Raw genomic sequence first — 461,373 nt, forward strand, 5'->3', positions numbered from 1 at the left:
CGCCGCCGCTACGCGGCGGAAGGGAGCAGCGCTCCGCGCTGCTCGGTCAGCCCCTCCGGGCTGACGGCCGGTCAACTCCGTTGCCCGGCAGCCGAATCGCTCCGCGATTCGGCACGGAATTCGCTCCGCGAATTCCTGGAGCTGGCTACGAGGGCGGGTGGGGCTGCCGGTTTTTCGGCTCTCCTCCGCTTATGGGATCGCTGATGCTCTTTCAGGTTTGGAATTCGACATCCCGGGACTGAGATATCGAATTTAGTGTCATGCTGCGAACCCGATATTGGTGACGTTCTCGTACTGTCCCCATTGTGAGCCCAGGTCGACCACCGCGTCATTCACCCACGCGTCGTCCAGGGCCGCGTCGTTACCGGTGCTCCAGGCATCGACGATGCGGTCCCAGTGGCGGACGTTGAGGGTGCGGAAGTCCACGACCCGCTGGCGGGGGCGGCTGACACGGGACTGGTTGAGGGGGTGGAACTCCACCCGGGTGCCGCGGCCTTCGCGGTTGAGACGACTGGTCAGGTACCGGGCCACGTTACGACGGCGGACCGTGCGGTAGGCCGTCTCGATGTGCTGCAGGTTCTGCTTGAGGGGCTGCGCTTGCCGCCAGCCATGCCTTCAGGGTCCGGTCGGTGACGGTCAGGCCGGCCGCGCGGGCTGCTTCGCGGGCGTGGGGGGTGCGGGTGAGGTAGTGCAGACGGGCCATCAGGCCACGGCGCGCGGTAATGGGGGTGGCGATGAATCCAGCGAGTCGGTCGAGCTGCCGGGCGACAGCCTCGTGGCCCTTGATGCCGTGGGCGCCGTATTTGCCGAACTCGTTCGTCCTTTCCGGCACTTTCCCCTCCTCTCGTCACCATAATCGCTTGGTTACACACTACCGTAATTCCCGTTGCTGTGCAGTGAGTTGACGGCTTTCTCGCGGGCTTCTTTTTCGTCGGAATTCTTGGGGTGGCGATTGGGGTGTGCGTTCGGTTGCTCGCTAGGCCGGGAAGGGGTGTCCCGCATCCGGGAGACGGCGCCCGGCGTGGCGGTCTAAAGCCTGTTGCAGAAGGCTGCGAACTGGGCATTTTCTCAGTATGGCCGGGGTGTTGAGGGCTGAGGCGTTGTGGGTGGAGACGTTCACTGGGCTGCGGATGGGTGCTTTCCAGCGGCTGCTGAAGGTGGTTCGTGAACGGGGCGGCAACGGTACCGGGATGGGGCGCCCGTGGTGTCTGCCGTTGGATGAGCGGGTGCTGCTGGTGGCGGTGTACTACCGCACGAATCTGACAATGCGGCAGATGGCGCCGCTCTTCGGCGTTTCGCCCGCGACGGTCTGCCGGGTGATCCAGAAGCTCGGTCCGCTGCTGACGGTGGAGCCCGTCACCCGTCCCTCGGATGCGGTGGACCGGCTGTGGATCGTGGACGGCACGCTCATTCCGGTCCGCGACCGCACTGTTGCCGCTTCCTCGCGCAACTACAGGTTCTCGGCGAACGTGCAGGTCATCATTGATGCCGACACCCGCCTGGTGGTGGCCACCGCCCGGCCGGCCCCGGGCAACAAGGCCGATGCGCAGGTCTGGCGGAGTTCTGGGCTGGCCCGGCACTGCGACGGCGTCACCGTGCTGGGCGACGGCGCCTATGTGAACACCGGCCTGATCGTCCCGCACCGCAAACGCCAGCGACGGCCGCTCCTTTCGGGCGAGGAGGCCGACAACGCCGAACACCGCAGAGTCCGCGCCCGCATCGAGCACACCTTCGCCGCGATGAAGAACTACAAGATCCTCCGCGACTGCCGGCAACGGGGCCATGGCCTCCACCACGCTGTCCGAGCCGTCGCCCACATGCACAACCTCGCCCTGGCAACGTGATCAGAACCACCACAGAACCGGCCCTGACCTGTCCGAACACAGCCTTCTGCAACAGGCTTTAGAGCCTGTCTCTTTGACCGATTGGTCAGTTGATCGGATGTGTCCGTCCGGTTAGTGATCACTGATGCGATGTGGGACCGGATCGAGCCGTTGATGCCGGCCGATCCGGCCCGCGGTCGGCGGTGGGCCGATCACCGCCGAACCCTGGAGGCCATCGCGTGGAAGTACCGCACCTGCTCGCCCTGGCGGGACCTGCCCGACGAGCTCGGCTCGTTCCAGACCGCCCACAAACGGCTGCTCAGGTGGGCCGCGGACGGCACCTGGGAACGCATCCTTGCCGCGGTCCTGGCAGCAGCCGACGACGCTGACGACATCGGCTGGACCGTGTCGGTGGACTCCACCGTCTGCCGGGCTCACCAGCATTCCGCCGGCCCCAGGAAAAAGGGGTGCCAGGCCGGGCCGAACCCGACGACCACGCGCTCGGACGCTCCCGCGGCGGCCTGAGCACGAAGGTCCATCTCGCCAGTGACGCCCGTGCACGGCCCCTTGCCCTCCGCGTCACCGCAGGCCAGGCGGGCGACGCCCCGGCCTTCGAGACCGTCATGGCCGCCGTCCGCGTTCCGCGAAGCGGCCCTGGACGACCGAGGACCCGCCCCGATGCCGTCCTCGCGGACCGCGCGTACTCATCCCGCGCGATCCGAAGTCACTTCCGCCAACGCGGAATCCGCGCTGTCATCCCCCAGCCCTCCGACCAGATCGGCCACCGGCTGCGGCGAGGCAGTACCGGAGGCCGACCGCCCGCCTTCGACGCCGAGGCATACAAGCAGCGCAACTCAGTCGAACGCTGCATCAACCGGCTCAAGCAATGGCGCGGCCTGGCCATGCGGACCGACAAGCTCGCCATCGCCTACCAGGCCGCACTCCACCTCGCCGCGATCCTCATCTGGGCACGGCGATAGCCCGCTCAGCGATCGACCACCCAACGTGCGTCCGCAGGCCAAGAGCCCATGCCAACGATGTGCTCCACGAGCCTGAATGCCTCACGGATGGGGACGGTGTCCTCATCCGGATACTCGTCGCCCTGCCCGTTGGAGAGGACGAACCCGTCGCTCGACCCCGCAGTTCCGGGGTCCACGGCATGCTCGCCGGGATCTCCCTCGCCTTCAAGCAGCACCACCATCGCTCGCTGGGCATTCGTCACGAAGGCCAGCAACCGTCCTGACGAACTGGTCAGCCACGTCTCAAGCCGGCCGCTGTCGATCTTCGACCGAAGAGCCTCCACCACCTCCGCCGACGACACAGGGACAGGGCTGTCGTCATTGATCACCCAAGACTCGATCACGAGCACGACGATCTCACGGACCGATCCAAGAGACAGGCCCTAGGTTGTCACAGGAGGAAGTTGGTTGGGTGTTCGGCTGATCCACTGGCACCCCTGCAGAGCACCCCCAGGAGCTGATCGTGAAGGTGGATGCGGACGTCCGGTCGGAGGCCGAGCTCTCCGCGTTCTACGCCCACCAGGACGACGCGGTCACTGCCATCATGCGGATCTACACCCCCTCCCCCAGGGCTCGCCGTCCGCGGTTCCGGGCCCAGCTGCACATGGCGCCCGGGCTGGGCAAGACGCGGGTGGCCGCGCGCGTCGCGGACCTGGTCGCCGGGCAGGGGTCGCTGCTGACGGTCGTACCCACACGGACGCTCCTCGAGCAGACCCACCACGTCCTGCGCGCGGCCGGGCGTAGCGGGCCGGTGATCGCGGTGTACTCCCCACGGGGTGCCGCCTTGGCGGGCGAGCCGGGGGGCGGGTGTCGACGGATCCACGGGTGGTGGTGTGGCACGCGAACGCCTGTGCCGCCCAGGGCGGCCGGTTCACGGTGTTGGCGACGTACGCGAGCGTGGAGAACTCGCTGATCGCCGGGCACCGGCTGAGTATGGAGCGGGACGGGGCGCGGCCGCTGCCGGAGTGGGACCTGCTGGTGTACGACGAGTCCCACCACACCGAAACCTCCCAGGTCTGGGGTCGCGTCAACGAGCAGCACCTCGTGCCCGCCCGCCACCGGCTGACGAAGCGCGGCTGCGCGAGCTCGTCGCGGCGCGGGGGCGGGCGGACGCGGGAGTGCGGGCGGAGCTACTCACGGCGTCGCTGGGAGCGGTGCTGCGGGCCGCGGGACGCGTGGGGTGCCAGGCGGCTGCTGGCCTACCACTCCACCGTGGCCGGAGCCCGAGCGGCCGCGGCATCACTGCCCCAGCTCGCACGGGTCCTGCACGGTCAGGGGACGTCGGCGCCGCGGCGGGTGTGGGCGGTGGCCTTGCACGAAGGCACCCCGGCCCGGGAGCGGCAGCGGGTCCTGAAGGCGCTGGCGGCGGGCACGGATCTTCGGGGGCGGCCGGTGGACTTGGCCGTGGTCTGTTCCGTGCGGCTGCTGAGTAGGTGTTTTTCAACCCGGTGCAGTGGGCCCCTCTGCGCCTCTGTGTCGACATACTCTCTATGTGGACCCAGGAGTAGCGGCAGTCCTTGGAGCTGGAATCGGTGTGGGAGGCGCCGCCCTCACGGCCCTGGCGACCGCGTGGGCCGTGCGATGGCAGACCCGTTTCCATGCAAGCGCCACTCATAAGCAGTGGCGGCGTGAAGCGCGCCGAGATGCTTACATCGGTGTCATATCGGCTGGGCGCACCATGTCCTGGAACACCGGGAGATTGAGGGATGAACTCACCAGCGACGAACGCGCCGAGGTCCTTTCTGCGGCGTCTCGGGCACGATCAGATCTGCTTCAGGCCGCGCAACTGGTTGGACTCGAAGGTCCCGAACGTCTCGTTGAGGCTCTTCACCCAACTATCAGGCTCTCCTGGGAGATAATCCGCGCTGCTCAGGACGTTACCGAGCCCAGGCGTGAGAGGACCCTGGACGAGATTCATCCTGACTTCGCAAAGGCACTCGCTGAGTTCCGCGTTGCAGCGCGCCACGCTCTCGACGCTGATGAGTGACGAGAACGCATGTCTTGGGGAACACCACAGGTCAGCGGGTCGCCGAAGGATTCCTGGTCCACTGGCTGGTGCGGGTGTTTTTGCGGGTGAGGCGCCTGGTCATCATGGTGATGAGTGCCCAGTTCAGGTGGGCTTCGGAGTGCTGTGGCAGCCGTGTCGGGTAGCGGGGACACATTGCTGCGTCCCCGCCCCCTCAGAACCGTGCGAGCGTCTCTCGACGCACACGGCTCAAGCAGGCCGCGAGGGCTGGCACAGCTCTCTCCGGTGATCACCAGCGTGATGCTGCTGGTGGCAGGCTGTGTGTCGGAGTTCCAAGTTCTTCATCTCGTCGGAGCCACCCGCACGCCGGTAGACGACGTGGTGCACGTTGAGCGCACGCGAGGATGCCGAGAACCAGTTCACCCAGTCGTGAACGTCATCTGGTTGATACTCGGCTCCCTCGATCAGGTCCAGACCGCATCCGGCACAGAGGCCACGTTGTCGTGCGGCCAGCGTCAGGACAAGCCTGCGTTCGGTCGACGGCAACTTCCTTTTCCTGATCCTCTGTTGCCAGTAGTCCTGCATCGCAGGGTCGTCCTTTGAAGCATTGGATCGAACCGCCACGTGCCGGATGATGCGCGTCCATTTGAACTTGTGGAGATAGTACTGGCCGGAGCCAAATACCCACGTGTCCTTACTCCTAGGCCGGTACTGACCCCAATAGTGCCTGCGGATCCATACACGGCCTTGATTCTGGTGTTCCCGGACTGCCCACCTCCACAGGATGATGAACATGTACCGGTCCAGACTGCTGAAGGTTTCGGATGCGCAGGACCCGCGGTAGTAGGTGGACCATCCCTTGACGAGAGGGCCCAGCTCGGCAATTAGCGCCTTGGCCGGTGCACCTCTCCTGGATCGGACGGTTTCCCTGATCTTCCCTCGGACCCTCCGCACGGCATCCTGGCTCGGCCGAGCGAAGACCTTCCCATCGCGATACCGGCGGAAGTGGAAACCTAAGAAGTCAAAACCTTCGTCGAGGTGAACCACCCGGGTCTTTTCCTCGTTGAAGGTGAGCCCTCTGGGGAGCATCCAATCCGCCAGTTCGTCCCGGATCCTCACCGCTTCTTCCTTCGTGTGGCAGAGCACAACGAAGTCATCGGCATACCTGACCAGTACCGGAGTTCCCATGACGGACCTCTGGACTCCATCCCTGAAGGATTCAGTCCGGACTCCGGCTGCCTTCTCCATCCCGTGGAGAGCGATGTTCAGCAGCAGGGGGCTAACTACTCCACCCTGCGGGGTTCCTTCCTCGGTCCGAGAAAATCGCCCGTCCTCCATCACTCCGGCCTTGAGCCAGGCATGGACAAGTTTCCTAGCGGGGAACTGTCCGATGACTGACATCAGGTGATCGTGGTTGATGCGGTCGAAGGCGGATGCCAGATCCGCGTCGAGAACCCACAGGCGCCGCGCCTTTCGCTTCGCGGTGACACTGTGGATCGTCTCCATCGCGTCCTGGCATCCACGTCCGGGGCGGAAGCCGTAACTCCTGCCGTCGAACCTGGCTTCCCACTCGGGTTCCAGAGCGTTCTTGACCCGCGCCTGGTGGACGCGGTCCTTGATCACCGGGATGCCGAGCGGCCGCTTCTTCCCGTTCGCCTTGGGGATGTACACACGTTTCACCGGCTTGGCCCTGAGACCTGACTCGGCATCAATATGACGAGTCAGACGTCCTCTCTCCAATGGAGTGAGAGCCCTCTCTCGGTCCACGCCGGAGCTCCTCCTGCCAGAACTCTGCTGCGTCACCCTTCGCACGCTTTGCAGCGTGTTGGAGTGCGAGCGCAACATGAGCTTCTGGAGGTTGCGGACCTTCTTTAGGTCCCCTTGCTGTGCCGCCTTGAAGATTCGTTGACGCAGTCTCCTTACTTCGCCATCCACCTTGGCCCAGTCGACCTCATGCCAAGCGGCGGCATCGTCCACGGCTCCGTTCCGGGCGGGGTCGTTCCTGAGATTCGCTCCCACGTTCTTCCCCCCTTGTCTAACTTGTACCGTGGTTCGGGTTGTGCTCGCGGTCTCTTCAAAGGCCCACCTGACCCGCGTGGGCTCCCTTTCGGGTCCGGGCAATGCCCGGTATCCGCCTGGTTATGGCCAGCGGCGGAGAGTTCCGGTCTCTGGCGTTTCCCATGAGCTTTCGCTCCAGCGGCATTCGCTTCTCGGGTCATCCTGTTCCCGCAGCGGAGTTGGGCCTTCGTTACCGTCGGCTTACCGTTTCCGGACCGCTACGGGGTTTCCATGTTCCACTTCCTCAAGTCGCGTCCAGGGAGGGTGCCCTCTATAGCCCGAGGCCGTGGTGACCGCCTCCGGACTTACGAATATCCGAAGCACGTGACGCCTCTCAGCGTCCAGCCTTGTCGTCGCCGATTGCTTGCCACTGCGACGTACGCGTTACGGGCCGTGCATACGAGGGTTCGCGGTATCTCACCCTTCTGGACTTTCCCTGGTCTGTGTACTGCGGTGGCCCGCAGTTTCCTTGGACCTTGTACTCCGGCTCAGCACCACGGCGTTACCGCCATCGCACCCGGAGTCGGGAACCGAATCTGGTCACTATCGGGGCGGGTTCCCTCTCTCCTTTCCTCCCGCCACTTGACAGAAGTGGCTTTCATGTCGCACTCGTAGTCGCGTGCGTTGCGGCGGGCGTTCATGCACCAGCCGATCGTGCGCTCTACTTTCCAACGGCGGGGCAGCACAACGAAGCCCTTGGTGCCTTTGGGTCGGGAGACGATGCGCAGGGAGAGCCAGAGGCGTTCGCGGGCCCAGTCCACGAGGTCGCCGGCGTAGCCGCGGTCGGCCCAGACCTGGGTGATCTGCGGCTGGGTGAGGCGCAGCCGCCAGAACACGTCGCGGGCGGCGTCGCGGTCCTGGATGTCGGCGGGCGTCACCGTGATCATCACCGGTAGGCCGAGTGTGTCCACGGTGATATGTCGTTTGCGGCCGTTGATCTTCTTCGCGGCGTCGTATCCCCGGCTGTTGCGGCCGACGGTGGAGGCTCCCTTGACCGACTGGGAGTCCACGATCAAGGTCACGGGATGGGGGCAACGTCCCTTGCCGGTACGGATTCTCCGGCGGAGCTGGTCACGGATGTAGGTGACGACCCCGGCCCGGTTCCACCTCCAGAGTGAAGTAGGCCGCCGACGAGGTGCCCGTGGTTCGGGTCCTTTTTCGACGGCCCCTTCCCGAACGGTGCGGGCTAGTTTCCCAGCACACCGCTCTCCAGTGAGCGTTTCCGGTAGGAGAAGTTCGCCCGTCCCGCATGGATAGCGACATGACAGGCCCGGCAGACCACCAGGGTCTTTCGCCGTCGCATGGCCATGATGCGAACCCACGTCGGGCGGGCAGGTCGGTCGTCTCGGTTGAGGTCAGCGAGTTTCCGGATGTGGTGGACTTCCACATCCTTGGTGGAATCGCAGATCTCGCACGTGTCTGCCAAGAGCCGTTTCACCAGTTCGTTGCTGCTGAACTGGTTCGGGGTCCAGGGCCTGACGTCGACCAGTTCCGCCGTGCGTTTCCGTTTGAGCGGGATGCCGCCGAAGCGGGCAACCAGTGGCTTCCTCTCGCCACCGCGCTCGACCATGACCTCGAAGCACTTTCGTGGGCCGTCCGGTGAGTCGATGGTCGCCTTGTACTTGCGGGCCATCTTCGTCACGGTCGACTTGTGCTTCGCCGCAAGGGTCTTGAGCATGGACGTTTCCATGACCCACCGAAGGCGGTTCATGCGCCATACGTCCTGGGCGAGGAGATAGTACTGAACGAGTCCCCGGTACTCGGCTTGGTATGTCGCCACGATCGAGAAGTCGCTGTCGTGGAGAAGTACACCTCGCTGATCCGGTTTCCCACCGCTCATGTAGGTAGCACTGCGCTGTCGGATCACCTCGCGTGGCACGAACAGCCCGATGATGCCGCTGGCGGATCGTCGCGGCCCGGTTAGCTTCGTGTCGCATCGCTGGGCTTTCACCTCGTAGCCGAGGAAGTGTGCCGCCTGGCTGGTGGCATGCGTGATCAAGGTCTTGGATTCAGAGAGTTCCAGCCGGAGTTGATTCCTCAAGAACGCTCTGATCCGTTCCTTGATCTCTTCGGCCTCGTGTTTGGGCCCGGCGAACCCGAGGAGCCAGTCATCGGCATATCTGACATACCGAAGGCGTCGATAGCCGGGGTCGTAAGGGTCAGCGCTCGGCAAATTCCGCTTCTGCAACCGTAGTTGCCGCACTGCACTGCGGTCTCCGCGTCGCCTGGCCCAGTACTCCCGGCTCTCAATCCGGTGGTACTCAGGGTGATGCCGTCGTAGCTTGCCCCGGTTGTATTCCGGCAGCAGCTGCTGTTCAACGAATCGATCGAGCCGATCGAGGTAGATGTTCGACAGGATTGGCGAGGCCACTCCGCCCTGCGGTGCCCCGCTGAGCGTGGCGTTCCATCGCCAGTCCTCCAGGTATCCGGCCTTGAGCATGGTCCCGATCAGCCTCAGGAAACGGCCATCGTGGATGGAATCTCCGAGGATCGCGAGCATCACCTCGTGGTCCAGGCTGCCGAAGCAGTCGGAGATGTCGCCCTCGATGAACCATCGTGTTCCGGTCCAGTACCTCACCACGTCCTGTAACGCGGTGTGACAGCCCTTCGTGGGGCGGAATCCGTGGGATCGGTTGGAGAACTGAACGTCGTAGTAAGCCTCCAGAAGGAGACGCACTACCTCGGCGACGAGTTTGTCCGACCATGTTGGCAGGCCGAGCGGGCGCTCCTTCTTTGAGCTTCCTTTCTTGTCGATGTAGACCCGCTTGACAGGCGTCCACCGATACGACTCGGAGCGCAGGGCGCCGATGATCGTGTCGATTTTCACCAGAGACATGCCGTCCGCGGTTTCCCCGGTGGTCCCGGGTGTCATCGCACCGGAGTTCCGGTAGATGCGCCCGTAGGCCATGAGGAACAACTGAGGGTTGAACAGTTGCCGGTAGATCCTCTCCAGCGGCAACCCTTGCTTGCCGCGTTCCCGGATGACGCCCAGCACTGTTTCGGCGCTCTGCATTACGCATACCTCCCGTCGCCGGACGTCGAGTTCACCTGTGCCCCTTCGCCCTGTGACCGGCTTTCCCGGTCTCCCTGGCAGGTCGTCACTCCTGCGACTAATACGGGCACTCCGTCGCCGTAGGGCTCGCGCCCCGTAGGCGATCCCGTGGTACGTCTTCGCTGTACGTATCGAGCACGACGTAGGCCGCCCACTCATCCCCTTGACCGCCCTCACTGGGCGACGCCTCTCACCTTGGAGGTTGCCCGGCCCGCTAATTCAGAGCCCGGTAAGGCGAGAGCATCGGTTTCAGGTGTCGTTCCGATGAGTTTTTACTTGTGCCGCTGGAGATTGGGCTTCAAGCAATCCAGCCTTGGCCATATCGTGCGGGTCTTGCGGGTCTCCGTCCCGGACACCTCCAGACGGCCGCCGCGTTCCTGACATGCTGTGGTCCCTTTCGGCTTTCGCCTCCAGGTAAGTCAGGCGACCCAGGAATATCCCTCCAAATTCCTCCCGATTGAGTCGGGGATACAACAAAGCGCCTCACGGCGCACAGAACCCGTAAACCGTCTCCCACGGCGGGAAATCCGCAGGCAGGGCCCGCCATTTCGCGCCGTTGTCGACGATGTAGCGGATGCCGTCGACGACCTCCCGCCGCGGCCACTTCTCCGGGTGCCCGCCGGTCTTGGTCCGGCAGGCCGGGACCGGCAGCAGCGGTTCGAGAAGGGCCCATTCGGCGACCGAGGTGTCGGACGGGTAGCGGCCGCGACGGGCGGCAGCGGGCATGGCGGGCTCGACAGGGTGATCGGCGACGGGGGCTATTTGGAGAGCTGGGCGAGGGTGGCGCGCACCCCGGTGAGCTGTGCGGTGGCGAGCTGGGCCCATTCGTCGTCGGGGTAGCGGGCCAGGTGCGGATCGAGCGTGCCCGTGATCACCCGGGTGAGGCGGCCGAGGATCTGCCGGAACTGCCGCTTGTCGTACTCGATCCAGTCCGCGGGATCGTCGGAGAACATGAACCCGTCCCGGCGGGTCCAGGTGATCGGCGTCAGGTTCTCCGCGGCGACGACGTCACGGACGTGCCGGATGCCGCGGCCGACCTGCGAGCGGGTCAGACGGGTGGCGGCCATGAGCTGGTAGGTGTGCAGACCGGCGGGGCGTGCTTCCATCAGGGCGACGCGGACCAGGTCGCCGTAGTGCTCGGCCAGGGGCCGGGCCTCCCGGCGTCGCGGCATGACCTACTCGCCTTTGAGCAGTTGGACCAGCTGCTCGTCCAGAGTGAACTCGCCGTTGTTGAGGGCTCCTTCGAGCCAGTCCGCCGCGGCGCGGACCCGCCCGATCTGTCGGCACACGGTCTCGCGCTCGTCCTCGGTGAACTCCTGCCCGCGCAGCTGTGGGACCAGGCGGCCGAGGGTGGCCACGAAGCCGTGGCAGGAGCCGACCAGGTCGAGGTACTCGATGGTGTGCTCGATCGCGCGGACGGCCGGAGTGCGCTCCCGGATCCGGTCCCGGGTCTCGTTGGAGTTGTCGAACTGGGCGCGGTTGACAAGCATCCGGGTGGTGTCGTCCCGCATCGTCTTGCGGGCGACGGCCGGACGGCGCAGCAGACTGGTGGTGACCTCCTGCGCGACGCTGTCGTCCCTGGTCAGCTCCGTGACGACCCGGACCTTTTCGGCCGGGGTGACGTGCTCGGTGACCGCCGGCCGCTTCAGTAGGTCGGTGGCGACCTGGGCTGCGACCTCGTCGTCCCGGGTCAGATCGGCCACGGCTCTGGACCTTCTCATCCACCGTCACCGGCCGGTCGACCCGCTGGCCGACGACCCGCTTCGCGCCGTCCGGCGTCCACTGCCTGGCTCCCGTGCGCGGGTTGAACGGCGCGTCCTCGATCGCCGCCCACCGCTCGTCCTCGTCCGCCACCGACGCCAGGATGCGGTGAACGGTGAACGAAACGCCCTCCTTGCGGCGCTTCTCCGGCCAGCGGTTAGCGGTGTAGCGCCAGTCCTCCACCGTCCGGCGTTCGACGCCGATGTCGTCCGCGAACATCTGCAACGACTCCGTCACGGTGAACAGGTCGTCCGTGCCGTTCGGCATCGACCCGCCCACCGACCTCATCGGCTCGATCTCCAACGCCATGTCTCCCAGCGCGAACTGCGAGCGGGCGATCTGCGCGATCAGTTCCTTGGCCTGGGTGACGAGCTGTTCGTAACGCTGCCGGGTGACGTTCCCGATCCGGTCGGCCACGTCGGTCATGTTGACCACCGCCCTCGCCCGGGTCCGGCCCGGTCACCAGGACGTGACCGGTCAAAGGGGCGCCGGCCCCGTTCACCGTCCACCGTGGCGCGCGCGACACGCCGGGGCAGAGCGTGAACCAGGGGCGCTCGAAGCGCACGCCTTTCGCTCCCAACTACCGTGTAAATCCAGGGGTGTTCAAGGTGTGTGCGAGGCGTTCGGCTACGGCGTTTCCGTAACGCCGTTCCGTGACGCCCGCCGCTGACGGCAGGCCCGTACCCGGCAACGGTCCGAGCAGTACACCGCCGCCCTCGACCGCTCCACACCCACCGTCCACGACCGCCCGCACACCGGGCACTCAGCCTGCTCTCCCCGCTGCATCGCGGCCACCCGCTGACGGGTCCGATCAAGCCTCCGCCACCGCCGTGACCTGCAACGACCCGAGCAAAACACCGCCTCCGCCGCCATCGCCTGCGGCAGCGGATCACCACACTCCCGGCAGTACCGCCGAGCCGTCCCACCAGCCCCCACACCCCAGATCATCCAGGTATACGCAGCTCACGGCCAGGGATCAAAAACACCTACTGAGTGAAGGCGTGGACGTCCCGGCCGTCGACACCGTCGCCCTGGTCGACCCCCGCACGGCGCAGGGCGACCTCTTGCAGATCGCGGGGCGTGCCGTGCGCTACGACTGGGAGAACCCGGACAAGATCGCGTCGATCATCGTGCTCGTGCTCCACCTGGCACGGCCTGCGGACGGCACGCTGGTCGGGCCGGACTGGGGGCCAGTGATCAACATGCTGCGCGCGCTGGAGTCCTACGAACCCGACCACGCCACCGGCGAAGGCGAAGATGAGCCGGAGGAGGCCGTGCAGCGGCTGGAGCGCGCGGGGCGCAGCACCAGCCTCGGCCCCCACCGCGTCCAGCCGTCCAGCCGTCCAGCCGTCCAAGGAGGCGTGCTGGCGGGCCGAGGAACGCGCCCGTGAGCTCCAGCAGATGCGGACCCTCACCCGCCAGCGGTCCGCAGCCGTGGTCGCGGACTGGCTGAAGATCACCGTGTTGTCCGACCCCGCCACCGCTGATACCGAACGCCTCATGCGTGCCATCACCACCTACCACCAGCGCCACGGGCACCTGCGGGTGCCCGTGGACTGGCACGAAACCCTCCCCCTCGACTGCACCCGCATCCCCCTGCTCAAGAAGAAGGATGAGGAGCAGGAGCACGCGGTCGTGGAAGGGCAGGAGCCGGAGCACGCGGGAAGACGGAAGCGGGCGAAGGAACGGCAACTCGAGCCCGGCCATGGCCGGGGTGAAGGACAGGGGCAGGCGGACGGACAGGTAGAGGAGCAGGGGCGAAAGCCGGCAGAGCAGGAGCGGGCTGTGGGGCCAGAGGTTGTGGTGGTCCGGCTGGGGTGGGAGCTGGAGCGGGCACGGCGGCAGTGGCGCCGCGACCGCGACGACCTCCGCGCCCTGATCGCCGAACACGGCCCCGACGAGGGACTGGAGGTCTGGCAGGGGCGACCGCGGCGGGTGCCTGGGGACCTGGCCGCCCTGCTCGGCGAATACGGATTCGTGTGGGAACCGCGGGCCTCCGCCCGGCAGCTCCTGGTCGAGGCAGCGCGGGAGTACGCGCACCGGTACGGGCACTTCCTGCCCGCCGTGGAGGAGACCATCAACGTCGACGGGCAGGAGGTGCGGATCGGGAGACTGCTCAGCGAATGCCGCAGGCCCTCCTGGGGCGCCCGGGACGAGGAACGTGAAGTCGCCCGCGTGCTGGACGGGCTCGGGGTCAGGCGGGTGAGGGACGGCGCGCCCTGAAACGCTGGGTGGGAACGCAAGCTCGTCCTGCTGGAGGCCTTCTACGAGGAGTGCGGGCGCCGCGGCGAACTCCTCACCGGACAGCGCGTGTTCCGCGGGGACGACCTCGGCAAGTGGCTGTGTGACCAGCACCGCAGGTGGCCCCAGCTCAAGGACGAGCAGCGCGCAGTGCTCCTGGAGCTGCGGATGGGACCGGCCACCGGTGACCGGCGGGTCACGGCCGCAGGCGCGGTCCGTGTACCGCGCTCCCGCGCCGAGCGGCTGATGGAGATCGTCACTGCCGCCCGCCAGCACTTGGCCGAGGTCGGCCCGCTGGTCGGCGAGGACGGTCGGCGCTGTGTCCACGACACCTACCGGTCGCGGGTTGGCGGCATCGAGGTGCAGCTGAGACGGCGGCTGAACGCGGTGCGCTCCCGGTATCCCACCTACCCCCACAGCGGCAGGCGCTGTTCCAAGGCCTCGGCCTGCCCTGGGCCCAGACGGTAGACGGCAGCGCGCGGAGGCAGCGGCTCGGGTCCCGCGGTGGGCAGTGAGCGGGTTCTGGCCTGGGGGCCGGGCCAGCCCGGGTCGCCCACGCTGACGCTGGCTGTTCTGGTTTCCGGGCTATCGGAGCGGTCCCTGTTCGTCGACGAGGAAAGTCGGTGTTCCCAGGAACACGTCGTCTTCCAACGGGCCGTAGGCGATGTTGAAGGTGTCCAGCCAGTACGACCAGTCCCGCATGCCTGCTGCGCTGCTGAAGCGGTAGTTCAGCTGCCACCGCACCCACTGGCCGGGGATCAGGCGTACCGCTGGGGGCCGTCGCGGCCGGGGAGGCAGGGCGAACAGAGGCTGTACCCGGGGGGAAGGCCCTCAGGCGTCCCCTCGCTTCACGGAGCTGGACGTCGACACGCTTCAGGTCTTCTTGGCCGTGGTGCGGCGTGAAGCCGTCTTGTTCGTGCATCCGTACCGTGTGCGCGGTCGGTGTCAGCTCGTGCGACAGGGCGAACCCGGTCGGCGCGGCGCTCCTGCGGGCGGCAGCTGCTCCTCCGCGGGACTGCTTGGTCCAGGACGTCCGGCCCCACTGCACGGTCACGTCCACAGCGCTCCCCTTTCTCATCCGCCGCAGCTACGTCCAAGGGCGAGGCGGCCCGCGCAAGTATGCGACCTCAAATTCTCAAGAAGCGGCACTATGGACGGAGCAGACGCCGCCGCCGGGGAGGCCGCGTGCGAATGCGCTGGAGCAGGGCATGGCTTCCTTGAGCCCAGACGGCGGACGGCAGGCAGTGCGCGAGAGCGGCGAGGCGGCCCGCAGCAGGGGCAGGCTCGGGACGAAGCAGGCGGCACGATAGGGACGTGAACAGGGATACCGGCGTCGAAGCCGCGTTGAAGCAGGCTGGCAGGCAGTGCATGACGACGGACGGGTGCGAGCTGAGCTGCTGGAGGCGGCTTATGAGAACTCCGTCTGTGGCACCTGTTCTCCTGGACCGGGACGGGAGAGCTGCACTTCAGCCGCTGTACCGGACAACGGTGGACTTGGGACATCCCCTGCACTCAGCCTGCCGCTGGCGACACCTACCAGGTCTCCGGTCCGCTAGGCGGCCTGACGGTAGGCCCGGCAGCCACAGCGCAGGGGGCCATCACCATGGTGGTCCAGCGCCTCCCGTCAGGTTGCGGCCCCGTTTTCCTTGGCACCATCGAGGAACTCGCAGCTCGCGAAGCCGCAGCACAGAAGCAGCAGACTCATGAAGGCTGAGGTTATCTATGGTGCGAGTTGAGGATCAGGCATGTCAGGCAAGTCCTCTCTTGGGGCCGCCTGTCTGACAATTATCGGCAGGTTGTCAGGCACGTACGGCGCCCGTGCGAGTCCTGCCCTGCTTCCTTTCGCGCAAAAGGGTACAGGGCCATTGTGAGGCGGAGGCCTTTACCCTTTTCGGATCCGAAAGGAGTCCTGCGGCCTTGTTCGGTACTGGATGTCGGATGAGGACCTGCGGGAGGTCCTCTGCCTACGGCGAAGGTCGCTGAGGCGCCCTACGCCCTTGCTCCGCAAGGCCCTGGGGCCGGAACGAAGGCGGCTATCGCGAAGTTCGTCTGGCACGGCCGTGAGTGCCTGGCCTGTTGAAGAAAGGACAACGTGATCGCCCTGTCGGCCGCGGCGCCGCCTGGGTCCAGCGCATCGGCGGCCTCCGCCACATCGCTCATGCGGCCGTCGCCGACGGCCTCGCCGGCCTTGTGCAGAGGTGGGTCGACGGTCAGTGAAAAGCGGCAGGCGCAGCCACGTGCTGTGGTCTTCCCAGTACCACGGCTCGGCCGTGGTGTCCTTGTTCCGCGTGTGGTGCTCCCTGCGCGATGCCGGTCCCGGGCGCCGGCCAGAGGCCGTGGAACTGGCCGACGCCGTGCAGGAGATGCAGGAGATGTTCGCAGGCCTCGGCTTGGCTCCGGGTGGCTCCCCTGCGCAGGTCGAGCCGCGCTGCGCGGGAGGGGTTTTCACGGTCTTCGGTCTGCGGTACGCGCCGTGCGGACGGCGAAGGCGCCCATCACCAGGGCGGCGTCCGGACCGGCCGCGGCAGCGCCCCGCGCCCAGCGGGCGTGAGCCGGGGCGGCTCTGCGTTCTTCGCGCCTGCGAGGGGCGGCACAGGCCGGCGGCTGCCAGAACTCCGCCCGCCACGAGTTGTACGGCGATACGAAGGCGTTTTTCCGTGCCGACAAGATCGCCACGAACTTCGTCCCGGTGGACACGCCCGAAGCTCATCCGCGATCCGCTCTTCATCACCGCCCTGACGGCGTGGTCCGCCTGCATGGGCGGCGCGACCGGCCATGCTTACGCCGACCCTGAGGCCGTCCGCGCAGGCCTGCGCCGGCCTGCGGCGACCTGCGGCGACCTGCGGCGACCTGCGGCGACGGAGCGTGCGCCTCGGCCCGGCCGAGGCGCACGCCTTCGAAGTGAAGCTCGCGGTCGCGGAGGCCGCCTGCGCCCGCACGGCCTCGCTCCGCTCCGCGCCGCGCTGCGCCGCACCGCGCCGCTTCGGCCGCCCGTATGGCGACCCGGTGCGCACGCGGTACGCCGGGGAGATCGCCACAAGCAACCGGATGAAGCGGGCGGCCCTGCGCCGGGCGGAGCAGCATGTGCCGGATCCGTGTCCCTTGGTCGCCGCAGCCATGGCCTTGACAGCGGGCGTTCTGCTCACCGGTCCGGTCCAGGCCGCCCCGGGCGACGTCCGGGGCCCCACTGCGGCGCCCTCTGGCGCGCGCGCCGAAACGACGGGAACGTCTGGGTCTTCCGCGACCTGGACTGTCACGTAGAGTTCGGCCGCACCCCGGGCAGCGGCTTCGACCGGGCCGACGGCTCGGGCGTGTTGACCGGCTCGGGCAACGACGCGGCCGCCTCGCTCCTGAACACCGGCCAGCCCGGTGTCAGCAGCGTCCAGTTCTAGGAGCACGCGGGCTCCGCGGGCGGTACGGGCTGTGTTGGTTCCGGGGCGAGCTCTACGCCGGTAGCCTGGCGGACAGCGCCTTCGACGACGGCGTGGGCGCGACCGGCATGATCAGCGCGTGCCGCTGCTTGGCCGGGTGTGTCGTTCCCTGGGCCTGAGGGGCTGCTGTCCGGCCGCTGTCACTTCTGGCACAGGGCCTTGTCGACGAGCGTGTCGACGTGCGCGCCGCCCTTCTCGGTGGGCGACATGTTGGCGGTGACGGCGGCCGAGGCGGCGCGGCCGTCGTCGGTGACTCCGGGGGATGTGTAGTAGCCCGGCGTGGAACCGCCGTGGGTCCACTTCAGGCCGCCGCAGGGCAGCGGAACGCTGTTGAGGCCGAGGCCGTACCGGGTGCCGGGCTGATCGCCCGAGGGCCGGGGGCCCTTGATGGTGGTACGCATCTGGGCGAGCTGCGCGGGCTTCAGGAGGTCGCCGCCGATCAGGGCGGAGAAGAAGCGGTTCAGATCGCTGGGGGTGGAGATGAGCTGCCCCGCGGACCAGCCCCAGGAGGGGTCCAGCTTCGTGATGTCCTTCAGCGGCGCTCCGGGCTTCGCCGCGTGGTAGCCGCGGGGGTGGGCCTCGCGGATGCTCTCGTCCCCGACGCCGGGGAAGTAGGTGTGGCGCAGGCCGATGCGGTCGATGACCCGCTTCTTGATCTGCTCCGCCAGCGGACGCCCCGTGACCTTCTCGATGAGCAGCCCGGCGACGATGTAGTTGGTGTTGCTGTAGGCCACGCTGGTCCCGGGGGCGAACTGTGCCTTCTGGGCGAGCGCTATGTCGAGCAGGTCGCGGGGCTGGTGGTAGGTGTGGCGGCCCTTACCGAAGATGGCGTCCAGCATGGGGGTGGTGTAGCTGGGCAGCCCGCTGGTGTGCTGGAGCAGCTGGCGTACGGTGATCTTGTGGCCGTCGATGCCCTTGCCGCGTATCAGGCCGGGCAGGTACGTCTCGATGGGCTTGTCGAGCCTGACCTTGCCCTCGCCGACCAGTTGCAGGACGACGGTGGCGGTGAACGTCTTGGTGTTGCTGCCCACCCGCACCTGTCCGTCGACCGGCACCTTCGCCTTGGTCTTCAAGTCCGCGACCCCGGCGGTGTAGTTGTGGGCGCGTCCGTCCCGGTCGACGGTGGCCAGCAGGGCGGCGGGGAACTTGTCGTGCGTCACCAGGCTCTTCATGCCCTTGCGTATGGCATCGCCGGAGCCGTCCGACGGCGCGGCCGACGACGGGAGCGTCCCGCCCGTGGTGAGCGCGGCCGCCAGCACGGCCACGACCGCGGCGGCCCGCCGCCGCCCGGGCGACGGACGATCAGCACGAACACGCTGCTGAGAACGATCGGACATGGAAGGCACTCCTTGTGTGTCTCGGGTAGCCGTGTGATCGGCTGCCCCGACACTAGGAAGCGGACCGGGCCCGGAGCATCGCCCGGCAGCACTAGGACCGCGGTACTGCCCCGCGTTGGGGACCAGTACCCAAGTCCCCTTACGGCCGGGGCGGGACCGGCGATGACGGGGCGGGCGGGTTTGACGCCCTCCTTCGTCAGCGCGTCCGCGATGCGGCGGGCCCGCCGAGGGGTCCGCCGGGAGGGCGTGGCGGGCCAACCAACGGGCCGCCGTCGGGTCGGGCGACGGATCGGCGAACGCGAGTGGCCGCGTAGTCCTCGAGCGGCGGGTCGTGGATGTAGCCGGCGACCACGCCGTGGCGCACGAGGCGGTCCACGGGGGTGTCACGGTCGTCGGCCAGGAGCGGGACGCGGAAGAGGGCGACGGGGCCGTCATGGGTGGCGCGGTCACGGACGGCCGGTGAGGCCCGGGGTGTGCGCGAGGACGGACACGCCCGCCCTGCAGCGGGTCAGGTCCTCGTCCGGGAGGGCCAGGCGGACACCCAACCGGCCGCGCACCAGCGGCCCGTGGCGGTCCCGGTAGCGGTGCAGGTCGACGCGGGCCCACGGGTCGTACGCGGGCAGGCTCGGCGTCTCCCGCGCGGACACGGCGAGCTGGAGGGCGCGCAGCGGCACGCGGAGTCGTCGCGTTCGAGCAGGCCGAGGCGCTGCATCGTCCGCCAGAGAGGGTGCGCCAGGTTGAGGCCGCGCACGGCGGAGCGGGCCAGCGGGCGCAGCGTCGTGGCCAGGGCGGGGCGCAACAGGCCGACGCCGACGCGGAAGCAGGCGGGGCACAACAGGTCACCCGGAGCAGTTCGAGCTCGCGGCGCGTGCGCGCGTCCTCGACGGCGGGGAAGCCGCCCGCCCTGCCCGCCACGTGCTCGGACAGGATGAAAGCCGCCGCCTTCCCGAACGTGCCGACCGGCCGCCCGGCCACGTGCGTGCCGGGGGCGTGCGCCGCGTCCTCGATGAGCGGGAAGCCCACCTCCTCGCAGCGGGCGCGCACTTCGACGACGCGGTCCGGGATCCCGTACAGGTGGTGAGCGGTAGGGGGTGGTGCCCGGCGCGGGCACCACCTCTGCACTCCCACACTGGACGTCAGGAGAGGGCCGAGGCGGTCATGCACGTTCCCGTACCGCATCACCAGTACGTACTGTTCGATACCGATGCCGAAGCGCCCTTCGAACACATCGATGACCTGAAGGCCGGCAACGGACTGGTGAGCATCAACCTGAAAAGGCACCCACACCAGCGTGCTGACCGGCATCCCCCAAGGAGCCCTCGAGGTCTCCTTCGACGTCCGCCCCGGCGAGCCGGAGCTGGACTGCACCGACTGGGATGAAGTGGCCGAGGTCAGCCTGTGCCTGCCCGGACACGGCCCGCTCGTGGGTGACCCGGTCAGCGACGACACCGTCCTCGCCCCCCCTGCTGCCCGGGCACGGGGCCTCCCACCCGCCGAGGACGTCGAACGCGACGAAGACCTCGAACGCGACGAGGACCTCGACGACGACAGCGCACAGGATGACGAGGAGGAAGACAGCGACGGCGCCCAGTGACGGCGATTCCGTTTCCACACACCCGGCCGTGACACCGCCGTCGACCCGGACAGCCCGCACGAGCAGCACACCATCCCGATCTGGCCGGCACCGCGTGCACCGGAGAGCCGGCACCAGCTCAGTGACCAGACCGGGCACCGTAGCCGCAACCCCGACCCGGAGTACTACGCCCAGCCCAAAGCCGCTCAAGCAGCTGCGGATGCCGCAAGCCTGCTGATGGTGCCGACCGCGCCAGTATTGCCGGTGATACCGCGCTCCGCCCGCCTCAAGCAGAGAGGCGGTGTGTGACCGGGGAGTTCACCGGACGCCGCGAACACGCCTTCGCGCACCACGGGCAACGGAGGAACTTCCACAAGGCGCGCTGCAGGCCGAATCCTGAGCAGGGCGTCGCGAGCGCACCCTGGGGAGTCCGCCCGCTTTCTTGGGCGTGCCGCGCAGCTCCGGGATGTCGTCAGGACGCCGGCTTGAACTCCTCGACCCCTGCCCCAGCCGTCAGCCTGTTCTCAGCAAGGTCGCGCACGCCCGTTCACAGGCCGAGTTCGGCCAAGGCCGCTTGACGCGGCGGGATGAGGCTGGGACGGCGTCGTCGCAGGTTGCTGAGCGACCGTCCCAGGCGCACCTGTTGTCCTTCCACCTCCTCGATGTGCCGCTGGGGGACCATGACCCTGGGCCCGGTACCGCGTGGTCCGCCGCACCGCCCGGATCACCAGGGCGGGCGTACCAGGTCCGGGGTCAGGGCGGCCAGGTCGGGGGCGCCGAGGAGGGCGAGGGCCAGTTCGATCTCCCGGTGCAGGGCGCTCAGGGCGGCGGTGACTCCTTCGGCTCCAGCCGCGGCCAGGCTCCAGACGTAGGGACGCCCGATCGCCACGGCGTCCGCGCCGAGCGCCAGCGCCTTCACCACGTCGGTGCCCCGCCGGATACCTCCGTCGATGAGGACCGGAACCCGGCCTGCCACCGCCTCGGCGACAGCGGGCAGGGTGACGAGCGGGGCAATCGCGGTGTCCAGGTTGCGGCCCCCGTGGTTGGACATCCAGACGCCGATTCCGATCTCTGCGGCCCGGCGAGCGTCGTCGGGGCGCACGACGCCCTTGGCCAGAACCGGCAACCCTGAGATCGAGCGCAGCCATTCGAGGTCGGACCAGCCGACGGCGGGGTCGATCCGCGGGTCGTGGATGCCGCGGTGCCCGGGGTCGGCCGCGTTCCGGCCCGGTTCCGCGCCATGGCCGGCCAGGTTGGCGGGCATGCGGTGGGAGGGGAGAGCGAATCCGTTGCGCAGGTCCCGCTCCCGAAGACCGGTCACCGGGGTGTCGACGGTGACGACGCAGGCGGTGGCACCGGCCGCACAGGCCCGGCGTACCAGGTCCTCGGTGAGGGCCCGGTCCCTCTGCACGTAGAGCTGGAACCACCACGGCCCGGTGGCGGCGGCGCCGATCTCCTCCAGCGTCAGCGTGGAGAAGGTACTCACCGTGGTGAGGGCTCCCCCGGCGGCGGCGCCCCGCACGGTCGCCGCTTCCGCGTCGGGGTGGAACAGGCCGTGCGAAGCGGTCGGCGCAAGGAGGACAGGGGCGGGGAGTTCTGTGCCGTAGAGGGTGCAGCGGGTGTCCACGCCCGCGGTGCCGGTGAGGACCGGGGGCAGCAGGGCCAGACGCTCGTACGCCTCCGCGTTCCAGCGCACGGTCCGTTCGTCCGCCGCGCCGCCCTGCAAGTAGTCGTAGGCGGGGGCGGGCAGTACGTCGCGGGCCGCGTCGTGGAAGTCGGCCAGGGTGATGCGCTGGGGATGGGGCGGGGTGGCGGGGCGCGGCAGCGAGGTCGTCACACTGCTCCCTGGTCGGCGGCGTGCACGCGCAGGTGGAAGGTGAGGCGGTTGATCGCCTCTCGGGCGGCGGCCAGCGCCTCGTCGGCGCTCGGCGCGATCGCGCGGGCGTGGGCGACCCGCGACGCGGAGGATTCCAGGGTGCCGACGGCGGCGTCCGGCGGGAGAAGCAACTGCACTTCCGTCACCCCGGGTACCGCGCGGGCCTCGTCCAGGCCCGTGGTCTCGGCGAGCACTCCGGGGGCGGGCAGCGCGGCGAACCAGATCGCCGAACTGCGGGGCGTGCGCGGTGCGGCGAGGGCGGCGCGGATGCCGGGCAGGACCTTCTCGCCGAGGGTGTGGCGGATGAGGCAGTCGGCGATGTCGACGCCGGTCACGTCGTGGGCGAGGGCCGGGATCTCGTCGCCGCCCATGCGGACGTGCGTCTCGATCAGCTGCGGTCCGCTTTCGGTGAGGACGACTTCGGTGTGGGTGGCGCCCGCCCCGATGCCGAGGGCGTCCAGGATTCGTTCCACGTAGTGGTGGATTCGTTTTTCCTGGGCGGGGGTGAGGGGTGCGGGGCTGACGTGGCCCAGTTCGACGAAATTCAGCGGGTCGGAGTACTTGCGGGTGATCGCGACGATCTGGTGGTCGCCGTCCTCGGAGAACGCCTCGACGCTGAACTGCGGGCCCTCGTGGAACTGTTCCACCAGGACCGGGGTGCCGTCGGCGTCCTCGAGTCCGCCGCCGGCCCGTGCGAAGGCGGCGTCGGCCTCCTCGGCGTCACGTGCCAGGGTGATGCCCTTGCTGAAGGAGCCGCTGCCTGGTTTCACGATGCAGGGGGTGTCGTGCGCGGCGAGGAACGCCCGCAGTTCCTCCACGTCGGAGACCTGGGCGCAGGCCGTGGTATCGATGCCGGCTTCGCGCAGCCGGACCCGCATGGCGTGTTTGTCGTAGACCAGGGCAGTGGTCCGCGCAGAGTGCGCGGCGAGGCCCAGCGCCTGGCCGACGAGTGCGCACTTGTCCTGGTCCCGCTCGCCGAAGGCCACGATCCGGGTGAACGGATGCCGGGCGTGCACGGCCTCGGCGAACGCGACCCATTCGTCGTCCGGCGCATCGGGGCTCACCCCGATGATCCGGGTGTGCTCCGTCGTCTCACGGAGTTTGGAGAGGTAGTCCAGTCGGCAGATGACGGTGGTGCGGGTGCCGGCCCGGGCGCGGCGCAGCCGGGTGGGCAGGTCTCGGCCGCTGCCGATGACCAGGACGTGCTCGGACATGAAGGTCAACCTCGCTGGGAGTAGGCGTACGGCGGTGGTCAGAGATGGGTGAGCCAGCCGTGGGGATCGGCATCCCGGCCGTGGACCACGTCCTGGAACGCCTGGCGCAGCCGCTGCGTCACCGGTCCGCTGCCCGCTCCGGTGACGGGGCGGTCGTCGACCGAGGCGATGGGGACGATCTCGGCGGCCGTACCGGTGAGGAACGCCTCGTCGGCGACGTAGAGCTCGCTGCGGGTCAGGCTCTGCTCACGCACTTCGTGGCCGAGGTCGTGGGCGAGGGTGATGACGGTGTCCCTGGTGATGCCGGGCAGGATGTTGTCGCTGACCGGCGGGGTGGTGATCACTCCGTCGCGTACGGCGAAGACGTTGGCAGCGGACGCCTCGGCGACGTGGCCGCCGGGGGTGAGCATGAGGGCGTCGTCGTAGCCCGCACGGATCGCGGCGACCTTGGCGAGCGCGGAGTTGACGTACGCGCCGGTGGCCTTGGCCAGTGGCGGCACCGTGTGTACGCCGTTGCGCTGCCAACTGCTGACCATGAGCCGGCAGCCCTCCTGCTCGGCCTTCTCCCCCAGGTACGAGCCCCAGGGCCAGGCCGCGATGGCGACCCTGGCGCTGTCCAGGCGCGGAGCGACGCCCATGGTGCCGTATTCGAGGTAGACGAGGGGGCGCAGGTAGCCGCTCTCCAGGCCGGTGCGGCGCAGCAGTTCGAGGCACGCCTCGGTGAGTTCGTCGACGCTGTGGCCGGGGTCCATCAGGTAGACGCGCGCCGAGTCGTGCAGCCGCTGGAGGTGTTCGCGCAGCCGGAAGACGGCCGGGCTCCGCTCCGTCGGGTAGGCGCGGATGCCTTCGTAGACGCCCCAGCCGTAGTGGAGGCTGGGGGTGAGGACGTGTACCTGTGCCTGGTCCCAGGGGATGAACTTGCCGTCCATCCAGATGTCGCTGGTGGGCGTGAGCTTCATCGTGCGGCTCCATGAACGGTGGATGAGGGCGGGAGGGTGCGGGACGGGACCGGGGTGGCCGGGCTGCCGACGTGCTCAAGGCGGCGCTCGACGCTGCGGGACTGGAGGCCCAGCACCTCGTGGAGGACTTCGGCGTCCGGCCCGTGGAAGGCGAACCAGCCCCAGCGGGGTCGCAGCGCGCAGCCGCGCTGGAATTTGGCCTCGTAGGTGGCGAGTCCGTAGTGGATGCGGCGGATGCCGTTCTCCAGCGCCCAGCGGGTGGTCTCGTGGTAGGTGAGGGCGAGGTAGCAGCCGGAGGCCTCGGGGGCGAAGCCCACGGTGCGCAGGAAGAGGGCGTCGCCCGCCCTGAGGTACAGCGCGAAACCGAGCACGCGGTCCTCGTGGACGGCGCCGAGGACGACGCACGACTCGCCGATCTCCTCGCGCAGGGCGTCGAAGTCCCGGCGGACGCGCTCGTGTCCGCCGGGCAGTCCGTACTTCGCCCGATGGGCCACCTGGAGGGCGGTCACCGTGTCGTCGAGTGCTTCCGGGCCGGTGATGGTCACGGTGTGGAAACCGCTGTTCTCGTAGGCGGTGACCTCTTTGCGCAGTCCTCTGCGGCGGCGGCTGCTGAGCCCGGCCACGTACTGCTCCCAGTCGTCGGCGCTCAACTCGTGCACGGCGTCGGCGCCGAGGAGCGTCGCGTGGTAGCCGACACGGGTGGCGGCGGCGTCCACCTCCGCTGCCTCGGGTTCACCCACGTAGAGCAACGCCGTGCTGCGGCATCCGAGTTGGTCCGAGATCTGCTGGAGGAGGGCGGGCAGGGCCGTCATGACCGACCGGCGCTGCTCCGGGGAGCGCCCATGGGTGTGGGCCACGCCGTGATGGTTGCCGAAGGTGGCGAGGGTCAGGGAGGGGTAGTGGCCGGTGCGGTCCTCGGGCAGGGCTGCCGTGAGGCGGTCCCACTGTTCACGCTCGTCCTCGTCGAGGAGTTCGGGCTCGGCCATGGGTGAGGCGGTGCCCGCGAGCCTCGGGGCGTCGTAGAAGAGCAGCCCGCCGGGCGTGTGGGTGACGAGCAGCGTGGCCAGAGCCACCGGCCGGTCTTCTTCGAGCACTTGGAGGCAGTGCGTCTCGTGGAGGTCGGTCCGTGCGGTGAAGCGCAGCCAGCGGGCGTCGTCCCAGATCAGGTCGGAGCCGCCCTGCCCGGTGGCGTCGTGGTGTGCCGGGTGAGGGCCGGGCGGGAGCAGCCGGGCCGTGAACGCACCGTGGTGCGCGGTTGCCTCCGTCGTGGTCATCGCGGCCCTCCTTCGGTGCGGCCTGATACGGCGGAGACGGGCGCGGGCGGGTCGGTGTCGTCCCAGCCGAAGCCCGCGCCGACGAGCTGTGCGGTGGCATCGAGCCTGCTGTCCAGGACGGTGGGGTCGGGGTCGGTGATCACCCAGGTGGCGAGGAAATCGCCGGACTTGCGCAGCCGGTAGCGCTCCCCGCTCCAGTCGTCGCCGATCCGGGTGTTGAGGACGAAGTCCGTCGCGCCGGGCGGCGGTTCGGGCAGCCGCAGAACCCGGCCGTGCTTCGGCGGGATGCCGCAGAAGGCGGCGCGGGGGGCGGTGCGCGCGTGGTTCCGTACGGCGTCGAGCGCGACGGGCAGCCCGCACTCGACGCGGGCCCACAGCTCTCGCGGGTCGGTGCCCAGAATGTGGCGGAGCATGGCGGGGATCGGTCCGCCGCCGATCCGGGCGGCCACTTCGCACAGCACGATCCGGCCGCTGTCGGTGACGAAGAACTCCGCGTGCGCGCAGAGGGTGTCCGGCGAGGGCAGCGCGTCGATCAGTCGCCACGTCTCCCGGACCAGGCGCTCGTGGAGCGGATCGGCGGGGTCGAGGTTGCGCGAGCCGAGCGGGGCGTCCTCCCAGTGGGTCAGGCACCCGGCGCCGGTGTACCGGGAGGCGACGGCCGCGACGGGCTCGCCTTCGGCCCGGAAGACGTCCACGTGGTGGAGGGTTCCGTCGATGAACTCCTCGACCTCGTACGAGCCGCCCGCCACCTGCTCGGCGAGTGCGTCCGCCTGGCCGGGTGCGTCGAGCACGTGCACACCCGTCGATCCGGAGCCGCTCCTCGGCTTGACCACGACCCGGCCGGGGCGGTCGGCCATGAAGTCCGTGATGTCGTCCACGCTCGCGACGGGTGCGAAGGCGGGGACGGGCAGGCCTGCGGCGCTCGCGTACTGCTTCATCAGGACCTTGTCGCGGTACGCGGCGGCCGCGACGCTGTCGAGGCCGGGCAGGGCCAGCTCGCGGCGCAGCAGGGCGGCGCGCTCGACGTCGGCCTCGGCCAACGCCAGTACGGCACGGGGACGGTGTCTGCGGGCGGCCTCACGGGCGGCGGTGAGCACGGCGTCGTCGTCGGTGTAGTCCGGGACGGTGACGACCTCCGTGAAGCCCTCGCCCACGGGTGCGCCGTCGGCGGTGACCGCGACGAGCCTGCCCGCCTCCTCCGGCAGCCACTGGGCGAACGGGAGCGCTGCCTGGCGGGGGCTGATCAGGACGAGGATCACGCGGACGCCTCCCCGGTTCCGGGGAGGCCGAGCCGCGCGGCGAGCTCGTCCAGGGCGGCGGCGGTGCCCGCGTCCAGGGGGATGCCGTGGGTCTCCCGGTGCCGTTCGTGGGCGCGTTGCGGGTCACCGGGAGCGAGCACGGGCCGGTTTGTCGCGGCGGTCGCGGTGCGCACCGTGGTCAGCAGATCCGTCAGTCCGGTGGCGAAGCTGTCCGCGCCGGTGAACGCCTCCGGGTCGAGGGCGAGTACGAGATGTCCGATGCCGCGGCTCCCTCCGGCGCCGCCCTCACCGACCTGGGAGAGCCGCCAGTCGGGTGCGGTGCCGGTGAGTACGGCGCCGAGCAGGGTGACGGCCATGGCCAGGCCCTGCCCCTTGTATCCGCCGAGCGGCGAGAGCGCGTACGCCTCCTCGGGGTGCGTGGTGGGCCGCCCCGCGCTGTCGGTGGCCCAGCCGTCGTCCAGGCCGCGGCCTTCGGCCCTGCGCTGCTTCACCTCGCCGAAGCAGACCTGGCTGGTGGCCATGTCCAGGGCGAATTCCTCGTCGCTGCCGCCCGCGGCGACGCTGATGGGGTTGGTGCCGAACAGCGGCTCGACGCCCCCGTACGGTGCCACGCGGGAGGCGGCCGAGGTGACGGCGATGCCCACCAGGCCCGTTCGGGCCAGGGCGCGCGTGTAGACCGACGCGGCCCCGAAGTGGTTGGAGTTGCGCACGCCGACGGCGGCCACCCCGTACCGGGCGGCCCGCTCCGCCGCGAGCCGCGCGGCCGTCAGCCCGGCAAGGACACCGAGCGAGCCGTCGGCGTCCAGGAGCAGTCCGGCGCCCCTGTCCCGCACGACGGTCGGCTCCGCCGCCGCGCGGGCCACTCCGGTGGACAGCTCGGTGAGGTACTGCGGGAGCAGGCGCAGGCCGTGCGTGTCGATGCCGCGCAGCGAGGTGGTGACCAGCGCGTCGGCCACCGGGTCGGCCTGCTCCGGGGGCAGTTCCGCCGCGATGAGTGCCTCGCGGGCGAGTTCTCGTGCCTGTCGTGGGTGGATGGTGCGGCCCGTGGCGGGCGGCGCGGGCTCGGCTCGGGGTGTCCCGGCCGGGGCTTCGGTGGTCAACGGGTGCTCCTGTGCACGAAGTGATGCGGACCGGCCCCCGGCAGCTCCAGGGGCCCGCCGAGGATGTCGAAACGGTGCTTGCGGTAGAAGCCGAGGGCCGTGTCGGGAACGTGGCCCCAGACCGTTTCGGCGCCGTCCAGGGCCGCGACGGTCAGGGCGGTGCGCAGGAGCGCACTGCCCGCACCCGTGCCGCGGACCTCGTCGAGGATGGCCATGCCGTACAGGCGCCGGGCGCGGCCGGGGCGCGGGTCCGGCAGGTCGTGCCCGGCCGGTGGGTCCTCTGCGGACAGGGAGGCGGCGCCCACCTCGCGGCCCTGGAGCAGTGCCGCGAGGTGCCGGGTGGCGGGGTGTTCGTCCTGCGGGTGGCCGACGCCCGGCGTGGCCGGTGCGGAGCCCGGTGCCTGACGGCGTACGAGGTGCGCACGCTCGGCCGGGACGTGGTGCACGTACCAGCCGTGGGCCGTGGCGTCGGGGAGGTATCCGGAGCCCGGGCGGTCGGGCAGCGCGACGTGGCCGGTGGCGTCGAGGCTGAGCCCGTGTCCGGTGTCCACCGCGAGCAGGTCGACCACGTCGACATCGAGGTGGTCGACCAGACCGCCGAGGTGGGCGGTGGCGGAGACGCCCGCGGCGGACTCGGGCATGCAGCCGAGCATGGTGATCAGGCCGCGTTCCCGTGCGGCCCGCAGTATGGCCAGGGCCGGGGTGAGGCCGCCCGCCTTCATCGGTTTGACGTTGATGCCGTGGAAGGCGTCCGCGCAGGCGTCCAGGTCGGCCGGGGAGGTGATGCTCTCGTCGGCGATGACGGGGATCGGGCTGATCTCCTTGAGGCTGCGGGCATCGTCCCAGGCCGAGCGGGGGTAGGGCTGTTCGATCAGCCGCACTCCCAGGTCGTGCAGATGGGGCAGGGCGGGGACGAGCCGGTCCGGGTCCCAGCCGCAGTTGCCGTCGATGAGGAAGGGTGCGTCGGTCTGGCGGCGCAGTTCACGCAGGATGCTCAGGTCACCGGGGTCCGCGAGCTTGACCTTGTACGCGCACCATCCCGGGCGCTCGCGCAGTTTCCCGGCCATCGCCTCGGGGGTGTCGAGGCCGATGCTGTAACTGGAGCGCAGGTTCCGCGGCCGGTCCAGGCCCAGGGACTTCCACAGCGGGGCATCGAGGAGGCGGGCCCGCAGATCGTGGAGGGCCGAGTCGAGTGCCGCGAGCACGAACGGGGAGTCGGGCAGTTCGGTGGCCAGCCGCTGCCAGACGGTGTCGGCGTCGCCGTCCGGCCCGCACACGTCGAGCGTGGTCAGCAGGGGCGCCGTTCGCCGTAGGTCGGCGTGCATCCGCTCCAGGCCGGAGTTGTAGTGGTCCGTCATGAAACAGGATGCTTCGCCGTAGCCGGACACCCCGTCCTGCTCCGCCTCGACGATGACCGTGCGCGTGATCGGGATGGCCTCCCGCGCGGAGCGCCAGAGGTGACGTTGGGTCAGACTGGCCTCGTGCGCGGTGACCCTCACCGGTCACCCGCCCGTGGCGGCTGGGACGCTTCGGGGTCCGGCTGCCCGGGGAACCAGGAGCCCAGAGCGGGGCGGAGGTCGTCGAACCACTCCGCCTTCGGGTCGTACCGCGCGAAGAACTGCCGCCCCACGAGCCGGGCATCACGGGCCTGGAGCAGCCGCAGCGAGAAGACCCGCTCCCCCGCGACGGTGGTCACCGAGTCCAGCAGGACCTTCCCCGGCGAGGCCGACATCACCGGGCCCCGAGCGGAGCGGGCAAGGCCGGAGACGCCGCGGATGGCGTTGTTGTAGATGTCCAGCGCCTCGGCGAGCGCCACACCGAAGTAGCTGCGGGCGCCGGTGTCCCGCTCGACGAACATGTAGTACGGCACCACGCCGAGCTCCACGAGCTGCTGCCACATCCGCGACCAGGCGTCCGCGCGGTCGTTGACGTGAGCGATCAGCGGTGCCTGGGCGCGGATCACCGCACCCGTCGACCGCACACGGGCGATGGCATCGCGCACCACCGGGGTCTCCAGCTCCCTCGGGTGGGAGAAGTGCGCCATGACCGCGACGTGCCGGCCGGCCGCGACACAGCGTTCGAGCAGCCGCAGCAGATCGTCCGCGTCGGCGTCGCTGGTGAAGCGGGCCGGCCAGTAGGAGAGCGCCTTGGTCCCGAAGCGCAGCGTGCGCACGCTCTCCATGGCCGGGTCGAGCAGCGGCTCGATCCAGCGCTTCAGCACCGCGGTCTTCATGATCATCGGGTCGCCGCCGGTGAAGAGGACGTCGGTGACCTCGCGGTGGTTCGCCAGGTAGCCGGTGAGGTCCTCGGGTGAGCGCAGCGCCTGCCGGAGTTCGGCCACCCCGACGAACTGGGCCCAGCGAAAGCAGTAACCGCAGTACGCGTGACAGGTCTGACCCTGCGAAGGGAAGACCAGCAGGGTCTCGTCGTACTTGTGCTGGAGCCCGTCGAGTCTGCGTCCGTCCAGTGTCGGCACATTGGCCTCGAGCTGGTCACCGGGGTGGGGGTTGAGCAGTTCCTGGGCGTCGGCGGCGGCTTTGCGCAGGACGTCGCGCGGCGCCCCGCTGTCATGGAGGGCCGCGATGTTCTCGAAGACGTCCGGCGGGAGCATGTCGCGGTGCGGGAAGGTGAGCCGGAAGATCGGGTCGTCGGGCGCCGCCGACCAGTCGATGAGCTGGTCGGCGACGTACTCGTTCACCTTGAAGGGCAGGACGGAGGAGACGACCCGCAGGTCGCGCAGGTACTCCTCGGACATCCCGCGGTCGCGAGCGAGCGCCGCCAGGCGTTCGTGGGAGTAGGTCTTCACACGGAATCCTCATGGGTCCTCGGTGGCGGGGCACCCGCCACCGGTCGCGTGCCAGGGCAGCGTCAGTGGGCGATGTGGGAGCGGGACCAGTCGAAGTCCACCTGGTCGGCCACGCCCATCTGCTCCACCAGCTTGTGCAGTCCGGTGTAGTCACGGACCAGCCGCGTACGGCCCGCGTCGGCCTGGCAGTCCGCGAGCATCTCGTGCCCGCCATCGATGCCGACGAGGTCGACGATCCGGTGCCAGGTCGTGTAGTCGTTGGCCACGAAGGCGTCGAGACCTTCCATCAGCATGTCCAGGAAGTACCTGCGCTGCCGCGTGTCGAGGTGGTGGTAGACCATCTCGGCGAGCACGTGCGAGATGGACGCGTGGCAGTACTCGTCGCGGTTGTGCAGCTTCGCGGTCGTGCTGTTGATGGGCTGGATCGTCGTGTCCTCGGCGAGCAGGTCGAGGTACGCGTTGATGGAGATCTCCGAAACCGTCGCGAAGGCGAGCGTCGTCAGGGACTTCTCCCAGCGCTCTCCCGCTCGGTCCCGCAGTTCCTGGTGGGCGCGCGCGGTGTGGGAGAGCGGCAGCGCGTTGTCCGGCATGGCGTGCCCCCGCTTCCTGCGGGTCACCGCGCTCGCGTTGAGGTGCATGAGCGTGTGGTACTGCTCATCGACCATCGCCTGGGCCAGCGACAGGTTGAGCGCCTCCCCGGTGAGGCCCGGGTACTCCCCCTCCATGACCAGCGCGAACGCGGGGTTGGCCACCTTCTGCTCGGCCATGACGGTGTGCCGGTTGTACGCGATCCACGCCCAGCTCAGCAGTTCCGCCCGCTTCTGCGGGTCCAGGCCGCGGAAGGTCGGGTGGTCACGGAAGGGCAGGATCCGCTCGGGGTAGTCCGCGCGTGACAGGTCGAACAGTTCGTCGAGGTCGGGCTCCTCCCGCTTGACGGTGGCACGGCGATGCCAGTTGCCGACGAGTCGGCGGATCACCGCGTTCTCCACCGGGTCGTTCGGGTCGAAGGTCGGGATGCCCTCGGGGAGCGGGGGGCCCGGGGTCTCCTGCCCGACCACGTCGTCGAGGCCGCCTTCAAGGATCGGGGTGTCGCTGTTCATCACATTCCTCACGGGGAGCGGTGCCGACCGGCACCGCGGGTGGTCGGGGCTCCGCCTTCCGGCGGCGCCGGTGGCCCACGGCCGGGCTCAGGACTCCTGGAGCCAGTAGCGCGTCAGGTGGCGTCGCGCGTCGCTGTAGGAGGAGCGGGCGTGCAGCATCCGCTGGTTGTCCCAGACGAGGATCGATTCCTCCGGAATGAGGACGGACACCTTGTTGTCCCGGAAGAACGACTCGGCCCGCACGGCGAGTTCGCGTCCCAGGGAGCCCAACGGGAGTTCGTCGGCGGGTACGTCGGCGTCGATCGGAGGGTCGTAGTGGCCGGCTGTCAGCAGGTTGTAGCTGAACCGGACGATGTCACGGCCCTCGGGAGTGCTCTCCACCACGGGACGTCGCACTCCGGCGGTGCCGGTGCCTCCGGTGTTGTGGCCCACCCAGTCGATGGCTTTGCCCTGCACCGTCTGGCGCTCCTCCTCGCTGAGGGAGGCGATGAAGGCGTACGCGTCGGCGAGTTCGGTCTGTCCGCTGCCGCATCGGGCCTGGACCCGGCAGTGGAGAGCGAGGTAACGGGGCGGCGGGTTCCAGCCGGGTGCCTCGGTGTGCACGAGGATGGTGTTGGTGCTCTTGGAGTAGCGCCGGTCCTCGAAGCCGGGGGCGGCCTTCACCTGATAGCGCAGCTGCCCGTCGTACTGCGGGATGAGGGCGCCGAGATCCTGTAGGGCCGCGGCAGCCTGTTCGTCGGTGGTGATGCCGTCGAGCAGGGTGTAGCCCTGGTCGAGGAGTTCCTGGGTGCGCGGGGTGACGGCAGTCGTCATGGTCTGCGTTGCTCCATGTCAGTTCCTGGGATGGGGAAGCATGGGCCGGGCGCGGCGGCTTCGCGCGCCGCCGCGCCGGGGGCGGACTCCGCTGAAGAAGGGAGGTGCGGCGCACGGCCGAGGGGGCGTGCTCAGCGAACACGTCCTGGGCACTGCGGATGCCGGGCGACTCGGCGCCGGCCGGGGGAAGACCACTGCGGCCGGGAACGCGGCGGCACGTCACCGTGATCGGCGTGGGCCGACGTCCGTGCGCGCCTCCCGCTCATGCGGGGTCTCACGGCAGCGGGGCGGAGCGTGGTCGCGTACGACGAGGGGCGCCGTGCTCACCCGGCCCGCGGGTCGGGGGTGGAGGGAGCGCCCGGGCTCAACTGCCCCAGGTCACATCGGCGCTGTGCATCATGTCCGGGGTGGGCTGGGACAGGCCGCCCGTCGGCACGGTGGCGGCGGACATGCCTTTGGAACATACCTGGGCGATGGCCTGAGCACTGTCCGGGGAGACCGCCTGAGCCATGAGGAGGGCGCCGAGCGCGATGCAGCCGGCTGCGACGGTCCTGAAAGTCGGGGTGAGTCTCACGGAACGGCCTTTCGGTGAATTGCGCTCTGCTTTTTCGGTGAACTCCCGGAACCCGCTCGGAGTGCTTCTGGCTCTCCCGCCGCGCCGGTGCCCCTACTCTGGCAACTCGCCGTCCTGCGCGGAAGGGGAGTCCGGTGGACGGAACATGTCGTGTCCTATCCCGTCCACGGGTGACGGGGACGCCATGCGATCCCAGAACTCCGGAATCAGCACCACTCCGCAGGACGCCATCCGGAAAGGTGCCAACGGGAAATACGCGGCGAGTGATCGGGAGCACAGGGCCGCGGCCCTCAGTTCTGCGTCAGCCAGACTTGGCGCGGTCAGGAAGAGGCCGACCACGGGCCCGCCGGGCCCGTCCGGGTCCACGCTGACGTGCTCCAGGCCGTCTCCCGGCTCGGCGCAGGAGATCAAGGCAGCCCCCGTGCCCACCGGCAGCGGCACATCGGCGGGCCCGTCCAGACGGACATGCACGAGATACATGGCTCCCCCTTCCCCCTCACCCTTGTTCCTGTGCTCAGCCGATGTTCCAATGCTCGGCCGACGGCCGTCCCGGCCGCGAACGGTCCCGCGCACCCGCCGGTCGCCCGCACCCCCAGGCGACTCCCTTCGCGTTCACTCGACGGCAGGCGACCGCGGCCGAGTACGCACGCCGGCCATTCCCGCCTCCGGGGCCGGGCGGGCCGGCCATGACGACACCCAGGCCGTCCGTCCGTCATCCGACGCACTATTGATACACCACCGCAAAGCTGTGGTGCCCCTGTCCCAGGCCGCCGCCGGATTGGTTTTGCCCGAGTCCCTCCGCCCTCGACCGGCTCTGTGCCACAGCGGGTCGAGGGTTCATTCCTTCAATTCCCTCCCACCTGCCCAACTGCGCCCGCATCCCATTCCATGGCTGGCCGATGAATGCAGTGGCCGATACCGTCCAGGCCGAAGGGGTTGATGGGGGCCGCCCCCGGATCGCATCGTGTTCTGAGCGTGCGACGCCACGCATTCCACGGAGAACCGGGAATTCAAGGCGGGTCGATGCCGTCGTCCTCTACCGATTCCCTTGACGCGACTCGAGACTTCGCAGCCCAAAGAGAGCTGAACAACCGCTGGAGACGCAGCCTTTATGACGAATGCCTTGACCCCAGCGGCGCCCGTCCGTCCTTCGCCCCTGGCGTTCCGCGTCTTCCTCGGCGGCCAGAGCGTCTCGCTCATCGGTGACGGCCTCGCGATCCTCGCGATTCCCCTGCTCGTCCTCGAGGTGAGCGGATCCCCGTACGCGGCCGTGCTCGCCGCCATCCCGCGGACCGTCGGCTACCTGCTGGTCGGCCTGCCCGCCGGCGCACTGGTGGACCGGCTGAACCCCCGCAACGTCATGCTGACCATGGACGTCGTACGGTTCGCGGTCTTCCTGTCCCTCGCCGTGCTCGCGGCCACCTCGCAGCTCGCCGTCCCGGTGATCCTCGCCCTCGCGTTCGTCGCGGCGGGGGCCGGCGTGTTCTTCGAGACCGCGCTGACCGTGGCGGTGCGGGACCTGGTCGAGGAGGAACGCCTGGTCCGTACGAACTCGCTCCTGGAGGCCGCGAACCAGAGCGCGCAGATCGTCGGCCCGGGGCTGGTCGGCGTGTTGTCGGCACTCTGGGGCCTCCAGGTCGCCCTCCTGGTCAACGCCTGCACCTTCGCGGTGTCCTTCGTTTCCGTCCTGCACGTACTGCGCGGCAAGGGCCGGGTGGGCCGGGCCCCCTCCCCGCCGCTGCGCGAGGCCCTGCGCGGGGTGCGGGGCGACCTGGTCGAGGGCTTCCGCTGTCTGCGGTCTCTGCGTGTCGTGCTCGTGGTGACCTGCTTGCAGGCAAGCGCCAATCTCTTCCTCGCCGTCGGCTACCTCCTGGTCTTCTACCTGCGCGACACGCTCCACCTCGGCGCCTCCGAGGCGAGTGCCGTCGTCGCGGCAGGCGGCATAGGCGGCGTGCTCGGCACCGCGGTGGCCCTCCGGCTCGGCCGCAGGATGCGGCACGAGACCCTCATCGCGCTCAGCGCGGCCTGTCTGGGGACCACACTCGCGTCCCTGGGGGTGGCGACCTCCCTGGTGCCGCTGCTGGTGCTGAATCTGCTGCTCGGGGGTTCCACGGTGACAGCGGTGGTACTCATCCGCACACTGCGCCAACGCCTGGTGCCAAGAGCCCTGTTGGGCCGGGTCACCGCCACGGCCAAGGTGGCCGCGCTGGCGGCGAGTCCGGTCGGAGCCCTCGCGGGCGGTGCGCTCACCACTCTCAATCACGGCAATCCCCGCCCGGTGTTCCTGGCAGCCGGTCTCCTCAGCGTCCTGACGACCGCTGCCGCCTGGACACTGGGCCTGCGGACCGGGTCACACTCTCCGTCCGGCACGGAACAGGGGCCCACCGCGCCCGGGGCGTCCGCCTCACCTGCAACGGGGACCGACGGGGCCGTCGAGGCGCCCTGACCGACGGCGCCACGTCACCCTCCGCACCCGCGACAGGCGCCCCCACCTCGCGAACGGGCGGCCCCCGAGACCGTCCCCCGACACGTCTCCCCCGCCGCCGCCCGTGACGCCCCGTTCGCCCGCCTCCCCTACCGGCCGAGGGCTCGGCACCACATCACCCGTCCGCGCGGCGCCTGCCGAAGGCCAAGCCGTCGTAAAGAATGCGCGTTCACGGACCGGCTGGATGACAGCGCCTTGCACCTGGCACGACAGCACGGGCACGAACGGGCCGGACGCCTCTCGCCCGCGGCCCGCGAAGTCGTCGCGGCTTGCCGACGGTTCGGCATCCGTCATGGTCAGCCCGGCCCGCCATCGCATCGGACAGAGCCAGTAGACCCCGGTCGACTTGTCGGAAGCTGCCTTCACGAGGCCGGTCCTGCACTGTGGCGGCCGGGTTCGGCAGCCCGGTACGGACGAGTTCGTGGGCCGAAAGGCGACCTTGACAAGATCACTCACGCATCGGAAGTTCATTCCATGCGTCATGCACACACCCGTAGTCGTCGCACCGTGTCTGCAGGGCCACCCAAAGGCTGATCGCCCGGTTGCCCCGACCGTCGCGCAGACCACCGCGCCCCCAATCCCCACGCCTTTCCGGACCCGTTCACCCCTCGGGAGACACACCTCATGCTGGCCGCACTCGGACTCGACACGGACACCGAACGCGTCTACCGCGCCATGCTGGACCATTGCGACGACGGGATATACGCACTGTCACAGCGACTCGCACTGCCGGAGGACCGGCTACGCAACTGCCTCGACCGGCTCCATTCCCTCGCACTCGTCCGACCGCCCGCCAAGGCCGACAGCGCCTTCCGGGTACTCGGCCCGGAACAGGCCATGAAGCTGCTGCTCGCCCGCCAGCAGGCCGAACTCGCCGCCCACCAGGAGCGTCTGGAGACCGCGAGGGTCGCAGCCGCGCAACTCGTCGCGGAGTGCGCCTCCGCGTACAGACCCTTAGCCGGCTTACACACCGAGGAACTGACCGGCGCGGAGGAGATACGCGACCGACTCGCCCGACTCGCCTCCGACGTCCGCCACGACATCATGACCCTCGCTCCGGGCGGCGCCCATTCGGAGAGCGACCTCGAAGCCAGCCGCAAGCCGAACGCGACCCTGCTGGACCGCGGTGTCACCGTACGGACCGTCTATCTCGACAGCATCCGCAATCACCAGCCCACGCTCCGGCACGTCCAGTGGCTCCACGAGCGCGGCGGCCACGTCCGCACCGCTCCCAGCCTGCCAATCCGCATGATCATCGCGGACCGGACCGAGGCCGTCCTCCCTCTGGACCCCGCGGACGCGAGCCTCGGTGCCGTGGTCCTCACGGGGCAGGGCGTCATCACGGCCCTGTGCGAGCTGTTCGACAGCACCTGGCAGGCCGCGAAACCCTTGGTGCCCACGGTGGTACGGGACACCGACGGCCTCACCCCACAGCACCGCGAGGCCCTCCGGCTGCTCGCCCAGGGGATGAAGGACGATGCGATCGCCAAGCGCCTCGGCGTCTCCACTCGCACCGCCCGCCGCTTCGCAGCCGAACTCATGGACGCACTCCAGGCACGCAGCCGCTTCGAGGCAGGCGTCCACGCGGTCCAGAACGGCTGGCTCCCCGCGTACCGCACCTGACACCCCGGCGGCGGGCGCGCCCCCTCGGTTGCCGGACATCAACCGAGGGGCGACCGACGACTCGCGTCACTGCCCCTCCTCACACCCCCTCCACCTCTCGCCCTCGTCAACAACCTTTACCGCAACATCAGTTCAGCCAAGCGGGCAAGGATGGCGTCGATCTCATCCGGCGTGAGGGGTACGAGTTCGAACAGCAGCCCCTCCGCATCCCGTCGGCCAGGCATGGCCCAGATCGACGGTGACCCCGCTCGCAGCGCTTCGTCCAGAGCGGCCGAGTCCATGGCCGACACGGCGGGATCCACCACCAGCCGGGCGCGGGCGAAGGGCAGGCCGGTCGGGTCGGGGACGGACGACGCGGTGACGCCCTGGACGGCACCCGCCCGCTCGACGAAGTCCGCCACCTTGTCCGCCTGCTGCTGCCGCCACACCGCCATATCCAGCTCCTGACGCGCCTCGAGCGCGGCGAGGACGCCGATCACCGCCTCCTTGCTCGCCTTCATCGCACGGCCGATACCCCGTTCCTGCGCCCGCACCGCCGCCACCGGACCGGCCCGGCCCACCACCAGACCCGCGGTCGGGGAACCCAGGTACTTCTGGCCGCTGATGGCCACCAGGTCCGCTCCGGTGGCCAGCAGTTCACCGACCCTGAAGTCTTGCGCGGCGCCATCGACGACGACGGGCACCCCGCGACGATGAGCGACCGCCACGGCGTCGGCCAACTCGGCACTGGCCCCGCGCACGAGACGGGACGACACCAGCAGCAGGCACGCGACGTCCTGTCGCGCGAGACCCGTCTCCAGATCCTCCAGCGTGAACCCGGCCTCCGTCCCCACGGGAACCGGGACCGCACCCGCCAGCCGGACAGCCTGCACGATGGAGTGTCCGTAATTGACCGCGTGTCCCGTCGGAAGAACGACTGCGCCGGGCATACCGGTCGTGTCCGGCAGCGCCTCGACGCGATCCAGGGACTCCCCGGTCATCGCGGCGGCGACCGCGAGAGTGATCGCCGACGCGGTGCAGTGCACGACGGTCCCCGCCTCCGCCCCGGTGAACCGAGCGAGGGCCCGGTCGGCCGCCTCCTGCAATTCGTCCATCACGAAGAACTCCGACAGCGACTCGGCGACCGCGGCGCTGACGTCGTCCCCACTGCGTGAGACGCCGAGGGGGGTGTAGGGCCCCCGTGCGTTGATGATGCGGCTGAGTCCGTATGCGGTGTGCAGTCCCATGAGTGCCATCCTGCCCTTGCCGGGGCGGTGTTCGCGGTGACCGCGTCGTGCCCGCCTCCCGCCGGCTCCCTGCGGGCGTTGCCGGAGTCCGCGCAGAGAGTCTTCACGTCAGCGGGGCGGACGAGCCCCGGATTGAACCGCTCCGGGATCCGTGGAGGCTCTATGCGTTGACTCCAGCCGCCGGTCGGGGCTGGTGTTGAGCGTAGTGGTTGGTCTCGTGCTCGTGGGGCGGGATGTCGCCGATGGCGGTGTGGAGGCGCTGGTTGTTGAACCAGTCGACCCATTCCGCGGTGGCTAGTTCGACGTCGGAAAGGCTATGCCAGGGCCTGCGGGGCTTGATCAGCTCGGTCTTGTAGAGGCCGAGCTGGGATTCCATGAGCGCGTTGTCCAGGGCGTCGCCGACTGTGCCGATCGAGGCGTCGATACCGGCCTCGAGGAGGTGCGCGGTGAACGCAAAAGACGTGTATTGGCTGCCGGCATCCGAATGATGAACCAGGCCCGGGCCAGCGGGAGTTCCGGCGCGGTCGCGGCGCCACAGAGCCATGTCGAGGGCGTCGAGGACGAGCTTGGCCCGCTTGCCGGTGGCGGCGGACCAGCCCACGATTGCCCGGGAGAACACGTCCACGACAAACGCGACGTAGACGATCCCGGACCACGTGGCGACGTAGGTGAAGTCGGCGACCCATCTTTCGTTCGGCCGGGATGCCGTGAAGTCGCGTTGCAGCAGGTCAGCTGCCCGATCATGACCGTCGTCCCGAACGGTGGTGCGGATCTTCTTCCCTCGCCTGGCACCCTCCAGGCCCAGGTCGCGCATCAGCCGGGCGACGGTGCAGCGGGCCACCGGTATGCCCTCGCGATGCAGCTGCCGCCAGACTTTCCGGACGCCGTAGACGCTGAAGTTGTCCGTGTGGACGCGGCTGATCTGCGTCTTCAGCTCGGCGTCGCGGACTGTCCGGGTGCTGGGGGCGCGGTTCTTCGCCGCGTAGTAGGTGCTCGTCGCGATCTTGAGTCCGTGGCTGGTCAGGACTCGGCAGATCGGCTCGACTCCGCACACCTGGCGGTGTGCGTCGATGAACGCTACGAGCGCTTCGACGGCCGGTCGAGCCCGGCCGCGAAGAAAGCCGAGGCCGCCTTGAGGATCTCGTTCACCCGCCGCAGTTCGGCGCTCTCCGCCTTCAGGCGCTTGATCTCTGCAGCCTCGTCGGACGTCACGCCCCGACGCCGGCCGGCATCGACTTCGGCTTTGCGGACCCAGGTCCGCACCGGCTCAGCGGCACCGATCCCGAGCTTCGCGGCAACCGCCTTCACCGCTGCCCACTCGGTCGGGTAGTTCGGGCGGACCTCCGCGACCATACGCACCGCGCGCTCACGAAGCTCAGCAGGATAGGCGGACGGACGTTCCATGACTCGACCCTCTCAGGGAATCGAGCCTCCACCAGACCCGGAGCGGTTCACCTATTCGTCCGGACCGTCCTCGTCTGTCCAGACAAGTGTTCCTGGGAAGTCGAGGTCCACGTCTGTGGCCTCCCATACCTCGTCGTCGGACACCCTTGCGATCCACGGGGGCGGTGAGGCTAGAGCGTTACCCACGAGATCCAGCACGCTGGCAAGGCATCTCCACAGCGGCCCTTCGAACCATCGGTAGCCAGCGTCCTCGATGTCCCATTCGCCGATGCGGCCCGTCCGTGTGTTCACGACGAGCTTGGTCACACCCAGCTCTCCGACGGGAACGATCCGGCGGCTGTCGTACGGACCGTACAGGTCGTCCTCAAGCCGGTACTCAAGGGAGTCGGCGTGCTCCTCAGCGATCTTCTCAACCCCGTACAACACGAACCCGGGCGGAATGATGTCGGTCAGCCCCGAGCCGTCATGGCGTAGGAGCGACCGCTCGATGTCGTCCGGCAGCCGTACCCCGATACGCTCATACAGGCCTTCCAAGCCGGCGCGCGTACACGGTTCCGGCAACGGATCCTCTTGGGGAGCGTGCTGGGCCAGCCAGCGTTCGATCTTCTCCCAGGACTCCTCAACAGGTGTCTCGTCGCCTCTGGGTCCCCACTCATCAAGGCCTTCGGGGACGTTGTCGGTCCAGATCAGCCGTCCAGGGATGTGCGGCCACACGCATGTGGCCTGCCATTTTCCGTCATCGCGCGCGATCCAGGGCGGTGACGAGGCGAGAGCGTTCCCGGCGTATTCCAGCAGACTGGAGAAGGAGGATCGCCACAGCGGCGGCGGGTCCTCGAACAGGCCGTAGTACGGCATTCTGCTACCCCAGTGCCCCATGCCCCCTGTCCTGGTGTTGACCACGAGCTGCGTGTCACCCAGCCCACCGACCGGCACAATCAGATTCCCGTCGAACGCCCCGTGTCGATCCCTTCCGAACCTGCGCTCGAGTGAGTTGATGTGCTCCCGCGCGATCTGCTCAACGTCATACAGGACAAAACCCGGCGGGGTAACGGTGGTGCGCCCGGAGCCGTTGTGCCGTAGTAATGAGCGTTCGACGTCCTCAGGCAGCCGCACACCGAGCCGTTCATACAGGCGCTCCAGGTCTTCGTGGGCGCAGGGCTCCGGGAGGAGGTCCTCGTCTGGGGCGTGCTGGGCTATCCAGTGTTCGATCTTCTCCCAGGATTCCTCGACGGGCACGTTCAAGCCTCCTCCAGTCAGTCAAGGGGCCTTGCCCCCGGAGTTTGGACACGTCTATGCGGCTTGGGTCAGGGTAGTTGCTGTTGGTTGGCAGTCGTTCTCGTAGGCGATCGGAGACCGCTGACCGAGGCGGGAGTGCCGACGCCGGGTGTTGTACCGGGCCAGCCAGCGGAAGGCGTTGAGTCGCGCTTCATGCTCGTTCGACCAGCCTTTGCGGCCCTGAAGCGTCTCCCTTTTGAAGGCGGCGTTGAAGCTCTCCGCTGCGGCATTGTCCGCGCTGGAGCCGACCGTGCCCATACTCTGCCGGCCCCCTGCCGATCTGCAGATTTCAGCGGAGGCTCTGCTCGTGTATTGCGAGCCGTGGTCGGTGTGCATCAACGCTCCGGCCAGGCTCCCGCGGGTCCGCTCGGCTGCCGCCAGGGCGTCGATGACGAGCTCGGTTCGCATGTGGTCGGCGATCGCCCATCCGGCCAGCCGGCGTGAGGCAAGGTCGATGACGGTCGCGAGATAGAGCGGCTTCGAGCCGCTGTCCGGCAGATACGTGATGTCGCCGACGTACTTCGTGTTCACCTCGGTCGCGGTGAAGTCACGGCCGATCAGATCCGGTGCCTTCGCCGTTGCCGGATCCGCGACGGTGGTCCGGTGCCGGCGGCGCAGACGAACACCCTCGAGCCCGATGGCTCGCATGATCCTTGCGACGCGCTTGTGGTTGATCTGTTCGCCCTGATCGCGGAGTTCGGCGGTGATCCTGGGGGCTCCGTAAGTGCGGTCGGAGTCCTGGTGGACCTTGCATATCCGGGCCGCGCGCCCGGCCTCGACGGCCTGCCGGGCCGTCCGTGCGGCCGCGGTGCGGCGCCAGTAGTAGAAGCTCGAGCGGGCGATGCCCAGGATGTCGCAGAGCCGCTTCACGCCGTGACGACGCTGGTGGTCAGCGACGGACTGGAAGCGGTTCACCAGCGCGTCTCCGTCGCGACATACCGGGCCGCCTTGCGGAGAATGTCGCGCTCTTCCTCCAGCTCACGGATCCTCTTGCGTGCCGCGGCCAGCTCCGCCTGAACGCCATCATCGCTGGCCCGCGCAGCAGGTGGCGGCCCGGAGTGGGCGCCGGGCCGGCGCCCGTCGGCGGCCCGGATCCAGTTCCGCAGCGTCTCGGTGTTCACCCCGAGATCACCAGCGACCGACTTGATCGTCGCTCCCGGCCTAGACCGGTACAACGCGACCGCGTCCGCCTTGAACTCAGCGGGGTAATGCTTCAGCCCCACAGGGACTCCGTTCTCCTGGACCATCAAGATCCAAGTCTCTCCGGTGTCCAAACTTCGGGGTCAAGGCCCCTCTGCCGCGCGCGCCGTGTCGGGACAGCTCCGCGGCGCTGAAGGAGCTCCGAGTCGTGAAGACCACCGCCATCGAACGTCGCGCCTACTTGCTGCGCCTGTACACCGGGCTGCCCTGGCAGTCCGCCCGGCGCCGGGTCGAGGCCGCCGCGCCCGGCTCCCAGGTGATCCCGCAGCCGGATGCAGACCAGTTGCTCCTGGAGGCCCGGGTGATGGCCGCACTGGCCTGGCGCCGGATCACCACGGTGCACCCGTGGGGCATCGAGTACGTCGACCCGCGTGCCGACCGCCTCCTGATCCGATTCGAGGCCGATCCGGCCGAGCGGCGCGACCAGGACGACACTCAGGCCCTGGACCTGGCCGAGGTACTGCTCCCCCGTGCCGACGAGTACGGCGGCATCAAGGGCGTGCCCGGAGCCCGGATCCACATCGAGGACGGGCAGGTGGTGCTGCGCGTGGTGGACACATCTGCCTCCGTTACCTTGCTGGGGCTGGATCCTGACGCGTGGCTGCGCGCGGCCGAGGTCCAGGACCAAGTGCTGGGCAGCTACGGCATGACGCCGTGCCACCAGGACCTGCCCGACCCGGTGGCACCCGGCCGAGCGCCCCTATCGGCGCCCGGGCCGTCGTGGCACTGCGGCGTCGGCCTGGATGACCAGCGGACTGCTGCGCCGTCTCGGCCTGATCCGCACGCTGGGGGTGCCGCTGGCCGTAACCGGGTGGCTCGGCCGCCATGGGCGCGACGGTGGCGAGCGCTGGGTCATCGACCCGATGTTCGCGCCAGGGGCCATCGGCGGCTGATGGCTCTGCTCGCGGCACCCGGCTGGGGCCTGCCCCTGTCCGCCTGGGACGAGCACTGCAACTGCCATCTGCCGCCCGGATACAGCGACCAGTGCACCACCCTCGCCGCCGGTCTGGCCGAGCGGCCCGGCGTGCTGGAGATTCGTGCCATCCAGCGGTGCGGCGACACCCTGAAGCAGATCCAGGAGCACGACCCAGCGATCCACGCGGCCCAGCAGCAACTTGTCCTCTCTGTACCCGCCTGGGTCGACCGCTGGCTCGAACGCGGTGACCGGCTCGCTCCGGACGTACCGGTCGGCCTCTTCATCTGAGTGCTTCTCTCACCATCGGAAGCGTCGATGACGTGCACATCCGAGCCGGAGAACAGGAGCACGGTGTTGTCGGCGAGGGTGTGATCGTGTCGGTGGGAAGCAGCAACGTGTGATGGTGAGTTCCAGGAACGCTTGAGGGGCTCGGCCGCAGAAATGTCGGCGAGTTTCAGGGACACCGCATGGGCAGACGGCCGTCGGGCCATGCGCTGTGCGGGCTCCCGCCGCCCGCGGACCGCCAGAGGCCTCGCGGGCGTTCTCGCCCCGGGGGGGGCCGGAGCGAACGGCTCATGAGGACCACGCCTTGAAAATACGTTTGCTGGCCACCAGGCACGCTGGCACGATTTCAAGCGTGATCACTGCTGAGACGCCGGACTGCCTGATCGTGACGGGGATGCCCGGGGCCGGGAAGTCGACGGTGACCAGGCTCGTCGCCGAGCGCCTGCCGCGCTCCGCCCGGCTCGACGGCGACTTCATCAACAGGCTGATCGTCAGCGGCCGTGTCTGGGCCCTTGGTGAACCGGCCGACGAGGCAGCGCGGCAGGTGGAGCTGTGCAACCGCAATCTATGCATGCTGGCGAACAACTTTGCCGACGCCGGCTTCACGCCCGTGATCGACTGGGTGATCCCCGAACGCAAGCAGTTGGACTTCTTCGTCTCGCTCCTTCCGGCCAGGAATGTTCTGTTCGTCGTCCTCGCACCGGGTATCCAAGCATGCCGACACCGCAACACTCTCCGTGATCCACGAGAACGGTTCGACTTCGACGGCTATGAAGATCTCGATGCCGACATGAAACGCGAACTCGGCGATGCCGGCTGGTGGTTCGACACCGCCGCCCTCTCTCCCGAGGAGAGCGCCGACCGCATCCTCCGCGAAGCTCGCTATCGCGCGATGGTGAACTGACTGCAAGCTCCCCGGCTCTGTTCAGGTCGCGGCGGCTTGTTCTGCCTCGGCCCGGGACTGGGCGAGGCGGTAGGAGTCGGTGCCGGTCTCGATGATCGTGCCGTTGAAGGTCAGCCGGTCGACGATGGCCGTGCAGAGCCGGGGATCCGTGAGCTTCTTCTGCGTTGCCGCTCCAGCGTGAGGATGGCCTTGGCGATTGACGTCATGCGATGGGGGCTGCATCGGGACCTGCGGAAGTTCCGCCAGGACTTCAGCCTCGCGACGCCGCGTTCGACGGGTGCTCGCGCTGCGGCCAGTGCCTGATTCAGAGTCCTCTCGGTAGGGGTGAGATCCTGCAGGGGCTTGCGCTTGATGCCGGTGGTGAGCCATGTGCCGCCGCCCTGGTAGGCAAGATCGGCCAGGATGGGAACGCCTTGGCGCTCGCAGATCCGGATGATCAGGTGGGTGCGGGCGGCGGTCAGGTCGTGGGTGCGGCCCGGCAGGGCGGGCGAGAGCCACAGCAGCCGGCCGTTGGGGTCGGTGACGACCTGCACGTTCACGCCGTGGCGCCGGTGTCTGTGGGAGTAGCCGGCCCGGCTGTCGCCGACCCGGTCGCACTCGGCGAGGGTGCCGTCGAGCAGGACGAAGTCGGGGTCGTGCTCGCGCAGCGTCTTCAGCAGATCAGGGGCACGAGCGGTGAGCAGGTCTACGACCGTGCGGGTGTTGGCGTGAGCGGTGGACTCGCTGATCCCGAACCCGGCGGTGATCTTCGCGAGGGTGGTGTGTCCGCGCAGGTACACCAGTGCCACCATCGCGCGCTGGAACGGGCGGAGCGTGCAGCGCCGGTCACCCTCGCGGGTGCTGAGCAGCATGGTGACCCGCTCCACGAGTCCATGCGGCAGGATGGATGACCAACGAGGCCCCCGAGCAGCATGGTTGAGGCGTCAGACATCTCGATCAACAGCCCGGGGGCCTCGCTCGTTGCGCTTCACGGCCCGTCACCCGATCAGTGGCCAACTCGAAGAAGCTCAGTGATGACGCTGTCTCAGCCGCCTGCCATAGCGCGCCTCCTCATCCAGGGACAGATACGAAGCGGTACGGCGCAGCGCCGCCCTGCACAGCGCCAGGTGCCCTGGCCCTGGCCCTGGCGCACAACACCCCCAACCCGCGCAAGACCGACGGCCCCTCCGCACTGCGCACACTCGGACAGGTCCGGCAGAACGTGGCCCTCCTCCGCAGCGGCCTCGCAGAACTCGACGGCGAGTCCGCGGACGGCCTCACCGATCACTTCCCGGTGTTCGACAAGCCGCTGGTGCGGGCGCACGCCCGGGTCCTACGGCCGCTCGCCGACCACGGAGAGCCGTCCTACCTCCCGGAGCCCGCACAATGACCCCAACGCCTGCCCCGCACCGACGGGTTCACCCGCCGCTCACCCCGCTCTCCGAGGGTGCCGTCCGCGGAGTCGCGGACGGCGTCGATCCGAGCGTCATCGATGCCGGCGCCGTGTGCACCCCGGACCCCGCCTCCTCCCCCGTCGCGTCCAAAGGAGCCCGCGGTCTCGATCCGTTTTGCGGGCTGGTGTCGGCGTGCCTTGCTGCGGGCCTTCGGGTTGGGTGAGTAGAGGGTGGTTCGTCAGCCAAGGAGTGAGATGACCGTTCAGCAGCACCCGGCTTTGGACATCGTCGTCGGGGCCGGACTCGCCGGGCCCGCCTGCGCACCGGATCTGTGCCGTTCCAAACGGCGGGTAGCGCTGTTGGAGACGTCCGACGATGTGGGCCGCCGGATGCGAGCGCTGTCTCCTCGCGACCTGGCGGCGCTCACGGCGCTCACCGCGAGAGACACCTGCCCTCAGCGAGGTCGCCCCCACCTACGCACCACGAAGCATCTCGCTGATCTCCAGCTCCGTCCTCGGCGACGACAGACCAGACGCGCCGGGCATGGTGCTCCGGCGACCGGGCGAGCTGTACGGCACCGACACCAGCGGCTGGCGGCAGCTCGCCTCCCACACCGTCGCGCAAGCCCTGCCCGCGACGGGGCCGCCGCTGCCGCTGAGCCGTTCGAGCCGCTTCGCTGCGGGCCGGTACGTGTGCGGGGACCATCGCGCGACCGGGTCGGTGCAGGGTGCGCTGGCGCCGGGCAGCCGGGCCGCCCGCGAGGTGCTCGAAGACGCCGCACGCCCCTGACGGCCTGCGGTCACGGCCCGGTGCATCCGTTGGCGGGTGAACGGCTGAAGTGAGAATGCGGCAGGGCGAGTGGGTGATCCGGGGTGAGGCATGGAACGGCATGGCACACGTGTGCTGGTGGCCGGTGCGACCGGCGTTCTCGGTGGTGCGATCACCGCTGAGCTGGTCGGCCGGGGAGCGCGCCCTGCGCCGGCCGGACGCGACCCGCATCGTCTGGCCGCCGCCGCGAGGGCCCATGGCACGGCGCCGACCACGGTGTTCAACGCGTACGATCCGGCGTCCTGTGCGCGGGCCGTGCACACGGCGGCGGCCGAACCGGGTGGTCTCGACGCCGTCGTGACCGTGTTCGGATCGGTGGCCTTCGGCAGCGTCGAGGCGGTCGGTGACGAGGTGGCCGAGCGTCTGATGGCGGTCGACTTCCCCGCGCCCGCGGCGTTCTTCCGGGCCGCGCTGGGCGTCATGGGTCCCGGCGCCGCGCTGGGCGTCATGGGTCCCGGCTCGCTGATCGCGGCCGTCACCGGTGTCGTCGCGCAGCGCCCGCAACCGGGGATGGCCGACTACAGCGCTTCCAAGGCGGCCTTGAGCGCTTGGCTCGCCGCGGTGCGCCGAGAGACACGAACCGCGGGTGTCCGGGTGCTCGGACTCCGGCCCGGCCACCTGGACACCGGCTTCACCGACCGGCCCGTCACCGGCAGTGCCCCGCCGCTGCCCGCGGGCACCGACGTGAACACGGTCGTCGCAGCCATGGTGGACGCCATGGCCCGGAACGCGGAACTCCTGCGCACCACCGCGGACGGATCCCCCACCATCGAGCGGCGAGCCCGGTGACGCGCCCGACGCCCCGGCGCCCCTCCGACGTCAGGTCCGACGTGGTCGTCGTGGGCGCAGGCGCGGCCGGACTCAGCCTGGCGCACCGGCTGGCCGCCGTCGGCTCGGCCACGGTGACCGTCGTCGAGGCCCCCGACGGGCCGCTGCGACCGCCGGAGCGGACCTGGTGCTTCTGGGAGACGGGCACCGGCGACTTCGAGGAGGCGGTGAGCGCCTCCTGGTCCCGCCTGCGCGTGCACTCCGCCGACGGCAGCCCGGTGACCGTCACCCCCGACCCGTTCCGCTACCGCATGCTGCGGTCCGGGGCGTTCGAGCGGCTGGTGCACGCCCGCCTCGCCCAGTCCCCCGGCGCACAAGTGGTGCGGGCGACCGCGGGCGCGGTGCGTGACGCGGGCGACGGCGCCGAGGTCGACTGCGCCCTTCCCGGCGGCGGGACCCTGACGCTGCGGGCCGGCCTGGTCTTCGACTCCCGCCCCGTGCCCGAGCTCCCCCCTGCCCGGACACGCCTGCTGCAGCACTTCCGCGGCTGGTTCGTGCAGACCGCCACGGAGCGCTTCGACCCGGCAGTCGCGGACCTGATGGACTTCCGGGTCCCGCAGCCCCGGCACGGGCTCGCCTTCGGGTACGTGCTGCCGCTGGCCCCGGACCGGGCGCTCGTGGAGTACACCCAGTTCTCCCGCGCCCCCCTCAGCACGGACGCCTACGACGCGGCACTGGCCCACTACAGCCGTGAAGTCCTCGGGCTCGGCGCCTGGACCGTGGAAGCGGCGGAGCAGGGTGTCATCCCGATGACGGACGGGCGCTTCCCGCGCCGGGTGAGTCCTTGCGTCTACCGGATCGGGGCAGCGGGCGGCGCCACCCGGCCGGCGACGGGATACACGTTCGCGGCCGTGCAGCGGCAGAGCCGGGCCATCGCCGAGAGTGTGCGCCGCGGGCGCGTGGCCGTGCCTCCCGCTCACGGTCGGCGGGCCCTTGCGCTCGACGCGGTGCTGCTGCGGGCGCTGGACACCGGGCGGATCGACGGCCCCGCGTTCTTCGCCGAACTCTTCCGGCGCACCCCGGCCGAGCGTCTGCTGCGCTTCCTCGACGGTGCCACGAGCCCCTGGGAGGAGTGGAGCATCGGACTGTGCAGCCCCGTGTGGCCCATGCTGCGCACCGCGGCCGAACTCCCCTTCCTGCGCGGGCGACAGCGAACCGCCCCCGCTCCCCCTCCCCCTCCCCCCGGCGAAGAGAGCCCCTGATGGCCTTGTTGCACGACCACGACCTCACCCACGCCTTCGACGACGCCGCGCGCACCTACGACCTCCTCACCGCCTTGAACCCCGGCTACCGGACTGACTTGCTCCGCTCGGCGCGCCGGCTCGGACTGCCCGGTGAGGGCGCGGGACTGCACGTGCTCGATCTCGGCTGTGGCACCGGTGCCTCCACGCGCGCGCTGCTGCGGGCCGCGCCCCAGGCCCGGATCACCGCCGTCGACGCCTCCGCCGGGATGCTGCGGCGCGCGCGGGCCAAGGCTTGGCCCGCGCGGGTGCACTTCGTGCATCAGGCCGCCGAGTCGCTGCCGGGGATGCAGGAAGGGCCTTTCGACGCGGTCTTCGCCGCCTACCTGTTCCGCAACGTCACGCACCCCGACAGCGTCCTCGCGGCCGTGCGCAGCCGACTGCGACCGGGCGGCCGGCTCGTCGTCCACGAGTACAGCCTCAGCGGTTCGATCGTCCACCGCGCGCTGTGGACCGCCGTGTGCCAGGGCGTGATCATCCCCGTGGGGACGCTCAGCGGTGACCGTGCCCTCTACCGCCACCTGTGGCGCAGTGTGCTCGCGTTCGACACCGCGCCGGCCTTCGCGGACCGGTTGTCCCGTGCCGGGTTCACCGGAGTGCGCACCGCTCCCGTCGCAGGCTGGCAGACGGGGATCGTGCACACGTTCCTGGCCCGCAACGGCGCATCCGCCGCGGCGAAGGAGCAGGCCGTATGAGCGCTCCACCGCGCGCGGCCCGGCGGGGGCGGGACCGCAGGGCCGAAGTCCTGATGCCCCGGCCGGGCCGGGACCGCTTCGCGTCGGCGGACGCACCGCGCGTCGCCGTGATCGGGGGCGGCATCGCCGGTCTCGCCGCCGCCGTCCTGTTGGCCGAACGCGGCGCTCACGTGACGGTGTACGAGCGGGAGGGGGCGCTCGGCGGCCGCCTGGCCGGATGGCGCACGCGCCTGACCGACGGCTCCGCGGTGACCATGAGCCGTGGCTTCCACGCCTTCTTCCGTCAGTACTACAACCTGCGGGGGCTGCTGCGGCGCACGGACCCGGGTCTCACCCGGCTCACGCCGGTCCCCGACTATCCCCTGCGCCACAGCGGCGGGCTCACCGACAGCTTTGCCCGTGTCCCGCGCACACCGCCGCTGAGCGCCCTGGGGTTCGTCGCTCTGAGCCCCACGTTCGGCTGGCGGGACCTCGCCGCCATGAACCCCCGGGCGGCCCTGCCGCTCCTCGACGTGCGGGTGCCGCAGGTCTACGAGCGCTTCGACTCCGTCAGCGCGACCGCGTTCCTCGAACAGGTCCGCTTCCCCGAAGCGGCCCACCACTTGGCGTTCGAGGTGTTCTCGCGGAGCTTCTTCGCCGACCCGCGTGAACTGTCGGCCGCCGAACTGCTCCTGATGTTCCACATCTACTTCCTCGGTTCCGCCGAGGGGCTTCTCTTCGACGTCCCGGACGCTCCTTTCCCGCAGGCCCTCTGGGATCCCCTGGGCGATTATCTTCAGCGCCTCGGTGCGGATGTCCGCACCGGCACGGCCGTGCGCCAGGTGCGACCGCGTGACGACGAGCGGGCCGAGGTGCGCACCGAGGCATCGGCCGAGGTCCACGACGCGGTCGTCCTCGCCCTCGACGCGGGCGGGCTGCGCCAGGTGGTCGCCGCGTCGCCCGAACTGGGCACTCCGTCCTGGCGGGAGGACATCGCGGCTCTGCGCTCGGCGCCGCCGTTCCTCGTGACCAGGCTCTGGCTCGACCGGCCGGTTCGCGCCCACCGGGCCGCGTTCCTCGGCACCAGCGGATACGGGGGCCTCGACAACATCAGCGTCCTCGACCGCTACGAGAGCGAGGCCGCCCTGTGGGCCGCGCGGACCGGCGGCTGTGTGGTCGAGCTGCATGCCTACGCCGTCGATCCGGCCGCCGACCGCAGCACCGTGGAGGCCGGACTGGTCGAGCGACTGCGGGAGGTGTATCCGGAGACACGGGAGGCCGGGATCGTGGACGCCCGTCATGTGTGGCGTTGCGACTGCCCGCTCTTCCCGCTCGGGTCGTACCACCGCCGTCCCACCGTGCGCGGCCCGCACGCCTGGCTGACGCTGGCCGGGGACTCGGTGCGCTGCGACCTTCCGGTGGCGCTGATGGAGCGGGCCGCCACCACCGGTTTCCTGGCCGCCAACGAGCTGCTCGCCCGCTGGGGCGTGCGCGGGCAGGTGCTGTGGACGGTGCCGCGCGCCGGGCGCTCGGCCGCGTTGCGGGCGCTGGGAGCACTCGCCGAGCGCTGATCCCCTCGCCACGCTGTCGGGCGCCTCCTCGCAGCCTGCGCGAGGAGGCGCCCGGCCCGACGAGACGGGTTCACCCAGGGAAGCGCCCGGTGCTGCGCAGGGTCCAGCGCCGCTCGGCGTAGGCGATGTCGTCGCGCCACAGGCGACCCGCCGTGCGGCGCATCAGGGGCCGCAGGGCGGGGGCGGCGACCCGTGCCAGAGCGAACCCCCTGCGGTCAGAGGCGGCGACGACCGCCTCGACCACCGCGGTCCTCGGCCGCCCGGCTCCCTCGGCGGTGAGCGGGGTGGCGTGGGTCTCCACGACCGAGGAGGCGCCCTCTCCCTCGGTGATGCGCATCAGGACGGTACGCGGACCGGGCGCGGTGAACTCCGCCCTCACCGGCACCACGAGACGTCCCGTGACCCGGAAGGAGACGTCGACGACGAAGGCGTCGTCACCGTCGCCGGTCGGCGTGCGCGCGACGGTCAGGTCCACGAAGGAGTACGGGTGGAACCACGAGCCGTGCCACGGGTCGAGGCGGTTGGCGACGACGTCCTGTGGCTCGCACGCTCCCACCGCGGTGAACACGGCGTCCAGAGCGGAGCTCGGTGCCGGACGGGCCGGTACGGACGGGCACTCCGTCGGCTCCTCGCCGCCGACCTCGTCGAGCCGTACCCACAACAGCACCCCGTCGTCGTGGACGGGGAAGGGCTCCCAGCCCGCGAACGGGGCGCCGTTCAGGGCCAGTCCGTGCCAGTGGCAGACCAGCGTGCCGCAGACCACCCGGCTGTCGCGCAGTGGCGCGCCCAGGTGAGGGCAGGCGCCCGGGCCCGCGTGCGGTTCACCGTCGTCCGAGCGCCACAGCACGATCTCGACGCCGCCCACCGTCCGGCCGCGGGGCCCCGCGCCCGCTCGGACGTCCCGCGAGGCGCCGACCACGAACCAGTTCCCGCAGGGGCGTGCCGAGGCCCGCTTGAGCGCTTCGGCGATGAGGGCGGGGCGCGCGGCCTGCCAGGTGGGCTTCTGTGCGGCCCACCCCGGCCCGTGGCGGCGGCGCAACGGAGGTGTCCAGCGGGACCTGCTCCGACCGTCCGTCACTGCTCTGTCCTTTCCGCTGACGTGCCGTGCCGCTGAAGTGCCCTGCTGCCCGGTGCGGTCGTCAGGGGGGTGTCCGGGAGGCGGGCGCGGCAGCGCGCCGCGACGACGCGCAGGGCTCCTGCGGCGGCTGTCGCCGTCCTGCGCCTGCGGGACACCACCGCTCGGCGGTGCAGCACGGCGTAGTCCTGGTCGGCGATCGCGTCGAGGACGCCGCCGTACAGGGTGAAGGCGGTCCGGATGCAGGGGCGCACTCGCGGGTCGAGCATCGCGATTCCCGGCTCGGCGTCCTTGTACACGTTCCTGGTGAGCGCTTCGGCCGCGATCAGCGCGGCACGGATGCGCCGGTCGTGGCGTCCGGTGCGTCGGCTCCACTGGAGCAGGGACCGGTCGACGCCATGGGCGGCGAGCAGGTCCGCCGGCAGGTAGACGCGGCCCCGGTCCAGGTCCTCGCCCACGTCCCGCAGGAAGTTGGTCAGCTGGAACGCCACTCCGAGGGCCTCCGCGTGCGGCGCCGCTTCCTCGCGCGGCACGGTCGTGCCCAGGACCGGCAGCATCTGCAGGCCGATCACCGCGGCCGAACCGTGCATGTACGCGCGCAGGTCGGCGTAGGCGGGGTAGTCCGTGACGGTCAGATCGCTGCGCATGGAGGCGAGGAAGTCGGCGAACAGCGTGTGGTCGATGGCGTACCGGGCGGCCGTGTCGGCGACGGCGCGGACCACGGGCTGGTCGCCGCCTCCCGTGCGCAGACCGTGCGCGAGGTCGTCCTCCAGGTGGTCGAGCAGCCGCTCGCGCTCGGCGGGGGTGAGGCGGCGGTCGCTGTCGTCGACGATGTCGTCGGCCCAGCGGGCGAAGCCGTACAGCGCGTGCACCGCCGAGCGGCGCTCCACCGGCAGCAGCCGGGTGGCGAGGAAGTAGGTCCGGCCGTGGCGTGCGTTCAGGTTCCGGCAGTGGGTGTACGCGGCGCGCAACGCGGGATCGGCGATCCCGGCGGCGTCCAGTTCACGACGGGTCATCGGTGCCTCTCGCGGGAGTGTGGGACGCGGCGGTGCCCGTCGCCGACGGCCTGCCCGGCCGTCTCCGGGGAACGGCGCCGGTGACGCGCGCCGCGGCGAGCTTGCCGCTGATGAGCACGGTCGGCACGCCGACCCCGGGAGTGGTCCCGCAGCCGGCGAGCACGACGTTGTCGAGGCCGCTGACCAGATTGCGGGGCCGGAAGGGGCCGGTCTGGGCGAACGTGTGGGAGACCGAGAAGGGGCTGCCCGCCGCGTGCCCCTGCGCCGCCCAGTCGAGCGGGGTGACGAGGAGTTCCTTCTGGACGGCGGCCCCGAACCCGTCCAGGCCCCGGCGCTCCAGGACGGCGGACAGGCTGTCGCGATAGCGGGGCCCGAGGTCGCGCCAGGCCGCCGCCGAGGGCCCGGTGTCGGTGTTCGGGCACGGGGCGAGCACGTAGTGCAGGTGCCGTCCCGGCGGCGCGAGGGCGGGGTCGTGTGTCGTGGGCCGGGTGATGAGCAGGGACGGGTCGCTCATCAGGCTTCCGGTGCGGGTCAGCTCGTCGAAGGTCTGCTCCCAGGCCGCGCCGAAGGAGAGCGTGTGGTGGGCGAGAGCGGGCCAGGTGCGGTCGGTCCCGGCGTGGAGGATCACCGCGGACGGCGAGTGGCGCAGCCCCACCGGGCGTCGCGGGGTCCGGCCCAGGAGGCGGTACGCGGAGGGGAGTTCGCAGGACAGGACCACCGCGTCGCAGCCGATCCGCTGCCCGTCGGCGAGGTGTACGGCACGCACCCGGCCCGCGGATCGCTCCAGCGCGCTCACCTCGGTGGACCACCGGAAGTCGGCGCCCGCCCCGGCGGCGGCGTCGGCCATCGCACGGGGCAGCGCGTGCATGCCGCCCTTGGGGAACCAGACTCCGGCCACGGTGTCCATGTAGGCGATCACGGCGTACGCCGCGAGTGCCCGCGCGGGCGCGACTCCGGCGTAGAGGGCCTGGAAGGTGAAGACGCGGCGCAGCCGGGGGTCGGAGAGGAACCGCCCTACACGCCGGTCGAGGCGCCCGAAACCACCGAGGGCCGCGAGCCGCGCCAGATCCGGATGCAGCAGTTGGAACGGCGAGTCGAAGTTGGTGTCGATGAAGCGCCGCATCTGCGCGCGGTAGAGCCGCTCCAACCACTGCCTCAGCCTGCGGTAGCCGGCGGCCTGGCCGGGGCCGGCGAAGCGTCTGACCTCTTCTTCCATCGCCTCGCCGTCGGTGTGCACGTCCAGGGAACTGCCGTCGGCGAAGCTCGCGCGATAGGCCGGGTGCAGCGCCACGAGGTCCACCCGGGAGTGCAGGCTCTCGCCGACGGCGGCGAATGCCTCGTCGGCCAGGTGCGGCATGGTCAGGACCGTCGGGCCGGTGTCCACGCGGTAGCCGTCGAGGTCCACTCGTCCGGCCCGGCCGCCGGGCACGACGTCCCGTTCGACGACCGTCACCCGGCGCCCTGCGCCGAGCAGGTGGAGCGCGCAGGCGAGCCCGGAGAGCCCGGCACCGACCACGACGACGTGGTCGGTGGGGCCCGGTAGGGCCTTCACCGTGCCGCCCCTCGTCGCTGTGGGGCAGGGCCCGAGGCGCGCTCCACGAGCGCGGCGAACTCGCCCTGTGCCTCAGGGCTCGCGCCGCTCTCGCCGAAGTACCGCAGACTCTTGGCCGCGAGTTCGTCGATCTTCGCCTCGACCATGGCGCGCGCGCCCGTGCGTTCGAGCGCGAGGCGCATGCGTTCCACCGTGGCGTCGGAGCGAGGCTCCGCAGCCGGTGCGAGCACGGCCGTGGCGTCGACGTCTCCGGAGGCGTCGGCGAGGGTCAGCGCGACGGCGAGCAGGTAGGTGAGCTTGCGTGTGCGCAGGTCGTCGTCGGCCGGTTTCCCGGTCAGCAGCGGGTCCCCGAAGGCCCCGAGAAGGTCGTCCCTGAGCTGGAACGCCAACCCCGCGCACCGGCCCGCGGAGCGCAACGCGTCCAGGGTGCGCGCGTCGGCGCCCGCGAGGGACGCGCCGAGCGCCAGCGGGCGCTCGACCGTGTAGAGGGCGCTCTTGAGCGTGGCGATGGTCACGGCCTCGTCGAGGCCGCGGGCGCCGGTCGCCTGGGCGTGCAGGTCGCGGTACTGCCCGGCGACCATCTCCCCGCGCATCGCCCGCCACTCGCTGTGGAGCCGCACCCCGTGCGGCGAGCCCAGTGCCGCCTCGGTGAGCAGGTCGTCGGCCCAGGCGAGCGCGAGGTCCCCGGCGAGCACCGCCGCGGAGTCGGCGAAGGACTCCGGTGCGCCGTCCATGCCGTCCGCCCGGTGCTGGTGTGCGAAGTCGACGTGCATCGCCGGACCGCCCCGGCGCAGGGACGATCCGTCCATCACGTCGTCGTGGACGAGGGCGCACGCCTGGAGGAGCTCCAGAGCGGCCCCGACCGCGAGCACGGCCGTGGCGTCGGCCGAACCGCCCGCCGCGCGCCAGCCGGACCAGACGAACGCCGTGCGCAGCCGCTTCCCGCCTCGCCGCACGAACGCGGTCACGCGCGCCACGACGTCGCGGGCGTACACCGGGTCGATCTCGTGGGCGCGGCGCAGTCCGGTGTCGAGAACGTCGCCGAGAACCCTCTCCACGGCTTCGGTGACCTGCTGGACCGTGCGCGGGGCGTCCATGAGCCCGGCGTGGGGAGCCGCGTCCTGCCGCAGTCCTAGCATTCCAAGACCTTCCTCACGCTCGGTCACCTGTACACCAGTACTTCTGCGGCAGCCCCGCGGGCGGATGCGCTGATTCCTTCCCGGTGCGCGGTCACCTTCGTCGGCGCTCACACCAACGGTGGATCGGTCCAGGTCTCATGGCGGCGCGTCACCTCGTTCGTGCTCTTGTCGGCGGACCTCGGCGAGATCGCCGAGCCGGTCGAGCTGTCGCACCGGCTGCGCTGTGCGGTGATGGCGCGCGAGGCGTTCGCGGTGCCGGTCGACGAACGTCCAGTAGCCCGCGGTGTAGGGGCAGGCGTGGTCGCCGACACGCTCGCCCTGCCGGTACCGGCAGGGTCCGCACAGGTCGCTCATGCGGTTCAGGTAGGCGCCGCCCGAACGTACTCTCGCCAGCCCGCGATCTGCCGGACGAAGCCCTCCACGCTGTTCAGTGGCGCCGTGCCCGCCCGCCAGGCCGTCTCGGCCCGCTCGACACATTCGGCGGGATCGAGCAGCCCCAGGTTGAGCGGGGCGGACAACAGGCTGTGGCTCATGACCGGGTCGGCCGCGAGGACGGCGTCCTCGTACGGCCCGAAGGTGGCGAGCCTGTGGTCGATGAAACGGCGGAGTGCCGTGAGCGCCTCGGCGCGGGTCGCGGGGAAGAGGCGTGGCCCGTCGCGGCCGACGAAGGAGACGTCGCCGTCCCGCTCCCAGCGGTCGAGGTCGTGGCGGACCTCTTCGTCGATGTCGTCCTCGCGCGGCCGGTAGGGAGCGGCGACTCCCAGGCGGGCCGCTCGACGGGGCGGTGGCTCACGGTTGTCGTGGTCGTGGTTCCACCGGCCGCCCACCGGAGCAGCCGCCTCCATCAGCACCTCGTGTCGTCGGCGCATCCAGCGGTAGAAGTCCTCCTGCCGCAGCCTCTTGCCGTCGTGGCCGTCCGCCCAGGTCCTGAACTCGTCCATGGGGAGCAGGAATCCGCGCGCCGGGCCCACCGTGACGTGCGGCGCGGAGCGCACCAGGCGCAGGGCGGCATGGGACGTCGGGTGATGGACCGTCACCGCGGCGGCGCCCACCGCCTTCTGAAGTCCGTCGCGATAGGTGTCGGCCCGTACGTAGGTGAGCCGGTCGCCGAGTTCCGCGGCCCGGTGCCGCATCGCGGAGAGCACGAGGTGGGCCTTGGCGCGGTGGAAGGTCCGCCGCCGGAACACCGACTTCGCCTCGATCATGAGCAGGGGGGTGTCGCGTTCGGGGCCGTCGTCCGCGGGTGTGAGGAAGTGGGGCCCGAGCTGGTCGCCGAAGAGCCAGTGCACGCGGGTCTCCCTTCAGTCCCGGTCCCGGGCGCGCTTGAAACGGGCGAGACCGTCGGCGAGGTCCATCAGCGGGTCGGGGTAGTCGAGCGCGGCGCGCTCGGCCCGGGGCAGCCTCCAGGGCTCGTGCACCAGCCGCTCGTCCACGTTCTTCAGCTCCGGCACCCAGCGGCGTACGTAGGCGCCGGTCGGGTCGAAGCGCAGGCCCTGGCGGACGGGGTTGAGGACGCGGTGGGGGCGGGTGTCGGTGCCGGTTCCCGCGACCCACTGCCAGTTGAGCTGGTTGTTGGCGATGTCGCCGTCGACCAGCAGACGCAGGAAGTGCCGGGCGCCGATCCGCCAGTCCACGTAGAGCGTCTTGGTGAGGAAGCCGGCCGCGAGCAGGCGTCCTCGGTTGTGCATCCAGCCCTCGTGGGCCAGTTGCCGCATGGCGGCGTCGACGACCGGATAGCCGGTACGCCCTTCCCGCCAGGCGGCGATGTCGTCGGCGGCGTTCGCCTCGGTCCGCCAGCGGTCCCGGTGGCCGCGGTATTCCTGGACGGAGGCGTCAGGGCGGGCGGCGAGGACCTGGTGGTGGAAGTCGCGCCAGCACACCTGACGTACGAAAGCCTCCGCGCCCGCGCCGCCGTGGGCGCGGGCCCGCTGGACGACCTCGACCGGTGACAGGGCGCCGAAGTGCAGATAGGGAGAGAGCCGCGAGGTCGTGTCGCCCGCCAGGTCGTCGTGGCCGTCCTCGTATCCGGCGAGGGAGGATCGCGTCCAGCGCGAGAGGCGTGCGCGCCCTGCCGTCTCCCCGCCGTCGGGCAGGTCCGGCGAGAGGCCGGAAAGACCGTCGCGGGAGGGAAGCCGTTCACCGTGCACCTCGTCGGGGACGCGCACGGCGCGCGGTGCCGGGAGGACCTGCCGCAGCAGCTCCTGCGACCAGCGGCGCAGGTAGGGCGTGAACACGGCGTAGTGGTCCTTGCCCGCGGGGGTCAGGGCTCCGGGGGCGACGGCGGTGATCACGGCGTCGTGCAGGTGCAGGGCGGCGCCGCAGGTGGCGAGGGCGTCCCGCAGGCGCCGCTCGCGCCGGTGGGCGTGCGTGGTGACACCGGCGGCCATGTGCACCTCGCTCGCCCCGCACTCGGTGACGACCCGTGACACCACCTCGGCCACGGGTCCGCCGCGCACGACGAGACGTCCGCCGCGCTCACGCAGCGCGCGGTCGAGGTCGGTGAGGCAGTCGGCCAGAAAGGCGCTGCGATTGGGCGCGTCGAAGCCGGCCGCGTGCACGGCGGGGTCACGGACGAAGAGCGGCACCACTTCGTCGGCGGCCGCGAGCGCGGCCCGCAGCGGCGGGTGGTCGTGCAGGCGCAGGTCGGAGGTGAAAAGGACGACCGCGACGGTCATGGAGTGGCTCCCCTGGGGTGGTGTGGTGCGGGTCGTGTCACCGGCGGTCCGTGCGTCCGGAGCGCACGGGCAGGCCGGGGCCGGAGCGGGACGTGTCCCGGTGTGCGTCCAGGCCCTTGGCGGCGGCCTGGGTGATGTTGCGGGCCATGCCGCCGAACACGACGGCGTGGAAGGGGAACACGGCCCACCAGTAGGCGTGACCGAGCAGGCCACGCGGGTGGAACAGGGCGCGCTGCCGGTAGCGGGTGCGCCCTGCGTCGTCCGACTCCGCGTACATCTCGAGCCACGCGAGGCCGGGCAGCCGCATCTCCGCCCGGAGCCGCAGCAGACGGCCCGGTTCGATCTCCTCGACGCGCCAGAAGTCCAGGCAGTCCCCCACCCGCAGCCGCGCGGCGTCCCTGCGGCCGCGCCGCAGGCCGACGCCTCCGACGAACCGGTCGAGCCGGCCCCGGACCGCCCACGCGAGCGGCATCGAGTACCAGCCGTTGTCGCCGCCGACCCCCTCGATCACCTTCCACAGCACGTCCGGGGGCACGTCGACCGCCCGCTGCCGCTCGTCCTCGTAGAGGCTGCCGCCCGCCCAGTCCGGGTCGGTGGGCAGCGGGTCGCTGGGCGCGCCGGGTACGGAGGCGGAGGACCAGCGGGTCGCGACCTGCGCCTCCCGCACCCGGCGCAGCGCGAGGGCGAGCGCCTCGTCGAACGGCAGCGGCCGACCGGGAAGGTCGGGCACGTACCGCGCGATGTCGTGTTCGTGGCAGACGACCTCGTGACGCAGTGACTCCGTCAGTGGACGGGCGATGGCGGCGGGCACCGGGGTGACGAGCCCGACCCAGTGGCTGGACAGCCTCGGGGTGAGCATCGGCACCGGCACGACGATCCGCTTGCGCAGTCCGGCCACGGCCGCGTAGCCGCGCATCATCCGACGGTAGGTGAGGACGTCCGGACCTCCGATGTCGAAGGCCCGGTCCACGTCCTGCGGCATCGTGGCGGAACCGACGAGGTAGCGCAGGACATCGCGGATTCCGATGGGCTGGGTGCGGGTGTGCACCCAGCTGGGAGTGACCATCACCGGCAGCCGCTCGGTCAGGTAGCGCAGCATCTCGAACGAGGCCGACCCTGAGCCGATCACCACGGCGGCCCGCAGCACCGTGGCGGGCACCGGGCCGTCCAGGAAGATCCGTCCGACCTCGGCGCGGGAGCGCAGGTGCGGGGAGAGTTCGTCCTCGGGTACGCCCCGGGGGGTGAGCCCGCCCAGGTAGACGATCCGCCGCACACCGGCGGCGTGCGCCTGCTCGGCGAAGACACGAGCCGCGCGACGGTCGGTCTCCTCGAATCCGGCGCCGGAGCCGAGCGCGTGCACCAGGTAGTACGCGACGTCGATACCGCTCATCGCCGCCGCCACGGACTCCTCGTCGGTCACATCGCCCCGCACCGCATCGACGTCCCCGGCCCACGGGTGATCGCGGAGCTTGTCCGGTGCGCGGGCCAGGCACCGCACGTGGTGGCCGGCTTCGAGGAGTTCGGGCACCAGTCGCCCGCCGACGTACCCGGATGCCCCTGTGACCAGGCAGTTCAGGGGCCTTCGGCTGGGCTGCCGGACTGTTTCCATGATCGATTCCTTCCGTGCTCGACGACGTCCGCTCAGGGGCGCAGCAGGGCGACCGTGCCCGTGGCGCAGAGCTGCGGGCCGACGGTCACGGCGAACCGTGCCCCGCACGGCTCCGTCGTCACTTCGACACCGGCGCCGCGCCACGGCACCGCTGCCCGTATCTCCACGCTCAGCCCGACCACGGCTTCCGCGGTGCTGCCGGATGTGAGCATCACGGCCTGTCGTCCGGCCTCCAGGACCGTCGGCGCGGGCAGCAGGGCGGGACGGCCCGCGAGGAGGATCGGATGTCCGGGGTCGCGCGGCAGGATGACCAGCCCCGCCTGGGGCGCTCGCGCGAGCAGGACGTCGGTGTCGGCGGCGGCGCCCACGGCCCCGGCCGGCGGATGCAGCAGACCGGCTCGGGGACCGGCTTCGGCGGCGGGCGGAGGCTGCGGGGTGGCTCGGGCGAAGCGCATGGAGCACCATCCGAGAGGCCTCGCCGCATGGGCGAACTCCGCGGTGACGCGATAGGCGGCAAGGCCGCCGCTGTCTGCCGCGAGGTCACTGACGGTGAGCTGTACGGCCACGTCGGTGGCGCTTCCTTGCTCGGTCGGCAGTGCGGCGGCGTGCAGACCGAGGCGGACCGAGACGGCCCGCAGTGGTGGCGTGCCGCTCTCGGGGAGTCGCCGGTGCCGCAACGCCATCGCGAGCTGCCGCGTGGACTCGACCATGATCAGCGGGTGGTGGCGCACGGCGACCGCCCGCTCGTTCAGGGGATGCAGGCGGGGCCACTGGCACACGGCCGTGAAGGAGCGGCTTCCCCGGCGGCTCATGGACACCACGAGGAGCGCAGTGACCGTCTCCAGGCCCAGTGTCCGCCGCGCCAGCTCAGCTCCGAGCAGCTCGGCCACCGGGGCCTCGAGGTCGTCCGGGAGCCGCTCCCACCTGTCAGCGGCAGCACGAGAACGGACAGTGGCTGGTTCGTGCATGCGCGTCTCCTCCGGAAGGGCGAACCGGAACATTCAGCCCTCTGCCACTCTTCCGTCACGGGTGCGTGGATGGATGCAGGCACCTCCGACATCAGTGGGTGTCGGTCCGGATCGGATGGTGTCGGCCCGGGTCCCGCCGGATTCGCTGTCCTGGCGGGCCGGAGAATCGGGTCGCCAGGCCCGGGGCTGGTCCTTGGCCGACAGCGGGGAAGCGAAGCCTGCGGGTGGTGCGGCGAGCGCCAGCGCGGTCACCACCCACATCCGCCGGGGCGGTGGTCCACCGCCGCGCCGCCTCCGCGCCACTTCGCGTGCTCCTCCACGGACGCGTCGGATGCCTTCGGCCGTGGGGCCGGTACGGGGTCCGCCCGAGCGGGGCGAGCACGGTCCGCGAGCGCATGCGCTGCCGGTCGCGTCGTCACCGCCCCCGAGCCGACCGAGCGAGCACGTGAGGTCAGCGCTTCAGGAGTCCGCGTACCACGCTGTTGCCCGAATGTGTCGGGTCGCCGTTGTACTCCTGGTCGGAGACGTCGACGAGGGGGTAGTCGGCCAGGTCCACGCCCTTCGGCAGGGGGAGGGTGGCGGAGCCCCGGGGGCCGAGCACGCCGATGGCGATGAGCTTCTTGTGGGTCGGGTCCATCAGCCACACCTCGAAGTAGCCGTCCGTCCCGGGCAGGCCGCTCACGTCTATCCGCAGTTGCCGCCGGGCGCCGTCCGCGGTGTCCAGGCGGGCCACTCCTTGCGCGTCGCCATCGGCCATGGGCTTGAGCGGGGACCCGACACCCGTGGGCGCGGCTGCCGCGTCGTCGTCGCGCAGCTGCCACCACGTGGCACCGCTGCCCAGGGCCGCTCCGGCCGCCAGACAGGCCGCCGCGAGCAGTACCGCGAATCTCGTACGCCGAGCAGGCCGCGCACCGGTTGCCTCGCTTCCCCTCGCACCGGCGATGGCCGAGGCGGAGACCTCGGCGAGGCGTGATCGCCGCTCCCGCGCGTCGACCGCCGGGTCCGTACCGTCTGCGGACCTCGCGTCCGCTTCCTCGTCGTTCCGTCCGCCGGAACCCGGAGCGAGGCCCAGCTCGGCTGAGATGGCCTCCCACACCCTGTCGGGCGGGGGCGCGAGGACGTCGTCGGCCGACAGGGAACGCGCCGCGACGACGACCCTGCGCAGCTCTTCCAGCTCGGTCCGGCACGTCGCGCACCGGTCGAGGTGGAGCGAGCGAGGCGACTGGCCGTCGTCCATCTCGCCCAGGGCGATTTCAGCCAGCTCCGCGTGGTCAAGATGCCTCATGGCTTGCCACCTCCTCGCGGCTTCAGGGAGGCCAGCGCTTCGCCCAGCTCGAGCCTGACCATGTGCGTGGGGATCCCGAGCCGCTCCGCCATCTGCGGCGCCGTCAGCTCATGAAGAGTGAGCTCCAGGACCGCGGCACGCAGCGGGGGAAGTTCACTCATCAGTGCCCTGAGCACCGCCTGCTCGGTGGCGGCTTCGAAGGCTTCGTCGTGGTCGAGTTCGGGGCGCCGGTGGACGATTTCACGGCGCATTCCGTCGAGCAGCAGGAGGCCCAGTCTGTGCGCGGGGTCGGAGGAGGCGCGGTTGCGCCAGGCGTCGACGAACACGCGGGACGTCGACTCCTCGGCGGTCCGCTCCGGCAGGAAGCGCAGTGCGAGCGCGTGCACGGCGCCGCCCCAGCGTCGGTAGGCCTCGGCGAGGGCGTCCTGGTCGCCGTGCAGGAACCGCTTCGCCAGGTCGGTGTCCGCGCTGTGCGGGGTGCGCGGACTCGTGGCGAAGCGGTTCCCCGGCTGTTCGTCGGCCGAACCGGGTTCAGACACGGCAGCAGCGTAGCGGCGGCGATCACCCTCCAGGTCCCGCATCGTTCAATCTCTGCTTGTCGGTTCCGCGGTGACGACAAGGTTCTTCTGGTAGCCGCCGCGCGCCCTGTCGAACGGGGCCGCGCAGGTGATCAGCGTGAGCACGGGCCTGCCGTCACGGCGGAAGACCTCGTCCGGCAGTTCCTTCTTCGGGACGATCTGTCGGGCCGACACGCGGTAGCGGACGGGGGCGGCGGCACCGCGGTCCACGATCACGTCGTCCCCCGCCCGGACGTCGTACAGCGCCGCGAAGGCGCCCAGGTCGCCGGTGCGGGAGTCGACATGGCCCACCAGGACGGCGGAACCGCTCGGATCGCCCGGAGCTGGTCCGTAGCGGTACCAGCCCGCCGTCCCGGGGTCGGCGGGGACCTCCGCCCGGCCGTCGGAGTCGACGCCGACGGCCCGCAGCCGCGCGCTGACTTCGAGGCGGGGCATGCGTACGCGCGTGGGCGGGGCTTCCGTGTCCTTCGTGCCGTCCGCGGGCCCGATGCGGCCGCCGCCGCCCGAGGGCCGCACCGGCTCACCGGCCGCTGGTGGCGAGCCGGTGGTGGCCGGGGAGTCGGAGGAACGTACGTCCACCGGTCCCCACTCTCGGGGTGCGGGCGAACCCTCGGCGCCGGTGCGCTGCCCGAACTCGTCGGGCAGTTGGTCCCCGGACGGCATCAGAACGAAGAACAAGCCGGTGGCGAGCGCCGCCGACAAGGCGGCGCCCACCACGAACCAGTGGGAGCGCAGCATCCGGCCCCACCAGGCACCGGTGGGGTCAGCCACGTTCACGGGCGGCGCGGCGCACAGCGAACGCTCCGCCGAACGCGACAAGGCCGGCGCCCGCGATCCAGACGAGCGCCGCGTGCGAGGAGTTGGAGGTGGCTGCGCCCGACTCCCCGGCGTCGACTCCGCCGGGGGCCGAGTGCATCCCCTCGAACGACTGCACCTTCAACGCGAGGTTCTTGTCCTTCGCACTGCCCCAGGCGTACACGACGTTGCTGGTGCCCTCCTTGAGGTTGAGGTCGGCCGGGCCGATCGCCACCTTGTCCGTCCCGGCGAGGACGACGTCGGCGGACACCGTGCCCGCGGGAGCTTCGCCCTTGGCTTCCTTGGGGTTCTCCAGGTTCTTGAACAGGGGCTTCTCCCCGGCGCGTACGTCGACAGCGGGTGCCGCCGCGACATGGCGGACGGTGAGCCGGGCCTTCCCGGCGGGCACCTTCGACACGTCGTTGACGAAGGCGTCGAGCTGCGGCTTGCCGTCGGCGGACAGATGCGCGACCACCGTGGCGTTCGCGCCCGCGGGCACGTCCACCTTCTTCTGGATGGCGGGGGTGCCGTCGGGGCCCTCGCCGTCCTTGAAGACCTTGATCTCGTAGGAGCCCGCGGGCAGTTCCTGCGGGTCGGTGAGCGTTCCGGGCTTGAAGTCGGGGATCAGCTCGTCGCCGTTGGCGTAGACGTCGACGGTCAGGCCGGGCACTCCGTGGAAGACGGAGACCATGGCCTTGCCGTCGTCGGCCTGCGGAGCGGCCCCGACCGGGGCCGCTCCGGCCAGCGCGAGGGTGAGGGCGCCGGCGGTTCCGGCGACGAGGCCGTGGGTGCGCGAGATCATGAGGGGATTCCCTTCGCGATGGACCCCGGTCGGGCCGGGATCTCACCACTACTTCCGAGGACGTGGAGTTGCCGGATGCAGCGCGGCGGCGAGGGATACGGCGGCTTCACGGGCTCGCCTCATGGAGTGTGGCTCCCTGCGTGTCGGAGTCGATTTCCTTTGCGTCAGGAAGCGTTCCGGCGCGGAGGCGCCCAGGGACGCACGGCACGCGGGACGCTTCGTCGTGCCGGTGGGTCTCCTGCGGGTGTCGCCGGCGCCAGTACGGATTGTCGTGGGGCAGGCCTCCGCTCACCCGGCCGTACATGCCGAACGTCATGATCAACAGGCCCATGAGGAAGCTGAAGACCACGTTGGACATGCTGAAGTCGAGGATGTTGGCGGCCCGGTCGAGGACGAAGAGATGAACGAAGCCGCTCACCAGGAAGAGCACGCCCACGGCGATGTTCACCGTGGAGGCGACGTTCCCGCCGATCCCCGCGGCGGCGATGAGCACCACTCCCACGACGACGGAGATCAGACTCAGGGCTCCGTTGGTCGACATACCCGCGATCCGGTCCCCGCTGGTGTCGAAGAAGCTGAGCCGGTCCGCGAACCCCAGGCACCCGAACACGAGCAGAACCAGTCCGCACAGTCCGGCGCCGGCTCGGTACACGGTGGCAAGACGGTGGTCGACCGGCAGTTCGTCGTGCAGTTTCATGCGGTCTCCTCGGTCCTCGGAACGAGCTTCCCCCTCCGGCTGTGGTCTCACTGTGGCTCGGGAGGCGCCATTGAGCCTCCCGCATCGCTTGTGCGTCGATACTGGCTCCGCGAGTCCGCCGACCCGGCATGACCGGGACTACGCCTCCGCGCGGGCCGACTCCAGCGAGCGCCGCAGACAGTGCAGTCCGCGCCGGATATGGCTCTTCACGGTGCCGAGGGCGAGCCCGGTCCTCTCGGCGATCTGCACCTGGGTCAGGTCCCCGTAGAAGGCGAGACCGAGAACCTCCCGCTGGACAGGCGTCAGCCGAGCGAGTTCCTCGGCTACGAGCACTCGGTCGAGAGCGGCTTCTGTGTGCCCGTCGGTGTGCCCGCTCATCCCCCCTCCCGCCCCGCTGTCGGCGAGCCCGAGGGCGGAGCACAGTTCGGTGCGCCTCGTCCGCGCCGAGAGGGCGTCCGCGGTCTTGCGGCGCGTGACCCCGACCAGCCAGGCGGAAATCGTCCCGCGCTCCGGGCGGTAGCCGCCCCTGCCGCGCCACGCCGCGAGGAAGACCTGCTGCGTGACGTCCTCGGCTTCCCTGGCGTCCCCCAGGGAGCGCGCCGCGAGCGTGTACACGAAAGACCCGTAGCGGCGGTACAGGAGGGCGAAGCTCCGCTCGTCGCCCTGGACGAAGTCGGCGACGATCTCCTCGATCTCCCGAGCGTCTTCGACGGGAGCGTACGTCGGAGTCACGCCACCGGAGACTGCTCTGGTCACGCCCACGGCCTTCACCTTCCTGACGGTCCATGGCTTTCGCTCCGGACTTCTCCGCTGCGCCGAGAGGCAGCGGAGCACCGAGCCGAGGCGGGAGGAGACCCGGATCGCCCGGCCTCCCGCTGCGCACCACGATCGCCACGAGGGAACAGCCGAGCAACGTGCATCGATAGTGCGTCGTATGCTGAAGCGATGACGGAGAAACAGCCTCCGCACGTGGAGGGCGACCGCCAGGTGGGCCTCACCACCGGCGCTGTGGCACGCCGCTTCGGCGTCTCTCCCACGACGCTGCGCTCGTGGGACCGCCGCTATGGAATCGGCCCGGCCTCCCGGGAAGGCGGGCGGCACCGGAGATGGAGGCAGCAGGACATCGCCGTGCTGGATCGCATGTGCCGACTGACCGGTGAGGGAGTGCCGCCGTCCGAGGCGGCGAAGGCGGCACTGAGTGGTTCAGCGGGGCCCGGGAGCGCGCCCAAGCCCGTCCCCGCCTCGACTCGCAGCGACAGCACCGGCTCGCCCACCGACAGCACCGGCTCGCCCGACGGGCCCACCGGCGCGTCCTCACAGTCGCGTCAGCGGGGGCTCAGCCGCGCGGCGCTGCGCCTCGACTCACAGGCCGTCGACGAGGGACTGTCCAGGTCCATCGCCGACCTGGGTCTGGTGGCCGCCTGGGAGACGGTGATCATGCCCACGCTGCACGCGGTGGGCCGCAAGTGGCAGACCTCCGGGGAGCGGTTCGTCGAGGTGGAGCACCTGCTGTCCTGGCACGTGTCGACGGCGCTCCGTCGTGTGGTCGTGGAGCGGAATGGGCGACCGGTGGGAGCACCGGTTCTGCTGGCCTGCACGCCGGGCGAGGGGCACTCGCTCCCCATCGAAGCACTGGCTGCCGCTCTCTGTGAACGCGGCCTGCCGGTCCGCATGTTCGGTGCCGCGCTGCCGGCCGAGGCTCTCGACAATGCCGTCCGCCGCCTCGGCCCCGCCGCCGTAGTGCTGTGGGCTCAGTCCCTCAGCACAGCGAGTCGCCCACTCGCCGAGCACCTCAAGAGAACGGAATGGGGCGTGAGGGGCGCCCGAGCCCACCCGGCCGTCCTTCTCGCAGGGCCCGGCTGGGCAGCGTGCCCCCACATTCCGGAGACGATCCGCCCGCTGGGGCTCGGTGACGCGGTCACCATTCTGGTATCGCTCCTCAACGCGGACAGCGTCGGTCGGCATGGGCGACGCCCGGCGGGATCAGCGACGTGAGCGGTTCGGAAAAGGAACGTGCTCTGCACCCGGTACGACAAGCTCGCCGTCCGCTACGAGGCAACAGCACTCGTCGCGGTCATCAACGAGTGGCTTTGACCTGCATGTTTGTGAGTACCTAGGAGTTGGACCAGGCGCGAGTGGACAGCACCAGCAGATAGCCGTCGGGGTCTTGGAAAGTCACGCCCCAGGTGTCCCAGTACGGATTATGGGCGGGCATTCGCTTACCGCCATGCCGCTCAAGTTGCTCCACGAGGGAGTCGGGCACCGGTTCGCCGAGGTAGATGACCAGCAGGTCTTCAACGGTTGGCTGCGGTTCCAGAGGAGCGGCAGGATCGTGTACGAGTTCCAGATGCCAGCCGGCCTCGGGCCAGCCGACCATCAGGAGCGAACTCCGTCCCAGGGAGCGGTCCGCCGCATGCTGATACAGGACATCGAGGCCGAGACCTGAAACCCAGAAGCGTTCCGCCGCTCGGAGGTCGCGTGAGGGTCGGGCTATGCGGATATGAGCTGAGGATTCGGCCGTCATCGTTCTACCTCGTGACAGGGACAGGCCCAGCGACTGTGTCCGTGAGCTTGGACAGCAGCGAGCTTAGAGATCGAGTGGCTGTGCGCCATCGGGCGCTGGTCCTAGTCCTGGTTGCCTCAGCCCAAATGGTCCTGACCAGCCTTTTCGATACACGGCCTATGACCCGCAGCGTTGTTGACTCGGGTGATCGGTGGGTGCCGCTGGGCCCGCCGTGACGCACATCACCGGGACGGCCTGCGGCGGGTGGACAGGAGGGGGCGTGGACCTTTCCCTACGCGCTCGCATACGAGCCGGTGACGCCCAGGCGTTCGCCCTCCTCTTCCGGCAGCACGCGCAGGCCGTGCACGCTCACGCCGCACGGTGGCTCGGTGATCCGGGCCCCGCCGAGGACGTGGTCTCGCTGACCTTCCTGGAGGCCTGGCGACTGCGGGAGAAACTGCTGGACGACGACGACTTCGCCGCACGGACCCGGCACGGCACCAACGACAACGACGACGGCCTGAGGGCCTGGCTGTTCGGCATCGCCACCAACGTCCTGCGCAACACCCGCCGCGCGGCCCGGCGGCACAAGGCCGCTCTCGATCGACTCCCCGACCGACGGCCCGGCACCGGGACGGTGCCCGACTTCGCCGACATCCTGATCGGCCGTCTCGAGGACGCCGAACGGCTCGCCGCCGCGGCGGCTGCCCTGCGCCAACTGCGCCCCCGCGAACGCGAGGTTTTCGCGTTGTGCGTCTGGTCCGAGCTGAGCTACGCCGACGCCGCCACGGCCCTGCGGGTCCCGGTCAGCACGGTGCGCTCCCGGCTCGCTCGCGCCCGGCAGCGCCTGCGGCAGCTGGCCGAGAGCGAGTTGGCTGGTCGTACCGGAGCACCGGCCGGAAGGGACATGACCGTGAGCGGCGGAAGAACGAGACGCCTCCCCGCCCGCGGACAGGAACCGGATGACCGGGCCGCGACGGCCCGGTCGGCACAGGAGAGAGACCGATGAATCCCACAGAACGCCAGGAGTTGGCCGGGCTGCTGCCCAGCCCGGGTGCCCCTGTCCTGTCGAGCGACCGGATGACGCTGATGGAGGCCCACCTCATGCAGGAGATCACCAAGGAAGCCCCCACCCCCACCCCTGGCCCGGCCGACGCCAGCCGGGTCCCGCCCCGGCGGCTGCGGCGGGCGGCCCTGCTGGCCGTACCCGTCGCCGCCGCCGCGGTCCTCACCACCGTCCTCACCGTCGGTGGCGAGAGCCCGGCCGAGCCCGCCACCGACTCGGAAGCCGTCGCGCTCCTCGACCGCATCGCCAAGGTCACCGCCGCCAAGGACGCTCCCGCCGTACGGGACGACCAGTACGTCTACACCCTGATCCAGGGCACCGACGACCTGACGGACAAGGGCCTTGACACCTTCCGCCGCGCGGACTGGCATGCCGTCGACGGCCGCCGTGACGGGCTCGCCCGTACCACCGTCCTGTCCGGGCCCTCCGGCAAGGGCACGACGGACATGCGGCTTCAGGCCGACCCGAACGCCACGACCTACCGGGAGCTGCAGGCCCTGCCTACCGACCCCGGCGCGCTGTACGACAAGGTCTGGTCAGCGACCGAGGGCCAGGGGCCCACCCATGAGGAAGCCGCCCTGGAGATGATCGGCAGCATGCTCGAGGGGGCCACTCTGCTGCCGGACGTGGGAGCCACGCTCTACCGCGCCGCCGCCCGGATCCCCGGCATCACCGTGGTCGACGACGCCGAGGACGCGTCCGGCCGTTCCGGCGTGGGGCTCGCCTTCGGTGACGGCGAGGACCGGCAGGTCTGGGTCTTCGACAAGCGTCTCGCCTACCTCGGCTCGGACGACGTCGCGCTCCTCGACGTCGGCGTGGTCGACCGGGTGGGGCAGGCTCCGGCCGGCTGATCGCCCGTACGACGCCGTGGCTGCGCCACCGAGCCGGTTCTGGGCATGCTTCGGCGGTGCCCCTTGCTGGCCCACAAGGTGGACCTAAGGCTCTGGCTGAGGGTGCGCACGGCGCTCAGCTCACCCCGTACCGCCGGGGTCTCCCCGTCCTGCCGGGCACTTGTCCTCCCTGTACGGACCGCGATCCCGCGCACTCCGCACAGGGAGGGCCTCCCGCCTCAGGAGTCGCCCGCTGATCCTGACGCTCACAGTTGCCGCCGGAAGGTCTCCCGGCGGCAAGCGCAGGCCACAAGGCGGACCCATGGCGACTGTTGTGGCAATGCCCGGGTCCGAGTCGACAGTTCTCGGCAGCGTCCGCGCACGGGCGAGCCGGGACTGAGGGAGAAAGACCGGTCTGTCTCTTACCGCAAGTCCACGTTGGCAGCGGCGAGTGGCGTCGTACAGCCCTATTCTGGACAGACGATGCAGGCAGAACTCCCGCCCCGTGAGCGGATCTTGAACGCGGCTTATGAGCTCTTCTCGCAACGCGGCATCCGAGATGTCGGGGTGGAGGAGGTCATGGCCCGCTCCGGGGTGGCCAAGGCCACGCTCTACCGGCACTTTCCGTCGAAGGACGCCCTGGTGCTCGCCTTCCTCGCCTGCCGGGAGCAGCGATGGGCCCTCGGGACGGTCGTGGCCGGCGCCCGCGACCGCGGCCGCACCCCGGAGGAGCGGTTGCTCGCCGTCTTCGACGTGTTCGACGAGTGGTTCCGCCGTGAGGACTTCGACGCCTGCTCGTTCATCAACGTCCTGCTGGAGATGGGCCGGGACCACCCGCTGGGGCGGGCGAGCATCCAGCATCTGGAGAACATCCGGGGCATCGTGCGTTCCATGGCCCAGGAGGCGGGACTGCGCGACACGGACTCCTTCGCCCGCTCGTGGCACATCCTGATGAAAGGGTCGATCATCTCGGCGGCGGAGGGCGACGTCGAGGCGGCCCGCCGGGCCCAGGCGATGGCTCGCACCCTCATCGAGCAGCACCGTCACCCGTAGAAGCCACTCAGCGGGCTGTTCGTCTGTGCCGCGCAGGTTCGTACTCGACGCAGTCGGGGTTTCGACAAGGGCCCGGGCCCCAGCGCGGGACGAAGACCCCGAGGGTCTTGTGCCTCTTTATTTCCCTGGAAACGGGATGCTCGCAGGCCGGGCACTTGCTTTCGGTCGGCGTACGGGTCTCACGCATTTTGCTGGTCATGCTTCCACGCTAAGCGCGCGAGAGGTTTTGGGGAAGCCTTTACCTCTACTTTGTTTTTTCATTGTAGAAGCATACGAATTCGACATCCCCGTACGCCGCGGATCCCAGCAACCCGCGTCCGCTCCCAGTGAGCAATTCAGGGGCGAGCGGGCGGACCATGCTTGTTCGGCGGGGGTGGCTCGGGAGGCGGTTCGGGGGGCGGATCGGGGTCGGCAGATGCGGGCCGTCGCATGCTCAGGAGCACCGACACCGCCAGCACGACGACGATCACTGCCAGGCTCACGGGAGAGGGGATCTCCGGCACGGAGTCGCTGATCAGCTTGTGGCATGCCTGGAGGACCAATTTCACACCGATGAAGCCGAGGATGATCGCAAGCCCCTGGCTCAGGTAGTGGAAGCGGTCCAGCAGGCCCGAGAGCATGAAGTACAGCGCACGCAGGCCAAGGATGGCGAAGGCGTTGCTGGTGTAGACGATGAAGGCGTCATCGCTGACGGCGAGCACCGCGGGAACGCTGTCCACGGCGAAGATCAGGTCGGCGGCCTCGATCGCCGCGACGACAGCGAGCAGCGGTGTCGCGACGCGCTTCCCGGCCTCCTTGACGAAGAACTTCGTACCCGCGTACGTGTCGCGCACGGGGATGACTTTGCGCAGCAGCCGAACGGCGAAGCTCTTGCCCGGATCGAAGCTCTCCTCCTCACCTTTGAGGATCTTGTAGACGCTGTAGAAGAGGATGGCGGCGAAGACGAAAAGGACGGCGGTGAAGCGGCTCACCACAGCGACTCCGGCCGCGAGGAAGATACCGCGGAACACCAGGGCGCCGATCACGCCGAAGAAGAGCACGCGGTGCTGGTAGGCGCGGGGCACCTTGAAGTACGCGAAGATCAAGGCGAAGACGAAGAGGTTGTCGACGGAGAGGCTCTTCTCCAGCAGCCACGCGGTGGTGTACTCCGTGCCCGCCGTGCCGCCCAGGACGAGGAAGACGACCGCGCCGAAAGTCAGGGCGAGCCCCACCCACAGACCGCTCCACGCGGCTGCTTCCTTGAAGCCGATGACGTGAGCACTGCGGTGGGCCAGCAGATCTATCGCCAGCGACACGATGACGGTCGCGGCGAACGCTCCCCACAGCCAGATCGGCACAGCAAGCATGTGGGCCTCGCAATGAGCGCCTGGAACGGGCCCCTGTGTCGAGTCTGCCGCACGAGGGTGGCGGCAGCACACTCGAGCGGCTCCCGAGGCCGGGAAGGTACTCGAACGCCTGCTGGCCACGGCGACGCGGGCTCCGTCGAGCGGGAACCTCCAGCCGTGGCGGGGGCCCATCGCAGCCTCGCGCATTTCTGCGGCGTCTCTGTGGGATTCGGGAAATCGGGAAGGAAGACGCGCCGCAGCCGCGTACGTCCGGTACGCACCGCAGCCGCGTACCGGACGAGCCGACATCTCCGAGGCCGTGAGCTTCGTCGGCGCATGATCGTCCTTGGTGCTCCAGACGCAGACCGTGATCATGGATGCAGAGGTCGCGGATCGGTAGCCTGCCGATGTGTCTCAGCCCTGGAATGAGCAGCGACTGATCGCGGACGGTTTCGAGCGGACGTACACCGTCCTGGACTGGTACGACGGGCCCCGTAAAGGACTCGCGGTCATCCGGGGCGTCCCGCACTACTTCGAGGGCTGGGACTACGACCCGGCCAACGCGGCCGACGAGTACGACGTGTGGCCCGCGAGCGAGGCGGCCGTGGCGATGGAGCGCGAGCAGTGGGCGATTTACGTCGAGTATGAGGTCTCCGACGCCGGGAGGGATGAGCACCCGGCGAACGGAGGGGTCAATGCCCGCTACGACGAACTGGATTCGCTCCTCGTGCCGCACCGTCGGCCGCCCGACCGTGTTCGGCGGCTTGTGGGCGAGGTGCGATTGGACGACGGAGACCGCTACCGGCTTGACGGGGGCGACCTGTGGATGCGGTGGCGCCCGAGCAGCGAGGCCTCCGCAGGTCAGGGGACGGATGTCGGTCAGGTCAGCGAGACCCTGCGCGACTCGGAGCCGAACCGGCCGACGACGAGCTCGTAGGCGATGTCGTTCCCCATGCGGTGCGCGAGACGGGGCGCTGTCCAGCGCGGGTCCTCGCCGTGAGCGGCCCCGCATGTGACCCCCCGGCCCCTCCCCCGGTCTCGTGCGGGGCCCTGCGCGTCCCTGCCCTGCTGCCCCAGGCCCCGTGAAGGGTCCGTGAAAGCTTCCCCTCCGGCGCGTGTCAGGTCACCGGCCCGTGCCCGTCCCGCAATCCCTCCGCGAACGCCCGCGCCGCCTGCACATCCCCGGCGTTCGGCCGCTGCTTGTTGATCCCGCCGACGAGCTTGAACGGGGCCCAGGTGTCGAACGCCCTGCACGAGAAGCTTCCGTCCACCTTGTATCCCTTGTCTTCGAGGACCTTCACCAGAGGGCGGGTGAACGGCGCCACCGGCAGCTCCGGGAGCCCGCTGGTCGCGAACACGAACGCCCGGCCCCGACCGGCGGGAAGCGCCTTGACGAAGCCGGTCAGGTGCGGGTGGAGCCTGCTGTAGAAGACACCCGAGCCGAATCCCACGAGATCGGCACCGGCCAGCTCCGCCGGGTCGGCCTCCTCCGGAGGGACGACCTTCGCGCCCAGGACCTGGGCCATGCTGTCGGCGACCCGACGCGTATTGCCGTGCGACACGGACGCGCACACGATGACGGCCTTCATCCTCATGATCCCTTCTCTCGCCTTCCGCATGGAGACACGGCAGCGGCGTCCAACGTGACACCACCGGAGCGTGACTACCGCCACACCGCAGGGCGGGGTGTGCCCGCGTCCACGTACGACGTCTTCGCGCCACGTTCCCCCCGACCGACCGGTCTGCCCGACACCTTCCCGACGCTTCCCCGTTGTCCCCGGCGACCGACACCGCCCGAACTCCCCGCTGAGAACCGGCCGGTGGCACACGCTCGGAAGGGACACCACCCACCCATGACCGCACGGCACCCCCTCGGCCGGAGCGCCACCGTCCTGACGGCCGCCCTCGCCCTCTCCTCGGCGACGTCCGGACTCACCGCGTACGCCGCCGACAGCGCCGACAGGACCAGCAAGACCGGCACGCACACCGTCGCGACCGCCGCCCCGCGGGACGAGCCGGACGGCAGCTGGCAGGGCGACGGGCTGCTGCTGAGCCCGGCGGAGAACCGGAAGGTCAACGCCTACCTCGACCGCGCCCGCCGGGCCGAGCCCGCCATCAGCCGTGGCGTGCGGGCCGCCGCCCGGCTGAGCGACGCGGAGCTGGTCGGCTTCGACCACCGCCTGAAGTCCCCGGACTCACTGAAGCGGAAGGTCGCCACCAACCTGAAGGAACACCCCGAGAACACCGTCGACGACTCGCTCGCCCGCCTCGGCGACGCGGTGCGCTACACCCTCCAGTGGCCCGACGACCGGTACGTCACCGGCGTCACCATCGCCTCCGAAGTCCTGTCGGCCCGGGGCAACGACACCACGAAGTGGAGCAACACCTGGGGCCGCGCCAAGGGCTACAAGGGCCTCAATTCGGGTTGGCGCGCGCCCGGTTCGGGGCAACGGTTCGAGGTGCAGCTGCACACCCCGGCGAGCAAGTACGCGCAGGAGGCGACGCACAAGCTGTACGAGGAGCAGCGGCTGCCCACGACGAGCCCGGAGCGCAAGAAGGAACTCCAGGCGCAGCAGGACGCACTCTTCGCCGCCGTACCCGTGCCGGAAGGCGCCCCCGACCTCGCCGCGCCCGCACTCCTGGCGCCGACCCTGACGCCGGCGGCATAGGGCCCACCCCGGCCGGGCGAAGCCGTCCGGCCCGCCCCGCCGACGGGTGGCTGGGCGGGGCGGACGGAGCCGTCCGGTCACGGCTTGTGCGGCGCGGCCCGGAAACCGCAGGTTGGCCTTCAACTCGACGCAGCCTCCGGCGGGCCAACCTGATCGCCCGTGCCGAGCACTGACCGACGTCCACATCACCCGCGCCACCGCCGATCGGCGCCGCCGCTTCGAGAGACTTCCCGACTCGCCGGACGGGTTCGTCGCCCTGGGCGACGCGGTCGCCACCTTCGGAAGTCGACCAGGATCACCTCATGACGACCGGAAAGGGCCATGCCCTCTGACCTCGTGCTTCGCAGGTCACAGATCCAGGTCTGTGGCATCCGTCCGGTGTCGGGCCAAGCGTTCGTTGCATCAGCACGGCGTCGATCCAGCGGTCATGATCCCACTTCAGGCTCGGCGTCCGATGCGGCTGGACCTACGGCTGCAAGCGACCGGCGGCGGGGCCACATCGGTTCCAGTCACAGGTGTTCAGTTCTCTTCGGAGTTGTACCGGCCGAGGAGTCGCGCTGTGAGCTCCGTGCAGCGCATCCGGGCATCCACGCTGCATCACTGCACGGTGTCAGGCGCTTCGACCGTAAACGTCACGAAGTCGACTTCGGCATCGGAGGGCAGGCCGGGATAGTGGTCCTGGAGGCCCTTCTTGAGCTGGTCGACGCTCGTGAAGCCATCAAGCCGAGCCTGCTCGGCGGTGAGGCGATCGAGCCGGTGGCGTTCGATGCCTGTGACGGTGCCGTTCAACGTGCGCTGGGCTTCGTCGTCCTCGAAAAGGAAGATTGCGGGACCCAGCGCGATCGGATCGTCGTGGCGGACGGTGGAGGTCTTCCGCGCGGTGGCGATGTCCTCGTAGTAGCGCTTGTTGAACCGGACAATTCGACGCGCATCCGCATCGGGGGAGAAGTAGGCGTCCGGCAGAAGCTTCCGAATCGGGCGCAGTGCGGGCCCCTCGTCGGTCGGTACGGCGACGAAGACGTCAGGGTGGAGGTCGAGAAGCGCTTGGCGGCAGCGGCCGCACGGCGGGATGAGACCGCGGCCCTGGTCTCCCGCGGCGGCGATGGTGACGAGTGGGCCGGCTCCCGCTGCTGCTGCGACACCGAGTACGACGAGCTCGGCACACGGTCCGCCGGTGAAGTGGTAAACGTTGACCGCCTCGTGGATCGTGCCGGCCGTGTCCATCGCCGCTGCGGCTACGGTGTGGTTCGAGTCGCTCCCGAGGGCCGCGGCGAGCCGTTCCGCAGCCTCGATGACGCGGCGCTCGGAGTCGAAGAGCTTCATGGAGACCATGGCGCCAACCCTAGATCGGCCCGGCCGAGCTCCTCGACACATTTGTTCCCATGGCCCCACTCCCAGCGCGGTCGGTGGCTTGAGGGGTTCCAAGGGGCAAGATCCGCTACGACAGCCTGAAGGCCGCGGCCGGGAAGGTGATCGGATTCGCCTGGGAGCGGCAGGAGAACGCCCGCGAGGCTCGGCGGACTTGTGATCAATGACCAGTGGGGCCGTTCCGTTGGGTTCGTCGCCCAGCGGCGGCGACATCGCGCATGGCCAGCAGGAAGCGCTGCACCACGGCCAGGTCCTTCTCATCGAAGGAGCGCATCGCGGCGACCATCTCGTTGATCAGCGGCCCGAAGAACGACCAGCCCAAGGTCACGGCCTTGTCCTCGACGACCAGCAGTACCCGGCGCCGATCGCGGGTGTCACGCTGACGGCGTACGAGCCCCATCCGCTCGAGCCGGTCGACGAGGGCCGTGACGGCCGCCGAGTTGAGCCCCAGTTGCGCGCCGAGCCATCCCGGGGTGGCGGTGGTGTCCGACCGGGCGGCGTCAAGGAGGCTGATCAAGGCGCGTACGTCCGTGGGGTGCAGCCCGTTGCGGGCGGCGAACTCGGCACCGAACAAGTCAAGGTCGACCGTGATGGCCCGTAGGAGGTGCACCAACTGCAGACCGGGGTCTTGCTCGCCCGGCATCGAAGACCGATCTCCCACGTTCCTCGCACTCCTCGTCCGTCCTCGTCGTTCGCGTTATCATCTTGTTCATCGAGATAATTGCTGACCGAGGTATTTTACAGGCGACCACGACAGCAGCGGTACGGCATCAGGAGGCAGGACATGGGGCGGGGCAACACCGGCGACCAGGCGACGTTCTTCGCGGCGTACGACGCCATGCTGCGACGCTGGCCCGTGGACGTCACCGGTATCGACGTGCCGTCGCCGTACGGCAGCACGCGGGTCCATGTCTGCGGCCCGGAAAGCGGCACCCCGCTCGTGCTGCTGCCCGGAGGCGGAACCACCTCCATGGTGTGGTTCGCCAACGTCAAAGACCTCTCCCGCGACCATCGGGTGTACGCGGTCGATCTGATGGGCGACATCGGCCGCAGCGTCCACGACGGGGCACCGCTGCGTGGCACCGGGGACCTGATGGCGTGGCTGGACGCGGTTCTGGCGGGGCTCGGCCTGGCGCAGACGCGGTTGTGCGGGCACTCCTACGGGGCCGCGATCGCGCTGAACTACGCGCTGCACGCGTCCCACCGCGTCAGCCGACTGGCTCTCCTCGACCCCACCACCTGTTTCGCCGGGCTGAGCTGGCGCTATCTGCTGCGCGCCCTTCCCACGCTCCTGAGGCCCACCGTCGCGCGACAGCGGGCCTTCCTGGCGTGGGAGACCGGTCGAACCCCCGAAGACCTCGCGTGGCAGGACTTCCAGGACAGCACCACCACGGCGGTGCGATCCAAAGTCATCGCCATGCGCCGCCCCCGGCCAGAGGATTTGAGGGCCTGCACCATTCCGACCCTGGTGCTCTTGGCCGAGCACAGCCGGGCCCACGACGTGCAACGGGTGGCGGCCACGGCCCGCGACCTCCTTCCCGAGGCCGACATCGCCCTCCTGCCGGGCGCCTCCCACCACTCCCTTCCCACCGAGCGGCCCGCCGAGCTCAATGGTCTGTTGACGCAGTTCCTGGCCTGAGCCCCGCGTCCGTCATCGTGCCTCCGCTTCAACAAGCAACAGTCCGAGGCGGAACAGCGGCGGCGGGGACGGCGGGGAAAGTCAAGGAGGCCCACCACAGGCGGCCCTCAGCCGTCACGTCGTTGACGGAGCACCGCTTGACGCGCCTGCCACCCGACCGCGGGCCGCTGCCCTCACCAGCCGTCCACGACCAGCTGCTCCATCACCGCCGGTCCGGCCCGCAGGAGTCGGCGCCGTGAGCATCAACGGCACCAGCCGCCGCACCGCCGGATGCGTGAGCAAGCGGCCGAGGCCGCGGTGATGCGCTGCTGCTTCACGTCGAGAGGCACATGAGGGCCTCCCCTTGAAGCGGACAGGCTGTGACCGGGTCACTGTTCAGCGAGGTTGTCGGCACCGATGCTTAGGATCCACGTCATGCGTGAGTTCTTCATGGCGGGTGGACGGAAGCTGTCGTATCTGGACTTCGGCGGTCCGGGCAGGCCGCTCATTGCCCTGCACGGGCACTACAACGAAGCAGCGGCGTTCGCGTCGCTCGCGGGGGTCTTGGCGCCGAGGTGGCGGGTGCTCGCGCTGGACCAGCGCGGGCATGGAGAGTCCGACCGTGCCCCCAGGTACGAGCGCGACGACTACATAGGCGATGTCGACGCCTTCCACCAGCATCTCGGAGTTGGCCCCGTGGCGGTGCTGGGGCACTCGCTGGGCGGGGTGAACGCCTACCAGTTCGCGGCCCGGCACCCCGACAAGGTCAGCAAGCTGATCGTGGAGGACATCGGCGCGGTCGTCGACTGCGACTGGTCGTTCACCACGAGACTGCCCTCTCCCGCGCCGTCCCGAGAGGCACTGATCACGGCTCTGGGTGCGGCGGCGCCGTATCTGGAGTGCTCGTTCCGGCAGAGGAGCCAGGGCTGGGGTTTCTCGTTCGGCATCGACGACACCGTGGCGTCCCAGAAGGCGCTCAACGGGGACCACTGGGGCGACTGGACAGCGGTGTCCTGCCCCACCCTGCTGATCCGCGGGACCCGCAGTGACGAGTTGGCGGACGATCACGCCCGGGACATGGTCGCCCGCCGCGACGGACAGGCCCGCCTGGTCGAGTTGGCGGCCGGTCACGTCGTGCACCACGATGCGCCCGAGCAGTTCGCCGACGCGGTCACCACGTTTCTGTCCGACCCCTGCTGAGCGGGGAAGCTCAGGCTGCCGAGCGGTATCTCCTCTGGTCAGGGCCCGAAGACCATGCGCATGGTCACGCCGCGGCGCCTGGCCTCGGTCCAGGTAGGTCTGGGCGAGAGCCCTGCCCATGGCGCCCGTGCCGCCGGTGCTGGCGTAGGCCTTCAACGTCGTACCCCCTGCTCGTTCTCTCGCATCGCAGGAACCGGGCCGCGATCTTCTCCGGGATGACGCCGTACGGTGCCAGTTCCGAGAGGGCGACGCGCGACTCCCTGAGGTGCTCCCCGTAGGTCTCGCCGAGGTGTCTGATGGCCAGTTCGTCCATGCGCTCAGGGCTGTGACCTTCGAGTCCGCGCCGCGCACGGTGATGTTGAGACGGAGGCCAGGCACTTGCCGCGCCGTCGCCGTACGCCCGTCAGCCGGGTGGTGCGCGGTCGGCGAGCCGCAAGCTGCGCCCTCGCAGCAGGACAGCGTCGCGACCGGAACGCCTGGTCCGACTCGCCCCACCCTCCTGCGCGGCCCTTCGCCGCCCCTCCCGGCCGTGCCGGACATTCCGCCGTTGACAGAGCAGGCTAATGCCATTAGCTTTTAGCTAACTTCATTAGCCTGGGCGAGGGGATGTCATGAGCGAGTACCTGGCGGTCGACGGCGGCACGATCGCCTACGAGGTGGAGGGGTCCGGCCCACTCATCGTTCTCGCGCACGGCATCGGCGACAGTCGCGCCGCGTACCGTGCCGTGATCCCGCGGCTGGTAGCCGCGGGCTACCGAGTCGCCGCGGTCGACCTGCGTGGCTGTGGCGAGTCCAGCGTCGACTGGTCCGCCTGGGATCGCACCGCCATCGCCGGGGACCTGCTCGCCGTGATCCGCCACCTGGGCGGCACGGCCGTGCTCGTCGGCCACTCGATCTCCGGCGGCGCCGCCACCATCGCAGCGGCACAGGAGCCCTCGCTGATCACCAAGGTCGTCGAGTTGGCGCCGTTCACCCGCAAGCAGTCGATCCGCTTCGGCGACCTGCGGGGCAAGCGATTCCGGCGGGGCATGCTGCGGCTGCTCGGCACGGTCACGTTCGGCAGCCTGCCGCTGTGGCGCTCCTACCTCGACGTGGCCTACCCCGGCGTGAAGCCGGCCCACTGGGCCGAGCGGCTCGGCCGCATCAGCGCCCTGCTGCGGGAGCCGGGGCGGATGAAGGCGGTGCAGAGCATGGGCCGCAGCGCCCCGACCGACGCCGGAGCGCAACTCGACAGCGTCCGCTGCCCGGTCCTGGTCGTCATGGGCACGCTCGACCCCGACTGGGCCGACCCGCACGCCGAGGGATCGGCGATCGTTGACGCCCTGCCGGCCGGCCTCGGTTCCCTCGAGATGATCGAGGGCGCTGGGCACTACCCGCATGACCAGTTCCCCGACCAGGTGGTCTCGCTCATGCTCGGCTTCCTTCGCTCGGGCGCCGCTCGTGCCTAGGGCCGGCCTGAATCCGGCGGCCGTGGTCGCGGCCGGTGCCGCCCTCGCCGACGAGGTGGGCCTCGCCAACCTGACGATGGGTCTGCTGGCCGAGCGGGTGGGCGTGCGCACCCCGTCCCTGTACAAGCACGTGGGCGGCCAGGAAGACCTCAACCGGCGCATTGCCGCCCTGGCGTTGAACGAGGCCGCCGACGCGGTCGGCGGCGCAGTCCAGGGGTACGCGGGCCGGGACGCCCTGGCGGCCGCGGCGGGCGCCTTCCGTACCTTCATCCTCCAACATCCGGGCCGGTACGCCGCGACGATCGGCGTGGAGCCGCACGGACCGGACGATCCGCTGGCCGCCGCGGGTCAGCGGCTGCTCGGCGCGTTCACGGCAGTCCTGCGCGGCTACCGGATCCCCGAGCCCGACGAGGATCACGCCCTGCGCATGCTCCGCAGCCTCTGCCACGGCTTCGCCACCTTGCAGGTGGCGAACGCCTTCCAGTGGAGCGCTGACATCGACAAGAGCTTCGAGTGGCTCATCGCCTTCACCGACCGGGGCCTGCGCGCGCTTTCTCGCCCGAGTCCCTACGAGGCACCTTCGGGATCCTCGCTGTCGCCTTCCTTCCGGTCACCGGAATGAGGGTGTTCACGACCGCCGAGTGATCAGGCTCTTGGCGGGTCGCGTGGAGGTTCTGGTGGGAGGGACTCCCCCGCGTCCGGTACGCCACCGAGCAGCCCGCCCCCGGATGCCTGCGTTCGCTCCCGCACCTCTGAGCCCGTCAGTTCGACAGAGCAGCCGTGAACGGCGCGCGGTGAGCCGCCAGCCACTCCTGGAGCCGGTCCCCACGCTGCCAACCACCGCGCTCCGACAGCGCCTGGACGCAGACGGGATCACCGTCGGCCAACTGAACGTCGCTCTCGCCGGATCGGGCCCGGCCGTACTGCTGCTGCACGGTCCCCCGCACACCTGGGAGCTGTGGACGGACGTCATGTCCGACCTGTCCGACCGCCACCGCGTCATCGCGCCGGAGCTGCGCGGGTTCGGCGCGAGCAGCCGGGCCGCCTCCGGGTTCGACGCGGGCGCCCTGGCCGAGGACGCCGCGGCGCTGCTCAGCGCGCTCGGCGTGTCCTCGGCCGTCGTGGTGGCCATCGACGCGGGTACCGCGCCGGCCCTCCTCCTCGCCCTGCGTCGCCCCGGTCTCGTCCGGCGCCTGGTCGTCGTGGAATGCCTTCTGGGCACGCTGCCCGGCGCCGAGGACTTCCTCGCCGACGGGCCGCCGTGGTGGTTCGGCTTCCATTCCGCCGCGCCCGGCCTCGCCGAGACCGTGCTGGAGGGCCACGAGGCCGCCTGCGTCGACTGGTTCCTGCGGGCGCCGGCACGCTCGGCGACGGGGTGCGCCCCGCCCTCCGGGACGCCTTCGTCCGCGCATACCCAGGCCGCCAGGCATTGAGCCGCGCGTTCTCGTACTACCGGGCGCTGCCCGAGAGCACGGCCCAGATCGAGCAGGCGGCCGCCACCGACCGGCATCACCGGCTCGTACGCGAGCGCGTACGGAAAGGTCCACGCCGCCTCCCGCCCGCCTCCGAACCGGGGCTCGGCCCAGCCGGCCGACTGAGTTTCGGCCCCGCCCGAAAGGCCTCGTGACGGCCCCTGCGACCGCCATAGCGTCGGATCTGCCGGTCCAAGAGGGCCGGCCACCGAACAAGGGGGAAGAACATGACTGTGTCCACACAGCCCGTGCTCAAGCACGCCAGGACCGCGGCCACAGTGGTGGCGATCGGGACCGCCGCCACCCTGATGGGCCCGGCCCCCTCTGCGAGCGCGGCACCCCCGACGAGCGCGGGTGACAGGTGCCGTCCGCCCCTGTGCTCGCAGACCTGGAACGACAGCGGGAAGGGCTTCTACGCCCTGAAGAACTGGTGCCTGAACGGCGGGACCACGGGCACTGCCACCATCAAGAAGCCGACCTGCAACAACCAGAAGAGGAACTGGCTCAAGCCCGGGGAGCGGACCCGGGGCACTCAGGACTGGGACGTCTTCCAGGTGAAGAAGGGGCGGTGCTTCAAGGTCGACTTCGAGCTCACCCCGGGCCGCGACTTCTCGAAGAAGTACAACCGCAAGAACAAGAAGACCGTCTACGTCAAGGTCGCCAACAACGCCTTCGCCAAGGTCCGCAGCTCCACGTGCTGATCCGGCGCGGAGCACCGCACCAGGCACGCGGGCCATCGGCCCGCGATGCCTGCGCGGAGAGTCCTTCCGGGTCCTGAACGCCAGCGTCCCGTGCGAGCGGCCCGGCTATATTTTCTGCGTGGATGACGATCACGGGCAACTTCTCGCGGGCCGCTACCGGTTGCACCGGCTGCTCGGCCAGGGCGGCATGGGCGCTGTCTGGCAGGCCCACGATGAGCAGTTGGGGCGGGACGTCGCTGTCAAGGAGTTGCAGTTGCCCGGACATCTGGGCGAGGCCGAGCGGCGGAACTGGATCGCCCGTCTCGATCGCGAGGCCCGTGCCGCCGCACGGCTGAAGCATCCGGGGATCATCACCGTTCATGACCGGATATCCGGCCCTGATGGACGGCCCTGGATCGTCATGGAGTTGGTGGACGGCGGGTCCCTGGCCGTCCTCGTCGAGGCACAGGGCGGGCTCACGCCCCAGCGGGCCGCCGCCATCGGGATGCAAGTGGCGGCCGCGCTCGGTGCCGCACACCGGATGGGGATCACGCACCGGGACATCAAGCCCGCCAACATCCTCCTCGAGGACGACCGGGTCGTCCTGACCGACTTCGGGATCGCCGCCCTCGAGGGAGACGCCACCCTCACCGCCACCGGCATGATCATGGGTACGCCCGCGTTCATGGCGCCCGAACAGGTCCGGGGCCTGCCCGCGACGGCCGAGTCCGACCTCTGGTCCCTGGGCGCGACGCTGTACGCCGCCGTGGAAGGCCACCCTCCGTTCGCCGGGACGGCCCCGAGCGCGGTCCTGGTCGCCGTCGCGACGGAGCGGCCGATTCCGGCCGTACGGGCCGGGGTGCTCGGCCCCGTGCTCGACGGGTTGCTGCACAAGGATCCAGCGGCGCGCCTGACCATCGACCAGCTGGAGGCCCGGCTGAAGGGTATCGCCGCGCCAACTGACGTCCAGGCGGCCCCCGTTGCGTCCCCACCTCCCACCATGCCGGCGTGGAGCCCCGCCGTGGGAAAGGCCGCGGCGCGACCCACCGTCAGGCCCAAGCCCGCACCGCGTCGGCGTATCTCTCCGTGGGCCAAGCTGGGCGTGACGATGCTGGTGATCACGCTGATCACGTATGCCGGATACTTCCTCGACAAATAGCCGACGACAACAGCGTCTGCGAAGCCAGCCGGACTGTGACCGACGCCCTGGCCCTCCCCGCGGGACTCTCCCGGCCAAGTGTCGCTGGTAGGTGGTGAGAGTGAGTACCGGCAGGGCGACGGTGGCCGCAGTCGTCGCCGCAGGAGCAGCGGTCGCCGCGCCGATGAGTTTCCGGGACGGAGCCGGTCTGCATGGGTATGGACACTCACACACTTGAGACAGCCGGCGCGGACCTTGTCTATGACGTGCGCGGGCCGCTGCCGACCGCAGATGGGCGCCCGCCGCTGCTCATGATCGGGCAGCCCATGGACGCCTCCGGGTTCGCCGCGCTCGCCGCGCGTTTTCCCGAGCGGACCGTGGTCACCTACGACCCGCGCGGGCTCGGTCGCAGCACTCGCAAGGACGGGCGGGTCGAGTACACGCCGCAGACCCAGGCCGACGACGTGCACGCCGTCATCGAGGCGCTCGGGGCCGGGCCGGTCGAGATGTTCGCCAGCAGTGGCGGTGCGGTCACCGCGCTCGCGCTCGTGGCGAAGTATCCCGCGGACGTGACCACGCTGGTCGCGCACGAGCCGCCGCTCATCACCCTCACGCCGGACGGCCCGGCTGCCGTGCGGGCGCGGGCCGGAGTCCGGGAGGCGTACGAGAAGCGGGGATGGGGAGCCGGGATGGCGGCGTTCGTGGCCATGGCCTCGTGGGAGGGAGAGTTCACCGAGGCGTACTTCGCGCAGCCCGAGGCCGATCCCGCCGCGTTCGGGATGCCCACGGAGGACGACGGCTCACGTGACGATCCGCTGCTGTCCGACCGGTCATGGGCGGTCAGCAGCTACCGGCCGGAGGTCGAAGCGATCACCGCCGCGCCGACCCGCGTCGTGATCGCTGTGGGCGAGGAGTCCGAGAACGTGCAGACGGGACGCACCTCCGTCGCGACGGCCGAACTGCTCGGGCAGCGGGTCGCCGTGTTCCCGAGCCATCACGGCGGGTTCTGCGACGGGGAGTTCGGATATCCGGGGAAGCCGGACGAGTTCGCGCACCGGCTGCGCCAGGTCCTCGACGGCGCCTCGTGAGCCGAGCGCCGGTCGAGCAGTTCCCGACCCCGGGTGCGCCGGACCCGGGCACCAGATGACGCTCCCCCACCAGTGACGTCTCCGTGAGGGGGCTCCCGGTCCCCCGAGGGACGGGAGCCCTCGCTGCGGAAGGCTCCAGCACCTGCGAGTGAACGGGCCCGGCCGACCGTACGCTAGCGGTGCGCGGTGCGCGCCTCGATCCGGTGGTCGAAGGCGGCACCGCCCACACCGACCGTGGTCACCCCGCCGTCGACGGTCAGGACGGCCCCGTTGACGTAGGACGCGGCGGGCGACAACAGCCAGTCGATCGCCTCGGCCACCTCTTCAGGTTCCCCCGGCCGTCCCGCCGGATTCAGCCGGTTCGCTTCCTCGTACGCCGCCTCGACGCCGCCCGCCAGCCCCGCCTCCGACGCGAACCGCGCCATCCGCTGGTCGGCCATCTCCGTACGCACCCAGCCCGGGCACACCGTGTTGGCGCGCAGACCCCGGGGTCCGTAGTCGACGGCCAGGGAGTTGCAGAGGTGGAGCAGAGCCGCCTTGGACGTCGCGTAGGCGGCGTTGCCGACGCTGTTGCGGAGAGCTGCGACCGAGGCGACGGCGACCACCGCGCCGCGGGCCTCCAGGAGATGCGGCAGCGCGGCACGCAGCAGCAGGAACGGGCCGGTGAGGTTGGTCCGCATGAGTTCTTCCCAGTCCTCGACCTCGGTGTCACCGACCGCGCCGCCCCGCCCGATGCCGGCGTTGAGGACCACACCGTCGAGCCTCCCGTAGGCCGTCACCGTCGTCTCGACGAGTTCGCGCACGGCCTCGGGGTCAGCGGCGTCGGAAGGATGGGCCAGCGCTCCGCTCTCCTCGGCCACCCGGCGCAGTGGCTCGGGTCGCCGCCCGGAGATCACGACCTGGTGCCCCGCCGCGCGCAGCAGCCGGGCAGTGGCGGCCCCGATCCCCGATCCCCCGCCCGTCACCAGGACAACACGCTGTTCCGACATGCTCGTTCGCCTCCGCAGATGGTCAGCTTCCGGTTCTGGTCCGTCGTGATCATAAGAAGCGGCAGCATCACCTCGCCGCACCCGTGCCTGTCCGGCGCACGCGGTTGTCGATGATGCGGCTGGCCAGGCCGCGGCCTACGGCTGGGGCGTTTTCGGCTTCGGTACGAGGGCGCGGATCCCGTCCGCCGCCAGCTGCGCGGCCCGGTCCGCGTCGCCGCCGACCAGCCGGGTACGGGTGAGCGCGAAGGACAGGCCGCGCTCACGGTCGGCGAAAGCGATGCTGCCGCCGTTGCCGTGGTGTCCGAAGGCCGTCCGCTCGCCGCCCGTCTCGGGCAGGCCGAGGAAGTAGCCGAGGCCCTTGGCGAACCGGCCCAGGAGCATCTGGTCCTTGCCCTCGAACGCGGTGGCCTGCTCCGGGCGTTGCGGGGAGATCAGGCGTACGCCGTCGACCTCGCCCAGGAGCGCCGCGTACATCCGTGCGGCGGCGCGGGCGGTCGTGGTGCCGCCCGCCGGGATGTCGGCGAGCAGGTGGTCGCGGTCGTTGGCCAGGTCGGCGGTGGTCCACACGCTGCGGTTGGGTACGACGAGACGGCGGAAGGGCACGGACGGGGGCAGGTCTGCCAGCCATGCCGCCCAGTTGCCCTCCATCAGCCGTGCGACGCGGGGCAGGTCCGCTTCGGGGATGCCGAAGTGCGGTTCGTCCGCGACACCGAGCGGCTCCGTCACGTACGTGCGCAGTGCCTGGGCGGGAGTGAGGCCGGTGATGCGGTGTACCGGCTCGCCGAGGATCCGGCCGAAGGTCCAGCCGTGGTAGCCGGTGTCCGAACCCGGCTCCCACAACGGCTTCTCGTCCGCGACGAGGGCGCACATCGTGTCCCGGTCGCACAGCTCGGCCGGGGTGATGCCGGGTGGGAGCTGTGGGATGCCGATGCGGTGGGTCAGGGCGTCGCGGACGGTGGCCCGGTGTTTGCCGTGGGCGGCGAACTCGGGCCGGTAGTGGGCGATCGGGGTGTCGTAGTCGATCAGGCCGCGCTCGACGAGCACGTGCACGAGGGTGGCCATGAAGCCCTTGCCGGTGGAGGAGCTGTGGATCAGCGTGCCGGGCATGAGCGGGACCGGAACGGCCGGAGGAGTCGGAGGAGTCGCCGCGAGTGCGGGCCGCGCGATGCCGGTGAGGCGTTCGGCGGCGGCCCGGACAGGCGTCGGCCGCCAGCGAGAAAAGTGCAGCGATCAGGGCGATGAGTGACATGCCATCAGCACTCACGATGCCTACGTTGGGTCCATCGCACGCATGCCGCTCTGGCGCCGCGGACGCCTCAGCGACCCCTTTTCCTCCTCGGGAGCGTCCAGTGAGAAGTGCGGGAATTTCCCTTTGTGCTCTGCTCGTCGCCGGGGCCGCCGGCCTCGCGCCGACCACCGCTTCGGCGGCCTCGTCGGCGCCGTCGGTCCCCCGGAGCGGGTTCGCCCTGTCCAGTACCGCGTTCGCCGACGGGGGCGTCATCCCCAAGGTCCACGAGTGCACCAGCGGCGGAGGAAGCGATCCCGGCAAGAGGAACGAGTCCCCTCCCCTGGCCTGGGCGGGTGCTCCGGCCGCCGCCAAGAGCTACGCGATCGTGATGCGCGATCTCGACAACTCCGACCTCATCCACTGGGTCATCTACGACATCCCGGCGAGCGCGACCTCGCTCCCCCAGAACGTCGACCACGCCTACCGGCCCTCGGCCCCGGCGGGAGCCCGGCAGGTCTACTACCGCGGCAGTGCCGGCCTCTACGGCTACCAGGGCCCGTGCTCGCCGTCGACGGTGAACACCTACGAGTTCGTCGTCCACGCGCTGAACCAGGCATCGCTGAGCAGCCTCAACTCCAGCTCGTCGACCCGGACCGCCGCCAGGGCGATCGTCGCGGCGACGATCGGCTCGGCCAGGATCACCGGCGAGTCATAGCGTCGCCGCGCAGGCGTGCGCGCCGGCCGCCGACGATGACGGCTGCCTCGGCCATCGAGTGGTCCGCTGCGGGTTCTCCTCTCCAGAGGTCTTGACAACTCTATTGGTCTGGACCAACTTTGCGCGCAACAGCGGTGGCCATCGTCGTCGCTTACGTGCTTCACCTCTCTCCCAGGAGGCACCCTGTGGACCGTGTGCGAAAGGGCAGACCCGGCGTCCGCCGGAGGATCAGCGCGGCGATGGCCGTCGGTGCGGCCGCCGCGCTCGCCGTCACCGCGCTCGCCGCGCCCGCGCAGTCGGCGGAGACCGACGCGGCCGGCGCCAAGGCCGCGAGCGCCGAGGCGGCGGACGTCAACGTCGCCAAGAACGCCGGGTTCGAGGCGGACCTGAGCAACTGGACGTGCGCCGCGAACAGCGGCGCCGCCGTCACGTCCCCCGTGCACGGCGGCGCGAAGGCGCTCAAGGCCACCCCGTCCGGCCAGGGCACCGCCGAGTGCTCCCAGGTCGTCGCGGTGAAGCCGAACTCGACGTACAAGCTGAGCAGTTGGGTGCAGGGCAGCTACGCCTACCTCGGCGCCCGCGGCACCGGAACCACCGACGTGTCGACCTGGACTCCGGGCACCTCCTCCTGGCAGCAGCTCTCCACCAGCTTCACCACCGGCGCGAACACCACGTCCGTCACCGTGTACACGCACGGCTGGTACGGGCAGAGCGCGTACTACGTGGACGACGTCAGCGTCTTCGGACCCGACGGGGGCGGCGGCACCGACCCGGTCGAGATACCGCCCGTCCCGGCCGGCCTCGCGGCGGGCACGAAGACGCCCACGTCGGTGGACCTGTCCTGGACGCCGTCGTCCACGGCGACGGCGTACACCGTCTACCGCGACGGCACGAAGGTCGCCTCGTCCAGCGGCGCCTCCACGACCGTCACCGGCCTCACACCGGAGACCACGTACAGCTTCCAGGTGAGCGCTTCGAACGCGGCGGGTGAATCGGCGAAGTCGACGGCGGTGTCCGTGACAACGCCCAAGGGCGACGGTGGCGGCGACGGCACCGTGCCACGGCACGCCGTGACCGGCTACTGGCAGAACTTCAACAACGGCGCGACCGTGCAGAAGATTCGGGACGTGTCCTCGCAGTACGACATCATCGCCGTGTCGTTCGCCGACGCCACCCCGACTCCGGGGCAGATCACCTTCAACCTGGACCCGGCCGTCGGCTACGCCTCCACCGCCGACTTCAAGGCGGACATCGCCGCGAAGAAGGCCGCGGGCAAGTCCGTGATCCTCTCGGTCGGCGGCGAGAAGGGCACCATCTCCGTCAACAGCGACGCCTCCGCGACGGCATTCGCCAACAGCGCCTACGCCCTGATGCAGGAGTACGGGTTCAACGGTGTCGACATCGACCTGGAGAACGGCATCAACCCCACTTACATGACGAAGGCGCTGCGCCAGCTCTCGGCGAAGGCGGGCCCGAAGATGGTGCTCACGATGGCACCGCAGACCATCGACATGCAGTCCACGTCCGGTGGGTACTTCCAGACGGCGCTGAACGTGAAGGACATCCTCACGGTCGTCAACATGCAGTACTACAACAGCGGTTCCATGCTCGGCTGCGACGGCAAGGTCTACAGCCAGGGCAGCGTGGACTTCCTGACCGCGCTCGCCTGCATCCAGCTGGAGGGCGGCCTGGACCCGTCGCAGGTGGGGATCGGCGTCCCGGCGTCGACGCGCGGCGCGGGCAGCGGCTACGTCGCCCCGTCGGTCGTGAACAACGCCCTCGACTGCCTGACCCGCGGCACCGGCTGCGGCTCCTTCAAGCCGTCGAAGACGTACCCGTCGCTGCGCGGCGCCATGACGTGGTCGACGAACTGGGACGCGACGGCGGGCCACGCGTGGTCGAACGCCGTCGGCCCGAAGGTGCACAGCCTCCCCTAGCAAGCGAACGCCCCGGAGGGGCGGACGGACCCTGTTCGGTCCGTCCGCCCCTCCGGGCATGTGCGGCCCCGGCCGGGCTGCCTCTGCTCGGGTGGTCGGGGCGGCAACCGCTGTCCGCGTCCGCCCACGGCGTACCCGCTGCCTTCCGGAGCCGAGGGAGCGAGTGCGTAGCCCAGTGCGGCGGCCCGGAAGTGGGCCTGTCGGTCGGGATCGGCACAGTCCATCACCAGCTGGTAGCGAACGGGCGTCAAGTTCCCTTCCTGGTCGCACTGGTCAGCCGCACGTTCTGCCTGGCTGCGAGCGCCCCGCCCGCACCCCCTGCCGGCGGGGCGACGTCATCGCGCCACGTCAGGATCCTGAACCTCGGCGCCACTCCTGCCCGGCCCGTGCCGGGATCTTGCCGCAGAACTCGGCCTCGATCACGTTGGTGTAGAGCGAGCTGTTCGGCAGCCAGTCGCCGTTGATGTTGAACGTCAGCTGGTGCTTGCCGTCCGCCGTGCCGACCATCGCCGAGAGCGAGCCGTTCGTGCGCCCGGTCTTGCCCACCACCCGCACCCCGCAGGACAGCTTCGCGAACTCGACGCCGAGGCCGTATCCGAAGACCTCGCCGTCCGGTACCTCGTGGAGCATCTCCTTCATCTGGGCTCGCGGCAGCAACGCGCCGCGCATCAGGGCGCGTTGGAAGCGGTTGAGGTCGCCGGGGGTGGAGATGATGTCCCCTGCCGCGCCCAGCCAGGTCATGTTCTGCTCGGTGGCGTCGACCACTTCGGCGTCGGGGGCTTCCTGGTGGAGCCGGGAGTATGCGACGGGGTGCGGTTTCGGCATCCGGGGATCCGTCCCGGGGAACGACGTCCCGCGCAGCTTCAGCGGGTCGATGATGCGCCGGGTGACCTCCTGCGCGTAACTGCGGCCCGTCGCCTTCTCGATGACCATCCCGGCGATCACGTAGTTGGTGTTCGAGTACAGCGGCGACTTCTCCGGGTCGGGGTGCGGCGGCTGCTTGAGGGCGGCCGCCACGAGTTCTTCGGGGGTGTAGGTGTCGTACCGGTGGGCCGGGAAGCCGGGGCCGGTGGAGTTGTGGGCGATGGTGGGGTCGTCGGTGTAGTTGGCGATGCCGCTCGTGTGGTTGAGCAGTCTGCGCAGGGTGATCTTGGCGCCGTCGTACCCGTTGCCCTGGACCAGGCCCGGCAGCCATGCCTCGACGCTGTCGTCCAGGTTCAGCTTCCGCTCCGCCTCCAGTTGGAGCAGGACGGTCGCGATGAAGGTCTTGGTGGTGCTGGCTCCGCGGAAGTGTTCCGCGGTCGACCGCTCGCGCCCCGTGGCGGTGTTGGCGTATCCGACCGTGGCGGACCACTTCCTGTTGCCCTCTCGGACCTTGGCCACGACTCCGGGCAGCTTCCCCTGCTCGACCAGCGCACGCATCGCGGCCCGGGTCGCTTCGTGTCCGCGGTCCGTCCGCTCCGCAGCGTGCGCCGAAGGGACGACTGCCCCCGCCAGTGCGGCCACCGCCATCGCGAGTGAGGTGGTACGTGCTGCGGTCCGCTGCTTCATGGGTGGTGCCTTTCAGGTCGACGTCTCCGAAGGGGCGGGTGTGCCCCTGTGGTTCGTGTGACGTCGGCCTCGCGGTGCACGGTTGAGCAGGCGGGTCAGGACGGGACCGTGGTACTACGCGAACAGCACCAGGGACCCGCCGGGGTTCCGCCACGTACCACCGGGGCACGATGCCGTGCGTGCCCCGGGTGGGAGTTCGAAGGCGGCGGGCTCAGGGCCTCAGGTGTGCCAGGTGTTGCCGCGCTCGGACTGCGGCAGGACGTTGTCGGCGTCACCGAGGGGCGAGTCGCCGCGTCCGGCCGGCCCGGCATCGGCGCCGCGATCTGGCTCCACGCCACGGACGCGCAGGCCATTCACGACGCCCTGCTCGCCGACGGCCACACCATCGTCTCCGCGCCGATCGACGGCCCGTTCGGGCGGACCTTCACCTTCGCCGACCCCGACGGCTACCAGCTCACACTCCACGACCGCACATGACGGGCCACCTGCGCATGACGCGATATCCACACCCCTGACCAGTACTCCCTTTGCCGCCCCTTTCCGAACGAGAATCGAGCCATTCCGGGCGAGACAATTGCGCACTGGGGATCAGGGAGCGGGGACCGAGAAACGTCATCTCCCGGGTTCCGGAACCGAGTTGTCCAGCATGAGGGGCAACACGGCCCGGTCGGAGCCCGGCGAAGAGAAGGTAACTCTGCGGTCGGCCCGTCCGCAGAGCGCGCCGAAACCAACCGGAAGTCGCGAAGGTACTCGCGAGGTCCGAGCTTCCGCGGGAACACTTTTCGGGCGGATGAATGCCTGTCGCACCCGTGAGACCTGTGAGAATCGTCAGGCCAACAGCCCTGCCAGCTCGGCCATTTCGGTTTCCGGGTCCACGACGGGCTGGATCACGAGTTCGTCCACCCCCGCTTTCTCCAGCGCGGTGATCCGTTCGGCGATCTCGGACCTGGTGCCGACCAGGCCGAATTTGTCCACCAGGGAGGGCACGATGAGCTCGCGGTCCTCGGGGGAAATGCGACCCAGGTAGTTGCGGTAGAGCGCCTGGTGGAGCCTGGGGTCGGTGGGGGTGGTGCCGCGCAGGTGGAGAAGACGGTCGACGGCCGCGGCCTCCTCCGGAGGGAGGGTCGCGCGGAAGTCGGGGTTCTCCGCGCCGAGGATCAGTGCGCTCAGTGCGATGTGCCCCACCGAGTCCTTGACGGGATCGCCGTAGCGGTCCTCTCCGTCGGCGAGGACGTGCAGGGAGGACATGAGGTACGAGCGGGCCTTCTCGGCGCTGCCCGCGCCTTGCGCCGCCGACCGCCGGGCCTGGCCGAGGGCGGACCAGGCCGCGGCGTCGTGCAACCCGAAGGAAATCAATCCCGCGCCCAGTCGGCCGGCGACCGCGGCGGCCTTCAGTCCGAACGCGGCCACGACGAACTCCACGGGAGCTTCGGTATTGACGTACGGCCCGACGTGCAGGAATCGCACCCTGCTCGACCGGGTCCCTTCGCGGTGGTCCGACTCGCGGCCCGCGGTGAGGTCCTGCAGGGCCGCCGTGAACGACTCCAGCTCCGCCGTCTTCGTGGGCCGCATGCCGAGCGTACGGCGTGCCGTGTTGCCGGTGCCGACCCCGCAGACGATCCGGCCGGGGGCCAGGGCGTTGAGGCTGCTGACGGCCGCCGCCGCCGCGGGCGCGGCACGCAGCGCCGGTGAGGTGACGCCGATGCCGAGCCTGATCCGGTGGGTGGACGAGGCACAGAGCGCGAGACTCACGAACGGGTCGCCGTGGACCATCGGTGAGTCATACACCCAGAAACTGTCGAAGCCGAGTTCCTCCGCGCGGGCGGCCAGGCGTTCCGCGCCCGGCCCTGCCGTCGTGACGATTCCGGTCCGCAAGGCGACTCTCCTCGCCGTCGAGTGAGGTGACTTTCTCAACTGGCCAGCGGCGCGGAGGCATTGAATCCGCTGCTCTTCACCGGCAGGAACGGTCGATGGGGTGTCGGCCGAGTCCGGGGTGGACGACGAACGTGGCCTTCCCGCCCCGGCCCGTTTCCACACATCGGACACGCATCGCGAGAGTCATTCATGGACGCGTTGAAGCGCCCGTTCTCCTCGCAGACCCAGACCCGCCCGGGGCAGCGCGCAGACCGCCCGGGGCAGCGCACGGACCCGCCCGGCGCAGCGCACAATCGAGCAAGGCTCGACACTTTGTCCAATTTGCTCGGAGAATCTACTTTCCGCTTCATTCATGGCATACGTGAAGCGCTGCCCGCATTGAGTGACGCTCGTACGGAATAGCACGCTCCCTCGCGTCGCGCAGACGCATTCCAGCCCGGGCTCGTTCCAGTGAAATGGGTCACGCCGAAGACTGCGCGCCGCCCGGAAGCATGGAGCGCATTTCCGTTCCGCGCAAAGAAAGTTGGGCTATTGGATCAAAGGGCGTGAGGCATTGCGGCCGCCAGGGGAGGACCTCGTTCTTTTCCTGGTTGATTTCCGGCCTTGTTCCGTCCGTGCTTTCTCGCTTAACGTCACCGTCCATCCGGATGGAACGCCGAATCCTGCCGCTGTCCGGAATCCCTCCCCACCCACACACTCACTTCGCACGGCAGGAGCGGGGGACCCAGGTAAGACGCCGATCCGGATCCCGGAACGGCTCGGGGTGAAGTCGCACGCCCACGTGCGGCCGGACATCTCCCGTCCGAACCCGACAGCTCACCTCGCAGGCGACGGAGAGGAATGTGTCATGCCCGCAAAGGGAAAGCACCGTCGCCCCAAGTCCAGCCCGTTCAGCCGGGGCATCGCCGCCGCAGGCACCGGCGGCGCCGTGCTCGCGCTCCCCGTACTCGGCGCGACCGACGCGGCCGCCGCGCAGCCCGCCGCGGTCGCCCAGCCCGCCGCCGCACCCGCCACCTACGTGGTCGTCGCGGGTGACTCCCTCTCCAAGATCGCCCGGGAGCACTCCCTGAGCGGCGGCTGGAAGAAGCTCTACGAGGACAACCGCGCCACCCTGGGCGACGACCCCGCGATGATCCGCCCCGGCCTCAAGCTCACCCTCGGCGGGAAGAGCGCGGCCGGGCCCGCGCAGAAGGCGGGCGCCGACAGCGGGCGAGCCGACCGCTCCGAGCGCGACAACGCGTCCGCCGCCGAGCCCGCCGTGGCCCCGGCGAAGAAGTCGTACACCAACGACCTCGACGGCTGGATCAAGGAGTCCCTCGACATCCTGGCCCAGCACGGCATCCCCGCCTCCTACGAGGGCATCCACCGCAACATCATGCGCGAGTCCTCCGGCAACCCCCTGGCCACCAACAACTGGGACTCCAACGCAGCCGCGGGCACCCCGTCCAAGGGCCTCCTGCAGGTCATCGACCCCACCTTCGCCGCGTACCGCCTGCCCGGCACGTCGATGGACAGCTTCGACCCGGTCGCCAACATCACCGCGGCCTGCAACTACGCAGCCGACCGCTACGGCTCCATCGACAACGTCAACGGGCCCTACTAGGGCGCGTCCGGCCGGTCACTTCGGCGGCACGGGCATGGACCGCGGTCCGGATCCCCGTCCCACCGGGACCGACTGCCGGCCGTTCGACGTCCGGGTCACGCCGTGGCACCGGCTCAGTCGGCCAGGTCCAGCCACTCCCCCACGGCCAGGACGCGGGCGCGCCGCCCGGCGTGCGCGCGGAACTCCTCCTCCGGGTCGGTGACCTCGACATAGCCCGGGATCTTGTCCGGTTGCTCCGGCTCGTAGTGCACGGGCACCGCGTGTCGGGCGTCGAGGATCTTCGCGGCCGCGGCCGCCTGCCCGGGGTCCATCGCCGCGGGCAGCGGACTCGGCGGCTGCAGGTGCGGCGCGTCGACCACGGGGCCGTTGGCGGGCAGGAACACCGCGTCGAACGGGCTGAACCGGCGCGCGATGAGCCACCACGAGCCGTGGAACATCGTGTCGCCGCCGTGGAAGATCCGCTGTCCGTCGGCCTCCACGACCCAGTTGAGCTGTGGGTCGCCCAGTCCGTCGACGGCCGGGACCGAGGTGACACGGAACGGCCCGAGACCACGGGTGCACCAGGCGTCCACGGTCTCGGTGGCCAGCCGGTGCAGGGCCAGCTCACGCTCGGCCGACAGCGTGGTCACGTTGTCCACCTCGTCGCCGTACCCGGGCGCCGGTCGCAGCACCGGCGCCCCCGGCGTCAGCACGTCCGCGAGCGCGGAGGCGTCGGTGTGGTCGCGGTGCAGGTGGGTGACCAGCGCGGCGTCGGCCCTCCCGGTCGGCTCCACGAGCCCCGTGCCGGGCTTCCACCCGGTGAACAGCGGGGTGAGGTCCCGTACGTAGTCGATCAGCAGCCGTTGCCCGTCCGCCTCGATCTCCAGTCCTGCCCAGCCCAGTCGTCGCACCCGCATCCCGAACTCCTTCGTCCTGGTTCCGGCTCGTTCCGGCTCGTTCCGGCTCGTCCCGGCGCTTTCCGGTCGGCGCGACGGAATTTAGCGTACGCACGTTCACTAAATCAATAGCGTACGGTCGTACGCTATCCTTGCCGCATGTCACCACGACGCTCAGCGGCAGACGCGCAGGCCACCAGGGGACGGATCCTCGGCCGCGCCGCCGAGATCGCCTCCGAGGAAGGCCTCGACGGCATCACCATCGGCCGGCTCGCCGAGGAGCTGGAGATGAGCAAGTCCGGGGTGCACAAGCACTTCGGCACGAAGGAGACGCTGCAGATCTCCACGCTGGACAAGGCGTTCGTGGACTTCTGGCACCGGGTGGTCGAGCCCGCCCTGGCCGAGGAGCCGGGCCTGCGGCGGCTGCGCGCGGTGTGCGCCAACTCCGTGGACTACCTGGAAGCACCGCTGCTGCCCGGCGGCTGCCTGATGACCGCGGCGCTCTCCGAGTACGACGGCCGCCCGGGGCGGGTCCGGGACGCGGTGGCCGAGGTGTGGTCGCGCTGGCGGGAGCAGTTGCGGGCGGATCTCGCCGCGGCGGTGGACAACGGCGAGCTGCCCGCCGGGTTCGACGTCGACCAGGCCCTCTTCGAGATCGTCGCCGCCGGGCTCGCACTCAACGCGGCCCTGCAGCTCCAGCACGACCCGACGGCCGCGAGCCGGGCCCGGCGTGCGATCGAACGAGCCCTGGACCAGGTCTAGTCACGCAGAACGCCCTCGGTCGACGGACAGGACATCCGCCGAGCGAGGGCGTTCCCTTGTGCTGCCGGTGAGCCGAGAAGCCGAACCATGAGCGGCCGCGCCGACTCAGCTCATGTCCGCGGGTTCCCGCCCCGCACGCCGGACACGCGAACCCGCTTTCCGGCGGGGGGTCCTACGGCGTGTAGACGGCGTCGCTGCCGTACAACTCCCGGGTGAACGCGGAGACATCGGCGCTGCGGTCGGCGCCGTTGAGGTTGTACGTCAGATAGACGCCGTAGCCCTCGCTGACCGTGCGGCGGGCGAGGTTCGCGGCCGTGCTCTGCGAGGTCCTGCCGATCTCGACGGCGGCGGGCGACAGCTTGGACTTGGGCAGGGCGATGCCGGGGACCTGCCAGGTGCCGTAGTACGGGTTCCAGGCGTAGTCGAACTTCGACGAGATGTCGACGCCGCCGTAGGAGAGGCGCGAGGCGGCCGGGCCGATGTTGTAGAGGCTGATGATCTTGTTCGGCATGTTCGCGCGCAGCGCCGACACCAGGTGCACGAACGAGCTGGCGTTGGGCTGGCCGGTGCCGTTGTTGCCGTACTCGGCGTACTCGTCGTCGAAGTCGATCCCGTCGAGGCCGTACTTGGTCACGGTGTCCGACAGCTGCTTCGCGAAGGCCGACGCGGCCTGCTGGGACGGGAAGTTGGCGAAACCGGCGCCCTGGTGGTTGCCGAGCACCGACAGGACGACCTTGATGCCCTTCTGCTGCAGCGGCCGTATCTGCGTGACAGCGTTGTCAAGGACGCGCTGCACGTTCTCGTTGAAGTGCAGATACGCCGCCTTCTTGGTGGTGTCGTAGTTGATGTTCGCCGCGAAGATCACGGCGACGTCGAAGACGTTGCCGCCGCCCTTGGCGAGGGTGTACTTGCCGACGTTCAGCATGCTGTTGTCGTTCACCTCGACGTACGCCACCGAGGTCGGCCCCTGCTTCGCGGGAGCAGGAGCGGGGCCGGGGGCCGCCGCCGCGCCGGTCATGGCGGTCGTGCCGAGGGCGAGGGCCGTGACGGCCGAGAGCGCGAGCGCGGCCGTCCGCACTCTGCTCCGTACCAGACTGAACATCGTTGATCGATCTCCCATCGCGTGAAGCGGCGCCCGACCTGTTCGAAAGCGCCGAGTGAGCCCTCCGAGTTTTCCGCTCCTGTGACCGAATCCCAAGAATCTCGCGCGAACTCTTCACGACTCTCACGCACGTCGCGTCACACCCCGACGCCCGCACCAGGGCGCCGCGCACGACTCGAACCGGAGACCTGGCTCCCGAACAGGCCAGGGCTGTGGGGCTGTTGCGCCGCACGGCCGTGCTTGCCGCACGGCCCTGCTGGCGGCGTCCATACCGCGGAACTCCCTTCTTGGCCTGTGGTCTTCATGCCGTCTGTCGATCGCGTGACGTCCAGCGGTATAACGTCACAATGACCTTCCAGAACCCCTTGCGCCTCAACCGTCGCAGCCTTCTCGCCGGGGCCGGTGGTCTTTCTCTGGCCGCTGTCTCCAGGACCGCCGGTCCCGCGGCCGCCGCGCCCGAGCGGCCCGGGCAGGCCACCCTCCTGCGGGGCGCCGCGCTCGTCCTGACCATGGATCCCCGCATCGGCGAGGGGGATCTCGGCCTGCTCAAGGACGCCGATGTGCTGCTGCAGCACGGCAGGATCGCGAAGGTCGGCCGGAAGCTGGAGGCGCCGCGGGGCGCCCGGGTGCGGGACGTCTCGGGCCGCTTCGTGCTGCCGGGGTTCGTGGACATCCACAACCACCTGTGGCAGTCCAGCATCCGGGGCGGCTGCTCGGACCAGGACCTGGTCGGCTGGCTCAAGTCGTGCAACCTGTCGACGCTGCCGAAGATCGACCCCGCCGGGATGTACGCCTTCGTGCGCCTGGCGGCGCTCGACGCGCTCCAGGCGGGGGTGACCACCCTGGTCGACTGGGTGCACGCGATGCCGTACGCGTCGAGCGAGCGCTACGTGCAGGCGCTGGACGACGCGGGTCTGCGCTTCGTGTACGCCATGGCCTCCGCCAAGGGCGCGGAAGATCAGGTCCGCACGGTCAAGGAACGCCTCCTGGACCCGCTGCCGCTGGCGTCCGCCCAGGTCGCGGTGCACGCGCGCAGGGGAAGCATCGACTCGCTGCGCGCCTCCTGGAAGCAGGCCGAGGACCTGGGGCTGATGCTCAACTCGCACGTCCTGGAGCACCGCACCGATCGCGACGAGGAACAGATCGCGGCTCTGCGCGAGGTCGGCGCCTTCGGTCCCGCCCTGTTGATGAACCACGCGGTCCACCTGAGCCGCGAGGAGATCGCCCTCGTGGGTGACCACGACGTACGGGTGGCGCACTGCCCGCTGAGCAACATGCGCCTGGCCTCAGGGGTCATGCCTCTGCCGCAACTGCACAAGGCCGGAGTCAAGATGGGCCTGGGTCACGACGGCGGGACCAACGACACCTCCGACATGTTCGCCCTCATGAAGGCCGCTGTCGGACTCCAGCGGGCCGTGCACGAGGACCCGCAGATCCAGCCCACGCTGCCCGCCGTGCTGCGCATGGGCACCCTGGGCGGCGCCGAGGCCATCGGCATGGCCGACCAGGTGGGGTCACTGACCCCCGGCAAACGCGCCGACGTCCTCGTCCTCGACCCGGGCACCCTGAACTTCGCCCCCCGCTTCGACTGGACGAGCCAGATCGTCCTCAACGGCCAGCCGCCCAACGTCACCGACGTGTACGTCGACGGCCGACTGCGCAAGTCCGGCGGCGCCTTGGTGGGCGTGGACACCGAGAAGGTCGTCCTCGCGGCAGAACGGGCCGCGGCCCGCCTGACGTCCGCTCCCTGACCCACACCCGCGAAGGGCGTCTCCCGGCAGTGACCTGGTCGGCCTCCAGGTCAAGGCCAAGGGGCACAGGGTCGGGCAGGAGCGCGTGGTGGACGACACGGCCGCGCGCCACACGGCCAAGGCAGGTCCGACGGGAGCGGAACCCGCGTACGGGAAAGGACCTGACCCTCCGCCAGGTGGCGGCCACGGGCTCTCTCGCTCGTCGGCACGCCGTCCCCGCCTTGAGCGTGGCGGGGACGGCGTGCTGCGGCGAGCGTCGGCGTCTTCGTCTCCGAGCCCGGCGAGTTCGGGCACTGGAGGCACCTCGTCGGCACGGGCCGCGGTGCTCTCCTGTTCTGCGACTCCCCCAGCGGCACGTGGTCGACGGCGCCCCTCGCGCCTGAGGGCAGCTTCGCCACCGCGCACGTATCAGGGCCCCGGGAACTCGGCGCCTGGAGCCACACCGTGTGCCCGACCGGCTAGGGCCTCGGTCGCTTGCCCGCGTCCCTGGGCCGTGCGGGGTGTGGCCCGCGATCGGTTCGCGGGAGGGCGGCTTCGGGGCGAGCCGCGCGGCCGGACGGTGCCGCGGGAAAATCCCAGCGCCGCCGACGGTCATCAGGGATGCTGGCCGCCATGGATGAGGTCAAGGTCGTCGTCGCCCATCACGAGTGCGCGACGCTGCGCGTCGGCGATGTGTTCCTGAAGGTCGACGCTCATCAGGCACGCACCGACGTCGAGGTCGAGGCGATGGCAAGGGCGCCGATCCCGACCCCGCAGATCCTGTGGCGCAAGCCGCCCGTGCTCGCGCTGGCCGCCCTCCCGGGGACGGCTCTCGGCCGCCTCGGGGAGCCGTCGCCCGCGTCGCCGGGGGCGTGGGCCGCGGCCGGTGCCGCCATCCGCAAGCTCCACGACGCTCCACCGCCGCCGTGGCCCGGCCGCGCCGGCCGGGGACTCGACGTGTTGGAGGCGGAGCTCGACCGCGAGTGCGCGTGGCTCGTGACGAACGAGGTCCTGCCCGCCGACCTCGTCACCCGTAACCGGCAGGTCGCCGAGGCGGCTCTCCGGCCGTGGACTGCGGTGTTCACGCACGGCGACCTGCAGGTCGCCCATGTCTTCGTCGACGGCGACGAGATCACCGGCATCATCGACTGGACCGAGGCGGGCCAGGGTGATGCCCTGTACGACCTCGCCACCGTGACGCTCGGCCACGAGGAGCACCTCGGCGACATCGCCGCCGGGTACGGCGCCGACATCGACCTCGACGTCATCCGCGCGTGGTGGTCGCTGCGCAGCCTGCTCGGGGTCCGGTGGCTGGTCGAGCACGGCTTCGACCCGAACATGCCGGGCGGCGAGGTCGACGTGCTCAAAGCCTGCCTCTAGGAGGCTGTCTCACATGGCAAGTTGTGCCAGCGTCTCGTAGCGGGACGGGGCGGCGGCCATGACCGGGGCTCGGATCTGCCAGTCGTCGCGGACCACCTACTGGATCTTGAGACCACGGGCAGCCCATGGCAGGCTCCTGCCGCATGATCGATGAGTTCGCGAAAGCCAACCTGCACGGGAGACTGCGGCGGGACCGCGAGGCGCTGCTCTGGAAACTCGACGGCTTGTCCGAATACGACGCCCGCCGGCCTTTGACAGTGACCGGGACCAACCTCCTCGGCCTGGTCAAACACGTGGCCACTGTCGAGGCCAGGTACTTCGGCGAGGTCTTCGACCGCCCTTCCCCGGAACCGCTGCCCCGGTGGCAGGACTCCGACGGCAGCGATCTGTGGGCGGCCGAGGACGAGACCCGCGATCAGATCGTCGGGTTCTACCGGCGCACGTGGGAACACTCGGACGCGACGATCAGCGAGCTTCCCCTCGACGCCCCCGGCCACGTGCCGTGGTGGCCGGAGCCCAGCCCCAACACGAACCTGTTCGCCGTCGTCGTCCACGTCCTCGGCGAATCCATCCGGCATGCCGGGCACGCCGACATCCTGCGCGAGGGCCTCGACGGCCGGACCGGGGTGCGCGCCGAGAACGAGAGGCAGATCGACGAGGAGGCCCGCGCGGCCCACCGCGCGAAGATCGAGCAGGCCGCCAGGGCGGTCGCACCGGTCAAGGCTCAGAGGCTGTCTCACACGACGTGATGTCCGTGCGGCACGCTGCCGGTCGCGGGCGCCGGTCCATCGCGAACTCTGGTGGGCGCGGCTCCCTCTGCCGGCCACACAGTGCGGGCCCCGCCGAGGGAACGGCATCGCACCGCCCCACCGTGAACCCGGCGCCAACCTCCGGTGAACTCCGTACAACCAGCTCCGCCCTTCGACGGTCACACCTCACAACGCCGTGTCCGTCGACCGAGTGGGGGCCTTCGTGCCACACAGCCGCCGCATCCTGACGTGCGCCGTCGCAGCCGCCGCGGCCGCCGCCGGGGCCGTGCTCCCGACCGGCGGCGCGGCCACCGCCGCGCCCCGCACCGCCACGAGCGACTTCAACGGCGACGGCTACGCGGACCTCGCCGTCGGCGTCCCGGACGGGACCGTCGGCGGCGAGGCCGAGGCCGGGTACGTGAACGTCGTCTGGGGCGGCCCGAAGGGCGTCGGCGCCCACGGAAGCATCCGGGTCACCCAGGCCACTCCCGAGGTTCCCGGCACCCCGGAGGCGGGCGACCGGTTCGGGGCGTCCGTGGTCCTCACCGACCTCAACGGCGACGGCACCGCCGAGCTGCTCGCCGGTGCCCCCGGCGAGGACGTCACGGACCGCGGCACGGACGCGGGCACGGTCATCGTCGTCGGCGGTTCGAAGAGCGGGCCGGGTCCGGGGGCGACGGTCCTGACCGGGCCGTCGCCGTCGGCCGCGTACGGCAAGTCCGTCGCGGCCGCCGACCTGACCGGCGGCGGCAACAAGACGATCGTGGTCGGCGGCACGGGCAAGGTCGTCGCCCGGGTCATCGTGGGCGAGGACAGCATGGTCACCACCGTCGTCGCCGCCCCCATGGGCGGGCGCGCCCCCGCCCTCGCCACCGGCGACTTCGACAGCGACGGCGTCGTGGACCTGGCCGTGGCGTACTGGACCGCGGGCGCCCCCAGCACGCAGTCCCACGTACGCCTGTGGAAGTGGGACGCCGACCGGTCCGAGATGGCCAACTTCTGGAACACCGACAACGCCGGTGTGACCGCGCTGGCCGCGGGCGACTTCGACGGCGACGGCAACGACGACCTGGCGCTCGGCGAGTGCCGTGAGATCGCCGACGAGAACATCGACGACCCGTGCGGCCCCGAGAAGCTCGCGAAGGGCGGCGGCGTCCACGTCCACTACGGCAGCCCCGCCAGCGGCTCGTTCGGCACCCGCGCCCAGACCCTCAACCAGGACACCGCGGGCGTCCCCGGCGTGGCCGAGGACGGCGACCGCTTCGGCGCCGCCCTCGCCGTCGCCGACGTCGACCGCGACGGCCGCGACGATCTGATCGCGGGCGCTCCCGGCGAGGCCATCGGAAGCGAAGCGGGGGCGGGCGCCGCCTGGCTGCTGCGCGGCGGCGCCCGCGGACTGCTCGACGCCCAGGGCGCGGCCTCGTCCGTCGCCTGGAACCAGGACACACCGGGTGTGCCGGGCGTCGCCGAGGCCCGTGACGCCTTCGGCGCGGCGGTCTCCGCGGGCGACCACAACGCCGACGGCGTACCGGACGTCACGGTCGGGTCCCCTGGCGAGAACGCCTCCTTGGGTGCCGCGTGGCTCCTGCCCAAGGGCTCGGCCCGCGGCGCGGCGGCCTTCTCGCCCCGCACGCTCGACCTGCCGTACCCGTCCGCGGCGCAGAAGTACGGCAAGCCGCTCAGCAGCCGCTGAGGGAGGCCTCGTGGACGCGGGGCCTCGCGGACGGGTGGGTCAGCGAAGTCCGGCGAAGAGGTCGTTCTCGGGCAGGGCCGTGCCGGTGGGGTCCTGGACCCGTACGAAGGTCTCCATGCCCATCAGCTCGGCGAACCTCTCCTTGCCCATCTTGAGGAAGAAGATGTTCTCGCCCTGGCTGGCGTGCGCGGCCAGGGCGTCGAACTTCTGACCGGCGAAGGCCGTGGTGTCCACCCACGTGGAGATCTCATCGTCAGGCAGGCCTATCTCGGCCATCGCGGCGGCCTCCGCGGGATCCGGCTCCGGCATGTTCTCGTCGAGCTCGCGCATGACCTCGCCGAACCGCTGCATCCCCGAGCGCGGCATCGTCGTCCAGTACACCTTCGGTGTCAGTTCGGTCAGCTCCAGCGCCGCCATCGTGATGCGGTGGGCCTGGATGTGGTCGGGGTGGCCGTAGAAGCCGTTCTCGTCGTAGGTGACGACCACGTCGGGCCGGTAGTGCCGCATGAGTTCCGCGAGTCGGGCGGCGCCTTCCCCGACGGGCGTCTGCCAGAAGGACCCGGGGGCGTCGTTGCTGGGCCAGCCCATCATCCCGGAGTCGGCGTAGTCCAGCGTCTCCAAGTCGCTGATCTTCAGGACGCCACAGCTCGACTCGAGTTCCTGACGACGTATCGAGGCGACCTCCGCCGGATCGTGTCCGGGATCGCCCGGCTTGACTCCCTCCGGCCCGTCCCCGCAACCGCCGTCGGTACACGTCACGAGAACCGTGCGGATCCCCTCGGCCGCATACCGTGCGAGGACCCCTCCGGTTCCGGTGGCCTCGTCGTCGGGGTGGGCGTGCACTGCCATGAGGGTCAACGGCCGGTCAGTCATGAAACAGTCCTCCTGCAGAAATATGTCTCGGTCCACGCGTGCGGCGGGCATACCGCGCTCGGGGCCGGATCCCGCCGGGTGCGCGACCTCACGGTCTCCGCGTTCCCCGCGCGTGCGGCGCCGGTCCCCTGTCCGATGCAACAGTGCCGGTCGGACCGGGTGTTCCCGGTACGTCGGCTGACCACCGGGTGGGCCGGTTCAGGGCGCGGGCATCCCGTACGTCGGGCACTTCCCGGAGGTCGACGTACGTTTCTGCCTCGTCCGTCACTACGGGCACCGGGCGGGGGTAGCGTTTCTGCATGACGTCAGTGCCGCCCCGGTTTCCGCCGTATCCGATCCGCGGTGTGTGCGTGGCGCATCGGAAGCAGAACTGCGCGCCGCACTTCGCGGAGATCACGGTGGATTTCGAGCCCGCGGCGGACGGCTTCGCCTTCGAGGTGGCCCGAGGCCTGGCGGTGGAGTACGAACCATCCGAGGACCTGCCACGCTTCTTCGCGGCCGCCGCGGCGGGGATCGAGGAGCAGCTGAGCTTGCCCGAGCACGGGGTCCTGACCGCCACGCGAGTGGTGCTGCGGGGTGCGCGCGCCGACAGGTTCGGATCGCACGAGCTCGCGTTCAGGATCGCGGGCTATCTCGCTGCCCGCAAAGCGTTGGAGCGTACGCGGATGCCGCGACGCTGAGCGGTGCCCCTCGCGAGGGCGGGGCTTTGAGGATGCTCGTCCGGGCTGTGCCCGACTGCCCGCCCGGACGTGACGTACGTCCCTTGTCCCCGTGTACAACCTCTGGCTCCGTCCACCTGTCTCCTCTAGGTCCAGACCACTGTTCCCAGGAGAGACCCGAAGCATGACTCCCCGCACCACCCCTGCCCGCCTGGCCAGCGCCGCGGCCACGGCAGCCCTGGCCGTCGGCGGCCTCCTCGCCGTCCCCACCACGGCGGCAGCGGCCCCCGCTCCCTCCCGGCTGACCGGCGACTTCGACGGCGACGGGTACCGGGACGTCGCCGTCGCCGCTCCCGCGGCCACCGTCGGCGGCAAGAAGTGGGCCGGGCAGGTCGTCGTCACGTACGGCACGAAGCACGGTCTCGCCCCGGCGCGGCGGACCGTCATCAGCCAGGACTCCCCCGGGGTCCCGGGCGCGGCGGAGAAGAACGACGAGTTCGGACAGCAGCTCGCCGTCGCGGACCTCAATGGCGACGGCTACAGCGACCTCGCCGTGTCCACCCCCAAGGAGAAGGTGGGCCGCAAGGAGGGCTCCGGCGCGCTGGTCGTCGTGTGGGGCTCCCGCACCGGCCTGTCGGGGGCGACGACGGTCAAGAACCCGCAGCCGCTGCACGGGAGCTACTTCGGCGTCGGCCTTGCCGCCGCCGACTTCACCGGGGACGGCAAGCCGGACCTGGCCGTGGCCGCGCAGAGCGACACGGGCCGCAACGCGTACCGGATCCGCCTGATCCGGGGCCCGTTCACGAAGCAGGGCCGCACCGGGAAGGTCACCTCCTACCAGGCCCCGCTCGAATCCCCCGGCCTCACTGCGGGCCGCGTCGACGGCGACAAGAAGGCCGACCTGGTCGTGACCGGCCTCCAGACGGGCAAGGACGTCCTGGGCGCCGCCGTCTTCTACCGGGGCACCTCGTCCGGCCTGGCCAAGGGCACCAAGCTGCGCGCGGGCACGACGGCCGCGGTCGGCGATCTGAACGGCGACGGCTACGGCGACATCGTCCTCGGCAACCCCGACGAACCGGACGTCGAGCCGTCGGGTTCCAAGGGCGGGGAGATCAGCGTGATCTACGGTACGAAGTCGGGCCCGAGCACGTCGCGGCGCAAGACCCTCACGCAGAACAGCCCGGGGGTGCCCGGGGCCTCGAAGACCGGGGACGGCTTCGGGAGTGCCGTGGCGATCGGCGACTTCGACGGCGACCGCCGCGCGGACCTGGCGGTTGGCGTACCCGGCAAGACGTACGGCAGGGACCCCTACCTCTACGACGCGGGTGCCGTGGTCTACCTGCGCGGTTCGGCGTCCGGCCTGACGACGGCGGGCGCGGCGGCCGTACATCAGGACAGCGCGGGCGTGCCCGGCAAGCGCGCTGACGGCCACGCCTTCGGGTCGGCCCTGCTCGCCTCCGACGTGAACGCCGACGGACGGGCCGACCTCACGATCGCCTCACCCGAGGCGGACCACGGTTCGGGCATGCTGTGGCACCTCCCGGGCGCGGCGGGCTCCGCCCCGTACTCCCCCACGGGATCGGCTGCCTTCACGCAGGCCGGCCTGGGCCTCGTCAAGGGGTACGCGGCCTTCGGCAACCAGCTCGCGGGCTGAGGCGTCCAGGGCGGGCACGCGCTCTGCCCTCCCGTCGCCGGGCGGCTCGGTTCCCGTCCGGCGACGGAGGACCTCAGGCCGGGCGGGGTGAGCGCGAGGACTCAGTGTTCTTGAGGTGAGGTGCCGGGGCGGCAGCGAGAGCCTCGCGGGCCAGGCGACGGGCTTCGGCCATGACCTCGGCATCGATCCGGGACGCCGTCCGGTCTCCGTGGTCCAGGACGTCGTACTCATCGTCGAGTTCGGCGAGGCGCTGGGCCGGCGGCAGGCAGTGGCCGAACCGCTGGTGGGCGCGCAGGGCAAGTTCTCGGGGTGTCAGCCTGCCCGCGAGCATCTGGCGTGCGAGGGAGCGCACGGCTGCTTCCCGCCCGGCCTCGCTGCCGGGCGGGTGGAACGTGAGGCCGAGCTCTTCGAGGGCAGCCGGCAGGAGGTCGGGCACGTCGTACGCCGCCTCGCCACGGGTGCACGCGGCGAGGACGCGCAGAGCCGGGCTGTCGAGCCCGGCGACGAGTGCGTCGCAGGCGGCCTGGACGACCTCGTACGCGCGGATCTCACCGATGCTCCACAAGGCAGCGAGATCCTGCAGGTCACGGGCGCTGGACATCAGCCACACCTTCCGGGACCGTCCTCGGGAGCCGGGGCCCCTGACGGTCAGGTCAGATCAGGTCGAGGAAGCTCCACCGGGCGTCCGGCCCGGCGCCGCTCAGCCACTTGCCGCAGTTCTGGAGCACGACCGGGTTCGAGGTGATGTGCTGCGTGCCCGTCCCGAGGTCGCGAAGGAAGCGGTCGACGGGGCCGCGGCGGATCGCTGCCGAGCCGGACCAGCGGTGGACGGTGTGGCCCACCTCGTGCACGGTCGACGTCGTGTGGTTCAGGGCGAGACGGATCAGCGTGTCCTGCTCCGTGCTCGGCAACCCACCCTGGTCCAGAGTCTGTTCGACGTCCTGCCAGACGTCGTTCACCCAGGACCGGGCTGCCCGGAGCCGGGCCTCCGCCGTCGCGTACTCGGCGTGGAACTGGGAGGTGTCGACCGGGGCGCTCCGCGATCCCGTCCGCGCCGCGGCGACCCGCTTCAGCTCGTCCAGGAGCCGCCGTCCGACGCCGAGAGCCCAGCCCGTGTGCCCGATCGCCGACATGTTGACCAGGCCGAGGCGGTAGAGGGCGCCGCCGTTGACGGGGGTGTCCGTGGTCGCGACGTAGGTGTACTCGTGGGGCACGAACACATCGGCGCAGTGGTAGTCGATGCTGTGGGTCGCGCGCAGCCCGAGCACGTCCCAGTTGCCGTCCAGGGTCACCTGCGACTTCGGCATGGCGAGGACCCGCAGTTCGTCGGTGCCCTCGACCAGGATCGCGCTGTGGACGTGGGTGGCGTGCGCCATCCCGGAGGCGAACTGCCACTGGCCGCTGACCCGGAAGCCGCCCTCCACGGGAACGGCCCGGCCGGGGCGCGTGCCGTGCCCGGAGAGCAGCGCGTACTTCCCGTTCGCCACGTCCGGGAACAGTTCGGCCGCCGCGTCCTCGGCGAGGTACGCCGCGGTGGTCCCGGTCATCATCTGCAGCGCGAACATGGTCCACCCGGCGGAGGCGTCGTGGTAACTGGCCCGCTCCGCCGTCTCGATCAGCTGCCGGGGCGCGAACTCGTATCCGCCGAGGCTCAGCGGCAGCTCGGCCCGTACGATCCCCGTGTCCAGCAGGGCTCGCGCCGTGTCCTCCGGCAGCCTGCCCAACGCCTCGGCGGCATCGGCTCGTTCATCGACCATCACGCCGAGCGCGTCGATCCGCTCCAGCAGCCCCGCGAGTTCCGCACTGACGTGCAACCGGACGTCGTCCCCCATGGAAGTCCCCTCCTCGTGGCCTGATTCCCGATCGTCTCACGCACCCCGACCGGCAGCGCCCGGCCCGCAGGCGCCAACCAGTCGGCTCCGTCAGGCTGTTGAGGCTCGACCGCCTTCGCCCGAGGGAGTGGCGCCACGTCTGTCGGTCGCAGGCGATGGCACGTCAAAGGGCATTGTCAGTGCCTCCCCCTACAGTGAATACATCACTCGGGGAGCCTCGGAGGGGGAGGACAAACATGTCCGCACGCAGGATCCAGCACAAGGTGAATCACGTCGCGCTGGTCGTGGACTGTTCGGGTTCCATGCGGCCGCATGAGAGTCAGCTCATTCGCGTCGTGGACGAATTCGTGGCGGGGTTGAAGGCCGAGTCGGACAGCCTCGGACATGAGACCCGGATCAGTCTCTATTCCTTCGATCACAGGGTGGAGAATCTGGTGTGGGACATGGACGTGAAGCATTTGCCGTCCATGCGGGGCCTGTATCAGGTCAACAATGGAGCTACGGCCCTCATTGAGGCTTCGTTGAAGTCACTCGATGACTTGGGGCACATCTGGGAGGAGTACGGCGAGCACAGCTTTCTCCAGATCGTGGTCACGGACGGTGAGGAGAACGCCTCCGGCGGGGACCGGCGGCACGACGGGGACCCGGCCGTCCTCGGACCCTGGCTCGACAGGATCACGGCGACGATGGGTGGGCTTCCCGGGCACTGGACCTCCGCGATCCTCGTGCCGAACTCGCTGGCCAAGCGCACCGCGCAGAACTACGGATTCCCTGCCGGGAACATCGCCATCTGGGACGCCGACTCGCAGAAGGGCGTCGAGGAGGCGATCGGCACGGTGCGGGCCGCCGCGACCAGCTTCCTGCGGGGGCGTGAACAGGGCGTGAGGGGCACGAAGAACCTGTTCGCCGTCGGGCAGGACATATCGGTCGACGAGGTGCGGGCGAACCTGGAGCCGATACCGGCCGACAAATACCGGCTCCTGAAGGTCGACAAGGAAGTCGGCATCCGCTCCTTCGTCGACTCCCACCCCGGGGTTACCTATGAACGCGGGTCCTGCTACTACCAGTTGGGGGCTCGGGCTCAGGTCCAGCAGAACAAGGAGGTCATTGTCGTCGAGAAGGACACCGACCGCGCCTATACGGGGGATGCGGCTCGCAGTCTCCTGTTCGGTACGGGTATCCAAGGAACCGTCTCCGTGAAGGCGGGGAACAATCCCAAGCTGGAGGTGTACGTCCAGAGCCGTTCCGTGAACAGGAAACTCAAGCCGAAGACGCGTTTGCTCATCATGCTCTGAGCTCGGGGGGCGGTCGTTCCGGATATGCGCGCGGCGGCTTCGTACGCTTCGAACGCGAAGCCGCCGTACCGAGACGTGCGGGGCACCCCTCGCCGGAGGTACTGGCCCTGCTCGCCGGGTCGGGCCGCGCGCATCAGCCTTGGGCCAATCGAGGGAAGGCGGAGCGGTCTCCGGCGATGGGGACCCGTCGGCTGCGGAAGGATGCGTTCCATGCACATCACGAAACGCGTTCTCCTCGCGGCTGCGGCCGCGTCCCTGCTGGTGGCGGGCCACGGCGCAACTGCCGCGGCCTCCGAGTCCGCCCCCGCGTCCGTACAGTCCACGCCGGCGGCCGGGCCGGGCTGGCACCACGTGGCGGACTTCCCTCCGGCCGAGGAGCACCGCTGCCATGAGCGCGGCCGGTGGTACTTGGAGAACGGCGTCCGCGCCTACGAGTGCCGACCCGCCGGAGTCTGGGAGTTGTGGGTTCTCACCGAGCCCTCCTGACCGAGGTCGGGGCCGGATCGTTGCCCTCACGGCGGTGCCTGCCCGACAGCAATGCCGGGCAGGCACCGCCGCCTGCGGAAGGTCCTTGCGGTCGGCTGCACCATCGCGGCAAGGCCCGCCCGTCACCCTGCCGTCGACGCGCCCTCCGCCCTGGGGGCGGCATGAGCTTCCGTGTAGACGATGAGACATCTTCGGGAGACTGGTAGATATTCAGCGGCTCGTTCGATCTTCCTAGAGTGATGTGCGTCAGCCAGTCGGAGGGGCTGGGCACAGGTCGTGCTCATGCGCTCCGGGATTCATGAGGGAGATCGGTCAATGCGTGCTGTCAGGCAGGAGACGTTCGGTGGGCCCGAGGTGCTGCGGGTGGTCGAGGTCGACCGTCCTGTTCCGCTCGGCGGGGAGGTCTTGGTTCGGGTCCGGGCGGCCGGGGTGAACCCGGTCGATGTGGCGGTGCGTTCGGGTGCCTACCCGCTGTTGGGTGAGCCGCCCTTCGGAGTCGGCTGGGACGTCTCGGGGGTCGTGGAGGAAGTGGGAGCCGGAGCCCGGTTCGCTGTGGGGGACGAGGTGTTCGGGATGCCGTTCTTCCCCCGAGCCGCGAACGCGTACGCCGAGTACGTGGCCGTGCCCTCGCGCCAGGTGGCCCGGAAGCCCGCGGCCCTCGATCATGTGCAGGCCGCCGCCATGCCGCTGGCCGCGCTCACCGCCTGGCAGGGGCTGGTCGACGCCGCCGGGGTCAGCGAGGGGCAGCGGGTGTTGATCCACCGTGCGGCCGGAGGTGTCGGGCACTTCGCCGTCCAGATCGCCAAGGCCCGTGGCGCCCACGTCATCGCCATGGCCAGCGCGCCCAAGCACGACTTCGTACGCGGCCTGGGGGCCGATGAGGTCATCGACTACCGCACCACCGACTTCACCGTGGCGGCCGCAGACGTCGACGTGGTCTTCGACTCCAGTTCGGAAGGAGAGCGTTCGCTGTCGGTGCTCCGGCCCGGCGGCACGCTCGTGAGCATCATGGAGCACGGGGACCAGGAACTGGCCGCACGGGTGGAGGCTGCGGGGCGCCGCTTCGCCGGAGTGTCCGTCGAGCCCGACTACGCCTCGCTGGAAGCGATCGCGCGGCTCGTGGACACCGGCGCCATCCGCCCCCACGTCGCCGAGACCTTCCCGCTCGCCGAAGCCGCCAAGGCACACGAGCTCGTCGGATCGGGGCGGGTGCAGGGCAAGGTGGTGCTGAGCGTCGACTGACGGCGGGAACGGGGGCGGGGGCGGGAACGTAAGGTGGGGGCCGGTTCGTCGGGACCGGAGCCGGGCCTGCTCGGGGCCGGGTGAGTCGGGGGCTGGGGGAATTGGTGGATGTCCTGACGGAGGCGCTGTCCTCGATGCGTACCGGGCGGCCCGCGTCCGTGCGCACCCTCGGCCGTACCCCCTGGGGGCTGCGGCTTCCGCCGGTCGCGGGGGCCGGGTTCCACGTGGTGCTTTCCGGCGCGTGCTGGCTGGTCCCGCTGGAGGACGCGCCGCACCTGGCGCCGGTCGCCCTCAGCACGGGAGACGTGGTCTTCCTGCGCGACGGCCGCGGCCACATCCTCGCCGACGACCCCGCCACCCCGGCGGTCGAGGAACAGCCCGAGCAGTTCAGCGCCGGGCCCGTCCTCGGCACCCTCACCATCGGCGGTGACGGGCCCCAGACGAGTCTGCTCTGCGGCAACTACCACCTGGACCAAGAGCGTCCGCATCCCCTGGTGGGACAGCTTCCCGAGATCATCCATCTGCCCACCGGGCACGGAAGGCACGCGGAGCTGAGCGCGGCGGTGCAGCTGCTCAAGTCCGAGCTGGACTCACCTCGTATCGGATCCGCCGGGATCGTGCCCGCGCTGATCGACTCCCTGCTGCTCTACATCCTGCGGGCCTGGCTGGAGGACCAGGCTCCCGCCACCGCCCGGGGCTGGGCCGCGGCCCTCGGCGACCGGGCCGTCGCCCCGGCCCTGTCCGCCATACACCAGACCCCGGCGGCACCCTGGACCGTCCAGTCGCTCGCCCAGCGGGTCGGGCTGTCGCGCGCCGCGTTCGCCCGGCGCTTCACACACCTCGTCGGCGAACCTCCCATGGCGTACTTGACGCGGTGGCGGATGACGACTGCCGCGACACTGCTGCGGGAGACACAGGCGCCGCTGACCACCATCGCAGCCCGCACCGGATACAGCTCCGAGTACGCCTTCGCCAAAGCCTTCAAGCGCGAGCACGGACAAGCACCCGGGCACTATCGACGCCAGACCCACGCGGGGTCGAGACCCTGATCGGGCGCCGCGCAGACGCCGGGCAGGCGCTGGGCGCGCCCCGGACAGCGGCGCCCGGACAGCGGCGCCCGGACAGCGGCGCCCGGACAGCTCGCGCGTGGACGGCGTTGAGTCGGCATTCATGGGTCGTTTATTGCGATGCCGTGGGCTTGCTGTGTTGCCGCACGGAACGCTCCGGCCCCCAGGGCCGGTGCACGGCCGTCCTGAAGGGGCGGCTCGCGCGCGGCGTGACGCGGCCGGTGCACGGGAGAGCACCGGACATACGACCCGCCCCCGGGGCCCTCGCGCGGCTCGTCCGCGCCGCTCAGGCCCGTTCTGCCGGGCAGGTCACCCGAGTTCGCTCATGATGGGGAGGCCGCCCGTGCCCGCGGGGGCCTCCTGAAACGGTGCGGCGGAGCCCGGACAGGACGTCAGGTGTCAGCGGGCCGCGCCGCGCGTGGGGGAGAAAACCGATGCGAGACAACCAGGGCATGGGTGCGTTCGTCGCCAGGGACGAAGAGCTCCGCACCACACTCGCGGCCGTCGTGTCCAGGCGGGGTACGGCGATCGTCGGTCCACCGGGGGTCGGCAGGACGGCGTTGCTCTCCGCCGTCGCGCGGCGCCTTGCTACGTCACGGTTCGAGGTGGTGTGGACGGCCGCGACGCAGGCGAGCCGGCAGGTCCCCTTCGGGGCGTTCCGCTCCGTCCTCGGTGCCTGCGACCGCCTCGACGACCACCAGGCGTACGGCGCTCTCCACACCGAACTCTTCCGGCGGGCCGGGGCGCGGATACCGGTGCTCGTCATCGACGACGCGCACCGCCTGGACGACCGGGGCGCGGCGCTGGCGCTGGGGCTGGCCGCGGAGGGGGTGGTGCGGTTGCTGGTCGCCGCCCGGTCCCAGTCGCCCTGTGCGGCGGGCCCGCCGGTGTCGGACGCCGTGGTGGCGCTGTGGAAGGACAGCTATCTGGAGCGTCTGGACCTGGCGGCGTTCGGCCGCGTCGGCACCCAGCAGCTCATCCGCAGCCTGGCGGGCGGGCCCGTCGCACAGACCACCGTGGACCTGCTGCAGCGGTGGACCGGCGGGAACCCGCTGCTGCTCACCGAACTCGTCCGCCACGCCCGCGTCGCACGCCACCTCGTCGCCGAGGGCGGCCTGTGGCGGTGGCGCGGGCCGCTGACGGTGCCACCGCGCCTGGCCGAACTGTTCGACCACGAACTGAACCGCCTCTCCCCCGCCGACCACGACACGCTGGCGGCCGTCGCGCTCGGCGAGCCGCTGCCCCTGCACGCCCTGGAGAAGGTCGCCCCCGCCGGCCTCGCCGAGCGCCTGGAGGACCTGGAGTGCCAAGGGCTGCTCCGCACCGTCGACGGGCCGCAGCGCCAGCTCCTGGTCCGTCTGGGGCAGCCGATGCTGGGGGCCGCCGTACGGCGACGCCTGCCCCGGCTGCGGCGACGCCGACTGGCCGCCGCGCTGCTCGACGCGTACACAAGCCCGCCCGACCCGGTGACCCTGGCCCGCTGGCAGCTCGACGCCCACGGGCCCGTCGACGCCGGGCTCCTGGTCCGCGCGGCCGAGGCGGTCCGCGGGCACGACCCGCAGCTCGCCTGCCGCTTCGCCCGGCGCGCGCACGAGCAGTCCGGTACTGCCGCCGTCCCGCTGGCCCACGCCCTGGTCGAACTCGGCGACACCGCCGAGGCCCGTGCCGTACTGGAACGAGCGCACGCCCAGGCCCGCACGCCCGGGGGCAGGCTCGGTGCCGCCATCGCGCTCGGCGCTCACCGGTGCTGGGCCGAACGGGATCCGGCGGCGGCCGACCTCCACCTCGCGCGGCTCCGCCCGGCCTCACCGTCGGCCACGGCCGCGGTCGACGGCATGCGCGCCCTCGTCCTGCTCTGCGCGGGACGCATCGACGGCGCTCTCGCCCTCGCCGAGCGGGTACTGCGCCACGACGCCCGTGGGCCGGGTCCCGGCTACGCCCGCCTTGCCCTGACCGTGGCCCTCGCGCTGACCGGACGTACGCTCGACGCCGTCACCCTCGCCGGGTCCACGGCCGCCGACCCGGCCAGCAGTCCCTGGGAGCGTGAATGGGCGGCCGCCGTCTGCGCCTTCACCGAGATCTGGCGGGCCACCGACATCCAGGCCCTCGTCGACGACCCGGTACGCGGGGGGACACCGGACGACCCGCACGCTCAGGTGGGCGGTGCTGTCGCGACGCTGCTCGGTGGCTGCATGCAGTGGGTGCTCGGCCGTCGGGCCGACGCGGTCGACCGGCTGCGTGAGGCGGTGGTCCACCAGCTGACCGGCAGGCGGCTGTTGCGGACCGAGGCGGTCTGCTGGCTCGTCGTGTGCCTGGCCGAAGAGCAGCGGCCGGAGGACGCCGAACGCGCGCTCGCGGCCTGCCCGCCGGACGCGGTCTCGCTCATGCCCGGGCGGTGGCAGTGGGCCCATGCCGCCGTGGCCGTCGCGCGCGGCGACACGACGGCCGCGACCGGGCACATGCGCGCGGCCATCGAGGCCGCGCGGGCCGCCGGATGCTGGGCGGTGGAGGTGGAGTACCTCGTCTACACGGCCTGGTCGACGCCCGCCCGGCCGCCCGCCGACGTCGTCGACCGGCTCACCGTCGCCGTCCGGCACGTCGACGCGCCGCGGCTCGTCGCCGGGGCCGAGGCCGTCCTCGCGCTGTCCCGCGGCATCGGCACCGAGCTCCTCGACCACGCCACCCGCCTCGACTCCCTCGGCATGCACGCGCCCGCGTGGCGGCTGGCCGAGCACGCCGCGACCGCGCTGCCCGCCCAGGGCCGCCGGCACGGCGACGCGGTCGTCCTGGCCAGCCGGTTGCGCCACCGCCTCGGCCTCACCCCGGCGCGGCCGTCTGCCGAAGCGCTCACCCTGCGCGAGGTGGAGATCGCGTCGCTGGCCGCCGCGGGACTGCCCGACCGCATGATCTCCCAGCGCCTGGGCGTGTCCGTCCGCACCATCGAGAGCCACCTCACCCGCATCTACCGCAAACTCGGCGTCCACTCCCGCAAGGAGCTACCGCCTGCCCTCCACCGCACCTGAGGCGCGTGCCGCCGGCGCGGGGACGGGGGCGGGGGTGCACGTCGGGTTGGGGGTGCACGTCGGGTTGGGGGCGGGAGTGGTGGAGCCGACCTTGTCGGGTGTCGGGGCTGTGTCGGTCCGGCCCGGGTCGGGCGCCGGGGCCTCCTCGGTCTGAGCGGGGTCGGGCGCCGGGGCCTCCTCGATCAGGACCGCATCAGACGCCACGGCCTCCTCGGTCAGGACCGCATCAGACGTCGGGACCGCCGCGGCCAGGACCGTCGGGACCGGGTCAGGCGTCGGGGCTGTCTCAGCCAGGACCGTCGGTGCCGGGGCGGACCCGGCCGGGGCGGTCTCCGCGTACGCGGCCGCGTGCAGCGCGTACATGCTCGCGTACCGCCCCCGCCGCGCCAGCAGTTCCGTGTGCGTGCCCAGTTCCGTGACCCGGCCGCGGTCCAGGACGACGATGAGGTCGGCCTGGCGGACGGTGCTGAAGCGGTGTGACACGACGACGGTGATGGTGTCCGGGTGGGCGCGATCGGTGCCGTCGGCGTTGCCGGGGCCGTCCGGGCGGTCGGGGCGCAGGTAGTGGCGCAGGAGTTCGGCCTCGCTGTCGGGGTCCAGGCTGGCGGTCGGCTCGTCGAGGAGGACGAGGAGGGGGTGGGTGCGCATCCGGGCGCGGGCGAGGGCGAGTTTCTGCCACTGGCCCGCCGAGAGGTCGGTGCCGTCGGGGTAGGTGCGGCCGAGTTGGGTGTCGAGGTCGGCGTCGAGTCCGGCCACGACATCGCCCGCGCCCGCCTTGTCGAGGGCTGCCCGGACCGCGTCGCGGTCCTCCAGGGCGTTCAGGTCGCCGAGGCCCACCGATTCGCAGACGGGCAGCTCGAAACGGCAGAAGTCCTGGAAGCAGGCCGTCACCCCGGCCCGCCACACCTGCGGCGACACCTCGCTGAGGTCGCGGCCGCCGAAGGTGACGCGCCCGCCGCCCAGCGGTTGCAGCCCGGCGAGGAGCGCGACGAGGGTGGACTTGCCCGCGCCGTTGTCGCCCACCACGGCCACGGTGGCGCCCGCAGGAAGGCGCAGGTCGACGGGTCCGAGGGCCGGTTCCGTACGGCCCGGGTAGGTGAACGACACGCCGTCGAGGACGAGGTCGCCCCGGGGCGGCAGGGCACGGCCCTCGCCGGTGGGGACGTCGCCCTGCGGGTGGTCGACCAAGCGCAGGTACTGCTCGACGGTGTCCAGTGCGCGGCGCAGCCAGCCCAGGAGCCAGCCGAGGCCGGTGGTCGCGCCGACGAGCCGGGTGCTGAGCAGCAGGACCAGGACCGCCTGGCCCGCGGAGCCGCTGCCGTCGATCACGGACCGGGAGATGAGGTAGAGGCCGCCGATCAGCGCGCCGCTGAAGAACAGCCAGCCGCCCGCCACGGCCCACGCGCCCTTGGCCCGAGCCGCCTCGCGCGGGGTGCTCGCCTCGAGGAAGGCCGCCCGGTGGCGCGCCGACAACTCCCCGGACAGCCGGTACAGCCGCACCTCTCGGGCCGGGACCGGATCGGTGGCCAGGGAGAACAGGGCCATGCGATGGCGGTCGGCCGCCGCGCCCGCCCGTTCCGCCTCGGCGACCAGACGCGCCTGCCATCGGTTGGCGGACGCCAACGGCACGATGGCGAGCGGCAGGAGCGCGAGCAGCGGGTCGGCGAACGCGAGCAGGACGAGGGCGCCGACGCACCGGGCCACCAGGTTGGCGTTCTCCACCAGGGCCGCGAACCCGGTGCCGAATTCGCCGCGGCGCCGGCGTACGACCTCGGCGGTGTCCAGGAAGTCCGGGTCCTGGTAGTGCCCGATGTGCGCGGGCGACGAGCACAGGTTCATCAGGCGGCGGTCGAACTCGAGCCCGATGCGGTGCTGGAGCACGAGTCGTACGTCCGTGGCGATGGCCGCCGCCTGGTGCACGAACACCGTGACCACGAGCAGGAGCAGTCCACCGCGCACGATCTGCGCGCGGTCGTCGCCGCCGGTCCCGTCGACCATCCACTGCAGGCCGACGGCCTGGAGCGCCGCGACGACGTTGAGGAGCGGCGACAGGATCAGGACGAGGAGGGCGCGACGGGGGTCGACGTGGAGGGCTGTGCCGACGAGCAGCCGGATCCCGGCGAGCCACCTGCGGCCCCGGCTCCGGCGCCCCGGCCCGCCCTTCCCCGACTTTGCGGCCTTGCCCGCGTTCCCCGGACTCCCCGCGTTCCCCGAACTCTCCGGGCTCACCGGGCTCCCGGGCTTCCCCGGCTTCCTTGTCTGCGGGCCGCGTCGGCTGTCAGCCACGGTGACTCCCCTGGCGTACGTCGAAGGGTTCGGACTGCACACGGAACATCCGCGCGTACCGCCCCTGGGAGGCGATGAGTTCGTCGTGGGTGCCGTACTCGCTGATCCGGCCGCCGTCCACGACGGCGATCCGGTCGGCGAGCCGGACGGTGGCGAAGCGGTGGGAGACCAGGATCGTGGTGAGTCCGGCGGTGATCTCCAGGAAGCGGGCGTACAGCTCGTGCTCGGCCTCGATGTCGAGATGGGCGGTGGGCTCGTCCAGGACGAGCACGCGGGCGCCGTGCCGCACGGCGTACAGGGCACGGCTCAGCGCGAGCCGCTGCCACTGTCCGCCCGACAGCTCCGTGCCGTCGGTGTAGGCACCGCTCAGGAGGGTGTCCCAGCCGCTCGGCAGTTCCTCCGCGACGCCGTGGAAGCCGCCGAGGCGGGTGGCGGCCACGAGGTGCTCGTCGGCGGCGGCGTCCGCTTCGGCAGCCGCTTCGATGTGGCCGAACGCCACGTTGTCCCGTACGGAGAAGGGGTAGCGGACGAAGTCCTGGAACACGACGGCGACTTGGCGCCGCCAGGCCGCCGGGTCGAAGTCGCCGAGGTCCTGGCCGTCGACGGTGATGCGGCCCCGGTCGGGGACGTAGAGGCCGGCGAGGAGCTTGGTGAGGGTGCTCTTGCCCGCGCCGTTGTCGCCGAGGATCGCCAGCGAGGAGCCCGCGGGGATGGTGAGGTCCAGGCCGTCGAGCACGCGGGAGGTGGCAGCGGGGTAGGTGAAGCAGACCTGGTGGAAGCGGATCTCCCGGGCGGGCAGTGCCGCCGTCGCGGTACGGGTCCCGGGCGCGGCCCTGGAGTCCAGTTCACCGACCGCGAGTGCCGCGGGCACGGCGGCGCTCGCCGTGTGCAGGGTCCACTGCAGGTCGCCGCTGAAGCCGAGGGCGAACAGGCCGAGCAGCGCCTGCAGGGCGACCGTCAACTCCCTGACCGACAGCGCGCCGTCGGCCGCCGAGAACGCGAGGGTGAGGACGACGGCGAGGTGCGCCGCGAGGAGGAAGGCGATCGCCAGGGCGTGCCGTCGCGGGCTGACCCGCGCGCGGCGCATGTGGACCATGCCGTCCCACCAGGCCGTGCTGAAGCGTTCGACGAGCCAGGAGCGCATCCCGAAGAGCCGCACCTCCTTCGCCGCGGGCGCGGTCGTGGCGAGTTCACGCAGGTAGGCGGCGCGCCGCAGTTGCGCGGTGTTGCCCGCGTGGGCGGACACCGAGCGGCCGATCTCCTTCTCCTGCCAGCGGCCGGTGATCACCCAGGCCGTGCCGAGGACCAGCGGCATCCACCACTGCCCGAACCAGCCAAGGAGGACGGCGGACACCAGTCCGGTCAGGCGCAACGGGACGAGCCCGGCCAGGGCGGTGACGGCTTGGCCGGGCGGGTGCGCGCCGAGGCCGACGGCGCGGGCGCGCTCGATGCGGTCGGCGACGTCGGAGTCGTCCAAGTGGTCGATGTGCGCGGGGCGCAGGGCACCGTCGACGGTCTGCTGGGCGGTCGCGGCGTCGAGGGCGGTGCCGAGGCGGGAGGCGACCATGGTGCGGATCGGGTCGAGGACCACGTCGAGGACCAGGACGAGGCCGAGCAGCGCGAGCCCCACCGTCATGCTGTCCAGCGACTTCGGGGTGCTGGTGAGGGCGGCCACGAGGTGTCCGGTGGCGAGGGGCAGCAGGGCGCTGCCCGCTGCCTGCGCGAGGATCAGCAGGGCGAGGGCGAGGGTCAGGCCGCGGGCGACGCGCGGCAGTTGGCGTATCAGCGCCCACACGGCGCTTCGCGCCCGGTCCGCGCCGGTCGTTCCGTTCTTCCCGGGCGCCTTGCTCGCCCCGTCCGTCCTCACCGCGCCGACCGGGCCGGGCTTCTCGGCCTTCGCGTCCGCGCTGGCGCCGCTCGTGGCTGTCATGGGTCTGTTCCCCTCCGCCGGTTCGAACCCGTCGGCCGTCGTGGCCAAATGGGTGCGGTGGCCGCTCCGGCTCGGAAGCGGCCACCGCATGCATGCGTCACCGTCAGTCGCCGACGGTCGGGGGCGGATACATCATGGTGTTTCACCTCCTCTCCGTCTCGGGTGCACTGCGTTGCCGGAAAGGAACGCTAATCGGCCGGGCAGCCCCGCAGATCCGTACTCGGGTACGCAAAGGGGCAAGGCGACTACGCAAGGGTCCGGGCCGTTTCCCTTACGTACGGAACGCCTGCGTAGGGGCGGGCGGTGATTGCGTACCGCGGTACGGACGACGGGTTTCGGCCGGGGTTCCTAGGGTGCGAAGCCGGAATGCACGCCCGCCCTCTGCCTGGAGAAACGTCCATGGAAAAGTCGCTCAGGAACCCCAACGCCGTGATCTGGGACGTCACTTTCGCGTGCCCTCTGCGCTGCGTTCACTGCTATACGGAATCGGGGCGGCGGCCCGCGAAGAACCTCACGTACGAGGAAATGGTCCGCGTCGCGGACGCGATCATCTCGATGCGGCCGAAGATGATTACGCTGTGCGGCGGCGAACCGCTGACGATCAAACGGATCGTCGATCTGGCGCGGCATTTCGACGACGCGGGAGTGCGGGTCTTCCTGTACACCAGCGGGTGGGCCCTGCCCGCCTCGACGGTCGAGGCGCTCGCCGATGTGGTGACGAAGATCGTGGTGAGTCTGGACGGTGCGAGCGCGAAGTCCCATGACCGGATCCGTGGCCGCGCCGGATCGTTCACGCGGGCGACGGCCGGGCTCGCGCGGATCGACGCGGAGGTCGCCCGGCGCCGGGCGGAGGGGCTGCGGGCGCCGCGCTTCGGCATCGACTACGTCGTGATCCGGAGCAACTTCGACGAGTTGGAGGAGATGTGCGCGCGGGTGGCGCCCCGCTTCCCGAACCTGGAGACGCTGTACTTCGGCGCGGTGGTGCCCACAGGCCTGGCGAGCCGGCCGTCGTTCGTCGAGCACGAGCTGCTCAGCGACGACCAGGTCGCCGAGTTGATCGCGCCGCACACCCTGGAGCGGTTGCGCGCGGCCGCGCCCGCGTCCGTCACGGTGGAGACCACGGAGAACTTCGAGGTCCAGATGAACCCGGCGTTCCTGGCGCGCACCCCGAGCTTCCGCCCCATGGAGATCGAGCCGGACGGCGAGGTGCGCGCGATGCCCATCTACGAGGGCACCGTGGGCAGTCTGCTCACCGAGGACCCGCAGGTGCTGTGGCGGCGGTCGTACGAGCGCTGGGACGATCCGTTCGTCGTGGAGACCCTCAACAGCGTCCACAGCCGGGCGGACTGGGCGGAGGCGGTGCGGCGCATCGACGCGCGGTTCGCGTCGGACGAGGACCGGACGCGGATCGCGGCGCGGCCGGTCCATGTGCCGCTGGGCCTGGCGCGCTGACGTCCCCGGCGGCAACCGCTGTTGCCGCCGGGGGTCAGTGCGACGCGCGCCCCCTGTCGTGGGGGCGGTGCGTGCTCTCGTACGCGGGTCAGTACACGCTGACGCCGTACGCGGACAGGGCCTCTCGCACCGGCTGGTGGATGGCGGAGCCGTTGGTGCCGGAGCAACCGGAGCTGCCGGAGTGGATGCCGAGGGCGACCGTGCCCGCGAAGTGGGCGCCGCCGCTGTCGCCGCCCGCGGAGCAGGCGGTGGTGCGGACCATGCCGTACACGGGTCCGTCGCCGTAGTTCACGGTGACGTTGACGGCGGTCACGGAGCCGCTGGTCACCTTGGTGGTGGAGCCGCTCTTCTTGATGGCCTGGCCCACGACCGCGTCGGCGGCGGAGGAGATCTTCTGGTAGCTGCCGTTGTAGAGGTTGACGTTGCCGGCGGGCGAGGAGCCGTTGGTGTAGCGGACGATGCCGTAGTCGTTGGTCGGGAAGCTGGTCCCCTCGCGCACGCCGACGGCCGCGCCGCCGGACGTGGCGGACCAGTTGGCGCTGAGGTTGGTGCAGTGCCCGGCCGTGACGAAGTACTTGGTGGTGCCCTTGGAGACGTTGAAGGCCGCCGAGCAGCGTGAGCCGCCGCCGTAGATGGCGTCGCCGCCCGCGACCTCGCGCTCGAAGGTGCCCGGCACACGCTTGACGCGGACGGCTCCGTCGAGCGAGTCGGCGACGCGCCGCAGCCGGGCCAGGTCACGGGCGGAGACCGAGCGGTCGGCCTCGACGGCTATCTGGTTGGTGCGGGGGTCGACGCCCCAGGACGTCCCGGTGATCTTGGCGCGGGACTCCAACGTGTCCATGGCGGCGTCTAGTTGGGCCGCGCTGCGCTCGACGCGTTCGGGGATGGCGCCGGTCGCGCGGACGCGTTCGGCGGCGGCGTCGCTGGTGACGGTGACGACGAGGTTTCCGGTTTCCCGGTCCAGGTAGGTGCCGGCGCTGTCGGCGCCGAGCTGCCGTTCGACCTGGGCGTTCAGAGCGTTGAGACGGGTCGCGGAGGGCGCCGGTTCGCTCTGGGCGCCGGCGGGGGTGACGCCCAGGGCGAGCGATCCGGTGACGAGCAGGGCGGACAGGCCCAGACGCGCACAGGTGGTGCGTCTCATGTGGGGGGCTCCTTTGACGGTGACGTGCGTGGCGTGTGACGTACCGCGGTACGTGTGGGACGTACCGAGCAAGGAAAGTGGCATGTCTGCGTCAGTCGCGCAAGGTTCTGGACCGCCACGGTCCAGGATGTGCCGCGGGGCATGCCGCAGGAGCCCGGGGCGAGAGGCGACCGGGCGGGTGGGCCGGCGCCGACTAGGAGAGCCGCGCGGCCAGGTGATCGGGCGTCAGGCGGGCGTGCTCGCGGGCGACGGCGACCAGCTCGGCGATGAGGGGGTGCGGGCCGGGCCGGGTGAAGACCGACAGGGCGCGACGCCTGCGCGGGGTCAGGCGCAGCGCGGTGCCGGGGAATTCGGGAGTGAGGACGTTGGCGGGCACGAGGCCGACGCCGAGTCCGGCGGCGACGAGGCGGGGGACGGCGGCGGTCTGGGTGGAGCGGATCGCGGCGTGCGGGGTGAATCCGGCGTCGGCGCAGAGGTCTTCGACGGTGGCGGCCAGGGCGTGATTGCGGCCGTACTGGACCCAGGGGCGCTCGGCGAGCTGTTCCAGGCGCACGGTCCTGCGTCCGGCGAGGGGGTCGCCGGGCGGGACGATGACGACGAACTCCTCGGACCCCAGGGGGTGGTGGGGGCCGTCCCAGCCGTCGGGGAGCGGGCCGATGGCCACGTCGGCGGTGGCGTCGCTCATCGCGCGGGCGAAGGAGGCGAGGTCGGCGTACTCGTGCAGGACCACGTCGACGCGCGGGTGCCGCTGGTGCCAGACGGCGAGGACGCCGGGGACGACACCGAGGGCGACACTGAGGACGGCGGCGAGGTGCAGTTCGCCGTGGACCATGTCGGCGACGGCGCGGGCGGCGCCGGTGGCGCGCTCGGCGCCGGAGAGGGCGTGGCGGGCGCCGGGAAGGAAGGCGCGGCCCGCCGGAGTGAGGTGGGCGCCGCGCGGGGTGCGTTCGAGGAGGGGGGTGCCGACGGTGCGTTCCAGGCTCTTGAGCTGCTGGGAGAGGGTGGGCTGGGAGACGTGCAGGAGGGCCGCGGCGTCCGTGATGGAGCCGGTCTCCACGACGGCCAGGAGGTATTCGAGCTGCCGGAGGGTCGGTGGGGCTGCCATAGGCCCACCCTATGCCTCCCTGTGAAAACACGTCTTTGATCTATGTCTGAGGGCTTCCTAGCATCGACATGGCCGACGGCGGAGCGCCGAGCACTCCCCTCCGGCTCGGCGCCGTCCGCCTGTCGCCCTCTCCCCTGCCGTCCTCGATGACTCGGAGTCGTATGCCCATGGAAACGCTCGCCCTCGCCCCTGCCGAGGAGTCGGCCCGAGACACGTCCTGGGAGACCCGGGAGCGGACCTCCCAGGACGCCTCCCCGGCACCGGCGAAGGGCCCGCTCAACGGCCTCGCCACCCTCGCCCTCGCCTACGGCACCCTCTCCGTCATCGGCGCCCTGATCCCGCCGGTCCGCACGGTCACCGGCACCATCCCCGTGCCCGCCCTCGTCCTGGGCGTGACCGGGTGGGCCAACGCCCACCGCATGGACGGGGCGGGACGCAAGCAGGCGCTGGCGGGACTGGCGACCGGGCTGACGGGCCTGGTCCTGACGCTGTGCACGCTCTGACGCAGGTGCGCGCTCCGGTCCGGGCGCACGCTCTGATCCAGGTGCACGCTCCGACCCGGGCGTGCGCCCCGGCCCAGGTGCCCGCGCCGAACCCGGGCCGGGCGTGGGATCAGCTCGCGGTGGCGACCTTCCACAGGTGGCCGTCGGGGTCGCTGAAACAGCCGGAGTACCCGCCCCAGTCGGCGGCGGCCGCCTCCTTCAGGACGGTGCCGCCCGCGGCCGCGGCGGCGCTCATGACCTCGTCCACCTCTTCCCTGGAGTCGGTGAGGAAGTGGTACGAGGCGCCGCGGAACCCTGACCCGGCGGCGGGGACTCCGGCGTCGGCCGCCACCTCGTCCCAGGCGTAGAGCGCCAGTTGCGAGGAGCCGTCGCCGAGGTCGCACTTGACGAAACCGGGGAAGTCCTGGGCGATCGCGCACCCCAGGCCTTCGACATAGAACTTCTTGGCACGCTCCACGTCCTTGACGCCGAGCATGATGGCACTGACCTTCAACGTGGTGTTCATGCCGGCCACACTAAGTGCGGCGGTTCGCGGACCGCTTCTTTGTTCCTGACCGTTCGGCGCGCCTCCGCCTCAGGCGGCCGTGAGCGCGATCTTGCCCTGGATGTGCCCGCGGGCGGCTCGTTCGTGGGCGCCGCGCGCGTCCGCGAGCGGGTACGTGCTGTCGACGGCGGCGCGCAGCGTGCCCGCGTCGAGCAGCAGCCCGAGATCCGCGAGCGGCGGGCCGCTGGAACGCACCTGGGTGGCCGAGACGGTGGCGTCCCGCTTCGCGGCCTCTTCGGCGTCGTAGTCACCGGGGAACACCGGGTACACCGCGCCGCCGCGCTTCGGCGTGTCGAGGAGACGACCGGCGCCCGGGCCTCCGACGGTGTCGAGCACGAGATCGACGTCGCGGGCGACGTCCTACGGGATCACGGGCAGAGTCAGGAGCGGCCTCCAGCCCGCGCTCGCGCCCCGCGCCGATCATTCCTTCGATGTCGTCGCGAGCGCGGTGCTGGCCGACGGCACCGCAGCGGGCCGGCGGACCGGCAGCTGACCGAGGGGCCACCGGCCGTTCGGCGGACCACCGCCCCCTCAGCGCCCTGTCGACTGGTCAGCGGGCGGCCTGGGCCTCGGCGATCGCCTGGTCCAGGATCGTCAGGCCGAGCGCGAGCTCGTCCTCGGTTGCGGTCAGCGGCGGCGCCATCCGCAGGACCCCGCCCATGCCGGGGAGCTGCACGATGTTCATGTGCAGGCCGAGTTCGAGGCAGCGCCTTGTGACCCGCGCGCCCAGCTCGCTGGAACTGCGCTTCGTCTCGCGGTCGACGACGAGTTCGAGGCCGGTGAGCAGGCCACGGCCTCGGATGTCGCCGACGACCTCGTGGCGGGAGGCGATGTCCCACAGGCCGTCGCGGAGGAACGCGCCGAGGGAGCGGGCGCGTTCGTCGAGCTTGTCGGCCACCAGGACGTCGAGGACGGTGTTGCCGACAGCGGCCACCAGCGGGTCGGACACGTGCGTGGTGAAGAACAGGAACCCGCGCTCGTGCGCCCGCTGCTCGATCTCGGCACTCGTGATCACGGCCGCGAGGGGCAGTCCGGCACCGAGTGTCTTGGACAGCGTGAGGATGTCGGGGACGACCCCGTCGCGTTCGAAGGCGTACCAGGTCCCGGTGCGGCACAGGCCGGTCTGGGCCTCGTCGAGGATCAGCAGCATGCCGCGTTCCCGGCACTTGGCCTGCAGCGCCGCCATGTACCCGACCGGTGGCTCGATGATGCCGCCCGAGCTGAGGATCGGCTCCACCAGGCACGCGGCCAGGCTGCCCGTCGACTGGGCGTCGATCAGGTCGAAGGCGAAGTCGAGCTGGCGCCGCCAGTCCAGGCCACCGTCGGCCGCGGTGAAGTCCGGCCGGTACGCGTTCGGCACCGGGATGGCGAAGTTGCCGGGCGCGGACGGGCCGTAGCCCTTGCGGCCCGCGCTGTACGTGGCGGAGGCCGCGGCCTGCGTCATGCCGTGCCAGGACCGGGCGAACGACACGATCTCGTGCTTGCCGGTGACGAGCTTGGCCATCCGGATCGCGGCCTCGTTCGACTCGGCGCCGGTCGTCAGGAGCAGCGCCTTGTCCAGCGGCGCGGGCAGCGTGTCGCACAGGCGGCGGGCGAGGTCGACGACGGGGCGGCTGAGCATGCCGCTGAAGAGGTGGTCGAGGGTCCCGATCCCGCGCCGGACGGTCTCGACGATCGCCGGGTGCGAGTGGCCGAGGATCGCGCTCATCTGGCCGGAGGTGAAGTCGAGGATCTTCCGGCCCTCGGCGGTGTACACGAAGCTTCCCGCGGCGCGGTCGATGACCTCGCGGGTGAACTCCGGGCCGTAGCGGACGAGGTGCTTCTCGGCGTCGGACCAGAACGACTCGGTGGAGGGCGTGGTGGTCGACGCGGGCGACGGCACGGTGGTCGGGGTCGGGGACGGCTGAGCCGTGGGGGTCGAAGCAGGCATGTCCTCGACGGTAGGTCGCACGCGAGCGACACGTCCATCTCACAATTCCGGCTGTCCTGTTCGGAGGATCCGCACAACAATGTGAGGGTGATGAACCCCTGGAGACTGCGCCTGCTGAGCCAGCTGGACACCCTGGGCACCGTGCGGGCGGTCGCCCAGGCCGCGAACCTGAGCCCGTCGAGCGTGTCCCAGCAGCTCGCCGTCCTCGAGTCCGAGACCCGCACCCAGCTGCTCGAACGCACGGGACGCCGGGTGCGGCTCACCCCGGCCGGGCTGATCCTCGCGCGCCGGGCGCGGGCGATCCTCGACCACATGGACAGCGTCGAGGCGGAGCTGCGCGGATTCGGCGAGGAACCGGCGGGCCTGGTGCGGCTCGGGGCGTTCCAGAGCGCGATCCACACCATGGCCGTCCCGGCGGTGACCCGCCTGAAGCGGGCGCATCCGCACCTCGACGTGGAGCTGCTGCAGCTGGAGCCGCACGAGAGCATGCCCGCGCTGCGCGTCGGCGACGCGGACGTCATCATCACGACCACCGACTTCGACGAGCTGCCGCTCGGCCCGGACCTCGACCTGGTCCCGCTGGCCAGGGACCCGATCCTCCTCGTGGTCCCGTCCGGGCACCCCGCGGCCGGGCGCGGCGCCGTCGACCTCGCGGCGTACGCGGACCAGCCCTGGGCGTTCGACATGCCTCAGTCGTACATGGCGAACCTCGCGCTGCGGCTGTGCCGCCAGTCGCGGTTCGAGCCGCGCGTGGTGTGCCGCTTCAGCAACTACATGATGACGTTGCAGCACGTCGAGGCCGGGCTCTCGATCGCGCTGCTGCCCGGCCTGACGGTGGACCTCGACCGCTACCGGGTCGCCACCGCGGAGCTCGCCGCTCCCGTGACCCGCACGATCACGGCGGCGGTCCGGCGCGGCTCACCGCCTCGCGCGGCGGTGCGCGCGGTGCTGGAGGCGTTGCGGAATCCCTCGGAGGAGCTGCCGCTGCTGAGCCGGGAGTAGGAGCGGGTGCCCGGTCCGGCGGATCGGCGGGCTGCCGGTGCCCCTCCCGGCAGTCGCCCCCGGTGTCGCCCTGCGCGCGGGCCGGTCACGGGCGGGGGCGGGTCACAGGCGCGGGTCGCGGTGGGTCGGGTCGCCGTCGAGGACGGCCAGGAGTACCGGCAGGTCCGGGAGTTCGGTGGCCGCCGTGGTCAGGGGGCTCTCCGCGAAGACCGTCAGGTCGGCGCGGTGGCCGACGGCGAGGCGGCCGGCTTCGTGCTCCTCCCCCGCCGCGTAGGCGGCGTTGACGGTCATGCCCTGGAGGGCCTCCAGGGCCGTGAGTGCCTGGTGCGGGCCGTGCGGGGGCTGGGAGAGGTCGCGGCTGGGACGGCGGTGGCGGGCTCCGGCCATGACGGCCGACGGCGGGTAGGGGGCGATGGGCCAGTCGGAGCCGAGGACGACGACGGCGCCGGAGTCGTGCAGGTCGCGGCAGCGCCAGGCGCGCGCGGCACGCTCCTCGCCGAGGCGGCGCGACCAGTTGTCGGTGTGGTCGGCGCGGGTGAAGTCGCAGCAGTGGGTCGGCTGCATGGAGGCGATGACGCCGAGGTCGGCGAAGCGGCGCAGGGTGTCGTCGGGGACGGTCTCGATGTGCTCGATCCGGTGCCGTACCGGCCGGCTGTCCTCGGCCCGGGCCTTCTCGACGGCGTCGAGGACATGACGTACGGCGGCGTCGCCGATGGCGTGGGTGGCGACGGGCACGCCCGCGCGGTGGAGTTCGCCGACGACGCGGGTGTACTCCTCGGGGTCGGGCCAGAAGGCGTGCCGGGACTCGCCGTGGCAGTCGGGCTGCTCCAGCCACGCGGTGCCGTTGTCGATGGTGCCGTCCATGAAGATCTTGACGCCGTCGGTGCGCCACAGCCGACCGCCCGCGCCCTGCTGTGCGACGAGGGCGCGCAGTGCGTCGGCGTCGGTGCCGGGCTGGCACCAGGGTGCGACGCGCAGGCGCAGCGGGAGTTCACCGGCGGCGTCGAGCTCGGAGTAGAAGGCGAGGCTGTCGCCGTTGGCGTCCATGGCGTGGCCGCCGGTGAGGCCCGTGGCGGCCATGGCGCGCAGGGCGGCGGCGAGCCGGTCGCGACGCTCGTCGCGGGTGGGCTGCGGGGCGAGGCGTTCCACGAGGGCGCACGCGGCGTCTTCGAGGAGCAGGCCGGTGGGCCGTCCCTCGGCGTCGCAGACGACTTCGGCGGTGGCCTGGTCGAAGGTGCGGGGTCCGTCGACGCCCGCGAGTTCCAGGGCGCGGCGGCTGGCCAGCATCGAGTGCGCGTCGAAGAGCAGTAGCAGGGCGGGGACACCGTCGAGCACCGCGTCGAAGGGGGCGATCTCGACGGGGGCTCCGGCGAAGACGTTGGGGTCGAGGCCCCATCCGTGCAGCCATGCTCCGGGGGCGAGGTCGCGCACCTCGCGGGCGAGAGCCGCGCGTACCTGGTCCACGTCCTCGCAGGCCGACAGGTCGAGGCCGTGGGTCAGTTCGGCGCCCGTGACGGGGTGGATGTGTCCGTCGACGAGGCCGGGGGTGACGACGGCACCCTTGAGGTCGATCACCGTGGTCGACGCGTCGCCGAGCGGGCGGATGTCCGAGGCGTCCCCGAGGGCGGTGATGCGTCCGTCGGCGGCGGCGAGGGCGGTCTGCGGCAGGAGCTCGCCGGTGACGGGGTCGAGCAGACGGGCCGAGAGGAGGATGAGGGAGGTGCGCACGGGGGCTCCTTGGGACACGAAGGCTCTTGGACACGAGAGGTGCTGGTTCGCGGGACTGCTGGGACGCGGGGCTGCCGGGACGCGAGTACTGCTGGTTCGCGAGGGCCGCTGAGAAGGAGGGCTGCTGGTACGCGAGCGCCGCGGGGGCACACGGGCCGGCAGCCGGGGCGATGGGGGCCCACGGAGAGGGGTCAGTCCGAGCCGACGGACACGTCGACGGACAACGTCCCGGCAGGCAGGCCGAGTTCACGCTCCGCCGTGGTGACGGGCAGGCGCCGGACGGCGGGTGGGCCGTCGTCGGCGCTCGCGCTGTTGACGAGCATGCCGAGGCCGTCGAGGACGACCAGGATCTGAATGGCCGTCACCAGTGGGTCCTCGGTGTGGAATTCACCCTCCTCGACGCCGTCGCGGACGACTTCTTCCAGGCGGTCGCGCCAGGCGTCCTCCTGGACGGCGACGCGGTCGCGCAGTGCGGGCCGGTAGCGGCTGAGGTGCCGGGCGTTGAGCCACAGCCTGCTGATGTCGTCGTACGCCTTCCCCGTCGTACGGGCGAGGAACCGCGCCAGATGCGCCGTGGGCGTGGCTCCGGCCCGGTCGGCCGGGAGGAGCTCGTCGAGTTCGGAGCCCACGGCGGTCCCGTAGGCCTCGGCCACGAGGTCGTCCACCGCCGGGAAGTAGTGACTGATGAGTCCGGGGCGGACGTCCAGCTCCTCCGCGACGCGCCGGAGCGTGATGCACTCCAGGCCTTCCGCCAGTGCCACACTCGCGGCCGCCGCAACGATTTCCGCACGTCTTTCCGTTGGAGACTTGCGGATTCGCTTGTTCTGAACGCTTGACGCCATGAAATCGATGCTATTGAGTGTGCGACCAATAAGCAAGCAGGTGCGCAACCCAGCATCCGGAGGGGCCGCATGGCGTCCACGATTCCCGACCCGCCAGAGAGCACCTGCGCCCCACGGAAGGGAGCAGGACCCTCCCCCGGCGCGAAAGCGGCACGGCCCGCCTCCGACGGAGCGACCCGCGTCGAGGCGCATGGCATCGACTACATCTCCGAGCACGAACGCCACGGCCGTCCGCGGCAGTTGTTCTCCGTCTGGGCGGCCGCGAACGTCAACTACCTGAGCCTGGTGGTCGGCGGGACCCTGGTCCTCATGGGCCTGACGCTGGGTCAGGCCCTCGTGGTGATCCTGGTGGGCAACCTGTTCTGGCTCCTCACGGGACTGCTCGCCATATCCGGCCCGGCCGCGGGCACGCCGAGCGAAGTGATCACGCGGGCGATCTACGGAATCCGCGGCAACCGCGTGAACAACGCCGTCGTCGGCTGGATGATCTCCGTCTGCTACTTCGCCCTGAACCTAGCCGCCGCCGCGACCGCCGCGTTCTCCCTGGTCGAGAAGGCGGGCGTCACCGCGAGCACGGGCGTCAAGATCGCCGTCGTCCTGGCGATCGCCGCCGTCACCCTGACCATCGGCGTCTACGGCCACGGCCTGATCATGAAGCTGTACCTGCCGATCACCCTCGCCCTCACCGCCGTCTTCGCCGTCGTCGCGATCGGCGTGCTGCGGCACACCGACTTCTCGTACACGCCGCCGGAGCCGCTGCGGGGAGCCGATCTGTGGACGGTGCTCGTCGCCGGTGTCACCCTCATCGCCTCCGCGCCGCTGTCGTACACCACCAGCGCCGACTTCGCCCGCTACCTGCCGCCCACGACCTCCGCGAAGGCGGTGCTCGGCTGGACCGCGCTCGGCGGGTTCGTGCCCGGCGTCGTCGTCTGCTCGCTCGGGGCCTGCGCCGCGACCGCGGTCGACATGGGGGATCCGCAGTCCGGGCTCCAGACGATCCTGCCGGGCTGGTTCGACCCGCTCTTCCTGCTCGCCCTGATCCTCGGCACGGTCGCCCTCAACGCGCTCACCGCCTACAGCGCGGGGCTCGCCCTCCAGGCCGTCGGCATCCGCATCCGCCGCTCCCTCAGCGTGCTCGCCGACGGGACCGCGGCCGTCTCCCTCACCCTGTACGCCCTCCTCGTCTCCGACTTCCTCGACACCGTCAGCGACGTCCTCCAGCTGACCGTCGTCCTGCTCGGCCCCGCCATGACCATCTACGCCACGGACATCTGGCTGCGCCGCAACCGCTACGACGGCCGGACCTTGATGGACGAGACCCCCGAGAGCCCCTACTGGTACACGGCCGGCGTCAACCCTGCGGGAGCCGTGGCCCTCACGGGCGGCGTCGCCGCGTCGGCCCTGTGCGTCAACACCCTCTACACCGGGCCGATCGCGCACGCCCTCGACGGCCTGGACCTCGCCCTCCCGGCCGGGATCGCCGTCTCCGCGTCGCTCTACACGGCCCTCGGCCGCGGGCCTCTCCGTGCGGGCCGGCCACCGGGCCCCGGGGGCGACGGCACGCCCTGAGGCGAACCCTCACCCGTACGCCGCCTCCGTGCGCCTGCGGAGTCGGCTTCTCCCCGCGCCGATGCTGCCCACGTCCGGGCTCACCCGACCCGGCCACAAGGAACGGTCAAGCAATCGCGAACTCAAGCGATCACGCTTTCGAACGCCGGGCGCCACCGCCCCAGCGGGCGATCCCCATTCGTCCCGGTTCCGACTTTCCCTGCATCAACCATCGCAAAGAGCACGGAAATAACGTCCAGGTACATCCAACTGGCCGAGAATAGGTCTACACCACACACCGGAAGAGAGGATTCTGACCCCCGTTCGTCGAGACGCGCGCCGGTGACCCCCCGCAGGTCGGGGCAGCGGCCGCGACGGAGTCGAGCACCGGCCCGGTCCGGAAGTGCCGCGCCTCGCCCTGACCTCCTACCGCGGCCCCTACGCCGACGTCGTCGACGCGGTCTGCCGCACCCTGCCCGGTCCTTCCCCGGCGACGCGTGCGGCGGCCCTGTGCCCGGCCCGCTCCGGCCCGCCCGCGGGGACCGTCGGCCTGCTGCCGTTTCCCGCACGCGCTCCCGACGCCCCGCACGCGGAGGGGACTTGCCGGTGAACCACCTGCGCATCGCCCTGTGGGGCGTGCTGCCCCATCTCGTTCTCGCCGCCCTCGTCACCGGGACGGCCCGGCGCCACCGCTACGACCGCTTCGGCTTCACGGCCTGTTCCCGTCAGCTGCACGAGAGCAGGCTGCTGCTCGTCGGCGGCACGCCGGGCCTGGCGACGCTCGCCGGTCCGTCACCGCTCGGTCCGGTCCGCGGGGCAGGCCGCCCCGGCCGGAGCGGGACACGCTCGCCCGACGCTGATGCGGCGCGGGCCGCTCGACCGGAGGCGGGGGCTCGCGCCCGCGTGCTTCGCGCCGGTGATGGCCACGGGCATCGTCTCCCGGGCGCCGGCGCAGTCGGTGCCCGGGCGTTGTCCCTCGTCCTGTACGGGGTGGCGGCGGCCCTGGCCACGTGGCTCGCGGTCGGCACGCGGTGGCTCATGTCGCGGTGGGCCGCGGGGCGGGACTCGGCCGGAGCCTGAGCGGTGCGCCCAGGCCCTCGGGACGCCTCCCGCGTGCGGGACGGGAGAGCTACTTGCCCATCGGCGAGACGGCGATGCAGCCCGCCACGACGTTCTCGCCGGAGGCCTCCTTGATGACCTTGCCCTTGTAGATCACCTTGCAGGCGAGGTCGGAGCCGGTCGGGTCCGTGGAGATCGGGACGACGGTGGGCGGCATGATGCCGCGCAGCGTCACCGTCTTCTTCCACGGCAGCTGCGCCTTGCTGACCTTCTCCAGCTTCGGGTTGGACGCGGAACCCTCGCCTGCGGCGAACTCGATCTCGTCGACGCTCTTGCCGGAGACCTCGTAGGTCACCTCGTACTTCTCGTTGACGGCCTTGTCCACGGCGTCGACGGCCTTCTTCTCGGCCTCCGAGCAGGCCCCGAGCGTGAGCGCGAGGCCGGCGGCGGCGAGGGTGCACACAGCGGTGCGAATGCGTCTGTTCATGGCGGCAGACAACAGTAAAGACCACGCAAAGTCAATCTACGACCTTGCCATAACCCCAGTTCAGAGGGGGTGAATGCCTTCCGCCCCGGCACGGTCCACGCGACCCGAGCCCCGCCAGGACCCTTTTAGGACAGGAACTGACCTCCTTTGCTCCTACGGTGGCGCCCATGGACACGGACACGGACACGGACATCGACACCGCCGAGGGCCCGCGGCTGTCGTGGCGACAGGTGTGGGACCGACGCATGGCACGGCACGGACTCTCCGGTACGCCCGCCTCCGCCCCGACGCCGTCCCGGGTCGCCGACGTCGTGGCCGCGATGTGCGGCGCGCACGCCCAGGTGATGTCCGCCGCCGAACTGTCGGTCGGCGCGCGCCTCGGCGGCACCCGCGCGGACGTCCGGGCGGCGCTCGGCGGGGCGGACGGCCTGGTGAAGACGTTCGGGCCGCGGGGCACCGTGCATCTCCTCGCGGCGCGCGACCTGCCGATGTGGACCGGGGCGCTATCCGCCCTGCCGTCAGGACCGAACGGGCTGCCGCAGGCGTCGCGCCTGACGGACGACCAGACCGAGCAGGTCGTCGAGGCCATCGCCGTCGCGCTCACGGACGCCGACGAGGGGCTGACCGCCGATGAGCTGGGAGACGCGGTCGTCGCGGCCACCGGGCCGTGGGCGGGCGACCTGGTGATGCCCGCGTTCCAGGGGATGTGGCCCCGCTGGCGCCAGGCGCTGCACTTGGCGGCGCACCGGGGCGCGCTGTGCTTCGGCCCCGACCGGGGCCGCAAGGCCACCTACCTCTCCCCGCAGGAGCGGCTGCCCGGCTTCCGCCCCGCGCCCGCCGACGAGGCCCTGGGCGCACTGGTAGCGCGCTACCTGCACGCCTACGGCCCCGCGACACCACGGCAGTTCGCCCAGTGGCTGGGGGCACCGCCCGCGTGGACGGCCACCCTGTTCGACACCCTGGCCGCCGCGGGCAGCCTGCGCCCGGTCGACGTCGAGGGCGACGCCGGCTGGCTCAACGCCGACGACGACGCGGATCCGGACCAGGAGGCCCCCGCCGCGGGGACGCTGCGGCTCCTGCCCTACTTCGACGCGTACGTGGTGGGCTGTCACCCGCGCGACCGGCTCTTCCCCGGCCCGGCCGCCGCACGTGCGCTGTCCCGCACCGGCCAGGCGGGCAACTACCCGGTCCTGCTGATCGACGGGACGGTCGCCGGGGTCTGGCATCTGCGGCGCTCCGGGCGCAGGGCGGACCTGACCGTCGAGCCCCTGACCCGGCTGACCGCGGCTCGGCGGCACGCGCTGGAGGAGGAGGCGGCGCGGATCGGCTCGTTCCTGGACACCACGGCGCTGCGGCTGACCGTCGGCACGGTCACGGTGGGTCCGCACGCCTAGGTGTAGTGATCCGGAGGGTTGTTGTCGCGGGTGGTGGGTGGGTGGCCGCCATCGGTGTCCGACCAGATGACCGCGGTGCGGCGGTCGCGATCACGCGGACGGCGCCCGCCGTGACCGCGAGCGCCGCGTACCCGGCCCGCCCGGACCGCTGGTGCGGGCCGTCCGCGCAACCGCAGCGCCCGCCCGTCCGCATGCCCGCCGCGCGCCGGACGGACCTTGTCGTCCCGGCCGCGACCCCAGTGCAGGGCCGGGACGACGGCGGGGTCCGACGCGCCGGTTCGTGGCGGGCCGGGTGCCGCGGGCGGGGATCAGCGGATGGCGTGGAACTCCCGTGCCACCTGCGGCAGGGCCTGCACGACCGTCGTGCTGTGACTGTCGGCCTTGTCGACCTCGGTGAGCTCGTGTGCGGCACCGTTGGCGGCCAGTTGGCGCGCGCAGTGCTCGGAGTTCGTGAAGGGGACGTCCTTGTCGGCCTTGGAGTGGAAGAGGTGGACGGGGACCTGCGGGCGCCAGTCGCAGGTGCTGTCCAGGACCCGCAGCTTGCGCCGGAGTTCACCGGTGGGGTTGCGGATCTTGTCGAGGAAGTTGGCGGTGAACAGTTCCTTCGACGTCTTCGGCAGCGCGGCCGCGATCTCGGCCCCGGTGTGGTTGCCGTCGAAGAGCTTCTCCACCGTCTTGTCGTACGGGGCGCGGAAGGCGTCCTTCGGCGTGGCGTAGAGGCCGTACATGCGGTTCCACGCGGTCGCGAAGTAGGCGAGGTAGAGCGAGGAGCGCTCGATCCCGTCGTTCGCCGCCGCGGCCTCGAAGCCGGTCAGGTCGAAGGGCCCCGCGATCGGCGCGAGCGCGCCGAGGCGGAAGTACGGGTCGCTGCCCTGCTGCAGGGCCCGGCCCAGCATCATCGTGGCGGGCCCGCCCTGGGAGAAGCCGCTGATGAGGACACGCCGGTCCAGGTCGCGGCCGTCGCGTCGGACGAAGGCGCGCGCCGCCCGCAGCCCGTCGATCGGCGCGGTGACGGTCGCCCTGGGGTGCCCGTAGGGGTGGGATCCGGGCCCCTCCCCCAGGCCGAGGTAGTCCGGGGCCGACACCGCGAGGCCGGTCGAGGCGAACAGCAGCGCCGTGTCCCGGTCCGTCGACTCGTCGTTGACCGAGGCCACCTCCCCGCGGAACACCTCGGTGCCGTGCAGCCAGGACACGACGCGCAGCGCACGGTCGCCGTTCCTCGGCACCGCGACCAGCTCGCTGGCCGTGGTGGCACGGCCCCGGGTGTCGACCGTGCGGTACACGATCCGGTACGCCCGCACTCCGTGACGCACCTGCTTCGCGTCGATCCCGGCCTTCTCCATACGGGCCGCGACCTCCTCGGCGTTCAGGTCCACGACGGGCGTCACAGAGACCACCGAGCCGCGCGCGGCGGTCTGCTGCGGGTGGGCAGCACGGGGGGTGGGCGCGGAGGCGCGCTGATCGGTGGATGAGGAGGCCTGCCGACCGTCCGCGTAGCCGGTGCCTGCCAAAACGGTCGCGGCGCACACCAGGGCGAGCACGCCGGACGTAGAAACTCTTGCACTTGAGCGTGTGAAGGGCATGACGGGAACTCTGCCGCCCCGGCACCCCGGGCACATTGAGGTGATCCACCGCATCGGCGAGGGGGTTTGCCCGTGCGAGGCGAGGGGGTGCGCCGGTGCGGCGTACGGGGGTTGGCCCCAGGTGTGCCGCTGAGCTGCTGGGTCACCTTGAGGTTCCCCAGTCACCGAAAAGTGCGTTCTTCCAGCTCAGCGTCCAATCTCCTAGCGTTCCCGAGTAACCGAAGGAAACCGACAGTGCTCCGGTCCGGGCGGCGGCACGCGGCCTCCCGGGTGCACATGGCAAGGAGGCGGACAGCATGGCCATCACTCTGGTCAACCCCAGTGGACTGCCCGAGATCGACGCGTACCGACAGGTGTCCATCGCGACCGGGTCGAAGCTCGTGTTCATCGCCGGGCAGGTCTCCTGGGACGCCGACGGCGTCACCGTCGGCGCGGACGACCTCGCCGCCCAGGTCGAGCAGTGCTACCTCAACGTCGCCACGGCGCTGGCCGAGGTCGGCGCCTCCTTCGCCGATGTGGCGAAGCTGACCGTGTACGTCGTCGCGTGGAGCCCCGACAGGATGCCGCAGCTCCTGGAGGGGATGTCCCGGGCGGCCGCGAAGCTGGGGAGCACGCCCGTGCCGCCCGCCACGCTGCTCGGCGTCGCGGCACTGGACGTGCCCGAGCACCTGGTCGAGATCGAAGCCACCGCGGTCGTGGACTGAGGTCGGCTCAGGTGCGGGTACGTCAGTGAGTCCGCTTTAGGCGCGGGCGCGTTGGTAGTCCGCCTCAGGCGCTGGCGCGTCGCTGAGTCCGTCTCAGGGCGCGTCACTGAGTCCGCCTCTCAGGCGGGCCCGATGGGTCCCCCTCGGGTGAGTCCGTCTCAGGCTTCGAAGCGTTCCGTGTACGCCTCGGTCGGCGGGGCCGGGACGGGCCTGGTCATCCCCGCCGACCAGTAGCCCGAGGTGCCGGGGATGGGGACGACATCGTTCAGGTAGGGCGCCGAGGCCGGTCCGGCGGGGCCGCGCACGACGGTCCAGGTGTCGCCGTCCCTGCGCAGGTAGGTGGTGCGGCTCTGGTCCTGGTAGTTCCAGCCCGAGATCCACGTGGCGCGGCCCTGCGCGTCGGCGGCGATGCCGGACAACGCGCCGACGGTGAAGCCCGGTTGCACACGGGTCCAGGCCGTGCCGTCCCAGTGGCTCAGGGCCGGATTGCCGGGGCGCCCGGGCGGGCCGCCCACGCCCGCGTCGGTGCCCACCGCCCAGACGTCGTCCGGGGCCGCCGGGTGCAGATCGCTGACACCGAGCCGGGCACCCGTGATCGGGGGCAGCACCGTCCACGCCCCGTTCCAGCGGGCCACCAGCCCCGCCCAGCCGCCGCCGGACGTCTGGTCGCCGCTCACCCACACCTCTCCCGACGCGGCGATGACGACCCGGTACAGGTTCGCGCCCGTGACCGGCAGCGGGTCGAGCCACCGCCACTGCCGCCCGTCCCCGTGCAGCAGGCGGGCCGCGCCGCCCCGGGTGCCGCAGATCCACACCTGCCGGTCGGCACCGACGGCGACCCCGTCCAGGCGGACGCCCGACTCGCCCTGCCCGGGGAACGTGGCCGCGCGCCAGGTGGTCCCGTCCCACCGCAGCAGCGGGCTCGCCGTCCCCGTGGGCACGCCGACGCTCCACGCCGATGTGGCACACGTACCGGAGACGTCGCTCAACCGACTGTGCTCCAGGTGCGACAGGTCGGTCTTCGTCCAGGCACTGCCGTTCCACACCATGGCGAGGGCACGGCCGCGCGACGGTCCGGCCAGGTTCTCCTCGCCGACGGACCAGGCCAGTTGGGCACTGGCGGCGGCGATGCGGCGCAGTTGGGCGGCGGGGGTGCTGCCGGGTGCCGGTACCGGTTGCCAGCCCGGCGCGCGGGCGGCCGAGGCGGCGGCCCGCGCCGGGCCCGAGCCCAGTGCGACCCCCGAGAGCACCCCGGTCATCCCTGCCACAAATCGCCTACGTCTCACGGTTGAACCCCTCCCCGAGTCCGGCCACGCGCACAGGAGGGACCACCGTCGGCGAGCACGGCGCGAACCACTAGCTACGCGTGTGACAAATCCGGCGCGGGCGCGCCGCGCGTCGCGAGACACAGCAACACCGTCCCGGCGCCGGTCCCGACGAGCAGGCAGGGGCCGACCGTCCACCAGCCGTCGGCCGCGGTGACGGCGAGGCCGACCAGGGGCGGGGCGGCCAGCGCGCCGATGCTGCCGAGCTGGGCGACCAGGCCGTTCGCGGCGTCCATGTCGGAGGTGGCGCGCACGGCGAGGGGGATGGCCGCGAAGACCGACGCCACCACCAGTGCGTCGCTGAGCGCGACCACCAGGGCGCTGCTCACCGAACCCCAGGTGCCGCCCACCCCGCCGAAGGCGGCGAGCGCTCCGGCCGGCATGAGGAGCGCGACCAGGAACAGGTGCTTCACGTCCTTGCCCCGGCGCAGCAGGGCGCTCGCCAGGAAGCCACCGGCGACGCCGACGAACGACACGATGCCGGTGAGCGTCCCCGCGGTCTCGGTGGGGACGTCGAACTCCTCGTGCAGGTACGTGGGGTAGAGGGTGACACCCGCGTCGCCCGCGCCCGAGCGGTCATCGCCGAGGGCGGCGACGAGGAGCTCCTGTCCTGGACGTCCCTGCGGGCCCGACGGCACGGCGCGCTCATGTGCTGCATGCCGACCCGCCAGGCCGCCCTCGGCCCGCGCGCCCGTCTCCTTCCGCTGTACGACGTGCTGCTCCTGAACGCGTGCGAGGCCCGGAACCTCCTGTGCCGGGCCGGGACGCCCGCCGAGCAGGCCGCGCGGCTGCGTCAACTGGGCCCCCGCGTGGTCGTGGTCACCGCGGGCGCGGCCGGGGCCGCCATGGCCTGCGCGCCGTACGACGAAGTCCTGTTCCTGCCCGCCGAGCACGGCGCGTGCGCGGACGACACAGGCGCGGGCGACGCGCTCGCATCCGCCTTCGTGCTCGGCCTCAGCACCGGCGCGAGCCCCCGGGCCGCCCTCGCCCAGGGGCTGCGGGCGGCCCGGGTCACCATCGGGTGCCGCCGGAGCACCTGCCGCGCCCTGTCGACGGCCCGGGCGCTCAAGGCGCGCTGAACCGCTTGGTGGAGCCCACCCGGTGGGCGCGCATCGTGATGCCGTCCTCGGCGAGCCCCCGCGCGATGGTGTCGTCGTCGTACGCGGCGACACCGGCGTCGGTGAGGATCTGGTAGTCGGTGGAGTGCATGGCGATGTCGCCGAGGCGCGCCTGCCTGATCTCCCCGACGTTGTGGCCCTCGTAGCCCGCGGGCAGTTCGTACGCCCGGTCGGCGAGGCAGGCGAACATCAGCAGGTGGTAGTCGCCCTCCGCCCATTTGCCGGTGAACTCGTAGACGGCGAACAGGGAGCAGGACTCCACCGCGATGCCGGTCTCCTCACGGGCCTCCCGCAGCGCGGCGGACTCGGCGGCCTCCCCGCGCTCGATGCCGCCGCCGGGCAGCAGCCAGCTGCCGGCGTACGGGCCCTTCAGCTGGTGGATGAACGTCACGGTCCCCCCGGGACCGGGAACCACCAGCAGCGCTGCGGGCAGTGCCTCTGCGAATCGGCTCATCGTGCTCCGCGTCCTCGTTCCGTCGTCGTCGAGCGCTCGCATCAGTACGCGATGACCGGTCAGCACTCGGTGGTCGGTCAGTACTCGATGATCAGTCAGTACTCGGTGTTCGGTCAGTACTCGGTCGGTCGGCCCTCGGGCGGGATGACCAGGGCAGGCCCATACGTTCCCGCCCTGCCCTTGCGGTAGTAGGGCTCGGTGCGCGTGGTGAAACCATAGGTCGCGAGGGTCTGGCCGGGTTCGACAGGTCCGGGCCGCAGACGATCACCTTCGAGCGGACGTCGAAGGCCATCGCCTCCCGCACGAGGTCCGCGCTCGGTTCGTCGCACTCGATGTACGCGACGAACTCGCCCCGGGCCCGCAGGGAGCAGCGGACGGACCTGATCGGGTGGCCCGCTCCGCGCAGGTGCGCGTACATCAGGTACTCGTTCTGGAAGCTCATCAGGGTGAGCCCCGACTCGGCGCCCGCCACGATCGTCGGCATCGGCGCCCCCGGAGTGGCCGAGACGGCGGTCACCGTGAGGACGTTGCTGCGGCGGGCCTCGTGCTCGGTGAACTCGCGCCACCAGCGCGCGAACCGCCCGGGGGTGTCGCGCAGTCCGTCGCGCTGCGGGTCCTCCCCGATCTCCACGAGCAGCCGCCGGGCGATGTCCTCCCATGGATCCGCCCTCTCCAACACCTCCGCGCCCGCCAGCGCATCCGCGCCCTGCGCCACGCCCTTCGCCAGTACCTCGATACTGCTGGCTGAGGGGTTCACCGCCGGACACGACGATCAGCCCGACGCCGAATCCCAGCAGCCGCTCCGTCACGTCGCCGGTGGTGAGCGTGTGCAGCTCCTCGGCCGCCCGGTAGGCGACCCCCGTGGCCGACTCGCCCTTCCAGTCCCAGGTGTACGGCGTGTCGCACCACCGGCACGTCAGATTGCAGCCGCCGAGCCCGAGGAACGCGCACGACCGTCCCGTGGAAGGACCCTCGCCCTGGACAGCGCTAGGTGGGTCCGAAGATCTCGTTGACCACGAGGTTCGGAACCGGCATGGGCATCACCTCCCTCCCGCCCGCGCGGGGCGCGTCGCATCGGACACCAAACGCCCGGACCGCTCCGCCGTGCCCGGCGGAGCGTTGGACGGTCAGTCGCCCGCATGGCCCGTGCGCGCCGTCGGCACGGGAGGGCATTGCGCGCACGGACGGCGCGAGCCGAGGGGCGGTGAACGGCGCGAGCGGCGCACAGTGCTTCCCGCGGCCCCCTCCCGCGCACCCCGCTGTGTGGGGCGGCCGGGCTCAGCGGGGCCCGGGGGGCGCGTGCCGCAGGTAGGCGAGGACCGCGCTGACCCTGCGGTGCAGTTGCGGTATCTCGGCGAGGCCGAGCTTGGCGAAGGTGGAGTTCACGTGCTTCTCGATGGTCGACTCGGACAGGCGCAGGGAGTCGGCGATCGCGCGGTTGGTCTTGCCCTCCGCCATGTGCCGCAGGACGTCGAGTTCCCTCGGGGTGAGGCGGGACAGGGGCGCGTCGGCGCCGCGGGCGTGGCTGCCCATGAGCACCTCGACGATGCGCGGGTCGACGACGGAGCGTCCTGCGGCGACCTCGTGCAGGGCGCGCAGGAGTTCGTCGACCTCGCCGATGCGCTCCTTCAGGAGGTAGGCGAGGCCGTCGGTGCCGCGCCGGAACAGGTCGAAGGCGTAGTTCTCGTTGGCGTGCTGGGAGAGCACGACGACGCCGATGCCGGGGTGGGTCTCGCGGATGGCGTGCGCGGCCGTGATGCCCTCGGTGTGGTGGCCGGGCGGCATGCGGATGTCGGCGACGACGACGTCGGGGCGCAGGCGTGCGACGGCTTCGAGGAGATCGGCGGCCGTGCCGACGGCGGCGAGGACGTCGGCCTCGCCGGTGTCCTCGAGGAGGCGGCGGGTGCCCTCGCGGACCAGGTAGTGGTCCTCGGCGATGACGACGCGCAGCGGTGCGGTGCTCGGGGGTCCTGGCGCGGGCCTGGGGTCAGGCACGGGTGTCCTCCCTGACGTGTTCCGGGAGCCGGGCGCGGATGACGGTGCCGGAGCCGGCGCGGCTGGTGATGGTGAGTTCGCCGCCCACGGCCTCGGTCCGGTCGCGCATGCCGGTGAGGCCGGAGCCGTGGGTGGTGGCGGTGGGAAATCCGCTGCCGTCGTCGGACACCTCGACCTGGAGGCGGCCGTCGGCGCGGGTCATGCGGACGGTGACGTGTCCGGCGCGGGCGTGCTTGAGGACGTTGGTGAGCGCTTCGGAGACCAGGTAGAAGGCGGACTCCTCGATGTCGAGGGCGAAGCGCACTCCGGCCAGGGAGTGTCCGCTCTGGACGGTGACGGGGATCGGCATGCGGCGGGCGCAGGAGGTGACGGCGGCGACGAGGCCCTGGTCGGTGAGGATGGGCGGGTGGATGCCGTGGGCGAGTTCGCGGAGCTCGTCGATGACGCGGTAGGCGTCGTCCTGCATCTCGGTGAGGGCGCTGTCGATGCCGCCGCCGCGGTGCAGTCGGTTGCGGGCGAGGGCGAGTTTCGCGACGAGGGCGACGAGGTCCTGCTGAATGCCGTCGTGCAGGCGGCGTTCGATGCGGCGGCGCTCGGTGTCCTGGGCGTGCACGATGCGGGCGCGGGACGCGGCGAGTTCGGCGGCCTGGCGCTGCATCTCGTCGGCGTGGGCGCAGAGTTCGGCGGCGAGGCGGACGTTGTGCACGGCGAGGGCGGCGGAGCGGGCGAGGGTGCCGCCGATGGCGTGGTCCTCGGGGGTGGAGCGGCCCTCGGTCCTCGGGCCGTACTCGATGAGGCCGAGGGAGTCGTCTCCGTAGAAGAGCGGGAACTGCTTGACGGGCCGGGCGGCGGCCGGCCTCTCACCGGATTCGGCGGTGGACACGGGCAGGCCGTTCCCGCCGAGGCGGACGCGCACCCACCGCAGGCTGAGGCCCTCGCGCAGGCCGGTGGCGAGCTGGGGGGCGAGGCGGTCGAGGTCGTAGGCGTGTTCCAGGGTGGTGCTGAACTGGACGAGGAGCTCGAACCTGCTCAGGCGCTTGCCGAAGACGCGCCGCTCGACGAGCGTGTTGAGCCGGTCGCGCAGGGGCCGGAACAGGGCGGTCGCGACGACGGCGACCAGCAGGGACAGGCCGACGGGGAAGAACAGTCCGGCGGTGAGCCCGAGGGTGAGGGCCATGCCGAGGTACCAGCTGTTGATGATGAACCACAGGGAGCCGTAGACGGCGGAGGGCCGCAGGACGATGTCGACGCCGAGCAGCCGGTGCCGGAACGCGGCGTAGACGAGGGTGACGGAGATCGAGATGTAGGGCAGGGCGCCGAGGAGCGCGCCGATGAAGAAGAACATGCCCTGCTCGCCCTGCCAGGAGCGGAAGAGGCGGGTGGCGGCGCGGGCCAGGAACACGGCGGCGCCGAGCGCGGCCCAGGGCAGCAGGGCGGCGATGTCGGCGCGGCCCGCGGCCCGGGCGCGCAGGCAGCGCACGACGAGGAGGGCGGCGCCGATGCCGGGCAGCCAGGCCTCGGGGTAGTAGAAGACGATGTAGTAGACGATGTGCTGCGGGACCCCGGCCAGGGGCAGCACGATCGGCAGGGCGAGCAGACCCCACAGGGCGCGCAGGACGTGGCGTTCGTAGCGGAAGGCATAGCGGCCGTCGGGCAGCAGGGCGAGCAGGCGCAGGATGAGGATGCTCACCGCGAGGTTGCACATCTCGTGCGTGATCTGCAGGCCCAGGTCGAGCGGCAGCACCGGGCCGACGACCTTCGGGCGCAGGTGCCACCCGAGCTCACGGATCATCAGGTTCGTGGTGTGGCGCACGGCGATGGCGACGGACAGCCAGGCACCGAGCAGCAGGAGGCGGCGGGCCACGGGGCTCGACGGGGCGTGCCACCAGGTGAAAAGACCGGCGAAATAGCACGGGAGTACGGATCCGAGGACCCAGGGCAGAACATAGCGGTTCTCCAACTGCGTTGTCCCGATAAGCGTTGCCCAGAGCATGAACACTCCGCCACTTACCGCGACAAGGCACATCCCCCTGCTTCTGCCTGCCACGGGTGTCATTATCGGCCGTCGTCACGACGGCCGTCCACGGAAATAATCCACCGCGTATGGAGGAAAACCGCCATACGGTTTGGGGGGTGCCCGGGTGCCGCGTAATGGCGCCGGCGAGAACACTCGGAACTCAATCGCCGGTGCGGATTCCTTGAGAACGGGTGGCTGTCATGAGTCGTTGTTCCGGTCCGGAAGTGGTCGTGTGGGACACCACGTACGCGTGTCCGCTGCGGTGCTCGCACTGCTATTCGGAATCGGGGCGACGGCCGTCGCGGCAGCTCGCCCCCGAGGACATGCTGCGGGTCGCGGACGCCCTCGTCGCGCTCGGGCCGCGGGTCGTGGCCCTGTCCGGAGGCGAACCGCTGATCGTCCGCGGCCTGTTCGACGTCGCGGCCCGGCTGCGGGCGGGCGGCGTGAAGCTGTCGATCAACACCAGCGGCTGGGTGATGAGCCGGGCGCTCGCCGAACGGCTCGCGGACGGGTTCGACGAGGTGATCGTCAGCCTCGACGGGGCGACGCCCGAGGTGCACGACCGCATCCGGGGCCGCAAGGGTTCCTTCGACCGGGTCCTTGCGACGTTGGCACTCCTCGACGAGGTGGCGGGGGAACGGAGCGCGGCCGCACGGGGGCGGCTGCGCTTCGGCATCGACTGTGTGGTGATCCGCAGCAACTTCCCGCAGCTGGAGGCCTTCGCCGCCGACATCGCCCACCGGTTCCCGCACCTGGCCACCCTGGGGTTCAACTCCGCCGTGCCCGAAGGACTGGCGAGCCGGCTGGAGTTCTGCGAGCGCGAACTCCTCGACGACGACCAGGTCGCCCAGCTGACCAGTGCGACGCTCCGCTCCCGCCTGCGCGACCTGGCCCCGCCCTCGGTCTCCGTCCACACCACCGACAACATGAACCTGGTGATGAACCCCGAGCGCGTCGCCCGGCGCGTCGACACCCTCGTGATGCAGGTCGAACCGGACGGCCTGGTGCGGGGGATCCCCGTGTACGAGGGGACGGTCGGCAGCCTCCTCGAGGAGCCGGGGTCGGTTCTGTGGGAGCGCACGCTCGCCCGGCTCGAGGACCCGTTCGTGGTGGAGACCCTGTCGTCCGTGCACTCCATGGGGACCTGGGCGCAGGCCGTCCGGCGCATGGACCGCCGCTTCGGGACCGCCGATGACCTCGCCCGCTTCGACCGCCGTTCCGTCCGCACCAACCCGCCGGAATTCCTCACCCCGGCCGTGGTGACCGCCCAGGGCTCTCCGGGGCCGCACTCCGCCTGACGAAACAGCGGCCCGGCTGCCGCCTCGGGTATTCCACAGTCATATCGCCGCCGCATACCAGCATTCAGCCACGGACACCGACCCGCTTTCCCACCCGCTCCACCCTTCCGCCCACCTGTCCAGAACACGGCTGACCTCTGTCCGGAACTCGCCCGTATTCCGGCCGGATTCCCCTCCGGAATCCCCCGTGTCGCCCAGTCCCCCGAGCCGCCGCCCGACAGCGGGTTCGGCTCCTCATTCCGGCCGAAAGGACCGCGCCATGATGAAACTCCAGGACTACGACCGCTTCTACCGCGCGGACCCCGACTTCTTCGAATTCCCGGAACGGCTGGCCGACGCCGCCCCGGACCGGCTGTCCGCCGTCCTGCGCGAGCCGCCGCGCGGCTGGGAGCACACGGAAGCCGGATGGTGGGTGCGGCTGCGCCCGCCCGCCGCGCGGACGGCCGGTGAGGGCTGGCGGATCCACGTCTCGGTGACACTGCCCCACCTGGAGCGGACGGCGGAGACCGTCCGTGAGTACTGCGTGCACCGGGGCATCGGCTGCGACCTGGTCCGTGGCGTCACCGCCGCCCGCGCCCTCGCCGACGTCCGCGCCGACCGCCTCACCAGCGCCGACCTGATGGTCCTGCACCCGGCCGACGAGACCGCGCTCGCCGCCGCGCTCGGGGACCTCACCGCGCTCCTCGGACCGCTGCCGGGACCGTACGTCCCGGGCGCGCTGCGGCACGGCCCGGGCCCCCTCTTCGTCCGCTACGGCGCGGCGGAGGACCGGCGATGTCCCGCCGGTGGCCACCCGAGCGCCCCCGGCGACGAGCACGACCTGGTGCCCGCCCTGGAGCGGCCCGACGGCACGCTCGTGCCCGAGGACCGGCGCCCGGTCTTCCGCCGCCCGGACTGGGTCCCGCTGCCCGAGGTCCTGCACGCCGACCTGGAGGCGCTGCTCGCCCCGCCGCGGGCCCCGTTCCCCTACCGCGGTGTGCGCGTCGTGTCCCTGACCACCGGCGAGGGCGTCTACCGCGCCACCGAGACAGCCACGGACCGGCCCGTCCTCCTGCACGAGGCGCGCCCGCACGCCGGTCTCGACGTGCGCGGCGACGACGCCGTCACCCGCCTCACCCGCGACCACGCGCTCCTGGAACGCCTCGCAGACCTCGACTGCGTGCCCGGCGTCGTGGGCCGCCACGTCCGGGCGGGGCACCACTTCCTGGCCGTCGAGGCCCCCGAGGGGCGCAGCCTCGCCGAGGCCGCGGCCGCCGCCTTCCCGCTGACCACGCAGGACCGCGCCCGGCACGAGGCCGCGGACTACGCGAAGTGGGCCCTCGACGTCGCCGACCGTGTCGCCGACGCCCTCAAGAGCCTCCAGCGGCGCGGCGTCCGCCTGGCCGGGCTCGACCCGGAGCACATCGTCCTGCGCCCCGACGGCCGCGTCGTCCTCACCCGCCTGCGCACGGCCGCCGACCTGACCGGCGAGGAGGGCTTCACCGCCCCGGTCGGCCTGCGCGGCGCCGCCGCCCACGCCCATCTCGTCGACACACTGCGGCTCTGGCTGCTGCTGCCGGTGCCCCACCGCGACCCCGCCGCCCTGCGCGTCCTCACGCAGACCGTCGACGAGCTCTACCCGCTGCCCCCGGACTTCGGCACGACGCTGCTCTCACGGCTGCGCCGGGGTTCGGAATCAAAAGACCTGGCAGCGCCGGCGGACGCCGACGGCGCCGACGACGCCCGAGCGCTCGCCGCGGAGCACCACGACTGGCCCGTCCTGCGCGAGCGGCTGGTGGCCGGGCTGCACGCCATGGCCACGCCCGAGCGCGCCGACCGGCTGTTCCCCGGCACCCCGTTCGGCCCGGCGACGCTCGGCGGGACGTCGTTCGGCCACGGCGCGGCCGGGGTCCTGTACGCGCTGCACCGGGTGGGCGCGCCCGTCCCCGGGGCGTACGCCGACTGGCTCGCGGACGCCGCGATCCGCGAGCCCGACCCACGGCCCGGCCTCTACGACGGCCTGCACGGCGTGGCCCTCACCCTGGACCTGCTCGGCCACCGGGACCGGGCCCTCGCCGTCCTCGAACGCTCCCGTCCGCTCGACGCCCGTGTGGTGCGCCCCGACCTCGCGGGCGGCCGGGCCGGGATCGCCCTGAACCTGCTGCGGTTCGCCCGCGTCACCCACGACACGGCGCTGCACGACGCGGCCCTGCGCATCGCCGACGACCTCGCCACGCTCGTCGTGGACGGCCCGCCCGCCCCCCGGCCCGGCGCTCCCCCGCCCTACGGCCTCCTGCACGGCCCGGCCGGGATCGCCCTGCTCTTCCTGCACCTGTACGAGGACGGCGGCGGGGCCCGCTTCCTGGAACTCGCCGACCGCGCGCTCGGGTTCGACACCGCCCGGTGCGCGACCGGACCCGACGGCGCCCTCACGCTCTTCGACGGCACCCATCACCTGCCGTACCTGCACGGTGGCAGCGGCGGGCTCGCCTTCCCGCTGCGCGCGCTCTTGCGCCGCCGCCCCGACCCGGCCCGGTCGGCGACGCTCGCCGCCGTGCGGCACACCTGCCGCGCCCTGTACGTGCGCAACGCCGGGCTGCTGCGCGGCCGGGCGGGCGCCGTCGCCGTGCTCGCCGCCATCGACGGACCCGGCGACCGGGAGGCCGCGCGCGTCCAGGTGCGCCGCATGGCGTGGTACGCGCGCTCCTACCGCGGGCGGCTCGCGTTCCCGGGCTTTCGGATGCTGCGCCTGTCCGCGGACCTCGCGACCGGCGCGGCGGGTGTGCTGCTCGCTCTGGACTCCGCGTTCGAGGGGGGCGGGCCCGTCCTGCCCTACCTCGACCCGCGGTCGACGTTCCCACCAGCCGACGGGAGGAGGTGACTTCGGATGACGGAGATCTTGGACCTGCAGGAGCTCGAGGAGGAGACCCCCTCCCTGTGGCCGTGCGCCAACAGCTCGCACAGCAGCCTCGGCATGGGCTGACGCGCGCCGCACCACGCGTCCCGCCCACCACCACGACCGGCTTGAGGAGGTGACACACATGGCGGAGATCCTTGAACTGCAGGAGCTCGAGGAGGAGACAACCTCCCTGTGGCCCTGCGCCAACAGCTTCGAGAGCGCCCGCGGCGTCGCCTGACGCACAGCTTGCCACCCCGAACGCCGTCCGGCCGTGGCCCCTCACGGCCGGCAGGCGATCGGTGCCACCGGTGGCAGCCGGGGCTCCTGGTCCTCTCCCGGCCCAGGAGCCCCGTGTCGCGGTCGAACCGCACCGCCCCCGCACCCGAACGACTCCGAAAGGGAGCACGCGCCATGCTCGCTCAGGGCCACCTCGTCGCCGACGACTGCTTCGTGGACGCGCTCGACCGCATCGACGACACCGGGCAGCGCTTCGCGCGCGCCGACGGCCCGACGCCCTCGGGATGGGTGCGCACCGAGCGCGGCGGCTGGGTCGTCCTGCACCCCGACGGGGCCCCGCTGCCCCACCAGGGCTGGAAGATCCATGCCTCGGCCACCGCGGACCGCGCCGAGCACGTCGTCGACACCGTCTGGGACTACTGCACCGGACGCTCCGTCAGCTTCAAGTTCCTGCGCAGCTCCGTGCTCTTGCACCACATGAACAGCAAGCAGGCACCCCGCTCGGCCAGCGGCAAGCTCGTCACCCTCTACCCGGCCGACGAGCGGGAACTGGAACGCACGCTGACCGGGCTCACCGCACTGCTCGACGGCGTCGAGGGCGCCTACGTCCTGAGCGACCTGCGCTGGCAGGACGGCCCGCTGTACGTGCGCTACGGCGGGTTCCGACTGGCGTACTGCTTCGCGCCCGACGGCGAGTACGTCCCCGCGGTGGAGGGGCCCGACGGCGCCCTGCTGCCCGATGTGCGGGGCACGTCGTTCCGGGTGCCGCCGTGGGTGGAGCCGCCCGGCTTCCTCGCGGCGCGCATCGAGGCGTCCCGGGCGGCCGCGCCGGGCGACTTCCCGTACCGGGTGGAGAAGGCGCTGCACTTCTCCAACGGCGGCGGGGTCTACCGCGCCGTGGAGAAGAGCACCGGCCGCCGCGTGGTGCTCCGTGAGGCGCGACCGCACGCCGGTCTCGACGACCGGGGCGCGGACGCGGTGGCGCGGCTCGCGCACGAGGAGGAGATGCTGGAGCGCCTCGCCGGACTCGGCTGCGTCCCCGCGCTGTACGGTCACGTCCGGCACTGGGAGCACCACTTCCTGGTCGAGGAACTGATCGAGGGCGAAACGCTGCAGGAGGCGGTCGGCCGCCGGCACCCGCTGTTCCGGGACGGCGCCGAGGAGGCGGACCTCGCCGCGTACACCCTCTGGGCCCTGGGCGTCATCGACCGCGTCGAGGAGGCAGTGGCCGCGCTGCACGCGCGGGGCGTCGTCTTCGGGGACCTGCAGCCCGGCAACATCATGGTCCGCCCGGACGACAGCGTGTGCCTGGTCGACTTCGAGACGGCCTTCGAGGAGGCCGACGACCACCGGCCCGCTCTCGGCACGCCCGGTTTCACCGCCCGCTGGGCGCGATCGGGACGCTCGGTGGACACGTACGGACTCGCGGCGGTGAGCCTCGCCCTGTTCTGCCCGCTGACGCCGCTGCTGCGCTTCGACCGGGACAAGTACGCCCAGTTGACGGACTGGACGCGGGGGCGCTTCCCGGTGCGGCCCGAGTTCACGACGCGGCTGCGCGAGCGGCTGGCCCCGCCCGCGCACTGGCCGCGGGCCGACGACGACATCCCGCCCGACGCCTCGGCCTGGCCGCAGGAGCCCGGCGCCGACGGCCGCGCCGCCCTCGACTCGCTGGCCGACGCGATCCGGCTCAGCGCGACACCGGAGCGCGAGGACCGCCTCTTCCCGGGCGACGTACGGCAGTTCGACAACCAGGGCGCGTCCCTCGCGTTCGGCGCCGCGGGCGTCCTGCACGCGCTGCTCGTGTCCGGGTACGGCGACGACCCCGCCTTCGCGGGGTACGTCGACTGGCTGGCGCGGGCGGCCGAGCGCACCCGCTGGCCGCGCCCCGGGCTCTACGACGGGCTCGCGGGCGTCGCCTACGTCCTGGACGAGCTGGGCCGCGCCGAGCAGGCGCGCGCGGCCCTCGACCGCGTCGACGGCATCGGGCTCGACCGGTGCGGCGCGGGCCTGTTCGGCGGTCTCGCGGGCATCGGCCTCGCGCGGCTGCACTTCGGTGACGTGGACGGGGCTCGGGCACTGGGGGAGCGCCTCGCCCGGATCGTCACCGGCGGGGGGCGGCTGCCGGGCCCGGCGGACGCCGTGGGGCTCACCCACGGCTGGTCGGGCCCGGCCCTGCTCTTCGTCCACCTGCACGCGGCCACGGACGACGACCGGTGGCTGCGCCTCGCGGAGACGGCGCTGGCCCGCGACCTCGGCCGCTGCGGGGCGCCGCGCGAGGGCCGGGTCCACGTCAGGGACGGGCAGCGGTGGCTGTCGACCCTCGACCGCGGCAGCGCCGGGATCGGCCTCGTCCTCGACGCGTACGTCCGGCACACCGACGACCCCTACTTCGCACGCGTACGCGACCGCATCCGCGACGGCCTGGGCACGGAACTCCTGCTCTCCCCCGGCCTCCTGGACGGTCAGGCGGGGCTCCTGCACGCCACCGCCCACCTCGCCGGCCCAGGCCCCGCACTGGCTCCGCACCTGCGCGGCCTGGGCCTCCACTGCGTGCGCTTCCGGGGGCGGCGGGCCTTCGCGCTCGACGGTCTGCTCCGCCTCTCGATGGACCTGGCCACCGGTACGGCCGGAGTGCTGCTCGCCGTGCACACCGCGCTGCGGGGCGGCCCGGCGAACCCGCGGCACGCGGCGCTGCCGTTCCTGGAGGCGCGGACACCCGCCGGGGTGCCGCGGTGAGACACGGGGGCACCTCCGTGCGCCGCACGGCCCGCGCGCCCGACAGTCTCCGCCACAACCGGGACTTCCAACTCCTCTGCGTCGGCCAGGGCTTGTCCCTGCTCGGCTCCGGCGCGTCCGCCATCGCGCTGCCGCTGCTCGTGCTCAGCGCCACCGGATCGCCGTTGCAGGTCGGCCTGGTGGAGGCGGTGTGGACGGGCTCCCTCGCGCTCGCGTGCCTGCCGGCGGGGCCGATCGCCGACCGGTTCGACCGCCGCACGGTGCTGCTGATGTGCGAGGCGGGCCGGGCGGTGGCGAGCGCGGTCCTCGCGGCGACGGTCCTCGCCGGGTCGGCGTCGCTTCCGGTACTGCTCGCCGCGGGGGCGGTCCTCGGATTCCTCACCGCGCCGTTCAACGCGGCGGTGCTTCCGCTGGTCCGCGAGGTGGTGCCCGAGTCCAGGCTGCCCACGGCCCTCGCCGTCAACCAGGTGCGCGGACAGGCGGCCTACCTGCTGGGTCCGGTGGTCGGCGGCGCCCTGTTCGGCGTGGGGGCGAGCTGGCCGTTCTGGCTGGACTGCGCCTCGTACACGGTCTCGGTGTGCTGCGTCCTCGCACTCCGGGTGCGGCCGGGCGCCCCGCCGGGGGCACGCGAGGGCTGGTGGCCGTCGTTCACCACGGGGCTGCGCTTCCTGTGGCGCCAACGCCTGCTGCGGCGCCTGACGTTGGTGGCATCGGCGCAGAACTTCGTCTTCGACGGGGTGTATCTGGCGATCGTGGTGACCATCGCCCGGCAGGGCGTGTCGGGGCTGTCCGTCGGGACGGTCACGGCGACCTCCGCGGTCGGGGCGATGGCCGGCGTGCTGCTCGCGCCGCTCGCGGGCAGGCGGCTGCGACCGGCCGCGCTCCTTCTCGCCACCGGCGTCGTGTGCGCGGTCCTGGTCGGCGCGATGGCCCTGACGTCGACGGCGGCGGCGCTCGCCGCGCTGCTCGCGGGGTGCGCCCTCGCGGTGGCCGTCTCGGGTTCCGTCATGACCCTCGCCCGCCTGCGCCACACTCCGGACCACCTCCAGGGTCGTACGAACAGCACGATCGGGCTGCTGTTCATGGCGACGCCTCCGCTGGGCGCGACGCTCGCCGGAGCGATGCTGGAGGGCATCCCGACGCCCGCGGTGTTCCTGGTCTTCGGCGGGCTGCTCGCGGTGCTTGCCGCGGTGTCGCCGCGCGAGGGGACGTTCCGGACGCCGGGCGAAGGGACATCCCGACCGCCGGGCGAGGACACGCTCAAGTCACCGGGCGGCGAGGAGGGCGCGCCGGAGCACGCGGAGGGCCCTGCCCGACCGCGGGCGGCCGCCGGCGCCCCGCCGCGAGCGGAGCCACCACCGCCCCCAGCTGCGACTTCGCAGATCCCTCTGGTGAACGAGGCCGGCGACACGCGCACGGGATGATCTTCCATTTCCCGAAAGAGCGGGAGAAAGGCCTGGCGCCCGAGGTGACCCCGCTCCGTCCGCACACCCTGTTCTCCTTCGGCAGGCTCCTGGACGAGCGGGTCCCAGACCTCCCTGGCTGAGCTTCCTCGGGACGCCGACTCCCGGCCCGCGCCGCCCTGCGGCCGCTCCCCGGCCCCGTCCTCCTTCACAAGGTGCGGTCACGGCCCTAGGAAGTGCGAGGCCCTGTCGTTACCCTCCGCCGCATGATTTCCACGGTGGTCTGGGGAACGGGCAATGTGGGACGCGCGGCCATCCGCGCCGTGGACGCCCATCCGGCGCTGGAATTGGCGGCCGTGGTGGTGCACGACCCCGCCAAGGTCGGCCGCGACGCCGGGGAGCTCGCCGGGCTTCCTCGCGGCCTCGGGGTCGCGGCCAGCGACGACGTGGACGCCGTGCTCGACGGCCGGCCGCGGGCCGTGGTGTACGCGGCGTCCGGTGACATCCGCCCGGACGAGGCCATGGCCGACGTCATCAGGGCGATCGGCGTCGGGGCGGTGGTCGTGACGCCGTCGTTGTACGCGTTCTACGACAAGGCGGGCGCCCCGCCCGAGCTGCGGGCCCCCGTCCTCGCCGCGATCGCGGCCGGGGGCGGCTCGCTGTTCGTCTCCGGCGTCGACCCGGGCTGGGCCAACGACGTGCTGCCGCTTCTGATCAGCGGGCTCGGCACCACCATGGACGTGATCCGCTGTCAGGAGATCTTCGACTACTCGACGTACGACCAGGAGGCCTCGGTCCGTGACCTGATCGGGATGGGGCACCCGATGGCGTACGAGCCGCTGATGCTCGCGGATTCGGTGCCGACCATGGTGTGGGGCGGGCAGATACGCCTGATGTGCCGTGCCCTCGGCGTCGAACTCGACGAGATCCGCGAGACGGTGGAGCGCCGCCCGCTGGAGGCGACGGTGACGACCCGGACCATGGGGCGGTTCGAGGCCGGCACCCAGGGCGCCGTGCGGTTCGAGGTGCAGGGCATCGTCGCCGGTGAACCCCGCGTCGTCATCGAGCACGTCACGCGCATCCACCCCTCCTGCGCCCCGGACTGGCCCACTCCCCCGGACGGCGACGGCGCGCACCGGGTCCTGATCGAGGGCCGCCCGCGCATCACGGTCACCGTCGAGGCCACCGACGAGGACGAGAACCGCTCCGCGGGCGGCAACGCCACCGCGGTGGGCCGGCTGGTGGGCGCCATCGACTGGCTCGCGGCGGCGGAGCCCGGCCTCTACGACGCCCTCGACGTCCCGCTGCGGCCCGCGGTGGGCACCCTGGGAAGGAAGCTGCCATGATCATCGACATTCCCGAAGGGCAGGAGCCGATCGGGTACGTGTGGGGCGACCTGGTCCCCGGCATCGGCGCGGCCGCCGCGCACTTCTCCCTCGCGGTGTACGAGCACAGCACGCTCGGGCTGCGCGAGTTCGAGGCGGCGCGGCTGCGGACCGCGCAGATCAACGGGTGTGTCTTCTGCCTCGACTGGCGCACCGAACGCGACGGGAAGAAGGTCGAGGACGGCTTCGCGGACGCGGTCACGCAGTGGCGCACGACCGACGCCTTCGACGACCGCACCCGGCTCGCCGCCGAGTACGCCGAGCGGTACGCCCTGGACCACCACGGTCTCGACGAGGCGTTCTGGGCGCGGATGAAGGCGCACTACAGCCAGGTGGAGATCGTGGAGCTGAGCATGAGCATCGGTTCGTGGCTCGCCTTCGGCAGGCTCAACCACGTCCTTGGCATCGACAGCGTGTGCGTCCTGCCCACGCGCTGACGCCCCGCACGCACCCGCCTGCGCACTCCCCCGACTCCCTTGCCCCGTAAGGCTGTTGCCGTTCGGTGACATGAGGGACAGAGCCGTGACATGCGCGGGGGCAACGGGTACGGGGGGCCGCGGGTCGTATGGAACGTAGGTCGCCGTGGGGCGGTCCTGTCGGCCCGAAGTGCCGGGTCGACGCTCCGACGTGGGGAGATGTCGATGATGAGTGTGCGTGTGAACGTGAAGCTGCTGGCGATGGCCGCCGTGGTGGCGGCCTCGGGCGTGGCGGTGGGGACCGCTCCGGCCTCGGCCGCCGACGGTACGCCCCGGTTCCTGTCCCCGTCCGAGCTGCCGCCGCACGCGTCGTCGGCCTGGCACGCGGGTCCTGTCACCGCCGGCCAGCCGGACCCGCTGCCGATGTGCGGGGGCGAGGTGCTGCCGTCGACGTCCGTGCACCGCGCCTACCGCACGGACCTGGACACCGGCGCCCTGCAGGTGACGGTGGTCGAGCGGGACGTGCGGCGCGCCAAGGCCCTGGCCGAGTTGCTGCGCAAGGACCTCGCGGGCTGCGCGAAGAAGGTGATGGCGCAGTATCCCGACGTCACGGCGGCGCAGAAGTACTACGGCAAGGTGAACGTCGAGGAGGGCGCGCACGTCTACGGCGTCCACACCGAGGCGAGTTGGGGTGCGTCCGACATCAACATGTACGCGGTCGGCCGGGACGGCAGGACGGTGACCCTCGTGCACTGGGGGCAGATGGGCGACTTCTCCGACGCCCCGGTGTCCGCCTTCAAGACCACGACGGCCACGGCGGTGAAGAAGCTGTACTGACGGCGGCACCGCACAGTGCCCTGGCCCGGTCCTCCGCGGGGCCGGGCCAGGGCGTCATGTCCGGATGAGTGATCTCAGAGAGATGCCGGCCGGGCTGGACACCGGGGCGCTGCTGGCCCTGTCCGACGGGCACCACGCCCGTACCGTCCGTACCTCGGCGGTCCGTGAGGCCGGTGGTCACGTCGTCAAGGTGTACGCCCTGGAGGCGCCGGGCCGTACGGTCGGCGTCCAGGAAGAGGCCACCGCGCTGCGGCTCGCCGGTGCCCATCCGGAACTGGGGCGCGCCCGCGGCTCGTTGGGGCTCGCGGGAAGAGTTCGGGTCCTTCTCAACCACTTCGTCGCCTTGTTCGGTCTTGTTACGGAGACGACAGTGAGGAGAACGGGATGGCATTACGCAAGAGGTCCAGGATCGGCGGGGTGGGTCTCGTGGTGGCCGCGGTGGCCGCCACCGCCTTCACCGCCCCCGCCCACGCGGCGCCGGACCCCGCCGCCGGGGCGTCCGGTCACGGGGCGACGCAGCGTGCGATGGACGCGGCCGTGCGGGCGGGCGTCCCCGGTGTCACGGCCCAGGCGCGGGACGGTCGCGGCGTGTGGAAGGCGGCGTCGGGCGTCGGCAACCTCAAGACGGGTGAGCCGCGCGGCAAGGACGACAGGTTCCGCGTCGGCAGCATCACCAAGACGTTCATGGCGACCGTGCTCCTCCAGATGGAGGCGGAGGGCAGACTCAGCCTCGACGACACCGTGGACAAGCACCTGCCCGGGCTGGTGCGCGGCAACGGCAACGACGGCCGCAGGATCAGCGTGCGGCAGCTCCTCAACCACACCAGCGGCCTGTTCGACTACCTCTCCGACAAGAAGTACAGCGAGACGTACTTGGAGGGCGACGGCTACCTCAAGAACCGCTACGCCACCCTGCCGCCGAGGAAGCACATCAGGATCGCCCTCTCCCACCGGCCGCTGTTCGAGCCCGGCGCCAAGCACTCGTACTCCAACACCAATTACGTCCTGGCCGGGCTGATCGTCGAGAAGGTCGGCAAGAGGACGTACGAGGCCGAGGTGCGCCACCGCATCATCGAGCCGCTCGGCCTGAAGGAGACCTCCAACCCGGGCAACAGCATCCATCTCCCCCGGCCGAGCAGCCGCGGCTACTCCAAGCTCTTCAAGGACCGGCCCGACCGGATCGACGACATCACCGAGATGAACGGCTCCCAGGGCTGGGGCGACGGCGACATCATCTCCTCCGCGGGCGACCTGACCCGGTTCTACCGCGCGCTGCTGCGCGGGAAGCTCCTTCCGCCGCGCCAGCTCAAGGCGATGAAGACCACCGTCAAGACCCCCGAGGGCCCCGACACGGGCTACGGACTCGGCCTGCAGCGGTTCGAGACGAAGTGCGGAGGGACCGTCTGGGGCCACGGCGGAGGCATGGTGGGCTGGCTCTCCCTGGCCGTCACCACCGAGGACGGCCGCCATCAGCTCGCGTTCAACTACAACGGGGACTGGGAGTCGGACTCCATCCTCCCGATCATGAATGCCGAGTACTGTTGATCATCACATGACCTCACCAGACCTCCGGGGCCCGCACTCTCATGGCGTACGTCTTCATCCTCTGCTGCTTCCTCCTGATGACAGGGGTCTCGCTGCTCGCCGCCCGCGTCGGGCGCCGGGGCGAGGTCGGCGACCGCGGGGTGGGCTACGACGTGCCGGAGGAGGTCAAGCGCGACCCCGAGCTGCGCGCCCGGGCCAACCACCTGGTCGCGCACTGGTGCACCGGCGCGGCGATCCTCAGTGTCGCCCCGCTGGTGCCGCTCGGCAGTGTCCTGCTGTCCGACGGCGACCGCGCGATCAGCACGACGGGCCTGCTGATCGTCGCGGCTTACGGTCTGGTCGTCGTGGCCGTCGCCGGGTACCCCTTCGAGAGGATCAAGCACCTGGCGCGCTGAGCATCCCGACCGGCCCCCGGCGCCACTGGTGCGCTCTCGCGCCACATCTGTCCCTCCTGCATACAGCCGAGTAGCGTGCCGTCCCGCCGCTGTTGTCGCGCTGTGGAGGCTGAGGACCAGTGATCGTGCTCGGTTACAACGGATTCACCAAGGGTGCGGAACTGTTCGGGCGGCTCTACGGGGCGACGGGGATCGACCGCAACCTCTTGGTGGGCCATGACGCCGCGGCGGCACTGGTGATCGACGGCGAGGTGGTCGCCGCGGTCGAGGAGGAGCGGCTGAGCCGGGTCAAGAAGACGGCCGACTTCCCGGAGCGGGCGATCCGGTGGTGTCTGGACTCCGCCGGGGTCGGCCTCGACGAGGTCGACATGTTCGCCTTCCCCTGGCGCTTCTCGCCGACGGTGGCCGAGGAGATGATCGCCCGCATATGTGCCGCCGACCTGTCGGTGGCGGCGAAGTTCGACTCCCTGCGCCGCACGGGCGAGCTGTACACGGACATGCTCAGCCGCGAGGCCGTGCACGGCGACTTCGTGCAGCGCACCGGCTACGAGCTCGACCCGAACAAGCTCGCCCTCGTCCCCCACCACCTGGCCCATCTGATGTGCGGCGCCTATCTGGCGGGCGGGGGCGACGCCGCGTTCCTGGTGAGCGACGGCCGCGCGGAGATGCTGTCCGCCGTGATGGGCGAGCTGCGCGACGGCGTGGTCCGCGTCTTCGACGAGAGCTCCGTGGAGATGACCAGCTCGCTCGGCGTGGCCTACGGCAGGATCACGCGCTATCTGGGGTTCGTGCCCAACAACGACGAGTACAAGGTGATGGGCCTGGCCGCCTACGGCCCGCCGCCGCTGCGCAATCCCCTGCTCGACCGCGTGGTGCGGCTGCACGAGAACGGCTCGTACACGATCGACGTCCCCCGGGACCGGCAGGCGTACTACGCGCTGTTCGACGACGTTTTCGACGGCGACAGCGTGAAGCGCGAGGAGTTCGACTTCCGCGTGAAGGTCGCAGGCCTCGCCCAGCACATGGTGGAGGCCGTCACCGCCCATCAGCTGCGGACGCTGACCGCGGCGTCCAGCCTGGACACGCTGCTGTTCGAGGGCGGTCTGGCGCTGAACTGCGTCGCCAACTCGAAGATGCTGGAGCGGTCGTCGTTCACGGGCATGGAGGTCAGCTTCGGGGCCAGCGACCCGGGCGTCGCCATCGGCGCGGCCGTGTACACGGCAGGTCTCAGGAACCGGCCCGCCGAGGCCGTCACCACGCCGTACCTGGGCCCGTCGTTCGACGAGCGGCAGATCCTCGACACGCTGGCGGCGTACGCGGACCGCGTCGAGTGGCAGGAGGAGGCCGACGTCGCCGCGGTCACCGAAAGGGCGGTGGAGCTGCTCGCAGAGAAGAACGTCGTGGGCTGGTTCCAGGGGCGTACCGAGTTCGGGCCGCGTGCCCTGGGCAGCCGCAGCATCCTCGCCAACCCGGCCTTCCCCGACATCAAGGACATCATCAACGTCCGGGTGAAGCACCGGGAGCCGTTCCGGCCGTTCGCGCCCGTCGTCCTGGAGTCGGAGGCCCCCCGGGTCTTCGAGATGGGCAAGAAGACCGCGTCCCCGTACATGACGTTCGTGTTCCCGGTGCGCGCGGAGTACCAGGAGCGCATCCCCGGCGCCTGCCATGTGGACGGCACGGCCCGGGTCCAGACGGTCGACGACCGGCAGAACCCCGTCCTCGCGGGGCTGCTGCGTGCCTTCACGGCCCGCACGGACGTGCCCTGTCTGCTCAACACGTCCTTCAACGTGGCCGGGGAGCCCATCGTCTGCTCACCGCGGGACGCGCTGGAGTGCTTCCTCGCCACGGAGATCGACTGTCTGGTCATCGACCGGTTCGTCGTGACGAAGAAGCACTCCTCGGACGGGCCTGTGGACAGGTCCTAGTCCTCGCGGCTGGTGACCTCGATGAGGTGCTGGCCGAACTGCGTCCGCACCGGGCCCTGGACCTCGCCGACGGGGGCGCTGAAGACGACCTGGTCGAACTCGGCGACCATCTGGCCCGGTCCGAACGTGCCGAGGTCGCCGCCGTTGCGGGACGAGGGGCACGAGGAGTGCTTCTTGGCGAGCTCGGCGAAGTCCGCGCCGCCCTCGATCTGCTCCTTCAGCTGCGTCGCCTCGGACTCGGTCTTGACCAGGATGTGGCGGGCGGTCGCACGGGGCATTGTGTTGCCTTTCGAGTGGTGATTCATGAAAACGAGCTACTGGGCATGCTACTGATCACGCCTGGGCCCGGCGCGTCGCCCCGGGAACGCGCCGCCTGACCGGGCACACCCCGGCCTCGCGCCCTCCTCGGCGCGGTCAGTCCCCGCCACCCCCGCCACCTCCGTCCCCGCCACCGCCGCCGTCCCCACCGCCGCCTCCGCCGTCGCCCCCGTCGCCGCCGTCCGAGCCCCAGCCGTCACCGCCGCCGGAGTCGTTGTCGTCACTGCCCCAGCCGAGGTTGCTGAACCAGGCGGAGTCCCACTCGACGACCACCGGCTCGCCGCTGTGGGCGTGGCGCGGCTTCTGGGCGCGGAAGCGGTAGGCGCCGGTGGTGTCGCCGAGGCCGAAGGCGACGGCGAAGGTGTGCGCCATGACGGCGTCGAGCGGGTCGGGCGTGTCGTGGTGTATCTCCGTGAGCGGCAGCAGGACCGTGTCCGGCACGGGGCGGCGGCGCCGCTCGGGCCGCCGGAGCAGGGCCACCCGGCGGCCGTCGCGCAGCAGCTCCGAGGAGAGCGCGTCCACGCGCCGCAACTCCCACGAGCCGTGCGGGCTCTGCGCGCCGACGAAGCTCCGGGACTTGCGCCAGACCTTGGTGAGCGTCAGCGGGACGGCGACCCCGCCCACGGTCAGGACGAGTCCGCGGCTCGGGGACCTGTCGGTGGTGACCAGGCCGTGCGGCGCCCTGATGCGGACCACGGGGGCGTACGGGCCCCAGACGTCCACCCGGATCAGGCGGCGGTCGACGACCACGGTCACCGGTCCGGCTGGCCCCGGAGCGAACCGCCGGGCCAGCCACAGCGGCACCTCCTCCGCATCGGCCTGCGTGGCAAGGGCCGCCACCCGCGCGGCGCCACCGCTCTCCCGCAGCGCCAACTCTCCCAGTCGGTGTGCGAACTCCGCGGCCCTGCGGACTTTGATCGGCCTGGTGGTGCCGGTGACGCGGGTGACGGGCACGACGCCCGGCCCCTCCGGCAGTTCCTCGAGCCCGCGTTCCGAGCCTGCGCCGCCCAGCCAGCGCCCGCGCCGGTAGGCGTCGGCCATGGCGACCAGGTGCAGTTCGCTCAGCGGCGTCGTGCGGTAGTTGGCCTTCAGCCCCTGCTCGGTCAACTCCACCAGCTGGGCGAAGGGGTTGCGGGACCGCTCGGCGTAGACCACCTGATTCACGCGTCTCCCCCGTCATTTCTCGGACGTCATGAAGAACGCATTTTCGCACGCCCTGTGTGTATGCCTCGCGACCTGCGTTTCACAGGTTCGTCCCAGGTCGCGAGCTACTCCGCCGCGCCCGCCGCATCCGCCGTCGGGCCTTCAGGTGCCGACCGGCTCCAGTTGGAGGTGGTCGAGGTTCCAGTTCTGGAACGCGGCCTCGTCGAGGGAGAGCCGCAGGGTGTGCCGTCCTTGCGTCAACTGCCGGGTCTGGCCGCTGTCCTGGAGCGCGAAGGCCTGGTGGGACGTCGTGCCGGCGACGGTCACGGGCGGGCCGGGGGCGTTGCCGTCGACGGCGACGCGGTAGGTCCCTGCGGGCGAGTACGGGGACGACACGCGAGCCTTGAGCGTGTAGCGGCCGGACTGCGGCACGTCCACTTCGTAGGCGAGCCACTCCGAGCCGCGCATCCAGCACACGGCCACGGCGCCGTCGAGGTCGCACACGTCGACGTCCTCGCCCGGACGGCCGGGCCCGTCGCCCCGGTTCCCGGCGTCGACGTCGTGGTAGCCCGTGCCCTCGCCGCCCGGGGCGTAGTCCTCCGCCTGGACCCGGACCGCGCCGGGCGGCACCGCGCCCGCCACCCCCGTGGCGAGGTAGGTCTCCAACTCCTCTACGTTGTCCGTCTGCAGGATCGACGCCCCGTGGACACCGATGAGCGTCGCCCAGCCGCGCGCGGGCGCGATCAGCGAGGCCTCGTCGGTGTACCGGGCGGCGAGGGCGTCCCGCATGCTGTTGATCCACACGCGGCCCGTCGACCGCAGCCCGCGCAGGAAGGCGGCATCGGCCACCGCGTCGCCCACGTCGTCGAAGACGACCTCGAACGCGGGCGGCCGGTCCGTCCCGAACTCCGTGACGGAGGCGGCGTTGGTGTCGTCGACGAGGTGCATGTAGAGCGCGTCGGGGTGGCGGGCACGGAACGCCCGCACCTCGGGCACGGGCGCCGCGGACTTGAAGAGGCCGTTGCGTACGGTGCCGGTCTCCACCAGGACGCGCCAGACGGCCTCGCGGTCCTTCCAGGCCTGGTCGAGGTTGACGAGCCCGCTGGTCCGTGCGGCCCGCATGGCCTCGGCGAGCGTCGGGACGCGGTGGGCGGTGAGCATCGCCTGAGGGCCGCCGAGGCCCTCGCGCAGGCGCAGGGCACGCAGTCGGGCATAGCTGAGGTCGGCGACGCGGCCGGTGCCGTCGGTGGTGCGGTCGACGGTCGCGTCGTGCATCAGGACGGGCACGCCGTCCTTGGTCAGCCGGATGTCCGCCTCGACGATCTCGGCGCCGTCGGCGAAGGCCGCGCGGAGCGCGGCGAGGCTGTTCTCGGGTGCCTTGCGCCACTGGCCGCGGTGGGCGGCGGTCATGACGGAGATGCCGGGACCGTGGTCGAGGAAGTCGCGATGGGCGCGGTCGGCGGGGGTGTCGGCGGGGGCGTGACGGTAGGTGTCCCGCGTGTCGGCGCCGGTGCGGGCACGGTGCTCCGCCGCGCTCGCGCCCGGGGTGGCGCCCAGTGCCGTCGCGCAGGCGGTGACGAGGGCGGCGATGGCGCGGCACCGGGTGGGTGCGGTGGCGCTCGGTGCGAGCGCCGACCCGGCCGGGCCGGGTCGGGCGCGGCCCGGGGCCGGAGGGGCACTGCCCGGGCGGGACCTGCCGACGCGGCGCAAGATCATGAGCGGAGGCATGGGTCAGAGCATCGGGCCGCGCCCGCCGTCCGTCCACGACCGCGCCCCGGCCTGTCGCCGGGGTCAGCCGCACGCACCCCCGGCAGGACCCCGCCGGGCGAGGGGGTGGGGGCCTGCCGCCTCCGAGGCACGCGGCAGGCGGCGGACCGCACACCCCACCGAAAGCACGTCGTCGAGCATCACAGCGTGTGCGGGGGTTCCAGCCACTTGGCGGGGGTCCAGCCGACGATCGCCGGATGGCCGACGGAAGGCACGGGCTTCCAGGCTGGTGGCATGACAGAGCGTGCGCAGGAGCTGGGGCCCCACGCTTGCCCTCGGCCGCAGGCCGGAGCAGGGAACGGTGGGAACGTCGGGCGCTGGTCGACCGGCTCTCGTCCGGTGGCACGCTCGCGACCGTGCTGCTGGCGCTGACCGTGCTGGTGCTGCTGAGCACGGTGGCCGAGGCGTTCGGCGCCTATGTGTTGGAGCGGACGGCCGAGTCGGTCGTGCTGGCCGCTCGCCGGGGCCTGATCGGCCCGCTGCTGCGGCTGCGGCTCTCGGCGGTGGACCGGATGCAGCCGGGCGATCTGATGTCGCGGGTGACCTCCGACACCACGCTGCTGCGGGCCGTCAGCACCCAGGCGGTGGTCAACGCCGCGACCGGGGCGCTCACGCTGATCGCGGCGGTGGTGGTGATGGCCTTCCTCGATGTCGTCCTGCTCGGCGTCACGCTCGGTGTCGTCGTGGTCGTCGGCGCGGGCGCCGCCCTGGTGATGCCGAGGATCGGGCAGGCCGCCGAGCGCTCCCAGGCCGCGGTCGGGGAGATGTCCACCGGCCTTGAGCGGGTCTTCGGCGCGTTCCGCACGGTGAAGGCGTCCGGCGCCGAGGAGCGGGAGATCGCCCGCGTCGAGGCGTCGGCCCGGCGGGCGTGGCGCCACGGCGTGCGCGGCGCGAAGTGGGAAGCACTGCTGGGAACCGCGGACAACCTCGCCGTCGAGTTGGCGTTCCTCGCGGTGCTCGCGGTCGGCGGGGCGCGGGTGGCGTCCGGGGACATCCCCGTCTCCACGCTGATCGCCTTTCTGCTGTACCTGTTCTTCCTGATGGAGCCGGTGTACAAGCTGGTCGAGGCCGCCTCCGCGTACCAGGAGGGCGCGGCCGCGATCTCCCGGATCAAGGAGGTGGACCGTCTGGCGGCCGAGCCGCCGGCCCCGTACGAGCCAGTGCGGACCGAGGTGCGTCCGGCGTCGGTCCGCTTCGAGGGCGTGTCCTTCCGCTACGGGCCCGGGCTGCCCGACATCCACCGCCGGGTGGACTTCGAGGTGCCGGGCGCCGGGATGACGGCCTTCGTCGGGCCTTCGGGTGCGGGCAAGTCGACGGTCTTCTCGCTCATCGAGCGGTTCTACGAGACGACCGGCGGGCGCGTCCTGATCGACGACCAGGACTACGACAGTGGCCGCTGTCCGAGCTGCGGTCCGTCATCGGGTACGTCGAGCAGGACGCACCGGTTCTGGCCGGCACGCTGCGGGAGAACCTGGTCTTCAGCGCGCCCGGCGCGACGGACGACGACATCCGCGCCGTCCTCGCCCGCACCAGGCTCGACACCCTCGTCGACCGTCTCCCGCACGGCCTGGACACCCTGGTCGGGCACCGCGGTTCGAAGCTGTCCGGCGGCGAACGCCAGCGCGTCGCGATCGCCCGCGCCCTGCTGCGCAGGCCCAGGCTGCTGCTCCTGGACGAGGCGACCTCACAGCTCGACTCGGTCAACGAGGCGGCGCTGCGGGACGTCATCGCCGAGACGGCCCGCGAGACCACCGTCCTGGTGGTGGCGCACCGCCTGTCCACGGTCACGGACGCGGACCGCATCGTCGTCATGGACGCCGGCACGGTCCGGGCGATCGGCACTCACGAGGAGCTGGTGCCGGAGGACGACCTGTACGCCCAGCTCGTCGCGACCCAGCTCCTGCTCCCCACCGGGCGCCCCGGCGGGTGAGCCGAGTCGCCACGGGCTGCCCCCCGCCGCATGGCGGGGGGCAGCCCCGCTGAGTGGCGGAGTGGCGCCGGACAGCCGTCGGGTACCGGCGCGCCGGACGGCGCGTGAGGCTGGAAAGCGCCGCGCGTCACCAGCCGGTTCGCTCCTGAACGCGCTGCCCGCCACCTCACCTGGAGTCCCCCTGCCCGTCCTCCTGGTGACCAACAGCGGTCCTGTCATCCCGCACGAGCGCGTCGAGGCGCGCTTCCAGCCCTTCCAGCGCTTCAAGACGCGCGCCGGGGCCCCCGGCGGCGACGGCCTCGGCATGTCCGTCGTCGCCGCCGTCGCCGAGGCCCACAGCGCGCCGGTGATCGCCCGGCCCGGTTCCGAGGGCGGCCTCGACACCACGGTGACGTTCGGCCCGCCAGCAGGGGCCCGGGAGCGGGCAGGCGCCGGGTGAAGGCGGCCACTCAGCCCGTCGGACGCACGGGCAGCTCCCGCACGCTGTTGCCCACGAAGCCCTCGTTCCGGGCGAGTTCGGCCTCGGGGACGGCAAGGTCGAGGTCGGGGAAGCGTGTGAACAGGCGCTCCAGGGCGATCGTCGCCTCCATCCTGGCCAGGGGCGCGCCCAGGCAGTAGTGCGCGCCGTGCCCGAGGGAGAGGTGCCGCGTGGATCCGGTGGTCCGGGCGGGCCTGGTGACGTCGAAGAGGTGCGCGTCGGGGCCGTACGCCGCCGTGTCGCGTCCGGCGGCGGAGTATCCGGCGAGGACGGGGGTGCCCTGGGGGATGAGGGTGCCGTGCAGGGTGAGGTCGCGGGTCGGGTAGCGGAACGGGAAGTAGCTGACGGGGCTGTCCCAGCGCAGGGTCTCCTCGACGACGTCCGTCCAATCGGCCCTTCCCGAGCGGACGAGGTGGAGTTGGTCGCGGTGGGCGCAGAGCGCGCGGACAGCGTTGGTGATCAGGTTCAGCGTGGTCTCGTGACCAGCGATGATCATCAGCAGGAGGGTGCCGATCAGCTCCTGCGGGCTCAGCCGGTCGCCGTCCTCGTCGCGGGCCGCGATGAGCGCGCTGGTCAGGTCGTCGCCGGGGTGCTCGGTGCGGCTCGCGACGACGGCGGCGAGGGCTTCGGTCATCGCGCGGTTGGCGGCTGTCGCCTCCTGCGGTCCGATGGCCGTGCTCACCACCTGGTTCGACAGATGGTGCAGGAGGTCGCGGTGTTCGGGGTCCACGCCGAGCAGTTCGCAGATCACGCCCATCGGCAGCGGCAGGGCGAAGGAGGCGCGCAGGTCGGCGGTCCCGCCCCCGTCGACGGCGGCGTCGGCGAGGCGGTCCAGGAGCTCGGCGGTCAGCGTCTCGATCCGTGGCCGCAGCCTCTCCGCCCGGCGCGCGGAGAACGCCTTGCTCACCAGCGTGCGCAGCCGCCGGTGGTCGTCCCCGTCGGCGGTGGTCATGCCCGGGACGGTGGCGAAGGTCCGCAGCGGCCAGCCGTCGGGGATCGCGCCCCGGCTCAGCGCGGTGAAGTGCGCGGCGCCCTTGGCGACTTCGGGATGGGCGAGGAACTCCTTCAGTGCCTCGTATCCCAGGACGACCGCGCCCGGCACGTCGCCGGGGAGCACGACGTCGGCCACGGCGCCTTCCGCGAGCAGCCGGGCGTTGTCCGCGTGCGGGCAGCCTCCGGCCGGGTCCATCCGGTACGGCGTACGAGGTGACGTGTTCAAGTGATCCTCCCAGGGCCGGGGATGACGCGCCTGTCCGCACGGCGAGCCTCCCCCCGTCGCGCCCCCGGGGGCCACACCCCTGCACGTGATCGCTACCGCGGTGGCCGGGGAGAGCGGCCGCGTTCCGGGCGGCCACCGGGTGCGCGTTCCTCACCGGCGGCCGCCCCGCGGACGGGTCTCTCACCGCACGGCGTAGACCTGTCCCGTCTGCGCGCCCTCGACGGAGCGGACGTACGCCTCGGTGACGCGGGCGAGGTCGACGGGCGGCATGCCGGGGAAGAAGGAGCCGTAGTCCGCCAGGCTCTCGGTGAAGACGGTCGGGCTCACCGCGTTGACGCGCTGCGGGGAGATCTCGATGGCGGCCGCCCGGACGAAGGCCTCGACCGCGCCGTTCGCCATGGACGCGGCGCTCCCGGTGGGGATCGGCTCGTCGGCGAGGACACCGGAGATCAGCGTGAAGGACCCGCGGGCGGCGACGTGCGCGACGCCCTGGCGGACGAGTTCGATCTGGCTGAGGACCTTGCCGCGGTACGCCGCCTCGTAGTCCTCGGGCTCGATCTTTGCGACGGGCTTGAACGGGGTGTCGCCCGCGGCGCTCACGACGGCGTCGACGGGGCCGGCCGCCGCGTACAGGGCGGCGATCTGGGCCGGGTCGGCGATGTCGTGGCGCAGGTCACCGCTGCTGCGGCCGACAGTGACGAGTTGATGGCCGCGCGCGGACAGCGTCTGGTGGACGGCGGCGCCGAGCTTTCCGGCGGCGCCGATCAGGAGAATCTTCATGGCGGGGACCCTAGGGCGGCCCGCCGCCGACCGGGAAATGTCCGCCACGCAGTGCTTATGCTTCCTGGTTATGAATGCTGGAAGCGGGGGTGCGGGAGCCGTGGGGGCCGGACTCGGGGCCGCCCCGGAAGCCGTGCGGGCCGGGCGCGGGACCCCCGCGGAGGCCGGCCGCGGGGACGCCGCCGACGTCGAACTGCGGCATCTGCGGGCCCTCGTCGCGATCGACGCCGAAGGCACCGTCACGGACGCCGCGATCGCCCTCGGTGTCAGCCAGCCCGCGCTGTCGCGCACCCTGCGCCAGTTGGAGAGCCGGCTCAGCACCCGCCTCGTCGACCGCTCGACCCGGCACGTGGCGCTCACGGACGCCGGACGGCGCCTGGTCGAGCACGCGCACCGCATCCTGCGCCTGGTCGACGACGCGCTCGCCGAGACCGCCGCCGACGGACGCCCGTTGCGCATCGGCTTCGCGTGGTCCGCGCTCGGCCGGTACACGGTGCCCCTGCTGCGCGCCTGGCGCGAGAACCGGCCCGACACGGCGGCTCAGGTCCTGCGCCGCGACGACCCACAGGCGGCGCTGCGGCGCGGCGAGGTCGACCTGGCGCTCCTCCGCACGGAGCCCGTGCCGGACAGCGATCTGGTGTGCGTGCCGCTGCTGCGGGAGCGCCGTGTCGCCGCCCTGGCCGTGGACCACACGCTCGCCGGTCAACAGGCCGTCCGCCTGGAGGAGTTGTCGTACGAGCCGGTGGTGATCTGCTCGACGGCCGCCACGACGGCCGCGCACCTGTGGCCGACCGGGCGGCGCCCGCACACCTTCGAAGTGCCCGGTGTGGACGAATGGCTCACCACCATCGCCACCGGTGAGGCCGTCGGCGTCACCGCGGAGAGCGCGGGCCACAGCCACCCGCACCCCGGCGTCCGCTACGTCCCGCTCACGGACGCGCCCTCGGTGACCGTCCACCTCGTGCACCCGCGTGTGCCGCGGCACCCCGCGACGGCGGAGTTCCTCGACCACATCAGGATGCTGCTCGCCGAGGCCACGCGCACGGAGAGCCCTGAGACCACCGGACTGCCCTATTCGCAGCGAATTCCATGGATTCCCGGCGGCGGATCGAAATCGATGTACTGGAAGTGACCGTGCGCCTCGGCTCCGGGCAGCTCGCGCAGCACCTTCCTCGGCAGCACTCGGGATTCCCTCAAAGACGCCTGGCACCGTGCGGGCGTGAAGTCGTCGTCGAGGACGGCTTCGAGGACCACGTCCCGTGTCCCGGCGGTGAATCCGAACGCTGGTGAGGTTGTCCGTCCGCTGGGGCGGAAAGGTGATGCTGAACTTCGTGGACGGCGTCCCCTACCGTGCCGAGGACGTCAATTTCTGGGGCATCACGTTCGCGCCCGACGACCGCACCTTCTACGCGACCATGGCGTCCAAGGGCCGCGCCTGGCTGATGCGCGGCGACCTCACCCGCCGCACCCTCACAGCGGTGCGCGGCAACGTCGAGTGCCCGTCCCTGTCCCCGGACGGCGACCGCCTGGCCCACGAGAAGCGCACGGCGAAGGGGCGGTGGCGACTGCACGTGCTCCGTCTCGGCAAGGGGGCGTCCCCGCAGCGGGACCTTCCCCTGGCCGAGACCGCCCCCGTGGACGACCAGCCCTCGTGGCTGGACGCGGACGCCCTCGCGTACGCCCGCTCCGCGCACGGCAGGCCCACCCTCTTCACCGTCCCGGCGGACGGCTCGGGCTCACCGCGGCGGTCATGGCGGGCTCGTCGCCGACGGTGCCGACCGGCTGATCGCCGAGCCGCCGGTCCGCGAGCGGGCTTCCTCTCAGGGCGAAACCGACCGATGAGATCCAGCCGCGTTCCGGCACGATTTCGGGGTAGAGGCGTTCCTGTGAGACACGGCGTCATAGCGGGCGGGACGGACCAGATGGATCGAGTTGCGGCGGAGGGCGACATAGCGTCGCTGGTCAGCTCGGGTCTGTCGGTGTCCCGTGCCTTCGAGGGCAGTGAGGAGATCGGTGCCGCCCGCGACCTGGCGCGGTCGTTCCTCACCGACATTCAAGCCGTGCACGGGACGCCTGTCTCCGTGCGCGTCCTGAGCACCGTGCAGCTGGTGGTCAGCGAGCTGGTCACCAACGCCCGCAAGTACGCGCCGGGGCCGTGCCTGCTGACGTTGGAGGCCCGGGGCGGGACGGTGGACGTCACGGTGTGGGACAGCGAGCCCGCGCTGCCCGCGATCCTGCCCGCCGACCCGGGCCGGATCGGCCAGCACGGTCTGGAGATCGTGATGGCGGTGTGCCAGAGCCTGCACGTGCAGCGGGAGCCCGTCGGCAAACGGATCACCACGGCGATCTCGCTCACCGACGAACCCGCCGGGGACGCGGCCGACCGCCGACTGTGACCGCCGACCGCGCCCCGGTCCGGCTACGGAAGCCCGATGGGCGCGTTCACCCCGTCCTTCGTCTCCACGACCAGGAACGACAGGACGTCGTCACCGATGTTCCTGAGGTCGTGCAGATGGTGTTGCCCCGCTTCGAAGCGGAAGTGGAGGACCTGCCCGCGGACGTACGCGATCTCCCGCGAGGCGCCGTCGCTCGCGTGCTGGCGGGCCCGGCCGTCCGTCAGGGCGATCCACGTGTAGTCGAGGACGTGCCGGTGGACCGGTACGCGCTCTCCCGGCTGGAGCGTGGTCTCCCAGACGCGCAGCGTCTCGGTCTCCTTGAGGAGCGTTTGGCCGATACGGCCGTTGTGGGTGTTGGCGTCGAACTCCTCGATCAGCGGCGGGCTCCAGCGATCGAAGTTCTTGGCCACGACCGTGCTGGTCAGGGGCGGGGTCGAAGGGGTGGAGTGTGACTCGGTGCCCACGAAACGGATCCTTTCCAGGGGGCGTCGGGGTGGTTGCGCGGCGGCGGTCGCGCGGGGGCCGCGACCTGCTCACAGGGCGAAGGAGAGGGCTTCGAGCAGGGCGTCGTTCGCGCGCCGGTTGCCGATGGAGATCCGGCAGGTGGCGGGGATGACGTGGCCCGTGTCGGCGACGGCGATGCCCGCGTCGCGCAGCCGCTCCGTCACCAGGTCGTGCTTGTGCAGGCGGACCAGCAGGAAGTTGGTCTCCGAGGGGAACACCCGGTCCACCGCCGGGTGCCCGTCCAGGGCCGCGGCCAGCCGCTCGCGTTCGGCGCGGATGAGCTTGACGGCGGCGAGCGCTCGGCCCGCGTCGGTCAGCCGGTCCCGGACGGCGCGCTGCGAGGCGTCGGTGAACCCGAAGGGCACCTGGAGCCGTCGCAGGGCCTCGATGACGCCGGGCTGTGCGAGGGCGATCCCGCAGCGGGCACCGGCCAGGCCCCAGGCCTTGGAGAGGGTCCTCAGGACGATGAGGTTGTCGTGCCGGGCGACCAGGGCGGCGTACGAGGGGTTCTCGCTGAACTCCACGTACGCCTCGTCGATGACCACGACGCCGTCGGTGCGCGTGACGAGGGCGTGCACCTGGTCCGGGTCGAGCCTGGTCCCGACGGGGTTGTTCGGGTCGCACAGGATGGTGACCCGTGGGTCCGCCGCCAGGATCCCTTGAAGGTCGAGGTCGCGCAGGTCGTCGCCGCGCAGCGGCACCTCCACCAGGGGCAGGCGCAGGACGCGGGCGAAGTGGGTGTACAGCGGGAACGTCGGCGGGGTGACGCAGACGCTCTCGCCGGGCGAGGCGAGCGCCGCGAGGAGCAGCATGACGCCGTCCACCGCCCCGCTGGTGAACAGCACGTGGTCGGGGCCGAGGGCGTCGACGCCCTCGTGGCCGGGCAGTGCCGAGAGGGCGCTGAGGTAGGTGTGGGCGAGTTCCGTCGTGTCGAGGTGGGGGTAGTTGCCCTCGGGTCCGAGGAACGGGTTGGTGTTGCTCGTCAGGTCGACCGTGTCGAACCGCGGCTGGTGGCGGAACCGGGCCGGGCCCGGGACCGGCACCGTCGTGACGGGCGGGGCCGCGAACCGCGACAGTTCCGGTTCCCGCGGCCCGTCCTGCGCGGCCGTGACCCCCTCGGCGCGCAGCCAGTGGTCGAGCGGGACGAACAGGTCGGCTCCGAGGCACCGCATGCGCTCGGCGTCCCCCCGGCCGAGGTGCACCCATTCCAGGCCGGAGGTGCGGGCGTCGGCGTACAGCTGGTACAGGGTGGCCACGTAGAGGTCGTCGCGCACCGCGGCGTCCTCGTGATCGATGGCCTGCGTGAGGCAGTAGACGCCGCGGCCGTTGTGGGAGGCGGTCGTCAGTCCGGCCTGGACGACGGTGTCGCCGCGACGGCGCAGGAACAGCTCGGTGCGGTCGGCGAGCGCGCCGTGGGCGAGGGCGTCGAGGGCGGCGGCGTTGTAGACGTGGTCGCCGTGCTGCCCGTGCTCCCTCCTCCGCTCCGCCTGGCGCCGGTGGAGGTCGGCGAAGGCCGCGCGCGCCCAGGGCTTCCCGTCGATGTCGCGCAGGCGGATCCGCTCCCACGTGGTCTCCTGGGACACCGCGTGGTGGCGGCGCCGGACATCGCGGAGCCGGTCGGCGCCGACGCGGGTCCGCAGCACGTCGTCCACCTCCCCCGTCAGCCGGACCACGCACTCGGGGGCGGCGGGGACGGGCACGAGGCCGGCCGCCCGCAGCGCGCTGGTGTCGTCGCTGCGCCGCACACCGGGCACGAGAATCTGGTGCGCGTCCAGGGCCTCCGCCCTGCGGACCAGCTCGGCCAGGGCGTGCGGGGTCGGGACGGGGCTGGTCGGCCCGTACAGGCATCCGCCGCCGATGAGGGTCGGGCGTTCCCGCACGGCGGGGTCGAGGGGAGTGAACGCCTCGGTGTCCTGGCCGAGTTGGGCCAGCAAGGCCACGGGGTCGGCGGAGCCGAGGGCGGCGCACAGCACCTGCTGGAGCGCGTCGAGATCACAGGGCCTGCGCATGCCGGCTCCGTTCGCCGTCGAGGTGGGTGTCGAAGTACTCCCCGATGCGGTCCTGGTACTCCTCGAACAGCTCCGCCAGGGTGCGGGCGATGCCGGTCTTCCAGGCGACCGAGCAGTCACCGATCAGGCTCCGGCGGACGCCGTGGTCGAAGATCGCGGTCTCGCGGCTGTGGTCGCCCCGGTCCAGCTCGACCGGTACGCCGGTGAGCGCGGACATGTACTCCAGCAGGTCCGTGACGCCGACCTCCTCGTCGCCGCCCCAGTTCACGACCCGCGCGGGTGCCCGCGCCGCCTCCCACAGCAGGGGCACCTGCCGGACGACGTCGTCGGTGTGCAGGAGGTTGCAGTAGTTCTGCCCCTCGCGCGGCACCGCGCACGGCTCTCCGCGGCGCATCTCGTTGAAGAGGATCATGGGGACGCCGCCGTGGCCGTACGGCCCGTACGCGATGTTGAGCCGGGCGATCACCGAGGGCAGCCCGAGTGCCTCGGCCAGGCCCCGCACGACTCCTTCGGCGGAGAGCTTGGCGACGGGGTAGGTCGGCAGCCAGGGGGCCGTGCCGCCGAGGGGGTCGCCCTCCCGGTAGCGGTGGGTGCGGTCGGCGCGGTCGTAGACGACGCCGGACGACACGTACAGGAACGCCTCCGCGCCCGCGCAGTGCGTCATGAGGCGCGCCGTGCCGACGGCGTTGACGCGCGCGGTCTCCTCGAAGTCCGTCCGGTCGCCGCGGTGCACCGCCGAGTGCAGGACGTGGGTGAAGTCGCGCGGCAGGTCCGCCAGGTCGCCGTCGGCCATGTCCCAGGTGAAGGTGCGCGCGCCCTGCTCCTCCAGGGCCTCGCGGGCGGTCGGGTCGCCGAAGCGGCCGAGGCACCACACCTCGTTGTCGGCGGCGAGCGCCTCGGCGACGGGCCGCGCGACCTGGCCGGTGCCGCCCGTGATGAGGATCTTCTTCCCGTGCATGGTCAGTGGCTCCTGGTCGTGTCTGCGGTGGCGGCGGTCTCGCCGGTGTCTGCGGTCTCTTCCGCGAGTGCTCGGCCCAGTTCGCGCCGCAGGGTCGCTTGGAAGGTCTGGACGTGCTGGGGGCTCATGAGGGTGTAGTGCTCGCCGTCGACTTCGATGTACCGGTTGGTGGTGCGGGTGAAGTCGTCCCAGTGGCGGAGCTGGCCGTTCAGCCACTCCTCCTTGGTGCCGCGCAGCGGGGTGCAGTAGAAGACCTGCGTCCGCGCGACCGATCCGGAGGGTTCGTAGGTCCGGCCCAGGTGCACCATGCTCTGGGCGAGGTTCACCCAGGCGGTGAACCGCTCGACGGTGAGATCGAGTTCGGTGAGGCGGCTCCGCGGCGCCTGGTCGATCAGATACGCGAGCTGGTCGGCCTCGGGCAGGCCGCGAAGTGTGGCGGTGAGGCCTTCGACGTCGGCGGCGCCGATCAGTTCGAGGAACAGGGCGAGGTTGATGGCGCCGTCGGTGAACGTGATCTCGTTCATGCGGCCGGAGATGCTCGGCGGCAGGTTGAAGACGCCGACGAACCTCACCTCGTCGCCGTCGGCCTCGAGGCGCTTGGCCATCTCGAAGGCGACCGCGCCGCCGTAGGAGTAGCCCGCGACGGCGTAGGGCCCGCGGGGCTGGGTCCGCCGCACCGCGTCGACGTAGGTGGACACCATCTCGTCGAACGAGGCGAAGTGGCTCTCGCCCTTGCCGAAGCCCCGGGCCCGCAGCGCGTAGAAGGGCCGTTCACCGGTGAAGTACTTGGCGAGGTTCACGAACACCAGCACCTCCCCCAGGCCGGGGTGCACGCAGAACAGCGGCGTACCGTCCCCGGTGACCTGCAGGGGCACCAGCGGGTCGTACGCGGCGTCGCCCCCGGTGCCCTGCCCGCCGGTGAGGCGCCCGGCGAGGGCCCGTACGGTCGGGGCCTGCAGGAGCGTCGCCATCGGTACGTCATCGATGCCGAATCCGGCCTGGATCTCCAGCTTGAGCCGCAGCACGTCGAGGGAGGTGCCGCCGAGGTCGAAGAAGCTCGCGGTGACCGGCACCGCCCCGACGTTCAGGACGCGGGCGTAGATGTCGGCCAGCGCGGTCTCGGCGGCTCCCTCGGGTGCCACGTGGGCGCCGAGGAACCGGGTGCTCACCTCGCTCGCCCGGCGGACCGCCGCGTCGAGGCCGCCCGCTTCGACGGCCGTGCGCAGCCGGGTGCGCTGGATCTTCCCGAGGTTGCTGCGGGGTATCTGCTCCTCGGTGACGGGCAGGACGAGCTGGGGCCTAAACCCCCAGTGCATGATCGTGGAGCTGCGGATCGCCACGACCGCCCGGTACACGGCGGTGTCGTCGCCGAGGTCGCCCGCCGGGACGAACGCGACGGCGAGCTGTTCGGAGTCGGCTCCCCCGGGCCGGATCGGGAAGGCCGCGACCTGCCCCCGCCGCACGTCGTCCAACTCGTCGAGTGTCGCTTCCAGGTCGTGGCTGTAGTAGTTGACGCCGTTGACGATGATGGAGTCCTTGGTACGTCCGACCAGCGTCAACCGGCCTTCGGCGTCCAGGTGTCCGAGGTCTCCGGTGCGGAACCAGCCGTCGGCCGTGAACGCCCGCGCGGTGGCCTCGTCGTCGCCGAAGTACCCGTCGGTGACCATGGGCCCGCGCAGTTGCACCTCGCCCGCCTCGGTCGGCCCCGGCTCGTCGGTGGTGGCGAGGACGCGCCCCTCGCCGTCGGTGACGCGGACGCGCAGGCCGTGCACCGGCCGCCCCAGGGGCGGGAACTCGGTGAACAGGTCCCGGGCGGCGAAGTCGCGGTTGAACACGCTGCCCGCGCACGTCTCGGTCATCCCGAACGCGGGCACGACGACGTCCTGGCGCAGCCCGTAGGGGGACAGCGCGGCCAGGAAGTCCCGCACGGTCGCGCTGACGGTGGCCTCGCCGCCGGAGATGATGTGCCGCACGTGCGACAGGTCCACCTCCTCCCGCGCGGGGGGCCGCCTGGCGAGCGCCTGGTTGAGCTGCCCGAACAGGAAGTTCGGCGTGAAGGTCACGCGCACCCGGTGGGCCGCGAGCAGCCGGAGGAATTCCACCGGGTCGGCCAGGACCGTCGCGGGGGTGGCCATGACCTGGTCGGCGCCGTTGAACATCGGCAGCAGGTGCGCCTCGATCGCGGCGATGTGATCCGTGGAGATCCAGTTCAACGAGGTGTCTGCGGGGCCGAGGCCGAGCGCTCCGGCCTTGCCCGCCTGGGCGGCGATGAGGTTGGCGTGCGTGAGCCGGACGGCCTTGCTGGAGCCGGTGGACCCCGAGGTCAGCATGAGGAGGGTGAGGTCGCCGGGATCGGGGGCGTGGGGCGCGGCGCTCTCGGGTGCGGCGTGGCTCAGTTCCTCCACCGTCACGGTCCGCAGGCCGATGTCGGGCAGGTCGCCGTGGGTGGCTTTCGAGGCGATGACCAGCGGGTCGTCCAACAGGGCGCGCAGGTGGTCCAGTTGGTTGCGCCAGCGGGACGGGTCGGCGGGCGGCGCGACCGGGCACGGGACGAGGCCGCCGAGGACGCAGCCCCAGAAGGCGCGGAAGAAGGACTCGGGGTCGTTCGCGGCGATCAGTACCCGGTCTCCCGGGACGGCGCCCTGGTCGCGCAGTCCTTGGGTGATCCGGCGGGCGCTGTCCCGCAGCTCGGCGTAGGACAGGAACGAGCCGCCGATGAAAGTGATGCCTCGGGTGGTGTCCTGTGCCGCGCTCTCCAGCAGCTGCGGAAGCGTCGAGGCGGATATGTGGTCCGGCATGGGGCGGAGACCTCCGATCAGAAGGGTCGGAAAACGGCCCTGGATTTCCATCACGACGGGGTTCTTCAGGGATGGCGAAGCCGAACGAGGAAGACGTGGTGAATTCGCATGAGGAGGAGGTGGTCAATACGTGCGGAGGGGGTGGGGGTGAATGCGTACGGGGAAGGGGCGCGGGCGGGGGCGCTGGTGTGAGCCCCGGCGTCAGCCGAGCTCGTTGAAGCGCACGATGTCCTCGATCCGCTGCCGCAGCTTCAGTTCGTCCGGGTCGGACACGATCGCCTTTCCGACGCAGCCGTACGGGCCGAGTGGAGTGTCGGGCGACGACGAGTACTGGATCTCGTCGAAGGCGAAATGACGCTCGAAGTCCTCTTGCGTGAGGGTGTTTCCCTCGGGGCGACGCAGCAGGAGATAGCCGTGGAAACGCTCCGGCGCGCTGTGGCCCACGGACCGGTCCGGTTTCTCTCCGAGCGCGAGGCTGATCTCGGTGTCGAAGAGATCGACGCCGAACGTCAATTGGTTGACGTCCGGAGACAGCGCCCCCGGCAGCCGGATGGCGCACTCGCCGAAGGTCGGCCCGGTTTCCTCGACGAACACTTCCAAGTGGAAGACGCAGTCGGGCGCGCCCAAGTGGGAGAGCGTCTGTCGGGCGATTTCCTCCGTCCGCCGGAAAAGCGCTGTGTGCCGTCGTTCGTCGAGGATGTGTGCGGCAAGCACGGCGCCGTGTTCCGCACTCAGCGGTGAGAGGTGATAGCGGGTCATCGACGACCACAGGAGATCGCCGTCGGTCCAGATACCGTCCATATAGACTTCCGGCGCGTCGATGAAGGACTCGGCGACGATCTGTACGTCCGACTGCCCAGGAAGCACTTCGACGGCTCGCGCGAACTCCTCCGGGGAACGCACGACATTCGTCCGCCGGGAACCGGCGCCGGTCGCCGGTTTGACGACGAAGACGTCACCCAGCTCGTCGACGAGGTCCGCGTGCGAGGTGCCCGGGGTGACGTATCGGCAACGCGCCCGCTTGATCTGCGGCGGCAGCGCGCTCTTCTGCAGGTACTTGTCCCGGAAGTACAGAGCCGTCCTCGCGTCCCGGTTGCCGGGAAGGCCGAGCTGCTGCCGCAGACAGGCCGCCCCGAACACGCCCATCTCGTGCACGCTCAGCACACCGGCCACATCGTGGAGGCGCGCGGCGAGCACGGCCCGCAGGACTTCCTGGACGTTCTCCATGTCGGCGACGCGCGTGCGCCTTCGCCCGGGCGGCGGGATCGCCGGGGCCTGCACGATGTAGTAGGGGTCCAGGCCCCGGCGCCGCAGCGCCCGGTCGAGATCCTCCCGGTACCCGATGACGATCATTGTCGGCATTTCTCGTCTCCCCCGAATGCAGCCTGCCGCGATGTTTCCGCAGGGCCGGCCTGGCGGCTCTTCGCCAGGTCAGCCGAGCTCGTTGAAGCGCACGATGTCCTCGATGGTCTTCTGCAGTTGCAGCTCGTCCTCGTCGGACACGACGGCCTGCCCGACACGGCCGTACGGCCCGAGCGGAGCGTCCGGCGACGAGGGATAGTCGATCTCGTCGAAGGTGAAGGCGCGCTCGAAGTCCTCCTGGGTCAGGGCGTGGGAGCGACGCAGCAGGATGTAGCCGTAGAAGCGGTCAGGTGCCGTGACGTCCAGATCCTGAGTGAACCGCTCCCCGAGCGCGAGGCTGATCTCGGCGTCGAGGAGGTCGACGCCGAACGTCAATTGGTTGACGTCCGGAGACAGCGCCCCCGGGAGCCGGATCGCGCACTCGCCCAGCGTCAGCCCCGACTCCTCGACGAACGTCTCCATGTGGAAGACGCAGTCCGGTGCGCCGAGGCCGGCGAGCACACGCCGGGCGAGCGTATCCGCCTGCCGGAACAGCTCCGGCTGGCGCCTCCGGTCGAGGACGTGCGCGGCGAGGACACCTCCCTTCACGGCGCTGAGCGGCGAGATGTGATTGCTGCTCAGCGACGACCAGCGAAGAGCACCGCCCTCCCAGATGCCGTCCAAATAGACTTCCCGGGCGTCGACGAACGACTCGGCGACCACACCCACGTCCGACTCGTTCGGCAGCAGCTCCGAGAGGGCTCGCGCGTATTCGTCCGGGGTGCGCACGATCTCCGTACGCAGAGACCCCGCCCCGGTCGCGGGTTTGACGACGAAGACCTCACCCAACTCACCGACGAGCTCGGCGAAAGAAGTTCCCTGAGGTACATACCGGCACCGCGCACGCCTGACGTCGTCCGGCAGCGCGCTCTTCTGCAGGTACTTGTCCCGGAAATAAAGGGCCGTCCTCGAGTCCGTGTTCCCGGGCAGGTTCAACTGTTGCCGCAGATACGCCGCCCCGAAAACGCCCATCTCATGCACGCTCAGCACGCCGGCCACATCACTGATGCGCGCGGAGAGCACCGCTCTCAGCAATTCCTGGGCGTTCTCCATGTCAGAGACACGCGTGAACCTGCGCCCTGGTGGCGGGTTCATCGGCGCCTGCACGATGTAGTAGGGATCCAAACCGCGACTCCGCACCGCGCGGTCAAGGTCGTCGCGGTATCCGACAACAATGATAGAAGGCACTCTCGCATCCCCCGAATTACGTCAAGCCAACACCATCAACAAGTCGTTCTCAACAAGACGGGACCTACGTCGAACGTTTCGCAATCGGTTAGTTCGACCCTGGGCAATCCGTTGGCATCGTGCCACAACCAAACAGCTGTGTGGATATGCCAGACCAAGATCTTTTACGGGCGGTATGTGACATGGATCACAAGTCAAATCTTTCCCTGGAAGTCCTCGTAACCGTGAGATCAGTCGAGGAGAAGAGGGTTCGGCAGTGCCGCCTCATGGTGCATGCGCAACAGTGTGTGCAAGACGCCCGAAAGACCCGACATGAGGCTCGGAGAGAACGCCTCACGCGCCAAACCGCCGACCGGGCCACGCTGTTCGAGGCCGGTGAGGATTTCACCGTCGAGGTCCAAGACACTGCCGAAGTCCACGTCGGACACCCTGTCGAAGTCCACGGACGTGAGGAATTCCCAGAGGCCGAGGTCGCCGTGGCACAGGGTGTGGCTCCAGCCGAAGCCCTCCGCCGCACAGGCACACGCGGCACGGCGGACCATGTCCAGGTGCACCGGATCACCCGTGCGCCGGTGCAGATCGAGCATGCCGACGCCGATTCCCGCGCTGCCGTGGCACCAGCTCGTGAAGTAGTCCTCCTCGGCGCCGACGCGCACATCGAGCCAGTTGCCGTCCGCGGGCCGGTACAGGGACTCCTGGAAGGCGAAGGCCCGTTCAGCGAGCCGCCGCCAGCCGTCCCGCTCGACCGCCGTACCCGCGTCGCTGAGAGCGAGCCTGGTCAGCGCCCAGCCGATGCCGGTGGCGCCGTGGGCGAAGCCGCCGATGCCCTCGGGGTTGAGCCGCGTCGTCCAGCGCGCGCCGTCCCCCTCGACCGCGGCCAGGCCCCCGAGACGGCGCCCGATGTGCGCGGCGGCGGCCAGCCACCGGTCCTGCCCCGTCGCCTCCGCCAGGTCGAGCAGCGGGACGAGGGCGCCCGCGACCCCGTTCAGGAGGTCCACCTCGACGTCGTCCTCGACCAACCGCTTCCCCGGGGCGAGCAGTTCGGCCCGCGCCTCGGCGCGCTCAAGGAGCCGGCCCTCCCCCACGACCCGGTGCAGCGCCAGCCACGTCCACACCTGCGACGCCGCACCGCTGAACGCCCCCGCCGACGGCGTGGCCGTCCGGTCCTCCGTGGCGCGAAGGACCCGCAACGCCCCCTCGAACGTCTCGGCGACGCCCGGCACCGGATCCGCCCGCCCCGCCCGCACCTCGCTCACGTACTCCGCGAGCGTCAACGCCACCCCGCCCTGGCCGGTGTAGAGGTCGGCAGGCAGCACCCTGATCGACCAGCCCGCGGGCGTGAACACCGGACTGATCCACGTGACCGTGCCGTCGTCGCCGCGCACCGCCCCGTCGCACAGCCGTCGCACCATCTGCGCGGCCAGCGCCCGGCGGCGCCGCTCCCGGTCCCGCGCGTGCGGCCGATCGGCCGCCGCCTGCACGCGCGCGGGCAGCGAACGCTCATTGAGGTACGCGCCCACCAGCGCGTCCTGGATCACCGATTCCTCCAGCGCCAGATCGGCGTCGCGCCAGTCCGCGACCGTGGCCCCGATCGCGGCCTCGTCCACGGTGAAGCTGAACATCGGTACGTCCCCGACCAGCAGATCGGCGATCTCGGCGTCGATGGCCGCGCTCTCCGCCGGCGCGCCGGGCAGCACCTCGGCGTTGCGGCGCAGGATGTCGCGAGCGCGCTCGACGGCCGCCGACTCGTCGTGCAGGGAGGCCGGGTGCCACAGCATCCGGCCGATGTCGACGTAGGCCTGTGTGGGCCGCAGGATGCGCCGTGCCCGGCTGCCCTCGAACCGGCGGAGCAGTCGGTGCGGGTCGGTGCCCGGTCGGCGCAGGTGCGCGGTCATCTCCTGGAACCCGGCCAGGATCCGGTCCCAGTACGCGCTCAGCACCGGTGTGGGGCTGGGGTGGTTGCCCGCGGTGGGCATGGCCACCAGGTCGACCTCGAAGCGGGCCGCCGCGGTGCCGCCGTCGGCGATCACCGGGTTCGGGATCAGCGGCTGCTGGCCGGGCAGTGCCCCGACGCCGGAGATGTCCACTCCCGCGAGCGCGAAGCCGGTGCCGCGCACGGGCAGCAGTCCGGTGCGCAGGACGGTGCGGCGGATCGCGGCCGCCGCCACGTCGACCGCGTCGCCCTGGCCGCTGGGCGGGAACGGGGCGGGGGCGTCGAACAGCGTCTCGCCGTCCACGATCACCGGCACCGGGCCCGCGGCGATCATGTTCTCGGCGTGCATGTCGGTGCCGCCGGTGAAGCGCAGCACGGCGAGCCAGTGGCCGACGTTCCGGTAGAACGCGGCGAAGTCGGCGTCGGCGGCACAGTAGCGGTGGTGGACGAACTCGGCCCAGCCGTACCCCTCGCGTGCCAGGGTGCGCGGCACCCGGATGCGGTGCTCCGGCGCCGGGGCGCCCGGGAAGTCCGCGAACAGCTCGTCCAGGAGCGCGCCCAGGGCGACGTCGATGCCGGACGGACGCGGCTTGTACATGACGCTTCCGGCGGCGAAGTCGACCCGGCTGACGGTCAGGCCGCCCCGGTGGCTGTCTCCCGCGCCGAACGCGACGGCGCGCAACTCCCCCACGGGCCCGCCGACGAGGGGCCGCAGCAGTTCACGGTCGGCGCCGAGCCGTTCGGCGAAGCCCGCCGTCGCGGCGACGGACAGCCGGGCCACCGCCGCGATCCGCGCGCCGAGGGTCGGATAGCGCTCGGCGAGGCCGTCGACGTAACCCTCCTGGCACGCCTCCGCGATGAACGCGGTCCAGGTCTCCGTGTCGGATCCGGCACCGGCGCCCGCGTCGGCGCGCCCACCGGGGGTGGTCATGCGCAGCGCGTGCAGTTCGATCAGGAACAGGCGGGACAGCTTGGCGTGCAGGGAGCGCAGCAGGGAGGTGTGCCCGGCCCCGAGGATCACGTCCTGTTCGGCGCGGCCGAGCGTGTCCACGGCGGCGAGGCGCCGGGCCAGCTCGTCGTGCCAGGGGCGGGCGATGGCGCGTACCGGCTGGGCGAACCAGTCCGCTTCGTGCCGCTGCTCAGGTCTGTCCCCCGCCTGCCCGGATCTGTGCCCCGCCGCGGATCCGCTCACCGTCCACCAGCCCCTTGTCCGACGACCGCCCTGCAGACACCAGCGACGCCTAGGAAGGCATCGCGGACGACAGGGCGCGAGGAACCGCGCGGGAAGCCCGGGCACGCGACGTCACGCGCGGTCCCCCACGCCCGCTTCGTCGGTCAGCAGCACCAACTGCCGTGCGAGCCGCTCGGGCTGGAGCAGAAGCCGTAGAGGGAGTCGCTCGGGTCGGTGAGCGCGGCCTCGGCGGCGGTGCCGCCGACGTACAGCGGCCCGGCGGGGTTCGCCTGGCCGTACGCGCTCTCGGCACCCGAGAGCCAGGCGGTGAGCACGGCGGTGGTCGGAACACTGGTCTGGTGCATCAGCGGCCTCCGGACGTGGGGATGCGGGGCGGATCGCCCGGGCCTGAGTATCAGCCGGAATCGAAGCCTCGTCAGATGTCAATTCCGGCCACAGTGCGGCGGTGTCCTCAGAGCTGAGTGCAGGAGGGGCACAGGCCCCGGTAGGTGACCTCGACCTGCGACACCGTGAAGCCGAAGCGCTGCTCCTGCGGCAGGTCGGCGAGGGGGTCGCCGCTCGGGTGGACGTCGCGGATGGCGCCGCAGGCGGAACACACCAAGTGCTGGTGCGGGCGGTGGGCGTTGGGGTCGTAGCGCTTGGCGCGGCCGTCGGTGGAGACCTCCATGACCTCGCCGAGGGACACCATCTCGCCCAGGGTGTTGTAGACGGTCGCCCGGGAGATCTCCGGCAGCAGGTGCGCCGCGCGGGCGTGCACCTCGTCGGCCGTCAGATGCACGTGGTCGCCGTCGAGGACCTCCGCGACGACACGCCGCTGGGAGGTCACCCGCCAGCCACGCCCTCGCAGTCGCTCCAGCAGGTCGCTCATATCGGTTCACCCATTCAGGCTCGGTGGCGTACGCCGAGTTTACCGGCACTCGTACGGATTCTGAATCAATATGAATCAGTTGAGCTTCTTGACCTGGACAGCGTCCATCGTAGGATCGGTTTCCTACGATGACCAAGGGAGCGGGCCAGTCCGTTTCGGTCGACTCGCCCCCCTGTGGGGCGCCGCCCCGGCTGTCTCACCGCGCAGTCCTCCAGCACCACGATTCACTCAGTTCGAAAGGCTTCCCATGGCTGAGAACCCGGACGCAATCGTCACCGACGCGAAGGTCGAGGAGGGCGGAGGCTGCCCGGTCGCCCATGGCCGTGCGCCGCACCCCACGCAGGGCGGCGGCAACCGCCAGTGGTGGGCGGACCGGCTGAATCTGAAGATCCTCGCCAAGAACCCCGCCGTGGCCAACCCGCTCGGTGAGGACTTCGACTACGCCGAGGCGTTCAACTCCCTCGACCTCCCGGCCGTCAAGCGGGACATCGCCGAGGTGCTCACCACGTCGCAGGACTGGTGGCCCGCCGACTTCGGCAACTACGGCCCGCTGATGATCCGAATGGCCTGGCACAGCGCGGGCACCTACCGCATCAGCGACGGCCGCGGCGGCGCCGGTGCCGGCCAGCAGCGCTTCGCGCCGCTCAACAGCTGGCCGGACAACGCCAGCCTCGACAAGGCCCGCCGCCTGCTGTGGCCGGTCAAGAAGAAGTACGGCAAGAACATCTCCTGGGCCGACCTGATGGTCCTCACCGGCAACGTCGCCCTGGAGACGATGGGCTTCAAGACCTTCGGCTTCGCCGGTGGCCGCGAGGACGTGTGGGAGCCGGAGGAGGACGTCTACTGGGGCCCCGAGACCGAGTGGCTCGGCGACGCCCGCTACACCGGCGACCGCGAGCTGGAGAACCCGCTCGGCGCGGTCCAGATGGGCCTCATCTACGTCAACCCCGAGGGTCCCAACGGCAACCCGGACCCGATCGCCGCGGCCCGCGACATCCGCGAGACGTTCCGCCGCATGGCGATGAACGACGAGGAGACCGTCGCCCTCATCGCCGGTGGCCACACCTTCGGCAAGACCCACGGCGCGGGCCCCGCGGACAACGTCGGCAACGACCCCGAGGCCGCCCCGATGGAGCAGCAGGGCCTCGGCTGGAAGAGCACGTACAACACGGGCGTCGGCAAGGACGCCATCACCTCCGGCCTCGAGGTCACCTGGACCGAGACGCCGACCCAGTGGAGCAACCACTTCTTCAAGAACCTCTTCGAGTACGAGTACGAGCTCACCCAGAGCCCGGCCGGCGCCAACCAGTGGGTGGCGAAGAACGCCGAGGCGATCATCCCGGACGCGTTCGACCCGTCGAAGAAGCACCTCCCGACGATGCTCACGACGGACCTCTCGCTGCGCTTCGACCCGATCTACGAGCCGATCTCGCGTCGCTTCTACGAGAACCCGGAGGAGTTCGCGGACGCGTTCGCCCGCGCCTGGTACAAGCTGACGCACCGTGACATGGGCCCGGTCGCCCGCTACCTCGGCCCGGAGGTCCCCGCCGAGGAACTGCTGTGGCAGGACCCGCTGCCCGCGCGCACCGGTGAGGTCATCGACGCCGCCGACATCGCGGACCTCAAGGAGCGGATCCTCGGCTCCGGCCTCACGGTCGCCCAGCTCGTCTCCACGGCCTGGGCCGCGGCCTCGTCCTTCCGCGGCAGCGACAAGCGCGGCGGCGCCAACGGCGCCCGCATCGCCCTGGAGCCGCAGCGCAACTGGGAGGTCAACAACCCGGACGACCTCGCCCAGGTCCTGCGCACCCTCCAGGGCGTCAAGGAGGCGTTCGACTCCGCGGGCGGCAAGCAGGTCTCGCTGGCCGACCTGATCGTCCTCGCGGGCACCGCGGCCGTCGAGAAGGCGGCCAAGGACGGCGGCGTCGAGGTCCAGGTGCCGTTCTCGCCGGGCCGTGTCGACGCCACCCAGGAGCAGACGGACATCGAGTCGTTCGACGCGCTGGAGCCCGCCGCCGACGGCTTCCGCAACTACGTCGGCAAGGGCAACCGCCTCCCCGCCGAGTACCTGCTGATCGACAAGGCGAACCTGCTGACCCTGAGCGCCCCCGAGATGACCGTCCTCGTCGGCGGTCTGCGGGTCCTCGGGGCCAACCACGGGCAGTCCAAGCACGGCGTCCTCACCGACAGGCCGGGCACGCTGACCAACGACTTCTTCGTCAACCTGCTCGACCTGGGGACGACGTGGAAGTCGACGTCCTCGGCGCAGGACGAGTTCGAGGGCCGCGACGCGAGCGGCGCGGTCAAGTGGACCGGCACCCGCGCCGACCTGGTCTTCGGCTCGAACTCCGAGCTGCGCGCGCTCGCGGAGGTCTACGCGAGCGACGACGCGAAGGAGAAGTTCGCACGCGACTTCGCCGCCGCGTGGGGCAAGGTCATGGACCTCGACCGGTTCGACCTCGCCTGAGGCATCCCTGACGTCGATGGATCGTTGACGTCAGCCGGAACCACGGACGTCCAGGTCGACCGGGCTCGGTCGACCTGGACGTTCTTCGTGTCCGGATGGCTCAGCAGGCCGCGTCGACCGAGCTCAACTTGTTGTCGTGGTCGGGGTGGAGATTGCCCTTGAACCAGCCCGGGAGCGGGCCCAGACGCCCGGTGTAGGTGCCGTCGTACAGGATGATGGTGGTCGGCGTCCTGTTCCAGGCCGAGGTGGTCTTCCCGTCGAGATAGCCGGGGAGGTGGTGGCGGCCGCAGCTCGGCACGACCCAGAACAGTCCCTCGCCGTTGTAGTGCTGGAAGAAGCAGGTCCCCGCGCCACACCGGTCGTACGCGTCGCGCGCGGCCCTGTCACCGTCGGTTCCGGTGACCCGGTACAGACCCTCGACGCCCGGGACCTTCGTGAACTGGGTTTCCGCCGCACTCGCGACTGTCGGCATCATCAGGGTCATGACAAGTGCAGCCATACTGGCCAGCGCTCTTTTACGCACGCGTCCTCCTCAGAAGGGGAATTCGCCCCCAGGGCCGACCAGTCCGGCTGATCCTGTCGGAACCACGCCCTGCCGGGAAGCAGAATATCGGCCCCTTCCCCCTATCGGCGGCGCATTTCCCATCCCGCATTTTCCGGTCATCGAAGGACATCAAACCGCCAACCGCCACGGAGTCTTTCCTTCCGGCATGAAAGCGATGACATCGTCCGGATGCGGCGCCCGACAGGGCACCGCTGGAAGAACTGCCTGACTCAAGGAGTTCCTTTCGTGGGGAAGAAAGCCGGCACGTTTCTCGTAACCGCCGCACTCGCTTCGATGGCCCTCGTCGGCCAGGCGAGTGCGGCTCCCACCGACCACACCTCCGCCACAAGCGGCAGGGCACAGGCGGGAATCCTCTCGGATCAAGTGCGCTACGCCCCCTTCACCCTCAACCACAACGAGTCCGTCAGCTCCGACACGGCCAGACTGGTCATGCAGTCCGACGGCAACCTCGTGGTCTACGACGAGTTCAACCGCGCCAGATGGGCCTCGCGCACGGTCGGCAAGGGCTGGACCGCCCGCCTGCAGGAGGACGGCAACTTCGTCGTCTACACCCGCAGCGGAGCGCCGGTCTGGGCCTCCAACACCGCGGGGCGCCCTGGTTCCCGCCTGGTCGTGCAGGACGACGGCAACGTCGTCATCTACGACGGCAGTCGCGCGGTCTGGGCCTCGAACACCGCCCACTAGCCTTCCGCGCGCCGCACCACAACGCACCACAGGTCGGGCCCCCGCGGGGGCCCGACCTTCTCGCGCCGCTCGGTCAGGACCTGCTCGCGCCGCGCGTCACACGCGGTCGGCGACGATCAGCAGATACTGGAAGCTGCCGTTGCGGTAGGCGTTCAGGAACGTTTCTTCGATTCCCGTCACCAGGTGGTCGGCCTGCTGCCGCAGCTCCCAATAGGGCATGGCGGCCGCCGTCAGGTCCTCGACGTGCACCGGTACGAGACGATTGCGCGCCATCGCGCGGAAGTACTCCGAGCGCGGGTGGATGTCGCAGATGTAGTGGGCGTTGATGAGGGACACCTCGCGGGACGCCTGCCCGTAGGTGTCGTTGTAGCAGCCGGTGATCGTCACATAGCGGCCGCCGCGGCGCAGCAGCCTGGCGTGTTCGGCGAACAGGAGCTCCAACTCGACGTACATCGTGGACTCGTTGTTCCACGACGCGGCGAACGCACCGGTCGGGAAGCCGGTGTCGAGCATGTTCAGGTGGTGGTAGCGAACCTTGTCGTCGATGTGGCGCTTGCGGGCCTGCTCGCCCGCGAAGTGGGCCTGCTTCTCCGAGAGCGTGACGCCGTCGGCGTAGCAGTCGTAGCGCAGATGGGCCACGACGGAGCCGCCCCCGCGCCCGCAGCCCGCGTCGAAGACCCGGTCCGCGGGGGTGAGGGGGCCGAGGTGGGAGGCGAGCAGGTCGGCCTGGGCCTGTTCGAGGCGGTGCAGTTCGGCGGTGATCCGCTCCTGCCGCTCGGCGGGGTCGCTCACATCGAGGACGGTCGTGTCGGCCTCCCCGATGCCGTAGTGGTGGTGGTAGAGGTCGTCGATCCTCCCGAGTTCGAGATTGACCGGGTTCTCCTCGGCGTTCCAGTAGTCCGCGACACGGTTCTGGTAGGTCGACTGGGCGGGCACCGGTGCGGCGGTGGGCCGGGCGTCGGCAATGGTCAACAGGGACTCCTCTTGGTGCGGGGGACGACGGGTCGGGCGGACGGAACCGCCGGTGACGGGATTCACCAGTAGTTGGGCAGGTGGTAGCGGTGGGTGTTGGTGGCGTGCCACTCGTGGTTGCCCGCCACCCAGGCGGCGAGGCCCCTGGCGTAGCGCTCGACGAGCGGTGAGGTGGCCGCGAGGGCCGCGGACTCCTCCTCGAAGGCCGCCATCACCTCGTTGTGGATCTCCACGGCCTTCAGGTACGCCGCTTTGAGGCCGCAGCGTTCGTTGGCGGCGATGGCCTGCGGCAGATTCAGGTGGGTGGGGTCGCCGGCCAGCTCCTTGGTGAAGGAGTACAGGTCGTTGACGATGGTCGTGGCGTTGCAGGCGAGCGCGGTGATCCGCTGGATCTCCGGTCGGGCGTAGACCTGTTCGGGCAGTTCGTAGCCGTCCACGGCGTCGACGATCGACAGGCAGGGGCGGAAGTTGTTGAACTGCCGCATCACCAGGTACTCCCACACCTTGGGCACGTACCGGGTCTCGGCCCAGGCGGCCTCGCCGAGGTAGCCGAGGTGCAACCGGGCGATGTCGTGCACGAACCGGTCGCTCTGGCTGGGCGTGGCGAAGGCCGCGAAGTCCTTCATGGCCTGGTGGTACGAGCGGAGCGGCCCGTCGGCCTGGATCCCGCGGCGCCACTGCGCCTCCACCTCGGGGGCGCCGTGGAACGGGTCGATGGCCGCCTGGGCGAGGACGAGGCGGCCGCCGAGGCCGCGCGGCGTGCCGCCCCTGCCCTCCTCCGCCTCGCAGTAGCAGCTGTCGACGAGGTTCTCGGCGAGCAGCAGCTTGCCCGCGGCCGTGAGGCGCTCCACGTCGACGGCGCCCGGGTGCTGGAGCACCACGGCCCGGCCGAACTGGAAGCCCGCGAAGTCGCCCTTCCAGGCCGCGGGGAACAGGTCGTGCTCGTGCGCCCAGGCCTCCAGCCTGCGGTCGACCTCGGCGACCTTGCCGGGTTCGGCGGGCACGGCGGGCCGGTGGTGCAGGCCGGGGATCGGGCCGCCCCTGCGGGTGGCGCGCAGCGACCCGGCGAGGTTCGGCGGGCCCGGCGGCCGCCAGGGCGGCCGGGGCGGCGGTTGCTGCGGCTGCTTCTGTTGCCGCGGTGCGGGGGTTGTCGGCCGCCCGACGGCGGGAACCGGTGGGTCCGCCGACGCGAGCTGCGGGGGTTCGACCGACTCGGGCGGTGCGCTCACTCCGTACTCCGACCGATCTGCACGTTCTCCAGGATCCCGGCGGCGTCCGGGACGAGGATGGCGAGCGAGTAGTAGGCGGTGACCAGATACCGCATGATCGCGGCCTCGTTGATGCCCATGAACCGGACGTTGAGGCTCGGCTGGTACTCCTCGGGGATGCCCGTCTGGTGCAGGCCGACGACGCCCTGGTCGGCCTCCCCGGTGCGCAGCGCGATGATGCTGGTGGTGTGCTCCTCGCTGATCGGGATCTTGCCGCAGGGGAACAGCGGCACGCCCCGCCACGCGGGCACCTCGTGGCCGTCGACCGTGGCCGTGCCCGGCACGAGGCCACGCTTGTTGCACTGCCGGAAGAACGCCGCGATCGCCTTGGGGTGGGCCAGGAACAGCTTGGTCTTGCGGCGCATGGCGAGGAGTTCGTCGAGGTCGTCGGGGGTGGGCGGGCCGGTGTAGGTGCTGATGCGCTGGCCGTAGTCGACGCTGTGGAGCAGCCCGAACTCGCGGTTGTTGACCAGCTCCCACTCCTGGCGTTCGCGGATCTCCTCGATGGTCAGGCGCAGCTGCTGCTCGGTCTGGTCCATCGGGTTGTTGTAGAGGTCGGCGACGCGGGTGTGGATGCGCAACACCGTCTGGGTGAGTGACAGTTCGTACTCGCGCGGGGCGAGTTCGTAGTCGACGTAGCCGCCGGAGAGGGTGGGCTCCCCGACGTGTCCCGCTTGCACGGGGACTTCGGCCTCGCCCTTGCGGTTCATGGGCTTGGTCTGCCGCTGCGCGTAGGCGTCGAGGTGCGCAGCGAGGGAGGGGGAGCCCTCCACGATCTGCTGCAGGGAGTCCCAGGGCAGCACGAGGACGACGCCGGGCGTCTCGGCCCGCACCGAGCTGAGCCAGAGCGGGTCGGGCCTGCCCACGGCCTCGTCGCCCATCTGGTCGCCGTCGGTGACGACGCCGATGACCTCTTCCTCGCCGAACTTGCCGGTGGCGTAGCGGGTGAAGCGGCCGTGCACGACGAGGTAGGCCTCGGTGACGGGCTGGCCGGCGTCGAAGAGCACCTCGCCCACGCGCACCTGCCGCACCCGCAGGCGGGAGGCGATCTTCCTGAGGACGCCGGTGTCGGAGTAGCCGCGCAGGACGGGCAGTTCGGTGAGAGTCTCGGGGATGACCTTGATGTCGTCGGCGCCGTTCTGCTCGAACTGCACCCGCCCTCGGCCGACCTTGAGCTGGAGGCGCCGGTTGACCCGGTAGGTGCCGCCCCTGACGTCCGTCCACGGCAGCATCTTCAGGAGCCATCGCGAGGTGATGGCCTGCATCTGCGGTTCGGACTTGGTGGTCGTGGCAAGCTGGCGCGCCGCGAGGGTACTGAGGCTGGTCCGCTGTGCCTCGGCGGTCTCGTCGCCTTCTTCGGTGCTGGGTCCGGCAGCGCTTTCGGACGTGGTCACATTGCCTCCTGTACGTGGACGGACATGAGCGGAGGTGCGTGGACGGACAAGTGCGCGGGTGCATGGACGGAATAGACGGAATGGATGGAATAGACGGAATGGACGGAACGGATGCGGCAGCGCGTGGCCGCGGTGGACGTCTTGCGGGCGTACGGGACGTGCGGACGGCGACGTGAGCCGACGGGCACGGACGTGCGTGAGCGCGCTCGGGCCCGTGCGGACGGCGTCCGCGGGCGGGCGGGAGGACGGGTGGGAGGCGCGGGCCGCACCGGGCCGTCCTCTGGACCACGTCGTGGTCCTGCTGGGGCCTTGAGCACGACGTGAGCGCGCAGTGCGGACTCACGAGCGGCTGCGGGGCGAGGGTGGCTTCGGGGACAGCGGCGTGGTCGTCGGGCGGCTGCGGTCGGGGACGGGTCCGGGGCGGTCGGAGCCGGCGCGACAGCGCCGTGACGGCATGTGCGGCCGGGATGTGCGGGCTGCACGGGCTCCATGGGCTAGCCAAACAGTCCCGGAAGGCAGCGGGGAACCCCGCCTCGACGGCGGTCGGACGCAGAGGGTGGTGCGGATCGCCGGAAAGGGCGCGGCGGGCAAAGGCGCACGCCTCCCACGCCGGATCCCCGCCCCCGTGCGCTAGGCGCAGCGGGCGCGCGGGGGCCGTGGACGGCGGGGAGGACGTGCGCCTCCTGCGCTGCGGTGGACGCGGGGGTCAGCGACCCAGCGTCGGCAGGTACCGGGGTGCCCGCCAGGCGTTCAGGCGGCGCTCCACCGCCGCCCCGAGCGAGAGCAGTTCGGCGTCCTGGCGGTCGCCGGCCATCAGGAGCAGGCCGACCGGCAGCTCCTTCACCTGGCCCGCGGGGACCGAAAGCGACGGGTATCCGGCGACGGCCGCGGGCGTGGAGGACGGGATGATGTCGTTGTCGCCCCGGCCGCAGTCCGTCGTCCAGGCGGGCGGGTTGGTGGGCGCGGCGATGGCGTCGAGGTCATGGGCGGCCATGGTCTCGTCCAGGGAGCGTCCGGCGAGGTCCTTCAACTCGGCGCGCATGGCGCGGTACTTCGGGTCGGTGGTGGGCGGCGCCGCGAGGGCCTGCTCGAAGAGTTCCTGTCCGGCGAAGCAGGTCTGCTCCCCGGGGTGGGTGCGGTTGAACTCGATGAGCGCGGCGAGGTCGCGGGGGCCCTTGCGGGTGCCGAGGTAGGCGTCGATGTCCCGGTGGAACTCGCTGAGGAGCGCGGGGAACTCGAGTTCGGCGATCCGCGCCTGGTACGGGGGCGTCACCTCGACGACTTCGGCTCCGGCGGCGCGCAGCTTCCGTACGGTCCGGGTCATCACGGCGTCGACCTCGGGGCCGAGTGAAGGCAGCCGCCACAGTCCGATGCGCTTGCCGCGCAGCTCGCCGTGGAGCGCCCCGCCGTCACTCAGCGGGCCGAGGGCGCTGCCGAGGCGGGGCGCGCCGCCGCCGGAGAGCACCGACAGGGTGAGCGCGGTGTCGACCACGTTGCGCGCCATGGGGCCCGCGGTGTCCTGCTCGGCGGAGATCGGCACGACGCCGCGCCGGCTCACCAGGCCGAGGCTCGGCTTGTGGCCGACCACGCCGTTCATCCCCGCCGGGCACACGATGGAGCCGTCCGTCTCGGTGCCGATGGCCACCTGCGACAGCGAGGCGGCGAGCGCGGCGGCCGACCCGGAGGACGAGCCGCAGGGGTTGCGGTCGAGCACGAAGGGGTTGTGGGTCTGGCCGCCGACCGCCGACCACCCCGACGTGGGCTTCGCCGCCCGGAAGTTGGCCCATTCGGACAGGTTGGTCTTGCCCAGGACGACCGCGCCCGCGTCCTTCAGCCGGGTCACGAGGGCGGCGTCGCCGCCGGGCGGGCTCCCGGCCAGGGCGAGGGACCCGGCGGTCGTCGGCATGTCGCGGGTGTCCACGTTGTCCTTGAGGAGCACGGGGATGCCGTCGAGCGGGCCGAGGGCGCGGCCGTTCCTGTGCCGGGCGTCGCTGGCGGCCGCCTGCGCCAGTGCCTTCGGGTTGGTGCGCAGGACCGCGTGGATCTTGGGGTCGACGGTCTTGATCCGCCGCAGGTAGGCACGGGTGAGCGCGGACGAGGTGAGCGATCCGTCCGCCATGCGTGCCTGCAGCTGAGGGATCGTCACCGTGTCCAGGTAGCGGTCGGCTACGTCGGCGGAGTCGGCGGCGTCCGCCCGGGACGAGCCGGTGGACTCCGGTCCCTCGGCGTCCGGCGCGGCCGCCTGCGCGGGTGGGTTCGGCGTCCCCGCCACAAGGGCTCCCGCAGCGATGACGGCGATCAGTGACGCAATGCTCCTCTTCCCCATAGGAGTTAGGTGACTACACGGGCCACATCCAGCGCAAGGGTGCCGGGCCGCACCACCGGCCACTGGGACACCGAGCGCCTGCCCCATCGGTCCGCGTCCGGCCTCATCGGCCCCTGCGGCCTCATCCTGTCCCCCGGCCCCGCCCTGCGCTCCGGCCCCCGCCCTGCGCCTCGGCCACGTCCTGCCCTTCGGGCCCACCCGTCCGCGCCTAGACTCGGCGAATGGCCAAGTACTTCGACGTGCACCCCGAGAACCCGCAGCGGCGCACCATCTCCACGGTGGCGGACAGCATCCGGTCCGGCGCTCTCATCGCGTACCCGACGGACTCCTGCTACGCGCTGGGATGTCAGTTGGGCGACCGGGCCGGCATCGGCCGGATCCGTTCGATCCGGAACCTCGACGACCGTCACCACTTCACCCTGGTGTGCCAGACCTTCGCGCAGCTCGGTGAGTTCGTGCACATCGACAACGACGTGTTCCGCGCGATCAAGGCGGCGACGCCCGGCAGTTACACCTTCATCCTGCCCGCGACGAAGGAGGTGCCGCGCCAGCTCCTGCACCCGAAGAAGAAGACCGTCGGCGTCCGCATCCCCGACCACGTCGTCACCCAGGCGCTCCTCGCCGAGCTGGGCGAGCCGCTGCTCTCCAGCACCCTGCTGCTGCCCGGCGAGGAAGCGGCGATGACGCAGGGCTGGGAGATCAAGGAGCGCCTCGACCACGTGGTGGACGCCGTCCTGGACTCCGGGGACTGCGGCACGGAGCCGACGACGGTCATCGACTTCTCCGGCGGCGACATCGAGATCGTGCGCCGCGGCGCCGGGGACACCACGCGCTTCGAGTAGCGGGTGCCGGGGGCCGGCGAGGGGAGCCCGGCACCGGCCCCGGCGCGCGGCGGCGGGGCCGTCGGGTGCACACGCGGGTGACCAGTAGAATCGACGCCTGTGGCGGACACCCAGTACGAAGACCTGTTGAAGTCGGTGCTCACCTCCGGGACGGCCAAGGCCGACCGGACGGGCACCGGTACCCGAAGTGTCTTCGGACACCAGTTGCGCTATGACCTCTCACAGGGGTTTCCGCTGGTCACCACGAAGAAGGTGCACCTCAAGTCGATCGTGTACGAGCTGCTGTGGTTCCTGCGCGGCGACTCGAACGTGGGCTGGCTGCAGGAGCACGGCGTCTCCATCTGGGACGAGTGGGCCGACAAGGACGGCGAGCTCGGTCCGGTCTACGGCGCCCAGTGGCGCTCCTGGCCCGCTCCGGACGGCCGCCACATCGACCAGATCAGCGAGGTCCTCGACACGCTGCGCCGGGACCCGGACTCCCGCCGGATGATCGTCTCCGCCTGGAACGTCGCCGAGCTCGACAAAATGGCGCTCGCCCCCTGCCACGCCTTCTTCCAGTTCTACGTCGCCGACGGCAAGCTCTCCTGCCAGCTGTACCAGCGCAGCGCGGACCTGTTCCTCGGCGTCCCGTTCAACATCGCCAGCTACGCCCTGCTCACGCACATGGTGGCGCAGCAGGTCGATCTCGAGCCGGGCGACTTCATCTGGACCGGCGGCGACTGCCACATCTACGACAACCACGTCGAGCAGGTGACCGAGCAGCTCTCGCGCGCCCCGTTCGCGTTCCCCGAGCTGCGGCTGCGCCGAGCGGACTCGCTCTTCGAGTACGCCTACTCCGACGTGGAAGTGGTCGGCTACCAGCACCACCCCGCGATCAAGGCCCCGGTCGCCGTATGAACGTCGGGCTCATCTGGGCGCAGTCCCTGGACGGCGTGATCGGCGCGGACAACGGCATTCCGTGGCGGCTGCCCGAGGACATGGCGCACTTCAAGGCCACCACCCTCGGCCATCCCGTGGTGATGGGCCGCAGGACCTGGGACTCGCTGCCCCCGCGGTTCCGTCCCCTGCCCGGCAGGCGCAACGTGGTGGTGACGCGCGATCCGCTCTGGGCCGCCGAAGGCGCGGAGCGTGCCGGGTCCATCGCGGAGGCCCTGCAGCGCGCGGCCGAGCCGTCGGCGTCGGCCGCCCCCGCCTCGGTGTGGGTGATCGGCGGCGGCGAGATCTACCGGGCGGCCCTGGAGCACGCCACGACGCTCTCGGTGACCGAGGTGGACGCGACGGTGGCGGGCGACACCTACGCCCCGGCCCTGGCCCCGGAGTGGAAAGTCACCGAGGACAAAGGCTGGCAGACCTCCACATCCGGGCTGCGCTACCGCATCCGCAGATATACCCGGTAACTGCCGAATCGCCTCCGATCAATTACCCGGACCGCCGGTCTGATCAATTTCAGAGCCGCCCTGCCGCACAAATCAACTGGTCAGATTCCGCTTTTCCGCTGCTGTTTACCAGCACTCTCTGATCAATTTCCCCGACTACTCCTTCGCAGAGCCGAAAGCAGCAGATCAAGATTCATTTCGGCGCCGGCCGTACGACCCTTGACAAACCTTTCAGCAGGCCGAAGCCATGGTGAATCCTGCTGGCGAGGAGTGGGCCAGGGGAGGCCGTGAATGTCCGTCACGGAGCAGTCGTCAACATCGCGGCTCGAAGCCGACATGTTCTTATTGCACGCGCCCAGCGTCTATGAATTCCGCGAGCGCGACGACATGCTGTTCGCGTATCTCAGCGACAGCGACAGCGACAGCGTGAATGTCACCTCGGTCTACGAGATCTACCCCATCGGCTGGTTCTCGATTAAGCAGCTTCTTGCCGACTGCGGGTTCGAGACATAAATAGTCACCGTCGCCTCGTTGATGCTCCTGCATCCCGAGCTGAACGTGCCACGGCTGCTCGCCCGGTTGGAGGCGCCGATCTTCGGGTTCGACCTGCACTGGATGGCGCACTGCCACGGCTCGGTCGACCTCGCGGCCGTCGTGAAGGAGGTGCACCCCGAAGCGCTCACCGTCTTCGGCGGCATCTCGGCGACGTACTACGCCGAGGGGAGCCGAGGGGAATCGACGGCGGCTTCTGCCTCTGACGCCTTGCCGCTCTCGGGTTCCCCGGCTGTTCCGCGACGCTCCCCGCCCTCCCCTGGCCGCTCCGTGGCCGCTCCCCCTCGCCCTCCTTCTGGCTACGGGAACAGCTCGAAGGAGACGTGCGGGGCCAGCGCGCGCAGGAAGTCCTCCGCGTCGAAGAGGGCGCCCGCCGATGCGACCCCGGTCGTCCTGGTCCGCCCGCTCAGGACGCGGTCGACCGCCTCCACGGCAAGGGGCGCGCTGACGGCGTAGATGTCCTGGCCCCGAGCCACGGCGCGGCGTTCCTCGCCGCCGGAACGCACGACGACGTCGAGGAGGAAGGTCTGCGCGGAGCGCCCGCTCTCGTCTACCGGGGCGGGCGCCGGTGTGTCCGGGGCGGCGAGGTCCCGGACGGCCTCGACCGTCATGTAGCCGCGCACTTCGGGCACGGGCAGGTGGCTGGTGATGGTGACAGCGTCGGCCATCGTGAACTCACCGACGACGGCCCGGGTGCCCATCGGGTGCGGGAAATCCCACTTCAGGGTGGGCGCCTCGTCGTCGCGGTACTCCAGGCGCCCGTTCGTGCAGAGGACGCGGCGGCCGTCGCGGCGCTCCCGGGAGACCGCGCCCGCAGTGCGCGTCCCGGCGGTCGGGTGCCAGCTGCTCAGGCCGTACGCGATGTGCACCTCGTCGGCCGCCGTCCAGTCGCCGAGCGCGGCGGTCGCCAGCAGGTCGCCGAGGCCTCCGTAGAAGGCCATGGCGGGTACGATCACCGCTCCCTCGGCGCGGGCCCGGTCCGCGTACCGCGTGAACGTGTCGGCGTTGGCCTCGATCTCGGCCGCCACGTCCACGTACGGGATGCCCGCGCGGAGCGCCGCCTCGATGAGCGGGGCGGCCGTCGTGGCGAAGGGCCCGGCGCAGTTGATCACGGCGGCCGTGTCCGCCAGCGCGCCGTCCAGCGCGTCCGCGTCGTCGACCGTCGCCGGGCGGGCCTCGACGCCCTCGTGCGCCGCGGCCAGGTCGCGCAGCTTGTCCGCGTCGCGTCCCGACAGGACCGGCACGAACCCGCGGTCCCTCAGCCGTGCCACCACGAACCGCCCGGTGTGCCCGTACGCGCCGAACACCAGCACTCGCTGTCCCTCACCCATGACCTCGGCCTCTCCCCGTTCTCCGTGTGATCACTGCGATCACAGCGATCACTGCGATCCGCGTGATCCGTGTGATCCAGTACGACCATCCTGGCGGCCGTGAACGGTCACGACGAGTGTCTGGAACGACATGCCCCGTACAATTCCCGACATGGGCACTGTCGCGCTGGCCGTCACCGACGGAATGATGCCGTTCGAACTGTCCGTGGCGTACGAGGTGTTCGGCTCCGCTCCGCCGAGCGTGCGGGGGCCGTGGTACGACCTCGCGGTGTGCGGTTCGGGCGCGGTGCGGGTCGGCCGGTTCTCGCTGGAGCCGGACGAGGGCCTCGACCGGGTCCGGGGCGCCGACACCGTGATCGTCCCGGCCTGGGCGGACGTCGACGTCGCCCCGCCGGACGAGCTGGTCGACACGGTGCGCGCGGCCCATGAGGCGGGCGCGCGCGTGGCCTCCCTGTGCACGGGCGCGTTCGTGCTGGCCGCCGCCGGGCTCCTGGACCACAAGCGCGCGACGACGCACTGGGCGCACACCGATGTGCTCGCCGAGCGCTACCCGCAGGTGGAGGTCGACGCGGACGTCCTCTACGTGGACAGCGGGAGCGTGCTCACGTCCGCGGGCAAGGCCGCCGCGCTCGATCTGTGTCTGCACCTGGTCCGCCTCGACCACGGTTCGTCGACGGCCAACGCCGTCGCCCGCCGCCTGGTCGTCCCGCCCCACCGGGACGGCGGCCAGGCCCAGTTCGTCGCCACGCCGGTGCCCGCCGAGGCCCACCACCCCCTCGCCGCGCTCTTCGCGTGGGCGGTCGAGCGGCTCGACAAGCCGCTGACCGTGGAGGACCTGGCGCGCCGGGCGGGGATGAGCTCGCGCCAGCTGACCCGTCAGTTCCGGTCGGCGACCGGCACCACGCCGCTGCAGTGGCTCCTGACCCAACGGATCCGCCGCGCCCAGGAGTTGCTGGAGACGACCGGCGACAGCGTCGACGCCGTCGCCGAGGCGACCGGCATGGGTACGGCGACGACGCTGCGCCGCCACTTCAACCGGACGGTCGGTGTGCCGCCGGACACGTACCGCCGTACGTTCCGCGCGCGGTCCGGCACCGGTCGCGGCGCCCTGCCTCAGGGCTGACGGCCGACGCAGCAGAGGAACGCGGTCTGCGCGTCGGCACCGGCCGGCACGGCCGCCTTCAGGCCGAACGCCCAGGGCCGGCGCAGTTCCCCGTCCATGGGCTCGAGGTGCGCGTGGACGCGCGCGACCACTTCGGCGTCGAGGCGTTCGCCCCGGCCGACGGCACGGGCCAGGTCCCAGGCGTGGACGCGGGACCAGCAGGGCTACGCGGACATCCAGTCGACCCGCCCCCAGACCCTGGCGTACGGCCTCACGGACTCACCGGTGGGCCAACTGGCGTGGATCGTGGAGAAGTTCAAGGAATGGACCGACTCGCGGGACCGCCCGGAGGACGCCGTCGACCGCGACCAGATGCTCACCAACGTCATGCTGTACTGGCTCACGGGCACGGCCGGGTCGGCGGCCCGCATCCACTACGAGCGGGCGCACGCCGGATGCCAGGGCGCCCCGCCGCGGCCCTCGCCGACATCGACGGCGCTCGCCGTCTTCTCGCACGACAACTTCGTACCGCTGCGCCACATCGGGGACCGGACCAACAACATCGTGCAGTGGACGACCCATGACCGGGGCGGGCACTTCCCGGCGATGGAACAGCCCCACCTCCTGGTGGACGACGCGCGGCGGTTCTTCCGGACACTGCGGGCACAGGCGGGCGGCGGGTGCCGAGACGACCGTCCCCGCACCCGCCGCCGCACGCGCCCCGCTTGTCGGCCGGCGCTACTTGTCGCCCTTGCCGAGCTGCGTCTTGAGCTTCTTGTCGACGGACTCCTGAAAGACGTCCGCGTTGGTGCGCGTTCCCTTGATCAGGTCGTCGCAGAAGGCGGCGACGTCGTCGCCGATGAGTTCCAGGACTCCCTTGCCGGACGCGACACCGCCCTCGAAGAAGTCGACGATCCCCGGGAGCAGGGGCCCGTCGGGCAGGTCGACCGGTCCGACCTTGAAGAAGTACTTCTGCATCTCCTTGTAGACGATCTGGTAGTCCGGTGGGAGCGCCTTGACCCGAGCCTTGTGCGCCCGCCACTCCTTCTTGCCCTCGATGATGTCCTGGATTCCCACATCAGCCTCCCAACTGGCCCAATTTCCTTGCGACGTTCCTGTTCAGCTGCCTGCGCCACCGGTCCCGGAAGTCCCGGGACTCCTCGCCGCCGGCGAGCGCCGCGCAGAAACCCTTGATGTCGGCACCGAGGACCTCGTGAACGCTCTGCCCCTCCCCCGCCGTTTCCTCGAGCAGCCCCAGGGCGCCGTCGAGGATCGGCATCAGGTTGCGCCCCGTGAAGTCCCCATAGGGGGTGAGGTGGAGTTTGATCTGTTCCCACGCCTCCCGATAGTCGGCCGGCAACGCCTTGGCCCGGACCTCGAAGGCCTTGTACTCCCTCGTGAGGTCGCTTCCGGTCACGGTTTCCCAGAAAGTCATCGCCCGCCCTCCTTGAGCTTGTCGATTCGTGAGGAGAGGTACTGCCACTTCACCCAGAACCTGCCGAGTTCTTCGCGGCCCGCGTCGTTGAGCGCGTAGAACTTGCGCGGCGGCCCCATTCCGGACGGCTTCTTCGTCACCTCGACGAGCCCGTTCCTCTCCAGGCGCAGCAGGATGGTGTAGACGGTCCCCTCGACGACGTCGGTGAAGCCGAGTTCGTTCAGCCGACGCGTGATGGCGTACCCGTAGGTCTCCTCGCCGCTGATGATTTCGAGCACGCAGCCTTCGAGCGTGCCCTTCAACATCTCCGTCAGGTCGTCCATCGCGGATCTCCCCTCCGACACCCCCAGTACTGCGTAGTACCGAGTACCACTACACAGTAACACCGAGTACCGGAACGGAGGGGAGCGTTTCAGGAGTCACGCGGGGAGCGTCAGAGGTCGAGGACGGCGCGGAGCGCGTTGTCGACCAGAGACTGCTGTTCAGGGCCGATGTTGCCGAGCAGCGTGCCCGTCTCGAATCGGGACACGGAGAGCTGCAGGACGTTGACCGCGACGACCGAGGCGTCGACCGGCGCGGTCAGGCGCACGCTCATCGCGGTGTCGGGGTGCACGGCGGGGGCGTGCAGGACCAGGGCGACCACAGCGCCGTACGCCTCGGCGAGGCCGTCGAGGCTGACGACGAGCACCGTGCGGTTGCCCTTGCCCGTGTCGATGTCCCAGACGTCGCCCTTGCCGATCGTCACAGGGAGTCGCCCTCACCGTCGAGGTCGACGGGTGCCACGAGGGCGAGCTTGCGGCCGGCGTCGAGCGTCATCTGCCGACGCACGGCTCGCAGGATGTAGTCGTTCAGCGACGGCGCGTCGGCCGCGGCGTCCCGCAGCGGCTGGTCCATCGCGTCGGGGATCCGCAGAGTGATGGCAGTCATGATGTCAAATGTAGTGGCACGGGTGGTGTCAGGACAGGACTCTTGTGTACGCGAGGGGGACGGGGGCCCGTGTCGAGGGGCGGGCGCCGTGTGATGTGGCGTCCCGGCCGAAGCGAAGGTGCGGCTCAGCCGAACGCCGAGCCGCGGCTCAGCCTCAGCCGAGCCGCAGTTCGCCGAAGCGGAACCAGGGCCCCGCCCCACGGGGACCGCGGCTCAGCCGAAGCGCAGAATGCGTGGGGCGAAGGTGCCCTCGGGTCCCGCGGCCCTGCCGACCGCCCACACCGTCGCCGTGCCCGGTACCGGCGCGAGGCGCAGCGCCGCGGAGTCGCCCTCCCCGGCCACCACCGGTTCGCTGTACTCGGCGAAGGCCTCGCCGTCCCAGGCGAGGAAGTCAGGGCCGGGGATCAGCGGCGGGGTGCTGCCCGGCGGGCCCCACTTCAGCGAGCGGGCCACCGCGACCCAGCCGAGACCGCCGGACGCGTCCGGCGCGAGCGAGGTGATGCCGCCGAAGTCGGCGGGTAGGGCCACGCGGTTCCACGACTGGCCGTCGAAGCGGACGAGGAGGGGCGGGATCGGCCGTCCCGGCGGGCCGCCGATGAACCCGCCCGTGCCGCCCGCCCACACCTCGGTCGGCGAGACCGCCAGGATGCTGCCCACGGCCGAGCGCGGGAACCCCTCCACGTGCGTCTGCCGCCACGCCTCGCCGTTCCAGTGCGACACGGCAGCCCCGTCGTTGGCGGCACCCGCGGCCCAGACGTCGTCGGCCGCCTTGACGTGCAGGCCGTACACGACTCCCGGCGGCACCGGCATGTCCCGCCAAGCGCGTCCGTCCCAGCGCAACAGGGCCTGACCGCCGTCCCGGCCGCCGATCAGCCAGGTCTCACCGCCACCCGCGACGACCTTGTCGAGGCGGACCCCGCTCGGCGGCCGGCTGTCGCGCCAGGAGCTGCCGTCGAAGCGGAGCAGGCGGCTACCGCCCGCCGAGTCGCGACCGACGGCCCACTGCGCGGTCGGCGAGGTCCCCGCGATCGAGAGCAGCTCGCCCTGCCAGCGGATCCCGGGCAGGCCCTGGCGCTGCCACGCGGTGCCGTTCCAGCGCAGCACCAGCGGGAAGCCCGGCGCCTCGCGGCCGACGGCGTCGGCGCCCACCGCCCAGGCCCGGTCGGGGCCGAACGCCACGGCCTCGTTCAACCCGGTCTGCGGGCGCGCCTGCGCCGGGACGGGGACGTGCTGCCAGGACGGGGCCTCGGCCGCGGCCGCGGACATGACGGCCACCACGGTCATCAGGGCCGCGAGGGCGGCGACGAGAAGCCTGCGGGCCACGGGCTGCCGCGGCGCCGTGGACGGCCTCGGCACCCTGGTCGGCCTCGGTGCCACGGTCGATTCCGGTGCCACGGTCGGTCTCGGTGCCATGGTCGGTCTCGATGCCACGGTCAGCCTCCCAGCCGCTCGCTCATCAGGTTCGGTTTCGAGCCGTAGGTCTCGACGGTCCCGATGGACAGCAGCGCGGACCCGGCCCGCGCCAGTGCCTGGGGTTTGACGTCGATGGCGTTCGTGCGCTCCGGACCGCGGGTGAACGTGGTGCGGCGGCCGTCCACGCGTGCGTACTTCGACTGGAAGGCGCGGTCGCTGCGGACCTGCAGCCACAGCGCGCCGTCCGGGCCGCGCACCATGTCCTCGGTGTGGGTGTCGCCCAGCGGCGGGTAAGTGGTGCGCCAGGCACGGCCGTTCCAGGTCATCAGGAAGGCGCGGGACACGCCGTCGGCGTACTCGCCGCCGCCGATCGTGACGCGGCCGGAGGGCTCGGGCAGGATCGTGTGCACGTTGCCGTTCGGCGGCAGCGGCACCTTCGCGTCCCGCCATCCCGTGCCGTCGTGGCGCAGGACGGTCCGCCCACCGGTGCGGGTGCTCCCCCAGGCCCAGACGTCGGTGGAGGTGCGCGCCGTGACGCCCATCAGGAACAGCACGTCGTCCGGGGTGGACTCCGTCGTCCAGCGGGAGCCGTCGTAGTGCAGCACCTTCATCCCGGTGTTGTCCTCACCGACCACCCAGGCACCGCCCGGTACGGCGGTGAAGTCCTGGTAGACCGACAGGGTCTGCGGCAGCGGGACAGCGCTCCACTCGCCCGCCGCCGACCGGCGCAGGATCTCGCCCTCCCCGGCGCGGTTGTGGAAGATCCACACCTCCTTGCCGACGAACTGCACCTCGCCGAGCCAGCCCGCCTCCCCGACGCCGGGGAAGGTGGTGTCCCGCGTCCACTTCACGCCGTCCCACCGGTACAGCATCGGCTTCAGGGCACCGAACTCGCCCTCGTACCCCGTCGCCCACGCCTCGTCGGGCCCGCGGGCGGCGAGGTCCTTCACGGTCACCGGCCAAGCGGCGGCGGGCACGGGCAGCGCCGACCAGCGAGGCGTCGCCGCCACGGCCTGCGGCACCGGCGCCGTGGGCGACACCACCGCGGCACACGCGAGCACGAGGCAGACCAGAAGCGCACGGAGACCGTTCACGAGACCCCCCAGGACGTGAAGGTCGCAGATCCTATGGGCGTTTCCCACCAGTGAACAGACGGCATCCGGTCATCGCTGTTCCCTCGACGGCCTGCGGCTCCAGGAGCCGCTAGCGGCGCCCGCCGCACTCCCAGTCGTGGACCTCGACGGCCGCGTACCGGTCCCCGGTGAGCACGGCACGCGCCGCGTCCGCGTCCTGGGCCCGGAGCAGCACCGCCGTGCCCAGCCAGGCGGTGCCGTCGTCGGACAGGAGCGGCCCGTACGCGATCAGGTCGTCGTCCCTGCCGGGCGGCACGTCGGTGTCGGCGGCTTGCCCGGCGCCGAGGCCGAGGACGAAGTACCGGTTGCCGCCGGTCAGTCCGCCGGGGAAGTCCCACATCGTGCGCCCCAGCAGGTTGCGCCAGCGGCGCAGCAGCACGTCCCGGTACGCGCCTGCCTGGTAGTTGGGCTCGTCGAAGGCGAACGCGCGGGCGGAGGCCGCGTCGGGGGCGTCGACGATGTGCACGCTGCCGGTGGGCGTCTCGCCGTCGGCGGCGAAGGTCGGGCCGCGCGCGATCAGCTCCTTGGCGAAACCGTCCATGTAGGACCAGTGCGCCTCCTGCAACTCCTCGCGCAGGGGCAGGGAGTCGGGCCGGTCGCGGTGGTAGCAGATGAATTCCATGCGCAGAGAATCCACCAACGTACGGCGATGATCAACTGGCAGGCGGGGCCGGGCGTCGGATCGTCGTCCATGGCCTGAGCTTCTCCGGGTTCCGTACGGCCCAGATGCGCTTGATGCGCTCCCCCACGACCTCGAAGGCGAACACCCCGACGGTGGCGCCGTCGTGCGTCACCACCAGGCCGGGGCGACCATTCACCGTGTGTTCCACGAACCTCAGGTCCGGCACCCGGCCGACGATGTCGATGAGGCCGTGGGCGATCCGCTCGCCGCCCGCCACCGGGCGGAGCGAGGCGGCGACGCGGCCGCCGCCGTCGCCGGTCGCCGTGGCGTCGGGGTCGAGGAGGCCGATGAGGGCGGTCAGGTCCTTGGCCTGCCACGCCTGCTTGAACTCCCTGACGATGCCCGCCTGCTGGGCCGCCGGGGCCGCGGCGGGCGCCGAGTCACGGACCCGGCGCCGGGCCGACGACGCCAGTTGGCGGCAGGCCGCCGGGGTCCGGCCGACGATGTCGGCCACCTCGGCGAAGGAGTAGCGGAAGACGTCGTGCAGGATGAAGGCGACGCGTTCGGCCGGGGTCATCGACTCGAGGACGACGAGGAACGCCATGGTGATCGACTCGTCGAGGGTGATGCGGTCCGCCGGGTCGGCGGTGGCCGGGGCGGCGCCGGTCCGCCCGTCGACCCACTCCGCACGACCGGGCAGCGGCTCGGGGATCCACTCGCCCACGTAGCTCTCCCGCCTGACCCGTGCCGAGCGGAGCAGATCGAGGCAGATGCGGCCCGCGACCTTCGTCAGCCACGCGCCCGGCGACGCGATGGCCTCCCGCTGTGCCCCGGACATGGCGTACCAGCGGGCGTAGGTCTCCTGCACCACGTCCTCGGCGTCGGCCAGCGAGCCCAGGAGCCGGTAGGAGACACCGATCAGCTGCCGCCGTTCGCTCATGATCGCGTCGAGGCCCGGATCGTGGGCGCCGCGATCGAGGAGGCCGGGGTCGAGCGGGTCGGGTCCGGAGTCGGATGGGCTGGTCATGGTGCGGTCGGCTCCCTCGATCGCGTGCGCTGTCACCCGTTACGACGAGACAGCCCCGTGACATGTGAGATCGACCCGCCGCTCACCCGGCTCACATCCCGTCGGGCTGTCTCGTCGGTGGGGTGGCGCCGGGGCGGGGGGTGATTTCGGCGGCAGCCTCCGCTCGCCCCCGCCCCGGCGTCACTCTCCCTTCGCCCCTGTGAGGAGCTACCCACCATGACCACCACGACCGTCCTCAGCGAGCTCGCCGGTGACTACGTCATCGACCCCGCCCGCAGCCGGACCGGGTTCGTCGCCCGGCACACCATGGGCACCAGGGTGCGCGGCCACTTCGAGTCGTTCGAGGGCGGCGCGCACCTGGACGGCGACGACCCGTCGCGGTCGAGTGCCGAGCTGAGCGTCCGGGCCGCGAGCATCCAGACGCACAACCCGCAGCGCGACGAACCCCTGCGCACCAAGTTCCTCGACGCGGTCAACCACCCTTACATCACCTTCCTGTCGACCCGGGTCACGCAGGTCGACGGGACCCGCTTCAAGGTCACCGGTGATCTCACCGTGCGGGGCGTGACCAAGACGGTCACCGTCGACTTCGAACTGACCGGCGCCGAGCAGGACCCGGTGGACGGCCTCCGGGCCGGCTTCCGGGGCAGCGTCACGATCGACCGCAAGGACTGGGGCGTGAACTGGAACGCCGCGACCGGGGTCATGGTCGCGGCGAAGGTGACGCTGGAGTTCGACGTGGCCGCGGTCCGCCGCTCCTGACCCACCCGTCACCCGCGCGACACCTTCCCGCCGACATGCCGCCACACGGGCTGTGACCATCCCAAGATTCACTCGTTTGACGGAGGGCAGCGGCCGATGTCATCAGCCTTTGGGAGGCGGCCTCTCCATGCCCACATCCGGCACCCGCACCTCGGGTCCCGCACAGCGGATCTCTTTCGGTCAGGCCGAGGCGGCCCTCGTCGACCGCTACACCAACCTGGTGCGGCTCGCCTATCTGATCCTTCCCGTCGCCCTCTCCCGGCACCGCCGCGTGCTCGTCGCGCACGCCCTGGTGCAGCGCGCGCTGCCGGGGCCCTGGGGCTTGCGTTCCCGGGGCACGACCGCGCGGGTCCCCGCGCAGCGCACCGGCACCGGGTCATCCGGCGCCACCTGGCTGCTCCTTCGGGTGGTGCGGGCGGCGTTGGCGTACGAGCGGCGTCCTCGGGGCTGGCCGAAGCGGCTCCCGCCGCCGAGGGCGCTGCGGCTGGCACTGCCCGTGGTGTGGGGGCTGCGCCTGTTCCCGAGGGCGGGCGGTGTCGACGAGGTCGCGCTCGCGCAGGCCTGCGCCCAGGTCTCTCCCGCTGCCCGCGCCGCATTCGTGCTGCGGCGCCTCGACGGGCTCGCGGACGCGGAGGTCGTGGAGCTGCTCGACGCCGCGGGCGCCGAGCGGGCCGGGGACGCGCTGCGTGCCTCGTACCGCCTGGAGGAGACGGCAGGTCCGGCGGCCGAATCGCTGCTGCGGTCCCGGGAGTTCGACGCCTGCTCCGTGCAGACCCGGCCCACCGATCTGCTGCGGCGCAGGCGCCGGGTCCGGCTCGCGTGGGCGGCGGTGGCGCTGCTCCTCCTCAGCGGCCTGGTCCTGACCGGCCTGGAGGCGAAGGGCGACCAGGAGTCCAGTCCCTCGACCGGGCCCGCGGCGGCCACCGCCGACCGCCTCCTGCGCGCCCCCGCCGAGGAGTGGGCCGACACCGCCCGCGTCGACTTCACCGCCTGGCCGCCCCGCGGACCGCGAACGGACGACCGCGCCCTGCTCACCCGCGCCCTCGCCGCATGGACCGACCCCGGCCGCGGCGTGCGCGTCACATCCGCTCCGGCCACCTCCACCGAACCCCCGGGCCGAACACCGCGGTTGCTGTACGCCGGCGTCGTCGACGGCCGCACCGTCGTCCTGTTCCACGACGCCGAGCGCGTCATCCGCTACAGCGAGGACACTTCCGGCGCCGAGCCCGCGCTCGACTTCGCCCGCGCCGACAACGCCGACGTGACCACGGCCGCCGCGGTGGCCGTCAGCCGTGACGACGACCGCACCCGGTACCTCACCGCGCCGTGGATCGCCGAGACGCACACCCGCGACCTGCTGCGCCCCACCGCCACGAGCACGCCGTTGAGCGTCTCGGACGACGGCGTCACCGCCCCCGTGCCCGACCCCGCCGTCGGCCGGTCCTGCGACGCCTGGCCCGCGCTGCAACTGCGTTCCTCCGCGCGCATCGTGGAGAAACACGCGTTCCTCGTCACCGACCTCGGCGGGCTGCTGCCCGTCCATCTGACGTACACGCCGCTGCCCGGCCCCGGGGCCCCCGCCCGCCAGCCGCGCGAGGCCATGAGCCCGCAGGCCCTCGCCGGTTGGGCACGGACGGCCTGCAGGCTGCCCGAGCTGCGCCGGGGCACGCGGTCGGTCAACGTGTGGGACTTCGCCGAGCAGGACCTGCCGGAGGGCGACGGGCGGGCCCTGTGGTCCTGTGCCCGCGCCACCACCTGGCGCGGCCCCGGTGACGTGCTCCTCCAGTTCAAGGCACCCGCGACACGGGCCACGGCTCCCGCTCCCGTGATCGCCCGCGCCCGGTCCACCGCCGCCTGCGGCCGGTTCGGCCAGCACGTCGTGGCGAGCACGGCCTGGCGGGCGGACTCGGGCAAGCGGTATCTGCTGGCCGCCGGGAGCCGCGAGGTCACCGGCATCGACGTCACGGGGGACGTCGACGTCTCCGAGCAGGGCCGGACCCTGGCGGAACCGGCACCGCGCGGCGCGCAGGCGCGGGTGCGGGCCCGGCTCAGCAACGGCGAGACCCTGGCCCCGCCCGGGCCCGCGACGCCCCCGGGGCGGTCCGGATAGCCGCGGCGGCAACTCTGCACCGCCCCCTGCACCCCGCGGGAGTGCCCAGGAGAGGGCGAGGGGGTTGACGGGCCCTTCCCGTCAATCCGTGCACGCGGGACGGCGCCACCCTCAGCATGAAGGTGCGGCGCCCCCCTCCGCGCAGCCAGCGGCAGGTTCGTCCCGGTTCGCCGCGTCGATCAACGGCAGGCCGAGGAGCGACAGGGCCACGCCGCGCAGCGGCGCGGGACAGGTGGGATCCAGCGGAGGGCGGGCCTCAGCGATGTCGCCTGCGCACAGCGAGACACCACGCCGGTACGTCCCCGGCAACGCGCGGCCCCTCAGGAAGGAAGAGCGACCAACCACCCGTCGAACGCCCCGTGTACGACACATGCACGCTCGACGCCCCCTACAACCACCCGCCGCGCTCGATGTGTCGAAGTCTGCGACCCCTGCGAAACCGCCCCGGCGCCACCACCGGCGAGCCCGCCGCCGGTGCCACCGGCGGCATCGACACACGACACCAACGGAGTTCCCGTGCACCTGCGCACCCGCACACCGGTCGCCCGGCTCACCGCGACCGCCGCACTCGCCCTCGCCACCCTCGCCCTCGGCATGGCGCCCGCCCACGGTGCCGACACGGCGGCCTCGACCGACGACCCGCCGGAGGCCGCCTACACGGTGAGCCTCACCAGCAGCGAGAGCACAGCCGACTACGCCCACCGGGACGTCGACCTCACCGGCACGGTGACCCGCGCCGACGGCTCCCCCGTGGCCGACGCGCCGGTCGAGCTGCTCAAGTCCGTGCTGTACGACACCTGGAACCCGTGGGGCGACCCCATCGACCCGACCGAGCGGGAGACCCTGGACCTGGGCACGGTCCGCACGGACACCAAGGGGAACTTCACGCTCCGCGACGTGAAGGCGGACCGGTGGGAGGACAAGGACAGCGTCTTCCTCTTCCCCCGCCACCGGGTGGAGTTCCAGGCCTCCTACGACCCGGGCGACCCCTCGGACAACGAGATCTACTTCGGCGACACCACGGTCGCCGCCCAGCCGGTCGCCAGCACCCTCACCTACAAGGTCAACCGCACCAAGGTGCGCGAGGGCGACACCCTGATCGTCACCGGCAAGGTCACCTGGCCCGCCGGGCACGGCCCCGTCGCAGGCACCCGCATCCTCCTGCGGACGTACTACGAGTCGGCGTACAACGCGCAGGCCAGGACCGACGCGAACGGGAAGTTCACCGTGCGCGCCAAGATCCGCGGCTACGACAACGAGTTCGTGGTCTTCTCCGCGCCCAAGGACTACTACATCGCCGGGGCCAGCATGGACCTGCCCGTCAAGAACGTCACCAGGCCGACCACCGCCGACGTCACTGGCTGACCGCGAGGTCGCCGGGGCGGGAGCGGCACCCGCCCCGCCCGGCCGTTCCTCGGCGTCGGCCCGGCCGCACCACGGGCGACCGGCGCGGCACCGGCGTCGAGCACCGCGTCGCCGTTCGCCCTCGCCCACTCGGTCAGCACGTGGACCGGGTCGATCAGCGTCGCCCCGAGCGGGGTGAGTTCGTCCTCGACGCGGGGCGGCACCTCCGCGTACGCGGGACGGCTGACGAGTCCGTGCGCCTCGAGGCGCCGGAGCGCCTGGGTGAGCGTCTTGCGGGAGATGTCTCCGATCACCTTGATCAGCTCGCCGTGGCGCGAGCCATCGCCCAGGAGTCGCTCGGCGGTCCCGATGTCCTCACCGTCGTGGACGCGCCCGAGCCCCGACCCCTTCCCACGGAGGTGCGTGTCCGTGTCGGGGCGATCGGCCTCAACCCGGTGGAGGCGCGCCTGCGCGCCGGCGAGTTCCCGCTGATCGGGCGGCCGCCGTTCGCCCTCGGCCGGGACGTCAGCGGCACGGTCGAAAGGGGCCGCAGGCGTGGCGGTTCAGGTCCGGCGACGAGGTGTTCGGGATGCCGCTGTTCCCACGGCCGGCGAGCAGGTACGCCGAGGTCGTGGAGGCGCCCGCGCTGCACCTGGTACGGAAACCCGCGTCGCTGTCGCACGTGGAGACGGCGGCGCTGCCGCTCGACGGGGGTCACCTCCAGGGCAAGCTCGTCCTCCCCCTCTGACTCCCCCTCCGAACCCGCCGTGCGGCCCCGTCTGCCGGGAGGCTCGCCATCGGACCAGGACCGTGGTCCTGGTCCCGAGCTCCGCCCCGAGGACAGGGGCCTGCTGGCACTGGGTGCCACAATGGTGCACGTACGACCGTCACAGCGCACCCGGCACCGGCCCGGCAGCGGAGCCGGGCCGAGGAGAGGAACACCAGCTGATGACGGACCGACACCGCGCCGAGCGGGCGCCGGGGGCGGTCGTGCCGCCGTGGTCGCGCGCCGACGGCCTGATCGTCGCGGGTGTGATGGCCCTGGACCTGGCCGGCTACGCCCTCAGCGAGGAGGGCGAGGGCAGCCCGGCCACCGTGGCCGGTCTCACCGCGGTCGCCGTGTCGGGGCTGCCGCTGCTGTTCCGGCGTCGGCACCCGCTGGCGGCGTTCGTCGGGACGCTGGCCCTGAGTGCGGTGATCAGCCTGGTCACGGTGGGGCCGCGCGGGCTCTCGGCCGCGCTCGTCGTCGCCCTCTTCACGGTCGTGCGCGGCGCCGGCACCCGGATGACGGTGGCGGCGGGCGCGGCGTGTCTCGCCCTGCCCTTCGTCAACCGGTTCACCGGGCCGTGGCCCGCGCCCATGGACCTGGTCGGCACGGCCCTCGCCACCGTCCTCGTCATCGGCTCCGCCCTCGCGGTCCACCGCTGGCAGCGGGACGTGGAGGCGAACCGGCGGCTTCTCGCCGACCGGGCGGTGGCCGAGGAGCGCCGCCGCATCGCGCGGGAGCTGCACGACATCGTGTCCCACCACATCACCACCATGCAGTTGATGGCGGGCGGCGCCCGCGCCAATCTCACGCACGCCCCGGAGGTCGCGCGGGGCGCCCTGGTCACCCTGGAGGACTCCGGCCGCATGGCCCTGCGCGAGATGCGTCAGCTCCTCGACGTGCTGCGGGCCGACGACGAACCGGACGACGCGCTCCCGTCACCCCAGCCCGGAGCCGCGGACCTCGATCGCATCGTCGCCGAGTCCCGCCTTGCGGGGCTGCCCACCGGTTTTCGCGTCCACGGCGAGGAGCGCCCGCTGCCGCCGACCGTGGGCCTCACCGTCTTCCGCATCGTCCAGGAGGCCCTGACCAACGCGCGCAAGCACGCGGGCGGCGAGGCGCGGGCCGAGGTGCTGCTGACGTACGGCGTCGACCGGGTCGCCGTCGAAGTGCGGGACGACGGCGGGGGCGCACTGGTACCGGCGGGGCACCGGGCACCGTCGCGTCCGGGACGCACCGGGTACGGCCTGGTCGGCATGCGCGAGCGGGTCGCGCTGCACGGCGGCTCCCTGACGACCGGACCCCAGGAGGACGGCGGCTTCGCGGTGACGGCGAGCCTGCCGCTGGCCCCGGGCGACGAGGAGGGGCTGCCGCGATGACCGCGTCACCGGACCGCCCCTCCCTCCCGACGGCCGCGTCGCCGACCCCCGCCTCCGCCCCCACCCCCGCCTCCGAGAGCGGGGCCTCCGGCCGCGTCCGTGTGCTCATCGCCGACGACCAGCCGCTGGTGCGCCGCGGACTCGCCCTGATCCTCACCCCCGACCCGGCGTTCGACGTGGTCGGCGAGGCGGAGAACGGTGAGCAGGCGGTCGCGCTCGCGCACCGGCTGCGGCCCGACGTCGTCGTCATGGACATCCGCATGCCCGTGCTCGACGGGGTCGGGGCGACCGAGGAGCTGGCGCGGGTGCTGCCCCGCTGCCGGGTGCTGGCGCTGAGCACCTTCGACATGGACGAGTACGTCGTGGGGGCGCTGCGCGCGGGCGCGTACGGGTTCCTGCCGAAGGACAGCGCGCCAAAGGAGCTGATCGCGGCGGTGCGCACCGTGCACGCCGGTGAGGCCGTCGTGGCCCCGCGGCTGCTCACGCGGCTCATCTCCACGTACGTCCGGAGCCCGCACCCGGCCCCGCGGCCCGCACCCGCGGTGGAACGGGGCGAACTGACGCCCCGCGAGGTCGAGGTGTGGCGGCTGATCGCCACCGGCCTCGACAACGGGCAGATCTCGCGGGCGCTGGAGATCAGCGCCTCGACGGTCAAGAACTACATCACCAGCATCTTCGTCAAGCTCGGTGTCCGTGACCGCGCGCAGGCGGTGATCGCCGCCTACGAGTCCGGTCTGGTCGAGGCGGCGTCCCGCACGGCGGACGGTCGAGGGGCCGTCGGGACGGGTTCGTCGGAAGCGTCGACGCTGTGACATAGATCCCTGCGCGGAGCGGTGAACGCCGCTACCGTGATGCCGGTGCTTGGGAAGTAGGCACATCAACAGGTGACTTGTCGGTCGAAGCGGAAAAGTATTCGGCCGCGAGCACCCACGGACACCTTTGTGTCCGCTGTGTCCACGGACAGCTGATGTGCGCTGCGCCCAGGCTGTGAGGGAGACCCGAACCGTGAGTCAGGACCACCTGGACTCGATCCCGTCCGACTCCGGCCACGAGGCCGAAGGACCGCCCGCGACCGCCGCGGAGCCGGGACAGCACGAGGTAGCCCTGCGCAACCGTCAGGTGGCGCACGCCTGCGTCGCGCGCGCCCAGGACGTACTCATCGACCGCTACCGGCTCGGCTCAGCGCGCGTCGCGTTCGACCTGCTGCGCCGGACGTCGCAGCAGATGAACATCAAGCTGCACACGTTGGCCGACGCGGTGGTCCGGGTCCCCGGCCCCGACACGGACGCCGACCTGTGGTTTCCCGGGCGGGCCCGCTACAGCCCGCCCCCGCTGCCCGGCCTCGCGGGGCGGGAGGGCGACCTCAACGGGCACGGGGCGGTCCTGAAGTCCACGCTGCGGCGGGTCCTGCACCTCACGCGGGCCGGGATGGGCAACGTCCAAGTGGCGGAGCACGGGATGCTGCGCCTGGAGAGACACCTGGGCCTGAGCCGCGAGTTCACCGAGTTCTTCGCCTTCGTGCAGGACTCGACGACGGCGTGCGCGCAGGCCGCCCAGGAGGGCCGGCAGGTGACGATCAAGGACGTGGCCGTCGCGGAGATCTTCGACGAGGACTCCCGGCGCGTCATCCTGCACGCGGGCAGCCGCGGCTGCCACAGCGTGCCCCTGACGGGGCCGGGCGGAGCCGTGCTCGGCATGGTCTCCTCGCACCACGAACGCCCCCTGGTCGGCTTCACCCGCACCCAGCTCGACGAGTTGGAGGCCCTCGGGCAGCAGGCAGGGCGCTGGCTGGCCTGGCACCGCAACACCCGCGTCCTGGACGCCCTCGAACACCTCCACGCAGCTGCGGCCGCCCTGCGCTGACCCGGCGGTGCCCGTCCGGTGCGCCGGTCGGCGGCGAGCCCGCTCACACCCGCCGCCACCGCGCGCACGTCCAGGAGAAGAGACCGAACGCCACCAGGGCCAGCGCCACCGCCACGAGCAGCCACGGTCCCGCCGGGGTGTCGCGGAAGGAGCGCAGGACGTCGTCCATGCCCTTGGCCTCCCCCGGCTCGTGCCGCACGGCGGCCACCAGGACGAACACACCGGCCGCGGCGAAGACGGCGCCGCGGCCGCTGCCGCCCACCACGCCGAGGGTGTCCACGGTCCGCCGCACCGGAGCGGACATCTCGTGCGTCCGCAGGTGCTTGTGGTATTTGCGCCGCACCGCCCGTACCGCGATCCACAGCCCGGCCGCGGCCACGCCCGCGCCGGCGGCGCCGACGAGCCACTGCCCCGCGGGCCAGCCGAGCGCGGTCGCCGTCACGTCGTCGCTCTGGCGGTCCGAGGAGCCGCTGCCGCTGCCCTTGTCCCCGGTGACGTAGGCCAGGACCGAGTAGCCGACCACGGCGTAGAAGACGGCCCTGCCCGCCGAGGCCAGCCGCTTCCTCGCCCGGTGGCCGTCCGGTCCCGCCTGCCCGAACAGCGCCTCCGAGAGCCGCCACAGCGCCATGCCCGCGAGGGCGAGCCCGAGGAACCACAGCAGGGCGCTCCCGAAGGGCTTGTCGGCGATCTCCGTGAGGGCGCCGCCCCGGTCGGCCTGCTTCCCGCCGCCGTCGGTGAACGCGATGCGCAGCGCGAGGACGCCGACGAGCGCGTAGAGGACGCCGCGCGCCATGAATCCCGCCCGCGCCGCCGTCCCGACGGCACGTCCCTTCGCCACGCGGCGCGCCTGCCGCCTTCCGTCGCGTACGACCCCGTCGAATCCCATGGACCCGCGGGTGCCCCGGTCCCGCGGGGCGATGCGTGGGAATCGGCCACTCTCGGGACGGCAGGGCCCGCACACGCTTTCTGTGCCCCGTACACGGGGGCCGTTGAAGCGCACGGAGCGGGGTAACCGGAGGGCAGACCGTGCCAACCGCGTGTGAGGGTGCGTCATGTCGGATGCTTCGCTGCGGGCCGTCGGCTGGGCCCAGTCCTTCCCCGTGTCCCGAGGCGTCAGAGCCGGGCGGGAGTGGGCTCGCGCCCACGTGGAGTCCCTGGGGTGGGCGAGCACCGACCCCGACGCGGTGGACTCCGTCGTCCTCGCGGTGTCCGAACTCGTCACCAACGCCCACCACCACGCCCGCACCAGCGCCCAGGTCGTGCTGACCTGGGACGGCCGCGCACTGCACCTGACCGTCCACGACTCCGGGCCCGGGGCCCCCGCGCCGCGCTCGGCGGACGACACCAGCGTCAGCGGCCGCGGCCTCGCCATCGTGGACGCCCTCGCGGACACCTGGAGCATCCATCCCACGGCGGACGGCAAGACCATCACCGCCTGCTTCAAGGGGCCCGGCGCCGCCCACTGCTCCCGCCGCGAGCACTGACCCGCTCCCCCTGCGGCCGTACTGCCTCTCTCCGACCCCTCACTGCCTCTTTCTGACCCCTCGGGCCCCTTTGGCTCCTTTGGCTCCCCCGATCCCCCTCCGCTGCGCCGAGCCGCGACGCAGGTATGGACTTGACCGCGCGGTCTCCCTACGCTCTGCACCGCATCACGAAGTGAGAGCGCTCTCAGCAACTCTGGTCCACCCCACCCCCGTTGGAACGACGAGAGGTTCCCCACTGTGAGACGCACCATCCCCGCGAGACGCACCGGCGGCGCACGCCTCGGCCTGTCCGCCCTGCTCCTGATGGCCACCTGCGCCGGTACCGGGCTCTCCTCCGCCGCTGCCGCCGACCGCGAGGCCACCGCCGACCGCACATCCCGACCACCCGCCTCCGCCGCCCTCCTCGACGCCATGGAGCGCGACCTCGGCCTGACCCCCGCCGCCGCCCGTGAGCGGCTCGCCGACGAACGGCGGGCCACCACGACCGAGCGCGCGGCACGCAAGGCCGCCGGCGCCGCTTTCGCCGGCGCCTGGTTCGACGAGGAGCGCCGCGGCCTCCATGTCGCCGTGACCCGGCGCAGCGCCCTCGCCGACGTCCGCGCGACCGGCGCCGACGTCCGGCTCGTCGAGCACAGCGCCAAGGAGCTCGACGCGGCGAAGGCCCGCGTCGACAAGCTCGACGCGCCCGCGGACGTGGCCAGTTGGCGCGTCGACCACAAGGCGAACCGCGTCGTCGTGGACGTCGTCGCCGGACATCGCGGCGACAACGATGTCAGCACCTTCCTGCGCAAGGCACGCGCGACAGCGCCCGTACGAGTGGCGACGGTTCCCGAAGGCCCCAAGACCTTCGCCGCGGGGACGGTCGGCGGCGACCCGTACTACACCGGCAACGTCCGCTGCTCCATCGGCTTCTCGGTGCACGGCGGCTTCGTGACGGCCGGGCACTGCGGGCGCGCGGGCGCGTCGGTGCGCGGCTGGGACGGCTCCGCCATGGGCACGTTCCAGGGCTCCTCGTTCCCGGGTGACGACTACGCGTACGTGTCCATCGGGCACGGCTGGTGGACCGTCCCGGTCGTCCTCGGCTGGGGCACCATCCCCGACCAGCTCGTGCGCGGCTCGGCCGAGGCGCCGGTCGGGTCGTCGATCTGCCGCTCCGGGTCCACCACGAAGTGGCACTGCGGCCGGCTGCTCGCCAAGAACGAGACCGTCAACTACTCGGACGGCACGGTCGTGCACCAGCTGACCAAGACCAGCGTCTGCGCCGAAGGCGGTGACTCGGGCGGCTCGTTCATCAGCGGCGACCAGGCCCAGGGCGTGACCTCGGGCGGCTGGGGCAACTGCAGCAGCGGCGGCGAGACATGGTTCCAGCCGGTGAACGAGATCCTCGGGCGCTACGGGCTCCGGCTGCACACCGCCTGATCACGTACGACCGGTGAGCCCCGCCTGCCCGCCCCCGGGCAGGCGGACTCCGGGGCGCCGAGAGACCGCGCACGCGTCATGCGGCCTCGGGCGCCCCGGACTCGCTCAGTCCTCCAGGGCGTCCACCACGTCGTCGAGGCGGACGAACTTGAAGCCCGTGGCCTCGCGTCCCGACTGCTGCGGGGTCTCGTCGCCGTCCTGGACCACGAGGAGCCCGTGCGGGTACTTGGCGCCGAGCGGGGCGTTCAGGGCGGCGGCCCCGTCGCACTCCTGCGAGCCGTCGAGGGTCGCGGAGGCGGCGGTGACACGGAAGCCGCCCTCGTACTCGTTGCCCTCTCCGTCATCGCCGCGTTCGCGGTCGTACGCGGCGAAGGTGTCGTCGCCCTGACTGGACGCCAGGACGTAGCCGTCGCCGTCGCGTTCGGTGAGGAGCGTGAGGCCTTCCACGTCGGCGGCGAGCCGCTTGCCGCCGTAGCCGGGGTCGGCGCCCCGCACGCACTCGTCGGTGGCCTCGTCGTAGGTGCCGGGCACGCCGTACTCGCGCACCTTGTCGACGAGGGTGGGCGTGCCGGTGAGGTCGGCGCGCAGCCGCCAGATGCCGACGTCCTCCTGGCCCGCGTAGAGAGTGCCGTCGGCGGGGTCCACGACCATGCCCTCGACCTGGGGCAGTTCGCCCGGTTCGGCGCACGGCGTCCACGAGGTGCCGTCGGGAAGCTTGAAGGCCGACGGCAGGTCGAGGGTGCGTATCGTGCGGTAGCCGACCGTGCCCGAACGGCCGGGCAGCAGTTCCAGGAGGGCCACACGGGTCCGCTCGCGCCTGCTGACGAGGGCGTAGGAGCGGCCCGTGGTCCGGTCGGTCCAGGTGGCCAGGCCGTAGGCGGTGCGCTGTTCGTTGATCTCGCCCTGGTCGGCGGAGAAGACAGGTGCGGCGGCCGGGTCGGTGACGTCGGTGAGCGGGCCGCCGGGGCGGTCGCGGTCGATGCGGTAGAACCGCAGCCGGTCGTTGCCCCGGTCACTGGTGACCGCGATGTCGGCGCGGCCGGTGGACAGCTTGAGGCCGTGGACCAGGTCGACGTTGTTGAAGCGGCCGGGGGCGTCGCCGGGGGCCGGTCCGGCGGGTGCGGGCAGGTGCTGCACCTGGCGCGCGTCGAGGTCGTACACCCGCAGGCCTCCCTCCTTGGCGGTGGCGACGACCAGACTGCGGCCCGGGTCCGCGGCGTTCCGCCAGATCGCCGGGTCGTCCGCGTCGGAGTTGCCGCCCGCCTCGTCGTCGTACAGCGGCGCCGTCTCCGCCCGGGGCGTGAGCGCGGGCAGGGCGCCGGACGCCTGCGCCTGCGCGGGGGCAGCCGCCGCGAGTGCGGCCAGGGCGGTCGCGACGGCGAGGACGCTCGGTCTGCGGATACGGACCTTGGCCACGGAGGGGCTCCTTCGGTTCCTGACGGACGCGCCCTGGCGGACGCGGTCCCGGCGGCTGCTGCCGATGACGGATTTCGGTTCGTGTCGCACCCGCGGCGCACCCGGCCTTTTGACCGACCGCGTGCGCCCGCAGGCTCTTTTGTGCTCATGCGGGGTGACGGGCGGAAGTACGCCCGCGGACGAGCGCACGTCATGCGCCCGAACGCCTTGCGCATGACAGGGACACTGGCGCGAAAGCGCTGTCTCCCGGGCGCCCTTGCCCGGCCGACAATGACGGCAGTCGGACACGGGACGGGGGAATCCGGTGAGGTACACGTGCTGCCCCGACGGAACGTGGGAGCGGGCCGCCGCCCGCCCGGCGCCCGCCCTCAGGCCCGGGGTCGTCGCCTACCGGGGCTTCCGATTCGACCTGACCGGGGCCCGGCGGCGGCTCGAACTCCCCGACTTCATGACGACGTTGGTGATCCTGTTCGGGCAGCGCCTGAGCATCTCGGAGGCCGCCGCCGACGCGGGGCGCGCGACCAGGTCGACGTACAGCTCCGTGTACGCCGGGATGCAGTCGCGGGCCCGGCTCGGCGAGCACGACGGGCGGCTCAGCGGCGTGGAGGTGGTGATCGCCCCGTGGGCGGCGTACACGCTGTTCCGTACGCCGATGAACGCGCTGGCCAACCAGTTGGTGGAGCCTGCCGACCTGCTGGGCCCCCGGTTCCGCGGCCTCGACGAGCGTCTGGACCTGTGTCCGGACTGGGCCGCGCGCTTCGCGCTCCTGGACGTGACGCTCACGAACTGGCTCCAGGACGGGCCGCGCGGCTCGGCGGAGGTGCTGTGGGCCTGGCAGCGGATCAACCGCACCGCGGGCCGGATACCCGTGCACGCCCTGGCGCGCGAATGCGGCTGGAGCGAGCGGCACTTGGAGCGGCGCTTCGAGCAGCAGCTCGGGCTGCTCCCGAAGACCGCGGCGCGCGTCCTGCGCCTGCGCAGCGCCGTCGGCCTGCTGTCCCAGGGGCACAACGGAGCCGCGGCCGCCTCCCTCGCGGGCTACTCCGACCAGGGCCATCTGAGCCGGGAGTTCAAGGGCATGACGGGCTGGACCCTGTCGCGCTTCGCCCGCACCCGCGCCCTCGCCCACAGCGGCCCGACGGAGGTGGACCGCGGCGAGCGCAGGCCCACGAGCCTGGTCCTGCCGGACTGACCCGGCCGGTCCGACCGCGCCCGCGCTCCGGGCATCCCCCGCTCCCCCGGCACGCGCCCGTGCGCGTTCCCCGGACACCGGCCTTCGCATACTGGATCGAGCCATCCCCCGGCGAGGTCGGTTTTCTTCAATACGTCCCCGTGCCCCTTTGCGAGGCTGCGTCGCACCACCGGCGTGGCCGGCGTCCCGCGGACGCCGACTCGGCGCCGGGCCGGACCGGCTGACCACCGGCACCCGGCACCCACCCGTCCGAACCGAGGCATCGCCCCAGCGGCGACCGACAGAGGAAGACAACGGGGGAAGCACATGCCCATGCCACGCGCCGAGAGCGTGCGTGCCGTCCTGGAGGCCGACGGATACGCCGTCGTGGACCGACTCGCCGGACAGCGGCACGCCATCGAACTCCTGCAGGACATCGGCCGGTTCGTGCCCCAGTACACGGGCACCGTGGAGCACGAGGTCGTGCACCGTCCCGGCAACGACGGCCGCGCCTATTCGCAGAGCCGCAACACGATCCGCGCCCACACCGAGGCCCCGGGCTGGGACCCGAGCCCGCGCCACCTCGCCCTGTACTGCCACCGGCAGGCCCGCTGCGGCGGCGGCCACACCGACCTGCTCGACGGACGGCTCCTGGAGAAGCTGCTCGCCCCGGCCGAGCACGCCCTCCTGACCGGGCCCCGGCTCACCTTCCCCGGCCCCGGGGGCGGAACCGTCACCGTGCCCATGCTGTACGAGGAGGACGACGGCCGCCCGGTGCTCAGGTTCAGCTACAACCTCCTGACCGCAGCCGACTACGACGCCGCCCTCGACGCGTCCCCGGAGCCGGAGCTGCTGCCCTTCGGCCGCGCGGGCGCGGCCCTGGCGCGCCGGGTGAGCGAGCTGTTCGACCAGTACCGCACGCGGATCCTGGTCCCCGACGGCTGCCTGCTCATCTGGGACAACCAGCGGATGCTGCACGCCCGTTCCGCGTACGAGGACGCGGACCGCCACCTGACGCGCTACTGGATCGCCGCATGAGCGGCCGGGGAACCCGCACGGTGTCGGGCCGCAGGCTGGCCGCGCTGGTGCGTGAGCGGTGCGCGGACCCCGACCTCGCGCACGATGTCGACGTGGTCGGCCAGGTCCTTCCTTTCAAGGTCAGCGGCCATGCCATCGACCATCTGGTGGACTGGAAGAGCGCCCCGGACGACCCGCTGTACCGGCTGCTCTTCCCGCACCGCGACATGATCGACCCGGTGCACTTCCGGGCCGTGGAGCGCGCTCTGGGGAACCCGGCGAAGCTGCGGGCCACGGTGGCGACCGTCCGCCGCGACCTCAACCCGCACCCCGGCGAGCAGCTCACTCGGAACATCCCTCGCCTCGACGGGGGCGACGAGGTCGAGGGCGTCCAGCACAAGTACGCCCAGACGGCGCTCGTCTTTCCCCGGCACGGCCAGACCTGCCACTCCTACTGCTCGTACTGCTTCCGCTGGGCGCAGTTCGTGGGCGACCCTGGACTGCGCATCGCCGCCGACGGGCCGCGCCGCGTCACCGACTACCTGCGCCACCACCCCGAGGTCAGCGACGTCCTGTTCACCGGCGGGGACCCGCTGGTGATGCGCACGGACCTCCTGGAACCGTACGTGGAGGCGCTGCTGCGGCCTGGCCTTGAGCACATCACGACGGTGCGCATCGGCACCAAGGCGCTGTCGTTCCACCCGGCGCGGCTGGTCAGTGATCCGGACGCGGCGCCACTGCTGCGTCTCCTCGAACGCCTGGTGTGGGCGGGCCGGCACGTCGCCGTCATGGTGCACGTCTCGCACCCGCGCGAGCTGGAGCCCGACCTGACACGGCTCGCCGTCGCCGCCCTGCGCGCCACGGGCGCCGAACTGCGCTCGCAGGCGCCCGTCGTCCGGCACGTCAACGACGACCCCGGTGTGTGGGCGGACTCCTGGCGCGCGCAGATCGCCCTCGGGATCCACCCGTACTACCTGTTCGTCGAGCGGGACACCGGGGCGCGCCGCTACTTCGGGCTGCCGATCCAGCGCGCGCATGAGATCCACCGCGACGCGACGACGCAGCTCTCGGGGCTCGGTCGCACCGCGCGCGGTCCCGTCATGTCGACGACCGAGGGCAAGGTGACCGTGGACGGGCCGACCCGGCTTCCCGGCGGCGAGCGGGCGTTCGCGCTGCGCTTCCTGCAGGCCCGCGATCCCGACCTGGTGGGCCGCCCCTTCCACGCCCGCTGGGACCCGGACGCGCAGTGGTGGTCCGACCTCGTGCCGAGCGCGGAGCACGACCGGCGGTTCTTCCCGCAGGGCGCGCCCGCCGTGCCCGCGGGACGAGGGGGCCCGCGCTGAACGCCTCCCCGGCGGGTTCCGCCACGGGTGTCGCGCTCGCGGCCGTGTCCGCCTGCGCCTTCGGCACGGTCGGCCCGGCCACCAAGGTCCTCGACTCGGCGGGCCTGACGGCGATGGAGATCGCCCAGGCCCGCCTGTCGGTCGCGGCGGCGCTGCTGCTCGCGTTCGTCGCCCTGACCCGGCCGCGCGCCCTGCTCGCCGCGGCCCGGGAGGCGTACGGCGTCATCGCGGTGCTCGGCGTCTTCTCCTTCGCCACGCTGCAGACCCTGTGCGGTGTCGCGGTCGCCCGGATCCCCGTCGGTGTCTTCGTGGTGCTGCAGTTCCTGGCGCCGGTGATCGTCGTCGGCTGGCTGCGGTGCGTGCGGCGGGTGCCGCAGCCCCGCCTCGTGTGGGCGGGGACGGCCGTGGTGCTCGTGGGGCTGCTGCTCGTGGGCGAGGTGTGGTCGCGGTTGCGGCTCGACGTGGTGGGGGTGCTCGCGGCGCTGGGGACGGCGGCGGCGCTTTCGGTGCGTTTCCTGGTGGCCGGGCGGGCGCTGGTGCGGCACGATCCGGTCACCGTGACCGCCCTCGGCATCGCGGTCGGCGCGCTCGCGCTGAACGTCGTCTCGCCGGTGACGGGTTTCCCCTACGGCTCGCTCGGCGACACGGTCCGCCACGAGTCGGTGTCCGCGCCCGTCTGGGTGGTCGTGGTGTGGGCCGCGTTCGTGGCGACGCTCGTGGCGTACGTCAGCGGCATCGCGGCCCAGCGGTACCTGGCGCCGTCGGCGGCGAGCCTGTTCGCGACGCTGGAGGTGGTGGCGGGGGCGGGGGCCGCGTACCTGTTCCTCGGCCAGACGCTGACGCCCGTGCAGTGCGCGGGGGTCGTCGCGGTCCTGGCGGGGGTGGCGCTCGCGCAGCGGACGATGCGCACGTCCACCCGCCCGGGCGAACGGCACGTCGAGCCCCCGCCGCGGCCAGAATCTCGCCCCCCGCGGGCGGAATCCCCTCTTCCGGTGCGGGCGGAGTCCCGGCACGCGGCAGCAGAACCCCACGAGAGCCCGAGAGGAACCTGAACGATGGACGAGCGCTTCGTCAGCAGCTCCGAGGAAGACGCCTTCGGCTCCGTGATGTTCGGTGCCGTCGACAACCCGGTCATCCACCGCCTGGCGGCCAACTGGAAGCGGCGCGCCACCGTCAAGCGCGACGACACGGACCTGCTCGACCTCTTCGACCCCGCGCTGCCCGACTACCCCGAGGAGATCGTCCCCTTCGCCGACCACCCCACGTACACCGCGCTCCCGCCCGAGCGGCGGGCCGCCGTCCTCACCTGGGCGATGATCGCCCTGAACCGCAACACCGAGTACTCCGAGACGCATGTGGTCAACCCGGCCTTCGGGCTGATCCTGCGCGGTGAGTTCCCGGGCCTGTGGGGCGAGGCCCTGGAGGTCTCGCTGATGCAGGCCATGGTCGACGAGCAGTACCACATCCTGATGCACCGCATGGCGAGCGACGTGACCCGGGCCCGCCGCGGCGAGCAGTACCAGGAGAAGCAACTCCCGCTGCCCTACGTGTCCGTGACGCACCGTGAGCTGACCGAGCGGGCGGCGGAGCGCTGGCAGCGCAGCCTGCTGACCCTCGCGTTCTCCACCACGACCGAGCTGTCCATCGGCGCGTACCTCGAACTGGTCGCCAAGGCCGAGGGAGTGCAGCCCATGAACGTGGCGCTGTCCCGGCTCCACCGGCACGACGAGGTCTGCCACGGCTCGATCAGCGGCGAACTCCTCAAGGTCCTCTACCCCCAACTCACCGACGAGCAGCAGCGGTTCCTGCTCGACGCGCTGTGCCGGGCCCTGGAGGCGTACTCGGCCAACGACTACCGCGCCTGGGAGGCGATCATGCGCTTCGTCGGGGTCGATGGCGGCGCGGAGATGCTCGAGGACTGCCGGTCGGCGGGGCGCACGGCGCTGCTGCGGGACTACAGCGGCCTGCACCAGGTCCTCGCCGAGCTCGACGTCCTCGACCGGGTCGAGTTCGACTGGTCGCGTGTGAAGGTGTCGGGCCGACTGCCGTACGTCCTCTAGGAGGGCGCGACCGTGACACTGCCGAAGAACCCGTCATCGCCCGAGAACGTGTCACCGTCCCAGCAGGAGGAGCGGGCCGCGCGTCGACCCGCTGCGGGTGCGCGGGCCCCGGGCGCCCAGGCGTACCTCGTCGACGCGGACGCCGCGCGCGCCGTCGCGGTGCGCGCCCTCGCCGAGCACGGCATGGACGACGAGGCGTGCGCGCTGGTCGCCGACGCCCTCGTGGAGACGTCGGCGCGCGGGATCGGCACGCACGGCCTGCGGCTCCTTCCCGGTTATCTGGACGACCTGGCGCGGCGGATCTCCAATCCGGCGCCGCGCATCGCCGTGGTCCGGGAGCGCGGCCCTTCGGCGCTGCTCGACGCGGACGCGGCCCTCGGCGTGGTCGCGGGGACGGCGGGCGCGCGGGAGGCCGTGCGGCGCGCCGCGCGGTTCGGCGTCGCGGCCGTCGTGGTGCGCAACTCCAACCACTTCGCGGCCGCCTCGATCCACAGCCGGGTCATGTCCCGGGCGGGGATGGCCGGTTGGGCGATGACGTCGGCGTCGTCACGAGTGGCGCCGTTCCGCGGGCGTGCTCCGCTGCTCGGCACCAATCCGGTGAGCGTCGCGGCCGGGGCGGGCGACCACGAGTTCGTCCTCGACATGGCGACCAGCCAGGTGTGTCTGGGCACGGTACGGGAGCGGGGGCGCCGCGGCCGTCCCCTGGACGCGGGCTGGGCCCTCGACGACGACGGGCACGGCACCCTCGACCCCGCCCTCGCGACGGCCCTGTCCCCACTCGGCCCCGGCTACAAGGGCCAGGGCCTCGGCATGGTCGTGGCCCTGATGACCGCAGGGCTCGCCGACGCCCCGCTGGACTGGGAGCTCGACCACATCGAGCAGGCCGAGTCCGGCGGCGGCCGCCGCGTCGCGCACTTCCTGCTCTGCCTGGACCCGGCCTTCTTCGGCGGCAGGGACGCCTTCGACGGGCGGCTGCGCGACCTGATCGACACGATCCGCGCGGCCCCGCCCGCCGACGGCCCGGCGGTGGCCTGCCCCGGGGACCCGGAGCGGCGCAGCGAGCGGGCGGCCGCACGGTCCGGGATCACCCTCGACGTGGACACGACGCGCGCCCTGGAACGCCTCGCCCGCCGCCACGGCCTGCCCGCGCCGACCCTGCGCCCCCTCCCTCGCACCGCCGGGTGACGGGCCCGGCGGCCGCACGCCTCCACGACGAAGGGCACCCCATGACAAGGAGCGTCCGATGAGCGCCCTCTCCCCCGCCGAGCACATCTGGATGGACGGCCGCCTCGTCGCCTGGGACGAGGCCAAGGTGCACGTCCTGACCCAGTCCCTGCACTACGGCTGGGCGGTGTACGAGGGGATCCGCGCGCACCCGACGGTGGACGGCACCCTCGCTGTCTTCCGGCTGCGCGACCACCTCGCCCGGCTCGTCCGCTCCGCCCGCGTGTACCGGATGCACATCCCCTTCACCGAGGACGAGTTGGCCACCGCGACCACCGGACTGATCGCCTCCGGCGGAGCGGGTCCGCGCTATGTCCGTCCGTTGGTGTACCTCGGCTACGGCAGCATGGGGGTGGCCCTCGACCTGTCCGCCGTACGCGTGACGCTCGCCGCGTGGGCGTGGGAGGACCAGCCGGCGCGGTCCTGGCGGCTGCTGACGAGCTCCTGGCGGCGCAACCACCAGGACACCATCCCGCCCCTGGCGAAGGCGACGGGCGCGTATCTGAACTCCTCGCTCGCGAAGGTGGCGGCGCTGCGCGCGGGTTACGACGACGCGCTCATGCTGACGTCGGCCGGTCATCTCTCCGAGGGCTCGGCCGCGAACGTCTTCGTCGTGCGGTCCGGCGTCCTGCACACCCCTCCGGTGCAGGACGGCATCCTGCCCGGCATCACGCGCGCCACGGTCATCGAACTCGCGCGCGCGGCCGGGATCCCCGTCCGCGAGCGGTCCCTCGCCCACGCCGAGGCGTACACAGCCGACGAACTGTTCGTCACCGGTACCGCCATCGGTGTCGTCCCGGTGGAGTCCCTGGACGACCGGCCCACGGCGCTGCCCGCGCCCGGGCCCGTGACGGCCGCGCTGCGCGAGGCATATCAGGACGCGGTGACCGGCAAGAACACACCGTCGTCCGACTGGCTGACGCCCGTGCCGGGACAGCACACCTAGGCGGTCCGGCGGGGCTGCGCGGCCTGGGCGAGTGCCCACAGCTCCAGGTACGCGCGCTGGATGAACGTGCCGGTGAGGGCGGGGCCGGTGTTGGCGAGCGCGACGAGTGCCACGTCCTTGTGCGGGCTGAAGCCCGCGAACGCGGTGAAGCCCCGGGTACCGCCGGAGTGGTGGTAGAGGTCGTGGGTCGGCCGGGGGCGGATGTTCCAGATGAGGGCGATGCGGCGGCCGGTGCGCGGCAGGGCGATGCGGGGAATCGTGGCGTCGGCGAGCGCGGTGCGCAGGGTGTCGGGGGCGGTGGCGGGTGCCGTGGCCGGGTCGAGCAGGGCGTCGAGAGAGGTGAGCAGGTCGCGGGCGCTGGACCGGCCCGCTCCCGCGCCGGGCAGGGCGGGGATCTGCCAGGTGGGGCGCGCGCGGCCGTGCCAGTAGCCGGTGGCCTGCGGCTGGTCGGAGGTGCAGCTGGTGCGGGTCAGGCCGAGCGGGTCGAGGACGCGGGCGGCGAGCAGGGGTGCGAAGGGGGCGCCGGGGCCGTGGGCCGCGTGGGCGAGGAGGGCACCGAGGAGTCCGACGCCGAAGTTGGAGTAGCGCACGCGGGTGCCGGGGGCGGCGCGCGGCCGGGTGCGGGCGAGGGCGGCGCGCAGGTCGGTGGCCGAGAAGGCGGCGTAGGGGTTGCGGAACCAGGTGGTCGCGCCGCTGCGCAGCAGGCCGGGGGGCAGCCGGGGCAGGCCGGAGGTGTGGGTGGCCAGGTGCAGCAGGGTGATGGGGGCGCCGCGCAGGTGCGGAGCGGCAGTGCGGGGCAGGAAGCGGGTGATCGGGTCGTCGTAGGCGACCTCGCCGCGGGCGACCATCTCGGCCAGGAGCAGGGCGGTGAAGGTCTTGGTGAGGGAGCCGATCTCGAAGCGGGTGTCGGGGCCGGCCGCCGTGCCGCCGCGCAGCGCGGTGCTGCCGGTGGCCAGGACGGCGTGGTCGCGGCCGCGGCGGACGGCGAGTGCCACGGCGCTGGCGCCGGGGGCGGCGGCGCGCAGGGCGGCGAGCAGCCGCACCGCCCAGGCGGGCTCCCCCGGCCTCACCGCTGCTCCGCCGCCCCGCCCAGGGTGCGGGAGACCGCGAGGGTGCCGGCGATGGCGGCGACCACGGCGGTGTGCTGGTGGTCCTCGAAGCGGCGGCCGGGGTCGTCGGCGACGGGGTCGCCGTCGCGCGGCACCAGGCCGTCGGGGTGCTGGGCGCGGGCGAGTCGTTCCCAGTCGGCGGGCGCGCAGTAGGGCTCGGGCAGGCAGCAGCCCACGATCATCAGCTCGGCGACCAGGTCCCACTGCTCGATCTCGGCCCAGATGTCGATCCAGACGGGCAGCCAGGTGGTCACGTACGCGGTGAGGTCGGCGGGCAGTCCCGCGGGGTGACCCCCCCAGTCCGTGAGGTGGAAGACGGTGTGGGTGACGCAGTAGCCGGTCATCCAGTCGATGAGCCAGGGCTCGGGGACGGCTCCGAGCCAGGTGGCGCGGGCCAGGGCGGCCCAGTCGTAGGCGCGGTCGCCCCCGTCGAGGCCCGCGACACGGGCCGCGTTGGCGACGGCGAGCCTGCGGTTGGGCAGGACCTCGGCGCCGCGCACGGAGCGCAGTCCGTTGGTGTGGGCGAGCAGCTTCTCCAGGGGTTCGTGGCGGATGCCGCAGCGGGCGAAGGGCGCGTACGTCTCCAGCGGGTCGCTCATCAGCGAGTACCGCAGCAGCCGTTCGTACAGCATGTCGCCGTCCCCGAACTGCCGCCAGCAGAAGTCCAGCAGCTCCCTGGCCAGGCGCAGCTCGGTGCTGCCGGCGGCGGACTCGCGCAGCACCAGCGAGGCGGCGAGAGCGCTCTCGCCGAGGGGTTTGTAGACGCTGTCGGGGTCGCCGAGGTCGGCGGTGGTGTCGGCGGGCAGGGCGCCGAGCTCGCGGTGGGTGTGGAGCCAGGTCAGGGCCCGCGCGCTCACCTCGTGCGCGGTCCGCGTCACGGACGCCGTCATGCGGTCTCCCCTCCGAGCAGTCGACGGGCGATGGCGACGTCGAGCCCGAGCCGCGGACCGCCGCCGTGCAGGCGAAGGTGTTCGAGCAGGGGCACGGGATCGAGCGGGAGGCGCGTGCCCTCGGCGCCGAGCAGGGCGAGCCAGCGGGTGATGCGGGCGGCGGTGGGGAAGTCGCGGCGCAGTACGGCGCGGGTGGCGCCGCGCGCGAGGGCGAGGGGGGCGGCGCGCGCGGCGGTGTGGACGGGTCCTTCGAGTCCGGGCAGGGCGAGCGGGGAGAGCTGGCCCATGCGCACGGACCAGCGCTGCCAGTCGGTGTCGGAGCGGTCGCTGTCGTCGTCCGTCAGGACGGGGGCGCCGGTGGGCCGGGGCGCCAGGGCCGTGCCTGCCTCCGCGCCGGTGAGGCGGGCGAGCAGCGTGGCCGTGGCCCAGTCGCGCCAGGCGACGAGCCAGGGCTCGGCGGCTCCGGCGGGCGGCGCGTCAGGGGTGTTCACCGGGGGCGGGAAGAGGGCGAAGGACTGGGTGACGGCCGCCGCGTCCTGGGGGTGGAGGACGGCGTCGCCAAGGAGGTGGGGGGCGAAGGTGTCGGCGCCGACGACCCGGATGGCGGCCAGCGCGGCCTTGGGGTCGTCCGCCCGTTCGACGTGCTCGGCGACCATGGCGGTACCCCCGATGCCACGCAGGGCATCGAGGGTACGAACAGCCAGGTCAACCGCTGAAGCGGCGTACGCCGTCTGCGACCGATCGGGACTCACTTGCCCTTCGGCTCCTTCGGCTCCTTCGGTGAGATGAGCGCGAGGAGCAGCAGGAATCCTGCCGCCTCGGGCGCGTACGTCGGCGCGTCGCTCAGGGCCGCCTCAGGCTCCACCATGGCCGTACCGAGCGCCGTGGTGTCCGTCGGAGCGACAAGAAGCGGTGTGTGCTGAGCAAGCATCGGTGCCTCCTCATATAGACGTCGCCACTACATCCAGTGACGCCCACCCTCGCCCCAGTTTATGGCAATTCATCATTGTTGTCCGTTCAGTTCGAATCGATCACCTCGGTACGGCCCCGATCGGCCAGCTGCTCCAGCGTCCCCGCGAAGCCGTCCCAGGCCACCTGGGTGTCCTCGGTCCCCTCGTGCGGAGCGCGGAACCAGTCGGTGAACTCGGCCACGTCCAACAGGCTCCACCGCAGCCGGTAGAGCTCAAGGGCGGCCGCGTCGGGAGTCCTGCCGGTCAGTTCTGTGTAGGTGGCCAGTGCGGCCGGGTCGTCCGCGAGCAGCGACAAGTCCCGTTCGGGCAGGGCGAGTCCGACCGTGTCCCAGTCCACGAGGTGGTAACCGTCCACGCCGTGGACGAGGTTGCCGGGATGCGGCTCGCCGTGGGTGACGACGCGCGGGGCGCCGGCGCGGCGCACGTGACGCGCGAGTGCGTCGAAGTCGGCCAGGCGGGCGCGCAGCGCCGTGGCGTTGGCGGTGAGCAGCCGGCGGGCCGGTTCGGCGTACGGGCCGCCGGACCAGGTGCCGGTGAGGTCGTCGAGCGCCGCGTGGATGCCGCTGAGACCGGCGGGCTCCAGGGGGGTGGCCGCAGTGGTGGCGGGCGGGGTACTGCCGTGCAGCCGCGCGAGCAGGCCGAGGACCCGCTCGCGGTCCGCGTCGCCGAGGCGCTCGCCGAACTCACCGGTGCGGCCCGCGACATGGGGGAAGACCGTGAGGGCGTACCGCTCCCCCAGCGGGACCACCGAACGTCCGTCCGTGGCCGCGACGGGCGCGACGACGAAGCCGAGGCCGTCGCGGACGCGCAGCGTCAGCGCCGTGTCCATGGCCTGGCGAAGGCCGGTGAGCGCCGACGCCGCGTCCGCCCCGCAGTGCGCCTTGTGCTCCAGGTCGGAGACCGTGACGAACCAGTCGCGCCCGTCGTCGGCGGTGACGTTCCAGTGGTGGTCGCCGAAGCCGACGGGGGCGTACGTCAGTGAGGTGGGCGCGATGCCGTAGGCGGCAAGACCGCGGGTGAGGGTTTCATTTCGCAGGTTTTCAGGAAACGCCTTCATGGCGGCACGCTAACAACCGCCGCGCAAGCAACCGCCGTGCGGCGGCGGGCACTTGACGTGGCGCGCCCGCCGCCGGCGTGCGGGGAAGGGACCCTCCCGGGGTCAGGCGGGGAGTCTCAGGAGCGTCGCCCACTGCTCGATGGCGGGCCGCTCGGCGAGGTCGGTCAGCGCCACGTCCACGCCGTACGCCTCGCGCCAGCGGCCGACGAGGGTCATCAGGCGCACCGAGTCGAGGCCGTGGTCGACGAGGTTCTCGTCGAGGGGGATGTCGGCGGGCTCCTCGCCGAGGACGTCGGCGATGTCCTGGCGGAGCTGCTCCAGGGTCAGGGTCGCGGTCATGGTGGTCAGATCCCTTCGAGTACGGAGTCGGCGGTGGTCACCACGGCGCAGCGCCCGGCGGCCCAGCGCAGCGCCATCGCGTGGTCGTCGGCGGAGAAGTCCGCGACGGCGTCGGCGACGACGAAGGCCTGGATGTCGCGCATCCACGCGTCGCAGGCCGTCATCAGGACGCCGATGTGGGCGTAGATCCCCGTGATGACCAGCTGGTCGCGACCCAGGGCGCGCAGGCGGTCCTCCAGGTCGGTGCGGACGAACCCGCTGTACTTCCACTTCGTGACCACCTCGTCCCCGGGCGCGGGTGCGACGGCGTCGGCGATGGCGGCGGCGTGCGGGTCGTCGGGGAGTCCCGAGCCCCAGAAGTCCTGCTGGAGGCCGCGCTCCTCGGGGGTCTGCCCGCCGGGCTGCGCGGTGTAGAGCACGGGCACGCCGAGGGCGGCCGCGCGCTCCTTGAGGGCGCGTACGTTCGCCAGGAGTCCGGGCACGGGCGCGGCCTCGGTGTCGTACGCCGACAGGAAGTGGTTCTGCAGGTCGTGCACGAGGAGCACGGCGCGGGCCGGGTCGGCCTTCCAGTCGACGCGGTTGGCGGGCAACTCGGCTGCGGTCGGCAGGGGGTAGGGGGTGACGGCGGGCAGGGCCATGATGCTGGGATTTCCGTTTCGGCTGGTCAGAGGGTGCCGGGGCGGGGCCCGGCGGGGTCGGCGGCGCCGGCCCTGAGGTCCTTCTTGGAGATCTTCCCGACCCCCGTCTGCGGGAACGCGTCCACGAACTCGACGCGGTCGGGCACCTTGTACGCCGCGAGGCCGCGCTCGCGGACGAAGCGTTTGACGGCGACGGGCCTGAGCGGTTCGGCGCCCGCCTTGAGGATCACGTAGGCGCAGGTGCGTTCGCCGAGGTAGGGGTCGGGTTCGCCGACGACGTTGGCGTCGTGGACGGCGGGGTGGGCGAGCAGATGGTTCTCGATCTCCTCGGCGGCGATCTTCTCCCCGCCCCGGTTGATCTGGTCCTTGGCGCGGCCCTCGACGACGAGGTGGCCCGTCGGGGTGAGCCGGACGATGTCGCCGGTGCGGTAGAAGCCGTCGGCGGTGAAGGAACGCGCGTTGTGCTCGGGCGCGTTCCAGTAGCCGCGGATGGTGTAGGGGCCGCGGGTCAGCAGATGGCCGGTGGCGCCCACGGGCAGGTCGTTGTCCGCGTCGTCGACGACGCGGATCTCGTCGTCCGGGGAGATGGGACGGCCCTGGGTGGTGACGATGGTCTCCTCGGGGTCGTCCAGGCGCGTGTAGTTGACGAGCCCCTCGGCCATGCCGAAGACCTGCTGGAGGGTGCAGCCGAGCGCGGGCCGCACCCGGCGGGCGGCCTCCTCGCTGAACTTGGCCCCGCCCACGAGCAGGACGTCGAGGCTGCTCAGGTCGTGGGGCGTGCTCGCGGCGGCCTCCGTCCACAACAGCGCGAGCGGCGGGACGAGGCCGGTGAGGGTGACGCCCTCGCGCTCGATCAGCGGGAAGGCCGTCTCGGGCGCGGGCTGGGGGCAGAGGACGACGCGAGCACCGGCGTACAGCGCGCCGAGAGTGCCCGGTGAGGACAGCGGGAAGTTGTGGGCGGCGGGCAGCGCGCACAGATAGACGCTGTTCTCGTCCACGCCGCACAGCTCGTTGGAGCCCCACAGCGAGTAGATGTAGTCGTCGTGGGTGCGCGGGATCAGCTTGGGCACGCCGGTGGAGCCGCCCGACAGCTGGAGGAAGGCGAGGTCGTGCGGGGCGGGCCCGGCCAGCTCAACGGGCTCGGTGGGCACGTCGGCGAGCGCCTCGAACTCCCCCGGCTCGCCCTGCGCCACCCACACGTGCCGCAGCGTGGGCACGTCGGCGCGGACCTTCGCGGCGAGCGTCCGGTAGTCGTAGCCGCCGTGTTCTGCGGCGATGACGTAGGCGGCGGCCTCGGTGAAGCGGCAGAAGTAGGCGATCTCCGTCTCGCGGTGCGCGGGCAGCGCGAACACCGGCAGCGCACCGACGCGGAACAGCGCGAAGATCACTTCGAAGAACTCGGCGATGTTGGGGAGCTGCACCACCACGCGGTCGCCCGCCGTGATGCCGCGCGCCCGCATTCCGGCCGCGAGCCGGTCGGCGCGGGTGTCGAGTTCGCCGTAGCTCCAGCGGCGGTCGGTGGCGGGGTCGACGACGGCGATCCGGTCGGGGTGCGCGGCGGCCCGTGCGCGCAGCACGCCCCCGAAGGTCTCCCCGCGCCACCAGCCCGCGGCGCGGTAGCGCTCGGCGAACTCCCGCGGCCAGGTGGGCGCCTGGGGGTGCGCGCCGGTGTCGGATACGAGGGTCACAGCTCGGCTCCCACCGCGGCGAGGAACGTGCGGAACTTGGCGGCGGTCTCGGCCGTCTCGGCCTCCGGCTCGGAGGCGGCGACGACGCCCGCGCCCGCGAACAGGCGCAGACTGTCGCGCTCGGCCTCCGCGCAGCGGATGGTGACGACCCATTCGCCGTCGCCCGTGGCGTCGCCCCAGCCGACCATGCCGGTGAAGAACCCGCGGTCGAAGGGCTCGCTGTCACGGATGACCTCGCGGGCCGTGTCGGTGGGCGTACCGCAGACGGCGGGCGTCGGGTGCAGCGCGCAGGCCAGTTCGAGGGCGGACGCCCCCGGCCCCGCGAGGGTGCCGGTGACGGTCGTCGACAGGTGCCACATGGCGGCGGTGCGGATCAGGGTGGGCTTGGCGGGGACGGTCATGTCCGTGCAGAAGGGCGAGAGTGCCTGGTGAACGGCGTCCACGACGACGGCGTGCTCGTGCAGGTCCTTGGCCGACTGCAGGAGCGCGGCCGCCCGGCGCACGTCCTCGGCGAGGTCGTCGCTGCGCGGTATGGAGCCCGCGAGGGGGTTGGCGATGACGCGCCGCCCGCGCCGGGACACGAGCAGTTCGGGGCTCGCGCCGATGAGCGTGCGGGCGGGTCCGGTCGGCAGGGCGAAGGTGTAGCCGCCGGCGTCGCGCCGGGCCAGGCGCTGGAGCATGGCGGGCACGTCGAGGGGCTCGGCGCAGTCGAGTTCGAGGGTGCGGGCGAGCACGACCTTGCTGAACTCGCCGCGCCACATGCGGTCGACGGCGGCGGCCACGGACGCGCCGTACACCTCGGGGGCCGGGACCTGGCGGATGCTCCAGTCCGCGCGGGCGGGTGCCTCGGCGGGCAGCGCGATCAGCGGGTCGGCGGCCAGGGGCGGCGCGGTGCGCAGGGCCGCGGGCACCGCGAGGGCGGCGGGGGCCGTCTGGTCGAACGGCACCGCCCCGATGACGACGGGCGACTCGGCTCCGTCGGCGCGGGCCTGCCCGAGGGTCTGGGCGACCCGCGCCGCCAACGGTCTCTCGTCGTGGGGGACTTCACTGTGCGCCCCCTGCCCGAGCAGGGTGCGGGTGGGCGTTCCGAGGAAGCGGGTGCCCGGACGGTAGTCGGCGAGGAGCGCGGTGGCGGCCCCCACGGCGGGGTGGGCGGGGTCGGCCAGGGCGGGGACATGTGTGGCGACATCGGGTGCCGTCGACACGGAGGGCTCCGTTTCTCCCGGGCCCGTGCCTCCGGCGGGAGGTACGGCCGCGGGTGCGGGGGCGGTCAGGGGGTGGGTGAGGCGCACGGGCGTCCTGCCGGTGGCGGCGGACGTGCGGGGGCGAGGGAGCGGCTGGTCACCGCAGGGTGGCGCCGCCGTCGACGTAGAGCTCCTGCATGGTGATGTGCCGCGCCCGGTCGGAGACGAGGAAGAGGACCGCCTCCGCGATGTCGCGGGGTGCGGCGATGCGGCCCAGCGGGATGCCGGTGCGGAACGTCGCGGGGTCGCCGTCGACGACCCGCTGCGGGGCCGCGTCGTCGGTCCACAGGGCGCGCTGCATCGCGGTGTCGGTGGATCCGGGGGCGACGACGTTGCAGCGCACGCCGCTGCGGGCGAGTTCGAGGCCGAGGCACTTGGTGTACATGGCCGCGGCGGCCTTGGACGCGGCGTAGGCGGCCATGCCGGTGCGGGGCACTCCGGCCGCGTTGGAGCCGACGGTGACGATGCTGCCGCCGCCGCGCGCGGCCATGCGGGCGCCGACGGCGCGTGCGGTGTGGAAGACGCCGGTGGTGTTCACGGCGAAGGTGTCCGCCCAGTCCTCGTCGCTGAGACGGATCGCCGGTCCCGGGCGCAGGATTCCGGCCACGTTGACCAGGATGTCGAGCGGGCCGAGGTCGCGTTCGGCGGCGTTCACGGCGGCTTCGACGGCCGTGGCGTCCGTGACGTCCACGACCTGCGCGGTGATGGTGCCCTTGGCGACGGCGCCGTCCGGCGACGGGTCGCCTGCCGGCTCGGCGGCCAGCGCTCGCAGTCCGTCCGCGCTGCGGTCGGTGGCCAGGACGTGAGCGCCCTCGGCGGCCAGCAGCCGGGCCACGGCCGCGCCGATTCCCTGTCCGGCACCCGTGACCAGGGCGGTCCGGTCGGCCAGTTCCGTGCGGTCGCCGGATCTGAGTATGGGCATGATCAACTCCCCCCGTTCCTCTTAGGTAAGCCTAACCTTAGACGAAGCGGGCGAGAGTGCGCCCCGCTCGACCGCCTGTTTGGTTAGGCTAACCTCACTTCATGCAGTCGCAGCACACGGGTACGTCACAGCCCGCAGCCGAAGAGGGCCCGCCACCGGGCCAGTTGGCCGACACCTCCGCAAAGGGGCGTGTTCCGGCCGCCACAGCGGTCCCGGTCGCCACCCCGCCGTCCACCCCGGACCGCGCCCGGCGCCGGATCCGCCACCGGCTCGCGGGCCTCGCCGTCCTGCTCCTCGTGCTGTGCGCCCTGTCGCTGTCCATCGGGGCCGGTGAGGTCGGGCCCGGCGGCGCTCTGGACTATCTGTTCGATCGCGGCGGCGCCCGCGACGACGCACGGCTCGCCCTCGTCATCGGCGACCTGCGGCTGCCCCGCACCCTCACCGCCGTCCTCGTCGGCACCGCGCTCGGCGTGGCCGGGTGCCTCCTCCAAGCCGTCACCCGCAATCCCCTCGCCGAGACGGGGCTGCTCGGGGTCAACGCGGGCGCCTCCCTGGGCGTCGTCGCCGGCATCGCCCTTCTCGGGTTCGACTCCGGATACGCCTATCTGGTCTGCGCGTTCGCCGGTGCCGTGGTCGCCAGCGCGCTGGTGCTCCTCATCGCCGGGCGCGGCGGCGGCTCCCCGATGCGGCTCGTGCTCGCCGGGTCGGCGCTCGGCGCCACGTTCGGCGGGCTCACCAGCGTCATCGTCGTCAACTCCGCCGAGACGTACGACCGTTTCCGGTTCTGGGTGCTCGGCTCGCTCGCCGGTGTCGAGGGGTACGGCGAACTCGTCCGCCTCGCCCCGGTCCTCGGCGTCGGACTGCTCGTCGCCGGGCTCGTCGTGCGGCCCCTGTCGGCGCTGGCCCTCGGCGACGACCTGGCCCGCGGCCTCGGCCACCGCCCCTCGGTCACCCGCACCGTCGTCGCCGTCGCCGTGACGCTGCTCACCGCCGCGGCCGTGGCGCTCGCGGGCCCGATCTCCTTCCTCGGCCTGCTCGCCGGGTTCGTGGCCCGCTCCCTCGCCGGGCCCCGGCTCGCGGTCCGCCTGGTCCTCGCCGGACTCGTCGGCGCCGGGGTCCTCACCACCGCCGACGTGGCCGCCCGCGTGGTGTCCCGGCCCTTCGAGGCACCCGTGTCCGTCATCGTCGCGCTCATCGGCGCGCCCGTCCTCATCGGCATCGTGCGCTCCCAGCAACTCGCGACGATGGGGATGACGGACCCGGCAGCGGAGGAGTCGGGCGGCGGCAAGCGGCGCGTCGGGGTGCCGGTGCGGGCGTTGGCATACCGTGCCGTGCGCGCGGGCCGCCGCGCCGACGGCCCGCGCGGCGCCACCGGCCTCGAAAGCCCCCTCCGCCCGGCCCGCGCCGACGGCCTCATGACCCTGCGCACCGGACCCCTCTCGTTCCTGGTGGCGCGCCGCCCCGCCTTCGCCGCCCTCGGCCTCGCCGCCCTCCTCGTGTGCGCCGTCGTCCTCTCCGCGTACGCCGGGCAGAGCGACATGGGCATCGCCCGCACCTTCCACGCCGTCCTCGGCCAGGGCGACCGCTTCGACGTACTGCTCGTGCAGAAGTTCCGGCTCGGCCGGATCGTCGCCGGGCTCGTCGCGGGCGCCGCGCTCGGCCTCGCGGGCTGCCTCACCCAGACCCTGGCCCGCAACCGCCTCGCCACCCCCGAACTGCTCGGCGTCAACGACGGCGCCACCGCTGCCGTCCTGCTCTCCGCCACCCTCAGCGCGTCCGGCTCGTTCGGCGCCTGGTGGGCGGGGCCGCTCGGCGCGCTGGTCGCCGTGATCGTGGTGACCGCCGTGTCCGGCGGCGTGGGACAGCGCGGCTACCGGGTCCTGGTCGTGGGCCTCGCCATGTCGGCGCTCGCCTCCGCCGTCACCCAGGTCGTCCTGTCCCGGCGCTCCCTCAACTCGGCCGGCTCGCTGTACGTGTGGACCTCAGGGAGCCTCAACGGCCGCGGCTACTCCGTCGCCGTGCCGGTACTCATCGGCCTCGCGGTGCTGATCCCGGTGGCGCTCGCCGTCGCCCGGCATCTCGCGGTGCTGCGGTTCGACGACGACACCGCCGCGTCCCTGGGGTCGGCGCCGGCCCGTACCCGTGTCGTCTGTCTGCTGCTCGCGGTGGCGCTGGCCGGCCTGGCCGTCGGAATCTGCGGTCCCGTCGGGTTCGTGGCGCTGGCCTCGCCGGTGATCGCGTCGCGGCTCGCCGGGCCGCTGCGGGTGCCGTTGATCGGCTCGATGCTCACCGGGGCCGTGCTGGTGGTCGCCGCCGACACGCTCGGGCGGATCGCGTTCTCCGGCTCCGAGCTGCCCGTGGGCATCGTGACGACCGTCCTGGGCGGGCCGTTCCTGCTGTGGGTGCTGCTCGGCCGCTCCGCGGCGACCCGCGTCTGAGACCACCCCCCCCCGTGCCCGAGACGGCCCCCGCGTCCGTCGCGCCCCCCGTCGACTCCATCCCGCCCCCGAGAGGTGCCCCCACGTGACCGACACCCGCAGCCCCCTCGTCCGCTCCCTGCGTCAGGCGGTCCGCGCCCAGGTCGCGGGCGCGGAAGCGGAGTTCTGGCTCCGCGCGGAAGCCCTCGGCACCCCGCTCGTCGAGCCCGATCCCGAAGGCGACCCCGCGCACCGCCTGGTCACGTTCGTCTGGCGCGACGACCCCGCGGCACCCGCGTCCGACGTCCTGGCGCTGCTGCACACCGTCACCGACCGGGCCCGGCACGCGGGGGACCTGACCGCCCATCTGATGGACCGCGTGGACGGCACCTCGGTCTGGGCCATCAGCCACCGGCTGCGCGCCGACCACCGCGCCTCGTACCAGTTCCTGCCGCACCACGGCACCCGCGAGGACGTCCTGCGCACCGACCGGGCGTCCTGGCGGGCCGTCCTGGACGCGGCGGTTCCCGACCCCCTGAACCCCGCCCCGGCCCTGCCGTCCCGCGACGGCCGCTCCCCCGCCTCGATCCTGTCCCTGCCGGACGCCCCCGCGCAGCCCCACACCGACCGCAGACCCGGCGTCCCCCGGGGACGCAGCGTCGACGCCGAAGTCGCCGCGCGGCGCGTCACCGTGCACCTGCCGCCCGGCCACACCCCGCAGAGCGGCCCGTACGCCGTGGCGGTGCTCCTGGACGGCGAGATGTGGGGTCCCGTCCTCGGTGTCGGCGACATCCTCGACAACCTGCACGCGGACGGCGCGCTGCCTGCGACCGTCGCGCTGCTCGTCGACACGATGGGCCACCGGATGGAGGACCTGTCGTGCAGCGGGCCGTTCGTCGACTGGCTCGCGGACGAGTTGCTGCCGTGGGCGGCGGGACGGTACGGCACGGACGCGCGGCCCGAGCGCACGGTGGTGGCGGGCCAGAGCGCGGGCGGCCTCACCGCGGCGTTCGCCGCGCACCACCGGCCGGACCGGTTCGGCCTCGCGCTGTCCCAGTCGGGGTCGTTCTGGTGGCCCGACGACGAACGCGGCACCGAGTGGCTGACCCGGCAGTACGCGTCCACCCCGCGCCGACCGGTCCGCCTGCGCCTGGAAGTCGGCCTCCAGGAGTGGCTGCTCCTTCAGGAGAACCGCAGGCTCCGGGACGTCCTCAGGGAGCGGGGCTACGACGTGTCGTACACGGAGTTCAACGGCGGCCACGACTACGCCTGTTGGCGGGGCGGCCTCGCGTCCGGTCTGGCGGCGCTGCTGTCGGGGCGCTGAGCAGTCAGGTCGGCCGGAACGTGCGGCGCACCGCTTTCCGCGCGTCACGGGCGTGGTCGTGTCGGAACCGCTGTTCCGGGTCGGCAGGCGGGCCTGAAGGCGACCGAACGCCCCCTGGCCGTGGGCTTCGGCGTGGGAGAAGTCCGGCCGAATCCTCCGTGGAAAGCCGGGAGGATACGAGAATGCCGACTCCTCGCGCGGTGAGTGAGGAAACGACGCTGGTCGCCCGGGTGGAGCGGGCCCTGTGGACGGGGCTGCACGATGACCGTCCGGCCACGTACTTCCTGATGGCCGATGTCGAGGGATGTGCGCGGCTGTCCGGCCCGGAGGCCGAGGCGAACGCACCGGACAACCGGTTCGAACTGCGCTGGGCGACGGCAGAGGACCTCAACCCGCTGGGCCTTCGTCCCCCGGATGCCGGACACCACGTTGCCGAAATGCTGCGGCGCTGATCGACGGCCCCCTCCGGCCGGCTCAGGTGCCTTGGAGGAACCGCCCCCGAGCCGTGACGCGTCGCAATGGGGGCGTGGGGCCCGATTCCGGGGACCTGTCCGCTGTGGTCCTCTGAGCGCATGGAAGTCGTGCTGGCCGCCGCCATCGCCGTAGTCGGGACCTTGATGGGTTCAGTGATCACATATCTGCTCCAGGTACGCACCGCTGAGCACGGTGAACGACGTCGCAACAGGGAACAGCTGAGGCAGGAGCGACTCACAGCGTTCTGTGCGGTCGTCGATGCGCTGCACAGCGTCCGCCGTGCGGAGCACGACCGGTGGAGGCACGAACAGGAGAGCCCCGAGGGAGCCGAAGCCATCGAGGCGCGGGAAAGATCGATCGAGCTCCGCCCCGCCGCCTGGTCCGCGCTCACTCGCCTGCACCTGCTGGTGGACGAACCCGAGTTGGTGCGGTCCGCGCAGCGTGCCTACCGGAGTGTCAGGGCCATCCACTGGGCTCAGGACGAAGATGATCTGCACGACAGGGACCGAGCCTCCCGCGCCGCCCTTGATGCGTTCTTGTCGGCTGCGGCGGTGTACATGCGCGAGGCCATGACCGGGTGATGCTCCGCAGCGGCCATCGGCAGCGGCTTCGCTGCGCCGCCGACGCGGGGACGGTGCTCGCCGAGCGACGACAGGCCAGGGATCGCTGTCCGTACGGAGGCTTCGCCCGGACTGTCGTGCGAGGTTGATCGAGGCTGCTCACGCCACGGGGGCGGCGAGCGCCGGATCCTGACCGGATCGGGCGAGCGCCTCGGCGACGAACCCGGACGCCGTCAACTCGGCCACCATCCCGCTCAGGAACCGCACCGTCTCCGGACGCCGGTCCTTCGTCGTCCCGACGGCCTGCCGGATGGTCATGAACGCGGGCTCGATCAGGCGCAGTCCGGGGTGCTCGGCGACGTGGGCGGCGAGGGGCTGGCGGATGCCCGCGGCGGCCTCCAGCTTCTCGGCGTGGAAGACACCGACGCCCTCGGGGCCCCGGACGACGGTGGCGTGACGCAGGGTCCGGGTCAGGTACAGGTCGTAGGCGGAGCCCTGCTTGACCCCGATCCTGACTCCCTCCCGGTCCACCTCCTCCGGCGTGCGCAGCGCGGAGTCGGCCGGGACCGCGTACATCCCCTCGATGTGCACGTACGGGGCGGTGAACGCGATCTCCGCCTCGCGGGCCGGTTCGACGGCGAGGAAGCACAGGTCGGCGTGGCCGTTGGCCATCGCTTCGTAGGACTTGCGGGCCGCGTCGAAGCACTGGAACTCCACGGGCAGGCCGAGGCGCCGGGCCACCTCACCGGCCAGGTCCACGGTCACTCCGCGGGGCGCTTGTGGGGTGCCCTGGGCGAGGACGGGGTTGCCGAGGTTGATGGATGCGCGCAGCACGCCGGTGGGGGCGAGGTCACGGGCGAGCGCGGCGCCGTCGGTGTTCTCGGTGATCTCCATGGGCCGAGTCTAGGAACGGCGGACGGACCTCACCTCGCGGCCCCCACCTGGGGGCCGTGGTCCGAGCACGGCCATGCCCGCAACACCAGGACGGTGCTCGGACCAGGAGGGCTCAGGCCGCCACCGCGTCCCCCTCCGCCTGCACGCCGTCGTCCGCCCCGTCCTCGTACGGCGGCGGCTGCGGCGCCTCGGCCGGGAGGCGCAGCGCCACCAGCGCCCCGACCGCGACCAGCGCCGCCGTCCCCCACACCGCTGCCCGAAACGGTCCGGCGTCCGGGGCGCCGCCGTGGCCGCCGCCTCCGATCACGGCCGCGCACAGCGCGATGCCGACGGCGCCGCCGAGGGTGCGGACGATCTGGAAGAGCCCCATGGCCTGGCCCATGTCGGGCGGGGCGATCGACTCGAACCCGGCGAGCTGCACGGTGAGTACGGCGGTGCCGAGGACCAGGCCGACCAGGAACATCAGGAGCCGGACGGCCCAGGCGTCGTCGGCGACGCCGGGCATGCCGAGGAGGGCGAAGACGACGGTGGCGAGGAGCAGCGCGGGCACGGTGAGGGCGCGGGGGCCGAGGCGCGGCAGGAGCCGGTCCACGACCTGTGAGGCGAGCATCAGGCCGAGCGCCTCGGGGAACACGCTGAGCCCGGCGTCGAGCGCGGAGGCGCCCAGGGCCGCCTGGTACAGCAGCGGGAAGACGAAGAGCAGGCCCATGAGTCCGGCGGCGGTGAGGACGGCGAGCGCCGAGGCCGTGCCGTAGTCCCGGTCGGTGAACAGGCCAAGGCGCAGGAGGGGTTCGGCGGCACGGCGGAAGTGACGGACCGCGGCGACGAGGAGGAGCGCGCCGAGGACTGCGGCGGCGGCCACCGGCGGGCTGCTCCAGCCGTGTGCGGGTCCGTGCCCGAGGGCGTACGTCAGCAGGCCGAGCCCCGGGGTGGCCAGCCAGAAGCCGGTGCGGTCGAAGGGTCCTTCGGTGCCCTCGACGTGCTCGCGCAGGCCGAGGACGCCGATGAGGAGGGCGGCCAGGCCGATGGGCACGTTGACGAAGAACAGCCAGTGCCAGGAGGCGTGTTCGGTGAGCAGACCGCCGAGCGGCGGGCCGAGCGCGGGCATGAGGGCGGTGGGCACGATGAGTGCCTTGGCCAGCTTGCCGCGTTCGTGCGGGGCGTAGGTCCGAAACAGCAGGGTCATGCCGACCGGGGTGAGCAGGCCGCCCGCGAGGCCCTGCGCGGCGCGGGCCGCGATGAGCGTCGGCAGGTCCTGGGCGAGGCCGCACAGCGCGGATGCGGCGGTGAAGACCGCGAGGGAGCCGAGGAACACGCGCTTGGTGCCGCAGCGGTCGCCGAGCCAGCCCGCCACGGGCAGGGTCAGGGCCAGGGCGACGAGGAAGGCCGTCTCGACGGCGTTGGCGGCGGAGACGGGACGGCCGAAGTCCTCGGCGATGGTGAAGAGCGCCGGGTTGACGATCGTGGAGTCCAGGCCGCTCATGCACATCGCGGCCACGTAGACGACCACGACGGCGGCTCTCGGCGAGAGCGGGCCTGTGCGTACGGGACGGCCCTTCACCGGGCGAGCGCCCCGGCGTCACGCGCGGTGATCCACTCCAGCGCGGCGGCGCGCGGGCAGGGGCCGTACACGACCGTCCAGCCGTCGGGCACGTCGGCGAACAGCGGCCACAGGGAGTGCTGCCGCAGTTCGTTGACGAGGACGACGAAGGTGCTCGTGGGGCCGTCCGCGTCGAAGGGGTTGGCGGGGGTGTCGCCGGTCACGGACATGGGGTCACTTCTCCAGATCGGTCAGGCGGTCGGCGACCACGCGGGCGATGTGCGCGATCGGCTCGGGCAGGGTCATGTCCTTGTGGGAGCAGGCGACGTCGGTGTTGTCGATCCGTCCGCTCACGTGGGGCGCCCAGGTGTCGGGCGTCAGGGCGTCGTCGATGGTGTCGACGGTGGCCCGGAAGAAGAGGACGTCGCCGTCGAACCGGCGGTGGTCGTAGCGCCGCACCAGGTCGTTGGTGTTGAGGTAGACGGCGGCGAGGGCTTCGATGGTCGTGGTGGGGAGCGCGGCGAGGGGGCTGTTCTCGCGGTGGAGGACGTCGACGACGTTGGCGGTCGTCAGTGCCTTGCCCGCCAGGCTGTCGGGTCCGTAGCCGCCCATCGTCAGAAGCGATTCGAGGGCTTCGGCGTGGTCGGATTCGGGCAGGTCGCGGAAGCCCTCGGCGGGGTAGGCGTCGAGGATCGCGAGGAGTTCGACCTCCTCGCCCGCGGCCTGGAGGTGGGCGGCGACGGCGTGCGCGATGATGCCGCCGGTGGACCAGCCGAGGAGCCGGTAGGGGCCGCTCGGCTGGACCTCGCGGACGCGGGACGCGTAGTGCGCGGCGAGTTCCTCGAGGGTCGCGGGCAGCGGCTGTGCGGCGGTGGCGGGGCCGACGCCCTGGGCCTGGAGGCCGTAGACGGGCACGTCCGGCGGCAGGTGCCGGATGAGGCCCGCGTAGCACCAGCTGAGCCCGCCGGCCGGATGCACGCAGTGGAGCGGGGCGCGGTCACCGGCCGGGCGCAGCGGCAGCAGGACGTCCAGCGGGTCGTCCTCGCGGTCGGCGTCGAGCACCGCGTCGAGGGCGGCGACGGTGGGCGACTGGAACACGGTGCCGATGGACACGTCGGTGCCGAACGCCGCCTGGACGCGGGCGGCGAGGCGCACGGCGAGCAGCGAGTGCCCGCCGAGGTCGAAGAAGTTGTCCTCGGCGCCGACCCGTTCGAGGCCGAGCACGTCGGCGAAGATCGCGCAGAGCTGTTCCTCGCGCGGGGTGCGCGGGGCGCGGCCGCCACCGGTGGCCGCGGGCGCGCCGGGCGCGGGCAGGGCCTTGCGGTCGAGCTTGCCGTTGCCGGTGAGCGGGAGCCGGTCGAGGAGCACGACGGCCGAGGGGACCATGTGGACGGGCAGGTGCCGGGCGGCGTGTTCGCGCATGTCCGAGGCCGTCACGCCGTCCGCTCCCGGGGCGGGCACGGCGTAGCCGACGAGGCGCTTGTCGCCGGGAGTGTCCTCGCGGACGACGACGGCCGCGTCCGCGACGTCGGGGTGCGCGGCCAGGACCGCCTCGATCTCGCCGAGTTCGATGCGGAAGCCGCGGATCTTCACCTGGTGGTCGGCGCGCCCGAAGTACTCCAAGGTGCCGTCGGCGCGGCGCCGGGCGAGGTCGCCGGAGCGGTACATGCGGCTGCCGCGGTCGCCGAAGAGGTGCGCGTAGGGGTCGGCCACGAACCGCGTCGCCGTCAGCTCGGGCCGTCCCAGGTAGCCGAGGGCCACGCCTTCCCCTGCCACGTACATCTCGCCGGTGACGCCGGGCGGCACCGGTTGCAGGCGGTCGTCCAGGACGTACACGCGCAGGTCGGGGATGTTGACGCCGATGGTGGACGAGGTGGCAGCGGCTGCGGTGGCGCGGTCGAGCGGGAAGTAGGTGACGTGCACGGTGGTCTCGGTGATGCCGTACATGTTGACCAGCGTCGGCGCGTCCTCGGCGTGCCGTTCGTACCAGTCGGCGAGCCGCCCGAGCTCCAGTGCCTCGCCGCCGAACACGACGTAGCGCAGCGCGAGTTCGGTGCCGGGGGCGTCGCGGTCGGCGGCGGCGAGCTGGTAGAAGGCGGATGGCGTCTGGTTGAGGACGGTGACGCGCTCCTCGGCGAGCAGGCTGAGGAAGGCGCCCGGGTCGCGGCTGGTGAGGTGCGGTACGACGACGACCTTGCCGCCGTACAGGAGGGCGCCCCACAGCTCCCAGACGGAGAAGTCGAAGGCGTAGGAGTGGAACAGCGTCCAGGCGTCGTCGGGGCCGAAGCCGAACCAGTGGTCGGTGGCGGTCAGGAGCCGGGTGACGTTGTGGTGGGAGACCACGACGCCCTTGGGGCGGCCGGTGGATCCCGAGGTGTAGATGACGTACGCCGGGTCCGCGGGGGCGAGGGGCCTGGTGCGGTCCTCGTCGCGCAGCGGTGTGTCCGCGTACGAGGCCATCGTGTCGCCGTCGACGGTGATGACCGGCAGGTCGTGGGCGGGCAGCCGGGGCGCGGTGGCCGTGTCGGTGACGACGGCTGCGGGCCGGGCGTCGGCGAGCATGTACGCGAGGCGCTCGGCCGGGTAGTCCGGGTCGAGCGGCAGGTACGCGGCGCCGGACAGGGACACCGCGAGGAGCCCGGTGACGAGTTCGAGGGAGCGGGGCAGGGCCAGGGCCACGATCGAGCCGGGGCCGATGGAGCGGGCGGCGAGCAGCCGGGCCAGGCGGTGGGCGCGGGCGGAGAGTTCGGCGTAGGTGAGCTGCTGCCCGTCGTGGCTGACGGCGACGCGCTGGGGGTGGCTGCGGGCAGCTTCTTCGTAGCGCTCGGCGAGGGTGGCGGGCTCGGTGTGGCCGCCGGGCAGGGCCTGGGTGTTGCCGTCCACCAGGGCGCGGCGCAGTTCCTCGGGGCTGAGGAGCGGGAGCAGGGCGAGGGGGGTGTCGGGGGCGGTGGCGGCGGCGGTGAGCAGCCGGGCGAGACGGTCGGCGAGCGCCTGGGCGGTGGCGCGGTCGAACAGGTCGGTGCGGAATTCGAGGAATCCGCCGATGCCGCCGCCGGGCAGTTCACCCGCGTTGAGGGTGAGGTCGAACTTGGCGGTGCCGGACGGCACGGCGGTCATGCGGGCGCTGAGGCCGGGGGCGAGCGCGAAGGCGGTGTCGGGGACGGACTGCCAGGCGAGCATCGTCTGGAAGAGCGGGTGCCGGGACAGCGAGCGGGCCGGGTTGAGCGCCTCCACGAGGTGGTCGAAGGGCAGCGCGTCGTGTTCGTGGGCGCCGAGGGTGGTGGCGCGCACCCGGTCGAGCAGGGCACGGAACGTGGGGTCGCCGGAGGTGTCGGCGCGCAGCACGACGGTGTTGGTGAAGAAGCCGACCAGGTCGGCGGTGGCGTCGTCGGCGCGGCCCGCGACGGGCGTGCCGAGGGGGATGTCGGTGCCGCAGCCGTGCCGGGTCAGCAGGGCGGCGAGTCCGGCCTGCACGGTCATGAACACGCTGGTGCCGGTGGCGCGGGCGAGCCTGCGCAGGGCGGAGTGCGCGGCCTCGTCGAGGTGGAAGGGGACGGTGTCGCCCTGGTGCGACGCGACGGCGGGGCGGGGCCGGTCGGTGAGCAGTTCCAGCTGGTCGGGCAGCCCGGCGAGGGCCTGCTTCCAGTACGCCAGGTGCCGTTCGGCGCGGGCCGTCGGCGCCTGGGCGGTGCCGAGGAGGCGCTGTTGGTGGGCGGCGTGGTCGGCGTACTGCAGGGGCAGCGGGGCGAACTGCGGGGCGCGGCCCGCGATCCGGGCGGCGTAGGCCGTGGCGAGGTCCCGGGCGAGGGGTGTCGTGGAGGCGCCGTCACCGGCGATGTGGTGCAGCAGCAGCAGGAGCGTGTGGTGGTCGGGTCCCGTGGTGAACAGCGTGGCGCGCAGCGGGGGTTCGGCGGCGAGGTCGAAGCAGTGGCGCACGGCGTCGGCGAGGTCGTCGCCGGGCGCGGCGAGGTGCAGGAGGGGTCGGGCCGCGAGGTCGTCCGCGTCGAGGATCCGCTGGCACGGCAGGTCGTCGTCGGTGCCGTCCTCGACCGGGTACACGGTCCTCAGCGTCTCGTGCCGCGCGCTCAGGTCGTGCAGGGCGAGCGTGAGGGCGTCCCGGTCGACGGGGCCTTCGAGGCTGAGGGCGAGCGGAATGTTGTACGTGGCGCTCGGCCCCTCCAGGCGGTGCAGGAACCAGAGTCGCTGCTGGGCGGGCGACAGGGGCAGGTCTCCGGTGCGCGGGACGGGGGTGACGGCGGTGCGGGGGGACGCGGTGTCCTGGTCGTCGTCCGGTGCGCCCTCGACCTCCTGGGCCCGCACGAGCGCCGCGAGCCCGGCGGGCGTGGGGGTGCGGAAGACGTCGGCGAGGGAGACGGCGGCGCCGAAGGTCTCCCTGATGCGGGCGGCGAGGCGGGCCGCGAGCAGGGAGTGCCCGCCGAGGTCGAGGAACCCGGCGTCGGGGTGCGCCGGGCCGTCGAGGCCGAGGAGGTCCGCGAAGAGCCCGCGGATGGTCTCGGTGTGCGCATCGGCGGTGCCGGCCGCCGCGTCGGCCGGGCCTGCGGCGGGGGTCTGCGGCTCCGGCAGGGCGCGGTGGTCGAGCTTGTCGTTGGCGGTGCGCGGCAGCGCGTCGAGGAGGGTCACGGTCGTGGGGACCATGTGTGCGGGGAGGACGGCGGCCAAGTGGTCGCGCAGCGCGGAGGCGTCCACCGCGACGGCAGGATCCGCCCCGACAGCAGGGTCGACCCCGACGACAGGATCCGCCCCAGGGGCGGGGGCCGCGTCGGCGGCAGGGCCCACCCCGGTGCCGGCGCCCTCCCCCGCTCCCGTGCGCGGCACCGCGTACGCGAGCAGCCGCTTGCCGGTGACGCCGTCGCGGGCGATGACGGCGGCCTGTGCCACGCCGGGGTGCGCGGCCAGGACGCTCTGGATCTCGCCGAGTTCGATGCGGAAGCCCCGGATCTTCACCTGGTCGTCGGTGCGTCCCAGGAACTCCAGGGTGCCGTCGGCCCGGCGGCGCACCAGGTCCCCGGTGCGGTACATGCGCTCGCCCGGCGGGCCGAAGGGGTCCGCGACGAAGCGCTCGGCGGTCAGGTCGGGCCGTCCGAGGTAGCCGCGGGCGAGGCAGGCGCCCGCGACGTACAGTTCACCGGCGACGCCGTCGAGGGCGGGGCGCAGGCTGGAATCGAGGACGTAGGCGCGGCCGGCGCGCACAGGCCGGCCGTCGGCGTCGGCGCCGGTCCAGTAGTAGGCGTCGACGGTCGTCTCGGTGGGCCCGTACAAGTTGAGCGGATGCGTGCCGGGGACGGCGGACAGGTGTCTCCACAGAGGCTCCGGCACGGTCTCGCCGCCCACGACGAGGACGGCGGGGCGGTGCCTGCCGTCGTCGAGCAGGCCCTCGGCGAGCAGGGCCTGCGCGTAGGAGGGCGTGACGTCGAGGTAGTCGACGCGGTGGGCGTCGACGTAGGCGGTGAGGGCCGCCGGGTCGCGGTACGTGACGTCGTCGAGCAGGTGCAGTTCGTGGCCGTGGACCATCCACAAGACGGGGTCCCAGGACGCGTCGAAGGCGAACGAGGCGCTGTGGGCGACGCGCAGGCGGGTGCGGCCGGTGCGGGCGACGGCCGGGGCGATGTGGTCGGCGCCGTGGCCCGCGAAGAGGTTGGCCAGGGAGGCGTGGGTGACGACGACGCCCTTGGGGCGCCCGGTGGAGCCGGAGGTGTGGATGACGTAGGCGGCGCTGTCCGGGGCGGGCGCGGCCGCGGGGACCTGGGCGGGTCTCGCCGCGAGGGCGGCCCGCACTTCGGCCTCGTCCAGGGCGAGTTCGGGCACGCTGTGCGGCGCCAGCGCGGCCAGGGTGACGGTGGTGCCGAGGACGCACACGGGCCGGGCGTCCGCGAGGACGGCGCGGGTGCGGGCGGCCGGGTGGCCGAGGTCCAGGGGCTGGCAGACACCGCCCGCCTTCAGGACCGCGAGCAGGGCGACGACCATGTCGGTGCCGCGCGGCAGGGCGAGGGCGACGGGCGTCTCGGCGGTGACGCCGCGGGCGGCCAGTTCATGGGAGAGCCGGTTGGCGGCGGCGTCGAGGTCGGCGAAGGTGAGGGCCCGGTCGCCGCAGCGCACGGCGACGGCGTCGGGGGTCCGGGCGGCCTGCGCGGCGAAGGCGGCGGGCACGGTCGTCGTAACGGGCTCCTCGCCCCGACCGGACGTCACACGGCGCACCTCGTCGGCGGACATCAGGTCGAGCGCGGCGAGCGGGCGGTGCGGGTCGGCGAGGAGCTGATCGGTCAGGGCGCGCAGGAGGTGCTGGAACGCAGCCCGGTGGCGGGCGAGTTCGTCGGCGTCGTAGCGGTCGGCGGCGGCGTCGAGGCTGAGCACGAGACCGCCGTCGCGGCCGGGCCAGGCGCCGATCGCCAGGTCCTCCACGGGGCCCGCGGCGAGGTTGCGGACGGTGCCGGGCAGGCCGCCGAAGTCCAGGGGGTCGCCCTCGAACGGCTTGACGTTGACCATGGGGCCGGTGAGGGGCGCGGCGGCGGAGCCGAGGCCGAGGTCCCGGCGCAGGGCGGCCTGCGGGTAGCGCTGGTGGCGGCGCACGGCGCGGATCTCCAGGACGACGCGGCGCAGGAGTTCGGCCGCGCTGTCCTGGGGGCGGACCGCGATGCGCAGCGGCAGCACGTTCACCGTCATGGCGGGGGTGCGCAGGGCCGCGGGGCCGCGGCGATTGGTGACGGGCAGGCCGAGCACGACCTCGGGGGCACCGGTGATCCGGTGCAGGTGGGCGGCCGCGGCGGCCACGACGAGCTCCGCCCAGGTGGCGTTGGCCGCGGTGGCGGCGGCGGAGATCCGGTCGAGGCCCGCCAGTTCGGCCGTCGCCTTGCGCAGCTCGCCCGTGGCGCCGGTCGCGGGGCGGCCGGAGAAGGTCACCGGTGCGGGGGCGTCCGCCATGCGCTCCGCCCAGAACGCCCGGTCGGTGGCCAGACGGTCGCCCGCCAGGTACTGGGCCTCGTCGTCGACGAGTTCCCGCAGGGGCGCGAACCGGCAGGCGGGGGCCGGAGCCTCGGGGCCGGCCGTGAACGCGGTGTACAGCTCGGCGACGCGGCGGCCGATCAGCTGGAGGGCGTAGGCGTCGACGGCGATGTGGTGGACGCGCTGGTACCACCACGTGCGGTCGTCGGCGACGCGGATGAGGGCCTGGGTCATCAGGCCGTGCCCGTCCCCGGCGTCTGCGGTGTCCCCGGCGTCCGCGGTGTCCCCGGCGTCGGCGGGGCGGGCCAGGTCGGCGCGGATCCAGGCGTCGGCGGCCTCCTCCGGCCGGGCGTCGGCGCGCACGTCGATCCGGTGCACGGGCAGGTCCGTCGCGTACGCCGCCTCCCGCACCCACTGCCGCGGCTCGCCGTCCACCTCGGTGACGCGCAGGCGGAGCGTGTCGGCCTCCGCGACGGTCCGGCGCACGGCGCGCTCCAGGCGGTCCTCGTCCAGGGCCCCGCGGATCTCCACGACGTCCGCGGTGTGGAACGCGGCGCCGCCGGGGTCCAGTTGCTGCGCGTAGTGGATGCCGGCCTGCGGCGTCAGCAGCGGGAACACGTCGTCCGGACGCGGATGCATGTGTACAACTCCTCGGGGATCGAGCGCACCGGACCACCAGCGCGAGGTTAGGTAAGCCTAAGCTATGTTCTCAGGGGTGTTGACGCGAACCGTTCCGTCCACCCCCGCACACGAAGAGGACCGATGCCGCACCCCACCCACGGCGAAGCCGCAGCGACCGAAGGCGCCACCGCCGCCCCCGACGACCTCAAGTCCGCCGTGCGGCAACGCGTCGACGGACACCGCGACGCCCTCGTCGCCCTGAGCCGCCGCATCCACGGCCACCCGGAGACGGCCTTCACCGAGCACCTCGCCGCCGCTTGGTGCGCCGAGTCCCTGGCGGCGGCCGGATTCGCGGTCGAATCACCCGCGTACGGCCTGGACACCGCCTTTTCCGCGACGATCGGCGCGGGGCCGCGGACGGTGGCGGTCGTCTGCGAGTACGACGCCCTGCCGGACCTCGGACACGCCTGCGGCCACAACCTGATCGCCGCCGCGGGGGTCGGCGCCGCCCTCGCCCTCGCCCCGTTCGCCGACGGACTCGGCCTGCGGATACGGGTGCTGGGGACCCCGGCGGAGGAGCGCGGCGCGGGCAAGGCGCTGATGCTCGACGCCGGGGCGTTCGACGGGGTGGACGCCGCGATGATGGTGCACCCGTGCCCGTTCGAGATGTCCGACTTCCGGTCGTTCGCGCTCGGCACCCTGTCCGTCACGTACACCGGTCGCGCCGCGCATCCCAGCCTCAACCCGCACGAGGGCCGCAACGCCGCCGACGCCCTGACCGTCGCGCAGGTCGCGCTCGGGCTGCTGCGCCAGCACCTGCCGTCGCAGTGGCGAGTGCACGGCATCACCACAGAGGCGGGCACGAGCCCCAACGCGGTCCCGGCCCGCGCGACGGCCTCGTACGAGCTGCGGGCGTCGGCCGCCGAGGACCTCACCGAGCTGCGCGCCCGCGTGGAGGACTGCTTCCGGGCGGGAGCGCTGGCCGCGGGCTGCGGCGTCACGCTGGAGCGGCCCGAGCCGGACTACCTGGACTTCCGCGGCGACCCCGCCCTCACCGAGCTGTGGACGCGCAACGCGCGGGCGCTCGGGCGGCCGGAGCCGGTGGAGCGCCCGCCGTTCGCCTGCACCGACATGGGCAACGTGTCGCACGTCGTGCCGTCCATCCACCCGGTGCTCGACATCAGCGGCGGCGCCTGCGGCCCGCACGAGCCGGAGTTCGCGCAGGCGGCACTCTCCCCCGCGGGAGAGCAAGCCCTCCTCGACGGGGCGACGGCGATGGCGTGGACGGCGGTGGACTTCGCCCGCGCCGCCGGGCAGAGCCCCGGCGACTGACACCCACGTGGCCGACGCGGCCGCTCCCCGGGCTCCATCGGGGAGCGGCCACAGCCACCGACGGCTCGTCGGAACCGGTCGGCTACCGGCCCCGACGGCACGTCAGGACCTGGCGGGCCGTCAGGACTTCGACAGCGCCCTGACGATGTCCTTGAGCACGACGTCACTGGCCAGCGGCCCGCCACGGGTGGACCAGACCGACCCGTTCACGGTCACGACGTGCTTCTTCTTGACGGCGCCCAGCTCCTTGTACGCGGGCTTGGACTGGACGTCCTTCAGGGCCTTCTCGCCGTCGGACGTCAGGGTCGAGAGGAACAGCCAGTCGCCGTCGATCTGGTCGATCTTCTCCAGGCTCAGCGAGGGAGTGTGCGCGTTGCCGTCCTTGTTCTGCGCCTTGGGCCGCTTCAGCCCCATCTCCAGGGCGACGCCGCTGGCGAACTGCTTCTTCTCCATCCAGCTGGGGCCGTCCGGGTTCCAGCGGACGATGGACACCTCGGCGCCCTTGTCGGCGCCGAGCTTCGCACCCGCGGCCTTCGCGGCGGACTCGTGGTCGGAGATGACTTCGTTGGCCTTGTCGAGCTTGTTCACGGCGTTGCCGATGCCACGGAAGGAGAGCTTCCACTCATCGGTGGGCGCCATCGTCACGAGGGTGGCCGGGGTGATCTCGCGGAGCTGCTTGAGGACCTGCTCGTCCTGCATGTCGCCGGCCAGGATGAGGTCGGGCTTGGCGGCGACGACCTTGTCCATGACGGGCTGGAGCAGGTTGCCGACGACGTCGATGTCCTTGACCTTGTCGGCCAGGTACGCCGGCGGCTTGTCGAGGCCCTGGCCGTTGGTGATGCCGACGGGCTCGAGGCCCAGGGCGAGGACCGCGTCCAGGTCCTCCTGGGTCAGGGTGACGATGCGCTTGGGGTGCGCGGGGACCTTGACGGTGCGGCCCGTGGCGTCCTTCACCGTGCGCGTGCCGGAGGCCTCGCCCGCCGAGGCGCCCTTGGAGTCCTTCTTGTCCGAGCCGGAGTCGGAACCGCATCCGGTCAGGAGCAGCGCGGCCGCCCCGAGGGCTGCGACTGCCTGTGCCGCGCGGCGCGGCACGAGGGGAAGGGATCTGCGGGGCAGGTTCATCGAAGGCTCCGTGTTCCATGGGACATGACTGCGCGAAGGAGCGCACGGCCATGCGGCCGCGCCACCCCTCGGCAGAGACTAAGGTTAGCCTTACCTTACAGTTGCGAGGCAAGGGGTTGCCTCACATCCCCCGGGAAGGGCGAGGCACACAGTGGAACTGCGCGTCGAGCGAGTCACCGCCGGATACGCCGGCCGCACCGTGGTCGACCAGGTCGACCTCACGATCGGCTCCGGGCAGGTGGTGGCCGTCGTCGGCCCCAACGGCTGCGGCAAGTCGACCCTGTTGCGGACGATGGCCCGGCTGCACGCCCCTGATGCGGGGCGGGTCCTGGCCGGTGGCGCGGACGTGTGGCGGCTGCGCCAGCGCGAGGCGGCGCACCGCATCGCCCTGCTCCCCCAGTCCCCGCAGGCACCCGAGGCCGTCACGGTCGCGGGCCTCGTACGCTACGGCCGCCACCCGCACCAGGGCCTGTTCCGGCAGTGGTCCCGCGCGGACGAACAAGCCGTGACCAGGGCGCTGGACGCCACCGGCACGACCCCGCTCGCCGAGCGCCGCCTCGACGAACTCTCCGGCGGCCAGCGCCAACGCTGCTGGCTCGCCATGGCGCTGGCCCAGGAGACCCCGGTGGTCCTGCTCGACGAGCCGACCAGCGCACTCGACATCGGTCACGCGGTGGAAGTGCTCGACCTGGTCCGCGACATCGCCGCGGGCGGCCGCACCGTCGTCATGGTCGTGCACGACCTCGCCGCCGCGGCCCGCTACGCCGACACCGTCGTCGCGATGCGCGACGGCCGCGTCGTGGCGTCGGGGCCGCCGCGCGAGACCATCGACGCCGATCTGGTGCGCGAGTTGTACGGCATCGACACGGAGATCCTGTTCGCGCCGTCGGACGGCGCGCCGGTCGTCGTGCCGACCGCGCGGACGGCGGCGACGGCCGGGGGCGGCCGGTAAGGGAACCACGCCCCGGCCGCCCCGGCCCCTCCCCGACTCGCCCGCACCGACCCGCACCGACCCGCACCGACCCGCACCGACCCGCACCGAAAGGGACTCAACGAGGTGACACCCCCGACAGACCCCACCCACCCGGCCGAGACCCCGGCAGCCGCGGCGGCCCGCCTCACCGGACACCCGGCGGCCGAACAGCGCCGGCTGTCCGGCGCGCTCACCGAAGTCGCCCTCGACGGTGGGCAGTCGGTCGTCGTCAAGCGCGCCGACGCGCCGGGGGCGGCGCGGGCCGAGGCGGCCGGGCTGCGCTGGCTTGCGGAGTCCGGCACGGTGCGGGTCCCTGCCGTGCGCGGGCACGACCGGCGCTGGCTGGTGATCGACCGCGTCCCGCAGGGCGCGCCGACCGCCCGGGCAGCCGTCCGGTTCGGCCGCGACCTGGCGGCCCTGCACGCCTGCGGCGCCCCGGCGTTCGGCGCGCCGCCGCCCGACGGCACCGAGGACGCGTACATCGGGCTCGCCCCCATGCGGAACGTCTCCGGTGACGACTGGCCGCGCTGGTACGCCGAGCACCGCGTGCTCCCCTACGTGCGGCGGGCCGTCGACGACGCGACGGTGTGCCCCGCCGAGGCGGACGTCGTCGAGCGGGCCTGCGCACGGCTGCCCGAACTCGCCGGACCCGCGGAGCCGCCCGCCCGGCTGCACGGCGACCTGTGGAACGGCAACGTCCTGTGGGGCGCCGACGGGCAGGCCTGGCTGATCGACCCGGCCGCGCACGGCGGACACCGGGAGACCGACCTCGCCATGCTCCACCTCTTCGGCTGCCCGCACCTCGACGACGTACTGGACGGCTATCAGGAGGCGTCCCCTCTCGCGGACGGCTGGCGCACACGCGTCGGCGTGCACCAGCTGTTCCCGCTCCTGGTGCACGCCGTGCTCTTCGGCCGGGGTTACGCCGAGCAGGCCGTCGCGGTGGCACGGGCCGCGCTCACGCACTGACCTGGAGCGGATCCGCTCAGGCGGGCACCCGCCGCGCCCTCGTGGTCACTCCGTCCGTCACGGCGACCCCAAGGCCGCCGGAAACGGCCTTGCGGGGCTCCTCGTCGATCGGCACCACGGCCCGGACCGCGCCGAACGCGGCCGCCGTGGCCCTGCGGGCGATCTCCTGGGTGGTGCCGTCCGCCTCGGTCCACTGACAGGTCAGTTCGCGGTAGTCGTCGACGGCCGCCTCCACTGCCTTGGTCATGCGCCGGTGCAGGGCGATCTCACGGTCGGCCGCGGGGCGGGCGTAGAGCGCGCGGATCGCGGCGCGGAGTTCGGCGGCTTCGTCGGGGCGTATCGCGTGCTGCTCGCTGCGGTCGACGAGGTGCAGAAGCTGGTGGAGAGCGTAGTGCTCGTTCATGGGTCGCCTCCTGTTGTGGGCCGCCGAGACAAGTGCCCGCCGCCGCGCAGCGCGACGAGCATGATCCCCGCATACCCGCCGATCGCCTTGTCGCACCCCTTCCGGGGAGAACTTCTGTTCGTGGGAGCGCTCCGACCGCTCCCCGCCCTCAAGGGACGTGAGCACCGACCGCTTCCGCGGTGGTGCGGAACCGGGCCCGGTACGCGGTCGGCGCGACCCCCAAGTGCTGTTGGAACACCCGGCGCAGCGACTCCGACGAGCCGAACCCGGCGCGCCGCGCGACCTCTTCGACGGTGTCGGGGCCCGCCTCCAGGAGGGCCCGGGCCGCTTCGAGGCGTACGGCTTCGACGTACTGCCCGGGCGTCATGCCGGTCTCGGCGCGGAACAGGCGGCCCAGGTGCCTGGCGCTCACTCCCGCCTGCCGGGCCAGCGAGTCGAGGCTGTGGTCGGCCGTGGGGTCGGCGGTGACGGTGTCCATGACGCGGCGCACGACCGTCCCCTTGGAGGGCTCCGGCGCGAGCCTCTTGCTGAACTGCGACTGGCCGCCGGGCCGGGCCATGAAGACGACGAGTTGGCGGGCGACGTCGCGGGCGAGGTGCGCGCCGTGGTCGTCCTCGACCAGGGCGAGGGCCAGGTCGATGCCCGCCGTCACCCCGGCCGAGGTCACGACGGGCCCGTCCCGCACGAACAGCGGGTCCGCCGCGACCCGCACCCGCGGGTAGGCGGTGGCCAGCTCCCGGGCCAGCTCCCAGTGCGTGGCGGCGCGTCGGCCGTCCAGGAGCCCCGCCTCGGCCAGGACGAACGCCCCCGCGCACACGGAGGTGACCCGTGGGGCGAGGGCGGCGAGCGCCGCGGTCAGGCCGACGAGGTCGGTGTCGGCGACCGCGCGTCGCCAGTCGCGGCGGCCGGGGACGACCAGCGTGTCGATGCGGCGCGGCAGTTCGGCCGGGGTGGTGTCGACACCGACGCGCACCCCCGATGACGTCCATGCGTCGTGTCCGGTCGTGGACACGACGCGCAGGTCGTAGCGGGCGCCGTAGGAGTTGGCCGTGGTGAAGACCTCGGCCGGGCCGCTCACGTCGAGGAGCTGCACGCCGTCGAAGGCAACGAGGACGACGACGTGCCGCCTCCCCTTTCCGGCCGTACGGGTGCTCCCGGCCGTACGGGTGCTCCCCGTGCTTCCGGCGCTCTCGGCCCTCCCCTCGCGGGCTACTCCGCCCACGGCGAGTCCAGGACGGTGCGGACGAAGTCGCCCCGCTCGAACCCGGGGACGTAGGCATCGAGGACATCCGCCTTGACGTTGCCGAAGGTCGTCTCGGGCTTGGGGCGGATGCCTTCCGTGAACGCGTGGAGGATGCGCCGCTTGAAGTCCGGGCGGGGGTGCAGGGCCACGATCGCTTCGCGGTCGGCTGCGGGGATGTCGTCGTAGCCGATGCCGAGCACGTCGTACTCGACCCCCGCCGTCACGAGGGCGACCTCCGGTTCCATGAACTCGGGGATGCCGGGCGTCGTGTGCAGCGCGATGGCCGTCCACACCCGGCGGACGCTGTCCTCGGGCAGCCCGTGGCTCCGCAGGAACCGCTTCGCCTCCTCGGCGCCGTCCACCTCGAACCGCCGGCCGCTTCGGCGCGATCCTTCGCCGAGCCCCACGTCGTGGAACATCGCGCCGACGTACAGCAGCTCGGGGTCGAAGCTCAGGCCGCGGTTGCGGCCCTGCGCCGCGCCGAAGAAGTACACCCGGCGCGAGTGGTGGTAGATCAGCTCACCGGTGGTGTCACGGATCAGCTCGGTGGCCTCCCGTGCCACCCTCGTGTCGGGCACCCTCACGTCCACGCCGCTCCCCTCACCCAGTCACTCAGCGTCCTCGCTTCCACACCCATGTCTCCGCCCGCCTCTCCGTACGGCCCTCTGCGTGTCTTCCTGCACCTCAAGGATCACGTGGGCAACAGGGCGGCGCCATGGCGGTCAGGACAGGTGTCCCACAGATCAGGACATCGCACCGGGGCGCCGGAGCGCCGCGCCTCCCCACGCGAATCCCATGGCCCGCACCGGCACCCCCCGCCTAGGCTCGACGCCATGACCAATCCCCTCGTCGCCCTCCTCAGCGGAGCCGGCATCTCCACGGACTCCGGCATCCCGGACTACCGCGGGCCGAACGGCCTGTGGCGGCGCGACCCCGACGCCGAGAAGCTCGTGACGTACGAGTACTACATGGGCGATCCGGAGATCAGGCGCCGCTCGTGGCAGATGCGGCGCGCGAACCGGACGCTCCAGGCGGAGCCCAACGCCGCGCACCACGCCGTGACGGCGCTGGAGCGCTCCGGGGTGCCGGTGCGCGTCATCACCCAGAACGTGGACGGCTTGCACCAGCTCGCCGGGATGCCGGACCGCAAGGTCCTTGAGCTGCACGGCACCGCCCGCACGGTGATGTGCACGGAGTGCGGGGCGCGCGGTCCGATGACGGAGGCACTGGCCCGCGTCGAGGCGGGCGAGAGCGACCCGGCGTGCCTGGAGTGCGGCGGCATCCTCAAATCGGCGACGGTGATGTTCGGCGAGCGTCTCGATCCGGCGGTCCTCGGCGAGGCCGTGGCCATCGCGGAGGCCTGTGACGTGTTCATCGCGGTCGGCACCACCCTCCAGGTGCAGCCCGCCGCGGCCCTCGCGGGCCGCGCCGCCGAGCACGGCGCCCGCCTGATCATCGTCAACGCCGAGCCCACTCCGTACGACGACCGGGCCGACGAGGTCGTACGCGAACCGATCGGGACGGCGCTGCCCGCACTCCTGGGCCGGATCGCCGACTAGGGCCGCTTCTTGACGTACTCGGCCGTGGCAGGCCTCCCGCCCATCGACGTCGCCCTCTCGAGCACGGCCTCCGCATGGCTCTCGGGAACGGATGTCTCGACCTTCAGCCGTGTCATGCCCGGACCCTGGCAACTCACCCGACCAGCGCTTCCACGCAGCCGCCCGCGCCACGCCTCATCGCCCAGCACACGGTCGGCTGCCGCCTGTCGACTGATCACGAACCGCAACTCCGGCCGTTCCCAGGCGACCTTCGGCGGCGACGGAGCGACCGTGCCCACCCTCTCGGCGCCCAGGCGTCGGTAGAACGGCTCCGCCGGAGGATGCGAGACCACGCGCACGTCACCGAGTCCGGCGTTCCCCGCCTGCTCGGTCATGTGCGCGACCAGGAGGCGGCCGACGCCCATCCCCTGAGCCTCGTCCGCCACGAACATCAGGTCCAGCTCCGGGGGTTCGAGCACCAGGGCGTACAACCCGAGCACCCGCCCGCTCTCGTCCCCGGCCACGAAGACCTGGTGCCGGGCGATGTAGTCGGGGGTGACCCGGTAGTCGGCGGTCATCGAGGCGTACTGCCCCCGATAGGCCTCAGCTCCTCGCACCAGCGCCGTGAGGCGCTCTGCGTCCTGCCTGACAGCACGTCTGATCATCGTCGCTCGCATCCGGGAAGTATAGGGGTGACCCCGCCTTGGGGGTATTACCAAACCCCTCCGCCCTGCCCCAGGACCGCAGGCCGGACTCAGCACGCACACAGCTCAACACCAGTCCCACAGACCGGGATTGCGCACAGGTGTGGCATGGTGGATCAACTAACGATTCGGATGTCCGAACGTCCGCGTAGGGGGACCTTCATGCGCTTTCGTACCGCCGCGGCCTCTGCCGCACTCGTCCTGTGCGCCACGGCTGGTGCGGCGGCCTGTTCCTCCTCGTCGGATGCCGCGGACTCCAGCCGGCCCGCTAACCCCTCCGGATCCGACAAGTCCGTCGTCGACGACGTGCAGGGGCGGATCGAGACGGGCAAGCGTCAGGCGGGCGCGCCGGAGGCGGAGGGGCGGGACTCCACGGAGTGCGCGACCTCCGCCGCCGAGATCCCGCAGAAGTGCGCCCTCGACGTGTCGTTCTCCGAGAGCACCGACGGCGCGCCGGCGGCCGGGGAGCCTGACGCGCGGTGAGGCCGGCGCCGCAGGTCAGACCGTCGCGACCGTAGGCGTCCCGGCGCGAGTGCGCGCCTTGTCACGCGCCGGAAGCCCCTTCCCCCGCATACGCAGATCCATTAACCTCACATCCCGTTCACAATTGAAACAGTGGCCCCGGATCAGGGGTCAGGGGGCGGGGGTAGTGGATCATGCGTGCCAACTGGCGTGTGAAATGGAGTGTTCTCGCTGGCGCGTCGGCACTCGCGGTCTCGGCCGTCACGGTGACGCCCGCACTCGCGGAGGAGCCGCCAGGAGGCCTGCAGGAAGTGCAGATGCCCATGGACGTGGAGATCCTCGAAGGCATCGCCCCGGCGCCCGAGACGCCGGTGCCGTTCATGGACGGAGCGCCCAAGGCCGCTGCCGCGTCCGGCGCGTGCCTCGGATCGACCGCCGTCTACGGCGCGCGGGGCTGCTTCGAGCACAGCGGCGACATCGTCTGGGCCCGCGACACGGAGAAGGACGGCATGTCCGCGGCCGTCGGAATCTACACCGACTACGGCCGTCCCGCCGCGGTCTGCGTCAACAGGCTCGGCGTGAACACGTGGGCGACGTGCGACAAGGACTACCGCGAGGACGGGAAGGTCCGGCTGCGGGTCATGCGCTACGACAGCGGCAACGGCAAGTTCTACCAGCCCGAGACGTGGTCCGGCTGGATTCCGGTCGACGGCCGGTACTGACCGGCCTCGACCGGGCCGCCCAGGCTTGACCGGGCCGACCAGCACGGTCGAGGCCGCGGCAGGCCGGAGAGTCCCCGGCCCACCTCGGCCGTTGACATGTGGGGGCATTGTCACGGCCTGGCTACGGGATCGGTCGGCAGGCGCTCGGGACGGGGGCCGTGCGCGAGGGTGTGCGGGACGGGGTATGCACCGGGCGGGGGTCAACTCCCCGGCCGGTCATGGGAGTTCGAGGAGTCGACCATGTCCATCACGTTCCGCAAGTCGTTCCGGGTCCTGCCGGGTGTCCACCTGCACATCAACGGCCGCAAGTGGTCGATCACGCTGGGCGGGAGGCGCGGGCACCACACCATCAGCTCCGACGGACGGCGTTCGTCGTCGCTGCGCCTGCCGGGCTCGATCCTCGTCCGGCGCGACCACCACCGCCACTGAGCGCGGACACCGCCGCCCGGGGGCAGGTGTCACCACCGGGGAGGGCGGGCCGCCTCAGCATCGACCACCACAGCCCGGCCGTACCGTCACGACCACGTCGGTACCGCCGGGCGCCCGCACCCACACCCGACGCGCAGGCCCGGGCGGCACGCTCCGCGCACCGGCCCACGCCTTGTGGCCCGACACGGTGATCCGCCAGCCGGTGGCGCTCGGCGGCAGGGACAGCACGCTGGTACCCGGCCGCTTCGCCGCCCGGTAGGCGAGGCGATACGTGCCGCGTTCCGCGTCGTGGCCCTCGGCCCGCACGGCGCCCGCAACCGCGGGGGCGTACGGCGTGGCGGTGCGCTCCTTGTTGGTACGGAAGCGTCCGTCGCCGTCGAGGGCGCAGTAGCCGCCGCCGTAGCACCACACGTAGGCCGCCCACCCCGACGAGTAGCGGGTGAACGAGGCGAGCGCGTCGTCGTGGAAGCGGCGCATGTTCGGCAGGCCGCTGTTCAGCGGGCCCCACTCCCCCACGACGACCGGGATCCTCTGCTCGCGGGGGTAGGCGGTGACGGCGTTCTCGTACGCCGCGATCCAGCCCCCGGCCGGGTCGTAGTCGGCGCCCGCCTCCATGGCGGCGTTGTAGAAGTGCGGCGCGTACACGACCCGTTGGTCCCGGATGCGGCCGAGGCCGGTGGGCACGCCCTCGCCGACGATGGGGGTCGGCTCGACGAACAGCCAGTTGGTGCGGTCCCGGGTGCGGATCGCGTCGGCGAGGCGGTTGTACATCGGGGTGAGGTGCACGGCCTCGATGCGGCGGGCGGCGGTCGCCAGGTCCTCGCCCGCGCGCAGCTCCCCCATCGGCTCGTTGATCAAGTCGTAGCCGATGACGGCGGGGTGGGCGGCGAAGCGGTCGGCCAGCAGGCGCCACATGCGTTCCTGGGCACGCCTCAGGTCCGCGTCCTGGTAGAGGTGGGTGAAGGCGCGCTGGACGGCGGGTTCGAAGTACTCGGCGAACCAGTCGTCGGGGTGCGGCGTGAAGGGCAGTCCGTCGGTGCGGGTCGCCCACTCCGGGATGCCGCGATGGCCGAAAGCGGGCCCGAACACGTCCTGGTGGGCGTCGATGACGACGTGGATCCCGTGCCGGTGCGCCCAGTTGAGGACCCGTCGGATCTTGCGCAGGTACGACTCGCTGTACTGGCCGCGCCGCGGCTCCAGGTCGTCCCAGAAGACCAGCAGACGGGCGAAGTTGAAGCCGCCTGCGCGCAGGTCCGCGAAGTGCTTCTCGGTGATGGCGCTGAGGGCGTCCTCACCGGTGTGCTGCTTGTCCTCGACGTTCCAGCCGCGGAGGGTGAGGGTGCGGCCCCGGTCGTCGGTGAGGCGGGGGATGCCGTCGGCGGAGGGGGCGGCGGACGTGAGAGCCGTGCTGCGCGAGGCGGCCGGTGCCGTGCCCGCGCCGAGCAGCGCGCTGACGAGCAGCAGCACGACCAGGGCCACCGGACCCGGGCGGTGCGTGCGGCGCCCGCCCTCGCCGCGCGGACTCTCTCCCAGGACGCACGAGCGTTCACCCATGGCGCACGAGCCTACGTCGCGCACCTCGGTATCGGACCGCCTCGATCCAGCCGGTCGTGCGTAAAGGATGTGGCCGGCGGGCGACGGCTCCGGTCGGCCACGGACTCGCCGCCGAAAACCCGTTGGCCGGCCAGGGTGGCCACTGCTAGGTTTCCGGCGGCCGTGCGAGAGAACGAGGAGGTGGTACCCGTGAACGCTGTATCGACATGGGTGCTCCCCTCCGGGGTCACGGTCGGGCGGTAGGTCGTCCGGGAGCGCCGTTCACGCGCACTCCCGAAAGGCACGACCATGCACGTCACTTCCGAACGGCTCCTCGACGACGGCGTCGTCGAGCGCGAGTTCACCCTCGGCGAGCTCCCCGGCATCCTGTGGACCCCCGCGTCCGCGTCCGCACCGGTGCCGCTGATCCTGCTCGGCCCTCCTCCCCTCGGGCTGCGCGAGGTGTACCCCCGGCTGGCGGCCCGGGCCCGGCGCTCCGCGGCCGACGGCTTCGCCACGGCCACCATCGAGCTCCCCGGGCGCGGCGACCGGCCCCGCCTGCCCGCCACCGAGCAGGCCCTCGCCGACCTGCGCGGGGCGATGGCGGCCGGTGAGCCGGTCGGCGACGAGATCATCGACGCCCTCATCCTCCCCCTGGTCGACAAGGCGGTCCCGGAGTGGCAGGCCGCCCTCGACGCCCTCCTGGCACTGCCCGAGATCGGCGGTCCGGTCGGGTACTCGGGAGGCGTGATCTCCATCGGGACCCGGCTCGCGGTGGTCGAGCCGCGCGTCTCGGCCGCCGTCCTGTTCGCCGGGAGTTTCATCCCTCGCGCCGTCCTCGAGGAGGCCCGCCGGGTCACCATCCCGCTGCACGTCCTGCTGCAGTGGGACGACGAAGGGAACGACCGGCAGGCGGCCCTGGACCTCTTCGACGCCTTCGGCTCCCCGGAGAAGACCCTGCACGCCAACATGGGCGGGCACACCGGCGTCCCGCAGTTCGCGGGGGACGCCGCGGCCCAGTTCCTCACCCGGCATCTGACGTGAGGCCGGGCCGCCTGAGGGGCAGCAGGCGGTAGCGCGGCTGACATCGGCGGCGGGCACACCGCTCGTCGTGGACCGGCTCCCCGGCCTTCCTCGACGAGCGGCACACGGCGGTCCCAGGACCGCTCCGACCGCCCCGGCTGCGGCAGAGCCCGCGCCCGGCCGAACCCGCGCCCCGCGTCAGCGCCCGCGCGCCGCTGCGGGCGAACCGCTCAGGGCGAACCCCTCACGGCGAAGGCGCAGCCGGAACGCGGCGTCCGCTTCAGCCGCGGATCATCGACATCAGCAGCCCATGGGTCTCGGCGTCCGCCGCCGCCACGAGGCCCCGGCCGCCCCGCCCGACCGGGGCGCCGTCGACCCCGGTGACCACGCAGCCCGCGGCCCGGCACAGCGCGATGCCCGCGGCGAAGTGCACGCTGCCCGACAGGTCGCCGCCGTCGGTGACGTACGCGGCCCGCTTGCCGGCGGCGACCCAGGCCAGCGCCAGCGTCGTGGACACGACCCGGGGCCGGAACCGCCCGCCGAAGTCGGGGTGGGCCAGCAGGTCGACGGCCCGGAACCCGGGCGCGCTCGGGAACGGCGGGTCCAGGTTGACGTCCACCAGCCGGGTGGCGGACGTCGGCGCCAACGGGGTGTCGACGCCGTCCTGCCGCACCCAGGCGGACGTGCCGTCGGTGCGGAACACCTCGGCGCTGAAGGGGTCGGCGACCGCCGCCGCCCCGTCGCGCAGCGCCACGTTGACGGCCACGAGCAGGTTGCCGACGGCGTAGTTCAGGGTGCCGCACAGGGGATCCACGAGCCACCGGCGCTCGACGTCGTCGCCGCCGTGCTGCCCGCCCTCCTCGCCGAGCACCGCGTCATCGGGCCGGGCGGCGCGGATGACGTCGAGGATCGCCTGCTCCGCCGCCACGTCGGCGGCGGTGGCGAAGTCCCCGGCGCCCTTGTCGATCCGGGCGAGCCGCTGCCCGTAGAGGGTGCGCACCACGTCCGCACCGGCGCTCGCCGCGGCTGTCGCGACCTCGATATCGGCGGAACTCGCCGCATCCGCACATGAGTTGATCATGCAGCGCAGACTACCCGCGCGCCCCGGCCGGCCCCCAGGGCCCTACGTTCTCGCGCTCTCGTCCGGCTGCAAGGCGTCGAGGATGAGGGTGAGACCGAAGGTGAACTCGTCGGCGTGGTCGTATCCGGGATCGAGGGCGTGCTCCGTGGCGAGCTCGGCGAGGTGGGGGTAGGCGTCGGCGGGCATGGCGTCGAGGATCGCGCCCGCGACCTCGCCCAGTTCCGCCGAGCCGCTGAACGGCAGGCTCAACTCCTGGATCACGAAGCCGTACAGGTAGCTGTCGATCAGTGAGAAGGCGTGCGCCGTCATCGCGACGGAGAACCCTCCGGCACGCAGGGCGCCGATGACGGCGTCGTGGTGCCGCAGGGTCGCCGGTCCCGGCCGGGAGCGGGAGTCCAGCAGGGGCACGGCCCAGGGGTGGCGCCGCAGCACGGTGCGGGCGGAGACCGCGCGGTGGCGCATGGCGCTCTTCCAGTCCGTGTCGCGCGGCGGCAGGTCGATCTCGCCGAACACGGCGTCGACCATGCCGTCGAGGACGTCCTCCCGGCCCGCGACGTGGTGGTAGAGCGACATCGCCTCGACGCCCAGCGGTTCGGCGATGGCCCGCATGGTGAGCGCGGCGGAGCCCTTCGCGTCCGCGATCGCCACCGCCGCGCCGATCACCCGCTCACGGCTCAGCGGGGTGCGCGCCGTGGTCCTGCGCCGTCTTTTGCCCGCCTCCGGCATCCGTACCTCCCGCGTCGCTCCCCTTGACCGCCTTACAGCATAAGGCTAGCTTGCCTTACACCATAAGGTACGCATTTCGGCGAAGGGTCGCGCCATGGGTACGGATCGCATGAAGAAGGTCTGCGTCATCGGGGCTTCGGGGAAGCTCGGCCAGTACATGGTCCGGCACGCGCTGGAGCGCGGGTACGAGGTGGTCGGCGTGTGCCGGGAGCGCAGCGTGCCGAAGCTGGCGGCGTTCGAAGGGCGGATGACCGTCGTCCCCGGGCCCACGGACGACCCGGAGGTGATCCGGTCGGCGGTCGACGGATGCGACGGGGTGCTGACGGTCCTCGTGCCCTGGGGGGTGCGGCAGTACGCGTCGGGGACGGCCCAGGCGGTCCTCGACCACGCGCGGCCGGGTGCGCGCCTCGTCTTCTCGTGCGGCTGGCACATCACGCGCGACGGCCAGGACCGGTACTCACGGATGTTCCTCCTGGGCGTCCGGGTCGCCGCCCTCCTCGGCAGGCTCGTCCGCGCCGTCGAGATCGACGACCAAGTGGAGGCGTGCCGCCGGGTGTTCGCCAGCGACACCCGATGGACCGTGGTGCGCGGCAGCACTCTCAAGGAGGGCGAGAGCCAGGGCCTGCCCGTGTGGAGCCGCCATGTCGGCGACCCGATCCTGGCCAGCGACCTGACGCACCGGGTGGACTTCGCGCTGTTCATGGTCGAGGCGCTCACCGACGACACGCTCGTCCAGGAGGCCCCGGCGATCGTCGGCCGTCTCACACCCAGCGCCCTCGCCCACGCCGGGGACGCGAGCGAGCGCGCCTAGCCGGGGCCTCCTGGACGCGCGTGTCCCTCAGCCTCCCGACAGCCCCGCCAGTCTCTCCAGGAACACCCGCTGCCCCGCCACGAGCTTGTCGGCCGCCCGGTCCAAGGGGAACCAGGCCACCCGGTCCAGCTCCGGGAACTCCTCGACACGGCCCGAACCGCGCGGCCACTCCATCCGGAACGTGCCCGGGACCACCGCATCGGGGTCCAGGTCGGCCTCGACGGCCCAGACGGTCACGGTCTTGCCGCCCGCCTGCCGCACCTCGCCCAACGGCTGGTAGGGCCCGTCGGGGGCGGGCAGGCCGAGTTCCTCCTCGAACTCGCGCGCCGCCGCGGCCAACGGCTCCTCCTCGTCGCCGTACTCCCCCTTGGGAATCGACCAGGCCGCCTCGTCACGACGGGCCCAGAACGGTCCGCCCATGTGGCCGATGAGCACCTCGGCCGCGGGGCCCGTGCGGCGGTGGAGGAGCAGTCCGGCGCTGCGGCGGCCGGTCATGACGGCGTGGGGCATGAGGGCTGCATGACATCGGACCCTACGCCCGCGTCGGCGCCGGAGCGCGTCGGACGCGGTGAGGCGTGGCGGGAAGCGGTGGGGCGCGGCCGCCGTACGCCTCGGGGCGGGGCCGACGACCTGCGCGGCATCCGGGTGCGGTACGAACTCCCTGTGAACGAAGAGATCCGACCCGAGACCGTCCGCGCGTTCATCGCGCTCGCCCCGCCCGACGACGCGAAACAGGAACTGGCCCGGGAGCTCGCCCCCGCCTACCGCGCGCATCCGCGGATGCGCTGGAACCGCATCGAGGACTGGCACATCACCCTGGCGTTCCTCGGCGAGGTCCCGCACACGGCGGTCGCGGCGCTGCGCCCGCCGCTCGCGGCCCTTGCGGCCGCCCACCGCCCGCTCACCCTGGCGCTGCTCGGGGGCGGGCACTTCGACGAGCGGGTGCTGTGGAGCGGTGTCGACGGCGACCTCGACGAGCTGGGTCACCTCGCCACCAAGGTGCGCGCGGTGGTCAAGGAGTGCGGAATCAGCTTCGCGGACCGGCCGTTGCGCCCCCATCTGACCCTGGCCCGGGCACGCCGCGACACGCCCTCGTGCGCGGTCGCGGCCGCCGCCGGACTGAGCGGCTTCACCGGCCGCCCCTGGCAGGCCGAGCGCCTGCACCTGGTCGCCAGCAACTTCGGTCGCGGCCCGGGCCCCATCCGCTACCGCGATGTCGACGCCTGGCGCTTCGGCGGCGAGGGGCATCGACCCGGCCAGGGCGAGGGACACCGGTCCACTCGCGGCGAGCGTCATCAGCCCGGTTAGCGAGCCCGGTCACCGATGGGCCTGTGACGGCCGGCTCGGCAACCGGGCTCGCTCCTGGGGCCCGCGTCGACCGCGAGGCCTACAGCGGCTGGATCGAGATGTTCCGGTACCGCACCGCGTTCGCGTGGTCCTGGAGCCGTACGGCACCCGCCGTCGGGCCCTCTGGATCCCCCGCTCCCGTCGGCCCGTCGATCGCCACGTCGTCGTGGACCTTGACGCCGTTCCACACGAGCGTCACGCGGGCGTCCTGCGTCTTCTTGCCGCTGTCGTCGTAGCGGGCGGCGCGGAAGGTGATGTCGTACGTCTGCCAGGTCCCCGGAGGCTTGGCCGCGTTGGTGTCGGGGGCCTTCTTCTTGTAGATCGCACCGGCCTCGTCGTCGGCCGGGGAGTCGTCGCCGTAGGAGTCCAGGATCTGGATCTCGTAGCGCTCCTGGAGGTACACGCCGCTGTTCGCGCGGTCCTGGCCGGTCACGTCCGGTGGGAGCTTCGGCAGCCAGAACTCGACGTGCAGTTCGTAGTCCTGGAACGCCTGCTTGGTGCGGATGTCTCCGCAGCAGACCTCCATCGCGCCGTCCCCGACGAGCGGCCACTGCGGGGTGCGGCCGTCGGTGTGCTGCCAGGGCGAGCGGTCGACGCCGTCGAAGAGTGTGGCCTTGGCGCCTTGGGGATGGACGGCGAGCAGGTCGAGGTTCACATGGCCGGTGTCGCCCTCGTCATGGCGGTACGTGATGGTGTTGGCGCCCGCCCGCAGCTTCAGGCGTTCGGTCCGCGTGGACCACTTGTCCCAGGTGCCGGTGGAGAGGAGCTTCGTCTGCCGCACCTTCTCGCCGTTGACGTGGACGCTCAGGGTCTTCGTCCCTGCCTGCGGATAGGGGCCGTTGGCGTACCGCAGGCCGACGTCGTAGGTGCCCGCCTTCTTCGTCCGGACGTCGAAGGTGGTGCTCGCGCCCTTGGTGCCGTAGCCGTCGACGAATCCGCTGCCGGAGTACGCGGCGTGGTTGTCGTTGGTGCGGGCCCCGCCGTCGAGCCGCGCCTCCTCTGCCTCGTACAGCGTCTGCGGGGCGGGCTTGACTCCGGGGATGCGGTTCAGGGTGTACCACGCCTCGGTGCTCCACAGGCTCGTGCCGCCTTCGGCGGTGAAGGGGCGGGGCGAGCGCACATGGACGACGCGGTCGGCCTTCAGGCCCGGGATCTCCAGGGTGACCTTCTTGCGGTCGGACGAGAGCGTCGCCGAACGCACCGGCAGGGTCTCCTCGTCCACCTTGGGTCCGCCGTAGGCCGCCGTCGGGACGTAGCGCCACTGCGTGACCTGGTAGCGGGCGGCGAGCTTCGCGGCCGTCGCCTCGGAGACCGGCTTGGTGTACTCCATCTCGAAACCGGTCCGCGTGGCCCGCATGGCCTTGATGTCGAAGGCGTCGTCGCCCTGGGGCGTCAGCTTCTGCAGGCCGTGCTTCAGCTTGCCGGGCTGGCCCCAGTTGCCGCCGGCTCCCAGACCACCGGCGTACAGGGCGCCGTCAGGCCCCGTGCTGAGCCGGTTGACTCCGGCCTCCAGGCCCTGCGTGAAGCGGAAGACCGCGCCCTGGTACTCGCCGCCGACCTTCTCCAGGGACGCCCGCTGCACCCCGCCGTACGTCACGTCGCCGAACAGCAACTGCCCTGCGAAGGTGCCCTCCTTCAGGAGGACCGGTGTGCTCGGCGAGTTGCCGATCTCGTTCTGCGGCAGCCACAGCACGGGACGGGTGACGGGCTTGTCGTCGAACGGCCCGTCGGGGTTGGTGTGGTGGTTGAAGAAGCGGCCCTGCTTGACGTGCAGGAGTTTCGACGAGGGCAGCCAGCCGCCCTGGTTGTCGGTGGCGAACAGCTCGCCCTCGGGTCCCCAGCCGATGCCGTTGGGCGTGCGCAGGCCGCCCGCGACGTAGGAGACCTCGCCGGTCGCGCGGTTGACCTTGATGGTGGTGCCGCGGTTCTTCGCGGGCTGCGGGTCCGTCGTGGCGCCGCCGAGGTTGATCGCGACGGACAGGTTCAGATAGAAGAAGCCGTCCCGGTAGAGCAGGCCGAAGGCGAACTCGTGGAAGTTCTTGCCGAACGGCCAGGTGGCGACGGTCTCGTACGCGTCGGTGACGTCGTCGCCGTTGTCGTCCTTCAGCCGGGTCAGCTCGTGCTTCTGGGAGACGTACAGCGAGCCGTCGACGTACTTGAGGCCCATCGGTTCCTTCAGGCCCTCGGCGACCTTCTTGGTGGTCACCTTCTCGGGGCCGGTGCTCCCGGTGACGTTGTCGAGGAGGTAGACCTCGCCCTTGGTGTTGTCGGTGCCGCCCCAGGTGGCCACGGCGAGGCGGCCGTCGGGCAGCCAGTCCATCGCGGAGACCTGCGGCTCGAACCCCTTCGGCCTGAGGTCGGTGAGCCGGTAGTCGGGGTGGACGCCGTCCAGCGGGAGGCCGTCGCCCGGCGTCTCCGTGGAGCCCGCGCACTCCTTGCGGCCCGGCGCGGTGACGCGCACGACGCCCTTGTCGGTGCTCAGGACCGAGTTCGGCACGACGGCGAAGTCACCGGCGCCCGGCGGCTTCCAGGCGAGCGTGACCTGCTGCTCCCCGCCTGCCTCGAAGTGCTCGATGAACAGCGCGTGGTATCCGGCCGTCAGCTCGACCGTGCCTTCCTTGGGGCTCGGCCCGTGCTGGCCGTCGTGGTCGATGACCCGCTTGTTGTCGATCAGCAACCGGGAGCCGTCGTCGCTGGTGAGACGGAAGGTGTAGGTGCCGTCCTGCGGGACGTCGAGGTTGGCGATGGTGTGCGAGACGAAGTTGTCGGCGAGGCCGCCGAAGTCCGCGGCCTCCTTCCAGTCGACGACCGGCTTCAGCTCGTCGACGTTCGGGGTCTGCCCGGGCTTGAGCTCGCACAGCTTGTTCAAGGGCCGCTGCATGTCGTAGACGCGCTGGGTGACCCCCGGCTCCTGCGGCGGGAGTTCGACGAAGGGGCTCGGATCGTCGGCGGCGGAGACGGTCGCCGGGGCGGGGGCCGCCCAGGCCGCTCCGGTGGCGCCCGTGGCCCCGGTGACCCCGGCGAGGAGGGATCCGACGGCCCATAAGCTCAAGCGGGTACGGAATCTTCGGTACGACCGTGCGCTCATTGCTGCTCCCGGCAGGTGATGAGGCGAAGGGACCTGGCGTTCCTGCCACCGCGACGCGCACGGTGTGGCGTCCGGCGCCACAGGGGCTCCGGGCACGTGCGGGTGACTTGGGGCGGGACGCTAGTCAGCTTTCATCGAACCCGGAACCCCTTGCGCGACAAGGAACGCAACTTTTTCTCGCGTCAGGACAAAGCGTGCCCCGCGGAACCGGAGGCGCGCGGTCCCGCGGAACCGGAGGCGCGCGGTCCCGCGGAACCGGCGGGCGCGGTCCTCTGGGATCGGAGGCGCGCGGCCCCCTGGAACCGGCGGCGCGGAGCACGGACTCCCCGCGCCACCGGGCCCGGTGTCGTCACCGAGCAGGCGCCCGGACAGCCGGGCGACCGGTCAGGGCGCGATGCCCACGCCCGGGACGCGCCCCCAACTCCGCTCCTGCGCCGCCGTCATCGCGGGCCAGGAGTGACCGCCGGGGCGCGGCCGCACCCGCGAGGCGTACTCCCCCGGCACGAAGCGGGGGTCGTAGAAGCAGCCCGTGCCGTACGTCGCGTCGAAGGCCGGGCAGGCGGCGGCCACGGACGCCGGCGTGGGCTTCCTGCCCGTGCGCACCCAGGTGTCCAGCGCGGCGAGGGAGTTGGCGTACTCGGCCTTGCTCAGCCCGCTGTGCTCGTTCTCCCGTGTGAACGTCTGCACCAGATGCCGGTCCCGGCCCGCTCCGCGCAGCGAGGCGCGGTAGGCCGCCTCGTGCTCGACGAAGGCCGTCGGGTCGTCGATCGCGTGCAGCGTGAGCACGGGGATCGAGACCTTTCCGGTGAGGTCGCTGTCGTACGACAGGTCGCGGGCCGCGGTGGGATCGGCCGAGAACCGCTGCACCCCGGCGTTGAGGGTCTTGTCGTCGTGGGAACCGGAGTAGCGCACGCCCTTGTTGCCGAAGGGATTGCGCCCGCCGAGGCGCTTGTCGACGATGTCGCGGAAGGTGAAGGTCGCGAACTTCAGGTGGGATTCCAGGCTGCGTTCCGGGATCCGGGTGACGGCGAGGATGTCATCGAGGTTGCGCTGCTGGCGGGTTGTGCGGTCGGTGGGCGCGGAGCCCAGGCCTGTGCACTCCTGCAGCCGTGCCTCCAGGTCGGCGCCCGTCATCGTGGAGTCCTTCGGCAGTCCGCTCCACAGCGGGTACGGGGGCTCGGACGGCCGGGGGTGGTTCCGGCAGTAGTACTGGTAGACGACGCGGAGGTCCACGCGGTAGTCGTAGCCCCGCGAGCCGCCGCCGAGCACGCCGTTGGTCAGCAGCGCGCCGTCGTAGGGCCGTCGGCCGCGCGAGCCGTAGGTCTCGACGGCCTTGGCGGCGACGTCACCTCCCCAGGACTGGCCGTGCAGGTAGGTCTTCCGCGGCGCCCGGAACTCACGCGCGAAGAGCCTGCGCAGGTTCTCGGTGTCCGCGGCCGCCATCCGCGTGCCGTAGCCGCCCCGGCGGTAGGAGGAGCCCGCCCACGCGTACCCCTCGTCCACCAGCACCGACCAGCGGTCGAGGTCCTCCATGCTGCGCCGCGGGTCGGAACCGGCGCCGAGGTCGGGGCCGCCGTGCGCGTGCAGGACCAGGGAGCCGTTCCAGTCCCGGGGGACGGCGATGGTGTAGTACGCGCCGTTGCCGTCCCGGCCCGTGTAGCAGGTGGCTTGCGCGCCCACGCTCGCCGGGCAGTCCACGGGGTGGGGGCGTCCGGGGTCGGCCGCGGTGGCGGGGGCCGGTCCCGCGAGGCCCGCCATGAGGGCGACGACGCCACCGGCGAGGACGGCGGCGTACCCCCGCCGGTGGGACGTGTGGGAACGGCGCGGTCGCCGTGCGGTCAGCCAGTTGCCCATGAGTCGTCCTTCCCCGGGCCTCCAGGCGCGGCCCTCGCGCGGAGGGCTCGATGCTAGGCACCGGTGAAGTGGCGTACGAGAGCCCGGGGATTGCGTTCATATTGATCTCCGTGAACGCCCCGTATGGCCCTCCACGCCCCCCTGCGGCCCCCCGCGGTCGCCCCTTTGGAACCCCCCCCTCCGCGGCCGTCCCTTGCCGCCCTCCAGGCACCTGCCCAGGGCCTCATCGCCCGCTCAGGACGTCACGGTCCCCGCCCCGGCCAGGCGCTCCGCCAGATACCGCTGGAACTGCCACAGCGGACGCTCCAGATGGGAGAAGCGGCCCGCCGAGGGCGCGGGGTCGGTGGCGAGACCTCGCTGCACACCGCGGATGGCCACCAGGTCCTCCGCCTGGATGATCTCGAACTGCTGCCGGGAGGCCTCCACATAGGCGTCGAAGCCGGGCCGCTCCTTGGCCTCCTCGGGGACCAGGATCGTGAAGACCGCGTCGTGGCCGCCCGGGCCCCTCGGGATCCAGCGTGCGAACGCGACGCTGTCGGGCATCATGGCCATCGCCAGATTCGGGAAGACACCCGCCACCGTCATGCCGGAGAGCTGGCGCATGCCGAGTCCCGGGATGAGGGTGCCGACCAGGTCCATGCCGTCCGCTCCCTGCGGGATCTCCATGTCGAGGGCGAACGGGGTGTACATGCTGAACCCGCGCCCCTCGCACTCGTCGACGACCGTGTCCTTGCCGGGCAGGATCCGCTCCAGGGAGTCGGCGTGCGAACCCATGTGGTGGTAGTTCTCCGAACCGTTCTCGAACGCAACCTTCCAGTTCGCGGGGACGCCGTCCCAGCGGGCCGTGAACCCGACGACCAGGTCCTCGACGCGATACGGCGCCACCGTGGCCTCGAGTGCGCCCAGCTGCGGGGCGAGCGGGGCCGCGTCGGGGTCCGCAGTGACCATCAGCAGGCCGTGCCAGACCTCCAGGCGGTACTGGGGAAGCCGACAGGCGGCGCGGTCGAACTCGACCTTGTTCATCAGCGGGGCGCCCGCGAGCTGTCCCGCGAACTCGCCGTTCAGGCGGTACGTCCAGGTGTGGTACGGACAGGTGAGCCGTTTGAGCGAGCCCTGGTCGGGGGTCGACTCGGGCGGCAGCACGTCCATGAAGCGGTGCCTGCACACCCTCGACAGCGCGTGCAGGTCGCCGTTCTCGTCACGGGTGATCACCAAGGGCCGGCCGAGGTCGTCCACGCGCAGATAGTCGCCGGGGCGGGCGACCTGTGAGACGTGGCCGACGCAGATCCAGTCGCCGCCGAAGATGCGGTCCATCTCCAGTTCGTGGAAGTCCGCGCTGGTGTAGGCCCGGGCGGGCAGGGTCTCACCGCGCTCCAGGGGCAGCTGGGCGAGCCGCGCCAGTTCGCCGAGCAGGGCGGGCAGTCCGCCGTCCGGGGATCCGCCCCGCGGGGAGAGACGTCCGTCGTGCGGGGAGGAGACTCCGCCGTGCGGGGAGGAAAGTCCTTCGTGCAGCATCGTGGCACCGCCTTCAGTCCGGGATCTCCTTTCATGCTCCGCCGCGGCCGACGGAACGGGATCGACAGCCTGAACGACATTCACGTACATCCTTCGGCTGACCCGGGCAACCCGGATGTCCGATGCACGTGAGACAGGCAATCGACGTAAACTCGCCCCTCACCTAAAGGTCTAGGCCAATGATCGACGACTGAGGCCCGTGAGGCGCGGGTCAACACCGGACGGCCGCACTCCGTGACGGCCCCGAACCCCCCGCCTGGGCAGCGCATTTGAGCACACACCGGCACGGAACGACTCCTTGACGCGGTTGATTGGTATAGGCCAATATCCACCTCGTTCGCTCCGCTTTCGCCGCGGTCGACCGATCCGCCGATCCCGCACCCCGCTCCTCCCGGAGGTCCCTCATGGCAAGCGACAGCCACCCGCACCTCACCCGGCTGGCCAACTCCGTGCTCCAACCGGGCTTCGCGGGCACCACCGCCCCGGACTGGGTGCGCCGCAGGATCGCCGACGGGCTCGCGTCCGTGGTGCTCTTCGGCCGCAACATCGAGAGCCCCGAGCAGGTCGCCGCCCTCACCGCGGCCCTGCGCGCGGAGAACCCGGACCTGATCGTCGCCATCGACGAGGAGGCCGGCGACGTCACCCGCATCGGCGCCCGCACCGGCGCGTCCTGGCCCGGCAACCTCGCGCTCGGCGCCATCGACGACCCCGACCTCACCGAGCAGGTCGCCCGCGACATCGGCCGCCAGCTCCGGGCGATCGGCGTCTCGCTGGACTTCGCGCCCAGCGCCGACGTGAACTCCAACGCCATGAACCCGGTGATCGGCGTCCGCTCGTTCGGTGCCAGCACGGACGTGGTGGCACGGCAGACCGCCGCCTGGATCCGCGGCCTGCAGTCCGTCGGCGTCGCCGCCTGCGCCAAGCACTTCCCCGGCCACGGCGACACCGACGTCGACTCCCACCACGGTCTGCCCCGGTTCACGGCCGACGCCGACGAGATCGCCCGCACCGCCCTGCCGCCGTTCGCGGCCGCGATGGACGCGGGCGTCCGCGCCGTCATGACCGCGCACATGCTCGTCCCGGCGCACGACGAGGAGATGCCCGCCACACTCAGCGCCCCGATCATCAACGGCCTGCTGCGCGAGAAGCTCGGCTTCACCGGCCTCGTCGTCACCGACGGCATCGAGATGGGCGCCGTGACCGGCCCGTACGGCATCACGGGCGCCACGGTCCGCGCGGTCGCCGCGGGCGTGGACGCGGTCTGCGTCGGCGGCGAGAGCGCCGAGGAGTCCACCACGGTCGACCTCGCCGACGCCCTGGTGCGCGCGGTGCTCGACGGCACTCTGCCCGAGGAGCGCCTGACCGAAGCGGCGGCTCGCGTGGGCGAGTTCGCCACCTGGTCGGCCGCACTCGCCCGGCAGGCGGACCCCGAGGCGGACGCCTCCGACATCGGCCTGGTCGCGGCCCGCCGCGCCGTGCGCGTCCACCGCAGCGCCAACGGCGCCGAGCTCCCGCTCGCGGCCGACCCGCACGTCGTCGAGCTCTCCCCCACCATGAGCCTCGCCGTCGACGGCGCCACCCCGTGGGGGGTCGGCGAACCGCTGCGCGCGCTGCGCCCGGGCACCACGTCCGTGCGGATCTCCGAGTCCGAGCTGACCGGCCAGGATGACCTCCTCGACCGTCTCGCCCTGGCCCCCGCGAACGGCCGGGACCTGATCGTCGTCGTCCGTGACGCGGCCCGGCACCCGTGGATGTCCCAGGCGCTCCAAGGCCTGGTGCGCCGCCGCCCGGACGCCCTGGTGGTGGAGATGGGCGTGCCCGCGGGCGAGCAGGTCGGCGCGGTCCACGTGACGACGTACGGCGCCACCCGGGTCTCCGGGATCGCCGTCGCCGAGGTGCTCGTCGGCGCCTCCTGAGCACCGGGGCGGCCCGACGCCGGGCCGCCCCGCAGCCGTGCGCGCGGGCGCGCCCGAAGCCTTCCACGACTGCCCGAAAGGGCAGTTCGCGGGGGCCTCGGGGGCAGCTCCACGGGCCCCGCCCCTGGTCGTGGACGCGGCAACACACCCGCTTCGGGCGGGGGTTGACTTCGCCCTTGGTCTAGTCCATCTTTGGTGGAAACCGAAGCTGGTCTAGTCCACTCCGGGGCGGGTGTCCGCCGGACCCAGGACTCCGGTGCGGACCCGCCGCGGCGCGGGACGGCCGGCATCGCGCGTCCACCGCGGGCTTCTTGCCCCGGGAGCGGCGTCGAGTACGAGGAGGTAGCACCACCGGCTCTGTCGCCACCGAGCACCGCGGCGCTCGCGCCACCGGCACGACAGTGCCCCGCAGCCCTGCCACCCCGCTGCCCCTCCTCCCACCACGCCGCCCGCCCCGGACGCACCTGGCCGAGCGCGCGGCCCGGCGGACCACGGCCGAGCACCCTTCGGCCCCGGCCCGCCGACGCGATCCGCACGCCATGCCACCCCCGTGGCCCCGGACCGACCATCCCCACGCCACGGCAGCCGCACCGACCATCCGTCACACCTCTCAACACCTCTCACCCTTCTCTCACGCCCGCACACCGCGCCCCATGCGGTCAGCGGGAAACGAACCCGCACGCACTCCGACCTCGGTCAGACCGGGGCACGTCATCGCGCGACGCCCCGCGACCGGGCGCCCGCGTCCATCGCGGCACGCGCCGCCCCGGTACCGCCACCGGTCCGGCGGGCAGTGTCGCTCCCGGACCTCGACGACGGCAGCGCCTCGGCCGATCTCGTCGCCGCCTCCCCCAGCGAGGCCTCCCCCCACGCGCGAAACCGCCGGGCCGCGGCCCCTCCTGCCCTTTCGCCGTGCCCACAAGTGCCCCCCTTCACCGCGTCCCAGCAGCCTTGGAGGACCCCGCATGTCCACCCCGTACGCATTCCTGCACCGTGCCGCGTCGGACCGCCCGTATTTCAGCGCGGACGGCGAGACGTACCTGGCGCAGTTCCCGCTGAACGAGATCAAGAAGGACCTCCCGCTCCGCGTCCTCACCGAGGAGCAGTTCACCTCCTGGCAGACGTACGGCTACGTGGTGGTCCCGGAGGCGATATCCACCGAGGCCGCGGGCCGTCTGCTCGACTTCGCCTGGGAGTTCCAGGGACTCGACCGGTCCCGGCCCGACACCTGGTACGAGGAGCGGGAGTTCGGCACCGACCTGGAGCGGGACCTCTACATCTACGGCTTCGTGGAGGCGTACCACCACCAGCTCATCTGGGACAGCCGCCAGACGCAGCGGGTCTACGACGCGTTCGTCGACGTGTGGGACTGCGAGGAGCTGTGGGTCACCCTCGACCGGCTGAACCTCAACCCGCCGAACGTCAAGAACCGTGACCGCGCACTGATCGCGCCCACCGACGAGGGCTTCGACATCGAGCTGCACTGGGACGTCGACTCCACCCGCGGGGTGCTGCCGCAGCGGGTGCAGGGCATCATCGCGCTCCACGACACCCAGCCCGAGCTGGGCGGCTTCCAGTGCTCACCGGAGCTGTTCCGCCAGTTCGACCGGTGGAAGCTGGACCAGCCCGCGGACCGCGACCCGATCCGCCCCAACACCGACCGGGCCGAATTCCCTGTGGTGCGCCCCGAGTTGAAGGCGGGCGACCTGCTGATCTGGAACGGCATGCTGGCGCACGGCGTCGCCCCCAACACCTCCGACAACGGTGTCCGCTCGGTGCAGTACCTCTCCATGATGCCGGCGCTCGAGGAGAGCCACGCGCTGCGCAAGTCGCGCGTCGAGTCCTGGCGGAACCTGTCCACGCCGGACTGGAACGCCACGCTCGTCGGCGACGCCACGAAGCACGAGTCGCTGCGCTACGGCACCGCCGAACTCACCGAGCTCGGCGAGAAGCTCCTCGGCCTCAGCTCCTGGCACGCCGACAACGCCTAGTGGGGAAGCGAAGAGACGCCATGCGCAAGATCTGCCTGACCCTGCCCACCAACAGGGCGTGCACCGCGATGATCGTGGCCCTGCTCCAGGAGGCGGAGTACGCGGTGCGCACCTTCGACGTCGAGGTGCACGTACTGGTCCTGGACTCCTCCGGGCCCGCGACCTTCGCCGAGCACGCCCGTGCCGCCCGGACGGCGTCGGCCGCCGCGGGGGTCGTGGTCCATCACCTCGGCGAGGACGAGCAGCGCGACTTCCTGCGCGAGGTGATCGACGCCGCGGGCGCCGTCAAGCAGGACCTGCTGCTCGATCTGATGCTGCCCGCCGCCGTGTCCTACGGCGCCTGCACCAACCGGGCGTTCCTCATCGCGGCGGCCCTCGGCTGCGCGTCGGTGCACCGCAGGGACTCCGACAGCGACTACCAGGTCCTGGGCGGCGAGCCCGTCTACCCCGTCCACCACGAGCTGATGTCCCTCGGCAAGCGCGCGGCCGACGCGGCCGGCGGCGTCACCGGCAGTGACCTCGCGGCGGAGCACGCGGACAAACCCGTGGCGCTCGTGGGGTCCTCGTTCATCGGCGAGCTGTCCGTGGACATCGGTGAGATGCGCGACCTGGACCGCGACGTCTACCACGACGTCGTCAGCCTGTGGGCGCCGTCGGACTGGTCCGCCGAGCAGAAGCGGGAGCTGGTCGAGGAGTCCTTCCGGGGCGCCGGGCACGCCCCGTTCACGGGCGACCGCGCGGAGCTGACGCTCGTCGACCCCATGCGGGTCGACATGTGCAACGTCAGCTTCCACGGCGTGCACGAGCAGGTGCCGCTGCCCCCGGCCACCGACACCATCGGCAGCGACTACTTCCTGCTGCACCTGGTGTACGACGCCACGCTGCCCGGGGTCGTGCACAACCGCAACATCGTGAACTTCTACACGGGCGAGCGCAGGACCGAATCCGGCTTCGTCGCGTACCAGAACCGGTTCGTGAAGTTCTTCCTCTCGATGCTCTACCTCAACCACGTCTACCGCGAGATGACGGCGGCCGGGTCCGCGCTGCTCGACGAGCGCCACCGGGTGCGCGTGGCGCGGATCGCCGAACTCGTCCGGGAGAGCACCCGGTTGGACACGGCGGAGAACGTGGCGCGGCTCGACGCCCTCGATCGTTCCTACCGCAAGCTCGGCGGCAAGTACGCCGGGTTCGCCGACTCCCTCGTGCCCCGGCGCGGGCGGCTGCTCGACGAGGCGCGCCAGGACATGGAGGACTTCGCGCTGCTCATCGAGTCCTGGGCCGCGCTGGTCAGGGCGAGCCGGTCCACGCGCCTCAGCCGACTGCACGCGTAGCGGAACAGGGCATCCACCATGTACGAAACGACCAACCTGCGGGCGGCCCTGGCGGCCGCCACGGAGGACCAGATCGTCTACGACCTGCCCGGCATCGCGGACCGGCACGACTCCCTGGTGCGGGAACTGCCGGGCGTCGCCGTCCGGTTCGCGATGAAGGCCTGTCCGGTCGACGAGGTGCTGTCCTGCCTCGCGGGCCGGGGCGCCGGGTTCGACGCGGCGAGCCCGCACGAGATCGCGCAGGCCCTCGCCACCGGCACACCGGCGGACCGGATCCACTACGGCAACACCATCAAGTCCGACCGGCACATCGCCGAGGCGTACGACCTCGGCATCAGGGACTTCGCGACGGACAGCGTGGAGGACGTCCGCGCCCTCGCGGCGCTCGCCCCGGGCTCCCGGGTGTTCTGCCGTCTCGCCACCGACGGCGAGGGCGCCCTGTGGGGCCTCAGCCACAAGTTCGGCTGCTCCCCCGCGGACGCCCTGCGGGTGCTCTCCACAGCGCGGGCGTCGGGCCTGACGCCGTCGGGCCTGTCCGTGCACGTCGGCTCCCAGCAGATGACGGCCGAGGCGTGGCGCGCCGCGTTCGACCGGATGGCCGACGTGCTCGCGGCCCTGGCGCGGCGCGGCATCCGACTCGACCACGTCAACCTGGGCGGCGGCCTGCCCGCGCTCGGCTACCGGGACCGGTACGGCAATCCCCTCGACCCGCCCCTGGACAAGATCTTCGCCGTGCTCCGGGAGGGCATGGCGCGCCTTCGGACCCTCACCGGGACGCCGCTGGACTTCGTCATCGAGCCGGGCCGCTATCTCGTCGCCGACCACGGCGCCGTCCGCGCCCACGTGTCGCGCCTGTCCGCGCGCGAACAGGTCAACGGCGAGCGCCAGCACTGGCTGTACCTCAGCTGTGGCAAGTTCAACGGCCTGTACGAGATGGACGCGCTCCAGTACACGCTGGTGTTCCCCGATCACGAGGGCAGCGACTGCGTCCCCGCGGTCGTCGCCGGTCCCACCTGCGACAGCGACGACGCGTACAGCCACGAGGGCAGCCTGGTGCACGTGCCGCGGAGCGTCGCGTCGGGCGACCCGGTGTGGATCCTGTCCTCCGGCGCGTACGCGACGAGCTACACCACGCAGGGCTTCAACGGCTTCGGCCCGCTGCCCTGCACCTGGATACGCGGCGAGGGCGACGTCGCGCCCCTCGCCTCCTCGACGGGAGGGCGCACGCGATGACCCGCGACCCACGCATCCGGCTTCGGCCCGTAGCCGACGGCGACTGGGAGGGCATCGCGGCCCTGGAGGCCGAGGTGTACACACCGCTCGGGCTCTCCGAGGGCCGGGCCGCCCTGGAGTCACGGGCGCGGGCGTCGCCGAGCACGTGCTTCGTGCTCGACTGCGCCGAGGGGCCCGCGGGGTATCTGCTCGCGCTGCCCTATCCGCCGTTCGAGTCACCGGACCTGGCGCGGCCGGAGAAGCACCAGATCTCCGACGTCCCCGGGTCCTCCCACACTCCCGGTTCCCCTGCCTCCCCCGCCGTTCCCTCCGGCAATCTGCACCTGCACGACCTCGTCGTCGCCGAAGACTTCCGGGGACGCGGGCTCGCCCGGCGGCTCCTGCGGCACCTCACGACGACCGCGCGGTCGCAGACGTACGAGCAGATCTCCCTGGTCGCCGTCGCGGGGAGCGAGACCTTCTGGTCGGCGCAGGGGTACCGGGCCCATCGGGAGATCCCGCTCCCGGGCAGCTACGGCACGGACGCGGTCTACATGTCCGCGGCGGTGCCGGAAGGACGAAGAGGCTGAAGACGCTGATGCAAAGATCACTCGTTCGCGATGACTTCCGGCGCGCACAACTGGCCATCGCGGCGCTGTTCTGCGTCCTGGGCTTCCAGTACGCCACGTGGGCGGCGAGGCTGCCCGCGCTCAAGTCCCGGCTCGACCTGTCCGAGGCCGAGCTGGGGCTGCTCCTGATGGCCTGCGGGGTGGGCGCCGCGGCGTCCTTCCCGCTGGTCGCCGCGCTCACCCGGCGCTGGGGGTCGCGACGCCTCGCGCTGGTGTCGGCCCTGTTCCTCGGCGTGCTCCTGCTCGCCCTTGCCGCCGCGCCGAACTATCCGGTCGCCCTCCTCGTCATGTGCGCCGACGGCCTGGGCGTGGGCTGTCTGAACGTCGCCATGAACGCGCAGGGCGCCGCCCTGGAGGCCCGGCACGAGCGGACCGCCATGTCGCAGTTGCACGCGACGTTCAGCGCCGGTTCGCTGGGCGCCGCGCTTCTCGCCTCCGGCATGAGCGCGCTGAGTTCGTCGGTGGCGCTGCACTTCGGCGTCGCCACGGTGCTCGTGCTGCTGCTGACGCTGTTCGCGCAACCGGCGCTGCTTCCGGACGAGAAGCAGGCCGATGCGCCCGCGGAAGCGGACCCGGCCCCCGAACAGGCCGCCGACGCCCCGCAGAAGAAGGAGGGGAAGGCCCGGCGCGGCTGGAGCCTGCCCTCCCGGGTGACGCTGTGGATGGGCGGCGCCATGGTGTGCGGCACCGTGGCGGAGGGCGCCATGAACGACTGGTCGGCGCTCTACATGAAGGAGGTCGCCGACGCGTCGGCGCGCCTCGCGCCGCTCGGCATCGCCGTGGTCTCCGTCATGATGGTGCTCGCCCGGCTCTTCGCGGACGGGTGGCGCACCCGGTTCGGTGACGGCCGCGTCGTGCGCGTGGGCAGCCTCCTGGCCGCGGCGGGCCTCGCGTTCGCCCTTCTCGCCGGTGGGGTCGTACCGGCTCTGATCGGCTTCGCGTGCATGGGCCTCGGCATCGCGGCCGTCACGCCGTGCGTGTACGTGGCGGCGGCCAAGCAGGGCTCGGAGGCGCTGGCCCTGGTCGCCGCGATGGGGACGACCGGCCTGCTCGCCGGTCCACCGCTCATCGGCTTCCTCGCCCACGGCACGAGCCTGGTCTGGGGCATGGCGGCGGTGGCGGTGTCGGCTGCGCTGGTGTCGGTGTGCGCGGCCCGGATCGGCTGGCCGAGCGCTGCTGCGGCGCCGGAGGCGGAGGCGAAAGCGAAGGTGTGAGCGGGCGGGTGGGCCGCCTCGGGGACGGGGTGGCCCACCGCGGCGCATGGCTCCGCTACGGGTTGCGGTCGAAGACGATGCCTTCGTTGACGCGGCAGGTGTCGTCGCCTTCGCCGCCGTCGACTTCGCCCTTGTTCAGCAGGACTTGGATCTCGGCGTCGCCTTGGTTGCCGTGGATCCTCCCCATGGCACCGTCGATCTCATCGTTGACGGAGACGATGACGCCGTCGCCGCCACCGGCCTGGATCAGGCCGAGGCCCGCCTCCTCCACCCTGACGGCGCGCAGCGCCTCCGATCGGCCAATGTCCCCCTTCGGGGTACACAACCAGTGGTTGTGCCAGTCCGCACATGAAGTTGTTTGATCGACCCCTCCTCTGGGTGCTGGGATCTGCGTATGACTCCTCGCACAGACCAGATCATGTATGTCCGGACACCCGAGTTCGCGCGCCATGTGGAGCGCATCGCGGAAGTGACGGACGCGACCTCCCGCCTCAACGTGCTGCCGTTCAGCGACAGCGAAGGCCGTGCCGAACTACTGTCGGTTGTGTTCGGTGGACCGCTGCCGGAGTCGGTGACGATCTACCCGCCGTTCTTCACCGAGTACGGGCTGAACACGACGTTCGGGGAGAACGTCTTCGTCAACCAGGGCTGCACGTTCATGGACAAGGGCGGGATCCGCATCGGCAGCGGCGTGATGATCGCCCCGAAGGTCAGCCTCATCACCGGAGGGCACCCCCTGCCTCTCGCCGAGCGCCGCGAGCACCTCGCCTTCGCCCCGATCGTCATCGAGGACGACGTCTGGATCGGGGCGGCTGCCACGATCATGCAGGGAGTGACGATCGGTGCGGGTTCCGTCGTCGCCGCAGGAGCGGTGGTCACCCGTGATGTTCCCGCCCGCACGCTGGTCGCGGGTGTCCCCGCCCGGACGGTCAAGACGATCGACTGAGCCCTGCCGGGCCCCCCACGTCCCCGGAGATCTCGCACCGCGCGGCACAGGACGCCGCAGACGTGTTCGGCGGCCTGTTCCCGGGCCCCTCCAACCGGCAAGCAGCCACCGCCTCTTCAGGCGTCAGCGCACTCCCACGCGCATAGGCGGACCGGTAGGCCTCCTCGTCCAGGCATCCGCGCACCACCGCACTGATCCGGTCGACGTCACCGCGCTCGGCGGGCGGCAGGGGCATGCCCACCGAATCCCGGGCCGTGTGTGCCGCTCCGAGGAGGACGGCGGCGCACAGGGGACGACCGGCGGCGGCGTGGGCTCCGGCCAGGCCTTCCAGGGCGAATGCCTGGGCGCGGGCGTCTCCGGTGGTGCGGGCCGCGGACCAGCCCGCCAGGTGGAGCCGCAGGGACTCCGCCGCGTCGCCGCGCTGTTCGGCGATGAAGCCGAGTTCCGCGAGGACGAGGGCGATGCCCGGTGCGAAGGCCATGTGAGTGAGCCACCGCAGGACATGGCGGAGTTGAGGCTCGGCGGCGTCGAGGTGGCCCGCGCGGCGGGCGCCGAGGGCGAGGCCGGTCTCGGCGCGGATGACGCCCGGTCTGAAGCTGTGGTCGGCCGCGATCCGCACGGCTCGTTCGTGGAAGGCGCGTGCCATGTCGTGGTCGCCGGTGAGGGTGGCGGTGCTGCCGAGGCCGCTGAGCTGGTCGGCGGCCTCGGGCCACAGGCCGAGGTCCTCGGCGATGCGCAGTCCGTCCTCGTGCAGCCGGGCCGCACGCCGGTAGTCGCCGGTCATCTGGGCGAGTGCGGCCAGGGGTTCGACGGTCAGCAGCTGCCCCCAGCTGTCGCCGAGTGCGGTGAAGAGGGCGGCACTGCGGCATCCGGCGTCCTCGAGGGTGGCGAGGTCACCGCGTACGTGGGCCTGGTTGGCGCGGACGCACAGAGCCGCGGCGAGGCCCCACTCGTCGTCGAGGGCGCGGAATCCGTCGAGGGCGAGGCGGATCAGCTCTTCGCTCGCCGCCTGGGCGCCCACGCCGAACAGGGCGAAGCCGAGGAACCACTGGGCGCGGGCCCCCTCGCGCCGGTCCGTGATGTCCTTGGAGAGTTCGACGGCTCCCCCGCTCCGCTCCGTACGGTCGGCGTCGTCCCCGACGAGCACCGCGAATCCGGCCTGCCAGGCCCGCGCCCGGGCCCTGGCGGAGACGAAGGACTCCGACGTCGCGGCGGGCCCCGCGTACCGCCGCGACGTCTCCAGCGCGGCGCCGAGCGATCTGAGGGCTTCCCGCAGCCGCCCCCTCAGGAACCAGTACCAGGCGAGCGCGTTCACCAGGCGCAGCGCGTGCTGGGCGGCGCCGTCACGGACGGCCTCGTCGAGGGCGCGGCGCAGGTTGGCGGCTTCCGCGTCCAGGAGCCGAAGTCGGCGCCGCTGGTCGTGGCCGCGCAGCTGGGGTGCGGCCCGTTCGGCGAGCGCGGTGTAGTGGTCGCGGTGCCGACGGCGTACGCGCCCGGCCTCACCCGCTTCCTCCAGGCGGGCCGCGCCGTAGTGGGCGACGGACTCCAGGAGCCGGTAGCGCACCCCGTCCCCGCTGTCGACGGCGACGACCAGTGAGCGGTCCACGAGTCGTACGAGCAGGTCGGACACGTCCTCGGGCAGCAGCCCTTCGCCCGCGCTCACTTCCTCGGCGGCGGCCAGCGCGCAGCCGTCGGTGTGTACGGCGAGCCTGCGCAACAGGGTCTGCTCGGGCGCGGTCAGCAGCTCCCAACTCCAGTCGATCATCGCCCGGAGGGTCTGCTGCCGCGGCGGGGTGCCCCGGTGCCCGGTGCCGAGCAGCCGGAACCGGTCGTCGAGCCGGGCCACCAACTCCCGCACGCCGAGGGCCCGTACGCGGGTGGCGGCCAGTTCGAGGGCCAGGGGGATGCCGTCGAGGCGACGGCAGACCGTCGCGACGTCGTGGGCGTTGTCCGCGTCGAGGCGGAAGCCGGGGGCCGTGGCGGTGGCCCGCGCGACGAAGAGCCGCACGGCGCCGGAGCGCGCCACGTCCGCCACGTCCTCGTCCCGCGCGGGGTCGGGCACGTCGAGCGGCGGTACGGCCCAGATCGCCTCGCCGGGGATACCGAGGGGCTCCTGGCCGGTGGCGAGGACCCGCAGACCGGGGGCGCGGCGCAGAAGGACGGAGGCGAGGTCGGCGACGGCTTCGACCACGTGCTCGCAGTTGTCGAGGACCAGCAGCAGCCGCTGGTCGCCGAGTGCTTCGGCGATCCGGTCGGCCGGTGCGGCGGGCCCGCCCGGGGCGGCGGCTTCGGAGGCGGTCTCCTCGCGGATGCCGAGCGCGGCCATGACGGCCTCCGCGACGGCGTACGGGGCGTGTGCCGGTTCCGTGCGCCCCCGGGCCGCGAGTTCGACCAGCCGGACGCCGTCGGGGTGGTCGCCCGCCATCCGGTCCGCCACGGCGAGCGCGAGCCGGGTCTTGCCCACGCCGCCGGGCCCGGTGAGGGTCAGCTGCCGCACCGAGCCGAGCAGGGATGTCACCTCGGCCAACGCGTCCTGGCGGCCGATGAGTTCGGTGAGGGGCACGGGGAGGCCGGGGCGCGGGCGGGGAGCGGGAGTCGGTGCGGGGCGCGACTCGTCGACGGGGGCGGGGGCGGGGGCGGGGCGGTCTGCGCCGCTGGGCACAGGGTGGTCTTCGCGGCGTGGTGGGACGCGGTCGCCGTCCCGTCGTCGGGCGTGGTCACCATCCCCTCGTCGGGCGCGGTCACCGCCCCGTCCTCCGGCACGGTCGCCGTCGCCTGGCCGTTCGGCACGCTCGCCGTCAGGTCGTCCAGCGGAATCGTCGTCGACGCGTGCGGCCCGGGAGACGTCGGACGGAACGACGCGGGCCCGAGGCAACACCACCGCCGTGCCGAGCGCCGGGTCCTGCTCCAGGATCGCCTGCTGCAGGACCACCAGCTCCGGGCTCGGGTCGAGCCCCAGCTCGTCGGCGAGCCGGATCCTCAGTTCGCGGTACGAGGCCAGCGCGTCGCCCGCTCTCCCCGCGCCGTACAGCGCGCGCATGTGCACCGCGCGGAGCCGCTCCCGCAGCGGGTGCGCGGCGACGAGCGCGCCCAGTTCCCCGGCCACGTCGCCGTACGCGCCGAGTGCGACGCGCGCCTCCGCGTGCTCCTCCACGGCGGCGAGCCGGGCCTCCTCCAGGCGGGCCGCGACCGGCCGCGCGAACGGGGTGTCCTCGAAGCCCGCGAACGCCGTACCGCGCCAGAGCGCCAGGGCGTCCGCCAGGAGCTCCGCGCGGACGCCCGGGTCGTCGGCGGCTCGCGCGCGGGCCGTCAGCGCGCCGAACCGGTCCGCGTCGACGCTCTCCCGGTCCGTGCGCAGTACATAACCGCCCTCCTGGAGCGTCAGGAGCTCGCGGCCGCCGGGCTCAGCGTCCTCGAAGGCGCGCCGCAACTGCCACACCCTGGTCTGCAGGGCCGCCGCGGGCTTGCCGGGTAGTTCCTCATCGCCCCACAGGTCGTCGATCAGCCGGTCCGCGGACGCGGGCCGTCCGTCAGACGAAAGCAGCGCGGCCAGCAGGGCACGGGTCCTGGGACCCGGGACGGTGACGGGATCGCCGCCCGCCGTCCACACGGCCAGTGGCCCGAGCACCCCGAATCGCATGGCGCCCACCGTAACTCAGCGCCGTGACCAGCGGGACAGTGGTCGTGAGAGCGCCGTGAGCGGACGGAGAGCGGTTCGTGAGCGCCCTGTCGCAGGCTGGCATCCGCCCCGGCGGTCGAGCCCGGGAGCGAGTTCCTTCCACCCCCTGCGAAAGGCCCGCCATGACCGCTACGAACACACTCAAGGAGACGAACAGGGGGGAGCGCGCGAACGCGGCGGGGCCGAGGGAATGGCTCGGCCTCTTCGTGCTGACGCTGCCCACGATCCTGCTGGCGCTCGACGCGACCGTGCTGAATCTGGCCGTGCCCGACATCAGCGCCGATCTCGGCCCGAGCAGCGCCCAACTGCTGTGGGCGGTCGACATCTACGGCTTCATGATCGCTGGTTTCCTGGTGACGATGGGCACGCTGGGCGACCGCATCGGCCGCCGCAGACTCCTGATGTTCGGCGCCCTGGGCTTCGGTCTCGCCTCGGTCCTGGCGGCGACGTCCACCAGCCCCGAGATGCTGATCGCCGCCCGCGCGCTGCTCGGCATCACGGGCGCCACCCTGATGCCGTCCACGCTGGCGCTGATCAGCAACATGTTCAAGGACCCGCGGCAGCGCGGGGTGGCCATCAGCGTGTGGGTCACCTGCTTCTCCGTGGGCATCGCCGTCGGACCGGTCCTCGGTGGTCTGCTCCTTGAGTGGTTCTGGTGGGGTTCGGTGTTCCTGCTGGGCGTCCCCGTGATGGTCGTGCTGCTGGTGACCGCGCCGCTGCTCCTGCCGGAGTACCGGGACCCGGCGGCGGGCCGCGTCGACGCGGCCAGTGTGGTGCTTTCGCTGGTGACGGTGCTTCCGGGCATCTACGGCGTCAAGCGTCTCGCCGAGCACGGCGTCGACGCCTTCGCGGTGGCGGCCCTGCTGACCGGTGCGGTCTTCGGCACCCTCTTCGTGCTCCGGCAGCGCCGGCTCGCCGACCCGCTGCTCGATCTGCGGCTGTTCCAGAACCGCGCGTTCAGCGCCGCGCTGCTCGTGCTGCTCCTCGGCCTGGGCGTGATGGGCGGGCTCTACCTCTTCATCACGCAGTACCTGCAGCTCGTCGAGGGTCTCTCCCCGCTCGAGGCCGGTCTGTGGCTGCTGCCCGCCGCGCTCGCGCTGATCGTCGCCTCGTCGCTCACCCCGGCGCTGGCCCGCCGGATCCGTCCCGGGTACGTCGTCGGCGGCGCTCTGCTCGTCTCCGTGGCCGGCTACGCCCTCATCGCCCAGGTGGACAGCCACGGCGGGCTGCCCCTGCTCGTGACCGGCTTCGTCCTCGTCTACACCGGCATCAGCCCCATGATGGTCCTCGGCACGGACCTGGTGGTCGGCTCGGCCCCGCCGGAGAAGGCGGGTTCGGCCGCGGCGATGTCGGAGACGGGCATGGAGTTCGGCATCGCCCTCGGCATCGCCGGACTCGGCAGCGTGGTCACGGCCGTCTACCGCGACGAGACCAACGACACCCTTCCCCGCGCCCTCCCGGAGGACACCGCGCACGCGGCCCGCGACACGCTCGCCAACGCGGACGCCGCGGCCCGTGAACTGTCCGGCCCCTTGGGCGAGCAGCTCCTGGAACCCGCGCGGCAGGCCTTCACTTCCGGCCTGAACGTCGCCGCCGGGGTCGCGGGCACCGTCGTGGCGGTGCTCGCGGTGGCAGCGATGGTGCTGCTGCGGCAGGTGCGGACGGGCTTCGAGGAGGAGGCCGGGGGCAAGGCCGAGGACCAGGACGCCGCCGGGACGGCCGACGGAGTCGCGAAGACGAGGGTCGCCGCGGGCGAGAGCCACTGAGGACGGCCCGATGGGGTGGCGCGGCGGACGGCGCTCGACACGCCGTCCGCCACACCACCCCAGAACCCGTTGCCGCCCGCGGCGTTACCGTCGAAGGCCGAGGTGGAATCGCGTGTAGTCCGCGAACTCCGCCACCTGCTCGAAGCCCAGGCGCCCGAGCAGCGCCACGCTCCGGTCGTTGCCGTGCGTCACCCCGGCGTAGATGTCCGTCGCCGCGAGCTCCCGCGCCGCGTGTCCGTACAGCGCCGCGCACGCCGCCGTGGCGCGGCCCGCGCCCTGGTGGGCCTCGTCGATCCAGTAGCCGGTGCCGTAGTTCGGCGGGTCGACGGCGATGAGGTCGACGCGGCCGATCAGTTCGCCGCCGAGACGGATGCCGTAGCGCAGGTCGGGGGCGGGGTCGTCGGCCAGGTGGGCGCGGACCCAGGCCGGGGTGGCGCGGCTCTCCTCCTGGTAGTCGCCGAGGCGGCTCAGGTGCTGCCGGTTGCGGTCCAGGAGCGCGTAGTAGGCGTCGGCGTCCTCGGCGGTCAGTTCCCGGAGCACCAGGTCCGGCTGGTCCGTGGGGAGGTCGGGGGCCCGGCCGTGGGGAGTCGCGGATTTCGTCACGCTGCCGAACATACGGGGGCGTGAGGTCGGCGCTCAACACAATTACCGCGCACCGACCGGAAGGCGTCCACCCACCCGTCTGCTGGCCCTCCCGGCTGGGGCGAGAAGGGCCGGCAGCTTCGCTGACGGCGGCTACGTGGAACGGGCGTGCCGGGCGACGGACAGCTCACAGCCGCCGTCCCCGCACGAACGCCGCAACCGCCCGTTCGACAGGGTCTGCAGCAGCCCGATCGCCCAGCACATGGGGCATCCACGCAAGGCGAGCAGCCCCAGCGGCGCCAGCAGGAGTCCGGCAGGACCGACCACCGGGATCAGCAGCACCGAACCGGCCAAGGCACCGAATCCCAGGGCGCCGCGCGCCAAGTGCCGGGGCAACGACCTACTGGCGAAGCTCCGCCGGTCAGTCATGGCCCCCTCCCGGAACAGGCTCGGGTGTTCCCTGCAACGCCTGGCGGACCGCCACGCGGGCACGGTGCAGCCTCGACTTCATCGCGGCGGTACTCAGGCCGAGCGCGTCGGCGACCATCCGCCCGCTGTAGCCCTGGATGTCCCGCAGGATCAGCACACGCCGCTGGTCGGCGGGCAGTTCGGCGATCGCCGCCGCCACCCGGCCCGCTTCCAGGCGCTGCAGCACCTCGTCCTCGAACGACGGCACGGCGGTGTCCGGGACCGGCCCGTGGCTGCGCAGGCTCAGACGTGCCCGCCGCAGGCATTCGTTGCGTACGATCCGGAACATCCACGACGCCAGCGCCCCGGAAGCCCGCAGCATTCCGATCTTGCGATACAGGATGATCAGCGCTTCCTGTGCGGCGTCCTCGGCGTCCTGCGGCGTGGCGCACAACGAGTACGCGAACCGCTGCACATGCGGATGCGAGCCGCTCACCAGAGCGGCCGTGGCTTCCACGTCGCCCTCCTGTGCCGCGGCGATCAGCTGATCCCCGGGCCAAGTCACGTCAGCCACGCGAACGCCCCTTCTGACGCCGCACGACGAACGTGCACACACAGATGAGCACAGCCGCGACGATGACGGCACCAATGATCACGACGAACCTCCTGTTCCTGTGCCGACGGAGCTGTCCGCACACGCACAAGAGGCACCAGGGCCGCCAAAGGATTCACCCCTCCTGCGGCGGGGCCGGGCGGGTGGCCTCCCGGCGCACGGTCCAGATCGCGCCCAGCGGGGTGAGCCCCAGACCGCGGGCCACCGCCTTCGAGGCGTGGTTCGTGCTGGTCGTGCTGTAGAAGAGGACGTCCTTGGTGGGGCGTACGCGCTCCGCCCAGGCCGCGACGCAGACGCGCGCGAGGCCGCGGCCCCGGTGGTCGGGTCGGGTCCAGATGCCCGCTTCGGCGGCGAGGTCGCCGGCCGCGGGGGTGTGGCAGATCGACACCGGCTCCCGGCCCCGTACGGCCATGGCCCACTCCCCCAGGTCCCCGGCGATGAGTCCGGTCCACTCGCCGGGCTGCCAGTTGTCGGGGCGGATCAGGTCCCGTGCGGCCGCCCGGCCCGCGGTGGTGGGGACCAGGACGGGCAGCGGGCCGACAGCGGGCGTGGCGAGGCGCGCGGGGAAGAGCCAGGACGGGCCGCCCTCGACGGACGCCCTCTGGCCGCCGAGCTCGACGGCCAGGCGTTCCAGCGTGCGGGGCGGCCGGTCCGGGGCGTACGGCTCGTCGTCGGCGTGGCCGGCGGGATCGCCGTCCGGGCGGGCGGGCGGCACGACGCCGGGGCCGAGTGCGAGCAGCCGGGCCCGCGGTGACCACGCCCAGACGGCGAGGACGGTCGCGTCCCGCACGGCGGGCGGCGCACCCGTTTCCGGTACGAGCCCGTGGATCGCGTCGACCTCCAGGGCGAGGAGCCGCGCCTCCTCCCTGTCCGGCGCGTCCCGGGACACCTCGCTCCCGGCCGGCTCCCCCTTCTTCGACTCACCCGCACTCGCCATCCGGCCAGGCTATCTCCGGCTCGCGTCGGCTAACTCCGCAGGACCTTCAGGGCCTTGTCGAAGGCCGAGTCCCTGTTCTGCTCGAACTCCTCGTCCGTGAAGACCGGTTCGGTCAGGTGCGGGGGGATTCCGGGGCCGTCGAAGGTGGTTCCCGACCGGGTCAGGAACTCCTCGTTCGGCAGCCACGTCCCCATGCCGACGATGGGCAGCCTGCGCGGCAGGACGTCCGAGAACACGCCCTGCGTGGGCTGCCCGATCCGCACGGCCGAGCCCGGCCGGTCGATCAGTGCCTGGACGAACGTCTCGCCCGCGCTCACCGTCGACCCGCCGGTGAGCACCGCGACGGGTCCGGTGTAGCGGGGCGCGGCGGCGGGCGTGACGCGCACGGGCTGCGGGCGGGTGTGCCGGGTGGGGTCGGCGGGGTCGTTGCGGGCGCGCTTGGAGTAGGCGACGTAGCCGGTGTCGGTGAGGCGCCCCGCGAGATGGATTCCCAGGGCGTCCGAGCCGCCGCCGTTGATCCGCAGGTCGATGATCAGGCCGCGCAGCTTCCGCGTGCGGTCCTTGGTGAAGACGGCCTCCAGCGCCCGGTCCAGCTCGGCGAGCTGCTCGGCGTACGGAGCGCCGTCGCCCGCATACCCGCTGAAGCCGGAGATCCGCAGGTAGCCCTGGTCGCCCGGCAGGTCGGCGTAGGTGATGCGGCCCTTGGCGAAGTCCTGGACGTTCCCGGCTCCCTTCAGGTCGCGCGCGAGCACGAACTTCTTGACCCGGGCGTCCAGTTCCTCGCCGGGCGGCACCGTCCCGGGCCGGCCCCGGTTGAAGTACCGGTCGCCGTAGCCCACTCCGGAGTGCATGTCCTCGAGCGGGTCGAGCATCCGGGAGAAGATCGTGAACAGTTCCTCGGGGGTGGTACCGGCGTGCACCTCGGTCCGGTACCGGTCGCGCATCGCGTGCCAGTCGACGCCCTTGGCCGCGAAGAAGGGGTAGTTCTCCTCGTACGACTGCCAGAAGACGTCGAAGGTCGCCACGGGGCCCTGCGGTGCCGGTCGCGTGCAGGTGGCGGGGAGCTTCCCGACGCGCCGCAGCTCCTGATGGCCTGTGCTGCCGTCCATCCGCAGGGTCGCCCGGTCCCGGCCGGGGGCGGTGCGCAGGGTCAGGCCGACGCCGTTCCCGTCGAGGTAGCGATCGGGGCCCGTCCGCTGCGCGACGTCGCCCTCGAGGCAGCTCACGGCCGTGGTCTCGTACTCCTGGAGCACGCCGTCGCGAATCGACCACACCGCGCCATATCCGTCCACACGCCATAGGCCGGACTCCGGTGATTTCAGCCTGTCGACTTCCGGCGTGATCTTCGCTGGTGTGACCGCCGTCGCCGCCTCCGCGGTCACGCCCGATGCCACGGTCAGCGCCAGGGCCGTCATCGCAGCCGTCGTCGCCCTTCGCATGCGCATTCCTCTCGTTCGGGCGTTTCGTCTCCTTCGAAAAACATGTCCCGGGCCTCACTTCTGAGAAACGTGACCCGGCTCTCAAAGCAATCCCTTCGCTTTCTGTTATGCCGCCCCGGCACGCAGGATCTCCCCATCAGCGAGGTCACACCGGAACCAGGACGGGAGAGCTTTCGTGGAGCACGACCGGCGGCAGCCCGGACAGGCCGACGGCGGGGAGCCGACCGCTCCCGTCGCCGTGGGCCGCGGACGGCGAGCGGTGGGCGCCCCGGCGGGGGCGCCTCGCGCGCTGCTCCCGCGCGTGCGCCGCGTGCACGGGGCACGATGCGCCCCGCACCTCCACGGAGGGACTCCTGACCGGTCCCGCGCCCGTACCGCCGCCGACGGTGGGCACCATCCACCTGACCGCCCCGACAGCCCTGACCGCCCCGACCTGACCCGTCCCCTTCCGACCACACTGAGGCATTCCCCCACACCATGAATCCACAAGATCCGGCAGATCCGCTGTCCCGCCGGCGCCCCGCCGACTCCACGACACCCGGCGGCCCCTACCCGCACCACCCGGACCCGTACGCCCACGCCCCGGGCACCGGCCCGGGCCGGGCGTACCCCCCGCCCCACGGCACCGACGCACACTTCACCGACGACGTCACGGCGATATCCCCGGCTGCGTCCGGCGCCCCGGGTCCGCGTGCCGAGCTGCGGCAGCGGCGCACCACGCGGCGCCGCAGGCAGGCCATCGCGGCGGGCGCGGGCATCGCGGCGATCGCGACGCTGACCGCCGTCATGCAGTGGGGCTCGGACGGCTCCGACACCCCGGAGCAGACCGCCGCCGCGGCAGCGATGGACACCGGTACGGACTCGGACACGGACTCGGACACGGACGAACCCACGTCGTCGAGCGAGGCGCCGTCCGCCACGCCGAAGGCGAAGAAGCCCGAGTCCGCGTCCCCGTCGAAGCCCGCCGAGCCGAAGAAGTCCGAGTCGGCGAAGCCCTCGAAGAAGCCCGAGCGGGCGCCGGCGGGGAAGCCCGAGGTGACGAAGCCTTCGGCGCCCCCGAGAACCAGCCGCCCTGCCCCCACGCCGACCCCCAAGGCCCCCTCGGCCGCGGCCTCGGGGTCGACCGCCCAGCAGGTGCTCGGCCTGGTCAACGCCGAACGCCAGAAAGCCGGTTGCCGTCCGCTCACGAACAACAGCAAACTCGCCACGGCGGCGCAGCGCCACTCCGCCGACATGAAGGCGCGCAACTACTTCTCGCACACCTCCCCCGACGGCACCGACCCGGGCAAGCGCATCACCGCCGCGGGCTACCGGTGGAGCACCTACGGCGAGAACATCGCCCGCGGCCAGCAGACCGCCAAGTCGGTCATGTCCTCCTGGATGAACAGCGAGGGCCACCGCGCCAACATCCTCAACTGCTCGTTCAAGGAGCTGGGGGTGGGCATCGTGAAGGGTTCCGGCGGGCCGTGGTGGACGCAGAACTTCGGCGCGCGGTGATGGGCGCGTGGTGATGCGACGGATGGTCATCCGGCGCACGGTGTCGCGGCGCACGGCGAGCAGGTGACCTCAGCGGTCGGTGATCCCCGGGCCTCGGCGCACGGTGGTCACCGGCCGTCGGCCGCCGCCGCACCGGCTCACCGGCGAGCACCGGCCGGGGCTCGCATGCCCTCAGTAGCCGGTGACGTCGGCTGCTTCGACGTCCCGGCAGCCCGCGCGGCGGCGCTGGGCGCGGGCGAGGTTCCTGCGGCTCGTGGCCACCTGCGGGTGATCGGGGCCGAGGGCGCGGCAGCGTGCGACGAGCACCGCCTCGTTCTCGGCCCTGGCCTCGTCCACCCTGCCCTGGTCGAGGAGGATCGCGGCGTGGTTGCTGGGGCTGGTCAGCGTGTCGAGATCCAGCGGCCGTGGTGCTTCCTGCCTGATGCGCAGGGTGGCGCGGTGCTCGGCTTCCGACTCGCGCCACTCGCCCTGGGCGTAGAGCACTTCGGCGAGGTTGTTGCGGCTGCGCAGGGTGTCCGCGTGGTGCTCCCCGAACACGTCCGCGTCGTCGAGGAGCACCCGCGCGCCGTCGGCGTCGGTGAGCGGCTCGACGGCGTGCAGGACCGCGCCGTCGCCCCGGACGAGGGGGCCGGCCTGACGGCTGGTCACCAGGACGAGGCCGCTGAGCGAACCGCGGATGACGCCGTCGCCGTCCCGGATCGGGACGCCGGGCGCGGTCTGTTCCTCGGGGGCGTCCACGTTGTCGAAGACGAGCACCCAGCCGGACGCGCCGTCCAGGTGCGCCCACACCAGGTCGGGCAGCCGTCGAGTGCTCATCCGGGCCCGGTCGACGCGTCCTTCGTCGGCGCCGAGACCTCGGGCCAGAGCGATCAGGGCGGTGTCGAGCGCGGCGCCGTCGGGGACCCGCAGCCACCAGGTCGGCAGGCCGCGGGCGCGGGCCCGGGCGCAGGTCTCCAGGCGAGGGAGGTCTCGCCGCAGCCGCCGACCCCGTACAGCACGTGGAAGCAGCCGTCGGGCGCGGTGGCGAGCCGGGTGAGCCGCGCCACGGTGGCATCTCGGCCGCGGATGCGGCCGGGGCCGCAGTCCCCAGGGCGGTACCGGGGAGTCCGTTCCCCGACGCGCCGGGCCACCGTGCCGCCCGTCCATTGTGCCCGGCTCCGGACGTCAGGGATGTCGCATTCTCACCCTTGGAGAAGATCTGAAGAACGTGAAGAATCCGTGTCCGTCCTGACACGTAACTCGTGTGACATCCGTGAGGAGAAACCTTGCGCCCGATCAAGTTGGCTCTGTCCCTCGGCGCCGCCTCCGTGCTGGTGGCCGCCGGAGCGGCGAGCCCTGCCGCGGCCGCGCCGGACGGCAACGGAAAGGCGATGACCTGGACGCTGCTGGCCGACGGCCCCAGCGGCACGGTCCAGGTGGGCGGTGGCCCGCTCAGCGACGCGTACACCGGTGACACGGCGGTCACGACAGCTCTGCCGGTGCTCTGCCTGAAGATCGACAACAGCAAGGCGCCCACCGGCATCACCCCCAGTTTCTACGCCGGTTGGGCCCGCGGCACCGTCGCCGCGAGCAACCCGATCCGGGGCACCCGCCTGACCAGCCGCGCCGTCGCCGACAACGTCTGCGCCAACACCTTCGGCGCGGGCTGGCGGATGGCCGAGTTCCACGACGGCCGGTACGGCCCGAACCTGGAGAGCTCCGGCGGCTGGAGCTACTGGGCCAAGGGCGAGGTGCCCGCGGGCACCCGCTTCTGGACGGCGATCGACGACCAGCCCGCGAACCCCTGGAACTGAGCCGCCCGCGAGGAACCGCTCCGGTCCGCCGCCCCCAGCGGCGGGCCGGAGCCCCCTTGCGCACGCACGGACCGGCTGAGCCCCCCCCCTGGGGGGAACTCCGGTGTGGTCAGAGCCTGCCGCCCACGAGGAGCGCCAGATCGACGAGCCGGTTCGCGTACCCCCATTCGTTGTCGTACCAGCCGACCACCTTCACCTGTGGGCCCAGGACGCGCGTGAGCCCGGCGTCGAAGACGCAGGAGGCCGGGTCGCCCGTGATGTCGGTGCTGACGAGCGGGGCGTCGGTGGCCGTGAGCAGGCCCTTGAGCGGGCCCGCGGCGGCCTCCGCGTACGCGGCGTTGACCTCCTCGACCGTGGTGGCGCGCGTGGTCGTGACGGTCAGATCGGTGACCGAGCCGGTGGGGACGGGCACCCGCAGCGAGAACGCGTCGAGGCGGCCCTGGAGTTCGGGCAGTACCAGGCCGATGGCCTTGGCCGCGCCGCTGGAGGTGGGGACGATGTTGAGGGCTGCGGCACGTGCCCGGCGCGGGTCGTTGTGCGGGGCGTCCTGGAGGTTCTGGTCCTGGGTGTAGGCGTGGACGGTGGTCATCATTCCGGATTCGATGCCGACGGCGTCGTGCAGCACCTTGGCCAGCAGGGCGAGGCAGTTGGTGGTGCAGGAGGCGTTCGAGATGACGGTGTGGCGCTCGGGGTCGTACGTGTCCTCGTTCACGCCGAGCACGACCGTCGCGTCTTCGCCGTCGGCCGGGGCGGCGATGATGACCTTCTTCGCGCCGCCTTCCACATGCGCCCGCGCCTTCGCCGCCGCGGTGAACACGCCGGTGGACTCGATGACCACGTCCACGCCGAGGTCACCCCAGGGCAGGCCGGCGGGGTCGCGTTCGGCCAGGACCCGCACGGTCGCGCCGCCGACGCGGATGCCTGCGGGCTCGGCGGTGACCTCGCCGGGGTAGCGGCCGAGAACGGAGTCGTACGCGAGCAGATGAGCCATGGTGGACACGTCACCGAGGTCGTTCAGGGCGACGATCTCCAGGTCGGCGCCGCGGGCGGCCGCCGCCCGGAAGACATTGCGGCCGATCCGGCCGAAGCCGTTGATGCCTATGCGCACAGTCATGGGGCTGTCCCTTTCTCGCGTCTACGAGGCACACGGCACCCTCGCGGCAGGAGCGCGGGCACCGACGAGAACAGCATAAGCAACTTAATTAAGTGTGCGATATATTTTTGGGGTGGACGACAGCATGAAGAACAGCAGGATCGTGAAGAACGGCGTCGACGGCAGCCTGGACGTGGAGGCCTTCGCCGCCGCCGTCGAGAACTTCAACCGCTTCTACATCCGCCTGCCGGTCCTGGAGAAGCTGTCCTTCACCACGCTGTCGGTCCTGGACACCCTCGCCTTCGGGGACGGCCCGCTGCGCCTGAGCGACCTGGCCCGCAGCGAGCAGGTCAGCCAGCCCGGCATCACCCAGCTCGTCACCCGCCTCGAACGGGACGGCCTGGTCGAGCGCCGCCCCGACCCGAGCGACGGGCGCGCCGTCCTCGTCCACATCACCGAGGCCGGACGCCGCATCGGCCGGTCCCGGCACCAGGACCGGACCCGGCACCTGGCCCCCCTCATCGCCCAACTGACGCCCGAGCAGCGGCAGTCCATCACCGAGGCCCTGCCCGCCCTGACCCGCCTGGCCGAACTCGGGCGCGCCCGGCGGTGATCCGCGCGCACCACTCCGATCCGCGCACACCGCTCCGACCGCACACACCGTCGGAACCCAGCCAATCCGCAAGTTCACCCAATGGGGTGACAAGCGAGGCCGGCTGTAGACATGCGCCCCGTGGTGTCAGGGAGCCTGGGAGTGAGCAGTCACGGGGAGGGGGCAGGCATGCGGCAAGCGGTTGCTGAACGCGCCGGGACACGGCTCGCCCATGACGCGCGCGCACTTCCGTCCACCCGGGCTCTTTGGTCCGACGTGCGGGACACCGGGGCGGTGGCACCCCCGGTCGTACGCCTTCCGAGCCGTGCGAGTCGACCGAAACCGGCGGAGACGATAGCCCCGCGCGTGCGATAGAAAGCGTGTTGCAGAAAAGGGAACCACCCGTCACGGGACCGGTCCCCCCTCACGGGACTCGCCCCACCTCACATCCGCTCCTGCGGTCTCTCACTCGGCCCCGTCTTCAGCGCCTTCAGCGCCTTTCACGTCTCTCGCATCGCTCACGCCTCTCACATCCCTCACGTCTGCGCGCACCCGTGTGCCCGGTCCACTCCACGCGGCTCCGCGCCCTCATGTCTCACCGAGCGCCTCCACGAGCACGCCAGTCGGCGCGTTCGCCGTCACCCTGAGACAGCGCTCCGACCACGTCCGTCGCACGTTTCCAGCCCGACACATGGTTCAAGTGGGTCTCGGTCCGGCCGACGTCCCACGTCCGATGTCCCACGGGGGAATCGCATGTCCGTGCCACCGTCGCCCCAGCCCTACCGGCTCCTGCGCGCCACCGACCTCCTCGACCTTCACTTCCTCTTCCCGGGGCTGCGCATCGACCGTCCACTCATCGGGCCCCGCCGCCTGGTCCGCAAGGACCCCGCCCAACCGGCCCACCTGGTCGTCACGTTCGGCCCTCAACACGTCGCCGAACAGGCCTTCTTCGAAGTGAGCCCCGGCATCCCGGAACCGGATCCGCCGGCGGCCGCCCCCGGCGGCAGCGAACCGCACAAGCCGCCACCCGTCGCCTCCCGCATCGGCGGCCGCAGCGTCCTCGTGTTCGCCGTCGGCGCCCAGGACGTCATCCCGTACACGGAATCCGGGCTGCTCACCGCCATGCGGACGCTCCCCCTGCACGTCGTGGACGCGGCCCGGGAACCCGCAGCCGCGGCGGACCTGCGACAGGTCATGACCTGTCGGCCCGACGACGTCTTCCAGGCGCTGCGCCTCGCCCGGACCGTGGCGGAGCTCTCCTCCCGCCACGGCCCGGACGGCCCCGTCGCCGCGGGCCTCCGCAGCGCGCCCGCCCCGGCGGAACCGTTCGCGGACTCCGCCGGAGCAGCCGCCCTCGGCCCCGGCCCCGAGAACCCCCTGGCCGACCCCGCCAACCCGCGTACCGGCATCGAACTCCCCTACCGGCTGCTCCTGTCCCCGCCCCAGACGGCGACCTGGACGCACACCACCGAACTCCCCGACGCGGACGGCCGCATCGAGCTGTGGCACACCCGGCTGCCGGCGGGCGACGCCCGGGCGGTGTGGACACGCGACCCCGAGTTCGACCCCGCCGACCCGCGCCCGCTGGACCGCCCGAGCGAGTTCACGATGGCGCTGACCAGCACGGACCGCTCCTCCGTGGTGCACCTGAGCTGCAACACCAACCTGCCGGGCGACTTCGTGCCCGCGCCGGTGAAGGTCGACCACCTCGTCCTGTCGGCCCTCGGCGGCTGGCTCGACTCCCTCGGCGTATGGGAGCGGCCGCCCGTCGACTTCGGCGTCACGCAATGGCGGCACCGCGCCTCGATGGGCCGCGACCACTACGTCCGTGTCATGTACCGCGGACGGCTCTTCCCCTTCGGCCACCTCGCCGACCTCGTCAAGGTCACCGAGCGGAAGTTCGACCACGACCGCCCGGACAACGCGGCCTACCTCAACCAGCGGTTCTTCATCATGGTCCGCGAGCCGGTGCGGGCGTACGGCTCGGCGGCGGACAACGACGACCAGAAGCGGCTGCGCAGGCTCTTCCCCTTCACCAGCGTCCGGCTGCTCACCCTGGTCACACCGGACCTGCTGCCGCCGCAGCCGATCCCGGGCCTGTCCACGCCCGGCGGAGACCCCAACGACAAGTTCGCCTTCTTCCCGGTGACGTTCACGGAGGACCCCTTCCGGTTCCAGGTGAGCATGGTCGACCTCGACGGCCGCGTCCTCGAATTCGCCACGCCCATGGCGTTCGTGGGCAAGCGGGTGCACGAGAACGCCGACGACGTCGGGAAGATCATCCAGCACTACCACGGGCTCATCGATGACGCGCGGCGGCCGGAGCCACCGGACCTCACCGACGCCGACGTGCGGCGGGTCGTCGCGGACGTACGCGGCCAGTCCGTGGCGTACGCCCCGAGCCGCAAGCCCGACGACACGACCCTGCCCACCGCCCAATTCGTCTGGGGCGCCGTCACCACACCCTCGATCCTCGCCCTCGACCCCACCGACCACCCGCGGTTCCTGCCGACCGTGCGCTGGGCGCGGGCCGTGGTCCCCGCCCTGAGCCAGTTCACCACCGGCTTCGGCGGCGACCGGACGCAGTCGGTGTTCTATCCCGAGCCGTACGTGACCAACGCGTTCACCGAGGCGAACAAGGCGCAGCTGTTCATCGAGCTGGCCGAGCCCGTCGACCTGACGTTCCGCAACGGCGGGCAGACGGCGGGGGCGCTGGCCCAGCCCAACTTCCCGGTGGCGGGGCTCTCCCGGACCACGGGGCCGGTGGCCGCGAGCAGGACCACCGCCCTCGGCGGCGAGGCGGGCGCCGTGCCCGGCGTCGACAAGTGGGCCAAGCTCGCCCAGGGCCGGTTCAACCCGCTGGACTTCTTCGGGCAGCTCTCCGGAGCGAAGCTGTTCGGGATGTTCCCGCTCACCGAGATCATGAGCGAGATCGGCCTGGACAACCTCAGGGCCCCGAACTTCTTCACCGCGACCGTCAACGCGGTCACGGGATTCCTCAACGACCTGCGCGGGCTGCGCGATCTGCTCGCCTCGGTCGAGGAGCGCTTCCCCGAGATCGCCGACCAGGTCATCCGGGTGACGGACACGGCGGCGCTGTTCGCGCAGACCCTGATCGAGTTCATCACCAGCCATCTGGAACAGGACCCGGACCCGGTCCCCATCAGCGAGGTGGAGAACGCCTTCAACGCGTTCTCCGAGGCGCTGACCGCGCTGCGCGTCGCCCTGCCCGCCGCCGTGGACACCGGTGTACGGCAGCTGCTCACACGCGTCGCCGAGCAGGCCGCCACCTGGGACAGCGCCGTCAGCCAGGCGCTCGCCCTGAAGAAGGCGATCGAACTCGCCGCCCTGGGCGCCAAGTTGCCGGACGTCGTCAACTCCCGGCTGCAGTGGCAGCCCGACATCAAGCCCTGGTCCCCGGGCAAGCCGACGCCCACCACCCCCGAGGACGCCGTGTTCTGGCCGTTCGGCAAGCTGACGCTGGTCGCCGACCTGCGCGGCTCGCTGCGCCCGGACGTGCCCCAGGCCGCCGACGTCTCCTGCACGCTGGACGACTTCCAGCTGCGCATGGTGCCCGGCTTCGACGCGATCGTCCTGAAGTTCGACCGGATCCGATTCCAGATGCGCGCCGGGCAGAAGCCCGACGTCGAGGTGAAGTTCGGGGGCGTCGACTTCGTGGGGAACCTGGCGTTCGTCCAGACCCTGCGGAACATCATCCCGCTCGACGGCTTCAGCGACCCGCCCGCGATCACCGTCGACGGCTCGGGCATCCACGCGAACTTCTCCATGCAGCTGCCCAACGCCGCCGTCGGCGTCTTCAGCCTGGAGAACCTCTCCCTGAACGCCGCGCTCTCGGTGCCGTTCATCGGGGACACACCGCTGCAGGCCGGGTTCTCCTTCTGCCGCCGCGAGGCGCCGTTCCGGCTGACCGTGTCGATGCTGGGCGGCGGCGGCTACTTCGGGATCGTGCTGAACCCGAAGGAGATCGCCGTCCTGGACGCCGCCCTGGAGTTCGGGGCCGCCGTGTCCATGGACTTCGGCGTGGCCAGCGGCAGCCTGTCGGTGATGGCCGGGATCTACTTCCGCCTCGAACTGACCGGCGGCCCCGGTTCGGCCCGCAACAAGGTCAAGCTCGTCGGCTACGTCCGGGCGCGCGGCGAGGTCGACGTCCTCGGCATCGTCTCGGCGTCCATCGAGCTCTACCTGGAACTCGGCTACGAGGACGGCTACGCGGTCGGCCGCGCCAGCCTGACCATCAGCATCGAGATCGGCTTCTTCGAGACGTCGGTGACGATCCGCTGCGAGAAGCGGTTCGCCGGGAGCAGCGCGTCGTTCGCGCTCGCCGGTGGCGCGGCCGCCCCGGGCATCGCCCCGCCGACGTTCACCGACCTCATGTCCCCGTACGTGGACCCGGTGACCGGGACGCGCGTCGACCCCGTCTTCGACTACTGCACGGCCTTCGCGGAGGTGGCCTGACCATGGACAGCATCCGATGGACAGTGCTCCCGGACGGCGTCGTGGAGGGCGACGCGGTGCGGGTGTCGGTCCTCGTCAGCCCCAGCCTGACCGGGATCGACACGCTCGGGGCCTCGGCCTACTTCGTGAACTGGCCGAAGAAGCTCGTCGAGGTGCTGCTGCCCGCCCTGTGGCTGGAGTTCGACAGCCCGCGGGGCACGATCGTCAAGCAGTGGCAGCCGACCGGCCGCTATCCCGCGGCCGACGCCTCGCTGTGGCAGACCCTGTTCACGCCCGCCACGTTCGTCCGGCGGCCCGAGGCCCCCACCGCGTTCGCCGCGGCCGGGCCGCGCACCCTGCGGTCGTACCCGGGCAAGCTCGTGCACGACGAGGTGACCGGGGTGTACGAGGCGGTCGCGGTGTACACCACCCGGAACAGGCTGGGGGCGCACTGGGCCCGAGAGGAGCGGATGCTGTGCGAGGAACCGCCGACGGATCACCGCGGCTGGGAGCTGCCCGCGGTGTTCCGGATGACGGACATCATCTCGCAGCAGGTCCTCGACCTCGGCCGGGACGTGCAGACCGGGTTCGCGGCCGTGGAGGAGGCCTTCGACCCGCACGGTGACGGCCCGCGGGCGGCGGCGCCCGAGCACGAACCGCGCTTCGTGGACCGCACGAGCCCCTTCTACACCGACGAGGAAAGGCGGCGGATGCTGCCTCTCGCCGAGGCGGCACGCTTCTACGAGCGCGGCGAGGAACCCGCCCCGCTCGCCCGGCCGCCCGAGCACCGCGTGGACTTCCACGAGGCGTGCGGCCTCATCGGCGACTATCCGGAGCTGCAGCGCAGATTCGGCCTCGTCGTCGACCTGCGCTTCACGATGCCCTCGGCGGTGGCCGACGGGGCGAAGGTCCGGGTGCTGTTCGACGACAGCGCGACCGGCGACGCCCAGCTCAACGCCCCCGGCAAACGCCCCTGGACGAAGATCCGCTTCACCCGCGGCAGCGTCTTCGAAGCGGCCGAGGAGACCCCGGGAGCGCTCACCGGCCGGGTGCTGAACCTGAGCGACCCCGAGTCCTGGCACCTCACGGAGCTCGACGTGGACGGCGCGGCCCTCAAGCACATCGACTACGCCCGCTCCATCGACACCCAGAGCGGCGGTCTGCCCTCGGGCACGGGCTCGGTCGCCCAGCAGGTGACGGGCACCGGCACCCCCGCCGCCCGGGGCTCGGGCATCACGCTCCTGCACACCGACCGGGACCGGCGGCTGGCCGGTCTCATCGGCGCCGACGTCCGCCGCCGCACCACGGCCGCGGACGCCGAACTGACCGCCGAGAACCTGGTGCGCGGCTACCGCGTGGACATCGGCACCGTCGACCCGGCCACGGGCCTGGTGACGCAGTGGCGGTCGCTGCTGCGGCGCCGGGGCCGCTACGCGATCCGCAGGCCCGGGCAGCCGCCCGTCGAGATCCAGGTCCGCCCCGACGAGGGCACCGTGCGGGCCAGCGTCGTCACCGAGGACGGGGCCGACGACCGTCAGCTCTACGGCCACCAGGCCGTGTTCGGCTGGCACGGCTGGAGCCTGGCCGCGCCCCGTCCGGGCCGCACCATCGGCCTGGGCGACACGCCGGAGGAGCCCGCTCCGCCGGTCTCCCGGGAGGTGCCGCTCGACACCAAGTTCACCGCGGAGCCGGGCTCGCTGCCCGCGCTGCGCTACGGCCGGACGTATCGGATGCGGGCCCGGGTCGTCGACCTCGCGGGCAACAGCCTGGAGCACACGGCCGGTACGGCGGACAGCGCGCAGTCGGAGGCGATCACGTACGGCCGCTGGGAGCCGGTGCCGCAGCCGGTGGTGATCCCACTGCTTCCGTTCAACGAGGGCGAGTCCACCGAACGGCTCGTCATCCGCAGCACGGTCACCGACGACGGCCGGGAGATCTCCACCGACGAGTACGTCCTGTGGCGCTCGGACGTCCCCGACCACAAGGCGCGCTCCGACGTGGACGGCCTGGACCGGCGGTACAAGGCCATCGCCGAACGCCATCTGGCGCCGCCCAAGACCGCTCTGCAGATGGCCGAGGAGCACGGTGTGTTCGACGCCGCCTTCGGCGCGGGCAAGCCCGAGCGGCTGCGCCAGGAGTACGTCACCGTGGCCTCCCGCGAGGCCGGGTCCTTCCTGGACACGGTGGTGCGCGATCCCGAGTGGCCGTACCGGGAGCACGACCTGCTGCGCGAGGACAGCATCCACATCGCCAAGCACGACGTGCACGATCCGCTGCCCGTCACCGCGCTGCCGCTGCCCCGGCGCGGTGCGGGGCTGCAGCAGGGCGAGTTCGTGGTGCACGACTCCGACCAGCTGATCCTGCCCTATCTGCCGGACGTCCTCGCCGAGGGCGTGATGCTGCGCGGCCTGCCGGGCGACCGGGAGAACCGCAAGATCCCCTTCCCCGGACCGTGGCCGCAGGCGAAGCCGTTCAAGCTGCGCGTCCTGGAGGGCACCGGCGAGCCGCACTGGCACGACGGCCTGATCGAGCGGGTCCTGGAGGTCTTCCTGCCCAAGGGCACGATCGCCGAGGTCCGGCTCAGCTGCTATCTGGACGCGGCGAAGCTACCGCTGCTGCGGCAGTGGAACCTCCTGACCGGCTCGCAGTTCTGGGCGGATCTGCCGGAGCGGGACAGGACATTCGTGACGCGGGCCAGCGCCGACGGCGAGAACTGGATGCTCACGCCCTGGGTCGAACTGACCCTGGTGCACGCCGTGGAGAAACCCGTGCACCCGCCGGAGCTGAGCGACCTCGCCTCCGCCCGGGAGGCCGAGCAGACCGCCGCCCGGCTGACGGGCGAGCTGAGCAGCCACGCCGAGAGCAGCGGCCATGTCGAACTGGACGCCCACTGGAGCGAGTGGCTGGACGACGTCACCCAGCCCGCGCCGAGCCGCATCGACGGCCACACGCACCTGGAGGACATCAACCTGGCGTACACCGACGACGTGGAGCAGGTCAGCCGCACGCACGAGTTCGGCGACACGCGGCACCGCCACGTCCGCTACACACCGACCGCCGTGTCCCGCTTCCGCGAGTACTTCCACCCCAGCATCACGCAGGACCGCGGCACGGTCATCCGGGTCGGCCCGACGCACGCGCCGCTGCCGGTGCCCAGTTCCCGCAGGCCCGAGCCGCCGGCCGTGGCGTACGTCGTGCCGACCTTCCGCCGCCGGCGGACCGTCGACCACCAGCGGCTCACGGTCACCCAGCGGCGCGTATCGGCCGGACTGCGGGTCCATCTGAACCGGCCGTGGTTCTCCTCGGGGGACGACGAGATGCTGGCCGTCGTCCTCGACCCGGGCACGGCCCTCGAGGACCACCTCGCCACCCGCTGGGGCGTCGACCCCGTCTGGTCCACCACCCCGCCGCTGCCGAAGCCCACGGCCGCGCACTTCCCGAACGCGGAGCGGCGGCCCACGGGGCTGCGGCTCGCCGAGTCGCCGGACTCCGCGCCGGTCCTCGTCGACGCGGTGGCCTTCACGCCGAAGTACCACCAGGAGCGGCAGCTCTGGTACGTGGACATCGATGTGGACTTCGGCGCGGACGCCGGTGCGGCGGCGTACTTCCCCTATCTGCGCCTCGCCCTCGCCCGCTACCAGCCGTACTCGGTGGATCCGCTGCACCTGTCGAAGGTCGAGGTCGCGGAGTTCGCGCAGGTCACCCCGGAACGCACCCTGACCGGGCACCGGGAGGGCGACCGCCTCGCCATCGAGCTGAGGGGCCCGGCGACGTTCAACGAACTCGGTGAGATCAGCGGAACCGGGGTCGCCGCTGTCGCGGCGAGCCGCCGGGTCATGGTCACCCTGCAGAGCAGGGCGAGCCTCGGCGAGGACGACATGGACTGGAAGCAGGCCGCCGCCCCGCAGGACCTCGCCTGCCGGGCCGAGGGGGGCGGCTTCGTGTGGAGCGGCGGCATCCCCGCGCCCGACGGCCAGTTGCTGACCGTCTACCGCCTGCTCGTGCAGGAGTACGAGCTGTACCGCACCGACAAGGACACCGCCACGGACACCGTCACGGTCGACGGCCGGCCCGTGGCAGCGGCCCGCCGCCTCGTGCACGCCGACTACTTCGGCCTGACCGTCGGCCTCCTCGGCCGGCTCGACTTCGAACTGTAGGAGGACCGGCATGGGCAGACAGGCGATCACGGCCGGCGTGGCCGCACTGCTGACGGCCCTGACCTGGTCCACGCCCACCTCGGGCGCGCCCGAGGTGGGCCAACGCCCCGCAGCCGCACCGGGGCGGCGCCGATCTCGTCGTCCACCGCAGCGGGGGCGACTTCGGCTGTACGTCGGGGTTCACGGTGCGCCGCTGGGACGACGGCAAGCGCGCCATGGCGACGGCCGGGCACTGTTCCGACGCCCGGACCGGGGTGAAGGTGACGTTCGGGCAGTACACGTACGGCTCGTTCTCGCAGGCCGCCTTCGAGGAGAAGGCGGACCTCGGGCTGATCACCGGCACGCCGGACAGCCCGCAGACGTAGAGGAGGACCCGCCGAAGCGCCGCACCAGGGGGCTCGCCCGCGCCGTGCAGGGCGGCCACAAGATCTCGGACTTCGGCGACTCGGGGAACACGCCGTCGCCGACGCCCCGGCCCGACTGCGGGTGGTCCGGCGCCGCGCGTCGGCCACTTGGGTGACATCCGCGTACGGGCCCCGGATCCGGGCAAGCGAACGGTGTCCAGGAGCCGCAGAGCGACGGGAGGTTGCCATGTTGCGCTCCCCAGGAGAGCAGCGGACGTACCGGGAGTGGAAGCGGGACGCGCCGACATCGGCGGCGCAGGCCCGTGAACTGGCGCGGGAGTTCATGACAGCTGTCGGCTGCCACGACGAGAGACACCGTGACGCCGTGCTCGTCGTGGTGTCGGAGCTGGTGACCAACGCCCTGCGGTACGCCCACGGGGTGACCGGCTTCCGCCTCAGTCGGCACGACCGGGGCCTCACCGTGTCGGTCCACGACGCCGGGACCCAGCCACCGCGGACCGTGCCACTGGACCCGGGCAGCCCCGGTGGCTTCGGCCTCCATCTGGTCCGCGGCCTCACCGAGGGCGGCGTGCGGGTGGAGTGGCGCCCCGGAGGCAAGAACGTCTGGGCGACGGTGCCGCAGCCGCGCGCCGAGAATCCGTGACCTGCGGCGCCCCGCCCGGCCACGGGCGGGGCGCCGCAGGTCACGGATTCTTCGGGTTCCGCAGGACTTGAGGCGAGACGGTTCGTCTTGTTATGGTGGGGGCATGGCTTTCCTCTTCTTCGTCTGAGTCCGGGCACGGCCCCTGCCGCCGTCTCTGCTGCCCGTGGACCCTTCGCACCCCCAGGGAAAGTCTCATGCGCGACCGCGCTCATTCCACCCTGCCCACCGCCGTCCCCGCTGTGGCGCAGCTGTCCGTCAAGTCCGTCACCAAGTCGTACGGCACCCGGACCGTCCTCGACCAGGTCTCCTTCACCGTCCGGCCGGGCGAGAAGGCAGCCGTCATCGGGGAGAACGGCTCCGGCAAGTCCACGTTGCTGCGGCTGCTCGCCACGGCCGAGACGCCGGACGCCGGGGAGGTCACCGTCCGCTTTCCGGGCGGCACCGGCCACCTCGCCCAGATCCTCGACCTCGACGCGGACCGCACCGTGCAGGACGCCGTCGACCTGGCCCTGGCCGACCTGCGCGCCATGGAGCGCGGGCTCCGCGCCGCGGAGGAGTCCCTCGCCGACGCCTCCGAGGAGGAACTCGCCGCGTACGGCGAGCTGTTGATCGCCTACGAGGAACGCGGCGGATACGAGGCGGACGCCCGCGTGGACGCCGCCATGCACGGGCTCGGCCTCGCCCGGGTCACCAGGGAGCGCCTGCTCGGCTCCCTGTCCGGCGGCGAGCAGTCGCGCCTCGCGCTCGCCTGTGTCCTGGCCGCCGCCCCCGAACTGCTGCTCCTGGACGAACCGACCAACCACCTCGACGCGGCGGCCGTGCGCTGGCTCGAGGAGCACCTGCGCGCCCACCGCGGCACCGTCGTCGCGGTCACCCACGACCGCGGCTTCCTGGAGCGCATCGCCACCACGATCCTGGAGGTCGACCGGGACGAGTGCACCGTGCGCCGGTACGGCGACGGCTGGGCCGGCTACCGCGCCGCGAAGGCGGCTGCCCGGCGCGGAGCGGAGCAGCGGTACGCGGACTGGGTGGAGGAGGTCGCCCGCACGGAGGAGTTGCTGGAGGCCGCGGGCAGGCGGCTGGCCACCACCGGTCGCGACCCGAAGCAGGGCTTCGGCAAGCACCGCCGCTCCAGCGAGGCGAAGCTCGCCGGTCAGGTGCGCTCGGCGCGGGAGCGCCTTCAGTGGCTGCGGCGCAACCCGGTGGCGGAGCCGCCGGTACCGCTCAGGTTCACGACGGCGCTGCCCTCGGCGGTCGGCGGCCGCGGCGGCCCGGTCGGGGGCGCGCTCGCCGAGCTCGACGACGTACGGGTCGGGGACCGGCTGCACCTGGAGGGGCTCCTGGCCATCGAGCCCAGCGGGCGCCTGCTCGTCACGGGCGAGAACGGAGCGGGCAAGACGACGCTGCTCCGGGTCCTCGCGGGCGACCTGCGGCCGGACGCGGGCACGGCCCGCCGCCCCGCCAGGACCGGCTACCTCCCCCAGGAGCTGCCCGCGCACGCCACCCGGCTGACGCTGCTCGCCGCATTCGCCACCGGGCGGCCAGGGCTGCCGGACGAGCACGCCGAACAGCTCCTGTCCCTGGGCCTGTTCCGGGAACAGGACCTGCACGTCCCCGTCGCCGCACTGTCCGTGGGGCAGCGACGGCGGCTGCAGCTCGCGACCCTGGTGACCCGGCCCACGGACCTCCTCGTCCTCGACGAGCCGACCAACCACATCGCACTGGACCTGGTCGAGGACCTCCTGACGGCGCTCGCGGCGTACCCGGGAGCGGTGGTCGCGGTCTCGCACGATCGCGACTTCCGTACGCGCTTCGAAGGCGAGCGGCTGGAATTGCACGCGGGCCGCCGGCGCTGACCCGCTCCGCTCCGGCCCGCCCTGAACGACCTGTCATCCATCACGCCACTCAGCCACCCAGCCACTCAGCCACCCAGCCACCCAGCCACCCAGCCACCCAGCCACCCAGCCACCCAGCCACCCAGCCACCCAGCCACCCAGCCACCCAGCCACCCAGCCACCCACATGCCTGAAGCCTCGCGAACCACCCAAACCACTCAAGCCGCTGAAACGAGGGGCCCATGACCGCCTTCCTCACCCCACAGCGGCGCGACGACCCCACCTCCGCCGCCGTCGACGCGGCCGTCGCGGCCGGGCGAGAGCTCGGCCTGAGCGTCACCGGACCGACGGTGCCCCACGACGTCGTCTCGGTCGTCGTCCACCTGGCCCCCTCGCCGGTCGTGGCCGATCCCCACCGTCCTGCCCCGCCCGGACGACCTGGCCGCCCTCGCGCGTCGCCAGCAGGACGAGCTGGACGTCACGCGGTGGCTGGCGGACGACGCCCCTCGCCGCCGCCATGAGCGGCTGAGGGCCGGCGCGCCACGGGCCAGTCGTACCTCTGCCCCCGCGGTCGGACGCGGGGGCAGTGGTAGGGAGCTCACCTCCGAACTCTCCCGGGAGCAGCCCGGGCGGTGGTCTCGCCACGGGGCGGGTTTCCCGGATGGGCCGGATCTATCCTGTTCGGTCGCGCTGTTGATCGATTGGGGCACGCCGTCCGGGCGCCAGGGGTGCTCGCCGGGTCAGACGCCGGCCGGGACCAGGCCCGTGCGCAGGCGGCTGAGGATGCTCTTGAGGAGACGGGAGACCTGCATCTGGGAGACGCCGAGGCGGTCGCCGATCTCGCCCTGGGTCAGTTCCTCCACGAAGCGCATATGGATGATCTCCCGGTCGCGGTCGGAGAGTTCATCGATGAGGGGGGCCAGGCTGTTGAAGTCCTCGACGAGCTCGTACGCGGCGTCCTCCTCGCCGATGAAGTCGGCGAGGGCCGCCTCGCCCTCGTCGTTGCCGCCGCCCATGAGCAGCGCGGCGTTCAGGGACGTGGAGGTGTAGCCGTTGGAGGCCTTGCGGGCCTCGACGACCTCTTCCTCGGACAGGGACATCAGCTCGGCCAGCTCGGCGGTGGTCGGGTCCCGGTCGAGGCGGGTCGCCAGCTCCTCGGTGGCCTTGACCAGTTCGATGCGGGCTTCCTGGAGTCGGCGCGGCACGTGCACGGCCCAGCTGGTGTCGCGGAAGAAGCGCTTTATCTCGCCGACGATGTAGGGGACGGCGAAGGTGGCGAACTCCACCTCGCGCGACAGGTCGAACCGGTCGATGGCCTTGATCAGGCCGATCGTGCCGACCTGGACGATGTCCTCCATGTCGTCGCCACGGCCCCGGTAGCGCGAGGCGGCGTAGCGCACGAGCGAGAGGTTCATCTCGATCAGGGTGTTGCGCACGTACTGGTAGTCGTGCGTGCCCTCTTCGAGAACGGCGAGGCGGTCGAAGAACTGCCGGGACAGCACGCGTGCGTTGTGCGGCTCCACGGCCGACGGCGCTTCGATCAGCGGCAGTTCTTGCTCCGCGCAGGCCTCGGCCCGCGCCGAACGGATCCCGGACACTGTCGGCCTGCGTACACCCATCGCGGCAGCCACACGATCCACCCTTCTCTCGACGGCACCCCGTGTCATGATCCGGGGACTCAAGACGCGTCTGCCCCTCGCTCGCGTTCCCACACCTGACGATCCGGACTTGACTCGCGTGTCCACCTGTGAGTTACGTCCCGATGCGGCCTACGGCGCGGACCAGACAGGCGAGTTCGAGGTGGAACACGTCGAAGTGCGCGCCCTGCGGCGGCTCTCCGGCGCGGACGACGGCCGAGACGTCGACGCTGACGTAACCCGAGGTCGGCAGCGCGTCCTCGGTGAGCGCGTCAGTGAGCGCGTCAGTGAGCGCGTCGGTGAGAGCGAGGGTGGGGCAGCCGTCGACGCCCTGCACCCCGTCGTAGCCGAGCGCGCCCCACAGCCGGTCGGCCCCCACCAGGGAGGGCGACTCGCCGATCATGCGGGAGGCCAGCGGGAAGAGCAGGCTCAGCTCCAAGTCGTGGTGGAAGTACGCGCACACCACCGGCCCGGCGACACTGAGTGCCACCCCGGCGAGCGCGCCTCCGCCACGCGTCTGCTGCGGCAGGCGGGCGGCGAAGTCGGCGGGGCGCGGTCCTGCCGTCTCTGCCTCCGTGATCGTCCCGGACTTCGACATCGTGGGGGGCTCGGGTGCCACGCCCCGGCTGCTGGATCCGCTCGGGACGCTGTTCGGCGGGCTCGGCCTCCTCATTGGCCTGCTCCAAGGCGCGGGAGAAGCCTTCGCAGACGCGCTCGGCGCTGTCGAACAGCATCGCCGGTCGGACTGGGGCAGGAGTTCGGCGCCCATACCGGTGGCGTAGGCGGCGACGGGGGCGTCCAGGGGCTCCTCGACGAGGCGCCGCGACAGCACGCCCACGTCGTCGACGGCGCCGAAGTGGCGCGGCCTTTCGTCCATGAGGGAGCGCAAGCGCGCGATGACGCGGTCCTGCCCGGGGAACACGCGGCACAGCGCGGACTCGTTCGCGTCGGTCGACCGCGGCTTAGGACCGAACCGCATGCCGGGCCGGTGCACGCTCACGAACCCCGTGCCGTCGTCCGCGGCCCCTTCGGTGAGCAGGGCGCGGAAGCGGGCGTCGACGTCGGCGGTCGTTCCGGCGTCGTTGTGCGCGGCGTGCGCGAGGAGCACCAGGTCGCGGACGCCTGCCCCGCGTGCGGCGTCCGCGATCCGGGCGCACTGGTCGCCGTCCGCCTCGCCGCCGTCCGCGTCGAACTGAAGGGCCCAGTAGGGCCGGGTGCTTGCCCGGTCGTGCTCGGTACCGCTCACGCGTCCCCCCGAGCCGGTGGTGGTCTCCGTCGAGCCCGTCGAGCCGGTGGCGGATACCGTGCCCGCAGCCTGCTCACTCGGGGGGCGCGGTGGCCAGGGGCATGGGCCGGTGCGGTGGCACCCGACAGCGGCTTCTGGGCCCCCGGGTGCCCCATCCCGTCGTCGTCACTCCCCCGCCCCGTCCGGAGAGGTCCGCACCGCCTCGTGCGCCTCGCGGAGCATCGCGGCGGCGCGCGGGAAGTCGCGGGCCTCGGTGCGCAGGACGTCCAGCGCGTGCAGCAGCGACTCCACCGGTACGTGGCGTGCGGCGAGGACGGCGGCGGTCCAGCGCCCGAAGGAGGCGAACAGGTCGGGGTCGTCGACGTACAGGGCGGCGGCGAGGAACGCGACGATCTGGGCGACGTCGTCGGCGGTGTGCTGGTACTGGGCTTCGGTGTAGTCACGGAGGGCGGGGAAGCGGGCGCGGAGGCCGTGGAGGGTCGCGCGCACGAGTTGGGGCGCCGAGCGCCTGATCAGCGTGTACTCCTGGTCGAGGAGGTGCTTCAGCGGTTCGTCGGCGAACGGGGTGCCGGTCGGGCGTCGCAGTGACGTCTCGGAGAGCCGCGCGGCGGCGGTGCGGGCGTCCCCCGCCCAGAGGTCGGCGCCGAGCAGTTCGGCGTGGCGGCCGCCGGGCCCGAAGGCGGCACCACCGGCGAGGACGGGCACACCGGCGGCCCGGCAGGCGGATATCGCCGCGTGGGCGGTGGGCAGCCGGGTCGCGAGGGAGCCGGACAGGGCCACCGCGTCGGCTCGGGTGTGGTGCAGATGGGCGATCAAGTGCGCGGTGGGGACCTGAGCGCCCAGGAAGTCGACGCGCCAACCGCGCAGGGTGAGGACCTCGGCGAGCAGCCGGGCGGGCAGGGCGTGCCACTCGCCGTCCACGCAGGCGACGGTGATGCGGGCTCGCGCGGGTGGGCCGGACGGTGCTCGGGGGCCGGGTGGGGAGTTGCCCGGGGGCTCGCCGCGCCGATGGGTGCCGGGAGGTCCGCCACGCCGGTGAGCGGCCGGGGTCACGTCGTGCCGGTACGGGGCGGGAGGCTCGCCGGGCGCTCGCGAAAGTGCCGCGATGACGCGTTCGTTGATGGCGGTGGCGGCGTGTTCCTGGGCGACGGTCAGGTGGTTGACGGCCCATTCCTCACCGACGCGCCGCTGTACGGCGCCGATCACGTCCAGGAGGACGCATTCGGCGTCGAGGCCGTCCTGGAGCGCGGCGTGGGCGGTGTCGGCGGCGGAGGACTCGTCGCCGGCCAGGACCGCGTGCCACAGGGCGGCGGCCCAGGGGGCGACTCGCTCTTCGGGGGTGGTGACCGTGGGTGTCATGGGGGACCTCCAGCGGGGGGGGGTGGCTGTCCACCGGGCCGTGTCGGGGCCGGCGGGGGGGCGCGTCAGCCGCGCGGCGCCTTCCAGGTGACGCGGACGGTCTTCCCGCCGGAGTACGCGTACACGTCGAGCGTGGTCGTCAGCATGGCGACGAGCAGCATGCCCATGCCTCCGGTGCCGTCGCGGGTGTCGGGCAGGCGCGGCACGGGCAGCTGTTCGCTGGCGTCGTCGATGTCTGCGATCAGGCCGTCGCGGTGCCCGTGCAGCCGCAGCCGCCACCAACCCGTGGCGTGCCTGAAGGAGTTGGTGCACAGCTCCGACACGACGAGCGCCACGTCGGCGGCGTCGACGGCGGGGCAGCGTACGGCGGCATAGGCGCGGGCGGCCCGGCGGGCGGCGCCGATGCCGCAGCCATCGGCGTCGACCGTGAGCAGTGCGGGGCCGTCTCCGGCCGTGGGGCGCCACGCCCCCTGAAGCGTCGTCCGGTCGCACAGCGGGCACGACGCCATGACGGCGCGGGCCGCCTCCCGCGCGGTCACGTCCGAGGAGTGCGTCATGGCGCGCACGCCTCCTCCAGCGAGTCGCACACGTGGAAGTACCCGAGCGTGCCCGTCACCCGCATCAGTTCGCGCAGTTGCGCGGGCATCGGTCCGAGGATCCGCAGATCGCGTCTGCGGTGCGCGCGGATCAGGACGTTCAGGAGCGTGGAGTCCGCGAACTCGAGCCGGGTCAGGTCGAGCACCAGACGGAGCGTCAAGGGCGTTGCCTCCAAGGCGAGTTCGATGTCCGGCTCGTACTCGACATCCATTTCACCGATCACCGCGACCACCCGTGCACCATGTCCCTTGGCAGCGTGAACCTCGACCGAGCACTGGGCCGCCGTATCATCATGCGTCCACTGCATGCCGACAGTGTCGACCCACCGGACGTGGTCCCACCGACCCAAACCCCCATGGGGGATCCGTCGAATTCATGTCCAGCGGTAGGCCCTCTTCCGCTTCGCACGCCGCAACGTTTCAGCACGTCGGAGGGCGGCTCCATGGCGTCACCACGGCCCGTCGGGCACGAGAATCCGCCGCGCACGCCGCCATCGTCGCCGCGCGCCGCATCAGGTGCACGGGCCAGGGCTCGGGCCGGCCGGGGAGCGCCATCGCGGCGACGCCCGCGGCGGCGACGAGCGCGCCGATGCCGCAGAGCGCGGGGACACCGAAACCGGCCGGCACGGGTGTCACCTTCTCCCTTCAGTCCTCGATGCGGAGGGCTGCCGCTTCCCCTCAGCCTTCGGAACGGAGGGAGGGTCGCCGCTTCCCGCCAGCCTTCGGTACGGAGGGCTGCCGCTTCCCGGTCCGGCCTGGGCAGCGAACGAATCGGGACGGCGATCGGCATAGCCCACCCCACCAGGCCCGCGTCCACCAGGCCGTGACGGAAGCCACTCCTCCTGTCACAGCGGCGCCACAGGGCACACGGGCTCAGGGGTTCGGCCGTTACGCCTGGCTCACACGACGGGGGCCGCGGTGGGTACGCCGACGCGGTACGGCGATGACCACCAGGCCGATGTCGTCGTGGCGGCGCCCGCCGAGCCAGTCGGCGACGAGCATCTGCACCCGCTCGGCGATCGCCTCCGGCGGCTGCCCCGCGCACTCCGCGAGCGCCGCCCGCAGACGCTCCTCGCCGAACTGGTCGGTCCCGAGCGGTCCGCCCTTGGCCTCGGTGACGCCGTCGGAGTACATCAGGCAGGCCTCTCCGGGGCGCAGCGTCGTCTCGTACGTCTGCGTGAACACCTCGGGCAGGGCGCCGATGAGGGTGCCGTGGGTCGGGGCGGCGAGCACGTCGCCGGCGCGCCGGACGATGAGCGGCGGCGGATGCCCGGCGCTGGTAAGCCGCAGGGCGACGGCGCTGCCGCGACGGCGGACCGAGGCGAGCACGAGCGTCGCGAAGCGGCTGTGGTCCGTGCCGAGCAGGGCTGTGTTCAGGGCGCGCAGGAGCCGCTGGTGGTCCGGTTCGAGCTGGTGCAGGGCGCGCAGCGTGGTGCGGATCTTCCCGGCGAGGGCGGCGGCCTCCAGGCCCTTGCCGCAGACGTCGCCGAGGGCGACGTGGGTCTCGCCGCCGGCCTCGGGCGCGGCGCTGATGTCGACGAAGTCGCCGCTGACGCCGAGTTCGCCGTCCGCGGGGCGATGTCCGACCGCGTACTCGACGCCGTCCAGGCGGCGCGGTCCGGGGCGGAGCGTGTCCTGGGTGAGCAGTTCGGTCACGGCGGCCTGCTCGGCGTGCAGGGTCGCGGCGGACAGGGCGGCCGCGGCGCGGGCGGAGAAGAGGCGGGCGAGGGCCTCGTCGTGCTCGGTGAAGGGCTCCGCCCCGGCACGGCGCATCAGGACGAGCGCGCCGAGGGGCGTGCCGTGCCCCGGCAGCGGTGTGACCATGAGCGCGCCCGGGGCCATCGAACGGCCGGGCACGCCGCTGGAGTCGGGGAGGCCCGGTGAGCCGCTGCCCGCGGGCGGCCGCGACCTGTCCGGGGCGGCCGCACCACCCGAGGAGCCCGAATCACCCGACGGGCCCGAGCCACCCGAGGGCTCCGGGCCCGCCGAGGATGCCGGCCCCGCCGAGGACCCCGCCCCCTCCCCGCGCCCCCACCCCTCGAAGGCCCCGCCCACCATCCACGGCGGCACAGCGGCCGGGTCGAGCCACCGCGCGGGCACGGGCGGGAAACCCTGCAGCGCCTCCGCGAGACCCGGTACGTCGGCGGGGTCACCGGGGAGCCGTCCGTGCGTGACCTCTCCGTCGCGGCGGGCGGCGGCCACCGGAGGGCGTGCGCCCCGGCCCGCGCCGACGACCACGGCCGCGTCGGCCAGGTGCCGCGCGGCGAGGCGGGCCGTACTCCCCCTGCACTCCTGGGGGTCGAGGCGGGCGAACAGCTCGTCGGAGACGTCGGCGAGGAAGCGGGCGCGCTCGGTCTGCGGCGTGGTGTGCGGGGCGGGATCGTCGCGCAGCCACCACAGGACACCCTCGGCGTCGTCCGCGGCGGCGGAGGAAGCCCGCAGCGCGCGACCGGCCACCGCCCCGGCTGCCTCGCGGTCACGGCGCGCGTGCGCGTCGGCGAGCCAGGACGGGGCGTGCCGCGCCAGAAAGGCGCCCGCTCCGACGCCGGGGAGCAGGGCGGTCGCCGCGGAGTTGACCCACCGGACGCGTCCGTCGGCTCCAGCCAGGAGAAGGGGCCACGGCGCGGACTGCAGGGCGGCGTTCACCGCCTGCGCGGTGGGCTGCTGCCTCGGGGTCCTGGTGTCTCGCCTCACGTATCGGAACGCCGTGCCTCATGGGCACGCGTTCCCCTCACCCTCTCGCCCTCGTCCTGATCCTTGAACGGCCGTGCGCCCCTTGGGGCGTTGGACGGCCACGGCCCGGCACCGGTCACGGCCACCGGACGGCCGCTCCCTCCCGCGCCACAACGCCCGACGATCCTCCAGATGGGCGCTCCACACAATCCTTGAGAGCGGGCTCCGGCGCGCTGACCGGGGACGGCCGATGCGGAATGATCACTTCGGGCGACAGCGCGAAAGCTTCTTCGAGTTTTGACATTCCGCAGCGCGAAAGGTTGCCCCACGGCGCGCGTGGCGATCAACACAATGATGGAGATCCCGTGAAGACCGTATTGTCATCGCGTTCACATCTCTCGCCGGGCACCACTTCTGACCCGGCACCATCCCGTGGGGGGATCCATGCGACACCGCACTCGCGTCGCCATGCTCGGCTCGGCCCTCGCCGTGGCGGCGGCGGGCTTCGCGGCGCCCGGCGCCGTGGCCGCGCCGTCCGGCGACGTCACGATCGACAAGGTCGTCGTGAACGGCGGCAGCCCGATCGTGCTCGGCACCACCGCAGGCAAGACCTTCACCGTCTCGGTGACCGCGTCGGACGACTCGGGCATCGAGAGCGCCGACCTCACGCTGTTCGGCGGCGGCGCCGGCCACGCCCTGCCGCAGGGCAACCCGAAGTGCGTGGCAAAGAGCCCGACGACGTCGACGTGCACGGCGAAGTTCACGCTCGACCCGGACACGGACTTCTTCGACAACGGCCCCGCCGGCACGTGGTACGTCGACGCCCTGGTGACGGCGAACGACATCGACACCATCCTGGCGGAGAAGGCCGGTTCCTTTAAGGTCCAGCGCCAGGCCAAGCTCACGGTGAACGCCTCTCCGGAGCCGATCAAGAAGGGCAAGACGCTCACCGTCACCGGCGCCCTGACCCGTGCCAACTGGGAGACCGGCAAGTACGCGGGCTACACCGGCCAGTCCGCGAAGCTGGAGTTCAAGAAGAAGGGCACCACGACCTACACCGCGGTGAAGACCGTGAAGACCGGCAACAAGGGCAACCTGAAGACCACGGTCAAGGCGTCCGTCGACGGCAGCTACCGCTGGACCTTCGCCGGCAACACGACGACGTCCTCGGTGAAGGCCACCGGCGACGCCGTCGACGTGATCTGAACCTGATCACTCGGCAGTAGCACTCTCGACTTTCGCCGGGCGCGCGTGGATCCACGCGCGCCCGGCGATCGCGTTCTCGACGCACCCACGCCCCGCGTGGCCCCGTCAGCGCGCGAGTCGCGCCGACCCCGCCTCCCGCCCCCACCCCGCGACCAGAAGGCACCGACGCCGAAGTCCGCGCGGCCGGCGACGCGAGCGCGACGGCGAACAAGGCTGCGCCGCCCGCCCCAACAGCCGCCACAGCCCGCACCGTTCACACCCTTGACGCGAACACGGCGATCGGTATGGTCTAGTCCAACGAAGCGGAATCCCGTTGTCCGGCGGGCACTTGGCTGCCCACACCCACCGTCCGGCCTGCGGCGGGCCGCGCTCCGGCACGCGGTCCGAACCCCACATCCGCACTTCACACCGCCGTTCTTCGGCGTCCCCCCATGGAGTGAGCCATGCGATCTCGCATACTCGGTCTGCTGACCGCCACCGTCTCCGCCGCCACGCTGCTGACGTTCGCTTCGCCGGCGTCGGCCGAGAAGACGGACAAGGCCGACAGGTCCTCGTCCGACAAGGCAGCCGCGGCGTTCATCGTCAGCGAGTCCCAGTTCGACCAGATGTTCCCGAGCCGGAATCCCTTCTACACGTACAACGGCCTCACGGCGGCGCTCAGCGCGTACCCCGGGTTCACGAACACCGGCAGCGACACCGTCCGCAGGCAGGAGGCCGCCGCCTTCCTCGCCAACGTCAGCCACGAGACGGGCGGTCTGGTCCACATCGTGGAGCAGAACCAGGCGAACTACCCGCACTACTGCGACAAGACCCAGCCCTACGGCTGTCCGGCGGGCAACGACAAGTACTACGGCCGCGGCCCGATCCAGCTCAGCTGGAACTTCAACTACAAGGCCGCGGGCGACGCCCTCGGCATCGACCTGCTCCACAACCCCGACCTGGTGCAGAACGACGCGGCCGTCGCCTGGAAGACGGGCCTTTGGTACTGGAACACCCAGAACGGCCCCGGCACCATGACGCCCCACAACGCCATGGTCAACGGCGCCGGATTCGGCGAGACCATCCGCTCCATCAACGGCAGCCTGGAGTGCAACGGCGGCAACCCGGGCCAGGTGCAGAGCCGCATCGACAAGTACAAGGCCTTCACGCAGATCCTCGGCGTCGACCCCGGCGCCAACCTGAGCTGCTGAGCACCGCGCACGCCCGAGCGTCGGCGGCCCCTGGCGGCCGCCGACGCTCCACGGTTGCCACCGGCGCGTCCGCACCGCCGACACCACTCGGCTCAGACCCCCGCAGGTCCGTAACTGCGCTTCCCGCGCCGGTGGGCGATCTCCCCGAGCACGATGTCCACGGCCAGGAACGCCAGCAGCGGGATACCGAGGAGCGGCACGAAGTAGCCGAGCACCGCGACCGCCGCCATCAGCGGCACCAGGACGTACGCCGGGACGTGCTGCCAGGCCCCGCGAGGCAGCGGACGGCCGAAGGCACTGCCCCGGCCGCGCTGCCACCACATCCGGTAGCCCCACACGATCAGCAGGACCAGACCGACGGCGACGGCCCCGAGGAGGATCTGGTTGGCCAGGCCGAACAGCGTCCCGCTGTGCGCGTCGATCCCCCACCGCGTCAGCTTGGCGAGCACGGGATAGTCGTCGAACCTGAGTACGTCGACGACCTTCCCCGTCGCCGGATCGACGGCGGCCGAGTCCAGCTTCCCGGGCAACCCGCGCTCGATCTCCTTCACGACGTACGCGGACGAGGCGTCGGCCGGTGGCACGACCTCCACCTGACCGGAGATCCCCCGGTCACGGGCCGCCGCGAGCACCGCGTCGAGCCCGATGTCCTTGCGGTCTCCCGACTCGCCCGACGTGCCCGCACCACCGGACGCGCCACCGTGCTCGGCGTGCTCCCCCGCGGCCGCGCCGCCCGCCTCGCCCCCGGCCGCCAGGCTCGTCGACACCGTCGGCGTCGTCTGCCCGATGGCCTCGCGCAGGTCACCGATGCTCTCCCCCGCGTACGCCGACCACGTCAACCCCGTCGCCGACAGGAAGACGAGTCCGGCGGCCGTCCACACGCCCACCGTTCCGTGCAGGGTCAGCGTGCGGCGGCGGCCCGCCGTCCCCCGCACCTTGCGCCGGGCCCTGCGCCGCCCGAACCACAGCACCAGGCCGCCACCGGCGAGCACCCACAGCCAGCTCGCGGCGATCTCGCTGTAGAGGCGGCCTGGCTCGCCCAGGTGCAGATCGCGGTGGAGCTCGGAGACCCAGGTCCGCAGCGGGAGCGCGCCACTGGAGCCGTACTGCTCCAGCGCGCCCCGCACCTCGCCGGTGTAGGGGTTCACGAAGACGGCGAGGGCGCGCTCGGGGTCCACGCCCGGGACGCCCGACAGCAGGACCCTGGTGGTCTCCCCGGCCCCGGACGCCGGTCGGACCGCGCTCACCTCGCCCTGCGGGTGGGCCGCACGGGCCGCGGCGACCTGCCGTGCCACCGGCAGCTTCCGGTCGCCGACGGGGACGGTCAGCTCATCGGCGTACACGATCTTCTCGGCCGTGTAAGAACCGGCGTACAGCAGTCCCGTCACCGCGGCGACCAGCAGGAACGGCGCGATCAGCACACCGGCGTAGAAGTGCAGGCGCAGGACGAGCGGCCTGAGCGCGGCCAGGGCGTTGCGCCGCGGGGCGGGGTCCGGCGGCGGGGGCGGTGGCCCGTCGACGGGTGCGGGAACGGTGGGTGCGGCGGGCATGACGTGCTCTCCTGGGTGCCGGACGGTGGTGCGGGCCCGGTCGGCTGGCGACCTGGCCGGTCCAAGGGTCGAGCGGGCGGGGGAGCGAGTTCCCGGGAGTCTCTGTAACGTGCGTCACGCGTGGGGGGCGATCCTTCGCGCTCGGCCGGTGCGTCCCCGCAGGGGCGGCGCGCCGGGCCGCGCGGCGATGTGACCTCGCGATCGTCATTTGAGATGGGGTGGCCGAGATGCGCTTTCTTCATCAAGCGATGCGTGAACAGGGGTAGTTGGCAGGGTGAAATCCGCGCGACGATGGCTCCTATGACCGCGGCACAACGCGCCATGACCGAGCTGGAGTCGTGGCCGAACCTCGTAAGTGGCTCTCCCCGGTGCGCCGTCGGACGTTCCTTCGGGATCGTGGGAGCGCCGGGAACGACGGGCTACGACATCGTGCACTTCCACTCCGACGGGGCGGCCGACGTGTGCCTGACCCGCGCGGCCGTCGACCGGCTGCGCCCGCAGCTGGTCCACAGCTCCGCGATCCGGGTCCGCCCCGGGGCGTCGTGGATCACCGTGCTCCTCGACTGCGACATCGACGTGGCGCTCCTCCTGACGTTCGTCAGCGTCGGGCTCAAGGCGCACGACGACGACCTCGCCGCGGCGGACCGCGCGGGCCGGGGCGGCGTCTTCGCCCACTCCCCCGCCCCGCCCTGCGACTGGGAACCCCTCGCGTTCCGCCAGCCGACCGCCAAGATCCCCGCCCCGGCAGGTCCGCCCGACGTCGAGCGGCGCGGCATCCTCGCGACGTGGAAGGCGGTGGGCCGGCTCATCCCGCACGGCCACTGAGGCCCACGGGGGCGGTCGACGACGGCACGGCACTCGCCGGTCGTCCGGGGCAGCCCACGCCGAGCCGAACCGAGCCGTCCACCGCGCCCGGCGGTCCGTCCCGCCCGGGCGCGCACTCATGCCCGCCCCTCCGAGCCGCCCGAGCACCCCCGGCCTACGCGCACCGGCACCTCCCCGCGCACCCCGAGCTCACCTCCCCGCGCACCGGCCGGCCCTCCCCCGCGCCCCCGCAACGCGCTGTTTGGACCTCCCTCCCGATCCGGCGGCCCGGCGTGCTCCCCGCGTGCACGGACGGAGCATCGACTTCACGCCATCCGCGCCGAACGTCGCAGCCCAGCGGTCCGCTCACCGCATCAACACGTCACCACATCAACACCGCCGACCCAAAGAGCCGACCAGCCGACACAGCACACTGCCCTCGCAAGACGATCAATGCGCTTGTCCGATCGACACGTTCGTATGATCGTCGGTGACCTCGTGGCCGGGTCCGCGGTTGAGCAGCACGAGACGGCCGGGACGGCTGGTCTCCCGGTTCCGGTCCCGTCCTCGCAGGGCGGTGCGCGGCTCCGGCAGGGCGAGCGATCAAGGAGCACGCAGTGAAGATCAGTTGGACGCGCAAGGCCACGCGTGGGGTATGGGTGGCAGCGGTGTGCGCCGTGCCGTTCGTCCTGTCGACGGGCGCGGCCCACGCCGACGAGACCCACCACAGCGGCTCCCACAACGGCCCCGTCATCGGGCTGATCAACACCGGCCAGATCGACGACCCGATGGAGGACGTGCTCGAGCACACCCTGAACTTCGGCGACGGCTACCGCTGGGACTGAGACGGCTACCGCCGGGACTGACCGGCATCCGCCCGCGCCGCGCCCCGTCCCTCACGGACAGCGCGGCGCGGGCCGTCCCGCGTCACTTCCAGCCGTACGCGTACGCAGCGACCCACGTGACCTCGAGCTGCGCGCTGCTGCCCGGCGCCGCCGTCGGCCCCTCCAAGGCACTCTCGTTCTGCAGCACCCAGGACAGCGGGCGGTCCGGCACGTCACGGGTGTCGTGGCCCACCTGGCGGCCGTCGACGAAGAACCGGACGTGGCCGGGCGTCCACTCCGTCGACACGGTGTGCCACTCGGTCCAGTCGTCGGCGCCCCGGAACGAGCCCTGCTCGCCACCGCCGCACGGGTGGTGGAAGGCGCTCAGGGAGCCCGTCCACTCGCCCTCGGGGTGGTCCATCTCGCAGCCCCCGCCGTAGTGCAGCCAGGCCGACTTGTAGCCGGGCGCCAGCTTGGTGACCTTGATGCGCGCGCTGTACTTGCCGTACTTCATCTGCATGACGGCACGCGGTACGACCGCCGCCGCGTGCACGGGCCCGCCGTCGTCGGGCCGCCACATCCGGATGCGCATGCGCCCGTCGCCGTTCGGCGCAGGGCCGACGCTCACCGTGTCCTCGGGGTGGTAGACGCCGACGACGGAGCGGCCCCGGTCGTTGGCGGTGTCGCGCCAACCCGTCGGGTACGCCCACCAGTTGTCGCGGTACGAACCGCGCAGCCCGCCGCAGTACGCGGCGGAGGTGTCGACGTGGTGGTCGCAGTCGCTGAAGGAGCCGAGCGGCACCCGGTCGCCGTCGAAGTCCTCCGCGAGGACCTGCCAGAACGGGCCGCAGTCGCCGCGCGGCAGCGCGGTGCCCGTGGTGCGGCAGAGGTCGGCGGAGCGCGGCGCCCCGTCCGCGCGCGGGATGCCGAACAGGGCCGCGAGGAGCGTGGCACCGACGGCGGCGAACAGTGTGGGTCTGCGGGTGCGCGGCGCTGCGTGCGTGCCCATCGCGGTGTCCTTCCTCCCGTCCGGCCCCTGGCGCGGTCCGTCGCTCCAGGGGCACCGCATCCTTGCCGCACGGGGAGGAATTGGCCAGAGCGTGGCGGGCACCGCCGTACGCGCGCGGTGGCGGGCGGGGCGCGGACCGGCTCGGCGCACCGGGCCCGGGCGCCGTGCGCCGGGAGTCCGGGCGCCCCCCGAAGACCCGCTCGGCGCCCGGCCTATTCTTGCGGAGTGATCGAACTTCCGCTCTCTGCCCTAGAGGTGTCCATCGTCGAAGCCGGCACCACCCCTGCCGACGCGCTGGCCAACTGCCACCGCAGCGCACAGGAGTTGAGCCGCCTCGGCTACCACCGGCTGTGGTTCGCCGAGCACCACGGGTCGCCCGCCATCGGCGCCTTCCCGCCGGCGCTCCTCGCCGCCCACACCGCCGCCACCACGCCCGGGCTCCGACTCGGCTCCGGCGGCGTCCTCGCCCCGAACCACGCCCCGATCACCATCGCCGAGCAGTTCGCCACCCTCGCCACCCTGCACCCCGACCGCATCGACCTCGGCATCGGGCGCGGCCCCGGCACCTTCCACGAACCCACGGCGCGGGCCCTGCGCCGCGGCGCCGACCCCACCACCGACGCCGAGTACCACCGCGACGTGGCGGCGACCCTGGACCACCTGCTCGACGTCGGCATCGGCGAACTGCCCGAACCCTGGCTGCTCGCGTCCAGCGACGCGGGCGCCGACCTCGCCGCCTCGCTCGGCCTGCCGATCGCCTTCGCGCACCACATCCGGCCCGACAACACCCTCGGGTCCCTCAAGCGCTACCGGGACGCCTTCCGGCCCTCGCGCTGGAGCGACGTCCCACGCGTCCTCGTGTGCGTGGAGACGGTGTGCGCGGACACCGAGGAGCGGGCCGCGGAGCTCGCCAGGCCCATGGACATCATCAAGGCGGCGCTCCTCAAGGGCCACGGCGAACAGCCCTTCCCCACGCCCGCCGCCGCTGCCGCCCACCGCTTCACCGCCGAGGAGGAGCAGGCGCTCGCGGCGTTCGTCGGCCAGCAGGCCCGCGGCACCCGCGACTCGGTCGAGGCCGCGCTCACCCGCATCGTCGAGGCCACGCGCGCCGACGAGCTGATGACCGTCACGCCCGTCCACAGCACCCGCGACCGCCACCGGTCCTTCGCCCTCGTACGCGACATCGTGCGCCGCGGGTGAGCGCGCGGACGCGGCGGCCCGGATGGCACCCGAGCCGCCGCGTCACGGCCGTACGTCCCACCTCGTACGTCTCAGAAGTGCACCTCGGCGCAGGCGCGGCCACGCAGTTGGAGCCCGCCGCCGGTGTGCTCCCAGCCCTCGGCGCACAGCACGGACCCGTTGGGCAGATCGCGGCCCACGGGCACCGTGAACTTCTGGTGGTAGCCCCAGAAGCCCGTGGCGCTGTTGCGGTCGATGCCGCCGCCGTAGATGTGCAGGTGTCCGTTGAAGTCGCCGTTCCAGGTCGTCGACGCCGTCACGGACTCCACGCGCAGTCCGCTGCCCGCGACCGCGATGCAGGTGCGGTCGTTGCATCCCGTCGCCCCGGCGAACGCGGACGGGGCGGCGGCCGTCACCGCCGCCCCCACACAGACGAACGCTGTCGCCGTCCGCGCCCACCAACGCGCCTTCACACCCTTGCCGTTCACGTGCCACCTCTCCCGAGTCCGTCGCGATTGCGCGACGATCTTGGCAGGGGCGGGGGCCGCGGAGCCCGCTCCCACGCGCCGGTCCACTCCGACGGGTGATCACCGCGGGTGCGTCAGACCGCGCGCCACAGCGACGGCGCCGACGGCGGCTCCCAGCCGCGCTGGGCCGTGTGGCCCTGGAGGCAGACGTAGGCGCGGCCGTCGTGGGTGACGCGGTCGCCGACGCTGTAGCCGGTGCCGACGGCCCAGGTGCCGCCGGGGGGCTGGGTCGGGGGGTCGGTCGGTGACGGGGTCTGGGGCACCCGCAGGACGAAGTCGAAGTCGGCGTCCTTGGCGTTGCCGACGTCCCGTACGTTCATGAGCAGCCGGGCGTCGAAGATCGGGTCGGTGTTGTTGCGCGGCTCGTTCGGGAAGTAGAGCTGGGTGGTGAGGACCGGACGGCCCGGCGCCTGCAGTTTCACGTGCAGGTGGCGGGTGCGGCCGGGGTAGAGGCCGGGGAAGATCGTGGTGAGCGTGAACGCGCCGCGGGCGTCGGTGAACTGGTGCCCGCGCATCCGGAAGCCCACGTTGTCGTACGCGCCGCGGGCGTCGGCCTGCCAGAAGTCGAGGAGCACCTGCGGGATCGGCAGGCAGGCCAGGCCGAAGACGTAACCGGTGACGGTGAGCCGGGTGCCCTGGGTGCCGGGCTCGATGAGCGAGGTGCGCCGGGGCGAGTTGGGTTTGAAGTACGGGCCCTCCGTCTGGGGTGGGGTCGGGTCGTCGCCGTCGTCGCAGGACGGGGTGACCTCAGGGGCCTTGCCGCTGCCCGCCTTGGTGCGGGCGAGCGCCGGGACCCCCATCATCGCCACCGGCGCCGCGACACCCGCGGCCAAGGCGGCGCGGAGCACCGTCTTGCGGCTCGGGCCCGGGCGCGGGGCGGGCGCGTCCGGGTCCGCGGGCTCGCCGGTCGGGGGGCCGCTGATGTCGTGCCCGTTGGTGGGCGTGTCGCCGTCCATCGCTCCTCCTGGGTGGGGGGTGGGGATCGGCTAAGAAGCTATGCGGCGGGCCCGGGCGGGGCGATGGACGCAATGCGGTGGTCGTGGTGAATATCGCCACCGCCGCGGCGGAAGTCACCGGGAGTGGCGCCGGTCTCGCGACGGAAGAAGCGGCAGAAGTAAGCGGGGTCGGCGAAGCCCACCCGGTTCGCGACCTGACGTACCGTCAAATCGGTGCAGGCGAGAAGGCGTTTCGCCTCGTGCACCCGGGCCTGGCGCAGCAGTTCGCCCGGGGTGCGGCCCATGGCGGCCTTCACCGCCTCGTTCAAGTGACTCACGGACACCCCGAGGTGTCCGGCGCAGTCCTGTACGGACCAGGGCAGCGCGCGGGGGGTGTTCACCAGGGCGACGAACCGGGCTGCCGCGGGGGCGGGGCGGGCGGCCTCGGGGGCGGGGACGCCGTGCGGGTGGAGCCGACCGGGGGCCGGGAGGCGTCCGGCGCGCACCACGAGGATGTGCAGCAGGGCGCGCAGGACGCCGCCGAAGCCCTCGGCGCCGGTGCGGTACTCGTGGTCCATCTCGGCCACGAGGCGCGCGGCCCAGTCCGCGTCCCGCTCGGGCAGCTCCAGCCACGGGCGGCGGCCGAGGCGGCGCAGCAGGGCGCGGTCGGCGGGGTGCTCCAGGAGGAAGTCGTCGGTGAACACGACGACGCGGCCCTCCAGGCCCCGGACGCCGTCCCAGTAGTGCACCTGCCCGGGGGCGATGAAGCACAGGTGGGGCGGGCGCAGGGTGAAGCGGGTCAGGTCGACGACGTGGCTGCCGGTGCCGCCGGTGACGAGCACGATCTCGTGGAAGGTGTGCCGGTGCGGGAAGGAGGCCCGGGACATCGGGCCGATGGTGTCGAAGGTGCCGATGGCGAAGGGCAGCGTGTTGGGCATCGGCACCTCCAGGCGGTGGATCGGCAGGCCGCCCGCACCGGGGTGGTTGCCGTTTCCCTCGCTCGTACCGGGCAAGACCGTCGACCCGCGCATGCGTAAGCTCCCCTCGCCGACACCGCCCGCGCGGGTGACCCGCCCCAGCGGCGCGCGACCCGGGCAGACCTGTCAGGTCCATACCATTCCGAGGTCCACGATGACATGCGGGAGAGTGCGCACCCACCGGTTCTCAGGCCAAGTTGAGGCCCGGGAGCACAGGTCCGGCGGGCCGGGGAAGCAGGCCGCGCGTCCTGTCGACAGGAAAGCGTTAAGGATTGGCTGAACGATGTTGCGCGTTTGCGGAACGTGCGGAGCCGCCGCCCGGGCGGGCGGCGGCTCCTGGTCCTGCGCGAGGGTGAGGCATCGGGACAGGGACCGGTCGGCTCGGATCTCTCCCGCGCTTCTCGTTCGTTCGTCTGTCGTCCTCTCCCCCGCTGTCCGCCCACCTGGCGTGAGCGGTCAGGTCACGCTGTTCACACCTCCACTTCGATGCACACAAGGCGCTTGTCCTTGCGGGCGGTGAGCGCCGCTTCCCACATGGGCTTGACGAACGGCGGGATCAGCGACGCGTCGATCCGCTCCGGGGACGCGAAGCGGTACTCCCCCGCGCCGTCCTCCCGCAGCGTGATGGCACGCCGTTGCTCGGCAGTGACCTCTCCGGCGTCGAAGATGTAGTAGACGCGAGGCATCAGACCGCCGGAGTCGACCCAGGCGACCACGAGCAGGTCCCCCATCTCGACGTCCAGACCGAGCTCCGCGCGGACTTCCCGGGCGCAGGCGGCGCTCGGGCTCTCCCCTTCTTCGACATGGCCACCGGGAAGGTTCCAGTAGGCCGTGTACATCGGGTTCACCATCAGCACATCGCCATGCTCATCGGCGATGATGGCCCCCGCCGAGGCGGCTAGGGACGTAACAGTTGCATCCATGGCATCTTCCTGAATTAGCCCCGTCATGACGTGAGCACGGCTCATCAGGATCAGGAGGTTCGGCGAACGGGGGCCCCACCCCCGCCCAGTGGCAGCGAGGACGGGCATCGCTCGCTGCCGGCAGCGGCGGGCTCCCCCGGGCAGGGGCTCCCTTCGTCCCGTTCGGGACCGTGACCGCCGTCTTTCCTCGGGCCCAACCACCAAGGAGCTCGGGGTGCCGATTGGTGTCGTCACCTGCTCATCGCTCCTCCCCGCCCCGCCCCGGCCCCGGTACGGGCCACGGCAGTCCTGGCATCACCTGACGAGACGCTCGTTCCATTCGCAGGGGCCGTCCAATCCCCGAGAACGACGCCGCAGTTGGGCGGGCACCCAAGGTACGGCGACGCGACACGAAGGCCGATCGGGGTATGAGCAGAACCGATGACTCGCTGTCGGGCTTCCCCCGCCCCCACGCGGGAACCCCGAAATCAGGTCATGCGGACGAATGGAACGTCCGGGCAGGCTTCGTTCCCCGTCAGAGCCGGCCTGCCCCCGGCCCTGGCGTGAGACAGATCCTGATGCACTATCACAGGCGGTGTCAACGATTGAGAACGATGCATGTCATGGGCGTGCGCCTCGAATGAACCCGCGAAGGCGCCGCCCCGGCCTTCCTGATGCACCACAACGCGCGTAGCGCGCCCGCTCTACGGACGCCGGCCACCGCCCTCCGGGCCGCCGCCCGGTTTACGTCCCTGAATCACCTTGACCAGCTCGTCCAGGGCCGGGAGCAGGTCCCGCAGCGTGTCGATCTGAGCGCCGTCCGCCGTGCTGCGCAGGGCCACCGAACGCGCGCCCAGCTCCTGCAGGACCGCGCGCGTGGCGAGTTTCGGCAGGTCCTCGTTGACCATCCGGCGCAGGTAGGCGATCAGCGCGGCGCCCTCGGTGCGGGAGCAGAAGCCCTCCGGCACCCGGAAGAAGAGCTCCAGGCGCGCCGCGTGGTCGTGGTTCGCGCCGCGTTCGCCGTTGAGCAGGTTCGACACGTGCTGCGCCGAGATGCCCGTCGCCCGCGAGATCTCCCGCAGGCCGTAGGGCTCCTTGCCTGCGGGGGTCTCCTTGAGCCGGGTCCGCTGCAGGAAGCGCAGGCGCTGCTGGAACAGCGCCTTGCGGAAACCCTCCCGCGCGTTCTTCTCCCGGGGCTCCTCCTCGGGGAGTTCACCGCCGAGCAGGGCGCGCACCCGCTCCGGCTCGATGCCGGTCGCCCGGGAGATGAGCACGACGTCCAGCAGGCGGCCGCGCGAGGTGCCGAGACGCAGGGCGTAGGCGTCCACGTCGGCGAGGAGACGGGCGATCTCGTGTCCGGGCGCCGGCTGGTGGTCGGCTGCGTTCACCTGAAGGTCTCCATGGGCCACGGAACTCGTTGGGGCGCCCTGAGAGTATCCGCCTCACCCGTCCCCGGCCAGCGTCGTCTTCAATTGTTGACACGGGGTCCGGCCGTACAGTGTTCGCCCTCAGGCCGGAGCCACCGCCCGACCAGCGCCGGGGTCCAAATTCCGGACGGTCGGCGTCCGTTGGCTGACACGCGGTGCCGCCGAACCGTTACGCCACCGGCCTGATACTGTCCCTGCGCAGGTCAGCGGGCACACGCCCGCCACGTAGGGAGCGGGGAGCGTGAACGGCCTATGAGAGGCGCCAGCACACGGGCACAGAACCCGTGTCTCGCGGAACCGGAACGAAGAGCGGCGACGGCACGACGGGCTCGAAGAGCCGTGCCGCCACCGGGCGTCGGGTGCGCCCGGGTCGGCACCGGACCGAGCCGGGAGAGCTGACCCGTGCTGTCCGTCGGCGCCCCCGGCGGGTTGCGCCGCATCGGCAGGGCGCCCGTCGCCGACGTCTCCCACCGCATCCGCTCCGCCGTGCGCAAGCGCCGTGCCTGGGCACGGGCGCGGCGGCGGGCCATCCGCATCATCCACGACGACCTGGGGCTGCGGCCCGGCCAAGGGCTGCAGACACTCCTCGACACCGTCGCCCACGAGCGCGGCCGGACCATCACCGTCCAGAAGCTTCCCCTGCCCGCGCACATCAGCGGGTTCTGCGTCCAGGGCGAAGCCGAGGACACCATCGTCATCACCGCCAACACCAGCGAACGCCAAGGGCTGCACGTCCTGTTGCACGAGTTGTACCACCTGCTGAGCGCACACCCCGCGGACGTCGACCCGCACGCGCTCACCGCCTGCGACCTCCTCGAACCGCACCTCGTCGCCGAGCAGATGCCCTCACTGCCCGCCGACGTGGTGCGCGAGGTGCTGACCCGGCCCGTGCAACTGCGCACCGGCTACGAGGAGGACGAGGAGTGGTCGGCGGAGGTGTTCGCCACCGTCGGCATGCTGATGCTGTCCCTCGATGACGACGACGGCCACACCGCACCGCTCACCTCCTTCACCAACCGGCGTTCCGGCCTGTGATGTGGCACGCGACCCTGACCGCGGTCAGCCTGACCGCCGCGGCCCTCGCCCTGTGCCTGGCGCTCGGCAAGGCGCTGGCCGCCCGGCGCGAACCGGCGGTCCTGCTCAAGGTCTCCGCGTCGTCGCTGTTCCTCGCGGGCGTCATCTTCCTGCTGGCCACGCCCGCTGTGTACCGGGCCGTCGACACCACGTTCGGCGCGCCCCACCTGTCGGCGCTGCTCGTGAACACCGTGGGGCTCCTGTGCGTCGGCCACGCCCACCTGATGTCGGTCCTGTGGCAACCCGGGCAGGCGACGGGCACCGCGTCGCACCGCACGGTCCTCGCCTGGGCCCCGTTCTACGCTGCCACGGTCGCCGCCATGACGGTCCTCTACGCCCGGGCCGACCCGGGCGGCGAGGCGCGCCCCCTGCTCTTCGCACCGGACTACGTGCGCACTCCGGACGCGGTGGCGTTCCACCTCGTGTACTTCGCCATGCTGACCGCCGCCGTCACGAGCACCGCGCGGCGCTGCCGTGCGCTCCTGGCCTCGCAGGGCCCGCGGCTCACACCCGAACTGCGGCAGTGCGTCCATGGGTTCGCACTCGCCGTCGCCCTGGACATGCTCCACGTCCTCTGCGTCCTGACGGCGATGGCAGGCGCGGCGGGCGGCATGCGTCTCGAGGGCTTCGCCGAGGCCGCGTGGCTGACCACCGCCGTCAGCGGTCTGGTCGCCAACTACAGCCTGGTCCGCCTCTCCTTCACCGCGCGCAGGCGGGAGCGGCGCGACTACCAGGCGCTGCGCCCCCTGTGGCAGACCGTCGTGCGCGCCGACCCGCAGCTCGTCCTCGCCCCCGGCCTCCTCTGGGGCGGCTGGGACACCCGGATCGCCCTGTCCCGCAGGCTCGTCGAGATCCGTGACGGCGCCCGCAGCCTGAGCCCCTGGATGAGCAGCGCGCCCGCCCGCGCCGTGGACCAGCTGGCCCGGCGCGGGTTCGTCGGCTTCGACCTCGTGGCGGCGCAGGCGGCGGCGACCCTCCTGTACGCCGCCGAGGCGCGCGGCCGGGGACTGCCGCCCGCCGACACCGACATGCTGCTCGCCGCACTGCCCGGGGAGGACGTGCCCGCGGCCGCGGAACGCGCGCATCTGGTGCTTGTCGCGCGCCACCTGAGCCATCCGGTGGTGCTTGAGGCGCTGGTGCACGCGCGACGGACGGTGGCGGCCTCGCAGGTGCGGAGGTAGGGGCGGCGGACGGCGCCGGGTGCGGGAGGCGCCGCTCGGCGGGCCCGGCCCGGGCGCGGCGGGCCCGGCCCGGGCGCGGCGGGCCGGCTCAGTGGCGGCGGACGACCGCCTCGTCCAGGAGCGGCCCCAGCTCCCGTGCCGCCGTCGTCAAGGCGCGGACGCCCCCTTCGGCGCGGGCGATCAGGAGGGCGCCCTCGACCGCGCTGATCATGACCGTGGCGAGCGCGTCTGCTCCGGGCGATCGAGGCCCGCACGGACGCGCTCGGCACGGCCGGGTAGCGGGACGGCCGGGTAGCGGGACACGCCGGGCAACGGGACACGCCGGGCAACGGGACGCGCCGGGCAGCGGCGCCTCGGCTCGGGCTCGGCCCGTCCGGACGACGAACGGCGTGAGGCCCGGCCGCCTCCGGGGTGGCCGGGCCTCATGCCGAAGCCGCTGCGAACGCTTCGGGCGGTTCAGACCCCGGCGCGCTCCGGCGTCTCGGCGGACTCGGAGGACTCCGCCCTCTTCCGCAGCACGGGCGTACGCGGCGCGTGGGCCGCCTTGAGGCCGAGCAGGGAGACCGCCGCGACCAGGACGAAGGCCGCTCCGGCGATGGCGAAGCTCAGCGTGAACTGGCTCTCCTCGGGCAGCGCGGGCATTCCCGCCGGGAGCTCGATGGTCTTCGAGGCGAGCAGGGAGGTGATCGTGGCGCTCGCGATGGCGCTGCCGACCGAGCGGGAGATGGAGTTGATGCCGTTGGCGATGCCCGTCTGGTGGGCGGGAACGCTGGCGACGATGAGCGCGGGCATGGCCGCGTACCCGAAGCTGATCGCCAGGCCGACGACCATGCCCGCGCCGATCACCGAGGCGGTGGTGCCGTGCGCCAGGGTGAGCCAGGCGAAGCCGGTGACGCCGAAGGCGGCGCCGAGGGCCAGCGTGACGCGAGCCCCGATCCGGCGGACCAGGACGCCGCCGAACTGGGCGCCCACCAGCGAGACGAGGGTGGTCGGCAGGAGGTAGACGACCGAGGCGTCGAGCACCGAGGCGCCGAAGCCGTAGCCCGCCAGTTGCTCGGGCATCTGCACCAGGTACGAGACGCCGATGAACTGGGCGAACATCGCGAAGCCGAGGAGCAGGCCGGCCAGGTTGGTGAAGAGCACGGGGCGGTGCGTGAACATCTCCATGTCCACCATCGGCTCCTTCACCTTCTTCTCGGTGAACACCCACACACCCGCCATCACGACGGCGGCGGCGAAGCTGCCGAGCACACGTCCGGACGTCCAGCCCCACTCATGGCCCTGCGAGATCGGCAGGAGCAGCAGGACCAGGAGGGCAGCGAGGGTGAGCGCGCCCAGCCAGTCGGTGCGGCCGCCCGTCTTCGAGCGCGAGGCGGGCACGACGAAGAGCACGCCGACGAGCGCCACCACGGCGAGGACGACCGCGAGCCAGAAGACCCGGTGGTAGTCGGGGTCCGAGCCCTGCGTGAGCAGGCCCGCGCCCACCAGGGCGAGGCCGCTGCCGAACGCGAGCGTGCCGCTGACCAGGGCCATCGCGCCGTGGAGCTTCTCCGGCTTGATCTCCTCACGCAGCACCGACAGCGCGAGCGGGAAGATCGCGGTCGCCGCGCCCTGCATCACACGGCCGACGATGAGCCAGGTCAGGGAGGTCGTGGTGGCGGCGAGCACCGAGCCCGCGATCATCACGAGCAGCACGCCGACCAGGGTCGGCTTCTTTCCGTGCATGTCGCCGAAGCGGCCCAGGAGGGGCGTGAAGACGGCGGCGGACAGCAGCGTGGCCGTGGTCACCCAGCTGACGTTGGCGGTGGTGGCGTCCAGCTCGCTCTGGATGATGCCGAGGATCGGGACGACCAGCGTCTGCATCATCGAGACGACCATGGCGGCCAGCCCGAGCACCAGGACGACCGCGGTCTGCCCGGAAGCCCGTGCGGGGGCCGCGTGCTGTGCGTGAGACACGGAAACTCTTTCCCAACTACTTAAGAACCTAGATGCTTGAAAACTTCAAGTAATGCTTTTACGGTAGACATCAATATTTGAGATGGTCAAGTTTCTGGGCGTAAGGTGGATCACATGCCAGGACCCCCGCGCGTCGGCACGGGCCAGCTCATGGAGCTGCTCTCGGTGTCGCTAGGCGCCTACTACGGCGATTTCACGGCCGCGGCCGCCCGCGAGAACCTCACGGCGAGCCAGGCCAAGACCCTCACCGTGCTGCGCCGTGGCCCCGCCGCGATGCGCGTGCTCGCCGAGACGCTGGCCTGCGACGCCTCGAACATGACGGGAATCGTGGACCGCCTCGAGAAGCGCTCCTTGGTCCGCCGCGAGCCGAGCCCCGGCGACCGCCGCGTCAAGAACGTCGTCCTCACCCCCGAGGGCGAGCAGGCCATCGACACCATCCGCGCCAACATGCACACGACGACGGCGGGCCTGGCCACACTCGACGACGAGGACCGGGCGACGCTGTACGCCCTGCTCGGCCGGGTGTTCACGGTCAAGGAGAGCTAGGGCCCGTCCGGCGGATCCTCACGGGCGAGGAGAGCCAGGCGTCGCCTGACTCGGGTCGGGCAGCCCTCGGGGCGCCCTCAGCGGCCGCCACCCCTGTACCCCAGGCGCGCCGAGAGGTCCGCCGCGCCCTTGGCGGCCAGGTCGGCCAGCTCCGGTTCACGGGACTCGGTCCAGCGGATCATGGGGACCGAGATGGACAGGGCGGCGACGACGCGGCCCGAACCGTCGCGGACGGGGGCCGCGACGCAGCTGACGTCCGGGTTGGACTCACGGTGTTCGGTGGCGATGCCGCGCGCGCGGATGTCGGCGAGGACGGCGTGCAGCGCCTCGGGGTCCGTGATGCTGTCGTGGGTCATCGCGACGAGCTCCCCCTCCTCGTCCATGCGCAGGGCGAGCTCTTCGGGCGGCAGTGAGGCGAGCAGCATCTTGCCGACCGAGGTGCAGTGCGCGGGGAGCCTGCGGCCCGCGGCGGAGACCATGCGGACGGCGTGCGTGGAGTCGACCTTGGCGATGTAGATGACGTCCAGGTCCTCCAGGATCGCGACGTGCACCGTCTCGTCGCAGGTCTCGGCGACCTCCCGGGCCACCCGCTGCCCCTCGGCGGCGAGGTCGAGCTGCTCCGCGTACCGGCTGCCGAGCTGGTAGGTGCGCACCCCGAGGCGGTAGCGGCCCGGCTGCTCCGGCACGGACACCAGGTAGGAGCGGGCTGCGAGGGTGGTGACCAGCTCGTGCACGGTCGTGCGCGGCAGTTGGAGCTTGCGGGTGATGTCGGGCGCCGAGAGCGTGCCATCGCCCTCCAGGAACAGTTCGAGCACGTCCATCGCCCTGGTCACCGCGGGAACGAGTCGTCCCATGCCGCTCACCCACCCCTTGCCGTTCGAAACTCCGGTCACTGACCGGTATCACGAACACAGGCTAGCCACACCGCCGTTCACCCGGCAATGATCCGGCGGAATCGAGCGGCGCGCGACCCATTGACACCCTCCGCACGGCCTGAATACGGTCGCGCCACTATTTCGAACGTGTGTCGAAATCTCGAACAAGCTCTACGGAGAGTAGGGGTCAACTGCCGTGCGCATCACGGGAATCAGCACTCATGTCGTCGGGACGCCCTGGCGCAATCTGACCTATGTGCTCGTCCGCACCGACGAAGGCCTCACCGGGGTCGGCGAGACCCGCATGCTCGGCCGCACCGACGCGCTCGTCGGCTATCTGCGTGAGGCGGAGGCGAACCACATAGCCGGCTCGGACCCGTTCGCGGTCGAGGACCTCGTGCGCCGGATGAAGTACGGCGACTACGGGCGGGCCGGGGAGATCGTGATGTCCGGCATCGCCGTCGTCGAGACGGCCTGCTGGGACATCAAGGGCAAGGCTCTCGGCGTCCCGGTGTGGCAGTTGCTCGGGGGCAAGGTCACCGACCGGGTCAAGGCGTACGCGAACGGCTGGTACACCACCGAGCGCACCCCGGAGGCGTACCACAAGGCGGCCGCGGAGGTCGTGGCCCGCGGCTACCGCGCCCTGAAGATCGACCCGTTCGGGACCGGGCACTTCGAGCTCGACCACGAGCGCAGCGCCTACGCCGTGTCGCTGATCGAGGCCGTGCGGGACGCGATCGGGCCCGACGTCGAGCTGATGCTGGAGATGCACGGCCGCTTCAGTCCGGCGACCGCGGTGCGCCTGGCACGGGAGCTGGCGCCGTACCGGCCCGCCTGGCTGGAGGAGCCGGTGCCGCCGGAGAATCTGAAGGCCCTCAAGAAGGTCGCGGACAAGGTGGAGCTGCCGATCGCGACGGGCGAGCGGATCCACGACCGGATCGAGTTCCGCGAGCTGTTCGAGTCCCAGGCCGCCGACATCATCCAGCCCGACCTCGGCCACATCGGCGGCATCCTGGAGACCCGCAAGCTCGCCGCGACCGCCGAGACCCACTACGCGCTGGTGGCCCCGCACAACGTCGGCGGTTCGGTGCTCACCGCCGCCTCGCTCCAACTCGCCGCCTGCACCCCGAACTTCAAGGTCCTGGAGCACTTCAACGACTTCGCCGACGCGGAGATCAAGAAGGTGGTGCGCGGCGCGCCCGAGGTCGATCCGGAGACGGGATGCTTCGCGGTCTCCCACGAGCCCGGCCTCGGGGTGGAGTTCGACCCGGACGCGGCCGCCGCGTTCCCGCAGCAGCAGGCCCGGTTCGACCTGTGGGCCGAGGGCTGGGAGCAGAGGTCGCCGAAGTGAGGGGACCGAGCACGGCCGGGGGTACGGTTCCCCCGCGCGCGGCCGATGTCGAGGGCGCCGCTTTCCCGCCCGCCGTCGATGCCCGGTCGGCGGCCCCCTCGCGCGCCGCCGACGCCGCCCCCGGCACTCCCCCGGCGGGCCCGAGCCGCTCGCTCGTCGTGCCCCGGCCCGGCGCGCACCGCCTGGTCCACGGCGAGGTGCCGGTGCCCGGCCCCGGCGAGGTGCTGGTCCGGGTCGCCGCCGCCGGGATCTGCGGGAGCGACCGGGAGGTGTACGACGGCCACCGGGACGCCGCCTACGTCCGCTATCCCGTCGTGCCGGGACATGAGTGGTCCGGCACGGTCGAGGCGGTCGGGGCGGGGGTCGACGCGGGGCTCGTGGGCCGCGGGACCGTCGCCGAGGGGTTCCGCGCGTGCGGGGTGTGCGAGCGCTGCCGGAGCGGCGAGACCAACCTGTGCACGGGCGGGTACGCCGAGACCGGGTTCACCGAGCCGGGTGCGTTCGCCGACCATCTGACCGTCCCCGCGCGGCTGTTGCACCCGCTGCCGGACGACGCCGACCTGCGGGCCGCGGCTCTGCTGGAGCCGGCCGCCGTGGTCGCCGCGGCGGTGCGGACCGGACGGCCGCGGCCCGGGGAGCGCGTCGCGGTGGTCGGCGCGGGCACGCTGGGGCTGCTCGCGGTGCAGTTGCTCGCCGCCTCGAACCCCGCCGAGCTGATCGTCATCGACCGCCGGGCCACGCGCGGGGCTCTGGCCCTCACGTGCGGCGCGAGCGCGGCCCTCCTACCGGACGTGGCGGCCGGCCGCCACGGGCGTTACGACCTGGTGGTGGAGACCGCGGGGGCGCCGTCGACCGCCGCCTCCTCGTGTCTGCTGGCGCGCCGTGGCGGCCGGGTCGTGCTCACGGGGATGTTCGCCCCGGGTGCGGCGGGGATCGATCCGGTGCATCTGTCGCTGAGCCAGCTGGAGCTCCGTTCTGTCTTCGGGGCGCCCTCCTCGGCCTGGTCGGACGCGGTCCGCGCGTTCGGACTCGGGCTGCTCGACCCGGCGCCGCTCATCACGCACGAGTACCCCCTGGAGCGCTTCGCCGAGGCCGTCGCGCTGGTCGGGTCCGGCGATCCGACGGTGGGCAAGGTGCTCCTGCGCCCCTAGACGGTGGCGGTCCGGCTCACGAACGCACCGCGCGCCGTCGGCCCGGCGCGCCCTTGACCGCCCTGCCTGCCCGTCCTTGATCTCCGGACAGGCTTCCCGTCCGCCCGCACATCCGACCAGCGTCCGAAATATCGAACCGCATGAAGGAGCTCCATGACCGCCCACCCCAGCCCCCGGCGCCCCGGCGCCGCCGCCCTCGCCCGCATCGGCCACCCCACGCCCCGCAGCGACCCTGCCGACACCTCGCCGCACGCGTTTCCCGACGGCGGCACCTGGCGCACCGAAGTCCCGTCCGTGGAGGGCCCGGAGGCCCTGGCCGCCGTCCTCAAGGAGAGCGCGCGCTGGGACGTGCCCGTGCACCGCATCAGCCAGGGCAGCGGCGTCTGGATGCTCACCGACGACGAGATCACCGAGATGGTCGACGCGTGCGCCGAACGGGACATCGAGCTGTGCCTGTTCACCGGCCCGCGCGGCACCTGGGACATCGGCGGCTCCACCCGCACCGACTCCGGCGGCGCCGGTCTTCGCGCCCGCGGCCACGACGCGCTCGCCGGGTGCGTCGAGGACGCCCTGCGCGCCACGGCGCTCGGGGTGCGCTGCCTGCTGGTCGCCGACGAGGGCGTCCTGTGGTTGCTGCACCGGCTGCGGGTCGCGGGCCAGTTGCCCGCCACCACCACGCTGAAGCTGTCCGCGCTCACGGGGCCGGTCAACCCCGCCTCGTACGCCGTCTACGAGCGCCTGGGCGCCGACTCCCTCAACGTGCCGTCCGACCTGACCACGGAGCACCTCACCGAGATCCGGCGGATCAGCCGCGCGCCGATGGACATGTACATCGAGGCGCCCGACGACCTCGGCGGCTACGTCCGCATGTACGAGACGGCCGAGCTGATCCGGCGCGGCGCTCCGCTCTACCTCAAGTTCGGGCTCAGCAAGTCGCCCGGCATCTACCCCTACGGCGCCCATCTGCGCGAGCACACCCTCGCCACCGCCCGCGAACGGGTGCGGCGCGGCCGGCTCGTGCTCGACCTGCTCGCCCGGCACGGTGCCGCCGACGGCATGTCGCCGCTCGGCTCCCGGCTCCCCGGCGAGCTGAGCCGCTTCCCCGTCCCGGAAGGGAGCTGAGCCGTGCGCACCCGCACCCTCCTCACCTCGGCGAGCGCCGTGCTGCTCGCCGTCTGCCTCACCGCCTGCGGCCAGGAGGCCCGGGGCGGCAGCCGCTACCGGCCCGACGACGGCAAGGGCGGCACCATCGGCCTCGCCATGCCCACCAAGGCCTCGGAGCGCTGGATCGCCGACGGCAGGAACATGGCCGAACAGTTCAAGAAGGCCGGGTACGAGACCGATCTGCAGTACGGCGATGACAAGGTCGAGAACCAGGTCGCCCAGCTCGAGAACATGATCACCAAGGGGCACCGGCTCCTGGTGGTCGCCGCGATCGACGGCTCGGCGCTCACCGACGTGCTCGCCCGCGCCCACGACGCGGGCATCCCCGTGATCTCGTACGACCGGCTCATCCTCGGCACCGCGCACGTCGACTACTACGCCTCGTTCGACAACGAGCGGGTCGGCGAGCTCCAGGGGCAGTACATCGTCGACCGCCTCGGCCTCGGCGAGCCCGCGAGGGGCGCGGACGAGAAGTTCAACGTCGAGCTGTTCGCGGGCTCACCGGACGACAACAACACCAAGTACTTCTGGAACGGCGCCCTGAAGGTCCTGAAGCCCTATCTGGACAGCGGGCAACTCGTTGTGCGCAGCGGGCAGAAGAGGATGAGCCAGGCCACGACGCTGCGCTGGGACGGCGGCACCGCGCAGAAGCGCATGGACGACCTGATCAGCAAGAACTACGGCGACCGCAAGGTCGACGCGGTGCTCTCCCCGTACGACGGCATCTCCATCGGTGTCATCTCCGCCCTCAAGAGCGCGGGTTACTCCGGGAAGGACCTGCCGGTCGTCACCGGGCAGGACGCCGAGCTCGCGTCGGTGAAGTCCATCATCCGCGGCGAGCAGACCCAGACCGTCTTCAAGGACACCCGCGAACTCGCCGCGCAGGCCGTGCGGATGGGCGACGCGGTCCTGAACGGCAGGAAGCCGAAGGTCAACAACACCACGGACTACGACAACGGCGAGAAGACCGTGCCCGCCTTCCTCCTCAAGCCCGTCAGCGTCGACCGGAAGAACACCGATCTGCTGGTGCGCGAGGGGTACTTCACGGCGGGACAGCTGAGGTGAGCGGGGCGGCCGACGGGCACAGGAGCGCTGACGTGAGCGGTCCCACGGCCGAGGCGAGCGGTCCCGTCCTGGAGATGCGCGGCATCACGAAGACGTTCCCCGGCGTCACCGCGCTCCGCGACGTGAACCTGACCGTGCGCCCCGGGGAGATCCACGCCGTCTGCGGGGAGAACGGCGCGGGCAAGTCGACGCTGATGAAGATCCTCAGCGGCGTCCATCCGCACGGCAGCTACGACGGTGAGATCCGCTTCGAGGGCGCTCCTGTGGCCCTCAAGGACATCCGGGCCGCCGAGCGGCGCGGGATCGTCATCATCCACCAGGAGCTGGCCCTGGTGCCGTATCTGTCGATCGCCGAGAACATCTTCCTCGGCAACGAACGCACCACGGCACGCGGCCTGATCGACTGGAACACCACCCTGCGCGAGGCGGCCCGGCTCCTGGAGCGCGTGGGCCTGCGCGACAAGCCGCAGACGCCCGTCGCCGACCTGGGCGTCGGCAAGCAGCAGTTGGTGGAGATCGCGAAGGCGCTCGCCAAGGAGGTCAGGCTGCTCATCCTCGACGAGCCGACGGCCGCGCTCAACGACGAGGACAGCGCGCAGCTGCTCCGCCTGATCCTGGAGCTGCGCGCGCAGGGCATCGCGTGCGTCGTCATCTCCCACAAGCTGGGCGAGATCCGCCGGATCGCGGACACGGTGACCGTGCTGCGCGACGGCCGGACGATCGAGACGCTCACCGTCCGCGACTTCCCCGCCGCCGAGCCCCGGCTCTCGGAGGACCGCATCATCCGCGGCATGGTCGGCCGCGACCTCGACCACCGCTTCCCCGACCGCACCCCCTTCGAGGGCCATCGCGACATCGCCCTGGAGGTACGCGGCTGGACGGTGCGCCACCCGGTCGACCACCAGCGCAAGGTCGTCGACGACGTGTCGCTGACCGTGCGCCACGGCGAGATCGTCGGCATCGCGGGCCTGATGGGCGCGGGCCGCACGGAGCTCGCCATGTCCGTCTTCGGGCGCTCGTACGGGATCTACGTCTCGGGCAGCGTCGCCGTCGACGGGCGCGAGGCGGTGACGAGGACCGTGCCGCGCGCGGTCGCGGCCGGGATCGCGTACGTCACGGAGGACCGCAAGCGCTACGGCCTGAACCTCATCGACACCATCAACCGCAACATCTCCCTGGCCTCGCTGCCCGGGATGCGCCCGCAGGGACCGGGCGGGCGCGGCTTCGTCGACGAGCACCACGAGCGGGCCGTCGCCGAGCGCTACCGCGCCACCATGAACATCAAGGCGCCCACCGTCTTCGAGCAGGTGGGCCGGCTCTCGGGCGGCAATCAGCAGAAGGTCGTCCTGAGCAAGTGGATCCACGCCGACCCCAAGGTGCTGATCCTCGACGAGCCGACGCGCGGCATCGACGTCGGCGCGAAGTACGAGATCTACACGGTCGTCGACCGGCTCGCCGCCCGGGGCAAGGCCGTGCTGCTCATCTCCTCCGAACTGCCCGAGCTGCTCGGCATGTGCGACCGGATCTACACCATGGCCGAGGGCCGCCTGACCGGCGAGGTCCACCGCGGCGAGGCCACCCAGGAAGTGCTGATGCGCCAGATGACCAAGGACAGAGGCTGAGGCCCGCCATGACCACCACGACCACCCCGCCCCAGGACTCCGCCGCGGCCCCGCCCCCGGCGCGCTCGGCGCGCGAGCTGCTCCTGGAGAGCGCCCGCGCCAACATGCGCCAGTACGGCATGCTCATCGCCCTGGCCTTCATCGTCGTCCTGTTCCAGATCTGGACCGACGGCACGCTGCTGCTTCCGAACAACGTCTCCAACCTGATCCAGCAGAACGGCTACATCCTCATCCTGGCCATCGGCATGATGATCGTCATCATCGCGGGCCACATCGACCTGTCCGTCGGCTCGTTGGTCGCCTTCGTCGGCGCGATGGCGGCGGTGATGATGGTCAAGCACGACCTGCCGTGGGTCCTGGCGCTGGTCCTGTGTCTGCTGATCGGCGCGGTCGCCGGTGCCTGGCAGGGCTTCTTCATCGCCTATCTCGGCATCCCGTCGTTCATCGTCACCCTCGCCGGGATGCTGGCGTTCCGCGGGCTCACCCAGATCGTCCTGGAGGGGCAGTCGCTCGCGCCGTTCCCCGACGGCTTCCAGAACATCGCCAAGGGCTTCATCCCGGAAATGGGCCCCTACACCCAGTACCACAACCCCACGCTCGTGCTCGGTCTCGCCGCGGTCGTCCTGCTGCTGTGGCGCGAGTGGCGCGACCGCAAGCGGCAGTCGGCGTACGACCTCGATCCGCTGCCGAGGGGCCTGTGGGCGGCCAAGTGCGTGGCGATCACGGCCGCCGTCACCGCCTTCACCCTCACGCTCGCCAGCTTCCACGGCGTGCCGGTCGTGATGCTCATCATGTGCGGTCTGCTGATCCTGCTCGGCTACGTGATGCGCAACGCGGTCGTCGGCCGCCATGTGTACGCGCTCGGCGGCAACAAGGCCGCGGCCAAGCTGTCCGGCGTCAAGGACCGGCGCGTCACCTTCCTGGTGTTCGTGAACATGGGCGTCCTCGCGGCGCTCGCGGGCTGTGTGTACGCGGCCCGGCTGAACGCGGGCACCCCGCAGGCGGGCCTGAACTTCGAGCTGGAGGCGATCGCCGCGGCGTTCATCGGCGGTGCCTCGATGAGCGGCGGTGTCGGCACCGTGATGGGCGCCGTCATCGGGGGCCTGGTCCTCGGCGTCCTCAACAACGGCATGTCGCTGGTCGGCATCGGCACGGACTACCAGCAGGTGATCAAGGGGCTCGTGCTGCTCGCCGCGGTCGGCTTCGACGTCTGGAACAAGCGGAAGATCGGCCGCTAGGCGCAGGGGCGCCGGAGGCTTGGTGACACGGCTGAGGGGCGCTCTCGGCGCGCGCACCGCGTCGCCCTCGCCCGCCGGCCCTGTTCCGCACGCGGTCCGACTCACAGGATCGGTCTACCATCGCGTCCTGGTGACGGCACAACCCGTCGACCGGGCTTTCACCGGCCGCCGTCTCGTCGAGGTGTACCTGCACCGCGCGGACGCGGCAGGCATGGTGGGCGTGGCCGACACAGGAGAGACAGGGAGCAGATGACGCTGAAGGCAGGCCAGCGGGTGGTGCTGGCAGCGGACACCCGGCTGACCGAATCGGCCGAGGTGTCGGGGGTAGTCGTCGGGTTCCTGTCCCTCGCGGCGGGCACCGGCGGGACCGTCGAGCAGGTGGTCGGCCACCAGGATGTGGGCCACGACGTGCGCGAGTACGAGCGGCTCAAGTCGCTGCTCGACGCGTTCGGGTCCGCGATGCCCACGGAGAGCAGGAGGCAGCTCGAAGAGAAGGTCGGCTCCCTGGAACCCGCGTGGACCGCCTTCCAGGAGCAGGGGCCCCGCGTGCGCGTGCGGGTCCGCTTCGACAACGGATTCATCCTCGACGGGGCCCACGAGGACATCTTCGTCCCTGTCTGAGGGCGCGCCCCGGGTCAGACCGGTGGCCGGCCTCGCTGCCCGGGCCGACGCCCGCAAGTGGCACTACGCCGTGCTCGCCTGGCTGCCGGACCTCGGCCCCGGCAGCCAGGCGAGCCTGAGCGGGCGCACCGGCGTCTACCGCAGCGACATGGTCGGCGTCCTCAACGAACTGGCCGAACGCGACCAGTTCACGCGGTTGCTCACCCGCCTCCTCGACCACCACACCCAGGCGTCCTGACATCACAGCCGCCCGCCTTCCTCCCCGCCCGCCCTGTCCTGGGGAAACGCGCGCTCCACGAACGACGCGATGTGCGCGTGCAGGGCGCTCGCCGCGCCGTCGGCGTCACCCGCCAGGGCGAGCCGCAGGATCTCGCGGTGCTCGGCGGCCTCGCGGTGCCAGGACGGCTCGGCGGCCCAGGCGACCGCCGACACCAGCGCGGCCTGGTCGCGGACCTCGTCGAGCAACCGCCCGAGCAGCGGGTTGCCGCACGGCAGGTACAGGGCACGGTGGAAGTCCCTGTTGGCGAGGGAGCGTTCGGCGGTGTCCGCGGCCCCGTCGGCACGGGCGAGCGCCTCGCCCGCCGCGTCCAGGGCCGCCCCGCCGCGCACCGTGCGCCGCAGCGCCTGCGGTTCGAGGAGCAGCCGCACGTCGTAGACCTCGCGGGCCATGTCCGCGTCCACCGTGCGCACCGTGGCGCCCTTGAACTGGCTCATCACGACGAGCCCGGTCCCGGCCAGTGTCTTCAGCGCCTCGCGCACCGGCGTCTTGGACACCCCGAACGACTCGGCGAGTTCCGTCTCGACCAGGGGCTGCCCAGGCGTCAACTGCCCGGTGAGGATGCGGTGCTTGATCGCCTCCTGCACGAACTGGGTGCGGGAGGGGATCGGTACGGGCACGGAGGTCATGCCTGCCTCTCGGCTCTCACGTATGACGTCTCATATACGACGTACGAAGGGACGCGTCGAAGGTAGGAGCGGGGTGACGGTTCGTCAATGGGCCCCACGCAAGACGGCCCTCGGTGACCTGCTCCCTGCGCCGCCGCCGAGGCCCGCTCAGCGGAGCAGGTCGCCGAGGACGGTCACGCCCTCCCGGATGTCCGAGGGCGTGCTCGCCGCGTAGCCGAGCACGAGGCCGGGCCGCCCCGGGCGCTGGGCGTGCCAGGACAGCGGCTGCGCCTTGACGCCGCGCTCCAGGGCGGCCGCGGCGAGGGCGACGTCGTCGCAGCCGGGGTGGAGAGTGACCGTCAGGTGCAGGCCCGCCGCGGCGCCGTGGACGACGGCTCCCGGCAGCCGGTCGGCGAGCGCCGCGATCATGGCGTCCCTGCGGCCGCGGTGACGTCGGCGCAGGAACCGCAGGTGGCGCTCCAGCTCGCCGGACTCCATGAGGTGGGCGAGAACCAGCTGGGGCAGGGCCGCGTTGCCGAGGTCGGCGAAGCGCTTGGCGTCGACGAGGGCGTCGCGGTAGCGGCGCGGGGCGAGCAGCCAGCCCACGCGCAGGGCGGGCGCGAGGAGCTTGGAGACGCTGCCCGCGTACGCGACGTGGTCGGCGAGGGTGGAGCGCAGCGCGGGCACGGGCGGGCGGTCGTAGCGGTGCTCGGCGTCGTAGTCGTCCTCGATGATCAGGCCGCCGTCCCGGGCCCAGTCGGCGAGTTCGCGGCGCCGCTCGCCGTCGAGGACGACGCCGGTCGGGAACTGGTGGGCGGGGGTGAGCAGGGCGACGCGGGCTCCGGTGGCGCGCAGCGCGTCGACGCGGACGCCCCGCTCGTCGACGGGCACCGGCGGTGACTGGAGGCCGGAGTTGCGCAGGTGCTGCCGGATGCCGAGGGAGCTGGGGTCCTCCAGGGCGACCCGCGTGACGCCCTCGTCCTTGAGGACCAGGGCGAGCAGGCCGAGCGCCTGCGCGGTGCCCGCGACGATCAGCACCTCGTCCGGGTCGGCGGCGATCCCGCGGTTCTGGGCGAGCCAGCGGGCGACGGCGCGGCGCAGCGCCGGGGTGCCGCGCGGGTCGCCGTAGCCGAAGTCCGCCGGAACGAGTCCGGCGAGCACGGCGCGCTCGGCACGCAGCCACGCCGCCCGGGGGAAGGCGGCGAGGTCCGGCAGGCCCGGTGACAGATCGACGCGGGCGGGCGTGGCGCGCAGCGCGTCGAAGACGCCGGTGTCGAGGGGGTCCGCGAACAGCGCCCGCTCCCGCGACGCGACCTCGGGCGCCCCCGTCCGGCGCGCCGCAGGCCGCCGCCCGCCCGCGCGCCGCTCCCCCGTCCGATGCCCCGCCGCCCGGTCCTCCACCCGGAGCTCCGCCCGGCCGCGCCCTGCCCGGCTGTCCTCCGCGAGGCCGCCCTCCCTGGGTCGGGCCAGCGGCGCCGCCAGGACCACGGTCCCGCCCCGCCCCCGCCCCTCGACGTGCCCGTCCTCCGTCAGCCGCCGGTACGCCTCGGTCACCACACCTCGCGAGACGCCCAGCTCCTCGGCGAGCACCCGGGTGGCGGGCAGCCTGCTCCCGGGCGGCAGCAGCCCCTCGGCCACGGCTCGCCGGACCTGCCGGGCGAGCCAGTCCGACATCCCGCCCCTGGGAGCGTCAGCCGGATTCAACTGCAGGAAGTCGGAGGCGGCTCCGGTCGTGCCGACCACCGTTATGGACCTGTCGGAGGGAGATCCATTGGACCTGTTCATGGATCCATTGTGGCGGGAGAGTCAAGCCATGGAGTTCCTGCTGACCACGCTCGTCCTGACCGTGACCCCTGGCACCGGCGTGCTGTTCACCGTCGCGGCCGGTCTCTCCCGGGGCACCCGGGCCGGTCTCGTCGCGGCCGTGGCGTGCACCGTGGGCATCGTGCCGCACATGCTGGCCGCCCTCACGGGTGTCGCCGCGCTGCTCCACACCAGCGCCCTGGCGTTCCAGACGCTCAAGTACCTGGGGGTGGCCTACCTGCTCTTCATGGCGTGGAAGACGCTCCGCGACAACAGCGACCTCGCGGCCGAGCGGGACGGCGCGCCGCACTCCGTCTCCGACGTCATCACATCGGCCGTGCTGCTCAACCTGCTCAACCCGAAGCTCACCGTGTTCTTCTTCGCCTTCCTGCCGCAGTTCGTCGACAAGGACGAGCCCCACACCTTCCTGCGCATGGCCGAACTCAGCGCCGTCTTCATGCTGGTGACGCTCGTGGTGTTCGCCCTGTACGGGGTGTTCGCCGCGGCGGTGCGCGACCACGTGATCGGGCGGCCCCGGGTCATGGCCTGGGTACGGCGCGTCTTCGCGACCGCGTTCGCGGCGCTCGGCCTCAAACTCGCCCTCCTCTGAACCCCTTCACCCCACCGCCATCCACCGCCACTCCCCCAATCGCCCCCAACCGCCCCGTCCTGACCTCTCCCACCCCCCCTCCCGCCCCCTCCCGAACGGAACCACCGTGCACTTCCAGCATGCGAGCGACCTCTGGCAGGACTTCCCCCAGCTGGTCCCCGGGGTGATCTTCGCCCGGGGCATCACCGCCGACGTGTCGGTCGACCGGCCCGTCGCCGCGTTCGGCGCGGCCGCGGCCGAACGGCTCGCCGGCACGCAGGAGAGCGCCCTGCCCGAAATCCAGGCCTGGCGGCGCGCGTTCACCGCGATGGGCCTCAAGCCGACGCAGTACCGCTGTGCCTCCGAATCCCTCCTGCGCCGCTTCCGCAAGGAGGGCTCCCTGCCCCGCATCCACCCCCTGATCGACCTCTGCAACGCCGCGTCCCTCGCGTACGGCATCCCGGTCGGCGTCTTCGACGTCCCCCTCATCTCCGGTGACCTCGAAGTCCGGTACGCCGACGGGGACGAGGTCTACGAGACGTTCGCCGGTACGGAGGAGCACCCCGACCCCCGCGAGGTGATCTTCGCCGACGACGCCCGGCGGGCCCACGCCAGACGCTGGACCAACCGGCAGAGCGGCTACTCGGCGGTCCGAGACACCACGTCGGACGTCCTGATCATCGTGGAGGCGCTGCACGAGACCGCTCCGGCGGACGTGGCGAAGCTGATGGACGCGCTGACGGCGGAACTGCGCGCGGCCTGGGGCGTGGAGACCGCCTCGACGGTGCTGACCCGCTCGGCGCGGCGCTTCACGTTCTGAGGCCTCGCCGGTCGCTCACCTCCCGTACTCCACGAGCCCGGTGGGCAGCACCACACGCCGGTACGTGCCCGCTCCCCCGCCCCTGTGCTCCCGCACCCGCTCCATGAGCAGGCGCCCCGCGGTGCGCCCCAGCTCGTCGCTGTCGTACGTGACGAGGGTGAGCGGCACCCCCAGCGCGTCGGCGAGTTCGAAGTCGTCGAAGCCCGCGAGGGCGGTGTCCGTGCCGGTGGTCCGCAACGCCCGGAAGGCTCCTATGGTGTTGCGGTTGTTGGAGCAGAAGAGCGCGGTCGGCGGCTCGGGCAGGGCGAGGAGTTCGGTGGCGGCGCGCTCCGCCTCGGCCGGTTCGGTCTGGCCCTGGCGGACCAGGCGGGGGTCGGCGGGCAGGCCCGCGGCGGCGTGGGCGGCGTGGTAGCCGCGCAGCCGCTCGGTGCCCGTGTACACGGCGGGCGGTGAGCCGAGGAAGCCGACGCGGCGGTGGCCGTGCGCCAGCAGGCGGGCCGTGGCCGCGCGGGCGCCGCCGACGTCGTCGACCAGGACGCAGTCGGCGTCGAAGCCCTCGGGCGGGCGGCTGGCGAGGACCACCGGGACGCCCTCGGCCGCCGCGGCGGCGAGGTGGCGCTGGTCGGAGCCCGCGGGCACGGCGATGATGCCGTCGACACGCCGGGCCACCAGGTCGGCCACCAGGTCCCGTTCGCCCTCCAGGTCCTGGCCGGTGTTGCCGATGACCGTCTTCAGGCCGTCGGCCGCGGCGACGGAGTCGACGCCGAGGGCGAGCCGTGAGTAGAAGGGGTTGGCGAGGTTGGTGACGACCAGGCCGACCAGGCCCGTGCCGCGGCCGAGGCGGAGGCTGCGGGCCACCTCGTTGGGGCGGTAGCCGAGGGCGGCGGCGGCCGCGCGGACACGGTCGCGGGTGGCGGGCAGCACGCGCGGGTCGTCGCGCAGGACCCGGGACGCCGTCATCGCGCTGACCCCGGCCCGCTCGGCGACGTCGCGGAGGGTGGGGGGCTGCCCGGCCCTGGGGTCTCGTGGTGCGGGCATGGGGCTCGCGTTCCTCTCGTTCCTGCCGGCCCCGGGGGCGCGCTCCTCGCGTGCTCCGGCGGCTCGGTCCTTTGCGTACCCCCGTGGCCGGCCCCTCACCCCGTCCGCGCGTACACCCCGGCCCCCACCAGCGCCGCTTCCGTGCCCAGCGCGCCCGTCCGGACGGCGACCCGCGGGTTGGCCAACGCGCAGCGCAGCGGCGGCCCGACGAGGTCCCAGGACCGGGCGAGGCCCCCGCCCACCACGAGAGCCGTGGCTCCGAAGTCCCGCACGTACGGGGCGAGAACGCTGCCGAGCGTGGTGAGGGCCTCGTGCAGGACGCGGCCCGCGCGCGCCTCGCCCCCGCGCGCCCGCGCGGCGATGTCGTGGAGCTCCGCGCGGCGGTCACCGTAGCGGGCGAGAAGGGCCCGGCGCGACATCGAGTCCTCCAGCGGCCGCCCGCGCGCGGTCACCAGGTCGATGCGGCCGCACGGCGGCACCCCCGGTCCGTCGTGGCGCACCTCCCCGTCCACGAGGAACGCCGAGCCCACGCCCGTGCCCAGGGTGACGCCCACGCAACGCCGGTGCCCGCGCGCCGCCCCGGCCGACCACTCGCCGAGGGCGAAGGCATGGGCGTCGTTGAGGAACACGACGCCGCGGGGGCGCGGCCACACGCCGTCGAGCAGGACCGACCCCACGTCGATGCCGTACAGGTCCTCGAACTTGCCGACGCCTTCGAAGCGCGCGATGCCCCTGTCGTAGTCGAAGGGGCCCGGCACGGCGACACCCCACAGTTCGGCGGCGGGCGCGTCGATGCCGGTGGCGCAGCGCACCACCGTGCCGAGGACGTGCTCGGCGGTGCCGCGCGGATCGAGGTCCCGGCTCGCCCGGCGCAGCACGCGGGCCCGCCCGGGGTCGACGAGCGCGGCGGTCACGTGGCTGCCGCCGATCTCCAGGACGGCCCGCATCAGCGGCCCGCGTCCGGGCGGGACGGAGCCGGGCGGCACGCCTGCCCGGCCGCCGCGAGCGGCCGGACCAGCGCCTTCACCACCTTCGTCGCCCCGCCGCGCGCCGCGATCCGGTACGCGCCGACGGCGGCGGGAACGGTGAGGGTCTCCGCGTACGCGAGCGGGTGCCGGTCGCCCGCCTCCGTCAGGATCTCCACGCCCTCGCCCGCCACGACGTTCAGGACGTGGAAGCGGCCCGCGGTGTCGTCGTCGGCGACGGCGCCCGCATCCAGGGCGTACCGCCGTACTTCGTAGAACATCTCCGGCAGCGCTCCGATGACGTCCTCGTGCCAGCCCTCGCCCGCGCGCAGCAGGCGGGGCTCCTGGACGAGGTCGCGGGCGACGGCCTCGCCGCGCCGTTCGGTGTCGAGGTTGGCGAGGCCGTGTTCATAGGGGAGTTGGCGGGGGTTGCCGTCGGCGTCGGGGCGCAGCCAGTCGTAGAAGCGCAGGCTGTAGAGGTAAGGGGTGGCGCTGATCTCCAGGACCAGGTTTCCCGCGCCGCTCGCGTGCGGGGTGCCCGCGGGGATCATGAAGAGGCGGCCCTGTTCGGCGGGGAAGGTCAGGACGTGGTCCTCGGGGTCCATGGGCACGCCGTCCTGCGCGGCTTCCTCGATCTCCTTGCGGAACAGCTCGACGTCGGCGTCCTCGCGCAGCCCGAGGAAGACACGGCCGCCGGGGCCGCCGCGGGTCACGTAGTACGTCTCGTGCTGGGTGTAGGGCCAGCCGAACCGTTCGCGCATGTACCGCTCGCGGGGGTGGCAGTGCACGGACAGGTTCCCGCCGTCGACGGTGTCCAGGTAGTCGAACCGGATCGGGAAGGACGTGCCGAAGCGGGCGTGGACGTCGGGGCCGAGCAGTTGGTGGGGGTGCAGGACGCACAGGAGCTGGAAGGGGATCTCGGCCTGGACGCCCGGGCCCGCGCCGATGAGGACGCCCGATTCGGGGGCGATGAGTTCGTAGCCGAGGGCGGTGTTGCGGGCGCCGGGGTTGAAGCCGAGGACGCGCTGGGCCCAGTGGCCGCCCCACGGGGTCGAGTTGAAGTACGGGCGGGTGCGCACGGGCCGCCGGGCGAGGGCGCGGAGCGTCGCGCGCAGGCCGGGTCCGTCGACGTACACGGGGCGGTCCGGGTCCTGCGCGTCGAGCCAGGCGTCGACGCGTGGGGCGAGGGCGTCGCGGTGCCGGTCGAGCATCGGCCAGTCGATGTAGAAGAGGCGTCGGAGGTCGGGCGGTTCGCCGGGGAGCCCGAGGTTGTCCCCGTGGCCCGCGGCGACGGCGGCCTCCGCGTGCCGCTTGGGCACGTCCGCGTACCAGAGGCGGTCGTGCGGGACGAGCGCGGCGCCGGGGCCGTGCACGAGCAGCAGGCCGTCCGTGGGCGGGTCCGGCCAGGGGAGGGCGTCGAAGAGGTCGGTGAGGGGGTGGTGCGCGAGGGCGCGGTAGTACGGGTCGCCGCTGCCGTCGTCGGTGCGTCGGCGCACCTCGTCGGGCGGGGCGTGGTGCGCGGTCACGTCGAAGGTGTCCACGCGCACACCAAAGGCGGCGAGTTCGGCGGTGAGCCGGGCGGCGAGGAGGGGGAAGTCGACGGACGGCGGCCCGTCGACGGCGACCGTCGACGGGCCCCCGGGCAGCCGGGCGGCCACGGCGCGCCATCCGGCGGCCATCACGGCCCCCGGTGCCGGGCCGTAACGCGGGTCGAGCCGGTACACGCGTTCTCCTTCGTGCGGTGGTTCCTGCGGTGGTCCCGGGATGCTTCCCGCGCGGTGAGCGCCGTGCTGCGCGCGGTGGTTCAGGGGCGGACGAGAAGCAGGGCGGCGGTGGCGAAGGGCGGGACGGCGAGTGTCGTGGCCCAGTGGGTGCCGTTGACGTCATCCGCACCGGCCCCGGCGTCCACGCCGTCCCCGCGGTCGAGCGCGGCGCCCTTCGCGCCGAGGTAGTCCGCCCGGTACGCGGCGGCCACCGGGAAGCGGGCCAGGACCCGGCAGTCCACCGGCTCGTGCGCGAACGACTGCAGGCGCAACAGCACTTCACCGGGCCGGGGCACCGTCGCGCCGACGAGCCGCACCCGCGGGTCGTCGAGCTCGACGAAGGCGTGCGTCGCCGCGCCGGCGACGACCGGACCGCGCGCCCGCACCGCCCGCAGGGGCCGGCTGAACGCGGCGGCGGTGCGCGGCCCGAGCCCGTCGGCCGTGGGCGCGCACGCGAGGCTGTAGCGGAAGGTGACCTCGAAGCCCTGCTCGCTCGGGAAGTTGGTGTCCCACAGGTTGTTGTGGATCCAGGAGAAGACGGTGGCGGGTTCGTCGTGGCCCATCGTCCTCGGGAACGGCGCGTACGGCAGGGCGACGTTGCCGAACTGGACGAGCGGCGCGTCCTGCGAGGACCAGGCGACCGCGCACCCGTCGTCCGCGAGGGTCACCCAGCGGCGCACGGCCCGCATGTGGCGCGCGGATCCCGGCACCACCGGCAGGCCGGTGCCGGTGACGCCGCCGGAGGCCTCCATGCGCACGACCGGGTCGTCGAAGGCGAAGGGGAACGCGAAGTAGGCGCTCTCCTTGCCCAGGGTGCGGTCCTTGTCGAGGCGGTTCTCGATGTCGAGGCGGGGGACGCCGCGCGCCAGGGTCAGCGTGGTGCGCAGCCGGTTGGCGCCCGCCGGGCGGGTCTCGTAGGTGAGGGTCTCGGCGGTCGCCGTGGAGTGCCGGGCGATGAGGGCCGCGGGTGGGGCGACGGCCCGGGTCCCGAGGTGTTCGAGGCGGTCGGACGCGGTGGTGCGGCTGGAGTTGTGGTTGAAGCCACCGGCGGTGGTGTAGCTGTCGTGGAAGTAGCCGTTGAAGCCCACGACGGGGTCGGTGCGCACGAGTTCACGCCCGGTCGACTTGTCGATGACCGAGGCGATGCAGGCGCGCGCGAGGTCGACCCGGACGGCGAGGTGTTCGTTCTCCAGGAGCGTCGGGTGGGGGTGGGCGAGGGCCTGCGCGGCGGTGTCGGCGGGGTCCTCGCGCTCGGCGGTGCCGGTGGGGTTCCAGCCGGTGGCCGCCTGGGCGACGGCGGCCCCGGGGACGGTGCGGGCGTCGCCGCCGGTGTCGGTGCCGGACTCGGTGACCGGGTCGGTGCCGGCGTCGGTGACCGTGTCCGTGTCGGCGTCGACGAGCTCGACGCGTACCGAACCGGCGGCCGGCACCTCGTCGATCCGCACGACGAGGAACCGCCCCGCGTCCCGATGGTCGTCGTTCGTCTGCGCCCGCTCCTCGTGCGCGAGCCGCCGGTGGCTGCGGCCGTCCCGAACGGCCACAGCCCGCTCCAGCGGCACGCTGCTCTCCGGCAGGAAGATCCGCACGACGTCGGTGCGCGGCCAGGAGCAGGTGTTGACGACGTGGTACGTGGCGAGGGCGCCCGGCGCGGCGGCGAGCCGCTGGCCCAGCCGGGCGCTCGCCCGGTGAAGCAGCGACGTGCCGTCGTCGTGGGCGCGCAGGGCCTGCCCGTACTTCCAGTGCCACTGCTGCTCGCCGCTGTGCCCGCCCTCGTCGCCGTGGGTCCACGGGTCGCCGGCGCCCCAGGTGTGCTCGTCGAAGAGCGACACCGCTTCGTAGACCCCGGCGGCGTCACGCGTGTCGTCCTCGGCCCCCGTGGCGTCGAGGAGGGACGCGAACGCGCTGATGGTCTGGGCGTCGGCGACCGCGGACTGGGCGGTGCGGGACAGGGACAGCGGCTGGGCCCCCGCTCCCACCCCGTCGACCCACCAGTCGGTCCAGTCGCCTTCGAAGGTGGCGATCTCGTCGCCGATCCTGGCCTCGGCGTCGAGGAAGAAGTCCTCGTTGCGGGAGAGCCGCAGCCGGGGGTGGGCCCAGGTCTCGTTCCACCGCCGCACGGTGTCGGCGATGATGCGGCGCGGCGGCGCGTTGTCGCCGAACTTGCCCTGGACGCGCAGGTGCAGGACGTCCCAGGGGTAGGGCTCGCGCTTGATGTCCTCCTGGTCCATGGCCCAGCCGAAGATGCCGCCGCGGTAGGGGTAGGGGTGGCTCGCCAGGGAGGTCAGATAGGCGGGCAGCAGATCGTCGACGTCGGCGTAGGCGGTGTCGAAGCCGAGCAGCGGGCCCTCCATGTAGGCGAGGCCGTGCGGGGTGTCGGTCATCCACACCAGGACGCTGTTGCCGCTGGGCGCCCGCCAGCGGAAGAGCCTCGGCAGTCTCTCGCCGCCGACCAGGTGCGGCACCGAGCGGCCCGCCCAGTTGTGGGCGACGGACAGATAGCTGACGCCCGCCGCGGCGAGGGCGTCGATCAGGCCCACGACCGCGCCGGGCACGTCGGTCTGCATCGCGGAGGTGAAGCGCACGCCGTGGCGTACGCGGATGTCGTGGGCCAGGCGCAGGAGTTCGTGCAGCTCGTCGGTGGAGCAGGTCTCGGTGTGCAGGTTGAACGGCAGCGCCGTCAGCTCGATGCGGCCCTCCCCCACCCGGCGTATCAGCTCCTCGACCTGCTCCGCGGGCCGGGACTCGGCCCACTGCTTGAAGGACCACAGCGACTCCACGCACCAGCGGAACCGTGACTCGGCGGGCCAGTCGTCGGTGGTCCGCGTCAGTTCCAGGCACGAGTCGAGGTAGGACAGGTGCTCGTTGAGGACCTGCCCCTGCGGGTCGGTGTAGCCGATGTCGAGGTGCGAGTGGTGCACCAGGTGGATGGTCCACTGGCGCTGCGGCGCCAGGGCGACGCCGATGCCCTCGACGCCGCCGCCGGGCAGGGCGACGGTGACGCGGGTGGGCGCGGTGACGGCGGGCACGAGCAGCCGCACGGCGCGGCCGGGACCGGGGACCCGCTCGGTGCGCAGCGGCGTCCCCGATTCCGTGCGCACCTCCACGTCGCCGGGCACGGCTGACCCGTTGACCGGTTCGACGCGCAGCGACTGCAGCAGCGTCCCGTCGGCGGCGTGCCGCATCAGGGGCTCCTCGGTGAGCCTCAGCACGCGGCCGTTCAGCGCTCCCTCGGCGCTGACCACCCCGGCGCGCAGGCTCGCGCGGATGCGGTCGCTGTCCCAGTCGGTGGTGCGGACCAGGGCCCGTGTCGTCATGCGGATCTCTCCCGGGGCGGTCGGCGGGGCGGTGGGTGTCGGTCGGCGGGCAGGTCGCGGTCGGTCAGCGGGCGGAGGCGGTGATGCCGCGCAGGAACAGGCCGCGGAACACCAGGAAGAGCAGCAGGGTGGGCGCGGACACGATCAGTGCGCCCGCGAGGATCACGGGCGGGCCCGCGGAGGAGTAGGCGTTGTTGAGGGTGGTGAGGGCGGCCATGACGGGCTGGACGTCGGCGCTGCGGCTGAGCGTGATGCCGAGCAGCAGGTCGTTCCAGACGGCGGTGAACTGGAAGAGGAAGGCGACGCCGAGCCCCGCCCGCATCAGGGGCACGTGGATGCGCCAGAAGATCCGCCCGAAGGACGCCCCGTCGATCAGAGCCGCCTCCGTCAACTCCGGTGGCATCGTGGTCATCTGATTGCGGATCAGGAAGAAGGCGAAGGGGATGGCCCAGGCGACATACACCAGCATCAGGCCGAGCCTCGTGTCGTACAGGTTGGCGTCGGCGTACAGGCCGAAGAGCGGTGCGAGGAAGATCTGGAGCGGGAACAGCGTGCCGGAGTAGATCAGCCAGAACCAGAACGCGGGCCTCGGAATGGGCAGGACGACGACGGCGAAGGCCGCCATCGCGGCGACGAGCACGGCCACGGTCCCGCACACCACGGAGTACAGGAGCGAGGCCTGGAAGCTGTCCCCGATGCCCGCCTCCGTCCAGGCGGTACTGGCGTTGTCGACGAAGGCGAAGCCCTGGAACGTCCAGTCGGGCCTGCCCTCGTACGCGGTGGACGGAGTCAGCGCGTTGACGACGAGCAGGTACAGCGGGACCAGCCACAGCGCCACGCAGCCCGCGACGAAGAGATGACGTACGACGCGTCCCACAGCCGTCCCCTCCTCAGGCCTTCGCCCAGCCGGTGTCGGGCATCTGGTGGCGCAGGTACGCCCAGGACGAGGCGACGACGATCACGGTGAGGACCAGGGCGATCGCCGAGCCGTAGCCCACGTGGAAGAGGCGGAACGCCTCGCGGTACATGGTCAGGGCGAGCGTCTCCGAGGACCGCGAAGGGCCGCCCTTGGTGAGGATCCAGATCATGTCGAACGCCTTGAGGCTGTTCACCACGGCCATGCCCACGACCACGACGGTCACCGCCCTCAGCTGCGGAAGCGTGATGTACCAAAACATCCGCCAGCCGCTCGCCCCGTCCAACTGGGCCGCCTCGACGGTGTCCCGGGGGATGGCGCGCAGGCCGATGGCGAAGAGTACGACGTTGATGCCGGTCGCCTGCCAGGTGGACGCGACGATCAGCGCGAGCGTGTTCTGCGGCCACTCCAGGAGCCAGGTCTGCGCCCCGGAGTCGAGGCCGACGGAGCGCAGGAACTGGTTGACGGCCCCGTCGGACGTCAGCATGAAGTTCCACAGGACGGCCGTGGCGGCGGTCGAGATCGCGAACGGCAGCACGATGACGAGGCGCGCGACGCCCCCGAACCGCGTCCGGTGCGTGGCGACCGCGATCAGCAGGCCGAGGAGCACCGGCAGGAGCAGTGTCCCTGTCACCCACATCAGGGTGTTGAGCAGCGACCGGCCGAAGATTGGGTCGTCGGCGAGCCGCGTGTAGTTGTCGATCCCGGTGTAGCTGCTCGTGAAGCCGTTGTCCTCGAAGAAGCTGCCGTACACGCTGCGGAAGAACGGGTACACCAGCAGGACGCCGACGAAGGCGAAGGCGGGCAGTGCCCACGGCAGCGCGGCCAGGGGTCCGCCGCGGCGGGCACCGGGGCGGACGGCCCGGTGGGGCGTGCGGACGGGGACCCGGCGGCGGGCGCGGGGCGCCTTGGCCGCCGTCGCCGCGGCCGGTGCGGGGGTCGTGGTCCCGGTCATGTCCGTGCCGCCTCCCGCCACACCTTCCAGGCCTCGTCCGCGCGCTCCTGCATGGTGCGCAGCACCTTCCGGTACGAGGACGGGTCGAGCAGGAAGCCCGCGAGGTCGTCGACGGTCGCCTCGACCAGCTCGGGCGGGCCCTGCTCCCAGAACCGGTTGAGCAGCCGCAGCCGTTCGCCGCGCACCTTCTTGGCCAGTGCCGCGATGACGGGGTTGGCGGCGGGGACCCGCAGGTTGGGGCAGCCGTCCTGGAGGGCGTGCGAGAACGCCTTCAGGACGGTGGGGTGCAGCCAGTTCCTGGTGGCCTTGAGGGCCTCGGTGCGGTCGGGGCCCTTGACGGTGGCGACCAGGGCGCTGGACTCGAAGATCACGGCGGGGCGGGCCGCGGGGTCCGCCATGGGCAGCACGAACGCCCCGACGTTCTCGCCGGGTTTGCCGCCCCCGGCGGCGAGGGTCGAGCCGAGCCAGGTGCCGCACGGCAGCATGCCGACCTTGCCGTGGACGAGGGCGGCCGCGGCGTCGACGTGGTTCATGTCCATCGGCGTGAACCAGTCCTTGTCGAAGAAGCCCGCCAGCGTGCGCAGGGCGCGTTCGGCACGCGGGTCGGTGTATCGCTCGCGGCCGTTCATCAAGTCGTCGTAGAACTGCGGGTCCTGGCGGCTGAGGATCTCCTGGAACCAGATGAACGCGGGCCAGCGGCCGTCGGCCGTGCCGTGCAGCGGGACGATCTTGTTCCGCTTCAGGTGGTCGGCGGCGGCGAGGAAGTCGTCCCAGGTCGCCGGGGGCTTCAGGCCGTGCTCCGCGAACACTTCGGGGTTGTAGAAGAACACCCAGTACGCGAGGTTCATCGGCAGTCCGTACACCCGGCCGCGGTACGTGAACGCCTCCCGCAGGGACCGGTCGGCCCAGCCCCTGCCGACCGCCGTGTCCCACTGGTCGGTCAGGTCGGCGATGCCGCCGGTGCGTGCCAGGTCCTGGAGCCGGTAGCCGGACCAGTACTTGAGCAGGTCCGGGGTCTTCCTGGTCCGCAGCGAGGACTTCACCACCTGCTCGAACGCCTCCAGGGACGGGTTGACCTCCGGGACGAGCCGCAGCCCCGCGACCGACCTCATGGCCGCCCCCGCCGCGGCCATCGGCGCCGACCAGGCCGCGCTGTCCCCGAACACGGCGACCTTTCCCGCGGGCTGGCCCGACGCGGTGCCGCAGCCGGTGGCGAGGGCGCTCATCGCGGCGGTGGCGGCGGACGCGGTGAGAAGGGTGCGGCGGGTCAACGAGGAGGTGCTGGAGGTACTGGAAGTGCTGGAAGTACTGGGCGTGCGGCCTGACATGGGTGGCCCCCCAGGTGCTTTCCCGGGTGTGTCCCGGCCCGGTGTTAGCGTTAACACGAGCGAGATGGAGCGTCGTGGCGGCGCGGGCGGATGTCAAGGGAGCGCGGAGTAGGCGGGCGGGATCGCGCCACCCGTCGTCCTGCCCCCCCCTCATCGGCCCGTTGCGCTGAGTCTCGGCGGGCGTCGTCATCGCGCCGACGCTCCACCCGGCCGGCCGCGCCCTCGCCGACGACCGCCGACCGCCGACGACCGGGCGGGACGCCGGGAGCGCGGTCACCCCCGCCCGGGCGTACACGAGTCTCCTGGCCCTCACTCCGCTCAACCCGATGAGCGTCGTGTACTTCGCCGCGCTCGTCGTCGGCAGCCGGACCGACGCGGCGCCGGACCGTGTGGGCCAGGCCGTGTTCACCCTCGCCGCGTTCGCCGCGTCCGCGAGCTGGCAACTGTTGCTTGCCGGGGGCGGCGCGCTGGTCGGCCGGGCCCTCACGGGGCCCCGGGGCCGCCTCGGCACGGCGCTCGCTTCCCGTGCCCTTATCGTCGCTTTGGCCGCGCACCTGCTGGTCTCGGCCTCGTGACCCCCTCGGAACCGTCCCTACCCACCGCCCCGGAGCACCTCGATGACCGCGACCGCCGCCCGCTACCTCTATCTCGCCCGGCACGGCGAGGCGTCCCCGGACGAGTCCGAACTGACCGACCGGGGGCGCCGCCAGGCCGTCCTCCTCGGCGAGCGTCTGCGCGGCACTCCGCTGGCGGAGATCAGCCACGGCCCGCTGCCGCGCGCCGCGCAGACGGCGAGCCTCGTCCACGACCGGCTCCCCGGCGTTCCCCTCACCTCCTCCGAGGCCGCCGGGGACTACATCCCGCACCTGCCGACCCCGGACGAGCTGCCGCAGGACTCGGCCGCCGCCACGCTCGACCGGCTCGCCGCCTTCCCGGCCGTCGAGCGGGAGCGGGGTCCCGCCCTCGCGCGGGCGGCGCTCGACCGGTTCACCGGACCCGTCGAGGGCGACGTGCCCCGCCACGAGTTGGTGGTGACCCACAACTTCCTCATCGGCTGGCTGGTGCGCGCCGCACTCGACGCGCCCGCGTGGCGCTGGCTCGGCCTGAACCACACCAACGCGGGCCTCACCGTGATCCGATACGCGCCGGGCCGCCCTGCGTCCCTGCTCCTCTACAACGACACCGGGCATCTGTCGCCCGAGCTGCGCTGGACCGGATTTCCGCCCGAGCTGCACGTCTGAGCGGGCCGGTCGGCTCCCGGCGCGGGCGGCACTCGACGCCCCTCAGTGGGCATGGGGTTCGCGCCGGTGCGCCGGGCCGTGGCCGTTGGCGCAATGAGGCGCTGCCGCGCCGGTGGACGCCGACGCGACGGCCGGGTGCGGGGCCGCGTCCTCGTGGTCGATCTGGAGCGTGGTGTGGGTGAGGCCGTACGTCTCGGCGAGGACCTGGTCGAGGTCGCGGCGCACGGCGTGGCAGTCGCCGCCCGGGTGGACGAGGACGTGGGCGGACAGGGCGGGTTCACCGGAGGTGATGGTCCAGACGTGCAGGTCGTGGACCTCCGCCACCGCGGGCGCGGCGGCGAGCCGGTCGCCGATGGCGTCGGGGTCGAGGCCCGCGGGCGCCGCTTCGAGCAGGATGCGGCCGGAGTCGCGCAGCAGCCCGCAGCCCGCCTTGACCATGAGGACGACGACGAAGAGCGTGGCGATGGTGTCGGCGCGGGCGAAACCCGTGGTCATGACGACGACACCGGCGACGGCGGTGCCGATGAACGCGAACAGGTCGTTGAGGATGTGCTGGTAGGCGCCCTCGACGTTCAGCGAGGCGCGGTTGGCCTTGGACAGGCACCAGGTCGCCGCGAGGTTCACGGCGACGCCGGTGAGCGCGGTGGCGAGGACCATCCAGCCGGTGACCTCCGGCGGATGCAGCAGCCGCACGACGGCCTCGTACGCAAGCCACACCGCGGCGAGCAGCAGGGTGAGGCCGTTGGCCTGCGCGGAGAGTATCTCGACGCGCTTGAGCCCGAAGGTGTACGTGCCCTTCGCGGGCCGCGCGGCCAGCCGCATCGCCACCAGCGCGAGGATGATGGAGAAAGCGTCCGTGAGCATGTGGACGGCATCGGACAGGAGCGCGAGCGAACCGGATATGAAAGCGATCGCCGTTTCCACCGAAATGAAAACGCCAATCAATACGAGTGCCAGCGAAAGCCAGCGCCGATCGGCGTCGGCAGACACGCCGTGGCTGTGTCCGCCATGGCCTCCCACCTGGTGATCGTGTCCGTCGTGGTGCGTGTGAGCGTGCCCCACAGGAAGGTCCCCCCTGCTGTCTCGCGGCTGGTCTCGGCGTCCGACGCACGGCAGTCAAGCGTAGATCGGCGAGGTCCGCAAAGGCTGCATCGGTGACCGTTTTCAATGCCGGAGATAACGGATTCCGGGGGCTCCGCGAATCGGTGGAATTTACCGCCACGACAACGGCTGATTAAAGTCGTTTGCCGTCAGGCCTTTTCCCCTTCCGGCGCCTTCCTACGGCTGGTGCTCTCACGACGGCCGCGGCCCGTTCTCCGTGGTGATGTGCGGCGGGCCTACGCGGTCACGGCACCAGCCGTGAGGTACCACGGCGTCCGCCGTGACCCGCCGTCTGACGTGCAGATGCCCCGGCGCGGGGAACGGCGGTCTGACGGGCAGCACCGCGTCCAGGTCGTAGCCGGCCTTCGCCGCGACCCGGCACGAGGCGACGTTGTCGACCTGATGCAGCAGCCGCAGCCAGTGCAGCCCGCTGTCGCCGTACGTCCCGAACGCCCAGTCCGTCAGCGCGTCGAGGGCCCGGGACGCGACGCCCCGGCCACGCGCCGCGGCCACCGTCCAGTACCCCACCTCACCGACCCCGGTGGGATGCCGGGGCGTCTTGACCGCCACGTTGGCCACCAGCCGTCGCCCCCCGGGCCCGTCGTCCCCGTGCTCCTCCTCGACGACGAAGCTCACGTAGTCCCCCGCGGCCCACCCGTTGTGCCGCACCGCCAGCCAGCGTGCGGCGTCGGCGCGGTCGCGGACGGGCATTCGCGTCCACCGCCGCAGCAGGGGATCGCGGTACGCCTCGATCAGCGCCGCCGCGTCACCGTCGTCCCACGGCCGCAGCACCATGCCGGGTGCCCCGTCCCTCGCGCCCACGCGCAGTTCGACGGTCATGAGGCCGCCGGTGCCGCAACGGACGCGTCCGGACCGAACGCGTACAGGACTTGCGGCTCGCCCCACTCCACGAAGGCGTCCGTCTGGCGGGCGCCGAGGTCTTCGAGCAGGCGCGTGGAGCGGAGGTTCGCGCGCTGCGTCACCGCGACCACGCCGGGTGCGGAGGACCGGACGCCGTTGCGGGCCCAGTCCACGACGGTGGCGACGGCCTCGCGCGCGTAGCCGTCGCCCCAGTGCTCGGGCAGAAGTTGGTACGACACCTCCGTGCGGCCGTCGCGGGCTTCCGGGGCGGCATGGGCTGAGGTGCTGTCATGGGGTCATCCCAGCACGGCGGCCCGCCGGTCCCGTGGGCGGCCCCCGCCCGGTGCGCGGCGGGGGCCGGTGCGTGCGCTACGGCGTCGGCACCGTGTCCTCGAAGGCCGTGCCCGCGTCCCGGTACGCCGCGACGCGTCGGGACGCCTCGGCGGGGGTGAGGACCTGGTCCTTGACGTGCAGGACGTAGTCGACCTGTTGGTGGTAGGAGCGGGGCTGCGTGGCGGGCTGGCCCGCGAGGTCGATCAGCCACTGGTTGAAGTTGATGGACATGGGGCGCTCGGGCAGGTACGCGGCGTCGTGGGTGCCGAAGTGCTGCCCGTCGATGTAGTACGTGATGGCCCGGTCGTCGATGGTGAGGACCAGGTCGTGCCAGCCGGCGAAGCTCTCGCGGCGCTCGGTGTGCTGGTTGACGGCCTGCCAGGGGTCGGGATCGTAGGTCTCCCAGGACGTCGTGTAGAGGATGTTGCCGGGCTCGCCCCAGCCGCCGTTGGGCAGGTACTCGAAGTCGTACTCGGAGTAGTCGTCCGCCATCGGCGCCTTGAGGTCGTTGATGGTGAAGAACGTCTGGACGACGCGGTCGCCGTCGGGGCCGGACGCCGGGGCGTCGCTGAACCGCACGCGGGCCGCGTAGGTGCCGTTCTTGAACTTGGCCGACCGGGTGAGGATCTCGGTCTGCTCGGTGCTCGCGGGCGTGCCCGCGGTCTTCGTCTCCAGGTCCATGACGGAGGTACCGCCGGCCGACGAGAACGTGATGTTCCGCGGCGCCCAGGAGGCGCCGGGCACCCCGGGGCCGCCGGAGTCGGAGCGGACGCTCCAGCCGTGCGCGGACACGCGCGGGTCGTCGTGGGCGGTGTAGGCGAAGTCGTCGAACAGGACCGCGTCGGCCGCGGCGCGGGCCTCGCCCCGCGGGGAGTCGGCGGCGGACGCGGCGGCGGGCAGCACCGCGAGGGCGACGCAGCCGAGGGCGCAGGCCAGGGCGGCAGCGGCACGGCGGCGTGGGCGCCGGGCACCGGCGCAGGCAGGGGCAGGCGTCGAGTGCTGGGTCATGACGGGGCGTTCCTCTCCGGAACTGTGGGGGGGAAACCGGTCGGGTCGGCGTGCCGGTCCGACGACCCTGGAACTGACCAGTTGGGCAACTGGTCAGTTGACCTCTTGCCGGTGAAAGAAGGTGGCACGGCACCAGGGACCCGTCAACCCTGGACGCACGAGCCGCCTCGTCGCCCAACTCGGCTGCACACGTTCTGAGTTGACAGGTTCCGTACACCGATCCCATGACTACACTTCACCTGGCCAGCGAGGTGACGGAGGACGCCATGGAGACCGACGCACCGGGAACGGTGCTCAAACGGGAGCGTGTGCGCGACTTCGTCCTGGAGCTGATCGAGTCCCGGCAGGCCGGTGACGGCATCCCCTCCGAGCGCACGCTGTGCGCCCGTCTCGGTGTGTCCCGGCCGACGCTGCGGGCCGCGGTCGACGAGCTCGTCGCGGCGGGCCTGCTGGTCCGTGAGCACGGCCGCGGCATGTTCGTCGCGCCGGAGAAGATCACCCAGGAGCTGGTCTCGGGGCGCGCCGCGCTGTCGGTGCCGCAGGCGGCGGGCGCCTGGTCGAGCCGTCTCCTGGAGTTCACCACGGTCCCGGCGGGCGCCCGCGTGGGCCGCAGGCTGCGGATGTCACCGGCCGGGAGAATCGTGTACGTGGCGCGGCTGCGGCTCGTCGACGGCACGCCGATGGCCGTCGAGCACCTGCACCTCAAGGCGGACCTGGTGCCGGGCCTCACCGCGCCCGAGCTGGAGTCGGGCGACCTGTACGCGCACCTGCGCGAACGGCACGGCGTCCGGGTCCACGAGGCGACGCAGACGATCGAGCCGACCGTCGTCACCCGCTCCGAGGCACGCCTCCTCGACGTGCCCGAGCTGTCCCCCGCCCTGCTCTTCGAGCGCCTCACCACGGACGCGGCGGACCAGCCGGTGGAGTACGTCCACTCCCTCTACCGGGGCGACCGCTACCGCATCGCCTCCCGCCTGGCGCTCGCTCCCACGACCCCGCCCGACACCGCGTCCGCCGGCCACCACCCCGGCATCCCGCCCGGCGACTTCGCCGAGGGCGCCCCCGTGGCCTCGTCGACCCTTGGCGACGTACAGGACAAGCCCGACCAGCCGTGACCTCGGGGACCCGCGGCCGTCCTCCGCACCCGCTCACGCACTCATGCGGCCCATGGACCTGGACGAGGACCTGCGCGACCTGACCCGCGGCAAGCTGGAAGCCGAGGTGCGCCGCCTCCGGGCGGCCGTGCGCAGGCATCGCGACAGCTCCGGGCACGATCTGTGCTGGCACCACCCGCAGCTGTGGGACCTGCTGCCGGAGCGGGTCGAGCCCGCCGTGGCCGTCCCGCCGTGGCCGCGCTTCCTGCGCGGCTGCGTTCGCTACCGGGAATCCCTGGAGGCGGAGCTCCCGCAGGCGCCGGTGCACGACCGGGAGTACGGCGAGCGGGACGGCTGAGGCGGCCCGGCGTCACATCGGGGGTGTCGCCGGGGCCGGGCCGAGGGTCGTGGTGCCGGGGGCCGCGCGGTGGCCGAGGCCGGTGCGGTAGGCGTCCAGGGCGGCTTCGACGCGGCCGGTGCGGCGCAGCAGGTCGCCCAGGAGGCGGCACAGGTCCGCCAGATCGCCTGCGGCGCTGGAGCGCTCCAGGAGGGACAGGGCGGCGCAGTAGTGCTCCTCGGCGCTGTCGGTGTCGCCGCGCTCCTCGGCGATGAGGCCGAGCAGCCGGTGGGCGCCGCCCGCGTGCACGGCGCCCCGCTCGGCGCCGAGGGCTCCGGTCTCCTCGCCCGAGGTGAGCAGGGGCCGCAGCAGCGCCTCCGCCTCGTCGGTCTTGCCGCGCCGCCTCAGCACGTCCGCGAGTTCGACCTCGACCTGCACGGTGAACAGCGCGGCGCGCTTGGAGGCGAGCATGTCGCGGGCCGTGCGCAGCTCGCTCTCGGCGCCCTCCAGGTCGCCGTCCTGGGCGTGGACGTAGCCGCGCATCCAGTGGCAGTGGGCGAGTTCGGTGCGGATGTGCAGGTGCCGGTAGAGCTCCTGGGCCTTGGCGAGGGACGCGTCGGCCTCCGCGGTGCGGCCCTCGGCGATGAGGGTGCGGGCGACGCCGCGGTGCATGTGGGCGACCAGGGCGGGATCACTGACGCTCGGGGCGAGCGCGAGGGCGAGTTCGGCGGCGTGCGCGGCGCGGGCGTGCGCTCCCATGTCCATGTACGGGGCGATGGACGCCGTGTAGAGGAGCAGCAGGGCGTCGGGGTCGTGCAGGCCCGAGGCGTTGAGCTCGTCGAGGGTGGTTTCGAGCAGGTAGCAGGAGTAGCGCAGTTCGCCGGTCAGGAGGTGGGCGGTGGCGCGGCCGCGGATGGCGGGGACGCGCACGGGCAGCGGCTGGTCGGCGAGGAGGCGTTCGGCGGCGGCGAAGCAGTCGCGGGCGTCGGTGAGTTCGCCGGACTCCAGGAGGCAGTCGCCGAGGCCCTGGAGGGCGGCGGCCTGCTCCTCGACGAGCGCGTGCGCCACGGCCTCCTCGTGCAGGACGCGAAAGAGCGCCGCCGCGTCTTCCGGGGCGCCGGTGGCCAGGGCGCGCCGCGCGTCGGTCAGGCGCAGCCGCAGGTCCGTGGCCAGACGGGCGGGGCGGCCCGTGAGCAGCTCCTCGTAGCCGACGCCGAGCCGGCCCGCGAGGTGGCGCAGCGCGGCCTCCGAGGGCCGCACCTTGCCCGACTCCAGCGTGGAGACGTACGCGGCCGTGTAGGCGGGCTCGGCCAGCTGCCGCTGCGTGAGGCCTTGTTCGGTACGCAGCCTCAGCACGCGACGGCCGATTGCGACGGCTTCGTCGGACCGGGTGCCCCCGGGACTGTTCTCCGCCACCTCTCCCCTTCCCTAGGTCAGGCCCTGAGCTAAGTCGATGACGACGGTCATGCATAGAGGCCGGAGGGAATTCAGGTATCTGTCAAGGGTACGGCCACCAGGACCGCGTGTCCGGTGAGCGGGCGTCCCGGTCTCGGCGGACGCCGTCCGCGACGCTCTGGCCACCGTCACCAGTGGCCTGAACTCGCCTGTCTCATACACATCTTGCGCATCACCATTGCCTGACGCCGCCGAAGCCCCTACGTTGAGCGACGCCTTAAACGGCTTTAACTCGCCACTTACACGGCGGACTTCGGAAGGACCCCCACCATGCGCAGACGCAAGTCCGGCATAGCCAGACGTACGCCGCTCAAGATCGCAACAGCCGCGGGCATCGCCCTGGCGGCGACGCTCGCCGCCTCCGCGGGCGCGACCGCGGATCCGGACTCCCCCTCCGCCCGGAGCGGAGCCGACTCCACCCAGCACGTGGAGTACTTCACCGGCGCGAACGGCCACCCCCGGCACACCGAGGTACCGGCTCCCGACCCGCTCACCGCCAAGGAGCGCAAGGCCGCCGCGGACGACGGCACCGTCGTCCCGATCGTGCAGAACGGCCCGGTCGGCTCCAAGGCCGACGTCGTCTTCGTCGGCGACGGCTACACCGCCTCCCAGCAGGAGGACTTCCACGCCGACGTGCGCACGAAGTGGGCGGAGGTCTCGGCCGTCGAGCCGTACGCCTCGTACAAGAACCTCTTCAACGTGTGGGCCGTGGAAGCCCACTCGCGGCAGTCGGGCGTCTCGGGCGACCCGACGAGCGACGTCCGCAAGGACACCGCCCTCGGCTCGGCCTTCTACTGCGACGGCATCGAGCGCCTGCTGTGCGTCGACACCAACAAGGTGGAGGCGTACGCGAGCAAGGCCGCCGACCCCGACCTGGTGATCGTGCTGTCGAACTCCACCAAGTACGGCGGCGCGGGCTACAACGACATCACCTCGCCGTCCGGCTACGACGGCATCGCCACCGCGTCCTCCGACAACGAGCAGTCCTCGCAGGTCGTCGCGCACGAGACGGGGCACTCGCTGGGCAAGCTCGCGGACGAGTACGTGTACGAGGAGTACGGCAGGTACACGGGCGCCGAGCCGTGGGAGTCGAACATCAGCAAGCTGACCGCCGCCCAGCTCACCGCGCAGAAGAAGAAGTGGTACCGCTGGATCGGCCAGTCCTCGCCCGACGGCGGCACCGTCGGCGCGTACGAGGGCGGCGGCTACTACCCGCGCGGCCTGTACCGCCCGACGGACAACTCGATCATGCGCACCCTGGGCCGGGAGTTCAACTCACCCGGACGCGAGGCCATGATCGCGGGCTTCCACCGGCACGGCTCGGCCGTCTCCGCGGTCACGCCCACGGACAAGGAGGTCCGGCGCGGCCAGCGCGTCAAGGTCCTCGCCGCCGAGGGCGTGCGCCTGCGCTGGTCCGTCGACGGACGCTCCGTCAAGAAGGGTGTCGACGCTCGCTCCATCACTCCGAAGGCCCTGGGCGTGCCCGCCGACGGACGGGCTCACAAGATCAGCGTGCGGGCCACAGACCCGACCCGCGCCGTCCGCGACCCGGAGCTGCGCAAGCTCCTCAAGGGGTCGCTGACGTGGCGGGTGGCGCGCTGAGGCTCTGCCGCGTGCGCCGCTGACCGGCGCGTGCCGCCTCTGCGCCACCGGGGCGGCACGCGTCGGCGCGGGTCAAGGCTTCGCGGTGGCGTCGAGGAGGGTCTGGCCTGCGGGGCTCAAGGTGTGCAGCGCCCGCTTGCCCTGACGGGTGAGGGCGGCCAGGCCGGCGTTGCGCAGGACGCTCGCGTGTTCGCTGGCGCTGGCCGGGGAGATGCGGGCGTGGGCCGCCAGCTGGCCGGTGGTGCAGCCGGAGTGCTCGGCCATGACGCAGAGCACGGTGGCGCGGGTGCGCCCGAGCAGGGCGCGCAGGGACGTCGGTACCTCGGTCAGTGCGCCTGCGGTGAGTGCGACGGGGGCCAGGGTGGAGCGGAAGCCGTCCCGGATCGGGAAGGTGATCCAGGGCTGCCCGCTGTCCGGGCAGTCGAAGGCGGGGTAGTGGGCTCCGAAGACCGTCGGGATCAGGAGCAGGCCACGGCCGCCGAGGGTGATGTCGCCGTCTCGGCCTGAGGCCGTGGTCATGCGCAGGACGGGCGGCGCCCATGTGATGTAGCGCGGGTTGAGGTCGCTGAGCAGGCGCTCCACGCCGTGGTCGGCCACCTGCCGCACCCGCAGGGCCCGGTCGGCGCCGTGCAGTTGCTCGATCCGGGGCCAGTAGGGAGCGATGAACTCCTGGTGCGCGTACTCCATGGCGTCGGCCAGGTGCCGGATCAGCCGCGGCGCCTCCCGCAGCTGCCGTGCCGCCCTGGGGGTGTGGCGTTGTCCGGAGCTCCAGAGGTCCAGTTCCGCCGTGACCTGTCGCGCCGGGGTCGAGCGCAGCTTCTCCAAGTCGTCGAGGACGTCCGGCCCGTTGAGATCCAGGAACTGTGGCGTCGCCCCCAGAGCGGGGATGAAGGCGAACAGCGCTCCTGCGCGAGGATGCATGCGTGCGGCGGCCCGCTGCCGCCAGGCGTCGAAGCGCACCGGATGCGTCGTCTCCTGCAGCAGCCGGATGCCGATCGAGAGCTCGAGGAGCGGACGGACTCCGGAGGCCATGCGCGTGCGGGTGAGGTCCTCCGCCGTGAAGTGGATCCGCAAGGTCACCGCGAGAGTCTTTCCACTCCCGGTCGTTTCGGACCAGCCCGAAACAAGTCGACTCTCCCGTTCCTCCCACCGAATCTGGTGACGCGTCACCGCGGTGCCCGTGCCTCCGGCCCACGACCGGAACCAAGCACCGGCTCCCAGCTGCCGCATCAACGTTTGCCCACGGTTCGTCGCAGGACAGCGGCGGACAGTGGACGCAGACCCAGGACAGATCTACGACAGGGGGACCAATGACCAGATCGAGCCGCGGCAGGGCCGTTCTCGCCGCGAACGCCGGGCTGATCGCCTTGCTGGCGACCGCGGGAGCCGTCAGTCCCGCGCAGGCCGGTTCCGCGCGGACAGATTCCGCCGGCGCCGGCGAAGCGTCGACCCGCGTGGTGCCGAACAGGATCATGTCGTGGAACTCCAACGGCCAGCAGAACGGCACACCCGAGAACCTCGCCCGACACATCAAGCGCTTCAAGCCGCGCGTGGTCGTCCTGCAGGAGTCGTGCAGGACGGAAGTACAAAAGGCCGTGAAGCTGCTCAAGCAGGACGAAATGGAGTACAGCTTCAAGCACGGGCCGGGCACCATCAACTTCGGCTGCGACGGGTGGAGTCCGCTCGGCCTCTCCGTGCTGTACGCCAAGGGCACCTCGTTTCAGGGCTATCGCCACAAGGAGTACGCCCAGGACGAGTGGTCCGAGGCCCGCGCCTACCAGACGTTCTCCACCCGGCTCGCAGGCCAACGGGTCCAGGTGTTCAACACGCACCTCAGCGACGGGGGCGCACGCGATCTGAGGACCGCGCAGATCAGGGAACTGCTGGGTGCCGCTCGCGGGCACGGGCGGGTACTGATGGGCGGTGACTTGAACGCCCAGCCGTCCTACCCCGAGATGAAACCGATCTGGGATGCCTCGTTCCGTGACGTGGATCCGTTCTGCCGATGGAACGGCGGTCGCCCGGACGCCCGGTGCAAGTCGACGTATGTCAACGTGCCCAGGAAGTTCGACTACATCCTCCACCGAGGCATCAACTCCCGGAACTGCATGCTGGCAACGGTGAACCGGGACCACCGGATCGTCATCAGCGACGTCACGACCGCCGCGGGCCCGCAGGCCCCCTGCTCGGACGTCTGATCACCGCTCGGCGGTGCCGCCCTGCGGAGGGGAGGCGGCACCGGGCGACTCGTCGCCGGACGGGTCGGGGGAAAGCGCCCGTCCGGCGGTCGAGGACGGAGCCGTGGCCCGGGCAGGGGGACCCGGGCCACGGCCTTCCGTCGAGGGATCAGACCACCGCGCCCGTTCCGCGCTGTCGGCGTCGGGCCTCCAGCGGGCTGGCGGGCCGGTCCTGCTTCTGCGGTGCCGACCGCCCTCGCGGTGCGCCCGGATTGCGGCGCTCCAGGGACACCGCCACCGGCACCGCCACGGACACCGTCGACGCCACGCCCACGATGACGCCGGCGATCAGGGCCACCGAGAAGTCGGCGAGGGAGTCGCCACCGAGGACGGCGAGGGCGGCCAGGACGAACAGGGCGCCCATGCCTGTGTTGACCGTGCGCGGGAGGGTGCGGATCACGGCGGTGTTGGCTGTTCTGGCCAGGTCGGCGCGGGGGTCGCGGCGGCGGGCCTCGCGGATGCGGTCGAAGACGACCACCGTGTCGTTCACGGAGTAGCCGATAACGGTGAGCACGGCCGCGAGGAAGACGCTGTCGACGGTCTTGCCGAGCCACGCGAACAGGCCCACCACGAGCAGCACGTCGTGGACCATCGCGGCGATCGCAGCCGACGCGAACGTCCAGCGGAACCGGACGGTGAGATAGGCGAGTTGAGCGGCCACCGCGATGCCGAGGGCGATGAGCGCCTTCTGGCGCAGCTCGTCACCGAGGCTCGGGCCGATGCGCTCGTCGCGTTCGACGGTGGCCTGCCCGCCGCCCTTCTCCGCCAGGGCCTCCTTGATCTTCTCCTGCTCGGCGTCGCTGAGTTCACCGGTCCGTACGGTGATGTCGTCCGATCCCGACTCCTGCACCACCGCGCGCGGGAAACCGGCGTCGGCGACGGCCTTGCGGGCGGTGTCGGCGTCGACCTGCTTGCTGGTGCTGTACTCGACGAGGCGCCCGCCGGTGAACTCCACGCCCAGGTCGAGGCCGCGCAGCGCGATGCCCGCGACGGCCACGGCGACGAGCAGGGAGCTCGCGCCGAGCCAGCGGCGCCGGTGCCGCACGATCTGCGGCTCACGGCGCGCGAGCAGGGTGCGCAGCCGGCCCGTGGTGGCGAGGCCGGTGAGGCGCGGGGTGTGCCGCACGAACCCGCGGCGGACGGCGGTCTCGGCAAGCACCCGCGTGACCACGAACGCCGACACCATCGACACCAGGACGCCGATGGACAGCGTCACGCCGAAGCCCTTCACCGGCCCGGTCGCGAAGGTGAAGAGCAGGCCCGCGGCGAGGAGTGTCGTGACGTTGGAGTCGATGACGGCGCTCCAGGCCTTGGTGAAGCCGGTGTGCAGGGCCTTGGGCAGGCCGCCGGCCCCCGCGCCCCGGCTACGGGCGTCCGGGTTGGTGGCGCGGGCGCCCAGGTACTCCTCCCGCGCGCGTTCGAAGACCAGCACGTTCGCGTCGACCGCCATGCCGATCGCGAGCACGAATCCGGCGAGCCCCGGCAGCGTCAGCGTGGCGCCGAGCGCGAGCAGGGCCGCGTACGACATGAGTCCGTACAGGGCGAGCGCCACGGTGGCGAGCGCGCCGAGGAGCCGGTAGACGAAGGTGATGAACAGGGCGGTCAGGGCGAGGCCGATGAGGGCGGCCTGGGTGCTCGCGGCGATGGCGTCGGCGCCGAGCGTGGGGCCGACGGTGCGCTGTTCGACGACGTCGACGGGCACCGGCAGGGCGCCGCCCTTGACGAGCGCGGCCAGGTCCTTGGCCTCGTCCTCGTCGAACCCGCCGGTGATCTGGGTGCTGCCGCCGGTGATGCCGGCCCCGCAGCGGACGTCCGCGTTCACGCCGGGCGCCGAGATGACCTTCCCGTCGAGGACGATGGCGACGCGCCGTTCGGGCGCGCCCTGCGGCGCGCACGCGGCCTCGCCGGTGACACGCGCCCAGTCGCCGCCCGCCTTCCCGCGGAAGTCGAGCGTGACCTGCCAGCCGTTCATGGACTGCTGGTCGAAGACCGCCTCGGCGTTCTTGACGCCCTCGCCGGTGAGCGCGGTCGGGCCGAGCACGAGGTGGCCGCCGGGCCGGTCGGGGTCGGGCAGGGTGCGGGAGCCGTCGGCGGCGGGCCGGGCCGAGCCCTTCCGGTCGGTCTCCCCGGTCACCGGGTGCACGGTCAGCTGCGCGGTGCGGCCGATCACCTCGGAAGCCTCCCGGGGGTCGCGCACTCCCGGCAGCTCGACGACGATCCGCCGGTCCCCGGCCTGCGCGAGGCTCGGCTCGGACACGCCGAGGGCGTCCACGCGCTGCCGCAGGACCTCAAGGGCCCTGCGGGTGGCGTCGGCGTCGGCTTCGACGGTGGGTGAGTCCTTGGTCTGCAGGACGATCTGCGTACCGCCTCTGAGGTCGAGGCCGAGGCGGGGTGACTGGGTGAGGGCGAGGTACAGCGAGGCGGCGACGGCGACGAGTGCGACGATCGCCCGCCAGATGGGTGCGCGGGGCATGGGTGTTCTCCACATCCACGGGGACGCATGGGGCCAGGGGGTCGTGGGGCGGTGAGGCCCGCCGGTCCGGGCGGTCCATGGGTCCGTGAGGTCCATGAGGTCGTGCGGGACACGGGGCCGTGAGGCTCAGGGGCCAGCTGGTTCCTGTGGCCGTGAGGTTCACGAGGCCGTGACGTTCACGAGAAAGGCATGACGAAGGGCGGACGGCCCCGGGAACGGGCCGGGCGCGGGGCAGGCTCGCGCCCCGGCGTGACCGGCCGGTCGGGCGGCGTCCGGTGAGGTGTCGTCAGCTCCGTCGGGACGGGGGCCCGCGCGGCTCGGGAGCGGCGTCCGCGAACCGCGTGGACGGTGTGGAGCTACCCGGGCGTGTGTCCGGTCCGCCGAGGGCCCGCAGCGGCGCGCGGTCGGCACGGGGGCCGGTGGCAACGGGGTACGGCGGGTGCGGGACGTGGGCCTGGTGGAGGTGCGCGACGGTCGCGTGGACGGCGCGCGGGGCGTCCTGGCCGGACGAGGCGTACGGGCCGTGTGCCCTGGGGCGTTGCTGGCTCGGGGAGTTGGTGGCGTGCGGGCCGCTGGACGGGGCCGTCGCCGTCGCCCAGGCCTGGACGGCGGGCCCCGTGGCCGCGCTCGCGGCGCGGGACGGCACGACGAACGCCAGGACGGCGACGACGGCCGAGAGCAGCGAGGCGGCCAGGCGCGCCGACCGGGTGCGGTAGGGCACTCGGAGCCTCCTGGTCGAGTCGGTGCCCGGGGCGGCGTCTGGGCGGCTGCGGGTGGTGCGTGAGCGGGTGGTGCGTGAGCGGGTGGTGCGTGAGCGGGTGGTGCGTGAGCGGGTGGTGCGTGGTGGGTACTTGGGGTCGGGACGGTCGGTACGTGGTGACGGGCTCCGGTGCGCGGTGGGCGCGCGGGGCGCCAATCGCTTCAACGCGCGGGGCACTTGATTAGGTTCCCGGCGGCACGCCCCGACGTGCTGCGGATGCGGCGCATGCCGACGCCTCGCAGACGCGGCGCACCCCTACGTGCTGCGGCCGCAGCAGATCCCGACGCGTGTGGACGGGCCTGCCCCCCTTCCGCCTCCCCACACCCCACACTCTGCGCCCCGCCCAGGAGTTCCCCCTTGCCCTCCCCCGTTCTCCCCCCGGACTTCGCCCGTGGCAGAACGCGCTATGCCATCGGCAGAACGCCGACCACCAGGAGGGCACCCCTCCTACCCTGAAGCCGTGACCAGCCACGCGACGAACCCGACGAATCCCACGAGCCCTCCACGCCGGGCGGGCCGGGCCGCCGCCCGCGTCATCCCCCTGCGGCCCACGCGTCCCGCTCGCCCGGACCGGGATCCCGGGGCCGCGCCGCCGCAGGCCGCGCCGGCCGCCGCGCCCGCCCCTGGTGCCGCCCGTGGCCCCGCCGCCAAGGAGCCCCTGTGGCGCCACCTCGTCGGGAACGTGCTGCGCCGCGAACGCCGTGCCCAGGAGCGCACCCTGAAGGACGTCGCGGACGCGGCGCGGATCTCGGTGCCTTATCTCTCGGAGGTGGAGCGCGGCCGCAAGGAGGCCTCGTCCGAAGTGCTCGCCGCGGCGGCCGCCGCCCTCGGCCTCGACCTCGCCGACCTGCTCGTACTGGCCCACGGCGAGCTGCTCGTCGCCGCGCGCCGCCCGCGCTCCCGGGATCCGCGTGCCACGACGCCGACCGCGTCGGCCGGGCGGCACGAGGCCGCGGCGCCCCGGCAGCGCGCGGTGTCCGTCGTCACCGCCCCCCTGGCGGCGGCGCGCGGCACCACGAACCACGGCTTGCACCAGACCGAACTGCGGCTCGCCGCCTAGGCCCCCGGGTGGCCCCGACCCCGGCAGGGACGACCGGTGCGGTGCCGCCCCCGCCCGGCGTCGAGCTCCTGGACGTACGCCGTGTCCGTCTCGTGGAGGCGGCCGCGCCCGAGCCGCCGCCGTGGGAGCGCCTGGCCATGGACCGCCTCTGGGACGAGGCGGTCCTCGCCAACCCGAGCCTGTTCGACGGGCCGGTGGCGGCGTGCGCCGGGCTGGCCCGGGAGGGGCCGCACGGCGTGGTCGTCACCTGGGCCAGGACGACGTACCGGCGCTACGCGCTGCGGTGGGTGCCGGGCGCCACCGCGCGCCTGCCCGCGCTCTTCGTCGACGTCGTGCAGCCGACCGAGGACGGTCGGCTGCTCGTGGGCCGGATGGGGCGGTCGACGTCCGCGCCCGGCCGCTGGCTGCTGCCGGGCGGCTCCGTGGAGCCGCCCGGCGAGGGCCGGGCGCTCGACCTGGCGGCGCTGCGCGGGCACGCCGCCCGCGAGCTGGCCGAGGAGACCGGCGTGGAGTCGGCGCCCGGGGAGCTCCGGCTGTGGCTCGTGACGCGCGGGGCGCACGGCGGCGTCGGCGTCCTGTTCCTCGCTCCGCCCCGCCCGGCCGCGCTGCTGCGCGAGCGCTTCGCGGCCCTGGTGTCCGCCGAGAAGGACCGGGGCCGCGAGCCTGAGCTCGACCGCATCACGCTCGTCGGCTCCCCGGCCGAGCTGGCGGAGCTGACCGGGCCGGGCGCCGACCTCGCCGACTATCTGGTGCCGGTCATGACCCGGTACGCGGCGGACGCACTCCTCGGACCGGCACCCCTCAGACCGGAACAGCCCGGACCGGCACCGCCCGAACGGGCACTGCCCGAACCGGCACCCGCCGGACCGGCACAGCCCGAACCGGCGCCGTCCGGGCCCGCACCGCTCAGACCGTCAGCGCCCGGCGGCTGACGACCTCGTCGGCGAGTCCGTAGGCGACCGCCTCGTGCGCGGTGAAGACCTTGTCCCGGTCGGTGTCCGCGCGGAGCGTGGCCACGTCGTGGTGAGTGTGCCGGGCGAGGACCTCCTCCACCTGGGCGCGGATCCGCACCATCTCCTTGGCGTGCAGACTCAGGTCCGAGACGGTGCCCTGCTGTCCGCCGCTCGCGGGCTGGCCGAGCAGCACCCGCGCGTGCTCAAGGACGAACCGCCGCCCGGGGTCGCCGCCCGCGAGCAGCACGGCCGCGGTCGAGGCGGCCTGGCCCACGCAGAACGTCGAGATCGGCGCGCCGACGAACGTCATGGTGTCGTAGATCGCCATGAGTGAGGTGACGGAGCCGCCGGGCGAGTTGATGTAGAGCGCGATCTCGTGCTCGGGCGCGGCGGACTCCAGGTGGAGAAGCTGGGCGATGACGACGTTCGCGACGCCGTCGTCGATCTCGGTGCCGAGGAAGATGATGCGCTCGGAGAGGAGCCGGCTGTAGACGTCGTACGCGCGCTCGCCCTGCGGGGTGCGTTCGACAACGGTCGGGATCGTGTACTGGCTCATGACTGAAGTCCCATCCGTCGCTTCGAGGCCGCCGGACGGACGTCGGCGAACGACGTCACGATGTGGTCGACCATGCCGTACTCCTTGGCCTGTTCGGCCGTGAACCAACGGTCGCGGTCGCCGTCGCGGGCGATGGTCTCCGGGGTCTGCCCGGTGTGCTCCGCGGTGATCTGCTCCATGGTCCGCTTGGTGAACTCGAGGTTCTCCGCCTGGATCGCGATGTCGGCGGTGGTGCCGCCGACGCCCGCGGAGGGCTGGTGCATCATGATGCGCGCGTTCGGCAGCGCGTGCCGCTTGCCGGGGGTGCCGACGGTGAGCAGGAACTGGCCCATGCTGGCGGCGAAGCCCATGGCAAGGGTGGACACGTCGTTGGGGATCAGCCGCATGGTGTCGTAGATGGCGAGCCCGGCGTGCACGCCGCCGCCGGGGCTGTTGATGAACAGGCTGATGTCGGTGCGCGGGTCCTCGGCGGACAGCAGCAGGAGCTGGGCGCAGACCCGGTTCGCGGAGACCTCGTCGACCTGGGTGCCGAGGAACACGATGCGCTGGCCGAGGAGTTGGGCGGCCAGTTGGTCGTCGAAGCGGGTGGCGGGGGTGTCCCCGTCCTCGGCGCGCGGGTGCGCGGGCCAGTCGTTGATCGGGGGTGTCATCGCGGGGCCTCCTCGTCGCGGTGCGGTCAGTGGGACCACTGTGGATCGCGACGAGGAGGATCGGCGGATTTCTCGGCCGTCGGCAGATTCGCCGAGGGCAGAGGCGCCGCGCAACAGCCGGGGCAGAGACGCCGGCGCGCAACCGCCGAGGCCACAGCCCCTGCGGAGCGGGGGCCGGGCTTCGGCAGAGCACGCGTGAGCCGAGCGGGACCGGCGCCCGTGAGGGCGCACCGGTCCCGCGGGGACAGCAGGGACAGCAGGGACAGCAGAGAAAGCCCTACGCCTTGGGCCACCACGGCGCGGTGGCGTCGCGCAGGGTGTTGGTGCCGCAGTGCACCTCACCCATGCCGAGGTGGTACGTGTACCAGTCGTCGATGTAGGTCGTCTTGAAGCCGGCCTTGGCGTACACCGAGGTCACGGCATCGGTGAAGATGTCGCGGCCACCGATGACCGGTCCCCACTGCTGGGGCGCGAGGTAGCGCGTCGGGCTGAGCAGGACGCCGTTGACGGCGCCCGGCACGTAGGCACTGTGCGTCCGGGTGGGAGCCTGGCGGGCGGTGGCGCCGCCGCGGTCCTGCTGCTCCTCTGCGCCGCGCAGCTGGTTGAACTTCTGCAGCCGGTCGGGGCCCATGCGGCGCAGCGTGCGGCTGTCGCTGAGGGAGCTGCTCTCGTCCCCGTCCCGCGTGAACAGGCCGGGCACCTTGACGATCTCGTCGTCGGTGATGCCGGTCTCGCGCTTGAGGATGTCGAGGTTCGCCTTGATGCGCCCGGCCGCGAGCTTGTTGTCGGCGTGGAACTTCGACGAGGCGAGGACCTTGTCGATGGTCTCCTTGGGGGCAGGGACGTCGGGAGAACTCGGCACGGAGAACATCTTCTTGGCACCGTGGCCCTCCCGCTTGGCCTTGGCGAGGAGCTCCACGCCCATGGCCGGGTCGGCGACGCCTATCCGCCAGCCGCGCGGGGTGTCCGCGGGCAGGAACTGGATGAACTCGTCCACGTGGCCGACCGTCAGCCAGGACGTGTCGAGCAGCAGCGGGGCCTGCACGCCCTGCGACTTCAGGAACGTGCGCATCGCCTTGGCGGGCTTGGAGCCGGAGTCGGCACGGTAGCCCTGGATGATGCGTCCGGCGGGGTAGCTCTTGCCGTTCAGGGTGTACGGCGGAATGGTCTCCAGGTTGCCCATGGAATTGAGCGTCCATTCCTCGCTGTCGCGCACCCCGTTGACCTGCACGACGCCGACGTCCGGTCCGCGCAGCTTCTCGAACAGCTCACGGCCGGCGTCCCGGTCGGGCTGCGCGGAGCGGATGAGGACGCGCATGGTGTGCTGCTTGCCGCCGGGGCCCGGCACGCTCGCGTAGGCCGGTTCGACGAAGTCCTGCGCCCACGGGTCGGCATACTTGGTGAACTTCGTCATGGGCTTGCTGATCCCGGCGTCCTTCACCTTCTTGGCGAGGTCCTTGACGAACTTCTGCTGGGCGCGGCTGTAGGGGCCCTGGCCCTGCACCTCGGTGACGAGGACTTCCTCGGTGCGCTGCAGGTGGTGGTGGGTCAGGACGGGGGCGGTGCGCAGCACGACGTCGTCGGAGCGGGACGTGCCGCCGCTGGTGACGGTGAAGCGGACCTTCACCTCGCCGTTCCACTTCGCCGCGTCACGCACGACGTCGGTGGCCTCCACGCCCAGCTCGACGCCGTTGCGCAGCTCCTTGGTGGTGAGCTTGTCGGTGGGCCGCAGCAGCGACCAGCGCCCGTCGCGCTTGATGAAGAGGCGAGACTTCTTGGAGCCGGTGCCGACCGTCTTGGCGGTGCCGTGGCTGCCCGCGGGGGTCTTGGGCAGCGGCACGGTCTTGAGCCGGGCCAGGTCGGCGGCGTCGCGTGCCCCGTTGACCTTGGTGTCCGACGCGTCGTTGCAGCGGGCCAGCTTGGCGTCCGTCAAGGGCTCGCCCTGCGCGTCCTTGACGGGGCAGCGCTTGGCGTCGTCGTCGACGTTCGGCAGGACGAGGGCGCCGCGGGTCGCCGTCCAGGTGTTCTCACCGGCGGAGTCGGTGGTGCCCTCGACGTCGACGGTGCCGTCGCGGTTCACGTCGGCGCGCAGATCGGGCACCTGGGGTGCGGCCTGGGCACTGCCCGTCTCGGCCATGGCGGTCGCTCCGGTGGCGGCGAGTACGCCGGCCATCCCGGTGGCGAGGGCGGCGTTTCTCCATCTGTGCGTGCGCACAGTTCCCCTCCTTGTTCTGGCCCTCTGGTCAGTTGGTCAAGGCGAGGGCCGTTGACAAGGAAGAGTCATCCCGGGCGCGGGAGGTTGCCACGCGAGGAGGAAAGGAAGAGAGGAAGAGAGGAAAATCGCCGCGCGGGACCGCGTCCGTGGCCGTGGTCGGGGACGCGTCCGCGTCCGTGGCCGTGGCCGCATCCGGAGGTCAGGGCTTGCGGGCGACGCCGCCGAAGTCGTCGACCTCCGCGGGCTGCTCGGACCCTCCGGGCACCGGGCGCCACCGGGACACCGAGACCAGGCCGGGTTCGACGAGGTCGAGGCCGTCGAAGAACCGGGCGAGTTCTTCGGGGCTGCGGTTGACCCGCGGGTTGTCGCCGGCCTCGTTCCACTGCTCGATCATCCGCCGCATCTGCTCGGGCCGGATCACCTCGGTGTCGTCGCACAGGACGAGGTGGCTGCCCGACGGCAGGGCGTCGGTCAGGCGGGCCACGACCTCGTAGGCCGAGTCGTCGGTGAGGTGGGCGGTGATGCCGAGCAGCATGAGGGCGATGGGCCGGGTGAAGTCCAGAGTGGCGGCGGCGCGTTCCAGGATCGTGCCGGGGTCGCGCAGGTCGGCTTGGATGTAGTCGGTCGCGCCCTCGGGGGCGCTGGTGAGCAGGGCCGCGGCGTGGGCGAGGACGATCGGGTCGTGGTCGACGTAGACGATCCGGGAATCGGGGGCGGTCCGCTGGGCGACCTCGTGGGTGTTGTCCGCGGTGGGCAGCCCGGTGCCGACGTCCAGGAACTGCCGGATCCCGGCCTCGGCGACGAGGTACGTCACCGCGCGCGCCAGGAAGGCCCGCTGGGCGCGGGCGATCTCGGTGATCTCCGGGTTGGCCGCCCGGATCCGGTCGCCGACCTGCCGGTCGACCTCGTAGCAGTCCTTGCCGCCCAGCCAGTAGTTCCAGATGCGCGCCGAGTGCGGCACGTTGCTGTTGATGAGCGACACGTCGTACGTCATGACGACTCCCCCTGGTCCGTCGGCCCCTGCCGCCCTCAACCTAGCCCGCTGTGCCCGCGCCGTCACGGGAACGGAGGGAGCCCCGGGGGTGGGGGCGCACCCGGGGCGGGCTGGTAACAGAATTCGCCGAAACGCTTCTCCTGGTTCATGCGGGGCTGGTGGGCTGACCGCGCTCAACTCACCGATCAACAGGAGGCGTGCGTGAATCTCGTCGTCAACGGCGACGCGGAGAGCGGTCCGGGCGGCACAGCCGAACCCGTCGCGAAGGTCCGCGGCTGGAAGGTCGCCCAGGGAGCCCCCGCGCTCATCGCCTACAGCCTCGGCGGGGGCTACCCGACCCCGGCGGACCCCGGCCCGGCCCGGCGTGGCAGCCGCTTCTTCGCGGGCGGGAACAGCCCACGGACCACGCTGGTCCAGGACATCCCCCTGCCCCGGAGCGGCCCGACGGGACGGCGCGCCGTCGACGCGGGCAAGGTGCGGTACACCGTGACGGCGTGGCTCGGCGGCTACGCGACGCAGGAGGACGGCGCTCGGCTGTCCGTGGAGTTCCGCGACGCCAAGGGCACCCCGGTCGCCCTCAGCGTCCTCGGGCCCGTCGGCGCGGCCGACCGCGGGGGCCGCACGGGGCTCCTGGAGCGCACGGCGGAGGCGGCCGTACCGCCCACCGCCCGCTCCGCCCGGGTCCTGCTCGTCTTCACCCGCAGCGGCGGCGGAACCTCCAACGACGGCTACGCGGACGCCCTTTCCCTCACCCTCGAGCCCGCCGGAGACCGCCGATGACCGTCAACCGCCGTGACCTGCTCAAGTCCGCCGCGGCCGCGGGCGCGCTCAGCCTCGCCTGGCCGCTCGCCTCGGGCCTGACCCCGGCACAGGCCCGCGAGGCGGCCGAGAACCTGGGCGCCGAGTACGACCGCGCGCCCTTCACGCTCGGCGTGGCCTCCGGTGATCCGCAGCCCCACTCGGTGCTCCTGTGGACCAGACTCGCGCCCGAACCCCTGGCCGCGGAGCAGAGACTGCCCGAGGTCGTCGAGGTCGACTGGGTCGTCGCCAAGGACCCGGGGCTGCGCCGCGTCGTGGCCCGGGGCACCGCGCCCGCGTCCGCGACGCTCGGCCACAGCGTGCACGTGCCGGTCCGCGGCCTCGCGCCCGGCCGCCACTACTGGTACGCGTTCAAGGCGCTCGGCAGGACCAGCCGCGTCGGACGTACGAAGACGGCGCCGCGCGGCCGGGTCTCCAAGGTGACCTTCGCAGCCGCGAACTGTCAGGCGTTCCACGACGGCTTCTACGCCGCGCACCGCGGGATCGCCCGCGAGAAGGTCGACTTCGTCGTCCACCTCGGCGACTACATCTACGAGCACGGCCAGGTCGGCGGCGTACCCGAGAAGCACGTGCGCGACCACGACGGGCCCGAGATCCTCACCCTCGGCGACTACCGCAAACGGCACGCACTGTACAAGGGTGACAAATCACTGCGGGAGGCGCACGCGGCCCACCCGTGGTTCCTCACCTGGGACGACCACGAGGTGGTCAACGACTACAGCGGCACCGGGGGCGGCGCGCCGTTCATGCGGCGCCGCGCCGCCGCGTACCAGGCGTGGTTCGAGCACATGCCGCACCGCGACTCCTTCGGTGGGTCCGCCCTGCCGGACCCGGAGATCCACCGGGTGCGCCGCTGGGGAGACCTGCTCGAACTCGCCGTCCTCGACCTGCGCTCGTACCGCTCGGCGCAGAACCTGCCCGACGGCACGATCCTCGGCGCCGAGCAGAAGTCCTGGCTGAAGAAGACGGTCGACCGCGCCCCCGACGCCTGGCACGTCTGGGCCAACTCGATCATGCTGAGCCAGCTGCGGGGCAAGCCGGGCGGTTCGTACATGTTCACCGACCAGTGGGACGGGTTCCTCGCCGAGCGCAAGGAGGTCCTCGGGCACGTCCACCAGAGCGGCCTGGAGGACCTGGTCGTCATCACCGGCGACTGGCACTCGGCGTTCGTCGACGACGTCCGCACGGACTTCGACGAGCCCGATTCCCCGCTGGTGGGCACGGAGTTCACCGCGCACTCGGTGACGTCCGGCGCCTACTCCCCCGAGTGGAACGCCGCCAACGGTCCCGTCATGGGCAAGGCCAATCCGCACCTGAAGTACTTCGAGGGCAACCGGTACGGCTACGACGTGTACGAGGTCACGCCGGAGCGGTTCAGCGCCCACATGCGGGTCATCGGCGACCGCCGCGACCCGCGCTCGCCGGTCAGCACGCTGACGACGTTCCATGTGGACCGGGGCAAGGCCGGGTCGTACGAGGACGAGGGCACGAAGAACTCGCCGGCGCAGTACCGCAGGGACTGACACAGCGTCGGGTGGGCGCGCCCCGGCCCGGGTGCCGGGGCGCGCTCACCCGCCGTACCAGCCGCCCGCCGGGGCGCCGTCCGAGGGGTCGAAGGACTGGTGCAGGCCGACGAGCGCGCTCACCAGGCGGGGGTCCCAGCCCTCTTCGAGGACCTGGTACTCGTCGGCGATGCCGCGGAAGACGAGATGGGCACGGCGGGAGCCGTCGCGCCAGATCACCCGGCGGGGCGGGCCGAAACCGCCGTCGCCCTCGCCGAGTACGGCCATGATCATGCTCACCCACCCCAGCACCATGCCGCAGGGCCACCACACCGCCCACCAGAACAGTCGGCCCCTGCGACCCCGGACGACCGGGCCGACGGTGGGCTCCACGGTCCATTCGGTCCGGCGGAAGGGGCGACGGCGGTAGGTGATCCGGCCGAGCGGGGCGCCATGGCCGTCGTCGATCAGGTAGACGGCGTGTTCGCGGCCCAGTCGCCGCTCGGTGCGGACACGGGCCATCGGCGGTGTGCCGTCCACCGTGATGTCGAAGTCGCGTGCGGACGTGTCCCGTCCGCCTGCCGCGGCACCCCGACCACGGACGGACTCGTGGTTCCGGCGCAGCCACGCCAGTTCACCGCCGTCGCGCCACTTCTGGGGCGGCCGCCAGTTCACGATCTGCGGTGCGTTCCTGGTGTAGTCCACCCGGTACGACATGAGCTGCTGCGCCACGCTGTCCCTCTCCCCGTCCACTCCTGTACGCGACGGTCCCGCCGGTGCCATGCGGGACCCAGTGAGGGGCCCGAGGCCAGGGCCGGGGCGTCTCCTGGCCCGTCAAGGCGGTATCACAGGGCGCTCTTCGGTGCCTCACTCACCCGCCCGACCCTCTCATCAGTCACGACGGCCCCTGTGAGCGGGGCCCCGGCTGTACCTCACCCACGGTCGGCTTGCGGCTCTCCTGGCACAGTTGCTGCTCGGTCTCGTCTACGCCCATGCGGTGGAGCTGCAGCACCAAGCACTGCACGGCACGGGGTTCCGCTCCGCGCGGAAGAGCCGGGCGGTCGGCACCGCGCTGGGTTCGCCGAATCCCTCATGCACGACAGCGCGGTCAAGTACAACCCAGTCGAGTAGCCGCCGGTCAGGACGGTGTCCGGGCGACGCGTCCAGCGCACCCGCAGCACCACCTCTCAACTGGCCGCAGGCAGGGACTTCTGCCGGCCGCCGTCGCCCCCGTCGCCGACGACGCCCGGCATCCGCGTCGCCCTCCCCGCGTGTACGGCAAGGATCTGGACCACGTGGACGCCATGGGACGGCGCCGAGCCACCTGCTCTCAACCAGGTCGGGACGGGCTGTCGCGGTCCCCCGGGCCGACGAGGCCCACTTCGTACGCGAGGATGATCGCTTGTGCGCGGTCCCGCAGCGACAGCTTGGCCAGCAGGGAGTTCATGTGCGTCTTCACGGTGGAGCGGCCGACGCCGAGGGCTTCGGCGATCTCGGCGTTGCTGAGGCCCCGGGCGACCTCGCGCAGGACGTCGCGCTCGCGCCCGGTGAGGACGTCGAGGCGGCCGTCGGGGCGGGCCCTCGGGCCGACCGCGCCGGTGGCGAAGGCGTCGATGAGGCGGCGGGTGACCTCGGGGGCGAGCAGGGCCTCTCCGGCGGCCACCGTGCGGATGGCGTCGACGAGTTCCTGGGGTTCGCAGTCCTTCAGGAGAAAGCCGGACGCGCCGCCGCGCAGGGCCGCGAACACGTACTCGTCGCGGCGGAACGTGGTGAGCACCAGGACCCGCGCGAGCGGCTCCGCCGAGGTCAGCAGGCGGGTCGCGGTCAGGCCGTCCATGCCCGGCATGCGGATGTCCATGAGGACCACGTCGGGACGGCAGGCGCGGACGACGTCCAGCGCCTCGGCGCCGTCGGCCGCCTGTCCGGCCACGGCGAGGTCAGGTTCGGCGTCGATGACGGCGACGAACCCGGCCCGGACCACGGCCTGGTCGTCGACCACGACCACGCTGACGGTCATGCGTGCGTCTCCTTCGGGGTGGGGGTGCTGGTGCGGCTGCGGGGCCTGGGTGGGGGCGGGGCGGGCTCGGCCGCGTGGTCCGGCCTAGAGGCGTCCGGGCCGAAGATGTCCGGGCCCAAGGCGTCCGGGCCCAAGGCGTCCGGCTCCTCCGACCCCTCCGCCCCCTCCATCGCGTCCAGCAGTTCCCGCAGCCCCGCCAGCGCTCTGCGCGCGGCGCTCGCCACCTCGCCCAGGGCCGTCCTCACGTCCCCGGTCCCGGAGGCGCCCGCCTCCGCATGACGTACGAGAGCCACGGTGTGCTCCACGACCGTCGCGTGCAGGCCCGTCGCGACCCGTCGCCGCTCGCCCGCCACCGCCTCGCCGACCCGTGCGGCGACCCTGTCGAGCAGCCGCCGCTCCCGAGGGCCGTCCGCGCCCCGCCGGGCCCGGGCCAGCAGGCCCAGCGCCCAGACGGGCAGCAGCCAGGGCACGGTGGCGAGTCCGAGCGCCGCGAGCAGCGCGATCGCGCCGGGGCCCGCCGACTCCGCCGGGTCGCCCGCGACCGCGAGCCCGACCGCGAGCCCGCCGACGAGGCCGACCGCCACGGGGGCGGGCCAGGTCACGCGGGCGGGACCGTACGCGCCGACCGCGTGCAGCCCGGTCAGCTCCGCCGTCCACGCCAGGGCGAGGGGGCCGAGCCAGTCGATGTCGACGAGCCCGAGGGAGGCCGCCGCCGACCAGCCGAGGCTCACCGTCAGCATGGCCGCGAGGGCCGTGGCGGGCGCGCGCCGACGCAGGAACAGCGGGGCCGCGTGGAGGGTCAACAAGGCTGCCAGGGCGGCGCGTTGGGATGTCGTGAGGCCGGGCAGGAGTGGGTCCGGCACGGCCGTCGCGAGCAGCAGCGGCAGCACGGTGGACAGGGCGAAGGCCGCCGTGTCCGCGAGAAGGCCGCGGGTCCGCGAGCGGGCGCCGGGAACCGGCAGGGTCGCCTCGACGGCCCAGCCGCCCTCCGATGTCGGTCCGGCGGTCAGCTCGCCGCCCACGCCCACGGCCCGCTCCCGCATGCCCGCGAGGCCCCGGCCCGAGCCGAGCGGGGCGCCGCCGTCCGCCCATGTCCCGCCCGGCGGCGGCCCGTTGACCACGGTGAGAGCCAGCTCCGCGGCACCGTGGCGCAGGTGCACGGCGACGGGCGCCCCGGCCGCGTACCGCATGGCGTTCGTCAGGGACTCCTGGACGATGCGGTACGCGGCCACGGAGGTGACGCCGGGCAGGGGGCGGGGGCGGCCCTCGGCGGTACGGGTGACGGGGAAACCGAGGCGTGCCAGGCCCGCGCAGAGGTGCGGGACGGACTCGTGGGGCGCGCCGCCCGCCGCCTCGTCGCCGACGGCCGCGACGAGGCGGCCCAGTGAGGCGAGGACGTCACGGCCCGACGCGGCGCCCGCGGCCAGCGCGTCGGCGGCGAGTTCGGGGCGGCCGTCGGCGAGGCGGAGAGCGGCGGCGCTCTGGACGGCGACGGCGGTGAGGTGGTGGCCCGCGGTGTCGTGCAGGTCGCGGGCCAGGCGTTCGCGTTCGGCGGCTGCTGCGGCGCGGCGTTCGCGCTCCACCTCGGCCAGGCGGGCGCGGGCCCGGGCACGGCGGGCGACGCAGTGGTGACGCAGGCGTCCGCCGAGCACGATGAGCAGGTGCAGCAGGGCGCCCGCGAGAAGGTCGTCGAGCAGCGGGCCCGACGCCTCGTCTCCGGTGCCGGGTACGGGGATCCCGTGCAGCGGAAGCACGGCGGTGGCGAGCGCGGCGGCGAGGAGCGCGTGGGGCGCGGGGCTGCGCGTGAGGGGTGCGGGGCCATGCGTGCGAGGTGCGGGGCTGCACGTGAGGGGCACGGGGCTGCGTGTGAGGGGTGCGGGGTGCCCCGTGAGAGGCGCGGGACTGCCCGTGGGAGGTACAGGGCTGCCCCCGAGAGGCACAGGCACGCGCATGGGGAGCCCAACCCCACGCGCCCCGCCCTTCAGTGGCGCCACCACTCCCCGCGCCCGCCTCCCCGCGTCACTCCCGTACGCGCGCCCCACATCACCCCGCGCGGCCAGCGAGAACAGCGCGACCCACAGCGCGCACGGCAGCGCGGGCGTCAACGCCGCCTGCGGAAGGAGCGCCTCCGCTGCGCCGTCCGCGCTCAGTGCCACGCAGAAGACCGGCAGCGGGGCCGCTCTCCGCCACACCAGGGCGAGGACGGCCACGGCGGTGGCGAGGGCTCCGAGCAGCAGGTGCCAGGTCGCCACGGCAGCGGAGGACGCCCCCGAGTCCGCGGGGGTGCCCCCGTCCAGGGCACCCGGGAGCCCTCCGCCGGTCCCGCCGTCGACGAGCACCCCGCAGAGGGCGAGAGCCAGCACGTGCCCCGCCATCAGCACGGCGGGCACCGTCACATCGGCGGCCCCCGGCCGGTCGCGTACCGCTCCCCGTCCCACGCTTCGACCCTACCGGCGCCCGTCTCCACCCAGAGGTGGAGGCGATCTGGACCCCGGGGCCGGGGGCGGTTCCCTGCTCGGGCAGGACGCCGACGCGCCCGCGCCGCGGTGGGCTTGACACATGAGCATCGACCGACGCACAGCAGTCGCCGGAGGTCTCGCCGCGGGGTTCGCCCTGACGGCGTCGGCCACGGTGGCGAGGACGACGGCGCCCGGCCGTGACCGGGACGCCCCCGCGATCACCGTGCGGGGCGAGTCCCCGACCCGCTCCAGCATCCCCACGGCCCGGGACCCGAGGGCGTCGGGCGGCGCGCTCCTCGCCCTGGCCACGGCCGAGCCCCCGCCACCGCCGCGCGGTTGGTACGCCACGTACACGGTGCGCGTCCCGACCGCCGGGCCGTACCGGATCGAGGCCGTCGCGACGGTCCCGGTGGAGCAGCCGCACATCGAGGAGACCGGCTCGTACGTCCGGCTCGCCGTGAACGGCGGGGCGCCGTGGTCGGTGACGCGCTCGCAGCCGTACTGGTACGAGTCCCCGAAGGCGTGGGGCGATCTGTCGCGCCTCACTCTCGGCGACGTGGAGCTGCGGCGTGGCGTCAACACCCTCACGTTCACGGTCGACGGGCCCACGGTCCTCGACGACTACGACGGATACCGGTTCCTGCTCGACGAGTTCACGCTCACACCGGTTCCCCTCGCTCTGCGCTCCGTGCGGCTGCGCGGCCCGGCGGACAACCTCGGCCACTATCGCGGCGACGCCCCGGCGGAGCTGCGTTTCGGCCTGAACGGCGCGGCGCCGCGCGCGTCGACCCTCACGTACCGCGTCCTCGACTACTTCTCCCGGCAGGTGGCGTCCGGAACCCTCCCGATTCCGCCCGGCGCCCGGACGGCACACGCCGCCCTCCCCGTGCTGCCGCCCGGCCACTACCGTGCCGTCGCCGCGCTGACGACGGCCCCCCACGCCCCCGTCACCGGCCGCTTCGCGCACCTGCCCGCACGGCGCGCACCGCGCGGCCCGGCCAACCGCTTCGGCGTGAACGTGTTCACGCACGCCCTGGTCCCGCCTCCCCTGCTGCCCGCCCTGGCGACGGCGATGGAGTCGATGGGCGTACGCCATGTGCGCGACGGCAGCGCCTGGCCGGCCGCCCAGCGCGAGCCCGACGGGCCGTTCGACAGCAGCCTGCACGAGGCGGTCGTCGAGGCCTTCCGGAAGCACGGCCTGAAGGTCCTGGAGGTCGTCTCGCCGCCGCCGGGCTGGGCGTTGACACCGACGTCCGTGCCCCTGCCCGCCGACCTGCGGCACGCCTACCGCTACGGCGCGCACCTGGCGGGCCTGGGCAAGCGGGTCGTGGCCGATGCGCTCCAGCTGTCCAACGAGCCCGACGTGGACGCGACCGCGAGCACGGGCGACCAGCACGCCGCCTACGTGAAGGCGGCGGCACTCGGCATCGCCGATCAGCCGGACGCGCCGCCGGTGGTCCTTCCCGGCATCGCCGGGGAGGGCGTGTTCCAGGAACTGATGCTGCACAACGACGTGGTGCGGTACGCGGACGTGTGGAGCTTCCACGGCTATCCGCCGCTGGACGACACCGACCCGGACTTCCCCTCGTCGGCGGAGGACCAGACGGAGCTGCGGGAGCGGTTCGGGGCGGCGACACCGCAGTGGATGACGGAGTCGGGCGCGTTCCTGCCCGCCGAACCCGGCACGGACCCGGCGTACGCGACGCAGCGCACCCAGGCCCGCTACCTCGTCCTGTCGACGGTGGAGAGCCTGGCGGCGGGCACGGAGCGGCAGTTCTGGTTCTGCGGGCCGCCGTGCACCGACGAGGGCGTGTCGTTCGCGCTGCTCAGCCGCGACTTCCAGCCGCTGCCCGCCTTCAGCGCGTACGCGGCCCTGACGGGGCTGCTCGGCGAGGCCAACTACGTCGGCCTCCTGGAGGAGTTGCTGCCGGGCGCGGCCGGGTTCGTGTTCGGGGACGGGGCCGGGCGCACGGTGACCGTGGTGTGCGCGCCGAAGCCTCGGGACGTGGACGTGCCGGTGCCGGACGGTGCGACGCGCGTGTACGACATCATGGGCGCCGCGCGCGGCGCCCCGGCCCGGTCGGCTCGCGGCACGGTCCGCGTCGCCGCGTCCCGCGACCCCCTCTACCTGGTGACCGCCGCGCCCCCGCCCGGCCGCCCGAGGCCCCCGGCGGGCGACGACCGCATCCGGACCAGGCCGCTGTCCGCCGCCGAGCACATCGTCCTCAACCAGCGGTACGCGGCCGCGAACGCCGCGCCCGACAAGGCTGATGGGGACGCGGAGCCACCGCTGGGCTACCGGCTCGGCGCGTCCACGCGCATGACGGTCGACGTCTACAACTTCAACGCGGCCGCGCGGACCGTGACGGTGTCCGGGCGGGCCTTCGGCGGCTGGTCGGTGACGCCGCGTCAGGTGCGGGTGCGGGTGCCCGCCGGGGGGCGGGTCGGCGCGAGGTTCACGGTCACGGCGGGGCCGAGGGTGCGTCCTGGCGTGGATCTGCCGCTCGTGTTCGAGGGCGAGCTCGCGGAGCCGGGCGGGTTCCGGGCGGACCTCGGCGGCTCCCGGGCAGGTGGCGGGGGTGCGGCCGTGCCGCCGTCCGTCGCGCGCGTCCAGCGCCGCCGGGAGCGTCCGTTCCGGCCGCCGGGCAGACAGCCCGCCCTCGCCCCGGTGATCGACAAGGTCACGCCGAAGGACGGCGCCGACGTCACCGGCCCGTCCGTGCGGCTCACGGCGCGGATCACGGACGCGGTGTCGGGCGTCGACGTGGACCGGATCAGCGTGGAGGCGGCCGGCGAACGCATCGCGCACCGCTTCGATCCAGCCACCGGGCGACTGACGGCGACGGCGTGGCTCGGGGCGGGACGGCACACCCTCCTCGTCCGCGCGTTCAACAACGCGCATGCTCCGATGGCGCGATCGGTGACGGTCCGGGTACGGAGGTGAGACTCGACGTCGGTGCGTGCCGGGTATTCACCTACGTGAATGCCCGGCGCGGACCAGGCGGGATGGGTTGATGATTTAGCTTCTTTTCCGCGTTATTCACGATAAGCGCATTCAGTCACGTGAACTCCATGGGCGCGCACGCAGGTTCAGGCGCGGGGTCGCACGCCATGCGTTGACAGGTACACATCCGAGCTTTAGCGTGCTCCTCCACCTGACAGGAAAGTTTCCTAATGGTCCAGATGCGGCCAACTCCCCTTGGGCGACCACCACTTCCCCCCTCCCCCGCACCATCCGCACCCCCACCCCCTCCGTACCCCTCCACCCGCCTCCGCCCCCCCTTGCCCCCTGGAGGACACCGTGAGACGCCCCCTCCCCCGGCCGTCCAGGGCGTTCGGCGCCCTGGTCGCCGCGGCCACCACCGCCGCGCTCTGCGTGGCCCTGCCCACCGCCCACTCCGCCCCCCTCCCCCGCGCCGCGACGTACGAGGCCGAGACCGCCCAGGTCGTCAAGGGCAAGGTGGAGTCCAACCACGCCGGGCACACCGGCACCGGCTTCGTGAACTTCGACGTGGTGTCCGACGCGTACGTGGAGTTCACCGTCGAGGCGGAGCGCCCCGGCGCCACGAAGCTCGACTTCCGCTACGCCAACGGAACGTCCGCCGACCGGCCGCTCGACGTCACCGTCAACGGCACCCAGGCCGCCGACAACCTCTCCTTCCCCGGCACCGGCGCCTGGACCACCTGGAGGACCGCGAGCGTCACCACGACCCTCACCTCCGGCCCGAACAAGATCCGTGCCGCCACCTCGGGCGTGGACGGCCCCAACCTCGACAGCCTGACCGTCACCCCGCAGGGCCCGGCGGACACCGAGAAGCCGTCGGCCCCCAAGGACCTACGCAAGGACAAGGAGCCGACCACCACCTCCGTGTCCCTCGCCTGGACCGCGGCCACCGACAACGTGAAGGTCACCGGCTACGACGTGTACCAGCACGGCCAGCTGATGAAGCAGGTCGACGGCGACACCCTGGCCACCACGGTGACCGGCCTGACGCCCGAGACCAGTTACGACTGGACCGTCTTCGCGCGCGACGCCGCCTCGAACGTCTCCGACGCCAGCAACCCGGTCACCGTCGCGACGCTGCCCACACCGCCGGACGACGAGCCGCCGAGCGTCCCCACGGGGCTGCGCGCGACCGGCAAGACGGCGACGAGCGTCGATCTGGCCTGGACGCCGTCCACCGACAACGTGAAGGTCACGGGGTACGAGATCCACCGTGACGGCGCCGCCGCCGGCACCTCTGAGACCGCGTCCACGACCGTCGCGGGCCTGACGGCGGGCACCGCGTACACGTTCAAGGTGCGGGCCGTCGACGCCAAGGGCAACAAGTCGGCGTTCGGGCCCGGGATCAGCGTCACCACCGCGGGCTCCCAGCCCGGCGGCACCCCCGACCCCGGCACCGTGAAGACCCTCGCAAGCGGCGTGGACGTGGCCTGGGGCGTGGCGTTCCTGCCGGACGGCTCCGGGATCTTCACCGAGCGGAACACCTTCACCGTGCACCGGCTGACCAAGTCCGGCCAGAAGACGCTGCTGGGCAAGGTGCCCAACTCCCAGACCACGGGCGGCGAGGGCGGCCTGATGGGCGTGGAGGTCTCGCCGACCTTCGCCACCGACCACTACGTGTACTTCCTGCACACCTCGTCCGAGGGCAACCGCATCGCCCGGATGACACTGGAGAACAACACGCTCAGCGGCTACAAGGTGCTGCTCGACGGCATGACCAAGAGCCGCTTCCACAACGGCGGAAGGCTGCGGTTCGGACCCGACGGCAAGCTGTACGCGGGGATGGGCGATGCCCAGAACGACTCCCGGGCGCAGGACAAGAACTCCCTCAACGGCAAGATCCTGCGCATCAACCCCGACGGTTCGATCCCGTCCGACAACCCCTTCGGCAACGCCGTGTGGTCCCTCGGCCACCGCAACCCGCAGGGACTCGACTTCGACTCCAAGGGCCGCCTGTGGCAGGCCGAGTTCGGCGACAGCATCATGGACGAGGTCAATCTGATCCAGCGGGGCGGCAACTACGGCTGGCCCAACTGCCAGGGCACCAGCGGCAGTTGCTCCGGCTACGTCGCGCCGAAGAAGACCTGGCCGACGGCGTCCGCATCGCCCAGCGGCATCACGATCGTCAACGATCACGTCTTCGTGGCCACGACCAAGGGTGAGCGGGTCTACCGGCTGCGCATCGACTCCGGATCCAACCTGGTGGAACAGAAGACGTACTTCCAGGGGACGTACGACCGGCTGCGCACCGTCGAGGTCGACCCGGACGGCGACATCTGGCTGACCACGTCCACGGACAAGGACGGCACGGCGGGCAACGACCGGATCCTGCTCATCGACGTCGTCTACTCCGGCGGCCCCGACCCTCAGCCCGGCGACTTCAAGCTGTCCAGCGGCTCCTTCGCCGACAACGCCACCATCCCCGACAAGTACACCTGCGCCGGGGACGGCACCGCGGGCCAGGACATCTCGCCCCCGCTGGCCTGGAGCGCGGGCGCCACCCGGGCGAAGGCCTACGCCGTGCTCTTCGCCGACGTCGCAGGCAACGGCAACAAGCTCCACTGGGCCCTGTGGGACATCCCCGCCGCCCGCTCCGGGGTCCCCGAGAAACTGGGCCCGGGCTTCGACGTCCCCGGCCTGGACGGCGCGAAGCAGAAGGCCATGGGCAGCGGCGCCAACTCCCGTCAGTACTTCGGCCCGTGCCCGGGCGGCTCCTCGCACCCGTACACGTTCACGCTCCACGCCCTGAACACCGCGAAGGTGCCGGGACTCACCTCCGCCTCCTCGATGTCCCAGATCGAGACGGCCGTCAAGAACGCGAGCACGGCGTCCGTGAAACTGCGCGGAAAGTCGGCCGCGGGAACGTGATGCCGCGCGGTGCGTGGCCGACGCGGCGGGGGCGGACCGATGAGGTCCGCCCCCGCTGCGGGTCGCTACTCCTGCCCGGTCCCGCTCCGGCAGGTCAGGTCCTTCGCGGGGAGCCTGCCGTGGTCAGGCAGACCGACGCGGCCTTGTCCGCGCAGGGATCGCCGTCGGGTGCGCAGAGGACGCCGTGTCCCTCCCCGTCGGCGACGGTGGCCCCCAGGTAGGAGATCTTCTTCTCGCCCGGCACGGCGGATGACGTCCATGTCGCGCGCGGCGTTGCGGGTGGTGAGATGCGGCAGCTTGGCACCGGCCCTGGCACGGCACTTCGCGGCGACCCCGCGTACCCGGTCCCTGTCCTTCGCGAAGGTCTCGGGCCTGTACGGGGTGTCCTTCTGTTCGTCCGCGCCGAGACCGCAGCTGACCGGGGTGCTGTGCCCGACGCCCCCGCGGGTCGAAGCCGACGAGGTCGTAGCGCCGCTTCCCTTCCGCGGGGAACTTCATGACCGGGCCGGTGGGCAGACGCAGTCCCGACCCGCCGAAGGTCGTGGTGATCACCACCTTCGAGAACGACGACCACGTCACCGCCGCGCTCAGCGCCGGGGCCAGCGGCTTCGTGCTCAAGCGGCTTCCCGTCCCCAAGATCGCGGAGGCGGTGCGGGTGGTCGCGGCGGGCGAGGCGATCCTCTTCCCCGCGTCCCTGCGCCAGATGGTCACCGCCCGCCCACGGGGCTCCGCCCAGGCGCTGCCGCAGGAGGCGCTGACGGGCCGGGAGGAGGAGGTGCGCACGGCAGTGGGGCCGTCCGGCTCGTGCCGGACGGCCCCGCCCGCACGCGTCCCGTGCGGGTCAGTCGTGCCAGCCGAAGTAGTCCGGCTGCGTCTGCACGTTCAGCTCACGCATCCGGACCCGCTCGGCGGGCTTGGTGCGCTTGTCGTTGAGCTTCAGGACGTCGAAGCCCTTGACCATGTCGTTCGAGTAGATGTGGCCGTTGTAGTAGTACGCCGACCAGGAGCCGCCGCCGACGAGTTGATCGGCGGAGATGGGGCCGCGCTCGAAGTAGGCGATCTCCTTGGGCTTGGTCGAGTCGGTGAAGTCCCAGACGGAAACGCCGCCCTGGTACCAGGCCTGGACCATGAGGTCCTTGCCCTTGACGGGGATCAGCGAACCGTTGTGGGCCACGCAGTTCTCGGTGTCCGCCTGGTGGCGCGGGATCTTGAAGTAGCTCTTGAAGACCAGCTTGCGCTTGTCGCCCCAGCCCTTGATCTCGTAGATGCCGTCGGCGCCGCGGTTCGGCCCTATCTCGGCGTTGCAGGTGGCGCCGCCGCCACCGCCGAGCTCGTCGGTGAACACGACCTTGTCGGCCCGCTGATTGAAGGTCGCCGAGTGCCAGAAAGCGAAGTTCACGTTGTCCTGAACGCGGTCGATGACCTTCGGGCGTTCGGGATCCTTGATGGAGAACAGGATGCCGTCACCCATGCAGGCGCCCGCCGCCAGGTCCTTGGAGGGCAGGACCGTGATGTCGTGGCAGCCGGTGGTCTTGGAGACGCCCGGGTTGGTGGGCCCGCCCGGGTTGCCGCCGCCGTCCGGACCCTCGCCCGGGAACAGCACGGGGAAGCCGACGACCGCGGCCTTGTGCGGGGCCTTGCGCGGCACCTTGATGACGGAGATGCCGTCGTGCGGCGGCTGGCAGTCCGGGAACGACGCGCTCGGCGCGTACGAGGAGACGTACACGTAGACGTTGCGGCGCTCGGGGACCAGCGTGTGGGTGTGCGAGCCGCAGGCGGTCTCGACGGCGGCGACGTAGCGCGGGTTCCTCTTGTCGCTGATGTCGAAGACCTTCATGCCCTCCCAGGACGACTTCTCCGTGGCGGGCTGCGTCGTGCTGGAGCAGGAGCTGTCGCTGCGCGAGGAGTCCGTTGACAGGAACAGCAGGTCGCCGGAGACCGACACGTCGTTCTGCGATCCGGGACAGAGGACCTGCGCGACCGTCTTCGGCTTCTTCGGATTGCTGATGTCGAAGATGCGGAAGCCGTCGTAGTTGCCCGCGAAGGCGTACTTTCCCTGGAAGGCGAGGTCCGAGTTCGTCCCGGGCAGCGCGTCCTTGGGGATGTTCGCCAGGTGCTCGATGTTGTCGGAGTGGACGATCTCGTCCGGCGCCGGGATCTTGCCGTCGGATATCGCCTTCCTGGTGTCCTCGGCGTCGCTCTTCGACACCTTCTTGGGGGCCTTGGGGGTGTCACCCGGGTCCGGGGTCGCCCCGGCGGGCGCCGCGGTCAGCAGCGCGGCCAGCAGCCCGGCCGCGGCCGCGACAACTCCCAGGCGTCTGCGGCGCGTTCTGGGTTCGTTCAACAGGGTCACTGCGTCCTCCCTTGTGCCCGTTCGGGGGCGAACGGTTCACGGACACCCGCAGTATCGTGCTCCTCATGTACAAATCAACAGATGGCAACGCAGTCGTAATGAACATTTCTGATCACTGACGCTCATCGGCGTGCTAGGACGTACCCAACCGCCCCGCGCGCCACAGGAGGTCGCCGTGCCCCACCGCCGTACGTCCGCCGCCCGTACGCCCGCCGCGACCGCAACGCCGTCCAGGCGCGCCTGGGCCGCGACCGGACTGCTCACGGCAGCCGTCCTCGCGCTCGGGGCCTGCGACTCCGGCTCGGAATCGGACTCGGGCTCCGGGAGCAAGGCCACGTCGCCTTCCTCGACCGGCCCTTCGGTCATCGCGCCCGGCAAGCCGGGTGAGACCGCGGCGACGCTCTCCGCCGAGGACGCCGCGAAGAAGAGAACCGACGACGACAGCCCGAACTCCGCCGACTTCGAGTACGTCGAGAAGATGATCCCGCACCACAGCCAGGCCCTGGAGATGACCGAACTCGTCCCGAAGCGGGCGAAGTCCACCAAGGTGAAGCGTCTCGCCGACCGCATCACCGCCGCCCAGAAGCCGGAGATCGGCGCGATGGAGCGGTGGTTGAAGGTCCACGCGAAGAAGGGGAAGAGGGGGGCGAAGTCGCCGAAGCCGGGACACGGCGATCACGGCGATCACGCGGGCATGCCGGGGATGGCGACGCCCGCCCAGCTCAAGCAGTTGCGCGCGGCCAAGGGCGAGGCCTTCGACCAGCTGTTCCTGAAGCTGATGATCACCCACCACACCGGCGCGGTGACGATGGCCACCGACGCGCTCTCCCAGGGCAACAACCTGCTCGTCGAGGAGATGGCCAACGACGTCGTGGCCCAGCAGACGAGTGAGATCAATCGGATGCGCGGGATGGGATGAGGGGCGCGCCGGGGCGAGTTGACGGGCCGGCAGGCGGCGTCGGAGCGCTGGCCGGCCGAGGGACCGGTCGGCTCCGGGATCGGTCGACCGAGGGTCCGAGCGGGCCTTCGGGGGAACCTTGCAGCTGCAGAAGGCCCGCTCTCCGCCCTCTTCAGCGGTGATCGACCCGGCCGGGCAGTGGAATGCGCCAGGGGTGGAATAGGCCCCTCCATGATCGTTTTTGACCAGTTCCGGCCTCACAGCACCACCTTCGTGACCGCTACATTCCCCCTGACCCACGCACGCCCAGGGAGGAAAGGGACAACGATGCGCTCCATAAGACCCGTCAGCCGCATGGGCAGATCACTCATGGCGGTGACCGCCACAGCGGTCGCCGCCATGGGCCTTGCCGCCTCACCGGCTGCTGCGGCACCCACCGACACGACGGCGCCCCGGCCCGGCGGCACCTGTACGGCGGCCGACCTCGGCACACGCCACCCGTACATCAAGTCCACCGAAGTGTCCCCGACGATCACCCACTTCAAGGGCTGGTACGTCACCGAGGGCACCACCGGCAACCACACCGTCACCACCAGCACCCAGACGACCATCACGGTCTCCGTCGGGCTCAACAACAATATCGAGGCCGGTTTCGCCTCCGAGACCCTCGGCAAGGCCGGAGCGAGCGTGGGCCTGAACGTAAAGCTTGAGTCCTCCTCCACCAGCAGCGAATCGAATTCGGTCGCGTGGAACTTCAACCAGCCCGGCTACTACGGCGTCTACAAGGGCACCAAGAAGGTCACCGGCACGTACGGAAGCCTCAACTGCAACCGCGTCCAACAGGACGACAACAGCTGGGCGTTGGAGTGGATCGAGGGGCCCGGCAACGGCAGCTTCACCACCTACACCACCCTTGAGGAAGGCGCGGTGCGCTGCCAGGACCAGGTGCCCGCAGGCAGCATCATGGCCAAGGCGCAAACCCTCCTCGACTGCGGCTCGGCCGCCGCGAAGGTCACCCGCCCGGCGGGTGCGGTGGCGCCGACGGAGAAGCAGAAGCAGGACCGCGACGCGCAGCGCCCGGCTCCCACCGCCGGCACGTCCGCCGAACAACCCACCAAGACCACCGCCACCGGGCGTAACGCGCGCGCTCTCACCTGCAAGCCCGGCGCCTACAAGATCGCCGTACCCGGCAAGCCCCTGTCCTGGGGCGCACCGGTCCTCGCGGCCGACGGTGTCCGCCTGCGGCCCTCGACCATCTTCTCCGCCCACCTGGACCACTGGTTCCTGTGCAACGTGACGGAGAACAACGGAGTCCTCGAGGCGTCCCTGAAGAACTGGGGCAACGGCGGGTGCGCGACCATCCCCGCGCAGAACGCGTCCACCGAACGGGCGGCCCTGCAGACGGCCCCCTGCAAGGAGGACGACCTCCAGCGGTTCACCATCTACCGCGACGTCCCCGGCAGCTCGAAGATCGGTGTACAGAACAAGTACACCGGCTCCATGATGGGCCACGACCGGTACGCGGACGGGGAGTTCATCCGCCAGTACTCCGGCGGCAGGCAGGACGGCACGGGTACGTACGACCTGACCGGAGTCTGACAACCCCCACATCATCGTCTGCTGTTCGCATGAGCGACGTCTTGATCTCTCCCGGAGAGTGAGTGAACATGCCCAACTTCATACGCAAGGCCGCTGTCCTGGCCGCGGCGATGGCGGCCTCGCTGCTCGTCTCCGTGGCCCCCGCCCAGGCCGACACCCCGGCCCCCGCGACACAGGCCGACACCCGCTACCCGATCGGCGGCGGCACGGGGATCTTCCAGCAGTTCGTGCAGACGCCGGCGGGAGCGAAGGTCAAGAGCTGTACGTTGACGGCGGTCGGCTATGACAAGGCCGGCGACCTCGTGGGCCTGACCAACGCGCACTGTTTCGTCGACGAAGCGGGCAACAAGGTGCACGGCGACAAGGTCTACCTCGACAGGTCTCCGCACGGCACCTTCTTCTCCCCCGCCCCGTTGCCCAGCAGCCTTGAGTTCCTCGAGGTCGGCGTGATCGGCGAGGTGACCTACATCAGCGAGGGCAACGGTTACTACACCGGCGGCGTGGCGGGCCCCGACTACGCCGTGATCAAGTTCGACCCGACCAAGGTGACCCCGACGAACACGGTCGACAGCCCGTCGGGCTCGGTGACCATCACCTCACTCGGCGCCCGCCCCGACGTCGGCACTCGCCTGTGCAAGATGGGCCACCGGACCGGAAAGACCTGTGGCAAGGTCGTCGGCCACGGCCCGGAGAGCATCGGCCGCTTCATCAGCGCCATCGCCACCAACGCTGGCGACTCCGGCGGGCCCGTCGTCAACGGAACCACCCTCGTCGGCAATCTCTGGGGCTTCCCCGGCCACACCTCGATCGAGTTCATCATCCGCGACATGAACGCCCGAGGCGGTGTGGGCGCAGGCTTCCACCTCGCCTGACCTTCCGCCATCGGCCCGGCGGCGCCCACCCCGCGGTGGGCGCCGCCCGCCGTTGGGAGCTCATCGGGCCCGACCAGGCCACCGCCCTGCTGGAGATCCGCCGGAGCTGCTGGAACTGCGTGGTGGCCGCAGGCCGACGCCGTCGAAGTCCGCCAGCCGCAGACCGCCAGCCGCGGACCGGCATCCCACGGACACGGCATTCGGCGCTGCCGCTGCCGAGGACAGGGAAAAGCCCACCTCCAGCACGCCACGACGACGATCGCCGTCAACATCGAGCGTCTCAGCGGACGGTCACCGGCCGTGGAAACACCCAGGTCTTCGGGTGCTCTTGCCCGCCCCGCCGATGGCGCCCTCGTCCTGGCCGGGGTCGGGGTTGCAGGTCGGGCACGTGTTCCGCACGGCGGTGCCCCGCGTGCAGTTCCACGCCGGCTTGATGTGATCGCGGCCGCCGGCCTTCTCGTTGTCGAACACCCAGATCTGCTTGCCCTTGCTCGGAGCCGCGTACGTCCCGTGGTAGCGGCCCGGGAGGGTCATGAACGGGATGCTGGACCTCTTGTTCCACGCGCAGACGTTGCCCCTGGGGCAGTATCACGGCAGATATCACCCAGAGACGGGTGTGCTCGACGAAGAACTCCAGCTTGCTGATCGGGTGCCGGATTCGCTCGGCCGTCGCCCCGGTCCCTCCCGTACGACGACAGACCCGGCGTCCCTAGCGGCGGTGGTGTCGCGACACCAGGAGCCCCGCGTCCCGCGCCCCCGCGATGAGCCGCAGCGACTTGCGGCGGCTGCGCCCTGTCGCCCGCATCACGGCGAGCACCGGGTCCTCGCCGTCGTCCAGCGCCCCGCGGTAGGCCTCCGCCGCGACGTTCCGCACCGCGTTGCCGCGTCGCGCGGACGGGCGGCCCCGGCGCGCACCGGGCGGCTCCTGGGCGGAGCCGCCGCCCCGGCAGAGCGCGTCGGCGGTTCCGTGGCGGTCCACCAGGCCGCGGAAGGCGTCGTGGAGGGGGCCCTCGATCCGCGCGGCGAGCGCCATGAGGTCGTCGAGGGGAAGCGGGGGACAGGCGCGGACTTCCTCGATGGCGATCCGCCCGTCCGAGACGACCGCGAGGACGTCGGCGCCGCGGGGCGCGCCACGGCAGCAGCCGCCATCGGCGCTCTCGCCGCCGAATCCGCCGCGTTCGGCTCCACCACCCTCACCGGCACCGCCGCCGTCGCCGCCGAAGGCGAGGCGCACGTGGAAGAGCGAGGGCGGCACGCCGTCCCGGACCCCGGCGCCCTCCGCGCTCGGGCCCGGCTCGTCACCTGCCGCACCGCAGTCGCCGCCCCGACCCAGCGATGAGGCGAACTCCCCTCCCGCGCCCGCGGGTTGCCCGGCCCCCACTGCGACTGAGACCTCGACGCACCCTGCCGCATCCACACCGAGGTCCGCCCCCGCCCCGCTGTCGACGCCCGCGTCCCCGCCGAAGCCCGTCCCGGCCCCCGGCCACCCCTCGTCCAGGTCCCTGACCCATCCCACAGGCCAACTGGGGCCGTTCGCCACAGCCTCCGCCCGGCCCCCCGGGCCCTCCAGGTTCCCCGGGCCCCCCGGGCTCCCCGGGCTCCCCGCCGACGGGACGCCCCACGCCTCCCGCGGACTCGCCGCCGCGTCCGGCCACCACACCACCTCGACCGGCCCCTCCTCCCCCGACCACCCGGTCCCCGCCGGAGCGGCCGGCCCACTACCGGCCCCCATCTCCGCCAGCCCTTCGGACCCCACCCCCCGCAGCTCCCCCACCCCGCCACCCGATCGGAAATGATCATTTTCGTTGCGATATGAGCCTTTCTGCACAGTCGCACGGTAGCCGTACAGTCACATTCCGCCACGAACGGCGCGCGCGACGACGGCGGGCAGGGCCCCCTGACAGCGGCACCGGGCACGCGGGCGCCGCCACGCCCACCACTGCGCGTCGCGGCACATCTCCCCCTGGACGCACAGGGGTGCGATGCTGATTCCAGGCGGGCAGCAGCCGGCCGCAAGGCGTCCCGGGGACACCCCGCGGAAGGAGCGCCACCGTGCAGATCGCCGTCGTGGGATCGGGTCCGAGCGGGGTCTACACCGCGCAGAGCCTGGTGCAGCAGGACCGCGTGCCGGACGTGCGGGTCGACGTGCTCGACCGGCTGCCGTGCCCGTACGGCCTCGTGCGCTACGGCGTGGCACCGGACCACGAGAAGATCAAGTCCCTCCAGAACAACCTGCGTACGGTCCTGGAGCACGAGCGGGTGCGGTTCTTCGGAGGTGTCGAGATCGGCCCCCGGACCCTGCCCCCCGCGCGACTGCTCGACATGTACCACGCGGTGGTCTACTGCGTGGGCGCGGCCACGGACCGGCACCTGGGCATACCCGGCGAGGACCTGCCCGGCAGTTGCTCGGCCACGGAGTTCGTGTCCTGGTACAGCGCCCACCCTGATGTGGCGGTCAACGGCGCGGGGCCGCCCGACCGCTTCGTGCGCGGGGTGGAGTCGGCCGTGGTCATCGGCGTCGGGAACGTGGCGGTGGACGTGGCGCGGATGCTGGCGCGCGGCGCCGCCGAGCTCACGCCGACCGACATTCCGCAGGAGGCCCTCGGCGTCCTCGCCCAAAGCCCGGTGCGCGAGGTGCACATGGTGGGGCGGCGCGGGCCTTCGCAGGCGCGGTTCACCACGAAGGAACTGCGGGAGCTCGGCTCGCTGCCGGACACCGAAGTCGTCGTGGACCCGGCGGAGTTGGCGCTCGACCCGGCGTACGCGGACCCGTCGGGCCTGCCCGCCGCGAACCGGCGCAACGTCGAGGTGATGCGCGGCTGGGCGGCAGCGCCCCCTGAGCAGGCGCCCGCCCGGAGGATCCGGCTGCGCTTCTTCCTGCGGCCGGTCGCCGTGCTCGACGCGCAAGGACGGGTCGGCGGGGTGCGGTTCGAGCGGACGCTCCCGGACGGGCGCGGCGGGGTGACGGGCTCGGGGACGTACGAGGACATCGCGGGCCAGCTGGTGCTGCGGTCCGTCGGCTATCGCGGGGTGCCGCTGGACGGGCTGCCGTTCGACGAGGGGACCGGCACTGTGCCGCACGCGGCGGGGCGGGTCCTGCGCGACGGCACGGTCTCCCCCGGGGAGTACGTGGCGGGCTGGATCAAGCGCGGCCCCACGGGCGTCATCGGCACCAACCGCCCCTGCGCCAAGGAGACGGCGCTGTCGCTGCTCGACGACGCCCCGGCTCTCCTCGATCGAGCCGTGGCGAGCGATCCCGCGGCGGCGCTGCGTGCCGCCGGGGTCGATCCCGTCGAATGGCCGGGGTGGCAGGCGATCGAGCGGGCGGAGGCGGAGCTCGGGCGTTCCCTCGGGCGTGGTTCGGTGAAGATCCCGGACTGGCCGGGACTGCTCTCGGCGGCACGTGGCGGGCTTTCCGGCCGGGCGGGCTGAGCCCACGCCCGCTCCGGCGCGCAGGTCGCGCCGGGCCCGCGCCCCGGGACGTCAGGTGCCGAGCCGCTGCGCCTGCCGGGCCGCCGCGTCGAGAATGCTGTCCAGGAGTCCGGGGAACAGCGCGTCCAGGTCGTCCCTGCGCAGGCCGTTCAGCTTCGCCGTGCCCCGGTAGTTCTGCTGGATCACGCCCGCCTCGCGCAGCACCCGGAAGTGGTGCGTGGACGTGGACTTGGTGACGGGCAGGTCGAAGTGCGAGCACGTCAGGCCCGCCTCCGCGCCGGCGGCAAGCTCCCGCACGATGAGCATGCGCAGCGGATCGGACAGCGCGTGCAGCACGCCTTCGAGGCGGATCTCCTCGCGCGCCGGGTGAGCGAGCGCGCGGGCGCTCGGTGCGGCGGTCGTCATGGCGGCTCCACTCTCCCTGGGCGGCCGGGGGCGCCCCTGTGCGGTGCGGACGCCTCCAGTGTACGAGTTGTACGAGACTCATCGTAGTTTGACAGATGCCGTACTACGACGCCTATCGTACGAGAGGAGGCGCATCCCCGTGGCCCGGCCGCGAGCGCCCCCTTCCGTACCGCCGCCGTCACTACTGGAGGCCGCCGTGAGCGCGCTGTTCGAGCCCTGCACCCTGCGATCGCTGACCATCCCGAATCGCGTGTGGATGGCGCCGATGTGTCAGTACTCGGCGGTGGCGTCGGGCCCGGACATGGGCGTCCCGACCGACTGGCACTTCGCGCACTACGCGGCGCGCGCCACCGGCGGCACCGGCCTGATCCTGGTCGAGGCGACCGCCGTGAGCCCCGAGGGCCGCATCTCCCCGGCCGACCTCGGCATCTGGAACGACACGCAGGTCGAGGCGTTCCGCCGCATCACCGGCTTCCTCAAGGAGCACGGCACCGTCCCGGGCGTCCAGCTGGCGCACGCGGGCCGCAAGGCGTCCACCGACCGGCCGTGGCTCGGCGGCGCGCCGCTCGCGCCCGGTTCGGCGGAGGGCTGGCAGCCGGTGGGGCCGAGCCCGGTGGCGTACGACGAGCGGCACAGCGTACCGACGGAGTTGACCGTCGATCAGATCCATGACGTGGCGCGGCAGTTCGCGGACGCCGCGCGGCGCGCCCTGGCCGCCGGGTTCGAGGTCGCCGAAGTGCACGGCGCGCACGGCTATCTGATCGGCGAGTTCCTCTCGCCGCACTCCAACCGGCGCACCGACGCCTACGGCGGGGCGTTCGAGAACCGCGTGCGCTTCGCCCTGGAGGTCGTGGACGCCATCCGCGCCGTGTGGCCCGAGGACAAGCCGCTGTTCTTCCGCATCTCCGCGACCGACTGGCTCGAGGAGGGCGGCTGGACGGCGGACGACACGGTGCGCTTCGCCGCGCTTCTGAAGGAGCACGGCGTCGATCTGCTCGACGTCTCCACCGGCGGCAACGCCGCGGGCGTCAAGATCCCCGTCGCGCCCGGCTACCAGGTCCCGTTCGCCGCGCGGGTCCGCGCGGAGACGGGGCTTCCGGTCGCCGCCGTCGGCCTGATCACCGGTGTCGAGCAGGCCGAGAAGATCGTCGCCAACGGTGAGGCGGACGCCGTGCTGCTCGGCCGTGAGCTGCTGCGCAGCCCTTCGTGGGCGCGCCAGGCGGCGCGCGAGCTCGGCGCGGAGGTGCGGGTGCCGCAGCAGTACCTGCGGTCCGTCTGAGCCCTGCCTGCGAAGAACGACGCCCGGTGCGGGGTGGGTTGCACCGCGCACCGGGCGTCGTTCACGCCTCCGGACTCACGGCCCCCGGACCCACGGCCCCTGGGCTCACACCCCGGGATCGCAGCAGCCGTCCCGCCGCATGAGGCGTCCCACCTTCAGCCAGTCGGGGCCTTCGTGGGCGTGCCGGGTCTCCTTCGGGAAGGCGGACACCAGGGCGTCCGTCTCGTACGGGGTGCCGCCGCGCAGCACGGACACGGTCCGCACCAGCGACGTGAAGTCCGTGAAGGGGTCGCCGTCCACGACCGTGAGGTCGGCGACCTTCCCCTCCTCGACCGTCCCGAGGTCGTCCGCGACGCCGAAGAGCCGCGCGGGCAGCACCGTCACGGTGCGCAGCGCCTCGACCGGGGAGAGCCCGCCACGGTGCAGGGCGCGCAGGCCCAGGTGCAGGGACAGGCCGATCGGGACGAGGGGCTGGTCGGTGCCGAGGGCGACGAGGCCGCCTGCGGCGAGGATGCGCCGGTAGATGTCGGTCTCCTTGCGCAGCGTGGCCAGCTGGGCGGCCGTCGGCGGGGTGCCCGCGCCCCTGACGACCGCGGCCGCGTCCCACGGCGCCATCACGGCGGTGACCCGGGGGTCGTCGGCGAGGCCGGGATCGGCGCCGAGGAGCGGCACAGAGGTGAACGGCGTCGCGATCATCGCGAACCGCGCCCCCCGCGCGCTGTAGATCTCGGTCACGTCGTCGTAGGCACGCCCTGACGCCGTGATCGCGTGGCCGGACTCCCCGCGCTGGGTGGCCTGCAGATGGGTCGTCAGGTCCTGTCCCGACTGGATGCCGGGCGACAGGAAGTGGCTGCCCGAGCGCACGCCCAGGCGTTCGTGTGCGTAGCGCGCGGCCTCCTCCATCACCCAACCGGGCGCCCGTACATAGGTCTTGACGAAGTCCCAGTCGAGCTGCGCGGCCCGTTCCAGGGAGCGCCGCAGGCCCGCACGGGTGCGGTGGGCACGGCCCATGCTGTACGCGACGCGCCCGCCGTCGAGGAGTTCGCCGGTGGTCAGCAGGCGGGGCCCGGCGAGCTGCCCGGTGGCGACCGCCTCCCGGATGCGGGCCTGTTCGTGGGCGAAGCCGCCGAGCGAGACGGCCGTGGTGATGCCGTACGTGAGCTGGCCGACGGTCTGGCGGCCCCCGTAGGTGCTCTGCCACGGATGGGTGTGGGTGTCCCACAGGCCGGGCAGGACGGTGCGGTCCGAGGCGTCGACGCGCCGAAGGGTGCCCCCGCGGGAGGCGCGGTGCGGTTCGACGGCGGCGACGCGCCCGCCGCGTACGACGATGTCGACGTCCTCGCGGACCGTGTCGCCGGTGCCGTCCCACAGCCGTCCGGCGTGCACGACGGTGTCGGCGGGCGCGGGCCTGCGCTGGTCGAGGGGGACGCGCACGGTGCGGGCGTGGCCGCCGTCGACACCGATGAGGCGCAGCTCGGCGCCCGACAGGTACAGGAGCCTCTTCGAGTCGCCGGACCAGGTGGGGTGGTCGGCGGGTTCGGTGGTGAGGGTGCGCAGCTCTCCGTGCGGGCTGCCGTCGGGGGCCACGGGCAGCAGGCACAGCGCGGACTCCACGATCACCGCCATCCAGCGGCCGTCGGGCGACCAGACGGGCCCCGAGTCGTAGCGGTCGGCCACGGACGTGTGGGGCGCGACGGCGTGCAGGCGGGCGCTGCCGGTGGCGGCGTCGACGACGCGGATGAGGTTGTAGCCCTCGCGGAAGCGGAGGTTGAGGCGGTTGCGGTCGCAGAGGGCGACCAGGCGGCCGTCCGGCGACCAGCTCGGCCGTCCGGGGATACCGCCGCCGCCGAGCGGGTCGGCGAGGACGCGTTCGGCGCCCGTGTCCAGGTCGCGCACGACGAGCCTGCCGGTCATGTCGAGGCAGGCGAGCCGCTTGCCGTCGGGCGAGAGCGCGGGGTGCACGCGGCCGCCCGTCGCCAGCGCGGTCTCCTCGCCGGTGGTCAGGTCGCGCCGGTAGACGCCGAGGAGGCCGTCGCGGTCGTCGGCGTACACCAGGGAGCGCCCGTCCCGCGCCCAGGTCGGGCCGAGGAGGTAGCGCGTGGGCTCCGAACGCCGCAGCCGCTTCGGGGCCAGGCCGCCCTTCGCGTCCGCGAGCCACAGCGAGTTGAGGGCCGCGAAGGCGACCTTGCGGCCGTCCGGCGACAGCGCGGGCAGATGGACGCCCCGCACGGGCCGTACCCGCTCGTCCGCGAGTCCGAGGTCGTACTCCTTGACCCGGTAGCGCGGCCGGTCCACCCGCAGCACGCCGTCGAACGGGATCGCCTCCGCCGTGGCCGGCTCTTTCGGGCGTACGAGGGTGAAGCGGCCGTCGACGGTCAGGAGCAGTCGGCCGTCCTGGGTCCAGCGCGGCGGTACGGGCGCGATGTCGCCGGTGACGTCCACGCGCTTGCCGTCGACGACGAGCGCGCAGGACGCGGCGGGCGCAGGAGTGGTGCGCAGATAGGCGAGGCGGCGGCCGTCCGGACTCGGGGCGGGCGTCATGACCTGGGCGTTCTCGGTCTCGGTGTGCTCCACGACGACGGGGCCCTGCCCGTCGGCGGGGACGGCGGCGACGGTCCGTGCCTCCAGGGCCATGCCGGTGGCCGAGGTGACCCCCTTCGCCCGGACGAACAGGATCGGCTTCCCGTCCGGCGACCAGGCGGGGTCGAAGTCCTCCCAGGGGCCGTCCTGCAGCGGCCCGCCCTGCCCCGGCAGCCCGGTGACGCGGGACAGCTCGCCGTTGCGCAGATCGAGGACGTGGATGCGGTACGGGCTGCCCGCGACCGGGTCGCCGCCGCGCTCCGAGGCGAACGCGAGGCGGGTGCCGTCGGGCGACCACGCGGGACCCCGGTCGTCCCAGGGGCCGTCGGTGCGCTGCTCGACCTCCGAGCCGTCGGGCCGCATGGTCCAGATGTGGAAGCCGCCGCCCTGGAAGGCGCAGAACGCGATGAGGTCCCCGTCCGGCGCGTACACCGGCCGGTTGGGTTCCAGGCCGGGCGGGGTGAGCTGTTCCGCCTTGCCGCCGCCGCGCGGCTGGGACCACAGCACGTGCTGCACCTCGGCGACCAGCCGGTCCCCGGTGGGCGAGAGCGTCGCCGAGCCGTTGGTGGCCCGTCTGAACGACAGGGGCACACCGGCGGATTCGCGCGCCGCGGCGGGTCCGGCGCCCGCCACCCCGACGGCACCGGCGGCCCCGGCCACACCTGCGGCGACAAGCAGTTGACGGCGTGACAGTTGAGAGGAACGAGGAGGAGAAAGGGGGGTGTGGTTCCTGTCGCGATCCATGCGGGGAACACTCGCGCACCGCGCTGCGCTGAGCAACACCGCCTGCGCGGGGGGGTCACCGGTGTCACCGCAGTGGCGGGCACGGAGCCCGCCGGATGCCGGGATCCGCCGCCCCTCGCGCCCGTCGGCACATCTCCCGCACCACCCTAGGGATTTCCCTGGGTGCCGCACCGACGCGCCGCCCAGTGGGCCGCTTCTACTCTGGGCGGCGTCGCCATGCGTCACGGCTCACGCCCTGGGCCGGTCCCCGGGAGGCGTTGTGCGCTATGTCATCGAGGTGTACCGCGAGCACGACGGTGTGTGCGGGAGCGTCGCCGTCGAGAGCTGTGGGAGTCCGCGGCCCTTCCATGGGTGGCTCGAGCTGCTCGCGCTGCTCGAACCGCCACTGCCGGAGGGCGCGGGCCTGGATGCCGGGCCCCGCGGGGAGGCTCCTGACGCCGGGTCCCCGCGTCAGGAGCCGCCGGGCGGTGACTTGAGCGCTCCCTAGCGGACGGGAGGTCCGAACAGGAGTTCCGCGCGGTGCGGCTGGCCGGTCCTCGTCGGTGGAAGTCGGAATTCGCCTTGTGCGGAGCGCCGGTCGCCCACCATCGTGGAATCCTGGCCATGAGCCCGGCACGGGTCACCGTTTCTCTCGGGTCACCCGCGGCCGGTGCCGATGCGCGGGGGCGGTGATGACGACCGAGGGCACAGCGCACGAACTGTTCCACGCCCCGCCGCCCGGCGACGCGTTCTGCGGCCGCGTCCACGAACTGGAAGCGCTCCAGCAGGACTTCGCCGACGTCTGCGCGGGCTCGCCGCGGCTCGTGCTGCTCGAAGGGCCCGGCGGCATCGGAAAGACGGCCCTGGTGCGCCGGTTCCTCGACTCCGTGCACGGCACCTGTGTGCTGCACGCGAGCGGTGAGGAGAACGAGAGCGCGCTGCCGTGCGGCGTGCTCGCCCAGCTCGTCGGGCAGAGCCCGCTGCCGGTGCCGGAGACCCTTGCCGGACTCGTCCGCGTACCGCAGTCGCTGCACGCCAACCTGCCCCCGCTCGCCGCCGGGTTCGGGCTTCTCGACCTGCTGAGCGAGGTGCAGGGCAAGGGTCCTGTGGTCCTGGTCGTGGACGACGCGCACTGGGCGGACCCGGAGTCCCTGAACGCCCTCACGTTCGCCCTGCGGCGACTGCGCCACGACCGGGTCCTCGCGATCGTCGCACTGCGGGACCCGCAGGTGCCCGAACTGCCCGACGGGCTGCGCCGCCTGCTCACCGGCACCCCCACGCGCCGCATCCCCCTCGACGGCCTCAGCCCCGACGAGCTGGCCGCGCTCAGCGTGCGCCTCGGCTCCGCGCGCCTCCCGCACTCGGCGTCCCGGCGACTGCACTCCCACACCCACGGCAACCCGCTGCACGCCCGCGCGCTGCTCGGCCAGGTGCCGCCCGACGTCCTGCTCGACGTGGCGACACCGCTGCCCGCGCCCCGGTCCTACGCCATGCTGGTGCTCGCCAACCTCGCCGACTGCGGGGCGGCCACCCAGCGCCTGGTGCAGGCGGTGAGCGTGCTCGGGCTCTCCTGCCGCCTGCGCACCGCCGCCCGGCTCGCGCGGGTCGCCCAGCCCCTGCCCGCACTCGAACGGGCCGTCAAGACAGGCCTGCTGCGCGAGACCCCCGCCGGGGTGGCCCCCGAGGTCGCCTTCCCGCACCCGCTGGTGCACGCGGCGGTCTATCAGGACATCGGGCCCGCCCAGCGCGCCGCCCTGCACACCCGGGCCGCGGAGCTGGTCGACGACGAGTACACCAAGCTGCGCCACCGCGTCCTCGCCGCCACCGGACCCGACGAACAGCTCGCCGAAGCACTCGCGGCCTGCGCGCGCCGCGAGGCGGCCACCGGCCTGTGGTCCGTCGCGGGCACGCACTTGCGGCACGCCGCCCGCGTCGCGACGAGCCCCCGGGAACGGGACCGGCTCACCGTCGAGGCCGTCGAGGCCCTGCTCCTCGACGGCCGGGTACAGGAGGCCGCCGAGCTGGCCAACAGCGTGCCCGACGGGGCCGATCCGGCGCTGCGCGGCTACGTACGCGGCTACGTGGCCCGCGTCCAGGGGCGCACGGAGGCCGCCCGCACCCTGCTCGCGGACGCCTGGGAGCAGTGCGACCGCGAGCGGGACCCGTCCCTCGCGGCCCGCGCCGCCGAGCAGTTGAGCTACGCGGCCGTGATGTGCGGCCGCGCCGCGGTGGCCGCACGGTGGGCCGAGCGCGCGCAGCGCCTGTCCACCGCGCAGGGGCCGAGCCGCATGCTGCGCTTCAACCACCTCATCGCCCTGGGCCTCAGCGGCCGTGCCAAGGAAGGCATCGCGCTCGCGGCAAATCTGCCCGACCCCATGATCGTGCCACTGAAGAGCATCGATCTGCTGCTGGCTCGCGGCCAGTTGAGGCTCTGGTCGGACGATCTGCCCGGGGCGCGGCAGGACCTGCTCGGGGCCGTCGCCAACTGCCGTACCACGACCGTGCCGTTGCGGCTGCTGTCGGCGTCCGCGCTCGCCCAGACCCTGCACCGGCTGGGCGCGTGGGACGAGGCGCTGATCCACGCCGAGTCGTCCGCGTCGATCGCCGACGACACCGACCAGTCGTGGCTGAAGCCGGTCACCCACGGCGTCTCCGCGCAGATCCTGGCCGCGCGTGGCGCATGGGAGCGCGCGTCCGACCACCTGCGGACCGCCCTCGACGTGCCGGGCGGCGCCGAGACGCCCGTCGCGTGGGCGTACGCGGTGTGCGCGCGCGGGCACCTCGCGGACGCGCGCGGCGAGCCGCAGGAGGTCGTGGCCGCGCTGCGGCCGCTGCTGCGGTTCGCCGAGCAGGACGGCGTCAACGAGCCGGGGGTCGTCGACTGGCAGCCGCTGCTCGGCGACGCGCTGGTGCAGGTCGGGGAGCTGGACGAGGCGGAGGCGGTGCTCGGCCCGTTCGAGGAGCGGGCGCGGGCCCGTGGCCGGCACGCGTCGCTCGCCGCGGCCGCGCGGGCCCGGGGCAATCTGGCCGCCGCGCGCCGCGACCCCAAGCGCGCGCAGGCGGCGTTCGCGCGGGCACAGGACCACGCGGCGCAGGTCCCGGCGCCCTTCGGGCGGGCGCGGGTGGAGCTGGACCACGGCTCGTTCCTGCGCAGGATCGGCCGCCGGTCCCTGGCCATCGCGCAGTTGCAGGCCGCGTACGCGACGATGACGGCGCTCGGTGCGGCGCCCTACCGGGCGCTGTGCCTGCGGGAGTTGAACGCCTGCGGGCGGGCCGTGCCCGACCTCCCGGCGGACGGCCGGGAGCGGGACGCCGCCATCGACGCCCTGGACGGGACGCTCACCCCACAGGAGCTGGCCGTGGCCCGCCTCGCCGCCCAGGGCCTCACGAACCGCCAGATCGCCACGGCGCTCGCCCTGAGCGTCAAGACCATCGAGTACCACCTGGGCCACACCTACGCGAAGCTCGGGATCACCTCGCGGATCGGCCTGGTGCAGCGGCTCGGGCCGCGGCCCTCGTCCCCGTCGGCGGGCTGAGGGGAACCGGGGAAATCCCCGGCACGGTCCCGGAGGCGCGCCCCACGCCCCGCTCGTACGGTCGAGCCCGTAGGGCTAGGGCGAACGCGGGAGCCGCTGGAGGTGGCCCGATGGTTTCCATCAGGTACGGGGCGGTCGGTGAGGAGCGGCCGACACTGCGGCTGCGGCTGCTCGGGGGATTCCTCCTCACCCGGGAGGCGCCGGAACCCGCCTGCGGGAACCCGGACTGCACCGACGTGTGTCCGGACGACCCGGGCTGTCTCGAAGCGCGTGCCGGTGAGTCGCTCGACGTGCCCGCGAGCGGCCGTCAGGTGCTCGCGCGGCTCGCGCTGTGCGGGGCGGCGACGCGCTCGGCGCTCGCGGGCACGCTGTGGCCCGACGTCACCGAGGCGCGGGCCCGCGCCAGTCTGCGCACCGCCGTGTGGCGCCTCAACGGCGCGGGTTCGGCCCTCACCGACACCCACGACGGCGCCCTGTCGCTGAGCCACCGGGTGCGCGTCGACATCCAGGACTTCACCCGGGCCGCGCACCAAGTGCTGTCCGGGGACGCCCTGTCGGCGGCGCGGGAACGCATGCGGACGGCCTATCACGTACTGCTCCTCGGCCGCGAGTTGCTGCCCGGCTGGCAGCAGGACTGGGTCGCCTTCGAACGCGAGCGGCTGCACCAGCTGCGGCTGCACGCCCTGGAGGCGCTGTCGGCGCGGCTCGTCGACCGGCGTCTGTACGCCCCCGCGCTCGAGGCCGCGCTGGAGAGCACCCGCGTCGACCCGCTGCGCGAGAGCGCCCACCGGGCGGTCGTTTCCGTCCACCTCGCGGAGCACAACCTGACGGAGGCGGTGCGGCAGTACGAGACGTTCCGCGGACTGCTCCTGAGGGAACTCGGCGTGGAGCCTTCGGGGCAGTTCTCGTCGATGCTGCGGCACGCGCTGGTGTGAGGGGGGCGCCGGACACCGCACCCACGGATGATGTGACGCCGCGGTGACGCCCCGGCCGTCACGATGGGACGTGCCCCGTCCAGGATGCGGGGAGAAGGGGGAACTCCCCTGGTTGAGCGACGCGCCGGCCGTCACGGCCACCACCTGGGTGGTCGCTCATGCCCTGGACGGGGTGCCCAAGTCCCGCGGGAGGCCGCGACATGGTCGACCGTGGGCACCAGCTCTCCCCGCGCGCCTTCGCGGCCCACCGGCCGTCGCGCGCACTCCCGCGGTCTCCCCGCGGGTACCTGCCTCGCAGCTGCCTTCGGGCTCGCCCCGCCCACGCAGACGTCCGCAGCAGACGTCCACCGCAGGCATCCACCAACGGCCCCACCCATGCCAGAGGGGCCGGGCTCCCCCGAGCCGCCCGGCCCCTCCTCTCCCCCCGGCCTCGGAGCCGGACCCCGCTGCCCGACCCGGCCCGGCCCCGCCCCCCCCAGCTCAGCCCTCCCCCGGCTCAGCCCTCCCCCGCCTTCCGCAACCGCTCGATCGCCCGCTCCACCGGCCGGTGCGGCAAGCCCGTCCTGCGGCACAGCTCGTCCTGCGGAACGTCCCGCAGGATCTCCTCGACGGGCTTGTCGGCCAGGGTCGCGATCTCGCGAACGTAGGCCTCGACGCGGCTCACCGGGTCGTCCGCCAGGGGCCCGCCGGCGGGCGCCGTGAGGCCGCCGCGCGCACCCGTCGCGGACCGTCGGTCCTCCTCGAGCCACGTCGTCCAGACGCCGCGTCCGACGAGGTGCTCGGCGGCGCTCTCCGCGACCGAACCGTCCTTGATCACGCCCGGGTCGGCGCCGTCGGCCCGGATGAGGAGCTGGCAGGAGGCCGCCAGCATCGGCGGCGACGAGACCTGCGGGGGCGCCCCGTCGAGCAGGGTGCCGAGCGCCGCCAGGTCGGGATGCCCGGGGACGTGCGGGGCGAGGCGCTGGACGACCTCGTCCAGGCGGCGCAGGTCGGGCGCCCGGTCGAGGAGCATCGCGTGCGCGCCGACGATGCCGAGGAACGGGTCGAGGCGCCCCGAATCGAGCATCGGGAACAACTGGCGGTCCGACGTCAGGTCGATGCCCTGGCGCAGCCCGGAGAGGGCGGCCTCGCGGGCGAGGTTCAGGGCCTCGTCGGCCGGGCGCCAGCCGGTGCCGAGCGGGGCCATCTCGACCGTGGCGTGCTGCGGCCGCGGTCCGTGTGGACCGTTGCCGACGAAGACGAGCGTGGTCCAGCCCTCCGACACCCACAGGGCCTGGGCCAGCGGCAGCCCCTCGCCGGAGGGTTCGCGCAGCCGCAGCCGGTAGCCCCCGGGCGCGAGCCGGCCGCTCCAGGCGGCCCAGCCCTGCTGCGGGTCGGCCCGCCAGCCCGTCGCGCCGCCGTCGACGGCCGCGCCGCTCCCGTCGGTGATCTCCAGGGCGCTGGGGTCGAAGCGCCAGCCGCGGCGCAGGTTGCGCAGGAGCACCATCAGGCTGGGCCTGCCCCGCCGGTGGGTGGACTCCGTGCTCCAGCGCAGGGTGGCCTCGCGGTGGGCGGCCTGCGTGGTGACGGTGCGTTCGAGGGGGGCCGGGGCGGGGACGCGGGGCAACGGCAGGCGTGCGGTGAACGCCGTCGTGCCGACCTCGACGAACTGGCCGGCCACCGTGCCCGCGAACCGCTGCTCGATGCGGTAGATGCCGGGCGCGACGGTCGTCTCGATGGTGCCCATGCCGTGGGCGACCTCCCTCATCGCCTCGTCGGTCACGGTGACGAGCACCGACGGGGTGTCGGGGATGACGACGAACGGCACCTCCGGGCGCCCCAAGGCCTCCGCCGCGCGCGGCTTGTCAGAACTGGACAACAGTGCCACCCCCGGTCACTACCTCGAAGAAACCGCCGTCCGAGAACTCCGGCGCGGTCAAGCTGTCCGCGACGACTTTGTAGAGCCCCGGCAGCAGCGACGCGACGTGGTCCGCCCCGTCGATGTCCAGCCTGCGCGGCTCCTCGAAGCCCCGGCCGCGCAGCTCGACGCCGCCCCTGAAACCGGGCGGGAAGCGCAGGGTCACGGGGTACGAGCCGACGCCGCCGAGCCCCTTGGCGAAGACGATCGGCGTGCTGGTCTCCCGCAGGAACCGGGCCTCCTGCGGCACGAGTTCCCCGGCGGTGCGATCGAGGACGTGGCGGCGTACGTAGCCCGCGAGGCTGTCCGACGTCACCTCGCCCTCGGCGGTGACGGTGCCGCCGCCCGCCCCGCGCAGGCCCTCGAGGAGAGCGCTGGTGAAGTGTCCGCGCGACCGGTCGGGGTCGGGCGAGAGCTGTTCGTAGGCGGGATCGCCGAGCGCGGAGCCGTAGCCGACGAAGCACTCGACCTTGTCGGGGGCCTCGGTGGTGTCGGTGAAGGGCGGCCCGAACGCGGTGACGCCGCCGAAGCGGGTGCGGCAGCAGTCGGCGAAGAAGACGATCTCGTGGAACGGCGACGCCGATTCGTACCACGACAGGTACGGGCGTACGGCGATGTGGTTGCCGAGGAGGTCCATCGCGGCGTTGGCCATCAGGAGCGCGGCGTCGCCGCCGAACGGGGCGATGCCGTGCCCGGCGAGGAACACGTACAGCCGGGTGTCGGCCCAGTCCCCGCCGTCCGCGACGGCCGCGCGGACCGCGCGGTGCGTCCGGTACAGGGCGTGGTTGACGTTCTCGCGGGTCGGGACGGCGCTCATCACGTCGGCCTCGCGCTCATCGTGTTCGGTGGCCGTGACGAGCGAGACGTTCCGCTCGGGCACGTCGCCTCCGGCGGAGTCCACGAGCCAGTCGCGGAATCTCGCCGCGTCGCCGCGCGCGCCGCTGAGGTCGCTGATCGCCGGATAGCGGTTGATGCCGACGACCACGGCGTAGTGCAGGTCGTTCATCGGGCTTCCCCCTTGTGCGAACCCGTGCGGACGCGTGCACCCGTCAGTCGGCGAGCATCCGCGCGAGGCTCGCAAGGACCTCGGGGTCGTCGTCGAACGCGCCGTGCGTCCGGGCTCCGGCGCGCAGGCCGGGTGCGCCCGCGCCCTCCGCCACGGGCGACCACACGGTGCGCCGCGGGTCCGCCGCGAAGAACGCCCGCAGGTCCTCGGAGTCCTGCCCGCCGAAGGCACCGTCGGCGGTGTACCAGCGCTGCATGCCGACGAGCGGCGCGACGGCCGACTGCCGGGCGGGCCCGCGCTCCAGGACCCCGGAGACGAAGTACAGCAGCGACCTCGGGTAGAGCAGCGGCACCAGGTGGTCCGCGCGTTCGGCCGGGTCGGTCATCGTGAACATCCGCAGCCGGTCGAAGAGTTCGCGGCGCAGCCGTACGACCGGCGCGAGCTGGGTGACGGTGCAGGCCGGCGCGAGGAGCACGACGTCGCGGACGCGGAAGTCGGCGGGCAGCGGGTCGTCGGCGGCGGCGCGCCTGCGGGCGAGGTCGGTGAGCAGGTTGCCGATGAAGACGGCGCCCGCGCTGTGTCCGACGACGGTGACCTTCGGGCGGCTGCCGGAGGCGAGGAGCTGGCTGAAGCGGTCGAGGAAGTAGCGGCCCGCGCGGGTCTCGTCGGACTCCGCGAAGGTGTCGGCCGTCTGCCGCTTCATGGCGTCCCAGACGGCGGCGCCCACGTTGGCGACGTAGAACTCCCGCAGGATCTCCTCGACGACGGTCGGGTAGAGGCCGTGGTCGGTGCGCAGCCGGAAGCGGCCCACGACGGCGGCGATGACGCGCACCGTCTTGCGCACCAGGAGCGTGGAGGTGACCAGGGCGCGCCGGTTGCCGCCGTCGGCGGTGTCCGCGGCGAGTTCGGCCACCGTCTGCGGTGACATGAGTGTGGCGACCGCCGCGCGCCCCCCGTTGATGTCGCGCGCGGCGGTCGTCGTGGGTGCCGACCGCAGGACCGAGCCCACGATTTCCCGGTTGCGGTCGGCCAGTTCGGTGTCCGCCGACAGTTCGGCGGTGATGAGGACGCGTTCGGCCTCGCTGAGCGGCGGTACGGCGGCGGGCGGGGTCAGGCGCGCGTAGGGTTCCTGGCCGGTGCGCAGCAGGTCGAGTTCGGCGGCCACGGCCCGGGCGGGCGGAGCGGCGAGCACACCCGCGGCTCGGCGGCCGGGGCCCTGGAAGACGACCGCGGCGGCGTATCGGGTCACCCGGTTCAGGAGTGTCTGGAAGACGCCCTCGCCGAGGATCTGCGGCAGGTTGCCCTGGAGCGTCTCCAGGAGGCCGCTGCTCCACACGAAGAACACGGGGTCGGCGCCCGCCGCCTCGTACACCGGCGTGAGCCGCTCGGCCGTGGCGAACCCCAGCGCGTCGTCGACGAGCCCGCCGTGGAAGTGCAGGACCACGCGCGGCCGGTCCTTGAGGCTCGCCACCAGCGCGTCGATGTCGTCGGTCGTCGTGGTGGCGAGCCGTCCGCTCGTGCCGCTGTGTACGCAGCGCCTGCGCGAAGGGTGCATGTCCGGGCCTCCGGCCAGTTGCCGTTCACCAGGAGCCCCCCGTCGCGGAAGTCCCCCGACTCCTGCCGCTCCTGGCCCTGCCACCGTAGGACGGCAGGGCGCGGCGCGGCCTCGGGGACGGGCCCGGGGATTACCCCAAGGCGGTCGCCGGGCGCTCCCCCAGGCACTGCCGTACGGCCGCGACGAGGCGGCTCGCGCGGGCGTCGCCGTGCCCGATCATCTTGTTCGCCACGTACGCGAAGCCCACCCCGAACTCGTCGTCGCCGAAGGCGAACTGGCCGCCGGCCCCGTCATTGGCGAAGCTGCGCGGCCCCAGGGCGGGGCGGAAGGAGGGGGCGTGGAGGAGGAAGCCCGAGCCCCAGCGGACCCCCATGTCCAGGCCGAGCCAGGAGGTGCCGCCGGACTGCTCGCGCACCGCGTCGGTGACGGTCTCGCGGCTCAGCAGCCGCTCGGAGCCGTCGAGGCCGGTCGCGGCGGCGGCGTACAGCGCGGCGAGGCCGGGCGCCGAGGAGACCGCGCCCGCGCCGGGGATCTCCGCGCCGAGGAGCGCGGGGTCGTTCCAGCCGTGCGGGACGTCGACGCCGGGGAAGACGAAGGCGCCGTTCATCGTGACCATGCGGGTGAGGATCGATTCGGGGCCGGGCATCGGCGGCCTGCCCGGCGCCTCGACGAGCCGCGCCAGGGAGCCGAGTTCCCGCTCGGGCAGTCCGATCCAGGTGCGCAGGCCCAGGTCGTCGGCGACGGCCGCGCGGAAGTAGGCACCCGGGGTGAGTCCGGTGACGCGGCGGATGAGTTCGCCGAGGAGGAAGCCGAAGACGTGGGCGTGGTACTCGTACGTCTCGCCGGGCGCCCACAGCGGTTCCTGCTCCTCGATGGCGCGCACCACGGGCGTCCACTCGGTGATCTCCGCGAAGTCCGGGGACGCGTCGAGGACGGGGAGTCCGGCGCGGTGGCCGAGGACCATGCGCGGGGTGATGGACTCCTTGCCGCCGCGGGCGAACTCCGGCCAGTACGTGGCCACGGGGGCGTCGAGGTCGAGGCGGCCCTGCTGCGCGAGCAGGTGGGCGCAGACGCTGACGATGCCCTTGGCGCAGGAGAAGACGGGTACGACGGTGTCCTGCCGCCAGGCCCGGCCGGTGTCCTGGTCGGCGACGCCGCCCCACAGGTTCACGACCTCCCGTCCGTCGACGAACACGGTGACGGCCGCGCCGAGTTCGTCGAACTCGGCGAAGTTCTCCGCGAAGACGTCGGCGACCGCCCCGAACCGTTCGTCGGCCCACCCGTTGTGTTCCACTGTCCCACTGCTTTCTGGTGACGCTGTGCTCGCGCGACGGCGCAGACCTCCGGCGAGCGATGACCGGCACACGGTACGTGTCACGACCATCCATCTCCAGCGAATTGCAGAGCCGTCGGCAGGAGCGGGGGTCGGCCGCCGCGAAGGGACGGCCTACGCCCCCGGCGGCGTGGGCGCGGCCGGGGCCTGGAGCGGCGGCGGCACGGCCTCGGCGAGGACCAGGGCGCTGGAGGGGATGGCCGCCCGCATCTCGAGCAGGGCCACCAGCGCGGTGTGCAGCTCCTCGACGCCCTCGTACGCCTCGTGCGCGAGGATCAGACGGGCCCGGGTCTCCAGGTTCTGCCAGGCGTACCTGCGGCGCAGGTTCGCCATCTGCCGCGCGTCGGCGCGCAGGAACGTCGACCCGGCCGAGAAGCCCGCCGACAGCAGGGCGAGGATCGCCGCGGGCACCCGCGCCCCGGGCGAGGCGAGGCCGGCGGCGCCGGAGATGCCGGCGAGCACGGCGGCCGGAAAGCCGAGGCAGATGTAGGTGGCGTTCCACAGCTTGCTGCGCCGCTGGGCCCGTCGTGCGCCGATCCGCGCCTCGGCGGCGATCTGCCTGACCTCTTCGGCGAGGTGCCGCATCCGCGCGTCGGGCTGCCCGCCGCCGGTGGCGGAGCCGTCGTCGCGCTGCCCGGCGACGTCGTCGGGCAGCCCTTCTCCTGTCAACACCCGTTCCCCCCGAAGTCGGAGCGGGGATCGTATCAACCGCGCGCGCTCACACCGCCCTCACTCCATCCACTCCGCCTCGTACGCCGCGTACGTCCCGTCGTGCGTCGCGAGGTGCACGAACTGGTCGACGTACTCGCGGAATTGGGCGTCCGCGCGGGGCACGGCGTAGGCCTTCTCGGAGAAGGTGAAGGGCTTGTCGGGGTGGAGCGCGCACAGCTCGGGGTGGATCTTCGCCTGGTAGCGGGTCTCGCTGGCGTCGGTCATCATCACGTCCGCGCGGCCGTCGATGATCTCCTTGAAGATCGTGGAGTTGTCCGGGTGCACGATCAGGGAGGCCTGCTTGATGTGCTTGCGAGCGAACTGCTCGTTGGTGCCGCCGGGGTTGACGACGACCTTGGTCCCTGGCTTGTCGATGTCGGCCAGCGCCCCGTCCCCGAACCGCGCCTTGTCGGCGCAGCGCACGATCGGTGTCTTGCCGTCCTCGCGGGTCGGCTCGCTGAAGGCCACCTTGCGGGCGCGCGGCAGTGTGATGGAGACGCCGCCGACGGCGATGTCGCAGCGCCCGTCCGCGACGTCGTCGGCGATCTCCTTCCAGGTCGTCGCGACGAACTTCGGCCTGGCGTCGAGGGAATCGGCGAGGTCGTGGGCCATCTTGATGTCGATGCCGCTGTACGTCCCGTCGGCCTCGCGGTGGGTGAAGGGGCGGTAGTCGCCGGTCGTGCAGACCCGCAGGACGCCCTTTTTCGGCACGGAGTCGAGGAGGGTGCCCTTGCCGGGCGCGGGGTGGTGGCCCCGGCCCGTGCCGGGCGCGGCGGGCGCGGCGGCGGTGACGGCGAGCAGGCAGACGAGGGTGGACAGGATGGCGGCACGCTTCATGCGGGCGGTTCCTCTCTGGCATCGAACGGTACCGGTCGGCATCGGACGGTACCGGTCGGCGTCAGACGCGGTGCGGGGTGAGCGGCGGCAGCAGGGCCGCCGTCAGGTCGGGGCCCGCGCCGTCTTCGTACGCGCCGTCGTCGAAGGGGTAAAGGGGCCGCTCCACGCGGTGGTGGCCGAGCCGCTTGAGGTCCTGGTCGACGCCGCCCGGGGTGAGCGCGAGCAGCCAGTCGGCCGCCATGTCGTACAACTCCGGCTCCAGGTAGCCGATCTTCACGACGACCAGGTCGTAGGTGCGCGGGTCGATGCCGAGGCCACCGTCGGCCGGGCCCGTGAAATCGGCGAGCGTGTGGAAGGGTTTGCGGCGCTCGACCAGGATCAGGGTGAGTCCGCCGACCCGGACCGCCGCCATGTCCACGCCCCGGTCGTACGCGCCGCCCTCGGCCCGGTCCTTCCGGTCGGTGGCGCGCTGCAGGGCGACGACGGTGCCGGTGAGTGCGTACGGTCCGCCGTGGTTGGCGTCGACCTTGCCGCCGACGGAGAGCGACACCTGCGCCCCCACGCCCGCCTCGAAGCAGCGGGCGACCGCGACCGGGTCGGTGATGCCCGGGTGCACGGCGGTGACCTCGCCGGAGCGGATCGCGTCGTTCTCCAGGAGCTTGCCGAGCATGTACGCGAGGTCCCCCGCGCCACCCGCCGTCGGGTTGTCACCGGAGTCGCTGATGAGGAACGGCCGCATCGTCGAGGCCACGGCCCGCTCGACGCACTCCTCGGCGCTGCCCGTCGGCCCGACGAAGACGAAGTCGCGCCGGGCGTCCCAGTAGCGCCGGGCCAGCTGTCCGGCCTCGGCGGCGGCACGTTCCGCGTCGTCTCCGGTGACGACGATCGCGGCCTGGCAGCGCGGCTCGTCCGCCCACGCGTAGCCGACCCACATCGCCGCGTCGAGGATGCCGGGCAGCCGCTCGATGTCGGCGAGCGAGGCGTACAGGGACTTGGCGGGCTCCAGGCGGGTGCTGGTCTTCTCGCCCGGAAGCAGCACCGGCACCTGCACCCAGGCGCGGTGCGGGCGCCTGCCCTCGCGCAGACAGCGGACCAGGTTGCGGGCCGCGCGCTCGCGGGTCTCCCAGGCGTCCTCGTGCGGGGCGAGGCGGTGCGCGGTGAGCAGGTCGACGGGCGCGGCGAAGCGGTGCGAGACGTTGCCGTGCAGGTCCATGGCGGTGGAGATCATCGGGCGCCCGGTGCCGTCGGGCGTGCCGACGCTGTCGAGGGCCGCGCGGACGGCTTCCGTCAGGTCGGCCTCGGCGTCGGTGAGGCCGACGACGCTCATGGCGCCGTGGATGTCGTACACGAGCCCGTCGAGGGGGCCCGCCTGCCGGATCCGGGTGACCAGTTCGTCCTTGAGCGTCAGATACGAATCGGCCTCCACCGGGCCGCCGGGGAGCGCGGTCGCGTGCAGCAGGGGCACCCACTCGACGAGGTCCGCGAGGTCGGAGTCCGGCTGGGTCCAGGTGTAGCGGCCGAGGAGTTCCCGGCCGCGGGTCTGGCGGAAGTCGTCGGCGGTGGAGCGGTGCGGGCAGAACGTGGAGGACTCGATGCCGATGCCGCCGATACCGACGCGCAGGCGGCGGTGGGTGACAGCGGGGGCGGTCGCGTGGGCGGCCGGGGCGGTGGTCATGCGGGTGCGCTCTCTTCCTGGTCGGCGGGGGCGGAGGGCTCCTTGGCGGTGGCGTCCTGGGTGGTGGTGCCGGACGGTCCCTGGTCCCTGTCGGGGCCCCAGGCCGCGGGGTCCGCGGGGTCCGTCCGCAGGTGGCGGCGCAGGGCGGTGAGGCCCGCGCCGAGCAGGCCCGCGTCCGGTCCCGTCACCGTGGTGGTGATCTCCAGGTCGGCGGTGCACACGGGCAGGCAGCGTTCGTAGAGCACGCCCCGGACGGCGGCGACCAGCGGCTCGGCGGTGGCGAGGACGCCGCCGAGCGCCACTGCCTGCGGGTTGAAGAAGTTCACGACGACGGAGAGGACCGCGCCGATGTGGCGGCCCGCGGTGCGCACCAGGGTGGTCGCCAGCGGATCGCCGTCGGCGACGAGCCGCAGCAGCTCGCCGGTGGTCGCCACCTCCACGCCCTGGCGGGCGAGTTCACGGATCAGCGCGGCGCCGCTCGCGACGGTCTCCAGGCAGCCGATGTTCCCGCAGCTGCACGGCCGGTCACCGGCCTCCTCGACCCGTACGTGGCTGATGTCCCCCGCCGCGCCGTTCGCCCCGTCGTGCGGGCGGCCCGAGGCGATGACGCCGCTGCCGATGCCCCGGCCTGCCTTGACGACGACCATGTGGCCGAGGTCGGGGCGGGCCACGGCGTGCTCGCCGACGGCCATCATCGTGGCGTCGTTCTCGACGGACACGGGCAGGCCGATGCGGTCGGCGAGGACCTCGCGCAGCGGGTAGCGGTGCCAGCCGGGCATGCGGGACGGGCTGAGGACGCGGCCCTCGCCGGGGCGGACGGGGCCGGGGAAGGCCACGCCGAGGGCGCGCACGGTGCGTCCCGCCTCGGCTTCCCGTGCGGCGAGTTCGGTGACGCGCTCGCACAGCCAGTCCACGGCCGACTCGGGCCCGGCGGTGATGTCGTGCGGCAGGTCGGCGGTGTCGCGGACGGTGCCGTCGAGGGCGACCGCGCCGAGGCGGGCGTGGTGGCTGCCGAGGTCGGCGGCGAGCGCGATGCCGCCCTGGGCGCGCACCCGCAGGAGCCGAGGGCGGCGCCCGCCGCGTGAGGCGCCCTCGCCGGACTCGGTGAGCACACCGGCGGTGACGAGTTCCTGGACGCGCAGCGACACGGTGGACGGCGCGAGCCCCAGCTCCCGCACCAGGTCGGCCCTGGAGGCGGCCGCGCCCGACGAGACCAGTCGCACGATGTGCTGCGCCGATCCGGGTTCGTCGTGTGCGTTGCTGGCCATACCGACCCCGTTCGTTCGACGAGTTGCTTCGAGTACCAGCCGAACACTAGGTCGCCACGAACGAAGTTGACCAGACCTTCCAAGAAAGGCGCCCCAACTCTCGACCTTTCACATTCTTTGCCGAACGAAGCTCTTGACTTGCTTTTCTCCACAGGCCTAGCGTTCGGGCCTCCCTACCGCTCACGTGTACGGATCGGTCCCGGCAGTCCCTGGAGGCCCACCACCATGCGCTCAGTCAAGGCAGCCGCGGCCGCGGGCCTCGTGCTCGCGGTCCTCACCGGCTGCACCCGCGAGGGCGGCCGCGTCGACATGGGCCCGACCGGCGGCGTCCCGGTCGAGGGCGGCACGGCGACCATGGCCCTGCCGCCCAACGCGACGCCCAACTGGATCTTCCCGATCGGCCCGCCGGGCTACGGCGCCTCGTACAACGCGGGCATCCAGTTCCTGCTGTTCATGCCGGTGTACGACGCCGTCCTCGACAAGGACAAGGGCGGCCTGACCACGCACGGCCCGAGCACGCTCGGCCTGGAGCCGAAGTACTCCGACGGCAACAGGACCGTGACCGTGCCGCTGCGCAAGGGCGTGAAGTGGTCCGACGGCAAGCCCGTCACGGCCCGCGACCTGGAGTTCTGGTTCAACCTCCTCAAGGCCAACAAGACGAACTGGGGCAACTACTCGCTCGGCACGATGCCCGACAACGTCAAACGCTTCGAGACGCTCGACGACCACACGGTGCGACTGCGCCTGACCCGGGCGTACAACCCGGACTGGTTCACCGCCAACCAGCTCACGCTGATGCGGGCACTGCCCCAGCACGCCTGGGGCGCGCGGACCGACGGCGGCCCCGTCGGCGACTTCGACCGTACGAAGAAGGGCGCCAAGGCCGTCTTCGCCCGGCTCACCCGGCACGCGAAGAGCCTCGGGTCGTACGGCTCCGACCCGCTGTGGAAGACGGTCAACGGGCCCTGGAAGCTGGCGGGCTGGCGCGACAGCGGCCAGGTCACCATCGTCCCGAACGAGAAGTTCACCGGGCCGAGGTCCCAGCGCCCGCACCTGGACAAGGTCGTCTTCAAACCCTTCACCACCGCCGACTCCGAGTACAACGTGCTGCGTTCGGGCGGGGTCGACTACGGCTACATCCCGCCGTCGGTGATGGCGCAGAAGGGGAAGTTCGAGGACAAGGGCTACCGCGTCGATCCGTGGGAGGGCTGGGCGGCGACGTACATCGTCTACAACTTCAACTCCACCCACGCCGGTCCGCTGATGCGCCAGCTCTACATCCGCCGCGCGATGCAGCACCTCGTCGACCAGAAGGCGATGAGCGACGTCATCTGGCAGGGCAGCGCGACGCCGACGCTCGGCCCGGTGCCGGTGACGCCGAAGAGCCGGTACCTGTCGAAGGCGATGGAGCGCAACCGCTACCCGTTCTCGGTGGCGAAGGCCAAGTCCCTTCTCACGTCGCACGGCTGGGAGAAGAAGGACGGCACCGCACGCTGCGTGCGGCCGGGCACGGGCGCGGACGAGTGCGGCGAGGGCATCGAGAAGAACGACCCCCTGGAGCTGACGCTGCTGTCGCAGTCGGGCTCCACGGAGACGACGAACACGATGCAGGAGCTGAAGTCGTCGCTCTCCAAGGCGGGCATCGACCTGACGGTCCGCCAGCAGCCGCTCAACTCCGTGCTCGGCAAATCCGTCCCGTGCACGGCGAAGGACCCCGGCTGCGACTGGGACATGTCGTTCTTCGGCACTGCCGGCAGCTGGTACTACCCCCTCAACCCGAGCGGCGAGCAGCTGTTCTCCACCGGCGCGTCGGCGAACTTCGGCAACTACAGCGACAAGAAGGCCGACCGCATCATCCGCGCCGTGCAGTACTCCCCCGACATGAAGGCCGTGCACGAGTACGGCGAGTACCTGGCCGACCAGCTGCCGGTGATGTGGATGCCCAACCCCGCCTACCAGGTCTCGGTGATCCGCAACGACCTGCGGGGCATCGAGCAGAACCCGACGGTCACGTTCGCGCCGCAGGACTGGTACTACGTCAAGAAGGGAGCCGAGAAGTGACCGGCTTTCTGGTCAAGCGCTTCCTGCAGGCGCTCGTGGTCCTCTTCCTGGTGTCCATCATCGTCTTCGTGCTCCTGCACATGCTGCCGGGCGGCCCCGCGCGCGCGATCCTCGGACCGAAGGGCACCCCGCAGCAGATCGACCAGTTCAACCATCAGCAGGGGTACGACCGTTCGCTGCCGACGCAGTACCTCATGTACCTGAAGCGGCTGTTCACCGGCGACCTCGGGGACTCGTACAAGCTCAACTCGCCCGTCTTCGAGCTGCTGAAGCAGCGGCTGCCGAAGACGCTGCTCCTGACGGTCCTGTCGACCGCGCTCGCCGTGGTCATCGCGGTGCCGCTCGGTCTGCTGCAGGCGGTCCGGCGCGGCAAGGCCTCGGACTACGCGCTCACCGGGCTCGCGTTCCTGCTGTACGCGACGCCGGTGTTCTTCCTCGGCCTCATCATGATCATCCTGTTCGCTCAGGTCTTCCCGGTCCTTCCGGCGGAGGCACCGCAGGGCGAGTCGGTCGGTGAACTCCTCGGCGACTTCACGGGCCTTGTGCTTCCGGTGGTGACGATGGCGTTCGGCATCGTGGCGATGTTCAGCCGCTACATGCGCTCGGCGGTCCTGGACAACCTCACCGAGGAATACGTCCGCACCGCCATGGCCAAGGGTCAGTCGAGCCGTCGCATCCTGGTCCGGCACGTCCTGCGCAACGCGCTCATCCCGCTCGCGACGCTGCTCGGCCTGTATCTGCCGACGCTGTTCAGCGGCGCGCTCGTCGTCGAGTCGATGTTCAACTACCCCGGCATGGGGCTGTTGTTCTGGAACGCGGCCCAGGGCTCGGACTTCCCCGTGCTGCTCGGCGTGACCCTCGTCGTCGGCATCGCCACGGTCCTCGGCTCCCTCCTCACGGACATCCTCTACGCCGTCCTCGACCCCCGGATACGGAGCGTGGCATGACCACCACGACGGCCCCGCACGCGGCACCCGGGCACGAGGAGGCCGCACAGGCCACCCCCTCCCTGACCCGCCGCACCCTCCAGGTCTTCACCGGCAACAAGCTCGCCCTCACCGGCGTCGTCCTGCTCGTGCTGCTCCTCGCCTTCAGCTACCTAGGCCCGCTCCTGTACGACACCGAGCAGATCCACACCGACCTGTCCCGGGCGAACCTCTCCCCCGGCACCGACGGCCACCTCCTCGGCACCACCGACCTCGGCTACGACATGGTCGGCCGCCTCATGGTCGCGGGTCGGACATCCCTTGAGATCGGCCTCGCGGCAGGGCTGCTCGCCACCCTCTTCGGCACCGTGTACGGCGCCGTCTCCGGCTACTTCGGCGGCTGGGTGGACGCCGCGATGATGCGCATCACGGACGCGGCGCTCGCGATTCCCGCGATGTTCCTGCTCGTCGTGGTCGCCGCGATCATCACGCCCAGCAAGGGCGTCCTGATCCTCATCATCGCGGCCGTCGCCTGGCTGTCCCCGGCGCGGCTCGTGCGGGGCGAGGCGCTCTCGCTGCGCAACCGCGAGTACGTGCAGGCGATGCGGATGATGGGCGGCGGGGGCGCGCGGGCCGTGTTCAAGCACATCGTGCCGAACGCGATCGGCACCGTCATCGTCAACTGCACCTTCCAGATCGCCGACGCCATCCTCTACGTCAGCTACCTGGCCTTCCTCGGCCTGTCCATCCCGCCGCCCTCGGCCGACTGGGGCTCGATGCTGTCGGCCGGGATCACGTACACACAGAACGGCTACTGGTGGCTGATCTTCCCGCCGGGCATCGCGATCGTGCTGGTCGTCGCCGCGTTCAACTTCATCGGCGACGGGCTGCGGGACGCGTTCGAAGTACGGCTGCGCAAGTGAAGGGTCTCTCCGGCATGGACGGCATGGACGGCATCGACGACACACAACAGGTGGGCGGCACACCCGCGCCCCTGCTCCGCATCGACGACCTGCGCGTCGACATCACCGCGCGCGACCGCACCGTGCACGCCCTCGACGGCGTCAGCCTCGACCTCGCGCCGGGCGAGGCCCTCGGCATCGTGGGCGAGTCGGGGTGCGGCAAGACCATGACCGCCCTGAGCGTCCTCGGGCTCCTTCCGCCCGGCGGCGCCGTCACCGGCGGCCGGATCCTCCTCGACGGCCTGGACCTGGCGGCCGCGTCCGCGCCGACGCTGCAGGCCGTCCGCGGGAACACCGTCGGCATGGTCTTCCAGGACCCGCTGACCTCGCTGAATCCCACGATGACGATCGGCGCGCAGGTGGCCGAACCGCTCCTGCTGCACCGGGCGGGCATGGGCAAGAAGGAGGCGTGGGAGCGAGCCGAGGAGATGCTGCGGCTCGTCGGCATGCCGCAGCCCCACGAGCGCATGAAGGCGTATCCGCATCAGCTGTCGGGCGGCATGCGCCAGCGCGTGGCCATCGCCATGGCCCTCGTGTGCGAGCCGAAGCTCCTCATCGCCGACGAGCCCACGACCGCGCTCGACGTCACCACGCAGCACCAGATCCTGGAACTCGTCGACAACCTGCGCCGGACCCTGGGCATGGCGATGATCCTCGTCACGCACGACTTGGGCGTCATCGCCCATCGCGTCGACCGGGTCGCGGTGATGTACGCGGGCAAGGTCGCCGAACAGGCCGACGTGCGCGGCCTGTTCGCGCGCCCGCGCCACCGCTACACCGAAGCGCTGTTCGCCGCCCTCCCGGAGCGGGCGGCGGACCGGGGCACCGAGCTGCACACCATTCCCGGCCTGCCGCCGAGCCTGACGACGCGTCCGACGGGGTGCCGGTTCGCGCCGCGCTGTACGTTCGCCACGGACGAGTGCCGGGAACGGGAGCCGGAGCTCGAGGCCGACGCGGTGCCCATGCCGGGCCTCGAACCGGGTCCGGGCGGCCGGGGTCCGTCGGACGCGGCCGCAGCAGGCCCGGAGGGGGCCGGGGCGGGTCACCGCTTCGCCTGCTTCCACCCCGTGCCGTACGGCGAGGCTCCCGCCGAGCAGGTGGTGACGCCGCCGCCCGCCGCGGCCACCGAGACCGGCGACGTGCTGCTCGAACTCGACGCGCTGGTCAAGGAGTTCGCCCTCGCCGGCGGTCCGTTCGCGCGCCGCCGGGGCACGGTCAGCGCGGTCGGCGGCGTCTCGCTGACCGTCCGCAGGGGCGAGACGTACGGCATGGTCGGCGAGTCCGGCTGCGGCAAGACGACGCTGGGCCGGATCGTGGCGGGCCTCGAGGAGCCGACGGCGGGCACGGTCCGCTTCGACGGCCGCGACCCGGCCGGGCTCTCGCGCGCGGAGCGGCGCGCGCACCGGCGCCGCATCCAGCTGATGTTCCAGGACTCGACGGCGGCGATGGACCCGCGCATGCGGGTCGGCGAGATCCTGCGCGAGCCGCTGGTCATCCAGGGCGTCGGCGCCCGCGCCGACCAGGAGGAGCTGGTGGCCTCCCTCCTCGACGCCGTGGGTCTGCCGCGCGGCGCCGTGCACCGCTACCCGCACGAGTTCTCCGGCGGCCAGCGCCAACGCCTCGGCCTGGCACGGGCATTGACGCTCTCGCCGGACCTGGTGGTGGCGGACGAACCGGTGTCGGCGCTGGACGTGTCGGTCCAGGCGCAGATCCTGAACCTGATGCGGGAGCTCCAGCGCGAGCGCGGCCTGACGTATCTGTTCATCTCCCACGACCTGGCCGTGATCCGCCACCTCGCCGACACCGTGGGCGTCATGTACCTCGGCAAGCTCGTGGAGTCGGGCCCGGCCGAGCAGGTGTACGCGCACCCGCTGCACCCCTACACGCGCGGCCTGCTCGACACGGTGAACGTGCCCGACCCCGCCGCGGTGTCCGGCGGGGACCGCGAGCCGCTGCGCGGCGAGACCCCGTCCGCGGCCGAGCCGCCGTCCGGCTGCCGCTTCCGCACCCGCTGCCCGTTCGCCGAGGAGGTCTGCGCGACGACGGAACCACCGGTCAGCACACCCAACGGGGCGGGGCATCAGGTCGCATGTCACTTCCCTCTGGCCGCACCTCGGCTAGCGTCGGCGGTATGAACGAGGTGGCGAGCAGGCGGGCGGGGCCCGGGAACGGCGGCTCCGCCCTGGCCACGGCGCTGGCGCGGGGTCCGCTGGTCCTCGACGGCGGCTTGTCCAACCAGCTGGAGGCCGCCGGCCACGACCTGTCCGACGACCTGTGGTCGGCACGGCTGCTCGCCGAACGGCCCGACGCGGTGCGCGCCGCCCACCGGGCGTACTACGAGGCGGGCGCCGACGTCGTGACCACGGCGAGCTACCAGGCCACGTTCGAGGGCTTCGCCCGGCACGGCATCGACGCGGTCAGCACCGCCGAGCTGCTGCGCCTGAGCGTCACTCTCGCGCGCGAGGCGGCGGCGCTCACCGCGGTCGAGCGTCCCCTGTGGGTGGCGGCGTCGGCCGGTCCGTACGGCGCGATGCTCGCCGACGGCTCGGAGTACCGCGGCCGGCACGGCCTGAGCGTCGGCGACCTGGAGCGCTTCCACCGCCCCCGCCTGGAGGTTCTTGCCGACGCGGCGCCCGACGTGCTCGCCCTGGAGACCGTCCCCGACGTCGACGAGGCCCGTGCCCTGCTGCGCGCGGTACGGGGCCTCGGCGTGCCCGCGTGGCTGTCGTTCACCGTGTCCGGGGACCGCACCCGCGCCGGGCAGCCCCTCGCCGAGGCCTTCGCGCTCGCGGCGGACGCCGACGAGGTCATCGCGGTGGGCGTCAACTGCTGCGACCCACGCGACGCGGACACCACCGTCCCGCTGGCCGCCCGCGTCACGGGCAAGCCGGTCGTGGTCTACCCCAACTCGGGCGAGTCCTGGGACGCGGCGAGCCGCACCTGGCGGGGCCCGGCCCGCTTCGCGCCCCGGCAGGCGGCCGCCTGGCGGGACGCGGGGGCACGGCTCATCGGGGGTTGCTGCCGGGTCGGTCCCGAGACGATCGCGAAGGTGGCCCAGAAGGTGGCAGAGGACGTGCGCGGCTGACGGGGCCGCGGCTCGCCGTGGCCCCACCACACGCCCTGACCTGGGCGGAAACGCGCCGAGGCGTCATTGTCAGTGGCTGGGTGCAGACTGAGCGGTACCTGAGACAACGCCGTCCGAAAGGTGTCAGTCATGACTGACGTCCTGCTCACCGTTGGTACGCGCAAGGGCCTGTTCGTCGGGCGCCGCACACAGGGCACATGGCAGTTCGACGACAGCCCCTATTTCAATGCCCAGGCCATCTATTCGATCGCGATCGACACCCGCACGCCGAACCCACGCCTGCTCGTCGGCGGCGACAGCGCCCACTGGGGGCCTTCGGTGTTCCACTCCGACGACCTCGGCCGGACGTGGAAGGAGCCGAAGAAGGCGGCCGTCAAGTTCCCCAAGGACACCGGGGCCTCCCTGGAGCGGGTGTGGCAGCTGCACCCGGCCGCGGCGGAGCCGGACGTGGTGTACGCGGGCACGGAACCGGCCGCGCTCTACCGCTCCGAGGACAGGGGCGAGTCCTTCGAGCTCGTCAGGCCCCTGTGGGAGCATCCGTCCCGCTCGCGGTGGGAGCCGGGAGGCGGCGGCGAGGGCCTGCACACGATCCTCACCGACGCCCGCGACCCGGCCGCCGTGACCGTCGCGGTGTCCACGGCGGGCGTGTTCCGCACCAGGGACGGCGGCGCGAGCTGGCAGCCCTCCAACTCCGGCGTGTCGGCGGTGTTCCTGCCCGACCCGAACCCGGAGTTCGGCCAGTGCGTGCACAAGGTCGCCAAGGACGCCGCCGACCCGGACCGGCTGTATCTGCAGAACCACTGGGGGGTGTACCGCAGCGACGACGGCGGCGCCCACTGGACGGACATCGGCGAGGGCCTGCCCTCCGACTTCGGCTTCGCGGCGGTGGCCCACCCGCACCGCGGCGACACGGCGTACGTCTTCCCGATCAACGCGGACGCGGACCGGGTCCCGGCCGACCGGCGCTGTCGGGTCTACCGCACGACGGACGCGGGCAAGAGCTGGGAGCCGCTGAGCGCGGGCCTGCCGCAGGGCGACCACTTCGGCGTGGTGCTGCGCGACGCCATGTGCACCGACGGCGCCGACCCGGCGGGCCTGTACTTCGGCAACCGCAACGGCGAGGTGTACGCCTCCGCGGACGACGGGGACTCCTGGCAGGAGCTGGCCTCGCACCTGCCGGACGTGCTGTGCGTCCGCGCGGCGGTCATCGGGTGAGCCCGGCCGCCGCGGCCGCCGCCGACCGGGCCGCGGCGGCCACCGCCGAGGGGGCGGCGGGCTCCGTCGCGAGCTTCGGCCATCGGTTGATCGCCGCCGCGTGTACGGCAGTAGAGTGACGCTCCGTGGCACCACGACCCTTGCATGAAATCGTCGAAGCCGGCTGGGCCAAGGCCCTGGAGCCGGTGGCCGAACAGATCGCCTCCATGGGGGACTTCCTGCGCGCGGAGATCGCCGCGGGGCGCACCTACCTCCCCTCGGGACCGAATGTGCTGCGCGCCTTCCAGCAGCCGTTCGACGAGGTGCGCGTCCTGATCGTCGGCCAGGATCCCTACCCCACGCCCGGGCACGCGGTGGGCCTGTCCTTCTCCGTGGCGCCCGACGTCAGACCGCTGCCCGGCAGCCTCATCAACATCTACCGCGAACTGAACAGCGACCTGGGCCTGCCCCAGCCGTCCAACGGCGACCTCACCCCGTGGACGCGGCAGGGCGTGCTGCTCCTCAACAGGGCGCTCACGACGGCCCCGCGCAAGCCCGCCGCGCACCGCGGCAAGGGCTGGGAGGAGGTCACCGAGCAGGCGATCCGGGCGCTCGCGGCGCGCGGCCGTCCGCTGGTGTCGATCCTGTGGGGCCGGGACGCCCGCAACCTGCGGCCGCTGCTCGGCCAGTTGCCTTCGGTGGAGTCCTCGCACCCCTCGCCGATGTCGGCGGACCGGGGCTTCTTCGGTTCGCGCCCGTTCAGCCGCGCCAACGACCTCCTGGAGCGGCAGGGCGCGCAGCCGGTGGACTGGCGGCTGCCGTGACCGGGCCCGCGGTCGTCCTCGGCGTCGACTCCGGCGGCTCGGGCCTGCGCGCCGTCCTCGGTGTCCCGGACGGGCTGCCCGCACCGGCTCCGGTGCGCTCCGCGGAGCCGGTGCGCACCGGGCCCCGCGGCATCGAGGCCGCACACATGCGGGAGCGACTGGAGCCCATGGTGCGGCAGTTGCTCGCCGCAGTGGGCGGTGGACGGCTCGAAGCCGTCGTGGTCGGCGCCGCCGGGATGGCGACGCTCGGCGACGACCTGCGGGACCGGCTGCCGTCGGCATTCACGGAGCTGTTCGGGGTGCGGCGCGTGGCCCTCGCCGCCGACGCCGTCACCGCGTACGCGGGCGCGCTCGGCCAGCGGCCCGGTGCCGTCGTCGCCGCGGGCACCGGGCTCATCGGCCTGGGCACGGACCTGACGGCGTGGCGGCGGACCGACGGCTGGGGTCATCTGCTCGGCGACTGCGGCAGCGGCGCGTGGATCGGCCGTGCCGGTCTCGAGGCGGCGATGCGGGCCTTCGACGGGCGCCGCGGCGGGTCGGCGGCGCTGCGCGCCCGCGCGGAGGAGATGTTCGGCAGTCCCCTGTCCGGGCTTCCGGGGCAGCTGTATCCGCGCCCGGACCGGCCCGCCGTGCTCGCCGCGTTCGCCCCCGAGGTGGGGCGGTGCGCGGCGGACGGGGATCCGGTGGCCGTGCGGGTGCTGCGAGAGGCGGCCGGGCACATCGCGGACGCGGCGGCCGCGGTCTGCCCTCCGGACGGGGCCTGCGAAGTCGCCCTGACCGGAGGCCTGCTGAAGCTCGGCGACGTACTCCTCGACCCGCTGGCGGCCCGCCTGACGGAGCGTCTTCCGCACGCACGCCGCGTGGCGGCCGCGGGCGACCCCCTGGACGGCGCCGTCCGCATGGCGGCCGACCTCGCGACGGACACCCTCAAGCTCCCTCGCGATCCGCACCTGTTGTACGTCGCGGAATGACACCCCGGCGCTCAGAGCACTGACATCTCGTGCGTCGCGGCGCCGCCATCCGGTGGGCCGCGGCGCTCACGTCTCGTGCAGCGCGCCGCTCACGCCTCGTACGCCGCGGCGCTGCCATCCGGTGCGTCGCGGCGCTCACGTCTGGTGCCCCGCCACGCCACCGGCCTGCGCGCCGCCACGCTCACCTCACCCTCACCGCGCACGCGTTCGTGCGCACCGTCACGCGGTGCGGGCATCGTGCGGTCACGCGCCCCGGAGCACACGCGGTCCGCACACCGCGTCCGACGGGCCGCACACTGTCCGGAATCCCCGCCCGGAAAGCCCCGTTCACGGAATCTCCGCATGCCGCACGCCGCCCCCAAACCCTCCTGTCGCCCCACGCTCCCCAACTCACCCGACAAAGCGGACTAATACCACTGACCTGTACCCTCCCCGAACAGGGAAACCCCTCAAGCCAGTAGCATGCGGCGCCATGAGCTCCCCCACTGGGCCCGCATCCGGCCTGCCCGTACGAATGCCGCGCCCCCGTCAGCCGGGCCGGCACCGCCGCCCGGAGCCCGTCGCGGCTCCCGAGGGCGCACCCGCGCTCGTCCTCGCCGTGCCGGGCGTCCCCAGCGTCGCCACCCGCGGCATCGCCGAGGAAGTCGTCTCCATCGCGCGCTCCGAGCTGCCCGGTCTCGACGCCAGAATCGGTTACGTCGACGGGACGGACGCCGACGCCGGCCCGTCGGCCGAGTTCCCCACGCTGCAGGCCGTGCTCGCGCACACCGCCGTGGAGCGCACCGCCCGCTACGAGCAGGCGCTGGCCGCCGGCGTCGAGGACGCCCGCCGCCCGGAGGGCCCCGTCGCCGTCGTGGTGCCCCTGCTCGCGGGCCCCGACAACGCGCTGATGCGCCGCATCCGCCAGGCCGTCATGGACAGCCGCGCCGCCGCCGAGCTGACCGACGTCCTCGGTCCGCACCCGCTGCTCGCCGAGGGCCTGCACGTGCGGCTCTCGGAGGCGGGCCTGGCCCGCGCCGACCGCGCCCGGCTCTTCACGGTCGCGACCGCGGCGGACGGCATCGTCCTCGTCACGGTCGGCGGCGAGGAGGCCGTGCAGGCCGCCGGGATCACCGGCATGCTGCTCGCCGCGCGCCTCGCGGTGCCGGTGATGGCCGCCGCCCTGGACGAGGAGGGCTCGGTCGCGGCGATCACGGAGCAGCTGCGCGGCTCCGGTTCGGCTCAGCTGGCCCTCGCCCCTTACCTGATCGGCCCGGAGGTCGACGCGAGCCTCCTGGACACGGCCGCCAAGGAGGCGGGATGCGCCGTCGCCGAGCCGCTCGGCGCCTACCCGGCGATCGGCAAGCTGGCCCTGTCCAAGTACACGACGGCGCTGGGCATCACGCCGCAGCAGCAGTCGGGCGCGCCGGTGCACTGACGCGCGGTCCGCGGCGGCACGAACCCGCGGCACGCGGCACGACATCACGTGAATGGCCCGCCCCCGAGTCCGGGGCGGGCCATTCACGTACAGCGGGTCCGCGCACGCACAGCGGCCCCCTTTCGCGCACCAGCGGAGCCCTGAACCGCCCGTGGCCGCGGTGCTCAGCCGAAGACGACGCAGCTCGCCGCGGGCACGTCGATCGCCCCGGCGCGGCGCGGCAGGCCCGTCCCGGTGTCCAGGGTGAACCAGGTGACGTCCCCGGAGCGCTCGTTGGCCGCGTACAGAAAGCGCCCTGAGGGGTCAATGGCCAGGTCGCGGGGCCAGGCGCCACCGCAGGGCACGGAGGCCGTCAGACGGGCACCGGTGCCCTCGCCGTCGAGTGCGAACACGGAGACGACGTCCACACCTCGGGTCGCGGTCCACAGGAAGCGGCCGTCGGGCGCGACGACGACCTCCGAGGGATAGGCGTCGCCGTCCGGCTCGGCGGGCAGCACGGGGGGCTCGGTGAGCGCCTTCAGCGTGCCGTCGGCCGGGTCCCAGGAGCACACGGTGAGGGTCGGCGTGAGTTCGTTGAGGACGTAGGCGACGCGGCCGCCGGGGTGGAAGGCGAGGTGCCGGGGCCCGGTGCCGGGGCGCAGCGCGACCTCGTGGCGCGGGATGAGCCCGGTCGGACCCGGCGTGCAAACCCGCACCGAGTCGGTGCCGAGGTCCACGCTCAGCACCCAGCGGCCGCTCGGGTCGGGCAGGACCTGGTGGGCGTGCGGGCCCTCCTGGCGCTCCGGGTCGGGCCCCGAGCCCTTGTGCTCCAGGACGCCCGCCGGGAGGGCGGCGAGGCTTCCGTCGGCGGCCACGGCCACGCTCGTGACGCTGCCGGAGCCGTAGTTGGCGGTGTGGACGAGTCCGCCGTGGACGGCGAGGTGGGTGGGGGCGGCGCCCCGCACGGGCACGGGCGCGCCGACGGGCCGGACGGCCTCCCCCGCCGTGCGGAAGGCGGCGACCGCGCCGTCGGGGGTCTCGTTCACGGCGTAGAGGGTGGCGCCGTCCGGTGACAGCGCCAGGTACGAGGGATCGGGCACGGCGTCCGTCACGCCGAGCACGCTGAGCGCGCCGGTGGCGGCGTCGAACGCCGCGGTCACGATGCCCGGCCCTCCGCCCTGCGTGAAGGACCCGATGTACGCCCGCTGCGCCTGCCCGCCACCCACTGCGTGCCCCTCTCGCCCCGCGCCTGGGCACCGCATCCGGGCGGCGCCGCTGAGGGCGACGCTAGCAGCTGGTCTGGACCAGTGGGGAGAGAGGCGTCTCCCTCGGCGCGCGGACCCGACTTCCTCAGCCTTCGGGCGCGACCTCGCCTCCGGTCCCCGTCTCCTTCGGCGTCGCGAAAGACCCCCTTGCCGACCGTGCCGTGCCGCTCCACGTCCACCGGTCGCAGCCCCCGCCCCGCGATCCGCTCCCGCTCGGCCGCCGGATCGTCCACCCGGACGTCATCGCCTCGGGCGCTCAGGCCCCGATCAGCGGCGTACGGGGCGAGCTGCGCACCGGTGTCGCGAGTTCCAGGAGGGCCCGCTCCAGGCCGTGCAGGTGCGCGAGGGCCGGTTCGAGGGCACCGGAGTGCTTCACGGCGGCGGGAGCGGCCGGGGCCGCGAGTGCTTCCTCGGAGGCGATCAGCGCGTCGACGGCGGCCTCGACCCGTGCGCAGGCGGCGGCGAGCCGGTCGTCGCAGGAGGCTTCCGGGTCGGTGGCGATGGCCGTGAGGCTGCGGACCTGGTCGGCGCACTCGTCCAGGAGGGCGATGACCTGGCGGGCACGGACGCGACGGGCGCGCAGCGGGCTGAGGGGGTGCACCAGGGGGGCGAGGGAGAGCCGGACCCGGCCGAGGATCACTTCGAGGTCGGCGATGTGCGGGGCCGGGTCGGCCGTGGCCGAGCCGGACAGGCGGGCCGCCGCTTCCCGGGTGCAGGCGTGCACGCTGCGCACGGCCCGCTCGATCCAGGCGTTGGTCGTGGCGTGGGTGGTGACGGGCAGGACGAGCAGCACGGCGAGCACCGCGCCGAGTGCCCCGGCCCCGGTCTCCAGGAGCCGCAGGGCGAGCAGCCCCGGATCGAGGACGCCCAGGAGGCCGTAGAGGCCGCCCGCCATCACGGTCACGGCCAGCATCATCCAGGTGTACGAGACGGCGGCCGTGTAGAAGATCCCGAAGACGCAGACGGCGACGATCACGGCGGTCGGCACGAGGGCGCCGTGCAGCGGCAGCACGACGACGACGCCCACGGCGATGCCGATCAGCGTGCCGAGCACTCGGCGGAAGCCGCGGACCAGCGTCTCGCCGCGCGACACCGTGTTCACGAAGATCCACCAGGTGGCGCCGATGGCCCAGTACCAGCGGTCCCCGGACAGCGCGTGCCCGATGACGAGGGCGACGCCGCCGCCGAGGGTGGCCTGGACGGCCTGGCGGGTGGTGGCGCGCGCCAGGCCCCGGCGCTCGGCGAGGACGGGCACCGTGGCGGGCGGCAGCCGCCGTTCGTAGCACCACAGGCCGAAGCGGACGGAGGACGAGGCGAGCAGGGCGATGCCGATGGCCTCGTACAGGGAGGGCAGTTGCGGGAGCTCGGTGTGCAGGAACTGCGCCGCGAAGAAGGTCATGAACGCGAAGACGCCGAGCGAGTGGCCGCGCGGCCCCCACCGGCGCGCGTACACGCCGACGCCCATGACGGCCAGGAACACCAGGTCGCGCAGGACGGGGTGGTCGTGCAGGAGGGCGGCGACGGCCAGGACGGGGAAGCCGACGACGGGCAGCAGCGCGGTGGTGACGGCCTGCCCGCGCACCGTCGTGTCGGTGACGGTGAACAGGGCGAGCAGCGCGGCGAGACCGGCGATGATGGCCGCGACGAGCGTGTGCCCGACCAGGGCGCAGACGGTGACCGCAAGGGAGATGCCGAGGACGGCCCGGGTCGCGAAGCGCAGCCGCAGCCGCCCCGGATCCGGTGCCACGAACATCGACCTCAGCACAGCTTTGTCCACCCCTCGACGGTCCCGGCGGCCGCGGCGCCCGGCCGCCGCGGGCCCGGCGCGGCGCGCGACCCGGACGGCCCGGATCGCGCGCGGCACGCATGACATGAATAAGGCGCCGCGGAATCCCGCAGCGCCATCGACGGATCCATCTCATCATTTCGAGGCCCGGTGGCTCAACTGGCGTCGTCGCGGCTGAGCCATTGGCCCAGCCGACGGCCCGCAGGGTGGTGCGTCGGCGGGCCAACGGGCCACACCGACGCCGCCTGCGGGCCTACGCGCCGCGGTGCTCTCAGGTGCCGGGCTTGCGGCCGTAGACGAAGACGTCGTCGCCCTTGCGCAGCATGTTCCAGTACTTGGTGGCGTCCTTCTTGGTCATGTTCACGCAGCCGTGCGAGCCGGGCGGGGACCAGACGCTGATGCCGACCGAGTGGAAGGCCTGGCCGCCGTCGAAGAACTGGCTGTAGGGCATCGGCACGTGGTAGATGCTCGAGATGTGGTCGATGTCCCGCCAGTAGATCTTCTTCAGGCCGGTGCGGGTCTCGTGGCCGTTGCGTCCGGTGCGCACCGGCACCGGCCCGTACTTGAGGGTCTTGCCGTCCTGGATCCAGCTGAGCTGCCGGGTCAGGTCGACGCAGGCGATGCGGCCCTTGTTGACCGGGCACTTGCCGGCCTTGTTCGGGTTGTTGCCCGCCGCCTTCTGCTTGTTCATGAGGCTCATGACGCCCCAGGTCACGGAGCCCGCGTAACCGGCGTTGGGCCTGATGCCGTGCTTGGTCTGGAAGGCCTTGATGGCCTTGCAGTCGGCACTCGACTGCCTGCCGTCCACGGGACGGCCCAGGAACTTCTCGACCTGCTTCTGATACGGCCCGGCCTGCGTCGAGCACGACGCGGCCTGCGCGGTGGTGCTCCCCAGCGCCACCGTGAGCGGGGCCACCAGCGCGGTGATCCCCAGGGCGACGATTCCTCGTCTGCGTATGTCCCCCACTGCGGTCTGCTCCTCGTTCGTGTACGTACGCGCCGAACATGCGTGTTGGGCGTTTCGACAGCTAGACCGCCCACGAGGCCGACGCGTTGCAGCCGGAAGTGAAACAGCTCCGTAACAGCCGCGGGTCCGCCGGACCGTTGGTACGGTCACGGTGATCACCTCGCGCACCCGGGAGACCCTCGCACCATGGCCGTCGACGAACTCGACACCCGCATCCTGCGGCTCCTGCTCGAACAGCCCCGGACGAGCGTGCGGGAGTACGCGCGCATCCTCGGCGTGGCCCGCGGCACCCTCCAGGCACGCCTGGACCGCCTGGAGCGGGACGGGGTCATCACGGGCACGGGCCCCAAGCTCTCCCCCGCCGCGCTCGGCCACCCGGTCCTCGCGTTCGTGCACATCGAGGTGACGCAGGGGCACCTGGACGAGGTCGGGGACGCGCTCGCGGCCGTGCCGGAGATCATCGAGGCGTTCTCGATGACGGGCGGCGGCGACCTTCTGACCCGGGTCGTCGCCCGGGACAACGGACATCTGGAGGACGTCATCCAGCGCCTGATCCAGCTCCCCGGCGTGGTGCGCACGCGCACGGAGATGGCGCTGCGCGAGCGCGTCCCGCACCGGCTGCTCCCCCTGGTGGAGTCGGTGGGCCGGGCCGCCGCCGAGAAGTAGCCGGGGGGCTGCCGGGAGGCACTTGGCATCCTGGGACACATGAGCGCCCTGAACAACATCTCGGTCATCTTCGATCTCGACGGCACCCTCGTGGACAGCGAGCCGAACTACTTCGAAGCGGGCCGGCAGCTCCTCGCCGAGCACGGCATCCCCGACTTCACCTGGCAGGACCACGAGACGTACGTCGGCATCTCCACCCAGGAGACCCTGACCCTCTGGAAGCAGCGCTACGGCTTGAGCGCGCCGCTCCCCGACCTGCTCGCGGAGAAGAACCGCCGCTATCTGGAACTGGCCCGCGCCTCCACCCGGGTCTACCCGGAGATGCGCAAGTTCGTGGAGCGGCTGTACGACGCCGGGGTGCCGATGGCGGTGGCGTCCGGGTCGTCGCGGCAGGCCATCGAGGCGATCCTCGCGGGCACGGGCCTGGACGCCCAGCTCACGACGCTCGTCTCCGCGGAAGAGGTCGACCGCGGCAAGCCCGCTCCCGACGTGTTCCTCGCGGCCGCATCGCTCCTTCGCGCCGAGCCCGCCGACTGCGTGGTCCTGGAAGACGCCGCGCCGGGCGCGCTCGCCGCGAAGGCCGCGGGGATGCGGTGCGTCGCGATTCCGTACGTCGCGGCGCAGGCGGACGACCCGGCGTTCGCGGCGGCGGACCTGCTGCTGCGCGGCGGCCAGGGGGAGTTCACGGCGCGGGCGGCGCTGGACTGGCTGGCGGCGGGCACGCGGGGGCCTTCGCCCGCCTGACGCCTGTCGGCCCGGGGCACGCCCGGTCGGCGGAGCCGCCGTGTGGCCGGATCGCCGGAGCCGGTACACGGTGGTCAGTACGAGGTGTCGTCACGTGCGCCACGGGTACCTGCGAACGCACGCCACGAAGGAACGGAGGCACGACCGTGAGCGAGCAGAATCCCCCGTCGGTCGGCGAGGACGGCCCCCCGGTGCCGCGGGACCTGCCCGACCAGCAGGCCTCGGCCAACGAGGACCCCTGGGACCCGGACGACGACGCGGCCCGCACCGGCAACGCACCCGACGCGCACGACGACGTACCCGACACCGACGAGGCGGGCACGGGCAGACGCGGCGCCCCGCACGCACACGGCCCCGGCCAGGACCGGCCGGTGCCGGACGAGCCCGCCGACTAGGCCGGGGAGCCGCCGTGGACGCGCGCACCGAACCAGGACGACGACCGCACGGACGCGCGCGGGCAACGGAGAAAGGGATGATGGGCAGTGAACGCAACGGGTCCGTCCTCGGCACAGGTCACGGTGGAACTCAGTGACTGCTCCGCGCAGGACGCGGCAGCCGTCTTCGACGTCCTGCGGACCGCCTTCCCGCAGGCGTCCCCGGCCGACGGGCCCGGCAGCGCGGCCGTCCCGCCCCCGGACGCGGACGGCGGGGCGACGGTCTGGACGGAGACCTTCGACATCGTGGGCGCCGGCCGCGAGGTCCCGGAGGGCGGCGCGGGCACGCTGACGCGCCCGGTGTCCGCCGACGTCCAGGGCGGCTATCTGGCAGTGGATCAGCTGCGGACCTTCCTGGCCTCCGTGTTCGCCGTGAGCGGCGAGGGCGCGGCCTTCGGAGACCAGGAGAAGGACGTTCATCTGTGCCTCGCGAACCGTTAGGCCGCCGCGGGCCGGGCCGGTTCGCGCCCGCCGTCACAGGAGGCGCGGCAGCCCCAGGTTGTTGATGAGCGGGCCTTCGACGGTGACGCCCTCGGTGACCAGGGATCCGGCGGCGGCCAGGGGCGGCAGCGGGTTCGCTGCCGCGTGTGCCGCCGGGGCGGCGGAGGCCGCGGCGGCCGGTGCGGTGAGCGAGGTCATCGCGGCGAGCGCTCCGATCACGAGGACGACGGGACGGCGCATGGAACCACCTTGTTCTTCAGGGGAGTCACGCCCTTGAGACGTGGCTCAAGGGGCCGCCCGGTCCTTCCCGGGCGGCGAGATGGCTGCCCGTGCCGGTGGGCGGGTATGCGGGATGTCCCTCGTACGAGGCCGATCACGACGAGCGGAGAGCAAAAGGGGAGTGGGACGGCGCCGTGCGCCCTCCCACTCCCCTCACCCACGTTCCGCTACTGCACCGTGAGTTCCGTGATGCCCGGGTGCTCCTTCACCTGCGCGGCACCACGCACCGTCACCCGGACATAGCGCGCGAGCCGCGCCTTGTCCGTGCCCTCGGCGGCTTCGGCGGCCCCGGCGGCCGACCCGTCCCGCACGGCGTGCCAGTGGTGGCCGTCCAGGGACACCTCGATGTCGTACGACGCGGGCTTGACGCCGGTCCACGTCGGCGTCACCTTGCCGACGCGCACCGGCTCACCCAGGTCCGCCGTCAGGGTGCCGGTCTTCTCGGCCGGGACCCAGGCGGTGGCCGTGTTGCCGTCGACGGCGGCGCCCGCGTACATGCCGGGCTCCTCCGACGATGCCTTGGCAGGGGTGCACCGGGCCGCGTTGTCCGTGGGCGTGAGGTCGGGGCGGCGGGTCTTGAGGACGGCGGGGGCGCCTTCGCTCACGACCTGCTTGCCCTGCGGCGTGTCGAGCGTCATCGGCGCGCCGGACGTGAGCCGCACCGTGGTGTGGTGGGCGCCGAGTTCGACGTCGTAACTGCGGCCCTGCCACGTCAGTCCGCGCAGGGTGACGCCCTCGGCGAGCTGCGGGGGCAGCATCGGGTCCAGGCGCAGCCGGTCCTCCCGCATCCGCATGCCGGTCAGGCCGTTGGTGAAGATCTGCAGGAAGCCGCCCTTGCCGGTGAGGAAGTCGTGCGCGGGCGAGCCCGCCAGCGGGTCCTCCGCGCCCGCCTTGTCGCCGCGGGCCTCCGAGAACTGCGCGAACGGACCGCGCACGAACGGCTTGATGGAGCGCTCCAGGTAGGTGTACGTGGAGCAGCCCGGCTCACCGATCCCGGCGGCGTCGATGGCGTGCACCGAGTCCGTCATGGCCGGGCCGTCCGGGTCGGTGCGCTGCGCGTAGTAGTCGAGCGTGGCGGCCGCGGCGCCGTCGGGCATGGGCCACTCCAGGGGGTACATCAGGAGCACGGTGTCGGCCTGCTTGATCTTGCTGCCCTTGTAGCCGTCGTACTGCTCGAAGACCTTGCGTTCCTTGTCGTAGGGAATCCGGACGCGGTCGGCGATCGACGTCCACTTCGCGGGGGCCCGCTCGCCGAGCAGCTTCGCGGCGCGGGCGGCGTGGCGCAGGGAGGTGGCGGCACCCGCGTTGGTGAACACCGCGTCGTCGACGCCGTTGCTGTACTCGTCGGGGCCCGCGGTGTCCTTGATGGAGTAGCTGCCGTCGGCGTTGCGGTGCACGCGGTCCGCCCAGAACTCGGCGATGCCCTTCATCACCGGCCAGCCGCGCTCCCGCAGCCACTGCGTGTCCTTGGTGGCCAGGTAGTACTGCCAGGTGGCCAGGGAGATGTCGGACTGGAGGTGGATCTGGGTGCGGCAGTGCGGCGGGTCGACGCTGTGGCACTCCTTGGCCAGGTTGCCCGAACTGCCGCTGTTCCAGGGGTAGAAGAGGCCTTCGTAGCCGAACTTGCGGGCGTTGTCGCGGGCTCCGGCGCGGGTGCGGTAGCGGTAGTCGACGACGGACTTGGCAAGGTCGGGGCGGGTGGCGAGGAGTCCCGGGTACATCCAGGTCTCGGCGTCCCAGAAGATGAGCCCCGCGTAGTTGTCGCTGGTCAGTCCGGCCGGGGCGATGCTGTTCGCGGCGCCCTTGCGCGTGCTGGAGAGGAGTCCGTACTGCGCGGAGCGCACCCACGTCTGCAGCTCCCGCTGGCGCCCGGCCACCTCGATGTCGCTGCGCCACAGGCGCGCCCAGGCGGCGGTGTGGGAGCGCATCAGCGCGTCCCAGCCGCGCGCGGCGGCGCGCCGCGACGCCGCGGTGGCGTCCTGTCGCGGGGAACGCGAGGTCAGCGCGGTGTCGACGCCCACGAACTTGGTGAGTTCGTACGACTCTCCGCTGCGGACGGGCAGGGTGAGGGACTGACGGTTCGTCAGCTTCGCCGCGCGGCCCGCCCTGCGCTCCCGGGCGTCGTGCACGCCGTGTCCCGTGCGCAGCGTGGAGGCGACGGCGCCCTTGACCTCGGTGCCGTCGGTGCGGAAGGCGACGTCCATGGTCGGCCCGGAACCGTGCCGCGCGCCGCCGGTGCGGTCGCCGCCGCCGGTCTGCTGCACGCGTCGCGCGCCCCGGCCGTCGAGGACGTCGGTGACGGTCGCCTCGCCGCTCCAGTGCGGACGCATCTTCAGGCGCACGGCGCCCACGTGCGGGTCGGTGCGGTCGGCGACGACCTCGTAGGTGAGGTCGGTGCGGCGGCCGTCGGCGGCGGTCCACGTGAGGGTGGTGGTGACGAGGCCGCAGTGCATGCTGAGGCTCTGCCGGTAGGCGGAGATACGGCCGGGCGCCGTCGAAGAGTTGAAGGTGTCGGAGCCCTTGCCGCCGGTCGTGACGGTGAGCGGGGTCCAGGTGGGCAGCGCGGCGACGGCCTGCCGGTTCTCGGCGGTCTGCTTGTTGTGCGCGTACAGGCCGGACACGAAGGAGCCGTCGTAGCGCGGGGTGAACAGGGGCCAGCCGGTCTTGGCCTTGCTGTCCGCGTAGCCGGCGCCGTTGGGCGGCACGCGCTGCCCCAGGTAACCGTTGCCGACGAAGGCGTGGTGGTTGTCCTCGGGGTTGACGCGGGTGGCGTCGAGCGTCCAGCCGTCGCCCTGACGGCAGTCGGTCGACGTGCCGGAGGCGGGGGCGGCGTCGGCGCGAGAGGGGGCCGTCGGCGGGACGGCGGCGACGAGCACACCGGCGAGCAGCGCCGCGGACAGTCCGGCGGCCTTGCGCCGCGATACCAGGGAGTACGTCATTGTTCTCCGTCATGGTGGGGTGAGGGTCCACGGACCATAAATTTCATGAACGAGTCACGTCAATAACTTGTGCATGATCTATCAAGTCCTGAACACGGAGTGTGGAAAACACGCCACGCGCCGCCCATCTGCCGCCCCGCCCACCGGCGACAACGACCCCCGCGACACAACGCCTCTCCAACTTCTCCACAGCACGGGTAAATTGACCTTGCCGCCCGCAGCGGGCGTGTTTCTACGGGGTGGGTGGGGTGGAGCAGGGGATGCGCGGGGCAGTCCTGGACGGGCGGTACACGCTCACGGAGCGAATAGGCGCGGGCGGCATGGGGGCGGTCTGGCGGGCGCGGGACGCCCGGCTCGACCGGGAGGTGGCCGTCAAGCTGCTGGGCCTGCCGACGGACACCTCAGCGCCGGACCGCGAGCGCATGCTGGCGCTGTTCGTGCGCGAGGCGCGGGCCGCGGCGGCACTGGACAGCACGTACATCGTGCCGGTCTTCGACCACGGCGCGGAGGGCGACATCCCGTACCTGGTGATGCCGCTCCTGAACGGCCGTACGGTCACCGAGCTGCTCAGGGGCGGCGAGGGGCTCGCGCCGCAGCGGGTCGCGGACATCGCGGCGCAGGTGTGCCGGGCGCTCGCCGTGGCGCACCGGGCGGGCATCGTGCACCGGGACATCAAGCCCGCCAACGTGATGGTCACCGACGAGGGCACCGTGAAGGTCCTCGACTTCGGCATCGCCAAGTTCCTGGACGCGGCGACGGGGGCGGGCGGCTATCTCACCCGTACGTCCGACTCCCCCATCGGCACGCTCCACTACATGGCGCCGGAGCGGTTCGCGCACGGCGAGACCGACGGGCGCACCGACGTGTACTCGCTGGGCTGCATGGTCCACGAAATGCTCACCGGCGCCCCGCCGTTCGACGCGCCGTCGGCCGCCGCGCTGATGCACTGCCATGTGTACGAGACCCCGGACCGCCCTTCCCTGCGGCGTCCGGGGCTCACGCCCGCGTGGGACGACCTCGTGGGGCGGATGCTGGCGAAGTCACCCGCCGACCGGCCGGACGCCGAGCAGGCGCGGGGCGAGCTGGAGGGCCTGGCGAAGGAGGCGTCCGTCGGCCTGGCGAAGGCCGCCCCGGCCGCACCGGCTCCGGCCGCGCCCGCTCCCGGCCTTCCCGCGCCGGGCATTCCGACGCCCCCGGCGTCGATGCCCGCCCCGCACGCTCCCGTCAACGCGGCGCCCGCCACCCCGACACCCTTCACGGCGGCGCCCGCACCCCAGGCACCCCCCGCGCAGTCCGGGCACCCCGCCGACTCCGGACCCCAGCCCGTCCCCACCTCCTACCCCCTGCCCCCGCCCAGACCGACCGCCCCGCCACCACTGTGGCCCGCCCCGCTCGCCCAGCAGGGCGCGGCGCGCGCCGGGCGGCCGTGGTGGCGCACCTGGTGGGTCCCCGGTGGTGCGGCCGTGGCCGTCGCCGCGCTCGTCGCGACCCTCACCATCACCGATCCGTTCGGCGCCAGGGACGACTCCGGGAAGAAGACGGACCGCGGCACGTCCGACCGGCCCAAGCCCGGCCCCGAGGGCAGCACGGTGGCCGAGCGGGCCAAGACCGAGACGCTGACCCTCGGCACGGCGGACGACTCCGAGGGCCCCGCGCCCGCCGTCGCCGGCGCCCGCAAGGGCGGCAGCGTCACCGTCCTGGAGCCCGCCGACCTCACCACCGTCGACCCGGGCAAGATGTGGTCGGGCACCGACCGGCTCGTCTCCCGCCTGGTCCACCGCAGCCTGACGGGCCTCAAGACGCTGCCCGACGGCAGGGTCAAGCTCGTCGGCGACCTCGCCACGGACGGCGGCCGCGCCTCGGCGGGCGGCCGGACCTGGACGTTCACGCTGAAGCCCGGCCTCACCTACAACGACGGGACTCCGGTCGCCGCCAAGGACTTCGTGAACGCCATCGAGCGCACGCTCGACCCCTCGTTCGCGATCGGCGACCGGACCCTGCGCACCTGGCTGCTCGGCCCCAAGCAGGCGGACGGCATCGGCGGCGACCGCACCCTGCCGCCGGGCACCGTCGAGACGCCCGACGACCGCACGATCGTCTTCCATCTGCAGAGCGCACGGCCCGACTTCAACGTCGCGCTCGCGGGCCCGAGCGGCGCCCCCGTGCCCGACCGGGTGAAGGACACCTCGACGGGCTCGCCGACGGTGCCGTCCACCGGCCCGTACGAGGTGAGCACTTTCGCCGGCGCGAAGAACGTCGTCCTGACCCGCAACGCCGAGTGGAAGGCGGACTCCGACCCGTTGCGGACCGCCTATCCGGACACGTACCGCATCGAGGGCGGGCTGTCCGTCGAGGACGTCAAGTCCCGCACGGTGGGTGCCCGTTCCGGCGAGGCGATCATGTCGTTCACGGGATCCCTCGGCAAGGACGGGCTCGGCAGGACTCCCGGCGGCGCGGGGCGTCTGTCCGCGCCGTCCGCCTTCATCCACGCGTACCAGATCAACACGCGGCGGGTGAAGGACATCAAGGTCCGCAAGGCCATCGCCACGGCGCTGCCCGCCGGGGACGTCCTCGCGGCCAGCGGCGAGGACGGCACGGTCCACCACAACCTGCTCCCGCCCGGTGTCCGCGGCGCCCGCCCCTTCGACCTGTACGGGGCCGGGGAGCACGGCGATCCGGCCAAGGCCCGCGCGCTGCTCAAGGAGGCCGACGAGAGCGGCTTCAAGCTGACCCTCGGGCACGCGGACGCGACGGACGCCGAGCGGGCCCAGGTGATCAAGACCGCGCTCGACCGGGCCGGTTTCCGGGTCAAGCTGCAGAAGGACGACACGACGGACTATTACAAGAACGCGGGCACGGGGAAGTACGACCTGTTCCGGCTGCCCGTGGGCGCCGGTCTGCCCGTCGGCTCCGCGACCCTGCCGGAGTACTTCGACGGCAAGTACACCTACCCCACCTCGTCGAACTACTCGCGCCTGAAGAACTCCGGCGTCGACTCGGCGATCGACGCGGCCGGTTCGGCGGGGTCCCTCGCCGCCGCGGGCGAGCTGTGGTCGACGGTCGACCGCCGGGTGATGGAGCAGGCCGCGGCCGTGCCCGTGTACGTGCCGATGCGCACGTTCCTGTACTCCAAGGCGCTGCACGGGCTCCAGGTCGACCTCGACGGCGTGTCGCCGCTCAACGCGTACGTGCGCTGAGCGGCGACACGCCGTGGGCTAGCGGTGGGTGAAGTGCGGCTTGCGCTTCTCCGTGAAGGCGGTCATGCCCTCCTTCTGGTCCGCCGTCGCGAACACCGCGTGGAACAGGCGCCGTTCGAAGCGGACGCCTTCGGTGAGGGTCGTCTCGAAGGAGCGGTTGACCGACTCCTTGGCCATCATGGCGACCGGCAGGGACATGCCCGCCACCGTCTCGGCGACGGCCAGCGCCTCGCCGAGCAGGTCGTCGGCCGGGACGACCCGCGAGACCAGCCCGGCACGCTCGGCCTCCTCGGCGTCCATCGTGCGGCCCGTCAGGCACAGCTCCATGGCCTTGGCCTTGCCGACGGCGCGGGTCAGGCGCTGCGAGCCGCCGATGCCGGGGATGACGCCCAGCTTGATCTCCGGCTGGCCGAAGACGGCCGTGTCGGCTGCGAGCAGGATGTCGCAGAGCATGGCCAGCTCGCAGCCCCCGCCGAGGGCGTAGCCGGAGACGGCGGCGAGCGTCGGGGTGCGCACCTGGCCGAGCCGGTCCCAGGCCGTGAACCAGTCGCTGAGGTACATGTCCAGGTAGTTCTGCGGGCTCATCTCCTTGATGTCGGCGCCCGCGGCGAACGCCTTCGCGGAGCCGGTGAGGACGATGCAGCCGACCTCCGGGTCCCGGTCGAGGGCCTCGGCCGCGGCGACGACCTCGCGCATGACCTGGAGGTTCAGCGCGTTCAGGGCCTTGGGGCGGTTCAGGGTGAGCAGGGCCACCCTGCCCTTGCGTTCCACGAGGATCGTCTCGTACGAGTCCGTGGTGGCCGTGGGATCCGTGGTGGCCGTGGGGTCGGTCATGAGTCCTTGTTCCTCTTGTCGTCGGCGAGTCGCTGTCCGGAGCGCTCCCTGATGGCCCGGACGATCCCGGAGAAGTCCTCGTCCGCTCCGCCGCCCTCGGCGAAGGCGGCGTACAACGCGGCGGCGCGCAGGCCGAGTTCGGCGTCGACGCCGCCCGCGCGCACGGCGTTCGCGGCGAGGCCGAGGTCCTTGGCCATCAGGGGCGCGGCGAAGCCAGGGCGGTAGTCACGGTTGGCGGGCGAGCCCGGGACAGGGCCCGGTACCGGGCAGTTGACGCTCAGCGCCCAGCACTGGCCGGACGCGGTGGACGCCACGTCGTACAGCGCCTGGTGGGAGAGGCCGAGGCTCTCGCCGAGGACGAAGGCCTCGCTGACGGCGATCATGGAGACGCCGAGGATCATGTTGTTGCAGATCTTCGCGGCCTGTCCGGCGCCCGCCGCGCCGCAGTGCACGGCCTTCTTGCCCATCGCGGCGAGCAGCGGCTCGGCCCGCGCGAACGCGGCCTCGTCACCGCCGACCATGAAGGTGAGCGTGCCCGCCTCGGCGCCCATGACACCGCCGGAGACGGGGGCGTCCACGGCGAGGTGCCCGGCCGCCGCCGCCGCTTCGTGGGCGGCCCGCGCGTCGGCGACGTCGATGGTGGAGCAGTCGACGAAGAGGGTGCCAGGCCGGGCGGCCGCGAGCAGCCCCTCGTCCCTGTAGAGGGACAGGACGTGACGTCCGGCGGGCAGCATGGTGACCACGATGTCGGCGTCGGCGGCGGCCGCGACGGCCGAGGGAGCGGCCTCGACGCCCGCGGCGACGCCGGCGTCCACGGCGTCCGGGACCAGGTCGTGGCCGACGACCCGGTATCCGGCCTTGACGAGGTTGGCGGCCATCGGGCCGCCCATGTGGCCGAGGCCGACGAAGGCGATGACGGGGCTCACCAGGGCACCTCCTGCGGGGAGCGGTCGGCGGCGAGGGCGAGTTCGCGCGCGCCGAGCGGGGCGAAGTAGCGGGCCACGTCGTCGTCGGTGACGTCGGCGAGGGTGGCCGGGGACCAGCGGGGTTCGCGGTCCTTGTCGACGACCTGGGCGCGGATGCCCTCCACGAGGTCGGCGGAGGCGAGGGCGGCGCACGACACGCGGTACTCCTGCTCCAGGACCCGCTCCAGCGGGCCGAGCTGCCGGGCCCGGCGCAGCGAGGACAGGGTGACCTTCAGGGCGGTCGGCGACTTGCTGTGCAGGGTCTCGGCGGCCTCCTTGGCGGCCTGCGCGCCGTGGTTCTGCAGCCGGTCGACGATCTCCTCGACGCCGTGTGCCGGGTAGCAGGCGTCGATCCACGCGCGCTGGTCGCCGAGGACGCCGGGCGGGGCTTCGGCGACGTACCGGGCGAGGACCTCGCGCACCGGATCGGACGCGAGGTCCGCGACGAGGCGCGGCAGCAGGCCGGAGGGGACGAAGTGGTCGGCGAGCCCGCACAGGAGCGCGTCGCGGGCGCCCAGCTGCTGGCCGGTCAGGGCCAGGTGGGTGCCGAGCTCGCCGGGGGCGAGGCCGAGCAGGTAGGTGCCGCCGACGTCCGGGACGAAGCCGATGCCCGTCTCCGGCATGGCGATGCGGGAGCGCTCGGTGACGATACGGACGCCGCCGTGCGCGGCGACGCCGACGCCGCCACCCATGACGATGCCGTCCATGACGGCGACGTACGGCTTCGGGTAGCGGGCGATGCGGGCGTTGAGGTGGTACTCGTCGCGCCAGAAGTCCGCGGAGGCGCTGCCGCCGGTGCGGGCGTCGTCGTAGATGGCGCGGATGTCGCCGCCCGCGCAGAGGCCGCGCTCCCCCGCACCGGTGAGCACGACGGTCTCGACGGCCGGGTCGTGCTCCCAGGCGGCGAGGGCCTGATCGATGCGGCGGACCATGGTGTGGGTGAGGGCGTTCAGGGCCCGGGGCCGGTTGAGGACGATGTACGCGGCGCGGCCTTCGGTGCGCAGCAGCACGGGGTCGTCGGCGGGCGCCGGGGCCGCGGCGGCTTCGGCGGGCGTCATCGCAGCGCCCCCGTCAGACCGCGGGCGACGATCAGGCGCATGATCTCGTTGGTTCCTTCCAGGATGCGGTGGACGCGCAGGTCGCGCACGAGCTTCTCGATGCCGTACTCGGTCAGGTAGCCGTAGCCGCCGTGCAATTGCAGGGCGCGGTCGGCGACCGAGTGACCGGTGTCGGTGGCGAACTGCTTCGCCATGGCGCACAGTTGGGGCGCCTGCGGGTCGCCCGCGTCGAGGGCCTGGGCGGCCTGGCGGACCAGGGCGCGGGCCGCCGTCAGCTCGGTCGCCATGTCGGCGAGCTTGAACTGGAGCGCCTGGGAGTCCAGGAGCCGGGCCCCGAACGCCTCGCGGTCGGCGAGGTAGCCGAGGCTGCGGTCGAGGGCGCTGCGGGCGCCGCCGAGGGAGCAGGCGGCGATGCCGAGGCGGCCGCCGTTGAGGCCGTTCATGGCGATGCGGAAGCCGTTGCCCTCGCCGCCGAGCAGCCGGTCGGCGGACAGCCGCACGCCGTCGAGGATCACCTGCCGGGTGGGCTGGGCGTTCCAGCCCATCTTCTGTTCGTTCGGGCCGAAGGACAGGCCTTCGTCGTCCCGCTCGACGACGAACGCGGAGACGCCCCCGGGGCCGCTGTCGCCCGTGCGGGCCATCACGATGTACACCTGCGAGGCGCCGGCTCCGGAGATGAACTGCTTGACGCCGGTCAGGACGTAGGTGTCGCCGTCGCGTTCGGCGCGGGTGCTGAGCGCGGCGGCGTCGGAGCCCGCGCCGGGCTCGGTCAGGCAGTAGCTGCCGAGCCAGTCCATCGACGTCAACGCCCCGAGCCAGCGGGCGCGCTGGGACTCGTCGCCGTACCGGTCGATCATCCAGGCGACCATGTTGTGGATGGAGAGGTAGCCCGCGACGGACGGGCAGCCGGAGGCGAGGGCCTCGAAGACGAGGACGCCGTCGGCGCGGGTGAGCCCGGAGCCGCCCGCGTCCTCGGCGACGTACATCCCGCCGAGGCCGAGGTCGGCGGCCTTGCGCAGCACCTCCACGGGGAAGTGCTTCTCCTGGTCCCAGGCCAGGGCGTGCGGGGCGAGGTGCTCCTGGGCGAAGTCGAGGGTGGTCTCGACGATGGCGAGCTGGTCCTCGGTGAGCAGTGCGCTGGTCATGGCGGTCATCCCATCGTCGGGATGGTGAAGCTCGCGCCTTCCTTGGCCCCGGAGGGCCAGCGCGAGGTGACGGTCTTGGTGCGGGTGTAGAAGCGGATGGAGTCCGGTCCGTGCTGGTTGAGGTCGCCGAAGCCGGAGCGCTTCCAGCCGCCGAAGGTGTGGTACGCGACGGGGACCGGGATGGGCACGTTGACGCCGACCATGCCGGTGTCGACGCGGCGGGTGAAGTCGCGGGCGGTGTCGCCGTCGCGGGTGAAGAGCGCGACGCCGTTGCCGTAGGGGTGCTCGGTGGGCAGCCGCAGAGCTTCCTCGTAGTCGGCGGCGCGGACGACGGACAGGACCGGGCCGAAGATCTCCTCCTGGTAGATCCGCATGTCGGGGGTGACACGGTCGAAGAGCGAGGCACCCGCGAAGAAGCCGCCCTCGTGGCCGGGGAGGGTGAAGTCACGTCCGTCGACGACGAGTTCGGCGCCCTCCTCGACGCCGAGGTCGACGTAGGAGCGCACGCGGTCGAGGGCGTCGCGGCTGACGAGGGGGCCGAAGTCGGCCTCGGGGTCGTCGGAGCGGCCGATCCGCAGCGCGCCGATGCGGTCCTTGAGGCGGGCCACCAGGGCGTCGGCGGTGGCCTCGCCGACCGGAACGGCCACGGAGATCGCCATGCAGCGCTCGCCCGCCGAGCCGTAACCGGCGCCGATCAGCGCGTCCACGGCCTGGTCGAGGTCCGCGTCCGGCATCACGATCATGTGGTTCTTGGCGCCGCCGAAGCACTGGGCGCGCTTGCCGTGGGCGGCGGCGGTGGCGTAGATGTGCGCGGCGATGGGCGTGGAGCCGACGAAGCCGAGCGCCTCGACGCGCGGGTCCTCCAGGAGGGTGTCGACGGATTCCTTGCCGCCGTTGACGACGTTCAGGATGCCCGGCGGCAGGCCCGCCTCCAGGAAGAGCTCGGCGAGCCGCAGCGGCACGGACGGGTCGCGCTCGGAGGGCTTGAGGATGAAGGCGTTGCCGCAGGCGATGGCGGGCGCGGCCTTCCAGAGGGGGATCATCGCGGGGAAGTTGAACGGCGTGATGCCGGCGACGACGCCGATGGGGCGGCGCAGCGAGTGCACGTCGATGCCGGTGCCCGCGTTGTCGGTGAACTCGCCCTTGAGCAGGTGCGGGATGCCCGCCGCGAACTCCACCACCTCCAGGCCGCGCTGGAGGTCGCCGTGCGCGTCGGCCACGGTCTTGCCGTGCTCGGCCGACAACAGCCGGGCCAGCGACTCGCGTTCGCCCTCCACGATCCGCAGGAACCGCAGCAGGACGCGGGCGCGGCGCTGCGGGTTCCACTCGCCCCACTCGCGCTGGGCCTCGGCCGCGTCGGCGATGGCCGCCTCGGTCTCGGCGCGGTTCGCGAGCGGGACGCGGGCCTGTATCTCGCCGGTGTTCGGGTCGTACACGTCGGCGAGCGCGCCCGATGTTCCCGGGATGTGCTTGCCGCCGATGAAGTGGGTCAGTTCACGGACCATGGGGCCTGCTCTTTCGTCAGGTGGGATCCGGGGACGGGCGCGCCCGACCGGCCGTCGGCGCCATGCGCGGGCATGCCGGATCGACGGACGGAAGAAGGGGACGCGAACGGCCGAGGGGCCGTCAGACAGCGGGGGTTGTCGCTCGCATCGGATCACCGGGGTCGTGAGTGCGCACCGGGGCCATGCGTGTCTGCTCCATCCTCGTGGACAACACGGAACACCCCGCGGCCGGTATCCTGACTCCCGGATCGGCGCCCGTTCTCCCGCCTTCCCAACGGACTTCTCCGTCAGTGGCGTTGTTGCACGCGAGAACGCACTCCCCGGTCACAGTGGCGGGACCGCGCCGGATTCACACCGGCTTCCCTGCACCGCGGGCTTGTCCACGAACATATACTTGGACTTCCTAGTAAGTCCACAGCGGACGGGTTCCCACTCGCCGCGGGAACCCCCTGTCCAACTCCTACTGGAGTCCCAGGCCCCCAGTTCGGCGCGCACGACCCCGGCCACGGGGTCGGCGCCGTAGTGGACGCCCGCGAGGTCGGCGGCGCGGTCCAGGACGGGGCGGGTCTCGTCGATCTCGTAGAGGTTGTCGACGCCCTGGAGCGGGTGCGGATGTCGGCGGTGCGCAAGGGGTGCTCCGGGCGGGGCTCGAAGGGCTGCACGGACCGCGAGGCGTGGGGTGTGCGGTGCGGTGGCGCGTGGTGGCGTGAGGTGTGCGGCTGAGGATGGGGGCTGTGGGGGCTGCGGTCCACGGGGTGGCGGGCTGCGGGGACTCTGCTGCTACGCGGGCGGCGCCAGGATCTCCGCGCGCCCGGGGTGGCGCGGGCCCAGGAAGACAGCCGTGCTGTATCCGTTCGGTGCGGGGTGCGTGGCCTGTCGCCAGCCGAGCCGCTCGTAGAAGCGGACGGCGGCCTCCGCCCTGACGGATGTCAGCAGCCAGCAGCGCCCGCCGGGCGCGTCGCGCGTGACCTCTTCGAGGAGCGTACGGCCGAGGCCGCGGCCGTGCGCGCCGGGCGTGACGGCGAGTTCGTCGACCTCCAGGCCGCCGCACAGCCAGGCGGCGGTGCGCTCGGCGCCGAGGGCGGCGCGGACGTGGGGGTAGGAACGCGTGACCGGCAGCGGGGTCTCGGACGTCCAGGCGGTGGCGAAGCCCAGCACGCGGTCGCCCTCGAGGGCCACCGCGCCGACGAAGCCGGGGCGCTCGGTGTCGCCCGCGAGGCGGTCCAGGTAGACGTCGGCCTCCGCGGGGTCGGAGTGCCACGGGGGCTCGGCGAAGGCCTCGGCGTAGACCTGCCGGATGCCGTCGCGGTGGGCGAGCAGACCGGGTCCCGGCAGGCGAAGTATGAGTGCGTCGGTCATCGGGCGGCCCTCGCGCCCTCTCGCGCGGTCCCGCCCGAAGCCTCTTGCGCGGTCTCGCCCGAGGTCAGCACCCATGCCGACGTCGCTCGGCCTCCGTCTCGCACGTGTCCTCGACCCGCCTTCCGTCCGGCTTGCGCCCGCCGTTCGTTCGCACCTGTCGCCCGTGCGCGCATCGGCGCCTACTGCGGATCAATAGTAGTTGCAGACAATGTGCAATAAGGATCGGGCCCGCAGCCGCTCCCCCGTCGCCTCAGCCCCGGGCGTTCCGGTCCAGCGCCCCTTCCACCAGCTCGCGCGCGTACGCCGTCGACAGGCCGTCGGGCCGGAACAGGATGCGGTACATGACCGGCGCGACCACGTGGTCCATGACCGCCTCCCGCGCCGGGAGCCCGTCCTCGCCGCGTCGGCGGGCACGGTCGAGGACGAGGTCGACCTGGGCGGCGGCGTAGGCGGAGCACTGCCCGGCGTTGCCGCCGTCCGGGTCGCCGAGGAGCGCGTCGCGGATGTAGGCGCGGCCCGCGGTGGACGCCATCTCGTCGAGGAACTGCTCGGCCCAGGCCGTGAGGTCGGCCCGCAGGGTGCCGTGGTCCGCGGGCTCCGTGTCGGGCCGCAGCCGCTCGACGGCCACATCCGACAGGAGCTCCTGGAGGTCGCCCCAGCGGCGGTAGATCGTCGACGGGGTGACCCCGGCCCGCGCGGCGACCAGCGGGACGGTGAGCGCCGCGCGACCCCGCTCGGCCTCCAGCTCGCGGACGGCGGCGTGCACGGACGCCTGCACGCGGGCGCTGCGGCCGCCGGGGCGGGCCATGGGCTTGGGACTCATGGCGCCACCTTAACGCTAATTTCTAGCTTCTACGCTGGCGAGCGCGCGGGATCCCCCGGCATCGGCCCGGACCCTCCAGGGGTCGCCGCAGCCACCGGCCCCGCCCCGAGAGCACCCGCGTCCGGTGCGAGCCGCCCCGCGTCCGCCCGCGTGGCCTCGTACGCGCGCCCGACCCGCAGCACCGCCCCCTCCCCCAGCGGCCGGCCGATCAGCTGCATGCCGACGGGCAGGCCGCCCTCGCCCCGCCCGACGGGCACGGACAGCGCCGGTACGCCGGTGATGTTGGCGGGCGCCGACAGCCGGACGTAGCTGTCGGACACGCTCTCCACGCAACCGTCGGCCCACTGCACGGACTGCTGCCCGGCGGGCACGGCGGTCAGCGGCACGGAGGGCGCGACGACGACGTCGACCTCCGCGAGGAGCCGCGCCCAGGCCCGGCGCATCAGGGTGCGGGCGCGCTGGGCGCGCACATAGTCGCCGGCGAGCAGGAGTTCGCCCGCCTCAAGGAGGACGCGCACGTCGGGGGCGTACAGCTCGGGTGTCGCACGGAGCGTCCCCTCGTGGTAAGCGGTGGCCTCGGGGACCATCAGGCCCCACTGGACCGCCTGGACATAGCGGGTCATCGGAATGTCCACGTCGACGAGTTCGGCCCCGAGGTCGCGCAGCCGGTCGACGGCGTCGCGCACGGCGGACTCGACGTCGGGGGCGACGCGGTCGAAGTAGTAGGTGCGCGGGACGCCCACCCGCAGTCCGGTCAAGTCGGCCTCGCCGTACGGGGGATGCGACTCGCGGGGCGCCGGGAGGCCGGCCGGGTCGCGCGGGTCGCGGCCGGTCAGGGCGGCGAGGACGAGGGCCGCGTCGTCGACGGTGCGGGTGAGGGGGCCGACGTGGTCGAGGGACCACGACAGCGAGGTCACGCCGCTCCGGGGCACCAGGCCGTACGTCGGCTTGAGTCCCACGACGCCGTTGAGGGCGGCGGGGACCCGAATCGAGCCGCCGGTGTCGGTGCCGATGGCGAAGGTGGCCGCGCCGGACGCGACGGCGACGGCGGAGCCGCCGCTCGATCCGCCCGCGACGCGGCCCGCGTCCCAGGCGTTGCGGGTCTGCGGGGTCGTCAGGCCGTAGGCGAACTCATGGGTGTGGGTCTTGCCGAGCAGGACGGCGCCCGCGTCCGCCAGGCGGGCCGCGACGGCGCTGTCCTCGTCGGCGACATGACCGGCCCGTACGGCCGAACTCGCGCTCGTGGGCTGCCCCTTGACGTCGATGAGGTCCTTGAGGCCCAGCGGGATGCCGTGCAGCGGGCCCCGGTGGCGCCCCGCGGCGATCTCGGCGGCGGCCTCGGCGGCCACCCGTCGCGCCTCGGCGGCGCGAAGGCTCACGAAGGCGCGCAGTCGGCCCTCGACGGCGTGGGCGCGCTCCAGGACGGACTCGGTGAGCTCGACGGGGGACAGCTCCTTCGCGCGGATCGCCCTAGCCGCGTCGGCGAGGGTCAGCTCAAACGGTCGCATCGGACACCTCCAGGTCCAGCGGGCCCACCAGGTCCAGCGGTTCCACCGGCTCCACGGCGTAGGTGGCGGCGGGCGGCACGTCACCGAAGTCCAGTTCGCGCAGGGTGGCGACGACGGCCTGGATGTGGTTCGCGGTGGCGGTCACGGCGTCCAGGCGGTCGCTCGCCAGGGGGAGCCCGGCGCGGCGGGCCCACTGGGCGGCCTGGTGGGGAGTGAGGCCTTCGGGCCCGGGGGCCTCGGGCGTCGGAGCCTCGGACGTCGGGGCCTCGGGGGTTGTGGCCTCGGGGGGCATGGGTTCCTCCGGGTGTGGGACGGGCGCTTCCGGGCGCCACTAAAGCTAATGGCTTGCGTTAGTGGAACGTAGCGCCTAACGTCCCTTAACGCAAAGGGATTGCTTTTAGTGATTCACCGCCCGCCCGAAAGGCCCCCCGTGCCCTCGCTGCCTCCGTCACCCCCCGCCCGGAACCTCGACGCCACCCCCGGCCCTGGCGCCGCCCGGAACCCCGACGCCACCCCCAACCCCGGCGCCACCTGGAACCTCGGCGGCATCACCGCCCACCGCGTCGACGAGGTTGCACTGCCGCCCGAGACGGGGCCCTGGCTGCTGCCCGCCGCCACCCCGGACGTCGTCGCCGACGCCCCGTGGCTGCGCCCGGACTTCGCCGACGGCGCGGGCACGCTCCGCCTCAGCAGCCACAGCTTCGCGATCACCCTCGGCGGCCGTCGCGTGCTCGTCGACACGGGCATCGGCAACGGCAAGGAGCGCGCCAACCCGGCCTGGCACGACCTCGACACCGACTACCTGGAACGTCTGGCCCGCGCCGGTTTCGCGCCCGACTCCGTCGACCTGGTCGTCCTCACCCATCTGCACGCCGACCACGTCGGCTGGAACACCCGCCTCGAGGGCGGCAGTTGGGTCCCCACCTTCCCCAACGCCCGCTACCTCACGGCCCGTGCGGAGTGGGACCACTGGACGGCGGCGGACCTGGAGCCGCCCCGGCGCCAGATGTTCCGGGACTCCGTCCACCCGATCCGGGACGCGGGCCTGCTCGACCTGATCGACACCTCGGCGGGACCGACCGAGCCCGTACCGGGCCTGCGCCTCCTCCCCACCCCCGGCCACACCCCCGGCCAAGTGGCCGTGGAACTCCACGGCGACCACCTGACCGCCCTGATCACCGGCGACGCCGTCCACCACCCCGTCCAGCTGGCCAGGCCCGACATCGGCTCCTGTGTGGACATCGACCCCGCCCTCGCCGAGCACACGCGGCGCGCGCTGCTCGCCTCCGTCGCGGACACCGACACCCTGCTGCTCGGCAGCCACTTCGCCGCGCCGACCGCGGGCCGGGTCGCCACCCAGGAGGGCACACCCGTTCCGAACTCGGCGTTCCGCTTCAACTCCGCATTGGCCCAGACCTATTGACGAAAGGTCTATACCTACTTACCGTCTGCCGCATCACGTCCCATCCGCAGCAAGGCCTCCCCGAGGGAGCACGCCATGATCGGTCGGTCGGTACGTCTGTTGGGAGCGGCCATCGCGCTGGCCTTCGCGGCGCAGCTGCCGGCCGCGGCGGTGCCGGATGCGCCCAGTGCGCCCCGCACGCCCAGTACGTCGAAGGCACCGCGGGCGGACACCTGCGCGGTGAAGTCGAGACCCGCGGGCAAGGTGCTCCAGGGGTACTGGGAGAACTGGGACGGCGCATCGAACGGCGTGCACCCGCCGTTCGGCTGGACCCCGATCACCGACTCCCGCATCGGCGCCCACGGCTACAACGTGATCAACGCCGCCTTCCCGGTGATCCGTTCCGACGGCACCGTGCTGTGGGAGGACGGCATGGACGCCACCGTGAAGGTGGCGACGCCCGCCGAGATGTGCCAGGCCAAGGCGAACGGCGCCACGATCCTGATGTCCATCGGCGGCGCGACGGCCGGGATCGACCTCAGCTCCAGCAAGGTCGCGGACCGCTTCGTCGAGACGATCGTGCCGATCCTGAAGAAGTACAACTTCGACGGGATCGACATCGACATCGAGACGGGCCTGGTCGGCAGCGGCAACATCAACCAGCTCTCGCCGTCCCAGTCCAACCTCATCCGCATCATCGACGGCGTCCTCGCCAAGATGCCGCCCGAGTTCGGCCTGACCATGGCCCCGGAGACGGCCTACGTCACCGGCGGCAGCGTGGTGTACGGGTCGATCTGGGGCGCGTACCTGCCGATCATCAAGAAGTACGCGGACAACGGCCGCCTGTGGTGGCTCAACATGCAGTACTACAACGGCAGCATGTACGGCTGCTCCGGCGACTCCTACTCCGCGGGCACCGTCCAGGGCTTCGTCGCGCAGACGGACTGCCTCAACAAGGGCCTGGTGATCCAGGGCACGACCATCAAGGTCCCTTACGACAAGCAGGTTCCCGGGCTGCCCGCGCAGCCGGGCGCGGGCGGCGGCCACATGTCGCCCGGTCTGGTGAGCCAGGCCTGGCGGAACTACAACGGCGCCCTGAAGGGCCTGATGACCTGGTCGATCAACTGGGACGGGTCGAAGGGGTGGACCTTCGGGGACAACGTGAAGGCGCTACAAGGGCGTTGAGGCCCCTTACAGCGTCCAGGCTCGCTGGTTGAACCGAGCCGGTGAGCCGATCGGCGGTCAGCGGTCAGCGGTCAGCGGTCAGCGGTCAGCGGTCAGGCTCCGGCCGCCGGTCACGTGCGTGTGACGCGTATGCGTATGCGTACGCGTCACACACGCTCCGTGCGCACCACGTGCTCCAGGCGTTCCGCGTCAAGGGCGCGTCATGACCGTGCCGTCGCGCGTCAGGCCCCCGCCAACGCGGGCCGTGCGCGGGCGCGCCAGGGCGTGTCCTGGTGGCTCGAAGACCGTGGAGCAGACCACGGGGGCGTACGGCGAGATGGTCGGGGATGGCTGGTGGCGAGGAGCGGACGGCCGGACGGCGCACATCACCACCTGCGAGGAGCGCCACCATGTCTCCACTCGACCCCGCCGAGGCCCCGGAGCCTTCCGAACCGGACCGGCCGGAACGGCTGAGGAGGCGTCATGACTGCGCGGTCGTGGGTCCCGCCGGAGTCGTCGGCTACCGGGTGCTCTCGGTGAAGCGCACCGTGTGAACACCGTGTGGCAGCGGCCCCGGCGGCATCCCTGGGCCGTTGACGGGGTCGAGAGTCCGGTGCCCAGCTGTTCGCATGTTCCCCTCGCTGCCGCTGGTCTCACGCGGCCACATCGACTTCTGTCGGGTGTGGTCGGTCGCGTGTCCTTCCTCCTGACCCGGCAGTCGGCCGTCTGACAGGTGCTCAGACGCTGGGGCCTTTCGGACGAGGCCGTGCCCGCATCGGAGGTGAATCCGCGGGGGCTGCGAAGAGCTCATGAGTCGTCGTTGCTGTGGCTCAAGCTGTTGTACAGGTGAGGGTGATGAATCCTGAGGTGATCAACGATCAGGGACGCCATCACCGCGGAGGAATCGACCGCCAGCCACCCGAAGAGGAGCGCGGACTGCTCCGGATCGAGCCGGGGCAGGTCCCGGTCGAGCAGCGCTCCCAGGACGAGCGTGAGACGCCGGGCGGCCGCCGTCGACAGGCTGAGGACCGGCACGGCCGCACCGATCCTGCGGTACAGGTCCATGACCTCCCGCGCTTCCAGCTCCGGGCCCCGCAGCCACAACCGCAGCAAGTCGTGCACGGCAGAGGTCGCGGGTCCCGTCCCGCCACCGCTGAACGTCGTCACCATGGGCCCCAGCGACTCGAACAGCGGCCGCAACGCCTGGAGCGCGACACCGTCGTTCGTCCCGGCCGAGACATCCATCTTGTGCCAGATCTCGTTCCAGTACGTGCGGTGCCAGACCGTGTGCCCCTCCTCCCAGGGGGCCCGGTAGAGCCAGTAGGCGTCCACCGGCTCCGGCGCCTGCAACTCACCCCGTTGGACGGCGACTTCGAGATCCCGCTCGTGCCCCTGCCTGGTGCGCCGGACGCGGAGCGAGACCGCGAGGTCGGTCCACTCCGCCTCGTTGAGGGAGGAGCGCCACAGCAGCGCGTGCCGGTGCCAGGCGCTGCCCACGTCGCCCGCCGTCGGGAACAGCGCGCCGGCCGTCGTGCCGCCGGTCAGGAGCAGGGCGAGCACGACCAGGTTCGCGCTGTAGATCCCGTGCCGGGAGGCGACGCGGATGCGCCGCGGCAGATACGTCGCGTACGGCTGCTCGGAGCGCAGCTCGCGTTCTCCCATGGCCCGTATGACCAGCCGCCCCAGCGCGGCCCGTTCCTCCTGCGGGATGCGGGCGACACGGGCACGGGCGAAGTGCAGCATCTGCCGGGAGAAGAGGGGCGCGTAGGAGAGGAGGGCGAACATCAAGTCGTCGTTGAGCGGTTCGCGGCCCGTCGAGAGGGCGGGGCGGTGGTCGAGGAGGCCGGACACGAGCCGTACAGCGAGGCGGACCGCCAGGTACTCCCCGAACGTGGCGTGCAGGAACTCGTAGGTCGACAGGGTCCGGCCGTCCCTGATCGACTGCGCCCGCTGCACGAAGAAGAAGCGCCCGAAGGCCGCCTCGGCTTGCCCCAGGGGTGCGCGCAGCCCGGAGGGCCGTGTCGCGGCCCGCCCGATGAGCGCGTCCAGGTCCTCGTCCAGCTCGGCCGTCGACACCCACTGGCGCCGCCGGTTCAGGATCGCGAAGGCCACCAGGGAGAGCCGTTCCAGCTCCTCCTCGACCCGCTGCTCCACCTCGTGGCCGGAGATCCGGATGTCCTTGGTCACCTCGCGGCGGGCGAAGGAGCCGAGCAGCGCCTCGTAGAGGTCGGCCTCGTCCAGGGGGCGTTCGTCCTCGCCCCGCAGGTCGTTGCCCGCGGCCTGGTACAGGGCGAGCATGGTGAGGAGCAGTGGCTGTCCGGCGAGGGCGCGGTGCGGGGCGACGGCGTCCCAGGTGAGCGGTGGCAGCCGCATGGCCTGGAAGTTCATGGCGTTGGTGAGGTTCCACTGCTCGATCCAGAGCTGGATCTGCTCCCGCTGGAAGGGTTCCAGACGCAGGGCGACGGTGCCCTGCGGATAGCGGGCCCGGTCGGCGACCGCGGTCCGGCTGGTGACCACGGCAAGGACCGGGCGCCCCTGCTCCGCCTCGCGCTCCTGGAACCGGGCCACCCGCACCAGGAAGTCGTTCTGGTGCACCCCGGTGGTCTGCAGGAGTTCGTCGAAGCCGTCGAGCAGGACGACCGGCACCGCCGCGCCCGCGGAGCGCACCAGGTCGGGCCAGGTGGTGCGCTCACCGGTGGCCTCGCGGATCGCCTGCTCGATCTGGTCCTGCACCTCGTCGTCCGCGCGCACGTCCCGCAGCGCGACCCGCACCGGCAGGAACCCCGCCGCGGGCAGCCGGGCCGCGAGGATCCGCATCAGCACGGACTTGCCGGCGCCCGGCTGGCCGAGCACGAGCAGTGGCGCGGCCGTCAGGCCCTCCGACGTCAGGGCTCCGGCCAGGTACTCGGTCAGGTCCTGCCGGACCGGGGCGTGCGCCCACCACTCCTCGTCCGCCGGGCTGCCCTGTCCGTCCACGGCCCGCACCCGGAAGTCCGGGTCGAGGTAGGCCTGGGCCAGGGTCGGGACCAGGATGCCCTCGGGGGCCTCCTGGGCGTCGAGGATCCGCTGCTCCAGCGCGGACTGGTGCGCCCGGGAGAGGGCGCCGGCGACGTCCACGGGCCGCTGGCGCAGGGCAGCGCTCTCGGCGAGGGACCGCTCCAGGCCGACGAGCGCCCGGCGCAGTTCTGCGCGCGTGGCCTGGTGCTCCACCTGCCCCGACCAGAAGCCGAACTCGGGTGCTTCGAGGGCGAGGCGCGCGTACAGCTCCTCGTACTCCTGGACGGCGAGCCCCGGCACCGCGACACGCAGGGTGCGGGCCGCCGTGTCGCTCTCGGCGTCGTCGAGGCCCTCCCACACGGCGAGCCCCCGCAGGAAGTCCACCATCCGCATCGCCAGGTGCTCGTACCAGCCGCGGAGTTCACCGACGTGCTTCTCGTAGGGCAGGTGCGGAGCGGGGCGGGGCGCGTCGACCTGCGCCGTGTCCTGCGTGAAGCCGTCGCCCGCGGGGATCCCGCCACCGGCCACCAGGAGCTGCTCACGCCGGGTCAGCGCCACCTCGTCCAAGGAGAAGGGCAGTTCGGCCTTCTCCAGGGCGTCGAAGAAGGCGAGCACGACGATCACGGTGTGGGCCGCCTCCAGGACGGCGGCGCGCTCCACCCGGCCGTCGGCGCGTCCGAGGCGCTCCCCCAGGCCGCGCCAGGCGTCGCGCCCCAGGCCGAGCACCCGCCCCCGGGCGTCGAACATGCCGAGGACGCCGCCGCTGAGGCCGCCGGTGGCCAGATTCAGCGCGCCGCCCAGCGCGCGGTCGAGCGCCGCCACAGCGGGCGGATCCCCGCCCAGGAGCGTCAGCGCGTCCCCGAACGACAGCAACCTACGCGGCGTCAACAAGTCCCCCCGAGCGTGCGCTCCATGGTCTTCGGGATCAGCCTGACACGAATGGAGCACCCGGGACCCCGGTTCGCCGCGCATCGGCGGACGGTCCGCTCCAGCAGCGCGCATCGACGGAGCGAGCCCTCTTGTTGCCGGTCGGGGCATCTGCTTGACTCCGCCCGCCGGAGCGCCACCTCACGGGCGGAGGAGCCTGATGGACATCACCCGCAGACGTCTGCTGTCCGCACTGTCGGCGGCGGGACTCCTGGCCGTGGTCCCGGCCGGCCCGGTGAGCGCGGCGGCCGCCGCCGAGGGCGCGGCCCGGCTGCGTGCCAACACCGTGGCGGTGTTCGCGGGGACGCCCGAGTCCAACGCCCGGCCGGAGACGGCCGCGAAGATCGCCGCCGTCGACAGGGCGGCGCGGACGAACCTGAAGGCGATGGACGACGCGGGCGCGGGCGAGTTGTTCGCCGGCCTGGCCCTCGGGACGGACGACGCGAACCTCCACACGGCCTATCGGTGGCTGTACGAGATCGCCCTCGCCACCCGCGTCCACGGCGGCGGCCTGCACGGGGACGCGGCCGCGCGGCGTCGCGTCATCGAGGGCCTGGTGTGGCTCCACGAGCGGTACTACGGCGATCAGTCGAAGGGCTATTACGGCAACTGGTTCACCTGGGAGATCGGCATTTCCCAGCAGGTCAGCAAGACCCTGGTCCTGCTGTACGACGAGGTGCTCGCCCAGCGCCCGGACCTCGTGCGCACCTACGTCGCCTCCATGGACGCCTATCTGCGCAACGGCAAGGACGGCGACGTGAACCTCGACTCGCGCTTCCACACCGGCGCGAACCTCGCGGACATCACCACCAACCGCGTCCTGCAAGGGGCGCTCCTGGACGACACCGCCCGGATCCGCAAGGCCCTCACCGACCAGCTGACGGTGTTCGCCACCATCGACCCGTACCGCCTCGAGCACGGTGTCACGGACGGCTACTACGCCGACGGCTCCTTCATCCAGCACGCCTCCGTGGCGTACACCGGCTCCTACGGCAAGGGGCTGCTCGCCCGGGTCGTGCAGACGCTGAAGATCCTCGACGGCACGGGCTTCGCGCACGGCGAGGAGCTGGTGCCCGTCGTGCACGGGTGGGTGCGCAACGGCTTCGCGCCGCTGATCTTCGAGGGCTGGATGATGGAGATCGTCAAGGGGCGGGCGGTGTCGCGGACCGACTCCGGTTACACGGACGTCGCCGTCGTCGTCGAGGCCGTCGTCGACCTCTCCTCGCTCGCCGCCGGCGCCGTGTCCACCGCCCTCAAGAGCTACGTGAAGCACATCCGCGAGACCTCCCGCGCCGCCCTCGACCCGGCCCGCTTCGTCTCCCCGGTCAGCGTCGTGCGGTACGCCGACATCCTCGCCGACGCCTCCGTCCCGGCGGCCGACCTCAATCCCGCCGCGCGCAGCGTCGCCTTCAACGCGATGGACAAGACCGTGCACCGCAGACCGGGCTACGCCTTCGCCCTGTCCCGCAGCTCGGCGCGGATCAGCAAGTACGAGTACATGAACGGCGAGAACCTGATGCCGTGGTTCCAGGGCGAGGGCGCGCACTACCTCTATCTGGCCGGGCAGGACCAGACCCGGGCGTACGGCGTGGACTACTTCACCACGGTGTCGCCGTACGCGCTCGCGGGCGTCACGGCACCGACGGAACAGCGGCGCACAGTACCGGAGTTGTACGGCAAGCCCTACTACGACAACCCCGGGCACCCGCTGAAGTTCACCTCCTCGTCGGAGTCGCAGAACACGTACGTGTACTTCCCGCGCGGCACCCACGCGCACTCCGGCGGCGCGGTGCTCGGGGCGTACGGCGCGGCCGGGATGGTGCAGTCGAGCGATGTCGCCTTCCGGGACCGGGAGTTGCTGCCCGACGACTTCGTGGTCCACCGCAACGCGGCCGCCACCAAGTCGTGGTTCCTGCTCGACGACGAGATCGTGGTCCTCGCGGCGGGCGTCGGGGACCCGGCCGGGCGCGCCGTGACGACGACTGTCGACGCGCGGATCGCGGCGCCCGACGACGCGGTGTCCGTCACGGGGACGCGTGCCGACGGGCGGCCCTGGTCGGGGCCAGGCACGGCGGAGCTGCGCTGGCTGCGGTACGCCAACGCCACGCAGGGCACCGCCGTCGGTTATCTCTTCCTCGACGCGCCGCCGGTGCGGGTCGCCCTGGACCGGGTGACGCGCAGCCGTCGTGTCGTGCGCACCGCGAACCCGGACACGGCGGTGACCCGGCAGGTCCTCGGCGTGTCGGTGGACCAGGCGGCCGGGGCGCGCCCGATCGGCCTCGCCTACGCGCTGGTCCCGAACGCGGACGCGTCCCGGCTGCGGTCGTACGCGAAGCGGCCGCTGCGCGTCCTCGCCAACTCCGCGCGCGTACAGGCCGTGTCCCACCGGGGCCTCGGACTCACGGCCCTCAACACCTTCACGTCGGGCCGCCACGAGGTCGGTGCCCTGCGCGTCGAGGGCCCGTCGTCCCTCCTCGTCCGCCGCCCGCCGGACTCCGGCCTCACGTCGGTCGCCGTGTCCGACCCGACCATGGGCCGGGACACGGTCAGCGTGCTGCTGCGGGGGCGGCGGCTGCGGAAGGTGACGGCGGACGAGGGGGTCCGGGTGCAGGCGGTGCCCGGGGGTACCCGGATCGACGTCACCACGCGTCACGCGTACGGGCGGAGCTTCACGGTGACGTTGCGGGGGCCGCGCTGACCCGGTCGCGCGTCAGGCGGCCACCGTGTCGTGGTGGATCGGTGTGTGCGCCCCGCGCAGGGGCGCCCCCGTCCCGCCCCGCCGTGCGGCGACGATCTCCGCCGCGATGGACAGCGCCGTCTCCTCCGGCGTGCGCGCGCCGAGGTCGAGGCCGATGGGCGAGTGCAGCAGGGCCAGCTCGCCCTCGGTGACGCCGGCCTCGCGCAGCCGGGCGTTGCGGTCCTCGTGGGTGCGCCGGGACCCCATGGCGCCGACGAAGGCGACCGGCATCCGCAGGGCGTGCACCAGCACCGGCACGTCGAACTTGGCGTCGTGCGTGAGCACGCACAGCACCGTGCGCGCGTCGGTCTCGGTGCGCTCCAGGTACCGGTGCGGCCAGTCGACGACGATCTCGTCGGCCTCGGGGAAGCGGCCGGGTGTGGCGAAGACGGCCCGGGCGTCGCACAAGGTCACGTGATACCCGAGGAACTTGCCCGCCCGCACCAGCGCCGCCGCGAAGTCCACCGCGCCGAACACGATCATGCGGGGCGGCGGCACGCTCGACTCGACGAGCAGGGTGAGCCCGCCGGGGCAGTGCGCGCCGTCCTCGGACACCTCCACGGTGCCGGTCCGGCCCGCGTCGAGCAGGGCCCGGGCCTCGGCGGCGGCGGTGCGGTCCAGGCCCGTGGCGCCGCCGAACCCGCCCTCGTACGTGCCGTCGGGCCGCACCAGGAGCGAGCCGCCCCGCAGGTCGTCCGGGCCGCGGGCGACCCGCACGAGCGCCGCGGTGCGCCCGTCGGCGGCCGCCGCGAGGGCGGCCGCGAGGACGGGGCGGTCCGGGGCGTCGACGCCGACCGGGGTGATGAGGATGTCGATGACGCCGCCGCAGGTCAGGCCGACGGCGAAGGCGTCGTCGTCGCTGTACCCGAAGCGTTCCAGGACGCTGTGGCCGTCGTCGAGTGCCTGGGCGCACAGGTCGTAGACGGCTCCTTCGACGCAGCCGCCGGACACCGAGCCGATGACGGTGCCCTCGCGGTCGACGGCGAGGGCGGCCCCCGGCGGGCGGGGCGCGCTGCCGCCGACGGCAACGACGGTGGCCACGGCGAACTCGCGGCCCTCCGCGGTCCACCGGCGCAGCTCGTCGGCGATGTCAAGCACGGGTCCCGCCCTCGGGCACGGCGCCCGCCCTCAGCACCCGGTCGGGGCGGATCGGCAGTTCGCGGTGGCGGACGCCGGTGGCGTGCCAGACCGCGTTGGCGATGGCGGCGGCCCCGCCGACGATGCCGATCTCACCGATGCCTTTGATGCCGACGGGGTCGCCGGGGGCGGGTTCGCCGATCCAGTCCGCCTCGATGACGGGGACGTCGGCGTTGGCGGCGAAGTGGTAGCCCGCGAGGTCGCCGTTGGCGAGGGCGCCCGAGGTGCGGTCCCTGATGGCCTCCTCGTGCAGCGCCATGGACAGGCCCCAGGTCATGCCGCCGACGAGCTGGCTGCGGGCGGTGAGGGGGTTGACGATGCGTCCGGCGGCGAAGATGCCGAGCATGCGGCGCACCCGCACCTCGCCGGTGCCGACGTCGACGGCGACCTCGGCGAACTGGGCGCCGTAGGAGTGCCGTTCGAGCTGGGACTGCGCGCCGATGGCCTCGGTGGTGTCGGAGCGCACCGTGATGCCCTCCGGCGGGATGTCCGCTCCGGGGGCGAGGCGTTCGCGCAGTTCGGTGATGGCGGCCAGGACGGCCCATGACCACGAGCGGGTCCCCATGGAGCCGCCGGACAGCCAGGCCTGGCCGAGGTCGCTGTCGCCGATCCGCACCCGGACCCGCTCGACCGGCACGTCGAGGGCGTCGGCGGCCACCTGGAGGAGCGCGGTGCGGGCGCCGGTGCCGACGTCGGCCGCGTTGACGCGCACGGTGAAGGTGTCGTCCGCCTCCGCGGTGACCGCGGCGGTCGAGGGGGCGGCACCGGCGGGGAAGGTGGCCCCGGCCGTGCCCGTGCCGATGAGCCAGCGGCCTTCGCGGCGCACGCCGGGGCGCGGGTCACGGTCGGCCCAGCCGAAGCGGCGGGCGCCCTCGTGGAAGCAGGCGAGCAGGTCGTTGTCCTCGAAGGGCAGGCCGGTGACAGGCCCGACGGTGGGTTCGTTGCGGGCACGCAGCTCGATCGGGTCGAGGCCGCACCTCTCGGCGAGCTCGTCGAGCGCGGACTCCAGGGCGAACGACCCGGGTGCCTCTCCCGGCGCGCGCATGAACGTCGGCGTGGGCACGTCGAGCGGCACGACGTGGTTGGCGGTGCGGTGCGCGTCGGCGTCGTACAGGGCGCGGCCGAACGCGCTGCTCGCCTCGACGAACTCGGTCAGGGTCGAGGTGAGCGACACCCCGTCGTGGTCGAAGGCGCGCAGCCGCCCCTCGGCGTCGGCGCCGAGCCTGACCCGCTGGCTCGTGGGGCTGCGGTAGCCGATGAGGGAGAACATCTGCCTGCGGGTCATGACGACGCGCACGGGGCGTCCGATGACGGTGGTCGCCATCACGGCGAGCACGTTGTGGGCGCGGGCCATGGCCTTGGAGCCGAAGCCGCCGCCGACGTGCTCGGAGCGCACGTGCACCGACGCCGGGTCGAGCTGGAACAGCGTGGCGATCTCGCCCGCCGTCGCGAACGTGCCCTGGCTGGAGTCGACGATCTCCAGGCGGCCGTTGTCCCAGCGCGCCATCGCCGCGTGCGGCTCCATGGCGTTGTGGTGCTGTTCGGGAGTGCTGTAGCGCTCGTCGACGAGCACGGCGGACGCGGCGAGCGCGGCGTCCAGGTCGCCCTTCTCCGTGACCGCGGGGCCGATGGCGGTCGCCTCCGGGGTGTAGCGCGCGGGGTGGTCGGCATGGAAGTCGACGTCGTGCGGCTCGGTGTCGTATTCGACGACCAGCGCCTCGGCGGCCTCCCTCGCCTGCTCGGAGGTCTCGGCGACGACGAACGCCACCGGCCAGCCGATGTGCGGCACCCGGTCGCGCTGGAGGATCTCGGCGACCGGGTCGGGCCCGAACTGTCCGACGAAGTTCTCCTGGAGCCGGGGCGCGTTGCCGTGGTGGAGGACGGCGAGCACGCCGGGCATCCGCAGGACGGATTCCTCGTCGACGGAGCGGACGCGGCCGCGGGCGACGGTGGACCCGACGATCCAGCCGTGGGCGAGTTCCGCGTAGGGCACCTCGCCCGAGTAGCGGGCCGCGCCGGTGACCTTGGCGAGTCCCTCGACGCGGGTGTGCGCGGCGCCGACGGCGCCCTTGCCCCGGGTCGTTCCGGTGGCGGTGGTCATCGTGCGGCCCCCTCGGTCGCTTCGGTCAGCTCGCTCAGCAGGGCCACGGTCAGGTTGCGCAGGAGCGGCACCTTGTAGCCGTTGTCGGACAGGGGCTCGGCGGCGGCCAGTTCGGCGTCCGCGGCGGCGGCGAAGGCGGTGGCCGTGGCCGGGCCTCCGGTGAGGGCCGCCTCGGCCGCCCGCGCCCGCCACGGCCGCGACGCGACCGCGCCGTAGGCGAGGCGCACCTCGCGTACGACGCCGTCCTCGACGTCGAGCGCGGCGGCGATCGAGCCGATGGCGAAGGCGTACGAGGCGCGCTCGCGGACCTTGCGGTAGCGGGAGTGGGCGGCGACGGGGGCGGGC

General features: G+C 72.4%; 383 protein-coding genes, 23 pseudogenes and 2 riboswitches (1 of these 408 only partly in view). Of the genes and pseudogenes, 189 read left to right on the forward strand and 217 right to left on the reverse strand.

Annotated features, from left to right (window positions below; genetic code table 11):
• Positions 1-258: 258 nt before the first annotated feature.
• Positions 259-832, reverse strand: a pseudogene (locus tag QUY26_RS00005) (transcriptional regulator).
• A gap of 241 nt (positions 833-1,073) precedes the next feature.
• On the opposite strand from QUY26_RS00005, the gene QUY26_RS00010 reads away from it, so the two are divergent.
• Both QUY26_RS00010 and QUY26_RS00015 read left to right on the forward strand, forming a co-directional pair.
• The gene (locus tag QUY26_RS00010) at positions 1,074-1,844 is read left to right on the forward strand and encodes a transposase family protein (RefSeq protein WP_289943021.1); all 771 of its coding nucleotides are present in this window, start codon (positions 1,074-1,076) and stop codon (positions 1,842-1,844) included.
• Between the two features lie 129 nt (positions 1,845-1,973).
• Positions 1,974-2,803 (forward strand): IS5 family transposase gene (locus QUY26_RS00015; RefSeq protein WP_436840471.1). Its coding sequence is split into 2 segments (ribosomal slippage): positions 1,974-2,300 and positions 2,303-2,803, totalling 828 coding nucleotides; the frame shifts between segments, so codons are not numbered across the junction.
• Positions 2,804-2,808: 5 nt separating this feature from the next.
• Here the strand turns inward: QUY26_RS00015 and QUY26_RS00020 are convergent.
• Positions 2,809-3,192, reverse strand: coding sequence for a hypothetical protein (locus tag QUY26_RS00020; RefSeq protein WP_289943023.1), 384 nt, complete (start codon positions 3,190-3,192; stop codon positions 2,809-2,811).
• 119 nt (positions 3,193-3,311) lie between these two features.
• Between QUY26_RS00020 and QUY26_RS40865 the strand changes: the two genes are divergently transcribed.
• A complete protein-coding gene (locus tag QUY26_RS40865; RefSeq protein WP_354670745.1) occupies positions 3,312-3,755 on the forward strand; it encodes a DEAD/DEAH box helicase family protein in 444 nt (147 codons plus the stop codon).
• Positions 3,756-4,520: 765 nt separating this feature from the next.
• Positions 4,521-4,829, forward strand: coding sequence for a hypothetical protein (locus tag QUY26_RS00025; protein ID WP_289943024.1), 309 nt, complete (start codon positions 4,521-4,523; stop codon positions 4,827-4,829).
• Between the two features lie 228 nt (positions 4,830-5,057).
• Here QUY26_RS00025 and ltrA read toward each other — a convergent pair whose 3' ends face one another.
• From ltrA to QUY26_RS00060, 7 genes and pseudogenes are all read right to left on the reverse strand, one after another.
• Positions 5,058-6,827 carry a group II intron reverse transcriptase/maturase gene (gene ltrA / locus QUY26_RS00030; RefSeq protein ID WP_289943025.1) on the reverse strand — a complete coding sequence of 590 codons (1,770 nt, stop codon included), beginning with the start codon at positions 6,825-6,827 and terminating at the stop codon, positions 5,058-5,060.
• A 647-nt stretch (positions 6,828-7,474) separates the two neighbouring features.
• Positions 7,475-7,975 (reverse strand): annotated as a pseudogene (locus tag QUY26_RS00035) (transposase); the annotation flags it as partial.
• 77 nt (positions 7,976-8,052) lie between these two features.
• A complete protein-coding gene (locus tag QUY26_RS00040) occupies positions 8,053-9,879 on the reverse strand; it encodes a reverse transcriptase/maturase family protein (protein WP_289943026.1) in 1,827 nt (608 codons plus the stop codon).
• Between the two features lie 528 nt (positions 9,880-10,407).
• A pseudogene (locus QUY26_RS00045) lies at positions 10,408-10,644 on the reverse strand (transposase); the annotation flags it as partial.
• Between the two features lie 32 nt (positions 10,645-10,676).
• The gene (locus QUY26_RS00050) at positions 10,677-11,090 is read right to left on the reverse strand and encodes a hypothetical protein (protein WP_229882432.1); all 414 of its coding nucleotides are present in this window, start codon (positions 11,088-11,090) and stop codon (positions 10,677-10,679) included.
• A 3-nt stretch (positions 11,091-11,093) separates the two neighbouring features.
• Positions 11,094-11,621 carry a DUF6192 family protein gene (locus QUY26_RS00055; RefSeq protein ID WP_289943027.1) on the reverse strand — a complete coding sequence of 176 codons (528 nt, stop codon included), beginning with the start codon at positions 11,619-11,621 and terminating at the stop codon, positions 11,094-11,096.
• A gap of 64 nt (positions 11,622-11,685) precedes the next feature.
• Positions 11,686-11,967, reverse strand: a pseudogene (locus QUY26_RS00060) (DUF6192 family protein); the annotation flags it as partial.
• On the opposite strand from QUY26_RS00060, the gene QUY26_RS00065 reads away from it, so the two are divergent.
• The 4 genes from QUY26_RS00065 (at position 11,882) to QUY26_RS00080 (ending at position 14,388) form a co-directional block, all read left to right on the forward strand.
• Entirely contained in the window at positions 11,882-12,061 is a 180-nt protein-coding gene (locus tag QUY26_RS00065) for a hypothetical protein (RefSeq protein WP_289943028.1), read from the forward strand. The pseudogene QUY26_RS00060 and the gene QUY26_RS00065 sit on opposite strands and share 86 nt — an antisense overlap.
• A gap of 619 nt (positions 12,062-12,680) precedes the next feature.
• The gene (locus tag QUY26_RS00070) at positions 12,681-13,070 is read left to right on the forward strand and encodes a hypothetical protein (protein ID WP_289943029.1); all 390 of its coding nucleotides are present in this window, start codon (positions 12,681-12,683) and stop codon (positions 13,068-13,070) included.
• A gap of 10 nt (positions 13,071-13,080) precedes the next feature.
• Positions 13,081-13,902, forward strand: coding sequence for a hypothetical protein (locus QUY26_RS00075; protein ID WP_289943030.1), 822 nt, complete (start codon positions 13,081-13,083; stop codon positions 13,900-13,902).
• 87 nt (positions 13,903-13,989) lie between these two features.
• Positions 13,990-14,388, forward strand: coding sequence for a hypothetical protein (locus QUY26_RS00080; RefSeq protein WP_289943031.1), 399 nt, complete (start codon positions 13,990-13,992; stop codon positions 14,386-14,388).
• A 117-nt stretch (positions 14,389-14,505) separates the two neighbouring features.
• Here the strand turns inward: QUY26_RS00080 and QUY26_RS00085 are convergent.
• Positions 14,506-14,980, reverse strand: a pseudogene (locus QUY26_RS00085) (hypothetical protein).
• A gap of 399 nt (positions 14,981-15,379) precedes the next feature.
• Here QUY26_RS00085 and QUY26_RS40870 point away from each other — a divergent pair.
• Complete coding sequence (locus QUY26_RS40870) at positions 15,380-15,634, forward strand: DUF6193 family natural product biosynthesis protein (RefSeq protein WP_354670746.1); 255 nt, start codon at positions 15,380-15,382, stop codon at positions 15,632-15,634.
• Between the two features lie 1,857 nt (positions 15,635-17,491).
• Here the strand turns inward: QUY26_RS40870 and QUY26_RS00090 are convergent.
• Complete coding sequence (locus QUY26_RS00090; RefSeq protein WP_289955345.1) at positions 17,492-18,688, reverse strand: serine hydrolase domain-containing protein; 1,197 nt, start codon at positions 18,686-18,688, stop codon at positions 17,492-17,494.
• Positions 18,689-19,019: 331 nt separating this feature from the next.
• On the opposite strand from QUY26_RS00090, the gene QUY26_RS00095 reads away from it, so the two are divergent.
• A complete protein-coding gene (locus tag QUY26_RS00095; protein ID WP_289956394.1) occupies positions 19,020-19,151 on the forward strand; it encodes a hypothetical protein in 132 nt (43 codons plus the stop codon).
• Here the strand turns inward: QUY26_RS00095 and QUY26_RS00100 are convergent.
• Entirely contained in the window at positions 19,135-19,362 is a 228-nt protein-coding gene (locus tag QUY26_RS00100) for a hypothetical protein (protein WP_289956396.1), read from the reverse strand. The genes QUY26_RS00095 and QUY26_RS00100 overlap by 17 nt on opposite strands.
• Positions 19,363-19,585: 223 nt before the next feature.
• Positions 19,586-19,993: pseudogene (locus QUY26_RS00105) on the reverse strand (DegT/DnrJ/EryC1/StrS family aminotransferase); the annotation flags it as partial.
• Here QUY26_RS00105 and QUY26_RS00110 point away from each other — a divergent pair.
• Positions 19,980-20,282, forward strand: coding sequence for a hypothetical protein (locus tag QUY26_RS00110; RefSeq protein ID WP_289943032.1), 303 nt, complete (start codon positions 19,980-19,982; stop codon positions 20,280-20,282). The pseudogene QUY26_RS00105 and the gene QUY26_RS00110 sit on opposite strands and share 14 nt — an antisense overlap.
• Positions 20,283-20,985: 703 nt before the next feature.
• Here QUY26_RS00110 and QUY26_RS00115 read toward each other — a convergent pair.
• The 12 genes from QUY26_RS00115 to QUY26_RS00170 form a co-directional block, all read right to left on the reverse strand.
• On the reverse strand, positions 20,986-22,098 hold the full coding sequence (locus QUY26_RS00115) for an alpha-hydroxy acid oxidase (protein WP_289943033.1): 1,113 nt from the start codon (positions 22,096-22,098) through the stop codon (positions 20,986-20,988).
• Entirely contained in the window at positions 22,095-23,351 is a 1,257-nt protein-coding gene (locus QUY26_RS00120; protein ID WP_289943034.1) for an ATP-grasp domain-containing protein, read from the reverse strand. The genes QUY26_RS00115 and QUY26_RS00120 overlap by 4 nt, the downstream gene beginning before the upstream one ends.
• 38 nt (positions 23,352-23,389) lie before the next feature.
• On the reverse strand, positions 23,390-24,310 hold the full coding sequence (locus QUY26_RS00125; RefSeq protein ID WP_289943035.1) for a branched-chain amino acid transaminase: 921 nt from the start codon (positions 24,308-24,310) through the stop codon (positions 23,390-23,392).
• Positions 24,307-25,584 carry a GNAT family N-acetyltransferase gene (locus QUY26_RS00130; RefSeq protein WP_289943036.1) on the reverse strand — a complete coding sequence of 426 codons (1,278 nt, stop codon included), beginning with the start codon at positions 25,582-25,584 and terminating at the stop codon, positions 24,307-24,309. Before QUY26_RS00130 ends, QUY26_RS00125 begins: the two co-directional genes overlap by 4 nt.
• Entirely contained in the window at positions 25,581-26,843 is a 1,263-nt protein-coding gene (locus QUY26_RS00135; RefSeq protein WP_289943037.1) for an ATP-grasp domain-containing protein, read from the reverse strand. Before QUY26_RS00135 ends, QUY26_RS00130 begins: the two co-directional genes overlap by 4 nt.
• Complete coding sequence (locus tag QUY26_RS00140) at positions 26,840-27,943, reverse strand: Ldh family oxidoreductase (protein WP_289943038.1); 1,104 nt, start codon at positions 27,941-27,943, stop codon at positions 26,840-26,842. The genes QUY26_RS00135 and QUY26_RS00140 overlap by 4 nt, the downstream gene beginning before the upstream one ends.
• A complete protein-coding gene (locus tag QUY26_RS00145; protein WP_289943039.1) occupies positions 27,940-29,442 on the reverse strand; it encodes a GNAT family N-acetyltransferase in 1,503 nt (500 codons plus the stop codon). The genes QUY26_RS00140 and QUY26_RS00145 overlap by 4 nt, the downstream gene beginning before the upstream one ends.
• On the reverse strand, positions 29,439-30,749 hold the full coding sequence (locus QUY26_RS00150) for a KamA family radical SAM protein (RefSeq protein ID WP_289943040.1): 1,311 nt from the start codon (positions 30,747-30,749) through the stop codon (positions 29,439-29,441). Before QUY26_RS00150 ends, QUY26_RS00145 begins: the two co-directional genes overlap by 4 nt.
• A 62-nt stretch (positions 30,750-30,811) precedes the next feature.
• Positions 30,812-31,849, reverse strand: coding sequence for an AurF N-oxygenase family protein (locus QUY26_RS00155; protein WP_289943041.1), 1,038 nt, complete (start codon positions 31,847-31,849; stop codon positions 30,812-30,814).
• Positions 31,850-31,936: 87 nt separating this feature from the next.
• Positions 31,937-32,662, reverse strand: coding sequence for a TauD/TfdA family dioxygenase (locus QUY26_RS00160; RefSeq protein WP_087882397.1), 726 nt, complete (start codon positions 32,660-32,662; stop codon positions 31,937-31,939).
• Positions 32,663-33,026: 364 nt separating this feature from the next.
• Positions 33,027-33,236: a hypothetical protein gene (locus tag QUY26_RS00165; protein ID WP_289943042.1), complete on the reverse strand. Its 210-nt coding sequence runs from the start codon at positions 33,234-33,236 to the stop codon at positions 33,027-33,029.
• Between the two features lie 93 nt (positions 33,237-33,329).
• Positions 33,330-33,716: a hypothetical protein gene (locus tag QUY26_RS00170; protein ID WP_289943043.1), complete on the reverse strand. Its 387-nt coding sequence runs from the start codon at positions 33,714-33,716 to the stop codon at positions 33,330-33,332.
• Between the two features lie 631 nt (positions 33,717-34,347).
• Between QUY26_RS00170 and QUY26_RS00175 the strand changes: the two genes are divergently transcribed.
• Both QUY26_RS00175 and QUY26_RS00180 read left to right on the forward strand, forming a co-directional pair.
• A complete protein-coding gene (locus QUY26_RS00175; protein ID WP_289943044.1) occupies positions 34,348-35,682 on the forward strand; it encodes an MFS transporter in 1,335 nt (444 codons plus the stop codon).
• A 663-nt stretch (positions 35,683-36,345) separates the two neighbouring features.
• Positions 36,346-37,344 carry a helix-turn-helix transcriptional regulator gene (locus tag QUY26_RS00180; protein ID WP_289943045.1) on the forward strand — a complete coding sequence of 333 codons (999 nt, stop codon included), beginning with the start codon at positions 36,346-36,348 and terminating at the stop codon, positions 37,342-37,344.
• A 116-nt stretch (positions 37,345-37,460) separates the two neighbouring features.
• Here QUY26_RS00180 and QUY26_RS00185 read toward each other — a convergent pair whose 3' ends face one another.
• From QUY26_RS00185 to QUY26_RS00200, 4 genes are all read right to left on the reverse strand, one after another.
• Complete coding sequence (locus QUY26_RS00185; RefSeq protein WP_289943046.1) at positions 37,461-38,570, reverse strand: aminotransferase class V-fold PLP-dependent enzyme; 1,110 nt, start codon at positions 38,568-38,570, stop codon at positions 37,461-37,463.
• Positions 38,571-38,730: 160 nt separating this feature from the next.
• Positions 38,731-39,974, reverse strand: a protein-coding gene (locus tag QUY26_RS00190) for an IS3 family transposase (protein WP_289943047.1) whose coding sequence is annotated in 2 segments (ribosomal slippage) — positions 38,731-39,692 and positions 39,692-39,974 — 1,245 coding nt in all. Because the reading frame shifts where the segments join, the coding sequence is not laid out codon by codon here.
• 51 nt (positions 39,975-40,025) lie between these two features.
• Positions 40,026-41,210: an SMI1/KNR4 family protein gene (locus QUY26_RS00195; RefSeq protein WP_289943048.1), complete on the reverse strand. Its 1,185-nt coding sequence runs from the start codon at positions 41,208-41,210 to the stop codon at positions 40,026-40,028.
• 54 nt (positions 41,211-41,264) lie between these two features.
• Positions 41,265-42,472 (reverse strand): IS3 family transposase gene (locus tag QUY26_RS00200; protein WP_289943049.1). Its coding sequence is split into 2 segments (ribosomal slippage): positions 41,265-42,184 and positions 42,184-42,472, totalling 1,209 coding nucleotides; the frame shifts between segments, so codons are not numbered across the junction.
• Positions 42,473-42,597: 125 nt separating this feature from the next.
• On the opposite strand from QUY26_RS00200, the gene QUY26_RS00205 reads away from it, so the two are divergent.
• The gene (locus QUY26_RS00205; RefSeq protein WP_289943050.1) at positions 42,598-43,653 is read left to right on the forward strand and encodes a hypothetical protein; all 1,056 of its coding nucleotides are present in this window, start codon (positions 42,598-42,600) and stop codon (positions 43,651-43,653) included.
• 349 nt (positions 43,654-44,002) lie between these two features.
• Complete coding sequence (locus tag QUY26_RS00210; protein ID WP_289943051.1) at positions 44,003-44,554, forward strand: AAA family ATPase; 552 nt, start codon at positions 44,003-44,005, stop codon at positions 44,552-44,554.
• Positions 44,555-44,575: 21 nt separating this feature from the next.
• On the opposite strand, the pseudogene QUY26_RS00215 reads toward QUY26_RS00210, so the two are convergent.
• Both QUY26_RS00215 and QUY26_RS00220 read right to left on the reverse strand, forming a co-directional pair.
• Positions 44,576-44,713, reverse strand: a pseudogene (locus QUY26_RS00215) (ATP-binding protein); the annotation flags it as partial.
• A complete protein-coding gene (locus QUY26_RS00220) occupies positions 44,665-45,405 on the reverse strand; it encodes a transposase family protein (protein WP_289943052.1) in 741 nt (246 codons plus the stop codon). The gene QUY26_RS00220 and the pseudogene QUY26_RS00215, both read right to left, overlap by 49 nt.
• A gap of 350 nt (positions 45,406-45,755) precedes the next feature.
• On the opposite strand from QUY26_RS00220, the gene QUY26_RS00225 reads away from it, so the two are divergent.
• The 7 genes and pseudogenes from QUY26_RS00225 (at position 45,756) to QUY26_RS00250 (ending at position 51,069) form a co-directional block, all read left to right on the forward strand.
• Positions 45,756-45,923, forward strand: a complete 168-nt coding sequence (locus QUY26_RS00225; protein WP_289943053.1) for a hypothetical protein — start codon at positions 45,756-45,758, stop codon at positions 45,921-45,923.
• 258 nt (positions 45,924-46,181) lie between these two features.
• Positions 46,182-46,310 (forward strand): annotated as a pseudogene (locus QUY26_RS40875) (NAD(P)-binding protein); the annotation flags it as partial.
• A gap of 61 nt (positions 46,311-46,371) precedes the next feature.
• Positions 46,372-46,716, forward strand: a pseudogene (locus QUY26_RS00230) (amine oxidase); the annotation flags it as partial.
• A gap of 117 nt (positions 46,717-46,833) precedes the next feature.
• The gene (locus QUY26_RS00235) at positions 46,834-47,544 is read left to right on the forward strand and encodes an SDR family NAD(P)-dependent oxidoreductase (protein WP_289943054.1); all 711 of its coding nucleotides are present in this window, start codon (positions 46,834-46,836) and stop codon (positions 47,542-47,544) included.
• Entirely contained in the window at positions 47,541-48,785 is a 1,245-nt protein-coding gene (locus QUY26_RS00240) for a lycopene cyclase family protein (protein WP_289943055.1), read from the forward strand. The genes QUY26_RS00235 and QUY26_RS00240 overlap by 4 nt, the downstream gene beginning before the upstream one ends.
• Complete coding sequence (locus QUY26_RS00245) at positions 48,785-49,519, forward strand: methyltransferase domain-containing protein (protein ID WP_289943056.1); 735 nt, start codon at positions 48,785-48,787, stop codon at positions 49,517-49,519. The genes QUY26_RS00240 and QUY26_RS00245 overlap by 1 nt, the downstream gene beginning before the upstream one ends.
• Positions 49,516-51,069 carry an FAD-dependent oxidoreductase gene (locus QUY26_RS00250; RefSeq protein WP_289943057.1) on the forward strand — a complete coding sequence of 518 codons (1,554 nt, stop codon included), beginning with the start codon at positions 49,516-49,518 and terminating at the stop codon, positions 51,067-51,069. The genes QUY26_RS00245 and QUY26_RS00250 overlap by 4 nt, the downstream gene beginning before the upstream one ends.
• Positions 51,070-51,139: 70 nt before the next feature.
• On the opposite strand, the gene QUY26_RS00255 is transcribed toward QUY26_RS00250, so the two are convergent.
• The 14 genes and pseudogenes from QUY26_RS00255 to QUY26_RS00320 form a co-directional block, all read right to left on the reverse strand.
• Positions 51,140-52,147 carry a DUF5914 domain-containing protein gene (locus QUY26_RS00255; RefSeq protein WP_289943058.1) on the reverse strand — a complete coding sequence of 336 codons (1,008 nt, stop codon included), beginning with the start codon at positions 52,145-52,147 and terminating at the stop codon, positions 51,140-51,142.
• Positions 52,144-53,160, reverse strand: a complete 1,017-nt coding sequence (locus QUY26_RS00260) for a phytoene/squalene synthase family protein (protein ID WP_289943059.1) — start codon at positions 53,158-53,160, stop codon at positions 52,144-52,146. The genes QUY26_RS00255 and QUY26_RS00260 overlap by 4 nt, the downstream gene beginning before the upstream one ends.
• Positions 53,147-54,712, reverse strand: a complete 1,566-nt coding sequence (gene crtI, locus QUY26_RS00265) for a phytoene desaturase family protein (RefSeq protein ID WP_289943060.1) — start codon at positions 54,710-54,712, stop codon at positions 53,147-53,149. Before crtI ends, QUY26_RS00260 begins: the two co-directional genes overlap by 14 nt.
• Positions 54,709-55,851, reverse strand: a complete 1,143-nt coding sequence (locus QUY26_RS00270; RefSeq protein WP_289943061.1) for a polyprenyl synthetase family protein — start codon at positions 55,849-55,851, stop codon at positions 54,709-54,711. The genes crtI and QUY26_RS00270 overlap by 4 nt, the downstream gene beginning before the upstream one ends.
• A 135-nt stretch (positions 55,852-55,986) precedes the next feature.
• Positions 55,987-57,140 (reverse strand): annotated as a pseudogene (locus QUY26_RS00275) (cryptochrome/photolyase family protein).
• Between the two features lie 12 nt (positions 57,141-57,152).
• Positions 57,153-58,526 carry a cryptochrome/photolyase family protein gene (locus QUY26_RS00280; RefSeq protein ID WP_289943062.1) on the reverse strand — a complete coding sequence of 458 codons (1,374 nt, stop codon included), beginning with the start codon at positions 58,524-58,526 and terminating at the stop codon, positions 57,153-57,155.
• A gap of 37 nt (positions 58,527-58,563) precedes the next feature.
• Positions 58,564-60,135, reverse strand: coding sequence for an SDR family oxidoreductase (locus tag QUY26_RS00285; RefSeq protein ID WP_289943063.1), 1,572 nt, complete (start codon positions 60,133-60,135; stop codon positions 58,564-58,566).
• 32 nt (positions 60,136-60,167) lie between these two features.
• Complete coding sequence (locus QUY26_RS00290; RefSeq protein ID WP_289943064.1) at positions 60,168-61,103, reverse strand: AfsA-related hotdog domain-containing protein; 936 nt, start codon at positions 61,101-61,103, stop codon at positions 60,168-60,170.
• 451 nt (positions 61,104-61,554) lie between these two features.
• The gene (locus QUY26_RS00295) at positions 61,555-62,388 is read right to left on the reverse strand and encodes an anti-sigma factor (RefSeq protein WP_289943065.1); all 834 of its coding nucleotides are present in this window, start codon (positions 62,386-62,388) and stop codon (positions 61,555-61,557) included.
• On the reverse strand, positions 62,385-62,927 hold the full coding sequence (locus QUY26_RS00300; RefSeq protein ID WP_289943066.1) for an RNA polymerase sigma factor: 543 nt from the start codon (positions 62,925-62,927) through the stop codon (positions 62,385-62,387). The genes QUY26_RS00295 and QUY26_RS00300 overlap by 4 nt, the downstream gene beginning before the upstream one ends.
• Positions 62,928-62,972: 45 nt before the next feature.
• Positions 62,973-63,737 carry a class F sortase gene (locus tag QUY26_RS00305; RefSeq protein ID WP_289943067.1) on the reverse strand — a complete coding sequence of 255 codons (765 nt, stop codon included), beginning with the start codon at positions 63,735-63,737 and terminating at the stop codon, positions 62,973-62,975.
• On the reverse strand, positions 63,730-64,563 hold the full coding sequence (locus tag QUY26_RS00310) for a DUF4397 domain-containing protein (RefSeq protein ID WP_289943068.1): 834 nt from the start codon (positions 64,561-64,563) through the stop codon (positions 63,730-63,732). The genes QUY26_RS00305 and QUY26_RS00310 overlap by 8 nt, the downstream gene beginning before the upstream one ends.
• Before the next feature lie 106 nt (positions 64,564-64,669).
• Positions 64,670-65,260, reverse strand: a complete 591-nt coding sequence (locus QUY26_RS00315; RefSeq protein ID WP_289943069.1) for a DUF4383 domain-containing protein — start codon at positions 65,258-65,260, stop codon at positions 64,670-64,672.
• 138 nt (positions 65,261-65,398) lie between these two features.
• Entirely contained in the window at positions 65,399-66,016 is a 618-nt protein-coding gene (locus QUY26_RS00320) for an RNA polymerase sigma factor (RefSeq protein ID WP_436840238.1), read from the reverse strand.
• A 189-nt stretch (positions 66,017-66,205) separates the two neighbouring features.
• On the opposite strand from QUY26_RS00320, the gene QUY26_RS00325 reads away from it, so the two are divergent.
• Positions 66,206-67,255 carry a MerR family transcriptional regulator gene (locus tag QUY26_RS00325; RefSeq protein WP_289943070.1) on the forward strand — a complete coding sequence of 350 codons (1,050 nt, stop codon included), beginning with the start codon at positions 66,206-66,208 and terminating at the stop codon, positions 67,253-67,255.
• Positions 67,256-67,373: 118 nt separating this feature from the next.
• Here the strand turns inward: QUY26_RS00325 and QUY26_RS00330 are convergent, their stop codons facing one another.
• Positions 67,374-67,784: a VOC family protein gene (locus QUY26_RS00330; RefSeq protein WP_289943071.1), complete on the reverse strand. Its 411-nt coding sequence runs from the start codon at positions 67,782-67,784 to the stop codon at positions 67,374-67,376.
• A gap of 259 nt (positions 67,785-68,043) precedes the next feature.
• Here QUY26_RS00330 and QUY26_RS00335 point away from each other — a divergent pair, with 259 nt between their 5' ends.
• The 3 genes from QUY26_RS00335 (at position 68,044) to QUY26_RS00345 (ending at position 70,712) form a co-directional block, all read left to right on the forward strand.
• Entirely contained in the window at positions 68,044-68,772 is a 729-nt protein-coding gene (locus tag QUY26_RS00335) for an RNA polymerase sigma factor (protein WP_289943072.1), read from the forward strand.
• On the forward strand, positions 68,769-69,680 hold the full coding sequence (locus QUY26_RS00340) for a CU044_5270 family protein (protein ID WP_289943073.1): 912 nt from the start codon (positions 68,769-68,771) through the stop codon (positions 69,678-69,680). The genes QUY26_RS00335 and QUY26_RS00340 overlap by 4 nt, the downstream gene beginning before the upstream one ends.
• Positions 69,681-70,142: 462 nt before the next feature.
• Positions 70,143-70,712 carry a TetR/AcrR family transcriptional regulator gene (locus QUY26_RS00345; protein WP_289943074.1) on the forward strand — a complete coding sequence of 190 codons (570 nt, stop codon included), beginning with the start codon at positions 70,143-70,145 and terminating at the stop codon, positions 70,710-70,712.
• A gap of 335 nt (positions 70,713-71,047) precedes the next feature.
• On the opposite strand, the gene QUY26_RS00350 is transcribed toward QUY26_RS00345, so the two are convergent.
• The gene (locus tag QUY26_RS00350) at positions 71,048-72,058 is read right to left on the reverse strand and encodes a TerC family protein (protein WP_289943075.1); all 1,011 of its coding nucleotides are present in this window, start codon (positions 72,056-72,058) and stop codon (positions 71,048-71,050) included.
• Positions 72,059-72,161: 103 nt separating this feature from the next.
• On the opposite strand from QUY26_RS00350, the pseudogene QUY26_RS00355 reads away from it, so the two are divergent.
• A pseudogene (locus QUY26_RS00355) lies at positions 72,162-72,377 on the forward strand (hypothetical protein); the annotation flags it as partial.
• A 69-nt stretch (positions 72,378-72,446) separates the two neighbouring features.
• Positions 72,447-72,974, forward strand: coding sequence for a hypothetical protein (locus QUY26_RS00360; protein ID WP_289943076.1), 528 nt, complete (start codon positions 72,447-72,449; stop codon positions 72,972-72,974).
• A gap of 181 nt (positions 72,975-73,155) precedes the next feature.
• On the opposite strand, the gene QUY26_RS00365 is transcribed toward QUY26_RS00360, so the two are convergent.
• Entirely contained in the window at positions 73,156-73,632 is a 477-nt protein-coding gene (locus QUY26_RS00365) for a flavodoxin family protein (RefSeq protein WP_289943077.1), read from the reverse strand.
• Between the two features lie 258 nt (positions 73,633-73,890).
• Between QUY26_RS00365 and QUY26_RS00370 the strand changes: the two genes are divergently transcribed.
• On the forward strand, positions 73,891-74,706 hold the full coding sequence (locus QUY26_RS00370; RefSeq protein ID WP_289943078.1) for an ATP nucleotide 3'-pyrophosphokinase: 816 nt from the start codon (positions 73,891-73,893) through the stop codon (positions 74,704-74,706).
• Between the two features lie 597 nt (positions 74,707-75,303).
• Here QUY26_RS00370 and QUY26_RS00375 read toward each other — a convergent pair.
• Complete coding sequence (locus QUY26_RS00375; protein WP_289943079.1) at positions 75,304-76,038, reverse strand: ASCH domain-containing protein; 735 nt, start codon at positions 76,036-76,038, stop codon at positions 75,304-75,306.
• A 196-nt stretch (positions 76,039-76,234) separates the two neighbouring features.
• Positions 76,235-76,717, reverse strand: coding sequence for a MarR family winged helix-turn-helix transcriptional regulator (locus QUY26_RS00380; RefSeq protein ID WP_289943080.1), 483 nt, complete (start codon positions 76,715-76,717; stop codon positions 76,235-76,237).
• A 141-nt stretch (positions 76,718-76,858) separates the two neighbouring features.
• Between QUY26_RS00380 and QUY26_RS00385 the strand changes: the two genes are divergently transcribed.
• From QUY26_RS00385 to QUY26_RS00420, 8 genes and pseudogenes are all read left to right on the forward strand, one after another.
• A complete protein-coding gene (locus QUY26_RS00385) occupies positions 76,859-77,713 on the forward strand; it encodes an alpha/beta fold hydrolase (RefSeq protein ID WP_289943081.1) in 855 nt (284 codons plus the stop codon).
• A 414-nt stretch (positions 77,714-78,127) separates the two neighbouring features.
• Positions 78,128-78,892 (forward strand): alpha/beta fold hydrolase, encoded by a 765-nt coding sequence (locus QUY26_RS00390; protein ID WP_289943082.1) that lies wholly within the window; start codon positions 78,128-78,130, stop codon positions 78,890-78,892.
• A gap of 611 nt (positions 78,893-79,503) precedes the next feature.
• Positions 79,504-80,340, forward strand: coding sequence for an alpha/beta fold hydrolase (locus QUY26_RS00395; RefSeq protein ID WP_289943083.1), 837 nt, complete (start codon positions 79,504-79,506; stop codon positions 80,338-80,340).
• Between the two features lie 22 nt (positions 80,341-80,362).
• Entirely contained in the window at positions 80,363-80,962 is a 600-nt protein-coding gene (locus QUY26_RS00400) for a TetR/AcrR family transcriptional regulator (protein ID WP_289955349.1), read from the forward strand.
• A 208-nt stretch (positions 80,963-81,170) separates the two neighbouring features.
• Positions 81,171-81,847, forward strand: a pseudogene (locus tag QUY26_RS00405) (alpha/beta fold hydrolase); the annotation flags it as partial.
• A 192-nt stretch (positions 81,848-82,039) separates the two neighbouring features.
• Complete coding sequence (locus QUY26_RS00410) at positions 82,040-82,513, forward strand: hypothetical protein (protein WP_289943084.1); 474 nt, start codon at positions 82,040-82,042, stop codon at positions 82,511-82,513.
• Positions 82,514-82,631: 118 nt separating this feature from the next.
• Positions 82,632-83,651 (forward strand): serine/threonine-protein kinase, encoded by a 1,020-nt coding sequence (locus QUY26_RS00415; RefSeq protein WP_289943085.1) that lies wholly within the window; start codon positions 82,632-82,634, stop codon positions 83,649-83,651.
• Between the two features lie 197 nt (positions 83,652-83,848).
• Positions 83,849-84,718 carry an alpha/beta fold hydrolase gene (locus QUY26_RS00420; protein ID WP_289955350.1) on the forward strand — a complete coding sequence of 290 codons (870 nt, stop codon included), beginning with the start codon at positions 83,849-83,851 and terminating at the stop codon, positions 84,716-84,718.
• A 173-nt stretch (positions 84,719-84,891) separates the two neighbouring features.
• Here the strand turns inward: QUY26_RS00420 and QUY26_RS00425 are convergent, their stop codons facing one another.
• Both QUY26_RS00425 and QUY26_RS00430 read right to left on the reverse strand, forming a co-directional pair.
• Positions 84,892-85,707, reverse strand: coding sequence for an SDR family NAD(P)-dependent oxidoreductase (locus QUY26_RS00425; RefSeq protein ID WP_289943086.1), 816 nt, complete (start codon positions 85,705-85,707; stop codon positions 84,892-84,894).
• Between the two features lie 135 nt (positions 85,708-85,842).
• Positions 85,843-86,814 carry a serine hydrolase domain-containing protein gene (locus tag QUY26_RS00430; RefSeq protein ID WP_289943087.1) on the reverse strand — a complete coding sequence of 324 codons (972 nt, stop codon included), beginning with the start codon at positions 86,812-86,814 and terminating at the stop codon, positions 85,843-85,845.
• 242 nt (positions 86,815-87,056) lie between these two features.
• On the opposite strand from QUY26_RS00430, the gene QUY26_RS00435 reads away from it, so the two are divergent.
• Both QUY26_RS00435 and QUY26_RS00440 read left to right on the forward strand, forming a co-directional pair.
• A complete protein-coding gene (locus tag QUY26_RS00435; protein ID WP_289943088.1) occupies positions 87,057-87,650 on the forward strand; it encodes a YbhB/YbcL family Raf kinase inhibitor-like protein in 594 nt (197 codons plus the stop codon).
• A 239-nt stretch (positions 87,651-87,889) separates the two neighbouring features.
• Positions 87,890-89,587 carry a chitinase gene (locus QUY26_RS00440; RefSeq protein ID WP_289955351.1) on the forward strand — a complete coding sequence of 566 codons (1,698 nt, stop codon included), beginning with the start codon at positions 87,890-87,892 and terminating at the stop codon, positions 89,585-89,587.
• A 348-nt stretch (positions 89,588-89,935) separates the two neighbouring features.
• Here QUY26_RS00440 and QUY26_RS00445 read toward each other — a convergent pair whose 3' ends face one another.
• On the reverse strand, positions 89,936-91,138 hold the full coding sequence (locus QUY26_RS00445) for a serine hydrolase domain-containing protein (RefSeq protein WP_289943089.1): 1,203 nt from the start codon (positions 91,136-91,138) through the stop codon (positions 89,936-89,938).
• Between the two features lie 240 nt (positions 91,139-91,378).
• On the opposite strand from QUY26_RS00445, the pseudogene QUY26_RS00450 reads away from it, so the two are divergent.
• A pseudogene (locus tag QUY26_RS00450) lies at positions 91,379-91,615 on the forward strand (VOC family protein); the annotation flags it as partial.
• Positions 91,616-91,966: 351 nt separating this feature from the next.
• Here QUY26_RS00450 and QUY26_RS00455 read toward each other — a convergent pair.
• A complete protein-coding gene (locus QUY26_RS00455; protein WP_289943090.1) occupies positions 91,967-93,013 on the reverse strand; it encodes an LLM class flavin-dependent oxidoreductase in 1,047 nt (348 codons plus the stop codon).
• 684 nt (positions 93,014-93,697) lie between these two features.
• Positions 93,698-93,858, forward strand: a riboswitch (cyclic di-AMP (ydaO/yuaA leader).
• Between the two features lie 2 nt (positions 93,859-93,860).
• On the opposite strand from QUY26_RS00455, the gene QUY26_RS00460 reads away from it, so the two are divergent.
• A complete protein-coding gene (locus QUY26_RS00460) occupies positions 93,861-94,616 on the forward strand; it encodes a LysM peptidoglycan-binding domain-containing protein (RefSeq protein WP_289943091.1) in 756 nt (251 codons plus the stop codon).
• A 113-nt stretch (positions 94,617-94,729) separates the two neighbouring features.
• Here the strand turns inward: QUY26_RS00460 and QUY26_RS00465 are convergent, their stop codons facing one another.
• Positions 94,730-95,512: an MBL fold metallo-hydrolase gene (locus tag QUY26_RS00465; protein WP_289943092.1), complete on the reverse strand. Its 783-nt coding sequence runs from the start codon at positions 95,510-95,512 to the stop codon at positions 94,730-94,732.
• 138 nt (positions 95,513-95,650) lie between these two features.
• Here QUY26_RS00465 and QUY26_RS00470 point away from each other — a divergent pair, with 138 nt between their 5' ends.
• Positions 95,651-96,253 (forward strand): TetR/AcrR family transcriptional regulator, encoded by a 603-nt coding sequence (locus tag QUY26_RS00470; RefSeq protein ID WP_289943093.1) that lies wholly within the window; start codon positions 95,651-95,653, stop codon positions 96,251-96,253.
• Positions 96,254-96,425: 172 nt separating this feature from the next.
• Here QUY26_RS00470 and QUY26_RS00475 read toward each other — a convergent pair whose 3' ends face one another.
• Positions 96,426-97,355, reverse strand: a complete 930-nt coding sequence (locus QUY26_RS00475; RefSeq protein ID WP_289943094.1) for an endo-beta-N-acetylglucosaminidase H — start codon at positions 97,353-97,355, stop codon at positions 96,426-96,428.
• A gap of 347 nt (positions 97,356-97,702) precedes the next feature.
• On the opposite strand from QUY26_RS00475, the gene QUY26_RS00480 reads away from it, so the two are divergent.
• The 4 genes from QUY26_RS00480 to QUY26_RS00495 all read left to right on the forward strand — a co-directional run bounded on the left by QUY26_RS00480 (position 97,703) and on the right by QUY26_RS00495 (position 102,907).
• The gene (locus tag QUY26_RS00480; protein ID WP_289943095.1) at positions 97,703-99,106 is read left to right on the forward strand and encodes an amidohydrolase family protein; all 1,404 of its coding nucleotides are present in this window, start codon (positions 97,703-97,705) and stop codon (positions 99,104-99,106) included.
• A gap of 612 nt (positions 99,107-99,718) precedes the next feature.
• Complete coding sequence (locus QUY26_RS00485) at positions 99,719-100,465, forward strand: phosphotransferase family protein (RefSeq protein WP_289943096.1); 747 nt, start codon at positions 99,719-99,721, stop codon at positions 100,463-100,465.
• Between the two features lie 143 nt (positions 100,466-100,608).
• Positions 100,609-101,214, forward strand: coding sequence for a DinB family protein (locus QUY26_RS00490; RefSeq protein WP_289943097.1), 606 nt, complete (start codon positions 100,609-100,611; stop codon positions 101,212-101,214).
• A 223-nt stretch (positions 101,215-101,437) separates the two neighbouring features.
• Complete coding sequence (locus QUY26_RS00495; protein ID WP_289943098.1) at positions 101,438-102,907, forward strand: FG-GAP repeat protein; 1,470 nt, start codon at positions 101,438-101,440, stop codon at positions 102,905-102,907.
• Between the two features lie 39 nt (positions 102,908-102,946).
• Here the strand turns inward: QUY26_RS00495 and QUY26_RS00500 are convergent, their stop codons facing one another.
• Positions 102,947-103,780, reverse strand: a complete 834-nt coding sequence (locus QUY26_RS00500) for a PIG-L family deacetylase (protein WP_289943099.1) — start codon at positions 103,778-103,780, stop codon at positions 102,947-102,949.
• 299 nt (positions 103,781-104,079) lie between these two features.
• Between QUY26_RS00500 and QUY26_RS00505 the strand changes: the two genes are divergently transcribed.
• Together QUY26_RS00505 and QUY26_RS00510 are read left to right on the forward strand one after the other, a co-directional pair.
• The gene (locus QUY26_RS00505; RefSeq protein ID WP_289943100.1) at positions 104,080-104,460 is read left to right on the forward strand and encodes a hypothetical protein; all 381 of its coding nucleotides are present in this window, start codon (positions 104,080-104,082) and stop codon (positions 104,458-104,460) included.
• A 163-nt stretch (positions 104,461-104,623) separates the two neighbouring features.
• Positions 104,624-106,093: an FG-GAP and VCBS repeat-containing protein gene (locus tag QUY26_RS00510; RefSeq protein WP_289943101.1), complete on the forward strand. Its 1,470-nt coding sequence runs from the start codon at positions 104,624-104,626 to the stop codon at positions 106,091-106,093.
• Positions 106,094-106,166: 73 nt separating this feature from the next.
• Here QUY26_RS00510 and QUY26_RS00515 read toward each other — a convergent pair whose 3' ends face one another.
• Complete coding sequence (locus QUY26_RS00515; RefSeq protein ID WP_289943102.1) at positions 106,167-106,694, reverse strand: hypothetical protein; 528 nt, start codon at positions 106,692-106,694, stop codon at positions 106,167-106,169.
• Between the two features lie 52 nt (positions 106,695-106,746).
• Entirely contained in the window at positions 106,747-107,925 is a 1,179-nt protein-coding gene (locus QUY26_RS00520) for an acyl-CoA dehydrogenase family protein (RefSeq protein ID WP_289943103.1), read from the reverse strand.
• A 236-nt stretch (positions 107,926-108,161) separates the two neighbouring features.
• On the opposite strand from QUY26_RS00520, the gene QUY26_RS00525 reads away from it, so the two are divergent.
• The 5 genes from QUY26_RS00525 (at position 108,162) to QUY26_RS00545 (ending at position 115,038) form a co-directional block, all read left to right on the forward strand.
• On the forward strand, positions 108,162-109,220 hold the full coding sequence (locus QUY26_RS00525) for a vWA domain-containing protein (RefSeq protein ID WP_289943104.1): 1,059 nt from the start codon (positions 108,162-108,164) through the stop codon (positions 109,218-109,220).
• A gap of 210 nt (positions 109,221-109,430) precedes the next feature.
• Complete coding sequence (locus QUY26_RS00530) at positions 109,431-109,706, forward strand: hypothetical protein (protein WP_289943105.1); 276 nt, start codon at positions 109,431-109,433, stop codon at positions 109,704-109,706.
• Positions 109,707-110,021: 315 nt separating this feature from the next.
• Entirely contained in the window at positions 110,022-110,948 is a 927-nt protein-coding gene (locus QUY26_RS00535; RefSeq protein WP_289943106.1) for an NADP-dependent oxidoreductase, read from the forward strand.
• Between the two features lie 104 nt (positions 110,949-111,052).
• Positions 111,053-111,997, forward strand: a complete 945-nt coding sequence (locus QUY26_RS00540) for an AraC family transcriptional regulator (RefSeq protein WP_289943107.1) — start codon at positions 111,053-111,055, stop codon at positions 111,995-111,997.
• A 452-nt stretch (positions 111,998-112,449) separates the two neighbouring features.
• Positions 112,450-115,038 (forward strand): helix-turn-helix transcriptional regulator, encoded by a 2,589-nt coding sequence (locus QUY26_RS00545; protein ID WP_289943108.1) that lies wholly within the window; start codon positions 112,450-112,452, stop codon positions 115,036-115,038.
• Here QUY26_RS00545 and QUY26_RS00550 read toward each other — a convergent pair.
• Both QUY26_RS00550 and QUY26_RS00555 read right to left on the reverse strand, forming a co-directional pair.
• Positions 115,012-117,324 (reverse strand): ABC transporter ATP-binding protein, encoded by a 2,313-nt coding sequence (locus QUY26_RS00550; RefSeq protein WP_289943109.1) that lies wholly within the window; start codon positions 117,322-117,324, stop codon positions 115,012-115,014. The genes QUY26_RS00545 and QUY26_RS00550 overlap by 27 nt on opposite strands.
• Positions 117,317-119,254, reverse strand: a complete 1,938-nt coding sequence (locus QUY26_RS00555; RefSeq protein WP_289943110.1) for an ABC transporter ATP-binding protein — start codon at positions 119,252-119,254, stop codon at positions 117,317-117,319. Before QUY26_RS00555 ends, QUY26_RS00550 begins: the two co-directional genes overlap by 8 nt.
• Before the next feature lie 399 nt (positions 119,255-119,653).
• Between QUY26_RS00555 and QUY26_RS00560 the strand changes: the two genes are divergently transcribed.
• Complete coding sequence (locus QUY26_RS00560; protein ID WP_289943111.1) at positions 119,654-120,706, forward strand: radical SAM protein; 1,053 nt, start codon at positions 119,654-119,656, stop codon at positions 120,704-120,706.
• 88 nt (positions 120,707-120,794) lie between these two features.
• Here the strand turns inward: QUY26_RS00560 and QUY26_RS00565 are convergent, their stop codons facing one another.
• Together QUY26_RS00565 and QUY26_RS00570 are read right to left on the reverse strand one after the other, a co-directional pair.
• On the reverse strand, positions 120,795-121,847 hold the full coding sequence (locus tag QUY26_RS00565) for a S1 family peptidase (RefSeq protein WP_289943112.1): 1,053 nt from the start codon (positions 121,845-121,847) through the stop codon (positions 120,795-120,797).
• Between the two features lie 193 nt (positions 121,848-122,040).
• The gene (locus QUY26_RS00570; protein WP_289943113.1) at positions 122,041-122,952 is read right to left on the reverse strand and encodes a LysR family transcriptional regulator; all 912 of its coding nucleotides are present in this window, start codon (positions 122,950-122,952) and stop codon (positions 122,041-122,043) included.
• A 167-nt stretch (positions 122,953-123,119) separates the two neighbouring features.
• On the opposite strand from QUY26_RS00570, the gene QUY26_RS00575 reads away from it, so the two are divergent.
• Positions 123,120-123,455: a hypothetical protein gene (locus QUY26_RS00575; RefSeq protein ID WP_289943114.1), complete on the forward strand. Its 336-nt coding sequence runs from the start codon at positions 123,120-123,122 to the stop codon at positions 123,453-123,455.
• A 109-nt stretch (positions 123,456-123,564) separates the two neighbouring features.
• On the opposite strand, the gene QUY26_RS00580 is transcribed toward QUY26_RS00575, so the two are convergent.
• The 3 genes and pseudogenes from QUY26_RS00580 to QUY26_RS00590 form a co-directional block, all read right to left on the reverse strand.
• Positions 123,565-123,960: a VOC family protein gene (locus QUY26_RS00580; protein WP_289943115.1), complete on the reverse strand. Its 396-nt coding sequence runs from the start codon at positions 123,958-123,960 to the stop codon at positions 123,565-123,567.
• 69 nt (positions 123,961-124,029) lie between these two features.
• Positions 124,030-124,359 (reverse strand): annotated as a pseudogene (locus QUY26_RS00585) (zinc-binding dehydrogenase); the annotation flags it as partial.
• Between the two features lie 190 nt (positions 124,360-124,549).
• A complete protein-coding gene (locus QUY26_RS00590; RefSeq protein WP_289943116.1) occupies positions 124,550-125,929 on the reverse strand; it encodes an aspartate aminotransferase family protein in 1,380 nt (459 codons plus the stop codon).
• Positions 125,930-126,019: 90 nt separating this feature from the next.
• Between QUY26_RS00590 and QUY26_RS00595 the strand changes: the two genes are divergently transcribed.
• Complete coding sequence (locus QUY26_RS00595) at positions 126,020-126,931, forward strand: LysR family transcriptional regulator (protein WP_289943117.1); 912 nt, start codon at positions 126,020-126,022, stop codon at positions 126,929-126,931.
• Positions 126,932-127,033: 102 nt separating this feature from the next.
• On the opposite strand, the gene QUY26_RS00600 is transcribed toward QUY26_RS00595, so the two are convergent.
• A complete protein-coding gene (locus tag QUY26_RS00600) occupies positions 127,034-128,659 on the reverse strand; it encodes an amidohydrolase (protein ID WP_289943118.1) in 1,626 nt (541 codons plus the stop codon).
• A 191-nt stretch (positions 128,660-128,850) separates the two neighbouring features.
• A complete protein-coding gene (locus QUY26_RS00605; RefSeq protein ID WP_289943119.1) occupies positions 128,851-129,501 on the reverse strand; it encodes a TetR/AcrR family transcriptional regulator in 651 nt (216 codons plus the stop codon).
• A 69-nt stretch (positions 129,502-129,570) separates the two neighbouring features.
• Here QUY26_RS00605 and QUY26_RS00610 point away from each other — a divergent pair, with 69 nt between their 5' ends.
• From QUY26_RS00610 to QUY26_RS41075, 3 genes are all read left to right on the forward strand, one after another.
• Positions 129,571-131,070, forward strand: a complete 1,500-nt coding sequence (locus QUY26_RS00610) for a purine-cytosine permease family protein (protein WP_289943120.1) — start codon at positions 129,571-129,573, stop codon at positions 131,068-131,070.
• 382 nt (positions 131,071-131,452) lie between these two features.
• A complete protein-coding gene (locus QUY26_RS00615) occupies positions 131,453-131,659 on the forward strand; it encodes a hypothetical protein (protein ID WP_354670659.1) in 207 nt (68 codons plus the stop codon).
• Positions 131,656-132,129: a respiratory nitrate reductase subunit gamma gene (locus QUY26_RS41075; protein WP_436840472.1), complete on the forward strand. Its 474-nt coding sequence runs from the start codon at positions 131,656-131,658 to the stop codon at positions 132,127-132,129. Before QUY26_RS00615 ends, QUY26_RS41075 begins: the two co-directional genes overlap by 4 nt.
• Positions 132,130-132,178: 49 nt before the next feature.
• Here QUY26_RS41075 and QUY26_RS00625 read toward each other — a convergent pair whose 3' ends face one another.
• Positions 132,179-132,595, reverse strand: coding sequence for an MmpS family transport accessory protein (locus QUY26_RS00625; RefSeq protein WP_289943121.1), 417 nt, complete (start codon positions 132,593-132,595; stop codon positions 132,179-132,181).
• A gap of 167 nt (positions 132,596-132,762) precedes the next feature.
• Between QUY26_RS00625 and QUY26_RS00630 the strand changes: the two genes are divergently transcribed.
• Positions 132,763-133,989: a winged helix DNA-binding domain-containing protein gene (locus QUY26_RS00630; protein ID WP_289943122.1), complete on the forward strand. Its 1,227-nt coding sequence runs from the start codon at positions 132,763-132,765 to the stop codon at positions 133,987-133,989.
• A 308-nt stretch (positions 133,990-134,297) separates the two neighbouring features.
• Here QUY26_RS00630 and QUY26_RS00635 read toward each other — a convergent pair whose 3' ends face one another.
• Positions 134,298-135,572: a lipase family protein gene (locus QUY26_RS00635; RefSeq protein WP_289943123.1), complete on the reverse strand. Its 1,275-nt coding sequence runs from the start codon at positions 135,570-135,572 to the stop codon at positions 134,298-134,300.
• Positions 135,573-135,868: 296 nt separating this feature from the next.
• On the opposite strand from QUY26_RS00635, the gene QUY26_RS00640 reads away from it, so the two are divergent.
• A complete protein-coding gene (locus QUY26_RS00640) occupies positions 135,869-136,276 on the forward strand; it encodes a RidA family protein (protein WP_289943124.1) in 408 nt (135 codons plus the stop codon).
• 158 nt (positions 136,277-136,434) lie between these two features.
• Here the strand turns inward: QUY26_RS00640 and QUY26_RS00645 are convergent, their stop codons facing one another.
• Positions 136,435-137,535 carry a hypothetical protein gene (locus QUY26_RS00645; protein ID WP_289955353.1) on the reverse strand — a complete coding sequence of 367 codons (1,101 nt, stop codon included), beginning with the start codon at positions 137,533-137,535 and terminating at the stop codon, positions 136,435-136,437.
• A 101-nt stretch (positions 137,536-137,636) separates the two neighbouring features.
• On the reverse strand, positions 137,637-138,239 hold the full coding sequence (locus QUY26_RS00650; protein WP_289943125.1) for a hypothetical protein: 603 nt from the start codon (positions 138,237-138,239) through the stop codon (positions 137,637-137,639).
• An 18-nt stretch (positions 138,240-138,257) separates the two neighbouring features.
• Here QUY26_RS00650 and QUY26_RS00655 point away from each other — a divergent pair, with 18 nt between their 5' ends.
• Positions 138,258-138,680, forward strand: a complete 423-nt coding sequence (locus tag QUY26_RS00655; RefSeq protein WP_289943126.1) for a PfkB family carbohydrate kinase — start codon at positions 138,258-138,260, stop codon at positions 138,678-138,680.
• Here the strand turns inward: QUY26_RS00655 and QUY26_RS00660 are convergent.
• The 4 genes from QUY26_RS00660 to QUY26_RS00680 form a co-directional block, all read right to left on the reverse strand.
• Complete coding sequence (locus tag QUY26_RS00660; RefSeq protein WP_289943127.1) at positions 138,667-139,173, reverse strand: NUDIX hydrolase; 507 nt, start codon at positions 139,171-139,173, stop codon at positions 138,667-138,669. The genes QUY26_RS00655 and QUY26_RS00660 overlap by 14 nt on opposite strands.
• Positions 139,174-139,264: 91 nt before the next feature.
• On the reverse strand, positions 139,265-139,930 hold the full coding sequence (locus tag QUY26_RS00665; protein ID WP_354670660.1) for a hypothetical protein: 666 nt from the start codon (positions 139,928-139,930) through the stop codon (positions 139,265-139,267).
• A gap of 521 nt (positions 139,931-140,451) precedes the next feature.
• On the reverse strand, positions 140,452-141,168 hold the full coding sequence (locus QUY26_RS00675; protein ID WP_289943128.1) for a response regulator: 717 nt from the start codon (positions 141,166-141,168) through the stop codon (positions 140,452-140,454).
• A complete protein-coding gene (locus QUY26_RS00680) occupies positions 141,161-143,032 on the reverse strand; it encodes a sensor histidine kinase (RefSeq protein WP_289943129.1) in 1,872 nt (623 codons plus the stop codon). Before QUY26_RS00680 ends, QUY26_RS00675 begins: the two co-directional genes overlap by 8 nt.
• A gap of 353 nt (positions 143,033-143,385) precedes the next feature.
• On the opposite strand from QUY26_RS00680, the gene QUY26_RS00685 reads away from it, so the two are divergent.
• The 10 genes from QUY26_RS00685 to QUY26_RS00730 all read left to right on the forward strand — a co-directional run bounded on the left by QUY26_RS00685 (position 143,386) and on the right by QUY26_RS00730 (position 158,240).
• Entirely contained in the window at positions 143,386-144,483 is a 1,098-nt protein-coding gene (locus tag QUY26_RS00685; RefSeq protein ID WP_289943130.1) for a radical SAM protein, read from the forward strand.
• A gap of 259 nt (positions 144,484-144,742) precedes the next feature.
• Positions 144,743-147,343: a class III lanthionine synthetase LanKC gene (gene lanKC / locus QUY26_RS00690; RefSeq protein ID WP_289943131.1), complete on the forward strand. Its 2,601-nt coding sequence runs from the start codon at positions 144,743-144,745 to the stop codon at positions 147,341-147,343.
• Positions 147,344-147,772: 429 nt separating this feature from the next.
• Positions 147,773-150,334 carry a class III lanthionine synthetase LanKC gene (lanKC, locus tag QUY26_RS00695; protein ID WP_289943132.1) on the forward strand — a complete coding sequence of 854 codons (2,562 nt, stop codon included), beginning with the start codon at positions 147,773-147,775 and terminating at the stop codon, positions 150,332-150,334.
• Positions 150,331-151,758: an MFS transporter gene (locus QUY26_RS00700; RefSeq protein ID WP_289943133.1), complete on the forward strand. Its 1,428-nt coding sequence runs from the start codon at positions 150,331-150,333 to the stop codon at positions 151,756-151,758. The genes lanKC (QUY26_RS00695) and QUY26_RS00700 overlap by 4 nt, the downstream gene beginning before the upstream one ends.
• 245 nt (positions 151,759-152,003) lie before the next feature.
• Positions 152,004-153,083 (forward strand): NAD(P)H-dependent amine dehydrogenase family protein, encoded by a 1,080-nt coding sequence (locus QUY26_RS00705; RefSeq protein ID WP_289943134.1) that lies wholly within the window; start codon positions 152,004-152,006, stop codon positions 153,081-153,083.
• Positions 153,080-153,559, forward strand: coding sequence for a carboxymuconolactone decarboxylase family protein (locus tag QUY26_RS00710; RefSeq protein WP_289943135.1), 480 nt, complete (start codon positions 153,080-153,082; stop codon positions 153,557-153,559). Before QUY26_RS00705 ends, QUY26_RS00710 begins: the two co-directional genes overlap by 4 nt.
• Positions 153,560-153,763: 204 nt before the next feature.
• Positions 153,764-154,375 carry a hypothetical protein gene (locus QUY26_RS00715; protein ID WP_436840239.1) on the forward strand — a complete coding sequence of 204 codons (612 nt, stop codon included), beginning with the start codon at positions 153,764-153,766 and terminating at the stop codon, positions 154,373-154,375.
• A 384-nt stretch (positions 154,376-154,759) separates the two neighbouring features.
• Entirely contained in the window at positions 154,760-155,920 is a 1,161-nt protein-coding gene (locus QUY26_RS00720; RefSeq protein ID WP_289943136.1) for a serine hydrolase domain-containing protein, read from the forward strand.
• A gap of 41 nt (positions 155,921-155,961) precedes the next feature.
• Entirely contained in the window at positions 155,962-156,315 is a 354-nt protein-coding gene (locus tag QUY26_RS00725) for a hypothetical protein (RefSeq protein WP_289943137.1), read from the forward strand.
• 119 nt (positions 156,316-156,434) lie between these two features.
• Entirely contained in the window at positions 156,435-158,240 is a 1,806-nt protein-coding gene (locus tag QUY26_RS00730) for a carbamoyltransferase family protein (RefSeq protein ID WP_289943138.1), read from the forward strand.
• Here the strand turns inward: QUY26_RS00730 and QUY26_RS00735 are convergent.
• From QUY26_RS00735 to QUY26_RS00745, 3 genes are all read right to left on the reverse strand, one after another.
• Positions 158,237-158,518, reverse strand: coding sequence for a peptidylprolyl isomerase (locus QUY26_RS00735; RefSeq protein ID WP_289943139.1), 282 nt, complete (start codon positions 158,516-158,518; stop codon positions 158,237-158,239). The two genes, QUY26_RS00730 and QUY26_RS00735, sit on opposite strands and share 4 nt — an antisense overlap.
• Positions 158,519-158,654: 136 nt before the next feature.
• A complete protein-coding gene (locus QUY26_RS00740) occupies positions 158,655-159,722 on the reverse strand; it encodes a hypothetical protein (RefSeq protein ID WP_289943140.1) in 1,068 nt (355 codons plus the stop codon).
• A gap of 141 nt (positions 159,723-159,863) precedes the next feature.
• Entirely contained in the window at positions 159,864-161,429 is a 1,566-nt protein-coding gene (locus QUY26_RS00745; RefSeq protein WP_289943141.1) for a glycerophosphodiester phosphodiesterase family protein, read from the reverse strand.
• 236 nt (positions 161,430-161,665) lie between these two features.
• Here QUY26_RS00745 and QUY26_RS00750 point away from each other — a divergent pair.
• Together QUY26_RS00750 and QUY26_RS00755 are read left to right on the forward strand one after the other, a co-directional pair.
• Positions 161,666-163,398: pseudogene (locus tag QUY26_RS00750) on the forward strand (ABC transporter ATP-binding protein).
• A gap of 196 nt (positions 163,399-163,594) precedes the next feature.
• The gene (locus QUY26_RS00755; RefSeq protein ID WP_289943142.1) at positions 163,595-163,837 is read left to right on the forward strand and encodes an ATP-binding protein; all 243 of its coding nucleotides are present in this window, start codon (positions 163,595-163,597) and stop codon (positions 163,835-163,837) included.
• A 10-nt stretch (positions 163,838-163,847) separates the two neighbouring features.
• Here the strand turns inward: QUY26_RS00755 and QUY26_RS00760 are convergent, their stop codons facing one another.
• Both QUY26_RS00760 and QUY26_RS00765 read right to left on the reverse strand, forming a co-directional pair.
• Positions 163,848-165,065: a cytochrome P450 family protein gene (locus tag QUY26_RS00760; protein WP_289955357.1), complete on the reverse strand. Its 1,218-nt coding sequence runs from the start codon at positions 165,063-165,065 to the stop codon at positions 163,848-163,850.
• Positions 165,066-165,275: 210 nt separating this feature from the next.
• Positions 165,276-165,875, reverse strand: coding sequence for a short chain dehydrogenase (locus QUY26_RS00765; RefSeq protein ID WP_289943143.1), 600 nt, complete (start codon positions 165,873-165,875; stop codon positions 165,276-165,278).
• Positions 165,876-165,945: 70 nt separating this feature from the next.
• On the opposite strand from QUY26_RS00765, the gene QUY26_RS00770 reads away from it, so the two are divergent.
• Both QUY26_RS00770 and QUY26_RS00775 read left to right on the forward strand, forming a co-directional pair.
• A complete protein-coding gene (locus QUY26_RS00770; RefSeq protein WP_289943144.1) occupies positions 165,946-167,007 on the forward strand; it encodes a LysR family transcriptional regulator in 1,062 nt (353 codons plus the stop codon).
• A 790-nt stretch (positions 167,008-167,797) separates the two neighbouring features.
• Positions 167,798-168,271, forward strand: a complete 474-nt coding sequence (locus QUY26_RS00775; protein ID WP_289955359.1) for an ATP-binding protein — start codon at positions 167,798-167,800, stop codon at positions 168,269-168,271.
• Between the two features lie 23 nt (positions 168,272-168,294).
• Here QUY26_RS00775 and QUY26_RS00780 read toward each other — a convergent pair whose 3' ends face one another.
• From QUY26_RS00780 to QUY26_RS00820, 9 genes are all read right to left on the reverse strand, one after another.
• The gene (locus QUY26_RS00780) at positions 168,295-168,735 is read right to left on the reverse strand and encodes a hypothetical protein (protein WP_289943145.1); all 441 of its coding nucleotides are present in this window, start codon (positions 168,733-168,735) and stop codon (positions 168,295-168,297) included.
• A 69-nt stretch (positions 168,736-168,804) separates the two neighbouring features.
• Positions 168,805-170,784, reverse strand: coding sequence for an aminotransferase class I/II-fold pyridoxal phosphate-dependent enzyme (locus QUY26_RS00785; RefSeq protein WP_289943146.1), 1,980 nt, complete (start codon positions 170,782-170,784; stop codon positions 168,805-168,807).
• Entirely contained in the window at positions 170,768-171,742 is a 975-nt protein-coding gene (locus QUY26_RS00790) for an NAD-dependent epimerase/dehydratase family protein (protein WP_289943147.1), read from the reverse strand. Before QUY26_RS00790 ends, QUY26_RS00785 begins: the two co-directional genes overlap by 17 nt.
• Before the next feature lie 2 nt (positions 171,743-171,744).
• Positions 171,745-174,540 (reverse strand): non-ribosomal peptide synthetase, encoded by a 2,796-nt coding sequence (locus tag QUY26_RS00795; protein WP_289943148.1) that lies wholly within the window; start codon positions 174,538-174,540, stop codon positions 171,745-171,747.
• Between the two features lie 201 nt (positions 174,541-174,741).
• The gene (locus QUY26_RS00800; RefSeq protein WP_289943149.1) at positions 174,742-175,902 is read right to left on the reverse strand and encodes an ATP-grasp domain-containing protein; all 1,161 of its coding nucleotides are present in this window, start codon (positions 175,900-175,902) and stop codon (positions 174,742-174,744) included.
• 69 nt (positions 175,903-175,971) lie between these two features.
• Complete coding sequence (locus QUY26_RS00805; RefSeq protein ID WP_289943150.1) at positions 175,972-177,129, reverse strand: ATP-grasp domain-containing protein; 1,158 nt, start codon at positions 177,127-177,129, stop codon at positions 175,972-175,974.
• 230 nt (positions 177,130-177,359) lie between these two features.
• Complete coding sequence (locus QUY26_RS00810; protein WP_289943151.1) at positions 177,360-180,254, reverse strand: type 2 lanthipeptide synthetase LanM family protein; 2,895 nt, start codon at positions 180,252-180,254, stop codon at positions 177,360-177,362.
• A gap of 143 nt (positions 180,255-180,397) precedes the next feature.
• Positions 180,398-180,598 (reverse strand): DUF6229 family protein, encoded by a 201-nt coding sequence (locus tag QUY26_RS00815; protein WP_289943152.1) that lies wholly within the window; start codon positions 180,596-180,598, stop codon positions 180,398-180,400.
• A gap of 107 nt (positions 180,599-180,705) precedes the next feature.
• A complete protein-coding gene (locus tag QUY26_RS00820) occupies positions 180,706-181,122 on the reverse strand; it encodes a Fur family transcriptional regulator (RefSeq protein ID WP_289943153.1) in 417 nt (138 codons plus the stop codon).
• Positions 181,123-181,369: 247 nt separating this feature from the next.
• Here QUY26_RS00820 and katG point away from each other — a divergent pair, with 247 nt between their 5' ends.
• Positions 181,370-183,586, forward strand: coding sequence for a catalase/peroxidase HPI (katG, locus tag QUY26_RS00825; protein ID WP_289943154.1), 2,217 nt, complete (start codon positions 181,370-181,372; stop codon positions 183,584-183,586).
• Positions 183,587-183,686: 100 nt separating this feature from the next.
• Here katG and QUY26_RS00830 read toward each other — a convergent pair whose 3' ends face one another.
• The gene (locus QUY26_RS00830) at positions 183,687-184,085 is read right to left on the reverse strand and encodes a peptidase inhibitor family I36 protein (protein ID WP_289943155.1); all 399 of its coding nucleotides are present in this window, start codon (positions 184,083-184,085) and stop codon (positions 183,687-183,689) included.
• 291 nt (positions 184,086-184,376) lie between these two features.
• On the opposite strand from QUY26_RS00830, the gene QUY26_RS00835 reads away from it, so the two are divergent.
• The gene (locus QUY26_RS00835) at positions 184,377-184,835 is read left to right on the forward strand and encodes a hypothetical protein (RefSeq protein ID WP_289943156.1); all 459 of its coding nucleotides are present in this window, start codon (positions 184,377-184,379) and stop codon (positions 184,833-184,835) included.
• A 96-nt stretch (positions 184,836-184,931) separates the two neighbouring features.
• Here QUY26_RS00835 and QUY26_RS00840 read toward each other — a convergent pair whose 3' ends face one another.
• From QUY26_RS00840 to QUY26_RS00855, 4 genes are all read right to left on the reverse strand, one after another.
• A complete protein-coding gene (locus tag QUY26_RS00840; protein WP_289943157.1) occupies positions 184,932-185,807 on the reverse strand; it encodes a geranyl diphosphate 2-C-methyltransferase in 876 nt (291 codons plus the stop codon).
• A gap of 62 nt (positions 185,808-185,869) precedes the next feature.
• Positions 185,870-186,865, reverse strand: a complete 996-nt coding sequence (locus QUY26_RS00845; protein ID WP_289955361.1) for a family 2 encapsulin nanocompartment cargo protein terpene cyclase — start codon at positions 186,863-186,865, stop codon at positions 185,870-185,872.
• Between the two features lie 167 nt (positions 186,866-187,032).
• Positions 187,033-188,469, reverse strand: a complete 1,437-nt coding sequence (locus QUY26_RS00850; protein WP_289943158.1) for a family 2B encapsulin nanocompartment shell protein — start codon at positions 188,467-188,469, stop codon at positions 187,033-187,035.
• Between the two features lie 706 nt (positions 188,470-189,175).
• The gene (locus tag QUY26_RS00855; RefSeq protein WP_289943159.1) at positions 189,176-190,795 is read right to left on the reverse strand and encodes an amidase; all 1,620 of its coding nucleotides are present in this window, start codon (positions 190,793-190,795) and stop codon (positions 189,176-189,178) included.
• Positions 190,796-191,016: 221 nt separating this feature from the next.
• Here QUY26_RS00855 and QUY26_RS00860 point away from each other — a divergent pair, with 221 nt between their 5' ends.
• The 4 genes from QUY26_RS00860 (at position 191,017) to QUY26_RS00875 (ending at position 193,526) form a co-directional block, all read left to right on the forward strand.
• Positions 191,017-191,637 (forward strand): L-threonylcarbamoyladenylate synthase, encoded by a 621-nt coding sequence (locus tag QUY26_RS00860; protein WP_289943160.1) that lies wholly within the window; start codon positions 191,017-191,019, stop codon positions 191,635-191,637.
• 99 nt (positions 191,638-191,736) lie between these two features.
• The gene (locus tag QUY26_RS00865; protein ID WP_289943161.1) at positions 191,737-192,534 is read left to right on the forward strand and encodes a thymidylate synthase; all 798 of its coding nucleotides are present in this window, start codon (positions 191,737-191,739) and stop codon (positions 192,532-192,534) included.
• Positions 192,531-193,034 (forward strand): dihydrofolate reductase, encoded by a 504-nt coding sequence (locus QUY26_RS00870; RefSeq protein WP_289943162.1) that lies wholly within the window; start codon positions 192,531-192,533, stop codon positions 193,032-193,034. Before QUY26_RS00865 ends, QUY26_RS00870 begins: the two co-directional genes overlap by 4 nt.
• Positions 193,035-193,304: 270 nt before the next feature.
• Positions 193,305-193,526: a hypothetical protein gene (locus QUY26_RS00875; protein ID WP_289943163.1), complete on the forward strand. Its 222-nt coding sequence runs from the start codon at positions 193,305-193,307 to the stop codon at positions 193,524-193,526.
• A gap of 338 nt (positions 193,527-193,864) precedes the next feature.
• Here the strand turns inward: QUY26_RS00875 and QUY26_RS00880 are convergent, their stop codons facing one another.
• Positions 193,865-194,896, reverse strand: coding sequence for a saccharopine dehydrogenase family protein (locus QUY26_RS00880; protein WP_289943164.1), 1,032 nt, complete (start codon positions 194,894-194,896; stop codon positions 193,865-193,867).
• Between the two features lie 151 nt (positions 194,897-195,047).
• Here QUY26_RS00880 and QUY26_RS00885 point away from each other — a divergent pair, with 151 nt between their 5' ends.
• Positions 195,048-196,019, forward strand: a complete 972-nt coding sequence (locus tag QUY26_RS00885; RefSeq protein ID WP_289943165.1) for a helix-turn-helix domain-containing protein — start codon at positions 195,048-195,050, stop codon at positions 196,017-196,019.
• Positions 196,020-196,175: 156 nt separating this feature from the next.
• A pseudogene (locus QUY26_RS00890) lies at positions 196,176-196,661 on the forward strand (alpha/beta fold hydrolase); the annotation flags it as partial.
• A 75-nt stretch (positions 196,662-196,736) separates the two neighbouring features.
• Here the strand turns inward: QUY26_RS00890 and QUY26_RS00895 are convergent.
• The 9 genes from QUY26_RS00895 to sigJ all read right to left on the reverse strand — a co-directional run bounded on the left by QUY26_RS00895 (position 196,737) and on the right by sigJ (position 202,555).
• Complete coding sequence (locus QUY26_RS00895) at positions 196,737-197,075, reverse strand: DUF1048 domain-containing protein (RefSeq protein WP_289943166.1); 339 nt, start codon at positions 197,073-197,075, stop codon at positions 196,737-196,739.
• A 1-nt stretch (position 197,076) separates the two neighbouring features.
• Entirely contained in the window at positions 197,077-197,433 is a 357-nt protein-coding gene (locus QUY26_RS00900) for a DUF1048 domain-containing protein (RefSeq protein ID WP_289943167.1), read from the reverse strand.
• Positions 197,430-197,756: a PadR family transcriptional regulator gene (locus QUY26_RS00905; protein ID WP_289943168.1), complete on the reverse strand. Its 327-nt coding sequence runs from the start codon at positions 197,754-197,756 to the stop codon at positions 197,430-197,432. Before QUY26_RS00905 ends, QUY26_RS00900 begins: the two co-directional genes overlap by 4 nt.
• Positions 197,757-197,866: 110 nt before the next feature.
• On the reverse strand, positions 197,867-198,178 hold the full coding sequence (locus QUY26_RS00910; RefSeq protein ID WP_289943169.1) for a hypothetical protein: 312 nt from the start codon (positions 198,176-198,178) through the stop codon (positions 197,867-197,869).
• Positions 198,175-198,360 (reverse strand): hypothetical protein, encoded by a 186-nt coding sequence (locus QUY26_RS00915; RefSeq protein ID WP_289943170.1) that lies wholly within the window; start codon positions 198,358-198,360, stop codon positions 198,175-198,177. The genes QUY26_RS00910 and QUY26_RS00915 overlap by 4 nt, the downstream gene beginning before the upstream one ends.
• A 213-nt stretch (positions 198,361-198,573) precedes the next feature.
• On the reverse strand, positions 198,574-199,683 hold the full coding sequence (locus QUY26_RS00920) for a hypothetical protein (RefSeq protein ID WP_289943171.1): 1,110 nt from the start codon (positions 199,681-199,683) through the stop codon (positions 198,574-198,576).
• 110 nt (positions 199,684-199,793) lie between these two features.
• Positions 199,794-200,867 carry a hypothetical protein gene (locus tag QUY26_RS00925; RefSeq protein ID WP_289943172.1) on the reverse strand — a complete coding sequence of 358 codons (1,074 nt, stop codon included), beginning with the start codon at positions 200,865-200,867 and terminating at the stop codon, positions 199,794-199,796.
• Between the two features lie 109 nt (positions 200,868-200,976).
• Entirely contained in the window at positions 200,977-201,528 is a 552-nt protein-coding gene (locus tag QUY26_RS00930) for a YciI family protein (protein WP_289943173.1), read from the reverse strand.
• Between the two features lie 31 nt (positions 201,529-201,559).
• On the reverse strand, positions 201,560-202,555 hold the full coding sequence (sigJ, locus tag QUY26_RS00935) for an RNA polymerase sigma factor SigJ (RefSeq protein WP_436840240.1): 996 nt from the start codon (positions 202,553-202,555) through the stop codon (positions 201,560-201,562).
• Between the two features lie 216 nt (positions 202,556-202,771).
• On the opposite strand from sigJ, the gene QUY26_RS00940 reads away from it, so the two are divergent.
• From QUY26_RS00940 to QUY26_RS00950, 3 genes are all read left to right on the forward strand, one after another.
• On the forward strand, positions 202,772-203,317 hold the full coding sequence (locus QUY26_RS00940) for a YceI family protein (RefSeq protein WP_289943174.1): 546 nt from the start codon (positions 202,772-202,774) through the stop codon (positions 203,315-203,317).
• A 127-nt stretch (positions 203,318-203,444) separates the two neighbouring features.
• On the forward strand, positions 203,445-205,427 hold the full coding sequence (locus QUY26_RS00945; protein WP_289943175.1) for a hypothetical protein: 1,983 nt from the start codon (positions 203,445-203,447) through the stop codon (positions 205,425-205,427).
• 516 nt (positions 205,428-205,943) lie between these two features.
• On the forward strand, positions 205,944-206,792 hold the full coding sequence (locus tag QUY26_RS00950) for an acyl carrier protein (RefSeq protein WP_289943176.1): 849 nt from the start codon (positions 205,944-205,946) through the stop codon (positions 206,790-206,792).
• Between the two features lie 68 nt (positions 206,793-206,860).
• Here the strand turns inward: QUY26_RS00950 and QUY26_RS00955 are convergent.
• A pseudogene (locus QUY26_RS00955) lies at positions 206,861-207,106 on the reverse strand (winged helix-turn-helix transcriptional regulator); the annotation flags it as partial.
• Here QUY26_RS00955 and QUY26_RS40880 point away from each other — a divergent pair.
• From QUY26_RS40880 to QUY26_RS00975, 4 genes and pseudogenes are all read left to right on the forward strand, one after another.
• Positions 207,101-207,483: pseudogene (locus tag QUY26_RS40880) on the forward strand (alcohol dehydrogenase catalytic domain-containing protein); the annotation flags it as partial. The pseudogenes QUY26_RS00955 and QUY26_RS40880 overlap by 6 nt on opposite strands.
• A gap of 236 nt (positions 207,484-207,719) precedes the next feature.
• On the forward strand, positions 207,720-208,916 hold the full coding sequence (locus tag QUY26_RS00965; RefSeq protein ID WP_289943178.1) for a sensor histidine kinase: 1,197 nt from the start codon (positions 207,720-207,722) through the stop codon (positions 208,914-208,916).
• A complete protein-coding gene (locus tag QUY26_RS00970; RefSeq protein WP_289943179.1) occupies positions 208,913-209,728 on the forward strand; it encodes a response regulator transcription factor in 816 nt (271 codons plus the stop codon). Before QUY26_RS00965 ends, QUY26_RS00970 begins: the two co-directional genes overlap by 4 nt.
• 193 nt (positions 209,729-209,921) lie before the next feature.
• Positions 209,922-210,779 (forward strand): GAF and ANTAR domain-containing protein, encoded by an 858-nt coding sequence (locus QUY26_RS00975; protein WP_289943180.1) that lies wholly within the window; start codon positions 209,922-209,924, stop codon positions 210,777-210,779.
• Positions 210,780-210,822: 43 nt separating this feature from the next.
• Here QUY26_RS00975 and QUY26_RS00980 read toward each other — a convergent pair whose 3' ends face one another.
• Positions 210,823-211,665 carry a DUF1206 domain-containing protein gene (locus tag QUY26_RS00980; protein WP_289943181.1) on the reverse strand — a complete coding sequence of 281 codons (843 nt, stop codon included), beginning with the start codon at positions 211,663-211,665 and terminating at the stop codon, positions 210,823-210,825.
• A gap of 166 nt (positions 211,666-211,831) precedes the next feature.
• On the opposite strand from QUY26_RS00980, the gene QUY26_RS00985 reads away from it, so the two are divergent.
• Positions 211,832-212,263, forward strand: coding sequence for an ATP-binding protein (locus tag QUY26_RS00985; protein WP_289943182.1), 432 nt, complete (start codon positions 211,832-211,834; stop codon positions 212,261-212,263).
• A 303-nt stretch (positions 212,264-212,566) separates the two neighbouring features.
• Positions 212,567-213,682 (forward strand): S1 family peptidase, encoded by a 1,116-nt coding sequence (locus QUY26_RS00990; RefSeq protein WP_436840473.1) that lies wholly within the window; start codon positions 212,567-212,569, stop codon positions 213,680-213,682.
• Positions 213,683-213,787: 105 nt separating this feature from the next.
• Here the strand turns inward: QUY26_RS00990 and QUY26_RS00995 are convergent, their stop codons facing one another.
• Entirely contained in the window at positions 213,788-215,098 is a 1,311-nt protein-coding gene (locus QUY26_RS00995; protein WP_289943184.1) for a phytase, read from the reverse strand.
• 304 nt (positions 215,099-215,402) lie between these two features.
• On the opposite strand from QUY26_RS00995, the gene QUY26_RS01000 reads away from it, so the two are divergent.
• The 7 genes from QUY26_RS01000 to QUY26_RS01030 all read left to right on the forward strand — a co-directional run bounded on the left by QUY26_RS01000 (position 215,403) and on the right by QUY26_RS01030 (position 222,859).
• Entirely contained in the window at positions 215,403-216,290 is an 888-nt protein-coding gene (locus QUY26_RS01000; protein ID WP_289943185.1) for a helix-turn-helix transcriptional regulator, read from the forward strand.
• Between the two features lie 306 nt (positions 216,291-216,596).
• Entirely contained in the window at positions 216,597-217,307 is a 711-nt protein-coding gene (locus QUY26_RS01005; protein WP_289943186.1) for a TauD/TfdA family dioxygenase, read from the forward strand.
• A complete protein-coding gene (locus tag QUY26_RS01010; RefSeq protein WP_289943187.1) occupies positions 217,304-218,629 on the forward strand; it encodes a KamA family radical SAM protein in 1,326 nt (441 codons plus the stop codon). The genes QUY26_RS01005 and QUY26_RS01010 overlap by 4 nt, the downstream gene beginning before the upstream one ends.
• A 44-nt stretch (positions 218,630-218,673) precedes the next feature.
• Positions 218,674-219,681 (forward strand): EamA family transporter, encoded by a 1,008-nt coding sequence (locus QUY26_RS01015; protein ID WP_436840241.1) that lies wholly within the window; start codon positions 218,674-218,676, stop codon positions 219,679-219,681.
• A 3-nt stretch (positions 219,682-219,684) separates the two neighbouring features.
• Positions 219,685-220,689: a diiron oxygenase gene (locus QUY26_RS01020; RefSeq protein ID WP_289943189.1), complete on the forward strand. Its 1,005-nt coding sequence runs from the start codon at positions 219,685-219,687 to the stop codon at positions 220,687-220,689.
• A 12-nt stretch (positions 220,690-220,701) separates the two neighbouring features.
• The gene (locus QUY26_RS01025) at positions 220,702-221,874 is read left to right on the forward strand and encodes an Ldh family oxidoreductase (RefSeq protein WP_289943190.1); all 1,173 of its coding nucleotides are present in this window, start codon (positions 220,702-220,704) and stop codon (positions 221,872-221,874) included.
• Positions 221,875-221,932: 58 nt separating this feature from the next.
• On the forward strand, positions 221,933-222,859 hold the full coding sequence (locus QUY26_RS01030) for a branched-chain amino acid transaminase (RefSeq protein WP_289943191.1): 927 nt from the start codon (positions 221,933-221,935) through the stop codon (positions 222,857-222,859).
• Here QUY26_RS01030 and QUY26_RS01035 read toward each other — a convergent pair.
• The 10 genes from QUY26_RS01035 to dhbA form a co-directional block, all read right to left on the reverse strand.
• Complete coding sequence (locus QUY26_RS01035) at positions 222,856-223,929, reverse strand: serine hydrolase domain-containing protein (protein WP_289943192.1); 1,074 nt, start codon at positions 223,927-223,929, stop codon at positions 222,856-222,858. The two genes, QUY26_RS01030 and QUY26_RS01035, sit on opposite strands and share 4 nt — an antisense overlap.
• Positions 223,926-224,858: a DUF6895 family protein gene (locus QUY26_RS01040; RefSeq protein WP_289943193.1), complete on the reverse strand. Its 933-nt coding sequence runs from the start codon at positions 224,856-224,858 to the stop codon at positions 223,926-223,928. The genes QUY26_RS01035 and QUY26_RS01040 overlap by 4 nt, the downstream gene beginning before the upstream one ends.
• Positions 224,855-225,514 carry a hypothetical protein gene (locus QUY26_RS01045; protein ID WP_289943194.1) on the reverse strand — a complete coding sequence of 220 codons (660 nt, stop codon included), beginning with the start codon at positions 225,512-225,514 and terminating at the stop codon, positions 224,855-224,857. The genes QUY26_RS01040 and QUY26_RS01045 overlap by 4 nt, the downstream gene beginning before the upstream one ends.
• Positions 225,515-225,606: 92 nt before the next feature.
• Complete coding sequence (locus QUY26_RS01050) at positions 225,607-225,789, reverse strand: hypothetical protein (protein WP_289943195.1); 183 nt, start codon at positions 225,787-225,789, stop codon at positions 225,607-225,609.
• A gap of 86 nt (positions 225,790-225,875) precedes the next feature.
• Positions 225,876-226,886: a phosphotransferase gene (locus QUY26_RS01055; RefSeq protein ID WP_289943196.1), complete on the reverse strand. Its 1,011-nt coding sequence runs from the start codon at positions 226,884-226,886 to the stop codon at positions 225,876-225,878.
• A 102-nt stretch (positions 226,887-226,988) separates the two neighbouring features.
• Positions 226,989-227,225 carry a phosphopantetheine-binding protein gene (locus tag QUY26_RS01060; RefSeq protein WP_289943197.1) on the reverse strand — a complete coding sequence of 79 codons (237 nt, stop codon included), beginning with the start codon at positions 227,223-227,225 and terminating at the stop codon, positions 226,989-226,991.
• A 5-nt stretch (positions 227,226-227,230) separates the two neighbouring features.
• Positions 227,231-227,863, reverse strand: a complete 633-nt coding sequence (locus QUY26_RS01065) for an isochorismatase family protein (protein WP_289943198.1) — start codon at positions 227,861-227,863, stop codon at positions 227,231-227,233.
• A 26-nt stretch (positions 227,864-227,889) separates the two neighbouring features.
• A complete protein-coding gene (locus QUY26_RS01070) occupies positions 227,890-229,551 on the reverse strand; it encodes a (2,3-dihydroxybenzoyl)adenylate synthase (RefSeq protein WP_289943199.1) in 1,662 nt (553 codons plus the stop codon).
• Positions 229,548-230,756: an isochorismate synthase DhbC gene (gene dhbC / locus QUY26_RS01075; protein ID WP_289943200.1), complete on the reverse strand. Its 1,209-nt coding sequence runs from the start codon at positions 230,754-230,756 to the stop codon at positions 229,548-229,550. Before dhbC ends, QUY26_RS01070 begins: the two co-directional genes overlap by 4 nt.
• Before the next feature lie 136 nt (positions 230,757-230,892).
• Positions 230,893-231,717, reverse strand: coding sequence for a 2,3-dihydro-2,3-dihydroxybenzoate dehydrogenase (dhbA, locus tag QUY26_RS01080; protein WP_289943201.1), 825 nt, complete (start codon positions 231,715-231,717; stop codon positions 230,893-230,895).
• A 101-nt stretch (positions 231,718-231,818) separates the two neighbouring features.
• On the opposite strand from dhbA, the gene fhuB reads away from it, so the two are divergent.
• From fhuB to QUY26_RS01100, 4 genes are all read left to right on the forward strand, one after another.
• The gene (fhuB, locus tag QUY26_RS01085) at positions 231,819-234,155 is read left to right on the forward strand and encodes a Fe(3+)-hydroxamate ABC transporter permease FhuB (RefSeq protein ID WP_289943202.1); all 2,337 of its coding nucleotides are present in this window, start codon (positions 231,819-231,821) and stop codon (positions 234,153-234,155) included.
• Between the two features lie 85 nt (positions 234,156-234,240).
• Entirely contained in the window at positions 234,241-235,458 is a 1,218-nt protein-coding gene (fes, locus tag QUY26_RS01090) for an enterochelin esterase (RefSeq protein ID WP_289943203.1), read from the forward strand.
• A gap of 182 nt (positions 235,459-235,640) precedes the next feature.
• Positions 235,641-235,910 carry a hypothetical protein gene (locus tag QUY26_RS01095; RefSeq protein ID WP_289943204.1) on the forward strand — a complete coding sequence of 90 codons (270 nt, stop codon included), beginning with the start codon at positions 235,641-235,643 and terminating at the stop codon, positions 235,908-235,910.
• 120 nt (positions 235,911-236,030) lie between these two features.
• Entirely contained in the window at positions 236,031-236,513 is a 483-nt protein-coding gene (locus tag QUY26_RS01100) for a hypothetical protein (RefSeq protein WP_289943205.1), read from the forward strand.
• Positions 236,514-236,651: 138 nt separating this feature from the next.
• Here QUY26_RS01100 and QUY26_RS01105 read toward each other — a convergent pair whose 3' ends face one another.
• The 4 genes from QUY26_RS01105 to QUY26_RS01120 all read right to left on the reverse strand — a co-directional run bounded on the left by QUY26_RS01105 (position 236,652) and on the right by QUY26_RS01120 (position 246,525).
• Positions 236,652-237,386, reverse strand: coding sequence for a transporter substrate-binding domain-containing protein (locus QUY26_RS01105; RefSeq protein ID WP_289943206.1), 735 nt, complete (start codon positions 237,384-237,386; stop codon positions 236,652-236,654).
• Between the two features lie 112 nt (positions 237,387-237,498).
• Positions 237,499-238,947, reverse strand: a complete 1,449-nt coding sequence (locus tag QUY26_RS01110; protein WP_289943207.1) for a DHA2 family efflux MFS transporter permease subunit — start codon at positions 238,945-238,947, stop codon at positions 237,499-237,501.
• The gene (locus QUY26_RS01115; RefSeq protein ID WP_289943208.1) at positions 238,944-239,156 is read right to left on the reverse strand and encodes an MbtH family protein; all 213 of its coding nucleotides are present in this window, start codon (positions 239,154-239,156) and stop codon (positions 238,944-238,946) included. The genes QUY26_RS01110 and QUY26_RS01115 overlap by 4 nt, the downstream gene beginning before the upstream one ends.
• A gap of 4 nt (positions 239,157-239,160) precedes the next feature.
• Positions 239,161-246,525, reverse strand: coding sequence for an amino acid adenylation domain-containing protein (locus QUY26_RS01120; protein ID WP_289943209.1), 7,365 nt, complete (start codon positions 246,523-246,525; stop codon positions 239,161-239,163).
• A 123-nt stretch (positions 246,526-246,648) separates the two neighbouring features.
• Here QUY26_RS01120 and QUY26_RS01125 point away from each other — a divergent pair, with 123 nt between their 5' ends.
• Positions 246,649-247,839 carry a M20 family metallopeptidase gene (locus QUY26_RS01125; protein WP_289943210.1) on the forward strand — a complete coding sequence of 397 codons (1,191 nt, stop codon included), beginning with the start codon at positions 246,649-246,651 and terminating at the stop codon, positions 247,837-247,839.
• 120 nt (positions 247,840-247,959) lie between these two features.
• On the opposite strand, the gene QUY26_RS01130 is transcribed toward QUY26_RS01125, so the two are convergent.
• Entirely contained in the window at positions 247,960-248,961 is a 1,002-nt protein-coding gene (locus tag QUY26_RS01130) for an ABC transporter substrate-binding protein (protein WP_289943211.1), read from the reverse strand.
• A 151-nt stretch (positions 248,962-249,112) separates the two neighbouring features.
• On the opposite strand from QUY26_RS01130, the gene QUY26_RS01135 reads away from it, so the two are divergent.
• Both QUY26_RS01135 and QUY26_RS01140 read left to right on the forward strand, forming a co-directional pair.
• Positions 249,113-249,913, forward strand: a complete 801-nt coding sequence (locus QUY26_RS01135) for an ABC transporter ATP-binding protein (protein ID WP_289943212.1) — start codon at positions 249,113-249,115, stop codon at positions 249,911-249,913.
• A 105-nt stretch (positions 249,914-250,018) separates the two neighbouring features.
• Positions 250,019-250,903 (forward strand): fructosamine kinase family protein, encoded by an 885-nt coding sequence (locus QUY26_RS01140; protein WP_289943213.1) that lies wholly within the window; start codon positions 250,019-250,021, stop codon positions 250,901-250,903.
• Positions 250,904-250,919: 16 nt separating this feature from the next.
• Here QUY26_RS01140 and QUY26_RS01145 read toward each other — a convergent pair whose 3' ends face one another.
• The 3 genes from QUY26_RS01145 to QUY26_RS01155 form a co-directional block, all read right to left on the reverse strand.
• Positions 250,920-251,306, reverse strand: coding sequence for a hypothetical protein (locus QUY26_RS01145; RefSeq protein WP_289943214.1), 387 nt, complete (start codon positions 251,304-251,306; stop codon positions 250,920-250,922).
• 148 nt (positions 251,307-251,454) lie between these two features.
• Positions 251,455-252,528: a GlxA family transcriptional regulator gene (locus QUY26_RS01150; RefSeq protein WP_289943215.1), complete on the reverse strand. Its 1,074-nt coding sequence runs from the start codon at positions 252,526-252,528 to the stop codon at positions 251,455-251,457.
• The gene (locus QUY26_RS01155) at positions 252,516-253,133 is read right to left on the reverse strand and encodes an HD domain-containing protein (protein WP_289955365.1); all 618 of its coding nucleotides are present in this window, start codon (positions 253,131-253,133) and stop codon (positions 252,516-252,518) included. Before QUY26_RS01155 ends, QUY26_RS01150 begins: the two co-directional genes overlap by 13 nt.
• Positions 253,134-253,382: 249 nt before the next feature.
• Here QUY26_RS01155 and QUY26_RS01160 point away from each other — a divergent pair, with 249 nt between their 5' ends.
• Positions 253,383-254,108 (forward strand): SIR2 family NAD-dependent protein deacylase, encoded by a 726-nt coding sequence (locus QUY26_RS01160; protein ID WP_289943216.1) that lies wholly within the window; start codon positions 253,383-253,385, stop codon positions 254,106-254,108.
• Between the two features lie 209 nt (positions 254,109-254,317).
• Here the strand turns inward: QUY26_RS01160 and QUY26_RS01165 are convergent.
• A pseudogene (locus tag QUY26_RS01165) lies at positions 254,318-254,764 on the reverse strand (GNAT family N-acetyltransferase); the annotation flags it as partial.
• Positions 254,765-254,953: 189 nt separating this feature from the next.
• Between QUY26_RS01165 and QUY26_RS01170 the strand changes: the two are divergent.
• The 3 genes from QUY26_RS01170 (at position 254,954) to QUY26_RS01180 (ending at position 256,404) form a co-directional block, all read left to right on the forward strand.
• Positions 254,954-255,274 carry a hypothetical protein gene (locus tag QUY26_RS01170; protein ID WP_289943217.1) on the forward strand — a complete coding sequence of 107 codons (321 nt, stop codon included), beginning with the start codon at positions 254,954-254,956 and terminating at the stop codon, positions 255,272-255,274.
• 173 nt (positions 255,275-255,447) lie between these two features.
• On the forward strand, positions 255,448-255,975 hold the full coding sequence (locus QUY26_RS01175; protein WP_289943218.1) for a hypothetical protein: 528 nt from the start codon (positions 255,448-255,450) through the stop codon (positions 255,973-255,975).
• 240 nt (positions 255,976-256,215) lie between these two features.
• Positions 256,216-256,404: a DUF4236 domain-containing protein gene (locus tag QUY26_RS01180; protein ID WP_289943219.1), complete on the forward strand. Its 189-nt coding sequence runs from the start codon at positions 256,216-256,218 to the stop codon at positions 256,402-256,404.
• A 54-nt stretch (positions 256,405-256,458) separates the two neighbouring features.
• Here QUY26_RS01180 and QUY26_RS01185 read toward each other — a convergent pair whose 3' ends face one another.
• Positions 256,459-257,958 carry a glycoside hydrolase family 5 protein gene (locus QUY26_RS01185; protein WP_436840242.1) on the reverse strand — a complete coding sequence of 500 codons (1,500 nt, stop codon included), beginning with the start codon at positions 257,956-257,958 and terminating at the stop codon, positions 256,459-256,461.
• Between the two features lie 288 nt (positions 257,959-258,246).
• Between QUY26_RS01185 and QUY26_RS01190 the strand changes: the two genes are divergently transcribed.
• On the forward strand, positions 258,247-258,981 hold the full coding sequence (locus tag QUY26_RS01190; RefSeq protein WP_289943220.1) for an alpha/beta hydrolase: 735 nt from the start codon (positions 258,247-258,249) through the stop codon (positions 258,979-258,981).
• A 259-nt stretch (positions 258,982-259,240) separates the two neighbouring features.
• Here QUY26_RS01190 and QUY26_RS01195 read toward each other — a convergent pair whose 3' ends face one another.
• Positions 259,241-260,041 (reverse strand): inositol monophosphatase family protein, encoded by an 801-nt coding sequence (locus QUY26_RS01195; RefSeq protein ID WP_289943221.1) that lies wholly within the window; start codon positions 260,039-260,041, stop codon positions 259,241-259,243.
• 42 nt (positions 260,042-260,083) lie between these two features.
• Positions 260,084-260,767 (reverse strand): TetR/AcrR family transcriptional regulator, encoded by a 684-nt coding sequence (locus QUY26_RS01200; RefSeq protein ID WP_289943222.1) that lies wholly within the window; start codon positions 260,765-260,767, stop codon positions 260,084-260,086.
• A 94-nt stretch (positions 260,768-260,861) separates the two neighbouring features.
• Between QUY26_RS01200 and QUY26_RS01205 the strand changes: the two genes are divergently transcribed.
• Complete coding sequence (locus QUY26_RS01205; protein WP_289943223.1) at positions 260,862-261,578, forward strand: NAD(P)-dependent oxidoreductase; 717 nt, start codon at positions 260,862-260,864, stop codon at positions 261,576-261,578.
• Between the two features lie 27 nt (positions 261,579-261,605).
• On the opposite strand, the gene QUY26_RS01210 is transcribed toward QUY26_RS01205, so the two are convergent.
• Complete coding sequence (locus QUY26_RS01210) at positions 261,606-262,073, reverse strand: NUDIX domain-containing protein (protein ID WP_289955369.1); 468 nt, start codon at positions 262,071-262,073, stop codon at positions 261,606-261,608.
• A gap of 168 nt (positions 262,074-262,241) precedes the next feature.
• Here QUY26_RS01210 and thpR point away from each other — a divergent pair, with 168 nt between their 5' ends.
• The gene (gene thpR, locus QUY26_RS01215; RefSeq protein WP_289955371.1) at positions 262,242-262,886 is read left to right on the forward strand and encodes an RNA 2',3'-cyclic phosphodiesterase; all 645 of its coding nucleotides are present in this window, start codon (positions 262,242-262,244) and stop codon (positions 262,884-262,886) included.
• A 79-nt stretch (positions 262,887-262,965) separates the two neighbouring features.
• Here thpR and QUY26_RS01220 read toward each other — a convergent pair whose 3' ends face one another.
• From QUY26_RS01220 to QUY26_RS01230, 3 genes are all read right to left on the reverse strand, one after another.
• On the reverse strand, positions 262,966-266,013 hold the full coding sequence (locus QUY26_RS01220; RefSeq protein ID WP_289943224.1) for a family 16 glycoside hydrolase: 3,048 nt from the start codon (positions 266,011-266,013) through the stop codon (positions 262,966-262,968).
• A 384-nt stretch (positions 266,014-266,397) separates the two neighbouring features.
• The gene (locus tag QUY26_RS01225) at positions 266,398-267,867 is read right to left on the reverse strand and encodes a hypothetical protein (RefSeq protein WP_289943225.1); all 1,470 of its coding nucleotides are present in this window, start codon (positions 267,865-267,867) and stop codon (positions 266,398-266,400) included.
• Positions 267,868-268,101: 234 nt separating this feature from the next.
• Positions 268,102-269,382 (reverse strand): aromatic ring-hydroxylating oxygenase subunit alpha, encoded by a 1,281-nt coding sequence (locus QUY26_RS01230; RefSeq protein WP_289943226.1) that lies wholly within the window; start codon positions 269,380-269,382, stop codon positions 268,102-268,104.
• A 404-nt stretch (positions 269,383-269,786) separates the two neighbouring features.
• Here QUY26_RS01230 and QUY26_RS01235 point away from each other — a divergent pair, with 404 nt between their 5' ends.
• The 6 genes from QUY26_RS01235 to QUY26_RS01260 all read left to right on the forward strand — a co-directional run bounded on the left by QUY26_RS01235 (position 269,787) and on the right by QUY26_RS01260 (position 277,675).
• Entirely contained in the window at positions 269,787-271,298 is a 1,512-nt protein-coding gene (locus QUY26_RS01235; RefSeq protein WP_289943227.1) for a glycoside hydrolase family 3 protein, read from the forward strand.
• A gap of 965 nt (positions 271,299-272,263) precedes the next feature.
• Positions 272,264-273,289, forward strand: coding sequence for a phytanoyl-CoA dioxygenase family protein (locus QUY26_RS01240; protein WP_289943228.1), 1,026 nt, complete (start codon positions 272,264-272,266; stop codon positions 273,287-273,289).
• A 20-nt stretch (positions 273,290-273,309) separates the two neighbouring features.
• The gene (locus QUY26_RS01245; RefSeq protein ID WP_289943229.1) at positions 273,310-274,620 is read left to right on the forward strand and encodes a DUF6271 family protein; all 1,311 of its coding nucleotides are present in this window, start codon (positions 273,310-273,312) and stop codon (positions 274,618-274,620) included.
• A gap of 18 nt (positions 274,621-274,638) precedes the next feature.
• Positions 274,639-275,853 (forward strand): type III PLP-dependent enzyme, encoded by a 1,215-nt coding sequence (locus tag QUY26_RS01250; protein WP_289943230.1) that lies wholly within the window; start codon positions 274,639-274,641, stop codon positions 275,851-275,853.
• A complete protein-coding gene (locus tag QUY26_RS01255; RefSeq protein ID WP_289943231.1) occupies positions 275,850-276,422 on the forward strand; it encodes a GNAT family N-acetyltransferase in 573 nt (190 codons plus the stop codon). Before QUY26_RS01250 ends, QUY26_RS01255 begins: the two co-directional genes overlap by 4 nt.
• Before the next feature lie 8 nt (positions 276,423-276,430).
• Positions 276,431-277,675 carry an MFS transporter gene (locus tag QUY26_RS01260; protein WP_289943232.1) on the forward strand — a complete coding sequence of 415 codons (1,245 nt, stop codon included), beginning with the start codon at positions 276,431-276,433 and terminating at the stop codon, positions 277,673-277,675.
• A 55-nt stretch (positions 277,676-277,730) separates the two neighbouring features.
• Here the strand turns inward: QUY26_RS01260 and QUY26_RS01265 are convergent, their stop codons facing one another.
• A complete protein-coding gene (locus tag QUY26_RS01265; RefSeq protein ID WP_289943233.1) occupies positions 277,731-278,000 on the reverse strand; it encodes a hypothetical protein in 270 nt (89 codons plus the stop codon).
• 93 nt (positions 278,001-278,093) lie between these two features.
• Between QUY26_RS01265 and QUY26_RS01270 the strand changes: the two genes are divergently transcribed.
• Positions 278,094-278,621, forward strand: a complete 528-nt coding sequence (locus QUY26_RS01270; protein ID WP_289955374.1) for a sugar O-acetyltransferase — start codon at positions 278,094-278,096, stop codon at positions 278,619-278,621.
• Here QUY26_RS01270 and QUY26_RS01275 read toward each other — a convergent pair.
• Positions 278,605-282,261 carry an AfsR/SARP family transcriptional regulator gene (locus QUY26_RS01275; RefSeq protein ID WP_289943234.1) on the reverse strand — a complete coding sequence of 1,219 codons (3,657 nt, stop codon included), beginning with the start codon at positions 282,259-282,261 and terminating at the stop codon, positions 278,605-278,607. The two genes, QUY26_RS01270 and QUY26_RS01275, sit on opposite strands and share 17 nt — an antisense overlap.
• A gap of 161 nt (positions 282,262-282,422) precedes the next feature.
• On the opposite strand from QUY26_RS01275, the gene QUY26_RS01280 reads away from it, so the two are divergent.
• Positions 282,423-284,066: an MFS transporter gene (locus QUY26_RS01280; protein ID WP_289943235.1), complete on the forward strand. Its 1,644-nt coding sequence runs from the start codon at positions 282,423-282,425 to the stop codon at positions 284,064-284,066.
• 84 nt (positions 284,067-284,150) lie between these two features.
• On the opposite strand, the gene QUY26_RS01285 is transcribed toward QUY26_RS01280, so the two are convergent.
• From QUY26_RS01285 to QUY26_RS01305, 5 genes are all read right to left on the reverse strand, one after another.
• The gene (locus QUY26_RS01285) at positions 284,151-284,669 is read right to left on the reverse strand and encodes a GNAT family N-acetyltransferase (RefSeq protein ID WP_289943236.1); all 519 of its coding nucleotides are present in this window, start codon (positions 284,667-284,669) and stop codon (positions 284,151-284,153) included.
• 132 nt (positions 284,670-284,801) lie between these two features.
• On the reverse strand, positions 284,802-285,077 hold the full coding sequence (locus QUY26_RS01290; RefSeq protein ID WP_289943237.1) for a hypothetical protein: 276 nt from the start codon (positions 285,075-285,077) through the stop codon (positions 284,802-284,804).
• On the reverse strand, positions 285,070-285,630 hold the full coding sequence (locus QUY26_RS01295) for an RNA polymerase sigma factor (RefSeq protein ID WP_289943238.1): 561 nt from the start codon (positions 285,628-285,630) through the stop codon (positions 285,070-285,072). Before QUY26_RS01295 ends, QUY26_RS01290 begins: the two co-directional genes overlap by 8 nt.
• Before the next feature lie 154 nt (positions 285,631-285,784).
• A complete protein-coding gene (locus QUY26_RS01300) occupies positions 285,785-286,606 on the reverse strand; it encodes a GNAT family N-acetyltransferase (protein WP_289943239.1) in 822 nt (273 codons plus the stop codon).
• A gap of 29 nt (positions 286,607-286,635) precedes the next feature.
• Complete coding sequence (locus tag QUY26_RS01305; RefSeq protein ID WP_289943240.1) at positions 286,636-288,051, reverse strand: S41 family peptidase; 1,416 nt, start codon at positions 288,049-288,051, stop codon at positions 286,636-286,638.
• A gap of 471 nt (positions 288,052-288,522) precedes the next feature.
• Here QUY26_RS01305 and QUY26_RS01310 point away from each other — a divergent pair, with 471 nt between their 5' ends.
• Positions 288,523-289,542 (forward strand): CAP domain-containing protein, encoded by a 1,020-nt coding sequence (locus tag QUY26_RS01310; RefSeq protein WP_289943241.1) that lies wholly within the window; start codon positions 288,523-288,525, stop codon positions 289,540-289,542.
• Positions 289,543-289,713: 171 nt separating this feature from the next.
• Here QUY26_RS01310 and QUY26_RS01315 read toward each other — a convergent pair whose 3' ends face one another.
• Positions 289,714-290,358 (reverse strand): tetratricopeptide repeat-containing protein, encoded by a 645-nt coding sequence (locus QUY26_RS01315; RefSeq protein WP_289943242.1) that lies wholly within the window; start codon positions 290,356-290,358, stop codon positions 289,714-289,716.
• Positions 290,359-290,411: 53 nt separating this feature from the next.
• A complete protein-coding gene (locus QUY26_RS01320) occupies positions 290,412-290,588 on the reverse strand; it encodes a hypothetical protein (RefSeq protein ID WP_289943243.1) in 177 nt (58 codons plus the stop codon).
• Between the two features lie 219 nt (positions 290,589-290,807).
• On the opposite strand from QUY26_RS01320, the gene QUY26_RS01325 reads away from it, so the two are divergent.
• The gene (locus QUY26_RS01325; protein WP_289943244.1) at positions 290,808-291,335 is read left to right on the forward strand and encodes a hypothetical protein; all 528 of its coding nucleotides are present in this window, start codon (positions 290,808-290,810) and stop codon (positions 291,333-291,335) included.
• Between the two features lie 109 nt (positions 291,336-291,444).
• On the opposite strand, the gene gap is transcribed toward QUY26_RS01325, so the two are convergent.
• The gene (gene gap / locus QUY26_RS01330; protein WP_289943245.1) at positions 291,445-292,449 is read right to left on the reverse strand and encodes a type I glyceraldehyde-3-phosphate dehydrogenase; all 1,005 of its coding nucleotides are present in this window, start codon (positions 292,447-292,449) and stop codon (positions 291,445-291,447) included.
• A gap of 112 nt (positions 292,450-292,561) precedes the next feature.
• Here gap and QUY26_RS01335 point away from each other — a divergent pair, with 112 nt between their 5' ends.
• From QUY26_RS01335 to abc-f, 6 genes are all read left to right on the forward strand, one after another.
• Complete coding sequence (locus QUY26_RS01335) at positions 292,562-293,041, forward strand: MarR family winged helix-turn-helix transcriptional regulator (protein ID WP_289943246.1); 480 nt, start codon at positions 292,562-292,564, stop codon at positions 293,039-293,041.
• A gap of 732 nt (positions 293,042-293,773) precedes the next feature.
• Complete coding sequence (locus QUY26_RS01340) at positions 293,774-297,496, forward strand: hypothetical protein (RefSeq protein ID WP_289943247.1); 3,723 nt, start codon at positions 293,774-293,776, stop codon at positions 297,494-297,496.
• Positions 297,497-297,498: 2 nt separating this feature from the next.
• Complete coding sequence (locus QUY26_RS01345; protein ID WP_289943248.1) at positions 297,499-301,632, forward strand: hypothetical protein; 4,134 nt, start codon at positions 297,499-297,501, stop codon at positions 301,630-301,632.
• Positions 301,633-301,817: 185 nt separating this feature from the next.
• A complete protein-coding gene (locus tag QUY26_RS01350) occupies positions 301,818-301,997 on the forward strand; it encodes a hypothetical protein (protein ID WP_289943249.1) in 180 nt (59 codons plus the stop codon).
• A gap of 226 nt (positions 301,998-302,223) precedes the next feature.
• The gene (locus QUY26_RS01355; RefSeq protein ID WP_289943250.1) at positions 302,224-302,640 is read left to right on the forward strand and encodes an ATP-binding protein; all 417 of its coding nucleotides are present in this window, start codon (positions 302,224-302,226) and stop codon (positions 302,638-302,640) included.
• A 194-nt stretch (positions 302,641-302,834) separates the two neighbouring features.
• Complete coding sequence (abc-f, locus tag QUY26_RS01360) at positions 302,835-304,496, forward strand: ribosomal protection-like ABC-F family protein (RefSeq protein ID WP_289943251.1); 1,662 nt, start codon at positions 302,835-302,837, stop codon at positions 304,494-304,496.
• A gap of 719 nt (positions 304,497-305,215) precedes the next feature.
• Here abc-f and QUY26_RS01365 read toward each other — a convergent pair.
• The 7 genes from QUY26_RS01365 to QUY26_RS01395 form a co-directional block, all read right to left on the reverse strand.
• The gene (locus QUY26_RS01365) at positions 305,216-306,094 is read right to left on the reverse strand and encodes an RNA polymerase sigma factor SigF (RefSeq protein ID WP_289955377.1); all 879 of its coding nucleotides are present in this window, start codon (positions 306,092-306,094) and stop codon (positions 305,216-305,218) included.
• A gap of 133 nt (positions 306,095-306,227) precedes the next feature.
• Entirely contained in the window at positions 306,228-307,358 is a 1,131-nt protein-coding gene (locus QUY26_RS01370) for a hypothetical protein (protein ID WP_289943252.1), read from the reverse strand.
• Positions 307,359-307,523: 165 nt separating this feature from the next.
• Positions 307,524-308,717: a cobalamin B12-binding domain-containing protein gene (locus QUY26_RS01375; RefSeq protein ID WP_289943253.1), complete on the reverse strand. Its 1,194-nt coding sequence runs from the start codon at positions 308,715-308,717 to the stop codon at positions 307,524-307,526.
• A gap of 65 nt (positions 308,718-308,782) precedes the next feature.
• Positions 308,783-309,274 carry an ATP-binding protein gene (locus QUY26_RS01380; RefSeq protein ID WP_289943254.1) on the reverse strand — a complete coding sequence of 164 codons (492 nt, stop codon included), beginning with the start codon at positions 309,272-309,274 and terminating at the stop codon, positions 308,783-308,785.
• Positions 309,271-309,546 (reverse strand): STAS domain-containing protein, encoded by a 276-nt coding sequence (locus QUY26_RS01385; RefSeq protein ID WP_289943255.1) that lies wholly within the window; start codon positions 309,544-309,546, stop codon positions 309,271-309,273. The genes QUY26_RS01380 and QUY26_RS01385 overlap by 4 nt, the downstream gene beginning before the upstream one ends.
• Positions 309,547-309,733: 187 nt before the next feature.
• The gene (locus QUY26_RS01390; protein ID WP_289943256.1) at positions 309,734-309,940 is read right to left on the reverse strand and encodes a hypothetical protein; all 207 of its coding nucleotides are present in this window, start codon (positions 309,938-309,940) and stop codon (positions 309,734-309,736) included.
• A 261-nt stretch (positions 309,941-310,201) separates the two neighbouring features.
• Positions 310,202-312,007, reverse strand: coding sequence for a PP2C family protein-serine/threonine phosphatase (locus QUY26_RS01395; RefSeq protein ID WP_289943257.1), 1,806 nt, complete (start codon positions 312,005-312,007; stop codon positions 310,202-310,204).
• A 423-nt stretch (positions 312,008-312,430) separates the two neighbouring features.
• On the opposite strand from QUY26_RS01395, the gene QUY26_RS01400 reads away from it, so the two are divergent.
• A complete protein-coding gene (locus tag QUY26_RS01400; protein ID WP_289943258.1) occupies positions 312,431-313,192 on the forward strand; it encodes a calcium-binding protein in 762 nt (253 codons plus the stop codon).
• Positions 313,193-313,635: 443 nt separating this feature from the next.
• On the forward strand, positions 313,636-314,382 hold the full coding sequence (locus tag QUY26_RS01405; protein WP_289943259.1) for a chitinase: 747 nt from the start codon (positions 313,636-313,638) through the stop codon (positions 314,380-314,382).
• A 92-nt stretch (positions 314,383-314,474) separates the two neighbouring features.
• Here the strand turns inward: QUY26_RS01405 and QUY26_RS01410 are convergent, their stop codons facing one another.
• The gene (locus tag QUY26_RS01410; RefSeq protein WP_289943260.1) at positions 314,475-315,932 is read right to left on the reverse strand and encodes a PepSY-associated TM helix domain-containing protein; all 1,458 of its coding nucleotides are present in this window, start codon (positions 315,930-315,932) and stop codon (positions 314,475-314,477) included.
• Between the two features lie 300 nt (positions 315,933-316,232).
• Here QUY26_RS01410 and QUY26_RS01415 point away from each other — a divergent pair, with 300 nt between their 5' ends.
• Entirely contained in the window at positions 316,233-316,757 is a 525-nt protein-coding gene (locus QUY26_RS01415) for a luciferase domain-containing protein (protein WP_289943261.1), read from the forward strand.
• 638 nt (positions 316,758-317,395) lie between these two features.
• Positions 317,396-317,581 carry a hypothetical protein gene (locus QUY26_RS01420; protein WP_289955380.1) on the forward strand — a complete coding sequence of 62 codons (186 nt, stop codon included), beginning with the start codon at positions 317,396-317,398 and terminating at the stop codon, positions 317,579-317,581.
• A gap of 82 nt (positions 317,582-317,663) precedes the next feature.
• Here the strand turns inward: QUY26_RS01420 and QUY26_RS01425 are convergent, their stop codons facing one another.
• Positions 317,664-318,569, reverse strand: coding sequence for a glycoside hydrolase family 16 protein (locus QUY26_RS01425; protein WP_289943262.1), 906 nt, complete (start codon positions 318,567-318,569; stop codon positions 317,664-317,666).
• A 225-nt stretch (positions 318,570-318,794) separates the two neighbouring features.
• On the opposite strand from QUY26_RS01425, the gene QUY26_RS01430 reads away from it, so the two are divergent.
• Positions 318,795-319,769, forward strand: a complete 975-nt coding sequence (locus tag QUY26_RS01430) for an MsnO8 family LLM class oxidoreductase (protein WP_289943263.1) — start codon at positions 318,795-318,797, stop codon at positions 319,767-319,769.
• 71 nt (positions 319,770-319,840) lie between these two features.
• Here the strand turns inward: QUY26_RS01430 and QUY26_RS01435 are convergent, their stop codons facing one another.
• The 5 genes from QUY26_RS01435 to QUY26_RS01455 form a co-directional block, all read right to left on the reverse strand.
• On the reverse strand, positions 319,841-320,236 hold the full coding sequence (locus tag QUY26_RS01435) for a hypothetical protein (protein WP_289943264.1): 396 nt from the start codon (positions 320,234-320,236) through the stop codon (positions 319,841-319,843).
• Between the two features lie 113 nt (positions 320,237-320,349).
• Positions 320,350-321,231: a carbohydrate-binding protein gene (locus tag QUY26_RS01440; RefSeq protein ID WP_436840243.1), complete on the reverse strand. Its 882-nt coding sequence runs from the start codon at positions 321,229-321,231 to the stop codon at positions 320,350-320,352.
• Between the two features lie 38 nt (positions 321,232-321,269).
• On the reverse strand, positions 321,270-322,241 hold the full coding sequence (locus QUY26_RS01445) for a helix-turn-helix transcriptional regulator (protein ID WP_289943265.1): 972 nt from the start codon (positions 322,239-322,241) through the stop codon (positions 321,270-321,272).
• A 416-nt stretch (positions 322,242-322,657) separates the two neighbouring features.
• Entirely contained in the window at positions 322,658-323,155 is a 498-nt protein-coding gene (locus QUY26_RS01450; RefSeq protein ID WP_289943266.1) for an NUDIX domain-containing protein, read from the reverse strand.
• 638 nt (positions 323,156-323,793) lie between these two features.
• Complete coding sequence (locus tag QUY26_RS01455; protein ID WP_289943267.1) at positions 323,794-324,477, reverse strand: helix-turn-helix transcriptional regulator; 684 nt, start codon at positions 324,475-324,477, stop codon at positions 323,794-323,796.
• 441 nt (positions 324,478-324,918) lie between these two features.
• Here QUY26_RS01455 and QUY26_RS01460 point away from each other — a divergent pair, with 441 nt between their 5' ends.
• Both QUY26_RS01460 and QUY26_RS01465 read left to right on the forward strand, forming a co-directional pair.
• Positions 324,919-325,551, forward strand: coding sequence for a hypothetical protein (locus tag QUY26_RS01460; RefSeq protein ID WP_289943268.1), 633 nt, complete (start codon positions 324,919-324,921; stop codon positions 325,549-325,551).
• The gene (locus QUY26_RS01465; RefSeq protein ID WP_289943269.1) at positions 325,551-326,771 is read left to right on the forward strand and encodes an MAB_1171c family putative transporter; all 1,221 of its coding nucleotides are present in this window, start codon (positions 325,551-325,553) and stop codon (positions 326,769-326,771) included. Before QUY26_RS01460 ends, QUY26_RS01465 begins: the two co-directional genes overlap by 1 nt.
• Positions 326,772-326,859: 88 nt before the next feature.
• Here QUY26_RS01465 and QUY26_RS01470 read toward each other — a convergent pair.
• Positions 326,860-327,003 (reverse strand): annotated as a pseudogene (locus tag QUY26_RS01470) (TetR/AcrR family transcriptional regulator); the annotation flags it as partial.
• A gap of 224 nt (positions 327,004-327,227) precedes the next feature.
• Positions 327,228-328,727, reverse strand: a complete 1,500-nt coding sequence (locus QUY26_RS01475; RefSeq protein ID WP_289943270.1) for an MFS transporter — start codon at positions 328,725-328,727, stop codon at positions 327,228-327,230.
• A 114-nt stretch (positions 328,728-328,841) separates the two neighbouring features.
• On the opposite strand from QUY26_RS01475, the gene QUY26_RS01480 reads away from it, so the two are divergent.
• Positions 328,842-329,273, forward strand: coding sequence for a MarR family winged helix-turn-helix transcriptional regulator (locus QUY26_RS01480; RefSeq protein ID WP_289943271.1), 432 nt, complete (start codon positions 328,842-328,844; stop codon positions 329,271-329,273).
• Between the two features lie 77 nt (positions 329,274-329,350).
• Here the strand turns inward: QUY26_RS01480 and QUY26_RS01485 are convergent, their stop codons facing one another.
• Positions 329,351-330,127 carry an IclR family transcriptional regulator gene (locus QUY26_RS01485; RefSeq protein WP_289943272.1) on the reverse strand — a complete coding sequence of 259 codons (777 nt, stop codon included), beginning with the start codon at positions 330,125-330,127 and terminating at the stop codon, positions 329,351-329,353.
• Positions 330,128-330,344: 217 nt separating this feature from the next.
• On the opposite strand from QUY26_RS01485, the gene QUY26_RS01490 reads away from it, so the two are divergent.
• From QUY26_RS01490 to QUY26_RS01530, 9 genes are all read left to right on the forward strand, one after another.
• Positions 330,345-331,499, forward strand: coding sequence for a mandelate racemase/muconate lactonizing enzyme family protein (locus QUY26_RS01490; protein ID WP_289943273.1), 1,155 nt, complete (start codon positions 330,345-330,347; stop codon positions 331,497-331,499).
• 158 nt (positions 331,500-331,657) lie between these two features.
• Entirely contained in the window at positions 331,658-332,650 is a 993-nt protein-coding gene (locus tag QUY26_RS01495) for a zinc-dependent alcohol dehydrogenase (protein ID WP_289955384.1), read from the forward strand.
• 153 nt (positions 332,651-332,803) lie between these two features.
• Positions 332,804-333,772, forward strand: a complete 969-nt coding sequence (locus QUY26_RS01500) for a hypothetical protein (RefSeq protein ID WP_289943274.1) — start codon at positions 332,804-332,806, stop codon at positions 333,770-333,772.
• A gap of 3 nt (positions 333,773-333,775) precedes the next feature.
• Positions 333,776-334,879: a multiple monosaccharide ABC transporter substrate-binding protein gene (gene chvE / locus QUY26_RS01505; RefSeq protein ID WP_289943275.1), complete on the forward strand. Its 1,104-nt coding sequence runs from the start codon at positions 333,776-333,778 to the stop codon at positions 334,877-334,879.
• Positions 334,880-334,953: 74 nt separating this feature from the next.
• A complete protein-coding gene (mmsA, locus tag QUY26_RS01510) occupies positions 334,954-336,501 on the forward strand; it encodes a multiple monosaccharide ABC transporter ATP-binding protein (protein WP_289955385.1) in 1,548 nt (515 codons plus the stop codon).
• Between the two features lie 8 nt (positions 336,502-336,509).
• Positions 336,510-337,739: a multiple monosaccharide ABC transporter permease gene (mmsB, locus tag QUY26_RS01515; RefSeq protein WP_289943276.1), complete on the forward strand. Its 1,230-nt coding sequence runs from the start codon at positions 336,510-336,512 to the stop codon at positions 337,737-337,739.
• Positions 337,740-337,869: 130 nt separating this feature from the next.
• Positions 337,870-337,992 carry a hypothetical protein gene (locus tag QUY26_RS01520; RefSeq protein ID WP_289943277.1) on the forward strand — a complete coding sequence of 41 codons (123 nt, stop codon included), beginning with the start codon at positions 337,870-337,872 and terminating at the stop codon, positions 337,990-337,992.
• Positions 337,989-338,360 (forward strand): hypothetical protein, encoded by a 372-nt coding sequence (locus QUY26_RS01525; protein ID WP_289943278.1) that lies wholly within the window; start codon positions 337,989-337,991, stop codon positions 338,358-338,360. The genes QUY26_RS01520 and QUY26_RS01525 overlap by 4 nt, the downstream gene beginning before the upstream one ends.
• A 22-nt stretch (positions 338,361-338,382) precedes the next feature.
• On the forward strand, positions 338,383-338,598 hold the full coding sequence (locus QUY26_RS01530; RefSeq protein WP_436840244.1) for a hypothetical protein: 216 nt from the start codon (positions 338,383-338,385) through the stop codon (positions 338,596-338,598).
• Between the two features lie 2 nt (positions 338,599-338,600).
• Here the strand turns inward: QUY26_RS01530 and QUY26_RS01535 are convergent, their stop codons facing one another.
• Positions 338,601-339,266 (reverse strand): GntR family transcriptional regulator, encoded by a 666-nt coding sequence (locus QUY26_RS01535; protein WP_289943279.1) that lies wholly within the window; start codon positions 339,264-339,266, stop codon positions 338,601-338,603.
• A 147-nt stretch (positions 339,267-339,413) separates the two neighbouring features.
• The gene (locus QUY26_RS01540) at positions 339,414-341,030 is read right to left on the reverse strand and encodes a PLP-dependent aminotransferase family protein (protein WP_289943280.1); all 1,617 of its coding nucleotides are present in this window, start codon (positions 341,028-341,030) and stop codon (positions 339,414-339,416) included.
• Between the two features lie 28 nt (positions 341,031-341,058).
• Here QUY26_RS01540 and QUY26_RS01545 point away from each other — a divergent pair, with 28 nt between their 5' ends.
• Entirely contained in the window at positions 341,059-341,658 is a 600-nt protein-coding gene (locus QUY26_RS01545; RefSeq protein WP_289943281.1) for a LysE family translocator, read from the forward strand.
• A 106-nt stretch (positions 341,659-341,764) separates the two neighbouring features.
• A complete protein-coding gene (locus QUY26_RS01550) occupies positions 341,765-342,457 on the forward strand; it encodes a B3/B4 domain-containing protein (protein WP_289943282.1) in 693 nt (230 codons plus the stop codon).
• Between the two features lie 15 nt (positions 342,458-342,472).
• On the opposite strand, the gene QUY26_RS01555 is transcribed toward QUY26_RS01550, so the two are convergent.
• From QUY26_RS01555 to QUY26_RS01585, 7 genes are all read right to left on the reverse strand, one after another.
• Positions 342,473-343,495, reverse strand: a complete 1,023-nt coding sequence (locus QUY26_RS01555) for a LacI family DNA-binding transcriptional regulator (protein ID WP_289943283.1) — start codon at positions 343,493-343,495, stop codon at positions 342,473-342,475.
• 95 nt (positions 343,496-343,590) lie between these two features.
• Complete coding sequence (locus QUY26_RS01560) at positions 343,591-344,442, reverse strand: ROK family protein (protein ID WP_289943284.1); 852 nt, start codon at positions 344,440-344,442, stop codon at positions 343,591-343,593.
• Positions 344,442-346,184, reverse strand: a complete 1,743-nt coding sequence (locus QUY26_RS01565) for a class I mannose-6-phosphate isomerase (RefSeq protein WP_289943285.1) — start codon at positions 346,182-346,184, stop codon at positions 344,442-344,444. The genes QUY26_RS01560 and QUY26_RS01565 overlap by 1 nt, the downstream gene beginning before the upstream one ends.
• A gap of 80 nt (positions 346,185-346,264) precedes the next feature.
• On the reverse strand, positions 346,265-349,537 hold the full coding sequence (locus tag QUY26_RS01570) for a glycoside hydrolase family 38 C-terminal domain-containing protein (RefSeq protein WP_289943286.1): 3,273 nt from the start codon (positions 349,535-349,537) through the stop codon (positions 346,265-346,267).
• Between the two features lie 64 nt (positions 349,538-349,601).
• Positions 349,602-350,414, reverse strand: coding sequence for a carbohydrate ABC transporter permease (locus QUY26_RS01575; protein WP_289943287.1), 813 nt, complete (start codon positions 350,412-350,414; stop codon positions 349,602-349,604).
• A 13-nt stretch (positions 350,415-350,427) separates the two neighbouring features.
• Positions 350,428-351,408: a carbohydrate ABC transporter permease gene (locus QUY26_RS01580; RefSeq protein WP_289943288.1), complete on the reverse strand. Its 981-nt coding sequence runs from the start codon at positions 351,406-351,408 to the stop codon at positions 350,428-350,430.
• On the reverse strand, positions 351,405-352,679 hold the full coding sequence (locus tag QUY26_RS01585) for an ABC transporter substrate-binding protein (RefSeq protein WP_289943289.1): 1,275 nt from the start codon (positions 352,677-352,679) through the stop codon (positions 351,405-351,407). The genes QUY26_RS01580 and QUY26_RS01585 overlap by 4 nt, the downstream gene beginning before the upstream one ends.
• Before the next feature lie 383 nt (positions 352,680-353,062).
• On the opposite strand from QUY26_RS01585, the gene QUY26_RS01590 reads away from it, so the two are divergent.
• Both QUY26_RS01590 and QUY26_RS01595 read left to right on the forward strand, forming a co-directional pair.
• Positions 353,063-353,311: a hypothetical protein gene (locus QUY26_RS01590; protein ID WP_354670661.1), complete on the forward strand. Its 249-nt coding sequence runs from the start codon at positions 353,063-353,065 to the stop codon at positions 353,309-353,311.
• A 42-nt stretch (positions 353,312-353,353) separates the two neighbouring features.
• A complete protein-coding gene (locus QUY26_RS01595) occupies positions 353,354-353,977 on the forward strand; it encodes a histidine phosphatase family protein (protein ID WP_289943290.1) in 624 nt (207 codons plus the stop codon).
• A gap of 42 nt (positions 353,978-354,019) precedes the next feature.
• Here QUY26_RS01595 and QUY26_RS01600 read toward each other — a convergent pair whose 3' ends face one another.
• The 4 genes and pseudogenes from QUY26_RS01600 to QUY26_RS01615 form a co-directional block, all read right to left on the reverse strand.
• The gene (locus tag QUY26_RS01600; protein ID WP_289943291.1) at positions 354,020-355,039 is read right to left on the reverse strand and encodes a cation diffusion facilitator family transporter; all 1,020 of its coding nucleotides are present in this window, start codon (positions 355,037-355,039) and stop codon (positions 354,020-354,022) included.
• A 231-nt stretch (positions 355,040-355,270) separates the two neighbouring features.
• On the reverse strand, positions 355,271-355,918 hold the full coding sequence (locus QUY26_RS01605; protein ID WP_289943292.1) for a GNAT family N-acetyltransferase: 648 nt from the start codon (positions 355,916-355,918) through the stop codon (positions 355,271-355,273).
• Positions 355,915-356,187 (reverse strand): annotated as a pseudogene (locus QUY26_RS01610) (GNAT family N-acetyltransferase); the annotation flags it as partial. The gene QUY26_RS01605 and the pseudogene QUY26_RS01610, both read right to left, overlap by 4 nt.
• Positions 356,188-356,308: 121 nt before the next feature.
• Positions 356,309-357,109, reverse strand: a pseudogene (locus QUY26_RS01615) (glycoside hydrolase family 16 protein); the annotation flags it as partial.
• Positions 357,110-357,546: 437 nt separating this feature from the next.
• Between QUY26_RS01615 and QUY26_RS01620 the strand changes: the two are divergent.
• A complete protein-coding gene (locus QUY26_RS01620; protein ID WP_289955387.1) occupies positions 357,547-358,395 on the forward strand; it encodes a GntR family transcriptional regulator in 849 nt (282 codons plus the stop codon).
• Between the two features lie 52 nt (positions 358,396-358,447).
• Positions 358,448-358,732 (forward strand): hypothetical protein, encoded by a 285-nt coding sequence (locus QUY26_RS01625; protein ID WP_289943293.1) that lies wholly within the window; start codon positions 358,448-358,450, stop codon positions 358,730-358,732.
• Positions 358,733-358,744: 12 nt separating this feature from the next.
• Here the strand turns inward: QUY26_RS01625 and QUY26_RS01630 are convergent, their stop codons facing one another.
• Positions 358,745-360,127, reverse strand: a complete 1,383-nt coding sequence (locus QUY26_RS01630) for a helix-turn-helix domain-containing protein (protein ID WP_289943294.1) — start codon at positions 360,125-360,127, stop codon at positions 358,745-358,747.
• A gap of 309 nt (positions 360,128-360,436) precedes the next feature.
• Between QUY26_RS01630 and QUY26_RS01635 the strand changes: the two genes are divergently transcribed.
• The gene (locus QUY26_RS01635) at positions 360,437-361,768 is read left to right on the forward strand and encodes a M64 family metallopeptidase (protein ID WP_289943295.1); all 1,332 of its coding nucleotides are present in this window, start codon (positions 360,437-360,439) and stop codon (positions 361,766-361,768) included.
• Between the two features lie 72 nt (positions 361,769-361,840).
• Here QUY26_RS01635 and QUY26_RS01640 read toward each other — a convergent pair whose 3' ends face one another.
• Complete coding sequence (locus tag QUY26_RS01640) at positions 361,841-362,848, reverse strand: ArsR/SmtB family transcription factor (RefSeq protein WP_289943296.1); 1,008 nt, start codon at positions 362,846-362,848, stop codon at positions 361,841-361,843.
• A 230-nt stretch (positions 362,849-363,078) separates the two neighbouring features.
• On the opposite strand from QUY26_RS01640, the gene QUY26_RS01645 reads away from it, so the two are divergent.
• Positions 363,079-363,966 carry an endonuclease/exonuclease/phosphatase family protein gene (locus QUY26_RS01645; RefSeq protein WP_289943297.1) on the forward strand — a complete coding sequence of 296 codons (888 nt, stop codon included), beginning with the start codon at positions 363,079-363,081 and terminating at the stop codon, positions 363,964-363,966.
• A gap of 148 nt (positions 363,967-364,114) precedes the next feature.
• Here QUY26_RS01645 and secD read toward each other — a convergent pair whose 3' ends face one another.
• The gene (gene secD / locus QUY26_RS01650; protein WP_289943298.1) at positions 364,115-366,478 is read right to left on the reverse strand and encodes a protein translocase subunit SecD; all 2,364 of its coding nucleotides are present in this window, start codon (positions 366,476-366,478) and stop codon (positions 364,115-364,117) included.
• A 286-nt stretch (positions 366,479-366,764) separates the two neighbouring features.
• Positions 366,765-367,199 (reverse strand): hypothetical protein, encoded by a 435-nt coding sequence (locus QUY26_RS01655; RefSeq protein WP_289943299.1) that lies wholly within the window; start codon positions 367,197-367,199, stop codon positions 366,765-366,767.
• Positions 367,200-367,698: 499 nt separating this feature from the next.
• On the opposite strand from QUY26_RS01655, the gene QUY26_RS01660 reads away from it, so the two are divergent.
• On the forward strand, positions 367,699-368,298 hold the full coding sequence (locus QUY26_RS01660) for a helix-turn-helix domain-containing protein (RefSeq protein WP_436840245.1): 600 nt from the start codon (positions 367,699-367,701) through the stop codon (positions 368,296-368,298).
• A 41-nt stretch (positions 368,299-368,339) separates the two neighbouring features.
• Positions 368,340-369,230 (forward strand): NUDIX hydrolase, encoded by an 891-nt coding sequence (locus QUY26_RS01665; RefSeq protein WP_289943300.1) that lies wholly within the window; start codon positions 368,340-368,342, stop codon positions 369,228-369,230.
• Here the strand turns inward: QUY26_RS01665 and QUY26_RS01670 are convergent.
• From QUY26_RS01670 to QUY26_RS01685, 4 genes are all read right to left on the reverse strand, one after another.
• Positions 369,205-369,807, reverse strand: coding sequence for a ClpP family protease (locus QUY26_RS01670; protein ID WP_289943301.1), 603 nt, complete (start codon positions 369,805-369,807; stop codon positions 369,205-369,207). The genes QUY26_RS01665 and QUY26_RS01670 overlap by 26 nt on opposite strands.
• Entirely contained in the window at positions 369,804-370,457 is a 654-nt protein-coding gene (locus QUY26_RS01675) for an ATP-dependent Clp protease proteolytic subunit (protein WP_289943302.1), read from the reverse strand. Before QUY26_RS01675 ends, QUY26_RS01670 begins: the two co-directional genes overlap by 4 nt.
• Positions 370,458-370,734: 277 nt before the next feature.
• Positions 370,735-372,630, reverse strand: coding sequence for a protein-arginine deiminase domain-containing protein (locus QUY26_RS01680; protein ID WP_436840474.1), 1,896 nt, complete (start codon positions 372,628-372,630; stop codon positions 370,735-370,737).
• 241 nt (positions 372,631-372,871) lie between these two features.
• Positions 372,872-373,666 carry an SAM-dependent methyltransferase gene (locus tag QUY26_RS01685; protein WP_289943303.1) on the reverse strand — a complete coding sequence of 265 codons (795 nt, stop codon included), beginning with the start codon at positions 373,664-373,666 and terminating at the stop codon, positions 372,872-372,874.
• A gap of 201 nt (positions 373,667-373,867) precedes the next feature.
• Here QUY26_RS01685 and QUY26_RS01690 point away from each other — a divergent pair, with 201 nt between their 5' ends.
• Positions 373,868-374,446, forward strand: a complete 579-nt coding sequence (locus QUY26_RS01690; protein ID WP_289943304.1) for a phosphoesterase — start codon at positions 373,868-373,870, stop codon at positions 374,444-374,446.
• A complete protein-coding gene (locus tag QUY26_RS01695; protein ID WP_289943305.1) occupies positions 374,443-376,008 on the forward strand; it encodes an alkaline phosphatase D family protein in 1,566 nt (521 codons plus the stop codon). The genes QUY26_RS01690 and QUY26_RS01695 overlap by 4 nt, the downstream gene beginning before the upstream one ends.
• A 45-nt stretch (positions 376,009-376,053) precedes the next feature.
• Here the strand turns inward: QUY26_RS01695 and QUY26_RS01700 are convergent, their stop codons facing one another.
• The 3 genes from QUY26_RS01700 to QUY26_RS01710 form a co-directional block, all read right to left on the reverse strand.
• Positions 376,054-376,719, reverse strand: coding sequence for a hypothetical protein (locus QUY26_RS01700; RefSeq protein ID WP_289943306.1), 666 nt, complete (start codon positions 376,717-376,719; stop codon positions 376,054-376,056).
• Between the two features lie 598 nt (positions 376,720-377,317).
• On the reverse strand, positions 377,318-378,004 hold the full coding sequence (locus tag QUY26_RS01705; RefSeq protein ID WP_289943307.1) for a response regulator: 687 nt from the start codon (positions 378,002-378,004) through the stop codon (positions 377,318-377,320).
• The gene (locus tag QUY26_RS01710; protein WP_289943308.1) at positions 378,001-380,442 is read right to left on the reverse strand and encodes a sensor histidine kinase; all 2,442 of its coding nucleotides are present in this window, start codon (positions 380,440-380,442) and stop codon (positions 378,001-378,003) included. Before QUY26_RS01710 ends, QUY26_RS01705 begins: the two co-directional genes overlap by 4 nt.
• A gap of 121 nt (positions 380,443-380,563) precedes the next feature.
• On the opposite strand from QUY26_RS01710, the gene QUY26_RS01715 reads away from it, so the two are divergent.
• The gene (locus QUY26_RS01715) at positions 380,564-383,407 is read left to right on the forward strand and encodes a hypothetical protein (RefSeq protein ID WP_289943309.1); all 2,844 of its coding nucleotides are present in this window, start codon (positions 380,564-380,566) and stop codon (positions 383,405-383,407) included.
• A 357-nt stretch (positions 383,408-383,764) separates the two neighbouring features.
• On the forward strand, positions 383,765-386,335 hold the full coding sequence (locus QUY26_RS01720) for a PQQ-dependent sugar dehydrogenase (protein ID WP_289943310.1): 2,571 nt from the start codon (positions 383,765-383,767) through the stop codon (positions 386,333-386,335).
• A gap of 94 nt (positions 386,336-386,429) precedes the next feature.
• On the opposite strand, the gene QUY26_RS41080 is transcribed toward QUY26_RS01720, so the two are convergent.
• The gene (locus QUY26_RS41080) at positions 386,430-386,579 is read right to left on the reverse strand and encodes a hypothetical protein (protein WP_436840246.1); all 150 of its coding nucleotides are present in this window, start codon (positions 386,577-386,579) and stop codon (positions 386,430-386,432) included.
• A gap of 282 nt (positions 386,580-386,861) precedes the next feature.
• On the opposite strand from QUY26_RS41080, the pseudogene QUY26_RS01730 reads away from it, so the two are divergent.
• Positions 386,862-387,113: pseudogene (locus QUY26_RS01730) on the forward strand (DNA-binding response regulator); the annotation flags it as partial.
• Positions 387,114-387,176: 63 nt separating this feature from the next.
• Here QUY26_RS01730 and QUY26_RS01735 read toward each other — a convergent pair.
• A complete protein-coding gene (locus tag QUY26_RS01735) occupies positions 387,177-388,688 on the reverse strand; it encodes an LVIVD repeat-containing protein (protein ID WP_289943311.1) in 1,512 nt (503 codons plus the stop codon).
• A 175-nt stretch (positions 388,689-388,863) separates the two neighbouring features.
• On the opposite strand from QUY26_RS01735, the gene QUY26_RS01740 reads away from it, so the two are divergent.
• The 3 genes from QUY26_RS01740 (at position 388,864) to QUY26_RS01750 (ending at position 392,057) form a co-directional block, all read left to right on the forward strand.
• Positions 388,864-389,607 carry a DUF305 domain-containing protein gene (locus QUY26_RS01740; protein ID WP_436840247.1) on the forward strand — a complete coding sequence of 248 codons (744 nt, stop codon included), beginning with the start codon at positions 388,864-388,866 and terminating at the stop codon, positions 389,605-389,607.
• A gap of 348 nt (positions 389,608-389,955) precedes the next feature.
• Positions 389,956-391,185, forward strand: a complete 1,230-nt coding sequence (locus QUY26_RS01745) for a hypothetical protein (RefSeq protein WP_436840475.1) — start codon at positions 389,956-389,958, stop codon at positions 391,183-391,185.
• Positions 391,186-391,253: 68 nt separating this feature from the next.
• The gene (locus QUY26_RS01750; RefSeq protein WP_289943313.1) at positions 391,254-392,057 is read left to right on the forward strand and encodes a peptidase S1; all 804 of its coding nucleotides are present in this window, start codon (positions 391,254-391,256) and stop codon (positions 392,055-392,057) included.
• A 291-nt stretch (positions 392,058-392,348) separates the two neighbouring features.
• On the opposite strand, the gene QUY26_RS01755 is transcribed toward QUY26_RS01750, so the two are convergent.
• The gene (locus QUY26_RS01755) at positions 392,349-392,591 is read right to left on the reverse strand and encodes a hypothetical protein (protein ID WP_289943314.1); all 243 of its coding nucleotides are present in this window, start codon (positions 392,589-392,591) and stop codon (positions 392,349-392,351) included.
• A gap of 175 nt (positions 392,592-392,766) precedes the next feature.
• Positions 392,767-393,573: a DUF6214 family protein gene (locus QUY26_RS01760; protein ID WP_289943315.1), complete on the reverse strand. Its 807-nt coding sequence runs from the start codon at positions 393,571-393,573 to the stop codon at positions 392,767-392,769.
• Between the two features lie 536 nt (positions 393,574-394,109).
• Between QUY26_RS01760 and QUY26_RS01765 the strand changes: the two genes are divergently transcribed.
• Positions 394,110-395,489 carry an FAD-dependent oxidoreductase gene (locus QUY26_RS01765; protein WP_289943316.1) on the forward strand — a complete coding sequence of 460 codons (1,380 nt, stop codon included), beginning with the start codon at positions 394,110-394,112 and terminating at the stop codon, positions 395,487-395,489.
• A gap of 51 nt (positions 395,490-395,540) precedes the next feature.
• Here QUY26_RS01765 and QUY26_RS01770 read toward each other — a convergent pair whose 3' ends face one another.
• Complete coding sequence (locus QUY26_RS01770) at positions 395,541-395,894, reverse strand: ArsR/SmtB family transcription factor (protein WP_289943317.1); 354 nt, start codon at positions 395,892-395,894, stop codon at positions 395,541-395,543.
• Between the two features lie 196 nt (positions 395,895-396,090).
• Between QUY26_RS01770 and QUY26_RS01775 the strand changes: the two genes are divergently transcribed.
• A complete protein-coding gene (locus QUY26_RS01775) occupies positions 396,091-397,173 on the forward strand; it encodes an NADH:flavin oxidoreductase/NADH oxidase (RefSeq protein ID WP_289943318.1) in 1,083 nt (360 codons plus the stop codon).
• 105 nt (positions 397,174-397,278) lie between these two features.
• Here the strand turns inward: QUY26_RS01775 and QUY26_RS01780 are convergent, their stop codons facing one another.
• Positions 397,279-400,497 (reverse strand): amidohydrolase family protein, encoded by a 3,219-nt coding sequence (locus QUY26_RS01780; RefSeq protein ID WP_289943319.1) that lies wholly within the window; start codon positions 400,495-400,497, stop codon positions 397,279-397,281.
• A gap of 671 nt (positions 400,498-401,168) precedes the next feature.
• Between QUY26_RS01780 and QUY26_RS01785 the strand changes: the two genes are divergently transcribed.
• Both QUY26_RS01785 and QUY26_RS01790 read left to right on the forward strand, forming a co-directional pair.
• Positions 401,169-404,012, forward strand: coding sequence for a helix-turn-helix transcriptional regulator (locus tag QUY26_RS01785; protein WP_289943320.1), 2,844 nt, complete (start codon positions 401,169-401,171; stop codon positions 404,010-404,012).
• Positions 404,013-404,122: 110 nt separating this feature from the next.
• Positions 404,123-404,947 (forward strand): AfsR/SARP family transcriptional regulator, encoded by an 825-nt coding sequence (locus QUY26_RS01790; protein ID WP_289943321.1) that lies wholly within the window; start codon positions 404,123-404,125, stop codon positions 404,945-404,947.
• Between the two features lie 496 nt (positions 404,948-405,443).
• Here QUY26_RS01790 and QUY26_RS01795 read toward each other — a convergent pair whose 3' ends face one another.
• The 8 genes from QUY26_RS01795 to QUY26_RS01830 all read right to left on the reverse strand — a co-directional run bounded on the left by QUY26_RS01795 (position 405,444) and on the right by QUY26_RS01830 (position 415,229).
• Positions 405,444-406,805 (reverse strand): hypothetical protein, encoded by a 1,362-nt coding sequence (locus QUY26_RS01795; protein WP_289943322.1) that lies wholly within the window; start codon positions 406,803-406,805, stop codon positions 405,444-405,446.
• Positions 406,792-407,850, reverse strand: coding sequence for a caspase family protein (locus QUY26_RS01800; protein ID WP_289943323.1), 1,059 nt, complete (start codon positions 407,848-407,850; stop codon positions 406,792-406,794). Before QUY26_RS01800 ends, QUY26_RS01795 begins: the two co-directional genes overlap by 14 nt.
• A 43-nt stretch (positions 407,851-407,893) precedes the next feature.
• Positions 407,894-409,405, reverse strand: coding sequence for a hypothetical protein (locus tag QUY26_RS01805; RefSeq protein ID WP_289943324.1), 1,512 nt, complete (start codon positions 409,403-409,405; stop codon positions 407,894-407,896).
• Positions 409,406-409,535: 130 nt separating this feature from the next.
• Positions 409,536-410,699 carry a serine hydrolase domain-containing protein gene (locus tag QUY26_RS01810; protein WP_289943325.1) on the reverse strand — a complete coding sequence of 388 codons (1,164 nt, stop codon included), beginning with the start codon at positions 410,697-410,699 and terminating at the stop codon, positions 409,536-409,538.
• A 153-nt stretch (positions 410,700-410,852) separates the two neighbouring features.
• On the reverse strand, positions 410,853-411,407 hold the full coding sequence (locus tag QUY26_RS01815; RefSeq protein WP_289943326.1) for a hypothetical protein: 555 nt from the start codon (positions 411,405-411,407) through the stop codon (positions 410,853-410,855).
• Between the two features lie 60 nt (positions 411,408-411,467).
• Entirely contained in the window at positions 411,468-412,286 is an 819-nt protein-coding gene (locus QUY26_RS01820; protein WP_289943327.1) for a transporter substrate-binding domain-containing protein, read from the reverse strand.
• 61 nt (positions 412,287-412,347) lie between these two features.
• Positions 412,348-413,961, reverse strand: coding sequence for a M81 family metallopeptidase (locus tag QUY26_RS01825; RefSeq protein WP_289943328.1), 1,614 nt, complete (start codon positions 413,959-413,961; stop codon positions 412,348-412,350).
• On the reverse strand, positions 413,958-415,229 hold the full coding sequence (locus QUY26_RS01830) for an ROK family transcriptional regulator (RefSeq protein ID WP_289943329.1): 1,272 nt from the start codon (positions 415,227-415,229) through the stop codon (positions 413,958-413,960). Before QUY26_RS01830 ends, QUY26_RS01825 begins: the two co-directional genes overlap by 4 nt.
• A 225-nt stretch (positions 415,230-415,454) precedes the next feature.
• On the opposite strand from QUY26_RS01830, the gene QUY26_RS01835 reads away from it, so the two are divergent.
• The 10 genes from QUY26_RS01835 (at position 415,455) to QUY26_RS01880 (ending at position 426,669) form a co-directional block, all read left to right on the forward strand.
• On the forward strand, positions 415,455-417,290 hold the full coding sequence (locus QUY26_RS01835) for a peptide ABC transporter substrate-binding protein (protein WP_289943330.1): 1,836 nt from the start codon (positions 415,455-415,457) through the stop codon (positions 417,288-417,290).
• Positions 417,287-418,237 (forward strand): ABC transporter permease, encoded by a 951-nt coding sequence (locus tag QUY26_RS01840; RefSeq protein WP_289943331.1) that lies wholly within the window; start codon positions 417,287-417,289, stop codon positions 418,235-418,237. The genes QUY26_RS01835 and QUY26_RS01840 overlap by 4 nt, the downstream gene beginning before the upstream one ends.
• Positions 418,234-419,139 (forward strand): ABC transporter permease, encoded by a 906-nt coding sequence (locus QUY26_RS01845; RefSeq protein WP_289943332.1) that lies wholly within the window; start codon positions 418,234-418,236, stop codon positions 419,137-419,139. Before QUY26_RS01840 ends, QUY26_RS01845 begins: the two co-directional genes overlap by 4 nt.
• Positions 419,136-421,313 carry an ABC transporter ATP-binding protein gene (locus QUY26_RS01850; RefSeq protein ID WP_436840248.1) on the forward strand — a complete coding sequence of 726 codons (2,178 nt, stop codon included), beginning with the start codon at positions 419,136-419,138 and terminating at the stop codon, positions 421,311-421,313. Before QUY26_RS01845 ends, QUY26_RS01850 begins: the two co-directional genes overlap by 4 nt.
• Complete coding sequence (mmuM, locus tag QUY26_RS01855) at positions 421,310-422,263, forward strand: homocysteine S-methyltransferase (RefSeq protein WP_289943333.1); 954 nt, start codon at positions 421,310-421,312, stop codon at positions 422,261-422,263. The genes QUY26_RS01850 and mmuM overlap by 4 nt, the downstream gene beginning before the upstream one ends.
• 129 nt (positions 422,264-422,392) lie before the next feature.
• On the forward strand, positions 422,393-423,478 hold the full coding sequence (locus QUY26_RS01860) for a WD40/YVTN/BNR-like repeat-containing protein (protein ID WP_289943334.1): 1,086 nt from the start codon (positions 422,393-422,395) through the stop codon (positions 423,476-423,478).
• Positions 423,475-423,597 (forward strand): hypothetical protein, encoded by a 123-nt coding sequence (locus QUY26_RS01865; protein ID WP_289943335.1) that lies wholly within the window; start codon positions 423,475-423,477, stop codon positions 423,595-423,597. Before QUY26_RS01860 ends, QUY26_RS01865 begins: the two co-directional genes overlap by 4 nt.
• 6 nt (positions 423,598-423,603) lie before the next feature.
• Positions 423,604-424,281, forward strand: coding sequence for a uracil-DNA glycosylase (locus tag QUY26_RS01870; RefSeq protein ID WP_289943336.1), 678 nt, complete (start codon positions 423,604-423,606; stop codon positions 424,279-424,281).
• A complete protein-coding gene (locus tag QUY26_RS01875) occupies positions 424,278-425,252 on the forward strand; it encodes an N-acetylglucosamine kinase (RefSeq protein WP_289943337.1) in 975 nt (324 codons plus the stop codon). Before QUY26_RS01870 ends, QUY26_RS01875 begins: the two co-directional genes overlap by 4 nt.
• A 472-nt stretch (positions 425,253-425,724) precedes the next feature.
• The gene (locus QUY26_RS01880; protein WP_289943338.1) at positions 425,725-426,669 is read left to right on the forward strand and encodes a sirohydrochlorin chelatase; all 945 of its coding nucleotides are present in this window, start codon (positions 425,725-425,727) and stop codon (positions 426,667-426,669) included.
• Positions 426,670-426,833: 164 nt separating this feature from the next.
• Here QUY26_RS01880 and QUY26_RS01885 read toward each other — a convergent pair whose 3' ends face one another.
• The 3 genes from QUY26_RS01885 to QUY26_RS01895 all read right to left on the reverse strand — a co-directional run bounded on the left by QUY26_RS01885 (position 426,834) and on the right by QUY26_RS01895 (position 430,666).
• Positions 426,834-427,910 carry a lactonase family protein gene (locus QUY26_RS01885; protein WP_289943339.1) on the reverse strand — a complete coding sequence of 359 codons (1,077 nt, stop codon included), beginning with the start codon at positions 427,908-427,910 and terminating at the stop codon, positions 426,834-426,836.
• Between the two features lie 259 nt (positions 427,911-428,169).
• Positions 428,170-429,678, reverse strand: a complete 1,509-nt coding sequence (locus QUY26_RS01890) for an FUSC family protein (RefSeq protein ID WP_289955397.1) — start codon at positions 429,676-429,678, stop codon at positions 428,170-428,172.
• A 292-nt stretch (positions 429,679-429,970) separates the two neighbouring features.
• Positions 429,971-430,666, reverse strand: coding sequence for a L,D-transpeptidase family protein (locus QUY26_RS01895; RefSeq protein WP_289943340.1), 696 nt, complete (start codon positions 430,664-430,666; stop codon positions 429,971-429,973).
• A gap of 186 nt (positions 430,667-430,852) precedes the next feature.
• On the opposite strand from QUY26_RS01895, the gene QUY26_RS01900 reads away from it, so the two are divergent.
• The 4 genes from QUY26_RS01900 (at position 430,853) to QUY26_RS01915 (ending at position 432,951) form a co-directional block, all read left to right on the forward strand.
• A complete protein-coding gene (locus QUY26_RS01900) occupies positions 430,853-431,332 on the forward strand; it encodes an Lrp/AsnC family transcriptional regulator (protein WP_289943341.1) in 480 nt (159 codons plus the stop codon).
• A gap of 39 nt (positions 431,333-431,371) precedes the next feature.
• Entirely contained in the window at positions 431,372-432,076 is a 705-nt protein-coding gene (locus tag QUY26_RS01905; protein ID WP_289943342.1) for an HAD family hydrolase, read from the forward strand.
• Between the two features lie 146 nt (positions 432,077-432,222).
• Positions 432,223-432,471 (forward strand): hypothetical protein, encoded by a 249-nt coding sequence (locus QUY26_RS01910; protein ID WP_289943343.1) that lies wholly within the window; start codon positions 432,223-432,225, stop codon positions 432,469-432,471.
• Positions 432,472-432,558: 87 nt separating this feature from the next.
• Entirely contained in the window at positions 432,559-432,951 is a 393-nt protein-coding gene (locus tag QUY26_RS01915; protein WP_289943344.1) for a hypothetical protein, read from the forward strand.
• Positions 432,952-432,984: 33 nt separating this feature from the next.
• On the opposite strand, the gene QUY26_RS01920 is transcribed toward QUY26_RS01915, so the two are convergent.
• Complete coding sequence (locus QUY26_RS01920; protein WP_289943345.1) at positions 432,985-433,191, reverse strand: hypothetical protein; 207 nt, start codon at positions 433,189-433,191, stop codon at positions 432,985-432,987.
• Between the two features lie 206 nt (positions 433,192-433,397).
• A complete protein-coding gene (locus QUY26_RS01925) occupies positions 433,398-436,169 on the reverse strand; it encodes a discoidin domain-containing protein (protein WP_289943346.1) in 2,772 nt (923 codons plus the stop codon).
• A gap of 260 nt (positions 436,170-436,429) precedes the next feature.
• Between QUY26_RS01925 and QUY26_RS01930 the strand changes: the two genes are divergently transcribed.
• Positions 436,430-439,366, forward strand: coding sequence for an ABC transporter substrate-binding protein (locus QUY26_RS01930; RefSeq protein ID WP_289943347.1), 2,937 nt, complete (start codon positions 436,430-436,432; stop codon positions 439,364-439,366).
• An 18-nt stretch (positions 439,367-439,384) separates the two neighbouring features.
• Here QUY26_RS01930 and QUY26_RS01935 read toward each other — a convergent pair whose 3' ends face one another.
• From QUY26_RS01935 to QUY26_RS01955, 5 genes are read right to left on the reverse strand one after another with little or no spacing between them, the layout of a single operon-like run.
• A complete protein-coding gene (locus QUY26_RS01935; protein WP_289943348.1) occupies positions 439,385-440,200 on the reverse strand; it encodes an enoyl-CoA hydratase in 816 nt (271 codons plus the stop codon).
• The gene (gene mmsB, locus QUY26_RS01940) at positions 440,197-441,126 is read right to left on the reverse strand and encodes a 3-hydroxyisobutyrate dehydrogenase (RefSeq protein WP_289943349.1); all 930 of its coding nucleotides are present in this window, start codon (positions 441,124-441,126) and stop codon (positions 440,197-440,199) included. Before mmsB (QUY26_RS01940) ends, QUY26_RS01935 begins: the two co-directional genes overlap by 4 nt.
• The gene (locus QUY26_RS01945) at positions 441,123-442,223 is read right to left on the reverse strand and encodes an enoyl-CoA hydratase/isomerase family protein (RefSeq protein WP_289943350.1); all 1,101 of its coding nucleotides are present in this window, start codon (positions 442,221-442,223) and stop codon (positions 441,123-441,125) included. The genes mmsB (QUY26_RS01940) and QUY26_RS01945 overlap by 4 nt, the downstream gene beginning before the upstream one ends.
• Positions 442,220-443,368 (reverse strand): acyl-CoA dehydrogenase family protein, encoded by a 1,149-nt coding sequence (locus tag QUY26_RS01950; protein WP_436840249.1) that lies wholly within the window; start codon positions 443,366-443,368, stop codon positions 442,220-442,222. The genes QUY26_RS01945 and QUY26_RS01950 overlap by 4 nt, the downstream gene beginning before the upstream one ends.
• Before the next feature lie 5 nt (positions 443,369-443,373).
• The gene (locus tag QUY26_RS01955; protein ID WP_289943352.1) at positions 443,374-444,873 is read right to left on the reverse strand and encodes a CoA-acylating methylmalonate-semialdehyde dehydrogenase; all 1,500 of its coding nucleotides are present in this window, start codon (positions 444,871-444,873) and stop codon (positions 443,374-443,376) included.
• 209 nt (positions 444,874-445,082) lie between these two features.
• A riboswitch (cobalamin riboswitch) is annotated at positions 445,083-445,261 on the reverse strand.
• A gap of 134 nt (positions 445,262-445,395) precedes the next feature.
• Here QUY26_RS01955 and QUY26_RS01960 point away from each other — a divergent pair.
• Complete coding sequence (locus QUY26_RS01960; protein WP_289943353.1) at positions 445,396-445,596, forward strand: hypothetical protein; 201 nt, start codon at positions 445,396-445,398, stop codon at positions 445,594-445,596.
• Between the two features lie 57 nt (positions 445,597-445,653).
• Here the strand turns inward: QUY26_RS01960 and QUY26_RS01965 are convergent, their stop codons facing one another.
• The 4 genes from QUY26_RS01965 to QUY26_RS01980 all read right to left on the reverse strand — a co-directional run bounded on the left by QUY26_RS01965 (position 445,654) and on the right by QUY26_RS01980 (position 448,855).
• Positions 445,654-446,232: a GNAT family N-acetyltransferase gene (locus QUY26_RS01965; protein ID WP_289943354.1), complete on the reverse strand. Its 579-nt coding sequence runs from the start codon at positions 446,230-446,232 to the stop codon at positions 445,654-445,656.
• 250 nt (positions 446,233-446,482) lie between these two features.
• Complete coding sequence (locus tag QUY26_RS01970; RefSeq protein ID WP_289943355.1) at positions 446,483-447,055, reverse strand: TetR/AcrR family transcriptional regulator; 573 nt, start codon at positions 447,053-447,055, stop codon at positions 446,483-446,485.
• 29 nt (positions 447,056-447,084) lie between these two features.
• Complete coding sequence (locus tag QUY26_RS01975) at positions 447,085-448,563, reverse strand: amidase (protein ID WP_289943356.1); 1,479 nt, start codon at positions 448,561-448,563, stop codon at positions 447,085-447,087.
• Complete coding sequence (locus tag QUY26_RS01980) at positions 448,550-448,855, reverse strand: hypothetical protein (RefSeq protein ID WP_436840250.1); 306 nt, start codon at positions 448,853-448,855, stop codon at positions 448,550-448,552. The genes QUY26_RS01975 and QUY26_RS01980 overlap by 14 nt, the downstream gene beginning before the upstream one ends.
• Positions 448,856-449,110: 255 nt before the next feature.
• Here QUY26_RS01980 and QUY26_RS01985 point away from each other — a divergent pair, with 255 nt between their 5' ends.
• From QUY26_RS01985 to QUY26_RS01995, 3 genes are all read left to right on the forward strand, one after another.
• Entirely contained in the window at positions 449,111-449,986 is an 876-nt protein-coding gene (locus QUY26_RS01985; protein ID WP_289955400.1) for an MBL fold metallo-hydrolase, read from the forward strand.
• Positions 449,987-450,061: 75 nt separating this feature from the next.
• Positions 450,062-451,150 carry a chitinase gene (locus QUY26_RS01990; RefSeq protein ID WP_289943357.1) on the forward strand — a complete coding sequence of 363 codons (1,089 nt, stop codon included), beginning with the start codon at positions 450,062-450,064 and terminating at the stop codon, positions 451,148-451,150.
• Between the two features lie 389 nt (positions 451,151-451,539).
• Positions 451,540-451,683: a hypothetical protein gene (locus QUY26_RS01995; RefSeq protein WP_289943358.1), complete on the forward strand. Its 144-nt coding sequence runs from the start codon at positions 451,540-451,542 to the stop codon at positions 451,681-451,683.
• A gap of 253 nt (positions 451,684-451,936) precedes the next feature.
• Here QUY26_RS01995 and QUY26_RS02000 read toward each other — a convergent pair whose 3' ends face one another.
• Positions 451,937-455,014: an NACHT N-terminal helical domain 7-containing protein gene (locus tag QUY26_RS02000; protein ID WP_289943359.1), complete on the reverse strand. Its 3,078-nt coding sequence runs from the start codon at positions 455,012-455,014 to the stop codon at positions 451,937-451,939.
• Positions 455,015-455,213: 199 nt separating this feature from the next.
• Between QUY26_RS02000 and QUY26_RS02005 the strand changes: the two genes are divergently transcribed.
• Positions 455,214-457,751: a polysaccharide lyase family 8 super-sandwich domain-containing protein gene (locus tag QUY26_RS02005; protein WP_289943360.1), complete on the forward strand. Its 2,538-nt coding sequence runs from the start codon at positions 455,214-455,216 to the stop codon at positions 457,749-457,751.
• A 12-nt stretch (positions 457,752-457,763) separates the two neighbouring features.
• On the opposite strand, the gene QUY26_RS02010 is transcribed toward QUY26_RS02005, so the two are convergent.
• The 3 genes in view from QUY26_RS02010 to QUY26_RS02020 are tightly spaced (each overlapping or abutting the next) and all read right to left on the reverse strand, a layout consistent with a single transcriptional unit that may run on beyond the window.
• On the reverse strand, positions 457,764-458,888 hold the full coding sequence (locus QUY26_RS02010; protein ID WP_289943361.1) for an XdhC family protein: 1,125 nt from the start codon (positions 458,886-458,888) through the stop codon (positions 457,764-457,766).
• Positions 458,881-461,028, reverse strand: a complete 2,148-nt coding sequence (locus QUY26_RS02015; protein WP_289943362.1) for a xanthine dehydrogenase family protein molybdopterin-binding subunit — start codon at positions 461,026-461,028, stop codon at positions 458,881-458,883. Before QUY26_RS02015 ends, QUY26_RS02010 begins: the two co-directional genes overlap by 8 nt.
• A protein-coding gene (locus tag QUY26_RS02020) for an FAD binding domain-containing protein (RefSeq protein ID WP_289943363.1) crosses the window boundary here: on the reverse strand, positions 461,025-461,373 show its final stretch. Its footprint extends 653 nt past the window's final position; 349 of the gene's 1,002 nt are visible here — the last part of the coding sequence; its start codon lies beyond the right edge, outside the window; the stop codon is at positions 461,025-461,027. Before QUY26_RS02020 ends, QUY26_RS02015 begins: the two co-directional genes overlap by 4 nt.

Origin of the sequence: Streptomyces flavofungini (genome assembly GCF_030388665.1) — a bacterium.
Taxonomy (GTDB): Bacteria; Actinomycetota; Actinomycetes; order Streptomycetales; family Streptomycetaceae; genus Streptomyces; species Streptomyces flavofungini_A.

Excerpts from the sequence above, each read along its gene's own strand:
- QUY26_RS01020 (WP_289943189.1), top strand. The coding sequence starts at position 219,685 with ATGGACGAGCGCTTCGTCAGCAGCTCCGAGGAAGACGCCTTCGGCTCC.
- mmsB (WP_289943276.1), top strand. The coding sequence starts at position 336,510 with ATGACCACCACGACCACCCCGCCCCAGGACTCCGCCGCGGCCCCGCCC.
- QUY26_RS01125 (WP_289943210.1), top strand. The coding sequence starts at position 246,649 with ATGCCGCACCCCACCCACGGCGAAGCCGCAGCGACCGAAGGCGCCACC.
- QUY26_RS01220 (WP_289943224.1), bottom strand. The coding sequence starts at position 266,013 with ATGAGCGCACGGTCGTACCGAAGATTCCGTACCCGCTTGAGCTTATGG.
- QUY26_RS00880 (WP_289943164.1), bottom strand. The coding sequence starts at position 194,896 with ATGGGTGAGGGACAGCGAGTGCTGGTGTTCGGCGCGTACGGGCACACC.
- QUY26_RS01260 (WP_289943232.1), top strand. The coding sequence starts at position 276,431 with ATGCAAAGATCACTCGTTCGCGATGACTTCCGGCGCGCACAACTGGCC.
- QUY26_RS01310 (WP_289943241.1), top strand. The coding sequence starts at position 288,523 with ATGAATCCACAAGATCCGGCAGATCCGCTGTCCCGCCGGCGCCCCGCC.
- QUY26_RS00425 (WP_289943086.1), bottom strand. The coding sequence starts at position 85,707 with ATGTCGGAACAGCGTGTTGTCCTGGTGACGGGCGGGGGATCGGGGATC.
- QUY26_RS01440 (WP_436840243.1), bottom strand. The coding sequence starts at position 321,231 with ATGGACGGCGACACGCCCACCAACGGGCACGACATCAGCGGCCCCCCG.
- QUY26_RS01845 (WP_289943332.1), top strand. The coding sequence starts at position 418,234 with ATGACCACCACGACGGCCCCGCACGCGGCACCCGGGCACGAGGAGGCC.
- QUY26_RS00915 (WP_289943170.1), bottom strand. The coding sequence starts at position 198,360 with ATGACTGCCATCACTCTGCGGATCCCCGACGCGATGGACCAGCCGCTG.
- QUY26_RS01825 (WP_289943328.1), bottom strand. The coding sequence starts at position 413,961 with ATGACCACCGCCCCGGCCGCCCACGCGACCGCCCCCGCTGTCACCCAC.
- QUY26_RS00130 (WP_289943036.1), bottom strand. The coding sequence starts at position 25,584 with ATGACCACGACGGAGGCAACCGCGCACCACGGTGCGTTCACGGCCCGG.
- QUY26_RS01345 (WP_289943248.1), top strand. The coding sequence starts at position 297,499 with ATGGACAGCATCCGATGGACAGTGCTCCCGGACGGCGTCGTGGAGGGC.
- QUY26_RS01995 (WP_289943358.1), top strand. The coding sequence starts at position 451,540 with ATGTCTCCACTCGACCCCGCCGAGGCCCCGGAGCCTTCCGAACCGGAC.
- QUY26_RS00520 (WP_289943103.1), bottom strand. The coding sequence starts at position 107,925 with ATGGGGGACGACGTCCGGTTGCACGTCAGTGCGGAACTCGCGGGGCTG.
- QUY26_RS00050 (WP_229882432.1), bottom strand. The coding sequence starts at position 11,090 with ATGCCGCGACGCCGGGAGGCCCGGCCCCTGGCCGAGCACTACGGCGAC.
- QUY26_RS00155 (WP_289943041.1), bottom strand. The coding sequence starts at position 31,849 with ATGAACAGCGACACCCCGATCCTTGAAGGCGGCCTCGACGACGTGGTC.
- QUY26_RS01355 (WP_289943250.1), top strand. The coding sequence starts at position 302,224 with ATGTTGCGCTCCCCAGGAGAGCAGCGGACGTACCGGGAGTGGAAGCGG.
- QUY26_RS00530 (WP_289943105.1), top strand. The coding sequence starts at position 109,431 with ATGCACATCACGAAACGCGTTCTCCTCGCGGCTGCGGCCGCGTCCCTG.
- QUY26_RS01770 (WP_289943317.1), bottom strand. The coding sequence starts at position 395,894 with ATGACGACCGCCGCACCGAGCGCCCGCGCGCTCGCTCACCCGGCGCGC.
- QUY26_RS00330 (WP_289943071.1), bottom strand. The coding sequence starts at position 67,784 with ATGACGGCCGAATCCTCAGCTCATATCCGCATAGCCCGACCCTCACGC.
- QUY26_RS01405 (WP_289943259.1), top strand. The coding sequence starts at position 313,636 with ATGCGATCTCGCATACTCGGTCTGCTGACCGCCACCGTCTCCGCCGCC.
- QUY26_RS00770 (WP_289943144.1), top strand. The coding sequence starts at position 165,946 with ATGAATGCTGGAAGCGGGGGTGCGGGAGCCGTGGGGGCCGGACTCGGG.
- QUY26_RS01635 (WP_289943295.1), top strand. The coding sequence starts at position 360,437 with ATGCGCAGACGCAAGTCCGGCATAGCCAGACGTACGCCGCTCAAGATC.
- QUY26_RS00340 (WP_289943073.1), top strand. The coding sequence starts at position 68,769 with ATGAATCCCACAGAACGCCAGGAGTTGGCCGGGCTGCTGCCCAGCCCG.
- QUY26_RS00515 (WP_289943102.1), bottom strand. The coding sequence starts at position 106,694 with ATGTCCAGCGCCCGTGACCTGCAGGATCTCGCTGCCTTGTGGAGCATC.
- QUY26_RS01200 (WP_289943222.1), bottom strand. The coding sequence starts at position 260,767 with ATGCCGGAGGCGGGCAAAAGACGGCGCAGGACCACGGCGCGCACCCCG.
- QUY26_RS01540 (WP_289943280.1), bottom strand. The coding sequence starts at position 341,030 with ATGAACAGGTCCAATGGATCTCCCTCCGACAGGTCCATAACGGTGGTC.
- QUY26_RS01755 (WP_289943314.1), bottom strand. The coding sequence starts at position 392,591 with ATGACCCTCCCGGGCCGCTACCACGGGACGTACGCGGCTCCGAGCAAG.
- QUY26_RS01280 (WP_289943235.1), top strand. The coding sequence starts at position 282,423 with ATGACCGCTACGAACACACTCAAGGAGACGAACAGGGGGGAGCGCGCG.
- QUY26_RS00290 (WP_289943064.1), bottom strand. The coding sequence starts at position 61,103 with ATGCACGAACCAGCCACTGTCCGTTCTCGTGCTGCCGCTGACAGGTGG.
- QUY26_RS01010 (WP_289943187.1), top strand. The coding sequence starts at position 217,304 with ATGAGCGGCCGGGGAACCCGCACGGTGTCGGGCCGCAGGCTGGCCGCG.
- QUY26_RS01675 (WP_289943302.1), bottom strand. The coding sequence starts at position 370,457 with ATGACACCCCCGATCAACGACTGGCCCGCGCACCCGCGCGCCGAGGAC.
- QUY26_RS00575 (WP_289943114.1), top strand. The coding sequence starts at position 123,120 with ATGGAAACGCTCGCCCTCGCCCCTGCCGAGGAGTCGGCCCGAGACACG.
- QUY26_RS00820 (WP_289943153.1), bottom strand. The coding sequence starts at position 181,122 with ATGAGCGACCTGCTGGAGCGACTGCGAGGGCGTGGCTGGCGGGTGACC.
- QUY26_RS00860 (WP_289943160.1), top strand. The coding sequence starts at position 191,017 with ATGGCCAAGTACTTCGACGTGCACCCCGAGAACCCGCAGCGGCGCACC.
- QUY26_RS00595 (WP_289943117.1), top strand. The coding sequence starts at position 126,020 with ATGAACCCCTGGAGACTGCGCCTGCTGAGCCAGCTGGACACCCTGGGC.
- QUY26_RS00790 (WP_289943147.1), bottom strand. The coding sequence starts at position 171,742 with ATGCACGGGAAGAAGATCCTCATCACGGGCGGCACCGGCCAGGTCGCG.
- QUY26_RS00025 (WP_289943024.1), top strand. The coding sequence starts at position 4,521 with ATGTCCTGGAACACCGGGAGATTGAGGGATGAACTCACCAGCGACGAA.
- QUY26_RS00445 (WP_289943089.1), bottom strand. The coding sequence starts at position 91,138 with ATGAAGCAGCGGACCGCAGCACGTACCACCTCACTCGCGATGGCGGTG.
- QUY26_RS01190 (WP_289943220.1), top strand. The coding sequence starts at position 258,247 with ATGCACGTCACTTCCGAACGGCTCCTCGACGACGGCGTCGTCGAGCGC.
- QUY26_RS01800 (WP_289943323.1), bottom strand. The coding sequence starts at position 407,850 with ATGAACGACCTGCACTACGCCGTGGTCGTCGGCATCAACCGCTATCCG.
- QUY26_RS00175 (WP_289943044.1), top strand. The coding sequence starts at position 34,348 with ATGACGAATGCCTTGACCCCAGCGGCGCCCGTCCGTCCTTCGCCCCTG.
- QUY26_RS01170 (WP_289943217.1), top strand. The coding sequence starts at position 254,954 with ATGCGCTTTCGTACCGCCGCGGCCTCTGCCGCACTCGTCCTGTGCGCC.
- QUY26_RS01160 (WP_289943216.1), top strand. The coding sequence starts at position 253,383 with ATGACCAATCCCCTCGTCGCCCTCCTCAGCGGAGCCGGCATCTCCACG.
- QUY26_RS00875 (WP_289943163.1), top strand. The coding sequence starts at position 193,305 with ATGTCCGTCACGGAGCAGTCGTCAACATCGCGGCTCGAAGCCGACATG.
- QUY26_RS01605 (WP_289943292.1), bottom strand. The coding sequence starts at position 355,918 with ATGACCGTCGAACTGCGCGTGGGCGCGAGGGACGGGGCACCCGGCATG.
- QUY26_RS01595 (WP_289943290.1), top strand. The coding sequence starts at position 353,354 with ATGACCGCGACCGCCGCCCGCTACCTCTATCTCGCCCGGCACGGCGAG.
- QUY26_RS00970 (WP_289943179.1), top strand. The coding sequence starts at position 208,913 with ATGACCGCGTCACCGGACCGCCCCTCCCTCCCGACGGCCGCGTCGCCG.
- QUY26_RS00720 (WP_289943136.1), top strand. The coding sequence starts at position 154,760 with ATGGCATTACGCAAGAGGTCCAGGATCGGCGGGGTGGGTCTCGTGGTG.
- QUY26_RS00485 (WP_289943096.1), top strand. The coding sequence starts at position 99,719 with ATGGATGAGGTCAAGGTCGTCGTCGCCCATCACGAGTGCGCGACGCTG.
- QUY26_RS01835 (WP_289943330.1), top strand. The coding sequence starts at position 415,455 with ATGCGCTCAGTCAAGGCAGCCGCGGCCGCGGGCCTCGTGCTCGCGGTC.
- QUY26_RS01425 (WP_289943262.1), bottom strand. The coding sequence starts at position 318,569 with ATGGGCACGCACGCAGCGCCGCGCACCCGCAGACCCACACTGTTCGCC.
- QUY26_RS01620 (WP_289955387.1), top strand. The coding sequence starts at position 357,547 with ATGGAGACCGACGCACCGGGAACGGTGCTCAAACGGGAGCGTGTGCGC.
- QUY26_RS00645 (WP_289955353.1), bottom strand. The coding sequence starts at position 137,535 with ATGACCGGGGTGCTCTCGGGGGTCGCACTGGGCTCGGGCCCGGCGCGG.
- QUY26_RS00775 (WP_289955359.1), top strand. The coding sequence starts at position 167,798 with ATGGATCGAGTTGCGGCGGAGGGCGACATAGCGTCGCTGGTCAGCTCG.
- QUY26_RS00365 (WP_289943077.1), bottom strand. The coding sequence starts at position 73,632 with ATGAGGATGAAGGCCGTCATCGTGTGCGCGTCCGTGTCGCACGGCAAT.
- QUY26_RS01555 (WP_289943283.1), bottom strand. The coding sequence starts at position 343,495 with ATGCCCGCACCACGAGACCCCAGGGCCGGGCAGCCCCCCACCCTCCGC.
- QUY26_RS01625 (WP_289943293.1), top strand. The coding sequence starts at position 358,448 with ATGGACCTGGACGAGGACCTGCGCGACCTGACCCGCGGCAAGCTGGAA.
- QUY26_RS01005 (WP_289943186.1), top strand. The coding sequence starts at position 216,597 with ATGCCCATGCCACGCGCCGAGAGCGTGCGTGCCGTCCTGGAGGCCGAC.
- QUY26_RS00065 (WP_289943028.1), top strand. The coding sequence starts at position 11,882 with ATGTCGTCCGCGAACATCTGCAACGACTCCGTCACGGTGAACAGGTCG.
- QUY26_RS00795 (WP_289943148.1), bottom strand. The coding sequence starts at position 174,540 with ATGCCGGACCACATATCCGCCTCGACGCTTCCGCAGCTGCTGGAGAGC.
- QUY26_RS00725 (WP_289943137.1), top strand. The coding sequence starts at position 155,962 with ATGGCGTACGTCTTCATCCTCTGCTGCTTCCTCCTGATGACAGGGGTC.
- QUY26_RS01535 (WP_289943279.1), bottom strand. The coding sequence starts at position 339,266 with ATGACCTCCGTGCCCGTACCGATCCCCTCCCGCACCCAGTTCGTGCAG.
- QUY26_RS01935 (WP_289943348.1), bottom strand. The coding sequence starts at position 440,200 with ATGACCGACCCCACGGCCACCACGGATCCCACGGCCACCACGGACTCG.
- QUY26_RS00965 (WP_289943178.1), top strand. The coding sequence starts at position 207,720 with ATGACGGACCGACACCGCGCCGAGCGGGCGCCGGGGGCGGTCGTGCCG.
- sigJ (WP_436840240.1), bottom strand. The coding sequence starts at position 202,555 with ATGACCAGCCCATCCGACTCCGGACCCGACCCGCTCGACCCCGGCCTC.
- QUY26_RS01340 (WP_289943247.1), top strand. The coding sequence starts at position 293,774 with ATGTCCGTGCCACCGTCGCCCCAGCCCTACCGGCTCCTGCGCGCCACC.
- QUY26_RS01900 (WP_289943341.1), top strand. The coding sequence starts at position 430,853 with ATGGCCGTCGACGAACTCGACACCCGCATCCTGCGGCTCCTGCTCGAA.
- QUY26_RS00765 (WP_289943143.1), bottom strand. The coding sequence starts at position 165,875 with ATGAAGATTCTCCTGATCGGCGCCGCCGGAAAGCTCGGCGCCGCCGTC.
- QUY26_RS01560 (WP_289943284.1), bottom strand. The coding sequence starts at position 344,442 with ATGCGGGCCGTCCTGGAGATCGGCGGCAGCCACGTGACCGCCGCGCTC.
- QUY26_RS00260 (WP_289943059.1), bottom strand. The coding sequence starts at position 53,160 with ATGACCCGTCGTGAACTGGACGCCGCCGGGATCGCCGATCCCGCGTTG.
- QUY26_RS00710 (WP_289943135.1), top strand. The coding sequence starts at position 153,080 with ATGATCATCGACATTCCCGAAGGGCAGGAGCCGATCGGGTACGTGTGG.
- QUY26_RS01830 (WP_289943329.1), bottom strand. The coding sequence starts at position 415,229 with ATGGCCAGCAACGCACACGACGAACCCGGATCGGCGCAGCACATCGTG.
- QUY26_RS01920 (WP_289943345.1), bottom strand. The coding sequence starts at position 433,191 with ATGCGCCGTCCCGTCGTCCTCGTGATCGGAGCGCTCGCCGCGATGACC.
- QUY26_RS01060 (WP_289943197.1), bottom strand. The coding sequence starts at position 227,225 with ATGACCGCGACCCTGACCCTGGAGCAGCTCCGCCAGGACATCGCCGAC.
- QUY26_RS00785 (WP_289943146.1), bottom strand. The coding sequence starts at position 170,784 with ATGCGCAGGCCCTGTGATCTCGACGCGCTCCAGCAGGTGCTGTGCGCC.
- QUY26_RS00980 (WP_289943181.1), bottom strand. The coding sequence starts at position 211,665 with ATGGGATTCGACGGGGTCGTACGCGACGGAAGGCGGCAGGCGCGCCGC.
- QUY26_RS00630 (WP_289943122.1), top strand. The coding sequence starts at position 132,763 with ATGGACACGGACACGGACACGGACATCGACACCGCCGAGGGCCCGCGG.
- QUY26_RS01120 (WP_289943209.1), bottom strand. The coding sequence starts at position 246,525 with ATGCATCCGCGTCCGGACGACGTGTTCCCGCTGCTGACGCCGCAGGCC.
- QUY26_RS01990 (WP_289943357.1), top strand. The coding sequence starts at position 450,062 with ATGATCGGTCGGTCGGTACGTCTGTTGGGAGCGGCCATCGCGCTGGCC.
- QUY26_RS00635 (WP_289943123.1), bottom strand. The coding sequence starts at position 135,572 with ATGCCCTTCACACGCTCAAGTGCAAGAGTTTCTACGTCCGGCGTGCTC.
- QUY26_RS00220 (WP_289943052.1), bottom strand. The coding sequence starts at position 45,405 with ATGCTGCTCAGCACCCGCGAGGGTGACCGGCGCTGCACGCTCCGCCCG.
- QUY26_RS00745 (WP_289943141.1), bottom strand. The coding sequence starts at position 161,429 with ATGCCTCCGCTCATGATCTTGCGCCGCGTCGGCAGGTCCCGCCCGGGC.
- QUY26_RS01805 (WP_289943324.1), bottom strand. The coding sequence starts at position 409,405 with ATGCACCCTTCGCGCAGGCGCTGCGTACACAGCGGCACGAGCGGACGG.
- QUY26_RS01175 (WP_289943218.1), top strand. The coding sequence starts at position 255,448 with ATGCGTGCCAACTGGCGTGTGAAATGGAGTGTTCTCGCTGGCGCGTCG.
- secD (WP_289943298.1), bottom strand. The coding sequence starts at position 366,478 with ATGCCCCGCGCACCCATCTGGCGGGCGATCGTCGCACTCGTCGCCGTC.
- QUY26_RS00375 (WP_289943079.1), bottom strand. The coding sequence starts at position 76,038 with ATGGTCTCCATGAAGCTCTTCGACTCCGAGCGCCGCGTCATCGAGGCT.
- QUY26_RS01930 (WP_289943347.1), top strand. The coding sequence starts at position 436,430 with ATGCGCGGGGCAGTCCTGGACGGGCGGTACACGCTCACGGAGCGAATA.
- QUY26_RS00465 (WP_289943092.1), bottom strand. The coding sequence starts at position 95,512 with ATGCGGGTGCGACGACTGGGCTGGGCAGGACTGGAGATCGAGGCGGAC.
- QUY26_RS01240 (WP_289943228.1), top strand. The coding sequence starts at position 272,264 with ATGTCCACCCCGTACGCATTCCTGCACCGTGCCGCGTCGGACCGCCCG.
- QUY26_RS01185 (WP_436840242.1), bottom strand. The coding sequence starts at position 257,958 with ATGGGTGAACGCTCGTGCGTCCTGGGAGAGAGTCCGCGCGGCGAGGGC.
- QUY26_RS01230 (WP_289943226.1), bottom strand. The coding sequence starts at position 269,382 with ATGCTGCACGAAGGACTTTCCTCCCCGCACGGCGGAGTCTCCTCCCCG.
- QUY26_RS01095 (WP_289943204.1), top strand. The coding sequence starts at position 235,641 with ATGCCGACTCCTCGCGCGGTGAGTGAGGAAACGACGCTGGTCGCCCGG.
- QUY26_RS00800 (WP_289943149.1), bottom strand. The coding sequence starts at position 175,902 with ATGCCGACAATGATCGTCATCGGGTACCGGGAGGATCTCGACCGGGCG.
- QUY26_RS01225 (WP_289943225.1), bottom strand. The coding sequence starts at position 267,867 with ATGGGCAACTGGCTGACCGCACGGCGACCGCGCCGTTCCCACACGTCC.
- QUY26_RS01380 (WP_289943254.1), bottom strand. The coding sequence starts at position 309,274 with ATGACGCACTCCTCGGACGTGACCGCGCGGGAGGCGGCCCGCGCCGTC.
- QUY26_RS00410 (WP_289943084.1), top strand. The coding sequence starts at position 82,040 with ATGACTGTGTCCACACAGCCCGTGCTCAAGCACGCCAGGACCGCGGCC.
- QUY26_RS01065 (WP_289943198.1), bottom strand. The coding sequence starts at position 227,863 with ATGGCCCTGCCCGCCGTCACCCCCTACCCCCTGCCGACCGCAGCCGAG.
- QUY26_RS01315 (WP_289943242.1), bottom strand. The coding sequence starts at position 290,358 with ATGAGCACTCGACGGCTGCCCGACCTGGTGTGGGCGCACCTGGACGGC.
- QUY26_RS01905 (WP_289943342.1), top strand. The coding sequence starts at position 431,372 with ATGAGCGCCCTGAACAACATCTCGGTCATCTTCGATCTCGACGGCACC.
- QUY26_RS01925 (WP_289943346.1), bottom strand. The coding sequence starts at position 436,169 with ATGACGTACTCCCTGGTATCGCGGCGCAAGGCCGCCGGACTGTCCGCG.
- QUY26_RS01245 (WP_289943229.1), top strand. The coding sequence starts at position 273,310 with ATGCGCAAGATCTGCCTGACCCTGCCCACCAACAGGGCGTGCACCGCG.
- QUY26_RS00580 (WP_289943115.1), bottom strand. The coding sequence starts at position 123,960 with ATGAACACCACGTTGAAGGTCAGTGCCATCATGCTCGGCGTCAAGGAC.
- dhbA (WP_289943201.1), bottom strand. The coding sequence starts at position 231,717 with ATGCCCATACTCAGATCCGGCGACCGCACGGAACTGGCCGACCGGACC.
- QUY26_RS00605 (WP_289943119.1), bottom strand. The coding sequence starts at position 129,501 with ATGGCGTCAAGCGTTCAGAACAAGCGAATCCGCAAGTCTCCAACGGAA.
- QUY26_RS00460 (WP_289943091.1), top strand. The coding sequence starts at position 93,861 with ATGCCCGCAAAGGGAAAGCACCGTCGCCCCAAGTCCAGCCCGTTCAGC.
- QUY26_RS01270 (WP_289955374.1), top strand. The coding sequence starts at position 278,094 with ATGTATGTCCGGACACCCGAGTTCGCGCGCCATGTGGAGCGCATCGCG.
- QUY26_RS01970 (WP_289943355.1), bottom strand. The coding sequence starts at position 447,055 with ATGAGTCCCAAGCCCATGGCCCGCCCCGGCGGCCGCAGCGCCCGCGTG.
- QUY26_RS00075 (WP_289943030.1), top strand. The coding sequence starts at position 13,081 with ATGCGGACCCTCACCCGCCAGCGGTCCGCAGCCGTGGTCGCGGACTGG.
- QUY26_RS00120 (WP_289943034.1), bottom strand. The coding sequence starts at position 23,351 with ATGTCCGAGCACGTCCTGGTCATCGGCAGCGGCCGAGACCTGCCCACC.
- QUY26_RS01685 (WP_289943303.1), bottom strand. The coding sequence starts at position 373,666 with ATGACGTACGACGTGTCGCTCATCAACAGCAACGTGCCGCACTCGGCG.
- QUY26_RS01255 (WP_289943231.1), top strand. The coding sequence starts at position 275,850 with ATGACCCGCGACCCACGCATCCGGCTTCGGCCCGTAGCCGACGGCGAC.
- QUY26_RS00380 (WP_289943080.1), bottom strand. The coding sequence starts at position 76,717 with ATGCCGGGCGAGCAAGACCCCGGTCTGCAGTTGGTGCACCTCCTACGG.
- QUY26_RS01480 (WP_289943271.1), top strand. The coding sequence starts at position 328,842 with ATGCCAGGACCCCCGCGCGTCGGCACGGGCCAGCTCATGGAGCTGCTC.
- QUY26_RS00245 (WP_289943056.1), top strand. The coding sequence starts at position 48,785 with ATGGCCTTGTTGCACGACCACGACCTCACCCACGCCTTCGACGACGCC.
- QUY26_RS02005 (WP_289943360.1), top strand. The coding sequence starts at position 455,214 with ATGGACATCACCCGCAGACGTCTGCTGTCCGCACTGTCGGCGGCGGGA.
- QUY26_RS01965 (WP_289943354.1), bottom strand. The coding sequence starts at position 446,232 with ATGACCGACGCACTCATACTTCGCCTGCCGGGACCCGGTCTGCTCGCC.
- QUY26_RS00510 (WP_289943101.1), top strand. The coding sequence starts at position 104,624 with ATGACTCCCCGCACCACCCCTGCCCGCCTGGCCAGCGCCGCGGCCACG.
- QUY26_RS00555 (WP_289943110.1), bottom strand. The coding sequence starts at position 119,254 with ATGACAGCCACGAGCGGCGCCAGCGCGGACGCGAAGGCCGAGAAGCCC.
- QUY26_RS00345 (WP_289943074.1), top strand. The coding sequence starts at position 70,143 with ATGCAGGCAGAACTCCCGCCCCGTGAGCGGATCTTGAACGCGGCTTAT.
- QUY26_RS01485 (WP_289943272.1), bottom strand. The coding sequence starts at position 330,127 with ATGGGACGACTCGTTCCCGCGGTGACCAGGGCGATGGACGTGCTCGAA.
- QUY26_RS00170 (WP_289943043.1), bottom strand. The coding sequence starts at position 33,716 with ATGTATCTCGTGCATGTCCGTCTGGACGGGCCCGCCGATGTGCCGCTG.
- QUY26_RS01105 (WP_289943206.1), bottom strand. The coding sequence starts at position 237,386 with ATGGAGATCACCGAGAACACCGACGGCGCCGCGCTCGCCCGTGACCTC.
- QUY26_RS00420 (WP_289955350.1), top strand. The coding sequence starts at position 83,849 with ATGGACACTCACACACTTGAGACAGCCGGCGCGGACCTTGTCTATGAC.
- QUY26_RS01445 (WP_289943265.1), bottom strand. The coding sequence starts at position 322,241 with ATGCGCGGGTCGACGGTCTTGCCCGGTACGAGCGAGGGAAACGGCAAC.
- QUY26_RS01040 (WP_289943193.1), bottom strand. The coding sequence starts at position 224,858 with ATGACGGCGTCCGTGACGCGGACCGCGCACGAGGTGAGCGCGCGGGCC.
- QUY26_RS01115 (WP_289943208.1), bottom strand. The coding sequence starts at position 239,156 with ATGTCCGTGACCGGCGACACCCCCGCCAACCCCTTCGACGCGGACGGC.
- QUY26_RS01745 (WP_436840475.1), top strand. The coding sequence starts at position 389,956 with ATGGCGGTGACCGCCACAGCGGTCGCCGCCATGGGCCTTGCCGCCTCA.
- QUY26_RS00830 (WP_289943155.1), bottom strand. The coding sequence starts at position 184,085 with ATGGCTGCACTTGTCATGACCCTGATGATGCCGACAGTCGCGAGTGCG.
- QUY26_RS00660 (WP_289943127.1), bottom strand. The coding sequence starts at position 139,173 with ATGAGCCGATTCGCAGAGGCACTGCCCGCAGCGCTGCTGGTGGTTCCC.
- QUY26_RS01375 (WP_289943253.1), bottom strand. The coding sequence starts at position 308,717 with ATGACACCCACGGTCACCACCCCCGAAGAGCGAGTCGCCCCCTGGGCC.
- QUY26_RS00385 (WP_289943081.1), top strand. The coding sequence starts at position 76,859 with ATGGGGCGGGGCAACACCGGCGACCAGGCGACGTTCTTCGCGGCGTAC.
- QUY26_RS01210 (WP_289955369.1), bottom strand. The coding sequence starts at position 262,073 with ATGACCGGCCGCCGCAGCGCCGGACTGCTCCTCCACCGCCGCACGGGC.
- QUY26_RS01450 (WP_289943266.1), bottom strand. The coding sequence starts at position 323,155 with ATGAGCCGTGCTCACGTCATGACGGGGCTAATTCAGGAAGATGCCATG.
- QUY26_RS00160 (WP_087882397.1), bottom strand. The coding sequence starts at position 32,662 with ATGACGACTGCCGTCACCCCGCGCACCCAGGAACTCCTCGACCAGGGC.
- QUY26_RS00250 (WP_289943057.1), top strand. The coding sequence starts at position 49,516 with ATGAGCGCTCCACCGCGCGCGGCCCGGCGGGGGCGGGACCGCAGGGCC.
- QUY26_RS01980 (WP_436840250.1), bottom strand. The coding sequence starts at position 448,855 with ATGCCCCCCGAGGCCACAACCCCCGAGGCCCCGACGTCCGAGGCTCCG.
- QUY26_RS01705 (WP_289943307.1), bottom strand. The coding sequence starts at position 378,004 with ATGACCGTCAGCGTGGTCGTGGTCGACGACCAGGCCGTGGTCCGGGCC.
- QUY26_RS00490 (WP_289943097.1), top strand. The coding sequence starts at position 100,609 with ATGATCGATGAGTTCGCGAAAGCCAACCTGCACGGGAGACTGCGGCGG.
- QUY26_RS01145 (WP_289943214.1), bottom strand. The coding sequence starts at position 251,306 with ATGAACGAGCACTACGCTCTCCACCAGCTTCTGCACCTCGTCGACCGC.
- QUY26_RS00685 (WP_289943130.1), top strand. The coding sequence starts at position 143,386 with ATGAGTCGTTGTTCCGGTCCGGAAGTGGTCGTGTGGGACACCACGTAC.
- lanKC (WP_289943132.1), top strand. The coding sequence starts at position 147,773 with ATGCTCGCTCAGGGCCACCTCGTCGCCGACGACTGCTTCGTGGACGCG.
- QUY26_RS00270 (WP_289943061.1), bottom strand. The coding sequence starts at position 55,851 with ATGCTAGGACTGCGGCAGGACGCGGCTCCCCACGCCGGGCTCATGGAC.
- QUY26_RS01955 (WP_289943352.1), bottom strand. The coding sequence starts at position 444,873 with ATGGTCCGTGAACTGACCCACTTCATCGGCGGCAAGCACATCCCGGGA.
- QUY26_RS00010 (WP_289943021.1), top strand. The coding sequence starts at position 1,074 with ATGGCCGGGGTGTTGAGGGCTGAGGCGTTGTGGGTGGAGACGTTCACT.
- QUY26_RS00715 (WP_436840239.1), top strand. The coding sequence starts at position 153,764 with ATGATGAGTGTGCGTGTGAACGTGAAGCTGCTGGCGATGGCCGCCGTG.
- QUY26_RS01250 (WP_289943230.1), top strand. The coding sequence starts at position 274,639 with ATGTACGAAACGACCAACCTGCGGGCGGCCCTGGCGGCCGCCACGGAG.
- QUY26_RS00440 (WP_289955351.1), top strand. The coding sequence starts at position 87,890 with ATGGCCGTCGGTGCGGCCGCCGCGCTCGCCGTCACCGCGCTCGCCGCG.
- QUY26_RS00295 (WP_289943065.1), bottom strand. The coding sequence starts at position 62,388 with ATGAGGCATCTTGACCACGCGGAGCTGGCTGAAATCGCCCTGGGCGAG.
- QUY26_RS01410 (WP_289943260.1), bottom strand. The coding sequence starts at position 315,932 with ATGCCCGCCGCACCCACCGTTCCCGCACCCGTCGACGGGCCACCGCCC.
- QUY26_RS01130 (WP_289943211.1), bottom strand. The coding sequence starts at position 248,961 with ATGAACCTGCCCCGCAGATCCCTTCCCCTCGTGCCGCGCCGCGCGGCA.
- QUY26_RS01305 (WP_289943240.1), bottom strand. The coding sequence starts at position 288,051 with ATGCGCATGCGAAGGGCGACGACGGCTGCGATGACGGCCCTGGCGCTG.
- QUY26_RS00370 (WP_289943078.1), top strand. The coding sequence starts at position 73,891 with ATGACCGCACGGCACCCCCTCGGCCGGAGCGCCACCGTCCTGACGGCC.
- QUY26_RS01780 (WP_289943319.1), bottom strand. The coding sequence starts at position 400,497 with ATGGATCGCGACAGGAACCACACCCCCCTTTCTCCTCCTCGTTCCTCT.
- QUY26_RS01030 (WP_289943191.1), top strand. The coding sequence starts at position 221,933 with ATGAGCGCCCTCTCCCCCGCCGAGCACATCTGGATGGACGGCCGCCTC.
- QUY26_RS01820 (WP_289943327.1), bottom strand. The coding sequence starts at position 412,286 with ATGAAGCGTGCCGCCATCCTGTCCACCCTCGTCTGCCTGCTCGCCGTC.
- QUY26_RS00350 (WP_289943075.1), bottom strand. The coding sequence starts at position 72,058 with ATGCTTGCTGTGCCGATCTGGCTGTGGGGAGCGTTCGCCGCGACCGTC.
- QUY26_RS01415 (WP_289943261.1), top strand. The coding sequence starts at position 316,233 with ATGACCGCGGCACAACGCGCCATGACCGAGCTGGAGTCGTGGCCGAAC.
- QUY26_RS00855 (WP_289943159.1), bottom strand. The coding sequence starts at position 190,795 with ATGGGGAAGAGGAGCATTGCGTCACTGATCGCCGTCATCGCTGCGGGA.
- QUY26_RS00395 (WP_289943083.1), top strand. The coding sequence starts at position 79,504 with ATGAGCGAGTACCTGGCGGTCGACGGCGGCACGATCGCCTACGAGGTG.
- QUY26_RS01790 (WP_289943321.1), top strand. The coding sequence starts at position 404,123 with ATGGTTTCCATCAGGTACGGGGCGGTCGGTGAGGAGCGGCCGACACTG.
- QUY26_RS00565 (WP_289943112.1), bottom strand. The coding sequence starts at position 121,847 with ATGAGACGCACCACCTGTGCGCGTCTGGGCCTGTCCGCCCTGCTCGTC.
- mmuM (WP_289943333.1), top strand. The coding sequence starts at position 421,310 with ATGAACGAGGTGGCGAGCAGGCGGGCGGGGCCCGGGAACGGCGGCTCC.
- QUY26_RS01715 (WP_289943309.1), top strand. The coding sequence starts at position 380,564 with ATGAGCATCGACCGACGCACAGCAGTCGCCGGAGGTCTCGCCGCGGGG.
- QUY26_RS01580 (WP_289943288.1), bottom strand. The coding sequence starts at position 351,408 with ATGACCGGGACCACGACCCCCGCACCGGCCGCGGCGACGGCGGCCAAG.
- QUY26_RS00325 (WP_289943070.1), top strand. The coding sequence starts at position 66,206 with ATGACGGAGAAACAGCCTCCGCACGTGGAGGGCGACCGCCAGGTGGGC.
- QUY26_RS00470 (WP_289943093.1), top strand. The coding sequence starts at position 95,651 with ATGTCACCACGACGCTCAGCGGCAGACGCGCAGGCCACCAGGGGACGG.
- QUY26_RS00500 (WP_289943099.1), bottom strand. The coding sequence starts at position 103,780 with ATGACTGACCGGCCGTTGACCCTCATGGCAGTGCACGCCCACCCCGAC.
- QUY26_RS01365 (WP_289955377.1), bottom strand. The coding sequence starts at position 306,094 with ATGGGTGTACGCAGGCCGACAGTGTCCGGGATCCGTTCGGCGCGGGCC.
- QUY26_RS01525 (WP_289943278.1), top strand. The coding sequence starts at position 337,989 with ATGACGCTGAAGGCAGGCCAGCGGGTGGTGCTGGCAGCGGACACCCGG.
- mmsA (WP_289955385.1), top strand. The coding sequence starts at position 334,954 with ATGCGCGGCATCACGAAGACGTTCCCCGGCGTCACCGCGCTCCGCGAC.
- lanKC (WP_289943131.1), top strand. The coding sequence starts at position 144,743 with ATGATGAAACTCCAGGACTACGACCGCTTCTACCGCGCGGACCCCGAC.
- QUY26_RS00545 (WP_289943108.1), top strand. The coding sequence starts at position 112,450 with ATGCGAGACAACCAGGGCATGGGTGCGTTCGTCGCCAGGGACGAAGAG.
- QUY26_RS01975 (WP_289943356.1), bottom strand. The coding sequence starts at position 448,563 with ATGCGACCGTTTGAGCTGACCCTCGCCGACGCGGCTAGGGCGATCCGC.
- QUY26_RS01645 (WP_289943297.1), top strand. The coding sequence starts at position 363,079 with ATGACCAGATCGAGCCGCGGCAGGGCCGTTCTCGCCGCGAACGCCGGG.
- QUY26_RS01055 (WP_289943196.1), bottom strand. The coding sequence starts at position 226,886 with ATGAAGGCGTTTCCTGAAAACCTGCGAAATGAAACCCTCACCCGCGGT.
- QUY26_RS01400 (WP_289943258.1), top strand. The coding sequence starts at position 312,431 with ATGCGACACCGCACTCGCGTCGCCATGCTCGGCTCGGCCCTCGCCGTG.
- QUY26_RS00125 (WP_289943035.1), bottom strand. The coding sequence starts at position 24,310 with ATGAAGCTCACGCCCACCAGCGACATCTGGATGGACGGCAAGTTCATC.
- QUY26_RS00090 (WP_289955345.1), bottom strand. The coding sequence starts at position 18,688 with ATGTCCGATCGTTCTCAGCAGCGTGTTCGTGCTGATCGTCCGTCGCCC.
- QUY26_RS01950 (WP_436840249.1), bottom strand. The coding sequence starts at position 443,368 with ATGACCAGCGCACTGCTCACCGAGGACCAGCTCGCCATCGTCGAGACC.
- QUY26_RS00310 (WP_289943068.1), bottom strand. The coding sequence starts at position 64,563 with ATGATCTCGCGCACCCACGGCCTCGTCGCCGGAACCGCCGGCGCCCTC.
- QUY26_RS00990 (WP_436840473.1), top strand. The coding sequence starts at position 212,567 with ATGGCCACCTGCGCCGGTACCGGGCTCTCCTCCGCCGCTGCCGCCGAC.
- QUY26_RS00535 (WP_289943106.1), top strand. The coding sequence starts at position 110,022 with ATGCGTGCTGTCAGGCAGGAGACGTTCGGTGGGCCCGAGGTGCTGCGG.
- QUY26_RS00885 (WP_289943165.1), top strand. The coding sequence starts at position 195,048 with ATGGGCACTGTCGCGCTGGCCGTCACCGACGGAATGATGCCGTTCGAA.
- QUY26_RS00760 (WP_289955357.1), bottom strand. The coding sequence starts at position 165,065 with ATGGACCCGGCCGGAGGCTGCCCGCACGCGGACAACGCCCGGCTGCTC.
- QUY26_RS00905 (WP_289943168.1), bottom strand. The coding sequence starts at position 197,756 with ATGGACGACCTGACGGAGATGTTGAAGGGCACGCTCGAAGGCTGCGTG.
- QUY26_RS00180 (WP_289943045.1), top strand. The coding sequence starts at position 36,346 with ATGCTGGCCGCACTCGGACTCGACACGGACACCGAACGCGTCTACCGC.
- QUY26_RS01695 (WP_289943305.1), top strand. The coding sequence starts at position 374,443 with ATGACCGTCAACCGCCGTGACCTGCTCAAGTCCGCCGCGGCCGCGGGC.
- QUY26_RS02015 (WP_289943362.1), bottom strand. The coding sequence starts at position 461,028 with ATGACCACCGCCACCGGAACGACCCGGGGCAAGGGCGCCGTCGGCGCC.
- QUY26_RS01045 (WP_289943194.1), bottom strand. The coding sequence starts at position 225,514 with ATGGTCGCCGAGCACGTCGAACGGGCGGACGACCCCAAGGCCGCGCTG.
- QUY26_RS01275 (WP_289943234.1), bottom strand. The coding sequence starts at position 282,261 with ATGCGATTCGGGGTGCTCGGGCCACTGGCCGTGTGGACGGCGGGCGGC.
- QUY26_RS01885 (WP_289943339.1), bottom strand. The coding sequence starts at position 427,910 with ATGCGGTGCCCAGGCGCGGGGCGAGAGGGGCACGCAGTGGGTGGCGGG.
- QUY26_RS01180 (WP_289943219.1), top strand. The coding sequence starts at position 256,216 with ATGTCCATCACGTTCCGCAAGTCGTTCCGGGTCCTGCCGGGTGTCCAC.
- QUY26_RS00655 (WP_289943126.1), top strand. The coding sequence starts at position 138,258 with ATGCCGACCCGCCAGGCCGCCCTCGGCCCGCGCGCCCGTCTCCTTCCG.
- QUY26_RS01570 (WP_289943286.1), bottom strand. The coding sequence starts at position 349,537 with ATGACGACACGGGCCCTGGTCCGCACCACCGACTGGGACAGCGACCGC.
- QUY26_RS01100 (WP_289943205.1), top strand. The coding sequence starts at position 236,031 with ATGGAAGTCGTGCTGGCCGCCGCCATCGCCGTAGTCGGGACCTTGATG.
- QUY26_RS01670 (WP_289943301.1), bottom strand. The coding sequence starts at position 369,807 with ATGAGCCAGTACACGATCCCGACCGTTGTCGAACGCACCCCGCAGGGC.
- QUY26_RS01500 (WP_289943274.1), top strand. The coding sequence starts at position 332,804 with ATGACCGCCCACCCCAGCCCCCGGCGCCCCGGCGCCGCCGCCCTCGCC.
- QUY26_RS00930 (WP_289943173.1), bottom strand. The coding sequence starts at position 201,528 with ATGGAATTCATCTGCTACCACCGCGACCGGCCCGACTCCCTGCCCCTG.
- QUY26_RS00315 (WP_289943069.1), bottom strand. The coding sequence starts at position 65,260 with ATGAAACTGCACGACGAACTGCCGGTCGACCACCGTCTTGCCACCGTG.
- katG (WP_289943154.1), top strand. The coding sequence starts at position 181,370 with ATGGCTGAGAACCCGGACGCAATCGTCACCGACGCGAAGGTCGAGGAG.
- QUY26_RS01945 (WP_289943350.1), bottom strand. The coding sequence starts at position 442,223 with ATGACGCCCGCCGAAGCCGCCGCGGCCCCGGCGCCCGCCGACGACCCC.
- QUY26_RS01545 (WP_289943281.1), top strand. The coding sequence starts at position 341,059 with ATGGAGTTCCTGCTGACCACGCTCGTCCTGACCGTGACCCCTGGCACC.
- QUY26_RS01205 (WP_289943223.1), top strand. The coding sequence starts at position 260,862 with ATGGGTACGGATCGCATGAAGAAGGTCTGCGTCATCGGGGCTTCGGGG.
- QUY26_RS00280 (WP_289943062.1), bottom strand. The coding sequence starts at position 58,526 with ATGACCGTCGCGGTCGTCCTTTTCACCTCCGACCTGCGCCTGCACGAC.
- QUY26_RS01235 (WP_289943227.1), top strand. The coding sequence starts at position 269,787 with ATGGCAAGCGACAGCCACCCGCACCTCACCCGGCTGGCCAACTCCGTG.
- QUY26_RS00560 (WP_289943111.1), top strand. The coding sequence starts at position 119,654 with ATGGAAAAGTCGCTCAGGAACCCCAACGCCGTGATCTGGGACGTCACT.
- QUY26_RS00640 (WP_289943124.1), top strand. The coding sequence starts at position 135,869 with ATGGCCATCACTCTGGTCAACCCCAGTGGACTGCCCGAGATCGACGCG.
- QUY26_RS00610 (WP_289943120.1), top strand. The coding sequence starts at position 129,571 with ATGGCGTCCACGATTCCCGACCCGCCAGAGAGCACCTGCGCCCCACGG.
- QUY26_RS01750 (WP_289943313.1), top strand. The coding sequence starts at position 391,254 with ATGCCCAACTTCATACGCAAGGCCGCTGTCCTGGCCGCGGCGATGGCG.
- QUY26_RS00870 (WP_289943162.1), top strand. The coding sequence starts at position 192,531 with ATGAACGTCGGGCTCATCTGGGCGCAGTCCCTGGACGGCGTGATCGGC.
- QUY26_RS01880 (WP_289943338.1), top strand. The coding sequence starts at position 425,725 with ATGAGCTCCCCCACTGGGCCCGCATCCGGCCTGCCCGTACGAATGCCG.
- QUY26_RS01465 (WP_289943269.1), top strand. The coding sequence starts at position 325,551 with ATGTGGCACGCGACCCTGACCGCGGTCAGCCTGACCGCCGCGGCCCTC.
- QUY26_RS01290 (WP_289943237.1), bottom strand. The coding sequence starts at position 285,077 with ATGACTGACCGGCGGAGCTTCGCCAGTAGGTCGTTGCCCCGGCACTTG.
- QUY26_RS00900 (WP_289943167.1), bottom strand. The coding sequence starts at position 197,433 with ATGACTTTCTGGGAAACCGTGACCGGAAGCGACCTCACGAGGGAGTAC.
- QUY26_RS00525 (WP_289943104.1), top strand. The coding sequence starts at position 108,162 with ATGTCCGCACGCAGGATCCAGCACAAGGTGAATCACGTCGCGCTGGTC.
- QUY26_RS00940 (WP_289943174.1), top strand. The coding sequence starts at position 202,772 with ATGACCACCACGACCGTCCTCAGCGAGCTCGCCGGTGACTACGTCATC.
- QUY26_RS00815 (WP_289943152.1), bottom strand. The coding sequence starts at position 180,598 with ATGCACCAGACCAGTGTTCCGACCACCGCCGTGCTCACCGCCTGGCTC.
- QUY26_RS01590 (WP_354670661.1), top strand. The coding sequence starts at position 353,063 with ATGAGCGTCGTGTACTTCGCCGCGCTCGTCGTCGGCAGCCGGACCGAC.
- QUY26_RS00590 (WP_289943116.1), bottom strand. The coding sequence starts at position 125,929 with ATGCCTGCTTCGACCCCCACGGCTCAGCCGTCCCCGACCCCGACCACC.
- QUY26_RS01785 (WP_289943320.1), top strand. The coding sequence starts at position 401,169 with ATGACGACCGAGGGCACAGCGCACGAACTGTTCCACGCCCCGCCGCCC.
- QUY26_RS00285 (WP_289943063.1), bottom strand. The coding sequence starts at position 60,135 with ATGGAAACAGTCCGGCAGCCCAGCCGAAGGCCCCTGAACTGCCTGGTC.
- QUY26_RS00705 (WP_289943134.1), top strand. The coding sequence starts at position 152,004 with ATGATTTCCACGGTGGTCTGGGGAACGGGCAATGTGGGACGCGCGGCC.
- QUY26_RS00475 (WP_289943094.1), bottom strand. The coding sequence starts at position 97,355 with ATGTTCAGTCTGGTACGGAGCAGAGTGCGGACGGCCGCGCTCGCGCTC.
- gap (WP_289943245.1), bottom strand. The coding sequence starts at position 292,449 with ATGACTGTGCGCATAGGCATCAACGGCTTCGGCCGGATCGGCCGCAAT.
- QUY26_RS01860 (WP_289943334.1), top strand. The coding sequence starts at position 422,393 with ATGACTGACGTCCTGCTCACCGTTGGTACGCGCAAGGGCCTGTTCGTC.
- QUY26_RS00040 (WP_289943026.1), bottom strand. The coding sequence starts at position 9,879 with ATGCAGAGCGCCGAAACAGTGCTGGGCGTCATCCGGGAACGCGGCAAG.
- QUY26_RS00390 (WP_289943082.1), top strand. The coding sequence starts at position 78,128 with ATGCGTGAGTTCTTCATGGCGGGTGGACGGAAGCTGTCGTATCTGGAC.
- QUY26_RS00570 (WP_289943113.1), bottom strand. The coding sequence starts at position 122,952 with ATGGCAGCCCCACCGACCCTCCGGCAGCTCGAATACCTCCTGGCCGTC.
- abc-f (WP_289943251.1), top strand. The coding sequence starts at position 302,835 with ATGCGCGACCGCGCTCATTCCACCCTGCCCACCGCCGTCCCCGCTGTG.
- QUY26_RS01300 (WP_289943239.1), bottom strand. The coding sequence starts at position 286,606 with ATGGCGAGTGCGGGTGAGTCGAAGAAGGGGGAGCCGGCCGGGAGCGAG.
- QUY26_RS00735 (WP_289943139.1), bottom strand. The coding sequence starts at position 158,518 with ATGCCCCGTGCGACCGCCCGCCACATCCTGGTCAAGACCGAGTCCGAG.
- QUY26_RS00185 (WP_289943046.1), bottom strand. The coding sequence starts at position 38,570 with ATGGGACTGCACACCGCATACGGACTCAGCCGCATCATCAACGCACGG.
- fhuB (WP_289943202.1), top strand. The coding sequence starts at position 231,819 with ATGCAGTCGCAGCACACGGGTACGTCACAGCCCGCAGCCGAAGAGGGC.
- QUY26_RS01195 (WP_289943221.1), bottom strand. The coding sequence starts at position 260,041 with ATGATCAACTCATGTGCGGATGCGGCGAGTTCCGCCGATATCGAGGTC.
- QUY26_RS00985 (WP_289943182.1), top strand. The coding sequence starts at position 211,832 with ATGTCGGATGCTTCGCTGCGGGCCGTCGGCTGGGCCCAGTCCTTCCCC.
- QUY26_RS01680 (WP_436840474.1), bottom strand. The coding sequence starts at position 372,630 with ATGGCCGGCGTACTCGCCGCCACCGGAGCGACCGCCATGGCCGAGACG.
- QUY26_RS00505 (WP_289943100.1), top strand. The coding sequence starts at position 104,080 with ATGACGTCAGTGCCGCCCCGGTTTCCGCCGTATCCGATCCGCGGTGTG.
- QUY26_RS00945 (WP_289943175.1), top strand. The coding sequence starts at position 203,445 with ATGCCCACATCCGGCACCCGCACCTCGGGTCCCGCACAGCGGATCTCT.
- QUY26_RS00625 (WP_289943121.1), bottom strand. The coding sequence starts at position 132,595 with ATGAACAGACGCATTCGCACCGCTGTGTGCACCCTCGCCGCCGCCGGC.
- QUY26_RS00430 (WP_289943087.1), bottom strand. The coding sequence starts at position 86,814 with ATGCCCGGCACGCTGATCCACAGCTCCTCCACCGGCAAGGGCTTCATG.
- QUY26_RS00480 (WP_289943095.1), top strand. The coding sequence starts at position 97,703 with ATGACCTTCCAGAACCCCTTGCGCCTCAACCGTCGCAGCCTTCTCGCC.
- QUY26_RS01050 (WP_289943195.1), bottom strand. The coding sequence starts at position 225,789 with ATGCTTGCTCAGCACACACCGCTTCTTGTCGCTCCGACGGACACCACG.